Annotated in this window: 362 protein-coding genes, 4 tRNA genes, 1 rRNA gene and 1 pseudogene (1 of these 368 running past the window's edge); 223 read left to right on the top strand and 145 right to left on the bottom strand. The window is 62.7% G+C overall.

What is annotated here, in order from left to right; genetic code table 11:
• Positions 1 to 465, bottom strand: a 16S ribosomal RNA gene (locus ACQ4WQ_RS16035); the annotation flags it as partial.
• A gap of 492 nt (positions 466 to 957) precedes the next feature.
• On the opposite strand from ACQ4WQ_RS16035, the gene ACQ4WQ_RS16030 reads away from it, so the two are divergent.
• Positions 958 to 2,337 carry a sodium-dependent transporter gene (locus ACQ4WQ_RS16030; protein WP_436498326.1) on the top strand — a complete coding sequence of 460 codons (1,380 nt, stop codon included), beginning with the start codon at positions 958 to 960 and terminating at the stop codon, positions 2,335 to 2,337.
• On the opposite strand, the gene ACQ4WQ_RS16025 is transcribed toward ACQ4WQ_RS16030, so the two are convergent.
• The 7 genes from ACQ4WQ_RS16025 to ACQ4WQ_RS15995 all read right to left on the bottom strand — a co-directional run bounded on the left by ACQ4WQ_RS16025 (position 2,338) and on the right by ACQ4WQ_RS15995 (position 9,788).
• Positions 2,338 to 2,952 carry a M15 family metallopeptidase gene (locus tag ACQ4WQ_RS16025; protein WP_436498324.1) on the bottom strand — a complete coding sequence of 205 codons (615 nt, stop codon included), beginning with the start codon at positions 2,950 to 2,952 and terminating at the stop codon, positions 2,338 to 2,340.
• Positions 2,952 to 3,854: a LysR family transcriptional regulator gene (locus tag ACQ4WQ_RS16020; RefSeq protein ID WP_099408255.1), complete on the bottom strand. Its 903-nt coding sequence runs from the start codon at positions 3,852 to 3,854 to the stop codon at positions 2,952 to 2,954. Before ACQ4WQ_RS16020 ends, ACQ4WQ_RS16025 begins: the two co-directional genes overlap by 1 nt.
• A gap of 82 nt (positions 3,855 to 3,936) precedes the next feature.
• Positions 3,937 to 4,737, bottom strand: a complete 801-nt coding sequence (locus ACQ4WQ_RS16015) for an N-acetylmuramoyl-L-alanine amidase (protein ID WP_436498322.1) — start codon at positions 4,735 to 4,737, stop codon at positions 3,937 to 3,939.
• Between the two features lie 30 nt (positions 4,738 to 4,767).
• Positions 4,768 to 5,679 (bottom strand): BadF/BadG/BcrA/BcrD ATPase family protein, encoded by a 912-nt coding sequence (locus ACQ4WQ_RS16010; RefSeq protein WP_436498320.1) that lies wholly within the window; start codon positions 5,677 to 5,679, stop codon positions 4,768 to 4,770.
• Between the two features lie 130 nt (positions 5,680 to 5,809).
• Positions 5,810 to 7,471, bottom strand: coding sequence for a glycoside hydrolase family 10-like protein (locus ACQ4WQ_RS16005; protein ID WP_436498318.1), 1,662 nt, complete (start codon positions 7,469 to 7,471; stop codon positions 5,810 to 5,812).
• Between the two features lie 91 nt (positions 7,472 to 7,562).
• Positions 7,563 to 8,861 (bottom strand): MFS transporter, encoded by a 1,299-nt coding sequence (locus ACQ4WQ_RS16000; RefSeq protein ID WP_326457934.1) that lies wholly within the window; start codon positions 8,859 to 8,861, stop codon positions 7,563 to 7,565.
• A 45-nt stretch (positions 8,862 to 8,906) separates the two neighbouring features.
• Positions 8,907 to 9,788 (bottom strand): N-acetylmuramic acid 6-phosphate etherase, encoded by an 882-nt coding sequence (locus ACQ4WQ_RS15995; RefSeq protein WP_436498316.1) that lies wholly within the window; start codon positions 9,786 to 9,788, stop codon positions 8,907 to 8,909.
• A 186-nt stretch (positions 9,789 to 9,974) separates the two neighbouring features.
• Here ACQ4WQ_RS15995 and ACQ4WQ_RS15990 point away from each other — a divergent pair, with 186 nt between their 5' ends.
• Together ACQ4WQ_RS15990 and ACQ4WQ_RS15985 are read left to right on the top strand one after the other, a co-directional pair.
• Positions 9,975 to 11,039 (top strand): helix-turn-helix domain-containing protein, encoded by a 1,065-nt coding sequence (locus ACQ4WQ_RS15990; RefSeq protein WP_436498314.1) that lies wholly within the window; start codon positions 9,975 to 9,977, stop codon positions 11,037 to 11,039.
• 142 nt (positions 11,040 to 11,181) lie between these two features.
• Positions 11,182 to 12,315 carry a nuclear transport factor 2 family protein gene (locus tag ACQ4WQ_RS15985; RefSeq protein WP_436498312.1) on the top strand — a complete coding sequence of 378 codons (1,134 nt, stop codon included), beginning with the start codon at positions 11,182 to 11,184 and terminating at the stop codon, positions 12,313 to 12,315.
• A gap of 14 nt (positions 12,316 to 12,329) precedes the next feature.
• On the opposite strand, the gene ACQ4WQ_RS15980 is transcribed toward ACQ4WQ_RS15985, so the two are convergent.
• Positions 12,330 to 13,070, bottom strand: a complete 741-nt coding sequence (locus ACQ4WQ_RS15980; RefSeq protein WP_086147437.1) for a GntR family transcriptional regulator — start codon at positions 13,068 to 13,070, stop codon at positions 12,330 to 12,332.
• Between the two features lie 227 nt (positions 13,071 to 13,297).
• On the opposite strand from ACQ4WQ_RS15980, the gene ACQ4WQ_RS15975 reads away from it, so the two are divergent.
• The 12 genes from ACQ4WQ_RS15975 (at position 13,298) to ACQ4WQ_RS15920 (ending at position 27,467) form a co-directional block, all read left to right on the top strand.
• Positions 13,298 to 14,626: a serine hydrolase domain-containing protein gene (locus ACQ4WQ_RS15975; protein WP_436498310.1), complete on the top strand. Its 1,329-nt coding sequence runs from the start codon at positions 13,298 to 13,300 to the stop codon at positions 14,624 to 14,626.
• A gap of 81 nt (positions 14,627 to 14,707) precedes the next feature.
• Positions 14,708 to 15,994: a D-amino acid dehydrogenase gene (locus ACQ4WQ_RS15970; RefSeq protein ID WP_436498308.1), complete on the top strand. Its 1,287-nt coding sequence runs from the start codon at positions 14,708 to 14,710 to the stop codon at positions 15,992 to 15,994.
• Between the two features lie 77 nt (positions 15,995 to 16,071).
• Positions 16,072 to 16,521 (top strand): YchJ family protein, encoded by a 450-nt coding sequence (locus ACQ4WQ_RS15965; RefSeq protein WP_436498306.1) that lies wholly within the window; start codon positions 16,072 to 16,074, stop codon positions 16,519 to 16,521.
• Between the two features lie 40 nt (positions 16,522 to 16,561).
• Entirely contained in the window at positions 16,562 to 18,184 is a 1,623-nt protein-coding gene (locus ACQ4WQ_RS15960) for a carboxyl transferase domain-containing protein (protein ID WP_436498304.1), read from the top strand.
• 21 nt (positions 18,185 to 18,205) lie between these two features.
• The gene (locus ACQ4WQ_RS15955) at positions 18,206 to 18,994 is read left to right on the top strand and encodes an enoyl-CoA hydratase/isomerase family protein (protein ID WP_326456616.1); all 789 of its coding nucleotides are present in this window, start codon (positions 18,206 to 18,208) and stop codon (positions 18,992 to 18,994) included.
• Positions 18,995 to 19,025: 31 nt separating this feature from the next.
• On the top strand, positions 19,026 to 20,354 hold the full coding sequence (gene bioA, locus ACQ4WQ_RS15950; RefSeq protein ID WP_436498302.1) for an adenosylmethionine--8-amino-7-oxononanoate transaminase: 1,329 nt from the start codon (positions 19,026 to 19,028) through the stop codon (positions 20,352 to 20,354).
• 1 nt (position 20,355) lies between these two features.
• Positions 20,356 to 21,552 carry an 8-amino-7-oxononanoate synthase gene (bioF, locus tag ACQ4WQ_RS15945; protein WP_436498300.1) on the top strand — a complete coding sequence of 399 codons (1,197 nt, stop codon included), beginning with the start codon at positions 20,356 to 20,358 and terminating at the stop codon, positions 21,550 to 21,552.
• On the top strand, positions 21,542 to 22,333 hold the full coding sequence (gene bioD, locus ACQ4WQ_RS15940) for a dethiobiotin synthase (protein ID WP_436498298.1): 792 nt from the start codon (positions 21,542 to 21,544) through the stop codon (positions 22,331 to 22,333). Before bioF ends, bioD begins: the two co-directional genes overlap by 11 nt.
• Positions 22,334 to 22,365: 32 nt before the next feature.
• Positions 22,366 to 23,412, top strand: a complete 1,047-nt coding sequence (gene bioB, locus ACQ4WQ_RS15935; protein WP_326456612.1) for a biotin synthase BioB — start codon at positions 22,366 to 22,368, stop codon at positions 23,410 to 23,412.
• Positions 23,413 to 23,570: 158 nt separating this feature from the next.
• Entirely contained in the window at positions 23,571 to 25,598 is a 2,028-nt protein-coding gene (locus ACQ4WQ_RS15930) for an acetyl/propionyl/methylcrotonyl-CoA carboxylase subunit alpha (protein ID WP_326456611.1), read from the top strand.
• A gap of 11 nt (positions 25,599 to 25,609) precedes the next feature.
• Positions 25,610 to 26,542, top strand: coding sequence for a 2-hydroxyacid dehydrogenase (locus ACQ4WQ_RS15925; RefSeq protein WP_436498296.1), 933 nt, complete (start codon positions 25,610 to 25,612; stop codon positions 26,540 to 26,542).
• Position 26,543: 1 nt separating this feature from the next.
• A complete protein-coding gene (locus ACQ4WQ_RS15920; protein ID WP_436498294.1) occupies positions 26,544 to 27,467 on the top strand; it encodes a hydroxymethylglutaryl-CoA lyase in 924 nt (307 codons plus the stop codon).
• Between the two features lie 164 nt (positions 27,468 to 27,631).
• On the opposite strand, the gene ACQ4WQ_RS15915 is transcribed toward ACQ4WQ_RS15920, so the two are convergent.
• Positions 27,632 to 27,708, bottom strand: a tRNA-Pro gene (locus tag ACQ4WQ_RS15915).
• A gap of 205 nt (positions 27,709 to 27,913) precedes the next feature.
• Between ACQ4WQ_RS15915 and ACQ4WQ_RS15910 the strand changes: the two genes are divergently transcribed.
• The gene (locus ACQ4WQ_RS15910; RefSeq protein ID WP_436498292.1) at positions 27,914 to 28,516 is read left to right on the top strand and encodes a hypothetical protein; all 603 of its coding nucleotides are present in this window, start codon (positions 27,914 to 27,916) and stop codon (positions 28,514 to 28,516) included.
• A 39-nt stretch (positions 28,517 to 28,555) separates the two neighbouring features.
• Here ACQ4WQ_RS15910 and rsmI read toward each other — a convergent pair whose 3' ends face one another.
• Positions 28,556 to 29,464: a 16S rRNA (cytidine(1402)-2'-O)-methyltransferase gene (gene rsmI, locus ACQ4WQ_RS15905; protein WP_436498290.1), complete on the bottom strand. Its 909-nt coding sequence runs from the start codon at positions 29,462 to 29,464 to the stop codon at positions 28,556 to 28,558.
• Between the two features lie 165 nt (positions 29,465 to 29,629).
• Between rsmI and ACQ4WQ_RS15900 the strand changes: the two genes are divergently transcribed.
• The 7 genes from ACQ4WQ_RS15900 to ACQ4WQ_RS15870 all read left to right on the top strand — a co-directional run bounded on the left by ACQ4WQ_RS15900 (position 29,630) and on the right by ACQ4WQ_RS15870 (position 34,527).
• Complete coding sequence (locus ACQ4WQ_RS15900; protein ID WP_436498288.1) at positions 29,630 to 30,832, top strand: penicillin-binding protein activator; 1,203 nt, start codon at positions 29,630 to 29,632, stop codon at positions 30,830 to 30,832.
• 10 nt (positions 30,833 to 30,842) lie between these two features.
• Positions 30,843 to 31,196 carry a YraN family protein gene (locus tag ACQ4WQ_RS15895; protein ID WP_436498286.1) on the top strand — a complete coding sequence of 118 codons (354 nt, stop codon included), beginning with the start codon at positions 30,843 to 30,845 and terminating at the stop codon, positions 31,194 to 31,196.
• Between the two features lie 57 nt (positions 31,197 to 31,253).
• A complete protein-coding gene (locus ACQ4WQ_RS15890; protein WP_034752465.1) occupies positions 31,254 to 31,850 on the top strand; it encodes a phosphoheptose isomerase in 597 nt (198 codons plus the stop codon).
• Positions 31,843 to 32,529, top strand: a complete 687-nt coding sequence (locus tag ACQ4WQ_RS15885) for a BON domain-containing protein (protein ID WP_077398288.1) — start codon at positions 31,843 to 31,845, stop codon at positions 32,527 to 32,529. The genes ACQ4WQ_RS15890 and ACQ4WQ_RS15885 overlap by 8 nt, the downstream gene beginning before the upstream one ends.
• A 95-nt stretch (positions 32,530 to 32,624) precedes the next feature.
• Complete coding sequence (locus ACQ4WQ_RS15880; protein ID WP_326456604.1) at positions 32,625 to 33,146, top strand: peroxiredoxin family protein; 522 nt, start codon at positions 32,625 to 32,627, stop codon at positions 33,144 to 33,146.
• A 98-nt stretch (positions 33,147 to 33,244) separates the two neighbouring features.
• Positions 33,245 to 33,835: a sigma-70 family RNA polymerase sigma factor gene (locus ACQ4WQ_RS15875; protein ID WP_070223198.1), complete on the top strand. Its 591-nt coding sequence runs from the start codon at positions 33,245 to 33,247 to the stop codon at positions 33,833 to 33,835.
• The gene (locus ACQ4WQ_RS15870) at positions 33,832 to 34,527 is read left to right on the top strand and encodes an anti-sigma factor (protein WP_436498283.1); all 696 of its coding nucleotides are present in this window, start codon (positions 33,832 to 33,834) and stop codon (positions 34,525 to 34,527) included. Before ACQ4WQ_RS15875 ends, ACQ4WQ_RS15870 begins: the two co-directional genes overlap by 4 nt.
• 46 nt (positions 34,528 to 34,573) lie before the next feature.
• Here the strand turns inward: ACQ4WQ_RS15870 and ACQ4WQ_RS15865 are convergent, their stop codons facing one another.
• Both ACQ4WQ_RS15865 and ACQ4WQ_RS15860 read right to left on the bottom strand, forming a co-directional pair.
• Positions 34,574 to 34,996, bottom strand: coding sequence for a PaaI family thioesterase (locus ACQ4WQ_RS15865; RefSeq protein ID WP_436498281.1), 423 nt, complete (start codon positions 34,994 to 34,996; stop codon positions 34,574 to 34,576).
• 89 nt (positions 34,997 to 35,085) lie between these two features.
• Positions 35,086 to 36,243, bottom strand: a complete 1,158-nt coding sequence (locus ACQ4WQ_RS15860) for a PepSY-associated TM helix domain-containing protein (RefSeq protein WP_436498279.1) — start codon at positions 36,241 to 36,243, stop codon at positions 35,086 to 35,088.
• Positions 36,244 to 36,458: 215 nt separating this feature from the next.
• On the opposite strand from ACQ4WQ_RS15860, the gene ACQ4WQ_RS15855 reads away from it, so the two are divergent.
• From ACQ4WQ_RS15855 to ACQ4WQ_RS15840, 4 genes are all read left to right on the top strand, one after another.
• Positions 36,459 to 37,004: a YbhB/YbcL family Raf kinase inhibitor-like protein gene (locus tag ACQ4WQ_RS15855; RefSeq protein WP_436498277.1), complete on the top strand. Its 546-nt coding sequence runs from the start codon at positions 36,459 to 36,461 to the stop codon at positions 37,002 to 37,004.
• Positions 36,994 to 37,815: a helix-turn-helix transcriptional regulator gene (locus tag ACQ4WQ_RS15850; RefSeq protein WP_436498275.1), complete on the top strand. Its 822-nt coding sequence runs from the start codon at positions 36,994 to 36,996 to the stop codon at positions 37,813 to 37,815. Before ACQ4WQ_RS15855 ends, ACQ4WQ_RS15850 begins: the two co-directional genes overlap by 11 nt.
• A 67-nt stretch (positions 37,816 to 37,882) precedes the next feature.
• The gene (locus tag ACQ4WQ_RS15845) at positions 37,883 to 38,221 is read left to right on the top strand and encodes a hypothetical protein (RefSeq protein WP_436498273.1); all 339 of its coding nucleotides are present in this window, start codon (positions 37,883 to 37,885) and stop codon (positions 38,219 to 38,221) included.
• Positions 38,222 to 38,313: 92 nt separating this feature from the next.
• Entirely contained in the window at positions 38,314 to 40,470 is a 2,157-nt protein-coding gene (locus ACQ4WQ_RS15840; protein WP_436498271.1) for a TonB-dependent receptor, read from the top strand.
• Between the two features lie 77 nt (positions 40,471 to 40,547).
• Here ACQ4WQ_RS15840 and ung read toward each other — a convergent pair whose 3' ends face one another.
• From ung to pdxR, 4 genes are all read right to left on the bottom strand, one after another.
• Positions 40,548 to 41,210, bottom strand: coding sequence for a uracil-DNA glycosylase (gene ung, locus ACQ4WQ_RS15835; RefSeq protein WP_326459870.1), 663 nt, complete (start codon positions 41,208 to 41,210; stop codon positions 40,548 to 40,550).
• Positions 41,211 to 41,354: 144 nt separating this feature from the next.
• The gene (gene lipA, locus ACQ4WQ_RS15830; RefSeq protein WP_326459871.1) at positions 41,355 to 42,362 is read right to left on the bottom strand and encodes a lipoyl synthase; all 1,008 of its coding nucleotides are present in this window, start codon (positions 42,360 to 42,362) and stop codon (positions 41,355 to 41,357) included.
• A gap of 39 nt (positions 42,363 to 42,401) precedes the next feature.
• Positions 42,402 to 43,106 carry a lipoyl(octanoyl) transferase LipB gene (gene lipB / locus ACQ4WQ_RS15825; RefSeq protein ID WP_326459872.1) on the bottom strand — a complete coding sequence of 235 codons (705 nt, stop codon included), beginning with the start codon at positions 43,104 to 43,106 and terminating at the stop codon, positions 42,402 to 42,404.
• 75 nt (positions 43,107 to 43,181) lie between these two features.
• Complete coding sequence (pdxR, locus tag ACQ4WQ_RS15820) at positions 43,182 to 44,654, bottom strand: MocR-like pyridoxine biosynthesis transcription factor PdxR (RefSeq protein WP_436498268.1); 1,473 nt, start codon at positions 44,652 to 44,654, stop codon at positions 43,182 to 43,184.
• A gap of 128 nt (positions 44,655 to 44,782) precedes the next feature.
• On the opposite strand from pdxR, the gene ACQ4WQ_RS15815 reads away from it, so the two are divergent.
• The gene (locus ACQ4WQ_RS15815) at positions 44,783 to 45,982 is read left to right on the top strand and encodes a multidrug effflux MFS transporter (protein ID WP_436498266.1); all 1,200 of its coding nucleotides are present in this window, start codon (positions 44,783 to 44,785) and stop codon (positions 45,980 to 45,982) included.
• On the opposite strand, the gene ACQ4WQ_RS15810 is transcribed toward ACQ4WQ_RS15815, so the two are convergent.
• The 3 genes from ACQ4WQ_RS15810 to ACQ4WQ_RS15800 all read right to left on the bottom strand — a co-directional run bounded on the left by ACQ4WQ_RS15810 (position 45,975) and on the right by ACQ4WQ_RS15800 (position 49,198).
• The gene (locus ACQ4WQ_RS15810; RefSeq protein ID WP_070257888.1) at positions 45,975 to 46,271 is read right to left on the bottom strand and encodes a DUF493 family protein; all 297 of its coding nucleotides are present in this window, start codon (positions 46,269 to 46,271) and stop codon (positions 45,975 to 45,977) included. The genes ACQ4WQ_RS15815 and ACQ4WQ_RS15810 overlap by 8 nt on opposite strands.
• Positions 46,272 to 46,598: 327 nt before the next feature.
• The gene (locus ACQ4WQ_RS15805) at positions 46,599 to 48,452 is read right to left on the bottom strand and encodes a DUF6600 domain-containing protein (RefSeq protein ID WP_436498264.1); all 1,854 of its coding nucleotides are present in this window, start codon (positions 48,450 to 48,452) and stop codon (positions 46,599 to 46,601) included.
• Between the two features lie 104 nt (positions 48,453 to 48,556).
• Complete coding sequence (locus ACQ4WQ_RS15800) at positions 48,557 to 49,198, bottom strand: LysE family transporter (RefSeq protein WP_326459189.1); 642 nt, start codon at positions 49,196 to 49,198, stop codon at positions 48,557 to 48,559.
• Between the two features lie 192 nt (positions 49,199 to 49,390).
• On the opposite strand from ACQ4WQ_RS15800, the gene ACQ4WQ_RS15795 reads away from it, so the two are divergent.
• The 14 genes from ACQ4WQ_RS15795 to ACQ4WQ_RS15730 all read left to right on the top strand — a co-directional run bounded on the left by ACQ4WQ_RS15795 (position 49,391) and on the right by ACQ4WQ_RS15730 (position 65,110).
• Complete coding sequence (locus ACQ4WQ_RS15795; RefSeq protein ID WP_046681768.1) at positions 49,391 to 50,338, top strand: DUF808 domain-containing protein; 948 nt, start codon at positions 49,391 to 49,393, stop codon at positions 50,336 to 50,338.
• A gap of 84 nt (positions 50,339 to 50,422) precedes the next feature.
• On the top strand, positions 50,423 to 50,854 hold the full coding sequence (gene yiaA, locus ACQ4WQ_RS15790; RefSeq protein WP_436498261.1) for an inner membrane protein YiaA: 432 nt from the start codon (positions 50,423 to 50,425) through the stop codon (positions 50,852 to 50,854).
• A gap of 41 nt (positions 50,855 to 50,895) precedes the next feature.
• Positions 50,896 to 53,007, top strand: a complete 2,112-nt coding sequence (locus tag ACQ4WQ_RS15785; RefSeq protein WP_436498259.1) for an EAL domain-containing protein — start codon at positions 50,896 to 50,898, stop codon at positions 53,005 to 53,007.
• Positions 53,008 to 53,202: 195 nt separating this feature from the next.
• Entirely contained in the window at positions 53,203 to 54,870 is a 1,668-nt protein-coding gene (locus ACQ4WQ_RS15780; protein WP_046681770.1) for a methyl-accepting chemotaxis protein, read from the top strand.
• A 25-nt stretch (positions 54,871 to 54,895) separates the two neighbouring features.
• Positions 54,896 to 56,344 (top strand): oxygen-independent coproporphyrinogen III oxidase, encoded by a 1,449-nt coding sequence (gene hemN, locus ACQ4WQ_RS15775; protein ID WP_326459186.1) that lies wholly within the window; start codon positions 54,896 to 54,898, stop codon positions 56,342 to 56,344.
• 9 nt (positions 56,345 to 56,353) lie between these two features.
• Complete coding sequence (locus tag ACQ4WQ_RS15770) at positions 56,354 to 57,109, top strand: sulfite exporter TauE/SafE family protein (RefSeq protein WP_326459185.1); 756 nt, start codon at positions 56,354 to 56,356, stop codon at positions 57,107 to 57,109.
• Positions 57,110 to 57,119: 10 nt separating this feature from the next.
• Entirely contained in the window at positions 57,120 to 59,549 is a 2,430-nt protein-coding gene (locus ACQ4WQ_RS15765) for a heavy metal translocating P-type ATPase (protein WP_436498257.1), read from the top strand.
• A 2-nt stretch (positions 59,550 to 59,551) separates the two neighbouring features.
• Positions 59,552 to 59,728: a cbb3-type cytochrome oxidase assembly protein CcoS gene (ccoS, locus tag ACQ4WQ_RS15760; protein ID WP_046681774.1), complete on the top strand. Its 177-nt coding sequence runs from the start codon at positions 59,552 to 59,554 to the stop codon at positions 59,726 to 59,728.
• A gap of 232 nt (positions 59,729 to 59,960) precedes the next feature.
• Positions 59,961 to 61,388, top strand: a complete 1,428-nt coding sequence (gene ccoN, locus ACQ4WQ_RS15755; RefSeq protein WP_326459182.1) for a cytochrome-c oxidase, cbb3-type subunit I — start codon at positions 59,961 to 59,963, stop codon at positions 61,386 to 61,388.
• 15 nt (positions 61,389 to 61,403) lie between these two features.
• On the top strand, positions 61,404 to 62,018 hold the full coding sequence (ccoO, locus tag ACQ4WQ_RS15750) for a cytochrome-c oxidase, cbb3-type subunit II (RefSeq protein ID WP_070223252.1): 615 nt from the start codon (positions 61,404 to 61,406) through the stop codon (positions 62,016 to 62,018).
• A gap of 1 nt (position 62,019) precedes the next feature.
• Positions 62,020 to 62,223 carry a cbb3-type cytochrome oxidase subunit 3 gene (locus ACQ4WQ_RS15745; protein ID WP_046681777.1) on the top strand — a complete coding sequence of 68 codons (204 nt, stop codon included), beginning with the start codon at positions 62,020 to 62,022 and terminating at the stop codon, positions 62,221 to 62,223.
• Positions 62,216 to 63,136, top strand: a complete 921-nt coding sequence (gene ccoP, locus ACQ4WQ_RS15740; RefSeq protein ID WP_046681778.1) for a cytochrome-c oxidase, cbb3-type subunit III — start codon at positions 62,216 to 62,218, stop codon at positions 63,134 to 63,136. Before ACQ4WQ_RS15745 ends, ccoP begins: the two co-directional genes overlap by 8 nt.
• 4 nt (positions 63,137 to 63,140) lie before the next feature.
• Positions 63,141 to 64,523, top strand: a complete 1,383-nt coding sequence (gene ccoG / locus ACQ4WQ_RS15735) for a cytochrome c oxidase accessory protein CcoG (RefSeq protein WP_326459181.1) — start codon at positions 63,141 to 63,143, stop codon at positions 64,521 to 64,523.
• A 62-nt stretch (positions 64,524 to 64,585) separates the two neighbouring features.
• Positions 64,586 to 65,110 (top strand): FixH family protein, encoded by a 525-nt coding sequence (locus ACQ4WQ_RS15730; RefSeq protein WP_436498253.1) that lies wholly within the window; start codon positions 64,586 to 64,588, stop codon positions 65,108 to 65,110.
• 3 nt (positions 65,111 to 65,113) lie between these two features.
• On the opposite strand, the gene fnr is transcribed toward ACQ4WQ_RS15730, so the two are convergent.
• Positions 65,114 to 65,872, bottom strand: a complete 759-nt coding sequence (gene fnr / locus ACQ4WQ_RS15725) for a fumarate/nitrate reduction transcriptional regulator Fnr (protein WP_034782711.1) — start codon at positions 65,870 to 65,872, stop codon at positions 65,114 to 65,116.
• Between the two features lie 239 nt (positions 65,873 to 66,111).
• On the opposite strand from fnr, the gene ACQ4WQ_RS15720 reads away from it, so the two are divergent.
• A complete protein-coding gene (locus ACQ4WQ_RS15720; protein WP_436498251.1) occupies positions 66,112 to 69,186 on the top strand; it encodes a response regulator in 3,075 nt (1,024 codons plus the stop codon).
• A gap of 92 nt (positions 69,187 to 69,278) precedes the next feature.
• Here ACQ4WQ_RS15720 and ACQ4WQ_RS15715 read toward each other — a convergent pair whose 3' ends face one another.
• From ACQ4WQ_RS15715 to modA, 4 genes are read right to left on the bottom strand one after another with little or no spacing between them, the layout of a single operon-like run.
• The gene (locus tag ACQ4WQ_RS15715) at positions 69,279 to 70,046 is read right to left on the bottom strand and encodes a TOBE domain-containing protein (RefSeq protein WP_436498343.1); all 768 of its coding nucleotides are present in this window, start codon (positions 70,044 to 70,046) and stop codon (positions 69,279 to 69,281) included.
• A 40-nt stretch (positions 70,047 to 70,086) separates the two neighbouring features.
• Positions 70,087 to 70,797, bottom strand: a complete 711-nt coding sequence (locus ACQ4WQ_RS15710) for a sulfate/molybdate ABC transporter ATP-binding protein (RefSeq protein ID WP_326457877.1) — start codon at positions 70,795 to 70,797, stop codon at positions 70,087 to 70,089.
• Complete coding sequence (gene modB / locus ACQ4WQ_RS15705; protein WP_436498248.1) at positions 70,794 to 71,465, bottom strand: molybdate ABC transporter permease subunit; 672 nt, start codon at positions 71,463 to 71,465, stop codon at positions 70,794 to 70,796. Before modB ends, ACQ4WQ_RS15710 begins: the two co-directional genes overlap by 4 nt.
• A gap of 15 nt (positions 71,466 to 71,480) precedes the next feature.
• Entirely contained in the window at positions 71,481 to 72,239 is a 759-nt protein-coding gene (gene modA / locus ACQ4WQ_RS15700; protein WP_436498246.1) for a molybdate ABC transporter substrate-binding protein, read from the bottom strand.
• A gap of 525 nt (positions 72,240 to 72,764) precedes the next feature.
• Between modA and ACQ4WQ_RS15695 the strand changes: the two genes are divergently transcribed.
• Positions 72,765 to 74,030: a DNA cytosine methyltransferase gene (locus ACQ4WQ_RS15695; RefSeq protein WP_436498244.1), complete on the top strand. Its 1,266-nt coding sequence runs from the start codon at positions 72,765 to 72,767 to the stop codon at positions 74,028 to 74,030.
• A 95-nt stretch (positions 74,031 to 74,125) separates the two neighbouring features.
• On the opposite strand, the gene ACQ4WQ_RS15690 is transcribed toward ACQ4WQ_RS15695, so the two are convergent.
• The 6 genes from ACQ4WQ_RS15690 to ACQ4WQ_RS15665 all read right to left on the bottom strand — a co-directional run bounded on the left by ACQ4WQ_RS15690 (position 74,126) and on the right by ACQ4WQ_RS15665 (position 80,365).
• Entirely contained in the window at positions 74,126 to 74,983 is an 858-nt protein-coding gene (locus ACQ4WQ_RS15690) for a hypothetical protein (protein WP_436498242.1), read from the bottom strand.
• A gap of 220 nt (positions 74,984 to 75,203) precedes the next feature.
• Positions 75,204 to 76,217 (bottom strand): bile acid:sodium symporter family protein, encoded by a 1,014-nt coding sequence (locus ACQ4WQ_RS15685; protein WP_436498240.1) that lies wholly within the window; start codon positions 76,215 to 76,217, stop codon positions 75,204 to 75,206.
• A gap of 202 nt (positions 76,218 to 76,419) precedes the next feature.
• Positions 76,420 to 76,782 (bottom strand): BON domain-containing protein, encoded by a 363-nt coding sequence (locus tag ACQ4WQ_RS15680; protein WP_034752546.1) that lies wholly within the window; start codon positions 76,780 to 76,782, stop codon positions 76,420 to 76,422.
• A gap of 267 nt (positions 76,783 to 77,049) precedes the next feature.
• Positions 77,050 to 78,417 carry a sigma 54-interacting transcriptional regulator gene (locus ACQ4WQ_RS15675; protein WP_077398322.1) on the bottom strand — a complete coding sequence of 456 codons (1,368 nt, stop codon included), beginning with the start codon at positions 78,415 to 78,417 and terminating at the stop codon, positions 77,050 to 77,052.
• The gene (locus tag ACQ4WQ_RS15670; RefSeq protein ID WP_326457871.1) at positions 78,414 to 78,956 is read right to left on the bottom strand and encodes a hypothetical protein; all 543 of its coding nucleotides are present in this window, start codon (positions 78,954 to 78,956) and stop codon (positions 78,414 to 78,416) included. Before ACQ4WQ_RS15670 ends, ACQ4WQ_RS15675 begins: the two co-directional genes overlap by 4 nt.
• Positions 78,953 to 80,365, bottom strand: coding sequence for a HAMP domain-containing sensor histidine kinase (locus ACQ4WQ_RS15665; protein WP_436498238.1), 1,413 nt, complete (start codon positions 80,363 to 80,365; stop codon positions 78,953 to 78,955). Before ACQ4WQ_RS15665 ends, ACQ4WQ_RS15670 begins: the two co-directional genes overlap by 4 nt.
• Positions 80,366 to 80,648: 283 nt before the next feature.
• On the opposite strand from ACQ4WQ_RS15665, the gene ACQ4WQ_RS15660 reads away from it, so the two are divergent.
• Complete coding sequence (locus ACQ4WQ_RS15660; protein ID WP_436498236.1) at positions 80,649 to 83,519, top strand: insulinase family protein; 2,871 nt, start codon at positions 80,649 to 80,651, stop codon at positions 83,517 to 83,519.
• 92 nt (positions 83,520 to 83,611) lie between these two features.
• On the opposite strand, the gene ACQ4WQ_RS15655 is transcribed toward ACQ4WQ_RS15660, so the two are convergent.
• Positions 83,612 to 84,016, bottom strand: a complete 405-nt coding sequence (locus ACQ4WQ_RS15655) for a VOC family protein (protein ID WP_326457882.1) — start codon at positions 84,014 to 84,016, stop codon at positions 83,612 to 83,614.
• Positions 84,017 to 84,073: 57 nt separating this feature from the next.
• Positions 84,074 to 84,964: a helix-turn-helix transcriptional regulator gene (locus ACQ4WQ_RS15650; protein WP_436498234.1), complete on the bottom strand. Its 891-nt coding sequence runs from the start codon at positions 84,962 to 84,964 to the stop codon at positions 84,074 to 84,076.
• 127 nt (positions 84,965 to 85,091) lie between these two features.
• Between ACQ4WQ_RS15650 and ACQ4WQ_RS15645 the strand changes: the two genes are divergently transcribed.
• Entirely contained in the window at positions 85,092 to 86,135 is a 1,044-nt protein-coding gene (locus tag ACQ4WQ_RS15645; RefSeq protein ID WP_436498232.1) for a methyltransferase domain-containing protein, read from the top strand.
• Between the two features lie 117 nt (positions 86,136 to 86,252).
• Positions 86,253 to 87,005, top strand: coding sequence for an SDR family oxidoreductase (locus ACQ4WQ_RS15640; RefSeq protein WP_436498230.1), 753 nt, complete (start codon positions 86,253 to 86,255; stop codon positions 87,003 to 87,005).
• Here ACQ4WQ_RS15640 and ACQ4WQ_RS15635 read toward each other — a convergent pair.
• Positions 87,002 to 87,901 (bottom strand): LysR substrate-binding domain-containing protein, encoded by a 900-nt coding sequence (locus ACQ4WQ_RS15635; RefSeq protein ID WP_436498228.1) that lies wholly within the window; start codon positions 87,899 to 87,901, stop codon positions 87,002 to 87,004. The genes ACQ4WQ_RS15640 and ACQ4WQ_RS15635 overlap by 4 nt on opposite strands.
• Positions 87,902 to 88,013: 112 nt before the next feature.
• On the opposite strand from ACQ4WQ_RS15635, the gene ACQ4WQ_RS15630 reads away from it, so the two are divergent.
• Complete coding sequence (locus ACQ4WQ_RS15630; RefSeq protein ID WP_436498226.1) at positions 88,014 to 89,279, top strand: MFS transporter; 1,266 nt, start codon at positions 88,014 to 88,016, stop codon at positions 89,277 to 89,279.
• On the opposite strand, the gene ACQ4WQ_RS15625 is transcribed toward ACQ4WQ_RS15630, so the two are convergent.
• The gene (locus ACQ4WQ_RS15625; RefSeq protein ID WP_070223362.1) at positions 89,276 to 89,935 is read right to left on the bottom strand and encodes a helix-turn-helix transcriptional regulator; all 660 of its coding nucleotides are present in this window, start codon (positions 89,933 to 89,935) and stop codon (positions 89,276 to 89,278) included. The genes ACQ4WQ_RS15630 and ACQ4WQ_RS15625 overlap by 4 nt on opposite strands.
• 124 nt (positions 89,936 to 90,059) lie before the next feature.
• Between ACQ4WQ_RS15625 and ACQ4WQ_RS15620 the strand changes: the two genes are divergently transcribed.
• From ACQ4WQ_RS15620 to ACQ4WQ_RS15600, 5 genes are read left to right on the top strand one after another with little or no spacing between them, the layout of a single operon-like run.
• Positions 90,060 to 90,542 carry a DUF2165 family protein gene (locus tag ACQ4WQ_RS15620; RefSeq protein WP_436498224.1) on the top strand — a complete coding sequence of 161 codons (483 nt, stop codon included), beginning with the start codon at positions 90,060 to 90,062 and terminating at the stop codon, positions 90,540 to 90,542.
• A 46-nt stretch (positions 90,543 to 90,588) separates the two neighbouring features.
• Positions 90,589 to 91,689: an efflux RND transporter periplasmic adaptor subunit gene (locus ACQ4WQ_RS15615; RefSeq protein WP_436498222.1), complete on the top strand. Its 1,101-nt coding sequence runs from the start codon at positions 90,589 to 90,591 to the stop codon at positions 91,687 to 91,689.
• A gap of 10 nt (positions 91,690 to 91,699) precedes the next feature.
• Positions 91,700 to 94,798 (top strand): MexW/MexI family multidrug efflux RND transporter permease subunit, encoded by a 3,099-nt coding sequence (locus ACQ4WQ_RS15610; RefSeq protein WP_436498220.1) that lies wholly within the window; start codon positions 91,700 to 91,702, stop codon positions 94,796 to 94,798.
• On the top strand, positions 94,795 to 96,183 hold the full coding sequence (locus ACQ4WQ_RS15605) for an efflux transporter outer membrane subunit (protein WP_436498218.1): 1,389 nt from the start codon (positions 94,795 to 94,797) through the stop codon (positions 96,181 to 96,183). The genes ACQ4WQ_RS15610 and ACQ4WQ_RS15605 overlap by 4 nt, the downstream gene beginning before the upstream one ends.
• A 25-nt stretch (positions 96,184 to 96,208) precedes the next feature.
• Positions 96,209 to 96,784, top strand: coding sequence for a DUF1349 domain-containing protein (locus ACQ4WQ_RS15600; RefSeq protein WP_436498216.1), 576 nt, complete (start codon positions 96,209 to 96,211; stop codon positions 96,782 to 96,784).
• A 25-nt stretch (positions 96,785 to 96,809) separates the two neighbouring features.
• On the opposite strand, the gene ACQ4WQ_RS15595 is transcribed toward ACQ4WQ_RS15600, so the two are convergent.
• From ACQ4WQ_RS15595 to ACQ4WQ_RS15585, 3 genes are all read right to left on the bottom strand, one after another.
• The gene (locus ACQ4WQ_RS15595; protein WP_436498215.1) at positions 96,810 to 97,154 is read right to left on the bottom strand and encodes a hypothetical protein; all 345 of its coding nucleotides are present in this window, start codon (positions 97,152 to 97,154) and stop codon (positions 96,810 to 96,812) included.
• Between the two features lie 113 nt (positions 97,155 to 97,267).
• Positions 97,268 to 97,678: a DUF4440 domain-containing protein gene (locus ACQ4WQ_RS15590; protein WP_436498213.1), complete on the bottom strand. Its 411-nt coding sequence runs from the start codon at positions 97,676 to 97,678 to the stop codon at positions 97,268 to 97,270.
• On the bottom strand, positions 97,675 to 99,096 hold the full coding sequence (locus ACQ4WQ_RS15585; RefSeq protein ID WP_326457857.1) for an MFS transporter: 1,422 nt from the start codon (positions 99,094 to 99,096) through the stop codon (positions 97,675 to 97,677). The genes ACQ4WQ_RS15590 and ACQ4WQ_RS15585 overlap by 4 nt, the downstream gene beginning before the upstream one ends.
• A 127-nt stretch (positions 99,097 to 99,223) precedes the next feature.
• Here ACQ4WQ_RS15585 and ACQ4WQ_RS15580 point away from each other — a divergent pair, with 127 nt between their 5' ends.
• On the top strand, positions 99,224 to 100,126 hold the full coding sequence (locus tag ACQ4WQ_RS15580) for a LysR family transcriptional regulator (RefSeq protein ID WP_436498211.1): 903 nt from the start codon (positions 99,224 to 99,226) through the stop codon (positions 100,124 to 100,126).
• Positions 100,127 to 100,241: 115 nt separating this feature from the next.
• Positions 100,242 to 101,081 (top strand): hypothetical protein, encoded by an 840-nt coding sequence (locus ACQ4WQ_RS15575; RefSeq protein WP_436498209.1) that lies wholly within the window; start codon positions 100,242 to 100,244, stop codon positions 101,079 to 101,081.
• A 24-nt stretch (positions 101,082 to 101,105) separates the two neighbouring features.
• Here the strand turns inward: ACQ4WQ_RS15575 and ACQ4WQ_RS15570 are convergent, their stop codons facing one another.
• From ACQ4WQ_RS15570 to ACQ4WQ_RS15555, 4 genes are all read right to left on the bottom strand, one after another.
• Positions 101,106 to 102,161, bottom strand: coding sequence for a bifunctional nicotinamide-nucleotide adenylyltransferase/Nudix hydroxylase (locus tag ACQ4WQ_RS15570; RefSeq protein WP_326457854.1), 1,056 nt, complete (start codon positions 102,159 to 102,161; stop codon positions 101,106 to 101,108).
• Positions 102,158 to 103,873, bottom strand: a complete 1,716-nt coding sequence (locus ACQ4WQ_RS15565; protein ID WP_436498207.1) for an NAD+ synthase — start codon at positions 103,871 to 103,873, stop codon at positions 102,158 to 102,160. The genes ACQ4WQ_RS15570 and ACQ4WQ_RS15565 overlap by 4 nt, the downstream gene beginning before the upstream one ends.
• A 95-nt stretch (positions 103,874 to 103,968) precedes the next feature.
• On the bottom strand, positions 103,969 to 104,481 hold the full coding sequence (locus tag ACQ4WQ_RS15560) for a ClbS/DfsB family four-helix bundle protein (RefSeq protein WP_436498205.1): 513 nt from the start codon (positions 104,479 to 104,481) through the stop codon (positions 103,969 to 103,971).
• The gene (locus ACQ4WQ_RS15555) at positions 104,481 to 105,125 is read right to left on the bottom strand and encodes an ArsR/SmtB family transcription factor (protein WP_436498203.1); all 645 of its coding nucleotides are present in this window, start codon (positions 105,123 to 105,125) and stop codon (positions 104,481 to 104,483) included. Before ACQ4WQ_RS15555 ends, ACQ4WQ_RS15560 begins: the two co-directional genes overlap by 1 nt.
• 63 nt (positions 105,126 to 105,188) lie before the next feature.
• On the opposite strand from ACQ4WQ_RS15555, the gene ACQ4WQ_RS15550 reads away from it, so the two are divergent.
• Entirely contained in the window at positions 105,189 to 105,677 is a 489-nt protein-coding gene (locus ACQ4WQ_RS15550) for a DUF2938 domain-containing protein (protein WP_436498201.1), read from the top strand.
• A 10-nt stretch (positions 105,678 to 105,687) separates the two neighbouring features.
• Here the strand turns inward: ACQ4WQ_RS15550 and ACQ4WQ_RS15545 are convergent, their stop codons facing one another.
• The 4 genes from ACQ4WQ_RS15545 to msuE all read right to left on the bottom strand — a co-directional run bounded on the left by ACQ4WQ_RS15545 (position 105,688) and on the right by msuE (position 111,141).
• Complete coding sequence (locus tag ACQ4WQ_RS15545) at positions 105,688 to 108,159, bottom strand: DUF3772 domain-containing protein (protein WP_436498199.1); 2,472 nt, start codon at positions 108,157 to 108,159, stop codon at positions 105,688 to 105,690.
• A gap of 299 nt (positions 108,160 to 108,458) precedes the next feature.
• Positions 108,459 to 109,484 (bottom strand): methionine synthase, encoded by a 1,026-nt coding sequence (locus tag ACQ4WQ_RS15540; protein ID WP_436498197.1) that lies wholly within the window; start codon positions 109,482 to 109,484, stop codon positions 108,459 to 108,461.
• A 27-nt stretch (positions 109,485 to 109,511) separates the two neighbouring features.
• Positions 109,512 to 110,489 (bottom strand): DUF1852 domain-containing protein, encoded by a 978-nt coding sequence (locus ACQ4WQ_RS15535; protein WP_326457848.1) that lies wholly within the window; start codon positions 110,487 to 110,489, stop codon positions 109,512 to 109,514.
• Positions 110,490 to 110,559: 70 nt separating this feature from the next.
• Positions 110,560 to 111,141 carry an FMN reductase gene (gene msuE / locus ACQ4WQ_RS15530; RefSeq protein ID WP_436498195.1) on the bottom strand — a complete coding sequence of 194 codons (582 nt, stop codon included), beginning with the start codon at positions 111,139 to 111,141 and terminating at the stop codon, positions 110,560 to 110,562.
• Between the two features lie 126 nt (positions 111,142 to 111,267).
• On the opposite strand from msuE, the gene ACQ4WQ_RS15525 reads away from it, so the two are divergent.
• Entirely contained in the window at positions 111,268 to 112,167 is a 900-nt protein-coding gene (locus tag ACQ4WQ_RS15525) for a LysR family transcriptional regulator (RefSeq protein WP_326457846.1), read from the top strand.
• A 27-nt stretch (positions 112,168 to 112,194) separates the two neighbouring features.
• Here the strand turns inward: ACQ4WQ_RS15525 and ACQ4WQ_RS15520 are convergent, their stop codons facing one another.
• Both ACQ4WQ_RS15520 and glmS read right to left on the bottom strand, forming a co-directional pair.
• Positions 112,195 to 113,337, bottom strand: coding sequence for a serine hydrolase domain-containing protein (locus ACQ4WQ_RS15520; protein ID WP_436498193.1), 1,143 nt, complete (start codon positions 113,335 to 113,337; stop codon positions 112,195 to 112,197).
• A gap of 155 nt (positions 113,338 to 113,492) precedes the next feature.
• A complete protein-coding gene (gene glmS, locus ACQ4WQ_RS15515) occupies positions 113,493 to 115,322 on the bottom strand; it encodes a glutamine--fructose-6-phosphate transaminase (isomerizing) (protein ID WP_034782627.1) in 1,830 nt (609 codons plus the stop codon).
• A gap of 161 nt (positions 115,323 to 115,483) precedes the next feature.
• On the opposite strand from glmS, the gene ACQ4WQ_RS15510 reads away from it, so the two are divergent.
• Positions 115,484 to 115,957 (top strand): Lrp/AsnC family transcriptional regulator, encoded by a 474-nt coding sequence (locus ACQ4WQ_RS15510; protein WP_436498191.1) that lies wholly within the window; start codon positions 115,484 to 115,486, stop codon positions 115,955 to 115,957.
• A gap of 652 nt (positions 115,958 to 116,609) precedes the next feature.
• Here ACQ4WQ_RS15510 and glmU read toward each other — a convergent pair.
• Positions 116,610 to 117,986 (bottom strand): bifunctional UDP-N-acetylglucosamine diphosphorylase/glucosamine-1-phosphate N-acetyltransferase GlmU, encoded by a 1,377-nt coding sequence (gene glmU, locus ACQ4WQ_RS15505; RefSeq protein WP_436498189.1) that lies wholly within the window; start codon positions 117,984 to 117,986, stop codon positions 116,610 to 116,612.
• 24 nt (positions 117,987 to 118,010) lie between these two features.
• Between glmU and ACQ4WQ_RS15500 the strand changes: the two genes are divergently transcribed.
• From ACQ4WQ_RS15500 to ACQ4WQ_RS15480, 5 genes are all read left to right on the top strand, one after another.
• Positions 118,011 to 118,916, top strand: a complete 906-nt coding sequence (locus tag ACQ4WQ_RS15500; RefSeq protein WP_436498187.1) for a DUF6279 family lipoprotein — start codon at positions 118,011 to 118,013, stop codon at positions 118,914 to 118,916.
• A 212-nt stretch (positions 118,917 to 119,128) separates the two neighbouring features.
• Positions 119,129 to 119,788, top strand: a complete 660-nt coding sequence (gene rsmD, locus ACQ4WQ_RS15495) for a 16S rRNA (guanine(966)-N(2))-methyltransferase RsmD (RefSeq protein WP_436498341.1) — start codon at positions 119,129 to 119,131, stop codon at positions 119,786 to 119,788.
• A gap of 112 nt (positions 119,789 to 119,900) precedes the next feature.
• Positions 119,901 to 120,398, top strand: coding sequence for a pantetheine-phosphate adenylyltransferase (gene coaD / locus ACQ4WQ_RS15490; protein ID WP_034752633.1), 498 nt, complete (start codon positions 119,901 to 119,903; stop codon positions 120,396 to 120,398).
• Between the two features lie 14 nt (positions 120,399 to 120,412).
• The gene (locus tag ACQ4WQ_RS15485; RefSeq protein ID WP_070218911.1) at positions 120,413 to 120,679 is read left to right on the top strand and encodes a YfhL family 4Fe-4S dicluster ferredoxin; all 267 of its coding nucleotides are present in this window, start codon (positions 120,413 to 120,415) and stop codon (positions 120,677 to 120,679) included.
• 108 nt (positions 120,680 to 120,787) lie between these two features.
• Positions 120,788 to 121,384: a chalcone isomerase family protein gene (locus tag ACQ4WQ_RS15480; protein ID WP_326457840.1), complete on the top strand. Its 597-nt coding sequence runs from the start codon at positions 120,788 to 120,790 to the stop codon at positions 121,382 to 121,384.
• Positions 121,385 to 121,449: 65 nt separating this feature from the next.
• Here the strand turns inward: ACQ4WQ_RS15480 and ACQ4WQ_RS15475 are convergent, their stop codons facing one another.
• On the bottom strand, positions 121,450 to 121,755 hold the full coding sequence (locus tag ACQ4WQ_RS15475) for a hypothetical protein (RefSeq protein ID WP_070218913.1): 306 nt from the start codon (positions 121,753 to 121,755) through the stop codon (positions 121,450 to 121,452).
• 192 nt (positions 121,756 to 121,947) lie between these two features.
• Between ACQ4WQ_RS15475 and ACQ4WQ_RS15470 the strand changes: the two genes are divergently transcribed.
• Positions 121,948 to 122,928, top strand: a complete 981-nt coding sequence (locus ACQ4WQ_RS15470; protein WP_034752642.1) for a LysR family transcriptional regulator — start codon at positions 121,948 to 121,950, stop codon at positions 122,926 to 122,928.
• 54 nt (positions 122,929 to 122,982) lie between these two features.
• Here the strand turns inward: ACQ4WQ_RS15470 and ACQ4WQ_RS15465 are convergent, their stop codons facing one another.
• Both ACQ4WQ_RS15465 and ACQ4WQ_RS15460 read right to left on the bottom strand, forming a co-directional pair.
• Positions 122,983 to 124,542 (bottom strand): methyl-accepting chemotaxis protein, encoded by a 1,560-nt coding sequence (locus tag ACQ4WQ_RS15465; RefSeq protein WP_436498184.1) that lies wholly within the window; start codon positions 124,540 to 124,542, stop codon positions 122,983 to 122,985.
• 204 nt (positions 124,543 to 124,746) lie between these two features.
• Entirely contained in the window at positions 124,747 to 125,202 is a 456-nt protein-coding gene (locus tag ACQ4WQ_RS15460) for an Lrp/AsnC ligand binding domain-containing protein (RefSeq protein ID WP_010393827.1), read from the bottom strand.
• A gap of 207 nt (positions 125,203 to 125,409) precedes the next feature.
• Between ACQ4WQ_RS15460 and putA the strand changes: the two genes are divergently transcribed.
• Complete coding sequence (gene putA / locus ACQ4WQ_RS15455) at positions 125,410 to 129,063, top strand: trifunctional transcriptional regulator/proline dehydrogenase/L-glutamate gamma-semialdehyde dehydrogenase (protein WP_326457838.1); 3,654 nt, start codon at positions 125,410 to 125,412, stop codon at positions 129,061 to 129,063.
• Positions 129,064 to 129,139: 76 nt separating this feature from the next.
• On the opposite strand, the gene ACQ4WQ_RS15450 is transcribed toward putA, so the two are convergent.
• Entirely contained in the window at positions 129,140 to 129,916 is a 777-nt protein-coding gene (locus ACQ4WQ_RS15450) for a 5'-methylthioadenosine/adenosylhomocysteine nucleosidase (RefSeq protein ID WP_436498182.1), read from the bottom strand.
• Between the two features lie 1,474 nt (positions 129,917 to 131,390).
• Here ACQ4WQ_RS15450 and ACQ4WQ_RS15445 point away from each other — a divergent pair.
• The 7 genes from ACQ4WQ_RS15445 (at position 131,391) to ACQ4WQ_RS15415 (ending at position 140,131) form a co-directional block, all read left to right on the top strand.
• Positions 131,391 to 133,016: a GMC family oxidoreductase gene (locus ACQ4WQ_RS15445; RefSeq protein WP_436498180.1), complete on the top strand. Its 1,626-nt coding sequence runs from the start codon at positions 131,391 to 131,393 to the stop codon at positions 133,014 to 133,016.
• Positions 133,017 to 133,149: 133 nt separating this feature from the next.
• Positions 133,150 to 133,920, top strand: coding sequence for an ABC transporter ATP-binding protein (locus tag ACQ4WQ_RS15440; RefSeq protein ID WP_035823437.1), 771 nt, complete (start codon positions 133,150 to 133,152; stop codon positions 133,918 to 133,920).
• Entirely contained in the window at positions 133,920 to 134,648 is a 729-nt protein-coding gene (locus tag ACQ4WQ_RS15435) for an ABC transporter ATP-binding protein (RefSeq protein ID WP_070288907.1), read from the top strand. The genes ACQ4WQ_RS15440 and ACQ4WQ_RS15435 overlap by 1 nt, the downstream gene beginning before the upstream one ends.
• A gap of 70 nt (positions 134,649 to 134,718) precedes the next feature.
• On the top strand, positions 134,719 to 135,927 hold the full coding sequence (locus ACQ4WQ_RS15430; protein WP_070218918.1) for an ABC transporter substrate-binding protein: 1,209 nt from the start codon (positions 134,719 to 134,721) through the stop codon (positions 135,925 to 135,927).
• Positions 135,928 to 136,091: 164 nt separating this feature from the next.
• Positions 136,092 to 136,976, top strand: a complete 885-nt coding sequence (locus ACQ4WQ_RS15425; RefSeq protein ID WP_070218919.1) for a branched-chain amino acid ABC transporter permease — start codon at positions 136,092 to 136,094, stop codon at positions 136,974 to 136,976.
• Positions 136,977 to 137,007: 31 nt separating this feature from the next.
• The gene (locus ACQ4WQ_RS15420; RefSeq protein WP_436498176.1) at positions 137,008 to 137,988 is read left to right on the top strand and encodes a branched-chain amino acid ABC transporter permease; all 981 of its coding nucleotides are present in this window, start codon (positions 137,008 to 137,010) and stop codon (positions 137,986 to 137,988) included.
• A gap of 82 nt (positions 137,989 to 138,070) precedes the next feature.
• Positions 138,071 to 140,131: a 3-hydroxybutyrate oligomer hydrolase family protein gene (locus ACQ4WQ_RS15415; protein ID WP_436498339.1), complete on the top strand. Its 2,061-nt coding sequence runs from the start codon at positions 138,071 to 138,073 to the stop codon at positions 140,129 to 140,131.
• A gap of 52 nt (positions 140,132 to 140,183) precedes the next feature.
• Here ACQ4WQ_RS15415 and ACQ4WQ_RS15410 read toward each other — a convergent pair whose 3' ends face one another.
• The 4 genes from ACQ4WQ_RS15410 to sugE form a co-directional block, all read right to left on the bottom strand.
• Positions 140,184 to 140,975: an EAL domain-containing protein gene (locus tag ACQ4WQ_RS15410; protein ID WP_326457833.1), complete on the bottom strand. Its 792-nt coding sequence runs from the start codon at positions 140,973 to 140,975 to the stop codon at positions 140,184 to 140,186.
• A gap of 44 nt (positions 140,976 to 141,019) precedes the next feature.
• Complete coding sequence (locus ACQ4WQ_RS15405) at positions 141,020 to 142,177, bottom strand: iron-containing alcohol dehydrogenase (protein WP_436498174.1); 1,158 nt, start codon at positions 142,175 to 142,177, stop codon at positions 141,020 to 141,022.
• A gap of 84 nt (positions 142,178 to 142,261) precedes the next feature.
• Positions 142,262 to 142,621, bottom strand: a complete 360-nt coding sequence (locus ACQ4WQ_RS15400) for an NADH-quinone oxidoreductase subunit A (RefSeq protein ID WP_436498172.1) — start codon at positions 142,619 to 142,621, stop codon at positions 142,262 to 142,264.
• Positions 142,622 to 142,632: 11 nt separating this feature from the next.
• Positions 142,633 to 142,953 carry a quaternary ammonium compound efflux SMR transporter SugE gene (gene sugE / locus ACQ4WQ_RS15395; protein ID WP_436498170.1) on the bottom strand — a complete coding sequence of 107 codons (321 nt, stop codon included), beginning with the start codon at positions 142,951 to 142,953 and terminating at the stop codon, positions 142,633 to 142,635.
• A gap of 328 nt (positions 142,954 to 143,281) precedes the next feature.
• Here sugE and mnmG point away from each other — a divergent pair, with 328 nt between their 5' ends.
• From mnmG to ACQ4WQ_RS15330, 13 genes are all read left to right on the top strand, one after another.
• Positions 143,282 to 145,219, top strand: a complete 1,938-nt coding sequence (gene mnmG, locus ACQ4WQ_RS15390; RefSeq protein ID WP_436498168.1) for a tRNA uridine-5-carboxymethylaminomethyl(34) synthesis enzyme MnmG — start codon at positions 143,282 to 143,284, stop codon at positions 145,217 to 145,219.
• Complete coding sequence (rsmG, locus tag ACQ4WQ_RS15385) at positions 145,216 to 145,860, top strand: 16S rRNA (guanine(527)-N(7))-methyltransferase RsmG (RefSeq protein ID WP_436498166.1); 645 nt, start codon at positions 145,216 to 145,218, stop codon at positions 145,858 to 145,860. The genes mnmG and rsmG overlap by 4 nt, the downstream gene beginning before the upstream one ends.
• A gap of 167 nt (positions 145,861 to 146,027) precedes the next feature.
• Positions 146,028 to 146,798: a ParA family protein gene (locus ACQ4WQ_RS15380; protein WP_034752687.1), complete on the top strand. Its 771-nt coding sequence runs from the start codon at positions 146,028 to 146,030 to the stop codon at positions 146,796 to 146,798.
• A 64-nt stretch (positions 146,799 to 146,862) separates the two neighbouring features.
• Positions 146,863 to 147,750: a ParB/RepB/Spo0J family partition protein gene (locus tag ACQ4WQ_RS15375; RefSeq protein WP_326457827.1), complete on the top strand. Its 888-nt coding sequence runs from the start codon at positions 146,863 to 146,865 to the stop codon at positions 147,748 to 147,750.
• Positions 147,751 to 148,020: 270 nt separating this feature from the next.
• Entirely contained in the window at positions 148,021 to 148,389 is a 369-nt protein-coding gene (locus ACQ4WQ_RS15370; protein ID WP_034752692.1) for an ATP synthase subunit I, read from the top strand.
• A gap of 51 nt (positions 148,390 to 148,440) precedes the next feature.
• Complete coding sequence (atpB, locus tag ACQ4WQ_RS15365) at positions 148,441 to 149,250, top strand: F0F1 ATP synthase subunit A (RefSeq protein ID WP_046681851.1); 810 nt, start codon at positions 148,441 to 148,443, stop codon at positions 149,248 to 149,250.
• 59 nt (positions 149,251 to 149,309) lie between these two features.
• The gene (atpE, locus tag ACQ4WQ_RS15360) at positions 149,310 to 149,588 is read left to right on the top strand and encodes a F0F1 ATP synthase subunit C (RefSeq protein WP_034752695.1); all 279 of its coding nucleotides are present in this window, start codon (positions 149,310 to 149,312) and stop codon (positions 149,586 to 149,588) included.
• A gap of 43 nt (positions 149,589 to 149,631) precedes the next feature.
• Positions 149,632 to 150,102, top strand: a complete 471-nt coding sequence (locus ACQ4WQ_RS15355) for a F0F1 ATP synthase subunit B (RefSeq protein WP_071325906.1) — start codon at positions 149,632 to 149,634, stop codon at positions 150,100 to 150,102.
• Between the two features lie 2 nt (positions 150,103 to 150,104).
• Positions 150,105 to 150,650: a F0F1 ATP synthase subunit delta gene (locus ACQ4WQ_RS15350; protein ID WP_034752699.1), complete on the top strand. Its 546-nt coding sequence runs from the start codon at positions 150,105 to 150,107 to the stop codon at positions 150,648 to 150,650.
• A gap of 78 nt (positions 150,651 to 150,728) precedes the next feature.
• Positions 150,729 to 152,270 (top strand): F0F1 ATP synthase subunit alpha, encoded by a 1,542-nt coding sequence (gene atpA, locus ACQ4WQ_RS15345; protein WP_326457826.1) that lies wholly within the window; start codon positions 150,729 to 150,731, stop codon positions 152,268 to 152,270.
• Between the two features lie 62 nt (positions 152,271 to 152,332).
• Complete coding sequence (atpG, locus tag ACQ4WQ_RS15340) at positions 152,333 to 153,208, top strand: F0F1 ATP synthase subunit gamma (protein WP_326457825.1); 876 nt, start codon at positions 152,333 to 152,335, stop codon at positions 153,206 to 153,208.
• 29 nt (positions 153,209 to 153,237) lie between these two features.
• Entirely contained in the window at positions 153,238 to 154,638 is a 1,401-nt protein-coding gene (gene atpD, locus ACQ4WQ_RS15335; RefSeq protein WP_034752705.1) for a F0F1 ATP synthase subunit beta, read from the top strand.
• 62 nt (positions 154,639 to 154,700) lie between these two features.
• On the top strand, positions 154,701 to 155,120 hold the full coding sequence (locus ACQ4WQ_RS15330) for a F0F1 ATP synthase subunit epsilon (RefSeq protein ID WP_065307860.1): 420 nt from the start codon (positions 154,701 to 154,703) through the stop codon (positions 155,118 to 155,120).
• 61 nt (positions 155,121 to 155,181) lie between these two features.
• On the opposite strand, the gene rsgA is transcribed toward ACQ4WQ_RS15330, so the two are convergent.
• From rsgA to ACQ4WQ_RS15295, 7 genes are all read right to left on the bottom strand, one after another.
• Entirely contained in the window at positions 155,182 to 156,246 is a 1,065-nt protein-coding gene (rsgA, locus tag ACQ4WQ_RS15325; RefSeq protein ID WP_436498163.1) for a ribosome small subunit-dependent GTPase A, read from the bottom strand.
• 277 nt (positions 156,247 to 156,523) lie between these two features.
• Positions 156,524 to 157,078 carry a hypothetical protein gene (locus ACQ4WQ_RS15320; RefSeq protein ID WP_070218932.1) on the bottom strand — a complete coding sequence of 185 codons (555 nt, stop codon included), beginning with the start codon at positions 157,076 to 157,078 and terminating at the stop codon, positions 156,524 to 156,526.
• Positions 157,079 to 157,147: 69 nt separating this feature from the next.
• Positions 157,148 to 157,513 carry an adenosylmethionine decarboxylase gene (gene speD, locus ACQ4WQ_RS15315; RefSeq protein ID WP_436498160.1) on the bottom strand — a complete coding sequence of 122 codons (366 nt, stop codon included), beginning with the start codon at positions 157,511 to 157,513 and terminating at the stop codon, positions 157,148 to 157,150.
• A gap of 2 nt (positions 157,514 to 157,515) precedes the next feature.
• Positions 157,516 to 157,692, bottom strand: a complete 177-nt coding sequence (locus ACQ4WQ_RS15310; RefSeq protein ID WP_157792409.1) for a hypothetical protein — start codon at positions 157,690 to 157,692, stop codon at positions 157,516 to 157,518.
• Positions 157,689 to 159,152 (bottom strand): DUF4178 domain-containing protein, encoded by a 1,464-nt coding sequence (locus tag ACQ4WQ_RS15305; protein WP_436498158.1) that lies wholly within the window; start codon positions 159,150 to 159,152, stop codon positions 157,689 to 157,691. Before ACQ4WQ_RS15305 ends, ACQ4WQ_RS15310 begins: the two co-directional genes overlap by 4 nt.
• 20 nt (positions 159,153 to 159,172) lie before the next feature.
• Positions 159,173 to 160,213 carry an SPFH domain-containing protein gene (locus ACQ4WQ_RS15300; protein WP_436498156.1) on the bottom strand — a complete coding sequence of 347 codons (1,041 nt, stop codon included), beginning with the start codon at positions 160,211 to 160,213 and terminating at the stop codon, positions 159,173 to 159,175.
• 31 nt (positions 160,214 to 160,244) lie between these two features.
• Positions 160,245 to 160,631: a DUF350 domain-containing protein gene (locus ACQ4WQ_RS15295; protein WP_070288892.1), complete on the bottom strand. Its 387-nt coding sequence runs from the start codon at positions 160,629 to 160,631 to the stop codon at positions 160,245 to 160,247.
• A gap of 59 nt (positions 160,632 to 160,690) precedes the next feature.
• On the opposite strand from ACQ4WQ_RS15295, the gene ACQ4WQ_RS15290 reads away from it, so the two are divergent.
• Positions 160,691 to 162,202 carry a polyamine aminopropyltransferase gene (locus ACQ4WQ_RS15290; RefSeq protein ID WP_436498154.1) on the top strand — a complete coding sequence of 504 codons (1,512 nt, stop codon included), beginning with the start codon at positions 160,691 to 160,693 and terminating at the stop codon, positions 162,200 to 162,202.
• Complete coding sequence (locus tag ACQ4WQ_RS15285; RefSeq protein WP_436498152.1) at positions 162,202 to 163,833, top strand: NAD(P)-binding protein; 1,632 nt, start codon at positions 162,202 to 162,204, stop codon at positions 163,831 to 163,833. Before ACQ4WQ_RS15290 ends, ACQ4WQ_RS15285 begins: the two co-directional genes overlap by 1 nt.
• 64 nt (positions 163,834 to 163,897) lie before the next feature.
• On the opposite strand, the gene mmsB is transcribed toward ACQ4WQ_RS15285, so the two are convergent.
• The 4 genes from mmsB to ACQ4WQ_RS15265 all read right to left on the bottom strand — a co-directional run bounded on the left by mmsB (position 163,898) and on the right by ACQ4WQ_RS15265 (position 168,114).
• Complete coding sequence (mmsB, locus tag ACQ4WQ_RS15280; RefSeq protein WP_070218940.1) at positions 163,898 to 165,115, bottom strand: multiple monosaccharide ABC transporter permease; 1,218 nt, start codon at positions 165,113 to 165,115, stop codon at positions 163,898 to 163,900.
• Positions 165,105 to 166,646, bottom strand: coding sequence for a multiple monosaccharide ABC transporter ATP-binding protein (gene mmsA, locus ACQ4WQ_RS15275; protein ID WP_436498150.1), 1,542 nt, complete (start codon positions 166,644 to 166,646; stop codon positions 165,105 to 165,107). Before mmsA ends, mmsB begins: the two co-directional genes overlap by 11 nt.
• Positions 166,647 to 166,759: 113 nt before the next feature.
• The gene (gene chvE / locus ACQ4WQ_RS15270; protein ID WP_414654751.1) at positions 166,760 to 167,782 is read right to left on the bottom strand and encodes a multiple monosaccharide ABC transporter substrate-binding protein; all 1,023 of its coding nucleotides are present in this window, start codon (positions 167,780 to 167,782) and stop codon (positions 166,760 to 166,762) included.
• Between the two features lie 50 nt (positions 167,783 to 167,832).
• Entirely contained in the window at positions 167,833 to 168,114 is a 282-nt protein-coding gene (locus ACQ4WQ_RS15265) for a hypothetical protein (protein ID WP_436498148.1), read from the bottom strand.
• A gap of 98 nt (positions 168,115 to 168,212) precedes the next feature.
• Here ACQ4WQ_RS15265 and ACQ4WQ_RS15260 point away from each other — a divergent pair, with 98 nt between their 5' ends.
• From ACQ4WQ_RS15260 to gabD, 15 genes are all read left to right on the top strand, one after another.
• Entirely contained in the window at positions 168,213 to 169,373 is a 1,161-nt protein-coding gene (locus tag ACQ4WQ_RS15260) for a fumarylacetoacetate hydrolase family protein (protein WP_436498146.1), read from the top strand.
• A gap of 26 nt (positions 169,374 to 169,399) precedes the next feature.
• Entirely contained in the window at positions 169,400 to 170,167 is a 768-nt protein-coding gene (gene xylB, locus ACQ4WQ_RS15255; protein ID WP_436498144.1) for a D-xylose 1-dehydrogenase, read from the top strand.
• Positions 170,164 to 171,951, top strand: coding sequence for an IlvD/Edd family dehydratase (locus ACQ4WQ_RS15250; RefSeq protein ID WP_436498142.1), 1,788 nt, complete (start codon positions 170,164 to 170,166; stop codon positions 171,949 to 171,951). The genes xylB and ACQ4WQ_RS15250 overlap by 4 nt, the downstream gene beginning before the upstream one ends.
• A gap of 151 nt (positions 171,952 to 172,102) precedes the next feature.
• Positions 172,103 to 173,077 (top strand): D-xylose ABC transporter substrate-binding protein, encoded by a 975-nt coding sequence (gene xylF / locus ACQ4WQ_RS15245; protein WP_099377905.1) that lies wholly within the window; start codon positions 172,103 to 172,105, stop codon positions 173,075 to 173,077.
• A gap of 74 nt (positions 173,078 to 173,151) precedes the next feature.
• Entirely contained in the window at positions 173,152 to 174,735 is a 1,584-nt protein-coding gene (xylG, locus tag ACQ4WQ_RS15240) for a D-xylose ABC transporter ATP-binding protein (protein ID WP_436498140.1), read from the top strand.
• Positions 174,732 to 175,874: a sugar ABC transporter permease gene (locus ACQ4WQ_RS15235; protein ID WP_230504313.1), complete on the top strand. Its 1,143-nt coding sequence runs from the start codon at positions 174,732 to 174,734 to the stop codon at positions 175,872 to 175,874. Before xylG ends, ACQ4WQ_RS15235 begins: the two co-directional genes overlap by 4 nt.
• A gap of 32 nt (positions 175,875 to 175,906) precedes the next feature.
• Positions 175,907 to 177,106 (top strand): XylR family transcriptional regulator, encoded by a 1,200-nt coding sequence (locus ACQ4WQ_RS15230; protein ID WP_070218948.1) that lies wholly within the window; start codon positions 175,907 to 175,909, stop codon positions 177,104 to 177,106.
• Positions 177,103 to 177,870: an aldose epimerase family protein gene (locus ACQ4WQ_RS15225; RefSeq protein WP_326457810.1), complete on the top strand. Its 768-nt coding sequence runs from the start codon at positions 177,103 to 177,105 to the stop codon at positions 177,868 to 177,870. Before ACQ4WQ_RS15230 ends, ACQ4WQ_RS15225 begins: the two co-directional genes overlap by 4 nt.
• A gap of 84 nt (positions 177,871 to 177,954) precedes the next feature.
• Positions 177,955 to 178,968 (top strand): 2-dehydro-3-deoxygalactonokinase, encoded by a 1,014-nt coding sequence (locus ACQ4WQ_RS15220; RefSeq protein WP_070218950.1) that lies wholly within the window; start codon positions 177,955 to 177,957, stop codon positions 178,966 to 178,968.
• On the top strand, positions 178,965 to 180,695 hold the full coding sequence (araD, locus tag ACQ4WQ_RS15215) for an L-arabinonate dehydratase (protein ID WP_436498137.1): 1,731 nt from the start codon (positions 178,965 to 178,967) through the stop codon (positions 180,693 to 180,695). Before ACQ4WQ_RS15220 ends, araD begins: the two co-directional genes overlap by 4 nt.
• Positions 180,696 to 180,832: 137 nt before the next feature.
• Complete coding sequence (locus ACQ4WQ_RS15210) at positions 180,833 to 181,729, top strand: SMP-30/gluconolactonase/LRE family protein (RefSeq protein WP_436498135.1); 897 nt, start codon at positions 180,833 to 180,835, stop codon at positions 181,727 to 181,729.
• Between the two features lie 13 nt (positions 181,730 to 181,742).
• Positions 181,743 to 182,396, top strand: coding sequence for a bifunctional 2-keto-4-hydroxyglutarate aldolase/2-keto-3-deoxy-6-phosphogluconate aldolase (locus tag ACQ4WQ_RS15205; RefSeq protein ID WP_436498133.1), 654 nt, complete (start codon positions 181,743 to 181,745; stop codon positions 182,394 to 182,396).
• Positions 182,397 to 182,462: 66 nt separating this feature from the next.
• Positions 182,463 to 182,885: a CoA-binding protein gene (locus ACQ4WQ_RS15200; protein WP_436498131.1), complete on the top strand. Its 423-nt coding sequence runs from the start codon at positions 182,463 to 182,465 to the stop codon at positions 182,883 to 182,885.
• The gene (locus ACQ4WQ_RS15195; RefSeq protein WP_436498129.1) at positions 182,882 to 183,724 is read left to right on the top strand and encodes a PPK2 family polyphosphate kinase; all 843 of its coding nucleotides are present in this window, start codon (positions 182,882 to 182,884) and stop codon (positions 183,722 to 183,724) included. Before ACQ4WQ_RS15200 ends, ACQ4WQ_RS15195 begins: the two co-directional genes overlap by 4 nt.
• A 92-nt stretch (positions 183,725 to 183,816) precedes the next feature.
• Positions 183,817 to 185,271 (top strand): NADP-dependent succinate-semialdehyde dehydrogenase, encoded by a 1,455-nt coding sequence (gene gabD, locus ACQ4WQ_RS15190; RefSeq protein WP_436498127.1) that lies wholly within the window; start codon positions 183,817 to 183,819, stop codon positions 185,269 to 185,271.
• Positions 185,272 to 185,428: 157 nt separating this feature from the next.
• On the opposite strand, the gene ACQ4WQ_RS15185 is transcribed toward gabD, so the two are convergent.
• Positions 185,429 to 186,556: an extracellular catalytic domain type 2 short-chain-length polyhydroxyalkanoate depolymerase gene (locus ACQ4WQ_RS15185; RefSeq protein ID WP_436498125.1), complete on the bottom strand. Its 1,128-nt coding sequence runs from the start codon at positions 186,554 to 186,556 to the stop codon at positions 185,429 to 185,431.
• A 174-nt stretch (positions 186,557 to 186,730) separates the two neighbouring features.
• Here ACQ4WQ_RS15185 and ACQ4WQ_RS15180 point away from each other — a divergent pair, with 174 nt between their 5' ends.
• Both ACQ4WQ_RS15180 and ACQ4WQ_RS15175 read left to right on the top strand, forming a co-directional pair.
• A complete protein-coding gene (locus ACQ4WQ_RS15180; RefSeq protein ID WP_436498123.1) occupies positions 186,731 to 187,330 on the top strand; it encodes a glutathione peroxidase in 600 nt (199 codons plus the stop codon).
• Between the two features lie 115 nt (positions 187,331 to 187,445).
• The gene (locus ACQ4WQ_RS15175) at positions 187,446 to 187,805 is read left to right on the top strand and encodes a DUF1428 domain-containing protein (RefSeq protein WP_436498121.1); all 360 of its coding nucleotides are present in this window, start codon (positions 187,446 to 187,448) and stop codon (positions 187,803 to 187,805) included.
• Between the two features lie 163 nt (positions 187,806 to 187,968).
• Here the strand turns inward: ACQ4WQ_RS15175 and pabB are convergent, their stop codons facing one another.
• From pabB to ACQ4WQ_RS15160, 3 genes are all read right to left on the bottom strand, one after another.
• The gene (gene pabB / locus ACQ4WQ_RS15170) at positions 187,969 to 189,813 is read right to left on the bottom strand and encodes an aminodeoxychorismate synthase component I (protein WP_436498119.1); all 1,845 of its coding nucleotides are present in this window, start codon (positions 189,811 to 189,813) and stop codon (positions 187,969 to 187,971) included.
• Between the two features lie 21 nt (positions 189,814 to 189,834).
• The gene (gene slmA, locus ACQ4WQ_RS15165) at positions 189,835 to 190,410 is read right to left on the bottom strand and encodes a nucleoid occlusion factor SlmA (RefSeq protein WP_070313104.1); all 576 of its coding nucleotides are present in this window, start codon (positions 190,408 to 190,410) and stop codon (positions 189,835 to 189,837) included.
• A gap of 102 nt (positions 190,411 to 190,512) precedes the next feature.
• A complete protein-coding gene (locus ACQ4WQ_RS15160; RefSeq protein WP_436498117.1) occupies positions 190,513 to 191,247 on the bottom strand; it encodes a pyrimidine 5'-nucleotidase in 735 nt (244 codons plus the stop codon).
• A 90-nt stretch (positions 191,248 to 191,337) separates the two neighbouring features.
• Here ACQ4WQ_RS15160 and ACQ4WQ_RS15155 point away from each other — a divergent pair, with 90 nt between their 5' ends.
• A complete protein-coding gene (locus ACQ4WQ_RS15155) occupies positions 191,338 to 192,207 on the top strand; it encodes a TraB/GumN family protein (protein ID WP_436498115.1) in 870 nt (289 codons plus the stop codon).
• Between the two features lie 167 nt (positions 192,208 to 192,374).
• On the opposite strand, the gene ACQ4WQ_RS15150 is transcribed toward ACQ4WQ_RS15155, so the two are convergent.
• Together ACQ4WQ_RS15150 and argB are read right to left on the bottom strand one after the other, a co-directional pair.
• A tRNA-Thr gene (locus ACQ4WQ_RS15150) sits at positions 192,375 to 192,449 on the bottom strand.
• 65 nt (positions 192,450 to 192,514) lie between these two features.
• Entirely contained in the window at positions 192,515 to 193,408 is an 894-nt protein-coding gene (gene argB, locus ACQ4WQ_RS15145) for an acetylglutamate kinase (protein ID WP_010393729.1), read from the bottom strand.
• Between the two features lie 231 nt (positions 193,409 to 193,639).
• Between argB and ACQ4WQ_RS15140 the strand changes: the two genes are divergently transcribed.
• The 3 genes from ACQ4WQ_RS15140 to ACQ4WQ_RS15130 all read left to right on the top strand — a co-directional run bounded on the left by ACQ4WQ_RS15140 (position 193,640) and on the right by ACQ4WQ_RS15130 (position 198,176).
• Positions 193,640 to 193,837 carry a cysteine-rich CWC family protein gene (locus ACQ4WQ_RS15140; protein WP_436498113.1) on the top strand — a complete coding sequence of 66 codons (198 nt, stop codon included), beginning with the start codon at positions 193,640 to 193,642 and terminating at the stop codon, positions 193,835 to 193,837.
• 99 nt (positions 193,838 to 193,936) lie between these two features.
• On the top strand, positions 193,937 to 196,993 hold the full coding sequence (locus ACQ4WQ_RS15135; RefSeq protein WP_436498111.1) for a response regulator: 3,057 nt from the start codon (positions 193,937 to 193,939) through the stop codon (positions 196,991 to 196,993).
• Positions 196,994 to 197,024: 31 nt separating this feature from the next.
• Positions 197,025 to 198,176 (top strand): response regulator, encoded by a 1,152-nt coding sequence (locus ACQ4WQ_RS15130; protein ID WP_436498109.1) that lies wholly within the window; start codon positions 197,025 to 197,027, stop codon positions 198,174 to 198,176.
• On the opposite strand, the gene ACQ4WQ_RS15125 is transcribed toward ACQ4WQ_RS15130, so the two are convergent.
• Together ACQ4WQ_RS15125 and ACQ4WQ_RS15120 are read right to left on the bottom strand one after the other, a co-directional pair.
• Positions 198,169 to 199,434, bottom strand: a complete 1,266-nt coding sequence (locus ACQ4WQ_RS15125) for an extracellular catalytic domain type 1 short-chain-length polyhydroxyalkanoate depolymerase (protein WP_436498107.1) — start codon at positions 199,432 to 199,434, stop codon at positions 198,169 to 198,171. The genes ACQ4WQ_RS15130 and ACQ4WQ_RS15125 overlap by 8 nt on opposite strands.
• A gap of 54 nt (positions 199,435 to 199,488) precedes the next feature.
• Positions 199,489 to 199,902, bottom strand: coding sequence for a CopG family transcriptional regulator (locus tag ACQ4WQ_RS15120; protein ID WP_034783786.1), 414 nt, complete (start codon positions 199,900 to 199,902; stop codon positions 199,489 to 199,491).
• Positions 199,903 to 200,181: 279 nt separating this feature from the next.
• On the opposite strand from ACQ4WQ_RS15120, the gene ACQ4WQ_RS15115 reads away from it, so the two are divergent.
• The 3 genes from ACQ4WQ_RS15115 (at position 200,182) to ACQ4WQ_RS15105 (ending at position 202,401) form a co-directional block, all read left to right on the top strand.
• The gene (locus tag ACQ4WQ_RS15115; RefSeq protein WP_232731261.1) at positions 200,182 to 200,415 is read left to right on the top strand and encodes a DUF1289 domain-containing protein; all 234 of its coding nucleotides are present in this window, start codon (positions 200,182 to 200,184) and stop codon (positions 200,413 to 200,415) included.
• An 8-nt stretch (positions 200,416 to 200,423) separates the two neighbouring features.
• The gene (locus tag ACQ4WQ_RS15110) at positions 200,424 to 201,347 is read left to right on the top strand and encodes an MBL fold metallo-hydrolase (protein ID WP_436498104.1); all 924 of its coding nucleotides are present in this window, start codon (positions 200,424 to 200,426) and stop codon (positions 201,345 to 201,347) included.
• Positions 201,348 to 201,447: 100 nt separating this feature from the next.
• Positions 201,448 to 202,401, top strand: coding sequence for an NAD(P)H-dependent flavin oxidoreductase (locus tag ACQ4WQ_RS15105; protein ID WP_436498102.1), 954 nt, complete (start codon positions 201,448 to 201,450; stop codon positions 202,399 to 202,401).
• 106 nt (positions 202,402 to 202,507) lie between these two features.
• On the opposite strand, the gene ACQ4WQ_RS15100 is transcribed toward ACQ4WQ_RS15105, so the two are convergent.
• From ACQ4WQ_RS15100 to ACQ4WQ_RS15060, 9 genes are all read right to left on the bottom strand, one after another.
• Positions 202,508 to 203,089 carry a hypoxanthine-guanine phosphoribosyltransferase gene (locus ACQ4WQ_RS15100; RefSeq protein ID WP_070218966.1) on the bottom strand — a complete coding sequence of 194 codons (582 nt, stop codon included), beginning with the start codon at positions 203,087 to 203,089 and terminating at the stop codon, positions 202,508 to 202,510.
• Positions 203,090 to 203,152: 63 nt separating this feature from the next.
• The gene (locus tag ACQ4WQ_RS15095; protein ID WP_436498100.1) at positions 203,153 to 204,409 is read right to left on the bottom strand and encodes a phenylacetate--CoA ligase family protein; all 1,257 of its coding nucleotides are present in this window, start codon (positions 204,407 to 204,409) and stop codon (positions 203,153 to 203,155) included.
• A complete protein-coding gene (locus ACQ4WQ_RS15090; RefSeq protein WP_436498098.1) occupies positions 204,406 to 204,765 on the bottom strand; it encodes an MmcQ/YjbR family DNA-binding protein in 360 nt (119 codons plus the stop codon). The genes ACQ4WQ_RS15095 and ACQ4WQ_RS15090 overlap by 4 nt, the downstream gene beginning before the upstream one ends.
• Before the next feature lie 16 nt (positions 204,766 to 204,781).
• Positions 204,782 to 205,621: an ABC transporter ATP-binding protein gene (locus ACQ4WQ_RS15085; protein WP_070218968.1), complete on the bottom strand. Its 840-nt coding sequence runs from the start codon at positions 205,619 to 205,621 to the stop codon at positions 204,782 to 204,784.
• Positions 205,622 to 205,747: 126 nt separating this feature from the next.
• The gene (locus tag ACQ4WQ_RS15080; protein ID WP_436498096.1) at positions 205,748 to 207,067 is read right to left on the bottom strand and encodes an ABC transporter substrate-binding protein; all 1,320 of its coding nucleotides are present in this window, start codon (positions 207,065 to 207,067) and stop codon (positions 205,748 to 205,750) included.
• Between the two features lie 58 nt (positions 207,068 to 207,125).
• On the bottom strand, positions 207,126 to 208,184 hold the full coding sequence (locus ACQ4WQ_RS15075; protein ID WP_034752817.1) for a branched-chain amino acid ABC transporter permease: 1,059 nt from the start codon (positions 208,182 to 208,184) through the stop codon (positions 207,126 to 207,128).
• Between the two features lie 82 nt (positions 208,185 to 208,266).
• The gene (locus ACQ4WQ_RS15070; RefSeq protein ID WP_326457022.1) at positions 208,267 to 209,163 is read right to left on the bottom strand and encodes a branched-chain amino acid ABC transporter permease; all 897 of its coding nucleotides are present in this window, start codon (positions 209,161 to 209,163) and stop codon (positions 208,267 to 208,269) included.
• Between the two features lie 19 nt (positions 209,164 to 209,182).
• A complete protein-coding gene (locus tag ACQ4WQ_RS15065) occupies positions 209,183 to 209,998 on the bottom strand; it encodes an ABC transporter ATP-binding protein (RefSeq protein ID WP_035828489.1) in 816 nt (271 codons plus the stop codon).
• A 14-nt stretch (positions 209,999 to 210,012) separates the two neighbouring features.
• Positions 210,013 to 211,944 carry an AMP-binding protein gene (locus ACQ4WQ_RS15060; protein ID WP_436498093.1) on the bottom strand — a complete coding sequence of 644 codons (1,932 nt, stop codon included), beginning with the start codon at positions 211,942 to 211,944 and terminating at the stop codon, positions 210,013 to 210,015.
• 180 nt (positions 211,945 to 212,124) lie between these two features.
• Between ACQ4WQ_RS15060 and ACQ4WQ_RS15055 the strand changes: the two genes are divergently transcribed.
• Genes ACQ4WQ_RS15055 through ACQ4WQ_RS15025 form a run of 7 tightly spaced genes read left to right on the top strand, consistent with a single transcriptional unit; the run spans position 212,125 to position 219,170 of the window.
• Positions 212,125 to 212,823, top strand: a complete 699-nt coding sequence (locus ACQ4WQ_RS15055) for a Crp/Fnr family transcriptional regulator (protein WP_070218973.1) — start codon at positions 212,125 to 212,127, stop codon at positions 212,821 to 212,823.
• Positions 212,810 to 214,870, top strand: a complete 2,061-nt coding sequence (locus ACQ4WQ_RS15050) for a DUF4132 domain-containing protein (protein WP_436498091.1) — start codon at positions 212,810 to 212,812, stop codon at positions 214,868 to 214,870. Before ACQ4WQ_RS15055 ends, ACQ4WQ_RS15050 begins: the two co-directional genes overlap by 14 nt.
• A gap of 46 nt (positions 214,871 to 214,916) precedes the next feature.
• The gene (locus tag ACQ4WQ_RS15045) at positions 214,917 to 216,740 is read left to right on the top strand and encodes an aminopeptidase P family protein (RefSeq protein ID WP_326456999.1); all 1,824 of its coding nucleotides are present in this window, start codon (positions 214,917 to 214,919) and stop codon (positions 216,738 to 216,740) included.
• Positions 216,740 to 216,988, top strand: a complete 249-nt coding sequence (locus ACQ4WQ_RS15040; RefSeq protein ID WP_034752831.1) for a hypothetical protein — start codon at positions 216,740 to 216,742, stop codon at positions 216,986 to 216,988. The genes ACQ4WQ_RS15045 and ACQ4WQ_RS15040 overlap by 1 nt, the downstream gene beginning before the upstream one ends.
• A complete protein-coding gene (locus ACQ4WQ_RS15035; protein ID WP_086137278.1) occupies positions 216,989 to 217,729 on the top strand; it encodes an MgtC/SapB family protein in 741 nt (246 codons plus the stop codon). It begins immediately after the preceding gene.
• Between the two features lie 16 nt (positions 217,730 to 217,745).
• Positions 217,746 to 218,333, top strand: coding sequence for a DUF924 family protein (locus ACQ4WQ_RS15030; RefSeq protein ID WP_326457023.1), 588 nt, complete (start codon positions 217,746 to 217,748; stop codon positions 218,331 to 218,333).
• A gap of 9 nt (positions 218,334 to 218,342) precedes the next feature.
• Positions 218,343 to 219,170, top strand: coding sequence for a Rossmann-like and DUF2520 domain-containing protein (locus ACQ4WQ_RS15025; RefSeq protein ID WP_436498088.1), 828 nt, complete (start codon positions 218,343 to 218,345; stop codon positions 219,168 to 219,170).
• Here the strand turns inward: ACQ4WQ_RS15025 and ACQ4WQ_RS15020 are convergent.
• Complete coding sequence (locus tag ACQ4WQ_RS15020; protein ID WP_436498086.1) at positions 219,167 to 220,621, bottom strand: sensor domain-containing diguanylate cyclase; 1,455 nt, start codon at positions 220,619 to 220,621, stop codon at positions 219,167 to 219,169. The two genes, ACQ4WQ_RS15025 and ACQ4WQ_RS15020, sit on opposite strands and share 4 nt — an antisense overlap.
• A gap of 266 nt (positions 220,622 to 220,887) precedes the next feature.
• Here ACQ4WQ_RS15020 and ACQ4WQ_RS15015 point away from each other — a divergent pair, with 266 nt between their 5' ends.
• Positions 220,888 to 221,250 carry a hypothetical protein gene (locus ACQ4WQ_RS15015; RefSeq protein WP_151092049.1) on the top strand — a complete coding sequence of 121 codons (363 nt, stop codon included), beginning with the start codon at positions 220,888 to 220,890 and terminating at the stop codon, positions 221,248 to 221,250.
• Between the two features lie 143 nt (positions 221,251 to 221,393).
• On the opposite strand, the gene ACQ4WQ_RS15010 is transcribed toward ACQ4WQ_RS15015, so the two are convergent.
• Positions 221,394 to 221,975 (bottom strand): molybdopterin-dependent oxidoreductase, encoded by a 582-nt coding sequence (locus tag ACQ4WQ_RS15010; RefSeq protein ID WP_436498084.1) that lies wholly within the window; start codon positions 221,973 to 221,975, stop codon positions 221,394 to 221,396.
• A gap of 225 nt (positions 221,976 to 222,200) precedes the next feature.
• Here ACQ4WQ_RS15010 and ACQ4WQ_RS15005 point away from each other — a divergent pair, with 225 nt between their 5' ends.
• Complete coding sequence (locus ACQ4WQ_RS15005; RefSeq protein ID WP_326457003.1) at positions 222,201 to 222,782, top strand: porin family protein; 582 nt, start codon at positions 222,201 to 222,203, stop codon at positions 222,780 to 222,782.
• A 72-nt stretch (positions 222,783 to 222,854) separates the two neighbouring features.
• Here the strand turns inward: ACQ4WQ_RS15005 and ettA are convergent, their stop codons facing one another.
• Together ettA and rarD are read right to left on the bottom strand one after the other, a co-directional pair.
• On the bottom strand, positions 222,855 to 224,522 hold the full coding sequence (gene ettA / locus ACQ4WQ_RS15000) for an energy-dependent translational throttle protein EttA (RefSeq protein ID WP_034752850.1): 1,668 nt from the start codon (positions 224,520 to 224,522) through the stop codon (positions 222,855 to 222,857).
• 87 nt (positions 224,523 to 224,609) lie between these two features.
• On the bottom strand, positions 224,610 to 225,494 hold the full coding sequence (rarD, locus tag ACQ4WQ_RS14995; RefSeq protein ID WP_326457004.1) for an EamA family transporter RarD: 885 nt from the start codon (positions 225,492 to 225,494) through the stop codon (positions 224,610 to 224,612).
• A 237-nt stretch (positions 225,495 to 225,731) separates the two neighbouring features.
• Here rarD and ACQ4WQ_RS14990 point away from each other — a divergent pair, with 237 nt between their 5' ends.
• On the top strand, positions 225,732 to 227,609 hold the full coding sequence (locus ACQ4WQ_RS14990) for a potassium transporter Kup (protein WP_436498081.1): 1,878 nt from the start codon (positions 225,732 to 225,734) through the stop codon (positions 227,607 to 227,609).
• A gap of 165 nt (positions 227,610 to 227,774) precedes the next feature.
• Positions 227,775 to 228,236: an FKBP-type peptidyl-prolyl cis-trans isomerase gene (locus ACQ4WQ_RS14985; protein WP_326457006.1), complete on the top strand. Its 462-nt coding sequence runs from the start codon at positions 227,775 to 227,777 to the stop codon at positions 228,234 to 228,236.
• A gap of 64 nt (positions 228,237 to 228,300) precedes the next feature.
• Here ACQ4WQ_RS14985 and ACQ4WQ_RS14980 read toward each other — a convergent pair whose 3' ends face one another.
• Genes ACQ4WQ_RS14980 through ACQ4WQ_RS14970 form a run of 3 tightly spaced genes read right to left on the bottom strand, consistent with a single transcriptional unit; the run spans position 228,301 to position 230,385 of the window.
• Entirely contained in the window at positions 228,301 to 228,972 is a 672-nt protein-coding gene (locus ACQ4WQ_RS14980; protein WP_436498078.1) for a Dph6-related ATP pyrophosphatase, read from the bottom strand.
• Positions 228,969 to 229,436 carry a GNAT family N-acetyltransferase gene (locus ACQ4WQ_RS14975; RefSeq protein WP_326457008.1) on the bottom strand — a complete coding sequence of 156 codons (468 nt, stop codon included), beginning with the start codon at positions 229,434 to 229,436 and terminating at the stop codon, positions 228,969 to 228,971. Before ACQ4WQ_RS14975 ends, ACQ4WQ_RS14980 begins: the two co-directional genes overlap by 4 nt.
• 40 nt (positions 229,437 to 229,476) lie before the next feature.
• Positions 229,477 to 230,385: a LysR family transcriptional regulator gene (locus ACQ4WQ_RS14970; protein ID WP_326457009.1), complete on the bottom strand. Its 909-nt coding sequence runs from the start codon at positions 230,383 to 230,385 to the stop codon at positions 229,477 to 229,479.
• A gap of 107 nt (positions 230,386 to 230,492) precedes the next feature.
• Between ACQ4WQ_RS14970 and ACQ4WQ_RS14965 the strand changes: the two genes are divergently transcribed.
• Positions 230,493 to 231,326, top strand: a complete 834-nt coding sequence (locus tag ACQ4WQ_RS14965) for a type 1 glutamine amidotransferase domain-containing protein (protein ID WP_436498076.1) — start codon at positions 230,493 to 230,495, stop codon at positions 231,324 to 231,326.
• A 58-nt stretch (positions 231,327 to 231,384) separates the two neighbouring features.
• On the opposite strand, the gene ACQ4WQ_RS14960 is transcribed toward ACQ4WQ_RS14965, so the two are convergent.
• The gene (locus ACQ4WQ_RS14960; RefSeq protein WP_326457011.1) at positions 231,385 to 231,810 is read right to left on the bottom strand and encodes an organic hydroperoxide resistance protein; all 426 of its coding nucleotides are present in this window, start codon (positions 231,808 to 231,810) and stop codon (positions 231,385 to 231,387) included.
• A 284-nt stretch (positions 231,811 to 232,094) separates the two neighbouring features.
• On the opposite strand from ACQ4WQ_RS14960, the gene ACQ4WQ_RS14955 reads away from it, so the two are divergent.
• Both ACQ4WQ_RS14955 and ACQ4WQ_RS14950 read left to right on the top strand, forming a co-directional pair.
• A complete protein-coding gene (locus tag ACQ4WQ_RS14955; protein WP_326457012.1) occupies positions 232,095 to 233,360 on the top strand; it encodes a sensor histidine kinase in 1,266 nt (421 codons plus the stop codon).
• Positions 233,347 to 234,129 carry a LytR/AlgR family response regulator transcription factor gene (locus tag ACQ4WQ_RS14950; RefSeq protein WP_436498073.1) on the top strand — a complete coding sequence of 261 codons (783 nt, stop codon included), beginning with the start codon at positions 233,347 to 233,349 and terminating at the stop codon, positions 234,127 to 234,129. Before ACQ4WQ_RS14955 ends, ACQ4WQ_RS14950 begins: the two co-directional genes overlap by 14 nt.
• Before the next feature lie 6 nt (positions 234,130 to 234,135).
• Here ACQ4WQ_RS14950 and ACQ4WQ_RS14945 read toward each other — a convergent pair whose 3' ends face one another.
• The 7 genes from ACQ4WQ_RS14945 to ACQ4WQ_RS14915 form a co-directional block, all read right to left on the bottom strand.
• The gene (locus tag ACQ4WQ_RS14945) at positions 234,136 to 235,179 is read right to left on the bottom strand and encodes a histone deacetylase family protein (protein WP_326457014.1); all 1,044 of its coding nucleotides are present in this window, start codon (positions 235,177 to 235,179) and stop codon (positions 234,136 to 234,138) included.
• 18 nt (positions 235,180 to 235,197) lie between these two features.
• On the bottom strand, positions 235,198 to 236,799 hold the full coding sequence (gene gshA / locus ACQ4WQ_RS14940) for a glutamate--cysteine ligase (RefSeq protein WP_436498071.1): 1,602 nt from the start codon (positions 236,797 to 236,799) through the stop codon (positions 235,198 to 235,200).
• 215 nt (positions 236,800 to 237,014) lie between these two features.
• Positions 237,015 to 237,845 (bottom strand): peptide chain release factor N(5)-glutamine methyltransferase, encoded by an 831-nt coding sequence (gene prmC / locus ACQ4WQ_RS14935; RefSeq protein ID WP_436498069.1) that lies wholly within the window; start codon positions 237,843 to 237,845, stop codon positions 237,015 to 237,017.
• Between the two features lie 10 nt (positions 237,846 to 237,855).
• Positions 237,856 to 238,326: a disulfide bond formation protein B gene (locus ACQ4WQ_RS14930; RefSeq protein WP_436498067.1), complete on the bottom strand. Its 471-nt coding sequence runs from the start codon at positions 238,324 to 238,326 to the stop codon at positions 237,856 to 237,858.
• Between the two features lie 174 nt (positions 238,327 to 238,500).
• Complete coding sequence (prfA, locus tag ACQ4WQ_RS14925; protein ID WP_326457018.1) at positions 238,501 to 239,577, bottom strand: peptide chain release factor 1; 1,077 nt, start codon at positions 239,575 to 239,577, stop codon at positions 238,501 to 238,503.
• Positions 239,578 to 239,665: 88 nt separating this feature from the next.
• Positions 239,666 to 240,940 (bottom strand): glutamyl-tRNA reductase, encoded by a 1,275-nt coding sequence (gene hemA, locus ACQ4WQ_RS14920; protein ID WP_070313089.1) that lies wholly within the window; start codon positions 240,938 to 240,940, stop codon positions 239,666 to 239,668.
• Between the two features lie 80 nt (positions 240,941 to 241,020).
• Positions 241,021 to 241,710 (bottom strand): response regulator transcription factor, encoded by a 690-nt coding sequence (locus ACQ4WQ_RS14915; RefSeq protein ID WP_046681910.1) that lies wholly within the window; start codon positions 241,708 to 241,710, stop codon positions 241,021 to 241,023.
• Positions 241,711 to 241,879: 169 nt separating this feature from the next.
• On the opposite strand from ACQ4WQ_RS14915, the gene ACQ4WQ_RS14910 reads away from it, so the two are divergent.
• Positions 241,880 to 242,383 carry a hypothetical protein gene (locus tag ACQ4WQ_RS14910; RefSeq protein WP_070313088.1) on the top strand — a complete coding sequence of 168 codons (504 nt, stop codon included), beginning with the start codon at positions 241,880 to 241,882 and terminating at the stop codon, positions 242,381 to 242,383.
• 3 nt (positions 242,384 to 242,386) lie between these two features.
• On the opposite strand, the gene minE is transcribed toward ACQ4WQ_RS14910, so the two are convergent.
• From minE to ACQ4WQ_RS14890, 4 genes are all read right to left on the bottom strand, one after another.
• Positions 242,387 to 242,638: a cell division topological specificity factor MinE gene (gene minE / locus ACQ4WQ_RS14905; RefSeq protein WP_034752886.1), complete on the bottom strand. Its 252-nt coding sequence runs from the start codon at positions 242,636 to 242,638 to the stop codon at positions 242,387 to 242,389.
• A 1-nt stretch (position 242,639) separates the two neighbouring features.
• Positions 242,640 to 243,455 carry a septum site-determining protein MinD gene (minD, locus tag ACQ4WQ_RS14900; protein WP_034752889.1) on the bottom strand — a complete coding sequence of 272 codons (816 nt, stop codon included), beginning with the start codon at positions 243,453 to 243,455 and terminating at the stop codon, positions 242,640 to 242,642.
• Positions 243,456 to 243,492: 37 nt separating this feature from the next.
• Positions 243,493 to 244,242, bottom strand: coding sequence for a septum site-determining protein MinC (gene minC, locus ACQ4WQ_RS14895; RefSeq protein WP_436498064.1), 750 nt, complete (start codon positions 244,240 to 244,242; stop codon positions 243,493 to 243,495).
• A 227-nt stretch (positions 244,243 to 244,469) separates the two neighbouring features.
• Complete coding sequence (locus tag ACQ4WQ_RS14890) at positions 244,470 to 246,626, bottom strand: 5-methyltetrahydropteroyltriglutamate--homocysteine S-methyltransferase (RefSeq protein ID WP_436498062.1); 2,157 nt, start codon at positions 246,624 to 246,626, stop codon at positions 244,470 to 244,472.
• Between the two features lie 118 nt (positions 246,627 to 246,744).
• Between ACQ4WQ_RS14890 and ACQ4WQ_RS14885 the strand changes: the two genes are divergently transcribed.
• The 5 genes from ACQ4WQ_RS14885 (at position 246,745) to ACQ4WQ_RS14865 (ending at position 252,167) form a co-directional block, all read left to right on the top strand.
• Entirely contained in the window at positions 246,745 to 247,653 is a 909-nt protein-coding gene (locus ACQ4WQ_RS14885; protein ID WP_326457928.1) for a LysR family transcriptional regulator, read from the top strand.
• Between the two features lie 129 nt (positions 247,654 to 247,782).
• Positions 247,783 to 248,268 (top strand): TIGR01841 family phasin, encoded by a 486-nt coding sequence (gene phaP / locus ACQ4WQ_RS14880; RefSeq protein WP_436498060.1) that lies wholly within the window; start codon positions 247,783 to 247,785, stop codon positions 248,266 to 248,268.
• A gap of 211 nt (positions 248,269 to 248,479) precedes the next feature.
• Entirely contained in the window at positions 248,480 to 249,658 is a 1,179-nt protein-coding gene (locus ACQ4WQ_RS14875; protein WP_034783723.1) for an acetyl-CoA C-acetyltransferase, read from the top strand.
• Positions 249,659 to 249,870: 212 nt separating this feature from the next.
• Positions 249,871 to 250,611, top strand: a complete 741-nt coding sequence (gene phbB, locus ACQ4WQ_RS14870; RefSeq protein WP_086137253.1) for an acetoacetyl-CoA reductase — start codon at positions 249,871 to 249,873, stop codon at positions 250,609 to 250,611.
• Between the two features lie 119 nt (positions 250,612 to 250,730).
• On the top strand, positions 250,731 to 252,167 hold the full coding sequence (locus ACQ4WQ_RS14865; RefSeq protein WP_436498057.1) for a tetratricopeptide repeat protein: 1,437 nt from the start codon (positions 250,731 to 250,733) through the stop codon (positions 252,165 to 252,167).
• Here the strand turns inward: ACQ4WQ_RS14865 and ACQ4WQ_RS14860 are convergent.
• Positions 252,104 to 252,724 carry a LysE family translocator gene (locus ACQ4WQ_RS14860; RefSeq protein ID WP_436498055.1) on the bottom strand — a complete coding sequence of 207 codons (621 nt, stop codon included), beginning with the start codon at positions 252,722 to 252,724 and terminating at the stop codon, positions 252,104 to 252,106. The two genes, ACQ4WQ_RS14865 and ACQ4WQ_RS14860, sit on opposite strands and share 64 nt — an antisense overlap.
• Before the next feature lie 153 nt (positions 252,725 to 252,877).
• Here ACQ4WQ_RS14860 and ACQ4WQ_RS14855 point away from each other — a divergent pair, with 153 nt between their 5' ends.
• The 4 genes from ACQ4WQ_RS14855 to ACQ4WQ_RS14840 all read left to right on the top strand — a co-directional run bounded on the left by ACQ4WQ_RS14855 (position 252,878) and on the right by ACQ4WQ_RS14840 (position 255,446).
• Entirely contained in the window at positions 252,878 to 253,360 is a 483-nt protein-coding gene (locus ACQ4WQ_RS14855; protein ID WP_034752896.1) for an Lrp/AsnC family transcriptional regulator, read from the top strand.
• Positions 253,361 to 253,438: 78 nt separating this feature from the next.
• Entirely contained in the window at positions 253,439 to 254,395 is a 957-nt protein-coding gene (gene pip / locus ACQ4WQ_RS14850) for a prolyl aminopeptidase (RefSeq protein WP_436498053.1), read from the top strand.
• A 112-nt stretch (positions 254,396 to 254,507) separates the two neighbouring features.
• Positions 254,508 to 254,948 carry a DUF2721 domain-containing protein gene (locus tag ACQ4WQ_RS14845; protein ID WP_092713338.1) on the top strand — a complete coding sequence of 147 codons (441 nt, stop codon included), beginning with the start codon at positions 254,508 to 254,510 and terminating at the stop codon, positions 254,946 to 254,948.
• A 42-nt stretch (positions 254,949 to 254,990) separates the two neighbouring features.
• Complete coding sequence (locus ACQ4WQ_RS14840) at positions 254,991 to 255,446, top strand: hypothetical protein (protein ID WP_034752899.1); 456 nt, start codon at positions 254,991 to 254,993, stop codon at positions 255,444 to 255,446.
• A 1-nt stretch (position 255,447) separates the two neighbouring features.
• Here ACQ4WQ_RS14840 and ACQ4WQ_RS14835 read toward each other — a convergent pair whose 3' ends face one another.
• Positions 255,448 to 256,029: an SRPBCC family protein gene (locus ACQ4WQ_RS14835; RefSeq protein ID WP_436498051.1), complete on the bottom strand. Its 582-nt coding sequence runs from the start codon at positions 256,027 to 256,029 to the stop codon at positions 255,448 to 255,450.
• 159 nt (positions 256,030 to 256,188) lie between these two features.
• Between ACQ4WQ_RS14835 and ACQ4WQ_RS14830 the strand changes: the two genes are divergently transcribed.
• Positions 256,189 to 258,234, top strand: coding sequence for an oxidoreductase (locus tag ACQ4WQ_RS14830; RefSeq protein WP_436498049.1), 2,046 nt, complete (start codon positions 256,189 to 256,191; stop codon positions 258,232 to 258,234).
• A gap of 63 nt (positions 258,235 to 258,297) precedes the next feature.
• Here ACQ4WQ_RS14830 and ACQ4WQ_RS14825 read toward each other — a convergent pair whose 3' ends face one another.
• From ACQ4WQ_RS14825 to ACQ4WQ_RS14815, 3 genes are all read right to left on the bottom strand, one after another.
• Positions 258,298 to 260,010 carry a cation:proton antiporter domain-containing protein gene (locus ACQ4WQ_RS14825; RefSeq protein WP_436498047.1) on the bottom strand — a complete coding sequence of 571 codons (1,713 nt, stop codon included), beginning with the start codon at positions 260,008 to 260,010 and terminating at the stop codon, positions 258,298 to 258,300.
• Positions 260,011 to 260,220: 210 nt separating this feature from the next.
• Positions 260,221 to 261,342, bottom strand: coding sequence for a beta-ketoacyl-ACP synthase III (locus tag ACQ4WQ_RS14820; RefSeq protein ID WP_326457920.1), 1,122 nt, complete (start codon positions 261,340 to 261,342; stop codon positions 260,221 to 260,223).
• Positions 261,343 to 261,530: 188 nt separating this feature from the next.
• Complete coding sequence (locus ACQ4WQ_RS14815) at positions 261,531 to 262,973, bottom strand: S41 family peptidase (RefSeq protein WP_436498045.1); 1,443 nt, start codon at positions 262,971 to 262,973, stop codon at positions 261,531 to 261,533.
• 367 nt (positions 262,974 to 263,340) lie between these two features.
• Here ACQ4WQ_RS14815 and ACQ4WQ_RS14810 point away from each other — a divergent pair, with 367 nt between their 5' ends.
• The 3 genes from ACQ4WQ_RS14810 (at position 263,341) to ACQ4WQ_RS14800 (ending at position 268,177) form a co-directional block, all read left to right on the top strand.
• Positions 263,341 to 263,562, top strand: a complete 222-nt coding sequence (locus tag ACQ4WQ_RS14810; protein WP_326457918.1) for a hypothetical protein — start codon at positions 263,341 to 263,343, stop codon at positions 263,560 to 263,562.
• A 220-nt stretch (positions 263,563 to 263,782) separates the two neighbouring features.
• Complete coding sequence (locus tag ACQ4WQ_RS14805; RefSeq protein WP_436498043.1) at positions 263,783 to 265,858, top strand: M13 family metallopeptidase; 2,076 nt, start codon at positions 263,783 to 263,785, stop codon at positions 265,856 to 265,858.
• Between the two features lie 243 nt (positions 265,859 to 266,101).
• Positions 266,102 to 268,177 carry a M13 family metallopeptidase gene (locus ACQ4WQ_RS14800; RefSeq protein ID WP_326457916.1) on the top strand — a complete coding sequence of 692 codons (2,076 nt, stop codon included), beginning with the start codon at positions 266,102 to 266,104 and terminating at the stop codon, positions 268,175 to 268,177.
• Between the two features lie 135 nt (positions 268,178 to 268,312).
• Here the strand turns inward: ACQ4WQ_RS14800 and ACQ4WQ_RS14795 are convergent, their stop codons facing one another.
• Positions 268,313 to 268,876: a c-type cytochrome gene (locus ACQ4WQ_RS14795; protein WP_121670833.1), complete on the bottom strand. Its 564-nt coding sequence runs from the start codon at positions 268,874 to 268,876 to the stop codon at positions 268,313 to 268,315.
• A gap of 199 nt (positions 268,877 to 269,075) precedes the next feature.
• On the opposite strand from ACQ4WQ_RS14795, the gene ACQ4WQ_RS14790 reads away from it, so the two are divergent.
• From ACQ4WQ_RS14790 to ACQ4WQ_RS14765, 6 genes and pseudogenes are all read left to right on the top strand, one after another.
• A tRNA-Arg gene (locus ACQ4WQ_RS14790) sits at positions 269,076 to 269,151 on the top strand.
• A 162-nt stretch (positions 269,152 to 269,313) separates the two neighbouring features.
• The gene (locus tag ACQ4WQ_RS14785) at positions 269,314 to 270,579 is read left to right on the top strand and encodes a site-specific integrase (RefSeq protein ID WP_436498040.1); all 1,266 of its coding nucleotides are present in this window, start codon (positions 269,314 to 269,316) and stop codon (positions 270,577 to 270,579) included.
• Positions 270,580 to 270,625: 46 nt separating this feature from the next.
• Positions 270,626 to 270,847 (top strand): helix-turn-helix transcriptional regulator, encoded by a 222-nt coding sequence (locus tag ACQ4WQ_RS14780; protein WP_436479128.1) that lies wholly within the window; start codon positions 270,626 to 270,628, stop codon positions 270,845 to 270,847.
• A 23-nt stretch (positions 270,848 to 270,870) separates the two neighbouring features.
• A pseudogene (locus tag ACQ4WQ_RS14775) lies at positions 270,871 to 271,041 on the top strand (IS66 family transposase); the annotation flags it as partial.
• Between the two features lie 242 nt (positions 271,042 to 271,283).
• Positions 271,284 to 271,448: a hypothetical protein gene (locus tag ACQ4WQ_RS14770; RefSeq protein ID WP_436479127.1), complete on the top strand. Its 165-nt coding sequence runs from the start codon at positions 271,284 to 271,286 to the stop codon at positions 271,446 to 271,448.
• Complete coding sequence (locus ACQ4WQ_RS14765; RefSeq protein ID WP_436479126.1) at positions 271,445 to 272,701, top strand: DNA primase family protein; 1,257 nt, start codon at positions 271,445 to 271,447, stop codon at positions 272,699 to 272,701. The genes ACQ4WQ_RS14770 and ACQ4WQ_RS14765 overlap by 4 nt, the downstream gene beginning before the upstream one ends.
• A 579-nt stretch (positions 272,702 to 273,280) precedes the next feature.
• Here ACQ4WQ_RS14765 and ACQ4WQ_RS14760 read toward each other — a convergent pair.
• On the bottom strand, positions 273,281 to 273,613 hold the full coding sequence (locus tag ACQ4WQ_RS14760; RefSeq protein WP_436479125.1) for a helix-turn-helix domain-containing protein: 333 nt from the start codon (positions 273,611 to 273,613) through the stop codon (positions 273,281 to 273,283).
• 129 nt (positions 273,614 to 273,742) lie between these two features.
• On the opposite strand from ACQ4WQ_RS14760, the gene ACQ4WQ_RS14755 reads away from it, so the two are divergent.
• The 3 genes from ACQ4WQ_RS14755 to ACQ4WQ_RS14745 all read left to right on the top strand — a co-directional run bounded on the left by ACQ4WQ_RS14755 (position 273,743) and on the right by ACQ4WQ_RS14745 (position 276,686).
• Positions 273,743 to 274,681 carry a hypothetical protein gene (locus tag ACQ4WQ_RS14755; protein ID WP_436498038.1) on the top strand — a complete coding sequence of 313 codons (939 nt, stop codon included), beginning with the start codon at positions 273,743 to 273,745 and terminating at the stop codon, positions 274,679 to 274,681.
• Between the two features lie 71 nt (positions 274,682 to 274,752).
• Positions 274,753 to 275,943, top strand: coding sequence for a hypothetical protein (locus tag ACQ4WQ_RS14750; protein WP_436498036.1), 1,191 nt, complete (start codon positions 274,753 to 274,755; stop codon positions 275,941 to 275,943).
• Between the two features lie 113 nt (positions 275,944 to 276,056).
• Entirely contained in the window at positions 276,057 to 276,686 is a 630-nt protein-coding gene (locus tag ACQ4WQ_RS14745; RefSeq protein ID WP_436498034.1) for a hypothetical protein, read from the top strand.
• Between the two features lie 61 nt (positions 276,687 to 276,747).
• Here the strand turns inward: ACQ4WQ_RS14745 and ACQ4WQ_RS14740 are convergent, their stop codons facing one another.
• From ACQ4WQ_RS14740 to ACQ4WQ_RS14730, 3 genes are all read right to left on the bottom strand, one after another.
• Positions 276,748 to 277,569, bottom strand: coding sequence for a replication-relaxation family protein (locus ACQ4WQ_RS14740; protein WP_436498032.1), 822 nt, complete (start codon positions 277,567 to 277,569; stop codon positions 276,748 to 276,750).
• Positions 277,570 to 278,830: 1,261 nt separating this feature from the next.
• On the bottom strand, positions 278,831 to 279,721 hold the full coding sequence (locus tag ACQ4WQ_RS14735; protein ID WP_436498030.1) for a RelA/SpoT-related domain-containing protein: 891 nt from the start codon (positions 279,719 to 279,721) through the stop codon (positions 278,831 to 278,833).
• Between the two features lie 2 nt (positions 279,722 to 279,723).
• Complete coding sequence (locus tag ACQ4WQ_RS14730) at positions 279,724 to 281,826, bottom strand: NACHT domain-containing protein (protein ID WP_436498028.1); 2,103 nt, start codon at positions 281,824 to 281,826, stop codon at positions 279,724 to 279,726.
• A gap of 411 nt (positions 281,827 to 282,237) precedes the next feature.
• Here ACQ4WQ_RS14730 and ACQ4WQ_RS14725 point away from each other — a divergent pair, with 411 nt between their 5' ends.
• From ACQ4WQ_RS14725 to ACQ4WQ_RS14635, 19 genes are all read left to right on the top strand, one after another.
• Positions 282,238 to 283,002 carry a hypothetical protein gene (locus ACQ4WQ_RS14725; protein ID WP_436498026.1) on the top strand — a complete coding sequence of 255 codons (765 nt, stop codon included), beginning with the start codon at positions 282,238 to 282,240 and terminating at the stop codon, positions 283,000 to 283,002.
• Positions 283,002 to 283,574, top strand: a complete 573-nt coding sequence (locus ACQ4WQ_RS14720) for a PIN domain-containing protein (protein ID WP_436498024.1) — start codon at positions 283,002 to 283,004, stop codon at positions 283,572 to 283,574. Before ACQ4WQ_RS14725 ends, ACQ4WQ_RS14720 begins: the two co-directional genes overlap by 1 nt.
• A 401-nt stretch (positions 283,575 to 283,975) precedes the next feature.
• Positions 283,976 to 284,554, top strand: a complete 579-nt coding sequence (locus ACQ4WQ_RS14715) for a hypothetical protein (RefSeq protein WP_436498022.1) — start codon at positions 283,976 to 283,978, stop codon at positions 284,552 to 284,554.
• A gap of 472 nt (positions 284,555 to 285,026) precedes the next feature.
• A complete protein-coding gene (locus ACQ4WQ_RS14710; protein ID WP_436498020.1) occupies positions 285,027 to 287,684 on the top strand; it encodes a TonB-dependent receptor in 2,658 nt (885 codons plus the stop codon).
• Positions 287,685 to 287,873: 189 nt separating this feature from the next.
• On the top strand, positions 287,874 to 289,226 hold the full coding sequence (locus tag ACQ4WQ_RS14705; RefSeq protein ID WP_326457912.1) for an MFS transporter: 1,353 nt from the start codon (positions 287,874 to 287,876) through the stop codon (positions 289,224 to 289,226).
• Between the two features lie 24 nt (positions 289,227 to 289,250).
• Entirely contained in the window at positions 289,251 to 290,198 is a 948-nt protein-coding gene (locus ACQ4WQ_RS14700; RefSeq protein ID WP_436498018.1) for a glycoside hydrolase family 43 protein, read from the top strand.
• Between the two features lie 18 nt (positions 290,199 to 290,216).
• Positions 290,217 to 291,287: an aldose epimerase family protein gene (locus ACQ4WQ_RS14695; protein ID WP_436498016.1), complete on the top strand. Its 1,071-nt coding sequence runs from the start codon at positions 290,217 to 290,219 to the stop codon at positions 291,285 to 291,287.
• Positions 291,288 to 291,483: 196 nt separating this feature from the next.
• Positions 291,484 to 293,226 (top strand): IlvD/Edd family dehydratase, encoded by a 1,743-nt coding sequence (locus ACQ4WQ_RS14690; RefSeq protein ID WP_436498014.1) that lies wholly within the window; start codon positions 291,484 to 291,486, stop codon positions 293,224 to 293,226.
• A gap of 12 nt (positions 293,227 to 293,238) precedes the next feature.
• Positions 293,239 to 294,231, top strand: a complete 993-nt coding sequence (gene araD1 / locus ACQ4WQ_RS14685; protein ID WP_436498012.1) for an AraD1 family protein — start codon at positions 293,239 to 293,241, stop codon at positions 294,229 to 294,231.
• A complete protein-coding gene (locus ACQ4WQ_RS14680) occupies positions 294,228 to 295,805 on the top strand; it encodes an aldehyde dehydrogenase (NADP(+)) (protein WP_436498010.1) in 1,578 nt (525 codons plus the stop codon). Before araD1 ends, ACQ4WQ_RS14680 begins: the two co-directional genes overlap by 4 nt.
• Before the next feature lie 86 nt (positions 295,806 to 295,891).
• On the top strand, positions 295,892 to 296,659 hold the full coding sequence (locus ACQ4WQ_RS14675) for an SDR family NAD(P)-dependent oxidoreductase (protein ID WP_436498008.1): 768 nt from the start codon (positions 295,892 to 295,894) through the stop codon (positions 296,657 to 296,659).
• A gap of 226 nt (positions 296,660 to 296,885) precedes the next feature.
• Positions 296,886 to 298,430 carry an alpha-N-arabinofuranosidase gene (locus ACQ4WQ_RS14670; RefSeq protein ID WP_436498006.1) on the top strand — a complete coding sequence of 515 codons (1,545 nt, stop codon included), beginning with the start codon at positions 296,886 to 296,888 and terminating at the stop codon, positions 298,428 to 298,430.
• 70 nt (positions 298,431 to 298,500) lie between these two features.
• On the top strand, positions 298,501 to 299,535 hold the full coding sequence (locus ACQ4WQ_RS14665) for an arabinan endo-1,5-alpha-L-arabinosidase (RefSeq protein WP_436498004.1): 1,035 nt from the start codon (positions 298,501 to 298,503) through the stop codon (positions 299,533 to 299,535).
• 159 nt (positions 299,536 to 299,694) lie between these two features.
• A complete protein-coding gene (locus ACQ4WQ_RS14660) occupies positions 299,695 to 300,669 on the top strand; it encodes an ABC transporter substrate-binding protein (RefSeq protein ID WP_326458927.1) in 975 nt (324 codons plus the stop codon).
• A 9-nt stretch (positions 300,670 to 300,678) separates the two neighbouring features.
• Positions 300,679 to 302,220 (top strand): sugar ABC transporter ATP-binding protein, encoded by a 1,542-nt coding sequence (locus ACQ4WQ_RS14655; protein ID WP_436498002.1) that lies wholly within the window; start codon positions 300,679 to 300,681, stop codon positions 302,218 to 302,220.
• Positions 302,217 to 303,302 (top strand): ABC transporter permease, encoded by a 1,086-nt coding sequence (locus ACQ4WQ_RS14650; protein ID WP_436498000.1) that lies wholly within the window; start codon positions 302,217 to 302,219, stop codon positions 303,300 to 303,302. The genes ACQ4WQ_RS14655 and ACQ4WQ_RS14650 overlap by 4 nt, the downstream gene beginning before the upstream one ends.
• Positions 303,299 to 304,273 (top strand): galactofuranose ABC transporter, permease protein YjfF, encoded by a 975-nt coding sequence (gene yjfF, locus ACQ4WQ_RS14645; RefSeq protein WP_436497998.1) that lies wholly within the window; start codon positions 303,299 to 303,301, stop codon positions 304,271 to 304,273. The genes ACQ4WQ_RS14650 and yjfF overlap by 4 nt, the downstream gene beginning before the upstream one ends.
• A gap of 4 nt (positions 304,274 to 304,277) precedes the next feature.
• Positions 304,278 to 305,252, top strand: a complete 975-nt coding sequence (locus ACQ4WQ_RS14640; protein WP_436497996.1) for a glycoside hydrolase family 43 protein — start codon at positions 304,278 to 304,280, stop codon at positions 305,250 to 305,252.
• Positions 305,253 to 305,345: 93 nt separating this feature from the next.
• Positions 305,346 to 306,287, top strand: a complete 942-nt coding sequence (locus ACQ4WQ_RS14635) for a LysR family transcriptional regulator (protein WP_035823672.1) — start codon at positions 305,346 to 305,348, stop codon at positions 306,285 to 306,287.
• Between the two features lie 140 nt (positions 306,288 to 306,427).
• On the opposite strand, the gene ACQ4WQ_RS14630 is transcribed toward ACQ4WQ_RS14635, so the two are convergent.
• The 4 genes from ACQ4WQ_RS14630 to ACQ4WQ_RS14615 form a co-directional block, all read right to left on the bottom strand.
• The gene (locus ACQ4WQ_RS14630) at positions 306,428 to 307,693 is read right to left on the bottom strand and encodes a DUF6445 family protein (RefSeq protein WP_436497993.1); all 1,266 of its coding nucleotides are present in this window, start codon (positions 307,691 to 307,693) and stop codon (positions 306,428 to 306,430) included.
• A gap of 46 nt (positions 307,694 to 307,739) precedes the next feature.
• Positions 307,740 to 308,471 carry a hypothetical protein gene (locus ACQ4WQ_RS14625; RefSeq protein ID WP_326458921.1) on the bottom strand — a complete coding sequence of 244 codons (732 nt, stop codon included), beginning with the start codon at positions 308,469 to 308,471 and terminating at the stop codon, positions 307,740 to 307,742.
• 46 nt (positions 308,472 to 308,517) lie between these two features.
• Positions 308,518 to 309,342, bottom strand: coding sequence for a hypothetical protein (locus ACQ4WQ_RS14620; RefSeq protein ID WP_436497991.1), 825 nt, complete (start codon positions 309,340 to 309,342; stop codon positions 308,518 to 308,520).
• A gap of 85 nt (positions 309,343 to 309,427) precedes the next feature.
• Positions 309,428 to 310,816, bottom strand: a complete 1,389-nt coding sequence (locus ACQ4WQ_RS14615; RefSeq protein ID WP_436497989.1) for a caspase family protein — start codon at positions 310,814 to 310,816, stop codon at positions 309,428 to 309,430.
• Positions 310,817 to 310,991: 175 nt separating this feature from the next.
• On the opposite strand from ACQ4WQ_RS14615, the gene ACQ4WQ_RS14610 reads away from it, so the two are divergent.
• The 14 genes from ACQ4WQ_RS14610 to ACQ4WQ_RS14545 all read left to right on the top strand — a co-directional run bounded on the left by ACQ4WQ_RS14610 (position 310,992) and on the right by ACQ4WQ_RS14545 (position 325,875).
• Complete coding sequence (locus ACQ4WQ_RS14610; protein WP_436497987.1) at positions 310,992 to 311,756, top strand: hypothetical protein; 765 nt, start codon at positions 310,992 to 310,994, stop codon at positions 311,754 to 311,756.
• A complete protein-coding gene (locus ACQ4WQ_RS14605; protein WP_436497986.1) occupies positions 311,753 to 312,784 on the top strand; it encodes a hypothetical protein in 1,032 nt (343 codons plus the stop codon). Before ACQ4WQ_RS14610 ends, ACQ4WQ_RS14605 begins: the two co-directional genes overlap by 4 nt.
• A gap of 28 nt (positions 312,785 to 312,812) precedes the next feature.
• Positions 312,813 to 313,673 (top strand): hypothetical protein, encoded by an 861-nt coding sequence (locus tag ACQ4WQ_RS14600; RefSeq protein ID WP_436497984.1) that lies wholly within the window; start codon positions 312,813 to 312,815, stop codon positions 313,671 to 313,673.
• Position 313,674: 1 nt separating this feature from the next.
• Entirely contained in the window at positions 313,675 to 315,315 is a 1,641-nt protein-coding gene (locus ACQ4WQ_RS14595; protein WP_436497982.1) for a hypothetical protein, read from the top strand.
• Positions 315,290 to 316,201 carry a glycerophosphodiester phosphodiesterase gene (locus tag ACQ4WQ_RS14590; protein WP_436497980.1) on the top strand — a complete coding sequence of 304 codons (912 nt, stop codon included), beginning with the start codon at positions 315,290 to 315,292 and terminating at the stop codon, positions 316,199 to 316,201. Before ACQ4WQ_RS14595 ends, ACQ4WQ_RS14590 begins: the two co-directional genes overlap by 26 nt.
• A gap of 28 nt (positions 316,202 to 316,229) precedes the next feature.
• Positions 316,230 to 316,826 (top strand): hypothetical protein, encoded by a 597-nt coding sequence (locus ACQ4WQ_RS14585; RefSeq protein ID WP_436497978.1) that lies wholly within the window; start codon positions 316,230 to 316,232, stop codon positions 316,824 to 316,826.
• 148 nt (positions 316,827 to 316,974) lie between these two features.
• Complete coding sequence (locus tag ACQ4WQ_RS14580) at positions 316,975 to 318,012, top strand: LacI family DNA-binding transcriptional regulator (RefSeq protein WP_436497976.1); 1,038 nt, start codon at positions 316,975 to 316,977, stop codon at positions 318,010 to 318,012.
• Positions 318,012 to 319,499, top strand: a complete 1,488-nt coding sequence (locus ACQ4WQ_RS14575) for a sugar ABC transporter ATP-binding protein (RefSeq protein WP_436497974.1) — start codon at positions 318,012 to 318,014, stop codon at positions 319,497 to 319,499. The genes ACQ4WQ_RS14580 and ACQ4WQ_RS14575 overlap by 1 nt, the downstream gene beginning before the upstream one ends.
• Complete coding sequence (locus tag ACQ4WQ_RS14570) at positions 319,480 to 320,487, top strand: ABC transporter permease (protein WP_436497972.1); 1,008 nt, start codon at positions 319,480 to 319,482, stop codon at positions 320,485 to 320,487. Before ACQ4WQ_RS14575 ends, ACQ4WQ_RS14570 begins: the two co-directional genes overlap by 20 nt.
• A gap of 61 nt (positions 320,488 to 320,548) precedes the next feature.
• A complete protein-coding gene (locus ACQ4WQ_RS14565) occupies positions 320,549 to 321,517 on the top strand; it encodes a substrate-binding domain-containing protein (protein WP_436497970.1) in 969 nt (322 codons plus the stop codon).
• A 45-nt stretch (positions 321,518 to 321,562) separates the two neighbouring features.
• A complete protein-coding gene (locus tag ACQ4WQ_RS14560; RefSeq protein WP_436497968.1) occupies positions 321,563 to 322,615 on the top strand; it encodes a sugar phosphate isomerase/epimerase family protein in 1,053 nt (350 codons plus the stop codon).
• A 9-nt stretch (positions 322,616 to 322,624) separates the two neighbouring features.
• On the top strand, positions 322,625 to 323,776 hold the full coding sequence (locus ACQ4WQ_RS14555) for a Gfo/Idh/MocA family protein (RefSeq protein ID WP_436497966.1): 1,152 nt from the start codon (positions 322,625 to 322,627) through the stop codon (positions 323,774 to 323,776).
• A 9-nt stretch (positions 323,777 to 323,785) separates the two neighbouring features.
• Entirely contained in the window at positions 323,786 to 324,088 is a 303-nt protein-coding gene (locus ACQ4WQ_RS14550) for a 2Fe-2S iron-sulfur cluster-binding protein (RefSeq protein ID WP_436497964.1), read from the top strand.
• Between the two features lie 116 nt (positions 324,089 to 324,204).
• Complete coding sequence (locus tag ACQ4WQ_RS14545) at positions 324,205 to 325,875, top strand: outer membrane protein assembly factor BamB family protein (RefSeq protein ID WP_436497962.1); 1,671 nt, start codon at positions 324,205 to 324,207, stop codon at positions 325,873 to 325,875.
• 21 nt (positions 325,876 to 325,896) lie between these two features.
• Here the strand turns inward: ACQ4WQ_RS14545 and ACQ4WQ_RS14540 are convergent, their stop codons facing one another.
• Entirely contained in the window at positions 325,897 to 326,208 is a 312-nt protein-coding gene (locus tag ACQ4WQ_RS14540) for a hypothetical protein (protein ID WP_326458905.1), read from the bottom strand.
• 102 nt (positions 326,209 to 326,310) lie between these two features.
• Between ACQ4WQ_RS14540 and ACQ4WQ_RS14535 the strand changes: the two genes are divergently transcribed.
• A complete protein-coding gene (locus ACQ4WQ_RS14535; protein WP_436497960.1) occupies positions 326,311 to 326,580 on the top strand; it encodes a MoaD/ThiS family protein in 270 nt (89 codons plus the stop codon).
• A gap of 2 nt (positions 326,581 to 326,582) precedes the next feature.
• Positions 326,583 to 327,692 (top strand): WD40/YVTN/BNR-like repeat-containing protein, encoded by a 1,110-nt coding sequence (locus tag ACQ4WQ_RS14530; RefSeq protein ID WP_436497958.1) that lies wholly within the window; start codon positions 326,583 to 326,585, stop codon positions 327,690 to 327,692.
• Here ACQ4WQ_RS14530 and ACQ4WQ_RS14525 read toward each other — a convergent pair.
• Positions 327,665 to 328,288, bottom strand: coding sequence for a TetR/AcrR family transcriptional regulator (locus ACQ4WQ_RS14525; protein ID WP_436497956.1), 624 nt, complete (start codon positions 328,286 to 328,288; stop codon positions 327,665 to 327,667). The two genes, ACQ4WQ_RS14530 and ACQ4WQ_RS14525, sit on opposite strands and share 28 nt — an antisense overlap.
• A 151-nt stretch (positions 328,289 to 328,439) precedes the next feature.
• Between ACQ4WQ_RS14525 and ACQ4WQ_RS14520 the strand changes: the two genes are divergently transcribed.
• On the top strand, positions 328,440 to 329,483 hold the full coding sequence (locus tag ACQ4WQ_RS14520; protein WP_436497954.1) for an MBL fold metallo-hydrolase: 1,044 nt from the start codon (positions 328,440 to 328,442) through the stop codon (positions 329,481 to 329,483).
• A gap of 6 nt (positions 329,484 to 329,489) precedes the next feature.
• Here the strand turns inward: ACQ4WQ_RS14520 and ACQ4WQ_RS14515 are convergent, their stop codons facing one another.
• On the bottom strand, positions 329,490 to 329,822 hold the full coding sequence (locus ACQ4WQ_RS14515) for a hypothetical protein (protein ID WP_326458900.1): 333 nt from the start codon (positions 329,820 to 329,822) through the stop codon (positions 329,490 to 329,492).
• A gap of 433 nt (positions 329,823 to 330,255) precedes the next feature.
• Here ACQ4WQ_RS14515 and ACQ4WQ_RS14510 point away from each other — a divergent pair, with 433 nt between their 5' ends.
• Positions 330,256 to 331,266: a substrate-binding domain-containing protein gene (locus ACQ4WQ_RS14510; protein ID WP_436497952.1), complete on the top strand. Its 1,011-nt coding sequence runs from the start codon at positions 330,256 to 330,258 to the stop codon at positions 331,264 to 331,266.
• 33 nt (positions 331,267 to 331,299) lie between these two features.
• On the opposite strand, the gene ACQ4WQ_RS14505 is transcribed toward ACQ4WQ_RS14510, so the two are convergent.
• Together ACQ4WQ_RS14505 and ACQ4WQ_RS14500 are read right to left on the bottom strand one after the other, a co-directional pair.
• On the bottom strand, positions 331,300 to 334,896 hold the full coding sequence (locus ACQ4WQ_RS14505; RefSeq protein WP_436497950.1) for an indolepyruvate ferredoxin oxidoreductase family protein: 3,597 nt from the start codon (positions 334,894 to 334,896) through the stop codon (positions 331,300 to 331,302).
• A gap of 193 nt (positions 334,897 to 335,089) precedes the next feature.
• Positions 335,090 to 336,031 carry a LysR substrate-binding domain-containing protein gene (locus tag ACQ4WQ_RS14500; protein WP_436497948.1) on the bottom strand — a complete coding sequence of 314 codons (942 nt, stop codon included), beginning with the start codon at positions 336,029 to 336,031 and terminating at the stop codon, positions 335,090 to 335,092.
• Between the two features lie 149 nt (positions 336,032 to 336,180).
• Here ACQ4WQ_RS14500 and ACQ4WQ_RS14495 point away from each other — a divergent pair, with 149 nt between their 5' ends.
• On the top strand, positions 336,181 to 337,407 hold the full coding sequence (locus ACQ4WQ_RS14495) for an HD-GYP domain-containing protein (RefSeq protein ID WP_436497946.1): 1,227 nt from the start codon (positions 336,181 to 336,183) through the stop codon (positions 337,405 to 337,407).
• Between the two features lie 120 nt (positions 337,408 to 337,527).
• On the opposite strand, the gene ACQ4WQ_RS14490 is transcribed toward ACQ4WQ_RS14495, so the two are convergent.
• Positions 337,528 to 338,574, bottom strand: a complete 1,047-nt coding sequence (locus ACQ4WQ_RS14490) for a GGDEF domain-containing protein (protein WP_326458895.1) — start codon at positions 338,572 to 338,574, stop codon at positions 337,528 to 337,530.
• Positions 338,575 to 339,055: 481 nt separating this feature from the next.
• On the opposite strand from ACQ4WQ_RS14490, the gene ACQ4WQ_RS14485 reads away from it, so the two are divergent.
• The 14 genes from ACQ4WQ_RS14485 to ACQ4WQ_RS14420 all read left to right on the top strand — a co-directional run bounded on the left by ACQ4WQ_RS14485 (position 339,056) and on the right by ACQ4WQ_RS14420 (position 352,076).
• The gene (locus ACQ4WQ_RS14485) at positions 339,056 to 339,238 is read left to right on the top strand and encodes a Flp family type IVb pilin (RefSeq protein WP_034752975.1); all 183 of its coding nucleotides are present in this window, start codon (positions 339,056 to 339,058) and stop codon (positions 339,236 to 339,238) included.
• 53 nt (positions 339,239 to 339,291) lie between these two features.
• Entirely contained in the window at positions 339,292 to 339,825 is a 534-nt protein-coding gene (locus tag ACQ4WQ_RS14480; protein ID WP_436497943.1) for an A24 family peptidase, read from the top strand.
• A 93-nt stretch (positions 339,826 to 339,918) separates the two neighbouring features.
• On the top strand, positions 339,919 to 341,292 hold the full coding sequence (locus ACQ4WQ_RS14475) for an ATP-binding protein (RefSeq protein ID WP_436497941.1): 1,374 nt from the start codon (positions 339,919 to 339,921) through the stop codon (positions 341,290 to 341,292).
• On the top strand, positions 341,289 to 342,149 hold the full coding sequence (gene cpaB, locus ACQ4WQ_RS14470) for a Flp pilus assembly protein CpaB (RefSeq protein WP_326458892.1): 861 nt from the start codon (positions 341,289 to 341,291) through the stop codon (positions 342,147 to 342,149). Before ACQ4WQ_RS14475 ends, cpaB begins: the two co-directional genes overlap by 4 nt.
• Positions 342,150 to 342,167: 18 nt before the next feature.
• On the top strand, positions 342,168 to 343,613 hold the full coding sequence (locus ACQ4WQ_RS14465) for a type II and III secretion system protein family protein (RefSeq protein WP_436497939.1): 1,446 nt from the start codon (positions 342,168 to 342,170) through the stop codon (positions 343,611 to 343,613).
• 16 nt (positions 343,614 to 343,629) lie between these two features.
• Positions 343,630 to 343,932, top strand: a complete 303-nt coding sequence (locus ACQ4WQ_RS14460) for a hypothetical protein (protein WP_436497937.1) — start codon at positions 343,630 to 343,632, stop codon at positions 343,930 to 343,932.
• Positions 343,922 to 345,349: a pilus assembly protein TadG-related protein gene (locus ACQ4WQ_RS14455; RefSeq protein WP_436497935.1), complete on the top strand. Its 1,428-nt coding sequence runs from the start codon at positions 343,922 to 343,924 to the stop codon at positions 345,347 to 345,349. The genes ACQ4WQ_RS14460 and ACQ4WQ_RS14455 overlap by 11 nt, the downstream gene beginning before the upstream one ends.
• A complete protein-coding gene (locus tag ACQ4WQ_RS14450) occupies positions 345,346 to 345,828 on the top strand; it encodes a TadE/TadG family type IV pilus assembly protein (RefSeq protein ID WP_326458888.1) in 483 nt (160 codons plus the stop codon). The genes ACQ4WQ_RS14455 and ACQ4WQ_RS14450 overlap by 4 nt, the downstream gene beginning before the upstream one ends.
• Positions 345,818 to 346,423, top strand: a complete 606-nt coding sequence (locus tag ACQ4WQ_RS14445; protein ID WP_436497933.1) for a TadE/TadG family type IV pilus assembly protein — start codon at positions 345,818 to 345,820, stop codon at positions 346,421 to 346,423. Before ACQ4WQ_RS14450 ends, ACQ4WQ_RS14445 begins: the two co-directional genes overlap by 11 nt.
• Positions 346,424 to 346,478: 55 nt before the next feature.
• Positions 346,479 to 347,648: a CpaE/TadZ family protein gene (locus ACQ4WQ_RS14440; protein WP_436497931.1), complete on the top strand. Its 1,170-nt coding sequence runs from the start codon at positions 346,479 to 346,481 to the stop codon at positions 347,646 to 347,648.
• Between the two features lie 50 nt (positions 347,649 to 347,698).
• A complete protein-coding gene (locus tag ACQ4WQ_RS14435) occupies positions 347,699 to 349,045 on the top strand; it encodes a TadA family conjugal transfer-associated ATPase (protein WP_436497929.1) in 1,347 nt (448 codons plus the stop codon).
• 11 nt (positions 349,046 to 349,056) lie between these two features.
• On the top strand, positions 349,057 to 350,034 hold the full coding sequence (locus ACQ4WQ_RS14430; RefSeq protein WP_326458884.1) for a type II secretion system F family protein: 978 nt from the start codon (positions 349,057 to 349,059) through the stop codon (positions 350,032 to 350,034).
• Between the two features lie 15 nt (positions 350,035 to 350,049).
• Positions 350,050 to 350,988, top strand: a complete 939-nt coding sequence (locus ACQ4WQ_RS14425; protein ID WP_326457746.1) for a type II secretion system F family protein — start codon at positions 350,050 to 350,052, stop codon at positions 350,986 to 350,988.
• 11 nt (positions 350,989 to 350,999) lie between these two features.
• On the top strand, positions 351,000 to 352,076 hold the full coding sequence (locus ACQ4WQ_RS14420; RefSeq protein WP_436497927.1) for a LytR C-terminal domain-containing protein: 1,077 nt from the start codon (positions 351,000 to 351,002) through the stop codon (positions 352,074 to 352,076).
• Between the two features lie 70 nt (positions 352,077 to 352,146).
• On the opposite strand, the gene ACQ4WQ_RS14415 is transcribed toward ACQ4WQ_RS14420, so the two are convergent.
• Entirely contained in the window at positions 352,147 to 353,139 is a 993-nt protein-coding gene (locus ACQ4WQ_RS14415) for an EDSAP-1 family PEP-CTERM protein (protein WP_436497925.1), read from the bottom strand.
• Between the two features lie 211 nt (positions 353,140 to 353,350).
• Positions 353,351 to 353,725 carry a hypothetical protein gene (locus ACQ4WQ_RS14410; protein ID WP_436497923.1) on the bottom strand — a complete coding sequence of 125 codons (375 nt, stop codon included), beginning with the start codon at positions 353,723 to 353,725 and terminating at the stop codon, positions 353,351 to 353,353.
• 150 nt (positions 353,726 to 353,875) lie between these two features.
• Here ACQ4WQ_RS14410 and ACQ4WQ_RS14405 point away from each other — a divergent pair, with 150 nt between their 5' ends.
• Positions 353,876 to 354,187, top strand: coding sequence for a hypothetical protein (locus ACQ4WQ_RS14405; protein WP_436497921.1), 312 nt, complete (start codon positions 353,876 to 353,878; stop codon positions 354,185 to 354,187).
• Positions 354,188 to 354,202: 15 nt separating this feature from the next.
• Here the strand turns inward: ACQ4WQ_RS14405 and ACQ4WQ_RS14400 are convergent, their stop codons facing one another.
• The 7 genes from ACQ4WQ_RS14400 to petA all read right to left on the bottom strand — a co-directional run bounded on the left by ACQ4WQ_RS14400 (position 354,203) and on the right by petA (position 358,981).
• Positions 354,203 to 354,409, bottom strand: a complete 207-nt coding sequence (locus tag ACQ4WQ_RS14400) for a dodecin (RefSeq protein ID WP_034753599.1) — start codon at positions 354,407 to 354,409, stop codon at positions 354,203 to 354,205.
• 164 nt (positions 354,410 to 354,573) lie between these two features.
• Positions 354,574 to 354,649, bottom strand: a tRNA-Thr gene (locus tag ACQ4WQ_RS14395).
• Positions 354,650 to 354,675: 26 nt separating this feature from the next.
• Positions 354,676 to 355,188 carry a ClpXP protease specificity-enhancing factor gene (locus ACQ4WQ_RS14390; RefSeq protein ID WP_086147887.1) on the bottom strand — a complete coding sequence of 171 codons (513 nt, stop codon included), beginning with the start codon at positions 355,186 to 355,188 and terminating at the stop codon, positions 354,676 to 354,678.
• A gap of 236 nt (positions 355,189 to 355,424) precedes the next feature.
• The gene (locus ACQ4WQ_RS14385) at positions 355,425 to 356,036 is read right to left on the bottom strand and encodes a glutathione S-transferase N-terminal domain-containing protein (protein WP_010394154.1); all 612 of its coding nucleotides are present in this window, start codon (positions 356,034 to 356,036) and stop codon (positions 355,425 to 355,427) included.
• Between the two features lie 120 nt (positions 356,037 to 356,156).
• Positions 356,157 to 356,921: a cytochrome c1 gene (locus ACQ4WQ_RS14380; protein WP_326457741.1), complete on the bottom strand. Its 765-nt coding sequence runs from the start codon at positions 356,919 to 356,921 to the stop codon at positions 356,157 to 356,159.
• 36 nt (positions 356,922 to 356,957) lie between these two features.
• Positions 356,958 to 358,370, bottom strand: coding sequence for a cytochrome b (locus ACQ4WQ_RS14375; protein WP_152254124.1), 1,413 nt, complete (start codon positions 358,368 to 358,370; stop codon positions 356,958 to 356,960).
• Positions 358,371 to 358,372: 2 nt separating this feature from the next.
• Positions 358,373 to 358,981 (bottom strand): ubiquinol-cytochrome c reductase iron-sulfur subunit, encoded by a 609-nt coding sequence (gene petA / locus ACQ4WQ_RS14370; RefSeq protein ID WP_034753009.1) that lies wholly within the window; start codon positions 358,979 to 358,981, stop codon positions 358,373 to 358,375.
• 412 nt (positions 358,982 to 359,393) lie between these two features.
• Between petA and mscL the strand changes: the two genes are divergently transcribed.
• Genes mscL through ACQ4WQ_RS14350 form a run of 4 tightly spaced genes read left to right on the top strand, consistent with a single transcriptional unit; the run spans position 359,394 to position 362,119 of the window.
• Positions 359,394 to 359,843 (top strand): large conductance mechanosensitive channel protein MscL, encoded by a 450-nt coding sequence (gene mscL / locus ACQ4WQ_RS14365; protein WP_070258531.1) that lies wholly within the window; start codon positions 359,394 to 359,396, stop codon positions 359,841 to 359,843.
• 41 nt (positions 359,844 to 359,884) lie between these two features.
• Positions 359,885 to 361,045 (top strand): Do family serine endopeptidase, encoded by a 1,161-nt coding sequence (locus tag ACQ4WQ_RS14360; RefSeq protein ID WP_071650259.1) that lies wholly within the window; start codon positions 359,885 to 359,887, stop codon positions 361,043 to 361,045.
• Between the two features lie 21 nt (positions 361,046 to 361,066).
• Positions 361,067 to 361,759 carry a DUF2461 domain-containing protein gene (locus ACQ4WQ_RS14355; RefSeq protein WP_436497917.1) on the top strand — a complete coding sequence of 231 codons (693 nt, stop codon included), beginning with the start codon at positions 361,067 to 361,069 and terminating at the stop codon, positions 361,757 to 361,759.
• A gap of 15 nt (positions 361,760 to 361,774) precedes the next feature.
• The gene (locus ACQ4WQ_RS14350) at positions 361,775 to 362,119 is read left to right on the top strand and encodes a cupin domain-containing protein (protein ID WP_227742087.1); all 345 of its coding nucleotides are present in this window, start codon (positions 361,775 to 361,777) and stop codon (positions 362,117 to 362,119) included.
• Positions 362,120 to 362,145: 26 nt separating this feature from the next.
• On the opposite strand, the gene ACQ4WQ_RS14345 is transcribed toward ACQ4WQ_RS14350, so the two are convergent.
• From ACQ4WQ_RS14345 to ACQ4WQ_RS14325, 5 genes are all read right to left on the bottom strand, one after another.
• A complete protein-coding gene (locus ACQ4WQ_RS14345) occupies positions 362,146 to 363,192 on the bottom strand; it encodes an NAD(P)H-dependent glycerol-3-phosphate dehydrogenase (RefSeq protein ID WP_436497915.1) in 1,047 nt (348 codons plus the stop codon).
• Positions 363,193 to 363,260: 68 nt separating this feature from the next.
• Complete coding sequence (locus ACQ4WQ_RS14340) at positions 363,261 to 363,722, bottom strand: SH3 domain-containing protein (protein WP_326457736.1); 462 nt, start codon at positions 363,720 to 363,722, stop codon at positions 363,261 to 363,263.
• An 84-nt stretch (positions 363,723 to 363,806) separates the two neighbouring features.
• Positions 363,807 to 364,280, bottom strand: a complete 474-nt coding sequence (secB, locus tag ACQ4WQ_RS14335; RefSeq protein WP_034783580.1) for a protein-export chaperone SecB — start codon at positions 364,278 to 364,280, stop codon at positions 363,807 to 363,809.
• Between the two features lie 160 nt (positions 364,281 to 364,440).
• Positions 364,441 to 364,707, bottom strand: a complete 267-nt coding sequence (gene grxC, locus ACQ4WQ_RS14330; RefSeq protein WP_070220900.1) for a glutaredoxin 3 — start codon at positions 364,705 to 364,707, stop codon at positions 364,441 to 364,443.
• Between the two features lie 27 nt (positions 364,708 to 364,734).
• Complete coding sequence (locus tag ACQ4WQ_RS14325) at positions 364,735 to 365,151, bottom strand: rhodanese-like domain-containing protein (RefSeq protein WP_046681994.1); 417 nt, start codon at positions 365,149 to 365,151, stop codon at positions 364,735 to 364,737.
• Positions 365,152 to 365,257: 106 nt separating this feature from the next.
• Here ACQ4WQ_RS14325 and gpmA point away from each other — a divergent pair, with 106 nt between their 5' ends.
• The 17 genes from gpmA (at position 365,258) to ACQ4WQ_RS14240 (ending at position 383,228) form a co-directional block, all read left to right on the top strand.
• The gene (gene gpmA / locus ACQ4WQ_RS14320) at positions 365,258 to 366,004 is read left to right on the top strand and encodes a 2,3-diphosphoglycerate-dependent phosphoglycerate mutase (RefSeq protein WP_070220895.1); all 747 of its coding nucleotides are present in this window, start codon (positions 365,258 to 365,260) and stop codon (positions 366,002 to 366,004) included.
• Positions 366,005 to 366,080: 76 nt separating this feature from the next.
• The gene (locus ACQ4WQ_RS14315; protein ID WP_436498336.1) at positions 366,081 to 367,544 is read left to right on the top strand and encodes a murein hydrolase activator EnvC family protein; all 1,464 of its coding nucleotides are present in this window, start codon (positions 366,081 to 366,083) and stop codon (positions 367,542 to 367,544) included.
• Between the two features lie 47 nt (positions 367,545 to 367,591).
• Positions 367,592 to 369,085: a S41 family peptidase gene (locus tag ACQ4WQ_RS14310; protein ID WP_326457735.1), complete on the top strand. Its 1,494-nt coding sequence runs from the start codon at positions 367,592 to 367,594 to the stop codon at positions 369,083 to 369,085.
• Between the two features lie 8 nt (positions 369,086 to 369,093).
• Positions 369,094 to 369,855, top strand: coding sequence for a HesA/MoeB/ThiF family protein (locus tag ACQ4WQ_RS14305; RefSeq protein WP_436497911.1), 762 nt, complete (start codon positions 369,094 to 369,096; stop codon positions 369,853 to 369,855).
• A 93-nt stretch (positions 369,856 to 369,948) separates the two neighbouring features.
• Entirely contained in the window at positions 369,949 to 370,401 is a 453-nt protein-coding gene (gene gspG / locus ACQ4WQ_RS14300; protein ID WP_326457733.1) for a type II secretion system major pseudopilin GspG, read from the top strand.
• 12 nt (positions 370,402 to 370,413) lie between these two features.
• Positions 370,414 to 370,908, top strand: coding sequence for a GspH/FimT family pseudopilin (locus tag ACQ4WQ_RS14295; RefSeq protein WP_051991350.1), 495 nt, complete (start codon positions 370,414 to 370,416; stop codon positions 370,906 to 370,908).
• A complete protein-coding gene (gene gspI / locus ACQ4WQ_RS14290; RefSeq protein ID WP_326457732.1) occupies positions 370,905 to 371,288 on the top strand; it encodes a type II secretion system minor pseudopilin GspI in 384 nt (127 codons plus the stop codon). Before ACQ4WQ_RS14295 ends, gspI begins: the two co-directional genes overlap by 4 nt.
• Positions 371,288 to 371,911, top strand: coding sequence for a PulJ/GspJ family protein (locus tag ACQ4WQ_RS14285; protein WP_326457731.1), 624 nt, complete (start codon positions 371,288 to 371,290; stop codon positions 371,909 to 371,911). Before gspI ends, ACQ4WQ_RS14285 begins: the two co-directional genes overlap by 1 nt.
• Entirely contained in the window at positions 371,908 to 372,876 is a 969-nt protein-coding gene (gene gspK, locus ACQ4WQ_RS14280; protein ID WP_436497908.1) for a type II secretion system minor pseudopilin GspK, read from the top strand. Before ACQ4WQ_RS14285 ends, gspK begins: the two co-directional genes overlap by 4 nt.
• A gap of 19 nt (positions 372,877 to 372,895) precedes the next feature.
• Positions 372,896 to 374,125, top strand: a complete 1,230-nt coding sequence (gspL, locus tag ACQ4WQ_RS14275) for a type II secretion system protein GspL (protein WP_436497906.1) — start codon at positions 372,896 to 372,898, stop codon at positions 374,123 to 374,125.
• The gene (locus ACQ4WQ_RS14270; RefSeq protein WP_436497904.1) at positions 374,122 to 374,655 is read left to right on the top strand and encodes a type II secretion system protein M; all 534 of its coding nucleotides are present in this window, start codon (positions 374,122 to 374,124) and stop codon (positions 374,653 to 374,655) included. Before gspL ends, ACQ4WQ_RS14270 begins: the two co-directional genes overlap by 4 nt.
• Positions 374,652 to 375,428: a type II secretion system protein N gene (locus tag ACQ4WQ_RS14265; RefSeq protein WP_326457727.1), complete on the top strand. Its 777-nt coding sequence runs from the start codon at positions 374,652 to 374,654 to the stop codon at positions 375,426 to 375,428. The genes ACQ4WQ_RS14270 and ACQ4WQ_RS14265 overlap by 4 nt, the downstream gene beginning before the upstream one ends.
• The gene (gspD, locus tag ACQ4WQ_RS14260) at positions 375,425 to 377,662 is read left to right on the top strand and encodes a type II secretion system secretin GspD (RefSeq protein WP_326457726.1); all 2,238 of its coding nucleotides are present in this window, start codon (positions 375,425 to 375,427) and stop codon (positions 377,660 to 377,662) included. The genes ACQ4WQ_RS14265 and gspD overlap by 4 nt, the downstream gene beginning before the upstream one ends.
• A gap of 10 nt (positions 377,663 to 377,672) precedes the next feature.
• Entirely contained in the window at positions 377,673 to 379,094 is a 1,422-nt protein-coding gene (gene gspE, locus ACQ4WQ_RS14255; protein WP_326457725.1) for a type II secretion system ATPase GspE, read from the top strand.
• A gap of 10 nt (positions 379,095 to 379,104) precedes the next feature.
• On the top strand, positions 379,105 to 380,325 hold the full coding sequence (gene gspF / locus ACQ4WQ_RS14250) for a type II secretion system inner membrane protein GspF (protein ID WP_326457724.1): 1,221 nt from the start codon (positions 379,105 to 379,107) through the stop codon (positions 380,323 to 380,325).
• A gap of 16 nt (positions 380,326 to 380,341) precedes the next feature.
• Positions 380,342 to 380,911, top strand: a complete 570-nt coding sequence (locus ACQ4WQ_RS14245; RefSeq protein WP_436497901.1) for a type II secretion system protein N — start codon at positions 380,342 to 380,344, stop codon at positions 380,909 to 380,911.
• Positions 380,912 to 380,969: 58 nt separating this feature from the next.
• Positions 380,970 to 383,228 (top strand): patatin-like phospholipase family protein, encoded by a 2,259-nt coding sequence (locus ACQ4WQ_RS14240; protein ID WP_436497899.1) that lies wholly within the window; start codon positions 380,970 to 380,972, stop codon positions 383,226 to 383,228.
• On the opposite strand, the gene ACQ4WQ_RS14235 is transcribed toward ACQ4WQ_RS14240, so the two are convergent.
• Complete coding sequence (locus ACQ4WQ_RS14235) at positions 383,201 to 383,986, bottom strand: helix-turn-helix domain-containing protein (RefSeq protein ID WP_170933040.1); 786 nt, start codon at positions 383,984 to 383,986, stop codon at positions 383,201 to 383,203. The two genes, ACQ4WQ_RS14240 and ACQ4WQ_RS14235, sit on opposite strands and share 28 nt — an antisense overlap.
• Positions 383,987 to 384,153: 167 nt before the next feature.
• Between ACQ4WQ_RS14235 and ACQ4WQ_RS14230 the strand changes: the two genes are divergently transcribed.
• The gene (locus ACQ4WQ_RS14230) at positions 384,154 to 384,768 is read left to right on the top strand and encodes an outer membrane protein (RefSeq protein ID WP_326457721.1); all 615 of its coding nucleotides are present in this window, start codon (positions 384,154 to 384,156) and stop codon (positions 384,766 to 384,768) included.
• A 153-nt stretch (positions 384,769 to 384,921) separates the two neighbouring features.
• Here ACQ4WQ_RS14230 and ACQ4WQ_RS14225 read toward each other — a convergent pair whose 3' ends face one another.
• The 6 genes from ACQ4WQ_RS14225 to ACQ4WQ_RS14200 all read right to left on the bottom strand — a co-directional run.
• Positions 384,922 to 385,116, bottom strand: a complete 195-nt coding sequence (locus ACQ4WQ_RS14225) for a hypothetical protein (protein ID WP_099395432.1) — start codon at positions 385,114 to 385,116, stop codon at positions 384,922 to 384,924.
• An 18-nt stretch (positions 385,117 to 385,134) separates the two neighbouring features.
• On the bottom strand, positions 385,135 to 386,487 hold the full coding sequence (gene hslU / locus ACQ4WQ_RS14220; protein ID WP_326457720.1) for an ATP-dependent protease ATPase subunit HslU: 1,353 nt from the start codon (positions 386,485 to 386,487) through the stop codon (positions 385,135 to 385,137).
• 134 nt (positions 386,488 to 386,621) lie between these two features.
• Positions 386,622 to 387,158, bottom strand: a complete 537-nt coding sequence (gene hslV / locus ACQ4WQ_RS14215; RefSeq protein ID WP_034753065.1) for an ATP-dependent protease subunit HslV — start codon at positions 387,156 to 387,158, stop codon at positions 386,622 to 386,624.
• 223 nt (positions 387,159 to 387,381) lie between these two features.
• Positions 387,382 to 387,834 carry an RNA polymerase-binding protein DksA gene (dksA, locus tag ACQ4WQ_RS14210; protein WP_034753066.1) on the bottom strand — a complete coding sequence of 151 codons (453 nt, stop codon included), beginning with the start codon at positions 387,832 to 387,834 and terminating at the stop codon, positions 387,382 to 387,384.
• Between the two features lie 481 nt (positions 387,835 to 388,315).
• Positions 388,316 to 389,422 carry a CobW family GTP-binding protein gene (locus ACQ4WQ_RS14205; RefSeq protein ID WP_436497895.1) on the bottom strand — a complete coding sequence of 369 codons (1,107 nt, stop codon included), beginning with the start codon at positions 389,420 to 389,422 and terminating at the stop codon, positions 388,316 to 388,318.
• Between the two features lie 137 nt (positions 389,423 to 389,559).
• On the bottom strand, positions 389,560 to 390,118 hold the 3' portion of the coding sequence (locus ACQ4WQ_RS14200; RefSeq protein WP_436497893.1) for a tyrosine recombinase XerC. 389 nt of this gene lie beyond the right edge of the window; the window shows 559 of its 948 coding nt (coding positions 390–948); the start codon falls outside the window, past its right edge; the stop codon is at positions 389,560 to 389,562.

The following is a 390,118-nucleotide window of genomic DNA, read 5'->3' as shown; positions in this document are numbered from 1 at the left end:
AGATATTAGCTCTCACCGTTTCTTCCCTGACAAAAGAGCTTTACAACCCGAAGGCCTTCTTCACTCACGCGGCATTGCTGGATCAGGCTTTCGCCCATTGTCCAAAATTCCCCACTGCTGCCTCCCGTAGGAGTCTGGACCGTGTCTCAGTTCCAGTGTGGCTGGTCGTCCTCTCAGACCAGCTACTGATCGATGCCTTGGTAGGCTTTTACCCTACCAACTAGCTAATCAGATATCGGCCGCTCCACGAGCATGAGGTCTTGCGATCCCCCACTTTCATCCTTAGATCGTATGCGGTATTAGCGTAACTTTCGCTACGTTATCCCCCACTCCAGGGTACGTTCCGATATATTACTCACCCGTTCGCCACTCGCCACCAGAGCAAGCTCCGTGCTGCCGTTCGACTTGCATGTGTAAGGCATGCCGCCAGCGTTCAATCTGAGCCAGGATCAAACTCTTCAGTTTAATCTCTGTTACTTTGCCGTTTTATCGGCACCGTCATTGCTGACGGGTCGCTCACTTCAAAAACAACTGACAGGCCACTTCTTGCGAAGCGTCCTATTTCATTTATTTATTCGTGAACATTTGATATTTTAAGTTAGACGCCAATCCGAAAATTGACGCTGCACTTGCATCAAATGCCCACACTTATCGACTGTTAATTGTTAAAGAACTGTATTCGGTTACTGCTTTCGCGCTATCGACAAAGCGTTGTGTTTGTCAGCTGCGAAGAAGGAAGAGTATGAAGCATTTCAGCACAATCGTCAACACCTTCTTTTCTACTACTCAGCCCCGGAAGGCTGTCCCTTTTGTGCCGCAAACTAGTGCGTCTCATTGGGGAGGCGAACTATAGCAAAGCGCCCCGGGAGTAGCAAGGCTTTTCCAGGGTATTTGCGGCCAACTGCTACAATTTCGCCCCCTCAGCGCAAATCCGCGTCCATCCATAGAAGATTCACCATGAAACAACAAGCTCAAGGATCAGGCCTGACCCTGAAACGAGCTGGCTTTACCACTGGCTTCGGCGTGCTCGCCGCCACCCTCGGTTCCGCAGTCGGTCTCGGCAACATCTGGAAATTCCCCTACCTGACAGGCGCCAATGGCGGCGCCGGCTTCCTGCTCATCTATCTGCTCGCTACCTTATTAGTGGGCCTGCCCGTGATGATCGCGGAAATCACTTTGGGCCGCCGTGCCAAGGTCAATCCGATTTCCACCATGGAACAGCTGGCACCGAAGGGCAAGCCCTGGTGGCTGGTAGGCCTCATCGGCATGGTCGCCGCCTTCCTGATCGTCGCGTTTTATTCGGAAGTGGTGGGCTGGGTGTTTGCCTATATCGCCAAGGCCATCGACGGCTCCATCTTGAGCAGCGACAAGCTGGTGACGGAAGCGGCTTTCGCCTCCCTGATCAGCAATCCTTTGCAATCGCTGTTCTGGCAATGGGGCGTGCTGCTGTTTATCGGCGGCATATTGATGCTGGGCGTGACCAAGGGCATCGAGGCGATCGCCAAGAAACTGATGCCGCTGCTGTTCTTGCTGCTGCTCCTGCTATGCGCGGTCAGCCTGTCGCTCGATAAAGCGGGCGAAGGCCTGGCCTTCCTGTTCCGTCCTGATTTTTCCAAGCTGACGGCTTCCGTCGTGCTGACGGCCATGGGCCTGGCCTTCTTTAAATTGTCCGTCGGCATGGGCACGATGATGACCTACGGCAGCTATTTCCGCGACGACCAGAATATCCCCGTCACGACTTTACGCGTGATGGCGGCCGACCTCGGTGTATCGATGCTGGCCGGCATCGCCATCTTCCCCGCCGTGTTCACGTTTGGCTTCGCTCCCAGTGCGGGACCGTCGCTGGTGTTCATTACGATTCCCGCCGTGTTCTCGCAAATTCCCATGGGGCAAGCCCTGATGGTGGTGTTCTTCATCCTGGCCGCCGTCGCCGCCACGGGCGCGATGCTGTCGCTGATGGAAGTGCCCGTCGTGATTTTCCACGAGCGTTTCGGCTGGACACGCACCAAGTCCACCATCGTGACCATGCTGCTGCTGGCCGTGCTCGGTTCCGTGTGCGCGCTGAGCAACAGCACCCTGGCGGACTTCAAGCTATTCAATTTGAATATGTTTGATCTGTTCGACTTCGTCTCGTCGAATATCTTCCTGCCCGTGGGCGGCATCGCGATTGCCTTGTTTACAGGCTGGGCCTGGGGCAAGCAGCATTTCATCGAGGCGATCAGCAATCATGGCCAGTTGCAAAATCAAACCCTGGCGCATGTGCTGCTGTTCCTGCTGCGCTTTGTCTCGCCCGTGCTGATCCTCATCGTGATGCTGAAAGGTTTAAAGGTCTTCTAATCAGAGAACCCGGGTGTAGGTCTGGCGCACCAGCACCCGGTCGCCGCAATCGAAATGCCACCATTCGCTGTTGATGCCGAAGAAACCCGCCTGGAACATGGCGTCGCGCAACAAGCGGCGATGCGCCACTTGCTCCTCCGTAATTTCCCCCTTTTCCAGCAAGACGAGCTCCAGCGCCGGATGCGAGCGCTCACTCAGGTCGTCAAAGCCTGTCCCCATGTCCAGTTCCCTGCCGTCCGGCCCCACGATGGTGATGTCGAGCGCCATGCCGAACGAGTGGATCGAGCCGCGCGACGGTTCGGCGATGTAGCCCAGCAACTCCGTTCCCTGCAGCGCATCCCATAATTGCTGCTGCACCCGCTGCGGACGCAGCGCGTCGAGCACCAAGAGATGATGATCGGGGCGCTGCGCGGCCAGCCAGGCCACGGCCTGTTCCAGCGCGGCGGCCGCATCGCGGTGCAGCCAGGCGCAATCGATGGGGCTGTATAAGTCGCGGCCGACGAAATTGTCGGGCGTGGCATAGCGCAAGTCGACGGCGATGCCGGCGATGCTGCTCAGGTGGCGAAATTGCGGATCGCTGCCGACCGCTTCCAATTGCAAACTTGCAACAGACATCAGACTCCTCTTTCCAGGCAGTTGCGCGCCGCCACGCCGATGCTGTCGGCCAGGCGCCGCGCGCCATGTGACAGCGGCGAGTGGCTCGCCGTCAATAAATACAGTTGGATGGGAATGGTAGGCGCCCAGGGACGGCGCTGCAGCCGCTCGGGCGAACCGGAGGCAGCCGTAAACGGGTCGACTACGGCCATGCCGGCGCCCGCTTCCACGAGGGAACGGGCGATTTGATACGTCTGCACCACGGTGGAAAACACGGGGTGGATATCCTGTGCCTCGCAGGCGGCCACCACCAGTTCGCCCAGCGGATCGTTGTCAGCATGGCCGATCAGCTCGCCGTTCAGGCCATGCGCCGTCAATGGCGTGCCGCAATCGGCCGCATGCCAGGTGCCGGCTGGCGCAATCACCGTCATGACACCCTGCGCAATGGGTTCGGCCACGATGCCCGGATGGCGCGGGTCTTGCAGCGATACGGCCAGGTCCGCTTCACCGAGGCGCAGGGTATTGACGATTTCGCCCGTGTGGTGGGTAGCTAGCTGGCAACGCGTGTGGGGAAAGTCGCGCCGCCACTCCGTCATGGCGAACGGCAAGACGCTGATGGCGAGCGTCGGCGTGGACACCAAACGGATGGTTTCCACGGCATGGCCCTTCAGGCTGGCCGCCAGGCGGCGGATGCCCAATAAATCGCGGTTGAGCTTTTCCGTCTCGACAAACAAACGGTGCGCCTCGGGCTTCGGATACAGCTTGCCCCGCACACGCTCGAACAGCGGCATGCCCAGTTGCAACTCGCAATGCTGCAAGACCTTGGTCACGGCCGGCTGCGAGATATGCAGCACCTGGGCCGCGCCGCTGATGGTGCCAACTTGCATGATGGCGTGAAATACTTCGATATGACGCAGCCGCATGAGCTATTCCTTTACCTTGCTTTGGCCGCCTGGGCCGTAACGTTCAGCATATAAGAAAAAGTCATGGGCTGGAACGGTCATGCTACTTTGTTGCAACAGCTGTGGCCGGCGTCGTCAGCACTTCCAGCAGGGCTGCCGTCTCGCCATCGGGCATGCCGTCAAACCGCGTATTGCGGTATTTCATCTGGAAGGCGATCAGCACATTGCGCGTTGCCTCATCGAACACGCCCGTATTCGGCGTCGCATAGCCATGCTGGGCCAGCTTTTTCTGGAACCAGACGGCGTCCGGCACTTGCTGCTCAAAAATGGCTCGCTGCGCGGCCACGCGGTTGGCATCGGGCCAGACGATCAGGCCCGCATCGGCCAGCTGGCGCCATGGAAACAACGGACCCGGGTCCTGCTTGCGCTGCGGGGCGATTTCGTTGTGGCCCAGGATATTTTCCGGCGCGATGTTGTAGCGGGCCTGGATATCTTTCAACAGCGGAATCAGTTCATCGATCTGTGCCTGCGGGAATGGATACCAGAGGCGGCCTTCCGGCGTGTCCTTGTAGCCAGGGTTGACGATCTCGATGCCGATCGAGCTGACATTCAACTGTGTATAAGTCTTCCAGTTACTCACACCCGCGTGATTGGCCTGGCGCGATTCGTCGACCAGCACGTAAAACTTCGGCTTGTCCGTGTCCGTCAGCAAATAATGGCTGCTGACCACTTGTTCCGTCAGGATCTTGATCGAGCGGGGCAGGTCGCTGACCGTGTAATGGATGACGATGAATTTCACGCGCGGGCTCTGGCTGCGCGCATTCAAGCTATGGTCGAGGTGCGGCGCGGGCGTGGTACAGGCGGAAAGCAGGGCCACCAGCAGGGCGAGGGCGATTTTTTTCATGAAAGATCCGTGTTCGGGTTAATAAAATGTTCAGTTCTTGCCAGTGCGCTGGCTGGCCGTCCTGGCCGCCAGCTTGGCCGCGGCCTCATGCGAACGAGCAACTTTTTGCTCCATCATCAACGATACAGGCAAAGCGGCGCGCATGGCAGCCGCGATGGCCGGGTGCAATTGCGCCGCGCGCCCGGCCAGCACCACGGGACGGGCACCGTAGCGCGCCGTCAGGGCCAGCGCCAGGCGCGCCAGTTCCTGCCCCGCGCGCTGCAAGATGTCCAGCGCCAGCGGGTCGGCATCCGCACTGGCGGCCACGGCCAGCGCCAGCCGGCCGATGGCGCCCCGGTCCTGGCCGTACATGAAGGCGCGCGACAGCGACCAGTCGCTGCCGCCCAGTTGCGCAAACACGGCTTCGGCCATGGGCGAGCTGTGCCAGTTGCCTGGCGCCTCGTCTTCGCGGCGCCAGATGTGGCGCAAGGCTTCGCGCGCGATCCAGTAGCCGCCGCCGCCATCGTCGAGCAGCACGCCGCGCCCGCCCGCGCGGTGAAACACGCCATCGGCATCGATCCAGGCGGCGATCGAACCCGTGCCAGCGTAGACCAGATAACCTTCGCCAGGTTCAAAACTGTCGCGGTAGGCGATGTCGATATCGTTGCCGATGCTGACGTCGCCGGCGTCCAGCGCCAGCAAGGTGGACAACATTTGTGCCAGCACAACATCGTCGCCGCCAAAGCCCGTCAAACCCGCCACCACGGCGCGCGGCTGGCCGACGGCCAGCACTTGCTTGCACAATGTTGCAAACGTGGCGTGCACGGCGGCGCGGCCCGCGTCGCTGCCCATTTGCAAGGCAGACAAGCCTTCGACGGCGCCGTCGGCCACGATGGTGCCATCGACAGTGGCCAGGGCCCAGCGCGTCTGCGTGCCGCCCGCGTCGATGCCCAGGCCCAGCATGGGCACCGCATTATTGGCTCTAGGGAAGGAAATCATGGCATGAGTGTAAAGCCAAGCTGAGCTTGCAGGCATGAAAGCTTGCGCATGTTTCATGCCTGCAGGTTATGGACTAGCGGTGAACGGTCAACAATTACTTGGCGGGGGCCGTAAACGGTTCGCGCACGGTGACGCGGGGGCTTTCATTGCCAAGGCGGTCCACGGCGCTGACCACCACCGCATTGACTTTACCGGTGGCATCGTCGACCAGGGTCAGCTCGCCCTGCACGCCCGTGACCACGGTGAAGCGCCAGTCTTCGCCGTAGCGGGCCCAGACGGCATACTGCGCCACGGATTTGCCGCCGCCCGACGTCAACTTGACGTTCAGGCTGCTGGAATCGCGGCGCAAGGCCAGCACGGGCGTGCCCGGTGCTTCCTTGCCCAGCCATGGCGTGGCGGGGATCAGGGCAGGACTTTGATACACGGTCGCCTTGAGTTGCTCGCTGACACCCTTGCGGTTCTGCATCAGGGGCACCATGCTGAAATGCACTTGCCCATTCGCGCCGGGGCGCGTGCGCGTCACTTCGATCTGCTTGATGATCTCTTGCGGCGTGAAGGACTTGGCGGAATTGTCGATGCGGCTCGTGTACAGGCCTGGCCACACGTGACGGCCATACGGATTTTGCGCCAGCCAGTAGTCGAGCAGCACGCCAAACGCCTGCGGCGCCTGCGCCACTGGCCAGTACAGCTGCGGCGACAGATAATCGAGCCAGCCCTTGGCCAGCCACAGTTCCGCATCCGCATACAATTTATCGTACTGGCTGAAGCCGACGATGCCGGCAGGGCGGCGGTCGGGACGGCCGATGCCGAACGGGCTGATGCCGAAACGCACCCAGCTCTTTTCGCGGTGGATGCCTGTATACAAGGCTTCAATCAGCTGGTTGACGTTCTGGCGGCGCCAGGAAGCGCGGTCCAGCTGGCCGCCGGCCAGCAGATATTGCTGCCAGGAAGGTTCATCGGGAAACGGCAGTTCGCGCTTGGCGCCGCCATTGCCCGCGTCCAGCGCGGCCGTCTCGGCCCCCGCACCGGCGCCAGGCGCGTCGATCGGATACGGATAAAAGTAGTCGTCGATGTGCACGCCATCGATATCGTAGCGGCGCACCACGTCCAGCACCACGTCCGTCGTGTGCTTCGAGGCGGCAGCGTCGCCCGGGTCCATCCACAGGTAGCGGCCGTATTGCTTGACGGACGCCGGGTTGGTGGACGCGAAACTGTCGCGCGCCAGCGGCGACTTGGCCGTCGCGTGACGGGCCCGGTAGGGATTGAACCAGGCGTGCAATTCCAGGCCGCGCGCATGCGCCTGCGCCACCCAGAAAGCCAGCGGGTCATACATGGGCAATGGCGGCTGGCCTTGCTTGCCGGTCAGGTATTCCGACCATGGCTCCAGTTGCGATGGGTAAATCGTATCGGCGCTGGGACGCACCTGCAGCACAATCGCGTTCAGATTCAAGGACTTGGCGCGGTCGAGGATGGCGATCGCCTCGGCTTGCTGCTTGGCTACCGGCAAATTGCTGCGGCTGGGCCAATCGATATTGGCGACCGTCGAGACCCAGGCGGCGCGGAATTCGCGCGGCGCCGGCGGCGGCACTTCGCCCGTGATGTGCTGCACGGGCGGCACGGCCGGCAAGCCCGCTTCGCCTGGCGTCACTGCGGAGGGCAGTTTGGTGCTGGTACAGCTGCTGAGCAATGTGGCAGTGGCCAGCGCGGCCAATACGCCGGCACTGGCGCCCAGGCGTTTTTTAAAAGTAGACAACAAAACAATTCCTTGCAGTGGTGAAGCGCAGGTCTATCGGTGCGGGCATTTTACTGTGCGCCCGCCATCCATGCGGGCGCACGGTTCAAAAGAATCAGGCCTCGGCCTTCTTGCCGAATTCAGGATCGATCTTGACCAGCGCGGCCATGATGAAAGCAGGAATGGTGGCGATGCAGACCCAGATAAAGAAGTGCTGGTAACCGAGCATTTGCTGTATCCAGCCGCTGGCCATGCCGGGCAACATCATGCCCAGGGCCATGAACCCCGTGCAAATGGCGTAATGGGCCGTTTTATGCGCACCGTCGGAGACCATGATCATGTACAACATATACGAAGCGAAGCCGAAGCCATAACCGAATTGCTCCAATGCAATGCCCCCCGCGATCACATAGATATTGCTGGGCAAGGCGCTGGCCAGGTAAACGAAGACCAGGTCGGGCAAGTGGACGGACAGCACCATGATCCACAAACAGCGTTTCAAGCCGAAGCGGGAAATGATGAAGCCGCCCAGCAGGCCGCCGAGGGTCAGGGCGATCACGCCGATGGTGCCGTAGACGAGGCCCACCTGTTCCGTGCTGAGGCCCAGGCCGCCCTTGGCGACAGGGTCGAGCAGGAAGGGCGCGGCCAATTTGAGCAGTTGCGCTTCGCCGAGGCGGAACAGCAGCAAGAAGCCGAGGATGACGAGAATATCCTTCTTCTTGAAGAAGGCGGCAAAGGTGGCGATGAACTCTTGCAGCGGGGAAATACCGGCGCCCTGGATGCTGGGACGGTCCTCCTTGGGTTTCGGCAAGACAAAATAGTGGTAGAGGAAGAGGGCGATGAACAGGCCCGCCAGGATGGCGAACACGACGGACCAGGCCAGCTGCACATTGCCCGTCGCATGCGTCAGATAGCCGGCAAGAAACACCAGGCCGCCCTGGCCGGCGATCATCGCCAATCGGTAAAACGTGCTGCGCACGCCGACGAAGGCCGCCTGCTGGTGCTCTTCCAGGCCCAGCATATAAAAGCCGTCGGCGGCGATGTCATGCGTGGCGGAACTGAAGGCCATCAGCCAGAAGATGGCCAGGCTGATCTGGAAAAAGTGGGGCAGCGACGTCGTCAGGGCCACCAGCGCCAGCGCGGCACCGATCACCAGCTGCAAGCCGACGATCCAGAAGCGCTTGGTGCGGTACATATCGATGAAGGGCGACCACAGGGGCTTGATGACCCAGGGCAAGTACAGCCAGCTCGTATACAGCGCGATATCGGTATTAGAAAAACCGTAGTTCTTGTACATGATCACGGACAAGGTCATGACCACTACGTAGGGGATGCCCTGGCCGAAATACAGGGAAGGGATCCACAGCCACGGATTATTGGCGCGCGCTGCGGCGGGTTGTTTCACTAGCTCCATACATCCTTCTTTGTCTCCCAGACAGAAGAATGCCGCGCCATCGGATCACGCCGCCAGTGCCGCCCGCACACTGCCGTCCGCGCCGGCCAACAATGCCTGTGCCTGGTTTGTGTTGATTTTTTTGATCAAGGCAACAATCGCCACCTTGACGTGATAGTGGCATTGCTCCAGCACGGCCCTGGCCTGCGCCTCACTGGCGCCCGTGGCATGCATGGTCAGACGCACCGCCCGCCAGATCAGCTTGGCGTTGGTCGGCTTCAAGTCTACCATCAAGTTTCCGTAAGTTTTGTGCAAACCGACCATCAGGGCGCTGGAAATCGTGTTCAGGGTGATTTTTTGCGCCGTGCCCGCTTTCAGACGCGTGCTGCCGGAAATGACTTCCGTGCCCGTGTCGAGCACGATGCCGCATTGCGCCTCGCGCGCCACGGGAGCGTCCACATTGTTGGCGATGCCTATCGTCAAGGCGCCCGCCTTGCGCGCGGCCAGCAGGGCGCCCAGCACATACGGCGTGGCGCCGGAGGCGGCCAGCAGGATCACGACGTCATTTGCTTGCGGCAACAGGGCCAGCACATCCCGCTCGCCTTGCTGTACATCATCTTCCGCCCCTTCGACGGCCGTGAACATGGCGCCCGCGCCGCCGGCCAGGATGGCGACGGCCCGCTCGGGCGGCCAGGAAAATGTGGGCGTCAATTCAACGCTGTCGAGCACGCCCAGGCGTCCCGACGTGCCCGCGCCCACGTACAGCAAGCGTCCGCCGGCCGCGATACGGGGCAGGGCGGCCGTGATGGCCGCTCCGATTTGCGGCGAGGCCAGCCGCACGGCTTCAACGGCCCAGAACTGGTCATCGACCAGCGCCGCCACCAGTTGCTCCACCGGATACAGGTCCAGATCCGGATGCCGCCGGCTCGGGGTTTCAGTTTTCAACATGATTTCAGAACATGATTGAAGGTGAAACCAGTTTAATACCAACGAGCAAGATCAACCATGAAAGGTTGGCAGGCGGGCATAACGGGAGTTTATGGCTGGTGCAGGAAACGGGTGTACTACTTGTACTTCGATACGGTCCCGTTTGTGTCTATACTTGGGTTCGACGCCCCAATCAACGACACACCCATGATCGCTCGCCAATTGCTGTTCCTGTTTAGCGCCCTTGGCGCCATCAACGGTATTTTCCTGGCCGTCTATTTTTTCAGCCGCCGGCCTCGCTGCCTGGCCGACTGCATGCTGGGCGCACTGCTGCTTGCCGTCGGGGTGCGCACCGCCAAATCCGCCTTCCTCTACTTCAACCCTGCGATCGCACTCGAATTCCGCCAGCTGGGCCTGTCGGCCTGCCTGCTGATCGGTCCCTTGACCTATCTCTATGCGCGCGCTTTCTTGACCGGGCTCGCGCAATTGCCTGTTGGACAACAATGGCGCTGGCATCTCGGCCTGTCCTTCCTGCTGATAGTCATTGGCGTTGCCTTTCCATATTCCGCGTATCGTCCTGTGTGGGACCGTTCGAGTCATGCGATTCATCTGTTCTGGCTATGCTACCTGCTGGCGACCGCCAGCTTGCTCTGGCAAACCCGCCATGTATGGCTGCACAACGGCCAGCGGATGGCGACCAGCAGCATGCTCCTGCTGAGCGTCTTTGCGGGCAGCTGTGTGATGTTGGCGGCCTACGCGAGCACGCCGTTCACGTCGTATATTATCGGCGCCTTGTCGTTCACCTTCTCGCTGCATGTCGCGGTCATGGTCTTTCTGCTGAGAAAGGAAACCTCGACGCCTGCCGAGCCGAAGCCGAAGCCGAAGTACCAGAATAGCCGCCTGACGCACGACGATGCGCTTGCCGTACTCGCTGCGCTGGAACAACAGATGAGCGGGCAAAAATCCTATCTGAACCCGAACCTGACCCTGGCCCAGCTCGCCAAACGGGCGGGGTGCACGCAGGCGCAGGTGTCGCAGGTATTGAATGACAAGCTGAGCAAGAGCTTCAATACCTACGTCAACGAATACCGTATCGCCGAAGCGAAACAGGTCTTGACCGGCGAGCCGCAATTGAACATGGATATCGTCGCCGAGCGCTGCGGGTTCAATTCCAGTTCCACCTTCTACTCCACCTTCAAGAAAGTGGCTGGCCAGACTCCCGCCAGCTTCCGGGCCCAGCCCAGCCAGGCGGCCACGGCCATTTCCGCGTAAAACCGCTCCGGAATCGCCATTCCGGAGTCTGAAATCCTGTTTGGCGACATCCATTCCCCTGCATTTCGATAACTTATCGACCAACAACGACCTGAAATAGTCGTTGCTCCGATAAACGCAGTTATTCATTCAGGGTAAAGTCATGATTCAGTTTTTATTGCGAACGGTACTCGCCTGTTGCTTGCTCAGCAGCGCCGCCGCCGGCACCGCCGCCACCGCCGACCAGGACGAAAATGCCATCCGGGAAACCGTGCGCTTGTATCTGCATGGCACCAGCTTCAACGTACCGGACGAGATCAACCAGGCCTTCCATGCCACCGCCCGTCTTTACCTGGACGGCAAAAACGATACGGAATGGGAGCTCAGCGGTCCGGAATACGCCAAACTCTTTTCCCCAGAGAAAATAGGCCAATTCAATGGACGCCACGGGCGACTGATCAAGGTGGAGGCGAGCGGCAAGGTGGCCACGGCCAAGGCCGAGATCCACATTCCCCAGCAGGGGGTGCGCTATGTGGATGTATTTCTTCTGAAAAAGATCGCCGGCAACTGGAAGATCATCAGCAAGTCGGCCGATCGCGAGCCGGCAGCCCCGCGCCATGCACGCAAGGTGCTGCTGGTCGTGTCAAATGTGCATCAGTATCCCGGCACGAAAGTTAACGCAGGCAATAATTTTCCCGAGCTGGCCTATACCTATGATGCATTTCGCAAAGCAGGGTACGCGGTCGACTTCGTCAGTCCCGAAGGGGGCGCCATTCCTTTGGAAATGATCGTCACGTCGGACGAATTACTCAAAAAGTATCTGTACGACAGTGATTTCATGTGGGCACTGGCCCATACCAAGCCCGTCGCCGAGGTCAGGGCCGTCGAGTATGCGGGCATGGCTTTCGTCGGCGGCGGCGCGGCCATCGTCGGCATCCCGGACAACAAGCCGCTGCAGGACATCGCCTTGCGTATCTACGAACAACAAGGCGGGGTGATCGCGGCCATCTGCCATGGCACCGAGGGCATCAAGAATCTGAAGCTCAGTGACGGGACTTTCCTGATCCAGGGCAAGGTGCTCACCTCCTTCCCCGATGCGTATCTCAACAAGGAATCGCCGATATACAAGGCCTATCCCTTTTCGGCGGAAGCGAGCATCAAGGGCCATGGCGGCATCTTCAGGCACGGCGCCAACGGAAAGAGTTACGTCGAGGTCGATGGCCGGCTGGTGACCGGCATGAGCTGGGAGTCTTCCGTGGGCGTGGCCGAATCCATGATCCGCCTGATCCAGCAGTAATTCAGGCAGCTGAATTAAGGAGAACGGCGCATTTCCGCCACGAAGTCGTAATGGTCGCTGCGGCAATACGAATGCGTCAGTTCCACCGCCTCGCCCGTTTCCAGGTAGGCGATGCGCGTGATGAACAGCACGGCCTGGCCATCGGGGATGCCCAGTTGCTCGGCCAGCACGTCCGTCGCATTCATGGCGCGGATGTGCTGCAAGGCGCGCACGGGGGCCTTCTTGATACTGCTCAAGTATTCATACAGCGAATCGCCCACGGCGGCCGGGTCCGGCACCACGCTGAAGGGCAGCACGCTCACTTCATACGCCATCACCACGTCGTCGGCCAGGCGCAAGCGCTCGAGGCGCGCCACTTTCGTGTTTTGCGCCAGACCCAGGCTCAGCTGTTCATCGCTACTGGCGATGACGACATCGCGCTTGAGCCAGCGCGAGCCGGGGCGATAGCCGCGCTGCTGCAGCTGCTCGGAAAAGCTCGACAGGTTCGACAGCGGCTGCTCGATGCGCGGGGCAATATAGTTGCCCGAACCGCGGCGGCGCACGACGAGGCCTTGCTCGACGAGCTGGTCGATGGCCTTGCGGGCAGTCACGCGCGATACGTCGAGCAGTTCGGACAGGGTACGTTCGGATGGCAGGGCCTGGTCTACCTGGTAGCGGCCGTTGCGTACGTCATCGCTCAGCTTGCGGGCGATCTGCATATATAAAGGCGAATTGTCATTTAAATCGACCTTGAGTTCTACGCTGGTCTGGCTCATACAGTTCTCCTTGTCCTCCTAGTGTAATAGCGATGGCGCTTGCGCGTAGCCCGTCGACCCATGAATAAATGGAAAATGACCATAAATAACGGTTATACATTTAAAAAAACAATGTTTTACCGTGCGTATAGCTTTGCATTATAGATAAATAAGCAATTTTCATTGGCCTTGGAAACGATCCCGCCCTATGCTGGCGATGCCTCCACCACATCGCGACACAGGGAAACATGCACAATAAAATGACGGGTTTGCTGGGCTTGCTGCTGCTGGGCACGACCTGGAGCGCGTTGGCCGCCCCGCCCGGCAGCGGCAAGGACCAGCAGCCTGCGCTCGATGCAACCCTGTCCGCCATCGTCGACGATGCTGCCCACCCGCTGGCCAGCCTGTCCGTGCTGGCCATTCGCAATGGTAAGGTGTCGTATCAGCAACAATTTGGTTACCGGCACATCGGCGCCACACCGGCAGAGAACCTGCCCGTCACGCCGGACACCCTGTTCCGCATCGCTTCCGTATCGAAGATGATGACGACCCTGGGCCTGATGCGGCTGGTCGAGCAGGGCAAGCTGAGCCTGGACCAGGACGTGGGCATTTATTTAGGCTTTTCCCTGCGCAACCCGTACTTTCCGCAGCGGCCCGTGACCTTGCGCAGCCTGCTCAGCCACACGTCCTCGCTGCGCGACGCGGGCGGCTATGCCTGGGGCCCCGAACGCAGCCTGCGCGACGTGTTGACGGCCGGCGGCGACGCGATGTGGGATTCCAGCGCGGCGCCCGGCAGTTACTTTAGCTATTCCAACCTGAACTGGGGCGTAATCGGCACCGTGATGGAAAAAGTCACGGGCGAGCGCTTCGACTTGCTGATGCGGCGTTTGCTGCTCGATCCCATGCAGTTGCGCGGCGGCTACCATCCGGCGGCATTCACCGCGGACGAGATAGCGGACACGGCCACCCTGTACCGCAAGCGCACGCTCGGTACGGAAGAGTGGCGGCCGCACGGCCCGTGGATCGCCCAGGCCGACGATTTTGACCAGCATCCACCGACCGGCCTGGCCAACTATGTGATCGGCAGCAACGCCACCGTCTTCAGTCCCACAGGCGGCTTGCGCATCTCCGCCGCCGGACTGGGCACCGTCATGCAGATGCTGCTCGACGGCGGCCGCTACCAGAATCAGCAGCTATTGCAGCCAGCCAGCATCGCCCTGATGTTTGGCCGGCAGTGGCAGTTGGCGCCAGACGCTCACAATGGCAACAGCGAACGGGGCTTGTACCGCGCTTGGGGCCTGGGCAACCAGCAGTTCGATGCGGTGGCGGGGCAGGGCAACGGCCTGGTCGAGGGCGCCAGTTTTCATGCGGTCGGCCATTTGGGCGACGCGTATGGCCTCGTCTCCGCTTTCGTGCTCGATTTCAAGCACAGGAATGGCATGGTGATGCTGGTGGGCGGCACGGGCAGCGATCCCGAACGTTATCCGGGCACATATTCCGCCATGGGGCGCAGCGAGGAATTGATACTCACCACTCTGTACCGTGGTGCGATTGACAAACATGAATCATTGCACTGAAATAGTGCATTCCTGAAAGTTATGGCTGCACCATGATGTTTCATTGGCTCACGTGATGGCCAGCCTCTAAGCTCTCATCGAATGCTCCCGCACCATGGGAGCGCAACGCAGCGAGGCAACATGCAGCAACACGTCATCATCATCGGCGGCGGCGTCGTCGGTCTGACATCGGCCTGGTGGCTGGCCGAGGCCGGCTACAAGGTCACAGTACTGGAACGCAATGAACAAGTGGCGATCGCCGCCAGCTACCGCAATGGCGGCCAGCTCAGCTATCGCTATGTGGCACCGCTGGCGGACGCGGGCGTGCCCTTGAAAGCCCTGCAATGGCTGCTGCAGAAAGATGGCCCGCTGCGCTTCCGTCCCGAGGGGGACTGGCGCCAATGGCGCTGGCTGGCCAGCTTCCTGCGCAATTGCAATGCAGCCAGCAATGCCCGCACGACGGCCAAGCTGCTGCAACTGGGCGAATGGAGCCGCGCCGGCATGGCGCAGCTGGAACTGACGGTGCCGCCAGAAGCGTATGCCTGGCGCGATGCCGGCAAGCTCATCGTCTACCGCTCGCCCGCCATCTTCCAGCGGGCCGTGGCCCGGCCCGAATCGGAAGAGGCGCGCGTCGTGCTGTCGCCGCAGGAAGCCGTGCAGCGCGAACCGGCGCTGGCCGCCCTGCAGGGCGCGTTGGCGGGCGGCATCTTTACCGAAGGCGAGGCGGTGGCCGATTGCCACGCCTTTTGCCTGGCGCTGGAAGCGCGCCTGCTGCAGCACCCGAATTGTTCGCTCATCTTGAAAGGCGAGGCGCGCCGTCTCGTCACGCACAAGGGCAAGATCACGGGCGTCGACACCAGCCTGGGCGTGCTGCAAGCGGACCACTACGTGCTGGCGGCCGGCATCCAGAGCCGCGACCTGGCCGCCACGGCGGGCGTCTACCTGCCTCTGTATCCGCTGAAAGGCTACAGCCTGACGGCCCCCATCCGCGCGCAAGACAAGGCGCCCGAGATCAGCATCACGGATTTCGAGCGCAAGGTGCTGTATGCGCGCATCAAAGGCGACCTGCGCGTGGCCGCCATGGTCGACATGGTGGGCGCCGACAACAGCATCGACTGGAACCGCATCGCCGGCCTGACGCGGCTGGCGCGCGAAGCCATGCCGCGCGGTGCCGACTACGACCAGGCCACGGCCTGGGCCGGTCTGCGCCCCGCCACGCCGAACAGCGCGCCGCTGGTGGGCGCCAGCAAAGTTGCGAATCTGTGGCTCAACGTGGGCCATGGCCCGCTGGGCTTTACCTTTGCCGCCGGCACGGCGCGCATCCTGGCCGATCTCATGGCGGGCAAGGCGCCGCCGTTCGCGCTGGACTTCCTCAGTCCGAAAAAATAGCCGCCAAGGCGGCGCGCACGCGCTGCTGCCGATATGGCGGATAATTGCGGAACTTTTATGTTCCTGTCTGCCAGCGCATGTCCACACCCTCGAAATTGTCCGCCTGCCCCTGTGGCGGCGCCTCCTACGCCAGCTGCTGCGGCCCGTATATCGCGGGCGATGCCGTGCCGCCCACGGCCGAAACCCTGATGCGCTCGCGCTACACGGCGTTTACCTTGCGCGATGAAGCGTATCTGCGCGCCACCTGGCATGCCAGCACCTGTCCCGCCGACGCCTTGTTTGCCGACGAAGAAAAAGTCCACTGGCTGGGACTTGAGGTAAAATCTGCTTTACGTTTACGTCAACGTAAAGCAGAATCAGCAGATCAAGCCGAAGAGATACACCGCGATACCGTCGAATTCGTGGCCCGCTACAAGGTCAACGGCCGCGCGCACCGCCTGCATGAGGTAAGCCGCTTCGTGCGCGAGGCGGGCGAGGGCGGTGGTGCCCTGCGCTGGTTTTATCTCGACGGCAGTTTTCCCGAATAGCGCGACCCGAGAGACCGGGCGATAATAAAAAGGAACCGCAATGCCGCACATCGAAAGCAAACTCAATCCGCGCAGTGAAGATTTCAAGGCCAATGCCGCGGCCATGCAAGCCATCGTCGACGATTTGCGCGACAAGGTGGAAAAGATCGCGGCCGGCGGCGGCGAAACGGCGGCCGCCAAGCACCTGGCGCGGGGAAAACTGCTGCCGCGCGACAGAGTCCAGATGCTGCTCGATCCCGGCACGCCCTTCCTCGAGTTTTCCCAGATGGCGGCCTACGCCATGTACCAGGACGCCAAGGGCGTCGATGCGGCCCCTAGCGCCGGCATCATCACCGGCATCGGCCGCGTCTCGGGCCAGGAATGCGTCATCGTCTGCAACGACGCCACCGTCAAGGGCGGCACGTATTACCCGATGACGGTGAAAAAGCATTTGCGCGCCCAGGAAATCGCCGACCAGAACAACCTGCCGTGCATCTACCTGGTCGACTCGGGCGGCGCCAACCTGCCGAATCAGGACGACGTCTTCCCCGACCGCGACCATTTCGGCCGCATTTTCTACAACCAGGCGAATCTGTCGGCCAAGGGCATCCCGCAAATCGCCGTCGTGATGGGCTCTTGCACGGCGGGCGGCGCCTACGTGCCAGCCATGAGCGACGAATCGATCATCGTCAAGGAGCAGGGCACGATTTTCCTCGGCGGCCCGCCGCTGGTGAAGGCTGCCACGGGCGAAGTGGTGACGGCCGAAGACCTGGGCGGCGGCGACGTGCATACGCGCCTGTCCGGCGTGGTCGACCACCTGGCGCAGAACGATTTACACGCGCTGTCGCTGGCGCGCACCATCGTCTCGAATTTGAACCGCACCAAGCCGCAGCAAATGGCGCTGCGCGAGTCCGTCGAACCGACATACCCGACGCAGGAACTGTATGGCGTGATCCCCGTCGATACGCGCAAGCCGTTCGACGTGCGCGAGGTGATCGCGCGCATCGTCGACGGCAGCGATTTCGACGAATTCAAGGCGCGCTACGGCACCACCCTGATCTGCGGCTTTGCGCACATCTATGGCGTCAAAGTCGGCATCATCGCCAACAACGGCATCCTGTTCTCCGAATCGGCCTTGAAAGGCACGCATTTCATCGAATTGTGCTGCCAGCGCAAGATCCCGCTGGTCTTCCTGCAAAACATCACGGGCTTCATGGTGGGCCGCAAATACGAAAACGAGGGCATCGCCCGCAATGGCGCCAAGATGGTGACCGCTGTCGCCACGGCGGCCGTGCCGAAATTCACGGTGATCATCGGCGGCAGCTTCGGCGCCGGCAACTACGGCATGTGCGGCCGCGCGTTCTCTCCCCGCTTCATGTGGATGTGGCCCAATGCGCGCATTTCCGTCATGGGCGGCGACCAGGCGGCGTCCGTGCTGGCGACCGTCAAGCGCGACGGCATCGAAGGCAAGGGCGGCGAGTGGAGCGCGGACGAGGAAGCGGCCTTCAAGCAGCCGATCAAGGATCAATACGAACACCAGGGCCACCCATACTACGCCACCGCGCGCCTGTGGGACGATGGCGTGATCGACCCGGCCGACACCCGCATGGTGCTGGGCCTGGGCCTGTCGGCCGCCTTGAACGCGGAAATCCCGGACACGAAGTTCGGCGTATTCCGCATGTAAGCGGCACTCAGGGAGAAGAGAATGGAATTTGAAACCTTAAAGCTGGTCATCGAAGGCAATGTCGCCACCGTGACCCTGAACCGCCCCGACGTGCGCAATGCCTTCAATGAGACGACGATCGCCGAACTGGCGCGCGCCTTCGAGGGGCTGGGGCGCAGCGAGATGGTGCGCGCCATCGTGCTGGCCGCGAATGGTGCGGCCTTCTGCGCCGGCGCGGACCTGAACTGGATGAAGAAGATGGCCGGCTATACGCATGCCGAAAACCAGGCCGACGCGCTGCAGCTGGCGCAGATGCTGCGCACAATTTACCTGTGTCCGAAACCCGTCGTGGCGAAGATCCAGGGCGACTGCTATGCGGGCGGCATGGGCCTCGTCGCCGCATGCGATATCATTCTGGTTGCGGAAGACGTGCATTTCTGCCTGAGCGAAGTGCGGCTGGGACTGATCCCGGCCACTATTTCACCGTATGTCATCAAGGCCATGGGCGAAAACGCGGCACGCCGCTATTTCCTGACGGCGGAGCGATTCTCCGCCCAGGAAGCGCTGCGCATCGGCTTTGCCCACGAGGTAGTCGAGGCAAGCGCGCTGGACGCGAAAACCGCCGAGGTACTGAAAGCCCTGACGGGCAACAGCCCGCACGCCGTGGCGCAAGCGAAAACGCTGGTGCGCGAGATCGCCGGCCAGCCCGTCGACGACGCGCTGCTAGCGGACACCGCCGAGCGCATCGCGCAGATCCGCGCGTCGGAGCAGGGACGCGAAGGCGTGCAATCCTTCCTCGACAAGCGCAAGCCGGGTTGGCTCATGGGCTAGCGCATGGATTAAGAAAATCATTGGAGCAGTTTTGAAAGCAGAAAAACAATCGGGCTGGGTCGAACGCAGTCTGCGCAGCGTGTGGCATCCGTGCACGCAAATGCAGCACCACGAGACTGTACCGCTCATCCCCGTCAGCCATGGCCGCGGCGCCTGGCTGTATGACCATGAAGGACGACGCTACCTGGACGCCATCAGCTCCTGGTGGGTGAACCTGTTCGGCCATGCCAATCCGCGCATCAATGCGGAACTGAAGGACCAGCTTGACCGCCTGGAACACGCGATGCTGGCCGGTTTCACGCATGAACCGGTGATCGAGCTGTCGGAAAAGCTCTCCGCCTTGACGGGCGGCGTGCTTGGTCACAGCTTTTACGCGTCCGATGGCGCGTCGGCCGTGGAAATCGCCCTGAAAATGAGTTTTCACGCCTGGCGCAACAGCGGCAAGAGCGAAAAACAGGAATTCGTGTGCCTGAAGGGCAGCTACCACGGCGAAACCATCGGCGCGCTGGCCGTCACGGACGTCGCCCTGTTCAAGGATGCTTACGGTCCCCTGCTGCGTGCCTCGCAGACGGTGATGTCGCCCGACTTCCGCCAGGCAGCCGAAAACGAATCGGCGCAGGACGTGGCGCGCCGCGCGGCAGCCGACGTGGAACGGCTGTTCCAGGAAAAGTCCGACAGAATCGCCGCCATCATCATCGAGCCGCTGGTGCAGTGCGCCACCGGCATGGCCATGCACGACCCGCTGTACCTGTCGCTGGTGCGCGACCTGTGCGACCGCTATCAAGTCCATTTGATCCTCGACGAGATCGCCGTCGGCTGCGGCCGCACGGGCACCTTCTTCGCCTGCGAACAGGCCGGCATCTGGCCCGACTTCGTGTGTCTGTCCAAGGGTATCAGCGGCGGCTATTTGCCCCTGTCCCTGGTGATGACACGCGAAGATATTTATCAAGCCTTCTACAGCACCGACGTGCGCCGCGGCTTCCTGCATTCGCACTCGTACACGGGGAATCCGCTGGCTTGCCGCGCCGCGCTGGCGACGCTGTCCATCTTCGAGGAAGACGACGTGCTGGCGGCCAACCGCGTACGCGCCGCCAAGATCACGCAAGCGCTGGCGCCGCTGGCGCGGCATGAAAAAGTCAGACACTTCCGCCAGCAGGGCATGATCTGGGCCTTCGATGCGGTCGACGCGGCGCCCGACTTTTCGCGCCGCTTCTTCGGCACGGCGCTGGAACACGAACTGCTGATGCGCCCCATCGGCTCGACCGTCTACCTGATGCCGCCCTACATCCTCGACAACGCCGAAATCGCGGGCCTGGGCCAGCAGACGCTGGCCGTCTTCAACAAAGTGATCGGAGCCTGAGATGGAACTGCTCACACGCTTGAAGCAGCAGCTGCAGGGGCTGGAAGAGCGCAGCCTGATCCGCCGCCGCCGCACCGTCGACACGCCGTGCGCGCCGCGCCTGACGGTCGATGGCCGCGACATGCTGGCCTTCTGCAGCAATGACTACCTGGGCCTGGCGTCGCATCCGCGCATCGTCGATGCCCTGAAAGAGGGCGCCGACCTGTATGGCGCCGGCAGCGGCGCGTCGCACCTGATCAGTGGCCACAGCCGCGCCCACGCGCTGCTGGAAGAGCGCCTGGCCGCGTTTGTCGGCGCCAACCTGGAACAGGCGCGCGCGCTGTATTTCTGCACGGGCTACATGGCTAATCTGGCGGTGCTCACGGCCCTGGCGGCGGGCGATCCGGACGCGGAGATTTTCTCGGAAGCGCTGAACCACGCTTCGCTGATCGACGGCATGCGCCTGGCCCGCGTCAAGACGCGCGTGTATCCGCACGCCGACCTCGACGCCCTCGCGGCCCTGCTGGCGGCCAGCACGGCCAAAACGAAAATCGTCGTCACCGACAGCGTCTTCAGCATGGATGGCGACCTGGCGCCGCTGCCCGCGCTGCTGGCCCTGTGCGAGCAGTATGGCGCCTGGCTGGTGGTCGACGACGCGCACGGCTTCGGCGCGCTGGGCGAGAATGGCCGCGGCGCGCTGGAACACTTCGACCTGCATTCGCCGTATCTGGTCTACGTGGGCACCCTAGGCAAATCGGCCGGCGTGGGCGGTGCCTTCGTTTGCGCGCATGAAGCCGTGATCGAGACGCTGATCCAGAAGGCCCGCCCCTACATCTTCACCACGGCGGCCGCGCCCGCGCTCGCGCATGCGCTGCTGGCCAGCCTGGACATCATCGCCGGTGAAGAAGGCCGGCAGCGCCGCGCCCACCTGGCGGCGCTGGTGGCGCAATGGAACGAAGGCTTGCAGCTGCAGCACTGGCAAGCCTTGCCGTCCGTGACCGCCATCCAGCCCGTCATCATCGGCGAAAATGCGGACATGCTGGCCATCGCCGCCACCCTGTACGAACAGGGCCTGTGGGTCGGCGCCATCCGCCCGCCCACCGTGCCCGTCGGTACGGCGCGCCTGCGCGTGACCCTGTCGGCCGGCCATACGACGCAGGAAGTGGCGCAATTGATCAACGCAGTCAACACCCTGGAAAGGACTCGCCATGAGCCTTGATGACCCTATCGTGGCGGAAGTGCTGGCGGACCTGGCGCCGGCCGTGCAGCCGGCGCCGGCAGCCATCGGCCTGCCCTCGCGCTTTGCCTGTTTCGTCACCGGCACCGACACGGAAATCGGCAAGACCCTGACGTCGTCGGCCCTGCTGCACGCGCTGGTGGCGCGCGGCGTGCGCGCCTGCGGCATGAAGCCCGTGGCCGCCGGCGCCGAGATGCGCGACGGCGAACTGCATAATGAAGACGCCGACAGCCTGATCGCCGCCGGCAACGTCACCATGCTGCGCAGCCTGACCACGCCCTACATGCTGAAAGAACCGGCCGCGCCGCACATCGCCGCCGCGCTCGAAGGCGTGAGCATCGAATCGGTACCGATTCTGGCCGCCTACCTGGAAATCGCCGCCGCCTCGGACGCCGTCGTGGTCGAAGGCGTGGGCGGTTTCCGCGTGCCGCTGTCGCCAGGTTTCGACTCGGCCGACCTGGCGCAGCAGCTCGACCTGCCCGTGATCCTCGTGGTCGGCATGCGTTTGGGCTGCATCAACCAGGCCTTGCTGACGGTGGAAGCCATCGAAGCGCGCGGCCTGACGGTCATCGGCTGGGTCGCCAACACACTGGAAGTGGAAATGCGCTTCCTCGACGAAAATATCGATGCGCTGATCGAGCGCATCCCGGCGCCGCTGCTGGGCAGGGTGCCGCGCCTGGCGCAGCCCAGCGCGGAAGCGGCGGCCGCGTATCTCGATTTCACCGGCTTGCCCAACTGGCCGGCGCAGCATCCCAACACTTAAACGTATCCAAAAATAGAAGCGAAGGAATCACCATGTCTGTAGTCCAAGAAGCAGCAAAAACCGTCGAACTGCACCGCCCAACGGCGCGCATCACCGTGCCGGAAGCGGCCACCTGGCCCGTCGCCGACGTGCTGGCCCTGTTCGACCTGCCATTCAATGACCTGATGTTCCAGGCCCAGCAAACCCACCGCGTCAATTTCCCCGACGGCGACGTGGAACTGGCGACCCTGTTGTCGATCAAGACGGGCGGCTGCGAGGAAGACTGCGGCTACTGCCCGCAGGCGGCTCGCTACGACACGGGTGTGGAAGCGAAAAAAATCCTCGACATCGACACGGTGCTCGACGCGGCCCGCCAGGCGAAAGCCAACGGCGCCACGCGCTTCTGCATGGGTGCCGCCTGGCGCAGCCCGAAAGAGCGCGACATGGAAAAAGTCGAAGAGATGGTCAGCAAAGTGAAAGCACTGGGCCTGGAAACCTGCGCCACCCTGGGCATGCTGGAAGAGGGACAGGCGGACCGCCTGAAAAACGCTGGCCTGGACTTCTACAACCATAACCTGGACACGGCGCCCGAGTTCTACGACAACGTCATCTCCACGCGCGAATACCAGGACCGTCTGGACACCCTGGGCCGCGTGCGCGAAGCGGGCCTGAAAGTGTGCTGCGGCGGCATCGTCGGCATGGGCGAAACGCGCTTGCAGCGCGCGGGCCTGATCGCCCAGCTGGCGAACCTGAACCCGTATCCGGAATCGGTGCCCGTCAACCACCTGGTGCAGGTAGAAGGCACGCCTTTGTATGGCCTGGAAGCGCTGGACCCGTTCGAATTCGTGCGCACGATCGCCGTGGCCCGCATCACCATGCCGAAGGCGCGCGTGCGTTTGTCGGCCGGCCGCCGCCAGATGGGCGAAGCCGTGCAGGCGATGTGCTTCCTGGCCGGCGCCAACTCCATTTTCTATGGCGACAAGCTGCTCACCACCGACAACCCGGAAGCGGAAGACGACCGCACCCTGTTGAACAAACTGGGCTTGCAGACGCGCGGCGCCATGCTGGACTCGGTGCAGAAAGAGAAGTGCGGCTGCTGATGACAGCCTTGTCGGGTTACGCCGTGCCGGCTAACCCGACCTACGCTATCCGGCATCACCATCCGTAGGTCGGCTTAGCGCGCAGCGCGTAAGCCGACAAGCCAGCAGAACAGGTCCATTAAGAGACAGCTGCCCCTTTGAGAGAATAGAGAGAGACCATGTTCACTAAAATCCTGATCGCCAACCGCGGCGAAATCGCTTGCCGTGTCGCCGCTACCGCACGCCGCATGGGCATCCAGACCGTCGCCGTATATTCGGAAGCGGACGCCAACGCCAAGCACGTCGCCGTGTGCGACGAAGCGGTGCTGATCGGCCCCGCGCCGGCCAAGGAAAGCTATCTGTGCGGCGACAAGATCATCGCCGTGGCCCTGGCCACGGGTGCGCAGGCGATCCACCCCGGCTACGGCTTTTTGTCCGAGAACGCCGACTTTGCCGACGCCTGCCAGGCTGCAGGCCTGGTCTTCATCGGCCCGCCGGCATCCGCCATGCGCGCCATGGGCTCGAAGTCGGCCGCCAAGTCGCTGATGGAAAAAGCCAACGTGCCGCTGGTGCCCGGCTACCACGGCGAGGAACAGGATGCGGACTTCCTGCACGGCCAGGCAGACAAGATCGGCTATCCCGTGCTGCTGAAGGCATCCGCCGGCGGCGGCGGCAAGGGCATGCGCGTTATTGAAAACAGCGCCGACTTCAAGGCGGCGCTGGCTTCGTGCAAGCGCGAAGCGATCAGCTCTTTCGGCGACGACAAGGTGCTGGCCGAAAAATACCTGTCACGTCCGCGGCATATCGAAATCCAGGTGTTTGCCGACACGCTCGGTAACTGCATCTACCTGTTCGAGCGCGATTGCTCGGTGCAGCGCCGTCACCAGAAAGTGCTGGAAGAAGCGCCGGCGCCGGGCATGCCGGCCGAGCGCCGCGCGGCCATGGGCGAGGCGGCCGTCGCCGCCGCCAAGGCCGTCGGTTATGTCGGTGCGGGCACGGTGGAATTCATCGCCAACCAGGACGGCTCGTTCTACTTCATGGAGATGAACACGCGCCTGCAGGTGGAACATCCGGTGACGGAAATGATCACCGGCACCGACCTGGTGGAATGGCAGTTGCGCGTCGCCTTTGGCGAGCCGCTGCCGAAAAAACAAAGCGAATTGACGATCCACGGCCACGCCATCGAGGCGCGCATCTACGCGGAAAACCCGGAAAAGGGCTTCCTGCCGTCGATCGGCACCCTGCGCCACATGCAGTCGCCTTCGGCCGTCACGTTCGAACTGGGCGGCACGGTGGTTCCCGCGTCCGTGCGCATCGATTCGGGCGTGCGCGAAGGCGACGCCATCTCGCCGTTCTACGACCCGATGATCGCCAAGCTGATCGTCTGGGGCGCGGATCGCCGCGAAGCGCTGGCGCGCATGGCGCAGGCGCTGGCCGACTACCAGATCGTGGGCTTGGCCAGCAATATCGCCTTTTTAAAACGCCTGGTCGAAGGCCAGGCATTCAGCTCGGCCGATCTCGATACGGGCCTAATCGAGCGCAATCAAGCGTCGCTGTTCCCCGCCCTGCAGGCGGCGCCCGACACGGCCCTGGCGCTGGCGTCCGTCGCCCTGCTGCTGGAAGAGAAAACGGCCGCCGAAGCGCAGTCGGCCAACCGCGCCGACCCGTGGGGCAATGCCCTGGGCTGGCGCTTGAACAGCACACTGGGGCGCAGCCTGTCGTTCGCCGATGAATTCGCGCTGGCCAGCGACAGCAAGGCCTATGCCGCGCGCATCGCCTACAAAACCGATGGCTGGCTGTTCAACGGCCAGCCTCTCACCTTGACGGCGCGCACAGGCAACGAACTGCACATCAAGCTCGGCGAGCGTGCCGTGCACGGCACGGTGCTGCGCGACGGCGAGCAGTTCCATGTATTCACCAGCGGCTTGCACTACACGCTGCACTACAGCGACCCGATGGCCCATGCGGGCGAAGTGGAAGCGGAGGGCGGGCGCCTGACGGCGCCGATGCCGGGCAAGGTCGTCGCCGTGCTGGTCAACAAAGGCCAGGATGTCAAGAAGGGCGAACCGCTGGTCATCATGGAAGCGATGAAGATGGAGCACACGATCGCCGCGCCGCACGACGGCCTGGTGGAAGACGTGCTGTATGCGGTCGGCGACCAGGTGGCCGATGGCGCGCCGCTGCTGGCCTTCAAGGCTGCCGCATAGAGGCTGCCACGATGCGCATCCTTTTACAACGTTCGGATGGCAAGGAAGCGGCGTGGATCGCCGATTTTAAAGACTTGCTGCCCGAAGCTGAAATCCACTTCTGGCGCGAAGGCGAGGCGGTCGCGCCCTGCGACTACGCCGTCGTGTGGCAGCCGCCGGCCGCCATGCTGCCCGAGCTGGCCAACGTCAAAGCCATCTTCAATACGGGCGCCGGCGTCGACGCGCTGTTGAAATTCGGCGAGGCGCTGCCCGCGCACGTGCCGCTGGTGCGCCTCGATGACGCGGGCATGGGCGTGCAGATGGCCGAATATGTGAGCCACGCCGTGCTGCGCCACTTCCGCCGTTTCGACGACTACGAGGCGCAGGGCCGCGCCGGCATCTGGCAGCCGCTGCCCGCGTACGACAAGATGGATTTCCCCGTCGGCGTGCTGGGCATGGGCGTGCTGGGCACCCGCGTGTTGCAGACACTGGCGCAGTTCGAATTCCCCCTGCGGGGCTGGAGCCGCAGCCGGAAGCACATCGATGGCGTCGAATGCTTCGCGGGCGAGGAAGGGCTGGAAGCCTTCTTGCGCGGCACGCGCGTGCTCGTGTGCATGCTGCCGCTCACGCCGGACACGCACAACCTGCTCGACCGCGCCCGCCTGTCGATGCTGCTGCCGGGCGCCTACATCATCAACGTGGCGCGCGGCGCGCATCTGGCCGAACCGGATCTGCTGACCCTGATCCGCTCCGGGCATATCGCCGGGGCGACCCTGGACGTGTTCCGCAACGAGCCGCTGCCGCAGCAGCACCCGTTCTGGCAAGAACCGCGCATCACCATCACGCCGCATATTTCGGCCGCCACCCTGCGTCGCGAAAGCGTGGCGCAGATCGCCGCCAAGATGCGCCGCCTGCACGCCGGAGACTCCGTCGCCGGCATCGTCAACCGTTTGCAAGGATATTGAGATGAACCCTACTACCAGTTTGCCCAAGCAGGTCAAGATCGTCGAAGTGGGTCCGCGCGACGGCCTGCAAAACGAGAAGGACACCATCAGCGCCGCCGTCAAGATCGAGCTGGTCGACCGATTGACCCTGGCCGGCTTCGCCAATATCGAGGCGGCGTCCTTCGTCTCGCCGAAATGGGTGCCGCAGATGGCCACCAGCGCGGAAGTGATGGAAAAGATCGCGCGCCGCGCAGGCACCATTTATTCGGCGCTGACGCCGAACATGCAGGGCTTTGAGGCGGCGCTGGCGGCGAAGGCCGATGAAGTGGTGATCTTCGGTTCCGCCTCCGAGGCGTTCTCGCAAAAGAACATCAATTGCTCGATCGCCGAATCGATCGCCCGCTTCGAAGGCGTGGCCAAGGCGGCCAAGGAACACGGTTTGCGCCTGCGCGGCAGCATCAGCTGCGCCTTCGGCTGCCCCTACCAGGGGGACGTGCCGCTCGACGCCGTGGCCGACGTCGTGGGCCGCATGCGCGACCTCGGTTGCGACGAGATCGACATCGCCGACACCATCGGCGTGGCCACGCCGAGAAAGACGCAGGCGGTGATGGAACGCGCCATCGCGGCTTTCCACGTGGGCGGCCTGTCCGGCCACTTCCACGACACCTACGGCCAGGCGCTGGCGAACATCTACGCCAGCCTGGAAACAGGCATTGCTATTTATCACTCGTCCGTCTCCGGCCTGGGCGGCTGCCCCTACGCCAAGGGCGCCACCGGCAACGTGGCCACCGAGGACGTGCTGTACATGATGCAGGGACTGGGGATAGACACCGGCATCGACCTGGACCTGGTGGTCGATGCGGGGCAGTTCATTGCGCAGCAGCTGGGACGCAAGGGTTCGAGCCGCGCCGGCAATGCCATTGCGGCAAAGCGCGTCGCGGCGTAGGTCGGGTTAGCGCGTAGCGCGTAACCCGACAACAATGTTGGCCATGATCCTGGTGTTGTCGGATTACGCGCTTGCGCGTTAATCCGACCTACGTCGACCTACCCGAACCGTACAGACGAAAAAAAACCCAAAAGCCGAAACTCTTGGGTTTTTTTCTACAAATTTGGTCGGAGTACAAGGATTCGAACCTTGGACCCCCTGGTCCCAAACCAGGTGCGCTACCGGGCTGCGCCACACTCCGAAGACCAAGATAATACAGGCCGTATCGACTTCGGTCAAGGGTCAGGTGAAACTCTGTGTAAATTATTTACGCGCGGCACTGGGACCCATGTATTTTTCAAAACGATACAAGTATGCGACACTAAGTTTGCAAGTTTTCCCGATCAGACATGAAGGCGACGACGGCAATGGATTTCAGGATAGAAAGAAGCGACGGCGGCCGGCCCATGCCGACAAACCGCGGCATCGTGCTGGGCATCGCCGTGTCCTTGCTGCTGCATGGCGCCTTGATCTATCTGTGGCGCCACGTCCAGCCGCCTGTGCCGCCGGACACGGCCCCGCGCGTGGAATCGATCGCCGTGTGGATACGTCCGCTCGCCGCCAAGCCCCCGCCGCCGCCCGTCGAGGTGGTCAAGGCGAAGCGCGAACCCAAGCCCATCAGCAAGCCGAAGCCCGCCGCTGCCCGGGAAAAACCGGCGGCAGCCACGGCGCAAGAATCCAGCCCGCAAGCCATCACGGTCGTTACGGCCTCACCGGCCACCCCGGCGGCCAGTCCCGATACCTTCAGGCAAGAAACACCGGAGACGCCAAAATTCGACATGGAAGCGGCCAAACGCACGGCGCGCAAGATGGCGGGCGAGCGCGACCCGTCCAAGGTGGGCACGGCCGTGGGGCAAATCCCCGACAAGCCCCTGCAAACGGAAACCCAGCTGGCGCGCGACATCGCCCAAGGCAAGCGCGGCGATTGCCGCACCGCCTATGCGGGCGCAGGCTTGCTGGCGCCCGTGTTGATGTTGCTCGACAAGAAGGATAGCGGCTGCAAGTGGTAATGATTTAATAACACATCCGCTTGGGTATGCCCGATAAATTTATGCCTGCCCCTTCAACTGCAGCGCCCGCTCATACAGGGCGTTTTTCTTGCGCCCCGTGATTTGCGCCGTCAGATTCGCCGCCTGCTTGACGCTGCATTCGGCCAATAGAATGTTCAGGATGCGTTCCGCTTCCACATCTTCCGCATCCTGCGCTTCGGTGGCGCCTTCGAGCAGGACGACGAACTCTCCCTTTTCGCGGTGCGCGTCGGCACGGATCCAGCTTTCCGCTTCCGACAGGGGGCAGCGGTGGATTTCCTCGAACAGTTTCGTCAGTTCGCGCGCGAACACCACCTGGCGCGTCGGCTCGAAGGCTTCGGCCAGGGCCGTGGCGCAATCGAGGATGCGGTGCGGCGCTTCATAAAACACCATCGTGGCGGTCACGCCGCGCAGGCTGTGCAGCATGTTTTCGCGCTGCTTGGCCTTGGCCGGCAGGAAGCCGACAAAGTAGAACTGGTCATTCAACAGGCCGCTGGCGGAAATGGCCGTGATCGCCGCCGACGGGCCGGGCAGGGGCAGCACGCGCAGTCCCGCCGCGCGCACGGCGTCGACGATGCGCGCACCGGGGTCGGACACGGCGGGCGTGCCCGCATCGGAAACGAGGGCGATGCGCTCGCCCGCGTGCAGGCGGGCGATCAGGGTCTGTGCCACTTCGCGTTCGTTATGTTGATGCGCCGCAATTAACGGCTTGTTCAAGCCAAAGCGCGTCAGCAGGTGCGCCGTGTTGCGCGTATCTTCACAGGCGACGGCGTCGGCAAGGCTCAGCAAGTGCAACGCGCGCAGGCTGATATCGGTCACATTACCGATGGGCGTGGCCACTATATACAATGTTGCGATAGGATAGACCTGGTGCGCCGCCTCTGTCATGATGGGCAGGCTGGCGATGGAACTGATTTCTTGTACGGTCATTTTGGAGGTTAAATGCTTGCTAATAGTGTGAAGTTACTGCTTGTTTGTGCCGCGACCGGCATGCTGAGCGCTTGCAGCACGCCTTGCGACGCGCCCGGGCAATTGTGCGCGCCTATTGAATCTAACACAAGGGCGCTGCCGCCACCGAAGCCGCTGCCGCCGCCCATGCCGCCCAAGCCACCCGCGCCCGAACCGGTGACGTTTGCCGTGGCCGTGCCCGATATTACCGCCTACGACGGCAATGGCGCGCCGCTGGCGCCCATCAACACCAAGCCGGCCACGGGCACGCCGCAGGACATGCCGGCCGCCACGGCGCCGGCACCGTCCGACGGCCAGGTCCACCATATCGGCCTGCTGCTGCCGCTGCGCTCCCCGTCCCTGGGCCCGGCCGCCGAACTACTGCGCGCCGGCTTCATGGCCGCGTATGAGCGCGACCGCAGCGGCTTCGAAGTGACGGTGATCGACACGGGCGACGGCAGCACCGACGTGCTGAACAAATTTGCGCAGGCACAGGAAGAACAGGATATCGTCGTCGGGCCGTTGTCGCGCTCGGCCGTCACGGCCGTGGCGAACAGCGATCTGGTGCGTAAACCAACGATCGCCCTGAACCACCCGGACAACCGCGGCGAGGCGCGCCTGCCGGCCAAGCTGCTGGTGATGGGCCTGTCGATCGAGGCGGAAGCGCGCCAGGTCGCCGCCTGGGCCGCCAGCGAACAGCCTGGCGCCAGCGCGCTGATCCTGTCGGCCGGTTCCCCCTCGCAGCGCCGCATCAGCGCCGCCTTCAAGCAGGAATGGCTGCGCCAGGGCGGCAAAGTCGATGTGATGGACTTGACGGCCACGAATGGCTACCTCAGTGATGCGGAACTGGTGCAGCTGCGCGCGCGCCTGGCCGCCACGCCGCCGGGCCTGCTGTTTGCCGCGCTCGACGCCGACCAGGCGCGCCAGCTGCGCGTGGCCATCGGCAGCGATCTGCCCCTGTATGGCACCTCGTCACTGAACCCCGGCGCCGGGCGCGGCGCCAGCGGCCCCGAGCTCGACGGCGCACGCCTGCTGGACCTGCCTTGGCAAGTGCAGCGCGACCATCCGCAAGTGATGGTGTATCCGCAGCCGGAGCAGCCAGCCGAACGCCGCCTGACGGCCGACATGGAACGCCTGTACGCGCTGGGCATCGACGCCTTCCGCGTGGCGCGCGAAGTGGCGCTGCGGCCGAACACGCCATTCACGCTCGACGGCGTGACGGGCCGCCTGGCCGTGCGCTTTGAGAATGATCAAAGCGTGTTCGAACGCACGGAACAAGCCGCCACCTACCAGCAGGGCGTGCTGGGCACCTGGCCGCCGGCTCCACCGGCCGCGCCGCCTGGACAATAAGGACACCGCCATGCCGCCCTTCTGGAACAAACGGGAACGGGGACGGCAGGGGGAAGACGATGCGCTCGCGTATCTGCTGCTGCAAGGCCTGGTGCTGCTGCAACGCAATTATCTGTGCAAGGGCGGCGAGCTGGACCTGATCATGCGCGACGGGCCGTCCATCGTCTTCGTCGAAGTGCGGCTGCGCAGCAGTGCGGCCTTCGGCGGGGCCCTGGCCAGCATCACGCCAGCCAAGCAGCGGCGCATGGTGGTGGCCGCGCAAACCTGGCTGCTGGGGCAAAAAACCGTGCCGCCGTGCCGCTTCGACGCGCTGGCCATCGACGGCGGACGCATCAGCTGGCTGAAGAACATCCTCGATATGTAAGCATTTTTAACAGTGCTTGTCCGCCATGCCGCGCGCCTGCACTATAATCGGCAGACTATGAATAATCAACGCATCCTCTCGCACTTCCACGAAAGTGCCGAACTCAAGATCCAGGCCGCTACCGTACTGGCGCAACCCATTGCGCAGGCGATCGACCTGATGTTTTATGCATTGTCCAACGGCAACAAAATCCTGGCGTGCGGCAACGGCGGTTCCGCCGCCGACTGCCAGCATTTCGCGGCCGAGCTGGTGGGACGCTTCGAACGCGAGCGCTTTCCGCTGCCGGCCCTGGCGCTGACGACGGATACCTCGATCCTGACGGCCGTGGCCAACGACTACAGCTACCGCGAGATCTTCTCGAAGCAGGTGCAGGCCTTCGGCCAGGCCGGCGACATCCTGCTGGCCATCTCCACGTCGGGCAATTCGGCCAACGTGATGGCTGCCGTGGAAGCGGCGCTCGAGCGCGAAATGCGCGTCGTGGCGCTGACGGGCAAGGACGGCGGCGCCATCGGCAAGATGCTGACGGACGCCGACGTGCATATCTGCGTGCCGGCCGAGCGCACCGCGCGCATCCAGGAAGTCCATCTGACCACCATACATTGCATCTGCGACGGCATCGACGTCGCGCTATTCGGAGGAGACGTGAATGACTAAATTCGGTACTGGCCCAGGCTGGAAACGCGTACAACGCCCGCTGGCCACCGCACTGCTGTGCGGCGCCATGCTCACTTCGCTCACCGGCTGCATCGAATTGATGGTCGGCGGCGCGGTGATGGGCGGCGTTGCCGCGGCGGACCGCCGCACCCTGGGCGCCCAGACCGAAGACAAGTCGATCGCCCTGAAAGGCGAATCGCGCATCCCCTCCATCGTCGGCGACGTGGGCCACGTGAATGTCACCAGCTTCAACCGCCGCGTCCTGCTGACGGGCGAAGTGCGCGACGAGGCGATGAAAAATGCCGTCGAGCGCGAAGTGCGCAACATCGAAGGCGTGGAATCGGTGGCCAATGAATTGATCATCGCCGGCCCGGCCAGCTATACCTCGCGCTCGAACGACGCGCTGATCACCACCAAGGTCAAGGCCAGCCTGGTCGACATGAAAACCATCTCGGCCGCCTCGTTCAAGGTCGTCACGGAAAACGCCACCGTCTTCCTGATGGGACGCGTGACCCAGCGCGAAGGCACGGTCGCGGCCGATGTGGCGCGCGGCGTGGGCGGCGTGCAGAAAGTGGTCAAGCTGTTCGACTACATCTCGGAAGCGGAACTGAAGCAATTGCAGCCCGATCCGCCGCAGCAGCGCACGACCAGCACGGTCAGCGATACGGTACAGCAGTAAGCGTACTCCCCCATCCGGCCTACGGCGCCAGACTGACGATGCGTCTATAATGGACGCATCGTCGCGCTACCCAAGTAACTTATTTCAACTTCGCCATGTCAACTTCGCCATCCGCAAGCAAGTCCTGGATCAAGCCAGCCCTGATCGCCGTCTTCGTGGCGGGCGTGGCGGCAGCCGGCTATCTGTCGCTGAACGACAAGCAAAGCGCGCCGGACGTGACCTTCCACGGCATCCATGGCGAGAAAATCACGTCAAACAGCCTGCGCGGCAAGGTGGTGATGGTCAATTTCTGGGCCACCTCGTGCACCACTTGCGTGGCGGAAATGCCGGAAATGGTCGACACCTACAACAAGTACAAGGGGCAGGGCCTGGAATTCGTGGCCGTGGCCATGAAATACGATCCGGCCAACTACGTGCTGAACTTCGCCGAAACGCGCCAGCTGCCGTTCAAGGTGGCGCTCGACGTGACGGGCGAGGCGGCCAAGGCCTATGGCGACGTGGCCCTCACGCCCACCACCTTCGTGCTCGACAAGCAGGGCAAGATCCTCAAGCGCTATGTGGGCAAGCCGGAATTTGCCGAACTGCACAAGTTGCTCGAAACGGCGATAGCCGGCTGATCCAGTCCCCCGGCACCATACAAAACCTTGTTGCTAAAGCTTGCCAACTTGTTATAACCTTCACAAGCGTGATCCCACTCACCTTGTGAAAGCCAGCCGTGTCCCCAGCCGCTCAATCGCTCGACCCGCAGCAACTGAAAGCCTGGCTGCTTGCCACCGGGAACAAGGACGCCACCGCGTTCCGCCAGCTATATAACTCCACATCATCGAAACTGTTTGGCTTCGCGCTGCGTATATTGCATAAGCAAGAGCTCGCTGAAGAAGCCTTGCAAGAAGGTTTTGTCGCCATCTGGAACAACGCCGCCGCTTACCAGAGCCATCTGGCCGCGCCGATGACCTGGATGGCCACCATCGTGCGCAACAAGGCGTTCGATGTGCTGCGGCGCAGCGACGATACCGTGGAAATCGATGCCGAACAGTTTGATAGCGAAGTCATGAATGCACTCCGAGACCCCCAGGCCACGCCGATCGAATCACTGCAGATGAGCGGTGACGCCAAGGCGCTGGCGTTTTGCATGTCCGCCCTGGAAGGGCTGCACCGGCAGGTGGTCGCCCTGGCGTTTTATCACGACCTGTCGCACAGCGAAGTGGCGCAGCAGATGTCGCTGCCGATCGGCACCGTGAAGACGTGGATACGCCGCAGCCTGGAACGGCTGCGCACGTGCCTGGCGAAACGGGAGGCATCATGAATATCCGCGGCAATGACACCCTGCGCCAGAAACTGGCGTCCGAATACGTGCTGGGCACCCTGAAAGGGGGCGCGCGGCGGCGTTTCGAAGGCTGGCTGCACAACGACGCCGATTTGCGCAATATCACGGCCGAATGGCGCCAGCGCCTGGAACCGATGGCGGAATTCGCCACGCCCGTGGCGCCGCCCAAGCGCGTGTGGCAGCAGATCGAGCAGCGCCTGCACCTGAAGCCGCAGGGCGGCTGGTCCTTGTTCCTCGATTCGCTGTCGTTCTGGCGTGGCCTGGGCATGGCGTCGAGCGCCATCGCCGCGCTGCTGGTGATCGTCGTGGCCACGCGCGTGATGGACGCGCCGCAGATCAGCTATGTCGCCAGCCTGACGGACGAGAAGGCGCAAACAGCATTGCTGCTGACGGCCGACAGCCGCCACGGCGCGCTCGAGGTGCGCATGGTGGGCAACGCGCGCGTGCCGGCCGACCGCGACCTGGAACTGTGGGCCGTGCCGAAGAGCGGCAACCCGCGCTCCCTGGGTTTACTCGCCGACAAGGGCAACGTGAAACTGGCCCTGTCCCAGCGCGCCATCGGCAACGACGTGGCCTTGCTGGCCGTCACCTTGGAGCCAAAGGGCGGTTCGCCGAATCCGGACGGACCGACGGGACCAATCTTGTATAAAGGTAACTGGGTCAGGCTATAAGGAAATGTCGGGTTACGCAGCGCCGCTGCTAACCCGACCTACCGGCTTATTTCGGATACAGAATCATCTGCGTGCAGCGGAACAGGGCAATCGTCTTGCCCGTTTCCTTGCTTTTCACCACAGCATCCCACACTTGCGTGTTGCGGCCCTTGTGCTCGACCTTGGCCGTGCAGGTGAGCGTGCCTTCGCGGGCCGTGCCCAGGTGGTTCGATTTCAGCTCGATGGTGGTGAAGTTCGTCGCGCCCTCGGGCAGGTTGACGATGCAGCCATAGCCGGACGCCGTGTCGGCCAGGGTCACCACGCTGCCCGCGTGCAGATAGCCATTCGGCGCCAGCAGGTGGGGCAGCACGGGCAATTCCGCCGTCAGCTGGCCGTCGCCCACGGCCGTGATGACGATGCCCAGGTGGCCGGGCAGGCGGCCCGTGCCGCGTTCATTCAACATTGCTACGGTGATCTCGGGATTGCTCATGCTGGTCCTTGTGCGGGTGGGTCCGGACAGCGGATCTGCCGGAAAATACTATGATGATAGCAACTTTCCCGGCAACGGTTTGAGCGCAGCTATTTTTTGCCGCGCCGCCGTTTCCACCACACCAGGGTCCCCGTCAGCAGGAACAGCAAGGGCATCAGGCCGAACAGCGTAATGAAGGCGCGCCCGGCCACGCCAAAGGCCTGGCCCGAATGCAGGGGGAATTGCCAGCCCAGGAAAACGTCTCCGGCCGGCGCCCGCAAGGGATCGCGTATGCGCAGGGGCAAGCCGCTGCGCGCGTCCAGGGTGATGCGCGTGGCGCCGTCGCCCTCGGCGATTTCGCCGGGCTGGCGCACGCGCACGTCGTATGGCTGGTCCTTCTTGGCCGGCAGCACGATGCGCGACACGCGCGCCTGCGGATACAGCTGCTGCGCGGCGGCCATGGCGGCGCCCGCATCGAGCACGGCGCCGTCCTGCTGCACATTCTTGAGTTTTGCCGTGTCCGGCACCGTCGACACGAGCTCCACCAGGGGCACGATCAATTGCGGCAAATTGAAATAGATGCCGGAAAAGGCGAGCATGGCCAGCACGGGCGCGGCAAAAAAGCCGGCCGCCTTGTGCATCGTGTAATTAAAGCGCGGCCAGGAGCCGCCATGCGACACGGTCAGGGCGCGCCTGATCGCCGTCCACTGCAGGCGCGGCCACCACAGATAGATGCCGCTCAGGGCCATCAGCAGCAGGGCCACGCCAGAAATCCCCGTGATGGTCTTGCCCACGTCGCCGGACAATAAATAGCGGTGCAAATGAAACATGCCCGACATGAACAAGGGGCGCGAGAGGCCGAAGCGTCCCCAGTCGCGCTCGCCTTTGACTTGCAAGGTGTAGGGGTCGACCATCACCTGGCGCACGATGGCCTGGCTGAAGAGGGATGGCTTGCTTGGCTGGCGGTACGAGGCCACATACACGTCGCGCGCGTCGGCGGGCGGATTGAGCTGGCTCGGCTTGCCGTAGGCGGGGTCGGCCGTAAGCCCATCCACCACCGCCTGCAGCGTGCGCGGCGTCACCTGGAACACCTGGCCGGGCGCGGGCGTGCTCGCCTGCAACAAGTTGGGATTCAGATATGCGTCGAGCTCCGGCATCCAGGCGATGGCGGAACCCGTCAAGCCCAGCAGGACGAACAGGGCGCCGAACCACAGGCCCACGTACAGGTGCAGTTTGCTGAGCAACCACTTGATCGGGCGTCGGGACATGGAAACTTTGGGAAATTTAGGCTGCGGAACGATAGCATGAAAGCCCCGCAGGGAAAATCACGCGCAGCAAGAAAGGAAGGAATCGAACAACATGCTCATGGCAACGGCGGATTCGGATAAAAACGAGCGTTTCGGCACCATCAGCGAGCGCATCGGCATCGCGGCGTTATGTTGCGCGACATACACTTTCCCCTATACTTATCGAAAGGAAAATTATGACCGCCTCCCGCTTCCTCGCCGCCACGCTGGGCCTCGCTCTTCACCTGGGCGCGCACGCCGCCGATTTCACGGTGACCAGCACCGACATCGCCCCCGGCCAGAGCCTGGCGAGCGCGCAAGTATTCCAGGGCTTCGGCTGCACGGGCGGCAACCTGTCGCCGCAATTGTCGTGGAGCAACGCGCCGGCCGGCACCAAAAGCTACGCCATCACCCTGTACGATCCCGACGCGCCCACGGGCAGCGGCTGGTGGCACTGGAGCGTGTTCAATGTGCCAACCAGCACCACGTCCTTGCCTGCGGGAACGACAACCGCCACCTTGCCGGCCGGCGCCGTACAAGGGCGCAACGATTACGGCGACAGCGCCTACGGCGGCGCCTGCCCGCCACCGGGCGACAAGGCCCACCGCTACCAGATCACGGTGTGGGCCCTGAAAACAGACAAGCTGGCGCTGGATCGGCACGCCAGCGGCGCCATGCTCGGCTACATGCTCAATGCCAACGCACTGGGCAAGGCACAGCTGACGGGACTGTATGGCAGATGACATGGAAGCGGTGGCCTTGAGCGAGCTGCGCATCGCCCACGGCACCATCGAAGCGCGCCGCGCGCAAACCTTGCGCCGCGTGCCCGTCTTCCAGAGCGCCCTGTGCCGCGTGCGGCAGGGAACCAAGCTGCTGGAATGGGGGGCGCGCCAGGCGCGCGCCGGCATGCACGATGTGGTGCTGATGCCGGCGGGACAGGAACTGGGCGTGGCCAACCTGCCCGGCGCGCAAGGCTACCGGGCGGAAGTGCTGAGTTTTTCGCCGGCCCTGATCGCCCGTTTCCGCGTGCGCCATGGCGGCCTCGTCGATACTCAGCTGCACCAGGCAGCCACGGCCAGCCTGTGCGTGCCGCTCGACCCGCACGCGGCGCTGGCCTGGGACCAGCTGACGGCCAGCCTGGCGAGCAGCACACCGCCCGCGCTGCTGGCGCACCAGGCCGAAGGCTTGCTGCTGGCCCTGGCCTTGGGCGGCCATTGCGGCCCGCTGCTGCTGGACCGCCGCGATCCGCTGGCCGCGCGCGTGCAGCAAGTGCTGCTGCTGGACCCGGGCGCCGACTGGAGCGTGGCCAAGGTCGCCAGCCACCTGCACCTGGGCGCCTCCACCCTGCGCCGCCAACTGGCCCTGGAACAGCGGCACTTCCGCGCCATCCTGGAAGATGTGCGGCTGGGACTGGCCTTGCAGGAATTGCAATCTGGCATCTTACCCATCGGCGACATCGCCGCCGCCTGCGGCTATGCCTCGCCCTCGCGCTTCGCGGCCCGTTTCCGCCAGCATTACGGCCTGTCGCCGCGCGACCTGCGCGCCACCCTGTAAGCCCGCTCTAGCGCAAATGACGCAACAAGCGCTGACAAGGCGGCGATTTTCTTGCTACTATGCGCCCATGTCTTCCCGCCAGCCATCCCGCAAGCCTTACCCGGCGTCCGCCCTCGCGCGCACGCCGTGGCGGCTGTGCGTGGCGCTGTTCAGTGCGCTGGCCCTCGTGTTCCTGCTGTCGACGGCCGCCTCGCACCTGCACAAGACGACGCTCGACGCGGAAGAGTGCGCGCTGTGCGCCACCGTCATCGACAAAGTGGCCGACGTCGCCGTGCCGCCGGCCATCAGCGAGCCACCCGCCCAGTTACTGCCGTACCGCCTGCTGGCCCTCGTGCCCGCAACCCTGGCGCCCGTCGCCGCCCTCGTCCTGCCGCCCGTGCGCGGCCCGCCTGCCGCCTCACTGTAGTTCCCACGCTGTTTTTATCCTTTTCAGGCTGCCCCTTGCCGCGCTTTGATGCGCGCCGGGCCGCCTGGCGTTGACTATTTTCGAGGTTTACCATGCAACACACACCACGCCTGAGCGCGCTGTCGCTCGCCCTTGCCAGCCTGTTTACCGTTTCCGCCCATGCCGCCGAGCCTGCCGAAGCCAGTACCGATGCCGCCCCGCCAGAAATGCAAAAGGTCGAGGTCACCTCCGCCCATCTGAAAAGCGCGCGCATCGAACTGTCGCCAAAAGTCGGCACCACCATCTACAGCATCGACAGCCATATGGTCGACATGCTGGGCCAGGGCGACAACACGCCGTTCAATGAAGTGCTGCTGCGCCTGCCGGGCGTGTCGCAGGATTCGAAGGGTTCCGGTGCTTTGCACGTGCGCGACGACCATGCCAACGTGCAATACCGCATCAATGGCGTGCAGTTGCCTGAAAGCATCAGCGGCTTCGGCCAGTCGATCGACACGCGATTGATCGACAAGACGGATTTCATGACGGGCGCCTTGCCGGCCCAGTTCGGCCTGCGCACGGCCGGCATCGTCGATATTGAAACGAAGGAGGGCGGCATGACGCCGGGCGGACGCATCGGCGTCATGGTCGGCAGCCACGACCACGTGGAGCCGAGTGCCGAATTTTTCGGCAGCGTGGGCAAATTCAATTACTACCTGTCCGGCAGCTATCTGGGCAATGCACTGGGCGTGGAAAACCCGCAAGCCACGCGCAGCGCCCTGCACGACAAGACGCGCCAGAATAAATCGTTCGGCAGCCTGTCGTATTTCCTCGATGACAATACCCGCCTGGGCGCCATGTTCGGCACGTATAACGGCCGCTTCCAGATCCCGAACAACCCGGACCAGGCGCCGGCATTCAGCTTGGCCGGCCACAGCGACGCGCAGGCGGGCACGGCCAGCATCGCTTCATCGCAGCTGAATGAAAACCAGCGCGAAGTGAACCGCTTCCTCGTGCTGTCGCTGCAAAAGAGCCTGGGCGACGTCAATTACCAGGTGTCGGCCTTCCACCAGTATTCGGAACTGCACTTCACGCCCGACGCCATCGGCGACCTGATCTACAACGGCGTGGCCTCGGACTCGCGCCGCGCGAACAGCGCCTCCGGCTTTCAATTCGACATCAGCTACAAGCTGCACCAAGACCACACCGTGCGCGCGGGCCTGGCCTACACGCGCCAGAAGACAACGAGCGACAACACGGTGGCCGTCTTCCCGGCGCTGGACGGCGCGCAAACCGCCACCACGCCGGTCAGCATCCTGGACAACAGCGGCAAGACGGGCACCCTGGCCAGTGTCTACCTGCAGGATGAATGGCATATCAGCAAACCGCTGACCCTGAACTACGGCGCCCGCTTCGACAAGGTCTCGGCCTACACGAGCGAGCAGCAATGGAGCCCGCGCGTCAACCTGGCGTACCAGATCGCGCCAGGGACGGCCCTGCACGCGGGCTACTCGCGCTACTTCACGCCGCCGCCGCAGGAACTGGCGGCGCAAGCCAGCATCGACCTGTATGCGAACACGACGAATGCGCCGGAAATCGGCCAGTCCGACAACGTCAAGTCCGAGCGCACGCACTACTACGACGTGGGCATCAGCCACCAGGTCAATTCGAAACTGACCGTGACGGCCGATGTGTACTATAAAAAGATCAACAACCTGCTCGACGAAGGCCAGTTCGGCCAGGCGTTGATCCTGACGCCGTTCAACTATGCGGACGGCTACGCCAAGGGCCTGGAATTGTCCGCCATCTACAGCGAGAAAAACTGGGGCCTGTTCCTCAACGCCAGCACGCAAAAGGCGCAGGGCCGCAACATCAATTCGGGGCAAGCCCTGTTTGGCGCCGATGAGTTGAACTACATCAGCACACACTATGTCTACCTCGATCATGACCAGAAATACACGCTGTCCGGTGGCGGCCACTATCACTTCGGCGACTCGCAAGTGAGCGCTGACTTCCTCTACGGCAGCGGGCTGCGCATGACGCCGGATGGCGGCGCACCGAATTCCGGCCATTTGCCGAGTTACTTCACCGTCAACACGGCGCTCACGCACACGTGGAAGAACACGCCGGTGGGCAAGGTGGAAGGACGGCTGGCCCTGATCAACCTGTTCGACAAGTCGTATCTGCTGCGCGACGGTTCCGGCGTGGGCGTGGGAGCGCCGCAGTATGGCGCCCGCCGCAGCATTTATGCCGGCCTGTCGACCAGTTTTTAACCGTTACCACCGTTACGCGCGAAGACAGCGGCAGGGAGCAACGCCTGCCGCTGTCGGTTGCCGTCCCGTGCCATGCCTTATCCCCAGGCGATGGCCGCCTGGTCGTGCGCCTGCAGGTAGGCATTCGCCTGGCTGAACGGCTTGCTGCCAAAGAAACCTTTGCTGGCCGACAAGGGCGAAGGGTGGGGCGCCGTCAGCACCAGGTGCTTGCCGGGGTCGATCAGGGTGCGCTTGGCTTGCGCATAGCCGCCCCACAGGATGAACACGAGATGTTCGCGCTCGGCGGACAGGTGGCCGATGGCGCTGTCCGTCAGCTTTTCCCATCCCTTGGCCGCATGCGAACCGGCCGCTCCCGCGCGCACCGTCAGCACGCTGTTGAGCAAGAACACGCCTTGCTGCGCCCAATCGGACAAATCCGTGCGCGTGCGCACCACGCCCACGTCGCTCTGTAATTCCTTGAAGATATTCTGCAGGCTCGGCTGCGGCGGCGTGCCTTCGGGAATCGAAAAGCACAGCCCCATGGCGGCGCCCGGCGTGTGATACGGGTCTTGCCCCAGGATCACGACTTTGACTTGCTCGAATGGCGTCAGGTCGAAGGCGCGAAAAATGTATTTACCCGGCGGAAAACACGGCCCCGCCGCGTACTCTTCCTTCACGAAGGCGGCCAGGCGCTCCCAGTAGGGCTGGGTGAACTCGCCCTCCAGCCGCGCCTTCCACGATGCGTCGATGCGTACGTCCATGCGTCACCTCATAGCTTATTCGTCAACCATGCTTTTCCAGCATGCCAGTATAGGACGCTCAGCCGCATGAGGTGGACACGATACGAACAGGCAAAAAAAAGCCGCCCGGCTTTGCAGCGGGCGGCTTGATACGGCGCAAGATGCTTAGAAATTCAGCGCCGATTCCACGCCGGCGCTGTGCGCCTGTTCATCCGCGTGGTACGAGCTGCGCACCATGGCGCCCACGGCGGCGTGGGTGAAGCCCATTTTATAGGCTTCTTCCTCGAACATCTTGAACACGTCCGGGTGCACGTAGCGGCGCACGGGCAAGTGGCTGTTCGATGGCGCCAGGTACTGGCCGATGGTCAGCATGTCGATGTCGTGCTCGCGCATGTCGCGCATGACTTGCAGGATTTCCTCGTCCGTCTCGCCCAGGCCCACCATGATGCCGGACTTGGTCTTCACGTCCGGGTACATGGCCTTGAAATCCTTCAGCAGTTTCAGCGAGTGCATGTAGTCGGAGCCGGGACGCGCTTCCTTGTACAGGCGCGGCGCCGTTTCCAGGTTGTGGTTCATGACGTCAGGCAAGCCATCCTTGAACAGATTCAAGGCTTTTTCCAGGCGGCCGCGGAAGTCCGGCACCAGCACTTCGATGCGGGTGTTCGGCGACAGGGCGCGCGTCTGCTGGATGCACTCGACGAAATGGCCGGCGCCGCCGTCGCGCAAGTCATCGCGGTCGACGGAGGTGATGACGACGTAGTTCAGGCGCAACTTGGCGATGGTTTTCGACAGGTTGGCCGGCTCTTCCTTGTCCAGCGGGTCCGGACGGCCGTGGCCGACGTCGCAGAACGGGCAGCGGCGCGTGCACTTGTCGCCCATGATCATGAAGGTGGCCGTGCCCTTGCCGAAGCATTCGCCGATATTCGGGCAGCTGGCTTCCTCGCACACGGTGACGAGCTTGTTTTCGCGCAGGATGTCCTTGATTTCATAGAACCGGGTCGATGCCGAGGCGGCCTTGACGCGGATCCAGTCCGGCTTTTTCAGGCGCTCGATCTGTTCGATCGGGACGATCTTGATCGGGATGCGCGAAGTCTTGCTGGCGCCTTTTTGCTTTTCGCTCGGGTTGTAGGCGGGAGCGGCGGGGGCGGTGCTGGAAATGGTCTCAGAAGTCATGGCTGCAAGCCCTTGAGGGGCAAAGTTTGGTTTGTTTGCTCAGGCATCCGCTGCCTGAGGCGCGCCTGCGGCGCTGTTTACTTCGCTTACATCGAGTAATACGGTCAATTCATGGGCCAGGGCCCGCTGCACCTCGGCCAGCGGCGCCACGACGCCCATGCTGCGCATGTCCACCGTCTTCAGGCCGGAATAGCCGCACGGGTTAATCCAGGAAAACGGTGCCAGGTCCATCGCCACGTTGAGCGATACGCCATGGTAGGTGCAGCCGTTGCCGCGCACTTTCAATCCCAGCGCGGCGATCTTCGCACCCTTGCTTGGTCCGCCGGCGATATAGATGCCAGGCGCGCCATCGATGCGCTCGCCAGCGAGATTATACGCCGCCAGCACGTTGATGATGGCTTGCTCGATTTTATGCACGAACTGGCGCGCATACAGCTTGCCGCCCGGCTTGTTGCGACGCAAGTCCATCAGCAGATAAATCACCACCTGGCCGGGGCCGTGGAACGTCACTTCGCCACCCCGGTCCGTCTGCACCACGGGGATCGCGTCCGCGCCGGCCAGCAGATGGCCGCGGTCGGCCGCCAGGCCCAAAGTAAATACGGGCGGATGCTCAACGATCCACAGTTCGTCGCGCGTGTCCGTCGTACGCGCGTCGGTAAAGGCGCGCATGGCGGCAAAGGTCGGCTCGTAATCGACGCGGCCCAGCTCGCGGATCAGCGCCGTTTCGGTGCGGGTGGTGGTCATGACAGATTCTGTAATCAGCTGCCGGCGCCCTGCGGACGCTGCGGCGAAGCCGTGATTATAAGCCAGGCCGCCGTTTCATTCAGCCAAGGACGCAGGCCACAGCAGCAATCTGCCCAATTTTTGTGCAGCGTAGCGCACCTGGGCCAGGCTCAGGGCCGTGTAACCGAGCAGCACGGCCGGCGCCAGCCTGGCGCTGTGGCAAAAATCGCCGAGCGGCTGCAGGGCCAGACCCTCCTGCGCGGCGCGCGCGCAAAACGCCCGTTCGTCCCCATCGGGCGGCAGCCACAGCACGCAATGAAAGCCCGCCTGCTGGCCGGAAATCGTGTAACGCCCGGGGGCAAGCTGCTCGAGGCAGGCCAGCAGCAGGTCGCGCCGCTCCTTGTAGGCCAGCCTGGCCTGGCGCAGATGGCGCACGAAGGCGCCTTCCTCCATCCAGGCGGCCAGCGCCAGCTGTTCCGTCACGCCCACGGACCTGCCCGTCAACTGCACGATGCGCAGCAACTGCGGGCGCAGGGCGGGCGGCAGCACCATGAAACCCACGCGCAGGCCGGCAAACAGGGTCTTATTAAAACTGCCACAGTAAATCACGCGCTGGTACTGGTCCAGCGCCTTCAGGGCCGCCAGCGGGGCGCTGTGGTAATTGAATTCGCTGTCGTAATCGTCTTCCACCACCCAGGCGCCGCTGTCATTCGCCCATTCCAGCAAGGCCAGGCGGCGCGTGACGGACATGGTCACGCCCAGCGGCGACTGGTGCGCCGGCGTCACGTAGGCGAGGCAGGCATCCGCGTGCGCGGCCAAGGCGGCGCAATCGATGCCCTCGGCGTCGACGGCAATATCCACGGGCACGGCGCCGGCCAGGGCGAACAGGGCGCGCGCGGCCGGGTACCCGGGTTCTTCCAGGCACACCTTGTCGCCATCGCGCACGATGCCGCGCGCCAGCAAGTCGATCGCATGGCGGATGCCGGTGGTAACGACAATGTCTTGCGGATCGCAGCGGATGCCGCGGTACTTGGCGAGGAAGTCGGCGATCTGCTGGCGCAGCTGGGGCAAGCCGGCCGGATCGGCGCTGCACAGCTGCTCCGGCGTGGCGGTGGCCAGCGCCCGCGTGGCGCACTTGGACCAGGCGGCCATGGGAAACAGGCTGGCATCGGCGCGCCGCGCCACGAAGGGCAAGCCGTCGCGCACGCCCGTGTCCGAGGCGGGCGCGGGCACGCTGGCCGGCGCGGCCGGGGCGGTGTCGCCGAAACCCGCCATCAGGAAGCGTTCCGGCACCACGGCGCACACGCGTGTGCCGGAGCCGGGCACGCGCGTCACGTACGCTTCCGCATGCAGGCGGTCGAACACGGTTTCGATGGTGCCGCGCGACAACTCCCACCGCTCGGCCAGGGTACGGCTCGATGGCAGCCGGCTGCCCGCCGGCAGCATCTTCGTCAGGATGGCCGAGCGCAGCGCTTCATACGCGCCATCCTGCTTGTTGACGCCCGCCTTGTCGAGCCAGCTGGTGGGACGAGGCAAGTCCAGGGCGTGCGGTGATTTTCCTCGCGGCATAATAATGATCGTCCAAGTGGTCCAATGCGTTTTCTGATGAGTGGCACTTCGCATTACACCACAACCATCCTACTCTCACCGTTCCGGTGCGCCAGCGGGGCGCACGTTTGCAAGGATCGTGTAAAACAATGCAGAAACACATCGCTTTATGGGCCTGGGGCGGCATCGTGCTGCTGCTGGTCTGCCTGTCGCGCATCAGCATCGACATCTATCTCCCTTCGCTGCCGGCCATGGCCGATGCCCTGCATGCCAGCGATGCCCAGTTACAACTGACCCTGAGCCTGTTCATGGCCGGCTCGGCCGCCTCGATGCTCGCTTGCGGGCCGCTGGCCGACCGCTACGGACGCCGGCCCGTGCTGCTGGCCGGCACGGGCATTTTTGTGCTCGCCAGCATCGTCTGCACCTTCACCAGCGATGTGCACGTGCTGATCGCCGCGCGCGTGCTGCAGGCGTTCGGCGGCTGCAGCGGCACCATCATCGGCCGGGTCATGGTGCGCGACCGCTTCGACCCCGCCACGCAGGCGCGCATGCTGGGGAAAATCTCGATGGCGATGGGCCTGTCGCCGATCCTGGCGCCGCTGGCCGGCAGCGTGCTCGACGCGGCGTTCGGCTGGCGCGCCGTGTTTGGCATGCTGTGCCTGCTGGGCGCGCTGTCGCTGTGGCTGATCGCCGCCTGGGTGCCCGAAACCAAACCGGCCAGCGTCGTGCCACAAGGAAATACCCTGGCGCTGTACCGCCGCCTGCTGGGCGACGCGTATTTCCTGCGCTATGCGCTGGCCATCGGTTGTGTGTATTGCACGTATTTCCCCTTCATCGCGGAATCGTCCGTGCTGTTGCAAAGGGGCATGCACCTGTCGCCCGGCGCGTATGCGCTGGTGTTCGGGCTGACGGTGAGCGGCTATATCGCGGGGTCGAGCCTGTTCCGCGCGCTGGGACCGCGCCTGGGCGCCGATCACATGCTGGGCGTGGCGGTGCTGCTGAATGTGGCGGGCGCGGCCAGCTTGTTGCTGGCCGGTACGTTGGCGCCGCAGCATGTGGCCTCGCTGGTGGCGCCCATGCTGCTGGTGATGGTGTCGGTGGGCATGGCGATTCCCGCCTGCCAGCTGGCCGTGCTGCAGCCGTATGGCGCCCAGGCGGGCAGCGCCTCGGGCCTGTTCTTCTTCGTGCAGATGGCGATCACGGCCGCCTGCGGCGCCGTCATCGCCGCCATCACGGACGGCAGCGAAAAACCGCTGCTGTGGGTGACGGCGGCGGCCAGCGGCGCCTTTGCCGCCGTCTGGCTGCTCACGAAGAGCCGGGCCAGCGTGGCGGCAGCCAGCCTTACATGACGATCTTCACCATCGGGTGGCCCGACAGCGCCATGTACAGGGCGTCGAGCTGCTCGCGGCTGATGGCGCGCACGGTGACGGTCAGGCCCGTGTAATTGCCCTTGCCCGATGGACGCTCTTCCATGCGGCCCGCATGGAAGGTGGGATCGTGGCTGATGACCAGTTCGAGCATGGTTGGCGCGAAATCGACATGGGTCGGGCCCATGATCTTGATGGGAAAGTCGCTCGGGTATTCGATCAGCGATTCGCTGGGAGGAATCGTCACTTCGGTCGGTGGGGTGGTTTGCATAGGAAATCCAATCAGTGCCGGTCAGAACAGGCGGCGCCACGCATAGCGCGCGGCGGCTGCATAAAGACGTATTGTAGCCAACTTTGAGGGTGCATGCGCCCGCCGCCATGGCGCCGGCCTGGCGCAAAAAAAAAGCCAGCTGGGTAAGCTGGCGGAAAACTATTTCGTTTAGACAAAATAGCCGGAAAAGTCGATGCTGTCACTTGGAGGATAAGCAGTGGTCGTACTGTAAGCAAAATACGGCGGCTTTACCTCCGGCATGTGACGAACTGCGCATTTTGCGGCTTGAACGTCGATACGGCGCGACAGACGGGAACGCCGCCGTCCTCAGCGCTCCGCTTCCGGCTGCAGCCGGCTGTTGCGGCCGGGATTGCCGCGCTCATTGCCTCGGTCATTGTTGCGCTCACGGGGCGGATTGGGACGCTCGGCACTGCGCGCCTCCTGGGGCGGACGCGCGGCAGGGGCCGGCATCGGCGGCGGCGCGGGGCGCGGCTGCACAACGGGCGGCGGGGCCGGCAAGGATGGCGGGGGCGCCGTCTGCAGCACTTCGCGGCGGGGGCCACGCTCACCACGCTCTGCGCGCTCCCAGCGGTTGCCGTCCGGACGCGGCGCCTCGGCAGGACGCTCGATGACAGGGCGCGGCTGCGGCCGTTCGGCGCGGGGCAAGTCGGCGCGGGGGCGCTCCTCGCCGCGCCAGCCGGGACGGGCCACATGGTCTTGCACCGGTGGCAAGGCCGGCATCGCGGGCATCACGGGCTGTTGCGGCACGGGCGGCTGCTGCGGCTGCGCCGGCACGGGCGGGCGGCCCGGCGGCATGGGACGCGGCGCCAGGTGCGTCTGGCCATCGTCCGTCTGCAAACGGCCAGGGCGGTTGACCCAGTCGCGCCGGGGCTCCCGGTCGCCGCGCGGCGCCTCAGCAGGACGCTGCCAGTTGCCGGCCGGCGCGGGCGCCGTGCTCAGCGGCAAGCTTTGCATGACGGGCGGCGGCATGGTGGTGCGGTTGCGGCGCGGCACGTCGACCGTGCGCGCGCCGCCAAAACGTTCGCCCGGCAGCATCGTCATGCCTTCGCGCCGTTCGCGCTCACCCCGCTCACCCATGATCGGGCGGCGACCCTCGGCGACGCGGTTGATGCGGCGTTCATAGTCCGCGCTGGCGCGGTAGCCGGGCACATAGCGGTCGTGCGGCGACAGGGGGAACCAGCCGACACCGGGCCCCGGCCGCTGGCCGTGCTGCTGCCAGTGGTTGCCGCCGACCCAGCCCACCAGGGCCGGCGCCCAGGGCGCGCGCACGCGCTCGCGGCCCGGCGCCCAGCCCCAGCGGTGGCCCAACAGCACCCAGCGGCCGTAATGCGAGGGCGCGTAACCCCACGGCGCATTGTCGACCCAGGTCCAGCCCCACGGCGCGATCCACGTCCAGCGCCCGTCGCTATACGGTGCCCAGCCGGCCGGCACGCTGCTCGGCAGCCACAGGGGTCCGTATTGCGCGTCCTCCTGCCAGGCGCCGTAGCGGTCCAGCTCTTCATAACCTGTCGTATCGTCCGTGAGATAACGCAAGGCCGGCGCGGCGGCGGGCAAGGCTTCGGGCCAGTTGTCGAACGCCACGCGCTGCACGGCGCCCGTGCGCAATTCCTCGTCCGTCAGCTCGGCGCGCTTGCCGGCACGCAAGGTCACGCTGCCCGTCGCGCCATCCACGTCGGCCGCGCCTTCGAGCACGCTGACGACGCTGGTGCCGGGCTGGCGCCCCGCCTCGATGCGCACCCAGCCCGGCTGGGTCAGGATCACGCGGGCCTGGGCCGTGGTCAGCTCGAAGCCGTGCAGCGCATCGGGATTGCGCACGCGCACGCTGACCGTGCCATAGCCGAGGTGCAGCTTGAAACTGTCGTCATCGAGCTCGCTCACCTCCAGCTCGGAATCGCCATCGAGCCGCACGGCCGCCGCGCCCACGCGAAATTCCGCCAGCGCGCCGCGCAGGGTGCTCAAACGGTTATCCGTCGTGACGGGCCAGTTCAAGAGGGCGTTTTGCGCCTCGCCATCGCCGGCGCGCACCAGCACCTGCCCTTCGACGGTGGAAATGCGGCCCACGCGGGCGGGCGGGTCCTGCGCCAGGGCGAAGGCGCACGCCGACGACAGCAGCACGGCGCACACGGTGTTCAGGAGGGGGAAGGACAGGGTAGGACGCATGGCAGCGCTCCAGGCAGGACTTACAAGGAAGACATGCTACCGATTACATCCGCATAGTGCCGGCATCGCAAGCGGGCTTACAAATGTTTGCATATTCATCTCGCTCAGGATGCCGCCTGGCCACCGCGCTTGACGAAGAACAGGGCAGCGCCGACGGCCATCAGCAAGCCGCCAAAGAAGCGGTTCTGCTTTTTCACGGCGCGCGCGTCGCGGAAAAAGCGCTGCATCGACGAGGCGAGAAAAGCGTAGCTGTGCATGACGATCTGATCGATCGTGCACATGGTGACGGCCAGGATCAGCAGCTGCGGCAACAGCGGCGCTGCCGGACTGATGAATTGCGGCAATACCGCCACCATGAAAATAATGCCCTTCGGATTCGTCACGTTGGTCAGAAAGCCCGTCAGCACGCGCCGGCCCATGGAAGGCACCACGGCGTCCGCATGCAGGTCGCCCGTCACCGCCACCTTGGCGCGCCATTGCGACAGGCCCAGATAGATCAGGTACAAGGCGCCCACCGTCTTGACGATATTGAACGCCACTTCCGAGGCCAGCAGCAGGGAACCGACGCCGGCGCCGGCGATGCCCAGCACCACCAGCAGCCCCAGCTGCAGGCCCAGAATCGTGGCGCTGGCCTTTCTGACCCCGTACGACAGGCCGTGCGACATCGACAGCACGGCGCCCGATCCGGGCGAGACGGCGATGATGGAAGCGGCGATGACAAAGGTGATCCAGGTGGCGAAATGCATGCGGTGTCCAAAAAATGGTGACGATGAGCAATTTTAACCCGGTCGGTGCGGCCCTGCCGGCCCGCCCTGAGGTAAGATCGCTGTCACGCCTTAGCCACATCGTTCCTTGCCGTACAACCAAGAATAACATCATGAAAAACAACACTTTCCTCGCTCCACAATTTCCTGCCGCTACCGTGGGAGCGCGCTGAGATGGCCGGTTCCAGCCTGCTGGCCCTGCTCGACGACATCGCCAGCATCCTCGATGACGTTTCCCTGATGACCAAGGTGGCCGCCAAGAAGACGGCCGGCGTGCTCGGCGACGACCTGGCACTGAACGCGCAGCAGGTGGCCGGCGTGCGCGCCGAGCGCGAACTGCCCGTCGTCTGGGCCGTCGCCGTCGGTTCGCTGAAGAACAAGGCCATCCTCGTGCCCGCCGCGCTGGCCATCAGCGCGTTTGCGCCGTGGGCCATCACGCCGCTGCTGATGGTGGGCGGCGCCTACCTGTGCTTCGAGGGTTTCGAAAAGATCGCGCATAAATACCTGCACCCGGACGACAGCCACAAGGCCGAGCTGGCGCAGGCGCTGCGCGACCCGCAGGTCGACCTCGTGGCCCTGGAAAAGGACAAGATCAAGGGCGCCATCCGCACCGATTTTATTTTGTCGGCGGAAATCATCGTCATCGCGCTGGGCACGGTGGCCGCGGCCACCTTCGCCGAGCAGGTGGCCGTCGTCGTCGGCATCGCCATCATCATGACGGTGGGCGTGTATGGCCTGGTGGCCGGCATCGTCAAGCTCGATGACGCGGGCTTTTATTTGTCCGCGCGCAAGGGTGCGGGCGCGCTGATGGACGGCGTGCGCGGCTTTGGCCGCATGCTCGTGTCGGCGGCGCCGAAACTGATGAAATTCCTGTCCGTCGTGGGCACCCTGGCCATGTTCATGGTCGGCGGCGGCATCCTGACGCACGGCTGGCCGTGGGCCAGCGCCATGCTGCACCATGCGGAAGAAGCGGTGGGCAGCGTGGCCGGCATTGGCCCCGTGCTGGCCGCCGTCACGCCCAGCCTGATCAATGCGGTGGCCGGCCTGATCGCAGGCGGTCTGGTGCTGGCCGGCGTCACCGCCGTGTCGGCTTTGTTGCGCATGATCAAGCCAGGCAAATAAACTTTCTGGTCTGATGAGGCGGCAGGCGCATCCGTGCCTGCCGCCCCGGCCATGCCGGCGGCGCCCGCTGCCCATGGAGACCCTATGCAGACTTCCCCCGCCCCACGCCCCAGCAGCGCCTTTATCGGTGCTTCCTGGGCGGCATTGCTGATTGGCATCGTCACCTACCTGTCCGGCCTGTGGAACGCCACGATGGCCCTCAACGAGAAGGGCTATTACTTCACCATCCTCATGTATGGCCTGTTCGCCGCCATCTCGCTGCAAAAATCCGTGCGCGACCGCGCGGAAGGCATCGCCGTGACGGGGATTTACTTTGGCCTGTGCTGGATTTCCGTGCTGCTGGCCTTGCTGTTATTGACTGTCGGCCTGTGGAACGCTACTCTGCAAAATAGCGAGAAAGGGTTTTATGCGATGGCATTCCTGCTGAGCCTGTTTGCCGCCGTGGCCGTGCAAAAGAATGTGCGCGACGTGGCGCGCGCCTCGGCCACCACACCCGCCGAGCTGCCGGGAACTTAAGCACCAGCGGCGCATCTATCCCTTATCCATGTCGGGAGAGGATGATGGGCGACCAACAGAAACGTTTGCAGATGGCGCTGGAAGCGGCGCACATGGCGATCTGGGATTCGCGCATCGTCGATGGCCAGGTCATCGACGGCACGGTCAGCTGGTCGGCCAAGGGCGCTGCCTTGCTGGGCCTGGAGGAGCGCCCGCTGACGCAGCCGTTCCGCGTCTTTCTCGACTGCGTGCACGCCAGCGACCGCGACAAGGTGCTGAGCGTGCTGCAGGACGGCGTACGCCGGCGCGCCGGCTATGCCCTGCAATACCGCGTCATCTGGCCCGACAACAGCGAACACTGGCTGTCGGCCAAGGCGCACGTCTTCATGGATGACGCCGGGCATCCCGAACGCACCCTGGGCATCATCTGGGATATCACCGAGCACATGGCGCGCGAGCTGATGATCGCCGAACGCAAGGAACTGGCCGAAGTGACGCTCAGCTCCATCGCCGACGGCGTCATGACCACCGATCCGCACGGCAAGACGCGCTACCTGAACCGGGTGGCCGAGCAATTGACGGGCTGGACCAACGACATGGCGCAAGGCCAGGACATCGGCCTGACCATGCCGCTGGCCGATGAACGCACGGGCGCAGCACGCGAACACGTGGCCATGCGCTGCCTGCAACAGCGCCAGGCCATCGGCATTTCCCCCCACTCGCAGCTGATCACGCGCGAAGGGCGGCGCATCGCCATCGAGGAATCGGCCGCGCCCATCTGGTCGAGCGACGGCGACATCCTTGGCGCCGTCGTCGTGTTCCGCGACGTCAGCCACGAGCGCAAGCTGAGCCAGGAACTCTCGTGGCAAGCCTCGCACGACACCCTGACGGGCCTGATCAACCGGCGCGAATTCGAACACCTGGTGGCCGGTGCCCTGCACACGGCCAAGCAGGCCGGCCACGTACATGCGCTGCTGTACCTGGACCTGGACCAGTTCAAGGTCATCAACGACACCTGCGGCCACGGCGCCGGCGACGTGCTGCTGCAGCTGCTGGCCAAGATGCTGCAGGGGCGGATGCGCGACAGCGACATCCTGGCGCGCCTCGGCGGCGACGAACTGGGGGTGCTGCTGCCCCACTGCGCGCTCGGGCACGCGCGCCAGATCGGCGACCAGCTGCGCCAGTCCGTGCGCGAATTCCGTTTCGCCTGGGACGAACGCAGCTTCGAGCTGGGCGTGAGCATCGGCATCGTGGAAATCAACCAGGACAGCAAGTCCATGAGCGAGCTGCTGAGCGCCGCCGACCGCGCCTGCTACCTGGCCAAGGAGCAGGGCCGCAACCGCATCCATGTCTACCAGGAATCGGACGTCATGCTGGCGCAGCGGCATGGCGAAATGCTGTGGATCTCGCGCCTGAACGAAGCGTTCACGCACGATTATTTCCGCCTGTATGCCATGCCCATCGTGCACCTGAACGACGGCCCGGAACACCACGACGAAGTGCTGATCCGCATCCGCAACAGCAAGGGCGATCTGATCCTGCCCGGCGCCTTCATCCCCGCCGCCGAACGCTACGACATGATGCTGTCCATCGACCGCTGGGTCATCCGCGCCGTCTGCGCGCATATCCAGAGCGTGCGCGACAGCCTGCCGCCACTCGATGCGCTGGCGGAAAGCCGGCGCCGCGCACCGGCCCTGTATTCCGTCAACCTGTCGGGCCTGTCGCTGGCCGATGCCGGCTTGCACGACTACATCACCGAACAGTTCGTGCAATTTGCGATTGCGCCCGAGCAAATCTGCTTTGAAATCACGGAAACGGCCGTCATCGCCAACCTGCCGAAGGCGCAGGTGTTCATGCGCCAGCTCAAGGCCATGGGCTGCCGCTTCTCGCTCGACGACTTCGGCAGCGGCTTTTCCTCGTTCGGCTACCTGAAAGCGCTGCCCGTCGACTACCTGAAGATCGACGGCGTCTTCGTGCGCGACATCGCCAGCAACGCCATCAACCGCGCCATGGTCAAGGCCATCAATGAAGTGGGCCACGTGATGGGCTTGAAAACGGTGGCCGAATACGTGGAAGACGACGCCACCCTGGCCGTCATCCGCGAACTGGGTGTCGACTACGCGCAAGGCTACGCCGTGGGCAAGCTGCGTCCGCTGACGGCGGGCGTGGATTAGCCGCCGCTGGCAAGCAGTACCTTTCAAACAATGCCGCATTGCTATCGCTAAATGCGTACAAGCACGACCAATCTGGAGGATTTTGATCTACATCAATAAATTTGCGCAGGCGACTCCTTACACTGATCTCCATTCTTGCAATCGTGCAAGTCTTACTTACCAATTGCTCATTTAACCGATCAGGAAGCCGCGACCATGCGACAAAATTTGCCAGTGACTAACCGTGAAGTCCTCGTCTTGGACGATCAGGCCATCGTGTCGAAAACGGATATGAACGGCAATATCGTGTACGTGAATCCCTACTTCAGCCAGGTCAGCGGCTTCAGCGAGGCAGAGCTGCTCGGTTCGCCCCAGAATATCGTGCGCCATCCGGACATGCCGGCCGAAGCGTTTGCCGATCTGTGGGCCTCGATCCAGGCGGGCACGCCATGGACGGGCCTGGTCAAGAACCGCTGCAAGAACGGCGATTTCTACTGGGTGCGTGCCAACGTCACGCCCATCCGCGAAGCGGGCAAGACCATCGGCTACATGTCGGTGCGCGTGAAAGCCGACAAGGACCAGGTCAAGGCGGCCGAGGAAGCCTACGCGGCCATCCGCAACAAGGAAGGCGGCAACATCGTCATCAAGCACGGGCAGATCGTGCGCCCGGGCCTGGCGCACCTGCTGCACAACCTGACGCACATGTCGCTCAATCTGCGCATCTGGGCGGCCACCTCCATCGTCAACTGCCTGCAGTTGCTGGTGTGCGTCATCAGCCTGTTCGCCAGTGGCGGCAAGATCACCAATTACGCCATCTTCGGCGCCACCCTGTTCGGTTTCCTGATCAACGTCTTCCTCTGGTACACCTTGCGCATGTCCGTGCTCAAGCCGCTGGGCAAGGCCCTGAACGGCGCGCGGGCGATCGCCGCCGGCGACCTGTCGGGCAGTTTTGAAACGGACAGCACGGATGAAATGGGCCAGCTGCTGCGCGCGCTGCAACAGATGAACAGCAACCTGATCGCCACCATCCGCGACGTGCGCATCAACGTGGAAACCATGGCCGTGGCCACCAAGCAAATCGCCGTCGGCAATATGGACTTGTCGGGCCGCACGGAATCGCAGGCGGCCAGCCTGGAAGAGACGGCCTCGAGCATCGAGGAATTCTCGTCGACGGTGAAACAGAACGCGGACAACTCCGTGCAAGCCAACGAACTGGCCGTGGCCGCCTCGAAAGTGGCCGTGCAGGGCGGCGAGATCGTGGCCGAAGTGATCACCACCATGGACGAGATCAACACTTCGTCGAAGAAGATCGTCGACATCATCGCCCTGATCGAAGGCATCGCCTTCCAGACCAACATCCTGGCCCTGAACGCGGCCGTGGAAGCGGCCCGTGCCGGCGAGCAGGGCCGGGGCTTCGCCGTGGTGGCGGGCGAAGTGCGCAACCTGGCGCAGCGCTCGTCCGTGGCGGCCAAGGACATCAAGCAGTTGATCGAAATTTCCGTCGGCAAGGTGGGCGCCGGCATGCTGCAGGTGAACCGCGCGGGCGCCACCATGGAGCAGGTGGTCGGCTCCGTCAAGCAGGTGACGGCCATCATGCAGGAAATTTCCATCGCCTCGCGCGAACAGAGCATCGGCGTCGACCAGGTCAACCAGGCCATCGCCCACATGGACCAGGTGACGCAGCAGAACGCGGCCCTGGTGGAAGAAGCCGCCGCGGCCGCCACGCGCCTGGCGGAAGAGGCGGCCAGCCTGTCGCAAGCCGTGAGCCTGTTCAATTTCGGCAAGATGCCGCCACCGCGCCGCGTCGCCATGCCTGGCGGTAAATCGGGCGCTGCGGGCGCCGCGAACGCCGGCAAACCCGCCATGAAACGCCTGGCAGCCTAAACCTTTCAAGACATACAAACACATCATGCCTACACTACTCAGCAGTGCTTCCGCCGAACTCGATGCGGTCGTCGAATTCGACCCGGTCATCATCGGCAAGATGAGCCAGTCCGGCCCCCGCTACACGTCGTATCCGACCGCCGACCGTTTTCACGCCGACTTTGGCTATGGCAATTTCCTCGAAGCGCTGGCCGCGCTGCGCATGCGCGGCGGCCGCCGTCCCTTGTCGCTGTACGTGCACGTGCCATTCTGCGACACCCTGTGCTACTACTGCGCCTGCAACAAGATCATCACGAAAGACCGCAGCAAGGCCGCCACCTATCTCAGCTATCTGAAGCAGGAAATCGCCATGCAGGGCAAGCTGTTTGCCGGCATGAACCAGATCGAGCAATTGCACTTCGGCGGCGGCACGCCCACGTACCTGAGCGAAAAGCAGATGGACGAGCTGATGGCGCATTTGCGCCAGCATTTCGAGTTCGCTTCCGATGAGGACGGCGAATATTCGATCGAGATCGACCCGCGCACCGTGTCGCGCGAACGCGTGTTTTCCCTGCGCGCGCAAGGTTTTAATCGCATCAGCCTGGGCGTCCAGGATTTCGACGCCGACGTGCAAAAAGCCGTCAACCGCATCCAGCCGGAAGCGGAAACGGTGGCCATCATGCAGGCGGCGCGCGACGCCGGTTTCCGCTCGATCAGCATCGACCTGATCTACGGCCTGCCCAAGCAAAGCCTGGAGACGATGACGGAAACCTTGCGCAAGGTCATTTCCGCCAGCCCCGACCGCATCGCCCTGTACCACTACGCGCACATGCCGCATTTGTTCAAGCCGCAGCGCCGCATCCTCGACGCCGACATGCCCGACAGCGCCACCAAGCTGGCCATGCTGGGCCTGTGCATCGCGCGCCTGACGGCCGCCGGCTATGTCTACATCGGCATGGACCATTTCGCCAAGCCCACGGACGACCTGGCCGTGGCGCAGCGCCAGGGCCGCCTGCACCGCAATTTCCAGGGATACTCGACGCGCGCGGAAGCGGACCTGATCGCCTGCGGCGTGTCGGCCATCAGTTCCGTCGGCGCCGTCTACAGCCAGAATGAAAAGACGCTCGACGCCTACTACGAAAAGCTCGACGAAGGCGTGCTGCCGATCGCGCGCGGCATCAAGCTCGATACGGACGATTTATTGCGCCGTATCATCATCCAGATGCTGATGTGCAATTTCGAACTGTCGATCGCCACCATCGAGCAGGCGCACCCCGTCAAATTCCGCAGCTACTTCGCCGCCGAGCTGGAAAAGCTGCGCGAACTGGCGCGCGACGGCTTGCTTGTCATCGAGGAAGACTGGCTGACGGTGACGCCGAAAGGGCGCTTGCTGATCCGCAATATCTGCATGGTCTTCGACCGCTACCTGACCATGGCGCGCGCGAACGCCACGCCGGACGCGCCGCAGCCGCTGCGCTACTCGAAAACGGTGTAACACCACCCGATGAACGCCCTCAGCCTCGTGCCCATGTTCATGGTCGGCCTGGCCGGCAGCGTGCACTGCATCGGCATGTGCGGCGGCATCGTCGGCGCCCTGTCGATCAGCGGCGGAGCGCCGGCACCAGCGCGTCCCGTGATCGCCATCGCCGTGGCGCGCCCCGCGCTGCAGACGAACGTGCTGCGCGTGCTGGCCTACAACGGCGGGCGCATAGGCAGCTACATGCTGGCCGGCGCCATGGCCGGCAGCCTGGCAGGCGCGGGCATGCTGCACATGGCGTCCCTGCAAGTGGCCGGCTACTGGCTGGCCAACCTGATGCTGGTGGCTTTGGGCCTGTACCTGATGGACGCCTGGCGCGGCCTGGCTAGAGTCGAAGCGGCGGGCAATGTCGTCTGGCGCCGCGTGCGCCCCCTGCTGAAACCGCTGATACCGATGGATACGCCGTTCAAGGCGTTGGCCGTGGGCGGCCTGTGGGGCTGGGTGCCGTGCGGCATGGTCTACAGCGCGCTGCTGACGGCCATGCTGCAAGGTTCGGCATTGCGCGGCGCGGCCGCCATGGCCGCCTTCGGCCTGGGCACCCTGCCCACCCTGCTGGGCATGGGTTTGCTGGGCACGCGCTTGCGCACGCAGATGCAGCGCCGCTCCGTACGCATCGCCAGCGGCTTGCTGGTGCTGGGCTTTGGTTTGCTGGGCCTGCTGCGCGCCGCCAACGGCGTGTCACTGGGCTGGCTCGACGCCCTGTGCGTCACGGGCCATCCATGAAAAGAATTGTATGAATGCTGTCTTAAAACCGTCCGCCTGCTTCCATTGCGGCTTGCCCGTGCCTAGCGGCTCGAACTGGAACGTCACGATCGACGACGTGCCGCGTGCCATGTGCTGCCCCGGCTGCGAAGCCGTGGCGCAAACCATCGTCGACATCGGTCAGAGCGCCTACTACCGGGACCGGGACGAATATGCCGTCAACGCGTTTGACGCCACCCTGATGCCGCCCGAGCTGCGCCTGTACAGCAATGACGACGCGCAATTCGCGCGCGACGCCAGCAGCTGCGAAGCAACGCTCTCCGTCGAGGGCATCCGCTGCGCCGCCTGCGTCTGGCTGATCGAGCGCCAGCTGACGCGCCTGCCCGGCGTGCAGGCGGCCAGCCTGAACGTCGCCACGGAGCGCCTGTACGTGCGCTGGAGCCGCGCGCAGTGCGAGCCGGGCGACATCCTGCAAGCCGTGCGGCAAGTCGGCTACACGGCCTATCCGTATGACGCCGTGCGCCATGGCGAACGCCTGCAAAAAGCCAGCAAGACGCTGGGCCGCCAGCTGTTCGTCGCCGGCCTGTCGATGATGCAGGTGATGATGTACGTGGCGCCCGCCTACCTGGCCGCCGAAGATGGCACCCTGGACGACGACATGGCCAGCCTGATGCGCTGGGCCAGCCTGCTCTTGACCCTGCCCGCCATCTGCTATTCAGCCATGCCGTTTTTCCAGGGCGCCTGGGCCAGCCTACGCGCGCGCACCCTGGGCATGGACGTGCCCGTGGCGCTGGGCATCCTGGCAGCCTTCTTCGGCAGCGTGGTGGCAACCTTTACGGGCCGCGGCGAGGTGTATTACGACTCGGCCACGATGTTCATCTTCCTCTTGCTATGCAGCCGTTATTTCGAGCTGCAGGCGCGCCGCAAGGCCGCCTCGGCCCTCGAGCGCTTGCAGCACGCCTTGCCCGCCTCCGCGTCCTTGATGGCGGGCTTCCCCGACAACCGCGCCACCACCCTGGTGCCGGCCGGCAGCCTGGCCGTCGGCGACATCATCCTGGTGAAACCGGGCGAGGCGATCGCCGCCGACAGCGTCATCATCGAGGGCACGAGCGCGCTCGATTTATCGCTGCTGACGGGCGAGAGCGCGGCGCAGCGCAGAAAAACGGGCGAGCAGGTGCCGGGCGGCGCCATCAACGCCAGCGCCGCGCTGATCTTGCGCGTGCTGAAACCGGCGCGCGACAGCACCTTGTCCGACCTGTTGAAACTGATCGAGCGGGCCGGCAGCGGCAAGCCGCAGATCGCGCAGTGGGCCGACAAGGTCGCCGCCTGGTTCGTGCTGGGCCTGCTGCTGTTTGCCGTCGCCGTGTTCGCCTTCTGGAGCTGGCACGACCCGTCGCAGGCGTGGCCCGTGGCGATTGCCGTACTGGTCGTGTCCTGCCCCTGCGCGCTGTCCCTCGCCACGCCGACGGCGCTGGCGGCCGCCACCGACAGCCTGCTGCGGCGCGGCGTGCTGATCGTCCAGCCACACGTGCTGGAAACCCTGCACCGCGCCACCCACATCGTCTTCGACAAGACGGGGACGTTGACTCTGGGCCGGCCCGTGCTGAAACAGATCGAGGGCCTGGACAGCATGACGGAAGACGACTGCCTGCAAGTGGCCGCCGTGCTGGAAGCGGGCAGCGCCCATCCGCTGGCGCAGGCGATCCTGGCAGCAGCGGGAGAAACGCCGCGCACGCATGCGGAACAATTACAGGAAGTGCAGGGCCAGGGCCTCGAAGGCGTCGTCGACGGCGTGCGCTACCGCCTGGGCAATGCGGCCTTTGTCGCCGCCATCGCGGGCCCGCCGCTGGGCGACACGGCCGTCGGCATGCAGGGCATGACGCCGCTGTACCTGGGCACGCAGGGCCGCTGGCTGACGCGTTTCCTGCTCAGCGACGCGCTGCGCCCGGAAGCGCGCGACGTGGTCGCGTATTTCCAGCGGCGCGGCAAGCAAGTCGTGCTGCTCAGTGGCGACCAGGAAGCGCTGACGCAAAGCGTGGCGACGGAACTGGGCATCAACACGGCGTGCGGCGAATGCCTGCCCGATGAAAAGCTCGATTTCGTGCAGCAGCTGCAGGCGACGGGCGCCGTGGTGGCGATGGTGGGCGACGGCATCAACGACGCCGCCGTGCTGAGCGGTGCCGACGTGTCCTTCGCCATGGGTTCCGGCGCGGCACTGGCGCAGGCCCATGCGGACACGGTGCTGCTGTCGAGCCAATTGATGTCCGTGCTCGACACGGCCAAAACGGCCGCGCGCAGCATGCGCATCATCCGCGAAAACCTGGGCTGGGCCACGCTGTACAATCTGACGGCCATCCCGGCCGCCGCGCTGGGTTACCTCAACCCCTGGCTGTCCGGCGTCGGCATGGCTGCCAGCTCGGCCGTCGTCATCGCCAACGCCCTGCGCCTGCGGAAAGCCTGAACATGGAAGCACTGTATCTCCTCATCCCCTTGAGCGTCGTGGTCGTCTTCATCGCCCTGTGGGTATATTTCACGGCCTCGGACAGCGGCCAGTTCGACGACCTCGTCGGACCGGGCCTGCGCGTGCTGCAGGATGACGATACGACGGTCAAGCCGGCGCCCGGCGAACCGCATCCCTGACCTCACCAGCCCGGCCGGCGTCCCGCACGCCATGGCCGGCGCGTCTGCTCCCCCCCCCCCCCTTTTTGCAGGGATCTTGTACGGCTTTTTTGACCGAAATATCACTTTATTTCGATGCCAGTTCGCTACGCTTATTTCATCCGGGGAATTTTGATCCACATCAAAGTTTTTTCGCGGTCAAACACTTACTCTCTGGCCACCATCATAAATAGTAATTCCAGGGAGAGTCTTTGTGGATCAATCGCTGAACTATAACTACAAGATCGTGAAGCAATTCGCGGTCGCTACTGTGGTATGGGGCATCATCGGCATGCTGGTTGGCGTTATCATCGCCGCTCAGCTGGCCTGGCCTGCCCTGAACCTCGACATACCTTGGCTGACATACGGACGTCTGCGTCCGCTGCACACGAATGCGGTGATTTTCGCCTTCGGCATCTGCGGCCTGTTCGCCACTTCGTACTACGTCGTGCAACGCACCTGCCAGGTGCGCCTGTTTTCCGACAAGCTGGCCGCCTTCACGTTCTGGGGCTGGCAAGCCGTGATCCTGTGCGCCGTCGTCAGCCTGCCCATGGGCCTGACCCGCGGCAAGGAATACGCGGAACTGGAATGGCCTATCGCCATCCTCATCGCCATCGTCTGGATCGCCTACGCCATCGTCTTCTTCGGCACCCTGATCAAGCGCAAGGTCAAGCATATCTACGTGGCCAACTGGTTCTTCGGCGCCTACATCCTGGCTGTGACGATTTTGCACGTGGTCAATGGCGCCGTCATGCCGGCCTCGTTCACCAAGTCGTATTCCGCCTACGCGGGCGTGCAGGACGCCATGATCCAGTGGTGGTACGGCCATAATGCGGTGGGCTTCATCCTGACCGCCGGCTACCTGGGCATGGTCTACTACTTCATCCCGAAACAGGCCGAGCGCCCCGTGTACTCGTACCGTCTGTCGATCGTCCACTTCTGGGCGCTGATCTTCACCTACATGTGGGCGGGCCCGCACCACCTGCACTACACGGCCTTGCCTGACTGGACGCAATCGATCGGCATGGTCTTCTCGCTGGTCCTGCTGGCGCCAAGCTGGGGCGGCATGATCAACGGCATCATGACCCTGTCGGGCGCCTGGCACAAGCTGCGCACCGACCCGATCCTGAAATTCATGATCGTCTCGCTGTCGTTCTACGGCATCGCCACCTTCGAAGGTCCGATGATGTCGATCAAGACCATCAACTCGCTGTCGCACTACACCGACTGGACCGTGGCCCACGTGCATGCGGGCGCTCTGGGCTGGGTGGGCTTCATCACCATGGGTTCGATCTACTATCTGCTGCCGCGCCTGGCGGGCCGCACGCAGATGCACAGCACGCGCCTGGTCGACGTGCACTTCTGGGTGGCCACCATCGGCATCGTGCTGTACATCGCCGCCATGTGGATCGCCGGCGTGATGCAGGGCCTGATGTGGCGCGCGGTCAATCCGGACGGCACCCTGACCTACACCTTTGTCGAAAGCGTGAAAGCAACGTATCCGTACTACGTGGTGCGCGTGGCCGGTGGCCTGCTGTACCTGTCGGGTATGTGCATCATGGGCTACAACACCTGGATGACTCTGCGCGGCAGCAAACTCCCCGTCGCCCGCATTCCGGAACTGAACGCGGCGCACGCCTGATAGGAGCAAAAGCAAATGAAATTTTCACATGCATGGATTGAGAAAAACCCCTGGCTGCTGATCGCCCTGGTCACGGTGGTGATCAGTATCGGCGGCGCCGTCGAGATCGTCCCCCTGTTCTTCCAGAAGAGCACGACGGAGCCCGTCGCCGGCCTGAAACCGTATTCGCCGCTGCGCCTGGCGGGCCGCGACATCTACGTGCGCGAAGGCTGCTACAACTGCCACTCGCAGATGGTGCGTCCGCTGCGCGCGGAAACGGAACGCTATGGCCACTATTCGGTCGCCGGCGAGTTCGTCTACGACCGTCCGTTCCAGTGGGGTTCCAAGCGCACGGGTCCCGACCTGGCCCGCGTGGGCGCCCGCTACAGCGACGAATGGCACCGCACGCACTTGAACAACCCGCGCGACGTGGTGCCCGAGTCGAACATGCCGGCCTACCCATGGCTGGCGAAGACCAAGCTGGTACCCGACGACATCATGCCGAAGATGCGCGCCCTGAAACGCCTGGGCCAGCCGTACAGCGATGAAGAGATCGCCGCCGGCCCCGCGCAGCTGCAGGACAAGACGGAAGAAGACGCCCTGGTCGCCTATCTGCAAGGCCTCGGTACATTAATCAAAACAAGGAATTAGCATGGCAATCGAAAACCTGTTTGACAGCGCCAGCAGCGTCATGACGGTGGTTTCCTTTACGACGTTCGTGGGCATCCTGTGGTGGACGTTCAGCCGCAGCAATGGCGACTTCGACGCGGCGGCGCGCCTGCCGTTCGCCGACGACGCGCTCGACTATCCGGCCGAGGCCGAGACGAACCTGGCGAAGGAGCGCAACCATGGCTGACTTTACCAACGGCTTCTGGAATATCTACATCGTCGTGCTGTCCCTGCTGGGCATCATCGGCTGCGGCGTGCTGCTGTACTCGCAGTCGAAAGTGAAAGTGGCCGCCGGCGCCCCCGCCGACGGCACCACGGGCCACGTCTGGGACGAGGACTTGAAGGAACTCAATACGCCGATGCCGCGCTGGTGGATGTGGCTGTTCTACATCACCATCGTCTTCGCGCTGGCCTACCTGTTCCTGTACCCGGGCCTGGGCACCTATGCCGGCAGCCTGGGCTGGAAATCGACGGGCCAGTACGAAGAAGAGCTGAAGAAGGCGGAAGCCGACTACGGTCCCCTGTTCAACAAGTACCTGAGCCAGGACTTGAAGACGGTGGCCGCCGATCCGCAGGCGCAAGCGATCGGCCAGCGTTTGTTCCTGACCTACTGCGCGCAATGCCACGGTTCGGATGCGCGCGGCAACAAGGGCTTCCCCAACCTGACCGACAAGGACTGGCTGTATGGCGGCGATCCCGACATCATCAAGACCACCATCATGCACGGCCGCAATGGGCAGATGCCGCCGATGGGCGCCGCGCTGGGTTCCGAAAAGGATGTCGAGAACGTGGCCCATTATGTGCTGAGCCTGTCCGGTTCCACCTCGGACCCCGTCAAGTCCGTGCTGGGCAAGGCCAAGTTCGGCGCCTGCATGGCCTGTCACGGCGCCGATGCGAAGGGCAACCAGATGCTCGGTGCGCCCAACCTGACGGACAAGATCTGGCTGTACGGCGGCAGCGCCGATACCATCATGGAAACCGTGCGCAAGGGGCGCAACAACACCATGCCGGCCTTCAGCGACTTCCTCGGCGAATCCAAGGTACACGTGCTGTCGGCGTATGTCTGGAGCCTGTCGAATCCCCAGACGCCCGTGAAATGATGTAATGGAACCTCAAGTCATCAAGATGTATGCGGCCCGCGAGCAAATCTACCCTCGCGAGGCCAAAGGACGCTACGCTACCTGGCGATGGGTATGCGTATGGCTTACCCAGCTCGCGTTCTACGGCTTGCCGTGGTTGACCTGGAATGGCAGGCAAGCCCTGCTGTTCGATTTGACCACGCGCAAGTTCTACATTTTCGGCGTCGTGCTGTGGCCCCAGGATTTCATCTATCTGGCGGCCCTGCTGATCATCTGTGCATATCTGCTGTTCCTCGTCACGGCCATTGCCGGGCGGGTGTGGTGCGGGTTCTCTTGCCCGCAAACGGTGTACACGGAAATCTTCCTGTGGGTCGAACGCCGCATCGAGGGCACGCGCAGCGCGCGCATGGCCCTCGACAAGCAGGGCCCCTCCGTGCGCAAGGCATTCAAGAAGACGGCCAAGCACCTGGTCTGGGGCGCCATCGCCCTGTGGACGGGCTTTACCTTTGTCGGCTACTTCACGCCGATCAAGGAACTGGCGCGCGAGGTGACCACCCTCAATTTCGGTCCCTGGGAATGGTTCTGGGTCTTGTTCTACAGCCTGGCAACCTACGGCAACGCGGGCTGGCTGCGCGAGCAGGTGTGCAAATACATGTGCCCCTACGCGCGCTTCCAGAGCGCCATGTTCGACCAGGACACCCTGATCATCACCTACGATGCCAAGCGCGGCGAACCACGCGGCGCGATGAGCAAGAAGGCCGGCAACAACGACAAGCTGGGCGACTGCATCGATTGCACCCTGTGCGTGCAGGTGTGTCCGACCGGCATCGATATCCGCAACGGCCTGCAGTATGAATGCATCGGCTGCGCCGCCTGCGTCGACGCCTGCAATACCGTGATGGACAAGGTCGAGCGGCCGCGTGGCCTGATACGCTACAGCACCGACCATGCGATGGAAAACAACTTCAATTCGAAGCAGATCCGCCAGCGCGCCATGCGCCCGCGCGTGCTGATCTACACGTCCATCCTGGCCCTGATCATCATCGCCGTGTGTACTTCGCTGGCCCTGCGCACGCCGCTGAAAATGGACGTGATCCGCGACCGCGGTTCGATGGGACGCGAAGTGGAAGACGGCATGATCGAAAACGTCTATCGTTTGCAGATCATGAACACCTCGGAGCAAAGCCAGCATTTCAAAATCAGCGCATCCGGCTTGCCGGGCCTGACCTTGCTGACGCGCGAAGAAGTGACCTTGCAGCCGACGGAAACGCTGGGCTGGCCGATCCGCCTGCGCGTGCCGCACGGCGTCGGCGAGAAGGGGTCGAACAAGATAGCGATCGAATTGCACTCGCTGGACGATCCGTCGCTGCATGTGCGCGAAAGCGCGGTCTTCATCGTGCCGCGCTAATGCAGGAAGGCCGGTCCCCGCATGGGGGCTGGCCGTACACACAGAAACACAGGAGAAATACCATGTCCGACAGTCTGAAACTGCAAGCTCCCGTTGCCCCGTGGTACAAGCATCGCTGGCCATGGCTGCTGATGATCGGTCCCGGCCTGTCCGTGGTCGTCGGCAGCTTCATGGGCTATATCGCGTTTACGCAGCCCGACGCGCTGGTGGTGGGCGATTATTACAAGCAGGGCAAGGCGATCAACCAGGATTTGCGGCGCGATACGGTCGCCAGCAACCTGGCGATGGATACGACCCTGGCGTATGACGTCGCTGCAGCGCGCCTCAGCGGTTCCGTGCACAGCTTCGGCAAGGCGTACCAGGGGCCGCTGCAGCTGCACCTGGCGCATGCGACCCTGCCGGAAAAGGATATCAAGCTGCTGGTGCAGCCCGATGCGGCCGGCAATTTCTCGGTGGCGCTGCCGATGCTCGAGCGCAGCCGCTGGCAGGTGCTGGTGGAAAACGACAAACGCGAGTGGCGCCTGTCCGGCATCTGGACCTGGCCGTTGCAACGCAGCATCGCGCTGCACGCGGATGAGGAACTGTAAGCCTTATTTACAGACGTCGGTGCCGGCCGTAATGGCTTTTAACTTGGCCGGCTGCAGGATCTCGATCTCGCGGTTGGAGACGCGCAGCCAGCCTTCCTTCTTGAACTTGGACAGCAGGCGGCTGACGCTCTCGATGGTCAGGCCCAGGTAGTTGCCGATTTCCTCGCGCGACATGCGCAGCTGGAAATTGCTGCCAGAATAGCCGCGCGCCTCATAGCGCGACGCCAGGTTGACGATGAAGGCGGCAAAGCGCTGCGTCGCCTGCATATTGCCCAGCAACAGCATCACGCTTTGCTCGCGCGTGATTTCCTGGCTCATCATGCGGTGGAAATGGCGGAGCAGGGTCGGCATATTGCCCAGCAATTGTTCCAGGCTGGAAAACGGGATTTCACACACTTCGCTGTCTTCCAGCGCCACCGCATTACAGTGGTGGCGGTCGGCGCTGATGGCGTCCATGCCCAGCAGTTCGCCGGCCATCTGGAAACCCGTCACCTGCTCTTCGCCGCCCGGATTGATCTGGTACGTCTTGAAGTGCCCCAGGCGGATCGCGTACAGGTTCTGGAACGAGTCGCCGATGCGGAACAGCGAGGCGCCGCGCACGATCTTGCGGCGGCGGCCGATGATCTGGTCCAGCCTGTCCATGTCGCCCACATCAAGGCCCATCGGCAGGCACAATTGATGCATGCTGCACGTCGAGCATCGCGCTCGCAACGCTTCCACGTTCACTGTGGGCAAGGTTGGAGTGAGTAGCGCTTCAGTCATGTCGGTACCTTTAAGAAAATGCAACAACAAGTTTACTGCATACCGGGTTGCCGTGTGCCAATTTCACCGTAATTTCGGCGAATAAACGACGTCCAGCCTTTAATTATATGGCAACATCGTCAAAAGCCCATGCGGAGAGGGCAATTTGCGTGGCGGCGCTTGCCAAGCTGGGGTATTGATAGGAAAATTCCTGACAGCATTATCTGCCGCCTGTGCCGCACGGTACTGAAAAGGAAATCATGAAGCCTCTCGGCATCAAAGCAAAAGTCGCGCTGGCTACCAGCCTGACCTCGATCGCCATGATCGCGCTGGTCACCATGATCCAGGTGCAGCACATGCGCGACGATTTCACCCGGGTCCTGCTGAGCCAGCAATCGTCGCTGATCACCCGCACCGCCGCCGAACTCGACGACAAGCTGGGCATGCTGCTGCAGATCGTCACCCTGACGGCACGGCAGCAGCCGCCGGAACTGATCGGCCAGCCCGCCCAATTGCGCGACTACTATTCGCGCCGCTCGATGCTGGTGCTGTTCGACGACGTGCTGGTGCTCGACGCGTACGGCGCCGTCGTGGCCGACATGCCGGAAGTGGCGGGGCGCGCCGGCATCAACGTCGCCGAGCGCGAGTACTTCCAGACCGTGCTGCGCACGCGCCAGCCCATGATCACCGAGCCGATGCTGGGCAAATCGAGCGGCATGCCCATCGTGCAGATGGTCGCGCCCATACTCGCCGCCGATGGCCGGGTGGCCGGCGTGTTGATCGGCGTGCTGCGCCTGTACAAGGACAACCTGCTGGGCCGCCTGCGTTCGGAAAAGATCGGCAAGAGCGGCTATTACTTCATCCTCACGCGCGGCGCCGTGCCGCGCTATGTGCTGCACCCCGACACCAGCCGTTTGCTGCAGCCGCGCCTGCCGAACGCCAACCTGACGACCACCCAGCTGCTGAAGGACGATGGCGAAGGCACCATGGTCAGCACCAACAGCCGCGGCATCACGGCCGTCAACAGTTTCAAGCGCCTGAAATCGGTGAACTGGCTGCTGGCCGCCTCGCTGCCCCTCGACGACGCCTTCGAACCGTTCGACGGCGTGCTGTACCGGCTGGTGCTGTGGAGCATCCTCGCCTCGCTGCTGGCCGCAGCCGTTCTGGGCTGGGTCACCGTGCGCCTGCTCTCGCCCCTGGTGCGCCTGCGCGACACCCTGCAGGCGCTGCGCACCAGCGGCAGCCGTTTCACCCCCGTGCCGGTGCAGCAGCGCGACGAGATCGGCGAACTGACGGAAGCGTTCAACGGCCTGATGAGCGAACGCGACCGGCTGCAGCAGGAACTCGAATCGCGCGCGGCGGAGCTGGAGCAGGAACGCGACCGGGCCGAGGCGGCCAACCGCGCGAAGAGCGACTTCGTGGCCAACATGAGCCATGAAATCCGCACGCCCCTCAATGCCGTGCTGGGCATGGTGTATCTGCTGGGAAATACCAAGCTCGACACGGAACAGCGCAAGTATCTGACCATGGTGCGCGTGGCGGGCCAGTCGCTGCTGGGCATCCTCAACGACGTGCTCGACTATTCGAAGATCGAGGCGCGCCGCATGGAATTGTCGCCCGTCGAATTCGACCTCGACGAGGTCATGAACACGCTGGCCACGACGATGACCATGAATGCGGGCGAAAAGGAGCTGGAACTGGCCATTGCCGTCGAGCCCGACGTGCCGCGCCGCCTCGTGGGCGACGCCCAGCGCCTGCAGCAAATCCTCGTCAACCTGGCCGGCAACGCCATCAAGTTCACCGAGAGCGGCGAAGTGGTGGTGGCCGTCAGCCTGGCCGAGAAGGACAACGGCCGCGCCTGGCTGCGCTTCGAAGTGCGCGACACGGGCATCGGCATGACGGAACTGCAGCAACAGCAGCTGTTTGCCGCGTTTTCGCAGGGCGACCAGAGCATCACGCGGCGCTTCGGCGGCACGGGCCTGGGCCTGGCCATCAGCAAACAGCTGATCCACATGATGGGCGGCGACATCGCCGTCGCCAGCAGCGAAGGCAAGGGCAGCCGCTTCTGGTTCAGCGTGCCGTTCGACATGCTGGCGCAGCCGGCCGAAACGCGGCGCACGCCCGCCCTGGGCCAGCTGCGCCTGCTGGTGGCCGACGACAACCGCACCACGCGCGAACTGATCGTCAAGCTGATCGAGGCGTGGGGCTGGCTGGCCGACGAAGTGGATTCCGGCTTTGCCGCCATCGAACTGTACCGCGAACGCCTGGCGCAGCAGCAGCCGTACGACGTGGTGCTGGCCGACTGGCACATGCCCGTCATGGACGGCCTGGCCACGGCCAAGGCCATCCGCCAGGCGGCCAGCGGCCAGCGCCAGCCCATCGTCGTGATGGTCAACGCCTTCGCCCGCAACCACCTGGAGGAAATCTCCAGCGCGGCCGAGGCCGACGTCGTGCTGATGAAGCCGATCACGGGCTCGAGCCTGTTCGATGCCCTGCACCAGGCGCTGATCGCGAAGAACGACGGCGGCGAGCAGCGCATGCTGCACCAGCCGCTGGGCACGGAACTGGCCGGCGTGCATTTCCTGCTGGTGGAAGACAACCATTTGAACCAGGCCGTGGCGCGCGGCATCCTCGAACACATGGGCGCCACCCTGGACGTGGTGGGCGACGGCTTACAAGCCGTGGAACGGCTGCGCACGGAAGCGCTGCGCTACGACATCGTGCTGATGGACATGCAGATGCCCGTCATGGACGGTTTCAGCGCCACCCACATCATCCGCTCGGAGCTGCGCCTGAACCTGCCTGTGATAGCCATGACGGCCGGCGTGCTGGCGTCCGAGCGCGAGCGCTGCATGACGGCCGGCATCAGCGATTTCATCGCCAAGCCCGTGGTAGTGGAAGAGATGATGGAAGTCATCCTGCGCCACCTGCCCAAGCGCCCGCCAGTGCAGACGGCCGAGCCGGCGCCCGTCACCGACGAGGAAGTGTTTTCCATGGCGCCGCTGATGCGCGTGATGGGGCGCGACGCGAAGGGGCGCGGCGTGCTGCGGCGTATGGTGGAAGACGCGCTGAACAAGGGCATGACGCCTGTGCGCGACGCCGAAACGGCGTTGCAGGCGGGCCGCCACAGCGATGTGGCGCGCATCCTGCACGGCGTGCGCGGTTCCGTCGGCACCCTGGGCACGAAACGCCTGATCCGCGCCGCGTTCGCCACCGAGGAAGCCATCGATGCGGGCCGCCTCGACGAGGTGCCGTCGCTGCTGGCGCAGACGGCGCAGGAGCTGGAGCAGGCGCTGGCGGCCGCCGCCGATTGGTTGTCCAGGCTGAAGGATTAAGCCTGCAACATAAAACTGGGGTCAGACCCGCCGGGTCTGACCCCGGAACCTTGTCGGATTACGCGCTTGCGCGCTAATCCGACCTACCCCATTTACGCCGGCACACCCAGGATCACGCTGGACGCCTTGAAAATCGCCGTCACCTTGCTGCCGATCGCGATGCCCAGCTCGGTGCTGCTCTGGTTGGTGATGATGGCGGCGATCGTGCCGCCACGGGGCAAGTCCAGCACCACTTCCGTGTTGACGGCGCCCGTCTGCACGCGCGTCACCAGCCCGGCCAGCTGGTTGCGCGCGGAAAAGCGCGCGCCTTCGCTGTCGGCCACGAGGATGATCGACGAGGCCTTGATCAGCGCAAACGCTTCCGCGCCCGGCACCAGGCCCAGGCTGGCGCTGCTGCCCTGCGTGACGATGGCCACGATGTGCTGTCCACCGGGCAATTCCAGGGTCACTTCGTCGTTGACGGCGCCCTGTTTCAGTTCGGCCACCTTGCCCAGGAATTGGTTGCGTGCCGTGGTTTTCATGGCCATTCTCCGTATGAGTAAAAGATCGTCGGCGATGCCTTCGGCCTGGCTGCCCAGCTGGCGCAGGTAGCGCGCATGCTCGCGCTCAATGATGCGGAAATTGTCGACCAGCTGGCGTCCCCGCTGCGTCAGGCGCGTGCCGCCGCCGCCCTTGCCGCCTGTCAAGCGCTCGACCAGCGGCTCGCCGGCCAGGTTGTTCATCGCGTCGATGGCATCCCAGGCCGCCTTGTAGCTCATCTTCACAAGCTTGGCCGCCTGCGTGATGGAGCCGCATTCGGCGATGGCGCCCAGTAATTCAACCCGGCCGGCGCCACCCAGGTGCTCGCCGCCCACCGTCATCCATACCGAGCCTTGCAAGCCGATTTCCGCTGCCGCTGATTTATCCAATGCGTTCACCCAATGCCATGTGTTCTTCCCTGTTATCGATCTGTCCGTCACGCAAGTACAGCACATGCTCGCCCAGGATGCGCGCATCTTCCGGATCATGGGTGATCAGGATCATGGGCACGTCCAGGCGCTGCTGCCACTGGCTCAGTTCCAGCCGCATTTTGACACGCAGGGCCGGATCGAGGGCGGCAAACGGCTCGTCGAGCAGCAGGGCGTTTGGTTCGGCCACGAGTGCCCTCGCCAGCGCCACCCGCTGGCGCTGGCCTCCGGACAACTCGTCGGGAAACTGGTGCGCCAGTTCCTGCAAGTGAAACGCGTCGAGCCAATGCTCGACCTTCTGCAATTTTTCGCGCGCGCGGGGATTGAACCAGCCGCGCGCCAGGCCGAAGCCCACGTTCTGGCGCACCGTCAGGTGCGGGAACAGCGCGTAATCCTGGAACAGGTAGGCGACATTGCGCTGCTGCGGCGGCAAGTTGATGCCGGCGGCGGAATCGAACAGGGTGCGCCCGTTCAGGCGGATATGGCCAGCGTCCGGCGTGAAGAGTCCGGCAATGGCTTTCAAGGTCATGCTCTTGCCGGCGCCGGACGGGCCATACATGGCGATGCGCTGGCTGCCGGAGGTGCATTGCACCTGCAGGTCGAAACGGCGTTTGCCGGAGCGCAAGGTGGCGCGAATGTCGAGGTCGAGTTGCATAGCGGTCATTTGTGAGCGATGCGCCCGGGCGCCAGGCGGCCGGCCGACAGCAGCACCACGATACACACGGCAGAGGTGATCAGCACCAGGGTGTTGGCCACGTCGTCCTGGCCCGCCTGCACGGCTTCATACACGGCCACCGACAGGGTCTGCGTCTTGCCGGGAATGCTGCCGGCCACCATCAGGGTGGCGCCGAATTCACCGAGCGCACGCACGAATCCCAGCAGCACGCCGGCCAGGATGCCGCGCCAGGCCAGCGGTAACGTAACGCGAAAGAAAATCGCCATTTCGGAGATGCCCAGCACGCGGGCCGCCTGCTCCAGCTGCCCGTCGACCGCTTCGAAGGCGGCGCGCGCGGGCTTGAAGACGAGGGGAAAGGCGACCACCGTGGAAGCGATCACGGCGCCCTGCCAAGTAAAAATGAGGTTGATGCCGAAGTTGTCCTGCAACCAGATGCCCAGGGTGCCGCGCCGGCCCAGCAGCACCAGCAGGTAATAACCGAGCACGGTGGGCGGCATCACCATCGGCAGGGTCAACAGGGCGTCGAGCAGCTCGCGCCCGGGAAAACGCACGCGCGCCAGCAGATAGCCCGTACCGATGCCGAGCAGCAAATTGAGCGCCGTGGCCCAGGCCGCCACTTTCAGCGACAGGGCCAGCGCGGTCCAGGCGATATCCATGCGGGCGCGGTGGCGTTAGGGTTTCTTGAAACCGTACTTGGCCAGGATGGCTTGCGCCGGCGCCGTCTGCAGGTAGCTGACGAAGCGCTTCGCTTCGGCCGCATTGCCGCTGCCCTTGATGGTGGCGATCGGGTACAGCACGGGCGAGGCCAAAGGCACGTCCAGCACCACGTTGACCTTGTCTTTCATGATGGCCGCGTCGGTGGCGTAGACAAAGCCCGCATCGACTTCGCCGCGCGCCACGTAGTCGAGCGACTGGCGCACGTTTTGCGTGCCGATGGCTTTCGGCTGCACGGCGTCCCACAGATTCGCCTTCTTCAGCGCGCCTTCGGAGTAATGGCCGACGGGCACGCTGGCAGGGTTGGCGATGGCCACGCGCGTCACGCCCTTGTGCGTCAGATCCGCCAGGCTCTTGATGCCCAGCTTGCTATCGTGCGGCACGATCAGCACCAGGCTGTTGCAGACGAAGTCCATGCGGTCGGCCGGCAATACCAGGCCCTGCTTTTGCGCAGCATCCATGGTTTCCTGGTCCGCCGAGGCAAACACGTCCACGGGCGCGCCCTTGACGATCTGCTGCAGCAGCACGCCCGAGGCGGCAAAGTTCAAGGACACCTTGCTGCCCGGATACTGCGCCTCGTAGCTTTGCGCCGCATCCTTGAACGCGTTCGTCAGGCTGGCCGCGGCCGACACCACCACTTCGCCGGCAACGGCGGAGGTGGCGGCGGTAGCGAGCAGGGCGGCGCCAAGCAGGCGGGCGAGGGAGGTGAGGCGCATGGTCGTATCCTTGTAAAGTGAACGGTGAACAAGGACCGTAATATACACTTATATATAGCGTTCTGCCATCGTACAGGTCAAGACAACACAAACCAGATATCCTGATATACTGTATATAAATACAGTCATATTATTGAGCCCTAGAATTGACGAACCAACTAGCCGGGAGAAGAATGCAACACGTGAAGCCGCAAGCAATCGTCCCCTTGGGCAACATGACGTTAAAGCAGATGCTGCATGATGACACGGCCTCGAAGAGGGTACTGGCCGGCAAGAATTTTCAAAAACATCATTTAGGCTCATCAACTTAATTTATGTTGGATCTAAATAGCAGACCTCAGCTCTTAATCAAAAAGTAAACTGTAGATAAATTATTACAATCTGCACATTACAAGTCAGCATACCGACGATTGGTAAAGACACTACAAGCTTCGATTCAGTGGCAGAAAACGATCGACTTTTGACGGCCAACAAAGTAAAATACAGTTAGTTATTTTTGAATCAGTACGAAGTATGGAGAATTACATGAGCCGTCCAATAGGAATCGACTTGTTTGCAGGGGCAGGCGGTTTATCGTTAGGTTTTGAACAAGCTGGATTTGATATTGCTGCAGCTATCGAAATCGATCCGATTCACTGCGCGACGCACGAATATAATTTCCCAAAAACAAAAACGATTTGCGCGAGCGTCGTCGATCTATCAGGTAGTGATATTCGCATTCAAAGTGGAATAGGTAATCGCGAAATAGATGTAGTGTTTGGTGGTGCACCATGCCAAGGCTTTTCAATGATTGGAAAACGCGCACTGGATGACAATCGTAATCAGTTGGTCTTTCACTATGTTCGTCTTGTGCATGAACTAAAACCAAAATATTGCGTTTTTGAAAATGTAAAAGGATTGACGCTTGGCAAACATTCACAATTCCTTACTGAGCTAATCGATGCATTAGGTGATGCAGGATATAATGTTCTGATGCCATATAAAGTCTTAAATGCATCTGCATTTGGTGTCCCACAGTCAAGAGAGCGACTCTTCCTTATGGCCGCTCGAAAAGATCAAGTGCTCCCCGAATATCCAGTAGCAGCTAAGGATTGTGTGACGGTGGGAGACGCTATAGCTGATTTGCCAGACGTAAATCAACACCGCGCTTTAGAGAACTCAGACTCAGTAAAGCTGCAATGGAAAACCGATTCTAAATACGCACGCTGCTTACGAGGAATGATCAAAGATTCATCCGATTACAGCTACAGGCGTGCTTTCGACGTAAATGAGCTGACATGCAGTTCGATCACCGAACATACAGAAATGTCAAAGGCTCGATTTCTTGCAACAACACCAGGCCAGACCGAAAAAATCAGTCGTTTCTTAAGACTTTCTCTCGAAGGAGTCTGCAACACGCTACGCGCCGGTACTGATAGCGCTAGAGGAGCGCATACATCTCCTCGTCCGATCCATCCAATTTACCCACGAGTTCTGACTGTCCGCGAGGCTGCGCGTCTTCACTCATATCCCGATTGGTTCCGAATGCATGTCACTAAGTGGCATGGATTTAGACAAATTGGCAATAGTGTTCCGCCATTGCTTGGACGTGCTGTTGCATCGGCTGTTATACAAGCGCTGGGCATCCAACCTACGATTCCAAACGGCACAATAAAGCTTGGTGATCCAGCACTTTTAGCTATGAACATGGGACAAGCAGCGTCTTACTTTTCTGTCCTGCGAACAGTTATTGCCCAGCGAAATAGAAAACCATCGGAAACATCAAAGACTGCAGACCTATTTGAAAAATAGCACCTTTACCGGAGCATGCTTCAGTTTATTATTCAATGTCCTTAGCTTAGCCAATCGCAGGAAACTCCCTGCGATTGAAAAAATTCCTTTGTTTACTATATACCTTGAACCGATGGTTGCAAAACAAACATAGCTTCCCGATGAAAAATTGGTACATCGAACGTTGCGATATCATCGCGGTGAACCGATTTAAATTCAACGACATACATTCCCTTGCCTTTAATTGCAGCAATTGCTGTTGGAACAATTAAGTCATTCGAAGTAGATTCAAAAGCAGCTTTAACCTGTCGGGCTATCTGCTCAGTCAAAATGCGTTGATTCCCTTGTTTAGCCTCCACTGTGATGAGTACACTACCTGATGGGTTTACGATACTAGGAATACATTTCGCAAGATATAAAGCATCGATTTGGACCTTCCGCAATTTAATGTCCATCTGCAGATGGTTTAATTCCAATGCTTCAATTTGTCTGTTTTCACCAATAGCAAAATGACTTTCAATAATACGAAGATTCACTGCTACCTGTAAAAGCCACGATTCGTCAGTTCGGCCAAGTGCCTTCGATGCAAGTGGCAGGCTTAAGCTTTGAATCTGATAGCGGGGCGTATCGTCCGTTGGCCGGAAATCAACATCGAAGCTCTCCGAAACACCTGCGACCACAGGCACGAATGCAAATACATTTCCATCACCGGTTCGCTGCTCACCAATAAATCCTAACTGTCGAACACTGTCAGGCCAAATCTTTGCAGCTCCTGTTCCTCGGACTATGTCTTTCATGAAGTTGTATGGATTACTATCCAACTTGATGGTGGCGCCTAAAAAATCATTGCAGTAACGTTTTGCATCCTCCAAATCTTTTGCAGTAACGACACTTCTACTTAACTTACCCGTGCTTGGATCGTACAATAAATTAAAGATACGCTCGATAACGATAGTTTTCTGACTTTTTGACATTGATGACCTATTTTTATTTAACATCCTAAATGATTAATTATCTTCAACAATATTGAATTTTTTACTTTAGCGGACCATGATAATTTTTATAATACGCAAGGTTTAATTCAAGTTTAGATCAGTGGTTTTAAATTTGGCAAGGCCAATTGAATAATTATTTTTCACACCGTCAACAAGGACACGAAAATTGTATATTGGTGATTGAAAAAGTTCTCTTTATTTAAGGCGTAGATATCGAAACTTTCGATATCTCGTCGCGCCGCGCATAACGCTGCGCAATCACGGCGCAAATCATCAATTGAATCTGGTGGAACAGCATCAGCGGCAAGATCACCATGCCCAGCGAGTGCGTGGCAAACAAGACCTTGGCCATCGGCACGCCGCTGGCCAGGCTTTTCTTCGAACCACAGAAAACGATGGCGATTTCGTCTTCCTTGCTAAAGCCCAGGCGGCGGCTGATGAATGTCATCAAGCCCAGGACCAGCGCCAGCAGCACGATGCTGAACACGCCCAGCGCCACCAGGGTTTCCACCGAGATCGTGTGCCACAGGCCTTCGCTGACGGCTTCGCTGAAGGCCGTGTAGACCACCAGCAAAATGGAACCCTGGTCGACGAATTTCAGCATGGCCTTGTGGCGGTCGACCCAGCGGCCGATCCAGCGGCGCAGGAATTGGCCGGCCAGGAAGGGCAGCAGCAATTGCATGACGATGGACAGCACGGCGTCGACCGACGACTTGCTTTCCGCGCCTTTCGCCACCAGCAAGCCCACCAGGATGGGCGCAAGGAAAATGCCGATGAAATTCGAGGCCGAGGCGCTGCAGATGGCGGCCGGCACGTTGCCGCGCGCCATGGCCGTCAGGGCGATCGACGATTGCACGGTCGATGGCAAGGCGCACAGGAACAGGATGCCCACGTACAGCTCGGGCGTGAGAAAGGTCAGCGCCAGCGGACGCAGGGCCAGGCCCAGCAGGGGGAACAAAATGAACGTGCTGGCCAGCACCAGCAAATGCAGGCGCCAGTGCATGACGCCAGCCACCACGGCTTCGCGCGACAGCTTGGCCCCATGCAGGAAGAACAGGGCGCCGATGGCAACGGTGGTGATATTGCCGAAGACCACGGCCGTCTGGCCCGTGCAGGGCAGGAAGCTGGCCAGCGCCACGGTGACGAGCAGGGCGATGGTGAAGTTGTCGGGTTTCAGATTGCGCAACAGGGCGGCGGGAGAAAAAGAAGACATGCGGTAGCCTGGTAGCGGCCCAGCCTTGCAACACTGCGCCGTGGATGACAAAAAGCGCCGGAATCGGCGCCAGTGCTGGCTATTCTAACCCTATTGCCGAGCTACCTGCCTGGAAGCAAGCGTGGCTTGTGGACACAATGGCACAAAAAAATGCCCTGTCCGCAGACAGGGCAACCCGGAGTAAAGTACAGCGCGAGGGCGATTAGCCGGCGGCTTTGACTTTCAGCTCGTTCTTGATTTCTTTCACGCCGCTCACGGAAGCGACGATCTGCACGACGCGGTCACCCGCTTCGGCGCTCGGCACGTCGCCCGACAGGACGACGACACCTTGCTGGGTTGCTACCTTGACTGGCAGGGCAGCGGCTTGCGCATCGGCGCTCAGGGCGGCCTTGGCCGAGGAAGTGATGGTTTCATCAGGGACGGCAGCGGCGGCGTTGGCGGCCACGACGGTGTCAGCAGGAGCTTGTGCTTTTGGGGCGGAGTCAGCTGCATGCGAAGCGGTGATCGAGGCGCCCGACAGTACGATAGCGGCGACCAGGGTATTGAACAGTTTCGATGTTTGCATGGTAGTTCCTCTCAATGAAGTTAAAAGCTTCTTACTTGGATAAAGCAACACTTTGAAGCGTCACACCTACCCCTACAGCAAGCGCCGTGCCAGCTTTTAAAATTCATTCAAAATCAACGACTTACATGCGAAGTCGATTTTTTCCGCGCCTTTCCACCGGATCTGGCCCGAAAAACGGGGATTTTTGTCGCCTGACAGCGACAGCTTGTGGCAAGACAATCAATATTTCTAGGTAACTCCTTGATTATCCACACTTTATTTTTGTCGCTATTCAGCGACAGGGTCGCCGTCGGCCCGAAACAGGGCCGGCGTCAGCTCGTATTTCTGCAGTAAACGGTAGAACTCCGTGCGGTTGCGGTCGGCCAGGCGGGCCGCATCGGCCACGTTGCCGTCCGTCAGGCGCAGCAGCTGGATCAGGTAGTCGCGCTCGAAGCGCTGCTTCGCTTCGTTATAGCTGAGCGCTTCGAGCGACGGCACGCGCAAGGCCCGCTGCACCAGGCTCAAGGGCACCAGCGGCGCCGTGGCCAGCGCGCACACTTGCTCGACGACATTGACCAGCTGGCGCACATTGCCCGGCCATGGCGCCGCCACCAGGGCCGTGAGGGCGTCGGGCGCGAAGCCGTTCAGCGGTTTCTGGTACTTGGCCGCCAGTTTCTGCAGGAAATGGTTCGCCAGCAAGGCGATATCTTCGCGGCGCTCGGCCAGCGGCGGCAGGGTCAAGGTCACCACGTTGAGGCGGTAATACAGATCTTCGCGGAATTGCCCTTCCGCCATGGCCACATCGAGGTCGCGGTGCGTGGCGGACAATAAGCGCACGTCGACGGGCCGCGTCTGGTCGGCACCCACGGGCCGCACGGCCCGCTCCTGCAGCACCCTCAGCAATTTGACTTGCAGCGGCAGCGGCATGTCGCCGATCTCATCTAAAAACAGGGTGCCGCCATCGGCCGCCTGGAACAAACCTTCGCGGTTGCCGACGGCGCCCGTAAACGAGCCTTTCACGTGGCCGAACAGTTCCGATTCCAGCAGTTGTTCGGGAATCGCGCCGCAGTTGACGGCGATGAACGGCGCCTTGGCGCGGCGGCTGGCGTTGTGCAGCGCGCGTGCCAGCAATTCCTTGCCCGTGCCGCTAGGGCCGCGGATCAGGATGCTGGCGTCGGACCCCGCTACCAGCTTGGCTTCGGCCAGCAGCTCGGCCATCTGCGCACTGCGGCTGATCAGTTCGGCGCGCCAGCTTTCGTCGCCCGATGCCGGCGCCGGCATGACGGTGGACAAGTTGATGGCGTACGCCACTTTTTCCATCAAGAGCTTGCCGTCGAACGGCTTCGTCAGGTAGGCAAACGCGCCGCGCGCCGTCGCATCGACGGCGTCGGGAATGGTGCCATGCGCCGTCAGCAAAATGACGGGCAGGGCCGCGTGCTGACGGCGGATTTCATCGAACAGGGCCAGGCCGTCGCGGCCCGGCAATTGCACGTCGGTAATGACCAGGGCCGGCAATTCCACGGCCAGGCGCGCCAGCGCCGCTTCCGCGCTGCCCACGGCCGTCACGCGGTAGTTGCCCGCCTTCAAGCGGATGGTCAGCAAACGCAGCAGGTCGGGATCGTCGTCGACCAATAAAATGTGGGCGTGCTCGCTCATTTCGCCGCTCCCGCGGCAGGGCGCACGGACAGGCTGCGCTCGATGTTTTTCAACGCCTCGAGTTTTTCATTGAGCAAGTCGTTGCGGCGCTGGGCGTCGCGCAGCTGCGTGTTGAGCTTGTCGATGCTGTCTTCCTGGCGGCGCAGTTCCGCATACTGGCTGCCCAGCAATTGCGCCAGCGGCGCCAGCAGTTGCGCGTCCTTGCCCGTGGCCGTGGCCAGCGGTTCCAGCAAGGCTTGCGCGCGGGCCAGGTCGCCGGGGGCGCGCACGGTCGCCTGCAGCATGGCGCGGCGTATCGTATTGTGCGGCGCATGATCGGCTTTCGCCAGGTCCAGCTGCGCTTTCGCCAGTTCCGACGGCGTCATCAGGCGCAAGGCGCTTTGATACGCGAGCAGTTCGGTCAGCTGGGGATCGGCCACGACCACCACGCGCGGCGGCGTCTGCACCAGAACGGGCGTCTGGGTGGGGGGCTTGGCGGCGCAAGCGCCCAATAGCAGCGCGCAGGCGGCCATGCCGGCCAGGGAAGTTCTCGTCATCATAAGGGCAGTTCTATCCGAAAATGCGCGCCAGCCTGGCGCGGTAAAAGAGTGACGCTGCCATCGTGGGCGGCGATATATTCGCGCACGATGGACAGGCCGATGCCATTGCCGTTGCGCGCGCCGGCCGCCTGGCGCACTCCCTGGTAAAACGGTTCAAAAATGCGCGCGGCATCCTCGGGCGCCACGCCGGCCCCCTCGTCGATGCAATCGATGCGCACACGGCCGCCTTCGCAAGCCAGGCTGAAGCGCACGGTGCCGCCTTCCGGGCTGAAGCGCACGGCATTCGACAGCAGGTTTGCCAGGGCGGTGGCCAGCTTGTCGCGGTCGGCCTGCACGATCAGGGACTCGCCCTTCACATCGACCGTCAAACGGCGCGCCAGCCATTGCAGGCGCTGCGCGGCCACCACATCTTGCAGCAAGACCAGCAAGTCGACCTTGCTGTGCGCCAGATGCTGGGCGTCAAAAGCGGCGGTATTGTAGCGCAGCAAGTCTTCGATCTGGGTTTGCAGCGATGCCGTGTTTTGCTGCAGGATGCCGGCGATTTCGCGCTGGCCATCGCTGAGCTTGCCGGCCACCTCGTCTTCCAGCAAGGCCACGCCTTCGCGCAGGGCCGCCAGCGGCGTTTTCAGCTCATGCGAGATGTGCCGCAGAAAACGTTCCTTGTCGGCATCGAGGTCCGCCAGGCGCTGGCGCAGCCAGTCCAGCTGCTGGCCCAGGCGGCGCGTGTCGGCCGGGCCGCCGACGACGATGGGCTGGTCGTAGCGCTTCTCGCCCAGGCGCTCGATGGCCGTCTCGATGCGGCGCAGCGGACGCGACAATAGAAAACCGAAGCAGGTGGCCAGCACGGCCGCCAGCAGCACGGCGCCGCCCACCAGCATGCCCAGCACGCGGCGCTGGCGTTCCAGCTCGGCCAGCAGGGCGTCGTTGCGGCTGCCGATTTCCGTCTTGCTTTCGCGCGCCAGGCTGTCATTGATCTGCGTCATGCGGGCAAACGCGCGGTACACGACGGCGTGGCCATCGCGCTTGCGGCGTTTTCCGGCCTGCAAGACTTCCCACGCCGATTGCGCCTGCGCCGTCCACTCGTCGGCCAGTTGCGAGGCGAACTCGGGCGTGGCGCGGTTCAGCACTTGCAGCGCCGCCGTCGCTTCGTCGCGCGCCGCCGCGTAGCGCTCGCGGAACACGGGGTCGTCCAGCACGAGGAACTGGCGCGCGCTGCGTTCCATGGCCAGGGTGCGCTCGGACAGGCGCTGCGACTGTTCCGTCAAGGCAATCGCCTGCGCCGCCGTCTCGCGCCCCAGACGCGCCAGGTGCTCCAGGGTCAGCAGGGCTTGCACGGAAGTGGCCGTCAAGATACCCGTCGTCAAAATGAAGGCGGCAAATAACAGTTGGCGAAAGGAAAGTCGGGACAAGGTAGGCGCCTTCGGTTCAGTCTGGAATGCAAAAGGCGCATGGTACGCTAAGCCCCCGTCCCGGGGCGCCACCTGTCCCGAAATAGTTTATTTTGCAACATTGTTGCTTTTCCGGCCGACAAGCAAGGCCCGGCGGCGGCGCACGAATACTCCTAGTACAATAGGGAAAAACTTCACGCAGGCATCAAAGTGGCCCCGCCCCTGGCATTGCGCCACTTTGCCCCCACATGTAATGCAGCCCCACCGACACTCCGAATCACCTACCGCAGAGATCCCATACCGCATGAGCACATTTGAAAAAGTCAGCAGCAACTTCATTCCAGTCTTGCAGGCAACCATCGAGCAATATGTCGAGCCAGCAACGGGCATGCGCCATATCCACATGCATACCGAGCAGGCTGAGATGGTGTTCCTGGTGGCCTTTCCCACTGTGCCGGAAGTGAGCGACGGACGCGCCCACATCCTCGAACACCTGGCCTTGTGCGGCTCGTCGCGCTACCCGGTGCGCGACCCCTTCTTCTCGATGCTGCGCCGTTCGACGGCCACCTTCATGAATGCGATGACCTATCCGGACCGCACCGTGTACCCGTTCGCCAGCACCGACCGCAAGGATTTCTTCAACCTGCTCGACGTGTACCTGGACGCCGCCTTCTTCCCGAATCTCGATTATCTGAATTTCCGCCAGGAAGGCTGGCGCCACGCGTTCGAAGGCGACAAGCTCGTGTACCAGGGCATCGTCTTCAATGAAATGAAGGGCGCCTTCAACAGCCCCATGCGCGCGCTCGACAGCGGCATTGCCAGCGCCTTGCTCAAGGGCACGACATATGAAGTGGAATCGGGCGGCGATCCGCTGAATATCCCCGAGCTGACGCATGACATGCTGAAAGAATTCCACGCCAGCCATTATCACCCTTCGCAAGCCGTGATCATGACCTCCGGCAATATCGAAGCGTCGGCCGTGCAGGAACAAGTCGCGCAACGCGTGCTGTCCAAGCTCAGCGGCTTTAGCCCGCGCCGCCTGCCGCAGCTGGCACCCGCGTGGACGGCGCCGCAGGAAAATATCGTCAAGATTCCGTCACAGGAAGCGCGCGACGATGAATTCGGCCTGCAATTTGCCTGGCTGATGGGCGAGTCGAGCGACCCCATCGCCTACTACCACGCGCATTTGCTGTCGCATGGCTTGCTCGGCGAATCGTCGGCGCCTGTCATGCGCGCCATGGAATCGGCCGGCTATGGCCGCCCATCGGACATGAATGGCCGCGACGCGGGCATCCGCCAGATGGTGTTCCACATCGGCATGGAAGGCTTGACCCAGGAACAGATCGCCGATGCGCACGAGCGCATCTGGACGGCCCTGGAAGAAACGGCGGAAGAGGGCATCCCCGCCGCCGTGCTGCACGCGGCCTTGCGCGACATCAAATACAGCCAGCGCGAAATCAGCAGCGGCCGCATGCCTTACGGCCTGGGCCGTTTGCTGCACGCCTTGCCGCTGGCCATGTACGACGGCAACGTGATGGATGCCTTCGACAATGCGGCCATCCTGGAAACCCTGGAACAGCAGATCGAAGACCCGGCCTTCTTCAAGCAGTTGGTACGCGAGCTGATCGCCAATCCCACCCGTTTGACGACGCACGTGGTGCCCGACAGCGCCTATTTCACGGACCGCGCCGCGCAGGAAGACGCCAAGCTGGCCGCCCTGCAGGCGAAGCTGACGGATGCCGAGCGCGAGCACATCGTGGCCGAGTCGGCCGCGCTGGAAGCGCATCAGCAACTGCCGTCGAATTCGGAAGTGCTGCCGCGCATCCGCCCGGGCGACGTCAGCGCCTTGCCGCGCCCGGCCCTGCCAATTCCACCGGCCATCGATGGTGCCGTGGCGTTCAGCATTGCCTCGAACGGCATCAGCTATGCCAACGTGCTGTACGACGTGTCGAGCCTGCCGGAAGCGTCGTGGCCATGGCTGCGCCTGTACACGGACCTGGCGCCGGAACTGGGCGTGGGCGACATGTCGTTCGACGACGCCAGCGCCTGGCGCCAGAGCATGGTGCCGTCGTTCCACATCGGCCTGGAAGCCATTCCCCGCCCGCAACAAGCGATGCGCGTGGAACTCTCGTTCTCCGCCAGCGGCTTGCGCGAAGAACACGCGGCGATCGCCGCCGTGCTGTCGGCGTGGATCGCCAAGCCCCGCTTCGATGAAGAAGAGCGCCTGGCTTTCCTGATCGAAAGCCTGGTGCAAGACAAACTCTCCAGCCTGGCCGAATCGGGCAACCGCTACGCCATGCTGGCCTCGGCAGCGCCGCTGTCGCCGACGCGCCGCTTCGACGACATCGTCGGCGGCCCGGCAGCATTGCCGTTCTACCGCCGCTTGCAGCAGCTGAGCAAGACGTCGGCAGGCTTGCAGGAAATCGCGCGCGAACTCGACACCCTGCACGCACACATCATCGCCCAGCAGCCGACCGTGCTGTGCGCGGGCCTGGAGCAGGATGGCATCACGCTGGCACGTCTGCTGGAATTGCCAGCCGCCAGCACGGAGGCGGCTGCGCCAGCCGTTGCCGCCGCACCGGTCGCCTTGCCGCTGGCCAACACGGCCCTGCATGCGACAAGCCAGATCAACCATTGCTTCGTTTCCTGGGCCGTGCCCGGCGTGCACAATCCGGACGCTTCGGCCCTGGCCGTCGCTGCCGAACTGATGACCAACCAGGTGCTGCATACGGCCCTGCGCGAAAAAGGCGGCGCCTATGGCGGCAGCGCCAGCTATGCGGCCGGCGCCGGCACGTTCACGCTGAGTTCCTACCGCGATCCGCGCCTGGCCGGCACGTTCGCCGACTTCGGCACGACGCTCGATCAAATCCTCGACGGCGATTTCTCGCAAGAGCAGGTGGAAGAAGCGATCATCTGCGTCATCAAGGGCCTCGACAAGCCGCACTCGCCGTACGCGGAAGCGCTGACGGCGTGGAACATGCAGCAGCGGGGCACGACGGAAGCCGTGCGCCAGCAGTTCCGTACCGGCGTGCTCAATTGCACGCTGGCACAGATCAAGGAAGTCACGCGCACCTGGCTGAAAAACGGCCAGCAAAGCCGCGCCGCGTTTGCGGGCAACACGACGCAAGACCTGGCCGGGCTGGACGTGGTCGATTTGCTGGCGCTGGCTTCCTAAGCTGGCCGGAGACGTCGGATTACGCACGGCTTTGCCGCGCTAATCCGACCTACCCGATCTGCCTGAGCTGTAGCGTAATCCGACACCACCGATCAGCCAGGTACGGCGCCCGGCTCCATGTACATCAATTCCCATTGATGCCCATCGGGGTCCTGGAAACTGTGGCCATACATGAAGCCGAAATCGATCGGCTCCTTGTAGATGCTGCCGCCCGCCTGGACGGCTTTCGCCACCAGCGCATCGACCTCGCCCCTGCTCTCGGCCGACAGGCACACGAGCACTTCCGTCGCCACCTTGGTGTCGCACAGCTGCTTGGGCGTGAATTGCTTGAATTTGTCGTGCGTCAACAGCATCACGAAAATATCGTCGGTGACGATCATGCACGTCGCCGTTTCATCCGTGAAATGGGCATTGAAGCTGAAGCCCAGCGCCGTGAAAAAGGCCACGGAACGCTCGAGCGACTGAACGGGCAGATTGACAAAAATTTTGCGGGCCATCATGTCTCCTTGTGGGTCGTATGAGTAGTTGCTGCCCGCCGATTCTACACCGGCTTTTTACGCGCCCGCGCGTCCCACGGTCTTCGGCGCGTAGCCGAAATAGCGGCTGAAGGCGGCACTGAAATTGGCCGGGTGGCGGTAGCCCGTTTGCCAGCCCGCCTGCGCCACCTGGCAACCATTTTCCAACAGTAACTTTGCCCGCTGCATGCGCAGCGCCAGCAGGGTACGCTGGGGGCTGCCGTTGTAGCGGTAGCGCCATCCCTGCTTGAGTTTGAACAAACTCAGCCCCACTTGCGCGCACAGGTAATCGAGCGTGAGTGACTGCGCCATCTGCTCCTGCATCAGCGCGTGGACGCGCTCCAGTTTCATGATGTCGGCCTCGCTCCAGCGCGGCACGGGCGCGGGCGCGGGCCGCAGTCCCCGCAGCTGCTCCGCCAGGATACTCAGCACGCCGATATGCACGGCCAGCGGGTCCGTCGCGCGCAGCAGCGAACGGGCGTGCAGGACGGAAGTCGGCGTGGTAGCCGCATGCGCCAGCTGGCGCGCGCCGCCGTGGGGCAGCAGGGACGCCAAACCCTCGGGCCAGTAGCGCGCCAGCGCCTCTTCATCGACCAGCACGCGCAATTGCGCCGCCCGTTGATGCGCCTCGAAACGGCGCTCGCCGCTGACGTGGCGAAACACCGTCATGGTCGTGTGGCCGCCCTGGAAACGCAATTGCCCGCCATCGCGCGTGACGTAGCCGGACGCGCCTTCCAGGCCGATGGTGATCACCATGCCGCCCCCGTCGTCATGCTGCGATGGTTCGACGAGCGCAAGCCGTGGCCGGTAGTCGGAATGCACGAGCAGCAAGCCCTGGTCGACCTGGCGCTGGTCGGCGCGGCACTCTTTCAAGCCCGGGTCCAGCTGGCGCCGCGTCCAGCCTGCCGCTTCCCTGTCCTGTCCCCTCATCGCTCCTCCCTGTCCTTGCGCGCCGTCGCGCATACGAAATGCGCCGTGCCGCATACAAACGCAAATGATAATTATTCTCATTGTTGCATAAAATGATGCTGATGCCCACCTCGCCGAAAGGAAGATCATGTCATTCGACACGCAACACGCCTTGCAACCGTACTGGGACCTCGCCGTCGCGCCCGTCCAGGCCGATGGACTGGCCGCCGCCCTGGAACTGGGTATTTTCGAAGTACTGACCACGCCGCATACGCCCGCGCAACTGGCCGAGGCCCTGTCGCTGCATGCGCCGCACACGGCCTTGCTGCTGGAATTGCTTTGGAGCATGCAGGTGCTGGAGCGCGATGGGGCCGATGCGGAGACGGATGCGAACGCACAACGCTACCGCTGCACGGCCGCCACCTTGCAGTATTTCTGCCGCGACTCGGTGGCCTTTTGCGGCGACGCCTGGCTGTACCGGCTGCACGCGCTGCGCCATTTCGCCACGCAGTTCAACACGCTGGTGCGCGACGGTGGAAAAGTAGCGCCCTACAGCACGGCGAGCGGGGTCAACTGGGCCGCCGCCGCGCAGCAGCAGATCGGCCAGGAGCAGCGCGCCGTCACCATGCGCGCGGCCCTGTGCGTGATGCAGCGCGTCGCGCCGTTTGCGGACGGCAACACGCCGCTGCGCCTGCTCGACGCGGGCGGCGGTCCCGGCTGGGTGGCCATTGCGCTGGCGCAAGCCCATGCAGGCGTGCAAGGCTGCGTTTTTGACTGGCCGGAAACGGTGGCCGTGGCCGCCGCGAACATCGCCCATGCGCAACTATCCGACCGCCTGGAGACCCTGGGCGGCGACCTGGACAGCGACGACATCGGCGGCGGCTACGACCTCATCTGGTGCTCGTCCGTGCTGCATTTCGTGCCCGACATGGCGGGCGCCTTGCGCAAGATGCAGGCGGCGTTAAAACCCGGTGGCGTGCTCGTCTGCGTGCAGGCGGAAATCGCTGCGGCACCGGGCGACGCGGCGCGCGTGCTGCCGTATTACTTACCGATGCGCATGCTGGGCCGCACGGTGACACGGCACGGTGAATTGGCGCAGCTGCTGCGCGACACGGGCTGGCGGCAAGTGGAGCAGTACGGCGCCAGCGATTTTCCCATGGCGCCCGTGCAAGTGCTGATTGCTCGTGCCTAACAATTATCATTTAATAATTATCTTTTTTATAGCAAGAGACGATGCAAATGCGCTAAGCTGTGCCGGCATTGATCGATGTCATCCGCAGCACTCTGCTGCTTTTACAAGGAACCCATCATGAGTCAAGCTATTGCAGGGAAAGTCGTCGTCATCACCGGTGCCAGCAGCGGCCTGGGCGAAGCCACCGCGCGCCACCTGGCCGCATTGGGCGCCTGCGTCGTGCTCGGTGCGCGCCGCATGGATTTGCTCAACATCATCGCCGAGGAAATCACGGCGGCCGGCGGCCAGGCTGCCATTGCCCAGACCGACGTCACGCTGCCTGCCGACGTCAAGAATCTGATCGACACGGCGCTGACCGTGTTCGGCAAGGTCGACGTGCTGATCAACAATGCGGGACTGATGGCCATCGCGCCGATGAGCGCCTTGAAGGTCGACGAGTGGAACAACATGATCGATATCAACATCAAAGGCGTGCTGAACGGCATCGCCGCCGTCCTGCCATATTTCCAGGCGCAAAACAGCGGCCACTTCATCAATATCTCGTCGGTGGCGGGGCTAAAGGTCTTCAGCCCGGGCGGCACCGTCTACAGCGGCACCAAGTTTGCCGTCAGCGCCATTTCGGAAGGCTTGCGCCACGAGCTGGCGGCCAGCGGCGGCACCATCCGCACCACCGTCATTGCGCCGGGCGCCGTGGATACGGAATTGAGCCAGGGCAGCAGCCACGCCGAGAGCGCCAAGGCCGTCAAGGAGTTCTACCAGATCGCCATTCCCGCCGATGCCGTGGCGCGCGCCATCGCCTATGCGATCGAGCAGCCGGCCGACGTGGATATCAATGAAATCGTGCTGCGCCCGACGGCGCAGGCGTTTTAAGCGGCATCTTGCTGCAGCGACTCGATGATCAGGCTGGCCAGGCGCTCGACGGGCGGTCTGGAGACCGTTGAAGCACGCAGCAATTCCAGCGACAGCGGAGGCAGGGCGGGCAAGCCCGCTTCCACGTGATCGAGCGCGCGCACGGTCGAGGGCAAGCCCAGGCCCGTGCGCACCGTCACGCCCAACCCGGCCGCCGCCGCCGCCCACAGTCCCGCCAGGCTGGGACTGGTAAACGCCGTGCGCCAGGCGATGCCGGCCCCATCAAGCGCCTGCGTGGCGCAGCGCTGAAACAGACATTCGCGGTCGAACGTAATGAGCGGCAAAGGCTCGCCCGACTCGGGGCGCCAGGCCAGGCTGGACGAGGCGATCCAGCGCATGGACGGTTCGGCAATATGCTGGCGCTGCGGCGGCGGATATTCGGCCACGTCGGCGATGCAGGCGCCGCCCCACAGCAGGGCCAGGTCCAGCTGCCCCATGGCCAGCCCTTCCATCAGGGCCGTGTTGCGCGCCACGTGCGCCTCGATGCGCACTTTCGGATGCGCGCGGGCAAAACGCCCCAGCACGTCGGGCAACAAGGCTTCGCCAAAATCCTCCTGCAAGCCCAGCCTGATCCAGCCTTCCAGTTCCGCCCCGCGCAAGGCGACGGCCGCCTCGTCGTTGAGTTCCAGCAGGCGGCGCGCATAGCCGAGCAGCACGTCGCCGGCCGGCGTCAGCGCCAGCCCCCGGCCATCCTTGCGGAACAGGGGCATGCCCGCCTGCTCCTCGAGTTTTTTCAGCTGCGCGCTGACGGCCGAGGTGGAACGGCCCACCTTGTCGGCCGCGCGGGCAAAGCTGCCCAGCTCGATGCCAGCCACATAGCTGCGCAGAAAGGCGATGTCGAAATTAAGCAGGCTCATGGCGTGGAAGCAATCGTCCGGTTTTTTGGGATGGTACAGCGTAAATTATCTGATATTCAGAATGATCGTAGCGCGCGACACTGTCAGGGTCAACCACTTTTATCTCCCTGCCATGAACACCAGTTGCCAAGCCATTCCCGTTCCTGTCCCCGTCACCGCGCCCGTGCTGGGCGACGCCCATCGCTGGAAAGTGCTCGCCGTCGGCGTGGCGGCCAATGCCAGCTTTTCCGCCGCCGCCAACGGCATGCCCACCACGGCCATCTGGCTGCGCAGCGGCTATCACCTGAGCAATACAGAACTGGGGGTGGCGCTGGGCGCCATGGGCCTGGGCGTGGCCCTGACCGAATTGCCATGGGGCATGGCCACCGACCGCTGGGGCGACCGCCCCGTGCTGCTGACCGGCTTGCTGGGCACCATGCTGGCGCTGCTGGCCTTGCTGCTGTGGATTACGCCCGCTGGCGGGTCCGTGCCGCCCTTATGGGCGCTGGCGGCGGGGCTGGCCCTGGTCGGCGTGCTGGGCGGCAGCGTGAACGGCGCCAGCGGCCGCGCCGTGATGCGCTGGTTCGGCCCCGGCGAACGGGGTTTCGCCATGAGCATCCGCCAGACGGCCGTGCCGCTCGGCGGCGGCCTCGGCGCGCTCGTCCTGCCCAGCCTGGCATCGCGCTACGGCTTCATGCCCGTGTTCGGCGCCCTGGCCCTCGTATGCGGTCTGTCGGCGTTTTTTACGTGGCGATGGATGCATGAGCCCGATTTCTCTGCCGAGGCCGCCAAGGGGCCGCAAAATGCGTCCAAAAGCCTGTCCGGGATCAAGCCACGGCCACCGTTACGCAATCGAAAGGTCTGGCGCATGGTGGCGGCCATCGGCTTGCTGTGCGTGCCGCAGTTTGCCGTGCTCAGCTACGCCACCGTCTTCCTGCACGACCATGGTCACCTGGGCCTGGCCGCCATCACGGCCGTGATGGTGGCCCTGCAGGCGGGCGCCATGGTGATGCGCATCTGGAGCGGACGTCACACGGACCGCCACGCGAACCGGCCCGCCTACCTGCGCGGCTCGGCCCTGGTGGCGCTGGCCTCGTTCGTCTTGCTGGGATGCATCGCCTGGCTGCAGGCGCCTGGCTGGCTGCTGATGGGCGCCGTGGTGGCGGCCGGCATCGCCGTGTCCGCCTGGCACGGCGTGGCCTACACGGAGCTGGCCACGGAAGCGGGCGGCGCCAACGCGGGCACGGCCCTGGGCATGGCGAACACGGCCGTCTACGTGGGGCTGTTCCTCACGCCGATCGCCATCCCGCACCTGCTGGCGGCCAGCAACTGGTCCGTCGTATGGTGGCTGGCGGGGCTGGTGGCGCTACTGACCTGGCCGCTGTTTCCGAAGCCTTAAGAAAGCGGCGAAATCCGGTAAACGCAGCGCATCGCGTTCGCCAGCACGTGCTGTTCGCGCACGATGCTGGCGCTTGGCCCCACCACTTCCTGGAACAGCTGCAGTTCGGAGCGGCAAAAGCCCTGGCAGGTGCGCGCGGCCGCGCAGATGGGGCAATGGTCTTCGATCAGCAGCCAGTCGTCGCCATCCGCTTCCACGCGCGCCATATACCCCTCTTCATCGCGCACGGCGGCCAGCTGCTGCAAGCGCGTGGGCAAGTCCGGCGCCGAGCACGCGAGCGCATACGCGCTGCGGCTTTCCTCTTCGCGCTGCGTGATCAGTTTATCCAGCCCCGCCTCGCCGAACAGCTGGCGCACAGAACCGATCAGCTTGATCGTCAGCTGCGCATGCGTGTCGGGAAAGCGCGCATTGCCCGCTTCCGTCAAGACCCAGTTCTGGCGCGGCCGTCCCGCGCCCGCCTGCGCCTCCTGGCGTCCTTCGATCAGGCCCGCCGCCACCAGCTTTTGCACTTGCTGGCGCGCCGCCTCGCCCGTCATGTCCAGGGTCTTGGCCAGGGTCGCCGTGGAGACGGGTCCCTTGGTCTTGATGAAATACAGGATGCGCTCCGTCGTTTGCGGCGCTTCGCTATTATCCAAACGTTTACTTGTGTAATTCATTTCACTCAACTATCATGGGGCCAGTTAACCAACTAATTGCTTGCATAATAGGCCGGTAGCTCCCCGCTGTCGAGGAGTTTCCACGTCCGCTTGCCGGCAAGACACTCTTTTGGACTGGAATCCCATGCAGCTGCAACACTCGATCTGGCTGTTTCACGCCATCCTCGCTACCGGCCTGGCCACCTGGCTCACCCTGGCCGCCATCAACAACTTGCACGCCTTCCACGGCGCCGTCTGGGCCATCGGCAACACCATGCGCATGGACCCGCTGCGCCAGGACCCGACCATCCAGACGCCGCTGCTGCGCCGCGCGCTCACCTCATTGACCTTGCACCGGCTGGCGCTGGGCGTGGTGCTGGCGCTGCAACTTGGCGCCGCCATCGCCGCCTGGACGGGCGTGGCGCTGTTGTTCGGCGGCGGCCTGGCCGCTGGCTTGCCCTGGCTGAATCTGGCCTTGTGCGCCATGGCCGCCTTCTTGCTGCTGATGCACCTGGGCGGCCTGTGGTTCGGCTACTGGATCGCGCAGGAAGGCTTGCAGACGACGCACCTGGTGCTGCTGCTGTGGACCATCGGCCTGTTCCTACTTTTCAACGCGCAGCGGACCTGATCAGCCTTCGCTGCGCCTCTTCTTCCCTGCTGTAAAGGACTTCATCATGAATACGAAAATCGTCGGCGCCTCCGCGCTGGCCATCGCCCTGGCCGTCGCGGGCGCCGCGCTGTATCCGCGCGCAGACTCGCATGCGGCCGATGCCGCCGCCTCCCCCGCCACCAAGGTGGCGCTGGTCCGCGTCGTGCTGGGCACGCAGGAACGTTTTTTTGCGGGCGTGGGCGAGCTGGAAGCGGCGCGGCAAGTACAAGTGGCCGCCGAAACGGGCGGCCGGATCACGCAGATCCGCTTCGAATCGGGGCAAACCGTGGCGGCCGGCGCCGTGCTGGTACAGCTCAATGACGCGCCGGAACAGGCGGCCCTGCTGCGCCAGCGCGCACAGCTGAAAAACGCGGAAAGCAGCCATGCGCGCACGGCGCAGATGGTCAGGGAAAAAGCGGCGACGCAGGAGCAATTGGATAGCGCCCTGGCCGCGCGCGATGCGGCCCTGGGCGACGTGCGCCAGACGGAGGCGGTGATCGCGCAAAAGACCATCCGCGCCCCGTTCGCGGGGCAGCTGGGCATCCGCAAGGTGCACGCGGGCCAGTACCTGAACGCGGCCGACACGGTGGCCAGCCTGATCGACACGAAGTCGCTGATGGTGAACTTCGCCCTCGATGAACAGAGCAGCGCGAAGCTGGCGCCGGGCCAGGCCGTGCAAGTGCTGGTGGACGCGTATCCGGGCGACGTCTTTACGGCCAAGATCAACGCCATCGATCCGCTGATCGCCCGCTCGCGCATGGTGCAGGTGCAGGCGGCGCTCAGCAATCCGCGCGGCGCCCTGAAAGCGGGCATGTATGCGAATGTGCGCGTGGCGCGCGAAGCGGGCCAGCAGCTGACGGTGCCGGAAACGGCCGTGACCTACAACGCGTACGGCGACACGGTGTTCGTCGCGCAGCAGGAGGGCAAGCAGCCGCTCACCGTCAAGCGCGTGGGCGTGAAACTGGGCGAGCGGGCCGGGGGCAGGGTGGCCATCCTGGACGGCTTGCGCGAGGGCCAGCGCGTGGTCGCCTCGGGCCAGCTGAAACTGGCCGACGGCATGGCCGTGCAGGCCGTGGCCAATACCCTGGACGAGGTGAAACGCACCGCGCCCAAGGCCGGTTCCTAAGGAGCGCACAATGAAATTTACCGACTTGTTTGTGCGCCGCCCCGTGCTGGCGCTGGTGATCAGCACCTTGATCCTGATGCTGGGCGTGATCGCCATCCTGCAACTGCCGATCCGCCAATACCCGATGCTCGAATCGTCCACCATCACGGTGAGCACCACGTATCCGGGCGCCTCGGCGGAACTGATGCAGGGCTTTGTGACGCAGCCGATCGCGCAAGCCGTGTCGTCGGTGGAAGGCATCGATTACCTGACGTCGTCCTCGGTGCAGGGCAGCAGCACGGTCACCGTGCGCATGGAACTGAACCGCGATTCCACGCAGGCGCTGACGGAAGTGATGGCCAAGGTCAACCAGGTGCGCTACAAGCTGCCCGAAGGCGCTTTTGACCCCGTCATCGAACGCTCGGCCGGCGATTCCTCGGCCGTCGCCTACGTGGGCTTTGCCAGCGAGAGCGTCTCGGCGCCCGCGCTGACGGACTACCTGGCGCGCGTGGTGCAGCCGATGTTCGCCACCATCGACGGCGTGGCGAAGGTCGACGTGTACGGCGGCCAGCAGCTGGCCATGCGTTTGTGGATCGACCCGGCCAAACTGGCGGCGCGGGGATTGACGGCGGCCGACGTGGCCGACGCCGTGCGGCGCAATAACTACCAGGCGGCACCGGGCAAGGTGAAGGGACAATTCGTCGTCTCCAACATCAGCGTCAACACGGATCTGACCAGCGTGGCCGAGTTCCGCGACATGGTCATCCGCAAGGGCGGCGATGAAAAAGACAGCGCATCGCTCGTGCGCCTGAAAGACGTGGGCACGGTGGAACTGGGCGCGGCCGCCATGGAAACGAGCGGCATCATGGATGGCGTGCCAGCCGTGTACCTGGGCCTGTCGCCCACGCCGGGCGGCAACCCGCTGGTGATCGTCGACGGCATCAAGAAGCTGCTGCCCGAGATCCAGAAAACCCTGCCGCCCGGCGTGAAAGTGGAGCTGGCGTTCGAGACGGCGCGCTTCATCCAGTCGTCCATCGACGAGGTGGCGCACACCCTGCTCGAAGCGCTGCTCATCGTCGTCATCGTCATCTACCTGTGCATGGGTTCCTTGCGCTCGGTGCTCATTCCCGTCGTGACGATTCCGCTGTCAATGCTGGGCGCGGCGGCGCTGATGCTGGCCTTCGGCTTCAGCATCAATCTGCTCACCCTGCTGGCGATGGTGCTGGCCGTGGGCCTGGTGGTCGACGACGCCATCGTCGTGGTGGAAAACGTGCACCGGCATATCGAGGAAGGCAAGACGCCCGTGGCCGCCGCCCTGGTCGGTGCGCGCGAAGTGGCCGGCCCCGTGATCGCCATGACGATCACGCTGGCGGCCGTGTATGCGCCGATCGGCATGATGGGGGGCCTCACGGGAGCGCTGTTCAAGGAATTCGCGCTGACCCTGGCCGGCGCCGTGGTGGTGTCGGGCGTGGTGGCATTGACCTTGTCGCCCGTGATGAGCTCATTGCTGCTGCAGCCGAAACAATCGGAAGGGCGCATGGCGCGCGCCGCCGAGCATTTCTTCGAGGGTCTGACCAGCCGCTATGCGCGCCTGCTGGACCGCTCCCTGCACCACCGCTGGCTCAGTGCCGGTTTCGCCGCGCTGGTGATGGTGAGTCTGCCATTCCTGTACCTGCTGCCGCAGCGCGAACTGGCGCCGGCGGAAGACCAGGCCAGCGTGCTGACGGCGATCAAGGCGCCGCAGCATGCCAACCTCGATTACGTCGAACGCTTTTCGTACAAGCTCGATGCCATCTACAAGAATATCCCCGAAACGCACTCGCGCTGGATCATCAACGGCGGCGAAGGTCCGGCATCGAGCATCGGCGGCATCAACCTGACGCCATGGGCTGAACGCGCACGCAACGCGGCCGTCATCCAGGCCGAACTCCAGCACGCCGTGGGCGACGTGGAAGGCACGAGCATCTTCGCCTTCCAGCTGGCGCCCTTGCCGGGGTCGAGCGGCGGCTTGCCCGTGCAGATGGTCTTGCGCAGCGCGCAGGATTACGCCACCCTGTTCCGCACCATGGAAGACGTCAAGCAGCGCGCGCGCGATAGCGGCCTGTTTGCCGTCGTCGACAGCGACCTCGATTACAACAACCCCGTGGTGAAGGTGCGCGTGGACCGCTCGAAGGCGAACAGCCTGGGCATCCGCATGCAGGACATCGGCGAATCGCTGGCCGTGTTGGTGGGCGAAAATTATTTGAACCGCTTCGGCATGGATGGCCGCGCCTATGACGTCATCGCGCAAAGCCCGCGCGAACAGCGACTCACGGCGCAAGCCCTGACGCAGCAGTACGTGCGCGCCGACGATGGCAGCCTGCTGCCCCTGTCCGCCGTCGTCTCGGTGAGCGAACAGATCGAGCCGAACATGCTGACGCAGTTCAACCAGCAAAACGCGGCCACCTTCCAGGGCGTGCCGGCGCCAGGCGTGACCCTGGGCGACGCCGTCGCCTTCCTCGACGGCGTGGCGAAAACCCTGCCGCCCGGCTTCAGCTACGACTGGCAGTCCGATGCGCGCCAGTTCGCCACGGAAGGCAATGCCCTGCTGCTAGCCTTCCTGGCGGCCGTCGTCGTGATTTACCTGGTGCTGGCGGCCCAGTACGAAAGCCTGACGGACCCGCTGATCATCCTGATCACGGTACCGCTATCGATCTGCGGCGCCCTGATTCCGCTGGCGTTCGGCTACGCCACCGTCAACATCTACACGCAGATCGGCCTGGTGACCCTGATTGGCTTGATCAGCAAGCACGGCATCCTGATGGTGGAATTTGCCAACGAATTGCAGGTACATGAACAGCTCGACCGCATCACGGCCATCCGCAAGGCGGCGCAGATCCGCCTGCGCCCGATCTTGATGACGACGGCCGCCATGGTGGTGGGCCTGGTGCCGCTGCTGTTCGCTTCCGGCGCGGGCGCCAACAGCCGCTTCGGCCTCGGTGTCGTGATCGTCTCGGGCATGTTGATCGGCACCTTCTTTACCCTGTTCGTGCTGCCCACCGTGTACACCTTTCTGGCCCGCCGTCACACAGCCGACCATGCCACGCCGCGCGCCCGCGACCTGTCGCAGGCGCTGAAGGAATCCGTATGAAAAATTACCGCTATCTCGTCGCCCTTTTCTCCGTGCTGGCCGGTTGCGCCGTCAGTCCCGCCTACGTCACGCCGGGCACGCCCGCCATCGCCCTGGCCAGCCCGCAGCAAGCGCAATTCGCAGCTGGCACGGGCGCCGTCAGCGAGGCCGCGTGGTGGACGTTTTTCGATGATGCACGGCTGTCGCAGCTGATCGCCAGCGCGCTCGAACACAACCTCGATATCGCCCAGGCGCAGGCCAACCTGCTGGCCGCGCGCGCCGTCTTCGACGAGCGCCGGCTCGATGAACTTCCCACTGTCACGGGCCAGGCGGGCTGGCAGCGCACGGTGCAGCAGGACACGCCCGATAGCCGCACCGCCAGCGCCAGCACGCGCGTGGGATTCGATGCGCAATGGGAGATCGACCTGTTCGGCCGCCTGGCGCACATGAGCCGCTCGGCGCAGGCGCGCGCCGATGCGGCGCAGGCCGATTTGCGGCAAGTGCGGCTGACGATTGCCGCCGAGGTGGCGCGCAATTACTACGAGGCGCTGGGCTACCAGCAAAACCTGGCGCTGACGCAGGCGCAGGTACAAAGCTGGCGCGATACGGTGGCATTGATCGACGCGCGCATCCGCGCCGGCAGCGGCTTGCCCGAAGAACGCCACAACGCGCTGGCCAACCTGGCGCGCAGCGAAGCGGCCTTGCCACCGTTGCAGGCGGGCCTGCGCCAGGCGCAGTACCGGCTCGATGTCTTGAGCGGCCAAGCGCCGGGCGCCATCGCGCTGGCCACCAAGCCCCAGCAACAGGCGCCGCTGGCCGGCCGGCTGCCGCTCGGCGACGTCAACCGCCTGATCAAGCAGCGGCCCGACGTGGTGCGCGCCGAGCGCCTGCTGGCCGCTTCCAGCGAAGACGTGGGGGCGGCCACTGCCGACCTGTATCCGCGCCTGAGCCTGGGCGGCTTTTTAGGCTTCTTCGCCCTGCGCGGCAGCGGCGTGTTCGATGGCGGCGCGCGCGCCTTCGAGATGGCGCCCTCCGTCAGCTATCCGGCCTTCCGCCTGGGCAGCGTGAAGGCACGCTTGCGCGGCACGCAGGCCGAGGCGCAGGGCGCCCTGGCGCACTATGAACAAACGATGTTGTTGGCGCAGGAAGACGTGGAAAACGCCATCACGCAGCTGGCGGAAAACCAGGCGCGATTGGCCTCCCTGCTGGAATCGGCGCGCCATGGCAACGCGGCGCTCGGCATCGCCAGCACGCGCTATGCGGGCGGTGCCGGCAGCTACCAGGCCGTGCTGGAAAACCAGCGCACCTTGTACGATATCCGGCGCGAAGCGCTGCTGGCGGAGACGGCATCCTACATCGATGCGATTGCCCTGTACAAGGCGCTGGGATGGGGGCAAACTATGTAGCATTTTTCGATCAGGAGGAAATGCGATGTTCACGCAAGGCAGCTGGCTCAATCCACCGAAAAACTGGTCCGCCGACGGCGCGCAGCTGCGCGTGACGACGGATGCGAACACGGATTTCTGGCGCAAGACCTCGTATGGTTTTATCCGCGACAGCGGCCACTTTTTCGGCACTGAAATCGACGGCGATTTCACGGCGCAGCTGCACGTGGCGGCACAGTATTCCGCGCTGTACGACCAGGCCGGCATGATGGTGCGCATCGACGAGCAACACTGGATCAAGTGCGGCGTCGAATTTTCCGACGGCCAGCTGCTGTTGAGCACCGTGCTGACGGTGGACAAATCGGATTGGGCCGTCAGCCTGGCGCCCGCCATGCCGGACGGTTTCTGGCTGCGCGTGACGGTGGAAAAGGGAGTGCTCCGGGTGCAGTATTCGACCGATGGCAAGCTGTGGCCGCTGCTGCGCCTGGCGCCGTTTCCCGAGGCTCGCCACTACCGCGTTGGCCCCATGTGCTGTACGCCGGAACGCGGTGGCATGGAAGCGGTTTTTTCGCAGTTTTCCACCGGTCCTGCGCTGCAAAAAGCGTTGCATGATTTAAGCTGATTTTCCAGCATAAAATCACGGCTGTTTATTCGTGCTGGTTGAGCGAGCGGTGCACGTCTTTCGACTCGTTGCGCCCCGGCCTGTCATCGGCCAGCTTGCCCGCTTCGCTGCGCGGCTGCTGGGCCACGCCCTTGACGTGGTCGCGGTGTTCCGGCTGTCCCAGGCCAGGCAGGTTTTCCTGCTCCACGGCATCGGGCGGGCTCTGTGGCGTAATCACATTGTTCGCCCAGTGGCCGCTGGCGACATTGCCGCTGGCGGGCTTGCCGCCGCCCTGATTGGCATAGGCGTCGCCATCCGCTTGCGCGGCAGCGGTCTTGTCCATGCCGCTATTGCGGGCCTGGTCTGCGGGCTTCGAGGGGGTATCGTTCATCGCGTTTCTCCTGGTAACGGTCGATAAAAACCCTATCTTGCCCACAAAATTCCGATGCCACAGCCGGTGTGCGGCTTGACGGCCTGTAGGAAAATGCCGCGCGCGGTGCTGCTTTATGCGGCCGCCGGCGCCACCCACGTCTCGTGCAAATGGCGCCACAGCAGGGCGCCGCTGGCCGTTTTTTCATACACGACGGTGGACCAGCGCTCCGTGTTTTCCGCGCCGGGCATGGACTGGAACTCACGGTAGGAGACGGTGGCGCCGGCAGCGCTTTCCTGTATCAGAACGAGATCCGAAATGCGCATCTGCAAGCCCGGACGGCTGGCGCCGGCGGCGCGGAAAAACGCCGCCAGGCCCGCGCCATCGAGCTGCTTGCCGCCCGGTGACACCATCGTGAATCCTGGCGAGAAACGCGCGAGCAAATCAGCGCAATGTTCGGGCGCCGTGGCTGCGCCGGAAAGCCATTCGCGGATCAGCACATGCGTGGATAAAACGTCGTCAAAATATAGATTTGTAGCATTCATTTTTTGCTTGCTCCATGGTGATGTAAAAGGTCGAGCACGGCGCGGTTGTCGATGCGCAGGCACAGCGCCAGAGGCAGCACGCACGCGCTAGCGGCCAAGGCAAAGCACCAGTGAAACACCTGCGCCGCGCGCAGGTGCTGGGCAGGGTCGTCCAGCGATGCGATGCCGTGCGCCGCCAGCAGGCCATTGAGCAGTACGCTCAGCAGCGCCACGCCCAGGCAAAAGCCCAGCTGGCGGTTGATATTCCACACGGCGCTGGCCTGGCTCAGCTGCGCATCGGGCGTGCGCAAAAACGCCGTGCTTTGCGCCGTGCTGCTGCACAAGCCGCCGCCAAAACCCATCACGGCATAGGCGCCGGCCAGCCAGAACAACTGATCGGCCGCATCCACCCGCAGCAGCATCAGCATGCCCGCCGCCTGCAGCAGGGCGCCCGCGATGAACAGCGGCTGCGGCCCCACGCGGCGGTAGCTTTTACCCGTCAGCGAAATGGCCGCAAACGAGGCCAGCGCCCACGGCAGCATCAGGGCGCCCGCCGTCGATGCCGGCATGCCCAGCACGCCCTGCAGATACAGCATGGCCAGCAGGCTCACGCCCATGAAGACGCCCGGCACCAGCAGGTACATGAGCATGGCGATGCGCAGCAGCGGCTCGGCGGCCAGGCGCAAGTTCAGCAGCGGCGTCGACTTGCGCAGCGCGCCGCGCACATAGCCCCACGCGCAGGCGGCGCCCAGCGCCAGCACGCCGGCGCCGGTCAGCAGCTCGCCCGGCGTACCGAGCATGGTCAAGCCCAGCAGCAGCAGCAAAATCGCCGTGCTGCCCGCCAGCAGGCCGCCCACGTCGAGACGGGGCACGGCCGCGCGCGGGGGATCGGGACGCAGCCAGCAGGCGGCCAGCAGCAGCGCCAGCGCCGCGAACGGCACGTTCAAATAAAAAATCCAGCGCCACGACAGGCTGTCGACGATCACGCCGCCCAAGGCGGGCGACAGCGCGGGCGCCAGCAAGCCCACCAGCATGATGACGGAGGACAGGCCGGGGCGCTCGGCAGGTTGATACAGCTGGTAGGTCATGCTTTGCCCCAGCGGGATCAGCAGGCCGCCGCCGAGGCCCTGCACGCAGCGCCAGGCGATCAGCGCCTCGATCGACGGCGCCAGGCCGGCGCCGATGCTCGCGCATAAAAAAGTTAGCAACGATGCCATGAACACGGTTTTGCTGCCATAATAGGCAGCCAGCCAGGCGCTGGCCGGAATGACGATGGTCAGGCCGAGGATGTAGGCGGTGCTGATCCAGGCCAGCTGCGCCACCGAGGCGTGCAGGGCATGGCCGATGTCGGGGTAGGCGACGCTGGTGATGAACATGTTGATCAGGTCGACGAAAAACCCCAGCAGATAGATGGCCGCCACTTTTTTGCGATAGTCCATGGTGCTCCGAATGGCAAACGGCCAGCTTAAGCTTTCATCGCCATTTGCGTAACGGGCCAGCCCCGATTACACTGTCAAACATATTTTGACAAACCCCTGCAAACCGCATACCTACTTACTCTTCATCATGATCAGTCTTGACCGTCTGGGTATTTTCATCGCCATCGTCGACGCCGGTTCGCTGACGGCCGCCGCCGCCGTGCTGGGCCAGAGCAAAGCCGTCGTCAGTTTTAATTTGAAACAGCTGGAGGCGGAGCTGGGCGTGTCGCTGCTCACGCGCAGTACCCGCAGCCTGGCGCTGACCGACGTGGGACGGCGCTTTTACGAGGATTGCCAGCGCGTGCTGAGCGAGGCGCATGGCGCCATCGAGACGGCGCGCCAGGGCCAGCAAGGCTTGCGCGGCACCCTGCGCCTGACCACCACCGTCGAATATGGCAGCCGCACGGTGATTCCCGCGCTGATCGCCTTCGCCGCCGCCCACCCGCAGCTGCAGATCCAACATTCGTCGTCGTCGTCGCATGAAGACCTGATCTCGGGCCGCTATGACCTGGCCATCCGCATGGGGTCCCTCAACGATTCAAGCTACCGCGCCGCGCTGATCGAGCCGTACGCGATCTGGCCCGTCGCCTCGCCCGCCTACCTGGCCAGCCGGCCCGGCACGGGCATCGCCACCTTGGACGACTTGCAGCGCGCGCGCTGGCTGGCGCACAGCCGCCTGGCCTCGCCGCTGCGCTGGGACGTGCAGACGCCGGACGGTCCCGCCGCCTTTGCCGTGCAGGACGACGCCGCCATCCATTCCGACTCCGCCTCGGCGCTGCTGGGCTTTGCCCTGGGCGGCTGCGGCGTGGCCCTGCTGCCGCAGTGGCTGGTGGAAGGGGAGGTGCGCGCGGGACGCCTGCGCCGCCTGTTGCCCGACGTCGTCTTCCCGCAGCAGGGCGTGTATGCCGTGTATCCGAACACCCAGCATATTGCGGAAAAGGTGCGCGCCTTTATCGACTTCTTGCGCGCGTTCGTGGGCACGCCGGACTGAGGTTTCACTTCCCCAATATTTGATAAACACAACGATTTCCAAGGGGCAAACGGGCGCCCCTTTCGGTGTGCACGGCCTACACTGAAGGGACGTTGTTCATCGAATGGAGACCATCATGGCACATACATTGGCAGCAGTTTTCGCCGTGCGCGACATGGCCGAGCGCGCCCGGCACGACCTAATCACGGCGGGCTTCCCCGGCGCCAACATCCGCCTGCACGATGCGGGCAGCGACGAATTTTCCGCCACGGAAAATATCCGCCGCGACGACAGCGACAGCCTGCTCGACAACATCAAGCATTTCTTTAAAGATCTGTTCGGCAGCCACGCCGACCGCCACATCTATGCGGAAGCCGTGCGGCGCGGCCATGTCGTGCTGACGCTGGAGGGAGCGAGCGACGCCGATATCCAGCGCGCCACCGACCTCGTCGAGCGCTACGCGCCGCTCGACATCGATGCGCACGCCGAGCACTGGCGCGCCAGCGGCTGGCAAGGCGCGCCGCAAAACGACAGCGCGACGCGCCAGGGCGCCAGCATGCAGTCCGGCGCGCCATCGCAGCAGGGCACGTCCGCCGGCAATGTGAACGTGAACGAGGCGCCAGGGTCGCAGCAGTTTGCCAGCGACAAGGCATCGCCGCCGCCGCCGTCCAGCGCGGGCGCCAACGTGCGCCGCTATCCCGGCGCCGACAACCTGCCAGGCACCAGCTACGACGACGAGCAGTACTACCGCAGCCACTGGAGCGCCACCTATGTCGCCACCGGCGCGCGCTTCGAGGACTACGATCCCGCCTACCGCTATGGCCATTCCATGGCCAACAGCGACAGCTACCGGGGCCGCCCATGGGACGAGGTGGAAGCGGACCTGCGTTCCACGTGGGAGCACACGTATCCCCAGTCGGCGTGGGACAACTTCAAGGCGGCCATCAAGCATGGCTGGGAACGCGTGACGTCCTGACGCGCGCCGAGGGGGTTGCTCCCCTCAGCGCCCCTCGTGCGTGAGCTTGAGGAAGTGGTTCAGGATGTGGAAGTGGTCTTCGAAGAATTGCTCTTCCATGGCCGGCAGCGACGCCACGGGCACCCACTGCGCCAGCGCCGCATCGTCGGCCGCCGTCACGGCCGGCAGCTGGCGCGTCTTCAGGTCGAAATAATGCGCATGCGTGATGGTGCGCCCGCGCTGGCTGCGGTCCGGGTGGTCGAACACGGCCACGCCGACCAGCGCCTCGACGAGGGTGGGTGCCAGCACGCCCAGCTGGGTTTCTTCCGCCAGCTCGCGCAGCGCTCCCTGCAGCAGCCGTTCGCGCGGCTCCAAAAAGCCGCCCGGCAAGGCCCATAAACCCTTGCCCGGATAGCCGCCGCGGCGCACGAGCAGCACGTGGCCGCCCGTCTGCACCAGCGCGTCCACGGTCGTGAAGATGGGCGCATACGGCGCTACTCTCCAGCGCGCCTTGTACGCCTCGATGGCACGGTATTCCTGCACCAACGGCGCATACCACGGCAGCAAGGTCCACGCTTTCAGATACTGGCCGATGGCCGGCGGCAGCAGCTGCGCCACGGCGCTCAGCGACACATCGACGTCTTCCGCCTCGAACAGCACGTTGCGGATGGCCGTCGCGCCTATCGGTGCGCCAGGGTCGATTTCCAGATTCAGCAACTGCCAGTGGGGGAAGTGGTGCAGGTAATAGCTGGTGGCGTCCTTGAAGCAGGCCACCAGGGTGATGCGCTGCGCCGTGGCCACGGCGCCCGCCACGGCGCGCCGCACGGCGTCGGCCCACAGGCCATCGTCGTAGTAATCGCGCACGGCCACGTAATGCACGCGCGCGCGCTGATCCTCGGGCAGGGTGGCGGCGATCATGGCGGCCCGCTCCTGCCACGTAAACGGGTTCTTAGGACTGCGCGCATGGAAGGCGGAACCGAGCACCACCACCACTTGCGCGGCCGTCGTCAGCGCCTTCTGCAGCAGGCCGGCATGGCCGTTATGAAAAGGCTGGAAACGGCCGATCAGGATGGCCGCGTCGGCGGAATAGGCGAGGGTCATGCGTCGTCTCCGGTGGGGTAGTGGGCGGCGATCGGCAATTGGCGGCCGCTGCCAAAGGCGCGCGAACGCACGCGGATGATGGGCGCCGCCTGGCGCCGTTTGTACTCGTTGCGGGCGACCATGCCGAGGATGCGCCTCACGAGCGCGCGCCCCTCGTCCGTCTCGCGCAGCTGGTCGACCAGAGTCAGCGCCTGCGCGCTTTCTTGCGCCGGCAGGCGACGCCCTTCGATATGCCATTTGAGGATTTCATCGAGCACGGGATACGGCGGCAAGCTGTCGGTGTCGCGCTGGCCCGGCGCCAGTTCCGCCGACGGGGGTTTCTCCAGCACGGCGACAGGAATCAGTTCGCGCCCGGCGCTGGCATTGATGTGGCGCGACAGGGCGAAGACCTCCGTTTTATACAGGTCGCCAATCAAGCCCAGTCCCCCGTTCGTGTCGCCGTACAGGGTGCAGTAACCGACCGAGATTTCGCTCTTGTTGCCGGTGGTGAGCAGCAAGGCGCCGAAGGCATTCGAGTATTCCATCAGGATGGTGCCGCGCACGCGCGCCTGCAGGTTTTCCAGCGGCAGTCCCTGCAGCTTGCCGTCGAAGGCGGCCGCGTAGCCGGTTTCATACTGCGCCACGATGTCGCGGATAGCATGCGTGCTCAGGGCGATGCCCAGGTTGGCGCACAGGGCGACGGAGTCGGTGACGGAGCCGGCGCTGGAAAACACGGATGGCATGGTGATCGCCACCACGTTATCGGCACCGAGCGCCTCGACGGCCAGGGCCAGGGTCAGCGCCGAATCGATGCCGCCCGAGCAGCCGACGACGACTTTCGTAAAGCGGCAGCGGCGCGCATAGTCGCGCAAGCCCAGCACGATCTGACGCCGCGCAAATTCCACGGCGGGGATGCCGTCCGGGTCCGGCACGGGAAACGCCGCGCCGTCCTTCTGCGCGAAACGGCCATCGGCAAAGCGCAGCAATGGAAAATCCTCGACGAAGCGGGCCGCCTCGAATTGCACGCCGTCGCCCGGCGAGATGGCGAACGAGGCGCCGTCGAACACCAGCTGGTCCTGGCCGCCCACCTGGTTGACGAACAGCAGGGGCAGCTTGACGCGCTGGCAGGCGGCGCCAAACACGGCGTGGCGCTGCGCGCGCTTGCCGATATCGGACGGGCTGGCATTGATGCTGACAATGAGATCGGGCCGCGCCGCGTGCAAGGTTTCAAACGGGTTGACGGCGTAGGCGCGGCCGTCGTCGTTCCAGCCATCCTCGCAAATCATGAAACCGACCTTGCAGCCGGCGATATCGAGGGTGCAGGCGCCGGGCGGGCCGGGCTCGAAATGGCGGCCCTCGTCGAAGATGCCGTAGGTCGGCAGCAGCTGCTTGTAGTACTCGGCCACGATGCGCCCGTCGCGGATGGCCAGCAGGGCGTTGTACAGGGGCTTGCCGACGCCGGGGTTGGGCCGCGCCGTGCCGATGACGGTGACCAGCGCGGGCCAGCGCGTGGACGCTTGCAGCAGGGTATCGAGCGCCTGCTGCAGGCCGCGCAGGAAGGCGGCATCTTCGAACAGGTCGCCCGGGTAGTACGCGCACAGCGACAGTTCCGGGCATACCAGCAAGTCGGCGCCATCGCTGCTGGCGCGGGCCATGCGCGCGGTGATGGCGGCGACATTGGCGTCGAAGTCGCCCACAGTGGGATTCATCTGGGCGAGGGCGATGGTCAGCATGGCGATCCTTTATTGGTTGCGCTTGAAACCACTATCCTGCCTGAAAACGTTTCTGAAGGTACTGATGCAATCGTGCAAGCCTGCCGGTCGCTGCACTACAAGGTCTTGCGCCAGGCCCGCAAACGCGTGCACGCATTCGCATACGGCGACGCCGTATTGAACTGGATCATGCGCCCCATCGTGTAATGCGTGTACCAGGGCTGGCCATACAATTGCGCGTCGTCGTGCGCGTCGACCAGCGCCAGCAGCTGGTCTTTCGCCTGCTCCAGCCGCTGCAGCAAGTCGTCCATGCTCAGCTCAGCATAGTCGGCATAGAAGCGCTGCGCCAGTTTTCCCAGAGCGTTCCACGTGAAACCTTCGGCGGGAAAGGCGATATCCTCGATGCGCTTGCCGTCGCGCAGCTGCGCATGCCAGTGCAAGACCAGCTCGTTCCAGCCCACCAGGTAGGCGAGCAGATCGCACACGCTCATGCGCGTGCCTTTCACTTGCCCCTCCAGCACGGGATCGCGCGCCAAGGCCGGCGGCACGCGCGCCAGCTCCTGCGCCAGTTTCGCGTACGTCGTGGTCATTGCCTCGAGCAGTTCCTGCTTGCTGTTCGGGATCGCCATCACGCCGCCCGGATCACCGGCAAGCCGGCCGCCTGCCAGTCGTCGTAGCCGCTGCCCAGACGGCGCGCAGGCAAGCCGTGCTGGCGCAGGGCCGCCACGGCCTGCACGGACAGCAAGCAGTACGGGCCGCGGCAGTAGGCGGCGATCTCTGCGTTCGCGGGCAATTCGCCCAGGCGGCGCTGTAAGTCGTCAAACGGAATATTGATCGCGCCGGGCAAGTGGCCGGCGGCAAATTCCTGCGCGGGCCGCACGTCGAGCACGGTGATGCTGGCTTCCTGCATGCGTTCCAGCAGCTCATCGCCCGTGATCGCTTCCACGTGGTCGCCCCGGCCCAGCGCCTGCAATTCGCTGCGCTGGTGCTGCGCATACACGTCCAGCGCAGCGAGCAACTGCATGACAGGGCCGTTGCCGAGCCGGTACAGCACGCGCTTGCCGTCGCGCCGCGCCTGCACGAAACCGGCGCGCCGCAGCTGCTGCAAATGCTGCGAGGTATTCGCCACGGACAGGCCCGTCAACTCCACCAACTGCTCCACCGCATACTCGCCGTGCGCGATCTGCTCGAGCAGGCGCAAGCGCGGCGCGCTGCCTAAAATATGGGCAAACCCGGCGGAGCCGGTGAGGAGTTCGATATCGGCATTTTTCATTGACACGATGCTAGCACCCTTATAACATTCAAGCAATCAATTGAATGTTATAAGGGAGACACGATGCAAATACTCTGGCTCGATGCCCTGGCGATCGGCGTTGGCGCGACGGCGGTGATGGACGCGTGGGCGGTGGCATTAAAACGTTTCTGGTGCATACCCTCGCTGAATTTTGCGATGGTGGGGCGCTGGCTCGGCCATCTCCCGCGCGGTACCTTCACCCACGTCAACATCGCCCAGGCGGCGCCCGTGCGCGATGAAGCCATCCTGGGCTGGACGTTTCACTATGCGGTCGGCGTGCTGTTTGCGGCCGTGCTGCTGGCGCTGGTGGGACAGGAGTGGGTGCAAGGGCCGACGTTCGCGCCGGCCCTGCTGGCGGGCTTGGTGAGCGTGGCCGCGCCGTTCTGCATCTTGCAGCCGGGCATGGGCGCCGGCCTGGCCGCCAGCAAGACGCCGCATCCGAACGCCGCCCGCCTGCGCAGCCTGATGGCCCACACGGCCTTCGGCATCGGCCTGTACCTGGCGGCCCTGCTGTGGTCAACCGTGCGCTGACTTGTGCCGACTAGCTCGTCAGCGGCGGCACGGGTGCGGGCGCCGGGGCCGGCGCGGCGGCCACCGCCGAGATGGGCGGCGCCTCGGGCTGGGCCGGCAGGCTGCTCAGCACCATGGTGCTGGGCTTGGAAATCGGCATGTTCGCCGCGTGCAGGCGCTTGAGCAAGTCGAACAGCAGATTGCTGCGCACGCCATACGACAGGCGCGGCGAACCCACATAGCCGGTGGCGTTGAACATCAGGTAGCCATTGTCGATGCCGTCGAGCTGCACGCTGGGCGCCGGCGTGTCGAGTATGTCGTGATTGTCGACAAAGGCGGCCAGGATCAGCGCGCGCGCCTCGTCCGCATCCGTGGACAGAGGCAGCGGCAGTTTCAGCTGCACCAGGCCCAGGGGATTGGCCAGGGTCACGTTGCGCACCGTCTTGGTGATGAATTCGGAGTTCGGCACAATCACGGTGGAACGGTCGCCCAGCTGAATTTCCGTGGCGCGCACATTGATGCGGCGGATATCGCCCTCCACGCCGCCCAATGACACCCAGTCGCCCACCTTGACGGGGCGCTCGGCCAGTAGAATCAGGCCGGAAACGAAGTTCTGCACCACCGCCTGCAAGCCGAAACCGATACCCACCGACAAGGCCGACGCCACCCATGCGATGCGTTCCAGGCCGATACCGGCCGCCGACAGGGCCAGCGCCACGGCCAGCACGCCGCCGATATAGCCGAACAGGGTGATGAACGACACTTGCATGCCGGAATCGAGATTGGTGGTCGGCAAATAGCTGTTCTGCAGCCAGCGCTTGAACAGGCCCAGCGCAACGAAGCCGACGACGAGCACCAGCAGGGCCTGGATCAGCGCGCCAGGGCGGATCGCTACCTCGCCGATGGCCAGGCCATCCTGCAGCTTGCCGACGCGCTGGAACAGCTCGCCCGGACCTTCGCCGAACGGCGCCAGCAGCAGCATCAGGGCCAGCAGCACGACGATGGCGCGGCCGATGCCCGACAGCAGCACGGCCGCCTGGTCGCGCGCCTTGGGCGTGGCCAGCACGGGGTTGACGGCGTCCGGCGGGGGCGGCGTGGAGGCCAGCAGCATGCAGATATCGTCGACCAGCACCGTCAGCAGATAGGTGCTGCCCACCACCACGATGACCCAGGCGATTTGCTTGGCGATAAAACTGCCGAAGGCCACATAGCCGACCAGCAAGCTGATGACGCTCGACGCCAGCGCCAGCCACAGCAGTACGGTGACGCAGCGCAGCCACAGCGGCGTGACCAGGGTGGCGGGATCGGCCTCGCGCAACTGGCGCCAGCAGCGCTCGGCGCGCATCAGGCCGTAGGCGATGGTCGTGCTCATCACCAGGGCAACGATGCAGTTGACGGCCACGGCCGTCGACAGGCCCGCATTGATGACGATGGTGACCCGTTCCGTGGCCCACACGAGCACCACGATAAAGGAAAACATCGAGGGAAAATGGCGCAGGCGGTGCGCCAGCGCATCGGGCAGGGGCAGCAGACGCCACGACACGCGCCATGGCGACAGCAGCGCATGGCCCAGGCCTGCCGTGAAACCGGCAAAACAGATGATGCCGATCAAGCTGCTGAGGAAAGTCGAGGTTTTTTCGGACAGGCCGCCCTCCCAGCGCAAGCCCATGGCCAGCAATTCCGCCACCAGCCCCGGCGTGGCCAGCGCCAGCACCAGCACGGCCAGCGCATGCAAGGAGCGGCGCAAACGGCCATGCGGCACGCGCGTGGCCGTGATCACCAACAGATAGCGCGAAGCCCAGACGCTGGCGCCGATCACGGCAACGATGCCAGCCAGCAAGCCGCCCCAGGCCGACCACGGCGTGGCGCGCGCCGCGTTGCCCAATTCCTGCCCCAGCGCCCGCAGGCGCTGCAGATTCTGCGGCAATTCGGCGTGCAGCTGGTTCCAGAACGAGCCGGCCAAAATCGATGCCGTGCGCTCGCCCAGGCGCGCCTGCAACTGCGCGCGGCGCGCCGTCGACACTTGCTCCGACGCCTGCGTCGCTTCCACGGCCAGCAAACGCGCCAGTTTTACCTGCGCGTCAAGCGCGCTGCTGGTGCGGTCCAGCTGGCTGCGCTGCGCCGCCACGTCGGGGGCATCCTTGGTGCCCGCCGCCGGTTTGCCCAGCTCGGCCAGGCGCGCCTGCACGCTGGCAAGCGTGGGCGCGAGCGCCTCGGCCACCTTGTCCGCCTCGGCGCTGGCCGCCAGCGCATCGGCGCGCATCTGCGACAGGGTCGCGTCATCGAGATCGGCATCGCCATCGAGCGCCTTCTGGATGGTCGTAATCTGCTTGCGCAAGCCATCGAGGCGCTGGTCGGCCGTGGCGGCATCGTCGACGGGCTGCCCCCAGGCGGCAGGTGTGGATAAGGAACAGGCCAGCAGCAGGCTCAATAGCAGCGGCAGCAGCCAGCCGCGCCAAGGCTGGCGCGCGGAAAAGAAATGAGGGGTACGGAAAGAAATCATGCGGTCCTATCGGCCAGGTCAATACGGGTGAAAGCGAGACGGCATCACGCCGGCTGGCGCAGCGGCAGCGGCCGGCACAGGGGCGATGGGTGTTACGGGAGTTGCTGAACTGTACGGCAAACAGCGACAGCCTAGCGCACTCCTGCGATAGATGGCGAAAATTTTCGTGCGGCAAGAAGTTGAAGAATATAGATGAACATGTCCGCGCAAGCACGCGGCGAATTGCCAAACGAAAAAGCAAGGAATCCGCCGAGCGAATTCCTTGCTTTTCCGCAAAACTTCGGTACTTCACCAGCCGGCTAGGAGATTTCCCTTCGGATGATTTCCGCACCGGCACAGAGCGCATGCAATTTGCCTCTTGCCACGCCACGCGCCAGGGGAGCCATGCCGCAGTTGGTGCTCGGATAGAGCTTGTCGGCATCGACAAAGCGCAGCGCCTTGCGCAGGGTGTTGGCCACTTCCTCCGGCGTTTCAATGGTATTGCTGGCCACGTCGATGGCGCCGACCATCACTTTTTTGCCGCGTATGAGTTCAATCAGGTCGATGGGCACACGCGAGTTGTGGCATTCCAGCGAGATGATGTCGATATGCGATTGCTGCAGCTTGGGAAACGATTCCTCATATTGACGCCACTCGGACCCCAGCGTATTTTTCCAGTCCGTATTGGCCTTGATGCCGTAACCATAGCAAATATGCACGGCCGTTTCGCATTTGAGCCCTTCGATCGCCCGCTCCAGGGTGGCGATGCCCCAATCGTTCACTTCATCGAAGAACACATTGAAGGCGGGTTCGTCAAACTGGATGATGTCGACGCCGGCCGCCTCCAGTTCCCTGGCTTCCTGATTGAGGATCTTGGCGAATTCCCAGGCCAGTTTTTCGCGGCTTTTATAGTGGCTGTCATACAGCGTATCGATCATCGTCATCGGACCTGGCAGGGCCCATTTGATCGGCTGGCTGGTTTGCTGACGTAAAAACCTGGCGTCGTCCACAAACACCGGCTTGGTGCGGCTCACGGCGCCCACGACGGTCGGCACGCTCGCATCGTAGCGGTCACGGATTCGGACGGTTTCGCGTTTGTCAAAATCGACACCGCTCAGATGCTCGATAAACGTGGTGACGAAATGCTGGCGGGTCTGCTCGCCATCGCTGACGATATCGATGCCTGCCTGCTGCTGTTCCTGCAGCGACAAACGCAAGGCATCCTGTTTTCCCTCAACCAATTCCTCATCCTGTAATTTCCAGGGCGACCAGAGTTTTTCAGGCTGCGCCAGCCAGGAAGGTTTGGGCAAGCTGCCGGCGGTTGAAGTAGGCAATAATTTTTTCATGATGGTGATTTCGTGTATTTTGATTGATCAGAGAGCGTGGTTGGCAGCCCATTGTTCAAGAACATGCTTGTAGGGCTTGATGAAGTGCTCTTCCGTATATTTGCCCTGCTTGACAGCCAGCTGGCTGCGCTCTTCCCGGTCATAAACAATTTGCGTCAATGAATAATCCTGATTCTTCAGACTGGGCTGATAGCATTTTCCCGCCGCCGAATTGGCGTTGTAGATTTCGGGCCGGTAAATTTTTTGAAAGGTTTCCATCGTGCTGATGGTGCCGATCAGCTCCAGATTGCTGTAGTCACCCAGCAGGTCGCCGATAAAATAAAACGCCAGCGGTGCTGCACTGTTTGGCGGCATGAAATAGCGCACCTGCATCCCCATTTTCTCGAAATAGGCATCTGTCGAGGAGAACTCGTTTTGCCGATACTCGACGCCCAGGATGGGGTGCTGGTTTTCCGTCCGCTGATAGATCTTGCTGCTCGAGGCGCTGAGGCAGATGACCGGCGGCTTGCTGAAACGCTCTTGATAAGCATCGGATCGGACAAAGTGCTTGAACAGCTTGCCATGAAAATCGCCGAAGTCATCTGGTGCGCTGAATGCGGATTGATTGTTGTTGTGCTCTGGCAGCACCACGCTGAAGTCGTAATCGCGCACGTAAGAGGAGAAGTTATTGCCCGCAATGCCCTCGATGCGTTGTCCGGTTTTTTTATCCAGGATATTCGGCTTCAATATCTCGATCAACGGGATATTGCCGCCTTTGACATCGATATTCAACTCGACGGAAATGATTTCGAGCTCGACAGAATAGCGGTCTGCCTTCGGGTTGTCCCAGTGCGCCAGGCTGTTGAAGCGGCTGTCGATCATTTTCAGGGTGTTGCGCAAGTTCTCCTGGCGGCTCTTTCCCCTGGCCAGATTGGCAAAGTTGGTCGTCAGGCGCGTATTGTCCGATGGGTGATAGTTTTCATCGAAAACAATGCTCTTGATGCTGAATACAAAATCGTTGCTCATGGTGTTCTGCTGTCCTGAATTCTGCGAAAAGATGAATGTGTTGATTGCTGGCTGACCGTGGCGATGCGTCTCAGGCTGCGGCCAGCTCGTCAGCAGTGGCCGAGCTCGCATGGCGCGTCAATGCGATCAAGGGCAAGGCCCGCTGCACCGCCAGTGCGGCCCGCTGGAGCAGCGCCTCGTCCTGCAGACGGTAGTCGAGGAAATCCTTGTCGGTCGCATAGACACCCAGTGGCAAGGTGCGTGCCTGGAAAAAACTGAACAGCGGCCGCAACTGGTGGTCGATCATCAGGGCATGGCGCTCGCTGCCGCCGGTGGCCGCCAGCAAAACGGGCTTGTCGACCAAGGCGTCCTGATGAATGAAGTCGAAGAAGTGCTTGAACAGTCCCGTGTAAGCGCCGCGATAGACCGGAGTTGCCACCACCACGATGTCAGCTTGCTCGACCGCCGCAAGTTCCCGCTCCACCGTCTCGGGCAGCTGCGAGCGCCAGACGGCGCCGGTCAGATGCGGCGCCAGCTGGCCCAGTTCGACCAGGCGTTGTTCGCACAGCACTTCGTCGGCGATCAGGTCCATCAGGTGCTCGGCCAGGGCTGCCGCCTTGGAAGGGCGTTGCAGCCCGCCGGAAACGGCGACTATACGCAGGGGACGTGTCATGGTTGCTTTCATAGGGGTGATGCGCGAGGGCGAGGAATGCCGACAACAAGGAAGTGGATGATAGCCGGGGGAATCGATGAAGTATAATGGTCATATTTCATACATCCATGAATATGGCTCATTCCAATGCTTGAACGCATCCACCTCAGCATCGTCCAGCAGGTCGAAAAACAGGGCTCGTTGACGGCCGCCGCAGGCGTGCTGCACCTGACCCAGTCGGCCCTGAGCCACAGCATGAAGAAGCTGGAACAGCAGCTGGGCACCGACGTCTGGCTGCGCGAAGGGAGAAATTTGCGCCTGACGCAGGCCGGCCAGTATCTGCTGGCGGTGGCGAACCGGGTGCTGCCGCAACTGGACCTGGCCGAAGAGCGCCTGGGCCAGTTCGCGCAGGGCGAGCGCGGCGCGCTGCGCATCGGCATGGAATGCCACCCTTGCTACCAGTGGCTGCTCAAAGTGGTGTCGCCGTATCTGACCGCATGGCCCGACGTGGATGTGGACGTCAAGCAAAAGTTCCAGTTCGGCGGCATCGGCGCGCTGTTCGGCTACGAGATCGACCTGCTGGTCACGCCCGACCCGCTATACAAGCCGGGGCTGGCCTTCGAACCCGTGTTCGACTACGAGCAGGTGCTCGTCGTGGCCAAGGGCCATGCGCTAGCTGGGGCGGCGTATGTGCAGCCCCGGCAACTGACGCAGGAAGTGCTCATCAGCTACCCTGTCGACATCGAGCGCCTGGATATTTACAATCAATTCCTCTTGCCGGCCGGTGTCACGCCCAAGCGCCATAAAGCCATCGAAACGACCGACATCATGCTGCAGATGGTGGCCAGCGGCCGCGGCGTGGCCGCCCTGCCGCGCTGGCTGGTCGAGGAATACGCGGCCAAGATGGACGTGGTGCCCGTGCGCCTGGGCGCGCGCGGCATCGCCAAGCAAATCTTCCTGGGCGCACGCGAGACGGACACCGCCATCGACTACGTGCGCGCCTTCATCGCACTGGCGCGCCAGCCGGTCATTGCGCAAGGTAGCTAAGCACGCACGCCTGTTCACTGGGGCCGGCTACCGCGCGCCTTCCATGGCTTCCACGGTGTCGAAAATATGCGCCAGCGCGCTTTCCATGGCGCCGGCAGTCGCGTCGCCGCTCTGGTTGGTGATGATGAAGACGCCAAGCTGATATGTGGGAACGACGTAGGCGTAGCTTTGCGCACGCGGCACGCCGCCATGGTGGACATAATGCGTGCCCAGCTGGCGATTGCTGCCGATGTTCCAGAAATAGCCGATGCTGAAGTCGTCCTGAAAGCGCGCCAAAGGCTTGTGCGATTCGACGACGGCGGGATGGGCGCTCAATTGCAGGCGCAAATACTTCGCCATGTCCGGCATGGTCGACTTCAGGTTGCCGGCTGCCCCCCAGGGCAGTTGCGGCATCGGTGTGGTGACGGCGGGATTGTCGCTGTGGTAGCCGGGCGCCAGCCGGCCGGCATCCTTGGCGGTGATGCTCAGCCTGGTATCTTGCATGCCCGCTTCGCGCGCGAGCCATTGCGTGAGCAGGGCTTCATAGGGCAAGCCGTAGATTGTTTCGAGCGTGTGCGCAACGAGTTCGGTACCGGCGCTGGAATAGGCGTAATCCTTGCCCAGCGGACCTTTGATGCTGACGGTGTGCAAGTCCTGCCAGAATTGCCGTTGTCCATAATTGGCGTAGGCGGCATTGAGCTTGGCCGGCGTGGCGTGTGCCGTGAAATCCTTCAGGACCGTGTTCACCTGCAAGGGCAGCATGCCCGGCATATTGCTGGTGTGCGTGATCAAGTGGCGCAGGCGAATGGGCTCCCCCTGCGACTGCAGGTTCGGGTAGGCGGCTGGCAGGTACGTTTGTATGGGATCGTCGAGCGCCGCCTTGCCATCGAGCACGGCGTTCGCCAGCAGCAGGCCAGCAAAAGTCTTGCTGACCGAGCCGATTTCATACAGCGTCGTATCGTCCGGCGGATTGGCTTTGCCGGTCTCCATCTCGCCTTGATGCAGAATGAATTCCTTGCCGCGATACACGACAGCAATCGAGGTCGCGTGCAGCAATGGCGACTGCAGCAGGGTGGTCGCGGTCTGGCGCATGGCCGCAGGAATGTCGTGCGTAGGTGCCGTGGCTACGGGCTTGCAAGCGGCCAGCACGAGTGTCATTCCAGTCAGGATTGCGGCGAGTTTGATCATCATGCGCACCATCGAAGGGGGAGGGGCATTCTCGCACAATGGCTTCGGCAGCGGCACAAAAAAGTCACGCACATGGTTTTTCCAGACTAAAAGAAAACGCCACCCGGAGGCGGCGTTTTCTTTCTATTCCTGGTGGTCCGGGGCGGTGCCCGCCCGGCTTACTCCACTGTCACCGACTTGGCCAGATTCCTTGGCTTGTCCACATCCGTGCCGCGTGCCAGCGCCGTGTGGTACGCCAGCAATTGCAGCGCGACCACGTGCAGGATCGGCGACAAATCGCCGTAGTGCTCGGGCAGGCGGATCACGTGCAGGCCTTCGCCCGAGCTGATGCGCGAGTCCACGTCGGCGAAGACGTACAGCTGGCCGCCACGGGCGCGTACTTCCTGCATGTTCGATTTGAGCTTTTCGATCAGGGCGTCGTTGGGTGCGATGGTGACGACGGGCATTTCATTCGTCACCAGGGCCAGCGGGCCGTGCTTCAGTTCGCCGGCCGGGTACGCTTCGGCGTGGATGTACGAGATTTCCTTCAGTTTCAAGGCGCCTTCCAGGGCGATCGGGTAGTGCATGCCGCGGCCCAGGAAGAGGGCGTTTTCCTTGCGCGCGAATTCCTCGGACCAGGCGATGATCTGCGGCTCGAGCGCCAGCACGGAAGCGATGGCGACGGGCAGGTGGCGCATGGCTTTCAGGTGCGCCGCTTCCTGTTCTTCGGACAGGTGGCCATTGACTTGCGCCAGGCACAGGGTCAGCAGGAACAGGCCGGCCAGCTGCGTCGTAAACGCCTTGGTGGACGCCACGCCCACTTCCACGCCGGCGCGCGTGATATAGGCCAGCGCGCATTCGCGCACCATGGCGCTGGTGGCCACGTTGCAGATGGTCAGGGTGTGCTGCATGCCCAGGCTGCGCGCGTGTTTCAGGGCTGCCAGGGTGTCGGCCGTTTCGCCGCTTTGCGAAATGGTCACGACCAGCGTATTCGGATGCGGCACGCTGTCGCGGTAGCGGTATTCGCTGGCCACTTCCACGCTGACGGGCACCTTGGCGATCGACTCGATCCAGTACTTGGCCGTCATGCCCGCATACGAGCTGGTGCCGCAGGCGAGGATCAGCACGCGGTCGATTTGCTTGAAGATTTTATACGCGTCGTCGCCGAACAGTTCCGGCATGATGCCCGTTACGCCTTCGAGCGTGTCGCCGATGGCGCGCGGCTGCTCGAAGATTTCCTTCTGCATGTAGTGGCGGTACGGGCCCAACTCGGCTGCGCCCGTGTGCGCATGCACGGTTTTCACTTCGCGCTCGACGGGCTTGCCATCGACGTCGACGATCCAGCAGCGCGACAGTTGCAGGTCGACCACGTCGCCTTCTTCCAGGTAGATGATCTGGTCCGTCGTGCCGGCCAGCGCCATGGCGTCCGACGCGACGAAGTTTTCACCGTTGCCCAGGCCGACGATCAGGGGCGAGCCCTGGCGCGCGGCCACCACGCGGTGCGGTTCGTCGCGGCAGAACACGGCGATCGCGTACGCGCCGTCGAGGCGTTTCACGGCCTGCTGCACGGTCTCGAACAGGTCGCCGTTATACATGTGCTCGACCAGGTGGGCGATCACTTCCGTGTCCGTCTGGCTCTGGAAGACGTAGCCGAGGGCCGTCAGTTCGGCGCGCAGTTCGTCGTGGTTCTCGATGATGCCGTTATGCACCAGCGCCACGCGGGCGTTCTCTTCCGTCGGGGAAAAGTGCGGGTGGGCATTGAAGGAGACCGGGGCGCCATGCGTGGCCCAGCGCGTATGGGCGATGCCCGTAAAACCGCTCAAGCCTTCTTCGGCGATCTGCTTTTCCAGCTCGGCCACGCGCGAGGTGGAACGCGAACGCTGCAGCCGGCCATCCGCATGCAGGGCGATGCCGCAGGAATCGTAGCCGCGGTATTCCAGGCGCTTCAAGCCTTCGACCAGGATGGGAGTGATATTACGTTGCGCTACCGCGCCGACGATGCCGCACATGGAAACCTCTGTCTAAAATTTAATCAATGCACGCATGCTAATGCAGAGTCATTGAAATAAGCTTTCTAAATCCATGTATTTTTGACCGAATATTTCATGACGATTTAACGATGAAATATTATTTCATTTAAAATGAATTTATTTCCCAATTCGTTATGACTATGAGCGAGCACAACATTACCCTCGACGAGATTGATCGTCGCATCCTGAACGCCTTGCAAGTTGATGCATCGCAAACCAACAGTGAACTGGCGAAGGCCGTGCATGTGTCGGCGCCCACGTGCTTGCGGCGGGTCAAGCAGTTGACGGAAAACGGCGTGATCGAACGGCAAGTGGCCATCGTCGCGCCGCAACTGGTGGGCGCGCGCCTGACGGCCATCGTGGAAATCACGCTGGACGTGCAGGCGGCGGAGCGCATGGCGGAATTCGAACTGCTGGTGGCGAACGAGGCGGCTGTGCTGCAGTGCTACCGCGTCTCGCCCGGGCCCGATTTCGTGCTGATGGTGCAGGTGGCAGACATGCCCGCCTACCACGCCCTGGCGCACCGCCTGTTTGCCGCACACGCCAATGTGCGCAACGTGAAAAGCTATTTTTCCACGTTTCGCAGCAAGTTTGAGACGCGCATCGCTGTGTGAAGCCGGCTGGCAGAGAAGTTATCCCCGTTTATCCCAGTCTTTCTGCCAGCTTATGCACAAGTTTATCCACAGTATGAAAATCACGGATTTCCACGGCCACCGCCATCCAGCCGCGCATGAGGCCTCTCAATAAATAGACATCAGCTCCCGGATAAAACTTATCCCGGCTTATCCAGCGCTTGCCCACCTATTAATCACAGGCTCTTGCACAGCTTTACCCACAGCCAGGCTTTATAAAACTTCTTCAAATATCCTTGAAATACAATGACTTATAAGTTATTCATGACTTATTTGCCAATTACGCACAAGCTTATCCACAATTCAGACAGGCAAAAATCTGAGGCTATTTTCGTCGTCTGCGAGACCAGCTTGCCTCCTCAAGTACCAAACCGTGCCAGATAACTTATCCCGTCTTTTCCACAGGTTTTTCACCATTTATACGCAGCTTATACCGGGCTTATCCATCACTTGTCCGCCTGCTTGTTCACATGTTTATCCACAAACAAAAATACAGCGGAAATGTTTGATGGAAATAAGGCCCCGACTTATCCCGGGTTGCCAGCCAACTTTCCACAGGATTATCCACAGGCATAAAAAAACGCCGCCAGCCCGGACAGGCTGGCGGCGTCATGCGTGCTGAAAACGGTACGGCTTACTTGGGAATTTTCACGGGACGCGTCCAGCCGTCGATGGTCACTTGCCGCGCGCGCGACACCGTCAGCTTGCCGGCCGGCGCATCTTTCGACAAGGTCGTGCCGGCGCCCAGGGTGGCGCCCTTGCCGACGGTAACGGGGGCGATCAGCTGGCTGTCGCTGCCAATGAAGGCGTCGTCTTCAATCACCGTGCGGAACTTGTTCACGCCATCATAGTTGCAGGTGATCGTGCCGGCGCCGATGTTGACCTTCGAACCGATGGTGGCGTCACCGATGTAGGCCAGGTGGTTGGCCTTGCTGTGCGCGGCGATCTGGCTGTTTTTCACTTCGACGAAGTTGCCGATATGCACGTCTTCCGCCAGGACCGTGCCCGGGCGCAGGCGCGCGTAGGGGCCGATGATGGAAGCGGCGCCGACGACGGCGTCCTCGATATGGCAGAAGGGCTTGATGTGCGCGCCAGCGGCCACGGTGGCATTGATGATGACGTTGTTGGCGCCCACGCGCACGCCGTCGCCCAGTTCCACACGGCCTTCGAACACGCAGCCGACGTCGATGGTGACATCGCGGCCGCAAATGAGTTCGCCGCGCACGTCGATGCGGGCCGGGTCCAGCAGGGTCACGCCGCGCTCGAGCAAGGCTTGGGCGATATTGTTCTGGTGGATGCGTTCCAGCTGGGCCAGCTGCACCTTGCTGTTCACGCCCGCCACTTCCCACACGGCGGCCGGGTGGGCCGAGGTGACAGCCACGCCGTCGGCGACGGCCTGGGCAACGATATCGGTCAGATAGTATTCCCCTTGCGCATTGTTGTTCGACAAGGCCGACAGCCATTTCTTCAGGGGCACGGTGGGCGCGACCATGATGCCGCTGTTGATCTCGCGGATGGCGCGCTCTTCTGGCGTAGCATCCTTTTCCTCGACGATGCGCACAATGGCGCCGTGCTCGCGCACGATGCGGCCCAGGCCGAAGGGATCGTGATGTTCCACGGTCAGGATGGCCAGCTTGTCCTTGCCGGCCGCCTGCACCAGTTGCTGCAGGGAAGCGGCGCTAGTCAGCGGCACGTCGCCGTACAGGATCAGGGTGGGCACGCTGTCGTCCAGCAACGCCACGGCTTGCTGCACGGCATGACCGGTGCCCAGCTGCTGCGTTTGTTCCGCCGCGTCGATCGCCAGGTCTTGCTTGGTCTTGTAGCCGTCCAGCAACTTCAGCACCGCTGCGCCCCCATGCCCGTAAATCACGCATAATCGGGACGGCGCCAGGACGCGCGCCGTGTCGATGACGTGCGACAACAGCGGCTTGCCCGCCAACGGGTGCAATACCTTGGGCAGTGCCGACTGCATGCGTTTGCCCATACCGGCAGCGAGAATGACAACGTTCATAGACCGTCTTTATAAGTTAAGAATATGAAAAAGTTTAACACGCAGGCCCCGTCTTCCACGCCCTTCCAGCGGTTTACTTATGCCGTGCTGGCCATCATGCTTGTCGTCATGGCCGGCTGCAGCGGCTTGCGCTTGGCCTACAACAACGGCGATACCGTGCTGTACTGGTGGCTGAACGCGTATGTCGACCTCGACCGCGACCAGAAGGGCTGGGTGCGCGAAGACATCGACAAGCTGTTCGACTGGCACCGCAAGACGCAATTGAAGGATTACGTGGAAATCCTGCGCACAGGCCAGAAACAGCTGCAAGGCAATATCACGCAAGCGGACCTGATGGCCGACTACGGCGAGATCAAGCAGCGCACCCAGGCGCTGCTGCTGAAGGCGGCGCCCGAGCTGGCCGACCTGGCGCGCTCGCTCAAGCCCGAGCAAATCGCGCAGATGGAAAAGAAGTTCAAGTCGAACAATGAGGATTACCGCAAGAAATACCTGAGCGGCGACCAGGACAAGCGTCAGAAACTGCGTTACAAGAAAGCCATGGAGCAATTCGAACTGTGGTTCGGCGGCTTCAGCAGCGAGCAGGAAGCCATCATCCGCAAGGCGTCCGACGCGCGTCCGCTGAACAATGAGATCTGGCTCGACGAACGCATGCGGCGCCAGCAGAATGTGTTGAACCTGGTCAAAAAAGTCCAACAGGAAAAACTCAGCAAGGAAGCCACCGCAACCTTGATCACGACCCTGATCAAGGACAGTTTCGAGCGCCTGGAGCACTCGGAACGCAAGGCCTTCTTCGATGCCTACGAAAGCAGCACGGCGCAGATGATCTTGACGGTGATCAAGATCGCCACACCGGCGCAAAAAGCCCATGCCGTCAAGCGCATGCAGGGCTGGATCGACGATTTCAATTCCCTGGTCACGCAAGCCAAATAGACAGGCAGCGCCAGCAGGGGGGATGGGGGCCATATGCTATAGTGGCCGCCATCGAATTGAAGAAATGAAACGCCTAACAAAACCGTAGCGAGCGGCAGTGAGTTGTGGCTAAGAAGCGCAGCTGTGCAAATGCACGGGGACGCCGAGTCAGTGAGCATCGCAGGCCGCAAATCGCGACGCGCAGTAGGTTTTGTTAGGTGTTTTAAATGCCCATGCAAAAAAAGATCAAGAAACCCGCCAAAGTCCCCGTCCACCACGCGCCGCCACCGAACCAGGTGCGCATCATCGGCGGCCAGTGGAAGCGCTCCGTGCTGCCTGTTTTACAGGCACTGGGCTTGCGCCCGACGCCGGACCGCGTGCGCGAAACCGTATTCAACTGGATCAACCACTTGCGCGACGGCGACTGGGCCAACGCCCAGGTGCTGGACCTGTTCGCCGGCAGCGGCGCACTGGGCTTCGAAGCGGCCAGCCGCGGCGCCGCATCCGTCACCATGGTCGATACGCATACGCCCGTGATCCGCCAGCTGGAAGAAAACAAGACGAAATTACGCGCCGAAAATATCCAGCTGCTGCGCGGCGACGCCCTGCTGACGGCGCAGGGCCTGGCCGCGCGCGGCCAGCGCTTCGACCTGATCTTCCTCGACCCGCCTTACCAGCAGGATTTCCTGGCGAAAGTATTGCCGCTGTGCGCCAACCTGCTCAAGGAAGGCGGCATCGTGTACGCGGAATCGGGCTTGCCGCTGGTCTTCGATGAAGCCAGCGCACTGGAAAAGCCCGAGTGGATGGCGCCATGGGAAGTCATCCGCGCCGACAAGGCGGGCACCGTTTATTATCATTTGCTAACTTACAACAAAGTGCCGGCAACTGCCTGAATCTGCCTATAAATTAGGCAAAAAAGCTCCCTGGCCCGAGCCGCAGCACCAAGGTGGTCACCAATTTCAGGCATAATGCGCGTCTATATTGGTGCATCATCAGGGAGCCGCAATGGTTGTAGCCGTTTATCCAGGAACATTCGATCCGCTCACGCGCGGTCATGAAGATTTGGTGCGCCGCGCATCGGGCCTGTTTGACAAGCTGATCGTCGGTGTGGCCGACAGCAAGAACAAGCAACCGTTTTTCTCGCTCGACGAACGCCTGGAAATCGCCAACGAAGTGCTCGGTCACTATCCGAATGTGCAAGTGGAAAGCTTTTCCGGCCTGCTCAAGGATTTCGTGCGCAAGCATGAGGCGCGGGTCATCGTGCGCGGCTTGCGCGCCGTCTCCGACTTCGAATACGAATTCCAGATGGCGGGCATGAACCGCTACCTGCTGCCCGATGTCGAAACCATGTTCCTGACGCCATCCGACCAGTACCAGTTCATTTCGGGCACCATTGTGCGCGAAATCGCGGCGCTGGGCGGCGACGTCTCCAAGTTTGTCTTCCCCTCGGTGAACCGCTGGCTGCAAAACAAGATTGCCGCCAACGCTGCCTCATCGCAATAAGTAAGAGTGAAATCATGGCATTACTGATCACCGACGAATGCATCAATTGCGACATTTGCGAGCCCGAGTGCCCGAATGACGCGATCTACATGGGCGCGGAAATCTACGAAATCGATCCCAACAAGTGCACCGAATGCGTGGGCCACTTTGACGAGCCGCAATGCCAGCAAGTGTGCCCCGTCAGCTGCATCCCCTTCAATCCCGCCTGGCGCGAAAGCCCGGAGCAATTGATGGCCAAGTACGAACGCCTGCAGGCGGAACTGCCTGCCGCCAAACCCTAAGCCTTTCTTCCTCGCCACTTCTGCGTGGCGCCAGCTTCTGCCAACTGTTCTACACTGTGTGCTTGTGCGGACTTATCCACAGCACATGTTTCTCTACGGAGGCAGAAGATGCAAATAAGCACATCCCGTTTGGGCCGCTCCCTGGCCGCCGCCTGCCTGTGCGCCGCCCTGGCGCAAGCAGCGCTGGCCGTCGAGGTGGGCGGCGTCAGGCTGGACGACACAGTGCAGCTGGCCAGCCGCGAGTTGAAACTCAACGGCGCCGGCGTGCGCTACAAGGTCATCTTCAAGGTCTACACGATTGCGCTGTACCTGCCGGAAAAGAAAACCCAGCTGGCCGACATCCTGGCACTGCCCGGACCGCGCCGCCTGGAAATCGTCATGTTGCGCGACATCACGTCCGACGAGCTGGGGCAAGCCTTCATGCAGGGCTTGAAGCGCAGTTCCGACCAGGCCGACCGCACGCGCCTGCTGAGCCAGACGATGCAGTTCGGCGCCATGTTCGAAACGGTGCCCGGCCTGAAAAAGGGCGACATCCTCACCGTGGACTGGCTGCCGGAAGAGGGAACGTTATGCAAGCTGAACGGCAAACAGGTGGGCGACACGGTGCCGGACCTGGCTTTTTACAATGCGCTGCTGAAAATCTGGATCGGCGCCCATCCGGCCGACACGGTATTGCGCGCGCATTTGCTGGGCGACGTGGCCTAACCGGCTGGCGGGAGGCGTAAAAAAAGCCGGCGCAGGCCGGCTTATTATTTGCAACAGTTGATCGCTCAGGCGCGCGTCGACAGGGCGCGCAATTCGGCGGCGTTGCTTGGCGACACGCCGTCCATCTTGCCCAAGGTACGTTGCAAGGCTTGCGCTTCGCGCATCTGCTGGCGCGCCAGGCGCTCTTCGCGGCTCAGCTTGGGACGCACCACCAACACCATGGCGCGAGCGATGCCCACCAGCAATGGCTTGAACAGCAGGGCGAAGGCGCCCACGGCGACGATCACCAGCACGAGTTGCAGGGCGTTCAGCAGGGAAATCTCCAGCACGGGTGCGGATACTGCGTACAGGGCGGAGGCGAAGGTAGACATAGTGTTCCAGTGCATTATAGAATTTGCCAGTACTATAGTGCAGTGCAACATATAAATCTAATTCCATTTCCTGATACCAATTATATGAATCGTGAATGGAAAACTGTAATATTTTTTTACGAGTGAAAATATTCGTGCCCGGCGCGGTTTACACTCTTAAGTAATCAATTCAACTTTTATCTTGGGCTTTCCATGAGTTTTCTGACGCTGGATCTGAACTTGCTGCGTGTTTTCGACGCCGTCATGACGGAACAAAACCTGACGCGCGCAGCGGGCCACCTGGCGATGACGCAGCCGGCGGTATCGAACGCCATCAAACGCCTGCGCGAGAGCCTCGGTGACGAATTGCTGATCCGCACGGCATATGGCGTAAAACCGACGCCCCGCGCCGAAGCGCTGTGGCCATCCGTGCGCTCGGCCCTGGCCAGCCTGGAAGCGGCCGTCACGCCGGAAACCTTCGACGTGTCGAAGACGCACGCCACCTTCCGCATGGCCATGGCCGACGCGACAGCCGCGTTCTGGCTGCCCTCGCTGATGCGCTCGATCGAACGCGAAGCGCCGGGCGTCAACGTGCGCATGATGCCGCTGACGACGCGCGAACCGCGTCCCATGTTGCTGCGCGGCGACATCGACCTGGCCGTGGGCTTCTTTCCCGGCGTGGCGGCGCAACTGTCGAGCGAAACGGGTTCGCCCATCCGCCACGAGCGCCTGTATTCCGGCAAATATGTATGCGTGATGCGGCGCGGCCATCCGCTGGCCGACAAGGAATTGACCCTGGATAACTATTGTGCGGCGAACCATTTACTGGTGAGCTTTTCCGGCCGTGCGCATGGCTTGATCGACGAGGCCCTGTCGCAGATCCACCGCGAACGGCGCATCCTGTTGACGGTCAACCAGTTCTTCACGGCAGGCAGAGTCGTCGCCAATTCCGACCTGATCACGGTCTTGCCGCGCCATTTGATCGCCTCGACGGGCATGACGGAGTCCTTGCTGTACAAGGATTTGCCATTGACCCTGCCGGCCGTGCACCTGGACATGCTGTGGCATGAACGCGACGCCCGCAGCCCCGCCCACAAATGGCTGCGCAATCACCTGGAAAGTATGAACACGCCCACCCTGCGCACGGCCACAGCGGCCGGCGGCGGCGTGGCGCCCAAGCCGCATATCGAATAAATGATCTGCCAGCACCAGAAAAAAAACGCCTGATGAATCATCAGGCGTTTTTTTTCATGCATGGCTGCTGGAGCGATAACCAATTCTAAAACCGCCCCAGTGCTTGCCCTCGACGTGAATCGGCACGGATAAATCGTGCATGACTTCGCCCGTGTCGCGTTTATAGGTCTGCAACAGGAAGGCCTTGGTGTTGCTTCCGCAGCGCTTGCCCGTGCGGTCGCTGAAGATGCGCTTGGTACGGTTGTTCACCATATCGGTGGCGTAATCTCCCGTCAGCGGCTGGGAAAACTTCTTGTTGTGCGTTGGAAAATAGCCATTGTTGTCGACGGCGCCCGCATACGCCAGATGGGGTAATGCCGCCAGCACGCCTTCCTGCAGGTCCGGCAGCACCTTGTCCGTAAAGGCATCGAACTTCGTGTTGTGCTTGGGCGGATTGGTGTTCGGGATGGGGCGGTAGTGGCGGTCGAACAGGGCTTCGCGCGTGATGCGCCCCGAGGCGATCGCCTGCTCGAACAGTTTGCCCACTTCGCGCGCGGCGCGCTGGGCCGCCTCGCGGATCTCGTCGTGCGGCGTGGCCACGCTCGATTCGCCCAGGGCGCCGGCGATCACTTCGGCCCGCTCGGCCAAGGCCATGGCCGACTGCGTGGCGCGCGGCAATTCCGCATTCGTCGACAGCATGCTGTCGCGGATCTGCAGGATGGCGTCGGCGATCAGCTGCGTCGTGTCGACGTGTTCGCGCGAGGCGCGGGCGATCTGCCCGATCTCGTCCTCGGACTCGCCCGACGATTCCTCGATATGGCTGAGCGAGGCATGCACGCTTTCCACATTGCGCGCCGCTTCCGTGACACCGGCCGCCAGCGAACTCATGCCGCGCGCAGCTTTTTCCGACTGTTCATTGATTTCGCGCACCATCACGCTGATTTCATCGGAGGCTTCCTTGGTGCGCTGCGCCAATTGCCGCACTTCGCCGGCCACCACGGCAAAACCGCGCCCATGTTCGCCGGCGCGCGCCGCCTCAATGGCGGCATTCAGCGCCAGCAAGTTGGTGCGCGCGGAAATATCGGAAATGGCTTCCGTAAAGCCCGTGATGCGTCTGGATTTTTCCTGCAAGCTCAGCATGGTGGTCGAGGCGCCTTGCGCTTCTTCGCGTGCATGATTGATGCGGCGCAAGCCCTGGTCCACTTCGGCGCGCGCCGCCACGCTTTCCACGCGCACGCCGGCGGCCACCTTGGCGGCCCGTTCCGCATTGGCGGCGATCTTTTCCGTCATCGCGGCATTTTGCACGGAGCTGTCGGCGATGTCGCTGGCCGTGCGCACGTCGAGTTCCACCTTCTGTTTGACGGAATCGACAAAATACGAGGTTTCCGCCGCGCCGATCATGATGGCATCGATGGCATTGCCCACCGTGTCGGCGAACTCGTGCAGGCCCGGCTCGCCGCGCGGACGGCCGGCGAACGCCAGCAGCGCGGCGCCGATGGCGGCGGCCGCGCAGGCGATCAGATATGGATGGTCGCCGCCCGAGAGCAGCAGCAGATAGGCCAGGCAACAGGCCACAGCCATGGCCAGGATCGTGAATACAAAGAAACGCACCAGCTGATGCTGCAACTGCTTCATTTGTCCCCCGCTGCGCAAACCCGTCACGCCCCGTTGAGGGGACGTGCTGTAACCGTATGCGGGTGGGCACGATTGCCCGCCTTGCACCCTGAAGTTACCGTCTGCGCGGCGTTTCAGGCGGCTACCGGATAGCAGAATTGTGGTTCTACCCTACAACATTTGTTCCGATAGCTCAATCAGAAAAGTGGGGCGGCTACACCGAGGTCACTTAATTGGCAATTTGGTGGTGTTTTTGACCTCTTCCATGACGGCATAAGTGTGGGTTTCCCGCACACCTTTTTGCAACAAGGTCTTGCCCAGGAATTCGCGGTAGGCCGCCATGTCCTTGACGCGCGCCTTGACCAGGTAATCGAAGCCGCCGGCCACCATATGACATTCCAGTACCTCTGGAATGATTTGTACGCTATGCTTGAAGGCGTCGAACACTTCCGGTGTCGTGCGATCGAGCACCACTTCGATGAACACCAGCAGCGACACGTCGAGCAGCTGCGGGTTCAACTGGGCCGTATAGCCCATGATGTAACCGGATTCGTGCAGCTTGCGCACGCGCTCCAGGCAGGCGGCCGGCGACAGGTTCACGCGCGCGGCCAGCTCCACATTGCTGATGCGTCCATCGCTCTGCAATTCCATCAAGATTTTCTTACTGATCTTGTCCAGCATTCCTATCACCCCCAAATTAATATTATTTGGTTAAATTGTCGCATCAAAAACTATCTATTGCTAGCCCCCTGTATTACCAGAATTAATCCATAAGAATCCCCTTTACAATCGAATCATCTTAACGTCCGACTTTCTGTATTTTTTTGCACCAAAAAAGAGCAAGAATTACGTCAGTTTTCGTCCCCTTTTTCCTTGTAAAGAGCACTTATGCACCCTGCAGGCCCCTCGGCTTTTACCCCGATTCCTTTTGCTGCGTTCCAGGCAGAAATCCTGCCCGAAGCGACGCCACAACGCGCCGCCATCACTGCCGCCTATAGGCGCGATGAGGTTTCCGCCGTGCAGTGGCTGTTGCAACAAGTCCGTCCCAGCAGCACCGAAACGACGGCCGAAGGCCAAGCGCTGGCGCACCGCCTGGTCTCGAACGTGCGCCAAAAACGCACACGCGCCTCCGGCGTCGATGCACTGATGCACGAGTTCTCGCTATCGTCGGAAGAGGGTGTTGCATTGATGTGTCTGGCTGAAGCGCTGTTGCGTATACCCGACAGTCAAACGGCCGACCGTTTGATCGCCGACAAAATCAGCAAGGGCGACTGGAAGAAGCATCTGGGCGAATCGCCGTCGCTGTTCGTCAACGCGGCCACCTGGGGCTTGCTGATTACGGGCAAACTGGTCAGTACCAGCAGCGAATCGGGCCTCGGTTCAGCCATGACCAAGCTCATCGCCAAAGGCGGCGAACCGCTGATCCGCAAGGGCGTCGACCTGGCCATGCGCATGCTGGGCAACCAGTTCGTCACGGGGCAAACCATCGAGGAAGCGTTGAAAAACAGCCGCGAGAATGAAACGCGCGGCTACCGCTACTCGTACGACATGCTGGGCGAGGCGGCCCTGACGCAAGCCGACGCGGCCAACTACTACGCTTCGTACGAAACGGCGATCCACGCCATCGGCAAGGCATCGAACGGGCGCGGCATCCGCAACGGCCCCGGCATTTCCGTGAAACTGTCGGCCCTGCACGCGCGCTACAGCCGCGCCCAGCGCGCCCGCGTCATGGAAGAATTGTTGCCAAAGGTCAAAGCGCTGCTGTTGCTGGCAAAACAGTACAACATCGGCTTCAACATCGATGCGGAAGAAACGGACCGCCTGGAACTGTCGCTCGACCTGATGGAAGCACTTGCTTTTGATACAGATTTGGCCGGCTTCGACGGCATCGGCTACGTGGTGCAGGCGTATCAAAAGCGCTGTCCCTTCGCCATCGATTTCCTGATCGACCTGGCGCGCCGCAGCGGCCGCAAGTTCATGGTGCGTCTGGTCAAGGGCGCGTACTGGGATGCGGAAGTCAAGCGCGCGCAAGTCGACGGCCAGGAAGGCTATCCCGTCTACACGCGCAAGGTCTACACGGACGTGTCTTACCTCGTGTGTGCGCAAAAACTGCTGGCTGCCAGCAGCCTGATCTACCCGCAATTTGCCACGCACAACGCGCAAACCCTGTCGACCATCTATACCTGGGCGAAACGCGACGGCATTACCGACTACGAATTCCAGTGTCTGCACGGCATGGGCGAAACCCTGTACGACCAGGTCGTCGGCCCCGACAACCTCGACAAGCCGTGCCGCATCTACGCCCCCGTCGGCTCGCATGAAACCCTGCTGGCCTACCTGGTGCGCCGCCTGCTGGAAAACGGCGCCAATTCGTCCTTCGTCAACCAGATCGTCGACGAAAGCGTGGCCATCGATAGCCTGATCCGCGATCCCCTCGAGCAGGCGCGCCTGCAGGGCGGCTTGCCGCACCCGTCGATTCCGTTGCCGCTGGACATGTTTGGCAGCGAACGCAGGAACTCGGCCGGCCTGGACCTGTCGAATGAAGACACCTTGCGCACGCTGGCCACCGGCCTGGCGCAGCAGCAGACATGGCAGGCGGCGCCGCTGATCGATGGCGCCGTCAGCCTGAATACGCCGATGCAAGTCATCCACAATCCGGCCCAGCACGACGATGTCGTGGGCAAGGTCATGGAAGCCGGTCCGGCCGACGTGGAAACGGCGCTGGCCAGCGCCAGCGCGTATGCGATGGATTGGCAAACCACGGAACCGTCGATCCGCGCGCAAGCGTTGCTGCGCGCGGCCGACCTGTTCGAGGAACACCATATCGAGCTGATGGCCCTGGCCGTGCGCGAAGCGGGCAAGTCGCTGCCGAACGCGATCGCGGAAATCCGCGAAGCCGTCGACTTCCTGCGCTACTACGCGGCGCAGGTGGAACACGCGCCGAACACCCTGGCGCTCGGTCCCGTCACCTGCATCAGCCCGTGGAACTTCCCGCTGGCCATCTTTACGGGCCAGCTGGCCGCCGCCCTGGCAGCGGGCAACGTGGTGCTGGCCAAGCCGGCCGAGCAGACGCCGCTGATCGCCCACCGCGCCGTGCAATTGCTGCATGCGGCGGGCGTGCCGCGCGGCGCGCTGCAATTCTTGCCCGGCAGCGGAGAAGTGGTCGGTGCCGGCCTGTGCAATGACGCGCGCGTCAAAGGCGTGATTTTCACGGGTTCGACGGAAGTGGCGCAATTGATCAACCGCAACCTGGCCGCGCGCGCCGTGGCCGAAGGCATCGACATTCCCCTGATCGCCGAAACGGGCGGCCAGAATGCCCTGATCGTCGATTCGTCGGCCTTGCCGGAACAAGTGGTGCAGGACGTGATGTCATCCGCCTTCGACAGCGCCGGCCAGCGCTGCTCGGCCTTGCGCGTGCTGTTCCTGCAAGCGGAAATCGCCGACAAGACCATCCATATGCTGAAAGGCGCCATGCAGGAATTGCGCGTTGGCAATCCTGACCGCCTGGCCACCGATATCGGTCCCGTCATCGATGCGGAAGCGCAGGGTAACTTGCTGGCCCACATCAACAAGATGAAAACCATGGCCATCGACCATTATTCGCTCGATTTGCCGACCGTCAAAGGCACGTTCGTCGCTCCGACCGTGCTGGAAATCAAGTCGTTGGCGCAATTGACGCAGGAAGTCTTCGGCCCCGTGCTGCACGTGATCCGCTACAAGCGGGCCGAACTGCCGCAACTGGTGCAATCGATCAACGACAGCGGTTACGGCTTGACCCTGGGCATCCACACGCGCATCGATGAAACCATCGATTTCATCACCAAGCGCGCGCACGTGGGCAATATTTATGTGAACCGTAACATCGTCGGCGCCGTCGTCGGCGTGCAGCCGTTCGGCGGCGAAGGCAAATCGGGGACCGGTCCGAAGGCAGGCGGCCCCCTGTACCTGAAACGCCTGCAGCGCAATGCGCCGACCGGCGCGCAGCACCAGCGCCAGGCGCCGCCCGCGCTCGATGCGCTGACCGTGTGGGCGAAGATGCATGGCCACGACAAGGTGCAGCAGCTGGCGCAGGACTATGCGCGCACCACCTTGCTGGGCAGCACCACCGTCTTGCCAGGCCCGACGGGCGAGCGCAATACCCTGAGTTTTGCCGCACGGGGCACGATCCTGTGCGCGGCAGCCACGTCCGGTACGCTGATGAACCAGCTGGCAGCCGTCCTGGCCACCGGTAACCAGGCCCTGGTGCTGGCGCAAGCGCCGGACCTGATCCCGGGCGACTTGCCGGCGGCGCTGAAGGACCGCATCCAGATCGTCAGCAGCCTGGAGTCGGTCAAGCAGGATTTCCAGATCGCCATGATCGAGCCTAGCCTCGATGGCCAGCTCAAACCGCTGCTGGCGGCACGGGAAGGAGCCCTGGTGGGCACCATCGCCACCACGCAGGACGGTGCCATCCCCCTGTGGCGCCTGGTCGCTGAGCGGGCGCTGTGCGTGAATACGACGGCGGCCGGTGGTAACGCAAGTCTGATGATGCTGAGTGTCTAAAATTTAGGTAGACAGTGAACGCAAAAAGGGCAGAACCGCTGGTTCTGCCCTTTTTTTATGCACGCGCCGTAAAAACTCAGCCAGCCAGGCGCTGGCACAGCTTGCGAATCACGTGAAATGCATAAGGCGAGGCGACGCTTTTCACAAACTGCATGAAGTCGACGGCCGCGTCTTCATTGGCGTTGTCGGAAATGGTGCGTATGACCGTAAACGGCACACCGAGTTCAAAACACACTTGCGCCACGGCGGCGCCTTCCATTTCGACGGCCAGCAGGTCGGGGATATCCGCTTTCAGCTGGTTGATATGCGCCGCGCTGCCGATGAACTGGTCGCCGCTGGCGATCAGGCCGCGGTGTACTTGCGCCTGCTGCAGCGCAAACTCTTGGATATCCTTGCCTGGCAATACCTTGGCAAGCTCATCGCGCAGAAAATCTTCTGCCGCACCGGCCAGTTGCGAACTGAGCTCCAGATCCGTGGCGAAGCGCTGTAGGCCCGTCAGCGGCACCTCGAAGCGGGGAAACAAAGGTCGGGCGTCCATATCGTGCTGCAGCAGCGCTTCGGCCACCACGATATCGCCCACTTTCACGTGTTTATCCCCACTGCCGGCCACGCCGGTAAAGACGATGTGGGTAACTCCGTACTTTTCCACAAGGATAGAAGCTGTCATGGCAGCGGCAACCTTGCCCAGACGCGACAGGACGCACACAGCGTCGATATTCCACAGGGTTCCCAGGGTGTAGTCGCGCATGCCGTGCGAACGCCTCTGGGGGCCTTGCATGGCTTCTACCAGCCCCTGCTGTTCTTCGTGCAAGGCACTGATGATGCCTAAACGCATTTTTGTGTGTGAAGTCATGCTGTTTTTACAGGTTTTTGGGATTGCAAAACGGTTTACATGGTGAAAACAGCCGTTTCGGTGACTTTTCCACCGTGCGCGTTTGTCTCTGTGTTTTAAATAAAGATGTATACATAAAAATAGTAGTGATAGTAAACGGCCATTTTTTTGTGGATAAGTCGGTATACCATCGAAAAATCATCGACTTAGCGCACAAAAAAGTAGGCGCACAAGCATTGTATCCAGCGAGGACTTGTTTGGGATAAAAATTGGCTTGTGGACAAAGATCGACTTTTCCCACATCTCATCCTGTGGATATGCAGTCACTTATCCACACCGACCAGCAAAAATCGCGTTTTTTCTTGCTGCAGTGACATGTTTGACGCGATTTGCGTGCAGGATTCCTGGCTGGCAATCAAAGCTGAGCGATCACGAATGTGTTTCTTTCACGAACATCGGCATCCAGGTACTTCCTGGAAGACGGTTTGGTAGTGGGTCGCGCTGTCGCTGTTGGCTTTTTTTTTGACGTTGTTTGCATGCTTTTTGGAAATATCCCCGGACTTTCGCTTTTTTTGTCGGTTTACAATAGATCTATATATAAAAATAGTAGTAATAGTAAACGCGTTTTTTTCTGTGGATAAGTCACTTTTTTTCAACAGGATCAAACGTTTACGCGCAAAATAAAGCGTGCATAATCGCTGTATCACGCGAGGAGCAAAATTGTATAAAATGCGGGCCTGCGCATAACTTCGTGTTTACTCACAAGTCATCCTGTGGATATCAAGTGACTTATCCACAATCGTCTCAAAATCCCCCTTATTTCGGCTTCATGTGGCTTGCTAGCGCCAGGCCTGGCAAGGTCCGTTGACATTTCCATTTTGCAAAACGGTTTGGCAGTGCTGTCTGCATGACGCTGGCCGCGCCGGTTTTCGTCGCTCAGTTGTTGGCTGGATTTTTTTTGCGTACAGAAACCGCTTGCGATTTTTTTTACAGGAGAAGGCTGCAGAGCTTTCCTTCGTAGCAAGGGCAGGCAAAGCGCGCGTTGTCGGGTTTACCTTAACAAGATCGTATACAAGAATAGTAATAGTAGTTAACGGCGACAACTTCTGTGGATAAGTCCTGATTTATCCTTGTAAACAATCGCTTGGCGTACGGATAAACGCTGAGTAAGGGTTGTATCTGGCTGGGATGGTTTCTGGACAAAAAAAAGCCGCTGAAAAAATTTTTCGTTTACACACATATCGTCCCTGTGGATATCCATACGGTTATCCACAGCTCGCAGCCCCTGTTTGGGAGGTTTTTTAGTTGCCCGACAAGCGCGTCTGCACGGTGAGCATGCTGGCCATACGATTAATGTCGCCCTGGCTTGGCACTGGTGGTAATCTCAAGGCGGCTCAGCAGCCATGCATGCATGAAGAAAGACAGACTCTGGTAGCGAAACGCGGCGGGGAGACACGCCGCGCGACAGTTTGATGGCATACCGAAAGGAGCTTCATTGGAATCGGCAGGCGAATACGACTACATCATCGTGGGCGGCGGCACGGCAGGTTGCGTGCTGGCCAACCGGCTCACGCGCGACAAGGATGCTAACGTTTTGCTCGTGGAAGCGGGCGGTAAGGACGATTACGTGTGGATCCACATCCCCGTCGGCTATCTGCATTGCATCGGCAATCCCCGCACGGACTGGCTGTATTCCACGCAGGCGGACGCGGGCCTGGGCGGGCGCAGCCTGATCTATCCGCGCGGCAAAGTCCTGGGCGGCAGCTCGTCCATCAACGGCATGATCTACATGCGGGGCCAGGCCGGCGATTACGATCACTGGGCCGACCTGACGGACGACGCCTCCTGGCGCTGGGACAAGGTCTTGCCGCTGTTTAAACAAAGCGAGGATTATTACGGCGGCGCCTCGGAAAACCATGGCGTCGGTGGCGAGTGGCGCGTGGAAAAACAGCGCTTGTCGTGGGATATTTTGAATGCGTTCCGCGACGCGGCGCAGCAGGTCGGCATCCCGAAAACCAGCGATTTCAATGGCGGAGATAATAGCGGCAGCGCGTATTTCGACGTCAACCAGCGCCGCGGCATCCGCTGGAATACCTCGAAAGCGTTCTTGAAACCGGCCGCGCGCCGCCCGAACCTGACCATCATGACGGGTTGCCACGTGGAACGTCTGCTGCTGGAAACGACGGAAACGGGACCGCGCTGCACGGGCATCGTGTTGACGGGCGGCGGCACGCAATGGCAGGCGACGGCCAAACGGGAAACCTTGCTGACGGCGGGCGCCATCGGTTCGCCCCAATTGCTGCAATTGTCCGGCATCGGCCCGGCCGGCTTGCTGCGCGAAAACGGCATTACGCCCGTGCTGGACTCGGCTGGCGTGGGCGGCAATTTGCAGGACCACCTGCAGCTGCGCATGGTGTACAAGGTGCAGGGCGTGAAAACCCTGAACGTCATGGCTGGAAATATGCTGGGCAAGATGCAGATCGGCTTGCAATATGCGCTGTTCCAGAGCGGGCCCATGTCGATGGCGCCGTCGCAGCTGGGGGCGTTCGCCAAGTCCGATCCGCAGCAAGCCACGCCGAACCTGCAATACCACGTGCAGCCGCTGTCGCTCGACAAATTCGGCGAACCCTTGCACGCGTTTCCCGCGTTTACGGCCAGCGTCTGCAATCTGCGCCCCACTTCGCGCGGCCATGTGCACATCGCGTCGGCCGACAGCTACGCGGCGCCGAAGATCGTGCCCAATTACCTGAGTACCGAGCAGGACCGCGCCGTGGCGGCCGACGCCCTGCGCCTGACGCGGGCCATCGCCGCCGCGCCGGCCCTGAAAAAATTCGCTCCCGAAGAATACAAGCCGGGCGTGCAATTCCAGAGCCAGGAAGAGCTGGCGCAGGCGGCCAGCCAGATCGGCACGACCATCTTCCACCCCGTGGGCACCTGCCGCATGGGCCTGGCCAGCGATGCCTCGAGCGTGGTCGACAGCACCTTGCGCGTCATCGGCGTAGATGGTTTACGCGTCGTCGATGCCTCGATCATGCCGTACATTACTTCTGGTAACACGAACTCGCCCACCGTGATGATCGCGGAAAAAGCGGCGCAAATGATACACGCGGCCTGGAAATAGCGGGGCAAGCGTGCGAGTTTGCGCCATTCGGGCTGGCGAAAAATCCCCGTAGTTATACTGTATTGTGCGTTAAATTTAAGTTGTGTATTATAAAAATGACTAAGTAGTACAAAAAGTACAACTAGGAGACACGATGTCAAACGTAATCTTGGAAACAAGAAATTTGACCAAGGAATTCAAGGGGTTCACCGCTGTGAGCGAGGTGAACCTGAAGGTAGAGCGGGGCCATATCCACGCCTTGATCGGTCCTAACGGCGCCGGCAAGACCACGTGTTTCAACTTGCTCACCAAATTCCTGGTCCCCACATCCGGACAGATCCTGTTCAATGGGAAAGATATCACGGCCGCCAAACCGGCGCAGATCGCGCGCATGGGCGTGATCCGTTCCTTCCAGATTTCCGCCGTCTTCCCGCATCTCTCCGTGCTGCAGAATGTGCGCATCGGCTTGCAGCGCCAGCTCGGTACCTCGTTCCACTTCTGGCAAAGCGAACGTGCCTTGAACCAGCTCAATGATCGTGCCATGGCCTTGCTGGCCGAAGTCGACCTGACGGAGTTTGCCGACACCATCACGGTCGACATGCCGTACGGGCGCAAGCGGGCGCTGGAAATCGCCACCACCCTGGCGATGGAGCCGGAAATGATGCTGCTCGACGAACCGACGCAAGGCATGGGTCACGAAGACGTGCACCGGGTCACCGAGCTGATCAAAAAAGTGTCGGCCGGCCGCACGATTTTGATGGTGGAACACAATATGAGCGTGGTGTCTGGCATCTGCGACAAGATTTCCGTCCTGCAGCGCGGCGCCATGCTGGCCGAAGGCAGTTACGCGGAAGTGTCGCGCAATCCGCAAGTGATGGAAGCGTACATGGGCACCACCCACGCCGAACTGGAAGGGGCGCATTGATGGCGACACAAGTAAATGGCGGCGCACCCGCGCTGGAAATTTCGCAACTGCACACCTGGTATGGCGAATCGCACATCCTGCACGACGTGAACCTGAAAGTGGAGCAGGGTGAAGTGGTGACTTTGCTGGGCCGCAACGGCGCCGGCCGCACGACCACCTTGCGCGCCATCATGGGGCTGACGGGCGCACGCACGGGCTCCATCAAAGTCAATGGCAGCGAAGCGATAGGTTTGGCCACGCACAAAATCGCCCACCTGGGCATCGGGTATTGTCCCGAAGAGCGCGGCATTTTCTCGTCGCTGTCGACCGAGGAAAACCTGCTGCTGCCGCCGACCCTGGCCAGCGGCGAGAAGGGCATGTCGGTGGAGGAAATCTACGCCATGTTCCCGAATTTGCAGGAGCGCCGCCACAGCCAGGGCACGCGCCTGTCGGGCGGGGAACAGCAGATGCTGGCCGTGGCGCGCATCCTGCGCACGGGCGCACGATTGCTGCTGCTCGATGAAATTTCCGAAGGCCTGGCGCCCGTCATCGTGCAGGGCCTGGCGCGCATGATTACCACCCTGAAGGAAAAGGGCTACACCATCGTCATGGTGGAACAGAATTTCCGGTTTGCCGCGCCGCTGGCGGACCGGTTTTATGTGATGGAGCACGGTCAGATCGTCGAGACTTTTGCTGCATCCGAACTGGAAGCCAAGATGCCGGTATTGACCGAGCTGCTTGGCGTGTAATGCCCATGTAGTTCCGTATCGTCGTCGAGCAATCGTTTAAATAGCAAACAATAATCCCAACGGAGACACTATGAAACGTAACGCTATCGCCATTGCCACCGCCACTCTTTGCGCCCTGGGCTTTTCCGCCGCCGCGCACGCCCAGGTATCGGGCGACACCATCAAGATCGGTTTTATTTCCGACATGTCGGGCGTGTATTCCGACGTCGACGGCCTCGGTGGCGCGGAAGCCATCAAGATGGCGATCGCCGATGCCGGCGTGGTACTGGCCGGCAAGAAGGTGGAATTCATTTCCGCCGACCATCAAAACAAGGCCGACATCGCCGCTTCGAAGGCGCGCGAATGGTTCGACCAGCAAGGCGTCGACATGCTGATCGGCGGCACCAATTCCGGCGCCAGTCTGGCCATGGCCAAGGTCGCGGCGGAAAAGAAGAAAATCTTCATTGCCATCGGTGCCGGTTCCTCACGCCTGACGAACGAGGAATGCACGCCGTACACCGTGCATTACGCCTACGACACGGTGGCGCTGGCGCGCGGCACGGGCGGCACCATCGTCAAGCAGGGCGGCAAGAACTGGTATTTCATGACGGCCGACTATGCGTTTGGCCACTCGCTGGAAAAAGACACGGCCGAGGTCGTCAAGGCGGCCGGCGGCAAGGTGCTGGGCAGCGTCAAGCATCCGCTGGGCGCCTCGGATTTCTCTTCCTTCCTGTTGCAGGCGCAAGCGGCCAAGCCGCAAATCCTGGGCCTGGCCAATGCGGGCGGCGACGCCATCAACAGCATCAAGGCGGCCAACGAGTTCGGCTTGACGAAATCGATGAAACTGGCCGGCTTGCTGATCTTCATTAATGACATCCATTCGCTGGGCCTGAACCTCACGCAGGGCATGTACCTGACCGATGGCTGGTACTGGGACTTGAATCCGGAAACGCGCGCCTGGTCGAAACGCTATTTCGCCAAGATGAAGAAGGAGCCGTCGATGCTGCAGGCGGCTGACTATTCGGCCGCGGCGAACTACCTGAAAGCCGTCAAGGCCGTCGGCACGGATGATACGGACAAGGTCATGGCCTACCTGAAAAAGACCAAGATCAACGACATGTTCACCCAGAATGGCGAAGTACGTCCCGATGGCCGCATGGTGCACGATATGTATTTGATGGAAGTTAAGAAACCGTCCGAGTCGAAATACCCATGGGATTACTACAAGGTGGTCGCCACCGTGCCCGGTGCACAGGCGTACGTGACCAAGGCCGAATCGAAGTGTTCGCTGTGGAAGTAACGCTGTAGCAACATCCACGGAGTGCCCGCCGCCGCGCGGGCGCTCTGTCCTGCACGCTTCGCTCGCAGGGTTCGCCTTGCGCCACCGCACCAGTCTGGTTCGCGGTGGCGTGTTTCCCTTGATACCACACCGCTACCCGGCGGTGCTTTTTATACTGTGATGCCATGGAAATTTTCGGCGTTCCATTACAAGCGATGATGAGCCAGCTGCTGCTGGGTCTCGTCAACGGCTCGTTCTATGCCATGTTGTCCCTCGGTCTGGCCGTCATCTTCGGCTTGCTCAACGTTATTAATTTCTCGCACGGCGCCATGTACATGATGGGCGCCTTCCTGGCCTGGATGGGCCTCAGCTATTTCGACATCAATTACTGGGCCATGCTCGTCATCGCCCCGATCCTCGTCGGCCTGCTCGGCATCCTGATCGAAAAGACCATGCTGCGCTGGCTGTATAAACTCGACCACCTGTATGGCTTGCTGCTGACCTTTGGCATCACCCTGATCATGGAGGGCGTGTTCCGCTCCTTCTATGGCGTCTCGGGCCAGCCATATGCCGTGCCCGAAGCGCTGGCCGGCGCGACGGACCTGGGCTTCATGATCCTGCCGAACTACCGCGCCTGGGTGGTGATCGCTTCGCTTTCCGTCTGCCTGGCCACCTGGTTCGTCATCGAAAAAACCAAGCTGGGCGCCTACCTGCGGGCCGGCACGGAAAACCCGAAACTGGTGGAAGCGTTCGGCATCAACGTGCCGCTGATGGTCACGTTGACGTTCGGCTTCGGTGTGGCGCTGGCCGGTTTCGCCGGCGTGCTGGCGGCACCGATCATCCAGGTCTCGCCGCTGATGGGCTCGAACCTGATCATCGTCGTGTTTGCCGTGGTGGTGATCGGCGGCATGGGTTCCATCATGGGCTCCATCCTGACGGGCCTGGGCCTGGGCGTGATCGAGGGCCTGACCCGCGTGTTCTACCCGGAAGGCTCGGCCACCGTGGTGTTCGTGGTGATGGTCATCGTGCTGCTGCTGCGTCCCGCCGGCCTGTTCGGCAAAGAAAAGTAATCCTCATCAGTCATGTATTGGAGCTACCACGATGAATAAGAATGTAGGCTACGCCATTGCCCTGCTGCTGGCGTTGGCGGCCCCGTTTTACGGCTATCCCGTCTTCCTGATGAAGTTGCTGTGCTTTGCCCTGTTTGCCTGCGCGTTCAACTTGCTGATCGGCTACACGGGCTTGCTGTCGTTCGGCCACGCGGCCTTCTTCGGCGGCGCCGGCTATGTCACCGGCTATGCGCTGCGTACCTGGGGCTGGCCGACGGAACTGGGCTTGCTGGCCGGCGTCGCAACGGGCGCCTTGCTGGGCCTGGTGATCGGCGGGCTGGCGATCCGCCGCCAAGGCATCTACTTTACGATGATCACCCTGGCGCTGGCGCAGATGGTGTACTTCCTTGCCTTGCGTTTGCCTTTCACGGGCGGCGAGGATGGCTTGCAGGGTGTTCCACGTGGAACCTTGCTGGGCACGATAGACCTGGGCAATGACACGGTGTTGTACTACGTGGTGCTGGCCATCTTCATCGCCGGCTTCGCCCTGATCGTGCGCACCATCCACTCGCCGTTCGGGCAAGTGCTCAAGGCCATCAAGGAAAACGAACCGCGCGCCATCTCGCTCGGCTACGACGTCAACAAGTACAAGCTGATGGCCATCGTGCTGTCGGCGTCGCTGGCCGCGCTGGCCGGCGCCACCAAGACGCTGGTGCTGGGCTTTGAGACGTTGACCGACGTGTACTGGGGCATGTCGGGACTGGTCGTGCTGATGACCTTGGTGGGCGGCATGGGTACCTTGTCCGGCCCCATCCTTGGTGCCGTGCTGATCATCGCGCTGGAAAACAAGCTGGGCGATGTCGGTACCTTTCTGGCCACGCACACGGGCATCGAGTGGTTCGGCACCCTGGGCGAATCGGTGGGCATGGTCACGGGCGTGATCTTCGTCATCTGCGTGCTGCTGTTCCGGCGCGGCATCGTCGGCGAAGCCATCGCGCGCTTCGGCGGCAGGGCTGCCAAAGCCGCTGTCTGATTTTCAAGCAACGCCGGACGGATCGTCCGGCGTTTTTCATTGTGCGTCCACTGTGTCTTCAACGGAGAGAACCACCATGCAAATGACGATCACGCGCGCGGGCACCGGCATGAGCTTGTGCACCCTGCTGGCGTTGGCAGCCTGCGGCAGCAACCATGCGCCGGAAGAGCTGAACCAGATGCCCAGCTACCTGGGCACCATCACGCGCGCCGACTACGACGGCAAGACGAACGATCTGCTGACGGCCGGGCTGGGCAAGACGGGGCTGGCGGGCGCCACGCCCGCGTATGCGAATGCGGAACAGCCGACGCCGCTCGAGCTGCGCCGCAATGCCATCCACGCCAATTACCGTGCCGTGCTCGACATTGCCGCCAACAGCGGCTACGGCACCCTGTACGGGCCGAATGTGGATGCGGCCGGCAACGTGGGGGCGGGTGAGGGCCTGGTGGCCGGCAGCGAATACATCGCCTATGCCGATGATGGCACGGGCAAGAAAAATGTCACCTTGATGGTGCAGGTGCCGGCCAGCTTCGACCCGGATCGTGCCTGCATCGTCACGGGCACGTCCAGCGGCTCGCGCGGCATCTATGGCGCCATCGGCAGCTCGGGCGAATGGGGCCTGAAAAAAGGTTGCGCCGTGGCGTATGCCGACAAGGGTTCCGGCACGGGCCTGTATATGTTCGAAGACGATAGCGTCAACCTGCAGAATGGCCTGCGCGCGGGCAGGGTCGCCGCCGGCAAGAACGCGCTCTTCGCGCCGGACTTGAGCGATGCCGACCGGCTGGCCTGGGCTGGCGCCTATCCGAACCGCATCGCCTTCAAGCATGCACACTCGCAGCAAAACCCCGAGAAGGACTGGGGCAAGGTCACCTTGCAGGCGGTCGAGATGGCGTTTTACGTCTTGAACGAACGCTACGGCGTGCTGGCCCGCGACGGCAGTTCGCGCATCGTGCGCCTGACGCCAAAGAACACCATCACGATCGCCTCGAGCATTTCCAACGGTGCCGGCTCGGCCCTGCTGGCGGCGGAACAGGATACGAAAGGCTTGATCAGCGGCGTGGCAGCCAGCGAACCGCAAATCCAGCCGGCGGCATCGAACGCCTACAGCGTGCGCCAGGGCGGGGTGGTGGTGGCCAATCCCGGCCGCGCGCTGTTCGACTATGCCACCTATGCGGCCCTGTATCAGCCATGCATCGCTTCCGTGGCCGGCAATGCGGGACGCTGCACGGCACTGGTGGCCAAGGGCTTATTGAACGGCGCCGACCTGGCGGCGCAGCAGGCGGACGCGAAGCAGCGCTTGCGCGCGTATGGCTGGCTGGTCGATTCCGATCCGCTGCAGGCTTCGCACGCGGGAACGAATATCCTCGTGGCCGTCACGTACGCGTATGCCTACGGAAAATTCTCCGTGACCGATAAAGTCTGCGGTTTCACGTTTGCGCAGACGGATGGCAGCGGCAATCCGATCGCGTTTACCACGGCGCAAAAGGCGGCCAGCTTTGCCGCGCAAAACGGTATCCTCGGTAATGTCGTGTACGAGAACAGCGTGGGTGGCGCCAAGGTCTACACGGCCGGCGTGTCGCCATCGACCAGCCTGGCGGACCAGTCACTCGATGGCTTCCTGTGCCTGCGCAGCCTGGCGACGGGGCGCGACGCCGTCAGCGGCGCCAACCTGGAAGGCACCCTGGCCGGGCAAAGCGTGCGGGTGCGGGCCGGCATGGCCGAGGTCGCGGCCAGCGGCAAGTTGAATGGCAAGCCGGCCATCATCGTGCACGGCCGCAGCGACACCTTGATTCCCGTCAATCACGCCTCGCGCGCCTATCTTGGCCTGAACGCCGCGGTGGAAGGGGCAAATAGCCAGCTGCGCTATATCGAGGTGACCAATGCCAACCACTTCGATTCCTTCAGCAATGCCTTGCCGACCCTGATCGTGCCGCTGCACGTCTACCTGAACCGGGCGCTCGACGCCATGTATGCGCACTTGAACGCCAAGCAAGCCTTGCCGTCATCGCAGGTGGTGCGCACGGTGACGCGCGCCGATGCGTCGACGTTGATCACGAACGTCAACGTGCCGGCGATTGCGGCAACGCCGGCGCCGGGCAATGCCATCAGCGTGACGGGGACGGTAGTGGATATTCCCAACTAGGCTGGCGGCATCGGCATGCAACCCAAGGCCACGTTGCACGTGGCCTTTTTTATTACTCCCAGGCCGTATCGGCGATCTGGCCCAGTCCCTGGAAGACCGGCTTGGAAAACCAGTAGCCCTGCATCAGGGAAATACCGCAGCCCGCCAGGAAGTCGCGTTCGGCGCGGGTCTCGATGCCTTCGGCCAGCACGCGGATACCAAGCTCATGGCACAGGCTGGCGATGGCGCGCACGATCGCCTGGCGCGGCGCCTGCGCATCGATGCCGCGCACCAGGTCCATGTCGATCTTGATGATGTCGGGCTGGTATTCGGCCAACAGGTTCAAGCCCGCATAGCCGGCGCCGAAATCATCGATGGCCGTCTGGAAACCGAAGCGCCGGTAGGCGCGGAAGATCTCGACCAGGTGGGGACGGTCTTGCACCCGTTCGCCTTCCGTCACTTCAAAGATGATCTTGTCGGTAGGGAAGCGGTGCAGCCTGGCCGCTTCCAGGGTGCTGCGGATGCATACTTCCGGTCGGTAGACGGCGTTGGGCAAAAAATTGATCGACAGGAAGCCCTGCATGCCGAGGCGCGCTGCGCCGGCCACGGCCTTGACGCGGCACGCCTGGTCGAAGCGGTAGCGGTTGGCGTCGTTGACTTGCGCCAGCACGCTGGCTGCGCTTTCGCCGTTGGGGCCGCGCACCAGCGCCTCGTGCGCATAGATGCTGCGCGTGGCCAGGTCGACGATGGGCTGATAGGCATATTCGAAGGCAAACGGCAGCGGCGCGCTGTCGTGGCAGCCGGCACAGGCACCGTGTGGAAAGTGGGTGTTGTCGGGATGAATGGGGATATCGGGAGGCGTCATGGCGGCAGTGTAGCAGGGCGGGTTGGCTGACTCAGTCTGCTGGCTCACAGTGCGGCCGCATAGATGGCGCGCGCATCGCCGCGCGTGAGGGGACGGGGATTGTTGCCCAGCAAGCGCGTCTGCAGCATGGCTTCATCGGCAAGGCGGTCCAGGTCGGCCGCCGTGATGCCCACTTCGCGCAGGGTGCGCGCGATGCCGGTAGCCACGGCAATCTCCTGCATGGCGTCGATCAGGGCCACGGCCCGCGCTTCCTCGCTGCCCGTCATGCCAGGTTGCAAGACAGTCGCCAGTTGCGCGTACAGGGGCGCCGCGTGGGACAAGTTAAAGCGCAGCACGTGCGGCAGCACCAGCGCATTCGACAAGCCATGCGGCACGTGGAACAAGCCGCCGATGGGATAGGCGAGCGCGTGTACGGCAGCCACGGGCGCGTTGGCAAACGCCTGGCCGGCCAGCATGGCGCCCAGCAGCATGGCTTGCCGCGCCGGCAAGTTGCTGCCATCGCGGCAGGCTGTGACCAGGTTGCTGGAGAGCAGCGACAGCGCCTGGGTGGCCAGCATGTCGGACAAGGGATTTTTCATCAGGCGGCTGGTGTACGCTTCGATCGCATGCACCATGGCGTCGATGCCGGTGGCGGCCGTCACGGCCGGCGGCAAGCCCAGGGTCAGGCTGGCGTCGAGGATGGCCAGGTCCGCATACAGTTGCGGCGCGACGACGCCCATCTTGCTGGTGGCGCCCGTGGTGACGATGGCGATGTGGGTGACTTCCGAGCCCGTGCCGGCCGTCGTCGGCAATTGCACCAGGGGCAGGCGCTCGCCATGCACATTGCCGATGCCATACAGTTGCGCCAGTTCCTGGTGACCGGGCGCCAGCACGGCGATCAGCTTGGCCACGTCCAGCGAGCTGCCGCCGCCGAGGCCGATAATCAGTTCCACGTGAAACATCTGCGCCTGAGCCACGCCGGCCAGCACGATGGTTTCGGGAGGATCGGCTTGCACATCGGAAAAGACGTGGACCTCGATGCCCGCCGCTTGCAAGCTGCGCAGAGAGGCATCGGCCAGGCCCGTGCGCAAAAAGCCTGCGTCGGTGACGAGCAGGGCGCGGCGCACGGTGGGGAAGTGGTGGGCGATATGCGTGCCCAGCTGGGCGGCGGCACCCGGTTCAACGATCAGATGCGGCACGGTGCGGAACTGGAAGGCGGGCATGCGTACTCCTGACAGGAAGACAGAAGCCCAGCTTACTCCGCTTTTCGCCCCCGTGCCTGTTTCACGTGGAACCAGAAGCGGGGCTTACTCCCAGTCCAACGCGCCGCGTTTCCATTCATAGGCCAGGCCGATGGCCAGCACGCCCAGAAAACCCATGACGGCCCAGAAGCCGGCCAGTCCCAGTGCGTTGACGTTGGCCGCCCACGGCATCAGGAAGATCACCTCGATATCGAACAGGATGAACAGGATGGCGACCAGGTAGAAGCGGATGTCGAACTTCATGCGCGCGTCGCCGAACGCTTCGAAGCCGCATTCGTACTGGGACAGTTTTTGCGCATCGGGCTTGTGCGGCCCGAGTACGCGTCCCAGCAGCATGGGCACGATGCCGACCAGGATGCCGATCAGAATGAACAGGAGGACGGGAAAATAGTTTTCGAGGAGCATGGGAATTCCTCTCAGTGGCTTGATGACAGTTTCATCAGCACGATGCCGCACACGATGAGTACGGCGGCGCACACGCGCAGGGTGTTGACTTGCTCGCCCAGAAAGACGATGCCGACGATAAAGGCGCCGACGGCGCCGATGCCCGTCCAGATGGTGTAGGCCGTGCCCAGGGGCAGGGTGCGCATGGCCAGCGACAGCAAGCCGAAGCTGGCGATCATCATGACCATGGTAATCACGGAGGGGGTGAGTCTGGTGAAACCCTCGGAGAGTTTCATCGAATATGCCCACACGACTTCAAGCATGCCGGCAATAATTAACAGTATCCAGGCCATGGCGGCTCCTTATACAGAGCGGGCCGTCCCGGTGTGTTCCCATGATGGGGGAGGCCGTCCTCCTGGATGATCGTCGCGATGGCCACTGGCGTGACCACGGTAGCGGACGATGCGGCAATTGTAGCAAACATTGACGGCCACCGCAGCCCCGGCGCGGGCCCTGTCCAGGTACCGCTGCGTGTTCCACGTGAAACAAAAATCGTCGTTGACTGGCCCTTGCTGAGTAAAAATTAAGCAAAAATTGGCCCGTCGAAGGTTGCGCTTGCAAAAAGACTCTATAATCGGAGCTCTCTTCCCGCATTTTTACTTGCACTGTTACCTATTTATCATGTTATTTCCTACAGAATTCGACGTCATCGTTGTCGGTGGTGGTCACGCCGGTACCGAGGCGGCCCTCGCTTCCGCCCGCATGGGGCAGAAGACGCTATTGCTCACGCATAATATTGAGACACTGGGCCAGATGTCGTGCAACCCCTCCATCGGTGGCATCGGCAAGGGCCACCTGGTCAAGGAGGTCGATGCCATGGGCGGCGCGATGGCGATTGCCACCGACGAGTCCGGCATCCAGTTCCGCATCCTGAATTCCTCGAAAGGCCCGGCAGTGCGCGCCACGCGCGCCCAGGCCGACCGTATTCTCTATAAGGCCGCCATCCGCACGCGCCTGGAAAACCAGACGAATCTGTGGCTGTTCCAGCAAGCGGTCGATGACCTGATCGTCGAAGGCGACCGGGTCGTCGGCGCCGTGACGCAGATCGGCCTGAAGTTTCTCGCACGCGCCGTGGTCCTGACGGCTGGCACTTTCCTCGACGGCAAGATCCACGTGGGCCTGAATAACTACTCGGCCGGCCGCGCCGGCGACCCGCCCGCCATCTCCTTGTCGGCCCGCCTGAAAGAGCTGAAACTGCCGCAAGGGCGCCTGAAAACGGGCACGCCGCCGCGCATCGATGGCCGCACGATCGACTTTTCTGTGATGCAAGAGCAGCCGGGCGACCTCGATCCCGTGCCCGTGTTTTCGGTGATGGGCAACACGGCCATGCACCCGCGCCAGGTGCCGTGCTGGGTCACGCACACGAATAGCCAGACGCATGACATCATCCGCGCCGGCCTGGACCGCAGCCCCATGTACACGGGCGTCATCGAAGGCGTGGGCCCGCGTTACTGCCCCTCGATCGAAGACAAGATCCATCGCTTCTCGGGCAAGGAATCGCACCAGATCTTCCTCGAGCCGGAAGGCTTGACGACGCATGAGTTCTATCCGAACGGCATCTCCACGAGCTTGCCATTTGACGTGCAGATCGCCCTGGTGCAATCGATGAAGGGCATGGAAAACGCGCACATTCTGCGTCCCGGCTACGCCATCGAATACGACTATTTCGACCCGCGCGGCTTGAAAGCGTCGCTGGAAACGAAGGCCGTCGCGGGCCTGTTCTTCGCCGGCCAGATCAACGGCACCACCGGCTACGAGGAAGCGGCCGCGCAAGGCATGCTGGCGGGCCTGAATGCGGCCTTGCTGACGCAGGACAAGGAAGCCTGGGTACCGGGCCGCTCCGAGGCCTATCTGGGCGTGCTGGTCGACGATCTGATCACCCAGGGCGTGCAGGAGCCGTACCGCATGTTCACCAGCCGCGCCGAGTACCGTTTGAGCCTGCGCGAAGACAATGCCGACATGCGCCTGACGGAAATCGGCCGCGCGCTGGGCTGCGTGGGCGACGCCCAATGGCAAGCGTTCGAGACCAAGCGCGAAGCGGTGGCGCGCGAGCTCGAGCGCCTGCGTTCCACGTGGGTCAATCCGCGCATCCTGGCGGCCGCCGAATCGGAACGCATCGTAGGCCAGGCCCTCGAGCGCGAATACTCGCTGGCGGACCTGCTGCGCCGCCCGAACGTGGCCTACGACACCCTGATGAGCATGACGGGCATGGAAGGCCAGGCGCTGGCCGGCCCCGGCGTGGAAGACCCCGCCGTGCGCGAACAGGTGGAAATCCAGCTCAAATATGCGGGCTACATCGAGCGCCAGAGCAAGGAAATCGAGCGCCACGAACACTATGAAAACCTGGCCCTGCCGGCCGGTTTCAACTACCTCGATATCGGTGCGCTGTCGGTCGAAGTGCGGCAAAAACTCGACAAGCAGCGCCCGGAAACCCTGGGCCAGGCATCGCGCATTTCCGGCGTGACGCCGGCGGCGATTTCGCTGCTGCTGGTCCACCTGAAAAAGCGCGGCTTTGGCGCCGCGCAGCCCATCACTTTAAAGGACGAGGTTGTTGAATGAAGCAGTTTGACCGGGCGCAACTTGCCCAGATTTTGAATGAAGGCATCGCCGCGCTGGGGCTGGACCTGAGCGCGGATCAGACGGAAAAACTGCTCGATTACCTGGCCTTGCTGGCCAAATGGAACAGCGTGTACAACCTGACGTCGGTGCGCGATCCCCTGCAGATGCTGACCCTGCACGTGCTCGATTCGCTGGCCGCCGTGCCGGCGTTCGCGGATGCAAAGAATGTGCTCGACGTGGGCGCCGGCGGCGGCTTGCCGGGCATGGTCCTGGCCATCGCGCGGCCCGACGTAAAGGTGTCGATGATCGACACGGTGCACAAAAAGACGGCTTTTCTGACGCAAGTGAAGGCGGAACTGGGCCTGGCCAACGTCACCGTGTACACGAAACGGGTGGAGCAGCTGGAAGTGGCGCAGAAATTCGACGTGATCACCTCGCGCGCCTTTGCCGACCTGTCCGACTTCGTCAACTGGTCGAACCACGTGCTGGCCGAGGGCGGGCAATTCATCGCCTTGAAAGGGGTGGCACCGCCAGACGAGAGAGAGCGACTGCCGGCAGACTGGAAAGTGACGGAATTACGGGCGATCCAGGTGCCAGGGCTAAATGCAGAGCGTCACCTGGTTTTTATAGCAAGAATTTAAAGGCCGCGGAATTAATGGTATAAATCATATAAACAGTTTATACGGTATAAATAATATAAACCGTATAAACGATTTATATCGTATAAATAAAATAAACAGTATAAATCGTTTCGGCCGGATGCCGGGGCGCACGATGAAGTTTGCATCTCTTTACAACTAGAAGATACATGGCCAAAATTTTTTGTGTAGCAAATCAAAAGGGTGGTGTTGGTAAAACCACAACAAGCGTCAACCTCTCCGCCGGTCTGGCCAAATTGAACCAGCGCGTGCTGCTGGTCGACCTCGACCCGCAGGGCAATGCGACCATGGGCGCCGGCATCAACAAGGCCGGCCTGAAGGCGTCGACCTATGAGGTCATGCTGGGCGAGTCCGATGTCAAGACGGCACGCCAGCGGTCGGAAGCGGGGCGCTTCGATGTGCTGCCGTCGAACCGCGAGCTGGCCGGCGCCGAAGTGGAGATGGTCGAACTCGACAACCGCGAACGCCGCCTGAAGGATGCGCTGGCCGAAGTAGACGGCGAATATGACTTCATATTAGTAGATTGCCCGCCGGCATTATCGATGCTGACCCTGAACGGCCTGTGCGCCGCGCATGGCGTGATCATCCCGATGCAGTGCGAGTACTACGCGCTGGAAGGCTTGTCCGACCTAGTCAACACCATCAAGAAGGTGCATGCGAACCTGAATCCGGACTTGAAGATCATCGGCCTGCTGCGCGTGATGTTCGATCCGCGCATGACATTATCGCAACAAGTGTCGGCGCAACTGGAACAGCACTTCGGCGACAAGGTCTTCAATACCATCATCCCGCGCAACGTGCGCCTGGCCGAAGCGCCGTCGTACGGCTTGCCCGGCGTGACCTTCGATCCCAGCTCGAAAGGTGCCCAGGCGTACATCGCCTTCGGCGCCGAGATGGTCGAACGCATCAAACATATGTAAACAAGGGGCGGGCGCCTGCACAGTTTGATGTGAGCGCTTACTCTGAAAACACGATTAGGACAGCATGGCTACGAAAAAATTAAAAGGACTGGGTCGCGGACTCGACGCCCTGTTGGGCGGCGGCGGTGGCGACTTCGCCAGTCCGGACACGCATCAACCGTCGAACTTGCCAGTGTCGCAAATGCAAGCCGGCAAGTATCAGCCGCGCACGCGCATGGACGAGGGCGCCCTGAATGAACTGGCCGCATCGATCAAGGCGCAAGGGCTGATGCAGCCGATCCTGGTGCGCCCGATCGGGCAGGACACCCTGAGCGGACTTGTTAAATATGAAATCATCGCGGGCGAGCGCCGTTTCCGCGCCTCGCAGCTGGCCGGCCTGACGGAAGTGCCGGTGCTGGTGCGCGATGTGGACGACCTGGCCGCCGCCGCGATGGCGCTGATCGAGAATATCCAGCGCGAAGACCTGAACCCGCTGGAAGAAGCGCAGGGGATCCACCGCCTGATCGCCGACTTCAATTTTACGCATGAGCAAGCGGCCACTGCGCTGGGACGCTCGCGCAGCGCCGTGTCGAACCTGTTGCGTTTGATGAACCTGGCCAGTCCCGTGCAGACCATGCTGATGGCCGGCGATATCGACATGGGCCATGCGCGCGCGCTGCTGGCCGTCGATGCGGCCAGCCAGATCACCCTGGCCAACCAGGTCGTGGCCAAGCGCCTGTCGGTGCGCGAGACGGAAAAGCTCGTCACCCGCACGGTCGAGGAAGCGGCCAACCCGGTCGAGCCGCGGCAAAAGGAAAAGTCCGGCGACATCGCGCGCCTGGAAGAAGAGCTGTCCGATGCGCTGGCCACGCCCGTGGTGTTCAAAATGGGCAACAAGGGCCGTGGTCAATTGGTCATCGATTTTGCCGATCTTGACGTACTGGATGGTTTGTTGACCCGCTTGCGTGGTTAAATAGCAAGCTGCAAAGACAGGGGCCATGCGGGTGTGGCCGATCCGGCCATGCTTTCCGGATGCACCACGTGATTCCTTGATAACACGGCTGGAAGCGGCCAGACAAGCGACTTTGCCATATAGTGGTGCAAATGGCGGCGAATAGTCGGTAAAGCGTCAGTTTCACGCAGCAATTGCCCTGCTGCGGTGCACCAACGTTTGACTCTATAGATCAAAGCCAACTATAATCCCGTGTCTTTGCGTGTGTAGATTTTTCTGGGAACTTGGCAATTGAGTGATTCACAACAAAGTATTGCCAAGCCAGTCTACAAAGTAGTTGCCTTGCAGCTAGCAATCGCTATCAGTTTTGCCACGGTCACCCTGTTTTTTGGTGGCAGTGTCAGAGGCTGGTCCGCCGCATACGGCGGCGCTATCGCAGTCATCGGTAGCCTGGTGTATGCCCTGTTGGTGGTTCGCGGTTCTAGCGACGCCAATAAGGCATTCCGGGCGCATTTGCGCGCAGAAGTGGTGAAAATATTTATCACAGCGGTGCTGTTTATATTGGCACTGGTGTTGTTTCAGTCGGCCGCCTGGTTATGGCTGATCTTGGGTTTCGCGGTGGCAACCTTAGCATACTGGTTTTCATTGCTCGCTGTTTAATCATTGGTTTTGGGGCCTGTTGAGCTCTGAAACGACAAATCTAAATTCATTATGACCACAGAACACGCTATTGAAGCGGGCCATGCTGCCCCGGCCAACGCCACAGAATACATCAGTCACCATCTGGCCCACCTGAGAAGTGCCGACGGCATGATCAATCTGGATACGTTCTGGATTTCGGCCATTCTGGGCTTTGTTTTCCTGGCTGTTTTCTATATGGCGTCGCGCCGCGCGACGGCTGGTGTCCCTGGCAAGTTGCAAAACTTCGTCGAAATGGTCATGGAAATCGTCAATGACACTATTAATGGGGCCTTCCACGCGAAAAGCAAGGTCATCGCGCCGCTGGCCATCACTATTTTTGTGTGGGTCTGGTTGCTCAACGCGATGGACTTCCTGCCGGTTGACCTGTTGCCGAAGATCCTGAGCTGGTTTGGCGTGCATAAACTGCGCGCCGTGCCGACCGCCGACGTCAACCACACCTTCGCCATGTCGCTGTCGGTCGTGCTGTGCGTGATCGCCTTCTCGATCAAGGCCAAGGGCCTGGGCGGCTGGATCAAGGAACTGTTCACGGCACCGTTCCATGCGAGCGGCCTGATCGGCACGATCGCCCTGGCACCTGTCAATTTCTTGCTGCAAATGGTTGAGCTGGTTGCAAAACTGATCTCCCTGTCGCTGCGACTGTTCGGCAATATGTATGCCGGCGAACTGATTTTCATCTTGATCGCGTTGTTGCCTTGGTGGGCACAGTGGGCGTTGGGTGGTCCATGGGCAATTTTCCATATCTTGATTGTAACTTTGCAAGCTTTTGTGTTTATGGCGTTGACGGTTGTGTATCTGAGCCTCGCGGTTGAGAAACATTAATCATCGACTTTATATTTTGTTTTTTTAGTATCTTTCGTTTTTAAATTTAGGAGAATTTTATGCAAGCTCTGATCGCACAAGTACAAAGCATGACCGTTCTGGCAGCAGCAATCATCATCGGCCTGGCCGCAATCGGCACCGCTCTGGGCTTCGCTATCTTGGGTGGCAAATTCCTGGAAGCTTCGGCACGTCAACCAGAACTGATGCCACAACTGCAAACCAAACTGTTCGTTATCGCTGGTCTGCTGGATGCTATTTCGATGATCGGCGTTGGTGTTGCTCTGCTGTACACGTTCGCTAACCCGTTCCTGTCCGCTCTGACGGCTGTTGCTCAGTAATTCGCTCCAACCCTAGGAGAAACTTTTAGTTAGGAGCAAAGGTATGGACATCAATATGTCGCTCATCGGCCAGATGATCACCTTCGCGGTGTTGGTCTGGTTCTCGATGAAGTTCGTATTTCCAGCGCTGAACAATGCGCTGGATGAGCGTGCCAAACGAATCGCGGATGGATTGGCTGCGGCCGATCAAGGTCAGGCTTCGATGGCTGTCGCTGAAAAGCGTGCGCAAGAGGCATTGAACAGTGCACGTGAAGAAGCGTCGCAACGCGTTGCGGACGCTGAAAAGCGCGCGCAGCTGGTTGCTGAAGAGATCAAGCAAAATGCACAAGCTGAAGCTGCGCGTATCATTGCGCAAGCCCAGTCGGACGCCGAACAGCAACTGTCGAAAGCACGCGAACAATTGCGCGCTCAGGTGGCTGACCTGGCTGTCAAGGGTGCCGAGCAGATCTTGAAGCGTGAAGTCAACCCAACGGCTCACGCCGAAATGTTGCAGCGTCTTGCTGTCGAGCTGTAATCATGGCAGAACTCGCAACCGTCGCCCGTCCCTACGCGGAAGCTTTGTTCCGCGTAGCCCAAGCTGGTAAGGAGTCAAGCAACCTCGCGGCGTGGTCCGAACTGGTGTCCGAACTGGCACAGATCGGTAGCCACCCCGAGGTACAGGCGTACGCGCGCAATCCGAAAGTTTCGGAAAGCGACGTCGCCGCCACCATCCTGTCGTTGTTGAAATCGCCGCTCAATGAGGAAGTGAAAAACTTCGTCACCATGTTGATCGAAAATGGCCGCATCAGCCTGCTGCCGGAAATCGGCGCGCAATTCCATGCCTTGAAAAATGGCCTGGAAGGTGCGGCTGACGCCGAGATCACGAGCGCTTTCGATCTGAGCGAAGGCCAAACGGCCGAGCTGGTCGCAACGCTGGAAAAGAAATTCAGTCGTAAGCTCAACCCTGCCGTCACAGTGGATCCATCGCTGCTCGGCGGCGTGCGCGTGGTTGTTGGCGACCAAGTGCTCGATACCTCGGTGCGCGCCAAGCTGCAGCAACTGCACGCTGCACTGGTGTCGTAAGACACGCGCTTCGGCAGGCCAGCTTAGACAGACCCTTACCCCTCGCGCAAGCTGAGAGAAACACTTTTAGGAGTTAGTATGCAACTCAACCCATCTGAAATCAGCGAGTTGATCAAGAGCCGGATCCAAGGTCTTGACGGCGGCGCTGAAGTGCGTAATCAAGGCACGGTTATTTCCGTCGCCGACGGTATCTGCCGCATCCACGGTTTGTCGGACGTGATGCAAGGCGAGATGCTGGAATTCCCAGGCAACACGTTTGGCCTGGCAATGAATCTGGAACGCGACTCCGTCGGTTCCGTGATTCTGGGTGCCTACGAGCACATCTCCGAAGGCGACACGGTGAAATGCACCGGCCGCATTCTGGAAGTGCCAGTCGGTCCTGAACTGCTCGGCCGCGTGGTCAACGCGCTGGGTCAGCCTATCGACGGCAAAGGCCCGGTAGAAGCCAAGATGACGGCCGCGATTGAAAAAATCGCTCCGGGCGTGATCGCCCGTGAATCCGTTTCGCAACCGATGCAAACCGGCCTGAAGTCGATCGATGCGATGGTTCCAGTTGGCCGCGGCCAGCGCGAACTGATCATCGGCGACCGTCAAACCGGCAAGTCGGCTGTGGCGATTGATGCGATCATCAATCAAAAAGGCCAGGGCATGAAGTGTATCTACGTCGCGATCGGCCAAAAAGCCTCGTCGATCAAGAACATCGTGCGCTCGCTGGAACAGCACGGCGCGATGGAATACACCATCGTTGTCGCCGCTTCCGCTTCGGAATCGGCCGCCATGCAATACATCTCGCCGTACTCCGGTTGCGCCATGGGCGAATACTTCCGTGACCGCGGTGAAGATGCACTGATCGTCTACGATGATCTGTCCAAACAAGCTGTTGCATACCGTCAAATCTCGCTGCTGCTGCGCCGCCCACCAGGTCGCGAAGCGTACCCAGGCGACGTGTTCTACCTGCACAGCCGCCTGCTGGAACGCGCAGCACGCGTGAACGCCGACTACGTCGAGAAGTTCACCGACGGCGCCGTCAAAGGCAAGACCGGTTCCCTGACGGCATTGCCGATCATTGAAACGCAAGCTGGCGACGTGTCCGCATTCGTTCCAACCAACGTGATTTCGATTACCGACGGTCAGATCTTCCTGGAAACCTCGCTGTTCAACGCCGGTATCCGTCCTGCGATTAACGCCGGTATTTCCGTATCGCGCGTCGGTGGCGCCGCCCAGACCAAGGTCATCAAAAACCTGTCCGGCGGTATCCGTACCGACTTGGCGCAGTACCGTGAACTGGCCGCGTTTGCGCAGTTCGCTTCGGACCTGGATGAATCGACCCGCAAGCAGCTGGACCGTGGTGCCCGCGTAACGGAATTGCTCAAGCAAGCCCAGTACTCGCCACTGTCGATCTCGCTGATGGCCGTATCGCTGTTCTCGGTGAACAAAGGCTTCATGGACGACGTGCCAGTCAAGCAAGTGCTGTCGTTCGAAGCTGGTGTCCACGCTTACATGAAGACCAAGCAAGCTGCTCTGCTGGCCAAGATCGAAGAAACCAAGCAACTCGACAAAGACAGCGAAGCAACTCTGTCGGCGGCCATTGCTGATTTCAAGAAATCCGGCGCATATTAAGCGGCCAGGCGGTGCCCGCCTCGAGTGAGGCGCCGCCCTACGCGCAGAAGGAGTAAGGACTCATGGCATCAAGCAAAGAGATACGAGGCAAGATCAAGAGCGTAGAGAATACGAAGAAGATCACCAAGGCGATGGAAATGGTCGCCGCGTCCAAAATGCGCAAGGCGCAAGACCGGATGCGGGCCGCCCGTCCCTACAGTGACAAGATTCGGAATATCGCCGCCAATCTGGCGACCGCCAATCCGGAATACACGCACCCGTTCCTGGCAGCTGCCCAGGGTACGCAAGCGAAGGCAGTGGGTTTCATCGTTGTCACGACCGACAAGGGTCTGTGCGGCGGCATGAATACCAACATCCTGCGCCAGGTGACGTCGAAGTCGCGCGAGCTGGAAGCAGCTGGCAACCGGGTTGAAGCAGTTGCCATCGGTAACAAGGGTTTGGGTTTTTTGAATCGCATCGGCGTCAAGGTTATCGCGCACGCCATTCAAACCGGTGATACGCCCCACCTGGACAAACTGATCGGACCTGTCAAGGTCATGCTCGAAGAGTTCCAGGCAGGCAAGATCGATGCAGTGTACCTGTGCTACACCAAATTCATCAACACGATGAAGCAGGAACCAGTCGTGGAGCAATTGCTGCCCCTGACGGCCGACAAGATGGTCGCCGACAAGGGCGCCCACTCGTGGGATTACATCTACGAGCCGGACGCGCAAAGCGTGATCGACGAATTGCTGGAGCGCTATGTAGAAGCGCTGGTGTACCAGGCAGTCGCGGAGAATCTGGCGTCCGAGCAATCGGCACGGATGGTCGCGATGAAAGCTGCAAGCGACAACGCGGGTAGTGTGATCGGCGAATTGAAGCTGATCTACAACAAGACCCGCCAAGCTGCGATTACCAAAGAACTCTCCGAAATCGTCGCCGGTGCGGCTGCGGTTTAAACGAATTTAACTATATTGAAGGAACGAACATGGCTGATGGCAAAATCGTTCAGTGTATCGGCGCTGTGGTGGACGTTGAGTTTCCCCGCAACGCGATGCCTAAGGTATTTGATGCCTTGAAGATGGCAGGCTCGGAACTGACCCTGGAAGTACAACAGCAGTTGGGCGACGGCATTGTCCGTACCATTGCACTCGGCTCGTCCGATGGCCTGCGTCGCGGCATGATGATTCAAAATACCGGCAAACCTATCATGGTGCCAGTCGGTAAAGCAACCCTGGGTCGCATCATGGACGTGCTGGGCAACCCGATCGACGAATGCGGCCCCGTGTCGCACGAGCAGATCGCGTCGATCCACCGCACCGCTCCTGCATACGACGAACTGTCGCCTTCGCAAGAATTGCTGGAAACCGGCATCAAGGTGATCGATCTGGTTTGCCCGTTTGCCAAAGGCGGTAAAGTTGGTCTGTTCGGCGGCGCTGGCGTAGGCAAGACCGTCAACATGATGGAACTGATTAACAACATCGCCAAGGCGCACAGCGGCGTGTCCGTATTCGCCGGCGTCGGTGAGCGTACCCGTGAAGGTAACGACTTCTACCACGAGATGGCTGACGCGAAAGTGGTCGATCTGGAAAACCCAGAGAACTCCAAAGTCGCGATGGTCTACGGTCAGATGAATGAACCGCCAGGCAACCGTCTGCGCGTCGCGCTGACCGGCCTGACGATCGCTGAATCGTTCCGTGATGAAGGCAAGGACGTTCTGTTCTTCGTCGACAACATCTACCGCTTCACGCTGGCTGGTACCGAAGTGTCGGCACTGCTGGGCCGTATGCCGTCGGCTGTGGGTTACCAACCGACCCTGGCTGAAGAAATGGGCCGTCTGCAAGAGCGTATCACGTCGACCAAGACCGGTTCGATCACCTCGATCCAGGCCGTCTACGTTCCAGCCGATGATTACACCGATCCGTCGCCTGCTACCACGTTTGCTCACTTGGATTCGACCGTTGCGCTGTCGCGTGACATCGCTTCCCTGGGTATCTACCCAGCCGTGGACCCACTGGATTCGACCTCGCGTCAGCTCGATCCGTTGATCGTTGGTCAAGAGCACTATGACACCGCGCGTGCCGTGCAAACGACGCTGCAACGCTACAAGGAATTGCGCGACATTATCGCGATTCTGGGTATGGACGAGCTGGCACCGGAAGACAAACTGCTGGTTGCCCGTGCACGTAAGATGCAGCGTTTCCTGTCGCAGCCTTTCCACGTCGCTGAAGTCTTTACCGGCGCGCCTGGTAAATACGTTTCGCTCAAAGACACGATCAAGGGCTTCAAAATGATCGCTTCGGGCGAACTCGATCACCTGCCGGAACAAGCGTTCTACATGGTCGGCACGATCGAAGAAGCAATCGAAAAAGCCAAGAAACTTAACTAAGTTAAGTCTGGGCCTAACCCCGCCCCTTAGAAGGCGGGGTTCTTCAACCCGATAGGACACACATGGCACACACAATTCACGTTGACGTGGTTTCCGCTGAAGAACTGATTTTTTCAGGCGAAGCAGAATTCGTCGCGTTGCCGGGTGAACAGGGCGAGCTGGGTATCTACCCACGCCACACGCCTTTGATTACCCGCATCCGTCCGGGCGCGGTCCGCATCAAGGTAGTCGGCCAGGCTGAAGAAGAGTTCGTCTTCGTTGCCGGCGGCCTGCTGGAAGTGCAACCGGATACCGTGACCGTCCTGGCCGATACCGCGATCCGCGGTCACGACCTCGACGAAGCGAAAGCGCTGGAAGCGAAGAAGTTGGCGGAAGAAAATATCCACAACAAGGATTCGGGCATCGACTACGCGCAAGCGCAAGCCGAGCTGGCCAGCGCGATTGCGCAGCTGGCAGCGATCCAGAAGCTGCGCAAGCATTAATTTGCTCGCAGGCAGTAATACAAAAAGGCAGCCTGCGGGCTGCCTTTTTTTTCAGCAGAAATTAACGGCGCTTGTCCTTCCCCCTTTCCAGCCCCGCCTTCAAGATCGTCTTCCACTTGGCGCGCGCGGCGATGCGCTCGAGTGGCGTTTCCTCGCTACGGCGCGCGTCGCGCAGCAGCTTGTGATAATTGCGCAGGCGGTCCCCATCAACGGCGCCACGGACCTGGCAACCGGGTTCGCTGGCATGCTGGCAATCGCGGAACTGGCACGTCGCTGCCAGCGCCGCGATGTCGTCGAACGTGGCCGCCAGGGTCTGCGCATCGGCGTCGGCGCGCCAGCTGCGCAAGCCTGGCGTGTCGATGATGCAGGCGCCGCTTGCGCACAGGTGCAGCGAGCGGGCCGTCGTCGTATGCCGGCCGCGGCCGTCGCCATGGCGCACGCCGTTGGTGGCCTGTCCGGCTGCGCACAGCGTATTGGTCAGGCTGGACTTGCCGGCACCGGAAGAACCGAGCAGCACCAGGGTCTGGCCCGCACCCAGCCAGGGTTCCAGGATGGCCACGTCATACGCATGGCGCGTATCGATGGCGAACAGCGGCACGTGGGGCGGCAGGCGCTGTTTCAGCAGCGCCAGCTTGCCCGGTACGTCGTCGGCCACGTCGGCCTTGCTCAGCACCACCACGGGGCTGACCTGGGCCGCCAGCACGATGGCCAGGTAACGCTCCAGGCGGCGCGGATTAAAATCCCCATCGAGTCCCATCACCAGCAGGGCCGTGTCGACATTGCTGGCCAGCACCTGGCGCCGGCCCTCATTGCCGCGCCGCGCGATCTGCGTGACTGGGGATAAGTGCGCCGTTATCCACAGCGTGCCGTGAAGATCGGGTTCGGCGGCGATCCAGTCGCCGACAGCAAGGATGGTGTCGTGTTCCAGCAGCGCGTGCAGCAGACGCGGCAGGATCTGCGCCGGCTGTTCCAGGCTGCCGTCGTGCACGCCGATGCTGTCGCGGTGCACGGCGCTCACGCGCATCAGCTGCGCGGCGGGGGAAGATATGTTGAGTTGGGTGGCCGCGCCGGCGATAGCCTGCTGCAGCCCGATAAGGCGTAGTTGCGCAAAATCGAATGCGATCATGGTAGCGTGATTCCAAATTCTGTCGTCCGCATGCGGACGTGTAGCCTGCGCGTGCAGGCACCGCCAGTCGCGATGACTGGCACGAAAGAAGGGGAACGTCGGCTACGCGATCACGCGTATGGGGAATGGCGAGCTAAAAAGGCTTAGCAGGGGAAAACAGTGATCAGGCAGCCGACAGCACGGCAGTATCCGAATGGCGCATGTTGTCTACTCCTGTTGTGTGATGGAAAACGCCAGTGTGCCAGCGGCACGCGCCGCCGTCAATGGACGGTGTGGTTCAGCTGCACATGCCGTATGCCTGGCGTTCGGGGAAATAGCGGTACGTAAACGTGCGTACCGGGTAGCGCTTGCCGCCGACGAGCATGTCGGGCATGGACAGATCAAAGCGCTGCGGCAGCTGGCGCGGCAGTTGCAGGCGCAAGCGCCATTGCGTTTCCTTGCTGTTACCGACGGCGGCAAACATGATGGGCAGCTGCTCGATGACGTCGACGATCTCCGCCTTCTGGTTCATGCCGCGCTGGTAAATGGTGAGTATCTTGGCTTCCGCGAAAGGCGGCTTTTTCGGTTCTTCCAGCAGGAAGGACAGGCGCGTAAAACTGGCTTGGGTGCCGACGGGCAAGGTAAAAATCAGCGCCAGCTCCGTGCCGCCTTCCTTCAAGGTGACAGGCGGCGTGGCGTAGATGCTGATACCGCGCGGTAGTTCGAAACGCGAGCCATCCGTCCACGTCTTGCACTCGGGCGTGGTGGCCTGGTACAGGCTGGGCGCCGTGTAGTCATCGCAGGCGGAAACCAGCAGCAGCAGGGGCAGGGCAAGGAGGGCGGAACGGCGCATGGGAGTCACGGTTGGGGGATCAGCCGACAGTGTAAGCGATCCCCGCGCGATCCACCAGCGACGCCAGGCCTACCCGGGCGGGGCGCGCCGCACGGACTGCAGCTGGCAATGCGCCGGTTGCAGCGTCTCCTGGATGATGTCCAGCGCCAGCTGCGGCCGTGCCGCGCCGCACATGAAGATGTCGACGGCGGCAAAGCCCACTTCGGGCCAGGTATGCAGCGAGATGTGCGACTCGGCCAGCAGCAGCACGCCCGTGACGCCCTGGCCCGGGCCAAAGCTGTGGAAATGGCCGTGCAGTACTTGCGCGCCGGCCGCGACGGCCGCCTCGCGCAGCAGGCCTTCGAGCGCGGCGCAATCGCGCAGGCGTTCCGGCGCGATGCCCGACAGGTCGGCCAGCAGATGGATGCCGAGGGGCAGATGCGGTGCGGACGCCATGCTTATTTGTGGCTGCCGCCACTGGAGCCGCCGCCATAGCTGCCGCCGCCGCCGCCCGTGCGCGAACTCCAGCTGCTGCCGCCGCTGCTGCCGCTGCCGGCCACCTTGAACATGCGCACCCAGTTGGCGGCCGTGACGGAAAACGTCACCATCAGGGCGTAGATCACGTATTTACTCATGAGGGATTCTTTGCATTCTTGTCGAGAAAAGCGGCGGGCAGGAACAGCGCCAGGCAGCCCAGCAAACTCCACATCAAGGTGCTGGAGAACGACACGAACATGGGGATCGCATTCAAGACCAGCACGATGACCATGAAGACCTTGGCGATGCCGCGGTGACTGAGCTCGATATGATGTACCTTGGCGCCGCCATGGAAGGCGGCGCCGAACCAGGCGGCCATCTGGTCATAGGCGACGGGCACGGAGCGCGACCAGGTCATTTCCTCGCCCGTGAGTTCCGCCGCCAGCTTGGTCTGTCCCTGCTCGAATTCATACACGCGCGTGCTGTCGCCGACGGCCACCTTCCAGTTGAAAGCGCCCGCCGCATACACGACCTGCGAGCCGTAGTCATACAGTTTGCGGTAGGTGGCGCCATCGAGCGTGCAGGTATCGGCGTCCAATGATGCCCAGTTGGGCCAGTTCGGCAGCACGTTCGAGCGCGACCAGCCGTCGTCCGTTTCCACCAGCCAGAAGAAGCCGGCGCGCGCGTTGTACAGCAGGTATTCGTTCCACTCGCTGCCTTCGTCGTCGGCGCGGCGCATCATGCCGATCACCGTGAAATCCACATTGCTGATCTTCGCACTGGCGCCCAGCTCCAGCGTGATGTCGGCGTTCTCGTGCACCTGCTTGCCGATGGCCAGCACCTGCGCTTCCGGGCCGCTGGCGTCGAGCTGCGCATGGCAGGCGGGACACACCAGCTGCGCCGCCGCACCCGGCACATACTGGATGCCGCTGCCGCAGGAGGGGCAGTCGAGCGCATCGAGCTTGCCGCGGTACTTGCCGGCGCTTTTGGCGATGGCCTCGTCGTCGCGCAGCAGCTGGCACTTCAAACTGTCCAGGGTGACGGCGACGCCCTGGTAGACGACCGGTTGCGGGCCGTCTGTGTAGTCGAGCGTGACAAAGCTTGCGTAGTTGCGCAAGTCCGCCACCTGGATGCGCCAGCCGGCGCCCACCTTGAAGGGCAGCTCGCCCTGGCCGGCGATGCATTCGGCGTTGCGGATCTCGGCGGCCGTGTACGGCTCGCCGCAGATCGTGTAGCGCCTGCCCGGCGCCAGCTCGCCAAAGGCGGGCAGGGCATCCTGCGTGCCGCGCTCGCGCGTCAGCGTGTACAGGCCGGACGAGTCGCCCAGCCACGCCGTGCTGGCGTCGTCGAACAGCAGATACCACTCGTTCCACGTGCCGGCGCTGTAGCGCTGCTGGATGCGCCCGACGACGGTGAAGTGCACGCCGTCGTGCACGCCTGCCGTGCCGATCTGGATCGGCGAATAGTCTTCCAGGACGGCCGACATCTTGCCCAGGTCCCTGACGGAATCGGCGTCCTTGAGGATGGTGCTGTGGCAGTACTCGCACACGGCGAGCACGGAAGCGTGCGAGCGGAAATGCACTTCCGCGCCGCAGCTGGGACAGGAAACAGTTTGCATGCAGTCGTATTTCGCTCTAATCAGCCGATCAGTTTTTTCAGCAGTTCAGCCTTGGCGCCGTCGTAGTCGGCCGGCGAAATGAGTCCCTTGTCCAATAAACCCTTGAGTTTTTCCAGGCGCGCCTCGACCGGTTCTTCCGCGGGTGCGGGTGGCGCCGCCGGAGCGGGTGCCGGGGCGGGCTGCTGCAAGGCGCCGCCCATGCTTTGCGCCATCACCTGGCCGATCGACAGCCCGGCGCCGAGACCGGCGCCGATGCCGGCCATGCCGCCTTCGTTCTGCGCCGCCAGCGGGATCGCATTGGCCACCTGAAATTTCGTGTAGCCGCTCATCTTGTCGGCGCCCAGGCCGCCCTTCATGCCGGCGGAAATACGCTCGTCGAGCGCCGCCTGCAATTCCTCGGGCAGGCTGATGCTGGCCACGTTGAATTCATCGAGGCCCACGCCATAGCGGGCAAACGCCTGCGCCAGGCCATCCTTGACTTCCTGCGCCATCAGCGCCTGGTTGGCGGCCATGTCGAGGAAGGGCACGTTCGCGCCGCCCAGCGAGCTGGCCATGCTCGACATCAGAATGCCGCGCAACTGATCTTCCACCTCGTCGCGCGTATAGACTTCGCGCGTGCCGCTGATCTCGGTGAAGAAGGTGCGGGCGTCGGCGATGCGGTACGAATACATGCCGAAGGCGCGCACGCGGATCATGTCGAAATCCTTGTCGCGGATGGTGATTGGCTGCGGCGTGCCCCACTTGCGGCCAGTCTGCACGCGCGTGCTGAAGTAATACACGTCCGACTTGAAGGGCGAATCGAACAGCTTGTCCCAGTTTTTCAGGTTGGTCAGCAACGGTAACGTCTGCGTCGTCAGCTTGTGCGTGCCGGGACCGAAGACGTCGGCGATCTTGCCTTCATTGACGAAGACGGCGACCTGCGATTCACGCACATTCAGGATGGCGCCGTTCTGGATCTCGAAATCCTGCATGGGGAAGCGCCAGGCCAGCACGCCTTCCGTCTCTTCGTTCCACTGCAGTACGTCGATAAACTGCTTCTTGATAAAGCTGCCGAGGCTCATGATGGATATCCTTGAATAAGATAAAGCGGTGTCAGGAAATGCAGGCGGCGTTGATGGCGCCGATCGACAGCGAAATGGCGCCCAGCAGGCCGCCGAAGGCGCTGTTGTTCGATTCGATCTGGTCCTTCGACATGCGCAGCAGGCGCGTGGTGACCACATAGGCGAGCAATTGCACCACCATGGCGCCGAAGGCCCAGGCGAAGAATTGCTGGTAGTCGGCCGTGTGCATCAGGGATGAGGCGATGGTGGCGGAAAAGCCCAGCAGCGCGCCGCCCAGCGACAGGGCCGCCGCCTGGTTGCCCTGGCGGATCAGCAGCACTTCGTTATACGGCGTGACGCGCGTGTAGATGATAAAAAAGGCAATCAGCAGCGCGGCGGCCAGTATAAGATGGATCAGATAGTTTAGGATGGCGGGCACGGCTTTCCTCGCAATGAGTATTTGATAACGTCAACGCATATTAGAACAAAAAAAGTCCAATGAACAAAAAGATTCTGATTTTGTCCGTCTTCGTGGTCGCCTCCTGCGGCCTCGCGTATGAACTGATCGCCGGCGCCATGTCCAGCTACCTGCTCGGCGACTCCATCCTGCAGTTTTCCACCATCATCGGCTGCTACCTGTTTGCCATGGGGGTGGGCGCTCACTTTTCCAAGTATGTGCGGGACGACGACGTGCTCTCGCGCTTCGTCGACATCGAGCTGGCCGTGGGCCTGATCGGCGGCCTGTCGGCCGCCATCCTGTTCATGACGTTTTCGTGGATGGCCGCGCCCTTTCGCACCTTATTGTATGTGATGGTGTTCCTGATCGGCGCACTGGTCGGCATGGAAGTGCCGCTGGTGATGCGCGCCCTGAACTCGCGCCAGACGGAGTTTTCCGAGTTGGTCAGCCGCGTGCTCACCTTCGATTACCTGGGTGCGCTGGCCGTCTCCCTGCTGTTCCCGCTGGTGCTGTCGCCCTACCTGGGACTGGTGCGCACGGGCTTCTTGTTCGGCATGCTCAACGTGGGCGTGGGCCTGTGGACGATTTACGTGTTCCGCGCGGAGCTGAAGAATCTCACGGGGCGCTTCCTGCGCGCCTGCGCCGTGATGCTGGTGCTGGTCGCCGGCTTTGCCATGTCCGACCGCATGGTGGCCTGGGGCGAGCACGGCCTGTTCGGCGACCAGATCGTGTATTCCACCACTACGCCCTACCAGCGCCTGGTGATCACGCGCTGGAAGGACGATACGCGGCTCTACATCAACGGCAATCTGCAGTTTTCCTCGCGCGACGAGTACCGCTACCACGAGGCGCTGGTGCACCCCGTGCTCGAAGCACTGCCGTGGGCGCGCCGCGTGCTGGTGCTGGGCGGCGGCGATGGCCTGGCGCTGCGCGAAATCCTCCGTTATCCACAGATCGAGCACGTCACCGTGGTCGACCTCGATCCCGCTATGACGGCCGCGTTTACCACGCGCCCGGAACTGGCAAAGTTAAATAACAACTCGTTCTCGGACAAGCGCGTCACCGTCGTCAATGCCGATGCCGCCGTCTGGCTGCGCAACAACGGCGACATGTTCGACGCGGCCATCGTCGATTTCCCCGATCCGTCCAGCTTCGCGCTCGGCAAACTGTACTCGGTGCCGTTCTACGACCTGGTGAAAAAGCATCTGGCGGCCAAGGGACTGATGGTGGTGCAATCGACGTCGCCGTTCTTTGCACCGCACGCCTACTGGACCATCAATTCGACCCTGCGCGAAGTGGGCATGCGCACCTGGCCCTACCACGCCTATGTGCCTTCGTTCGGCGAATGGGGTTTTATCCTCGCCTCGCCCCAGCTCGACTACGCACCGCCGACGCAATACCGCCTGCCCATGCGCTACCTGAATGCGGACACCACGCGCGAGATGTTCATCTTCCCGCCCGACATGCAGCCGCTGCCCATGGCGCCGAACCGCTTGAATACCCAGTCGCTCGTGCATGAATTCGAGCAGGACTGGAACCGGGTGATCCGCTGATGCAGCGCCGCTCCTTCATGCTGTGGGCCGCCGCCGGCACCGCGGCGGCCGCCACCGGCATCGGCAGCATCGCCGCGTATCTGCGCTGGCAGGAAATCACGCCCACCGTGCTGTATCCGGGCCGCAGCGAGGGGCATTATTTGCGCAAGCTGCTGCGCGAGGGCACGGCGCTGCCGCCGCCTTCGCGTACCTTGAGCACCGACGTGGCCATCCTCGGCTCCGGCATCGCGGGCCTGACGGCCGCCTGGCGTTTGAACAAGCTGGGGCACGGGGACTTTCTCATGATCGACGGTCCGCAGCCGTATGGCAACGCGGCCGGCGGCCATTTCGGCGACCTGGCCTATCCGACCGGCGGCCACTATCTGCCATTGCCTTCGCCCGAATCGACCCATGTGCGCGAGATTTTGTTCGACCTGGGCATCATCGAGCGCGACCCGCAGGCGGAAAAGCCATATTACGACGAGCGCTACATCCTGCACGCGCCGGAAGAGCGATTGCTGTTCAACGGCCACTGGCAGGACGGCTTCATTCCCACCGAAGGCGTGTCGCCTGCGGAACTGGCGCAGCATGAGCGCTTCTTTGCCGAGGTGCGGCGCCTGCGCCAGGCGCATGGCAACGATGGCAAGCGCGTCTTCGTCTTTCCTACCGTGGAGTCGTCGCAAGATCCGGCCTGGCAGGCGCTCGACACCATCACCTTGAAGCAGTGGATGGAGCGCGAAGGCTATACATCGCCCACCCTGCACTGGTATTTGAACTACTGCTGCCGCGACGATTACGGCACGCGCTACGACCAGGTCTCGGCCTGGGCCGGCCTGCATTACTATTGCAGCCGCTGGGGCCAGGCGGCCAACGCGGGCAACGGCGCCTGGCTGACCTGGCCGGGCGGCATGCAACCGGTCGCCACGGCCATGGAACAGGCGTCCAAGGTCCGGCGCCATGCGGGTACCGTGGTTTCCGTGACCACCACAAAACAGGGCGTGGAAGCGCTGTGCCTGGAACTGGTCGACGGCCAGCCGCGCACCTACCTGGTCAAGGCGCGCAAGGCCATCTGCGCCATGCCGCTGTACGTGGCGGCGCGCGTGGTGAAGAACATCGCCGACTATGGCTTCGACGCGAAACGCGATACGCCCGCGTATGCGCCATGGCTAGTGGCGAATTTTCTACTTAAACGCTTTCCCGAGGAACTGCCGCATGCGCCCCTGTGCTGGGACAACGTGGTGTACCAGGAACCGGGCCTCGGCTATGTCGTCTCGACCCACCAGGACATCCGCGTGCGCCCGCCCGAGAAAACCGTCTTCAGTGCCTATGTCGCGCTGTCCGACCGCACGCCGCAGCAAGCGCGCAAGTGGCTCGACACGGCCAGCCCCGAAGAACTGCTGGCGCTGGCCAGCGTCGATTTAAAGACGGCGTATGGACGCGATTTTGCCAGCTGCGTCGAGCGCGTCGACATCACCGTGCGCGGCCACGCCATGGCGGCGCCCTTGCCGGGATTTCGCAGCAACGCGGGCTTGAAGGCCTTGCGCGAGCACGACGGTGCCATCCTGTTCGCGCATGCGGATTTGTCGGGCTTTTCCGTGTTCGAGGAGGCGGCGTGGTGGGGGGATCGCGCGGCGCGCTTAGCCGCTGTATAAAAAAGGCCGGCGCGAACGCCGGCCAGAGCCCCCTAAGGCTCGAACCTGTGCTTCCTTGTTCTTCTCATTTATTTTTATTAATCACGTCGATGAACACGGCCGCCAGCAGCACCAGGCCCTTGATCACCTGCTGGTAATCGATGCCGATGCCCATGATGGACATGCCGTTGTTCATCACGCCCATGATGAAGGCGCCGATGACGGCTCCCATCACCTTGCCCACGCCGCCCGAGGCCGAGGCGCCGCCGATGAAGCAGGCGGCGATCACGTCCAGCTCGAAACCCGTGCCCGCCTTCGGCGTGGCCGTGTTCAGGCGCGCGGCGAAGATCAGGCCGGCCAGCGCGGCCAGCATGCCCATGTTGACGAAGGTGTAGAAGCTGACTCGTTCCGTCTTGATGCCCGACAGGCGCGCCGCCTTTTCGTTGCCGCCCACGGCGTACACGCGGCGGCCCAGCACGGTGCGGTTGGTGATGAAGGTGTAGGCGACGATGAGCAGCGACATCACGGCCAGCACATTGGGAAAACCGCGGTACGACGCCAGCAGGTAGCTGAAATACACCATCACGGCCGCGAAGATGGCGTTTTTCAGCAGGAAGAAGGCGCGCGGCTCGTTTTCCATGCCGTGTTTCAGTTGCTTGGCGCGGCTGCGCAGCGACGTGACGATCAGCGCCGCGGCGGCGATCACGCCCAGCAGCAGCGACAGGCCGCGCAGATTGTCGCCGCCGAACGGGTCGGGCAGGAAGCCGGAGCTGAGCATCTGGAAGCCTTCCGGGAAGGGACCGACCGACTGGCCTGCCAGCAGCGCCAGGGTCAGGCCCTTGAACACCAGCATGCCGGCCAGGGTGACGATGAAGGACGGGATTTTGAAGAAGGCGACGAAATAGCCTTGCGCGCCGCCGATGACGGCGCCGGCCAGCAGGCAGAGGATGCTGGCGGCGACAAAATGCATGTGGTAGTTGACGATCAGGACGGCGGCCAGCGCGCCGACGAAGCCGACCACCGAGCCGACGGATAAATCGATATGGCCGGCCACGATGACCATCAGCATGCCCAGCGCCATGATGACGATGTAGCTGTTCTGCAGCACCAGGTTCGTCAGGTTCAGCGGCTGCATCAGGGTGCCGTCCGTCATGTACTGGAAAAAGCCCATGATGACGATCAGCGAGAGCAGCATGCCGTAGTCGCGCATATTGTTTTTCAGGAAGCCGGCATAGCTTTTCGCTTGCGGCGCGGCCGCTGGCGCTGCTGCTGCCGGCGCGCCTGCTGTCAGTTTATTGTCCATTGTTTTCTCCGTGTGTAACGATCGCGCGCATGATGCGTTCCTGCGATGCTTCTGCCGCGCTCAGTTCTGCCGCGAAGCGGCCTTCGTTCATGACATAGATCCGGTCGCACATGCCCAGCAATTCCGGCATTTCCGAGGAAATCATGATGATGCATTTGCCTTCGGCGGCCAGTTCGCTGATGATGCTGTAGATCTCGTACTTGGCACCGACATCGATGCCGCGGCTCGGCTCATCGAGGATCAGCACGTCGGGGCGCGAAAACAGCCATTTCGCCAGCACCACTTTCTGCTGGTTGCCGCCGGACAGGTTGACCACCTTCTGCGCCACGCTCGAGCAACGGGTCTTGAGCTTGCGGCGAAACTCCTCGGCCACGCCGAATTCACGCTGCTCGTCGATCACCATGTGCTGCGAAATCGCGTCCAGGTTGGCCAGGCTGGTGTTCTTCTGGATGTCTTCCTCGAGGATCAGGCCCAGGCCCTTGCGGTCTTCCGTGACATACGCGAGGCCGTGCGCGATCGCCTTGCCGATGGTGCTGACGTCAATCTCCTGGCCATGCTTGAGCACCGTGCCGCTGATGCGCTGGCCGTAGGCGCGCCCGAAAATGCTCATCGCCAGTTCCGTGCGCCCGGAACCCATCAGGCCGGCGATGCCGATGATCTCGCCCTTTTTCGCGTGCATATTGATGCCCTTGATGACGGGGCGGTCCGCATGCTCGGGATGGAAGACGCGCCAGTCGCGCACCTCGAAAATGGTCTCGCCGATGGTGGGCGTGCGCGGCGGATAGCGGTCGGCCATTTCGCGTCCGACCATTTTTTCGATGATGCGGTCTTCGCTGACGGGTTCCGTGCGGCAGTCGAAGCTGTCGACCGTATTCCCATCGCGCAGCACCGTGATGGCATCGGCGACTCTTGAAATTTCATTGAGCTTGTGCGAAATCAGGATCGAGGCGATGCCCTGGGCTTTCAGGCCCAGCAGCAGGTCGAGCAGGGCCGCGCTGTCGCTCTCATTCAGGCTGGCCGTCGGTTCGTCGAGGATCAGCAGCTTGACGTCCTTGCACAGCGCCTTGGCGATCTCGATCAGCTGCTGCTTGCCCACGCCCAGGTTGGTGATCAGGGTGTCCGGGGACTCCTTCAGGCCGACTTTCTGCAGCAGTTCGCGCGTCTTCGCTTGCGCGTATTCCCAGTCGATGACGCCCATGCGGGCCGGCTCGTTGCCGAGAAAGATATTCTCGGCGATCGACAGCTGGGGCACCAGCGCCAGTTCCTGGTGGATGATGATGATGCCGATTTCTTCGCTGTCCTTGATGCCGCGGAAGTGCCGCGTCTGGCCCAGGTAATCGATGTCGCCCGTATAGCTGCCATGGCCGTAGACGCCGCTCAGCACTTTCATCAGGGTCGATTTGCCGGCGCCGTTTTCGCCGACGATGGCGTGGATCTCGCCGCTGCGTACCCGCAGGTTGACATTGTCGAGCGCAACGACGCCCGGGAATGTTTTGCGTATCCCGCGCATTTCCAGGATAGTGTTCGTCATATAACCTCTCTGGCACGGCCGCGCTGGTGGGCAGCGGTCGTGCGGCAGTCTTGTTCTTGATCGTGCGTGAAGCGAAAGGCCCGGCAGTGCCGGGCCTTCAGTACCTTGGATGCTTATTTCACTTGCGCTTCCGTGTAGTAGCCGCTGCCGGTGACGAGCACCTGCTTCCAGTTCGCCTTGTCGACGGTGACCGGTTTCAACAGGTAGGACGGCACGACCTTCACGCCGTTGTTATAGGTCTTGGTATCGTTGACGGCCGGCGTCTTGCCGCTCATCATCGCGTCGACCATGTTGGCCGTCACCTTGGCCAGTTCGCGCGTGTCCTTGAACACGGTCGATGCCTGTTCGCCGCGGATGATCGATTTCACCGACGGGATTTCCGCATCCTGGCCCGTCACGACGGGGAACGGCTGTTTCGGCGTGCCGTAGCCGACGCCCTTGAGCGAGGACAGGATGCCGATGCTCAAGCCGTCATACGGCGACAGCACCGCGTCGACGCGCGCATTGCCGTAGTAGGCGCTGAGCAGGTTGTCCATGCGGGCCTGCGCCACGGCGCCGTCCCAGCGCAGGGTGGCGACCTTTTCCATGCCCATCTGCTTCGAGCGCACCACCAGCTTGCCGCTGTCGATGTACGGTTTCAGGACCGACAGCGCGCCGTTGTAGAAGAAGTGCGCATTGTTGTCGTCGGCCGAGCCGCCGAACAGTTCGATATTGAACGGACCCTTGCCTTCCTTGAGTTTCAGCGCCGATTCGATATAACCCGCTTGCAGCACGCCGACCTGGAAGTTGTCGAAGGTGGCGTAGTAATCGATGTTTTTCGTGCCGCGGATCAGACGGTCATACGAAATGACCTTGATGCCCTTGTCGGCCGCCTTTTGCAGCACGTTCGACAAGGTGGTGCCGTCGATGGCGGCGATCACCAGCACCTTGGCGCCCTTGGTGATCATGTTTTCCACCTGCGCCAGCTGGTTCGGGATATCGTCGTCGGCAAACTGCAGGTCCGTCTTGTAGCCGCGCTCCTTGAATACCTTGACCATGTTGTCGCCGTCGGCGATCCAGCGCATGGACGACTTGGTCGGCATCGAGATGCCGATCGCGCCCTTGTCGGCGGCGCTTGCCATGGGCATTACCGCCATGCCGGAGATGGCCAGCGCCAGGCTCGCGGTCAGCATTTTCATTGTTGTTTTCATTTCAGGTCTCCACCGTCTTCGATAGTTGAATGTGCCAGGGCCGTCGTCCCACAGGGCGGGCTCCGTGCGGATGGCCGATTGCAGGCCACGGCTGATACTAGTTTGTCCATCCATCCCTCACCAATCACTTTTTTCGCATAGCCGATATCCAAAACGATATCGATAGGCCAATTGATGCGATGCGCCATTGCATGCTTTTCCGCCTGCGGAAAGGACGGGAACGGGGGCCGGGCGGCGGCTTTTTTTGGTGCACTGCAATACCAATAATCATCATTCAATTTGGTGATTTTCGTAATTGCGGCGACACAGGGCGGCGCGCAGAATCGGTCCGAACTTGAAGACCAGCCATCCCGACACGACCTTTTGAAAGCTTGCCATGCAGCCGATTTCCCCCGCCTCCCTGTTGCCCGCCGACCTGGCGCAGGCCCTCCTCATCGGCCGCATCTGGCGCGACGGCCCCTGCGTCGTCGCCGTGCGCGGCGGCGAGGTGGTCGACATCACACAGACGGTAGCGACGGTGGCCGAGTTGTTCGAACGCAGCGATGCGCTCGATATCGCCCGCCATGCGCCCGGCATCGCGCTCGGCCCCGTGCAGGCGCTGCTGGAACAAGCGCTGGCCGCGCCGGCTGGCGAGCCGCTGCTGCTGGCGCCGTGCGACCTGCAGGCCGTGAAGGCCTGCGGCGTGACCTTCGCCGTCAGCCTGCTCGAACGGGTGATCGAGGAACAGGCGGGCGGCGATGCGGCACGCGCGGCGAGCCTGCGCACCGCCCTCCAAACGACCCTGGGCGGCGACCTGTCCGCATTAAAACCGGGCTCGGACGCGGCGCAGCGGCTGAAACAGCAGCTGCAGCAGCGCGGCGCCTGGTCGCAATACATGGAAGTGGGCATCGGCCCCGATGCGGAAGTGTTTACCAAGGCGCAGCCGATGTCGTCGGTGGGCTGCGGCGCGCAGGTGGGCTTGCTGCCATCGTCCGCCTGGAACAACCCCGAGCCCGAGATCGTCCTGGCCGTCAACAGCCGCGGCGAGGTGCTGGGAGCGTCCCTGGGCAATGACGTCAACCTGCGCGACATCGAAGGGCGCAGCGCCCTGTTGCTGGGCAAGGCCAAGGATAACAACGGCTCCTGCGCCATCGGCCCCTTCATCCGCCTGTTCGACGAACACTTCACGCTCGACACCGTGCGCCAGGCGGAAGTGTCGCTGCTGATCGAGGGCGCGGACGACGGTTTTGTGCTCGAAGGCGCCAGCTTCATGCGCGAGATCAGCCGCGACCCGCTCGACCTGGTGCGCCAGACGGCAGGCCAGTACCACCAGTATCCGGACGGCTTCATGCTGTTCCTGGGGACCATGTTCTCGCCCGTGAAGGACCGTGGCGCGCAGGGTGGCGGCTTCACGCACCACCTGGGCGACCGCGTGACGATTGCCAGCGCCGCGCTGGGCGCGCTGGTCAACGAAGTGCAGCGCTGCGATGCGATTGCCCCCTGGACGTTCGGCGTGCGCGCGCTGTACCAGAACCTGGCCAAACGCGGTTTGCTTTGATCCGATTTTTTTAAAAGAGAGATAACATGCAGCATGCAACTTACCCCAGCCTGGCAGGCCAGCGCGTCGTCATCACGGGCGGCGGCACCGGCATCGGCGTGGCCATCGTCGAGGCGTTCGCGCGCCAGGGCGCCCACGTCACCTTCCTCGACATCGCCCGCGAAGCGTCGCTGGCGCTGCAGGAAAAGCTGGCCCACCTGCCGCAGCCGCCCGTTTTCCGCTATTGCGACCTGACGGATCTGGCGGCCCTGGCCGCCACCTTCGCCGAGATTGAACACAGCGCGGGCGCCACGGATATCCTCATCAACAACGCGGCCAATGACGACCGCCACCAGCTGCAGGACGTCACGCCCGCCTACTGGGACGAGCGCATCGCCGTCAACCTGCGCCACCAGTATTTCTGCGCCCAGGCAGTGGCGCCGGCCATGCGCGCCAAGGGCAGCGGCGTGATCCTCAACCTGGGTTCGATTTCCTGGCACCTGGCGCAGGCGAACCTGTCGATCTACATGACGGCCAAGGCCGGCATCGAGGGCTTGACGCGCGGCCTGGCGCGCGACCTGGGTGCCGACGGCATCCGCGTCAACTGCATCATTCCCGGCGCCGTGCGCACGCCGCGCCAGGAGCGGCTGTGGCATACGCCGGAAGCGGAAGCCGTGATCCTGCAGGGTCAATGCCTGCAGCTGCGCGTGGAGCCGGAAGACGTGGCGGCGCTGGCACTGTTCCTCGCGTCCGACAACGCGGCCAAGTGCGCGGGACGCGAATACTATGTCGACGCAGGCTGGTACGGCGCATGAGCACCCCAGGCAACCGCCAGGCGCGGCGTTTCCGCTCGCAGGACTGGTTCGACAATCCCGACCACATCGACATGACGGCGCTGTACCTCGAGCGCTTCATGAACTACGGCATCACGGCCGAGGAACTGCGTTCGGGCCGGCCCATCATCGGCATTGCGCAAAGCGGCAGCGATATCAGTCCCTGCAACCGCATCCACCTGGAGCTGGCCCAGCGCGTGCGCGACGGCATCCGCGACGCGGGCGGCATCCCGATGGAATTCCCGCTGCACCCGATCTTCGAGAACTGCCGCCGTCCCACGGCCGCGCTGGACCGCAACCTCGCGTATCTGGGCCTGGTGGAGATCCTGCATGGCTATCCGATCGACGCCGTGGTGCTGACGACGGGCTGCGACAAGACCACGCCGGCGCAATTGATGGCCGCCGCCACGGTGGACATTCCCGCCATCGTGCTGTCGGGCGGCCCCATGCTCGACGGCTGGATGGACGGCGAACTGGTCGGTTCCGGCGCGGCCATCTGGAAGGGCCGCCGCCAGCTGTCCGCCGGCTTGATCGACAACGACAAATTCCTGCAGATCGCCGCCGCCTCGGCGCCATCGGCCGGCCACTGCAACACCATGGGCACGGCATCGACCATGAATGCGCTGGCCGAGGCGCTGGGTATGTCCCTGACGGGTTGCTCGGCCATCCCCGCGCCGTACCGCGAACGGGGCCAGATCGCCTATGAGACGGGACGCCGCATCGTCGACATGGCGTTCGAGGACGTCCGTCCTTCAAGCATCCTCACGCGCGAGGCCTTCCTGGACGCCATCATCGTCAACGCGGCCATCGGCGGCTCCACCAACGCCCAGCCGCACCTGATGGCCATGGCGCGCCATGCGGGCGTGGCATTGCACTCGAGCGACTGGATGGCGCACGGCTACGACGTGCCGCTGCTGCTGAACATGCAGCCGGCCGGCAAATTCCTGGGTGAGCGCTTCCACCGCGCCGGCGGCGTGCCGGCCGTGATGTGGGAACTGCAGCAGGCGGGCTTGCTGCATGCGGACCGGTTGACGGTCACGGGCCAGAGCATGGCGGCCAACTTGCAAGGCCGCGAAAGCGCGGACCGCGAGATGATCCGCCCGTTTGCCGCGCCGCTGAAGGAAAAGGCCGGTTTCATGGCCTTGCAGGGCAACCTGTTCGACTTCGCCATCATGAAGACCAGCGTGATCTCGCCCGCTTTCCGCGAGCGCTATCTGTCGCGCCCCGGCAGCGAGGGTGTGTTCGAGGCGCGCGCCATCGTCTTTGACGGTTCAAGCGACTATCACGCGCGCATCAACGACCCGGCGCTCAATATCGACGACAGCTGCATGCTGGTCATGCGCGGCGCCGGTCCCGTGGGCTGGCCCGGTTCGGCCGAAGTGGTCAACATGCAGCCGCCCGACGCCTTGCTCAAGGCGGGCATTCTGAACTTGCCGACCCTGGGCGACGGGCGCCAGTCGGGCACCTCGGACAGTCCCTCGATCCTGAACGCGTCGCCGGAAAGCGCCGTGGGCGGCGGCCTGGCGCTGTTGCGCACGGGCGACATCATCCGCGTGGACCTGAACGGGGGGCAGTGCGACATGCTGGTCGAGGCACAGGAACTGGCGCGCCGCGCCCAGGAACTGCCGCCGCCCGTCAATGACAGCGCCACGCCGTGGCAGGAGCTCTACCGCGCCAGCGTGGGCCAGCTGGAAACGGGCGCCTGCATGGAGCTGGCCCTGAAATACCGCGCCGTGGGCCAGACCTTGCCGCGCCACAACCATTAGCAGTCGCAGCACGTAGGTCGGGTTAGCGCTGCGCGCGTAACCCGACACCACCACAGACATAAAATTTTTCAGCAGCACCCGCAGTGAAAAAACGTCGTTAATAAAATCCACAAGGAGACACACAATGAACAAGATCATCAGTGCAGCCATCATGACCGCCATGCTGGCATTGAGCAGCAGCGCCGCCCTGGCCGATGCGAAAAACCCGAAGATCGGTTTTTCCATCGACGACTTGCGCGTGGAACGCTGGACGCGCGACCGCGATTTCTTCATCGCCGCCGCCGAAAAGCAGGGCGCCAAGGTCTTCGTGCAGTCGGCCGACGCCAGCGAGCAGCGCCAGATTTCGCAGATCGAAAACCTGATCTCGCGCGGCGTCGATGTGCTGGTGATCGTGCCGTTCAACGCCACGGTGCTCAATAACACCGTCAAGGAAGCGAAAAAGGCCGGTATCAAGGTGCTGTCGTATGACCGCCTGATCCTGAACGCCGATATCGATGCGTATATCTCGTTCGACAACGAGAAAGTGGGCGAAATGCAGGCCGAAGGCGTGACCAAGCTGCAGCCGAAGGGCAATTACTATTTGCTGGGCGGTTCGCCGACCGACAACAACGCCAAGATGCTGCGCGAAGGCCAGATGAAGGTGCTCAAACCGTTCATCGACAAGGGCGACATCAAGATCGTCGGCCAGCAGTGGGTGAAGGACTGGAGCGCCACCGAAGCGCTGTCCATCGTGGAAAACGCGCTGACGGCCAACGGCAACAAGATCGACGCCATCGTCGCCTCGAACGACGGCACGGCCGGCGGCGCCATCCAGGCCCTGGCCGCGCAAAAACTGGCCGGCAAGGTGCCCGTCTCGGGCCAGGACGCCGATCTGGCGGCGGTGAAACGCGTCATCGCCGGCACGCAATCGATGACCGTCTACAAGCCATTGAAAACCATCGCTGCCGAAGCGGCCAAGCTGGCCGTGCAACTGGCGCGCAATGAAAAGCCGGCCTACAACTCCAGCTATGACAACGGCCTGAAAAAAGTCAGCACGGTGCTGCTCAAACCCACGCCCTTGACCAAGGCGAACGTGAACATTCTCGTCGATGACGGTTTCTATACCAAGGCGCAGCTGGGTAATTAAGTGGTGGTGTCGGGTTACGCGCTGCGCGCTAACCCGACCTACGCCTCCTTCCTGGTCAATAAATGTGAGCTCAGATGTCTGAATTTTTGCTTGAAATGAAAGGCATCGTCAAACAGTTTGGCGGTGTCCGCGCGCTCGACGGCATCGACCTGCAGGTGCGGGCCGGCGAGTGCATCGGCCTGTGCGGCGAGAATGGTGCCGGCAAGTCGACCCTGATGAAGGTGCTGTCCGGCGTGTACCCGCACGGCACCTGGGACGGCGAGATCCTGTGGGATGGCCAGCCCCTGCGCGCGCAATCGATCCGCGACACGGAAGACGCGGGCATCATCATCATCCACCAGGAACTGATGCTGGTGCCGCAGCTGTCCGTTGCCGAGAATATCTTCATGGGTCGCGAGCTTACCCTGCCCGGCGGGCGCATGCATTACGCGGCCATGTACAAGCGCGCCGACGAGCTGCTGCGCGAACTGAAAATTCCCGAACTGAACGTGGCGCAACCGGTGATGAATTACGGCGGCGGCCACCAGCAGCTGGTGGAAATCGCCAAGGCGCTCAACAAGAATGCGCGATTGCTGATACTCGACGAGCCGTCGTCGTCGCTGACGGCCTCGGAAATCGCCGTGCTGCTCGATATCCTGCGCGCGCTGAAAGCCAAGGGCGTCACCTGCATCTACATTTCGCACAAGCTCGATGAGGTGGCGGCCATCTGCGACACCATCGTCGTCATCCGCGACGGCAAGCATATCGCGACCACGCCGATGGCGCAGATGAACGTCGAGCGCATCATCGCGCAGATGGTGGGCCGCGAAATGAGCCAGCTGTATCCGCAGCGCGCAGTGGGGAACAATGCGCCTGCGGCCATCGGCGAAGTGCTGTTCGAGGCGCGCCACGTGAGCTGTATCGATGCCGACAACCCGCAGCGCAAGCGGGTCGACGACGTGTCGTTCACCCTGCGCAAGGGCGAGATCCTCGGCATCGCCGGCCTGGTGGGGGCGGGGCGCACGGAGCTCGTCTCGGCCCTGTTCGGCGCCTACCAGGGGCCGTGCCAGGCCGAAGTGTGGCTCGATGGCCGCCGCATCGACACTTCGTCCCCGCAAAAGGCCATCGCCATGGGCCTGGCCATGGTGCCGGAAGACCGCAAGCATCACGGCATCGTGCCGGATCTGGACGTGGGGCAGAACATCACCCTGGCCGTGCTGGAGCAATTCGCGCGCGCCACGCGCATCGATGGCGAGGCGGAATTGAAGGCCGTGCGCGGCGAGATCGCGCAGCTGGAACTGAAGGCGGCCAGCCCGTCGCTGCCCATTACGAGCCTGTCGGGCGGCAACCAGCAAAAGGCCGTGCTGGCCAAGATGCTGTTGACGCGCCCGCGCGTGCTGATCCTCGACGAACCCACGCGCGGCGTGGACGTGGGCGCCAAATATGAAATCTACAAACTGATGCTGGCGCTGGCCGACCGTGGCGTGGCCATCATCATGGTCTCGTCGGAACTGGCCGAAGTGCTGGGCGTGTCCGACCGCGTGCTGGTGATGGGCGAAGGCCGCCTGCGCGGCGACTTTATCAACGATGGCCTGAGCCAGGAAACCGTGCTGGCGGCGGCGCTGGACCAGCGCCCGGCACCCGCCGCCAACACCGCAAACAAGGAACCCGCAGCATGAAACCGCACAGTATCAAACAGCTGTTCACCCAATACAAGATGCTGGCCCTGCTGATCGCCGTGGCGCTGATCTGGGCCTTCTTTTCGTGGAAGACGGAGGGCAGCTTCCTCACGCCGCGCAACCTGTCGAATTTGCTGCGCCAGATGTCCGTCACCGGCATCCTCGCCTGCGGCATGGTGCTGGTGATTATCGCCGGCGAGATCGACCTGTCGATCGGCTCCCTGCTGGGGCTACTCGGCGGCATCGCCGCCGTGCTGGACGTCACGCAGCACTGGCCGCTGGCGCTGAACCTGATGGCGGTGCTCGGCTGCGGCCTGGTGATTGGCCTCTTGAATGGCTACCTGACGGCGTACCGGGGCATCCCGTCCTTCATCGTGGGACTGGGCGGCATGCTCGCGTACCGCGGCATCCTGCTGGGCATCACGGGCGGCATCACGATCGCGCCCGTCTCCGAGCCGATGGTCTACCTGGGACAGGGCTACCTGCCCGCAGTGCCCGGCATCGTGCTGGGCATCGGCCTGTTCCTGCTGGCCGCCTTCCTGACGTGGCGCGCGCGCGCCAGCCGCGCCCAGCATGGCTTGCCGCAGACGGCGTCGTGGGCCGACGGCCTGCGCCTGGCCGTCATCGGCGCCGTGCTGTATGCCTTCGTGCGGACCCTGAACGGCTATGAAGGTATTCCGCTGCCCGTGCTGCTGCTGCTGGCCCTGCTGGGGCTGTTCAGCTACATCACCAGCCAGACCGTGTTCGGCCGCCGCATCTACGCCGTCGGCAGCAATATGGAAGCGACGCGCCTGTCCGGCATCAATGTGAAAGCCGTCAAGCTGTGGATCTTCGGCATCATGGGCCTGATGTGCGCGTTGGCGGGCCTGATCAACACGGGCCGCCTGGCGGCAGGCTCGCCCTCGGCCGGCACCTTCAGCGAACTCGACGCCATCGCCGCCTGCTTCATCGGCGGCACCTCGATGCGCGGCGGTTCGGGCACCGTGTACGGCGCCCTGATTGGCGCGCTGGTGATGGCCAGCCTCGATAACGGCATGTCCATGCTGGACGTGGACACCTACTGGCAGATGATCGTGAAAGGCAGTATCCTCACCCTCGCCGTGTGGGTCGATGTCAGCACGCGAGCCGGACGCAGATAGCCGTGAAACGATCTGGCACGGGAGGAGACACCATGAAGATGCCGACCGCGCACCGGATCGCGCTGCTGTTTAACGGGAATAAGATCTACGACCGCGACATCATCGCGGGCATCGCCGCCTACCTGAACACCACGCGCGTGTCGTGGGACCTGTTCCTGGAAGAGGATTTCCGCTGCCGCCTGCCCGGCATCGAGCGCTGGCAGGGCGACGGCATCATCGCCGATTTCGACGATCCCGCCGTCTGCGCGGCGCTGGCGCACAGCCGCCTGCCCGTGGTGGCCGTGGGCGGCTCGTATGCGCGCGAGGACGATTACCCGGCCGGCATCCCGTACGTGGCGACCGATAATTTCAAGATCGTCAAGCTGGCCTATGAACACCTGGTGGAAGCGGGCTTGAGCCGCTTTGCCTGTTTCAGCCTGCCCGAGGCCGATGTCAACCGCTGGGCGCAGGAGCGCGAAACGGCGTTTTGCGCCCTGATGGAGCGCGACCACATGCGCGCCGACGTGTACCGGGGCGTGGCTACCAGCGCGCCGTCTTGGGACGAGGCGGTGGAGCAGCAGATCGCCTGGCTCAACAGCCTGGAAAAACCCGTCGGCATCATCGCCGTGAGCGACGCGCGCGCGCGCCAGCTGCTGCAAGCGTGCATGCATGCGGGCATCGCCGTGCCGGAGCAAGTGGCCCTGATCGGCATCGACAACGACCCGCTGGCGCGCATGCTCACGCGCATTCCCTTGAGTTCCGTGATCCAGGGCACCGAGGAAATGGGCCGCACGGCCGCGCATTTGCTGCACCAGATGCTCAACGGCGCGCGCCTGTCCGGCACGCGCATCCTCGTGCCGCCGGCCGGCCTGAACGTGCTCGCGTCCACGCGCCACCAGCCCTTCCAGCATCCGCAGGTGATGCAGGCGCGCCACTTCATCCGCCAGTACGCCTGCCAGGGCATCAAGACGGAGCAGGTGGCCGATTACGTGGGCGTGTCGCGCTCCTCGCTCGAAGCGCACTTCCGCCACGAGCTGGGGCGCAGCGTGCACGACGAGATCCTGCATTTCAAGCTCGATGCGGCCAAGACCCTGCTGGCGCGCGGGCCGGGACAGGTGGCCGAGGTGGCCGTGCGTTGCGGCTTTACCACGGTGCAGTACATGCACGCCGTCTTCAAGCGCGAACTTGGCTGCACGCCGCGCGAATTCCAGCAGCGCAGCCGGCCGCCGCCAGCGCCCGGGCAGGCGCCATGATGCATCTGCTGCGCAATGCGCGCGGCATGCGCGTGGCCATCGACGCGCACGATGCCAGCGTGCGGGCCTGGTGGGCGCCCGACCGTTATGGCCGCCTGGCCGATGTGCTGGGCGCGGCACCCTCTGCGGCGCACGCGTCCACGGGCTGGCGGTGCGACCCGCCGGACGACGGCCACTTGCTGCTGCGCCTGGCGCACGACGGCCTGTCGGTGCGACTGGCCTATCGGCTTGACGACGATGGCAGCCTGCACCTCGACTGCGCCGCCACGGCCGATGCGGTTTCCCGTTTTGCGCTTGCCGCGCCCCGCTTCAATCTGCAGGGCGGCCGTGCCGCTGTGGGCGACCATGTGCTGCGCCTGGCTGCGGACCGCTACTGGCCTGGCGGCCACTCTTGCAGCGCTCCGCTCGACGTGGCGGGCAGCGCGTTTGATTTCCGCCAGCCGGCGCCGCTCGCCTCACGCCTGGCCTGGCCCGCGCTGGCGCAATCGGCGGGATTCCGGCATGACTTTTACTGGACGGGCAGCGGCCAGCTGCGCGAGGCGGCGCAGGTTGCCGACCCCGCTTCCGGCCGGGTCCTGCGTTTTTCCAGCACCCAGGACAGCTGCCATCTGTATTCCGATGCGCGCTGTTTTTCCCTGCTGGCGCAGGGCGTGCAATTGCAGCCGGGACAGGTGAAGCGGTTCCAGCTCGCCTACCGTTTGGGCGTGCAGGATATCGATGCGTTTGACATATCCGAACCGGTATCAATGATGTCAAATAAGTGATTGGTCAGATATGCGGGGCAGTTCTACCATGAGGTAGTTTTTCCCTCATTTATTTTTGCCCTTACCGACGCTGCGAACCTGCCCATGAACATACTCACCATCGATGCCGGCACCACCAATACGCGTACCTTGCTGTGGCGCGGCGGCGCCGTCGTCGCCCAGGCGCAGCTGGAAACGGGCGTGCGCAATACCGCCATCGATGGCCATAACGGCGCGCTGAAACAGGCGCTGCGCGACACCATCGCCAGCGTGCTGGCCAGCGCGGGCATCGCGCCGTCGGCCGTGGACCTGGCGCTCGCTTCGGGCATGATCAGTTCGCCCATGGGCGTGCAGGAAGTGCCGCATTTGCCGGCGCCCGCCGGCCTGGCCCAGCTGGCCCAAGGCATGCAGGCGGTGGACTTGCCCGACGTGCTGGCGCAGCCCCTGTGGCTGATTCCCGGCGTGCGCAACCAGCATGGCGCCGTCGGCCTGCATAACGTCGAAGCGATGGACATGATGCGCGGAGAAGAGACGGAAGTCGTCGCGCTGCTCGAGCGCCTGCAGTTGCGCGGCGCGGCGACCCTGATCATGCCCGGTTCGCATACCAAACTGATCAGCGTCGACGAGCAGCGCCGCATCCTCGGCTGCAGCACCACCATCGCCGGGGAATTGCTGCAGGCGATCACGCAGCACACCTTGATCAAGCAATCGGTCGATGGCGGTTTTGCCCAGACCCTGGTGCCGAAAATGCTGCTGGCCGGCGCGGCCGCGGCGCAAAAAACGGGGCTGGCGCGCGCCTGTTTCAGCGTGCGCACCCTGGGCCAGTTCAGCGCGATCGAATGCAATGAGCGGGCCAATTTCCTGATGGGCGCCGTCCTCAGCGGCGACCTGCTGGCGCTGCGCAACAGCACCGCCATCCAGATGCGGCCCGATACGCCGCTCGTCATTACCGGCAAGCCCATGCTGCGCCAGGCGCTCGGCCTGCTGATCGAAGAACATGGATTTTTTTATGGCAAGCGCATCATCGTCGACGACCAGCAGCAAGACTATCTGGCCGGTCACGGTGCGCTGCTGATCGCCGCCGCGCGCGGCTTGATTTCCCCGCAGGAGACAGTATGAGCAGCAACAAGAACAAGCGTCCCTTGCGTTCGCAAGCGTGGTTTGGCGGCGACGACAAGGACAGTTTCATTCACCGCAGCTGGATGAAGAACCAGGGCTATCCCAGCGACGCTTTCGATGGCCGTCCCGTCATCGGCATCTGCAATACCTGGTCCGAACTGACGCCCTGCAATGGCCATTTCCGCGACTTGGCCGAGATGGTCAAGCGCGGCGTGCTTGAAGCGGGCGGCTTTCCCGTCGAATTTCCCGTCATGTCGCTGGGCGAGACGAATCTGCGCCCGACGGCCATGCTGTTCCGTAACCTGGCCAGCATGGATGTGGAAGAATCGATCCGCGCCAACCCCATCGACGGCGTGGTGCTGCTGACGGGCTGCGACAAGACCACCCCTGCCTTGCTGATGGGCGCGGCCAGCGTGGACTTGCCCACCATCGTGCTGTCGGGCGGCCCCATGCTGAACGGGAATTACCGGGGCAAGCCGATCGGCTCGGGCACGGACGTGTGGAAGTTTTCCGAAGACGTGCGCGCCGGGCGCATGACCTCAAACGAATTCAAGCAGGCCGAATCGTGCATGTCGCGTTCCGCCGGCCACTGCATGACCATGGGCACGGCCTCGACCATGGCCAGCATGGTCGAGGCACTGGGCGTGACCCTGCCCGGCAATGCGGCCATTCCCGCCGTCGATGCGCGCCGCAAGCTGCAGGCGCAGCTGACGGGCCGGCGCATCGTCGACATGGTGCATGAAGACCTGAAACTGTCGCAGATCCTCACGCGCGAAGCGTTTGAAAACGCCATCATGGTCAACGGCGCCATCGGCGGCTCGACCAATGCCGTGATCCACCTGCTGGCCATTGCCGGGCGCATCGGCGTCGACATGCGCCTGGGCGACTGGGACCGCCTGGGCCGCGACATTCCCTGTTTGCTCAACCTGATGCCGTCGGGCCAGTACCTGATGGAAGACTTTTACTATGCGGGCGGCCTGCCCGTGATCATCCGCGACCTGCTGGGCAAATTGCATGGCGAGGCGCTCACCGTCACGGGCGCGACCATGGCCGTCAACGTGGCCGAGGCGGAAAATTTCAATCCCGAGGTGATCACGCCGCTGGCGCAGCCATTCAAGGACGAAGGCGGCATCGCCGTCCTGCAGGGCAACCTGGCCCCGCGCGGCGCCGTCATCAAGCCCTCGGCCGCGTCGCCCGAGCTGATGCAGCACCGTGGCCGCGCCGTCGTCTTCAACAGCATCGAGCATTACAAAAAGCGCGTCGACGATCCCGCGCTCGACATCGACGCTAGCTGCGTGATGGTGCTGCAAAATTGCGGCCCGCAGGGCTATCCGGGCATGGCCGAGGTGGGCAATATGGGATTGCCGAAAAAACTGCTGGAGCAGGGCGTGCGCGACATGGTGCGCATCTCGGACGCGCGCATGAGCGGCACGGCCTACGGCACGGTGGTGCTGCACGTGGCGCCGGAAGCGGCCGTGGGCGGGCCGCTGGCGCTGGTGCGCGACGGCGACATGATCGAACTGGACGTGGCGGGACGGCGCTTGCACCTGGACGTCGACGAGGCCGAGCTGGCGCGCCGGCGCGCCGACTGGAGCGCGCCGCCACCGGCCATGAAGGGCGGCTACCAGTCGATGTACATCAAGCACGTGACGCAGGCCGACGAGGGCGCGGACCTCGATTTCCTCGTCGGCTGCCGGGGATCTGCCGTGCCGCGCGAGTCACATTGATAACGCACGATCAAACCTGCTGCGCGTCGTCATTTGCGGCCTCGATGCTCACTGTGCTCAAGCACAGTTGCGCGTCTCGGTCACAACTGACTTCCGCTCGCGACGGTTTTATCATGCGTTAAGTTAATAAAGGAAAAATGATGGGGACACAGGCCCAATTACTGGTCGATGCGCAGAACTTCCTGGGCGAGGGCGTGCGCTGGTGCGAACGCAGCGGCCGCGTTTTCTGGACGAATATCGAAGGCTGCCAGCTGCATGCGCTGGTGCTGAGCACGGGGGAGCGCCAGCGCTGGACCATGCCCGAGCGCCTGGCCTGTTTCGCGCTGACGGACCGCGACGACGTGCTGCTGCTGGGACTGGCCTCGCGCCTGGCGTGGTTCGACGCGCGCAGCGGGGCCGTCACGCGCTTGCACACGGTGGAGGGGGACCTGCCCATGACGCGCCTGAATGACGGCCGCTGCGACCGCCAGGGGCGCTTTGTCTTCGGCACGCTCGATGAGCGGCCGTGCCGCGACGCCGTCGCCAGCTTCTACCGCCTCAACCTGGACTTGAGCCTGGAACGGCTGCCGCTGCCGCAGATCGCCATCTCGAACAGCATCTGCTTCAGCGTCGACGGCACGGCCATGTATTTTTGCGACTCGATGAAGAAGGCGATCTACCGTTGGGATGATTACCTGGGCGGCGACGCCAGCCGGGTGCGCGTGTTTGCCGTGCTCGGTCCTGGCCCCGGCGCCGCCGACGGCGCCACCATCGACGCGGATGACTACCTGTGGAGCGCGCAGTGGGGCGCGGGCAGGGTCTTGCGCTTCGCCCCGGACGGCAGCGTCGAGCGCAATATCAGCCTGCCCGTCTCGCAGCCCAGCTGCGTGAGCCTGGGCGGCCCGCACTACGACGAATTGTTCGTCACCACGGCGCAGGAAAGCTTGACCCCGGCCCAGCTGGCGGGCGAACCGCTGGCCGGCGGATTGTTTCATGCGCGCCAGGTGGGCGTGCGCGGTTTACCGGAAGTGCGCTTTGGCGCCCTGCCGGCCTGACAGGAGAGAGCAGATGCAGAAGCACATGGTTTTCAACGGCATCCTCGAACGGGGCATGGTCGGTATCGTACGCGCCAATTCGGCGCAGGCGGCCGTGCAGATCGCCGAGGCGTGCATCGCCGGCGGCATCACGGCGCTGGAAGTGGCGTTCACCACGCCCGATACCCTGGGCGTGCTGCGCACCCTGCGCGAACGCCATGGTCCTGAGGTGCTGCTGGGCGCGGGCACGGTGCTCGACACGGAGACGGCGCGCGCCGCCATCCTGGCCGGCGCCCAGTTCATCATCTCGCCAAGCGTCAACGTGGAGACCATCGCGCTGTGCCAGCGCTACCAGGTGCTGTCCATGCCGGGGGCGATGACGCCGACGGAGATCGTCACGGCCCTGCAGGCGGGTGCCGACATCGTCAAGGTCTTCCCCGCCGAGATGTTCGGCCCCGCCTACATCAAGGCCTTGCGCGCACCGTTGCCGCAAGCGCCGCTGATGCCGACGGGCGGCGTGACGGTGGAGAACCTGCACGAATGGTTTGCCAGCGGCGCCGTGGCCGTGGGCATCGGCAGCAGCCTGAGTGGTCCGGGCGCCACGGGCGATTACGCGGCCGTGACGGCGCGCGCGCAGGCCTTCGTGGCGAAGATGGCGGCCGTGCGGACTTCCAGGACTGCTGGATAGCTCCCTGCATCGGATAATTCTGCTACGCTAGGCGGGCAATGTCGCACGCCCAACCACGAACAGAATATGTCCAACATCGCCCGCATCCTGCAAGAGAGCCGCATCATCGCCATCGTCGGCATGTCCGACAAGCCCGAACGCGCCAGCCATGAAGTGGCCGACTACCTGCTGCGGCAGGGCTACCGCGTGCTGCCCGTCAATCCGGCCCTCGCCGGGCGCGACGTGCTGGGGCAGCGCGCCTACGCCACCCTGACGCAGGCCGCGGCGGCCGTCGCGCCGTCGCGCATCGACATCGTCGACTGTTTCCGCAAGTCCGAGGATATCCTGCCGATCGCCGAGGAAGCCATCGCCGTCAAGGCCGGCTGCCTGTGGCTGCAGCTCGACGTCGTCAACGAGCAGGCGGCGCAGCTGGCGCGCGCGGCAGGCCTGGACGTGGTGATGGACCATTGCACAAAAATCGAGCACCGCAAGCTGGCGGTGGCGGCATGAAGGCGCGCACCCAATTCCGGGCCGGCAAAGGCTTTGATCTGAGCGAGGATTTCGCCGGCAAGCGCCTGCTGGGCGCAGCCACCAAGGCAGCGAACAAGAAGCTGACGGCGGCCCAGTGCAAGGCCCTGGACATCGAGGAAACCGTGGCGCTGACGGCGCAGATCGCCGAGTGCCAGAGCATGCTGTACGCGCAGCACAAGAAAAAAGTGCTGCTGGTCTTGCAGGGCATGGATACCTCGGGCAAGGATGGCACGGTGAAGGCCATCTTCAGCAATATCAACCCGATGGGCATCCGCGCCGTGGCGTTCAAGGGCCCCACCGATATCGAACTGGCGCACGACTACCTGTGGCGCGTGCACCAGCACGTGCCCGTGAAGGGCGAGATCGCCATCTTCAACCGCAGCCACTACGAGGATGTGCTGATCACGCGCGTGCAGGACATGATCGACAAGGCCGAATGCCGGCGCCGCTACGCGCATATCCGCGATTTCGAGCGCATGCTGAGCGAAACGGGCACCGTCATCCTGAAAGTCTTCCTGCATATCTCGAAGGACGAGCAGCGCGGACGGCTGCAGGAGCGGCTCGACGATCCCGACCGCCAGTGGAAGTTCGACCCTAACGATATCGCCCAGCGCAAGAAGTGGGATGGCTACCAGCGCGCGTATGAAACGGCGATCCGCGAGACCGATGCCGACCACGCGCCGTGGTATGTGGTGCCGTCCAATTCCAAGACCCAGCGCAACCTCGTGGTCGCGTCCCTGCTGCTGGAAACCCTGCAGGCCATGAAGCTGGAATACCCGGCGCCGGACCCGAAACTGTCGTCTTTCAAGGTCGAGTAGAGGCCAGGGCAGTTCAGCGCTGCGCCTGCGGAATCGGCCGCGCTGTGGCATAGTATCCCTCGTCGATAATTCAAACCAGACCGGAGATCCATATGCTGCAGTTGAAAGATCCTACCTTGTTGCGTCACCAGGCTTACGTGAATGGAGCCTGGGTCGATGCCGATGGCGGCCAGACGATTAATGTGAGCAATCCCGCCACGGGCGAGCATCTCGGCACGGTGCCCCTGATGGGCGCGGCCGAGACGCGCCGTGCCATCGAGGCGGCCAATGCCGCCTGGCCCGCCTGGCGCAAGAAGACGGCCAAGGAGCGCGCGGCCGTGCTGCGCCGCTGGCATGACCTGATCCTGGAAAACGCCGACGATCTGGCGCTGATCATGACCACCGAGCAGGGCAAGCCCCTGCCGGAAGCGAAGGGCGAAGTGCAGTTCGGCGCCTCGTTCATCGAGTGGTTTGCCGAAGAAGGCAAGCGCGTGGCGGGCGATACCCTGCAATCGCCGTGGCCCGACCGCCGCCTGGTCATCACCAAGGAGCCGATTGGCGTGTGCGCCGCCATCACGCCGTGGAATTTCCCCGCCGCCATGATCACCCGCAAGGTCGGCCCGGCCCTGGCCGCCGGCTGCCCGATGGTCTTGAAACCGGCCGAGGCAACGCCGTTTTCCGCGCTGGCGCTGGCCGTGCTGGCCGAGCGCGCGGGCGTGCCGGCGGGCGTGTTCAGCATCGTCACGGGCGCGCCGAAAGATATCGGCGGCGAAATGACGTCGAACCCCATCGTGCGCAAGCTGACGTTTACGGGTTCCACGCAAGTGGGCCGTTTGCTGGCGGAACAGTGCGCGCCGACGATCAAGAAACTGTCGCTGGAACTGGGCGGCAATGCGCCGTTCATCGTCTTCGACGACGCCGACCTGGATGCGGCCGTGGAAGGGGCCATCGCCTCGAAATACCGCAATGCGGGCCAGACCTGCGTGTGCGCCAACCGCCTGTACGTGCAGGACAGTGTGTACGACGCGTTTGCCGACAAGCTGGTGGCCGCCGTGGCCAAGCTGAAGGTGGGCAATGGCATCGAGGCGGGCGTCACGCAAGGCCCGCTGATCGACGCCAAGGCCGTCGCCAAGGTGGAAGAGCACGTGGCCGACGCGCTGGGCAAGGGCGGCCGCCTGCTGGCCGGCGGCAAGCGCCATGCGCTGGGCAACGGTTTCTTCGAGCCGACCATCATCGCCGACGTGACGAACGACATGCGCGTGGCCACCGAGGAAACCTTCGGCCCGCTGGCGCCCCTGTTCCGCTTCAAGACGGACGATGAAGTCATCGCCCTGGCCAACAACACGGAATTCGGCCTGGCGGCCTACTTCTATTCGCGCGACATCGGCCGTATCTGGCGCGTGGCAGAAGGCCTGGAAACGGGCATGGTCGGCGTCAACACGGGCCTGATCTCGAACGAGATCGCCCCCTTCGGCGGCGTCAAGCAATCGGGCCTGGGCCGTGAAGGGTCGACCTACGGTATCGAGGACTATCTCGTCATCAAGTACATCTGCATGGGCGGTATCTAGGATGCTTGATTAAATCTACTGCGCGGCGCGCTTTCCGGCCTGCGATGCTCGCTGCCTCGGCGGCCCCGAACCAAGTACAGCTGTGCTTCTTAGCCAGATGGGGGCGCCGAGCCTCGTTGCCGCTCGCTGCGATTTTCTCAAGCATCCGTGACGTTTGTTATCGATGGCTGTTGCGAGCCGATCCTAACCTGTCGAGCATGCCCTTGACCGCTTCCATCTGCGTGCCGCTCTTGCGGTAGAAATCCGGATCGATCGGATTGAGGCTGGTGTAGCCCCAGAAATCCCAACAGCCTTTCGGGTTGTACGGGTAGACGGGGCTCGGTTCGGCCTGCGGATACAGCACGATGATCTTGTTGGCGTCCGCCACCTGGTTGTAGCCGGTGCTGGTATAGAAGCGGTCGCCGATGGCCTGCGTCGTTTGCAGGCAGCCGTGGAACACTACGTGCACGCGGCAGCTCTCGCTGTCGCAGGCTTTCGGGATGTAGGCATAGCCCGTATTGTTCATGCTGGAATACGCGTTCTGGATGAAGCTGCGCTGGTTGAAGGCGATCAGCTTGCCCGTCAGGGTGGTCGATGACGGTTGCAGGTCCGGGTACAGGTGCTGCAGGATGTCGCGCGCCTGCACGAAGTCGCAGTCGTTGATGAAGGGTGACGCCGTCACGTCGCAGGCCTTGTCCTGGTTGTTGTCGGTGATGATGGCATGGCCCGCGCCGACCGTGTCGACGAAGCGGATCTGCGCCGCCGGCGTGCCCGCCAGTTGATAGAATTTCCCCACCTGCTCCACCACCGGCCGCGTCACGGTCTGGTCTTTCGTTCCGCTGAACAGATATACGCGCTGGCGTTTCAGGTTGGCCGTGTCGTCGATGAGGCGCGCGCGCACAAAATCGTTCGCCGCGCGCAGCAATTCGCTAGCGACGGGCGGCGCCACCTGCGCGCTGCCTGGATTCATGCAGGTGGTCAGGGCATTCGTCAGGTAGGGGATGTACGGGAAGCGGCCTGGCTGGCCCGAGCAGAAATACGGGCCGCCGGCGATGATGCCGGCGCCGGCGACGGTGGCCGAGTAGGCGACGGCAAACTGCGCCGCCATGAAGCCGCCCGAGGACAGGCCGGACACCGTGGTCTGGCTCAGGTCAGCCTGGTAGCCGGGCAGGGCGGGGGCGTCCCTGGTCGCGGCGGGTTTGACGGCTTTGGCCGTCGTGGCGGAGTGCGCGCCGCCTGGCGCCAGGGTGACGAGGCTGGCGGCCAGCAGGGCGGCGGGTAATGCGGTCAGGTGCGGGAAGGGCATGGCAACTCCACAAGGCAAGGACAGGAAGGCCGAGCATAGGTAAAAAAACTGTGCGTTGGGCAAGTACTGCACCGTTCTTGATGCTGGTCAAGCAATCGCTGTTGTTGTGGCCCGCATGCGCGTGCGCGGCGTTTGACATAGAATGGTTTTTTCCGTTCAACCATGGTGCCCCTCATGTCCAAGACCCTTGCCCAGCTGTTTGCGCTCACCACCCTTGCCGCCGGCGCCAGCCTGGCCATGCCGGCCCATGCCGCCGAAACCGCGACAGCTGCCGCTGCCATAGCTCCGGCCGCCTGCCCCGCCATCCTCAAGCAGACCTTCAACCGCCTGCAGGACGAAGCGCCGCAAAACCTGTGCCAGTATGCGGGCAAGGTCGTGCTGGTGGTCAATACGGCCAGTTATTGCGGTTTTACCAATCAATATGAAGGGCTCGAGGCGCTGTACGCCAAGTACGGCAGCAAGGGCCTGGTGGTGCTGGGTTTCCCGTCGAACGATTTCGGCAAGCAGGAGCCGGGCAACAGCAAGGAAATCGCCGACTTCTGCTACAACACCTACGGCGTGAAGTTCCCCATGTTTTCGAAGTCCGTCGTCTCCGGCCCCAATCCGAACCCGCTGTACGTGGACCTGATCAAGCAGACGGGCAAGACCCCGGCCTGGAATTTCCACAAATACCTGATCGACCGCCACGGGAAAGTGGTGGAAAGCTTCCCCAGCAAAGTGACGCCGGACGACAAGAAACTCGTTGGCGCGGTGGAAAAAGCGCTGGCGATGTAAGTTGCCGATATACAAGCAGGCTGGAACGCCTGCTTTTTTTTAATGCCGCGCTTGTCGTCTTGCCATCATTATCCTAAGCTGGTTGTTCGCGTTTGTCACAACAAAGGAGATCATCATGGCGTATGTCGATGGATTTGTGGTGCCCGTACCGAAAGCCAAGCTCGATGCCTACCTGGCCATGTCGCGCGCCTGCGGCGCCGTCTGGCGCGAGTACGGTGCGCTGGAATTTCGCGAATGCGTGGGCGACGATGTCAAGCCGGGCAAGCTGACCTCGTTCCCGCAGGCGGTGGACTTGCAGGATGGCGAAGTGGTGGTGTTTTCCTGGATCGTGTATGCGTCGCGCGCCAGTCGCGATGAAATCAACGACAAGGTCATGAAAGACCCGCGCCTGGCCGAGATGATGGACCCGGCCAAGCTGCCGTTCGATGGCAAGCGGATGATTTATGGCGGTTATGAAATGCAGGTAGATCTCTAGCGGCTGAAACAGTCCATGGCGGCGTTGCAATGCCTCGTCGTGCAATTGCACTGCCTTCGGCAATGCGCCTTGCCCTGAACTGTTTCAGGAGTCCATGGCGGCGTTGCAATGCCTCGTCGTGCGTTCGCACTGCCTTCGGCAATGCGCCTTGCCCTGAACGGTTTCAGGCGCTGGCGATAAGATGCGCCGGCAAGGCCCCGCGCAGGGCATTGCATACGACGATGGCCTCGGCCCGCGCCAGCATGGCGCGCGTGATGATGGTTTCCTGCGCGTTCCAGGCGGGATCGGCCAGCATGGCTGCGCGTTGCACGCCGGGCAGCAGGCCGCAGGACAGGGGCGGCGTGTGCCAGTGGCCATCGAGCCGGACGAAGACATTGCTGCGCCCGCCCTCCGTCAGCTCGCCCCGCTCGTTAAAGAACAGCATGTCGAAGCCCCCTTGCGCCTCGGCCGCGCGCCACGCCGCGTCATAGCGTGCGCGCACGCTGCTCTTGTGGCGCAGGAACAGGTCGTCGGCCACGGTGGCGTCGGGCGCCAGCAGGACGTCGACCGTCTCCGGCAAGGCGCTGAGCGCGCCGCTTTGCAGCGTGAACTGGCCATCCTGGCGCAGCGCCAGACGCAGGCGGAAGGGGGTATCGTCGGGGCGCGCCGCGCAGGCTGCCTGCAGCGCGGCGCGGGCGGCGTCCGCATCCCAGGCAAAACCGAAGTAGGCGCAGGAGGCGGCCAGGCGCGCCAGGTGGCGCTCCTGCTGGCGGCAGCCATCGGCTCGGCTCGCATGCAGGGTCTCGAACAGTTCGAAGTCGTTGCTCAGCCCCGTCAGGAAGCGGGCCTTGAGCTGGCATTCCGCAAATTCCTCCTCCGGGTCGCTGTCGAGCACGATGCCGGCGCCCACGCCCATCTCGCCGCGCCGCAGGCCGCCAGGGCCCGCCGGCTGCAGGGCCAGGGTGCGGATCGGCACGGACATGCAAAAGTCGCCCACCGGGTGGGCGGCGCCGATGGCCGGCGGATCGAACCAGCCGATGGCGCCCGTGTAGATGCCGCGCGGCGCCGGTTCCAGTTCGGCGATGATCTCCATGGTGCGGCGTTTCGGCGCGCCCGTGATCGAGCCGCACGGGTACAAGGCCTGGAAGATGTCGGCCAGGCTGGCATCGTCGCGCAAACGCGCCTGCACGGTGGACGTCATCTGCAGCACGCTGCTGTAGCGCGTCACCTGGAACAGGGCCGGCACCTTGACGGAGCCCGTGACGGCGATGCGGCCGATGTCGTTGCGCAGCAGGTCGACGATCATCAGGTTTTCCGCGCAGTTCTTCGGGTCGCTGGCCAGGGCGGCGGCGCGGCGCGCGTTTTCTGCCGTTTGCTCCGCAGGGGCGGCCGGCGCCGTGCCTTTCATGGGGCGCGCCGTCAGCTCTCCTTGCGCATGGCGCACGAACAGCTCCGGCGACAGCGACAGCAGGGCGCCGCCATCGGGCAGCATCACCAGCGCGCCGTACGGCACGGGCTGGCGTTCCCGCAGCCGTGCATACAGGGCCAGGGGCGAGCCGAAGGCGTCGAAGCGCAAGCGATACGTGTAGTTGACCTGATAGGTGTCGCCGGCCACGATATAGTCGTGGATGCGGTGCAGCGCCTGCGTAAATTGCGCCTGGTCGACATTCGCGCGGATATTGGCCACGCCGGCCGGCGCGGCGTCCACGTGGATGCGCGCGTCCAGCCACTGCGCCACCTCGTCCTGCGACAGCTGCGTGCAATGGTCGAAGACGAGCACTTGCGCCAGCGGCGGCGCGCCGGGATCTGCCGCGCGCGGCGGCATGGCCAGCAAGTGCGCGCCCAGCTCGTAGCTGCACACGCTGACGGCGTACTGGCCGCGATGTAAGGCGTCTTGCAGGCCTTCCAGCAACTCGGGCCAGGCCTGCCCCTCGCTGCACTGCAAGACCGCCGTCAGGCCCGTGTACAGGCGCGATGCGGCGCCAGGCGTGCTGGCGTCGTCGAGCAGGGCGAAACAGTCGGTATGCATGAAGACAGCCGCGGCGGTGACTTACCCCAGCAGCATGGCGATTTGCAGCGCCGCTTCCTGGGAAGGATTGATCTTGAAGCCGCTCTTGGCGTAGCGGTGCCAGCGTCCGATGACGAAGCTGACGATCAGGGTGGCGCGCGCAGCCACTTCGCTTTCCTTGCCATGGCCTTCGGCGGCGGCCACGCGCAAGGCCTGCTTGAGCGCCAGCTCCACGCGGTCGTAGAACTGGTTCATGCGCACTTGCAGGCGCTCGTCCTCATTGACCAGCGCATCGCCGATCAGCACGCGCGTCATGCCCGGATTGCTGATGGCGAAATTGAGCAGCATGCCGATGATGTCGCGCGTCTGCGTCATGCCGTCGCTGTGCTTTTCCGCGATCTGGTTGATCAGGCCGAAGACGCTCGACTCGATGAATTCGATCAGTCCTTCGAACATTTGCGCCTTGCTGGCGAAATGGCGGTACAGGGCCGCTTCCGAGACGGCCAGTCTGGCCGCCAGTGCGGCGGTGGTGATCTTTTCGCCTTTCGGCTGCTCCAGCATTGCGGCGAGGGCCTGAAGAATTTGTAGCCTGCGTTGGCCCGGCGGTGTGCTTGCCATATTTTCTCTTGTCGTTAAAAAAAATGCTGCCTTGATGGGGAAGTCCGTCACCGCCGCTAGCGGTGCGGCTTCCGGCGTCAGCCGGAAGTCCAGGAGTCCCCTTCAACGCAGACGGTGAAGGCGGCGTGCCAAATGCCGGACAGATTTTACTTTGACATCGACGTAAGCGGGGCGATTTAACGCCTTGGGCAACTTCGCCACGCCGATCGGGTCGGCCATTTTCAGGTATTGCGTGACCCAGGCCGTGCGCAGGCCCAGTCTTTTTGCGCCCTTCAGGTTGGCGAGGGTGTCTTCCACCAGGATGCAGCGGCCAGGGCGGATCTGGTGCTTGCGCATCAGTTTGCGCAGCATCAGCGTCGATGGCTTGGGCCGCAGCTGGCGGTGCACCTGCATCGCCTCGATGGCGATGTGGTGTGAAAAGTGCCGGCGCAGTCCCAGGTGGCGCATCACATCGCTCGAATAGCGCAGCGGCGCGTTGGTGAGTAAAATTTTACGGCCAGGCAGGCGTTTGAGTAAAGCCCCCAGTCCCCGCTCGGCGCGTATCATGGCGCGCAAATCGTCGAAGGCGTGCGTCTCGCGCAAAAAATGCGCGGCCTGCACCTGATGGTGCTTGACCATGCCCAGCAAGGTGGCGCCATAACGGCGCCAGTAGGCCGCGCGCGCCGCATTGACGATGGCGTCGTCGGCCGGCGTCACGCCGTCGCCCAGTACGCGGGCAATATACGTGTTCATATTGGCCGTGATGGTGGGGAAGATGGCGTGCGAGGCATTGTGCAGCGTGTTGTCGAGGTCGAACAGCCAGACCGGCGACGAGCGGTTAAGATGGGACACAGGCACGAGAGTCTTTGCTAGCGAGAGAAGATGAAAAATTCAACAATCAGGAAAACCATGCGACGCCAGATTATAGTGATGTTTTGCGGATTATTCTTGCTGCCGTTGCAGGCGGCCTTCGCCGAAGCGCCGCCCGCGGCGCAAAACCGCGGCGCCTTGTTCAAGGTGCAGGACGCGGCCCACACCCTGTATCTGTTCGGCACCATCCATGTCGGCGCGCCCGATTTTTACCCGCTCGAACCCACCGTGACGCAGGCGCTGCACCAGGCCGGGGCGCTGGCGCTGGAGATCGATCCCGGCACCGATCCGCACAAGGCTGTGAGCGCCGTGCTGAAATACGGCATGGAGGCGCCGGGCAGCAAGGTGCCGCTTGACTGCCGCCAGAGCCTGGCCCCGCGCCTGGCGCCGCTGTTGCAAAAATACGGCATTCCGGCCGAATCGGTGGCGCCGATGAAGCCATGGATGCTCGCCAGCGTGCTGGCCATTGGCGAATTTTCCACCCTGGGTTACCGCTCCGACCTGGCCGTCGATAATTATCTGTCGCAGCAGGCCAAGGCGCGCAAGATCCCCGTGGTGGAACTCGAATCGATGGAAGGCCAGATGGCGCTGTTTGGCGCCATGTCGCCGCTCGACCAGTGCCGCTTCCTGGAAGACGGCGTAGCGTCGATCGAGGATCAGGAACAACGCCAGGAAGCGCGCGAGATCGCCGATGCGTGGCGCAACGCCGACGCGGCCGCCTTCGACAGGCTGGCGGCAAAGGCGGCGACAGATCCCTCGTTCGCCGCGCAGTTCGTGCAAAAAGTGTTGCTCGACGGCCGCAACCCGGTCCTCGCCGACGGCATCGCCAAGCTCCTGGCGCGCGAACAGCACAGCCTGGCCGCCATCGGCGTGCTGCACCTGGTCGGAGAAAAGAGCGTGCCGGATTTATTGCGTCGGAAGGGCTTGAAGGTCGAGCGAGTGTACTAAGTGTGGAAAGCAGGCAGCAAGGATGCCGTAGCTCTGCTGCGTAAAGCACGCGGCAGAGCAGATGGAAAAGTGTTCAGGGCAAGGCGGACTGACGAAGACAGTACGCATGTACGGCGAGGAAGGACAACGCCGCCATGGACATTTTTTCAGCTGCGGGGAAAGGATACTGGTGCCCTTGACGTGGATCGAACACGTGGCCTCTCCCTTACCAAGGGAGTGCTCTACCACTGAGCTACAAGGGCAAATTAAAAGCGGCGCCAGGTGATCTGCGCCGCCAAACTACTCGCTGTGATGCGTTGCGATTTTTTTAGTGCGAACGGATCATAGTACCAAAAGCCTGCTCGGTCAACACTTCCAGCAATAATGAGTGTTCGATGCGGCCGTCGATGATGTGTACTGTGTTCACGCCGGACTTGGCGGCGTCGAGCGCGGACGAGATCTTCGGCAGCATGCCGCCCGAGATCGTGCCATCGGCGAACATCTCGTCGATTTCACGCGCGGACAGGTCGGTCACCAGGTTGCCTTGCTTGTCCTGGACGCCGGCGATGTTGGTCATCATGATCAGCTTTTCCGCTTTCAGGATTTCCGCGATCTTGCCCGCCACCACATCGGCGTTGATGTTGTAGGCCTGGCCGTCCTGGCCGAAACCTATCGGCGAGATGATGGGAATGAAGGCGTCGTCCTGCAGCGCCTTGACGACGGCCGGGTTGATCGCGTCGATCTCGCCCACAAAGCCGATGTCGAGGAATTCGCCCGGATGTTCGCGGTCCGGCATCTGCATCTTGCGCGCGCGGATCAAGCCGCCATCCTTGCCCGTCAGGCCGACAGCCTGGCCGCCGTAATGGTTGATCAGCATGACGATATCCTGCTGCACTTCGCCGCCCAGCACCCACTCCACCACTTCCATGGTTTCTTCATCGGTGATGCGCATGCCTTGCACGAAGGTGCCTTGCTTGCCGATTTTTTTCAGCGCGTTGTCGATCTGCGGTCCGCCGCCGTGCACCACGACCGGGTTCATGCCGACCAGCTTGAGCAGGATGACGTCGCGCGCGAAGCCGTGCTTCAGGCGTTCGTCCGTCATGGCGTTGCCACCGTATTTGATGACGATGGTCTTGCCATGGAAATTGCGGATGTAAGGGAGGGCCTCGGCCAGAATCTGCGCCTTGATTTGCGGCGACACCGCCGTCAAGTCGTCATTCATGTCCAGGTTCAAGTTAGCTAGTTGATTCATGGCGAGTCCGGAAAATAGATTTGTGCGATTTTACAGGGAAGAAGAAAATCCTGGAGGCATTATAGGGCGATCTTGTTGTATTTTCCCTGATGATCCTATAGTCTGGCCCGATATGCCCCCCAGCCCGCCCTTTTACTGCCCGTTACATCTGCGTCGCGTCGCGCAGCAGCATGACACACACTTGCCAATTCAAACACAGCCATGAGCCAGTGCAGCCTGTGCGGCGCCACTTTCCAGTGTGGCCAGCTTGACCCGGACGCCAGAGAACCCTGTTGGTGCCTGGCGCTGCCGCCCGCCGTTCCCGTGCCCGGCAGCGCCGCCGCGGGCTGCTGGTGCCCCGCCTGCCTGCAAGCCCATATCGCCACCCTGGCACGTCCTGTCAAGCCTAACGTCGGCTAAATAAGTACTTCGGCATGCAATTGCTTTGCAATAAACCTTGCATTTCGTAGGGGAATACGTTCAGACTTCGATTTTCAAGAATTTCTTATAGGAAAGTTTATGCGCTTCAGGGATATCAGTATCGGCGTGCGCATCAATGCCGGTTATGCCATGTTGATCGTGCTGATGCTGATCGTCATCGTCCTCTCTGGCAGCCGCATCTACGCCATCCGCGCCGAGACCGACGATATCCTGCAGCGCGACTGGGTTGCCGCCAAGGCCACCAGCAAGATCCACGGGCTGGCGCGCGAGGCCGCCACGCGCATCGGCAATCTGCCGAACCAGCACAAGCTGGCGCTGCGCCAGGCGAACCAGGTGCGTCTGGAAGCGATCAAGCAAGGCATCGATGAGCAGGTGCGCATTCTCGACGGTCTCGATGCGCGGCCCGAGGAACGACGCCTGCTGGAACAGATGCACCTGGCACGCGCCGAGTACTACGGCTCGCTCAAGACGATGTTCGAACTGGTCGAGCGCGGCGAGGATGCCCGCGCCGAGCAGGCCATACAGACGCAGACCTTGCCGATACTGGAAAAAGTGCTGCTGTACGTGGGCCGGCTCGACGACTTGCAGCAACAGCTGATCCGCGACAGCGCGGCCAGGATACGCAACGACATCGACACCTCGCTGCTGCTGATGGGCGGCATCGGCCTGGCGGCCCTGCTGACGGGACTGGCTTTTGCCTGGTCGGCGCGCTCGATCACGCGTCCACTGGGCGAGGCGGTGGCGATCGCCACGCGCGTGGCCAATGGCGACTTCAGTTCCGTCATCGAGGTGACATCGCGCGACGAGACGGGCGAATTGCTGCAGGCGCTCAAGAACATGAGCACCAGCCTGGCCGTCGAGCAGGACCTGCGCCACGCCGTCGAAGTGGCCGAGGATGCGACCAAGATGAAGTCGGACTTCCTGGCCAATATGTCGCACGAAATCCGCACGCCGATGAACGGCATCATCGGCATGACCCATTTGGCGCTGCAGACGGAACTCACGTCGACCCAGCGCAACTACCTGGAGAAGGTGGAATCGGCTTCGAAGAACCTGCTGGCCATCATCGACGACATCCTCGATTTCTCGAAGATCGAGGCGGGCAAGATGGCCTTTGAAAAAGTCGATTTTTTCCTCGAGGACGTGCTGGCGCAGATCGCCGACCTGTCCGTGATGCGCGCGCAGGACAAGGGGCTCGAACTGCTGTTCGACATCGCCCCCGACGTGCCGAACGCCTTGCAGGGCGATCCGCTGCGCCTGGGCCAGGTGCTGATCAACCTGACCAACAATGCGATCAAATTTACGGACAAGGGCGAGATCGTCGTCACCATCCGCCTGCAGCAGCTGGAAGAGCATGCTGCTGTCTTGCGCGTGGACGTGCGCGACACGGGCATCGGCCTGACGCCGCCCCAGCGCAGCAAATTGTTCCAGGCCTTTACCCAGGCCGACACCTCCACCACGCGCCACCATGGCGGCACCGGCCTGGGGCTGACCATCAGCAAACGCCTGGTGGAAATGATGGAAGGAGAGATCGACCTGGTCAGCGAAGCGGGCGTGGGCAGCACCTTTTTCTTCACGGCCCGCTTCGGCCTGGCCGCCGTGCCGCGCGATAATCTGCCGCAGTTGCAACATCAACAGCAGTTCCAGGGCCTGCGCGTGCTGGTGGTCGACGACAACCCCAGCGCGCGTGAAATCTTCGTCAGCATGCTGGCGGCGCTGGGCTTCGAGGCGCGTGCCGTGTCTGGCGGCGTGCTGGCCATCGGCGCCGTGGCGCAGGCGCGCGCCGAGGGGCGTCCGTACGGACTGCTGCTGATGGACTGGAAAATGCCGGGCATGAACGGCCTCGATACCCTGGCCGGCATCCGTGCCGATGCCGCCGGCATCGATGCGACGCCGGCCTGCATCATGGTCACGGCCTTCCATCGCGAAGCGCTGCTGGAGGCGGCGCGTCAGCGCGACTTGCCGCTCGACGGGATATTGAACAAGCCGGTCAGCGCCTCGACATTGCTCGACCAGATAGCGTTCGTGTTTGGCGGCGTGACGGGACAGAGCCGCAAGACGCAGCGCCAGAGCAGCTACCGCGATGACGAGCGCGCCCTGCGCGGCGCCTGGCTGCTGCTGGTCGAGGATAATGAAGTGAACCAGGAAGTGGCGCAGCATATTCTCAACGACGCCGGCATCCGCGTCGACATCGCGGGCAATGGCGCCATCGCGCTGGCGAAGATCGAGGAAAACGCCTATGACGGCGTGCTGATGGATTGCCAGATGCCGGTGATGGATGGCTACCAGGCGACGCGCAAGCTGCGCCAGGACCCCCGTTACTCGAATTTGCCCGTGATCGCCATGACGGCCAATGCCATGGTCGGCGACAAGGAGAAATGCCTGGACGCCGGCATGAACGATTTCATCGCCAAGCCGATCGACGTGGCGCAGCTGTTCGGCACCCTGGCGCGCTGGATCGCGCCGGCCGCGCCGCAGGCAATGACGGCGGCGGTGGCGCAGCCGGAAGCGGAGCTGCCCGTGATCGCCGGCCTGAAAATGACGGAAGCCATGCGCCGCGTGGGCGGCAATGCCGCTTTGATGCGAAAATTGCTGGACCGTTTCGTGGAAACCCAGTTCGACGCCATGCAGCGCATCGTTGCCGCCATCGAGAACAACCAGCTCGAGACGGCGATCCGCGAAGCGCATACCCTGAAGGGCCTGGCCGGCAATATCGGCGCCGGCGGCCTGGCCGACAGCGCCGCGCGGGTCGAGCACTTGCTCAGTCTGGGCTCGCACGACGGTTTGCCGCAGGCGCTGGCCGCCTGTACCCTGGCGCTCGACGAGCTGGTGCCGAAGATCGTGCTGGCCATGCAGTCGCGCGGCAATGCGGCCGAAGCGGGCGGCGCGGCGGTGGCGCACGTGGCGCCGGTGGACCGGGCATACCTGGAAGCGGGCTTGCGCGAATTGTCGCAGCTGCTGCAGCAGGACGATGCGCAGGCCGTCAAGCACCTCGACGGCATCGGTCCCGTGCTCGTCGCGGCGGGGCAGGCGGAACATGCGCGCCAGTTGAAGCGCATGCTGGGACAATACGATTTCGAAGGTGCGCTGGCGCAACTGGGCGAGGTGGCCGATGCGCTGGAGTTGACACTGTGAGAAGGATAACTATGCAGAACGAAGGACGGGTATGAGAGCGCCGGCAAGCAAGCCAACCATCCTGGTGGTCGACGACACGCCAGACAATATCGATCTGCTGCGCGCGGTGCTGGAAGACGATTACCGCACCAAGATCGCCGTCAATGGCGAGCGCGCCCTGAAGATCGCCGCCGGCAGCGACCAGCCCGACCTGATCCTGCTCGACATCATGATGCCGGGCATGAGCGGCTACGATGTGTGCCGCGCGCTGAAGGCCGATCCCGCCACGGCAGGCATTCCCGTGATTTTCGTGACCGCCATGAGCGAAGTGGCCGACGAGCAGCTGGGCCTGGCCCTGGGCGCCGTCGATTACATCACCAAGCCGATTTCGGCACCCATCGTGCTGGCGCGCATCAAGACACAGCTGGCGATGAAGCAGATGCAGGATTTCCTGCGCGACCAGAACCAGTACCTGGAAACGGAAGTGGAGCGCCGCGTGCAGGAAGTGGCGGCGCTGCAGGACGTCACCATCCACGCCATGGCCTCGCTGGCCGAGACGCGCGACAGCGAGACGGGCAACCATATCCGCCGCACCTCGCACTACCTGAAGGCGCTGGCCGAGAAGGTGCGCAACTTGCCGCGTTTCCGCGATTTTTTGACGGACAAGAATATCGAACTGCTGTTCAAGACGGCGCCGCTGCACGATATCGGCAAGGTGGGCATCCCCGACCATATCCTGCTCAAGCCGGGGCGTTTCGAGCCGCATGAAATGGCCATCATGAAGACGCACACCACCTTGGGGCGCGACGCCATCCTGGCGGCCGAGCACGAACTGGGCATCGAGGTCGATTTCCTCAAGTACGCGAAAGAGATCGCCTACAGCCACCATGAAAAATGGGACGGCAGCGGCTATCCGCAAGGCCTGGCGGGCGACGCCATCCCGATTTCGGCGCGCCTGATGGCGCTGGCCGACGTGTATGACGCCCTGATCAGCCGGCGCATCTACAAGCAGGGCATGGACCACGCGCAGGCCGTGCAGATCATCGTCGAGGGGCGCGGTTCGCACTTCGACGCCGAGATCGTCGACGCCTTCCTGCAGATCCAGGACCAGTTCATCGCCATCTCCAACCGCTATGCCGACGGCGTATGCGAGATCGCCGACAAGCAGCGGCAGATCGCGCCCTACACCGAGAATATCAGCTGACGGTCTTGAAGAAGCGCAGCATCTCGCGGCTGGCGTCCGGACCTTTTCCGTCCGTATAACTGCCATTATCGCTGCCGCCGGACCACGCGTGGCCGGCGCCGTGGATGACCCAGTGTTCGCCCAGCGGCGAGCCATCGGCCTGGCTGTGCGTGGTGCGCGTGTAGCGGTGGCCGTTCGGCACGCTGCCGTCGACGGATGCGGCCTTGGCCGCCTTGCCGCCCGCCTGGCTGCGTACGCCTTGCGCGATCAGTTCATCGCCATTGCGCGGGTTGACGGTGGTGTCGCGGTCGCCGTGAAAGACGATGATGGGCACGCCGCCGGCCGGCGCCTTGCGCTGGGCATTGGGCATGGCGCCGCCCTTCATGGCGGCCAGCGCCGACGGCAAGTCCTGCGCCGAGGCGAAGGGCAGGCCAGAATGCACGCCGACGGCGGCAAACAGGTCAGGGTACAGGGTGCCGACGATGACGGCCATGGCGCCGCCCGCCGACAGGCCGGCGACGAACACTTCGCGCTCGTTGACCGGGTATTCGTCGATGACTTGCTGGGCGATGCCGGCGATCAGCGACGGTTCGCCCTGGTCGCGCTGCTGGTCGATGGCGTTGAACCAGTTCCAGCAGCGCGAACTGTTGGCGCCCTGCGTCTGCGCCGGGTAGACGACAAAACACTCCTTTTCCTCGGCCAGCGCATTCATCTGCGTGCCGGCGGCGAAATCGTCGGGATTTTGCGTACAGCCGTGCAGCATGACGATCAGCGGCATGGCCTGGCCGTGGTAGCTGCTGGGGATATACAGCTTGTACGAACGCGTGCCTGCGTGGTTGCGGTACACGCCGTCGATGAACTGCGCGCCGGCGGGGATCTCCACCGGCGTGGCGGCCGGCGCGTTGAAGCCGGGCGGGTGGAAATTCGGCAGCTCGAAGCTGGGCATGTCGAAGCTGTGCTGGCCCAGGCCGGCCGGCACGCCCAGGCGCGCCATGAAATCCTGCGCGAAGTCCTGCGCCGCCTGCGCGGGCGTGGGCGGCGCGGCCGTCGTTTCCGGCGCGGCGTCAGCGTGCGGCTGCTGCGTCCGGGCCTGTGCTGGTGGCGGATTAATGTCGCGCATCGGCTGCGGCGGCGGCGCTTGCGTGGCGCCCGCTTGCGGCGCCAGGCCGGCGGCGGACAGCGCCTTCTGGATCGCTTCGGTGGCGGCGGCGGGACCGCTGCCCATCAGATTACGGGTCGCTGTGCGCATCTGCGCCAACATGTTGAGAGGTAGTTTCATGACCATCCTTAACGGTGCCGCGCATCGGCCGGGTCATCGCCGCGAACCAATACGCTAGTGAATTCGCCCTGCGAGCGCCGTCTTGACGACGGTGCTGGCGTGCAGGGCACCTAATACGAAAATCGACTCGATGGTGGCCAGTGCCAGTTCCACGGAGACGTCGCTGGCGATGCTGGCCAGTCCCAGCACCTGTATCTGCAGTCGCTGGCCGGCTGCCTGGATCGCTTCCAGGTCGGCGCGCGAGTAATGCTGCATGCCCAATACCAGGCTTTTACGGGCCACGGTTTGTTTCACCACGTCGGCGTGGATACCGAGCTGGTTGCGTATGGCCGTACGGATCAGATCCGTGCGGTTGGAATAAAATCCCTCCTGGACCAGCAGATCGATCTGCCCCAGGTCAATCAAGCCGAGGTTGATCGTGATTTTCTCGGATTCCCCAATTTTGGGCTTGCTGTCTTGCTTGGCCATATCTCTCCATAAACTCCACGTGGCATCCATTTGCCATCTGTATGGATGGTAGTATAGTTCTGAAATGTCTCAAGTCAAGCAGGATCTGGCCTGATTGTGTTGTAGGACGGGCACCCGCAGAGTGAGAACAGGCAGCAAAATAAATTTCCGCAAGAGCGGTTGTTGATCATTGTTTTGCCAGGAAATAATAGTCATGGAGACATTGCGGGGCGATGCCACCGACTCGCCGGCGCGGTTTCGCGGCATAATGCAAGCCTGTACAAACACCGATGCCGCTCCATGATGGTCGCTCCCCCACCTCCGCCAGCCGTTCCGCTCCCCTTGCCGTCGCCGGTGCCGTCGCCGTGCGTCAGCCTGTGCAAGATGAACCGCAACAGCGGCTTGTGCGAAGGTTGCCTGCGCACGCTTGACGAGATCATCGCCTGGAGCAAGGCCGATGACGACTTCAAGCGCGCCGTGTGGGCCGAATTGCCGGGACGAGAATCCCTGCTCGATTTCGAGCCCGACTACTGAGGAAGCCCATGCCGCGATCGCCAGCGCTGTTCCCCGATGCCATGCAGGTGTTCGAACGCGGCTGGCTGTCGTCGAACAACATCCTGTTCCAGGGCAGCGATGACACGGCCCTAATCGACAGCGGCTATGTCACGCATGCGCCGCAGACCCTGGCCTTGCTGCGCCACAGCCTGGCGGGCCGGCCGCTGGACCGCCTGTTCAATACGCACCTGCATTCCGACCATTGCGGCGGCAATGCGCTGCTGCAAGCCGAATACGGCTGCCATACGGCCATTCCCGTGTTGGAAGCGGACAAGGTGCGAACCTGGGACGTGGACGCCCTGAGTTTCCAGGCCACGGGCCAGCAATGCCCGCGCTTCGGCTTTGACGCCACCGTTTCGCCCGGCGACAAGCTGACGCTGGGCGACATGGCCTGGCAGGCCCTGGGCGCACCGGGCCACGACCCGCACTCGCTGATTTTTTACTGCGCCGAGGAGGGCATCCTGATTTCCGCCGACGCCCTGTGGGAAAACGGCTTCGGCGTGATCTTCCCGGAACTCGATGGCGGCTCCGGCTTTCTGGAGGCGCGCGCCACCTTGGACCTGATCGCCGGCCTGGACGTGCGCGTGGTGATCCCTGGCCACGGGCGGCCGTTCACGGATGCCGCCGGCGCCCTGCAGCGCGCCTATTCTCGTCTCGATTACCTGGCGTCCGACCCCGTGCGCAACGCGCAGAACGCGGTGAAGGTGCTGCTGAAATTTTTGCTGCTTGAACGCCAGCGCATCGACCTGGCCGAGATCCCGGCCCTGCTGCGCGGCATGCCCGTCTTCGAAGCGGCCAACCGGCGCTTCCTGCGCCAGGAGGCGGCCGCGTTGGCCGAGTGGGCCGTGTCGCAACTATGCAGAGCAGCAGCGGCACGGGTCGAGGGTGAGTACTTGCTTAACGACGGTTGAAACACGTCCGCGATAAATTCAGCACGATCGTACTTTTTCTGCACTATAATCAACGCTCAGTGTGTCTTTTACGTCCGATCAACTTTCCAGCGAGTCCGCCATGGCATTGCCTGTTGCGTTGCAAAACCTCTCCTTACCCGTTATCGCCTCGCCGATGTTCATCGCCAGCGGCCCGGCCCTCGTCGCGGCGCAGTGCAAGGCCGGCATCGTCGGTTCCTTCCCGGCCCTGAACGCGCGTCCTGCCGAATTGCTCGATACGTGGCTGACCGACCTGCAGGCCGAGCTGGCCGCCTTCCAGGCCGCCCATCCCGATAAAAAAGTCGGGCCGATCGCCGTCAACCAGATCGTGCACCAGTCGAACGACCGCCTCGCGCACGACGTGGCAGTGTGCGTGAAACACCAGATCCCCATCATCATTTCCTCGCTGCGCGCGCCGCCCAAGGAAATGCTCGACGCCATCCACAGCTATGGCGGCATCGTGCTGCATGACGTGATTTCGATCCGTCACGCGAAAAAGGCGCTGGAGGCGGGTGTCGATGGCCTGATCCTGGTCGCCAGCGGCGCCGGCGGCCACGCGGGCACCCTGTCGCCGTTCGCGCTGGTGGGCGAAGTGCGCAAATTCTTCGACGGCCCGCTGGCGCTGTCGGGCTCCATCGCCACGGGCGACGCCGTGCTGGCCGCGCAAGCGATGGGCGCCGACTTTGCCTACATCGGCTCGCGCTGGCTGGCGACCAAGGAATCGAACGTCAGCGACGGCTACCGCGACGCCATCGTGGAGTCTGCCGCGGCCGACATCGTCTACACGAACCTGTTTACGGGCGTGCACGGCAATTACCTGAAAAAATCGATAGAAGCGGCCGGGCTCGATCCGGAAGCCTTGCCCGAAGCGGACAAGAGCGCGATGAATTTCGGCTCCGGCAGCGCCAAGGCCTGGCGCGACATCTGGGGCGCGGGCCAGGGCGTGGGCTTGATGGATGACGTGCCGAGCGTGGAAGAGATGGTGGCGCGCCTGAAGGCCGAATATGAGGCGGCGCGCGCGCGGCTGAAGCTGTAACGCTGGTGGTCGTTGTCGGATTACGGCCTTTGGCCTAATCCGATCTACGCCACCGGGCACTGGTAGGTCGGATTAGCGCGCAGCGCGTAATCCGACAACACCACAATCACTCCTGCTTCAAATCCTCGGGCTTGATGGCCCACAGCCCTGGCAGGTTGCGCCAGTAGCCGTACGCATCCATGCCGAAGCCGACGACGAAGCGGTTCGGGATCACCAGGCCGACAATGTCGGCTTGTACGGGCTTTTTCTTGCCGATGGCCTTGTCGGCGAACACGGCCAGGATCACCTCGGAGGCGCCCATGTCCAGCAAGCGCTGCTTGACATGCGCCAGGGTTTCGCCTTCGTCGAGAATATCGTCGAGCACGATGACGGTGCGGCCCGCCACGTTCGAACGGGGGATGACTTTCCACACCACTTCGCCACCCTTGTCGTCGTCGCCGTAGCGGCTCACATGGATGTAGTCGAATTCGAGCGGGAAGCTCAGTTGCGGCAGCAGGCTGCCCGTAAACACGACGGCGCCGCCCATCACGCCCAGCACCAGCGGGAACTCTTTCGAATCCTCGGCGTTGAAGCGCGTGTTGAGCACATCGGCCATGCGCGTGATCGACGCCTGCACGGTATCTTGGTCGAACAGCAGTTCCGCGTTCTTGATCAGGTCACGGGCACGGTTGTGATGAAATTCTTGCATGGACTCTTGCATGGCGATGAAAGGGGCTGATGGTCAATGCCGGTATTATCCCGCAAATCGGCCTTATTTGTAATCGCGCATGTCGTCGATGATTTTCCCATCCTGGGCCAGACTGCCCACCGCCACCAGCACCACGTCGCCGCGCAGCTTGGTCAGTTCGCGGATCGAGCCGATGATGGCGTCCACGCCGCTGGCGTCCGTCGGATCGTCGACTTCGCAATGCAAGGCCATCTCGTCGTTGGCCATGCGCCCCGACACCACCAGCCGCGCCTTCCTGATGTGCGGATGGCGGCGCGCGATTTCATGCACCTGCGACGGATGCACGAACATGGCGCGCACCTTGGTGGTTTGATCGGCGCGCCCCATCCAGCCCTTGATGCGCGTATTCGTGCGCCCGCACGGCGACTCCGGCGCGTCCATCAGCACGGCCGACAGATCGCCCGTGGCGAAGCGGATCAGCGGGTAGTCGGCATTGAAGACGGTGACGACGACTTCGCCCACCTCTCCCGGCGCGACGGGAATGCCGCTGCCCGGATGGACGATCTCGAGCAGCACGTTTTCGTCGACGACCATGCCGGGATTGAGCTTGCCGTTGCTGGCCGTTTCATAGGCGATGCTGCCGATATCGGCCGAGGCATAGGTCTGGAACACGTGCGGCACGCCGTTCTCGGCAAACCAGCTGCGCAAGGATTCCGGCAGCGCTTCCGCGCCCATCACGGCCTTGGTGACGCTGCTGATGTCGGCGCCCATTTCGCGCGCCTTCTCGATGATCAGTTTTAAAAACGACGGTGTGCCGATATACGTGTCGGGCTTGAGGTCGGCCATCGCCTGCACCTGCATTTCCGTCTGCCCGATGCCGGCCGGGATGACGGTGCAGCCGATGCGCGCGGCGCCGCCTTCGACCATGAAGGCGGCCGGCGTGAAGTGATACGAAAAGCAGTTCTGCAGCAAGCCGCCGGCGCGCACGCCGGCCGCGTACATGGGCCGCGCGAAGCGCCACCAGTCGGGACCGCGGCCTTCCGGATCGAAGATGGGGCCGGGCGAGACGAACACGCGCGACAGCGCGTTTTTTGGCGTCGTGTTCAAGCCGCCGAACGGCAGGGCGTCGTGCTGCAATTGCTTGAGGTCGGACTTGCGCGTCACGGGCAGCTGCGCCAGCGCTGCGCGGCTGGTGACGTCGGCCGCGTTGACGCCATCGAGGATGCGGGCCCAGCCCGGCGCCTGTTGCGCGCGCGCGATCAGCTGCGGCAGGCCTGCCATCATTTCGCGTTCGCGCGCTTCGGGGGCGCGTGCTTCCAGACTGTCGAGCGTATCGGTCATGTTGCGGATTCTCCAATGTCACGTTGCATTTTTTTCGTCAGCCCCGCAAAAATCAGGCTGTATGAGCGGCGCAGCAGGGCGGCCATTTCGTCGTCGTCCAGCGCGTCGGGGCTGGCGACCAGCACCCATTTGGCCCGCGCCAGGTAGGGCGCCGGGAGAAAGCCGGGGCGGTCCGTCAATTCCAGGAAGCGTTCCGCATCGACCTTGAAGCTCATGCCGCGCGTGCTGCGCGCTTCCGCGCCGCACAGGGCGAACAGCTTGCCGCCGACGCAAAACGCCAGCACGTCGCCCCACTTGATGTCTTCGGTCGCGCCGGGAAAGCCGCGGCACACTTGCTTCGCCCGTTCCAGGTCCATGACGGCAGCCCCCTTGTCAGGCCAGCCAGCGCTTGCGGCGGCGGTAGAACTTCATGTCGCGGAAGCTCTTGCGCCCGGCGCTGGAGACGCCCAGATAAAACTCTTTGACGTCTTCGTTGCTGGCCAGTTCCTGGGCCTGCCCTTCCATCACGACGCGGCCGTTTTCCAGGATGTAGCCGAAGTCGGCGTAGCGCAGCGCCACATTGGTGTTCTGTTCGGCCAGCAGGAAAGACACGTTTTCCTTGTGGTTCAAATCCTTGACGATGCCGAAGATCTCTTCGACGATCTGCGGCGCGATGCCCATCGAAGGTTCGTCCAATAAGATCATCGAGGGCTTGGCCATCAGCGCGCGGCCGATGGCGCACATCTGCTGTTCGCCGCCCGAGGTATAGCCGGCCTGGCTGCTGCGCCGCGTTTTCAGGCGCGGGAAATAGTGATACACCTTGTCCAGCGCGTCTTTCAGCTCGCCGCGCGACAGGCTGCGCGTATAGGCGCCCGTCAGGAGGTTTTCCTCGATGGTGAGGTGGCCGAAACAGTGGCGGCCCTCCATCACTTGCGACAGGCCCCGCTTGACCAGTTCATTCGGCGTCAACTGATCCACGCGCTCGCCCTTGAACTGGACTTCGCCCTTGGTGACGTCGCCCCGTTCGCCGCGCAGCAGGGTCGAGATGGTTTTCAGGGTGGTCGACTTGCCGGCGCCGTTGGCGCCCAGCAGCGCCACGATCTTGCCCTGCGGGACTTGCAGCGACACGCCCTTCAGGACCAGGATCACGTGGTCGTAGATGACTTCGATATTGTTCACCGACAGGTAGGGCGGCGGCGCGGTGTCTGGTGTTTGCGTGGCAGTGGGTGTCATGGCTGCTTCGTTTTCATGTGATGTTGGTGCTTGTCGGATTACGCCTTCGGCTAATCCGACCTACGTCGTATCGAGGTAGGTCGGATTAGCGCAACGCGCGTAATCCGACACCACTTTGAGAGGCGCTTACTTCATGCACGCCGGCGTGATCTTCTTCTCTTCGGCGTATTTGCCGGACGATTCCTCGACCAGCTTGCGCACCAGGGCCTTGTCGCCGACGATCCATTTCGGCGTGATGGCGGTCCACTTCTTGCCATCCCACTGCTGCACCTTCACGGCGCCCGAGCCTTCATGGTCGTCGCAGCTGGTTTTCACGGTGGGGAACATGCCCAGCGCACCCACGGCCTTCTGACGCGCATCGTCGACATTCAGGTTTTCCAGGCCCCAGCGCATCTGCTCGCCCGTGATCGGCTTGCCCTTGCCGAATTTTTCCTGCGCCACCCGGATCGCTTCGACCCACAGGATGCCGGCCGTCACGCCGCGCATGTGGTAGACGGAGCCGATGCGCGACTGGTCGGACAGGTTGCCCTTGCCGGTGGCGTAGAGTTTTTTGCGGATGTCGTCGAGCACGGGGTAGTTGCCCGGCGTATTGAACGTCATCGCCGTGTAGCCCTTGGCCGCGTCGCCCGATGGAATCGTGTCTTCCTCGGAGCCGGCCCACCAGACGCCCAGCATTTTGTCGCGCGGGAAGCCGTTGCGCTGCGCCGTCTTGATGGCAACGGAATTCATCACGCCCCAGCCCCACAGGATCACGTGGTCCGGCTTGGCCTGGCGGATCTGCAGCCATTGCGATTGCTGTTCGCTGCCGGGCGGCGCGACGGGAATCTTGATCAGCTCGAAGCCGTACTGCTTCGACAGCGCTTCCAGCACGGGCAGCGGTTCCTTGCCGAAGGCCGAATCGTGGTACAGGTGGACGATTTTTTTCCCTTTCAGCTTGTCCATGCCGCCATCCTTGTCGCCCAAATACTTGATCATGGCGGCGGCCTGGCTCCAGTAGCTGGAGATCAGCGGATACACGTAGGGGAAGACCTTGCCGTTGGCGGCGTCCGAGCGGCCGTAGCCGATCATCGTCATGGGAATCTTGTCCTGCGCCACGCGGTCGAGGATGCCGTAGGCGACGCCCGTGGACAGGGTTTCGACCAGGGTGGCGCCGCCCTGCTTGGTTTTCAGGCGTTCATAGCATTCGACGCCGCGCGACGGGTTGTATTCGGTTTCGCATTCTTCCCAGCTGATCTTGACGCCATTGACGCCGCCGGCCTGGTTGACCAGGTTGAAGTAATCGATGATGCCGCCGTAGAAACCGGAGCCGCCGGCCGCGTACGGACCCACGCGGTAGGACGGCAGGGCGATGTACTGTTCCTTGTCCTGCGCCTGCGCGCTGCCGGCCATGGTGAGTGCGGCACTGGCGATGGCGGCGGCCAGCATGAGCGATTTGATGTGTTTCATTGTGTGTCTCCTCTTGTTTTATTTGGTATTCAAGTGAACCGACATCGACTGCAAAAACTTAATGGGGGAAGGGCCAGAGTCTCAATTTTTCCTTGGCGATCTGCCACAGCCTGGCCAGGCCGTGCGGCTCGACGATCAGGAAGAAGATGATCAGCGCGCCGAACACCATCAGTTCCAGGTTCGAGGCCACGCTGGTCGGCAATGCCAGGCCGTGCGCGATGGTGTTCAGGAAGACGGGCAGCAGCACGATGAAGGCCGCGCCCAGGAAGGAACCGAGGATAGAACCGACGCCGCCGATGATGATCATGAACAGGATGCGGAAGGACAGGTCCAGGTTGTACGCTTCCGGCTCCACCGTGCCCAGGTAGGCATACGCATACAGGGCGCCGGCCACGCCGCAGTAGAACGAGCTGACGGCAAACGCCAGCAGCTTGGTGCGCATCAGGCGGAAACCGATCACTTCGGCCGCCATGTCCATGTCGCGCACGGCCATCCACGAGCGGCCCACGTTCGAGCGGATCATGTTCTTGGCCAGCAGGGCCATGCCGGCCACGATGGCCAGTACCAGCAGGTATTTGCTTTGCGGCGTGTCGAACTGGTAGCCGAGGATGGTCATCTTTTGCACCGTGATCACGCCCGAGGAGCTGTAGTTGGTCAGGTACGGGATCTTGGTCAGGCACCAGACAACAAAAAACTGCGTCGCCAGGGTGGAGGCGGCCAGATAAAAGCCGCGGATGCGCAGGGAGGGCAGGCCGAAGGCGATGCCCACCATGGCCGCGCACAGGCCGCCGAGGATGAACGACACCAGCAGCGGCAAGCCGGGCAGGCGCGCCATGAAGTTATACGAGGCAAACGCGCCGACGGCCATGAAGGCGGCCGTGCCCAGCGACAGCTGGCCCGCGTAACCGGTCAGGATGTTCAGGCCCAGCGCCGCCAGCGCGAAGATCAGGAACGGGATCAGGATCGCCGACAGCATGTAGGGCGAGGCGAAATACGGCAGGAGGAAGACGGCGACGAGGAGCGTGGCCGTCAGCGCCAGGCGGTCTTGCCGGATCGGGAAAATCTGGTTGTCAGCCTGGTAGCTGGTCTTGAATTGTCCTGCTTCACGGTAAATCATGGCGTGTCCTTTGCGACTGTTTTGGCTGTTGTCGGGTTACGCGCCATGCGCTAACCCGACCTACGATGCTGTTTCGGTGGTGTTATATGCGACGGATGATCTTCTCGCCGAACAGGCCTTCCGGGCGCACGAGCAGGAACAGCAGGGCCAGCACATACGGGAACCAGCCTTCGATGCCGCCGCCCACCATGGGACCGAGGTAGACTTCGGCCAGCTTTTCCGAGGCGCCGATGATCAGGCCGCCGACGATGGCGCCCGGCACCGACGTAAAGCCGCCGAGGATCAGCACGGGCAGCGCTTTCAGGGCGATGAAGGTGAGGGCGAACTGCACCCCGTTGCGCGCGCCCCACAGCAAGCCGGCCACCATCGCCACCAGGCCCGCCACGCCCCACACCACGGCCCAGATGCGCTGCAAGGGAATGCCCACGGCCAGCGCCGCCTGGTGATCGTCGGCGACGGCGCGCAGGGCGCGGCCCACCTTGGTTTTCGAGAACAGCAGGGCCAGGCAAATCACCAGCAGTGCGCAGATGCCGGCCGCCACCACGTCGAACTGCGAAACGATGATGTTGAAATGGTCCATCAGGAAGGGCATCGGCACGTCTTCGATCGGCAGGTCCAGCTTGTGCACCTGTGAGCCCCACATCAGCTGCGCCAGGCCTTCGATGAAAAAGGTCAGGCCGATGGTGGCCATGAAGAGCGTGATTTCCGGCTGGTTGACGAGCGGCCGCAAGACCACCCTTTCAATCGCCATGCCTAATACGATCATCGTCACCATCGTCAGCGGGATGGCCAGCCACAAGGACAGGCCGAACTTGTCCATGATGCCGACGCAGGTGAGGGCGGCGAAGAACACCATCGCGCCCTGCGCGAAGTTGAACACGCCCGAAGCCTTGTAGATCAGGACGAAACCGATCGCCACCAGCGCGTACATGACGCCTGACAGCAGGCCGCCGATCAGCACTTCAAAGAAAAAATTGATATTCATTGCTATTCCTTGTCTAGTGCGCCACGCCGAGATAGGCATTGATCACGTCCTGGTTGCTGCGCACCTCGTCGGGCGTGCCGTCGCCGATCTTCTTGCCGTAGTCGAGCACCACCACGCGGTCGGAGATATCCATCACCACGCCCATGTCGTGCTCGATCAGCACGATGGTCGTGCCCAGCTGGTCGTTGACGTCGAGGATGAAGCGGCACATGTCCTGCTTTTCTTCCACGTTCATGCCGGCCATCGGTTCGTCCAGCAGCAAGATGTCCGGTTCGGCCACCAGCGCGCGGCCCAGTTCCACGCGCTTTTGCAAGCCGTAGGGCAGGCGTCCCACGGGCGTCTTGCGGATGGCCTGGATTTCCAGGAAGTCGATGATCTCCTCGGCCTTCTTGCGGTGCTCGATTTCCTCGCGCCGCGCCGGTCCCCAGTACAGGGCCTGCAGCAGGAAATTCGACTTCATTTTGAGGTTGCGCCCCGTCATGATGTTGTCCAGCACCGTCATGCCCTTGAACAGGGCGATGTTCTGGAAGGTGCGCGCGATGCCGGACTTGGCGGCCGCGTAGCAATCCATGCCGCGCCGGTGTTCGCCCCGGTAGATGATCTCGCCCTGCTGCGGGCGGTACACGCCATTGATCACGTTGAGCATCGAGCTTTTGCCCGCGCCGTTCGGGCCGATGATGGCGCGGATTTCATGCTGTTTCACGTCGAACGAGATGTCGGTCAGCGCTTTCACGCCGCCGAACGACAGCGAGATGTTCTTCAGGTCGAGGATCACGGGGCCCGTCTTGCGGGCCGTGCCGAAATGGGCGTCGGGTTCGTTCATTTGCATCGTGCTGTGCTCCATCATGCGGCCAGGCCCTGGGGCCGGTACGTTTTGCTGTCCCAGATCTGCAGGTTGGCGCTGGTCGAACCAAGGCGGCCATCCTCGAATTTCACCTGGGTCTCGATGTATTGCGTTGCCTTGCCCTCGTACAGGGCGGAGATCAGCACCGCGTATTTTTCGGCGATGAATTTGCGGCGCACCTTGCGCGTGCGCGTCAGCTCGTCGTCATCCGGGTCGAGTTCCTTGTGCAGCACCAGGAAGCGGTGCACCTGCGTGCGGTCCATCAGCGGGTCGGCCGCCAGTTCCGCGTTGACCTGTTCGATGCAGTCGCGGATCAGGCCATAGGTCTCGGCGCGCGCCGCCAGGTCAGTGTAGCCAGAGTAGGCGATGCCGCGCCGCTCGGACCAGTTGCCCACCGCTTCGATGTCGATATTGATGAAGGCGCACACCTGGTCGCGCGCATGGCCGAAGGCCACCACTTCCTTGATGAAGGGGAAGAACTTGAGCTTGTTTTCGATGTAGTTGGGAGCGAACATGGCGCCGCAATTCATCTTGCCCACGTCGGCGGCGCGGTCGATGATTTTCAGGTGGCCTTCGCTGTCGAACACGCCCGCGTCGCCCGTATGGAAGTAGCCGTCGTTGTCGATCACTTCGGCGGTGGCGTCAGGGCGCTTGAAGTAGCCGCTCATGGTGGCGGGCGACTTGACCAGCACTTCGCCATTGGCCGCCAGCCTGACTTCCACGCCCGGCGCGGGCAGGCCCACGCTGTCGAACTTGATATTGCCGTCCGGTTGCAGACACACATAGGCGCAGGTTTCGGTGGAGCCGTACAGCTGCTTGAGGTTGACGCTGATCGAGCGGTAGAAGCGGAACAGGTCGGGGCCGATGGCGGCGCCGGCCGTGTAGGCGACGCGCACTCGCGACAGCCCCAGCACGTTTTTCAGGGGGCCGTAGACGAGCAGCTCGCCCAGCTTGTAGCTGAGGCGGTCCGCCAGCGACACTGGCTTGCCATCCAAAATCTGCGCGCCGCAGCGCTTGGCCACGTCCATGAAATGGCTGAACATGCGGCGCTTGATGCTGCTCGCGTCTTCCATGCGTATCATCACGCTGGTGAGCATGTTCTCGAACACGCGCGGCGGCGCAAAGTAGCAGGTGGGGCCGATTTCGCGCATGTCGATCATCACCGTGTCGCCCGATTCGGGGCAGTTGACGGTAAAGCCGGCCACCATGGCTTGCGCCAGCGAAAACAGGCAGTCACCCACCCACGCCATGGGCAGATAGGACAGGATGTCTTCATTGTCGGTGAGCTGGTCGAAGGCGACGCCGCCTTCGCCGGCTGCCAGCAGCGCCGTGTGGCTCTGGCACACGCCCTTCGGCTTGCCCGTGGTGCCCGAGGTGTACAGGATCACGGCCGAGTCGCTGCCCTGGCCCGCTGCCACGGCGGCGTCGAAAAAGCCCGGATGCTCGCGGTCGTAGGCCCGGCCCAGTACCTGCAGGGCGGCAAAGGACGTCAGCTCCGGCTGACTGTAATGGCGCATGCCCCGTTCATCGTCATAGGCGATGTGGGCGACGTGCGGGTACAGCGCTTTCAGTTCGAGCAGCTTGTCGACCTGCTCCTGGTCTTCGACGATGGCGTAGCGGATTTCCGCATCCTGCAGCACATAGGCCATGTCGGCGGCCGGCGCGTCCTGGTACAGCGGCACGGGCACGCCGCCCAGGCTTTGCGCGGCCAGCATGGCCCAGTACAGGCGGGGACGGTTGTCGCCGATAATGGCCAGGTTCATGCCGCGCTGGAAGCCGATGGCGGCCAGGCCGCAGGCCAGCGCGCGCACCTCCTCGTTGACCTCGGCCCAGGTCCAGGTTTGCCAGATGCCCAGGTATTTTTCGCGAAAGGCGGGCTTGTCGGATCGTACTGTCCCGTGTTGCAATAAGCGCCGCGGAAAAGTCGGCATTGCTGCTGTGGTATGCGTTTGCACCAGTGTCTCCCTGTTGCTTGTCTCAGGCTCCACCTCGTTGGATGGCGCTCTGTGTTTTTTATGTGTAAGGCGTTTGTGCAATGATAGTAGCTTGCGTTAGTTTGCCGAGTTGTCTTTTCGGGGACATTTACCCACTTTTCGATGGTGCATCGCACAATGACCAACCCTGATATCAGCCTCAAGGATGCCGTGCGCGCGGCCAACTGGGCGCAGCTGCTCGACCCCGTGCAAATGGCCCGGGTCGAGGCGGATGTGTTCGAGACTTTCGTGCCGAAAGGCGGTTTTGTCTGCCGCAAGGGCGAACCGGTGGACAACTGGATCGGCGTCATCAGTGGCATGGTGAAGATGAATAATTTTTCCGCTTCCGGCAAGGCCATGACCTTCATCGGCGTGCCGCCCGGCAGCTGGTTCGGCGAAGGTTCATTGCTGAAGAACGAGATCCGCAAATACGACACCATGGCCCTGCGCGACACGCGCGTGGCGCGCCTGCCCGGCGCTACCTTCCACTGGCTGCTGGAAACGAGCTTGCCATTCACGCGCTTTCTGCTGATGCAGCTCAACGAGCGCCTGGGCCAGTTCATCGGCATGGTGGAAAACGAGCGCCTGCTGGACCTGAACACGCGCGTGGCGCGCTGCCTGGCGTCGATGTTCAACTCGCATTTGTACCCGGGCGTGGAAACCCTGGTGCAGCTGTCGCAGGAAGAGATCGGCCTGCTGTCGGGCTCCTCGCGCCAGCGCGCCAACCAGGCCTTGCAAGTGCTGGAAAAAAAGGGTTTGTTGCGCCTCGATTACGGCGGCATCCGCGTGCTGGATCTGGAAGGCTTGCGCCGCTACGAGGCCGATGATGGCGAGTGAGTCCGCTCGCGCCGCGACGCTGCGCGCGCGCCTCGATGGCGGCTTTGTCGAGCATGCGCGTTTCACGGGGCCGCCGGTCGATTTCAGCGACTGGACTCCCGAAGAACTGGGCGCCGTCTGGGGTGCGCTGCACCGCGCCGAGGGCTTCGGCCATGACGATCCCGCGCGGCGCGAACTGGCGATGGCGCTATTGGCGCAAGCGAGCAGCGTGAACCTGGCACCGGCGCTGGCAGGCGACATGTTCCTCGACGCGCTGGACGCGGCCCGCGCGCACGACTGGGACTACGCAATCGGCTGCCTGGCTTGCCTGCGCGGCGCGCCACCGGAAGGCAGCGCGCAGCTGGCGCTGCGCATCCTCAATGAACCGAAGCACTGGGGCGAACAGCATTTTGCCGCCTGGCTGCTGGCGCAGCTGGCCGGCGGCGACGCCCCTGCTCAATTCGGGCAGATGATGGACGAGCGCCATGCGCGCTACCCGATGCCCTTGACCCTGCAGGAACTCACCGTGCTGCCAAAGCTGGCGAAAACGTCGCTGCTGGCGCTGGCCGGCTCGCGCTACAGCGGCCACTGGAACCGCGACAGCATCGGCGAGGCCGATCCCGCCGACGTGCTGGCCGACGATGCGGCGTATGTGGATTTTGCGCGCACGATACTGGAGCAGGCGGCGCGCCATATCGCCGCCATCCATGACGGCAGCGTGCCGTATGCGGCCGATGCCGCCTTTGCCACGGCAGACTCGCCGGTGCTGGCGCGCGCCGCGCGGGTGGCGTCCTATCGCGATGATGCATGGTTCAGGCCCGTGATCGCCGTCCTGCTGCCGTTGGCATGCGTGGCGCCCGGCGCGGCCAGGAGTGCGCCGTCGCAGTCGTTGGCGATGGCGCTGGGCCATGCGGTGGAAACCATTCCCACGCCCGAAAGCCTGCAGGCCCTGCGCGCGGCGCTGGCCCAGGTACGCCATGCGGGCGTCCGCAAGAAACTGGAGCGCAATCTGAAACCGGCCGAACGGGCGCTGGCCGAACGGCCCGATATTGCCTGGAGGATCGGCATGCCGGGGCCCATGGGCAAGCGGCGCCAGGCCATGCTGGCGCGCCGCCTGGAAGCGGGCTACGCCAGCGAGGTGTGGTTTAACCCGGACCAATGGCGTGCTCTGCGCGACGATGCCGATATCGATGCGGTGGCGCGCGCGCTGGTCTGGCGCACGCGCGATGGGCTGGCCTTTATGCTCGACGGGAAGGGCGCCATCGATGCGCAGGGGCAGCCGGTGGATTTGCCTGGGCACGGCGAGATCGGCCTGTGGCACCCCTTGCATGGCAACGGGGAAGAGCGCGCCGCCTGGCAAGCGCTGGTCGTGCGGCGGCGCCTGCGCCAGCCGCTGCGCCAGGTTTATCGCGAAATATATGCACCGCCCGGTGACGGCAGCGCCCCATTTGCCGGCTACCAGCTATCGCTGCCCACCTTGCTGGGACTGGCGCGCCGCGAAGGCTGGCGCCTGGACCACGATGAAGGCCTGTCGCGCCAGTTCGGCGCCTGGCGCGTGTCGCTGCGCATCGAGGGACGCGTGTATCCGGGGGCGGGCGGCGCCTGCACGTCAAACGGGCTGGCGCCCGCGCAGATGATGCCGATGGCGCCGGTGGCGTATTCGGAAGCGTGCCGCGCGGTGGACCTGCTGGTCAGCGCCAGCGCCTTGGCGCTGGTGGAGGAAGCGCAAAGCGTGGAGCGCGAACAGCGCCTGTTTTACCTGGCCAACCTGGCACCGGGGCCGATGGCGGGCATGCGGCGCGCCGTGCTGGAACAGGTATTCGCGGACCAGATCGAGGACGGCCGGATGGCGCTGCAAGCGCGCCACCTGATGGTGGGCCGGCATGCGATCCACCTGACCACCGGCAGGGTCACGAAGGAGGGCGCCGAGGCGGTGATCGAGGTGGTAGCGCAGGGGAACAAGCTGGGCGCCGTGCCGTGGCTGCCCTACGACGAGGCGCTGCTGGAAAAAATCGCCGCCGCCGCCGGGGCGCTGCTGGCGCTGCACCGAGTGCAGTCCGGCTGCTAATCGCGGTATCATAGACGCTTCCCAGCACCGCTCCATTTTCGCTCTCATGCAGACACCAGACCAATCCACTCCCGCCTCCCGTTTGTCGCAGCTGCGCGGCGCCATGCGCGCGCAGCACATCGATGCCCTGATCGTGCCGTCGGCCGACCCGCATTTGTCCGAGTACCTGCCGGCCCGCTGGCAGGGCCGCGAGTGGCTGTCGGGCTTTACGGGTTCCGTCGGCACCCTTGTCGTGACGCAGGATTTCGCCGGCGTGTGGACCGATGGCCGCTACTGGGAGCAGGCAGAAACGGAGCTGGCCGGCAGCGGCATCGTCCTGAAGAAAATCCCGTCCGGCGCCAGCGTGCTGTATATCGACTGGCTGGGCGAGACCATGCGGCCGGGGCAGACGGTGGCCGTCGACGGCGCCGTGCTGGGCCTGGCCAATGCGCGCCTGCTGCAGCAGGCGCTGGGCGCACAAGTGACCCTGCGCACGGATACCGATGTGTTGCAAGCCGTCTGGCCGGATCGCCCGGCCATGCCCGCCGCGCCCGTGTACGAGCATGCTGCCGCGTATCCATCGCTGTCGCGCATGGAAAAACTGGCGGCCCTGCGCGCCAATATGGCGGCGCACGGCGCCAGCCACCATGTGATTTCCACCCTCGACGATATCGCCTGGCTGTTCAACCTGCGCGGCGCCGACGTCAACTACAACCCCGTCTTCCTCGCGCATGCGCTGGTGGGTCCCGAGCGCGCCACCGTGTTTGTCGCCGACGGCAAGCTGCCCGCCGCCCTGCGCGCCACGCTGGAGAGCGAAGGCGTGGACGTGGCCGCGTATGACCGCGCTGCCGCCGCGCTGGCCGCCCTGCCGGCCGGCGCCACCTTGCTGCTCGATCCGCGCCGCATCACATTCGGCACGCGCCAGGCCGTGGCCGACGGCGTGCGCGTGGTCGAAGCCATCAACCCGACCACCCTGGCCAAGTCGCGCAAGACGGAGAGCGAAGCGGCGCACGTGCGCGCCGCCATGGAGCAGGACGGCGCCGCCCTGTGCGAATTTTTCAGCTGGCTGGATTGCACCCTGGCCGACCCGCAGCGCGCGCCGTTGACGGAAATCGGCGTCGATGAACACCTGACGGCCGCCCGCGCGCGCCGCGCCGGTTTTGTCAGCCCCAGTTTCGGCACCATCGCCGGCTTCAATGCGCATGGCGCCATCATGCATTACCACGCCCATGCGGATTCGGCTGCCACGATCGAAGGCGACGGCTTGCTGCTGATCGATTCGGGCGGCCAGTACTGGGGCGGCACCACGGATATCACGCGCGTGGTCCCCGTCGGCACGATCACGGCAGAACACCGGCGCGATTTCACCCTGGTCTTGCGCAGCATGATCGCCCTGTCGCGCGCGCAGTTCCCGCGCGGCGTGAAGTCGCCCATGCTGGACGCGATTGCCCGCGCGCCCCTGTGGGCCGAGGGCATCGACTTTGGCCACGGCACGGGCCATGGCGTGGGTTTCTTTCTGAACGTGCACGAAGGGCCGCAATCGATTTCGCAGTCCGCCATGCCGGAGCCGCAGACGGCGATGGAACCGGGCATGATCACCTCCATCGAACCGGGCATCTACCGGCCCGGCCAGTGGGGCATCCGCATCGAGAACCTGGTGCTGAACGTGCCGGCCGATACGACGCAGTTCGGGGAATTCCTGCGCTTCGAGACATTGACCCTGTGCCCGATCGACACGCGCTGCGTGGAGCGCTCGCTGTTGCGCGACGACGAGGCGGCCTGGCTCAACGACTACCACGCCACCGTGCGCGCGCGCCTGGCGCCGCACCTGGCGGCGCCGGCCGATGCGCCTGCGCTGGCGTGGCTGGAACAGCGCACGGGAGCCATCTGATGCGCTCGACCCGCGCCACGTCCGCCATCGAGCGGCTCAAGGAACGCACCGGCAACCGCCTCTACACGATGGCGCGCACGGGCGATGAACTGTTCTTCCTCACGGAAGGCCCCGGCTTGCCGCCCCTGTGCCCGCCGCTGGAACTCGATGCCTTCGTCGCCTTCGTCAATGGCCTGGGACCGCAAAAGGCGCGCCGCGTCAGCAAGCTCGACGTGGCGTTTGAAAAGCAGCTGACGAAAAAGCCCTAGATGCCGACCATCGACTTCCTGCGCGCCTACTGGTCGCCGGCCGAGCTGGCGACGAATGGCGTAATCCTGCTGAACCTGCTGGGCGCGCTGCTGCTGGGCTTGCTGGTGGGGTACGAGCGTTCGTACCACGGGCGCGCGGCGGGCATGCGCACCTACAGCCTCGTGTGCATGGCCTCGGCCGCGCTGACCGTGCTGGGCGGCTATCCCGAGTTCTGGTACGGCGGCCATGGCGCCATCGTCGGCAGCGACCCCACGCGCGTCATCCAGGGCATCGTCACGGGCGTGGGTTTCCTCGGCGCCGGCGTCATCATGCGCGAGGGTTTCAATATCAGCGGTCTGACGACGGCCGCCTCGATCTGGGCCTCGTCCGTGATCGGCATCATGGTCGGCATCGGTTTTTATCTGTCGGCCATGGGCCTGGCCTTTTTGTGCGCGATGGCGATGATTTTTCTGTCAAAATTGGAGAACTGGCTGCCGTCGCGCCATGCGGTGGCCATCACCATGCGCTTCAAGCAAGGATTCATTCCGCGCGAGGATGCGCTGCGGCGCATGGCCGCCAAGCGCGGCTACGACATCGCCGGCGGCTCGCTGACCATCGGCAGCACGGACGGCATGCAGGAATGGCGCTTTGTCGCCATCGCGCATGGCAAGAACACGGGCGCCAGCCTGTCGGCCATGTCGGCCGAACTGGCCGCCTTCGAAGGCATCGCCGGCTTCCAGCTGTCGCATGCCCGCAATTGATACGGATGCCGAGAGGATGGAGATGGATGCACAGGCCCAAGAGGTACTCGATTTCTGGTTCCTGCCGCCGGAACACCGTGGCTATGGCCAGTCGCGCGCGGAATGGTTCCGCAAGGATGACGGCTACGACGCGCAGATACGCGACCGTTTCGGCGCGCTGATCGATGCCGCCATCGACGGCGGCTTGCACGATTGGGATGCGACGCCGCACGGCGCGCTGGCGCGCCTCATCGTGCTCGATCAATTCACGCGCAATGTGTATCGCGGCACGCCGCGCGCCTTTGCCGGCGACGCCCGCGCGCTGGCGCTGGCCGTCGCCATGACGCAGCAGGGGCTCGACCAGCAGCTGCCGCCCATGCTGCGCGCTTTTGCCTACCTGCCGTTCGAACACGCGGAAGACCTGGCCATGCAGGCGCACGCCGTCGAGCTGTTCCAGCGGCTGTCGCAGGCGCAGCCCGGTTTTGACGGCATGCTCGACTACGCCCTGCGCCACCAGGAAGTGATCGCCCGCTTCGGCCGCTTCCCGCACCGCAACGCCATCCTCGGTCGCCCCTCGACTCCGGAAGAAGTGGAGTTCTTGCGCCAGCCGGGATCGGGTTTTTAGACAATCATCATGAACGTGACATTGAATATCATCGGCGCCGGCCATGTGGGCAAGGTGCTGGGCCGGCTGTTCGCCGGCGTGGACGGGATCGCGCTGCAGGACGTGCTGACGCGCTCGATGGCGTCGGCGCAGGCGGCCGTGGACTTCATCGGCGCCGGCACCCCCGTCGACAGCTACGCGGCCTTGCGGCGCGCCGACGTCACCATGCTGGCCGTGTCGGACGACCAGATCGGCCCCGCCTGCGCGGCGCTGGTGGCGGAGGGACGCCAGGCGGGCGCCATCGTGTTTCACTGCAGCGGCGCGCTGGCCTCGAACGTGCTGCTGGCGGCCACGCAGGCCGGCGCTTTTGTCGCCAGTGCGCACCCGATCCGCAGCTTTGCCGACCCGCGGCAGGTGGCCGCCACCTTCGACGGCACGTTTTGCGGCGTCGAAGGCGACCCGCTGGCGCTGGTTTTCCTCACGCCGGCCTTGATCGCCATTGGCGCGCGCCCCGTGCCCATCGACCCGGCCGCCAAGACCCTGTATCACGCCGCCGCCGTCTTCGCCAGCAATTACCTGGTGACGGTGCTCGACGCGGCCTTGCGCGCCTACCAGGCGGCCGGCATTCCCGAACCCGTGGCGCGCGAACTGGCGCAGCCGCTGGTGACGGAAGCGGTGGCGAACGTGTTCCGCCTGGGCGCCGCGCCCGCGCTGTCCGGCCCCATCGCACGCGGTGACGATGCCACGGTGCAACGTCAACTGCAGGCCGTGCAGCAGTGGGATGCGGAAACGGGCGAGTTGTACCGGGCGCTGGTGGCGCCCACGCAGGATCTGGCCCGGCGCAAGTCCGCGCTTTAGGCGGCGTGCAGGCGGTTGCGGCCCTGCTCCTTGGCCTGGTACAAGGCGCTGTCGGCGCGCGAAAAGAAGGCCGATTCGCTTTCCTCCGGCCGGTACTCGGTCACGCCCAGGCTGATCGTCACGGGGACGCGCGGTTCGGGCAGGCCGAAATCGTGCCGCTCGACGGCGTCGCGCAGGTTTTCCGCCACTTCCGCCGCTTTGGCCAGGCTGCAGTCATTCAGCAGCACCAGGTATTCCTCGCCGCCCCAGCGCGTGATGACGTCGCTTTCACGCACGGTGGCGCGCGCCACGTCGGCCACGCCACGGATGACCTTGTCGCCCCACAGGTGGCCGTGCGTGTCGTTGACGCGCTTGAAGAAATCGATGTCGAAGAGGATGGCCGACATCGGCTGCTCGTTACGTTTGGACAATAACATCGCGCGCTGGAACAGCAATTCCAGCGACTGGCGGTTCAATAGCCCGGTCAGGGCATCCGTCGAGGCGATGCGCTCGATGCGGCGCTGGTAGCGGTTCACCGTCAGCAGGGTCAGCACGAGCACCAGCAGGGTGACGCCGAAGCTGATGGCCAGGTTGAAGATGAACACGCGCTGCAGCGACTGGACTTCGTCGCTGACGTTCTGCTCGACCACCAGGTACCAGCCCAGTTCGGGAATGAAGCGCGAGTTGACGAGGATTTGCGCGCGGCCCAGCTGGTACGACAGATGCGTCGGCTCGCTGCGGTGGTTGATGATCTGCTCGGCAATGGCGCTCACGCCGGGCAGGCTGCGGATGTTGCCATGCCCGTTGTGCACGCTCTTGCCCGCCAGTACCAGGGTGCCGGCGGCATCGACAAAATAGATGTTGCGGTGGAAGCGCGCCTGGTAGCGGTCGATGATGTGGCTCATGGTGGCCAGGGTCAGGCCGATGCCGGTGGCGCCGATGAACTGGCCATTGTAGTCAAGCACGCGGTGGTTGATGAAGATGGTCATGCTGTCGCGGTTGGCCATGTCCACGTCGACATTCGTTTCATAGTCGGTCTTGTCCATGGCGCGCACGCGGTAGTACCAGATGTCGCGCGTCGCTTCCGGGCTGACGGATTTCAAGGTGCCTTCCGCGTAATAATATTTGCTGCTCTTGTCCGACACGAGAAAGCTGGTGATGGCGCCGTATTTCTTCTTGACCTCGGCCAGGTAGCGCACGATCTGTTCCGGCTTGTTTTCGCCGGCCAGTATCCAGTCGCGCACGAAGGTGTCGTGCGCCATCAGCGAAGAGATGAAGACGGGGCGCAGCATGTCCTTCTGGATTTCGGAATAGATATTGTCGCCCGTCAGCGGCAAGGTCTGGTCGGCGATGCCGTGTTCGATGGCCTGGCGCGAGGCCAGGTAGCTGGCCAGGCTGGTCGCCATGAAGCCCGCCCCCAGGATCAGGGTCAGGAGGATAAGCAGGCGGTACTTGATCGACAGAAGACGCATGGAGACGAGGCAGTGGCAGGCGGGAAGGCCATCGTGAGGCAAGCTAAAAGTATGCAACAGGGCGGGTATTGGCGCAATGATAACTGGTTTTATTGATAATTTACGCTGGTGAACGCGACAAGATAACCACGACTTACCAAATAAAAGTGCCGATTTGTCGACAAAGATGCAAATTAGCAATAAGATTTGATGAGGGGAATCATTGCGCACCGCCCCTGTCTTGCCGCCCGTTTCAGGCGCGGGACATTACGCGCAGGGAGTGTTGCATGTTATTTTTAAAGAGTACGTCCGTCAGCAAGGCCCCCGGCATCTACGAGGTCGACATCGCCGCCAAACCGCCTGGCAAGACCTTCGGCATTTTCCTCGCCACCGATCCCGACCATCCGCCGCTGGCCTTGCTGGGGCAATTGAAGGCGCTCGGTTTCGAGAACACCTATAGTTCGCCCTACCTGCACAAGGATGCGGGCAAAGTGCTGGACCTGCATTTCCAGAAGGATGGCACGGATATCTTCAAGGGCTGGAAAACCGAGGAGTGCACGCACAACCTGGCGGCCATCACGGCCCTGTTCGAGGAGCACGGCATCACCATCGCGCCACGGGTCATGTCGATGGCCGAAGCCTACGCCTAAACGCCTGTCAAAACCTGCTGCGCGTCGCGCTTTGCGGCCGGCGATGCTCACCGGCTCGGCGCCCCCGTGCTCAAGCACGGCTGCGCTGCTTGGCCACAAATCACTGCCGCTCGCTACGGTTTTGTCTGGCGTTGCAAGTCAGCTCAACCCGTCTCCACGCCGATGTGATACAGCGCCCACGGGCAACTGGCGAACCGTTCGGCCAGGGGCAGTGCCGCCACGGCCGCGATGCGGTCGGCATCATGGATCGCCCATAGGGGCCCCAGGCCGCCCAGTGCCATCGCCTGTCCATCGAGGTGGGTGGCGACGATAAAACGCTGTGCGCGCGCCTGCGCCATGGTCAGCGCCGCCGCATAGCCATCCACGGCGCGCAGCAGCAGCCGCACGGCATCTTCCTCGGGCGCGCCCGCCGCCTTCAAGACATCGACCAGCAGCGGCCCGCGCAGCGCATGCGCCTTGCCGTCGTATTCCAAGGTGGGGTGGATCGTGCGAGCCGGCAAGTTCGTCAGCGCCGCAAAGTCGAATGCCCGCGCCCGCTCAAAACTGATCTTTTGCTTGTGCATCATCTGGTCGCGCACGGCGTCGAACGGACCCCGGTTCGGCTTGTCGATGCTGCCCGTGACGGTCAGCAGGGCCGGACCGCGCAGGCCGGCGGGCGCCGCCCGGGCGATGGCGGGCAGGGCCGCGCCGGCCATGGCGGCGGCGAGAAACTGGCGTTTGTGCATGCACCTCTCCTCTGGATTGAAAATCGCTAATGTTCTTAAGTCTATCTTAAGTTCGCTCAACGGTGCGCATTTTACGGTTATTGTCAGTTTGGAATGTCTGCTTACATCTCGTCACAGTTCTTACGGGATGGAGAAAGACGTAGCTTTTTTTGGCTGTTATTGTGTAGTCATCGCACTTCGCTGAACTGCGAATCCAGGCACCATTCACTAATTGAGAGAGAGAACATGATGAAGAAGAAAATCCTGTTTGCAATGATCGCTTCCGTTACCGCATTCACCGGCATGAGCGCCGCGCACGCCGAAGGCGCCTATGTGGGTGCCGGTGTCACGGGCAACCGCTACAACTTCGATATTCCTGGCGCCACCAGCGCCGACAATCACAGCGGCTACAAGGCCGGCGCCAAGATCTTCGCCGGTTACGATTTCGATAAAACCTGGGCGGTCGAGGGTGGCTACGCCGATTTCGGCAGCAAGGATTACAGCTATGTCACCGGCGCCGGCAACGGTTCCGTGAAAAGCGATTCGCACGGCTACTACCTGGCTGGCAAGGCCACCATGCCCGTGAGCGACAAAGTCGGCGTGTTCGGCAAGCTCGGCGTGGCCAAGGTCAAGAACAGCTTGAGCGGCACGGGCCTGTCGACCGGCATCAGCGGCAACGACAAGACGGGCGTCTACGCTTCCGTCGGTGCCCAGTACGCGATCAACGAGAAAGTCTCGCTGACGGCGGAAGTGGAACACTTCGGCAAGAGCGCCGACCAGGGCCGCAAGGCGACAGGCTTGGCTTTAGGCGCACGCTACAACTTCTAATTTACCGGAAGTTTGCTGAAAAAAAAGGCAGTTACCGCGAGGTAACTGCCTTTTTGCATTGCCGGACCGAAATTACGTGGTCAAAGGCTTGTAGCGGATACGCTTCGGCTTCGCGCCTTCTTCGCCCAGGCGTTTCTTCTTGTCGGCTTCGTATTCCTGATAGTTGCCGTCAAAGAAGGTGACCTGCGAATTGCCTTCGAACGCCAGGATGTGCGTGGCGATACGGTCGAGGAACCAGCGATCATGGGAGATGACCATGACGCTGCCGGCAAATTCCAGCAAGGCGTCTTCCAGCGCGCGCAAGGTTTCCACGTCCAGATCGTTCGACGGTTCATCGAGCAGCAGGACGTTGCCGCCCATCAGCAGGGTTTTCGCCAGGTGCAGACGTCCCCGTTCACCGCCGGACAGGTTGCCCACTTGCTTCTGCTGGTCCGAACCCTTGAAGTTGAAGCGGCCCAGGTAGGCGCGCGACGGCATTTCGAAGCGGCCCACCGTCAGCATGTCGGCGCCGCCGGAGACGTCTTCGAACACGGACTTGTTGTCGGCGAGACTATCGCGGTTCTGGTCGACGATGGACACGCGCGCCGTCTGGCCGATGGCCACTTCGCCGCTGTCCGGCGTTTCCTTGCCGGTGATCATCTTGAACAGGGTCGACTTACCGGCACCGTTGGGGCCGATGATGCCGACGATGGCGCCTGGCGGCACCGTAAAGCTCAGGTTATCGATCAGCAGGCGGTCGCCGAACGCTTTCGACACGTTCTTGAACTCGATGACTTCATTGCCCAGGCGCTCTGCCACGGGAATGAAGATTTCCTGCGTTTCATTGCGCTTCTGGTATTCGTGCTCGGACAGCTCGTTGAAGCGGGCCAGGCGGGCTTTCGACTTGGCCTGGCGCGCTTTCGGATTCTGGCGTGACCATTCCAATTCCTTCTGCAGCGCCTTCTGGCGCGCCGATTCCGTCGCTTCTTCCTGCTTCAGGCGGGCTTGCTTCTGATCCAGCCAGGTCGAGTAGTTACCCTTCCATGGAATGCCGTGGCCGCGGTCCAGCTCCAGAATCCACTCCGCTGCGTTGTCGAGGAAGTAGCGGTCATGGGTGATGGCCACCACGGTGCCGGGGAAGCGCAGCAGGAATTGTTCCAGCCAGTCGACCGATTCCGCATCCAGATGGTTGGTCGGCTCGTCGAGCAGCAGCATGTCCGGTTTCGACAGCAGCAGCTTGCACAGCGCCACGCGGCGCTTTTCACCGCCGGACAGCACGCCGATGGTGGCGTCCCATGGCGGCAGGCGCAGCGCGTCGGCGGCCATTTCCAGCTGCAGATTCAGATTGCCGCCGTCGGAGGTCGAGATGATCGCTTCCAGACGTGCCTGTTCCGTGGCCAGGGCGTCGAAATCGGCGTCTTCCTCGGCATACGCGGCGTACACGGCTTCCAGCTTGGCTTGCGCTTCAAACACTTCGCCAAGGCCCGATTCGACTTCCTGGCGTACGGTTTTTGCCGGGTCCAGCTGCGGTTCCTGCGGCAGGTAGCCGATGTTCAGGCCCGGCATCGGCACGGCTTCGCCCTGGATGTCGGTGTCGATGCCTGCCATGATTTTCAGCAGGGTCGATTTGCCGGAGCCGTTCAGGCCCAGCACGCCGATCTTCGCGCCTGGGAAGAAGGAGAGGGAAATATCTTTCAGAATCTGGCGCTTGGGCGGGACGATTTTGCCCACGCGATTCATGGTGTAGACGTAATTTGCCATTAGAAATCTCGGGTGATATACAAAGACGGACAGGATACGGTAAACGCCCGCTTCCGGCCAGCGCTGCGCGCTGCCGGAACGGAACGATCAGGCGGCCAGGCGCGCGCGGCGGGCCGTCCACAGCCCCTCGGCCGCATACAGGCCCAGCGCCGTCCAGATGACGAGGAAGCCCAGCATGCGCTCGGGCGTGAACGATTCGTGGAAGACCCATACGCCGATCAGGAGCTGGCCCGTGGGGGCGATGTATTGCAATAGCCCCAGCACGGCCAGCGGCAGGCGGCGCGCGCCGGCGGCGAACAGCAGCAGGGGGATGGCCGTGATGGGGCCGGACGCCAGCAGCAGCGCGCGCGTGGCGGTGGAATCCGTATTGACGAAGCCGCTCTGGCCATGCCAGGCCAGCCACAGCATGTAGGCCAGCGCCAGGGGAAACAATATCAAGGTTTCGAACGACAAGCCTTCCAGCGCGCCCAGCGCGGCCGTCTTGCGCAGCAAGCCATAGCCGCCGAAGGTGGCCGCCAGCAGCAGGGCGATCCACGGTACCTGCCCCGCCTGCCAGGTGAGCCAGGCCACGCCGCAGGCGGCCAGGCCGATGGCCAGCCACTGCAGGCGGCGCAGGCGCTCGTGCAGCAGCAAAAAGCCCAGCATGACATTGATCAGGGGCGTAATAAAGTAGCCGAGGCTGGCGTCGACCACGTGGCCGTTGTTGACGGCCCAGATATAGATGAACCAGTTGGCGGACAGCAAAAACGCGCTGGCGACGAAGCTGGCCACCACTTTCGGCTGGCCTTTCAGGGCACCCAGCCAGCTCCATTGGCGCCGAACTGTCAGCACGATGCCCAGAAACAACAGCGACCAGACCATGCGGTGCGCCAGGATTTCCTGCGGCGCGATCTCGCCGATGGCATGGAAATACAGGGGGAACAGGCCCCAGCACAGGAAGGCGAGGGAGGCGTAGAGCATGCCTGGATTCATGATGGGCTTCGCTGGAGAGTAGACAGTCTGTCATTATGTCCGAAAACATCGGGGGCTGCCCGGCGCCGCTGCCGAAGCGTAGAATGGCAACAAATCAATGGCCGCAAGCCCGCGCAGCAAGGCGGAGCGGCACAAAACCACGACTTTGGGGCAGCCCGTAACCATGCAAAAATACTCTTGCTATTTGCTAATACCTATCATATTGTGCGATGCAACAAAACAAAAACGGGTGCAATCTTGACGTCGGAACACAAAAAAAGCAGCCTGGTCGGCTTGACACTGGCTGCCGTCGGCATCGTGTACGGCGATATCGGCACCAGTCCGCTGTACACCCTGAAGACCGTCTTCGACCCTGCCCACGGCCTGGCGGTCACGCATAACAACCTGCTGGGCATTGTCTCGCTGATCTTCTGGGGCCTGACCCTGATTGTCTCGCTCAAGTACGTGACCCTGGTGCTGCGTGCCGACAACCGCGGCGAGGGCGGCATCATGGCCCTGATGGCGCTGGTGCTGTCGTCCGTCAGCAAGTCGTCGCGCTGGCATGTGCCGCTGATGGTGATCGGCGTCTTCGGCGCCACCCTGTTCTATGGCGACAGCGTGATCACGCCGGCCATTTCCGTGCTGTCGGCCATCGAAGGCCTGGAAGTGGCCACGCCCGCCTTCAGCCCGTACGTGGTGTGGCTGACGATCGCCGTGCTGGTGGCGCTGTATTCGGTGCAGTCGCACGGTACGGCCGGCATTGGCCGCTTCTTCGCTCCCATCATGCTGATATGGTTTGTCGCGCTCGCCTGCATGGGCGTGGTCAACATCATCAAATCGCCAGCCATCCTGTCCGCCGTCAATCCTCTGCACGCGGTGGCTTTCCTGCTGGACAATGGTCGCATCGCCTTCCTGTCGCTGGGCGCCGTGGTGCTGGCACTGACGGGCGCCGAGGCGCTGTATGCTGACATGGGCCACTTCGGCAAGAAGCCGATCCGCATGGCCTGGTTCCTGATCGCCTTTCCCGCGCTGGCGCTGAATTACCTGGGCCAGGGCGGCCTGCTGCTGGCCCATCCGGAAGCCATTTCGAATCCGTTCTACCAGCAACTGGGCGCCTGGAGCGTGTATCCGCTGGTGATTTTGTCGACCATGGCCACCGTGATCGCTTCGCAGGCCACCATTTCCGGCACCTTCTCGATGACCAAGCAAGCCATCGCGCTGGGCTTTTTGCCGCGCATGCGCGTGCGCCACACGTCGGAAAGCGAAATCGGGCAGATTTACATTCCCGCCGTGAACTGGCTGCAGCTGGCTGTGGTGCTGATGGCCGTCGTCGGCTTCGGTTCGTCTGAAAAGCTGGCTGCCGCCTACGGCATCGCCGTCACGGCCACCATGCTGGCCACCACGATCCTGACCTTCTTCGTCATCCGCTACCGCTGGAAGATGAATTTGCTGCTGTGCTGGGCTGCCACGGGCTTCTTCCTGATCATCGATGTGAACTTGTTCGCGGCCAGTTCCCTGAAACTGTTCCACGGCGGCTGGTTCCCGCTGCTGCTGGGCGCCATCCTGTTCATCATCATGCTGACCTGGAAACGGGGCCGCCAACTGGTGTTCCAGAACCTGGAAAAGCATGCGATTCCGCTCGACGATTTCCTCTCGTCGCTGTTCATCGCGCCGCCGCTGCGCGTGCCCGGCACGGCCATCTTCCTGCGCGGCGAAACGGATGGCGTGCCGCATGCGCTGCTGCATAACTTGCTGCACAACAAGGTGTTGCATGAGCGCGTCATTTTCCTCACCGTCTTCATGCATGAAGAGCCGTGGGTGGCGCCGTCCGAGCGCGTGCGCGTGGTGGACCTGGGCCACCAGTGCTACCAGGTCAACGTGCATTACGGCTTCAAGGATGAACCGGACATTCCGGCGGCGCTGGCGCAATGCGCCGAGCAGGGACTCGATGTCGAGATGATGGAAACGTCGTTCTTCATCGCGCGCCAGACCATCATTTCGACGCCGGGCGCCGGCATGATGCCGTGGCGCGAGCACCTGTTCGTCACCATGTCGCGCAATGCGCGCACGGCGGCCGACTACTATCAGATCCCGAGCAACCGGGTGATCGAACTGGGCACGCAGGTGGAAATCTAGATGATGTGATAATTGTGGCTATTATGCCAACGTTGTATCGGCACACAATTTAGCGCCGTGCTTACGTCTGCTTACAAATGGGCTACGTCAGTCCTGTTAAACTGCAGCCCGTACCGGTCCGCACCGTACGGGCCTCAGCCACACACCAATATTTAAAGGGAAACCATGAAATCGGTATTTCAATTGATCGCCACCCTCGCTTGCGCCGTGGCCCTGACCGCCTGCGGTGCCGCTGCCAACACCGAGAAGCCGGTCGTGCTCGACCCGAATACGCAAGTGAAAGAACTGACCATTACCGATACGGTGACCGGCACCGGCACGGCGGCGGCAGCTGGCGATACCCTGCTGGTGACCTACACGGGCTGGCTGTATGACGCAAGCAAGCCGGGCAACAAGGGCGTGCAGTTCGATGCGAGCCCGGCAGGCAGCGGTTTTACCTTCCCGCTGGGTATCGGCCGGGTCATCCTGGGCTGGGACCGCGGCCTGGTCGGCATGCAGGTTGGCGGCACGCGCACCCTGGCCATTCCATACGACCTGGGCTATGGCAAGGCCGGCAGCGCGCCGAAGATTCCTGGCTACGCCGGCTTGCTGTTCGAGATCAAGCTGGTCAGCGTGACGAAAAAGTAAGCACGCGCAGGGCACATGAAAAGGGCGATTCCACGGAATCGCCCTTTTTGCTTTGCTGGCCGGTTTAAGCGGGCGCCAGCTCCTGGAAGTAATACGTGGCGCCGCCCAGGTCGGACGGCGCGTCATATTGCAGCACTTGCGTGCGGCGCAGCGCCACCGGGGCGCTGAAGGCGGGGCCGTCGTAGACGAAGGTGTGGAATTCGCCGTTTTCGCCGCAGGCATCGACGCCGGGCGGCAGGTCGGCCAAAAAGGCGGCGTCGAATTCGCGCCCGCAAAATGCGCGCGGCAAGTGCTGGCCATTGATGCACACGACGATGGCCTTGAAGCCTGCGGCGAGAAATTCGTCGACCAGCGCGCGCCGCCCTTCGCCCCACAGGGGCAGGTGCGCCGTCAGGCCGGCCGCGGCGCAGACTTTTTCTTCCCAGTCGCGGTGCGGCTGCAAATCGATGTCGCCAAACAGGGCGTGGGCTATGCCTTCGGCCTTGGCCGCGCGCAGCATGGCGATGAACTGTGCTTCGTAGCTGGCCCAGCTGGCGTGATAGCGCTGCAGGCGCGCGCCCAGGCTGGCCGCCTGCGCCGCGAGCAATTCCGGCGGCACGCCGTGCGAGCGCGACTTGCGGCCATCTTCATCCATGGCCGTGATCAACAGCGGCACGTCCATGCCGGCGTTGCGCGCGCGCCACAGAGCCAGGCAGGAATCCTTGCCGCCGCTCCAGGAAATGAGCGCCGTCGTCATGCCGGTTTCTCCGCGCGCAGCATGTCGACGTGTTGTATGCCGTCTTCGTCGTACGGCGCGCTGACGGTGACAAAGCCGAACGACTGATAGAAGCGCTCCAGGTAGTGCTGCGCGCCGATGCGGATGGCGTGGCCAGGATGCTGGCGCTCGGCGCGCGCGATGCCTTCTGCCAGCAGCTGCTTGCCGGCGCCCGTGGTGCGCGCCTCGGGCGCCGTCAGCACGCGGCCCAACGACATTTCCACATACTTGGCGCCCGGCGCCAGCACGCGCAGGTAGGCGGCCAGCCGGCGCTGGCCATCGGCCGTTTGCCAGCCCAGCAAGTGCATCGCTTGCTGGTCATGACCATCGAGGTCCGGATAAATGCACTGCTGTTCGATGACGAACACGCGCTGGCGCAAGGCCAGCACCTGGTACAAATCGTGGGGGCCGAGTTCGTCGAACGTGTTCCATTGCCAGCTGATCATGGGTCATCCTTGATTGAGAGTGGCCGTGATTTTACCGGCTTCACGCCGCCGGCGTGGGATAGCGCTGCGCATACCACTGCTTCAGGTGCTCGATGCAGCGCGTCACGCGGGGCGCCACCAGCTGGCGCGACGGGTAGATGGCGAACAGCGCCAGGCTGGGGCGCTCGACCTCGGGGAACAGCTCGACCAGGGCGCCGCTGGCCAGTTCCTCGCGGCAGACAAAGGTGGGCAGGATGCCGATGCCCAGGCCGCGCAGGATCAGGCTGCGCATGAACAGCGTGTTGTTCGTGCGCACCCAGTTCGGCACTTCGATGTCGCTGTGCGGCCCCGCATGGCGCAGCGGCCAGCGGCTGCCGAACAGGGCGTGGCTGTAGATGAAGCAGCGCTGGCGCGTCAGGTCCGTGGGTTCGGCCAACGGGCCATGGCGCTCCAGGTAGGCGGGCGCGCAGCAGATGTGCAGGCGGTAGTCGTGGATGTGGCGCGCCACATAGCTCGAATCGGTGAGAGCGGTGGTGACGCGAAAGCCCAGGTCGTAATTGGCCGCCGCCAGGTCCACATATTCATCCTTCAAGTCGACATCGAGGCGCAGCGCGGGCCAGTCGGCCATGAAATCGGCCAGGCCTTCGGCCAGCTCGCCCACGCCCAATGTCAGCGGCGCATTGATGCGCAGGCGGCCCGTCACGTGCGCTGTGGAATGGGCCACCATGTCCTCGGCCTGCGCCAGCTCGTCGAGCAGCTTGCGGCAGTGCTCGAGGTAGGCGGCGCCCGTTTCCGTCAAGGCCAGCTGGCGCGTGGTGCGCGTCATCAAGCGCCCGCCCAGTTCCTGCTCCAGCTGGCCGATGCGCCGGCTTACGTACGAGGCCGACAAGTCCAGTTCGTCGGCCGCGCGGCGAAAGCTGCCCAGCTCGGCCACGCGGCGAAACAGCTGCATTGCCTGCAATTTATCCATCTCGGCTCCATTCAGTCGTATTGCGCATCAGTGCTGTGCATTATTCATCATTTTTCCGTATTTTGATTCGGAATATGCTGATGTCCTCTCTACAGAAAGGCCACACCATGAAAAAATTACTGATCAGCAGTCTGTTGCTCGCCGCCTTTTCCACCGCCCAGGCGGCCGAGGTCCTCGTCGTGTTGTCGGATGCGAATCACCTCGACTTGCGCGACGGCAAGGTCTTCCCGACGGGCTTTTATCTCAATGAACTGATGCAGCCGGTGAAAAAGCTGCTCGACGCGGGCCACACGGTGACGTTTGCCACGCCGCTGGGCCAGGCGCCCACCCTGGACGCGAGTTCCGATACGGACGCCTATTTTGGCGGCGACGCGGCCGCCCATGCGGCGCACAAGGCCTTGCTCGAGCAGTTGGCGCTGACGGTGCCGGGCCGCTCGCCCGTGATCAGCCTGAAACGGGTGGAGCAGATCGGCTATGGCCACTATGCGGCCGTGCTGGTGCCGGGCGGCCATGCACCCATGCAGGACTTATTGAAGGACGCCAGCCTGGGCGCCTTGCTGCGCCAGTTCCACGCGGACGGCAAGCCGACGGCGCTGCTGTGCCATGGCCCCATCGCCCTGCTGTCGGCCCTGCCGCAGGCGGCCCAGTTTACGGCCGCGCTGGAAGCGGGCCGGACACCGCCCACGCCGGCCGACTGGATCTACAACGGCTACCGCATGACGGTGATCAGCAACCAGGAAGAGGCGGCGGCGCAGGGCGCGTTGAAGGGCGGGACGATGAAGTTCTATCCGCAGTCGGGCTTGCAGGCGGCCGGCGCGCAGTATGTGCAGAACCAGGCGCCGTGGACCAGCAATGTGGTGGTCGACCGCGAATTGATCACGGGACAGAATCCCGCCTCGGCACCGGCCCTGGCAGACAAGCTGCTGCAGGCGCTGCGCTAAAGCAAAAATCCCCGGCGGCGCCAAGGCGCGGCCGGGGAGGCGCAAGGTGTTGCTTCTATTACACGATCGTCAGGGTGACGTCGATATTGCCGCGCGTGGCGTTCGAGTATGGGCACACGATGTGGGCAGCGGCAACCAGCGCTTCGGCGGCGGCGCGGTCCATGCCCGGCAGCGAAATCTTCAGTTCGACTTCAATGCCGAAGCCCGTGTCGATGGCGCCGATGCCGACGTTGCCTTCGATCGACAGGTCCGCCGGCACAGCGATCTTGTCGCGGCCGCCGACGAATTTCATGGCGCCGATGAAGCAGGCCGAGTAGCCGGCGGCAAACAGCTGTTCCGGATTGGTGCCGACGGCGCCATTGCCGCCCAGCTCTTTTGGCGTGGTCAGCTTGACGTCCAGCACATTGTCGGACGACACGGCACGGCCTTCGCGGCCTCCGGTGGCGGTGGCTTGAGCGCGGTACAGGACTTGTTTGATCGACATGATGGTTTCCTTTAGGTAGATAAATAGGTGACTACTAAATAGTGTGCTACTTGTTTCGTGGGCGGTGGCCCCAGGATGCCCGTCTGAAGAAGTAAATCCGGCGTCCATGTGCTCAATATATATCGTGCGCTATTTAATTGCAAGCGATTTTATTTTGTGGCCGTATCCCTTTGCCCTTTATTTTCTTGCTTTTGTCGCCAGTATTGCCCTTCCATCGCATAATGGCCACCGCCGCCGGGGCCGATGGTTATGCTTGGCCCACTTCTACGTTCCAGGGAAAAACCATGACCAGCCTCTTCTTTATCCTTCGCCTCACCTTGGCCACGATGCTCACCTACATCATCGCCACCGCCCTCCTGGTCGAGAACTTCTTGCGCCATATTTTCGGACATACGGAAGGCTTCTTTGTCATCGTCGGCGCCCTGCTGGCCTGCACCGTCGTCACGAATGCGTTTTCGCATGTGCGCCGCGTGCGCCTGATCGCCGGCGCCGTGAATGCGGGCACCCTGTCGAGCCGCCAGCGGCGCCAGATCGAGATCCCGTTCGAGGCGGGCGAAGCGTTCGACATGGTCGACGCGGCCATCCGCGAACTGCCGGGCAGCGAAGTGGTGGAAAGCGCGCGCGACAGCCTGCAGGTGCAGGCGCGCGTGCGCCGCGCGGCGCCGTACACGCATACGGGCCTGCCCCGCATGCGCGTGCTGGGTTTCCTCGAGCCGCGGCCGAACCAGATCCTCGCCACCGTCACGCCGAATGGCGAGGCGGGCAGCGTGACCCTGATCTGCGAGCCGGCGCGCAATGCCTGGACCGACTGGTTCCTCGTCGACCATGGCAGCAACCTGGAAAACGCGGAGGCGGTGACGCGGGCGATGACGCGCCGGGTGGCGCAGCGCCGCCGCGGCGAGCAGGCCGAGGCGCGCCAGACGGTGACGGAAAAGGAACTCACGGTGGCCAAACTGAGCCTGCTGCATGCGCAGGTGGAGCCGCACTTCCTGTACAACACGCTGGCCAGCGCGCAGCTGCTCACGCGCAGCGACCCCGTGCGCGCCGATGCGATGCTGGGCAATCTGATTTTATATCTGCGTCACTCGCTGCCGCGCACGGAGCAAGCCATGTCGACCCTGGGCACGGAGCTGGAACGGGCGCGCGCCTACCTCGACATCCTGAAAATCCGCATGGGCGAGCGCCTGAACCTGCAGATCGAAGTACCGCAATACCTGCGCCAGGTGGAACTGCCGCCGATGATGCTGCAAACCTTGGTGGAAAACGCCATCAAGCATGGCCTGGAGCCGAAAAGCGGCGGCGGCACCATCTGGATCATGGCGCGCAGCGGCAATGGCACGGTGATCGTCACGGTGGCCGACGACGGCAAGGGTTTCAGCGACGACGGCGCCGGCACGGGCATTGGCCTGCGCAATGTGCGCGAGCGCCTGCGCCTGACCTACGGCAATGCCGCCGCGTTTGCCATCGTCGCCAATTTCCCCGATGGCGTGACGGCCACCATCACGGTGCCGGACAGCACGGCGCAAGGAGTGTCGTATGCATCCGCCTGAAATGACTTGCGTCGTCGCCGAAGATGAAACCCTGCTGCGCGATGCGCTGGTGGCCCTGCTGGCCGAAGAGTGGCCGGCATTGCGCATCGTCGCCGCCTGCGACGACGGCGGCACGGCGCTCGAGGCCATCGCCACGCGCAAGCCCGACGTCGCCTTCCTCGATATCCGCATGCCGGGACTGACGGGGCTGGAAGTGGCGGCCGGCGCGCTGGAAGCGAGTCCCGCCACGCAGGTGGTGTTCGTCACGGCCTACGACCAGTATGCGATCGATGCCTTCGACAAGGGCGCCGTCGATTATTTATTGAAACCGATCGGACGCGAGCGCCTGCAGGCGACCCTGCAGCGCGTGCGCGCGCGCGCGGGCAAGGCCCCGGCGGTCGATGGCGCGCTGGCCGGCCTGCTGCAGCAATTGAGCCGCGCCTTGCCGGCGGCGGCCAAGTCGCCGCCGCTGGTGTGGCTGACGGCCAGCAGCGGCAAGGATACGCGGCTGATCATGGTGGAAGACATCGCCTATTTTCAATCCGACACCAAGTACACGGCCGTCATGACGGCGGACGGCGAGGCGCTGCTGCGCAAGCCGATCCGCGAACTGCTCGACGTGCTCGACCCGGCCATTTTCAAGCAGATCCACCGCTCCACCATCGTCAACATGAAGATGGTGGCGTCGGTGACGCGCGACGAGGTGGGACGGGGCGCCCTGCGCCTGAAAACGCGGCCGGAAACCCTGGCCGTGAGCCAGCCGTTCATGGCGCTGTTCCGGAATATGTAGGCCGGCTTAATCAGCCGTCTCGAAACCTTCGAGCACATTGACGACATTGATGCCGATTTCCTTCACCGCATAACCGCCTTCGAGGATGAAGGCGGTGGGCAGGTTCAGATGCGCGAGGCGTTCGCCCACGCGCAGGTAGTCGCCGCTTTGCAGGGAGAAATGCGACAGCGGGTCGCCCACGAAGGTGTCGACACCGAGCGACACCACCAGCGCATCGGGCGCGTACATATTGATGCGCAGGCAAGCCGTTTCCAGCGCGGCGAACCAGCTGGCCGTGGACGTGCCGGCCGGCAGCGGCAGGTTGACGTTGTAGCCGAGCCCCGCGCCGCTGCCCGTCTCGTCGGCGTGACCGAGGTAAAACGGATATTCGCTGCGCGGGTCGGCGTGGAGGGAAGCGAACAGCACGTCGTCGCGTCCGTAAAAGATGCTTTGCGTGCCGTTGCCGTGGTGGTAATCGATGTCGAGAATGGCGACCTTGCGGGCGCCGTCGTCGAGCAGATGCTGCGCGGCCAGGGCCGCGTTGTTCAGAAAACAGTAGCCGCCAAAGAAATCGCTGCCCGCATGGTGGCCCGGCGGGCGCGTCAGGGCGAACGTGGCCCGCTCGCCCAGGCGCAGCGCGTGCGCCGCATTGACGGCGCAGTCGGCGCCCGTCTTGGCCGCTGTCCACGTGCCGGCCGTCAGCGGCGTGCCGTTGTCCATCGAGTACAGCCCCAGCTTGGCCGTGAAGTCGTCCGGTTCGATGTCGCTGCGCAGGGTGCGTACGGGCCACACGGATGGCAAGGCGTCCTTGTTGGCGTTATCCGGGTCGAGCGCCAGCCAGTCGTGCCAGGCATGGCGCAAAAAATGCAGGTAACGGGGCGTGTGGATGCGCTCCAAGGAGGTCAGCGGCACGCCGTGCGGCGTGACGATGCGGCCCAGGTTGCGCCGCCCCAGCTCGGCCACCACCATGTCGGCCCGTTCGGGTGTCTCGAAGCAGGGCACCATGGTGCCGCGAAACATCTCGAAGCGGCCCCGGTGCTGGCCGTGCAATTCATTATAGAAGGTCAGCATCGGGCGTTTTGCGCAAGGTCAGGTGTGCGAACACAGGGTGCTGGCGCGGTAGGCGGCGACGAAATCGTCGAAGCTGCCGGCCGGCGCCGCTTCCATGGCACGCTGCTCGGCCAGCGAGTTGGCGGCCATCTCGTCGAAATACGCGCTTTGCCCGGGTGTGGGCGGATGCGCGCGGAACCAGGCGGCGTGGCGTTCGCTTTGCTGCAGGCCGAAGGCGGCAAACGAGCCGCCGTTGGCGCGCAGCTCGGCCAGTACCTTGGCCGATGGCGTCGCGTCCGCGTCGGCCAGTTTACGGGCCTGCGCCGCCAGGCTGTCCGCATGCTGCGTGCCGCCTTGGCGCGCATCGAGCAAGGCCGCCACGGGGGCGATACGGGCCAGCAATTCCTCGCCCCACGCTTGCAGAGTGATGTCTTCGCCATCGCGGCGCAGGCTCAAGCCCGGCTTGCGGCCTTCCTTGACGGTGCGGGCGAAATTGTTCGTGTAGCAGGCGCTTTGCTCGGCAGAAATCGGCGCGCTGTCGTCGAGCGCGCAGAACAGCAAAAACGCGTCGAGGAAGCGGCCCGTTTCCAGGCTGATGCCCACCGGTTCGAACGGGTCGACATCCATGCAGCGCACTTCGATGTATTGCACGCCGCGCAGGCACAGGGCCTGGATCGGGCGCTCGCCCGTACGGATCACGCGCTTCGGACGGATGGTCGAATAGTATTCATTTTCGATCTGCAGCACGTTGGTGGACAACTGTATCCACTCGCCATCCTTTTTCGTGCCCAGCGCCGCGTACGGCGGATACGGATCGTTGACGGCGTGCGTCAGCGCGTTGACGTAATCATCGAGGCTGTTTTCGTGCGGGCGCAGGCCGGACTGGGCATCGTTCTGGTAGCCGAGGTCGCTCATGCGCAGGCTGGTCGCGTACGGCAGGAACAGGGTGTCGTCGGACAAGGTGTCGAGCTTGTGCGCGCGGCCGCGCAGGAAACCGGCGGACAGGGCCGGCGAGGCGCCGAACAGGTACATCAGCAGCCAGCTGTAGCGGCGGAAATTGCGGATCGTCGCCAGGTAGCTTTCCGACTGCACATCCTTGGCCGAGGCCGTCGCGTGCGCGGCGCTGGCGCGGGTGTCCGGATGGCTGGCCAGCACTTGCCACAGCTGCTCGTCGAGCGAATAGTTGTAATGGATGCCGGCGATGCATTGCATGGCCTTGCCGTAGCGCAAGGCCAGGCCGCGCCGGTAGACGTGCTTGAGCATGCCCATGTTCGAGCTGCCGTAATTGGCGATCTCGATATCCTCCTCGGGCGGCAGCTGGCAGGGCATCGACTGGCTCCACAGCAACTCGTCGCCGAGGCGGCTGTAGGCGTGGCGGTGCACGGTATCGAGCTTGTCGAGCGTGACGGCGATGTCGGTTTCGGCCGGCGTGATGAATTCGAGCAGCGCTTCGGCGTAGTCGGTGGTGATTTCAGGGTGCGTCAGCGCCGAGCCCAGGGCGGCGGGGTGGGGCGTGGAAGCCAGATGGCCGGCATGGTCGACGCGCAGGGTTTCACGCTCGATGCCGCGCAAGCCGCCCAGCAGCGCGCGGTTGGCATCTTCGGTCAGCAATGCCAGGCGGCGAGTCAACAGGTTGGGCAATTTGAGCTTCCTTTCTTGTGCAGCATATAAATAATTTGTGCTGAGATTAACCGAATTTTGGCAAATGCGTCGGCGTCGGCCCAAAAAACGCCGCGTCGCCAGCGTCCGTCCCGGGGAATTGGGACGGCGCTTCGGTCAGGAATTCGCTTGATATTTTAACAAACTGCGGGGGATCTGGCGCGCCGCTGGGTCAAGCTTTGCGCAGGTGGCAACGGTCAGCCCAGGCGGGCGCCGCTGACCCGTTCGATGCCGGCCAGGTCGCGCCAGCTTTGCACCTTGCTGTAGCCGGCAGCGGCCAGCAGCTCGCGCACCTGGGCAGCCTGGTCATAGCCGTGCTCCATCAGCAGCCAAGCGCCGGACGCCAGGTGGCGCGCGGCGCCGGCAACGATGGTGCGCAGGGCCGACAGGCCATCGGCATGGTCGGTCAGTGCGCCCGCCGGCTCGAAGCGCAGATCGCCTTCGGCCAGGTGGCGATCGCCGCTGGCGATGTACGGGGGATTGGAGACGATCAGGTCGAACTTTTCCGTGCCCAGCGCTTCGAACCAGTCGCTGGCCATGAAGGTGATGTTGACGCCGTTGGCGCTGGCGTTGCGGCGCGCCACGGCCAGCGCCGTGCTGCTCACGTCCAGGGCCGTGACGACGGCGTCGGGGCGCGTGTGCGCCAGCGCGACGGCGATGGCGCCGCTGCCCGTGCCCATGTCGAGCACCCGTCCGCCGGGCGGCAGGCGCTCGAGCGCCAGTTCCACCAGCACTTCCGTGTCGGGGCGGGGAATCAGCACGGCCTCGTTCACTTCGAACGGCAGGCCGAAAAATTCGCGCTGGCCGACGATGTAGGCGATCGGCTCGCCTTGCAGGCGGCGCGCCAGCAAGCCCGATAAACGTTCGGCCTCATCGGGAGTGAGCACACGCTCCGATTGCGTGATCAAGCTGACGCGTGACAGGCCCAGCGCGTGACCGAGCAGGATGCGGTTGTCGAGCGGATCGAGCAGCGGACGGATTTGCAGGGCGCCGACAGTGCTGCCGGCAGGGATCAGTGTTTCTGGCATAAATGAATGGTTATTGTTTGCGGCGCAGCAATGTCCACAACATGGTGATGGCGAAGATGGCGAACCAGATGAATGCCCATTGCGGAATCGACAGGCCGAAAAACGGCTCGCCGGCGTTTTCGCAAGCGCCATACGATTCAAACATGAAGGGCATGAGTTCGGCCGTGAAGACCTTGTTCAGCGCCGTTTCCACCGGATCGATGCCGCACGAGAAGCCGGGGTTGGCCAGCACGTACAAATGCTTGGCGCCCACGCCCATGCCGCCCACGGCCGCCAGCAAGCCGATGCCGGCGCCGATTTTCGGGCGGTTGGCGGCGGCGCCCGCCAGGCAGGCGATGCCGATGGCGAGGAACAGGTAGCGCTGGATCACGCACAGCGGGCACGGCGCCATGTTCATGGCATGCTGCAAATACATGGCCACGCCCAGCATCAGGAAACACAGGGCGGCGGTCAACAGGAGGACGGTGCGTGAATTTTTCATGGGCGACACGGTGAGGTGGATGGAATCGAGCTGGTCATTTTCGCACAAGGGCCGATTTTTATTGCTTAGCCGCTACTTAAAGCTGTCGGCTTACGCGCTGCGCGCCAAGCCGACCTACAAATTGCGGCGTAGGTCGGCTTAGCGCAGCGTAAGCCGACACAACGGCGCCAGCGTTTAGTCGCCTAAAGCAGCCAGCAGTTCCGCCTGGTGCTCCGCCGCCAGCGCATTCGTCAGTTCCGTCAAATCCCCATCCATGATGAAGTCGAGCTTGTACAAGGTCAGATTGATGCGGTGGTCCGTCAGGCGGCCTTGCGGGAAATTATAAGTGCGGATGCGCTCGCTGCGGTCGCCCGAGCCGATCAGGCTCTTGCGCGTGGCCGCTTCCTTCGACTGCTGCTCGCGCAATTGCACGTCCTTGATGCGCGCGGCCAGCACTTTCATCGCCTGCGCCTTGTTCTTGTGCTGGCTGCGGTCATCCTGGCATTCGACGACGATGCCGGTCGGCAAGTGAGTGATGCGCACGGCCGAGTCCGTCTTGTTGATGTGCTGTCCGCCCGCGCCCGAGGCGCGGTAGGTGTCGATGCGCAGGTCGGCCGGGTTGATGTTGACGTCTTCCACTTCGTCCGCTTCCGGCATTACGGCCACCGTGCAGGCCGAGGTGTGGATGCGGCCCTGCGTTTCCGTGGCCGGCACGCGCTGCACGCGGTGGCCGCCCGACTCGAATTTCAGCTTCGAATACGCGCCATTGCCGACCACGCGCACGATCACTTCGCGGTAGCCGCCCAGGTCGGAATCGGACGACGACACCAGCTCCACCTGCCAGCGGTTGCGCTCGGCAAAACGCGTGTACATGCGCAATAAATCGCCGGCGAACAGGGCCGATTCATCGCCGCCCGTGCCGGCGCGAATTTCCAGGAAGATATTGCGCTCGTCATTGACGTCCTTCGGCAGCAGCATGGTCTGCAATTCGCGCTCCAGCTGCGCCATGGTGGCTTTCGCCGCCTCGATCTCTTCCTGGGCGAATTCCTTCATGTCCGGATCGGACAGCATTTCTTGCGCCGTGGCGATGTCGTTGCCCGCTTCCTGGTAGGAGCGGTACAGGGCCACCAGCGGGCCCAGCTCGGCGTGCTCGCGCGTCATCTTGCGGTAGCTGTCCATGTTCGACGTGGCGTCCGGATGCATCAGCAGTTCGTCGAGTTCGACCAGGCGGTTCGCCAGTTGATCGAGTTTGGCCAGCATGGATGGTTTCATAGCGATTCGCGGTAAAAAGAGTGTAGGAATGATGCAAGCCCGGCAGGCGGGCAGGGGTAGCCGCGCGCGGGCGGCCAGCGGGGCTGCGCTAACGGCGGGGGCGGAACAGTTTCGGCAGCAGGGTGACCAGCTGCTTGCGCTCGTCGCCTTGCGCATGGTGCAGCGCCTGCTGCGGGCCGTGCAGGAACTTGGCCGTCAAGCCTTTCGACAGCGCTTCGAGCACGGCGTCGATGTCGGCGCCCTTGGCCAGCATCTTGCGCGCCCGTTCCACTTCCAGCAGGCGCAAGGTTTCGCTGTTTTCATGCAGATGCTGGATGACGGGCACCATGGCGCGGTCGTCGACCCAGCTCATGAAGGATTGCACGCGCGTTTCGATGATGGCCTCGGCTTGCGCCACGGCCGCCTGCCGGCTTTCCAGACCCGTCTGCACGACCTTGCCCAGGTCGTCGACCGTGTACAGGAAAACGTCGTTCAAACGGCCCACTTCCGCCTCGATGTCGCGCGGCACGGCCAGGTCGACCATGAACATGGGCTTGTGGCGGCGCGCCTTGATGGCGCGCTCGACCAGGCCCAGGCCCAGCAGCGGCAAGGACGACGCCGTGCACGAGATGACGATGTCGAACTGGTGCAGCTGCTCGGGCAGGTCGGCCAGGCGGATCGCCTTGCCGTTGAACCGGTGCGCGAGTTCCTCGCCCCGTTCCATGGTGCGGTTGGCAATGGTGATGCTTTTCGGGTTTTGCGCCGCAAAGTGCGTGGCGCACAATTCGATCATTTCGCCGGCGCCGATGAACAGCACATTCTGTTCGGCGATCTTGTCGAAGATGCGCTGCGACAGGCGCACGGCGGCGGCCGCCATGGATACGCTGTGGGCGCCGATCTCGGTGCTGCTGCGCACTTCCTTGGCCACCGAAAAGCTGCGCTGGAACAACTGGTGCAGATAGGTGCCCAGGCCGCCCGCCTCGTCGGCCGTGCGGATGGCGTCCTTGATCTGCCCCAGGATCTGCGTTTCGCCCAGCACCATCGAGTCGAGCCCGGAGGCGACGCGGAAGGTGTGGCGCACGGCATCGTGCTGCGGCAGCATATATAAGTGGGGGCGCAGCTCGCTGTAGTTGAGCTGGTGGTAGTCGGCCAGGAAATGCGCGCCCGCGTCGAGCGGATTGGGCACATGGCTGGCCGCATACAGCTCGGTGCGGTTGCAGGTCGACAGGATGGCCGCTTCGTCGTTGTCGCGCAAGTCGATGCGCTGGAACCAGGTGCGCGCCGCCATCACCGCCTGGCCCAAGTGCTCAGGCGCAAACGCCAGCTGTTCGCGGAGCGACACTGGGGCGGTGGTATGGTTGAGGCCGACGGCGAGCAGTTGCATTTCAGGGCTGTTGGATGACTTATGGCGACATTATAACGCTTTGTGCCCGCGCTTTGAGCAGGTCAGCCGTTTGCCGCCGTTCAGCCGCCCAGTTTTTCCAGCCGATAACCGTAGCTGTAGACGGGCACGAGCCGGTAGCCGTGTTCCGGTTTCAGCTGCAGCTTGTTGCGCACGCGCGAGACGTGGGTATCCATGGTGCGCGAGGGCAGGGCCGTGTCGCGCTGCCACACGGCTTCGTGGATGTAGGCGCGCGACAGGGGCCGGCCCAGGTTGCGGAAAAACAGCAGCGCCAGGGCGAATTCCTTGTGCGTCACGTCCAGCACTTCGCCATCGCGCAACAGGCGGCCGGGGCGGGTTTCAAACGTGTAATGACCGAATTGCAAGTACTCGGCGCCATTCTGGGCCGGGTACGCCACGCGCAGCAGCGCCTGGGTGCGCAAGGTCAGTTCGCTGCGCCGCAGGGGCTTGATCATGTAGTCGTCGGCGCCTGCCGTCATGCCCGCCACCACGTCGTCTTCGCCGGAACTGTTGGTCATAAACAACACGGGCGCCTTCGGCGCCAGTTTTTCCCGGGCACGGCGCAAGACTTCCGCACCGTCCAGATCGCTCACATGCCAGTCGAGGATGAGCATGTCGCAACTGTCCTTGCGCAGCTGCCCCAGCATTTCCTTGCCACTCTGAAATTCGTGGCAAGCGTGGCCGGCGGCGGTGAGCACCTGGCAGATCAGTTCTGCCTGGCTATGGTCGCTATCGAGTACGGCAATTCGCATAATTGGCTGGAGTGTGTAGCAACAAACAGACGGTCTGCTCTGCTTATCGTAATGTTAAGGAATGCTCAAGTGAAATATAACAGAGATTGCAACTGTGTCCAGTGAAATCGGAGGGCAGACCCTTTACGTTACACTTGGTCATCTACCCCCTACTAGCGGAGAAGCGGCCATGCCAGACAAGAGTACTACCGATTGGACCCTGATACCGGCCAGTCGTGCCGAAATCGAGCAAGTGCGCGAGCGTTGCCGGCGCCTGGTGCAGCGGCGCGCCATGATGTCGGCGGGCGCCTCGGCCATTCCCATTCCCGGCATCGACCTGATGTCGGATGTCGGGCTGTTTTCCATGCTGATCAACGATATCAACCACGAATTCGGCCTCACGCCCGAGCAGATCGAGCGCCTGAACCCGCAGTTCAAGATGATGGCCTATCGCGCGGCGGTGGGCATGGGGGGCATGCTGGTAGGAAAGCTGGTGTCGCGCGAACTGATCCTCCACCTGCTCAAGCGCAGTGGCGTCAAGATTGCCACCAAGCAGGTGGCGCGCTTCGTGCCGTTCGCCGGCCAGGCGGTGGCGGCAGCCATCGGCTACGCCGTGTTCCGCCAGATCGGCAACCAGCACGTGAACGCCTGCGCCGCGGTGGCGCAGGAATTGCTCACGGTCAGGCCGGAATAGACCTTACGCGTCCGGCAGCACCACGTTGACATCGAGGACTTCCAGGTTGCCCTGGCGGTCCAGCGAGATCTTGATGTCGTCGGCATTCACCTTGGTGTACTTGGAAATGACGGCGATCAATTCCTTGTGCAGGGCGGGCAGGAAGTCCGGACCATCGCGTCCGCTGCGTTCGCGGGCGATGATGATCTGCAGGCGTTCCTTGGCCGCGGTGGCCGTCTTCGGCTTGGGGGGGAAGAGGAAAGAAAGCAAGGCCATATCACTTCGCCCCAAAAATGCGCTGGAGTAATCCAGGCTTTTCATAGTTGGTAAAGCGCAACTCGACCTCTTCGCCGAGGAAACGCGAGACCACGTCTTCATAGGCTTGCGCCACGTCCGTGCCCGTGAAATGGATGGCCGGATTGCCCTGGTTCGAGGCGGCCAGCACTTGCTCCGATTCCGGAATGATGCCCACCAGCGGGATGCGCAGGATTTCCTGCACGTCCTGGTAGGACAGCATTTCATCCGATTCCACGCGTTTCGGCGAGTAGCGGGTGATCAGCAGATGTTCCTTGACCGGCTCGCCGCCCGTCTGCGCGCGGCGCGACTTGGCTTGCAGGATGCCGAGGATGCGGTCCGAATCGCGCACCGACGACACTTCCGGGTTGGTGACGATGATGGCTTCGTCGGCGAACGTCAGCGCCATCAGCGCGCCATGCTCGATGCCGGCCGGCGAATCGCAGATGATGAACTCGAAACCCATGTTGATCAGGTCGTTCAACACGCGTTCCACGCCTTCTTCCGACAAGGCATCCTTGTCGCGCGTCTGCGACGCGGGCAGGATGAACAGGTTGTCGCAGTGCTTGTCCTTGATCAGGGCCTGGTTCAGGGTCGCTTCTTTATTGATCACATTGATCAGGTCGTAGACGACGCGGCGCTCGCAACCCATGATCAGGTCGAGGTTACGCAGGCCCACGTCGAAGTCGAGCACGGCTGTCTTGTGGCCGCGCATGGCCAGGCCAGTGGAAAAACTGGCGCTAGAGGTCGTCTTGCCGACACCGCCCTTGCCGGACGTCACAACAATAATTCTTGCCACAAATAATCCTTTTCAGATATCTCTTGAATTGTGCAGCTTAAGAGCGGTTCACGGGAGTGACCGGATTGACAGAGTGTATATCGATTCTGTCTCCAGCCAAACGAATTTGCGCGGGTCCGCGCGCCATTTCTGCGGGGAAACCATCCTCGAACGTGCGGTACACGCCGGCGATGGAGACCAGTTCCGGTTCCATGGCCAGCGCGAAGATGCGCGCCTGGGGATTGCCCGAGGCGCCGGCCAGCGCGCGGCCGTACAGCGAGGAATACACGTGGATGCTGCCGTCGGCGATGATTTCGGCGCCATTGTTGACGACGGCGGTGATGATCAGGTCGCAGCCGCGCGCATAGATGCGCTGGCCGGCCCGCACGGGCGTGTCGATCACCATCACTTGCGCATCGGCGCCCGCCTGGGCGGCCGCCGTGGGGATATCCTTCGGGCCATCCTTGGGCGGCGCATCGTCGCGCGTCTTGCCGCTGTCGAGGCTCAAGCCTTGCGCCAGGATGGCGTCATGCATGTCGGTCGGCGCATTGCGCACGGCCACGGCGTTCAAACGGTACTTTTTCAGCAGGGCCACCAGGGCGGCCCAGTCGATGGGGACGCTGCCGGGCGGCAAGGCCGCCACGTCCAGCACGGCCAGGTCGTCCTCGAAAAAGTCCGCCACGCCTCCCGTCATGTCGCGCAAGGCGGCATCGAGTGCCTGCGTATCGGCGCTATGCAGAATGGCGGAGACAGCAACGACGGTGGAAATCTTGATTTCGATAGGCTTCTGCGACGGGCTTTTGGACATAAACATTTATCAAAGTGAAACTGCGGCAGGCCAGATGTTCCGTACGGCAACAATGGGAGCAGTAAATTTCTTGCATTCTACTGCAAAAAAATCAGCGTCAGGGACCCGGCGCATGCTATTCCGCAGGGCAACACCTACTTCCTGTGAAAAAAAACGGGCGGCGCCACGGAAAACCGCTGCGCCGCCCCGCAAGCCGCCCAACATGCGCCCTCAGGCGCCATGTCCGATTACGCTGCGCGCATCTGCTGCGCCGCCTCCACCCTATGACGCAACGCTGTTTCCGTTTCCGCCCAGCCCCGCGTCTTCACGCCGCTGGCTTTTTGCAGCAATGTCACCATGTCGACGGTGGTGGGAATGCGCGGCGAGTGGATGCCGTACACGCCGGGGCCGATCTCGTTCGGGTACTGGAAGTCGCCAAAGCCCGCCAGCAGCTCCATGTCCGAGCGGCTCGTCTCGATGGTGATCACGTCGGCATCCATGGCGGCGATCTGCGGCAGGATGTCGTTGAACTGCGCATGGCACATGTGGGTATGGATCTGCGTCGTGTCGCCGACCACCGAGGCGGCGATGCGGAAGGCGCGCGTGGCCCAGTCCAGGCAGGCGTCCCGCTGGCCGCGGCGCAGCGGCAAGCTTTCGCGGATGGCCGGTTCGTCGATCCGGATGATGCCGATGCCGGCTGTTTCCAGGTCTGCCACCTCGTCGCGGATGGCCAGGGCGATCTGCAGCGCCGTGGCGGCGCGCGGCTGGTCGTCGCGCACGAACGACCATTGCAGTATCGTCACCGGACCCGTCAGCATGCCCTTCAGGGGTTTATCCGTCAGGCTTTGCGCGTGCACCGTCCATGCGACGGTCATCGGGGCGGGGCGCTGCACGTCGCCGTAGATGAGGGGTGGTTTCACGCAGCGCGAGCCGTACGATTGCACCCAGCCGTGAAGGGTCAACACGAAGCCGTCCAGCTGCTCGCCGAAGTATTCGGCCACGTCCTTGCGTTCCGCTTCGCCCTGCACAAGCACGTCCAGGCCCAGCGCTTCCTGGCGTGCCGCGATGTGGGCGATTTCGGCGCGCATGGCCGTCGTCGGGAAGTTGGGCAGGCGCAGGCGTGCATGCTGCACGGCCTGGCGCAGCGGGAAGCCGGAATCGCGGCGGTCGATGGTGGGCGACAGCGTCTGCAGGCGCTGCGCGACCGGTGCACGGTGGACGCGGGGGCTGGCGCGGCGGCCGGCAATGGCCAGGCGGGCAATCGCCAGCGCGGTATCGTCGGGATGGCCCGCCAGCGCGTCCTTCAGCAGCGCAAGTTCCGTCAGTTTTTCCGTGGCAAACGCCAGCCAGCTCTTGATGTCGCCATCGAGGTCCGTCTCCGCTTCCAGGCTGAACGGCACGTGCAGCAAGGAGCACGACGGCGCCAGCCACAAATGACCGTTGCGCTTGGCCGCCAGCGGCTGCAGCACGGCCAGGGCTGCATCGAGGTCGGTGCGCCAGATGTTGCGACCATCGAGGATGCCGATCGACAAGACTTTATGCGCGGGCAGCCAGTCCGTCACGCTGGTCAATTCATGCGGCGCGCGGATGCCATCCACGTGCAGGCCGGCCACGGGCAGGCGGCAGGTCAGGCTGAGGTTTTCTTCCAGCGGCGAGAAATACGTGGCCAGCAAAATGTTGACGCCCACCTGGTTCAGCTGCCAGTAGGCGCTCTCGAAAGCGCTGTGCCACGCATGGGGCAAGTCCAGGCCCAGGATCGGTTCGTCGAGCTGCACCCACGTCACGCCCTGCTGTTTCAATCGGTCGAGCAGGGCGCCGTAGACGGGCAGCAATTGTTCCAGCAGGGCCAGGCGCTCGAAGCCTGGCGTCTTTTCCTTGCCCAGCCACAGAAAGGTGAGGGGGCCGATCAGGGCCGCCTTGACCTGGTGGCCGAGCGCCTGCGCCTCGGCCACTTCCGCCAGCAGGCGCTCGCCAGCCAGCGAAAAGCGGGTCTGCGGCGACAATTCGGGCACCAGGTAATGGTAATGGGTGTCAAACCACTTGCTCACTTCCAGCGCATGGCCGTGGCGGCAGCCGGCATGCTCCGCTTGGCTGGTACCGCCGCGCGCCATCGTGAAATAGCGCGACAGCGGCGATTGTTCCGCGCCGAAATCAAAACGCGCCGGCTCGCAGCCCAGCAGCTGGATATGGCTGGCCACGTGGTCGTAGAAGGCGAAGTCGCCCACGGTGACGTAGGTCAGGCCCGCGTCCCTTTGCACGGCCCAGTGGCGCGCGCGCAATTGCTGAGCCGTCGCTTCCAGGGCCGCCTCGGACATCTCGCCGCGCCAGTGGCTTTCCAGCGCCAGTGTCAGTTCGCGCGCGGCGCCGATACGGGGAAAGCCAAGAATGTGGGTACGAATGGGCATGATGTCATCGAGATTTAATGTGAATGCGCTAGAGTGTGCGGCAACTTGATCTATAATCAAAACGAAACATTTTACTGAATAACATGAAAATAATTCACGTGCGTCCCCCAATTTCCCGATGCTAGAAATCCGCCACCTGCGCACCCTGAGTGCCCTGCGTTCGTCCGGCAGCCTGGTGCGCGCCGCGCAATTGCTGAATCTGACCCAGTCGGCGCTGTCGCACCAGATCCGTTTGCTGGAGGAGCGCTATAACGCGCCCTTGTTCGAACGCAAGTCGGTGCCGATCGCGTTTACGGCCACGGGCAGCCGGCTGCTGGAGCTGGCCGACAAGCTCTTGCCCGAGATCGAGCTGGCCGAGCGCGACGTGGCGCGTTTGTCGCAGGGCGACAAGGGGCAGTTGCGCGTGGCGCTCGAATGCCATACCTGCTTCGACTGGCTCATGCCCGTGATGGATGCGTTCCGCCAGCGCTGGCCGGAAGTGGAAATCGACCTGGTGTCGGGCTTTCACAGCGAGCCGGCGGACTTGCTGCGCTCGGGCGAGGCCGATCTCGTGATCGGCTCGCCGTATGGCCCCGATTTCGCCGTGTTTCCCCTGTTCCGCTTTGAAATGCTGGTGGTGATGGCGCAGAAGCACCGGCTGCAGGCGCAGCGCCGCCTCGCGGCGAGCGATTTTACGGGCGAGACCTTGATTACCTATCCCGTGCCGGAAGAGCGCATCGACCTGATCCGCGAAGTGCTGCGGCCAGCCGGCATCCAGTTTGAGCGCCGCACGGCCGAACTGACGGTGGCCGTGCTGCAGCTGGTGGCGAGCCGGCGCGGCATCGCCGCCTTGCCGAACTGGGCCATCAAGAATTACGTCGATTACGATTATGTGGTGGCGCGCCCGGTGGGCGAGCACGGCTTGTGGAGCGATTTGTATGTGTCCGTGCCGGAGCAGTTACAGGACAAGGCGTATGTGCGCGATTTTGTCAGCGTGATACGCGAGCAGTGCGCTGCCTCGCTGGACGGTATCAAGTTGTTGTCCTGATCAACGTTGGGTTGGAAACAAACCAACAGGAAAGTTTGATAAATATCAAGGTTCAGCAATGAACCACCGCTTACAGTTGAGCACTGTGCGGCGCAACATGGCGCCGTCTACTCTTTGGGGAGGAACGACATGTTTTCATTTTCCGAACAATGGGCACTGGCTGGCAAGGCCGTGGTGGAAGCGCAATTGATCAGCGCGCAAGCGTATGTCCAGGCTGCCGTCGACAGCGGCGCCAGCGTGCTGGAATTGCAGCTCGATGCGGCCCGCGCGGCGCTGGCAGCCGCTACGGTAGCGGGCAATCAGCTGCTGTCCGCGAAGGATCCGCAAGCGCTGCTGCAACTGTCGCGCACGCAGTCGCAGCTGGCCATCGAACGCATCGGCGCATATGGCCGCCAGGCAAAGGATGTTGCCCAAGAAACCCAGGAGAAATTCGACACCGTGACAAAGGGTGAGTTTGCTGCATCGCGTCAAAAATTTGGCGAGCTGTTGCAGGTGGTAAAGCAAACGCCCGTACCCCTGATTATTCCCTTCAATAATTTTCTAAAAACCACTTTCGGCGGTGCCGATGAAGGGTATGATAAAAATAAAAACACGCGTCCTGCGCGCCAGGCCTAAGCGTGTTGCAGCCCGGCAGCGGCTATCCGCCGCGCCAGGTTGCCCGCCGCCACCGCAAGCAGGCCATCATCGCCGCCGCCTGCGGTGCGGCGCTGGAACTGCGGCGCATGCCGCGCTAGAATGAAACGCAGCGTGCTGCGTCTTCCCGGATTCACTGGATTGTATTAACACCTTGACCCTGGCCCTCGTGGCCTGCATATCGGAGAAATAAATGGATGATGTCGTAATCGTGGCCGCCGGCCGTACCGCAGTCGGCAAATTCGGTGGCAGCCTGGCCAAGATTCCTGCGTCCGAACTGGGCGCGCATGTAATCAAGGGCTTGCTGGCACAAACTGGCATCGACCCTAACCTGATCGGCGAAGCGATCCTGGGTCAGGTGCTGACGGCTGCCGTCGGCCAGAACGCCGCGCGCCAGGCTGTCATCAAGGCTGGCTTGCCCAGCTCCATCCCCGCATTCACCATCAACAAGGTGTGCGGCAGCGGCCTGAAGGCCACGCACCTGGCGGCGCAAGCGATCAAGTGCGGCGACGCCAACATCATCATCGCCGGTGGCCAGGAAAACATGAGCGCGTCGCCGCATGCGATGAATGGCTCGCGCGACGGTTTCCGCATGGGCGACTTCAAGATGATCGACACCATGATCGTCGACGGCCTGTGGGACGTGTACAACCAGTACCACATGGGCATCACGGCGGAAAACGTCGCCAAGAAATATGAAGTGACGCGCGCCGAGCAGGATGAATTCGCGCTGCAGTCGCAACTGAAGGCGGAAGCGGCGCAAAAAGCGGGCAAGTTCAAGGATGAAATCCTGCCGCTGGAAATCGCCAACAAGAAAGGCACCGTCGTCTTCGACAGCGATGAATACATCAAGCCCGGCTCGACCCTGGAATCGCTGGCCGGCCTGCGCCCCGCGTTCGCCAAGGATGGCACCGTCACGGCCGGCAATGCATCGGGCCTGAACGATGGCGCCGCCGCCGTGATCATGATGTCCGCCTCGCAAGCGAAGGAACTGGGCTTGAAGCCGCTGGCACGCATCAAGGCCTACGCCTCCTCGGGCCTGGATCCGGCCGTCATGGGCATGGGCCCTGTCTCCGCATCGCGCCTGTGCCTGAAAAAAGCCGGCTGGACGCATGAAGAGCTGGACCTGATGGAAATCAACGAAGCGTTTGCCGCGCAAGCGATTGCCGTCAACAAGGAAATGGGCTGGGATACCAGCAAGATCAACGTGAACGGCGGCGCGATCGCCATCGGCCACCCGATCGGCGCGTCCGGTGCGCGCATCCTGGTCACGCTGATCCACGAAATGATACGCCGCGACGCCAAGAAAGGCCTGGCCGCATTGTGCATCGGCGGCGGCATGGGCGTAGCACTCGCCATCGAGCGGGATTAACCGCTAGCGCCGGACCCAAGCTACTGCGCGGCGCGCTTTGCGGCCTGCGATGCTCACCGTGCCAGTGCACGGTTGCGCTTCTTGGCCACAAATCATCGCCGCTCGCTACGCTTGGGTACGGTGCGCTACGCCGCTGTAATTCTCGGCGGAACTGGGTTGGTTTCACTAAATAATTAACTTTTTAGCAATAGAACGACACTGAGGGGATGAAAATGGCAAGAGTTGCATTGGTAACTGGTGGCATGGGCGGTCTGGGCGAAGCGGTCTGTTTCAAGCTGGCGGCGCTCGGCTATCGCGTGGTGACCACATATTCCCCAGGCAATCCGAAGGTCGCGGAATGGCTGGCGACGACCAAGGACATGGGCTACGATTTCAAGGCGTATCCGTGCGACGTGGCCGACTACGATTCGGCCGCGGCATGCGTGGCGGCCGTGGAAGCGGAAATCGGTCCTGTCGACGTGCTGGTGAATAACGCCGGCATCACGCGCGACATGACGTTCAAGAAGATGGACAAGACGAACTGGGATGCCGTGATGAGCACCAACCTCGATTCCGTCTTCAACATGACCAAGCCCGTCTGCGACGGCATGGTGGAACGCGGCTGGGGCCGCATCATCAATATCTCGTCCGTGAACGGCCAGAAGGGCGCTTTCGGCCAGACCAACTATGCGGCCGCGAAAGCGGGCATGCATGGTTTCACCAAGTCGCTGGCGCTGGAAGTGGCGCGCAAGAACGTCACCGTCAATACCATCTCGCCAGGCTATATCGGCACCAAGATGGTCATGGCGATTCCGCAGGAAGTGCTCGACAGCAAAATCATCCCGCAAATTCCAATGGCGCGCCTGGGCAAGCCGGAAGAAGTGGCCGGCCTGGTCGCCTACCTGGCTTCCGATGAGGCAGCGTTCGTCACGGGCGCGAATATCTCGATCAACGGCGGCCAGCACATGTCGTAATCGTTGTTGAGGTAAAACAGAAAAGACAGCTGCGGCTGTCTTTTTTTACGCTTGCCAGCAAAACGGGACAAGCGCGTGCTTTGCCTTAAAATCAGCATTTCTTCACCGCATCATTCTCCATGTCCCTTGTTCCTGCCTTGCGCCGCGCCAGCGTGGCCGCCATCCTTCTCCTGGGCACTTCCGCGGTTCAGGCCAGCGTCGCGTTCCACGTCACGGTGACTACCGAGCGTGTCAACCAGCCCGGCGTAAAAACCAGCCTGCCCGCGCGCGATACGCAGGAAAGCGATGTGGTGCTGGGCCCGCATTACCTGAGCGTGCGTGATGGAAATCGCTTGTCCATGCTCGATTTCGCCGCGCGCCGCCGCCACGTCATCGATATGGCGGCATCCACCTACGACACGTATTCGCTGTTCGACGTGGCGGGCTTTCGCGCCGCCGAGCTGCACCACCGGCAGGGGCTCGCCGGCATGCTGAAGGCGGGCGGCCTGGAGCAGCACGCAACGCCTCGCGTGTATGAGGAGCAGGCTTTGTCGGTGCTGGACAACAAGCGGCGTGGCGCACTGCAGCCCCAAGTGCTCGACGGCGCCGTGCTGTGGTCGCTCGACGGGCAGCCCTTGCTGCGCCTGGGGATTGCCGGCAGCCCCGTCAGCGGCGACGACGCCACGGCCTTTGCCCAGTACCTGCGCTACACCTGGGGCGGCCACCCGCTGCTGCTCAAGATGCTAGCCGATGGCAAGCGCATTCCCGCCGACTTTACCCTGCACTACCAGGAGGTGGGCGGCTCGGTGACGCGCCACTTCCGCATCAGCGCCATGACGGCGGGTGCGCCCGCCACGTATGCCCTGGCCGCCTACCGGCCCCGTCCGCTGGCGGCCGATGCGCCCCCGCTGGAAAGAGTGCTGGCGCAGGCGGCGCGGTTGCCGCCGCCGGGACCCCAGGTCCATCCCGCGCTGCGCGCCGAAGCGGAAAAGCTGTTTGCCGCCGACCAGCCCTTCGAGGCTTTTTTGACCATGCTGGAAGACCATTTTTCCACGGGTGCGCTGGTGGAAAAGCTCACGCCCCAGCAGCAGCTGGCCATGCAGGCATGCCAGCCCATCCACGATTTGACGCGGGGATTGCTGGCCAAGGACCAGGAGGGTATCGGGGCCGCGCTGGCCACCGTGCAAGAGTTAAGGACGCAAACGGGGATGGAGCAGCCCGTGCTGGCCTTGTTCGAGGGGAATTTGCGCGCCAAGCTGGGGCAATGGCCGGCAGCGACGGCCTTGTATCTGCAAGTGCTGCAGGCAAAACCGCAGATGGCGGCCGTGTACCAGGACCTGGGCGACGCCTTGCTGGCGCAGTTCGACGCGGCCAATGCCTGGCGCAGCTGGGATGCGGGACGGGCCATGGCGCCGGCGCTGCGGCAATTTCGCAAGGTCAACGACCTCGAGCGCAGCCTGCTGAACGATTACCCCGCCTTCTTTGCCGGCGGGGCGCCGCTGCCGCCGACAGTTCAGCCCAGCACCAGCCGTCCGGCCAGCAGCACGAAGACGGTGGGCAGCACGAACTTGCCGTAAGGCGAGGGTTTACCGCGCAGGCGGCGCGCCAGGCGCGCGGCCAGCACGGCGTAGATGGCGTCGAACAGCAATCCCACCAGCACCAGGATGGCGCCCAGGCGCAGGTATTGCAGGCCGACGCTGTCGCTGCCGGCGACGAACTGCGGCAAGAACATGCTGCAAAACAGCAGTGCCTTCGGATTGAGCAGATTCGTCAGGAAGCCGCGCACCAGGCTGGCACGGGCGCTGTGCGCCGTGGCGGGGGCCGCGGTTTCCTGGGCCGTTTTGCTGGACAGGGCCGACTGCAGCAGGCGCAGCGCCAGGTACAGCAGATACGCGGCGCCCGCCCATTTGACCCACTGCAAGGCTTGCGGATGCGTCACCATCAGCGCCGCCAGGCCCGCGCCCGACAGCGCCACGTGCACGGCGCGCGCGCCGGCGATGCCCACGGCCGTCACCAGTGCCGTGGCCACGCCGCGCGCGGCGCCCGTCGCCAGCACCAGCGCCATGTCGGGACCCGGCAATAAAAAGGCGCCGGCCAATGCCAGCAGGTACATCAGGAAGGTAGAATCGGACATGGCTCAGTCGAAAAGAAAAGCGGGAGCCTGCGCACGCTGCAGCCTGCTCGCCGGGCCCCATTATGTTCTTGACGCGATGAAATGTGCTTGCTTTTCCTGCCCTGCATGCCCTAGTATTCGGGTAGATTCCACTCGTATAAAAACAAAAATTAGATGAAAATTTCAGAAGTTAGCCTCGATGCCACCGATTTGCAGATACTCAGGCTGCTGCAGGATGAAGGAAGGCTGTCGAATGCGCGCCTGGCCGAGCGCTTGAAACTGAGCGAAACCCCCGTCTGGCGCCGCTTGCGCCGCCTGGAAGAGGAAGGGTTTATTACCGGCTACCAGGCTTTGCTCAACCGCAAGAAGCTGGGCATCGGCCTGGTGGCGTTCGTGCGCGTCGTGTTTGCCAACCATGGCGGCGAGCAGCCGTCGCAGTTCGAGCAAGCCATCGCGACGATTCCCGAAATCTTGTCGTGCCACAATGTGGCGGGCGAAGCCGATTATTTCCTGCAAGTGGTGGCGCGCGACCTGGAAGCCTATGGCGAATTCGTCTCGACCGTGCTGCGCCGCCTGCCTGGCGTGGCGGAAATCCAGTCCAGCCTGTCGATGCGTGAAATCAAGTCGTCGAACCGCCTGCCCTTGCTGCTGGCCTGAGCCGGCGGCGGCGCACTATAATTGGAACAGTTGCCAGGAATCGTGCCTGGCGCCCTGACCGCCATTCCAAGGACCGCCATGCCCGATTCTTTGTCACCCCTGTTTCCCGCCCTGACGCCGAACCGGCACGGCATGCTGGCGGTCGATGACATCCACACCATTTATTGGGAAGAGTGCGGCAACCCCGACGGCATTCCCGTGCTGTTCCTGCATGGCGGCCCGGGCGCGGGCCTGTCGCCGCAGCACCGCCGCTTCTTCGATCCGCAGCGCTACCGCGTGATCCTGTTCGACCAGCGCGGCGCGGGCAAGTCCACGCCGCTGGGAGAATGGCGCAACAACACGACGCAGCTGCTGATCGAGGACATCGAACGCCTGCGCGCCCAGTTCGGCATCGCCCAATGGCTGGTGTTTGGCGGCTCCTGGGGTTCGACCCTGGCGCTCGCGTATGGCCAGGCGCATCCGGCGGCCTGCCTCGGTTTCGTGCTGCGCGGCATTTTCCTGTGCACGCAGGCGGAAATCGACTGGTTCATCGACGGTGTGCGCTGGTTTTATCCGGAACTGTACGAGGAATTCACCGCCCCCATTCCGCTCGAGGAACGGGGCGACCTGCTGGCGGCCTACGTGCAACGCATCCTCAGCAGCGACCCCGCCGTGTACTGGCCGGCCGCGCGCGCCTGGAGCCGCTTCGAAGGCCGCCGCGTGTACCTGATGCCGCAGCCGGAAGATGCGCCGAACGATGCGCTGGACCTGGGCGTGGGCCGGCTCGAATCGCACTACATGGCCAATCTCGGTTTCTTCGAGGAAGATCAATTGATCCGCAACATCGGGCGCATCGCGCATTTGCCGGCCGTCATCGTGCAGGGACGCTACGACGCCATCTGCCCGCCGCTGTCGGCCTACCGCCTGCAGCAGGCCTGGCCCGGCGCGCAGCTGGAGATGATCCCGGACGCGGGCCATGGCGCGCTCGAGCACGGCATCGCTTCGGCGCTGGTGCGCGCCACCGAGCGTTTCGTGCCGGGGCGCGGCTTCGCATGACCTTGCAACACGCCGGTTGGCAAAGCGGCCAGCCGGCGTGCGCCACCTGCTACACTATGGCCTGTGCTGGCGCCAGGGTCGGGCGCCGGTGTGAACCCACGACTTTTTATCCATGAACATACAGATCGGCGACATCGGCCATATCATCCAGCTGGCGATTGCGCCGGTTTTCCTGCTGACCGGTATCGGCACCATGCTGGTGGTGCTGACCAACCGCCTGGGCCGCATCATCGACCGCACGCGCGTGCTGGAAGACCGGCTCGACATCGGTTACAACGATTTCTATATGGATGAGCTAGATACCCTGTATCGGCGTACCCATCTGATCAATTATTCGATTTCGCTGAGCACGGCGTGCGGTTTCTTCGTCTGCGTCATCATTGCCATGCTGTTTTTGGGCGATATTCTGAACCTGACCCTGGACAAATACATCGCGGCCTTCTTTGTGCTGGCCGTGCTTTGCCTGATCGGCTGTTTTATTTATTTACTGCGCGAAATTTACCTGGCCGCCACGGCCCAGCGCATCCGGCGCCATATCCGCCCGCCCCGCTAGGCGGCGCGCCGGTCTACCCTACTATTGAAGAACGAGTCCAGCATGCACGATTACAAACGTCCCCCCACCCTGCACCGCTACGGCCAGCGCAGCGAACTCGAGCTGGCGCTGAGCCTGGGCCAGTTCCGCCTGGCGCCAGCGGGCAATTGTTTGACCCTGAGCTTTTCGCAAGTGTGGGACAAGCAATTGTTCGACCTGTTCGCCCCGGCCGATGCCTGCTTGATCATCCACAATACGGAAGAATTCGGCGAACGCCTGCACCGCGCCGTGCAGCGCACCTTGCCCAGCTGGGCAGGCATCGACGGCCTGGTCGAATACGGCCAGCGCGCCGCCCTGGGCGCCGCCTTCACCAAGACGCGCGCCGAGGCGCCCGAGCAGGAATGGCTGTTCGCCTGGCGCTCGATGCAGCCGCAAGCGAGCCTGAACCCCGTCACCGTGAAACTGGGCAGCCTGGAAAACTTCGCGGAAATCCGCGACCGCGATACCTACCTGGCGTAATTCAGCCGGATTTTTCCGCGTACTGGCTGTCGATGCGCGCCAGCACGGCGGCCATCATGCGCTCGATGTCGCCGCGTATCATGGTCGTGCCCAGCATGCCGGGCACGTAGAAGCCCGGCATCAGCCGGCTGGAAAAGACGATGCGCGTGCCGCCCGTCTCGGGGATCGGATACAGATTCCAGCGTGATTCGTAATGCCGCATGTCGCCGGAAATGAGGGCGATGTCGATGGCGGTGAACGGCGTTTCCGTGGCCCGCACCACCAGGTGGATCGCATGGTTCATGAACAGGAAGCGCGCCACGCCCTGCTGCTCGATGATGACTTCATTGCCGTTGCGCGACAGCACGCGGCAGGAACTGAGGTCGGGCACGAATTCATGCATGCGCTCGTAGGTGGTCAGGGTTTTCCATACGGATGCCGGCGGCGCCTGCACGCTGCCGCTGGCATCGACTTCATACATGCGCTGCCCGTCGACCTCGATGCGCTTGACCTCGACCTTCAGCTTGTCCAGGCGTATTGCCTGTGCCAGCGCGGTAGCGGGGATGGCGCACAGCATCAACAGGCAGAGGAAGAGTCGCTTCATGTCACCTAGCCTACGGGAAAGTACCGCCCGGCACAAGCTGTACGCATCGCCGGCGGGCGCGCGGGGCGATTTAGAACTCCCGGTCTAGAGAAAGTCGCTGCGGCGAGCGGCAATGCTTGCTACCGTACGGCCTGCAACCACCTTACCGGACCGATCACCATGACTGCCTATCCCCATCTGCTGGCCCCGCTCGACCTGGGTTTTACCACCTTGCGCAACCGCGTCATCATGGGGTCCATGCACACGGGCCTGGAAGACCGTTTTTATCATTATGGCAAGCTCGCCGCGTTTTACCGCGAACGGGCACGCGGCGGCGTGGGCCTGATCGTCACGGGCGGCATCTCGCCGAACCGCCAGGGCTGGTTGCTGCCGTTCGGCGGCACCTTGAACTTCCTCGGCGACGTGCCGAACCACCGCAAGGTGACGCGCGCCGTGCACGAGGAGGGCGGCAAGATCGTCATGCAGATCCTGCATGCGGGCCGCTATGGCTACCAGCCCTTCGTCGTCTCGGCATCGGCCAAAAAGTCGCCGATCTCGCCGTTCCGCCCCCGCCCCTTGAGCGAGCGTGGCATCGAGCGCACCATCTGCGACTACGTGCGCTGCGCGCGCCTGGCGCAAAAGGCGGGCTACGACGGCATCGAAGTGATGGGCAGCGAGGGCTATCTGCTGAACCAGTTCCTGTGCGCGCGCACGAATCTGCGCCAGGACCGCTGGGGCGGCACGATCGAGAACCGCATGCGCCTGCCCGTGGAGATCGTGCGCCGCATCCGCGCCGCCGTCGGCCCCGACTTCATCATCATGTACCGCCATTCGCTGCTCGACCTGGTCGAGGGCGGTAATACCTGGGACGATGTGGTGACGGTCGCCAGGGCGCTGGAACAGGCGGGCGTGACCATTCTCAATACCGGCTTCGGCTGGCATGAGGCGCGGGTGCCCACCATCGTCACGTCCGTGCCGCGCGCCGCGTTTGCCAGCGTGGCGGGCCGGCTGCGCCGCGAAGTGACGATTCCCGTGGTGGCGTCGAACCGCATCAACATGCCGCACGAGGCGAACGCCATCCTCGAGCGGGGCGACTGCGACCTGGTGTCGATGGCGCGTCCGTTCCTGGCCGACCCAGACTTTGTCGCCAAGGCGGCCGCGGGCCGCGCGGACGAGATCAATACCTGCATCGGCTGCAACCAGGCCTGTCTCGACCACACCTTTGCCAACAAGCGCGCCAGCTGCCTGGTCAACCCGCGCGCCTGCCATGAAACGGAACTGGTCTATGCGAAAAAGGCCGTGCCGCGCCGCGTGGCCGTCGTCGGCGCCGGGCCGGCCGGCTTGTCAGCCGCCACCGTGGCCGCCGAATGCGGGCACGAGGTGACCCTGTTCGACAGCAGCGACAGCGTCGGCGGCCAGTTCAAGGTGGCCATGCAGATACCGGGCAAGGAAGAATTTACGGAAACCATCCGCTATTTTGCCCGCCGCATCGCCTTGTCGACTATCAAGCTGCGCCTGGGCCAGCGCGTCACGCGCGAGCAATTGCTGGCCGGCGGCTATGACGACGTTATCATCGCCACCGGCATCAAGGTGCGCCTGCCGGCCATTCCCGGCATCGACCACCCGACCGTGCTGTCCTACCTGGACGTGCTGCAAGCCAAGAAGCCCGTGGGCGCGCGCGTGGCCATCATCGGCGCGGGCGGCATCGGTTTCGACGTGGGCGAGTATCTGCTGCATGACCCGGCGCACCCGCTGCCGCAACCGGTGGCGACGTGGGCGGGCGAGTGGGGCGTGGACTTGAACGCGGCGACGGGCGGCGGCCTGGTGGCGCCCGTGGCACCCCATCCCGTGCGGCAAATCTTCCTGTTGCAGCGCAAGACGTCGAAAGTGGGCGCGGGGCTGGGCAAGACGTCGGGGTGGGTGCACCGTGCGGCGCTGGCGCGCAACGGCGTGGCCATGCTGGCCGGCGTCACCTACGACAAGATCGACGGGCAAGGCTTGCACATCACCGTGGGCGGCGAGCAGCGCCTGCTGGCGGTGGATAACGTGGTCATCTGCGCGGGCCAGGACAGCCTGACGGAACTCATGCCGCCAGTCGGCAAGGATGGCAAGCCGCTGACCGCGGGCGGTCCCCGTTTCCACAAGATCGGCGGCGCCGCGCTGGCGGCGGAACTCGACGCCAAGCGGGCGATACGGGAAGGGGCGGAGCTGGCCGCCAGCCTGTAAAAAGAAAGCCTGCCGGCTGGGTAGCGGGCAGGCTTGCTGGATGAAACGGATGCTGGCGCTGGCTTAGTGCCCGCCATGCCCCTTCTTCGCCGTCTCAAAACTCTGCAGCACGTGCTCGGCCATGCCATTCGCCAGTTCGTGCTCGCCGATAAACACCTTGCCCGCGTTTTCCGCGCGCAGCAATTCCGCCTCTTCCTCGCTGTGCGTGCGCACCACCGTCAGGATGTGCGGGTTCAGCGCGCGCGCCGTCTCGATCATGGCGCGCACGTGGAAGGTGTCCGGCGTGGCGATGACGAGCATGGTGGCGTGCGTGATGTGCGCCTGGATCAGCACGGCCGGTTCGCCCGCATTGCCGGCCACGGCCGGGATGCCCTGCTTGCGCAGCTGGTCGACGATTTCGCGGTTTTCCTCGGCCACGACAAAGTGGATGCCCCGTTCCATCAGGGCGGCGGCGATGCGCCGGCCCACGCGGCCATAGCCGACGAGGACGATCTGGCCCGAGAGCTTTTCCTGCGGCACCGTCATCGGCAGCTCGGCCAGCGGGTCCGTGGTGCGTTCGAACTTGCGGGCGAAATCGCTGTTGCCGATCACGCGCAGCAGCGGCTTGGCCATGCTGAAGACGAGCGGGTTGAGGGCGATGGACAGGATGGCGCCGGCCAGGATCAGGCTTTGGCCTTCCTGCGGCATCAGGCCCAGCGACAGGCCCAGCGCGGCCAGGATGAACGAGAATTCGCCGATCTGCGCCAGGCTGGCCGAGACGATGATGGCCGTTTTCGGCGGATAGCGCAGGGCCATCACGAGCAGGAAGGCGGCGATCGACTTGCCGAAGATAATGATGGCGCACACGGCCAGCACTTGCAGGGGCTTGTCGATGAGGATGGTCGGCTCGAACAGCATGCCGACGGACACGAAGAACAGCACGGCGAACGCGTCGCGCAAGGGCAGGGACTCTTCCGCGGCGCGGTGACTGAGTTCCGATTCGCGCAGCACCATGCCGGCGAAGAAGGCGCCCAGCGCGAACGATACGCCGAACAGCTTGGTCGAGGCGTAGGCGATGCCGACGGCGGCGGCGATCACGCACAGGGTGAACAGTTCGCGCGAACCGGTGCGCGCCACTTGCCACAGTATCCATGGGAACAGCTTGCGGCCCACGACCAGCATGAAGATGATGAAGCCGGCTACTTGCCCCAGGGTAATGGCCAGGGTTTGCCACAGGCTGACGGTCTCGGCATCGGGCGCGACCTTGCCGCCCAGCACACTGGCGAACGCCGGCAGCAGCACGAGAACCAATACGGTGACGAGGTCTTCCACCACCAGCCAGCCGACGGCGATGCGGCCGTTGAGCGAGTCGAGGATGCCCCGTTCTTCCAGCGCGCGCAGCAGCACCACGGTACTGGCCACGGACAGGGCCAGGCCAAAGATCAGGCCGCCACCGAGGGTCCAGCCCCACCAGTGGGCCAGGCCCATGCCCATCGCTGTGGCGACGCCAATCTGCAGGATGGCGCCAGGCAGCGCAATCTTGCGCACGTCCCACAAATCTTCGATGGAAAAGTGCAAGCCGACACCGAACATCATCAGCATCACCCCGATTTCCGCCAATTGTCCCGCTATTTCCGCATCCGCCACAAAACCGGGCGTGGCCGGTCCGATGATGATGCCGGCGGCCAGATAGCCGACCAGTGCCGGCAGTTTCAGACGCGCGGCGATGAAGCCGAAGATGAGGCCGAACCCGAGGGCGGCGGCGATGGTGGTGATCAGGCTGATGTCATGGGGCATGCGTGTGGGGTTCCTTATGGGGACGTGCGGGTAGAAAAAGATGTTGCTCAGCGGCCAAGTATAAACGCATCAAAGCCCCTGCCGGAAAATTTCCTGCGGCTTTATCGTAAAAAACCTGTGCTATATCTTCGTCCAGGTGGCCACGAACGCATGCCTATCCACCTCGAACATCGCCTAATTCAGCAGTCAGGCGATGTTACACCCATGCGCTCAGAGCTTGCGCACGACCACGCAGCCGATGGAATAGCCGGCGCCGAACGAGCAGATGACGCCGGTGCTGCCTGCCGCCATGTCATCCTGATATTTATGGAAGGCGATGATGGAACCGGCCGACGAGGTGTTGGCGTAGGTGTCGAGGATCACGGGCGCTTCGTTGCCTTGCGCGTCGCGGCCCAGGATCAGGCGCGCGATCAGCAGGTTCATGTTCAGGTTGGCCTGGTGCAGCCAGTAGCGGCTCACTTGCGCCACTTCCACGCCGGCCTTGGCCAGGGTCGCCTTGATCATCTCGGCCGCCATCGGGCACACTTCCTTGAAGACCTTGCGGCCTTGCTGGCGGAACAATTTGTCGGCCTTGCCCACGCCGGACTCGTCGAACCGGTTGAGGAAGCCGAAATTGTTGCGAATGGCGTTAGAGAAGCGCGTTTTCAGTTCCGTGCCGATGATCTCGAACTGGTGCTGCGAGACGGCCGTGTCTTTCGCTTCGACGATGATGGCGGTGCAGGCGTCGCCGAAAATGAAATGGCTGTCGCGGTCGCGCCAGTTCAGGTGGCCGCTGGTGATCTCGGGATTCAAGACCAGCACGGCGCGCGCCTGGCCGCTTTGCACGGCGGCCACGGCTTGCTGGATGCCGAAGGTGGCGGACGAACACGCCACGTTCATGTCAAAACCATAACCGTCGATGCCGAGCGCATCCTGTACTTCCACGGCCATGGCCGGGTAGGCGCGCTGCATATTGCTGCACGCTACCAGCACCATGTCGATGTCGGCCGGCGTGCGGCCGGCGCGCGCCAGCGCGTCGCGCGCGGCGGCGACGGCCATTTCCGCCTGCAAGGACAGTTCGTCATCGCCCCGCTCCGCAATGCGCGACACCATGCGCGCCGGGTCGAGGATGCCTTCCTTTTCCATCACGAAGCGCGACTTGATGCCGGACGCCTTTTCGATGAAGGCCACGCTCGACAGCTCCAGCGCCGTCACCGTGCCCGCGGCGATCGCGTCGGCGTTATCGGCATTGAACTTTTCCGCGTAGGCATTGAAGCAGGTGACCAGCTCTTCGTTGGAGATCGAAAAGGGCGGCGTGTACAGTCCGGTACCGCTGATGACGACTTGTTTCATGGTTAAACTTTCAAATTTGGTAATCGGCGCGGCGCCGATAAGTGAAGCAAATTTTACACAAACGGGCTCGACTGTAGAGAGTTTCGTGTTGCGGGGCAGGGGGAAGTGTGGCGGAAGGTTGATTTTTGTCGCGTGGACGGCTGATCGGGGGGGCATGGCGCCCCCCTCTGTGCTGCTGGCGCTGCTGCTTACTTTTTCTGTTCTTTCTTGACGTCGGCTTGCACCACCATCGGTTCGGCCTTGGCCAGCTGCACGGGCAAGCCCTTCAGGTGGTTCAGCGCCTGGTGCAATTGGAAATCGTCCTGGCTGCCGAATTCCAGCGGCTTGCGGGTCTTTTCCAGGGCGATGATGCGCAATTGCTCTTCCATCTCGTCGTTCACGGGCGCGGCCTTGGCGCTTTCCTGGTCGCGGTCGTTGCTCAGGTGCTTGGTCAGGTCCGCTTCGCGGATGCGCAAGCCGTTCAAGCCGTCGCCGTCCGCATTTTCATCGACCAGCAGGTCGGGCACGATGCCCTTGGCCTGGATCGAGCGGCCGTTCGGCGTGTAGTAGCGGGCCGTCGTTAGCTTGACGGCCGTGTCGGCGGTCAGCTGGCGGATGGTTTGCACGGAACCCTTGCCGAAGGTTTGCGTGCCGATGATGGTGGCGCGCTTGTAGTCCTGCAGGGCGCCGGCGACGATTTCCGAGGCCGAGGCGGAACCCGTGTTGACGAGCACCACCAGCGGCACTTTCTTGATGGCGGCCGGCAATTTCGCCAGCGCATCGCCTTCCGAGCGGAAGGTATAGTATTCGGCGCGGCCGTAGAACACCTGTTTCGAGTCCGGCAACTGGCCGTTGGTCGAGACGATGGCCGCGTCCTTCGGCAGGAAGGCGGCCGAGACGCCGATGGCACCCTGCAGCACGCCGCCCGGGTCGTTGCGCAGGTCCAGCACCATGCCCTTGATGTTCGGGTCTTGCTTGTATAGCGCCGTGATCTGCGCGGCCATGTCGTCGACGGTCGGTTCCTGGAATTGCGACACGCGCAGCCAGGCGTAGCCCGGTTCGACCATCTTCGCCTTCACGCTCTTCTGGTGGATTTCTTCGCGCGTGATGGTGAACGCCAGCGGCTGCGGTTCATCCTTGCGGGCAATGGTCAGCGACACCTTGGTGCCCGGTTCGCCGCGCATGCGCTTGACGTTGTCGTCCAGGCTGACGCCCTTCACGGGCTGGCCATCCAGGCGGGTGATCAGATCGCCGGCCTTGATGCCGGCGCGGTAGGCGGGCGAATCCTCGATGGGCGAGACGATCTTGATGTAGCCATCTTCGCTCAGGCCAATTTCAATGCCCAGGCCGACGAACTTGCCTTCGGAGCCTTCGCGCAGCTCGGCGTAGGCTTTCTTGTCCAGGTAGGCGGAATGGGGGTCGAGCGAGGCGACCATGCCGGAAATGGCGTCTTCCAGCAGTTTCTTGTCTTCGACGGGCTCGACGTAATCGGATTTGATCAGGCCAAACACGTCGGCCAGCTGGCGCAGCTCTGCCAGCGGCAGGGGCGGCTCGACGGTTTTTTGCGCCATGGCGGAAAATTGCAGCGACACGGCGACGCCGGCCACCACGCCCAGGCCGATCAAGCCGGTATTTTTGAGTTTGCCCATCATTGCACCTTTGCAGCTAGCGTGTCTTGCACAAGCGCCAGTCCCCGTGGAGCGGCGCTTTCCTGAAAGTATAGACCTGAATCTCTGCCGGCGTGGGCCGGCCGTGGAAAAAGCGTGCCTGGACTCAGTCTACGCGCGTAAACGGGGCTGCCAGCTTGCCATATGTTGCGGTTTTGTATGCGATGTATAGTTCCTCTTGAAGGGAGTAAGCATTTGTAAGAGTCGAAAAAAAGCGTGTGCGGCGGCCCTATAGTGGACTCGCATTCTCGACCCGAAGTGGTTTTGCCTGCGTCCGCGGACGCAGGCTTTTTTTTGTCGGCGGGTTCAAGCTCATTTAGACTGGCGCTTCTTCCTTGGCAGCGGATAAAAAATGTTAACTGATTTGCAGGCACGTGCCGCGCTCACGGCGCTGATTGAAAAGTATCTGCGGGGGCGAGATCCTGATGCGGGCCTGCTGATCGACATCGTTCAGGATCCGTCACGGCAGGTGCCGATTCGAGGTGTGCTCGAAGATATCGGGCGGTTCAACGACACGCAGTTCACGCAACAGGAGCTGGCGCTGATCGACGAGCTGCTGTATCAGTATGGATAAGCGCTGCATGCGCTTTTCCCGTCCACGCCATGCGCGCTGGACTGGATAAGGAAACTCCCTTGAGCCTGGCCGAACTGAGCGGCGATTCCCGGGCAGTTCCCGGGGCAATGATGGCCAAAAGGCATGGTCGCGTGCTACATTCCCGTAGCGCCCGGCGCGGCGGGCTATCCGCCCGCAGCTATCTGCCCGGTCTTTTTGACATGCCCCATAAGGACAATTCGTGAATCGCTATCTCTTAAGCAGTCTGACCCTGACCCTGTTGGCTGCGTTTGCGCATGCCGCCGAACCCGCATCCGCCGTTGCCGCCCCGACCGTGGCCCCGGGCGCCGCGCCTGCCGCCACCGGCGTCGTTTCTGGCATCGACGTGCAATACATCGACCCCGCCGTGCGCGTGCAGGACGACTTCTTTACCCATTTGAACGGCAAGTGGCTGGCCACGGCCGAGATTCCTGCCGACAAGTCGAGCTGGGGCTCGTTCGCCAAGCTGCGCGACGACACCACGCCGCAGCTGCGCGGCATCATCGAAGCCACGCAACAGGACAAGAACAAGAAAGCCGGTTCCGAAGCGCAGAAAATCGGCGACCTGTACGCCAGCTACATGGATGAAGCCAAGCTCGAAGCGCTGGGCACGAAGCCGCTGGCCGGCGAACTGAACCGCATCCGCTCGCTGCGCGACAAGAAGGGCGTGCCCGCCCTGATCGCCCACCTGAGCCAGACGGGCGTGCCGACTCCGTACGCCGTCTACGTGGGCCAGGATGCGCGTGCCTCGACCAAATATGCGGCGTATGTGAGCCAAAGCGGCCTGGGCATGCCCGACCGCGACTATTACCTGGAAGCCAAGCAGGCTGGTGTGAAGGAAAAATACCAGGCGCACGTGGAAAAAATGCTGGCCATGGCGGGCGACAAGAACGCCGCCGCCCGCGCCAAGGCTGTCGTTGCCCTGGAAACGGCCCTGGCCGAAGTGCAATGGACCAAGGTCGAGAACCGCGACCCCGTCAAACGCTACAACAAGACCGACATCAATAAACTGAACGACCTGACCCCGGGCTACGACCTGAAGTCCGGCCTGGCCGCCCTGGGCATCGCCAACAAGGTCGATTACGTCATCGTCAACCAGCCGAGCTACCTGGCCGGCTACAACAAGGTGCTGGCATCCGCCGACCTGGACACCCTGAAAGCGTACTTCGAATGGCAGTTGCTGCGCAGCTACGCCAGCTACCTGTCGAAAAACTTCGTCGACGAGAGCTTTGCCTTCTACGGCACGGTACTGAGCGGCGTGACGGAAAACCAGCCGCGCTGGAAGCGTGGCGTGGGCGCCGTCGAAGGCGTGCTGGGCGAAGCCGTCGGTAAACTGTATGTCGCGCAATATTTCCCGGCGGAGCGCAAGGCGCACATGCAGGAACTGGTGAAGAACGTGCTGGCCGCCTACAAGGACAGCATCGACACCCTGGACTGGATGAGCCCGGAGACCAAGAAGGAAGCGCAAGCCAAGCTGGCCAAGTTCACGCCGAAGATCGCGTATCCGAACAAGTGGCGCGATTACACGAAGCTGCAAATCGTTCAGGGCGACCTGGTCGGCAACATGATGCGCGCTGCCAACTTCGGTTCCGCGCGCCAGGTGGCCAAGCTCGGTAAACCGATCGACCGCGAAGAGTGGGGCATGACGCCGCAGACGGTGAACGCCTATTACAGCTCGACGATGAATGAAATCGTCTTCCCCGCATCCATCCTGCAGCCGCCGTTTTTTGATGCCAACGCGGACGACGCCGTCAACTATGGCGCCATCGGCGCCGTCATCGGCCATGAAATCAGCCACGGCTTCGACGACAAGGGCAGCCAGTCCGATGGCGACGGCAACCTGCGCGACTGGTGGACCCCGGCCGACCGCAAGAATTTCGCCGCCAAGGCCGACGCGCTGACCAAGCAATACGACGGCTACAGCCCATTGCCGGGCTACCACGTCAACGGCGCACTGACCCTGGGCGAAAACATCGCCGACAATTCGGGCGTGGCGATTGCCTATAAAGCGTACAAGATCTCGCTGGGCGGCAAGCCGGCGCCCGTGCTGGACGGCCTGACGGGCGACCAGCGCTTCTACATGGGCTTTGGCCAGGTGTGGCGCAGCAAGATGCGCGAAGCGCAGCAGATCGTGCAGATCAAGACCGACCCGCATTCGCCGGGCCAGTACCGCGCGAACGGCACCATGGTCAACCAGCCTGGCTTCTACGAAGCGTTTGGCGTGAAACCGGGCGACAAGATGTATGTCGCGCCGGAAAACCGCGTGATCATCTGGTAACCGTCATCCGACACACCGATGGCGCTCATCATGTTGTCGGCTTACGCCCTCCGGGCTAAGCCGACCTACGCAATGTAAACGTTATCTTGTCACAACAAAAAAGACCACTTGCGTGGTCTTTTTTGTATTCATGACAAAGTTTTTTCTGTCATTTCGGCCGGTATGCTACAGTCAAAAACCGGGCCAGAAGCCCTGGGCCTTCTGACCCTTATATTTCCACACAATACAATATAGAGGACAACCGTGAATCGTTATTTGTTAAGTGCATTGACCCTGAGTCTGCTGGCCGGCGTGTCTGGCATGGCTGGCGCCGCTGATGCGGCCAAGAAAGCTGCTGCCGCTCCCGCCACGGCCGTCGCATCGGCCGCGCTGACGTCCGGCATCGCTGTCGAATACGTCGACCCTGCCGTGCGCGCGCAGGATGACCTGTTCCAGCACCTGAACGGCAAATGGCTGGCGGAAACCGTGATTCCTGCTGACAAGTCGAGCTGGGGCAGCTTTGCCAAGCTGGCCGACGATACGCAAACGCAGCTGCGCGGCATCGTCGAAGGCGCTGCCGCCGACAAGGCCCGCGCGGCCGGTTCGAATGCGCAGAAAATCGGTGATTTCTATAACAGCTTCATGGACGAAGCCAAGCTGGAAAGCCTGGGCCTGACGCCCTTGAACGCGGAGCTGGCGAAGATCGCCGCGCTGCAGGACAAGGCGGAGCTGCCTGCCGTCATCGCCCACTTCAGCAAGCTGGGCGTGACCTCGCCGTACGACTTCGGCATCCACCAGGACGCCAAGGATTCCACCAAATACGTGGCCGACATCGTGCAAAGCGGCCTGGGCCTGCCTGACCGCGATTACTACCTGGAAGAGGGCAAGGCCGACACGCGCGCCAAATACCTGGCCCACGTGGAAAAAATGCTGAGCCTGGCCGGCGATGCGAACGCGGCCGCGAATGCGAAGGCTATCCTGGCGCTGGAAACGGAGCTGGCCAAGGCGCAATGGAGCAATGTGCAGAACCGCGACCCCGTCAAGACCTACAACAAGGTGGAACTGGCGAAACTGGCCGCCGTGGCGCCAGGCTACGACTGGGCCCGCTACCTGAAGGACACGGGCATCGCCGGCAAGGTCAATTATGTGATCGTCAGCCAGCCCAGCTACCTGAAGGGTTTTGCCGAGATCGCCAACAAGACGCCGCTGGAAACGTGGAAAGCCTATTTCCAGTGGCACTTGCTGCACGCCAACGCTGGCTACCTGCCGAAAGCCTATGTCGATGAAAACTTCGCGTTTTACGGCACCACGCTGACGGGCGTGACGGAAATGCGTCCGCGCTGGAAACGCGGCGTGGGCGCCGTCGAAGGCGCGCTGGGCGAAGCCGTGGGCCAGCTGTACGTGGAGCAGTATTTCCCGGCCGAGCGCAAGGTGCGCATGGAAGCGCTGGTGAAAAATCTGATGACGGCCTACAAGCAAAGCATCGACAAGCTCGACTGGATGAGCCCTGTCACCAAGAAACAGGCGCAAATCAAGCTGGCCAAGTTCACTACCAAGATCGGCTACCCGAACAAATGGCGCGATTACTCGGGCCTGACGGTGGCGCCCGATGATCTGATCGGCAACATCCAGCGTTCGCACCTGCTCAATTACAACCGCGAATTGAACAAGCTGGGCCAGCCCATCGACCGCGACGAGTGGGGCATGACGCCGCAGACCGTGAACGCCTATTACAATCCGGAACTGAACGAGATCGTCTTCCCGGCCGCCATTTTGCAAGCGCCGTTCTTCGACGCCAAGGCGGACGACGCCGTCAACTACGGCGCCATCGGCGGCGTGATCGGCCATGAAATCAGCCACGGTTTCGACGACCAGGGCGCCCAGTACGACGGCGACGGCAACCTGCGCGACTGGTGGACCAAGGCCGACCATAAAAACTTCGCCAAGAAAACCAAGCAGCTGGTGGCGCAGTACAACAGTTTCAGCCCCGTGAAAGGCCACTTCGTCAACGGCGAGCTGACCCTGGGCGAAAACATCGCCGATAACTCCGGCGTGGCGATTGCCTACAAAGCGTACAAATTGTCGCTGAACGGCAAGCAAGCCCCCGTCATCGACGGTTTCACGGGCGAGCAGCGCTTCTACGCGGGCTTTGCCCAGGTATGGCGCATGAAGATGCGCGAAGCGCAGCAGCTGGTGTTGCTGAAAACGGACCCGCATTCGCCAGGCCAGTTCCGCGCCAACGGCACCATGCGCAACCAGCCAGGCTTTTATCAAGCCTTCGACGTGAAACCGGGCGACAAGATGTATCTGCCGCCAAAAGACCGCGTCATCATGTGGTAAGACGGCTGTTCAAGGCATAAGTTGCCAGCCGCCCCGCGCAAGCCGGGCGGCTTTTTTACGGCCTGATGTAACGCAAACGTCGGGCGAAAAAAAACCGCCCCTGCGGGCGGTTCCTCGATACGGGTGCTGCGCTGCTTACTTGGCAGGCTCGGCGGCTGGTGCGCTGGCGGCGCCAGCCGCTGCGGCCGGTGCCGGCACTTCCGGTTCCTTGAACTTGCCGCCCGAAGCATTGGCCATGTAGACCACGGCGCGCGCCACTTCCACATCGTCGAGGTCGGGATTACCGCCCTTGGCCGGCATCGCGCGCAAGCCTTCGATCGCGTGTTTCAGGACCGTATCGTAGCCCTGGGCCAGGCGTGCCGACCAGCTGCCCGCGTCGCCAAACTTCGGCGCACCGGCCACGCCGGCGCCATGGCAAGCTACGCAGGTGGCCGTGTAGACGGCTTCGCCGCCTTGCAGCACTTTCGGACCGCTGGCATCCTTGAAGGTAAAGCCTTCATTGGCCACCGGGCTCAAGCGGGCATCGATGGCTTCGGGCGACTGGCTGTCCGTGCCGGCGCCCGTCAGTTTTTGCGCCGTGACGAACTGCACCAGCAGGATGATGCCGATGACGGTGATGAGGAAGAAGCCCGCTACGGCGGCAAGCAATTGTTTAGGCGTTTTGATCGCTGATTGTTGTTCGTTATGTGCGTCGCTCATGATGTCCTTAGTCCAGATTTGAAACTGATGGCCGTGTAAGGTAGCATTTTTACATGCTTGTATGTAAACCTTTATGAAACCCACAATTATAGGCACAAAAATTGAGCAGTGACATGCAATTGCCAGCGATACGACAGTTTCCGTAGACGTAGGTAAAGAAAAACGGTATCCTTCGCATCACTTCAGAAATTCCCCCTACGCGGCTGTAGCTCAGTGGATAGAGTATTGGCCTCCGAAGCCAAGGGTCGTGGGTTCGATCCCCGCCAGCCGCACCAGCATTCATGCGCCTTTCAAGAAGATTAGCGTAATGGAACTTAGCTTCGAATCGTTTTTGGGAAAAGTTTTGGGAAAAATCCCGTAGAAACCTTCCTGATTTTGCGTACGCGGAGACAGCCAATTTTTTCCTATACGTAACTCCACAACTCTGGAGTTACGCCATGTCAAAAAAGCAAAACGGTCGCCTGGAAAAGCATATCTACGTTGAAGAGCGGAGCGGCTCGCTCCGCTTCAAGGTGGTTGTCCCTCCGTTCCAAGATTCTGCAACCTTCTCAACCATGGATGAAGGCGCGCGTTGGGCTCGTCGCCGGCGCGTGGAACTCTTGGAGAGCAAAGCCTCCAACCTGGCCTCGCCGGAACTGCTCCATGCTGTGTCGGCATCTTCCGGTTTCCCACATGCCCCCAAGGCCCCGCTTCCCATCAAACTGTCGGATGTGTTCGACTCTTATCAAAAGAATGACCTTCCAAAGCTTACAGGCAAGGATGCAGAGGCATCGCGTCTGGAAAGGTTGCGCAAATGGTTTGGCGAGCGTACTGTCGATCAATTGGATGAGACCCTCATCGACGAATGGAAGGAGAACCGCCTTGCCGGCAAATTGGGTTCCGGACGCGATCCCAATCGTGCGGCTACCCTGTCCGCTTCCGATGGTGTAAAGCCGCTTACAAAGCATCAGCGTTACACGCGCAAAAAGGCGGCGAAGGAAGTACCGAGCCTACCAATCTATCCTGTCAGCACCCAAACTGCCCGGCATGAACTGAACCTGCTACGTCGGTCGGTAACGAAATACTTCAGTAGAGAAAATCGTTGGCCAACTTATGGGGCTTGGTGGCAAGCCCATTCCCTGATGCGGATGCAGCTTCCAGGCGCTGCAGAGCCCCGCAATCGGCGCGTATCGGATAATGAACTGCTGGCAGTGTTCAACAGTATCAAGTACATGACCTTGAAGTCGGCCATTCTGTTTGCGATATTGACTTCATTGCGTCGTGGTGAAATCGTTTCGTTGCAGTGGGAAGATGTCGACTTCCAGAGGAGGGTGGTACGCCTGAGAAAACCGGGATTTCTCACCAAGACGAAGGTCCACGAGAGAGAGGTTCCGTTGCTGCCTGGCGCTATCAAGCTTCTGCAAGCCCTGGACCCTAAAAAAAGTGGTCCTATCTTCCCCATGCCCGCAACTGACCTTAGTCATGGCTGGCGCAATGCTGCGGACAAGGCGGAAATTTATGATGCCCGGCTCCATGATTGCCGGCGCGAAGCGATTAGTCGGCTTGTTGAGACATGCCAGTTGAGGATGCATGAAGTCGTTTTGTTTTCCGGACATTCTGACATGCGTACGTTAGCAAAGCATTACCTGCGTTTGGACTCAGGGCGGATGGCGGCGCGGCTGGCAGAGAACCCGGATGCGATCAACATGGCACCTTCCCTGTAACGTACATCACGAGTTTTCTTCCTATACTGCAATTTGGGGAGAAAATATGTACCTGACCAAGAAGGAAGTCGCCGAAGTGCTGCGCGTTTCCGTTCGTACTATCACCACCTACATGCAGCAAGGTGCGATCCCCAATCCGAAAAAGATTGGGGGGATTTTGCTCTGGGAGGAGGAGGAACTGCACCGACGTATCAAGCATGCCTCTCCCTGTGCAGTCGAGCCAGAGTGTGTCAAGCGTGGTCGCCCACGAAAAGTGCGGTTTGCATAATACTGGGAGCAGTTGGTCAGATACCGCTGGCACGCTCGACCCTGGCTGACAGGATCGGGCGCGTCGGTGTGTGCCTGCAGCCGCTTGCCGACCGGCTGACAGAACTGCTGCGGCAATACGCTTACCTGCATGCTGATGAAGCCCCAGTGCGCCAACTCGATCCTGGTAGTGGAAAAACACGCCATGCCCTCCTGCAACTAAACGTTGCTGGAGGCTGGGGGCGCTGGCGGCATATGTAAATCAGCCGTCAACGTTCGGGAGGCATAAAAAAAGTACCTCATTTAAGTACCTTATTTGACAGGGAGTTTTCGCAAACTTTGGCTCTTGCCTTTTCTCTCGTCTCTTTTTAGCTTCCAGCCCGACTGTATACCTCATCAGGGCACTGCAACACTTCCTCGTGTCGAGGCAGTGGTAGTAGCCTACAAGGAGCTAAAAAATGAAGAAATTTGAAGTCAGCCGTGTCCATGCCTGCTCGAAACACCCCATCGACAAAGCCGGCCTCCACATCCTGACGTACGATGCCTGTTGCTACGAGCGCCGGGTGAAGCTGTGGAATTTCAACCATCCTGGCGCGAGTATCACTGAAAGTGACCTCGCATGAGCCGCCGTCCTCCTTTTGAACCCATTGGCTATGCGTTGAAGTTGTCGAATTCTGGCAATTACGCTACCTTGGACAACCTTTTTTTCGAGTGGAACGGCAAACATTGGGAAATCGTCAGCGACATTAATGCCATGCGGATGGCGTTGAGCTGGATTGAGGACGGCGATCCTAGCAACGCTAGCGCAGCCAATGCAAAGTCAGCACATCAAACTGCACTGATCCGGCTTCCGGCCCTCCAAGAGGCCACTCACGTTAGCATCATCCCCGTGGGTAATGGCTATCTGCATCTCGACGGCCGTCCAGTGCTGAAGCCACATGACAAGGACCTTGGACTCCGTCATGCTCTCGGGTGTGATTATTTACCCAGCGCGCCAAGACCAAAGATGTTTGAGAATCTGCTGACGCGTGTGCTTCCCGATCCAGCAGTGAGGAAGAGGGTCCAGGAATACATTGGTTACACCTTGCTGCCCGACGCACGTTTCCAACTCGCCCAGATTTGGCTTGGTACTGGCGCGAACGGCAAGGGCACGCTGGCGAACATTGTGCAAGCCCTTCATGGCCGGGCTGTCGCAGCCTCTCCCAGTAAGTTAGACGGATTCCATGCAGCCGTCACACTCGGTGCGTCACTCATTTATTGCGATGAGGCGCCTCCGCAGAACTGGTGTGAACAGACCATCAAATCGATGATTGCTGGCGAAGCTGTACTGATCGACCGTAAGTACTTGTCTCCTATTACGACACGCATTGCTGGCAAGTGGCTCATTCTTGCGAACCATGTTCCATCAGTGAAAGATCAGTCAAATGGCTTCTGGCGGCGGTTCGACGTAGTCCCATTCAGCGTGGAGATTCCAGCCAGTGAACGCGATCCGATGTTGGCCGATCACATCATCAAGCACGAGTTGACGGGGGTGCTGAACTGGGCGCTGGAGGGCCTCCAACGCCTGCTGGAGCGTGGCCGATTCGAAGCTACACTACCGCCTGCGATGACAGCTGCTACACAGGCTGCTCGAACAGAGACGAATTCAGTGCACGCTTGGGTGAACGAAGCATCGATTGAACGCACGACGACCACGGATACATCCAAGTCAGCGGTTTACACGGCTTATGCTATTTGGTGCAAAGAAAACGGCATGTTGCCTGTTGCATCGCCGAAGTTCTGGAAACGTTTGCCCGACTCTGTAGGAGAGATTGTCGAAAGCCGGGCAACCACGGGAGCCGGACGTATTCGAACCTGCAATATTCTTCTACCCTGACCACTTGGTCAACTATGCTGGTCTGAAAAGCAGCCGCTAAAATCGGCTGCTTTTCTTCGTGACCAGATTGACCAAGTTCTACTTCAAAATCATAGCATCAACGCCACATCACTTCACCTCACTTACGCGTGCGCTGAGTGGGGTTAAAAGAAAGTTGTATCTGAACCCCGGTCATAGTGGTCACTTGAAAAATTATGGACGGGCAAAGCGGATTTTGTGACCAAGTTGACACCCGAATGCTGGTCTCCAAGCCCTCGTGGTCTCAACCAACCAGTAGACGATGCTCACGCATCGTCCACGGAGTCATCCTTGAAAGCTGGAACGCCTATGTATCAGCCCGCTTGCAAGCAAGTAGAACAGCGTCAAAGCTGCCTTCGGCAGTGAAACCCCCGACCAGGGCGGACAGGGTCCGCTGCTTTTGAGTAAGCGTTAGGGTATTGCAGTACCTCAGACTGGAGGGAGCGCGGACACTGTCCGCCTGGTTGTCGTATCTGACTACAAAACGTGACAATGTGTGATTATTTCCACAATGAAACATGATATCTTTGGTAACTAACTGAGCCTAGGCAGATTTAGATTTCAGGAAAAGTCCGGTTTCGTACGAAGGAGCGTTAGAAGGCGATGTCGTTCACTGTTTGAAAGGTGATACCACGCCTGGATAACCTCAGCTAATTCATCATCTTCGCAGTAGAAAAATGGTGTGGGCACATTAAGTACCGTTGCTAATCGAGCTGCGGTTTCCACTGGTGGCGCATGCACTCCCGTCTCGTATCTGCTGATTCGCGCACTGGCTGTGGTTTCGTCCAGGCCGATTGCTGTGCCTAACCTATCCTGCGGGATGCCGGCGAGAAGTCTTGCTTCGCGTAAGCGCAGTCCAAATAGAGAAGAGGGAGGTTTAGAGCGGGGAGGCATACTTCGATATTCGTAGAATATGCTTGCGCCGTCTCTACGAAATTCGTAGAATTCTCTATGGCAATATTTTAATGAATGAGTAGAGTCAAATCCCCGCAGAACGAAATTGCCATATAGGAAACATCAAGCATGCCACCGCCCCCCGCACAACTCATCGGCTATCTTTCCCGCGTTGATCGCCCGCATCATGATGCAGTGCTCGCTTTAGTAAAGAGAGCCATTTTGCTTCCCAAACTCATTCGACCGCTGGCGGCGACGATCCTGGCTTATTTGTTGTTGGCTTACGTTGCCGCCCTGGGAACTAAAGCATGGCCGGTTGCAGCAGTTGTCGGCGCCGTGATGCTGCTAGTTACCTTCCTTGACAACAATGTAATGCGTTGGGCGGAGAGAAATAGTTCGCGCATAGCCATGGTTTTCGCAGTTGTTGGATTGTTTTGCGGTCTTGCTGCCACGCTCCTTACCAAAAAGGAGCCGTTGTTCGTTCTTGCGGTCGGCGCTGGGGGATTTTGCGTGACGTGGATCGTGGTCACCATCAGCTTGGTATTCCTGTCCCTTTTGATTAGTTTGCTTTCTTTGCTGTTGCGAGCATTTGCATCTCCCATTGCGGCCCCGGTACTGGCCATATTTGCAAAAATCCACAATCGCTTACTGTGTACGAAATATAAAGGTTGGGTAACGTCGCAGGGTGCACCTATCATCGAATTTGGCAGCGAGGGCGTGAAAAGCTTTGCACCTGGCAATGAGGCGATCTTTGTGCCATCTCCGCATTTGCGTCGCGGCGGTGCGGCAATGGCAGCAGGGATTCCACTGTTTGCCTACCATGAACTAGGGAATAGCGACATCGTCGACCAGCGTATGAATGCAGCTCTTGCGGCGTTACGTGCCACTGCAAGTGACAACGATGAATGCATCGCAAATCACCAGTTCTTCGATTTCAATCCTGCCAATGGACTCCCCATGGTGGCCGGGATAGGTAGCGTGGATGTGATGGGCAATGCTTTTGGCACTGACAGTCATCAGTCTTATCACGATGCGGATATGGGACATGACAGCTTCAACAATCACTGATCGCATGATTTTCCTGGCTTGAACGGAAACTTGTTGAGCGATATCAATCATTAAATATTTAGGATGAAAATATGGGCAAGAAAGTAGTTTTGAAAACCGTGATGGCCGGCTTGCTCATCTACGGCGCGCATGGGGCTGTCGCTGCGGATATTCGTGACCAGTTCAATGTGCAAACATCAAAAGCTGAGCTAGTGGTGCCAAATGCGCGCGCTCAGGATGTGGCGGCGCAAGTCAAGGATGCCTTGTCACAGTTCGCTATTCCAACCTCATATAACGTGCACAGTCTTCCGGCGGCGTTGCCTGCTCGCCCTCTGGAGCCGACGCTCCAAGATTTCTTGGTCCAGGGGCAGCCTGTCAGTGAGTACCAGTGTCGCAACGGATACGCAGAAGTCACCAAGACTCCGGCACCGATCAAAAATCCATTCATGTTTGCCGCTGAACGTGTGCAAGCTTGTCTGTACCCGTTTGCGAGTGGCGTGAAGATTTATCTGATCTTTGCGTCCGTCAAGAAGACCGAATCGCTGACCTCCGGTCTGTTCAACGGCATTACCAGCGCTATCCGAGGCAAAGACGAAGACTACAATGCCAAGCGCCTGAAAGAAGAGATTGCGGCCATACGCAAGAATCTGCCTCAGTTGCTGGTTGAGAAAATCGATGTTCCTGGCGCTACGCTTGAAGAACCGGATAAGGATACTGTGGCCAAGTTGATGCCGGCCAGGAGCGAAACACCTGTTCAGCCGTCCGTGGCAGCATTGCCCGCTGGTACGCCATTGGCATCTGGGACTGGCGGCGTGGCACCACAGAACAACAGTAAAGTGGAAGCGCGCAAAAGCCTTGCAGGAATGGGATTGACGTATCACTCGGTCGAGCAGTTCTTTGCAGCCATTCGCCGGGATGATGACGTGGCGGTTCAGCTCTTCCTGGCCGCAGGTTCCATGAAAATACTTACCAAAGACGCGAATGGCAAGACTCCGGAGCAAGCGGCCCTGGAATCGAGTGCATCGGCCGCTTGGGAAGCGATCAAGCAGTTTGCAGCTGCTAACCCTCAGGCAGCGGCCAAGGAACCGAACAATCCAGCCGCAGACCCTGCACAAGCGCTTGCCGTAGCCCGGGAGTCCTTGTCACCGGAGGTGCTGGCGGGGATTGAGAGAATGATTAAAGAGCAGCGTCTGAGTGGAGCTGAGGCGGAAGCCTTCCGCACTAAGGCGACACTCCAGTATGCGATTCAATTCAAAGGCATACCTAAGTCGATGATGCAGTAGCAGAACGGGGAGCGGATTTCTGGAAGCGCACGTGCGCATGAGGCTCTGGGTAAGACGACGCAGGCGGCGCGATGGCGGTGCGTCTTCATGTACGTTCAATATGAGGCAGAAGCATGTTCGATTTTTTGAATGCTGTCTATTTGGCAGCCATTCTGTTTTCCAGCATCACCATGTATCCGGTAGGCGAAACCGCCGTGCCGATTCAACTGGGTGGTGCTGTAGAGCTGCGATTTGTGCGCGAATGGTGGCGCGATGATGGTGATGGCAAGTGCTCGTACACTGGTATGGTGGTTCCTTTTGACCGTACCTGGCCGGAAGAAGTAGACCGTGGTGGCGAGCGAGTAATTCTGCCCCCTGAACCTGGAAAAATCGCAGGTTACGTTGCGATAATCAACCGCAAGACGTGCAAAGATAAAGAGGCTGAAGTCATTTTAAGAGCTGGTGTTGTTCGTACCCGGACACTGCTTTTCGGTAGCCGCGGTCCGCAGGTGGACAAGCATACTTTTTTTCCAGCCGGAGATATGCTCGAGACCCCTGCTGAGAAAATACAACCCTGGTTCCCTCAAATTGTCGGGCGTCTGGAGCGCCTCAGTGAGCAAGATGAAGCGGCTAAGGCATTCCTTGCTACAAGCGCGTCAGAACTGGCCACAGTTCTGACTGGTCGTAACGGCAAGTCGCAAGCTACGGTTCAAGTACAAGAAAGTACCGACACAGTTACGAGCGATAATCAGCTGTTGAATTGAATCTTGCTGCGGGTGTTCTACGCACTTTATCGAGCAGCGATCTACTCGACGTATCACTTGGCTAGTCTGCCGTGCAATCCTGCTGCCAAGGGAGTCGTGTAAGCTCCAAACGGTCTGCGTCCAGTTGAAAAATAGCAAGGCGCTCGCTCAGAATCTGGGCATCGAGTTCGCGGATTTGGCGCGGATATCCGCTGTCTGGCCGATGCGTTAATGCTGCGTGCAGGCGTTTACCGATAGTTTTGGCGCCGGGGGCGGTAACGACAAACCATACCCTATCGACCAAGGGTGCTGGATGCTCAAAGACACGTCTCAAAAACCAGACAAGTTTCTGCATGTCTCGTGCTCCTCGCCAACCGTTCTCTACCTCGACCCAGATCGGTCCGGAGGCGCCGTGTAGCAGCAGGTCAGGAATCTTTTGAAGACTGGTGCCCTCGTCGTCTTTATAGCTGAAGGATGATAGCTTGACAGGTGCGCTACCTGCCCGAATTTCCAGCTCTGACCAGCCAATGTGCTCGTCGAGTCCCCTGGTTACAGCGGCAAAAATTGAATTGCATGCTGTACGGTGTTTGTGTGCATGACGAATCCAGTCACGTGCGTGCGTACGCCCGTTTGGCATCTCGACAAGCTCCGCGAGTGCGGCCACTCCAGCACGATTCAATGCCAACATCATCTCGCCGGCAACACAGTCTCCATCGCGCTTTTTCACCAGATAGCCTAGAGCCAACAGACTGCGAATTGTACGACCGGCCATTTTTCGGCTGCTAATGTCGCATGTGCCAAAAACGGCCCTTGCGATTTGCCGGGTAGTTGCGTAACCCACACGAGCCAAAAATTTAAGGGTCTTCGCCCGATACTCGCGTCCGATCTGTTGTTTACTTTTCATTCAGAAAATCCTCCACATTGTTATCTTGTATAGCGTATTTGGTGGAGGTGGCAGCGGTCGGCTACGTTCAACTTCTGCAACCTTATCGTTCAGGACGTTCTCTTTCGTTGTTTCTGCTGATAGCTCCTCAGGTGGAAACATCGTTTGTACCGTGTTTGATGGTTTTGGTAAGCGCCTTTTCTCCGCCCGTTGGGCTGCGCGGAGTTGAACACTCCTTGCGGGACAGCGTATTCGGCTTCACGGGCTGGACGCCCTACCGAATACTTCGGGGCCAGTGCCCCGATGTCCTGCGGCCCCGGCTGCGCTCGGGTTACCCGCTTTCTGCGGCGCCCAAAGCTTACGCTGTGGGCGGTCCCGAGGGACTCGACCTTATCCTTCGGAATGCGGTCGCCCTTGAAACCAGGTAACCCGACCGCAGTCGGGGCCGGGGGCTTCGCCCCCCAGTGGGCGGTCAGCGCTTGGGGCGCTTCAATTTGACCTGCACGGTCAATTGCCCTCCCACTGGCTCCCCCGGTTGCACTGTTCCGCGTAGGCGCGGAACAGTCGCTCCGGCCGTGTGGCCTACGCGCCCCTTCGGGTGCGAGCATTTGCTGGCCGAGTGGCATGTGTTGAGATTATAGATGGCACCTGCCCAAAGCGTTCCGAGCACATTTTCTTCGAAAATGTCCCCGGGATAGAGAGGAGCGCGCCAAGTAGAACTTATGATTGTTTGTCAAAAGGGCTTGCAGTATAGGCAGAATTCGATAGAGGAAAGAAACTCTGAAACTGTTCCTTTCCTCCTATACTAAGTGGGAGGAAATATGTTGCCGCAATTCTACCAGGGGATGATTTGCGAAAAGGAAATAGACAAACATTCTCGCGGGGGGAGAGGAGGGGCCCCTGTACCTCTCCCCCCGCACCCGAGTAAGGGACGTGCTTTCATCCGACTGCGCGTTATCAATATTTCTTGCGCTGGTTATAAATACACTAGTAATTTTTGTTCAAAGTTTTTTGCAATTGGATAAGGCAAGGTGAGTAGATTTATGTTGCATTTGCCCGACGTAAGGTTAAATTAGTTAAGGGAGTGCTCTCCTTAATTTAGACATTAGTTATCATTTAAATATTCATTATATTGCATAGTAAATAATGTGGAAATCGAATTTATTATGGAGTGTATCTATTGTCGAAGTTTTATAGTTGAGTTGACGTTGGAGTTTGCATGAGACAAATTTATATTTTCAGTCAACTCTCCATGCTACCAAATTTCTTAGCAATCCTGAAATTACTGTTTGGTAACGATATTTCCTTTTTTTGACTCAAATAGTCGAATTAAGTAAGGTGGTGTAATTTTTATAAGGTCTTCATTTTTTATGAAGCGCATATTATGTATGTAAAGAAGATTATTCATTGTAACTGGTATTTTTCCTAATGAAAGAATTTCGGCGATAATTTCTTCTCGACTTGTTCTGTATATTGTCTTTGCATCTTTAGGATTTTTGTCTAACCAATTAATTATGTTGTCATCTAAATTGTGATCAGAAAACCGAAGGCGAAATTTCGATCTAATCATGGCTGGCCAATTTTTATTCTTGTAGTTTATGTGAGCTTGATCGTCAAGAATTTTCAGCATAGTCCACTCAGAGGTTTCGAGAGCTGCAAAGACACCATTAAATGCTCTGCTACCCCAATTTAAATCGTTCCAATCTTCTGGAAATTTGTATCGAAGGTCATGTTCTACTTCATGCCACCCCTCAGAAAGAATGGTTCTTATTTGCACTTCGAAAGTCTGATCGATCATGCCGTGGATTGCGGGTGAAATTGAAACTGAATCAAATATCTCTGATGGTATTTTAAAAATCAAATTGTATCTAGTGGGACCAAATTTTGTAATCTCAGGAAGATCAATGGTAGACGAATTGCTGTCATATTCGAAATTATTGCAAAGAAGAGATTTTGCTAATTCGATATCATCACTGAAATAGAGGCACACCCTAATTCCAATTAGGTCTTGTATTTTTTTATTTGGGCCATATTTTCCAGGATTTTTCTTGATCTTCCTCTCAAGTGAGTTAGAAGATTTTCCTCGATGGAATGTCCTAAAAAATAACCCTGCTGAGTTTAAAATGTTATCTATTTTTGCTGCTAGTGTTTTTGCTTCTGATTCGTAGTTCATTGTCACTTTTCCAATATTTTGGCAATTTCACCGAGCTTGGTAATATTTATTCCTATCCAGCTTTTTTGATTCGCATTAACTAGATATCCTTCGCGTTTTAATTCCACTATTGAGGCCGCAACCGCTTCTGGGGTAACATCGTCATCAGTTTTTCCATAGAAGATCGAGAGCGGTCTATGAGCAAATGTAATAGACTCTTTTCCAACTGGCCAAAATTTCTCAAAAATGAACTTCCAGACAACGTTCTGAGGCTCTTTGTCATTATTGTTGTCGTCATCATTATGAAGTTTAAGTGTGGAAATTACGTTACCACTTTCTTCAACACATCCATGGAACGTTGATGGAGTTAAATTATCTTTTGGAGACGTTATATTGCATTGGTAAATATGGCAGTCAACAAAGCAGCAGTTTATTATGTTTTCTCCATAAATAGTGCATCCTCTAAAAGTACAATTGCAAAGTGTGGCGTCTTCAAGTTTTCCAATTTTAAATAGCTCAGAATCTTCAAAAACCGTATCATTAATTGTTGAATTTTTGTATATGCCATCAACTCTTTTCAGCAATCGAGACTCAAAAGATATTCGATTTTGATCAGATATTGCGCCAGTGACCCATTTTAGTTTTTGCCAAAGAGCTGCTGTTACTTCCTTTGATTTTGAAGCATATGCTTCAATCGCAACCTCAATAAATAATTCTTCGCCAATCCATTCATTTCCTTGGTATTCTAATATGGACTTTCCGACATAACTTCCTAGTACAAAGTCGTTAATGAAGCCGATCCTATCATCTGAGGAAATCCGATCAAGGAACGCGTGATTGCTCAACTTGATGGCCAACTCTTCAAGGTCTGGTTTCTCATCAGCAGAGTATTTCAATCTAGTTTCTTCAAGGAGAGCTAATTCGTTTTCAATTAAGTACCGAGTAATTTCTGCTCTGTGGTCCTTTGTGTAATTCCTGGCGACCATGTCGGCAGCTAATCTCGTAAGTAGTTGACTTTGCTGCAGCGGCGTCATATGAAGATTTTGACGTTTCTGTTCGCGCTCAAGCATTGCATTAAAGTAACGATCATGTATTGATTCCGGATTTTTTATGGCATCGTTGAATCCCTCATCCGACATAAAGCTTAAGTATGATAAAAGAACAGGGTTTGAAATATTTGGTAATGATATTCCGGCTTCCTCAAGACTTGTAATACGATTGCTTTGGAGCCAATCCCTGATTTCTGGCTCAAGCAAGCTGAGTCGTAATGTTTCGAAATGCTCTTGATGGCTGTCAGCCCAGTTGTAAAAACCTTCCCCCTCAAGAATTGCAGTTTTTCGTGTAGTTAAAATTACTTTTGAATTTCCTCTGAGGAGCTTTGCGATAGTTTCAAGCATAGCTTCAGATTTTTCAAAATCACTCTCGTCTTTGGAGCCTCGCAATAGCTCATCGAAGCCATCAAGTACGACTACAATATTTCCATTCGTTATTTCGCTTTCCACTAATGTGGAAGATAAGGAAGGGAATGATCTATCTATTTCCTCGAGAAGAATATGTCGAAATATTTTTGCTTTTCTGTCGCGCGACAGTTCAGCCAGCATAACAATAGGGCCAGAAATATCCTTTGATAACTTGTTGCATATTTCGAATGCTGTAGACGTTTTCCCAAATCCCGCAGCCGCTTCAATCAATATTAATTTTGGCCCATTCCCTAAAATTTCGGTTGTGATCCTATTTATAACAGGAGAGTCTCCGTTTACTTCGCCATTCGTTAAGTATGGTGCGGAAATGTAATTGTAGTTTCTTGCATTAGTTGGATAAGACTTGACTACTTTCGTAACGTAGGAGTCATATTCACTGGATATTTTACGCTTTGCTTTGGCACTCTGAAAAAAACCATCAAAAAGCTCTTTGTGAACTTCATCGTTTGATTGGGGTTTTAATTCCTTTACTGAAAAACCTAATTTCTTTAATTCAATACTAGAATGCGATAAGTCGGAGTTTTTGGATTTCGCAACAACATAGGCATTGTCAAAAACACCCTGTTTTATGGTGAAGATGTCGGCCTGGTTATTGGAAAACTCTGGCATGAAATTAAAGCCATATTGTTCGAATAATGCCTTCATTATTTTCCAATCATTCATTGTTAGTGTGAGAATATAATAGCTGGAATTTAATTTTATCATAATATTTCTCATCGAATCTATCTAAAAGTAACATTGTTTATTTTTTTTTTGCGAAAAAATATAGCCTATGAGTATTAAATGAGTTTCTATTAAATAGATTGCTGCGTGAAAAAATAGAAATTGGCTGCTGCTATCCGACTATTGCGCACTTTGCCTTTTTTCCTGGGGCCGCATATGTGTTACCGCTGTTATTTTCGAGGATGGGGCTTAACGTGTGTTGTGCAGGGGGGGGGCAGTTGTACACGCTATGCTTTCAGTCTCTCTTGCAATATGCTTAACAGACATGTACCTTTCATACAGCGCGCTTGATCGCGCTGGGATAGTGCCTGCTGATGCCATGAGGGAAGAAAAATGGATGACGACGAATACGAGTTTTGGATAGATGCTTATACGCCCGAAACCATCCCAATGGAGCGGTTGGCGAAGTACCTTGCCGCGCTGGCGAAGATGATGGGACATAGTTCGAGCGTTCACTTTGACCGCTTAGAGACTGGTAGCACGAAAAGTCTGATGAAGGTTCAACGTGAAGACGCCCCCAAGGTGTTTGATCGAGTGGAGCTTATCGCTAAGCGACAGGCAGCGAATGATGCCGCAGCAGCGTTTGATGAGTTGAACTCACTGCTGCGCGATGACAGTGCAGTCGGAAAGTTGAGCCGGAAGACTCCAGACTCTCAGACCTCTGCGGTTGTGCTGAATTTCCTGGGCCGGGAGCTTCCGAAGCCTGCGACCTACGGCCCGTTCAACGAAGATGCTGTAGTTGAAGGGGAGCTTGTCAGGATTGGTGGCAAGGATAAGAGCGCGCATGCGCTGATTGTCGATCCTGAAGGTAAATCGTGGTCAGGAGAGATGGACAGAGACTTAGCCCGTGACATGGCTCAGTACCTCTATAAAGGGACAGTGCTACGTGTTTCGGGTGAGGCCCGATGGGAACGATTGGAGAATGCTTCGTGGCGTCTCATGGTGTTCAAAATTAAGAGCTTCAAGGTACTTGCCGACGATACGTTAGACGACGCTACAAAGCGACTGCGAAGCCTTCATAAAACAGACTGGAATAACGTCGGTGACGTTGATGCGTTTATTACTGCCTCGCGCGGGGAAAGTGACGGGTTGCACTGATGGTCGTCTTTGATACTTCAATTCTGGCGCTTGCTTTTGACGAAAATGCTAACCCTCCGACTGACCCGGCGACAGGTCAATTGCTCACGGAGTGTTCGGCGCGAATCGATCATTTAATTAAGTCCTTGAGTACGGCAAAAACTCGCGTGCTGATTCCTACGCCCGTAATGGCGGAATATCTGGTCCGTGCAGGGATGGACAGAGATAAGCGCCTCGCTGAACTGACTGGTTCGCGTGTCTTCGTAATTGCGCCGTTCGATATTCGAGCTGCCGTCGAGTGTGCTGGCATTGAGGATGCGGATTACGTAAAACTTCGCGCTGTGCCAGAAAGCGAAACCAAGGCAAAAGTGAAGTTCGACCGGCAGATCATTGCTACAGCTATAGCACGCAGTGCCATGGTCATTTACACCGGGGATGTTGGGCTCGCTTCTCGTGCCAAGCGTAACAACATTGAAGTTGTGATGACATGGGAGCTCTCTTTGCCGCCTGTCGATCCTCAATTTGAGCTTCAGTACGGCGAGGAAGAGATGGGACACGTCGCGGTTCTATCCGCGCAATGCATGGGCGAGTAGCTGCTGCTCGTTGTCATGGGTATGCAACTGGATAACAGTCATGGGCTTGGGAAAAATCTTGGGAAAAATTACCCCCGATTTTCTTCCCAACCTTTCCTTTGCTTGCCTAATTTCACAGGTGGGAATATGATGTAAATTCAAGGAGTTACAGTAAAATAAGCCAGTTTTCGTATTCGTCTAACGAGCCTCCGAAGCCAAGGGTCGTGGGTTCGATCCCCGCCAGCCGCACCAAGATTTTCCCTTCAAAATTCGACATCATCCGCAAGTTCCGCAGGCCAAGCACCGTGCGAGATACCTGTCCCGCAGAGCCTTGTATTGCCCCGCCAATTTTGGTTTTTCAATAAATATTGCTATCCTGCACTAATAATTTGATATTGAGAAAATATTAAATTCGAGAGGATGTGAAGAACTGGCTGGGCCAGTCTCTTTTTGGTATTGATTCATGCATTGGGAACAGGAAAAATAAATTGAGATTGAAATCATTGATTGGTATGGGAGTGGCGGCGTTGTTATTGGCTGCATGCGGTGGTGGTTCATCTTCGGCGCCAGAGAAACCTGTGGTGATCACGCCGCCGGACAGTGGTAATACGGTGCGTGGGTTCACTTTTGCTAGAAATGAAGCATTTTTTAATCTGACTCAGCAGCAGCGCCTGGAGCTGACGGCGTTGCCGGTTTTTGAGATTGCAGCACGTACCAGCAAGACGGCGCAGGTGCATTATGCGACCGAAAGCGGCGGCGGGATGCTGTCGGTTAGATGTTCGACACGCAGCAGTTGTGTTTCGGCGGGTACCGCGAATGTTGCACGCGTGGAATTGAGCGATAGCAGCCAACTGAGTTTGTGCAATGGCAGTGCTGGCTCACTTGGCGAAAGAGACGTTTATATTTGCATCGACTCCGAACCTTTCAGCGAGACAGAAATGAGCATTTACTTAAATGACGGCAAAATAATCAGGAAAACCTTGCGCTACAAACCTGCATAAATACGCATGCGCCACGTGTCGAGATGTTATTGGCACGTGGTATTTCGTGCCGTGCTCCAGTTGTTATTTCACTACATTGAGGCAGGGCCTGTGATGCCGCTTCCAACGAGGCCGGATTCTGGTTCTTGATCAAGAATCTACCCGTTCGTACATATGATGCCCGGTCCGCTACTACTTTGAGTAGATGCCGTCGTTTTCACTGAGCATGTCTCCCGCCAGGAAGGACACGACTATCTTCAGGTCCCTGGCGTCTTTTCTCCGTATTCGTCCATCCCGTCATTTTTTGCTCCTGACGCCCCTGCCGTTGTCGCATTACAACCTCCAAACTCCTTCAGCCGCCGATATCAAAATTGATATCGAAACAGTGGAAAAATTGATTGGAGAGATTATCTCCCAGCCCCTAAGATAAACGCCGAGCATGCGCACGACATGCAAGCAGCCTAAAAAATATCAATACAATATCTGGAGATTCATGATGCGCAACGCCACCGGCCCGCTCGCGGCCACTTTCCCTCGTCCATTCATGTTGAAGGCAGCCGTTGCGGCATTGGCCGGTATCGGCTTGCTGAGCACGGCTTCGGTCTGGGCGCAGGATGCGGTGGCGGCCGATGCCAGTGCCGAGCCTGCCGCGGAAGTGGCTGTCGTGACCGTCAGCGGCGTGCGCCGCTCGGCGCAAAATTCGCAGCAGATCAAGATGCGCTCGGACCAGGTCATCGATTCCATCGTGGCCGACGACATCGGCAAATTCCCTGACAACAATGTGGCCGAGACCCTGGCGCGCATTTCCGGCATCCAGATCCGCCGCGATTCGGGCGAGGCGAGCGCCGTCATGATCCGCGGCTTGCGCGATGTCACGACCCTGCTCAACGGCCGCGAGCTGTTCACGACGACGGGCCGCTACGTCAACCTGGCCGACATTCCCGCCACCATGCTGCAGCGCGTCGACGTGTACAAGTCGCAGGGCGCCGACCAGGTCGAAGGCGGCGTGGCCGGCATCATCGACGTGCGCACGAATCGCCCGTTCGACTTCAAGGATTTCACGGCCAGCGTCAACACGCGCGCCGTCTACAGCGACAAATCGAAAGCCACCGACCCGAACATCAGCGGCATGGTGGCGAACCGCTGGAAGACGGGCATCGGCGAAGTGGGCGCGCTGCTGGGCTTGTCGCAGCAGCAGCACCGTTACCATGAGGAACGCGCTTTCAGTACGGCGCCCGTGGATAAGAGTTTCCTGTCACCGGGCTTGACGGGGCCGGACCAGGTGGGCTTGTTGCCGATCAAGGGCGACCGCCGCCGCACGACCGCCAATGCCGTGCTGCAATGGCGTCCGAACGCCGACGTCGAACTGTACGCCGAAGGCATGGCGACGCGCTTCCTGCTCGACGCCGAGTCCGACTACTTTGTCGGCTTGCCCTGGTGGGGCACGCCCGTGTCGGCTACCAAGATTCCTGGCACCAACCAGCTGCAAACCCTGACCTCGACCAACGTCAACACCATCATGTCGACGCAGGCGAACAAGAACCAGACGAAGACGCACCAGTTTGCCGTGGGCGGCTTGTGGGATATCAACCCGGAATGGCGTTTCACGTCGGAAGTGGCCAGCACCAAAAGCACTTATAACTGGCGCAATCCGATTCTCGACGCCATCACCGTCGTGCCGAACGCCACCATCAATACCAACCAGAACGGCACCCTGCACGTCGACTACACGGGCATCGATCTGCAAGACCCGTCGAACTACTATCTGAAGGGCTTTTTCGACCGCTACGGCAAGGACCAGGGCAGCTCGAACGATGTGCGCGCCGACCTGGCGTACACGCCGGGCTCAGGCGGCATCTTCAAGGAAATCAGCGTGGGCGTGCGCGGCGTCAAGCGCGAAGCCGAATCGATCAAGAGTTTCGAAGGCAATGCGGAAGCACCGGACGTGTCCGGCGCCGCGTTTCCGTTTGGACGCCAGAGCGTGACCTCGATTCCGGGCCTCAATTGCCTGTCGGAATCGATGTCCGGCGGCGGCCCCGACTATGGCTTGAAGCAGTGGTACACGCCGTGCGCCAGCTTCCTGCTCAATAACACGGGCACCGTGCGCCAGGCCGTCACGGGCAGCAGCGCGGCGCGCGCCATGGACCCGGGTTCGTTCTTCAAGGATACGGAAAAGACGTATTCGATCTATGCCAAGGCGAAGGTCGCCTTCAAGCTGGGCGCCTACCCCGTCGACGGCACCGTGGGCGTGCGCGTCGTGCGCACGGAGCAAAGCCTGCAAGGCAATACTTCCGAGGATGGCGTGTACACGCCCGTCATCAGCGACACGGCCAGCACCGACGTGCTGCCGAGCGTGGCCCTGAAAATCAAGCTGCGCCCGGACCTGGTCGGCCGCTTCGCCGCGGGCCGCACCATCAGCCGCCCCGGCTTTTCCCAGCTGAACCCGGGCGTGGCCCTGGTCAACTCGACGGAAACGGTGAAGGCGACGGGTGCGGGCGGCAATCCGAACTTGAAACCGGTGACGGGCGACAATGTCGATGCCGCGCTGGAATGGTATTTCGCGCCGGCCGGTTCCGTGACGGCCACCGTGTTCCACCACAAGTTCGACGGCTATATCCAGCAACGCATTGCCAGCGAAACCATCGGTGGCAAGACCTACGACGTGGACCGTCCGTACAACACGGCTGCCGGCAAGCTGCAAGGCCTGGAAATCGGCTACCAGCAGTTTTATGACGGCTTGCCCGGCATCCTGAGCGGCCTGGGCCTGCAGGCGAACGGCACCTACATGAGCGGTACCACCGACGACGAGACGGGCAGCCATGCCATCACGGGCGTGTCGCGCTATGCCTACAACCTGGTGTTGCTGTACGAAAAAGATGCGTGGTCGGGCCGCCTGGCCTACAACTGGCGCTCGAAATTCATCGACAGCTACAACCAGGGCGGCCCCGGCCTGGACTTGAAAGTGGCGCCGACGGCCCAGCTCGACGGATCGCTGTCGTACAAGATCAACGAACAGTTCACGGTAACCCTCGATGGGAATAACTTGCTCGACACCAAGTTCAAGGATTACTGGAACGAGCCGGGCGTGTATGCGCGCGATACGCGTCGCTATGACCGGACAGTTGGCGTATCACTGCGCTGGAAAATGTAAAACGTCCATGGCTGCGTTGCATTGCCTCGCCGTACTCCTCGTACTGTCTTCGGCAACGCGCCTTGCCCTGAACGTTTTACATGAGTGAAAAAAGCAGTATCCAAGGGCGTTGCCATGGTTTCGGCCGGCAGCGCCCGTGTCAGTTGGACAGTCACGCACGATTCATCATCAAAAGAATGGACGGAAAGCATGGAGACGCAAAAATTATCCACCGTTGAAAAGGTCGGCTTCGGCGCCGGCGACATGGCGCTCAATGTCGTCATCTCGTCGATGATGTTGATCATTACCTTTTTCTATACCGATATCTATGGCTTGAAAACCACGGACCTGGCCCTGCTGTTCGTGGCCGTGAAAGTCATCGGCGCCATCGCCGACCTGGTCATGGGCCAGATCACCGACCGCTACAGCTTTGCTTCGGGCCGCTATCGCCCATATCTGCTGTGGCTGGCCGTGCCGTACGGCGTCAGCGTCTTCTTCGTCTTCAGCACGCCCGAGTGGCAGTATGACGCCAAGCTGATCTGGGCATATTCGACGTATATCCTGATGACCATCATGACGGCCGGTGTGGGCATCCCCTATATTTCCCTGATCAGCGGCTTGACCAGCGACCCGCAGGACCGCCTGTCGGCCAACGGCTACCGCCTGTTCTTCGCCAAGATCGGCGCCTTCATGGTGACCATCGTCGTGCCTATCCTGTCGCAGCGCTGGGGCGGCGGCAACCCGGCCGTCGGCTACCAGGCGGCCATGGCCGTGATGGCCGTCATGGGTGTGGCCCTGTTCCTGTTCTGCTATTTCTCCACCACCGAGCGCGTGGTGCACGTGGTGGAAAAGCAATCGTTGCTGGAACAGTTGAAAGTGCTGCTGCAGAACGACCAGTGGCTGGTGCTGTGCGGCGTGTGCGTTACGGGCACCATCGGTTATGTGGTGCGCGGCTCCGTCGCCATTTATTACGCGAAATACTATCTGGGTGGCAGCACGGAAACGGTGGCCGCCTTTTTGACCACGGGCGTGGTGGCCGCCATCCTGGCCATGATCGCCTCGACCTGGATCACCAAGTTCTACTGCAAGGTCAAGCTGTTCCGCTACACGCAGATCGGTGTCGCACTGATCAGCCTGGCGATCTATTTCTTCGTGAAGCCGAGCGATACCGTGCTGGCCTTCGCCCTGTATTTCCTGCTCTCCTTTGTCGTGGACTTGCATGCGCCCGTGTTCTGGTCGGCCATCGCGGAAACCATCGATTACGGTCAAGTCAAGACGGGCAAGCGCGTCTCCGGCTTCGCCTTTGGCGGCATTTCCGTCTGCCAGAAGGCGGGCATGGCGGTGGCGGGCGGCCTGGTGGGCGTGCTGCTCGCGTATTTCGACTACCAGCCCAACCATGAACAAACGCAATTCGCCCTGAACGGCATCGCCCTGATGCTGTCGATCATCCCCGGCTTCTTCCACCTGTTGATGGGCTTGCTGATGTTCAAGTACCGCATCAGCGACAGCTATTACACGGGCGTGAAAACCGAAATGCACAAGCGCGGCTACGTGGCTGCGTAAGAATAATTGAATGGAGTAAGCAACATGGCAGACGTCTTGAAACCGCTGATCGAACAGCGCGCCGACCCGCATATCTACCGCCACAGCGACGGCTATTATTACTTTACGGCCTCCGTGCCGCAGTACGACCGCATCGAACTGCGCCGCGCCGACAGCATCGCCGGCCTGGCCGACGCGCAAACGGTCGACGTGTGGCACAAGCCGGAGTCTGGCCCGTACAGCGAGCTGGTGTGGGCGCCCGAGCTGCATTTCAACCAGGGCGCCTGGTATGTGTATTTCGCCGCCGCGCCGAGCCGCGAAATCAAACATAAACTGTTCCAGCACCGCATGTATGCGATCCGCAATGCCAACGCCAACCCCTTGGAAGGCGAATGGGAATTCATGGGCCAGATCGACACGGGCATCGACACCTTCTGCCTGGACGCCACCACGTTCGAACACGACGGCGTGCTGTACTACCTGTGGGCGCAGAAGGATGTCGCGATCGAGGGCAATTCGAACCTGTACATCGCACCGATGGCCACGCCGTGGCAGCTGGCCGGCCCGCCGGTGATGCTGAGCAAGCCGGAATTCGACTGGGAAATCCGCGGCTTCTGGGTCAACGAGGGACCCTCCGTGCTGAAACGCAATGGCAAGATCTTCATCAGCTATTCGGCCAGCGCCACCGATGAAAACTATGCGATGGGCCTGCTGTGGGCCGATGACACGGCCGACCTGCTCGATCCGGCGGCGTGGACGAAGTCGCCCGAACCCGTGTTTGCCACCTGCTACGAGCACGGCATCTACGGCCCCGGCCACAACAGCTTTACGACGGCCGCCGATGGCGACGGCGTGTTGCTGGTGTACCATGCCCGCACCTACACGGAAATCGTCGGCGACCCGCTGTGGAACCCGGACCGCCACACGTTTGTCAAACCGCTGCGCTGGGATGCGCAGGGCATGCCCGTGTTTGGCCGCTCATCGACCCTGTAATCTTCCGGACCCGACGCCATGACCCCAGTTGATTCTGTTTCAGTGACGCCAGCGCCGTTCGGCGTCCTGCCCGATGGCCAGCAAGTGACGGCCTTTACCCTGACGAACCGCCAGGGCATGCAGGTGAAAGTGCTCGACTTTGGCGCCATCATCAGCGAAATCCACGTGCCTGACCGCGACGGCACGTTTGCCGACGTGGTGCTCGGTTTCGATCGCCTTGAACCGTATCTGCACAACAGCGCTTTCCTGGGCGCCGTCATCGGCCGTTACGGCAACCGCATCGCCGCGGGCCGTTTCAGTCTCGACGGCAAGGATTACCAGCTGGCCGTGAATAACCCGCCCAATCACTTGCATGGCGGCAACCAGGGCTTTCACCAGGTCATGTGGCAAGCCGCGCCGTTCGCGAACGATGACGCGGTGGGCATCACGTTCACGCGCAGCAGCCCGGACGGCGAGGATGGCTACCCGGGCAAGCTCGACGTCACGCTGACCTATGAACTGGACAACGACAATGCGCTGAGCTTGCGCTACCACGCCGTCACGGACCAGGCCACGCCCGTCAACTTGACCAACCACAGCTATTTCAATCTGGCGGGGCAGGGCACCATCCTCGGCCACGAGGTGGCGATCAACGCGGACCGCTACCTGCCCGTCGATGCGGGGTCTATCCCCACGGGGGAACTGGCGGACGTGGCGGGCACGCCGTTCGACTTGCGCCAGAGTACCGTCATCGGCGACAACATAGCCCTGCCGCATGAACAGCTGCGTATCGGCCGCGGCTACGACCATAACTTCGTGCTGAATCAACAGCCGGGGCAGTTGCTGAACCTAGCCGCCACCGTGCGCGAGCCGCAATCGGGCAGGGTGATGCAGGTGTACACGCAGGAGCCGGGCATTCAGTTTTATTCGGGCAATTTCCTCGACGGCAGCCAGCACGGCAAGCAGGGCGCCATCGCCTACCGTGGCGCGCTGTGCCTGGAAACCCAGCATTTTCCCGATTCGCCGAACCAGTCGCAGTTCCCGAACACCATCCTGCGCCCGGGCGAGGTGTATCAGACGGAGACCGTGTACCGCTTTTCCGCCGAGTAATCGTCGCAGCCATAACAGCCCACGCCCTGCCGCCACGCGCCCGCAGGGCGTTTTCATTGGTGCATTCCGATATCGTTTTCGATATCGGAACGCATTAAAAATTGATTGGAAAGGCATGGCAGGATTCTTTAGTATTCCAACATCGCTGCCCGGGCCGACGACATTAGATCCGGCATGGCACAACCAGGAGAATGGCATGTCTGAGACAAAAAAGAAGGTAGCCCTGCGCTCCGCCGAGTGGTTCGGCTCGCAGGACAAGAACGGCTTCATGTACCGCAGCTGGATGAAAAACCAGGGCATACCTGACCACGAATTTCACGGCAAGCCCATCATCGGCATCTGCAATACCTGGTCCGAACTGACGCCCTGCAACGCGCATTTCCGCCAGCTGGCCGAACACGTCAAGCGCGGCATCCTGGAAGCGGGCGGTTTCCCCGTGGAATTCCCCGTCTTCTCGAACGGCGAATCGAATCTGCGCCCGACCGCCATGCTGACGCGCAACCTGGCCTCGATGGACGTGGAAGAGTCGATCCGCGGCAATCCGATGGACGCCGTCGTGCTGCTGGTCGGCTGCGACAAGACCACGCCAGCGCTGCTGATGGGCGCGGCCAGCGTCGACATTCCCACCATCGTCGTCAGCGGCGGCCCCATGCTGAACGGCAAGCTGAACGGCAAGGACATCGGTTCCGGCACGGCCGTATGGCAGCTGCACGAGCAGATGAAGGCCGGATCGATCACCCTGCACCAGTTCATGTCGGCCGAATCGGGCATGTCGCGCTCGGCCGGTACCTGCAACACCATGGGCACGGCCTCGACCATGGCCAGCATGGCCGAAGCGCTGGGCACGTCCCTGCCGCACAACGCGGCCATCCCCGCCGTCGATTCGCGCCGCTACGTGCTGGCGCACATGTCGGGCATCCGCATCGTTGAAATGGTGCACGAAGACCTGCGCCTGTCGAAAGTGCTGACGCGCGAGGCGTTTGAAAACGCCATCAAGGTCAACGCGGCCATCGGCGGCTCGACCAATGCCGTGATCCACCTGAAGGCGATTGCCGGACGCATCGGCGTGCCGCTGGAACTGGAAGACTGGACCAAGGTGGGCCGGGGCACGCCGACCATCGTCGACCTGCTGCCGTCGGGCCGTTTCCTGATGGAAGAGTTTTACTACGCGGGCGGCTTGCCGGCCGTGATACGCCGCTTGGGCGAGGGCGATTTGCTGCCGCACAAGAATGCGCTGACCGTCAACGGCAAGTCGATCTGGGACAACTGCGTCGAAGCGCCGATCTACAACGATGAAGTCGTGCGCACCCTGGACAATCCATTGCTGGCCGATGGCGGCATCTGCGTGCTGCGCGGCAACCTGGCGCCACGCGGCGCCGTGCTGAAACCGTCGGCCGCCTCGCCGCATTTGATGCAGCACCGGGGCAAGGCCGTCGTCTTCGAGGATTTCGAGCACTATAAATCGCGCATCCTCGATCCGGACCTCGACGTCGATGCGAACTCCGTGCTGGTGATGAAAAATTGCGGCCCGAAAGGTTATCCGGGCATGGCCGAAGTGGGCAACATGGGCTTGCCGCCGAAACTGCTGGCGCAAGGCATCACCGACATGGTGCGCATCTCGGATGCGCGCATGAGCGGCACGGCCTATGGCACCGTCGTGCTGCACGTGGCGCCGGAAGCCATGGCGGGCGGCCCGCTGGGCATTGTGAAAGATGGCGACATGATCGCCCTCGATTGCCACGCCGGCAGCCTGAACATCGACATCAGCGACGCGGAAATCGCCGAGCGCCTGGCGGCCCGCGAACTGGGCAGCGCGCCCGGACCGAAGAGCGGCTACCAGCAGCTGTACATCGAACACGTGTTGCAGGCCGACGAAGGCTGCGATTTCGACTTCCTGGTCGGCAATCGCGGTTCCGCCGTGCCGCGCCACTCACACTAAGCGGAGACCATTATGCTGTTGCTGCAATTTACGAATGAAAACGGCGGCCGCCTCGTCGGCCTGCTGCAAGACGACCAGATCCGCGTCATCGAAGGCTACAACACGACGTATGCGCTGGCGCAAGACGCCATCCGCAAGCGTATCAATCTGGCGGAACTGGTGAACGCCAGCGTCGGCAATACCACGCATGCGTATGCGGACGTGGCCGCCAGCGGCCGTTTGCTGGCGCCCCTCGACCACGCCGATGAAGCGCACTGCTACGTGACGGGCACGGGCCTGACCCATCTGGGCAGCGCCGGCGCACGCGACGCGATGCACAAGAAGATCGGCGGCGATGCGGAATCGCTGAGCGACTCGATGAAAATGTTCCGTCTGGGCGTGGAAGGCGGCAAGCCCGCCGACGGCACGGCCGGCGCCCAGCCCGAGTGGTTTTACAAGGGCGATGGCTCCATCGTGCGCGCTGGCGGCCAGCCCCTGCGCATGCCGGACTTCGCCCTCGATGGCGGCGAAGAGCCGGAAATCGCCGGCCTGTACGTGATCGGCGACGACGGCCAGCCCTACCGGGTCGGCTACGCCATCGGCAATGAATTCTCGGATCACGTGACGGAACGCCAGAACTATCTGTACCTGGCCCACTCGAAGCTGCGCGTCTGCAGCGTGGGCCCGGCCCTGCTGGTGGGCGAATTACCCGCGCATATCGCCGGCACCTCGCGCGTGCTCGATGCCGCCGGCAATGTGCGCTGGGAAAAAGCGTTCGTCAGCGGCGAAGACAATATGTCGCACACGATCGCCAACCTCGAGCACCATCACTTCAAGTATCCGCTGTTCAAGCGCCCTGGCGACGTGCACGTGCACTTCTTCGGCACGGCCACCCTGAGCTTTGCCGATGGCGTGAGCGTGGCGCCGGGCGAAACCTTTGAAATCGAAGCGCCGGCCTTTGGTCCTGCCCTGCGCAACCGCCTCGACGTCTTCCCAACCGAATTTGCGAAAGTGAGCACATTATGAGTTTCAATATCACCGGTGATGCATTGATCGGCGGCGTCGCCGTCAAGGGCAATGGCGGCTCCTTCGAAGCGTGGGACCCGGCCGCGCGCGCGCACATCGCGCCCGCCTTCCACATGGTTGACGTAGCGCAAATCGACGCAGCCTGCCGCCTGGCGCAAGCCGCATTCGACCCGTTTCGCGCCACTACGGATGCGGAACGTGCCGACTTTCTCGACACCATCGCCGCGCAAATCCTGGAACTGGGCGACGAGCTGATCGTGCGCGCCATGACGGAAAGCGGCTTGCCGCGCGCGCGCCTGGAAGGTGAACGCGGCCGCACCGTGGGTCAATTAAAACTGTTCGCGGGCTTGCTGCGCGAAGGATCGTGGACCGATGCGCGCATCGATTCGGCTTTGCCCGACCGCGTGCCGCCGCGTCCTGACTTGCGTTTGCGCATGATCGGCCTGGGTCCCGTCGCCGTGTTTGCGGCCAGTAACTTCCCGCTGGCCTTCTCCGTGGCGGGCGGCGATACGGCCTCGGCCTTGGCTGCCGGCTGCCCTGTCGTCCTGAAAGCCCATTCGGCCCATCCGGGCACGTCCGAACTGGTGGCGCGCGCCATCGTCAAGGCGATTGAACTCTGCAAGCTGCCGGCGGGCGTGTTCGCCTTGCTGACGGGCACGGGCAACGGTATCGGCCAGGCGCTGGTGGCCCATCCGGCCATCCAGGCCGTGGGCTTTACGGGTTCGCGTTCGGGCGGTATCGCCCTGATGAAGGTGGCGGCGGAACGCCCGCAGCCGATCCCCGTGTATGCGGAAATGAGCAGCATCAACCCCGTGTTCGTGCTGCCGCAAGCCTTGGCTGCCCGTGGCGCGGCGATCGCCAGCGGTTTTGCCGCCTCGCTGACGATGGGCGTGGGCCAGTTCTGCACCAATCCCGGCCTCGTGCTGGGCCTGGAAGGTCCTGACTTCACGGCCTTTGCCGCCGCTGCCGCCGAAGCGCTGGCACCGGCCCCGGCCGCCACCATGTTGACAGCCGGTATCGCCAGCAGCTATGCCAAGGGCGTCGCCGCGCTGGCGCAGCACGCCGATGTGACGCCGCTGGTGCAAAACACGGGGGAGGAAGGCAAGGGCGCCGCCGCCCTGTTCGTCACCTCGGGCGAGGCCTTCCTGGCCAGGCACGATTTGCGCGATGAAGTCTTCGGCCCGGCTTCCTTGCTGGTGGCGTGCCGCGACATCGAGCAATTGCTGGCGATCACGGAAAGCCTGGAAGGCCAGCTGACGGCCACCCTGCAGATGGATGCGGGCGACCTGGACAATGCTCGCCGCCTGCTGCCTGTGCTGGAACGCCGCGTGGGCCGCATTCTGGCCAACGGTTTCCCGACCGGGGTGGAAGTGTCGACGGCCATGGTGCACGGCGGCCCGTTCCCGGCCACGTCGGACGGCCGCAGCACCTCCGTGGGCACGGCGGCCATCAACCGCTTCCTGCGTCCCGTGTCCTACCAGAACCTGCTGCAGGACTTGCTGCCGGAGTCGCTGCGCGACGATAATCCGCTGGGGATCTGGCGCCGCAAGGATGGCGTTCTCGGCAAGGAGTAAAAACCTGCTGCGCGGCGGGGCCGATGGCCTTGCCGCGCCAGCTTGCGTTGCACGTTGTACATAAAAAATAAACAGGTGGAGACAAGATGAAGCAATTGGCGAAATATGGCAGCTTGCAGGGCAAGCGCGTGTTCATCACGGGCGGCGGCAGCGGTATCGGCGAATCTTTGGTGGCGGAATTTGCCGCCCAGGGCGCGCTGGTGGCGTTTGTCGACATCGCCGTGGAAGCGAGCGAGGCCCTGTGCCGCCGCCTGGCTGAAGCGGGCCTGACGGCGCCACTGTTCCGCTATTGCGACATCACGGATATTCCATCCTTGCAAGCCGTCATGGCGGAACTGGCGCAGAAGCTGGGCGACTTCGATATCCTCGTGAACAATGCCGCCAACGACCAGCGCCACCAGGCGCAGGACGTCACCCTGGAATACTGGAACGAGCGCATTGCGATCAATCAACGTCCCATGTTCTTCACCTGCCAGGCCGTCTTCGAGGGCATGAAGCGCAGGGGCGGCGGCTCCATCATCAACGTCAGCTCGATTTCCTGGCACATGAAGTCGGGCGGCTACCCTGTGTATGCCACCACCAAGGCGGCCGTCGTGGGCCTCACGCGGGGCCTGGCGCGCGATTACGGCGCCCACAATATCCGCGTCAACACGGTCACGCCCGGCTGGGTCATGACGCAGCGTCAGATCGACCTGTGGGTCGATGACGCAGCGGAAGCGGAAATCAAGAAAAGCCAGTGCTTGCCCAGCAAGCTGATGCCGCAGGACATCGCCGCCATGGTGCTGTTCCTCGCCTCCGATGACGGCGCGATGTGCTCCAGCCAAGAATTCATCGTCGATGCCGGCTGGGTTTGACAAAACGTCCAGGGCGTTGTTGCAGCGTCTCGCCGTACTGGCGTACTGTCTTCGACGCTGCGCCTAGCCCTGGGCGTTTTGTCGGGCGCGGGCTTTTCCGCAGCCACCCCTTCCTTTGAAATACCGCTCTTGCCGCCCCTACCCCGCGGCAGGAGAGGCATCGCCATTCCAGATTGCGCCGGGGTTGACCCCGGCCCTTGCTTTTCACTCAAAAACAGGAGACAGCATGAAATTCATCCATACCAGCATCGTGGCCTTCAGCCTGGCCGCCGGCAGCGCCTTTGCCGCGCCCGTCAACGTCACCATCGACGCGGCCAAGCCCGGTTCCGTGATCAACAAGAACATCTACGGCCAGTTCGCCGAACACCTGGGCACCGGCATCTACGAAGGCATGTGGGTGGGGCCGGAGTCCAGCATTCCGAACACCAAGGGCTGGCGCAATGACGTGCTGGGCGCGCTGAAACAGTTGCACGTGCCGCTGGTGCGCTGGCCGGGCGGCTGCTTTGCCGATGAATACCACTGGAAGGATGGCATCGGCGCGCGCGAGAAGCGCCCGACCAAGGTCAATACCAACTGGGGCGGTGTGGAAGAGTCGAACGCCGTCGGCACGCATGAATTCTTCGACCTGGCCGAGTTGCTGGGTGCACAGACCTATATCAACGGCAACCTCGGTTCCGGCACGCCGCAGGAAATGTCCGAATGGCTCGAATACATGACGTCGGACAGCAAATCCACCCTGGCCGAGCTGCGCCGCAAGAATGGCCGCGCGCAGCCGTACAAGGTCGATTACTTCGGCATCGGCAATGAAGCCTGGGGTTGCGGCGGCAACATGCGCCCGCAGTACTATGCCGACCTGTACAAGCACTATCACACCTTCATGAAGACGCCGGAAAGCGCGCGCCCGAAATTCATCGCCAGCGGCGGCAATGACGACGACATCAGCTGGTCCAGCACCCTGAGCCGCGAAATCAAGCCGAACATGATGGATGCCATCAGTTTCCACTACTACACGGTGCCGACCGGTGTGTGGGAAAAGAAGGGCGCCGCCACGGGCTTTGGTGAAAATGAGTGGATTTCCACCCTGAGCCGCACCCTGCGCATCGATAGCTTGATCAAGAACAATCTCGCCGCCATCGACAAGAACGACCCGTCGAAAAAGACGGGTTTGTACGTCGATGAATGGGGCACCTGGTACGACGTGGAACCGGGCACCAACACGGGTTTCCTGTTCCAGCAAAACAGCTTGCGCGATGCGCTGGTCGCTGCCTTGAACTTCAATATCTTCCATGCCCATGCGGACCGCGTGCGCATGACGAATATCGCGCAAATGGTCAACGTACTGCAGGCGATGATCATCACGGACAAGGATAGCTATTTCCTCACGCCTACGTATCACGCGTTTGAAATGTACGTGCCGTTCCAGGATGCCACCTCGCTGCCGGTCGCTATTCAAGGCAATGGCAAGTACAGTCTGGGCAAGGTCAGCATTCCTGAAGTGAGCGCCTCGGCCGCGCGCGCCAAGGATGGCAAGGTGTATCTGTCGCTGGTCAACACGAATCCGCACAAGGCTGTCGACGTGAGCGTGGCGCTGGCCGGCAAGCCAGTGGCCAAGGTAACGGGCCGCGTGCTGACCGCAGGCAAGATGGATGCCGTCAACAGCTTTGCGCAACCGCAAGCCGTGCAGCCGGTGGCGTTCAATGCCCAGGCGCAGGGCGGCAAGCTGACCGTGTCGGTGCCTGCCAAGGCCGTGGTGGTGGTTGCTGTCGAATAAGCTTTTCGCCACTTGTCATTCATCGGGCCGGCCTGCATGATGGACCGGCCCGTTCATATTGGAGAACACGATGCACTTATTGACACGCGGCGCGGCCGCCATCCTGAGCACCCTGGCGATCATGGCTGCCGCGCATGCGGCCCAGGTCAGCGTGCACGACCCCGTGATGGCCAAGGAAGGCGACACGTATTATCTGTACAGCACGGGCCCCGGCATCACCTTCTACAGCTCGAAGAACATGCGCGACTGGCAGCCGGAAGGGCGCGTCTTCGCGGGCCAGCCGACCTGGGCCAAGACGGCCGCGCCGTCGTTTGACGACCATATCTGGGCGCCCGACGTCCAGTTCCATGACGGCAAGTATTACCTGTACTACTCGGTGTCCGGCTTCGGCAAGAACACCTCCGGCATCGGCGTGACCGTCAACAGCACCCTGAATCCCCGCTCGCCCGATTACCGCTGGGTCGACCAGGGCATGCTGCTGCAATCGGTGCCCGAGCGCGACGAGTGGAACGCCATCGATTCGAACATCATCACCGATGCCAAGGGCACGCCGTGGATGGCCTTCGGCTCGTTCTGGAACGGCATCAAGCTGGTGAAACTGACGTCCGACTGGACCCGTATTGCGGAACCGCAGGAGTGGCACTCGCTGGCGCGCCGCGCGCCGCTGCCGCCACGGGCGGGCGAATTCAAGCCCGCACCGGAAGAAATCGAGGCGCCGTTCATCTTCCAGCGCGGCAACGATTACTTCCTGTTCGTCTCCTGGGGTTTGTGCTGCCAGAAGGAAAAAAGCACCTACCACCTGGCCGTGGGCCGTTCCAGGAGCGTGACGGGGCCGTATCTGGACAAGGATGGCCGCGACATGGCGCAGGGCGGCGGCACGGTGGTCTTGAAAGGCGACAAGGATTGGCGGGGCCTGGGCCACAACAGCGCCTACACGTTTGACGGCAAGGATTATCTGGTGCTGCACGCCTACGAGACGGCGGACAACTATTTGCAGAAGCTCAAGATCCTGCCCATGACGTGGGACAAGGAGGGCTGGCCGCAGGTGGACCCGCGCGACTTGAATCGCTACCAGAGCCGCGAATTGCCGGCCGCCACACCCTGAGGGGGCGGGGATGTGCGCCAGGTGATACGCAAATCGGTATCGCAAGCGAAAAAGAATTGATTGGATGGCTATGTTGCTTTCTCCTACCATGGGTTCATAAAAAACCGCCCATCCGGCATCCGGCTGTGATGGTATTCCAATAAAAAACTGGAGACAAGAATGACATTGAGCCGCCGCACCCTCCTCGCCAGCGCCATGCTGCTGGCCTTTTCCGCCACCACCTTCGCTACCTCGTCCGCGTTTGCCGCCAAGCCCCTCGTCATGGGCTTTTCGCAGGTCGGCGCCGAGAGCGAATGGCGCACTGCCAATACCGTCTCCATCAAGGAGGCGGCTAAGAAAGACGGCGTCACCCTGAAATTTGCCGATGCGCAGCAAAAACAGGAAAACCAGGTCAAGGCCCTGCGCTCGTTCATCGCGCAAAAAGTCGACGTGATAGCCTTCTCGCCGGTCGTGGAATCGGGCTGGGATACGGTGCTGCGCGAAGCCAAGGCTGCCAAGATTCCCGTCATCCTGACGGACCGCGCCGTCAACGTGGCCGACAAGTCGCTGTACGTGACCTTCATCGGTTCCGACTTCGTGGAAGAGGGCCGCCGCGCCGGTCAATGGCTGCTCGAGTACGCCAAGAAAACCCCGGATGCGCAACTGAACATCGTCGAACTGCAAGGCACGGTCGGTTCCGCGCCGGCCATCGACCGCAAGGAAGGCTTCCAGGAAGTCATCGGCAAGAATCCCAAGCTGAAGATCATCCGTTCGCAAACGGGCGACTTTACGCGCGCCAAGGGCAAGGAAGTGATGGAAGCGTTCCTCAAGGCCGAAGGCAAGAAGATCAACGTCTTGTATGCGCACAATGACGACATGGCCATCGGCGCCATCCAGGCCATCGAAGAAGCGGGCATGAAGCCGGGCAAGGACATCATCATCATCTCGATCGATGGCGTCAAAGGCGCGTTCGAGGCCATGATCGCCGGCAAGCTGAACGTCACCGTCGAGTGCAGCCCGCTGCTGGGCCCGCAACTGATGTCCATCGCCCGCGATGTGGTGGCCGGCAAGCCCGTGCCGGCGCGCATCACGACGGTGGAAGGCGTGTTCCCTGCCGAGGTGGCCGCCAAGGAATTTCCGAACCGTAAGTACTAAGCTTGCCGCATGATGAAGACGCAAGCGCATCACACTGCCGCGCCAGCTCCCTTGCTGGAGTTGCGCGGCATCAGCAAAGCCTTTCCCGGCGTCAAAGCCCTCAGCGATGTTGCCCTGCGCCTGTATCCGGGCGAAGTGCACACCCTGATGGGGCAAAACGGCGCCGGGAAATCGACCCTGATCAAGGTGCTGACGGGCGTCTACACGCCCGACAGCGGCCAGATTTTACTCGACGGCAAGCCCATCGCCCCCGCCTCCACCTCGGACGCGCAGGCGCTCGGCATCAGCACCGTGTACCAGGAAGTCAATCTGTGTCCGAATCTGTCGGTGGCGGAAAACATCTTTATCGGCCGCTATCCGCGCCGCTTTGGCGCTATCGACTGGCGTTCCATGCAGCAACAGGCGCGTGCCTTGCTGCAGCAGTTGCAGATCGATATCGACGTCACCGCGCAATTGTCCAGTTTTCCCTTGGCCATCCAGCAAATGGTGGCCATCTCGCGCGCGCTGAACATTTCGGCCCGCGTGCTGATCCTCGACGAACCCACGTCCAGCCTGGACGAGGCGGAAGTCCATCTGCTGTTTTCCGTGCTGCGCCGCCTGCGCGAGCAGGGCATGGCGATCCTGTTCGTGACCCACTTTCTCGACCAGACCTACGCCATTTCCGACCGCATCACTGTCATGCGCAATGGCGAGCGCGAAGGAGAGTATGCGTGCAGCGAACTGTCGCGCCTGGCGCTGGTCAATAAAATGATCGGCGTGGCGGCCGATACCCAAGCGCAAGAACTCGACCTGGCGCAAGAAGCGGGCGCGGCCAGCTTCGGTCCGAACGTGCTGGAAGCAACAGGGCTGGGCCGCAAGGGCGCCTTGCTGCCCATGGATTTCCACATCCGCCAGGGTGAATTGCTGGGCCTGGCTGGCTTGCTCGGTTCGGGCCGCACGGAACTGGCGCGCTTGCTGTTTGGCGCCGACAAGGCCGACTCGGGCACGATCACCATGCAGCGCCAGCCGCGCCACTTCAATGTGCCGCGCGACGCGATTGCCCGCGACATCGGTTTTTGCTCGGAAGACCGCAAGCATGAGGGGGCGATTTTGTCGCTGTCCGTGCGCGAAAACATCATATTGGCCTTGCAAGCCCGCACGGGCTTGCTGCGCGCCATCCCGTTCAAGCGCCAGCAGGCGCTGGCCGACGAATACGTGAAGGCGCTGGGCATCAAGACGGCCAGCATCGAAACGCCGATCGGCAGCCTGTCGGGCGGCAATCAGCAAAAAGCCTTGCTGGCGCGCTGGCTGGTGACCTCGCCCGCCATGCTGATTCTCGATGAACCGACGCGCGGCATCGACGTGTGCGCCAAGCAGGAAATCATGAGCTATGTCAGCAAGCTGTGCCGCAAGGGCATGGCCATCCTGTTCATCTCGTCCGAACTGCCCGAAGTGCTGCGCTGCAGCGACCGTATTCTGGTCATGCGCGACCGCAAGGCGTGCGGCGACTATGCGCGCGGCGAGCTCGATGACAGTTCCGTGCTGCAAGTGATTGCCGGAGAGACAGCATGAGCATGACCACATCGTCGCCCGCCGCCCCTGCGGCGCGGGCGGCTGCCACCACGGATTCTTCCATTGTGCATACCGTTTTACACCACTCCCTGAGCCGGCCCCTGGCCGCGCTGTGCTTGCTGCTGCTGGTCGATCTTTTTGCCATCCCCGGCTTTTTCCATCTGGAAATTCGAGACGGCCACCTGTACGGCAGCGTGATCGACATCGTCAACCGCGCGGCGCCCTTGATGCTGGCGGCCCTGGGCATGACCCTCGTCATCGCCACGCGCGGCATCGACATTTCCGTGGGCGCCGTCGTGGCCCTGTCCGGCACCGTGGCCGCCATGCTGATCGGCGGCACCATGGTGATGGAGAACGGCGTGCCGACCTACGTGAGCAATATCCCCATGGGCTGGGCCCTGGCGGCGGCCCTGGGTGCGGCGCTGCTGTGCGGCACCTGGAATGGCGTGCTGGTGGCCGGCCTGGGCTTGCAGCCCATCGTCGCGACCCTGATCCTGATGGTGGCCGGGCGTGGCCTGGCGCAATTGCTGACGGATGGCCAGATCGTCACCGTCTACTATCAGCCGTTCTTCTTCATCGGCAGCGGTTATCTGTTCGGTTTGCCCTTCTCGCTGTTCCTCGTCGCGGCCGTGTTTATCATTACCGCCGTGCTGATGCGGAAAACCGCTTTGGGCCTGTTCATCCAGTCCGTCGGCATCAACCCCGTCGCCGCGCGCCTGGCGGGTATCCGGACGGCGACCCTGATCTTTTTCGTCTACGTCTTTTGCGCCGCCTGCGCGGGCCTGTCGGGGCTGATGATCAGCTCGAACATCAAGAGCGCCGACGCCAACAATGCGGGCCTGATGCTGGAACTCGATGCCATCCTGGCAGTGACGTTGGGCGGTACCTCGCTGGCGGGCGGCAAGTTCAGCCTGGTCGGCAGCATGATCGGCGCGCTCATCATCCAGACCCTGACCTACACGATTTATTCGCTCGGCGTGCCGCCCGAAGTAAACATGGTCGTCAAGTCGGTCGTCGTCTTCCTCGTCTGCCTGTCGCAATCGTCGGAATTCAAGCAATTGCTGCATCGGAGAAAAGCATGAAGGGCTTGCTGCACACCCCGTATTTCACCTCGCTCGTCACGGTCTTGCTGCTGGTGGTGATGCTGGGCCTGGGCGGCGCCGCCTACCCGGGCTTGCTGTCGACGCAAGTGATCTTTAACCTGTTGATCGATAACGCCTTTTTGCTGGTGATCGCCGTCGGCATGACCTTCGTCATCGTCTCCGGCGGCATCGACCTGTCCGTCGGTTCCGTGCTGGCCCTGTCGACCATGATCGCCGCCTGGCTGCTCAACGTGGCGCACTGGCCGCCGCTCCTGGTGATCGCCACCGTGCTCGCGCTGGGCACCGTGTTTGGCGCCGGCATGGGCGCGCTGATCCATTATTTCAAATTGCAGCCCTTCATCGTCACCCTGGCCGGCATGTTTCTGGCGCGCGGTTTGTGCTATTTGATCAGCATCAACTCCATCACCATCGCCGATCCGCTGTTCGTCGCCATGTCGCAGACGCAACTGGGCTTTCTCGGCGGCTTCGTCTCGCCCGGCGTCGTCATTGCCGTGCTGACCCTGCTGCTGGCCATCTGGCTGGCGCACGCCACGCCGTTCGGCCGCGCCGTGTATGCGATCGGCGGCAATGAGCAGTCGGCCCTGATGATGGGCTTGCCCGTGGGCCGCACCAAGGTCTTCATTTATGCCTTCAGCGGCTTTTGCGCGTCGCTCGGTGGCGTGCTGTTTTCGTTCTACATGCTGTCCGGCTATGGCTTGCATGCGCAAGGCACGGAACTGGACGCGATTGCCGCCGTCGTCATCGGCGGCACCCTGCTCAGCGGCGGCTATGGCTACGTGGCGGGCGCCCTGTCCGGCGTGCTCGTGCTGGGCACCATCCAGACCCTGATCGCCTTCGACGGCACGCTCAGCTCGTGGTGGACCAAGATCGTCATCGGCGGCCTGCTGTTCGTCTTTTGCGTCGTGCAAAGACTGATGGCCATGGGCCAGAAAAATACCAAGGGGAGTTAATCTGATGTTCAAGCAACACACACTTGCCGCCACCATCGGCATGGCGTTGGCGCTCGCCTGCGCGGCATGCGGCGTGCAGGCGGCCAACCCCATCGTGAAAAATATCTACACGGGCGACCCGGCCGCGCTGGTCGATAATGGCCGCGTGTATTTGTACGTCGGCCACGATGAAGCGAGCGCCACGGATACGGATTACCGCATGCATGAATGGCGCGTGTATTCCTCGTGCGACATGGCGAACTGGACCGACCACGGCTCGCCCGTGCGCTTTTCAACTTTTGCCTGGGCCGGCAAGGATGCGTGGGCGGGCGACATCGTCAAGCGCGGCGGCAAATACTATTTCTATTCGACCGTCGACCACAAGACCATCCCCGGCAAAGCCATCGGCGTGGCCGTGTCGGACAGCCCGACGGGACCCTTCGTCGACGCGCGCGGCAGCGCCCTGATCACGAACGACATGACGAAACAGACGGCGATCCCGTGGGACGACATCGACCCGGCCGTCTTCATCGATACGGATGGCCAGGCCTATCTTTACTGGGGCAACACGGTCTTGAAATACGCCAAGCTCAAAGCCAATATGACGGAACTCGATGGCCCGATTCTGACCTTCGGCATGGATGCGTTCACGGAAGCGGCGTATATGCACAAGCATGCGGGCACGTATTACCTGTCGTACTCGCGTAACTTCCCCGAAGAAACGGCGTACTCGACGGGCCCCACGCCGACGGGGCCGTGGCATTTCCGCGGCACCATCATGGACAAGAATGCCGTCGTGAAAACCATCCACCAGGCCATCATCGAGTTCAACGGCAAGTCCTACATCTTCTATCACAACGACAAGCTGCCCGGCGGCGGAGAATACCGGCGTTCCGTGGCCGTGGAAGAGCTGAAATACAAGCCGGACGGCACGATCGAATTCATCCATCAGACGGCTGGTCCGGCTGCCAACCCGAGCGCCGCCTGCAAGGCATCGTGACCGCTCGTTGACCACGCACAAAAAGGAGACACACCGATATCTATAACATCGATATTGAGCTAAAACCGATATCGATCATGATATGATTTATTCATGGATACCCTCAACCCCAACTGGTTCTTGCGAGCCCGCCTGAAGACGCGGCAATTGCTGCTGTTGATCGCCCTTGACGAGCAGCGCAACATCCATCGCGCGGCGGAAGAATTGCACATGACGCAGCCGGCCGCGTCCAAGCAAATCAAGGACCTGGAAGAGATGCTGGACGTGCGCCTGTTCGACAGGTTGCCGCGCGGCATGGAGCCGACCATCTACGGCGAAACGATGATACGCCACGCGCGCATGGCGCTGACGAGTCTGTCGCTGGCGCATGACGACATCGTCGCCCTGAAGTCAGGCCTGACGGGCCAGGTGGAAGTGGGCGTCATCATGACGCCGGCCATGGCCTTGCTGCCGCGCGCGATTGCCCGCATCAAGCAGCAGGCGCCGCTGATGCGCATCGGCGTACATCTGGAGCACAGCAACACCCTGATGGACATGCTGCAGCACGGCACGCTGGACTTCATGATCGGGCGCATCCTGGAAAAGGAAAGCAGCGCCGGCCTCATCTATGAAGAATTGACGGAAGAGCCGGCCAGCGCCGTGGCGCGCAATGGCCACCCGCTGCTGTCGCGCAAGAATCTGCAATTGAAGGACCTGGCGGGCCAGCCGTGGATCTTGCCGCCGCAAGGCAGCATCCTGCGCCACCGCTTCGACATGATGTTCCGCCGCGCCAGCCTGGAGCCGCCCGTGGACGTGGTCGACACGACCGCCTTGCTCTTGATCACGTCCCTGCTGCAGCAGACGGATTCCCTGCACGTGATGCCGACGGAAGTGGCCCATTACTACGAATCGCTGAACGTGCTGAGCATTTTGCCCATCGAACTGCCGTGCAAGATGGATGCGTTCGGCATCATCCGCCAGCAGGATCATCTGTTGTCGCCGGGGGCGGACATGTTGTTGAAGGCTGTACGCGCCACGGCTGCGGACATGTATTGACGATCACCGAATAAAACGTCCATGGTGTTGTTGCCGTGCCTTGTCGTACATTCGTACTGCCTGCGGCACGGCGCCTAGCCCTGAACATTTTCTTCGGCGCCGTCAACGACTTCGGCGATTTTTACTACGAATAAGCAAGTTCAATCGGGCACTTCAAAGAAAAACAGCTGCACCAGCCGGCCATTCTCCGGCGTATCGCCAAACACATTGCTGATCGAGTGAAAGTAGTGGCCCTTGTATACGATCAGGCGGTTGTGGCGCATCGGCACTTCCAGCAGCGCTTGCCAACTGTCGCGCTGTTCCTGTAAGTCGTTGAATTTCTGCACTTTACTGTTCGGCAGCCAGCGTTTCTGGAAATCCTTGAAGCTGGCGTAGCCGCCCGCCTTGACGTCCGCCTCGGGCAAGCGCCGGTACCAGCCGCTGGGCTGGTGGCGCCAGAACGTGGTGCCGCCCTGGCACTGTTCGGGCGGGTTCAGGTACAGCACGCCCGCATAGAAATTGAAATTATTGCCCGTCTCGTTGTCCACGTGGATATCCGTGCGCGCCATCGCGTCCGCATAGCTGAGGCGATACGAGCCGTTGTCGGGCGAGATAAAACGGATGGGGCAGCCCAGCGCCGTGGCGATGCGCTCCATGATGGCCTGGCTGGGCTGGCCCGCCGTCTGGCTGCCCGGATAATTCTGTCCCGCATAGCGCTGTTGCTCGAACGGCAGCGCCAGCGCCTGGGCGCGCCAGGCGGCCGGATCGGGCAGGAAATCGTCGAGGATGTGTAAATCCGTTTCGCGCAGGAATTCCTGCAGCGATGGCGCGACGTTGATCGGTGTCAAAGTTTCTGCCTGTTCCGCTTGCGGGCTGGCAAAGCCGATGCGGCAGGTTTGCGCCAGTGCCGGGTGCAAGGCCAGCGCTTGCGCGTAGCGGGCCAAGGCCAGTTCCTGCTGTCCCGTGCGGTAATACAGTTCGGCCAGGCCTTGCAGGGTTTGCCAGCGCTGCGGGCGCAGGGCGTGGGCCCGTTCCAGTTCGGCGATGGTCTCCATCAGCCGCTGTTTTCCCATCAGCAATTCGGCATGGCTGATGGCGAAATCGTGTTCGTGCGGCGCCAGCCGCGCCGCCGTGGCGTAGCTGGCCAGCGCCGCTTCGCTGTCCGTACCGCGCAGCACGTTACCGAGGTTGTAGTGGAACAGGGCATTGTCGGGCTGTTGCTTGAGCGACAGTTTCAACAGGCCCAGGCCGATGGTGCCCTGGCCCAGCTCCAGCATCGCCAGGCCCTGGAAATGCTGCGCTTCGGCCAGGGCCGGATCTTGCTTGTAAGCAGCCTGGTAGGCATTGATCGCCTCGATCAGCTTGCCTTGCTGCTGCAGTTGCCGGCCCTTGGCCAGCTGTTGTTCCGCCAGTGTCTGTTCGCCCATGTCGCTATCCCGATGCAATGTGGCGAACAGTGTAACCGAGCTCGTTCTACAGTGCCTGGCTGACAGGAATTTCCTGTCCGTTCAGCTTGATCGCCACCTTGACGATCTGCGCCTTGACCTGGTTGCTGCCCATGTCCGCTTCCTGGGCGTAGGCGTACACGACGATGGCGAAATCCTTGTAGCCGCTGCGCGCCGCCTCGATCTTGCGCGCCGCCTCCTGGTCCACCTTCAGCAGCGAGTAGCCGTCGCCGTTGGTAAATGCCAGCTTGTAGTCGCCGTTGTCGTACATGTAGTAATACGTGCCCGCTTCGGCGAACTTGGCGGGGAAGGCGGCCTTGTCCATCGCGTACGGCGACAGCGCGCCCTGGCCGTTGATCTGATAGCGCAGGTAGCGTTTCGTCCTGGCTTCATTGACCTTGGCGTCGATTTGCGGTTTCAGCGCGTCGAGCACTTCCTGCTTGCGGAAGGCGTCGTTGCTGCCCGCATATTCGCGCGAGATGCGCTGCGCCACGGCCGCGTAGTCGGGCGGCACGCCGGACAGGGCGATGTAGCTGTACATCAGCTGGTTGCCGCTCGTGATGTCGACATAGCTGGCGCTTGGCGTGGCCGGGTCCGCTTGCGGCAGGCTGGCGGCCGCCGCTTTTACCTGGGCCTTGGCAGCCATGTCGGCCACGCTGGTGGCGGGCGTCGACGCCGCAGGCGTTGCATTCTCGGAGGGCTTGCCGCAGGCGGACAGCAGGATGGCGATGGCGAGCAGGGCGGGCAGGGTACGGTGCATGATATTTCCTTCAAAGTAAGTGGAAAGTAAGTGGAGAGTGGGTGACTTAGCCGATGGTTTTGCGCTTGTATTCGCCGACGCCGTAAGCGGCCAGGACGATGGAAGACGCCAGCACCAGGTAAAAGCCGATGCCGAACGAGAGTCCCTGCCACACCTGGCCCAGCATTTCGCTGGCCATCTGTTCGGCCATGCGGGCCGCGCGGCTGCCCATGATGCCGCCCATGGCGTTGCCCGCGTCGCTGACGGCGCCCTTGATCTTGATGAACAGCAAGCTGCTGTGGAGGACGATGAACAGCAGCGGCGCGCACTTGCCCAGCGCCGCTTTCGGGTGGCTGCTGGCCATGGTGGCGCAGCAGGCGGCAATGGCCAGCAGGAAGAAAAACTGGGCCGAGGTAAAACCGCTGCCGCCATCGCGGGCAAAGCTTTCCAGGCTGTCCGCGGACAGGCCCAGCAGCTGCCAATAGGTGCGCGAGACGGAGGCGAACAAACGGATGCCGATGGTGTTGAAGATGAAGGCGCCGGCGATCAGCACGCCAAGAGCCCCCAGCACCTTGACGCCGAGCGCCGAGACGGCCCGGCCCCACAGTTGCTGGCCCTTGTCGCGCGCCAGCTTGGCGGCGCCGGCCATGTCTTCCTGCGCCAGTTGCTGGGCGGGAATGGCCGTGACAGTGGCGAGGCCGCCGGCGTCATCGAAGCGCACGTCGACGACGGCGTTGATGGCGGGCGCCACGTCCGAGCGCCAATGGGTGGCCACGTCGAAGGCATGCTGGATGCCGGCCACGCTGACGGAACCTTGTCCGTTCGGTTGGTAGGCGAGGATGCGGCCCCGTTGGCCGGTGGTAATGGTTGCTGCCGGGCTGGATGTGTGCATAAGATTTCCCTGGTCACTGTCATGCTGTATTGCATGTACCCACGGATAACGGGGGCAGTTCAGGGAAATCCAAAATTATTTTGAGTTATTTTTTCGGCGGCTGCATCATGTCCTTGGCGGCGCCCTGGTAATCCTTCATCAAGCCCATGAAGGCATCCTGCAGATGGCGGGCCGCGTCCTGCGGCGGCGCGCCCGTGCGCCGCGCCAGGTCGAATTGGTAGGCGTGGGCGGGGCTGTAGCCGGCTTGTGAAGCGGCGTCCAGCAGCACGCCCGCCCGTTTCAATGACGCCGGGTCGCCCTTGACCATCAGCAATTCGGCCAGATAGGTCTGTGCGATAGGAAAGTCTTTCGCGGCCGCCTTTTCCAGCCACTGCATGCCCGCCTTCGGCTGTTTGATGCCCGCATCGCCGCCGCCGATGCCGTAGCCGAGCGCCGTCAGCGCCACCAGATCGCCGCCGCGCGCGCGCTTTTCCAGCTGCTGGCGGGGAAACGGGCGGGCCGCGATCTGCATGCGGATTTCATAGTTGATGTCTTGCAGTACGTTGCCTGGCCATACCTTGGCGCCGGGGGCGGCCGGCTTTTCCACCGCTGGCGCAGGCGCCGGGACCGGTGCGCGCATGCCGCCCTGTCCTTGCGCGCCGGCCAGCACGCCCGGTGCCGGCGGGCTGAGGCCCTTGCCGCTGCCCATGTTCAGCACCAGCCGCGCCGACGTTTCGCCGAACGACACGCGCGGTTTTTGCACGTCGTGCGTCATGGCGGCGACCCTGGCCGCCACTTGCGAAAACACGTCGCTCATCGGCAGACCCGGGGCGTCGAGCGCGTCGAGCAGGGCGCTGGTGTACGGGCTGTTGCGCGAATCGGGCGACCAGAAATCGCGCGCCAGGGCGCCGGGACCGGCCGAATAGGCGATCACCACGCCGCGTGGCGCTTGCGTGTCGGCAAAGCCGTGGCTGGCCGCGTTGCCGCCGCCCGGGACCATCACGGCGCCGCCGCGCGTATATTCCTGCCGGCAAGCGTCGAGGATCAGCACGGCGCCGCGCGCGCCCGTGCGCTGCAGGTCGCCCGCCAGGCTGGACACGGACACGCCCTGCGCGGCGATGGCGGACGCGCTCAGCGCATTCATGTTCGCGCCCAGCGGCAGCACATAATTGGCTTCGCCCGCCTGCGCGCCGTGGCCCGCGTAAAACACGAGGGCGATATCGGCACCGCGCGCCTGCGTGGAAAACTCGGCCGACGCCTTTTGCAGCTGCACCGCATTGATGTCCGTGCGCAAGAGCACTTCAAAGCCCAGGCGGCGCAGGCGCTCGGCCATGGCGCGCGCATCGTTCACGGGATTTAACAGGGGCTGGGGATAGGCCGCGTTGCCGATCACGAGGGCGATGCGCTTGCCGGGAGCCGCAGGCGCGGCGGCGTGCGCGACGTTGCTGAGCAGTAAAAAGAACAGGCTGAAAAACAGGGAAATCAGGCGATGCATCGGCGTCTCGGGAATTGTCGTGAAAGTAACAAAAGTTAGCGATTTTTACTGTGATATGAGAAAATTGCCTAAATGCATTTTACCTTACTGACAAGTTTCTCTTGTCTGGCCAGCGCACGGTGTACATCGCCGCCGGCCAGTGGCGCGTGGCGCCCAACCCAAGATCGGACCGGCTGTGCAATCGGAACAATTTGAACGCATTCATGACTTCTGGACGCGCCGCCAGCGGCTGTCGCAAGGCGAACTGGGCGAGTTTTACCAGCGCGTCATCGCCGCGCTGACGCCGTGCCGCCCGCGCGAGGCGGCCTCGCTGGGCGATACGCTGGCCGACTTGCGCCACCAGTTTTTCATTGAAAAAGTCCTGCACGGCGACAGCGACGCCGCGCCCCACCACGTCGGCGCCTTGTTCCTGTACTTCAAGCGTTTCATCATCGACCAGTTGCGCAAGCAGCGCGATGACGACGATGCCGATGCGCAAGAGGGCTGCGAGCTGCAGGCGCCCGACTCTTATGCCGCGCCGCTGCGCGACTACCAGCTCACGCCGCAGCAAGTGCGCGACGCGGCCGACGTTTTTATCGCCACCTTGCCGCAGGATTTGATCTTGCTGCTGCGCCATTGCGGCTGCGGCGGCATGCCCGTCAGGGAACTGGCCGAGCAGATCGCTTCCGCGCATTACCACGGCGGAAAATTAGGCCTCGTGCACCGGCAGAAGGGCGATCCCGCCAGCGCGGGACGGCAGATCGTCGAGCCGGCCCACCGCGCCACCTTGCTGGGCAGCTGGGTCTTGACCCTGCTCAAGCTGCGCGTGGGCGATGCCCTGGGCGCGCGCGATATGCAGGCGGCGCAAATAGTTTTGGATATTCTGTGCGTGGCCGCGTTATCCCTGCACATGGACCCCGTGTCCACCCACCCGAACCCTGATGAAAGGCCAACGGCATGACTGCATTGACGCCCTCGCTGGCCATCGTTGCCGCGCGCCTGCCATCGCCCCCGACTTCCGCCGAGCTGCTGGACGCGGATGTGGCGGGCACTAGCCCCGACTGGCGCGGCATTGCCGTGCCGGATCACCTGATGGAACGCTTTGCGCGCCGCAGCGACGCGGCGCCCCTGGCCGGGCGGCCCATCGCGGGCGGACAGATCCACCTGCTGGCGCGTTGCCCCGGCTTTGGCGCCGTGCTGCTCGACACCTGGGACAGCACGCGCCAGCGCTGGCGCGGCTGGCTCGTCACGCCGGACGCGTCCTATGCCGATGCCTGCGGCCTCGTGGTCGAGGAGCGCGACGCGCCCGCCGATCCCCGCGCGGGCCTGGTGCTGTGCGACATGCCGGTCACTGTGGCCGTGACGGACCTGGGCGCCTGCCTGGGCGTGTTCAGCCAGGAGCGCCTGCAGGCGGCGCGCTGGCTGGAAACGCATGGCCGTGCCAATGGGGCCACGGCGGCGCCGGGCGTCATCGCCCGCGTGGCTTTGCCCGGCGACGATTACGCCTTGACGGGCACGCCGCTGTCGAGCGAGCTGGGCAAGGATGGCCGCGTGGCGTACCGGCAACTGCTGCGCCAGGGGCTGCAGCAGTTGCAGATCGCTTCGGCCGATGCCGCCGCGCCACAGCTGACGCCAGTCAAGGCGGCCAATGCGAACCGCTGGCTGAAGATCGTCACGGCCGTGGCCGCCAGCGTGATGGTGGTGCAATCGGCCTGGCTGTTCCTGCCGAAAGATCAGGCAGTTGTCGGCAATGCGGAATTCCGCAATGGTGCTCCGCAGCGCAGCGGCGTCGAGACGGGCGTGCGCACGCGCGTGCTGTTCCGCGCCGAGGCGACGGAGGCGGAGATCCGCACCTGGCTGCAGCGCGAGCAGCTGGAAATCGTCGCCGGGCCGGACACCCTGGGCGCTTTCACCGTGCTGTCGCGCAACCGCCAGAAAGTCTTGCCGCCGCCAGGCCCGGGCAATCCGCTGGCCGTCATCAATCCCTGAATTCTGAAATAAGAGAAAGTTATCAAGTATGGCAACGTATAAGAATTTTGCATCCGCGCATTGGCGCACACTGGCCCTGAGCGTGGCCGCCGGCATCCTGTTGACGGGCTGCGCCATGACGCCGAACGGCCGTGGCGGCGTGATGATGGGCCTCGATACGGCCGAGCTGTTCGGCACGCCGCTGTCCACCTTCCGCCTGCGCGACGGCACGGAAGGGACCTTGCGCAAGGATCCGCAAGGCAAGTATTCGATCAAGCTGTCGCAGGCGTTTCGCGTCGTGCCGCTGGCCAACGCGATCACGGCCCGCGTGGCGCGCGTGGAAAACGTGGGCGAGCGCACCGTGGTGATCGTGGAAACCCAGGAGCGCGGCTGCGCCTACCGCTATGAAGTGCTGGCGTTCCAGGGCACGGACGTGCTGCAGTGGACGGTGGGCAATTGCAAGGACCGCCCCCGCGTGGAACTGGCGGCGGATGCCAAATCGCTCAATATCGACTTTCCCAACTACAACCGCCTGTCGCGCATGATCTACACGGACAACCGCCTGCTCAACGCCAGCGTGGCCGTGCCGCCCGGCGTCGATACGCGCGCCCAGCCGTTTGCCGACGACGGCTTGCGCGGCACGGGACCCATCATCGCCACCCAGCCTGGCAGCGATAGCGGACGCGTGATTCCCGCCCCGCCAGCCCCGGCATCGGCCCCGGCCCCGGCCGCCGCGCCGAAAGCGGGCAGCCGCGCCAGCGCCAAGCCGCGCCGCCAGGAAACCCCGGCCAGGGCGGCGGCGCCCGCCATCAGCCTGCCCGCCCCGCGCAGCGCGGCGGCTGCCCCTGCGGCGCCGATGATCTTCCAGGCTGAAGAGATCAAGCCCGTCGTCATCGATCTGAGGAAATAAGATGGCCGCGAGTTTGCGCAGTCTGCAAATCCGGCAGACCTTGATCCTGATCGTCCTGACGATCATTTATTTGTGCTGCGAGCTGGGCTTCAATGCCCGTTTGCTCGACGTGGTGGGCGGCGACGTCAAGCCGCACGACGTGGAAGGCGTGGAATTCTATGGCCGCAGCCTGTCGGGCATCGCCGCCGCGCTGGTGGTGCTGCAGCTGATGTGGCGCCGCCGCCTGAAGAACAATGGCAGCGGCCCCAGCTGGAAAAAGATCGTCTTTTGCTGCGTTGCCACGGCCGCGGTCGTGTTCGGCATTCTGAAGACCACGGTCACGGTGCTGGTCGAAACGCGCGATGCGCAATTTCGCCGCCTGGCCTTCAACACCACCCTGATGCAGCGCTCGCTGGTGGGCGGCAGCCTGCAATTGCAGGGCCTGGTCGATGATCCCACCCTGTTTGCCAAGCCGGAAGGCAAGGCTTTCCTCGCCCTGTTCCCCTTCCTGGCCGTGTCGGTGGGCCACCTCGACGAGCGCATGGAACCGGCCAAGGAACAGTTGATCAACTTTAATGTCCGCAAGATCGCCGGCGGCGCGGCCGGCTACTACGACAAGTACCAGCAGGCGATCGGCGAAGTGCACGACAAGTGGAAATTGTATTCGGGTATCATTCCCGACGACGATGCGGGCTTGCGCCAGCAGCAGGAATCGGCGTGGAACGATTACCGGCAAAGCCTGTCGCGTCACGGCTGGCAGCCGCATTCCGTGCCGGCGCGGCGCAAGGCGGCCGTCGTCAACAATGTGCGCAAGAAGGTGCCCGTGTCGGCCAACTGGCACCCGGCCGACCAGCTATCGTTCCGCCTGGCCGTCAAGCGCCGCTATGCGTCGGAAGCGGCCGGCAAGGGGTTGACTATCAAGGGCGACCGCATTCCGCCCGGCTTGTCCTTCCCCGCCTTCGTCGCGCGCCCCGGCATCCAGGCCGTGCTGCGCGACGGGCCGGACGGTGGCGACGGCAGCGAGGCGGGCAAGGGCTTGCGGCTGCCCAAGGGCGCCGTGGTGCAGGACGCGTATGCGAGTCCCGCCGAGTTCAGCCGTCTGTTCGACCAGTTCGCCGCGCGCCAGACGGCGGAAAAGCTGGTCGAATACCGCGCCAGCCGCAGCGACTTCGAAGTGAATGGCAAGTATTATGCAGAGGGCAAGGAAGCGGCGCGCGCGGCCATCGTGCCGCCCGTCGCCCTGTTCTTTTCGCTCTTGGGCGCCATTGGCCACTTTTCGAAACTGCTGTACCTGATCGCCACCGTGGGCTTGCTGGTGCTGGCGGCGCGCCGGGGCGAGCAGGCGGGCGCCGATGGCCAGCTGAGCCGCCGTTCCGCCTGGATCGCCACGGGCGTGCTGGCCGGCGCCTTCCTGGGAACCTGGGGCATTTTCAGCCTGTCGGACAACAATGTCACGAAGAGCGAGCTGTTCCGCCAGATGCTGGACTGGAACCGCCAGGCCGACGGCGACAGCACGCGCTGGCAAATCGCCGGCAAGGGCTTGCTGGCCAATATCACGCACGTGGTGGCGGTGGGGCAGGGCTACAGCTACCCCGTCAACGAAGCGATCCGCATCAATATTTTGCAGGGACTCGAATATGGTTATCACCCGGAAAAGAAGTAAGGCGGCCGCCCTGGCTTTGCTGCTGTGCATGGCCAGTACGGCCGTGCAGGCCGACTGCCTGGGCATGAAGGTGCATGCCCACCGTGGCGCCGGCAATGCGCCGGAAAACTCGCTGAGCGCGCTGCGCAACACGTATTTCGGCACCTGGGACGGCGTCGAGACGGATTTGCAGCTGCTCGGTGACGGCAGCTGGGTCGTGCACCACGATCTGCTCACGGGCCGGGTCGTCGACACAGGATCGCCCCGCACCGTGAAACAATTGACGGCCGACGACTGGCGCGCCGCCAGCATGAAGAACCGTGGTGTGGCCACGGCGGAAACGCCGCCGTTCGTCAGCGATGTGGCCGACCTGGCCACCGCGTTCCCGGCCAAGACCCTGAATGCGGAAATCAAGGACGTCGTGGCGTCGTGCGCGCCCATCAATACGCTGGTGGGGCAGTTGCGCGCCAACATCAAGCACGGCAACTGGTTTTTGACGTCGGGTGTGCCGAACAACCTGGCCTGTGCGCGCCGCGCCGATCCGCAAGGCTACCTGGGCCTGCTCGTGTTTGATGCGCGCAATGCGCAGGCGGCCGGCGCCAACCGGGTCAGCCGCTATATCGCGAAAAATGCCCGTCCGCCCAAGCTGGACAAGCCCTGGCTGCAGCGCGTGCAGCAGCAGATCGGCATGCCCACGGGCGTGCACGTGGATGCGCGCAGCCTCGACGCCAATCCGAATTTGCTGGGCGATGCGGCCAGCCTGAACATGCCCGTCTTCGTGTATGCCGTCGATGGCGACTCGGCCCTGGCCGCGTCCCTGCTGCGTGCCCAGCAGCGCAGCCACCGCTGGCCCAGCGGCGTCATTCTTGACGGCAATCCGGAAACGTTTTGCGCGATGATGAAGTAATCACTTTGATTGACCGGGAGACCTTGCCATGACCCTGACACAGACCACACAGACCGACCCTGCCGCCGCGCTTGCCCGCAGCGCCATCGGCGCCATGTTCTTTTCCCTGTTTGGCGGCCTGTGGGTGGCCGCCTGGTGCGTGCAGACGTATGGCGCGCATCCCTTAAGGTTGCTGCCCATTGCTGCCATCACCGTCCTGCTGTTCATGCTGGCGTGGCGCCAGTTCCGCCGTCACCGGGCAGCGCATGCGGCGGCGGAACAGACGCCGGAAGCGAAGCGCGCGGGCCGGCTGTTCAATATCGTGAACGCGGGGCAATGGATCGCCATCTTCATCGTCGGCAACGTCTTGAAAAACCTGGGCTTGCAGGCGTGGTTCATCCCCGCCGTGATCCTGATCGTGGGCCTGCATTTCTTTCCGCTGGCCTGGCTGTTCAAGGCGCGCCGCCACGTGGCCATCGGCATGGCCCTGTGCGTGTGGGCCATCGGCTATCCGTTCACCGTGCGCCATGGCCCCATCCATCCCGTCGGCTGCCTCGGTGCCGGGCTGATCCTGTGGGTGGCGGCCCTGGCCGCCGTGCGCGCCGGTTTTGCCGTGCAGCAGAACACCTTCCAAGCCCAGAAGTAGCTGCGTCAGACGGCCCGCACAGGGCCGTTTTTATCCCCGTTCGGTCTCCGTTTTTTTTCTTTTCCTGCCTGTTTTTTGCGCATTGCAGCATCGATAATGTTTGCATCGCGCGCCCGGTTGGCCTATAAATGTAATCGATTACATTTATATGAAAAGCCCCATGCCGCCAGCCGTCCCGTCTTCCCTGCCGACAGAAACCGTCTCCATCAGCGCCGTTGCCGCGCATGCGGGCGTGTCGGTGGCCACCGTCTCGCGCGTGATGAACGAGCAGGCAGGCGTGCGGGCGCCCACGCGCGACAAGGTGCTCGCGTCCGTGGCCGCGCTCGGCTACCGCATGAACCACCTGGCGCGCAGCCTGCGCACGGCCGAGAGCCGCATGCTGCTCACCATGGTGCCGGACGTGGGCAACCCTTTCTATGCGCAGATCGTGCGCGGTATCGATACGGTGGCGCGCGAACACGGCTACTTTGTATTGCTGTGCGACACGGGCGCCGATGCGGGCCGCGAGCGTTCCTACTTCGACTTGCTGCGCATGCACCGCGCCGATGGCGCCATCTGCCTCGATCCGGACACGGTGCAGCATGCCCTGTCGCATGAATCCGTCAGCCTGCCGTGGGTGGCCTGCTGCGAATTCGACCCCGCCGTGGCCGTGCCCTATGTCGGCATCGATAACCACCGGGCCGCCTCCGACGCCGTCGCGCACCTGCTGTCGCGCGGCCATACGCGCATCGGCCTGATCAATTCCGATGAGCGCTACCTGTACGCGCGGCAACGCCAGCAAGGCTATCTGGACACCCTGGCGGCGGCCGGCTTGCCCGTGCAGCCGCAGTGGGTGCACACGGTGCAAAGCCTCGATTACGAAGCGGGCACGGCCGCCACGTTGCGGATGATGGCGGGACCCGATGCGCCGACGGCCATCTTTGCCGTCTCCGATACCCTGGCCATCGGCGTGCTGAGCGCGCTGCGCCAGCTGAAAAAACGCGTGCCGGAAGACGTGGCCGTGATCGGCTTCGATGATATCGCCATCGCCGCGCAGATCGATCCGGGCTTGACCACCATCGCGCAGCCGATGCGCGAGCTGGGCGAGACGGCGGCGCGCTTGCTGCTGCAGCGGCTGGCGGACCCCGCTGCACAGGTACCTGGGGTGTTACTCAACCATAACTTGGTCTTGCGAGGGAGTGCATAGTGAGCGTTGCCGTCGGTTTTGAAGGGGTGTGCAAGGATTTCGGCCCCGTGCGCGTCTTGCATGGCGTCAGTTTTACCCTGGCACCGGGGCGCGTGTATGGTTTGCTGGGCGAAAACGGCGCCGGCAAGTCGACCCTGATGAAAATCCTCGCCGGCTACGAGGGCGTGAGCGAAGGCCAGCTGCTGATCGATGGCCAGCCCCGCCGCTTTGCCAGTTCGCGCGCGGCGGAGGCCGCCGGCATCGTGCTGATCCACCAGGAATTCAACCTGGCCGAGCACCTGACGGTGGCGCAAAACATGTTCCTCGGCCACGAAAAGACGCGCGGCTGGCTGCTCGACGAGACCGCCATGCGCGAGGAAGCGTCGCGCTACCTGAAACAGGTGGGCCTGGACGTGTCGCCCGACACGAAAATCCGCGACCTCATCGTTGCTGAAAAGCAGCTGGTGGAAATCGTCAAGGCCCTGTCGCGCCGCGCCCGCTTTTTGATCATGGACGAGCCGACCGCCACCCTGACGTCGTCGGAAACCCAGCGTTTGTTCGCCGTGATGGCCCAGCTGAAGGCGGACGGCGTCACCATCCTCTACATTTCCCACAAGCTCGACGAAGTGGAGCGCAACACGGACGAAGTCATCGTCATGCGCGACGGGCGTTTCGTCACGCGCGAGCCGACGGCCAGCCTCACGCGCCAGCAGATGGCGAACCTGATGGTGGGGCGCGAATTGTCCGACATGTTCCCCGCGAAAGTGGCGCTGGCGCCCGATGCCCCGATTCTGCTGAAGGTCGATGGCTTGAACGTGCCCGGCTGGGCGAAAGCGCTGTCGTTCGAGGTGCGCGCGGGCGAAGTGCTGGGCTTTGCGGGCCTGGTGGGCGCGGGGCGCACGGAATCGTTCGAGGCGCTGCTGGGCTTGCGCCCACGCAGCGCGGGCACGATCCATCTCAATGGCCAGCCCGTGGACATCCGTAGCCCCAAGCAAGCCATGCGGCACGGCATGACCTACCTGAGCGAAGACCGCAAGGGAAAAGGCTTGCACGTGAACCTGGGCTTGCGCGAAAACCTCACCATGATGACGATGGAGCGCTATGCGCGGCCCTGGCTTGATGTGAAGGGCGAGAAGCAGGCGCTGGCCAGGGCCGTCGAGGATTTCAATATCCGCACGGGCGACCTCGACAGCCGCGCGCGCATGCTGTCGGGCGGCAACCAGCAAAAGCTGGCGCTGGCCAAATACCTGCATTCGGACCCCCGCGTCGTCGTGCTCGATGAGCCGAGCCGCGGCGTGGACGTGGGCGCCAAGCGCGACATTTACTTTTTGATTCACCGTCTGGCCGCCGAAGGGCGCGCCGTGATCGTGATTTCATCGGAACTGATCGAATTGATCGGCCTGTGCCACAGAGTCGCCGTGATGCGCGCCGGCACCTTGCAAGCCACCCTGTCTGCTGACCACCTGACCGAAGAGGAGTTGATTGCCCATGCAACCGGCACGCACTGACACCACCGTATCCCCAATCTCCCGATTCGGCGCGCGCATCAAGGGTTTCGGCCCCGTGCTGGGCTTGTTATCTTTGTGCATCGCGGGCACCTTGCTCAACGGCGACTTCGCCACTATGGATAACCTGATGAACGTGCTCACGCGCACGGCCTTCATTGGCATCATCGCCGTGGGCATGACGTTCGTCATCATTTCCGGCGGTATCGATTTATCGGTCGGCTCGATGGCGGCCCTGATCGCCGGCTGCATGATCTATTTCATGAATGCGCTGGCGCAAGGGGCGGGCGGCGAGCTGGCGCCGATCACCATGCTGGTGCTGGGCATCGCCATGGCATTGATCCTCGGTGCCGGTTTCGGCCTGATGCACGGCTTGTTGATCAGCAAGGGCAATATTGAACCGTTCATCGTGACCCTGGGCACGCTTGGCATCTTCCGCGCCGTGCTCACGTATCTGGCCGATGGCGGCGCGCTGACCCTGGACGCCACGCTGTCCGAGCTGTACAGCCCCGTCTACTACACGAGCGTGCTGGGCGCGCCGATCCCGATCTGGATCTTTCTGTTCGTCGCGGCGGCCGGCGCCATCATATTGAACCGCACCACGTTCGGTCGCCACGTGCAGGCGATTGGTTCCAACGAGCAGGTGGCGCGCTACGCGGCCATCAATGTCGACAAAGTGAAAATCGCCACCTACATGCTGCTGGGCGTGTGCGTGGGCATCGCCACGGTGCTCTACGTGCCGCGCCTGGGCTCGGCCACGCCGACGACGGGCTTGCTGTGGGAGCTCGAAGCGATCGCCGCCGTCGTCGTGGGCGGCACGGCGCTGAAGGGCGGCGAAGGGCGCATCGTCGGCACCGTCATCGGCGCCATCCTGCTCTCCGTGATCAGCAATATCCTGAATTTGACCAGCATCATCAGTGTCTACCTGAATGCCGCAGTGCAAGGCGTGGTGATTATCGCCGTCGCCTTCCTGCAGCGAGGCCGCAAATAAAAACACAGCGGCGTTCTGAAAGGGCGGCCAACGGGCGCCCACAACCTTGGAGGAGAGCAGCATGAAGAGCTTTATACGGGTAGCAGGGATGGCAGTGCTGGTGATGCAGGCGTGGGCGCTGCCGATGGGGCCGGCGCAGGCCGCTGACAAGCTCGTCGTCGGCGTGGCCATCCCCACGGCCACGCACAGTTTTACCTCGGGCATCGTGTGGTGGGCCAACCAGGCCAAGGCGGAACTCGAGAAAGCCCATCCGGGGCTGAAAATCATCGTCAAGACGGCCGCCACGGCGCCCGAGCAGGCGAACCAGTTGCAGGACATGTTGACGGTGAACAAGATCAACACCCTGGTGATCTTCCCCATCGAATCGGCCTCGCTGACGCAGCCCGTCGCGCAGGTGAAAAGCAAGGGCGTGTACGTGACGGTGGTGGACCGCGGCCTGACGAACACACAGTCGCAGGATGCGTACATCGCGGGCGACAACACGGCCTTCGGCAAGCTGCCGGCCGAATATCTGGCGAAAAGCCTGAATGGCAAGGGCAATATCGTCGTGCTGCGCGGCATGCCGACCACGCTCGACAATGAGCGTTTTGACGCGTTTTCTGCCGTCATGAAGGGCCATCCCGAGATCAAGGTCCTGGATGCCAAGTATGGCAACTGGAACCGCGACGATGCCTTCAAGGTCATGCAGGATTACCTGACCCGCTTCAAGCACATCGACGCCGTCTGGGCCGCCGATGACGACATGGCCATCGGCGTGCAGAAAGCCATCGCGCAAGCCAAGCGGACGGACATCAAGCAAGTGTTCGGCGGCGCGGGCGCGAAGGGCGCGGTGAAAAAGATCATGGACGGTTCCGACCCGCTGATCGTGGCCGACGTGTCGTACTCGCCGAAGTTCATGTACGACGCCATCAAGCTGACGACGGAAGCGCGCCTGAAAGGTGATAAATTGCCGGCCAACACGATCATCCCGTCGGTGCTGATCACGCGCGAGAACGCCAAGCAGTTTTACTTTCCGAACTCGCCTTTTTAATTGAACCTCCCCCAGGGCCAGAGTCCTGGGGGCTAAAGGATACCCATGAAAACCATCCAGGGCCCGGCCATCTTCCTGGCCCAGTTTCTCGGCGACGAGCCGCCGTTCGACTCGCTCGAGCACCTGGCGCAATGGGCGGCCGGCCTGGGCTACAAGGGCTTGCAGCTGCCGACGGCGCCGCGCCTGTTCGACCTGGAGCAGGCGGCCGCCAGCCAGCAGTACTGCGACGACGTGGTCGCCTTGCTGGCGCGCCATGGCTTGCAGGTGACGGAATTGTCGACGCATTTGCAGGGCCAGCTGATCGCCGTGCATCCGGCCTACGACGCGCTGTTCGACGGCTTTGCGCCAGAACAAGTCCGCGGTGATCCGGCCGCGCGCACGGCCTGGGCCACGCAGCAGCTGCTGTGGGCGGCCACCGCCTCGCAGCGCCTGGGCCTGACGGCGCACGTGACGTTTTCCGGCGCGCTGGCCTGGCCGTATCTGTATCCGTGGCCGCAGCGCCCGGCCGGACTGGTGGAGACGGCGTTTGCCGAGCTGGCCAGGCGCTGGCTGCCCATCCTCGATGCGTTTGATGCTGCCGGCGTGGACCTTTGCTATGAATTGCATCCGGGCGAGGATTTGCACGACGGCGTGACCTTCGAGCGTTTCCTGGCCGCCGTCGACGATCACCCGCGCGCGTCGATCTTGTACGACCCCAGCCACTTCGTGCTGCAGCAGCTCGATTACCTGGCGTTCATCGACATCTATCATGCGCGCATCAAGGCCTTCCACGTCAAGGACGCGGAGTTCCGGCCGAACGGGCGCCAGGGCGTGTATGGCGGCTATGGCGACTGGCAAGACCGGGCCGGGCGCTTCCGCTCGCTCGGCGACGGGCAGATCGATTTCAAGGCGATTTTCTCGAAGATGGCGCAGTACGACTTTCCCGGCTGGGCCGTGCTGGAATGGGAATGCTGTCTGAAACACCCGGAGGACGGCGCGGCCGAAGGGGCGCGCTTCATCCGCGATCACATCATCCACGTGGCCGAACGCGCGTTCGACGATTTCGCGGGCAGCGCCGTGGACCAGGGCCAGATCAACCATTTGTTGGGATTGAAATAGGGAGACGACATGCAGCGACGCTTACGGCTGGGCATGGTAGGGGGCGGGCAGGGCGCATTCATCGGCGCCGTGCACCGTATTGCGGCGCGCATCGACGACCAGTACGAACTGGTGGCAGGCGCCCTGTCGTCCGACCCGCAGCGCGCGCGCGACAGCGGCGCCGCGCTGCACCTGGCGCCCGAACGGTGCTACAGCGATTACCGCGCCATGGCGCAGGCGGAAAGCACTCGCCCGGACGGCATCGAGGCGGTGGCCATCGTCACGCCGAATCACCTGCATGCGCCCGTCGCCACGGCGTTCCTGGAAGCGGGCATCCACGTGATCTGCGACAAGCCGCTGGGCATCTCGCTGGCGGAGGGGCAGGCGCTGGCCGCGCTGGCCAAGCGGAAAAATCTGCTGTTTGCGCTCACGCATACCTACAGCGGTTACCCGCTGCTGCGCCACGCGAAAGCGATGGTCGAGGCGGGCGAGATCGGCGAGCTGCGCCTCGTGCAAGTCGAGTATTCTCAGGACTGGCTGGCCGACGCCATCGCGGCGGGCGGCATGAATGAAGGCAACTGGCATAACGACCCGCAGAAGGCGGGGCCCGGCGGCACCCTGCTCGACGTGGGCTTGCACGCCTACCACCTGGCGCAGTTCGTCAGCGGCCTCACGCCGCAATCCGTGCTGGCGGAGCTGTCGACTTTCGTTCCACATCGCACCCTGGACGACCACGTGCAGGTGATGCTGCGCTACGCCAACGGAGCCAAGGGCACCTTGTGGGCCAGCCAGGTGGCGACGGGGTGTGAAAACACGGTGCGCTTGCGCCTGTTCGGCAGCAAGGCGCAGCTGGACTTCGATCAGGAACAACCGAATGCACTGTGGTGTACGCCGCAGGGCGGCAACCGCCAGCTGCTGCGCCCGGGACGGGTCGACAGCGCCGCCGCGCGCCACGCCACGCGCGTGCCGGCCGGCCATCCGGAGGGTTATCTGGAAGCGTTCGCCCAGCTGTACCTGGATGCGGCCTTGCATATCCGGGCCCTGCAAGCGGAGACGCCGATACCGGAAGCGGCGCGCTGGCTGCCGACTGTTACCGATGGCGTGGCGGGCCTGGCCTTTGCGGAAGCCGTGCTGCGCAGCCATGCGCAGGGCGCTAGCTGGACCACCCTGGCGGACTGTTAAACTGGGCGCATGAGCGCGCCCCTTACCATTCCCACCTTTACCGTCACCATCGTCCCGCAAGGCTGGCAATTCCCGGCCGACGCGGGCACGACGCTGCTGGCCGCCGCCGAGCTGGCCGGCATCCGCCTGCTCAGTTCCTGCCGCAACGGCACTTGCCGCACGTGCATCTGTCACATGCCCGAAGGAAAGATCCGCTACACGGTGGACTGGCCCGGCATCAGCCCCGATGAACGGCTCGACGGCTACATCCTGCCCTGCGTGGCCGTGGCCGAAAGCGACCTTACCGTGCAGGCGCGGGCCGTGCGCAAGTAAAGCATTGCTGTGAGTATCTGTTAGATTTTAACAATGTTTCTCATGCTATAACATTCAGTCCAGGTTTCCAGCACACCTCCATTGGGGAGGAAATGAAACCTCAACATGGATCTTGAATGAATCACTTCTTCAGAGCGCGGCTGCGGGCCGTTGCATGGCCGTTGGCCGCGCTGGGTGTCTTGTCCGTATCCGCTTGCGGCGGTACGGGAGAAAAGCCGGAACAGGCGATGACCTTGTCGCAAGTCAATCTCAATTGCACGCAGCAGCCTGGCGAAACCTGCGACAAGGTGCAGGCGACCGTGATGCTGTATTCCAACGTGGTGGATCAGCGTCCCCTGTGGGAGGAAACGCCGGCGGCAGGCGGCCGCAAGGTATTCCAACGGGCGAAACCCATCAAGCAGGCCGACGGGTCATGGCTGATGGATTTTGCCGTCATGCCTGGCCTGGCGGAAGGCACGTACACGGGCAGCGTCGATTTTTCCGTCTTCGTCAATCCTTTTCCCGGCACGCCGAATTACCAGCCCCGCACGGCCAGCTACAGCATCACGGTCGTCGGCCTGAAGGGAAACCTGTCGCCGCTGCGCGAGTTGTCCGGCGGCGACTGGGAAGGCAGCAACGGCAACGCGGCGCATACGGGTTTTGTGCCGGTGACGCTCGATACCGCCAAATTTACACGCCGCTGGTCGTGGAAGGGAGCCGACGGCATCTCCGGCAGCAGGCTCAGTCCACTGGTCACGGCGAATGGCCTCGTGTATTTCAATGAAGAAGTTTCGGTGGCAGATGCCGGTGAGAAATTCAAATACATCTACACCTACAAGCTGTCGGCCCTGTCGGAAACGGACGGTGTGGCCGCGTGGCAAACGGAGCTGAAACTGCCCGGCCCGCTGGGGGCGCCAGGCGTGTCCGGGAATCGCCTGGTGATGGCGGGAATCAGCGATGCCCATACCTTCGACGCCTTGACGGGCGCCAGGCTGGCAACGGTCAATCAGCCCAATACCATGGGACAGTTGATTGCCACGTCGCCGCTGACGGCGCCGACCTTGTTCGCAGGGAACGCATATCTTGGTGGAAACAATGATGTGATCAGCCTGGATGCCACGACGGGCCAGAACCGCTGGTCCAGCAGCCTCGATTTGCCCAAACTGGGCAATGTCGACGAATGGACGCCGGCCGTCAGTGCGGGCACGGTCTACAGCCATGCAGCGGGCACCTTGACGGCCTTCAACATTGGCGATGGTACGCGGCGTTTCAGCGTGGCCGTGCCTGGCCAGGTGCTTGGCGGCTTGAACAAGAGCGCCTTGCGCCAGGCTCCCGTGCTGGTCGATGAGAATACCGTGCTGCTGCTGAACCAGCGGCCGTATCCGGGCAAGTCGGCCGACAACAGCCTGACCCTGGTCGATACGGCCAGCCGCGCCGTGCGCTGGACGGTCAACGGGCGCTTCACCACGCAGCCGGTGGTGGCGCGCGGCGTGATTTATGTGGGCAACGATAGTGGCCGGGTGCTCGAGGCGCGCAACGTCAGCGATGGCGCCGTGTTATGGACCTGGCCGCTGGCCGGCGTGGGCGAGGAAGCGTTCGGTGGTGACTTGATCGTGACCAATAACCTGCTGTTCGTCGCAGGCGAGAAGCACACCTATGCGCTCAATCTGGCCAGCCACCAGCTGGCATGGACGTATCGCCTGGGCGGCACCCTGGCGCTGTCGCGCAATGGCGTGCTGTATATCCGTTCTACACCCGGCGCCGATGCGGGCATCGTCAATTATGTGACGGCGATCAACCTGCAGTAGCCGCTTGCCGCCGTGCAGCGCTCAGGACCGGCCCGGGTTCTTGAGGCGCTGCAGCAGCGCTTCCACGCCGTCGCTGACGGGCAAGCCGTGGCGGCGCAGCAACTGCACGTGCAGCACCAGGTTCTCCAGCACCAGCTTGGCCGCCACGGCCAGCAGGGCCAGGTTGCGGTCTTCCGGGCTGAAACTTTCCATGGCGTCGGCCATCTCGCACAGGTGGTTGGCGATCAGGCCGCGCAATTCCTGCTCGTTGAAGGGCAGGTCGGCAAAATCGATGGGATCGGCCACTTCCACTTCCTGCATCAGCACCGCTAGTTCTTCCGGGGTAATCGTCATGCCTGGCCTCCTTGTGTGCTTGCCGCTATTTTAGCGGTATCGCCGTTGCATCGTCGGCGAATCGGACTAGAATGAGTCCAGGCCGATGACGTCGAAGGCAGCATGGCGCACTTGCATTTTACCCAACAACTGACACGTTTCCTGAACGTCCCCACGGTGGAGGTGGCCGCGCCACGCCTGCGCGCCGCCTTGGACAGCGTCTTTGCGCAGCAGCCGCGCCTGCGCGGCTATGTGCTTGACGAGCAGGGCGCACTGCGTCCGAACGTCGTGATCTTCATCGACGGCGCCCGTTGCCGCGAGCGGCGCGAACTGGACGACGTCTTGCGGCCCGACAGTCAAGTTTATATCTTGCAGGCACTTTCCGGAGGTTAATCATGGGACCAGGCAGGGCGCAACGCGCGTATCTCGGCACCCGCAAGGGCTTGTTCCAGTTCGATGTCGACGCGGCCGGTGCCTGGCAGCTGGCGCTGGTGCAATTCGCCGGCGATCCCGTCTCCATGTTGCTGCACGATGGCCGCGACGGCACCGTGTACGCAGCCCTGAACCTGGGACACTTCGGCGCCAAGCTGCACCGCCTCGATGCGGGCGCCAGCGCCTGGCAGGAAGTCGCCGTGCCCGCCTATCCCGCCAAGCCCGAGGGCAGCAGCGATACGGTGGACTGGACCTTGCGGCAAATCTGGTCGCTGGCCGCCGGTGGCGCGGACCAACCCGGCGTGCTGTGGGCGGGCACCCTGCCTGGCGGCCTGTTCCGTTCCAGCGACCGCAGCGACAGCTGGCAGCTGGTGGAAGCGTTGTGGAACGTGCCGCAGCGGGCGCAGTGGTTTGGCGGCGGCTACGACGTGCCCGGCATCCACAGCATCTGCGTCGACCCGCGCGACAGCAATACCGTGCTGGTCGGCGTGTCCTGCGGCGGCGTGTGGCAAACGGCTGATGGCGGCACCAGCTGGGCCTTGAGCGCAACGGGCATGCGGGCCGACTACATGCCGCCCGAGCTCGATGAAAACGAAGCCGTGCAAGACCCGCACCGCATCGTGCGCAGCGCCGGCACGCCCGATGCGCTGTGGTGCCAGCACCATAACGGCATCTGGCGCTCGCAGGACGCGGGCTGGCACTGGCAGGAAGTGACGACGGCGCCGCTGTCGCATTTCGGCTTTGCCGTGGCCGTGCATCCGCGCGACGGCGACACGGCCTGGTTCGTGCCGGCGCAGGCGGACGTGCTGCGCATACCCATCGATGGCGCGCTGGCCGTGACGCGCACGCGCGATGGCGGCAAAACGTTCGAGGTCTTGCGCGCGGGATTGCCGCAGCAGCATTGTTACGACCTCATCTACCGCCACGGGCTGGCGCTGGCCGACGATGGGCGCAGTTTATTGATGGCGTCGACCACGGGCGGCGCCTGGTATTCGGGCGACGAGGGCGAGCACTGGCAGACGCTGTCTGCCCACTTGCCGCCCGTTTATGCCGTCTGTTTTGCCACGCCGTAATAGCACAGGAAGATATCGACGGCCAGCGCCGTCACTTCGCGCTGGCGTGCCGGGCTCAGCAGCGGTTCACCGAGGGTGATCTGCGGCCAGAAGGCAAAGGTTTTCAAAGGCGACATCAGGAGGTGCGCCACTTCCAGCGTCTCGCCCGCCTTGATGCGCCCGTCTTGCTGTGCCGCGCGGATCCAGATATTCAGGCCCGTTTCCTTTTCATTCAGGCGCGCCACCATCGCTTGCGCGCGCTCGGGCGAGTGGATGGTTTCGCCAAAGATCACGCGCGCCAGGTCGATGAAGGCCGCGTCGCACAGCAAGGCCATCTTCTGCTCGACCAGGGCCAGCACCTGCGGGCGCAGGGGCTGGTCGGCCACATAGGGCACGGCGGGCTGGGCCACGCTGCTCTCCCACATGCGCTGCAGGATTTCCGCGAACAGCTCGTCCTTGCTGGGGAAATGGTTGTACACGGTGCGCTTGGAAACGGCGGCCGTGGCGGCGATCTTGTCCATGCTGGTCGCATCGAAACCGTGGTCGCGGAACTCGGCGATGGCGGCATCGACGATGGCGACGCGCTTGCGGTCGGTGAGGCGTTGCGGTGCGGCCATGGCTGAAAATCTCCTTTGAAAACAATATTTTACACCTCCTGGTTTACTTTGCCAGAAATAGGAACTACACTGTGTAGTGTAATTTAATCCTTGTGTTTTATTGACCGGGCTGCATATGTACCGCATCTTATTCTTGGGAGTTCTGATCATCATGAGTTCTTGCACCTTGCGCGCCGCGCCCGTCGCGCCGACCGAATCACCGCAACGCCTCGAGGGCAAGTTCCGCAATCCCGTGCAAATGCACAAGCTGGGCACGGCGGCCACGCTCAAGCTGATGTGGACATTTCTCTTTGATAAACCGGACAGCACGGTGCCGGCCGCTGCCGTGCCCGTGCAAGCCCTGACCCGGGCGCAGCTGCTGGCCGCGCCCGACAACAGCCTGTTTCGCCTCGGCCATTCGACCCTGCTGCTGAAACTGAACAATGAATTCTTCCTCACCGACCCCGTGTTTTCCGAGCGCGCCTCGCCCGTGCAGTGGGCTGGCCCGAAGCGCTTTCACCAGCCGCCCATCAGCATCGCCGACTTGCCGCCGATCAAGGCCATCATCCTGTCGCATAACCATTACGACCACCTCGACCATGCGGCCGTGCTGCAACTGGCCGCCAAGACCGAGCACTTCGTCGCGCCGCTGGGCGTGGGCGATACCCTCGTCGAATGGGGCGTGTCCAAGGACAAGGTGCAGCAGTTCGACTGGTGGCAGGGGACGACGATTGCCGGCGTGAAACTCGTCGCCACGCCATCGCAGCATTTCTCGGGACGGGGCTTGTTTGACAGTAATCAAACCCTGTGGGCCTCGTGGGTCATCGACGCGCCCGAGGTGCGCGTGTTTTTCAGCGGCGACTCCGGCTATTTCGACGGTTTCAAGCAGATCGGCGACAAGTACGGCCCGTTCGACGTGACCATGATCGAGACGGGCGCCTACGACAAGCTGTGGCCGGACGTGCACATGCAGCCGGAGGAAACCCTGCAGGCGCACCTGGACTTGCGCGGCAAGTGGCTCATGCCCGTGCATAACGGCACGTTCGACCTGGGTCTGCATGCCTGGCACGAACCGTTCGACCGCATCACGGGGCTGGCGGCCAAGCAGGGCGTCAACCTGGCCACGCCGCAGATGGGCGAGGCGGTCGACCTGGCACAGCCGAAGCAGGGGGATAAATGGTGGCTGGCGATGCTGGAAGAGGAGATGGCGAAGTAAGCTGGCTCAAGCCGTCACGTCGATCAGGCGGCCCAGAGTCTGGCCATAGCCGTTCAGCTGGGGCGTGCTTTTCGGTGCGGCGGGGGCTGCTTGTTGCGGCACGGCCACCTTGATCGCCTGGTCCAGCTGCGGCGCCTTGATGGCGGCCGGGGCATCGGCCTGCGCTTGCTGGCTGCTTTGCTGCGTCTGGCTCAGCGATTCCTGTTCCCGCGCCAGCAACTGGCGGCTTTGCGCCAGCTGTTCGCTGTCGCGCTGCACCTGGTTCTGGCCTTGTTCGACACGGCGCTGCGCCGTGGCCAGCGAGGCTTGCAGATTGTTGACGGACGTTAGCGATAGCACATTGTTCACCTTTGAAAGTATGCCCAGGCGTGCGCGGCAGTGGACGAATGCAGGGCGGAGGCGCGACATGACTGCTGGTAATCTTTACCTGAATCAAGAGTAGGACAAATTCTCGCACAGTTCCAGTGAATTATGTTTTCTTGATAATCTTATCGTGCGCGCTATGCTGTGCCGCACCGGCATGCCGAACGTGGCGAGATATTGATCAGAGTGAGTACCCGCTGTCGCCAAAGAGTATTGTTTGTGTGATATGAACAATGCCATGCTGCGGACGCGGCAAAAATGCGCCCCTGTCAAAAGTCGCTTTCTAAAGTGTAATATGTTGTTGTTTTTCTACCATGTCGGCGCACGGTCATGTGCGGCCTGTTTGGCGCTCTGGGCTATAATGGACGGTCAGAGTTGGTTTCTTTTGCCATACAGACAGGTAGTTAACATGAATCTCAAGAGCCTCGCAATTGCCCTCGGCATGTCGAAAACGACAGTCAGCAGGGCGTTGAACGGCTATCCGGAAGTCAATTCCCGCACCCGTGAAATCGTCCTGGCCGCCGCCAAGAAAGTTGGCTACCGGCCCAACCCGCTGGCGCGCAGCCTGGCCGTCGGCCGCACGAATGTGCTGGGCATGATCTATCCCCTGCTGCCCAGCGACCTGGGCGACAGCGTCTTTCTTTCCGTGGTCAATGGCATGTCCGACGCCGTCGAAGCGTCGAAGATGAGCCTGATCATCGCCCCCGTCTCGCCGCAGAATGAACAGCCGTCGTATGAAAACATGGTGCGCGGGCGCCAGGTCGATGGCCTGGTGGTGGGCCGCACCAAGGTGGTCGACGAGCGCATCGCCTACCTGACGAAGGTGGGCTTTCCGTTTGTCGCGAACGGCCGCACGCGCATCGACGCGCCGTACGCGTATTTTGACTACGACAACGATACGGGCATCGACCTGGCCGTGTCTTTCCTGGCGGCCCATGGCCACCAGCGCATCGCCTTGCTGAGCGCGCCGCTGGACTTGCACTTTGCTTACGAGCGCAAGGAAAGCTTTATCCGCTGCATGGCGCAGGCGGGCTTGCCGCTGGACCCCCACTATCTGCTGGACAATACTTTCGACCGCCGCAGCGGCTACCAGGCCATGCAGCAATTGCTGGCCTGCTCGCCCCGTCCCACGGCCGTCATCGTCGACAACCACCTGTCCGGCGTGGGCGTGGTGCGCGCGCTGATGGATGCGGGCATCGAAATCGGCAAGGAGATCTCCGTCATCGTCTGGGGCAATGTGGAAGATACCTTGATCGGCATCAACGTCACCACCATCGATCAGCCCGACCTGCGCCGCGCCGGCGCCAAGATGGTGGAAATGCTGCAATCCTTGCTGGCCGGCACACCGCCGGAACGGCTGCAGGAAATCTGGCAACCCGTGCTCTTGCCGGGGGCCACCGTGGGGCGCTGCCCGGAATAAAAAAAACGCAGAGCCGAGGCTCTGCGTTGTCTTTTATGCCGCGCTCTTGCTGCCCTGCGCCAGCACCGCCAGCAACCTCGCCTTGTCCTGGCGATACGTGGCGACGGCCGCTTCCTTGACGTGGCCGAAGCCGCGGATTTTCTCGGGCAGGGTCGCCAGTTCCACGCAGGTGGTCAGGTTGTCCGCCGTCAGGTTGACCAGCAGGCCGGCCAGCAGTTCGCGGTATTCGACGATCAGCGCGCGTTCCATCTTGCGCTCGGCCGTATAACCGAAGACGTCGAAGGTGCCGCCGCGCAAGCCTTTTGCTTTGGCCAGCAGCTGGAAGGCGCGCCACATCCAGGAACCGAACTCCGCTTTCACCAGATGCCCCTTCGCATCTTTCTTGGCAAACAGCGGCGGCGCCAGGTTGAATTTCACGGAAAAATTTCCCTCGAACTGCTGCTGCAATTGCTCCACGAAACGGCCATCCGTGTACAGGCGCGCCACTTCATACTCATCCTTGTAGGCCAGCAATTTGAAGTAGCTCTTGGCGACGGCCGTCGACAGTTTCTGGCCCAGTCCCAGCGTGTTTTCGCGGTCGCGCACCTGTTTGACCAGAGTCAAGTAACCATCCGCATATGCGGCATTTTGATATGCGGTGAGGAACTCCACGCGCTTCTTGATGACGCTGTCGAGGCTTTGCGGCAGCTGCACGATGATCGCTTGCGACGGCGTGGCGATCTGCGTGACGCGGCGCACGTCGACGGCGGCGCGGCGGCCCCACAGGAAACTTTTCTTGTTCGATTCGATCCCCACGCCATTCAATTCGATGGCGCGCAGCAAGGCCGCTTCCGTCAACGGGATGCGGCCCTTTTGCCAGGCGTAGCCGAGCATGAACAGGTTGGCGGCGATCGAGTCGCCCATCAGCGCGGTGGCTAATTTTGTGGCGTCGATGAAGTCGGCCGCGTCCGCGCCACCCACGGATTCTTCGATCAGCTGGCGCACTTCCGCCGTCGGATACTGCCAGTCGGCATTCTGCGCAAACGTGCCCGGCGGCTGTTCGTGCAGGTTGACGACGGCCAGGCTGCGGCCCGGGCGCATTTTCGACACGGCATCCTGCGCGCCGGCCGTCAGCATGTCGCAGCCCAGAATCAGGTCCGCTTCGCCCGTGGCGATGCGCTGGGCGCGGATGTGCGCCGGGGACTTGGCGATTTTCACGTGCGAGGTGACGGAACCGTTCTTTTGCGACATGCCCGTCATGTCCAGCACGGAGGCGCCCTTGCCTTCCAGGTGGGCCGCCATGCCCATCAGCGCGCCCACGGTGATGACGCCCGTGCCGCCGATGCCGTTGATCAGGATATTGTACGGTGCCTCGCAGGCGGGCAGGACCGGTTCCGGCAATGGACCGAAGTCGTCCGTCTCGCCCGGCTTGCCCGCGCCTGTCTTGGTCTTCTTCAGGCTGCCGCCTTCGACGGTGACGAAGCTGGGGCAGAAACCCTTGGCGCACGAATAATCCTTGTTGCACGAGGATTGATCGATGGTGCGTTTGCGGCCAAATTCCGTCTCTTTCGGCAAGATCGACACGCAGTTCGACTGCACGCCGCAGTCGCCGCAGCCTTCGCAGACGGCGTCGTTGATGACCATGCGCTTCGGCAAATCGGGATACTCGCCTTTTTTCCGGCGTCGGCGTTTTTCGGCCGCGCAGGTCTGGTCGTAGATCAGCACGGACACGCCTGGCACCTCGCGCAATTCGCGCTGCACGGCATCCATGTCCTTGCGGTCGTGCAAGGTCAGGTGGGCGGGCAGGTTGCTGCGGTCGCTGTAGCGTGATAAATCTTCCGTGACCAGCGCGATGCGGGCGATGCCTTCGGCCGCCACCTGCTGCGCCATCATCGGTACGGTGATCAGGCCGTCCACGGGCTGGCCGCCCGTCATGGCGACGGCGTCGTTGTACAGTATCTTGTAGGTGATATTCACCTTGGCCGCCTGCGCGGCGCGGATGGCCAGGTAGCCCGAGTGGAAATAGGTGCCGTCGCCCAGGTTCTGGAATACGTGCGGCAGTTCGGAGAACGCGGCCTGGCCGATCCACGGCGCGCCTTCGCCGCCCATGTGCGTGGTCAGCTTGTTCATTTCCGGGTAAATCGAGGTCGCCATCACGTGGCAGCCGATGCCGGCCAGCGCCAGGCTGCCGTCGGGCACCTTGGTCGAGGTATTGTGCGGGCAGCCCGAGCAGTAGAACGCGGGGCGGAACGGCGTGTTCACGGCTTTCTTTAATACCGCATCCTTGGCGTCGAGGAAGCTCAGTCTCGCCTTGATCAGGTCGCAGGTGACGGGGTCGGAAATCAGGCGCGCGATGCGGCTGGCGATGACTCTAGCCACTTGCGAGACGGAAAAATCCGCCTTCGAGGTCAGCAGCCATTCGCCGCGCGGCGCCACCCATTCGCCTTTTTCGTCGAACTTGCCGATCACGCGCGGGCGCACGTCGTCGCGCCAGTTGTACAGCTGTTCCTTGAGCTGGTATTCGACGATTTGCCGCTTCTCTTCTACCACGAGAATTTCATCGAGGCCTTGCGCAAACTCGCGCACGCTATCCGGTTCCAGCGGCCACGGCATGGCTACCTTGAACAGGCGCATGCCCACGTCGGCCGCCATCTGCTCGTCGATGCCCAGCTCTTCCAGCGCCTCCAGCACGTCCAGATACGATTTGCCGGAGGCGATGATGCCCAGCTTGGCGTTCGGGCTGTCGATGGTGGTGTGGTTGAGCTTGTTTTCGCGCGCGTAGGCCAGCGCCGCATAGATCTTGTAGTCCTGCATCAGCGCTTCCTGGTTGCGCGCCTGCTGGCCCAAGGGGATGCTCGACAGGCGCGCGTTCAGGCCGCCTTCGGGCATGACGAAGTCTTGCGGAATCTTGACTTCCACGCGGAACGGGTCGGCATCGATGGATGCCGACGATTCGACCGTGTCGGCCAGGGCCTTGAAGGCCACGGTGCAGCCGGAAAAGCGCGACATGGCCCAGCCGTGGATGCCCAGGTCCAGGTATTCCTGCACATTGCATGGATACAAGACGGGGATCATCGAGGCGGAAAACAGGTGGTCGGACTGGTGCGGCAGGGTCGACGAGTACGCGCCATGGTCGTCGCCGGCCACCAGCAGCACGCCGCCCAGTTTGGATGTGCCCGCATGGTTCATGTGCTTGAAGACATCGCCGCAGCGGTCCACGCCCGGGCCCTTGCCGTACCACATGGCGAACACGCCGTCGTATTTGGCCGGGCCGATCAGGTCCACCTGCTGCGAACCCCAGACGGCCGTGGCGGCCAAGTCTTCGTTGACGCCGGGCACGAACTGCACGTGGTGCGCTTCCAGCTGCTTCTTGGCTTTCCACAGGTTCTCGTCGAGGCCGCCCAGGGGCGAGCCCCGGTAGCCGGAAATGAAACCAGCCGTGTTGAGGCCGGCGGCCTGGTCGCGCAGGCGCTGCATCATGGGCAGGCGTACGAGGGCCTGGATGCCGGACAGGAAGATGGCGCCGGAAGTGGCCGTGTATTTGTCGTCGAGGCTGACAGTGGTCAAACGGGATGTGTCGGGGGGCGTAGATGGCGCGGCACCGGCGTTTCTAGCGAACGCTGCGGAGCCGTTTTCCGTGGTCACGGACATGGCTGTCTCCAAAAGGGTGTTTCAGATAGCGGCTGTACAAGGGCGCACCCGGTAAGGCGCGTACTGTGCAGACGGGATGGCCGCGTGTGGGCGGCACATAACTATTTTAAATTTAAAATAGTTAATGTGGTCAGTGTAGAACGAGTCAGGAGAGGGGGCAAATACGCTTTGGCGATGGGGGTATAAGAAATACTTATGCCATAGGCGAGAGCACGTTTGCCCCCACCCAGCGCCCGCTGCCGCACAGCTCGGCGGCCACTTGCAGCACGAGGTTTTTCACGGCGTTGCCTGCATTCGTCAGCGGTATGTTTTTGGATGCGCACAGGGCCACCGTGCGCGACAGCACGGGGCTGTGGATGGCGTAGCTGCGCATGGCGCCGCTGTCCAGTTCGGCCAGCAGCGGCGCGGCGGGCAGGATGGTGGCGCCCATGCCGGCCAGGATGGCCGATTTCAGGATGGCGATCGAGTTGATCTCAATCACGTTCGCCGTTTCCAGGCCCAGTTCGCGGGCGCGGCTGTCGATGCGCGGACGCACGCCATGCTGCAGGCCCGGCAGGATCAGGGTGGCGCTCAATGCCTGCGGGAATGACAGCGCCTGGCCGGCGGGGGCGAAGGGCGAATCGCTGCGGCAGATAAAGCGCATCTCTTCTTCCACCAGGGGGCAGCAGGCAAACGGCGTCAGCTGGCCATCGTCGAACAGCACGGCCAGGTTGATGCGGCCCGATTTGAGCTGTTCGTTGAGGTTGCCCGTGATTTCTTCCGTCAGCTGCAGGGTAATCTCGGGATAGCGTTCGCGCGCGGCCAGCAGCAGGGGCAGGGCCAGGGCGCCGGAGATGCTGTGCGGCAAGCCCAGGGTGACATTGCCGGACGGCCGCGTGGCGCTTTGCGTGACGGCCGAGCGGGCGTCGGCCACCTGTTTCAGGATCGCCTGCGCATGTTCGTAGAATACCTTGCCCGCATCCGTGCTGAGCACGCCCTGGGCCGAGCGGTGCAGCAGCTGCACGCCCAGTTCCTCTTCCAGCTGGCGCAGCTGCTGCGTCAGGGCCGGCTGCGCCACGTGCAGAATCAGGGCCGCGCGCGACAGCGAGCCGTGGTCGACGATGGCAACAAAGTAGCGTAATTGGCGCAGTTCCATGGGTCCCAGTAGCGGTGCGTTGAGGGTGCGTTGAGCGGAAAAAACACGGTGTTGCGCCGCAGCGCCGAACGCGGCCAGCAGAATAACAATTTTGTTATACTCATTCTAGCGCCTTCGGTGCTCCAGCCGCGTATTTGTGGGATAAGCGCATGCTCAAGAAAGTTGATTCGTCTCAATTAAAAGTGGGCATGTACATTCATGACCTCAGCTGCGACTGGATGACGCATCCCTTCGTGCGCAACCGTTTCCTGTTGCGCAGCGAGGATGAAATCCGCAAGATCATGCAGGCCGGCATCCACGACGTGGTGATCGACAGCGGCAAGGGCCTCGACGTGCAGGATGCGCCCACCGTGGCGCAGGCGCAGGTCGCCACCGAGCGCGAACTGGTGCAGATCGCCGCGGCGCCGCAAGTGGTCACGCGCGTGTCGCTGGGCATGGAGCTGGCGCGCGCCACCCAGGTGCGGCGGCAGGCGGCGAGCCTGGTGCGCACGGTGATGGCCGACGTGCGCCTGGGCAAGGCGGTCGAGCTCGACCGCGTGCAGCACACGGTGCAGGACATTACCGAATCGATCCTGCGCAATCCCGGCGCCCTCGTCGGCTTGTTGCGCATCAAGACCAAGGATGACTACACCTTCCTGCATTCCGTCAGCGTGTGCGCGCTGCTGGTGGCGTTTTGCCGCTCGCGCGGCATCGATGCGGCCACCACGCACCAGGCGGGCCTGGGCGGCTTGCTGCACGACACGGGCAAGGCCCTGGTGCCCGACAGCGTGCTGAACAAGCCTGGCCCCCTCACGCCCGAGGAATTTGCCCTGATCAAGCGTCATCCGCGCGATGGCTACGAGATCCTGCTGCAGTCGCCCGAGGTGGGCGCCATTCCCCTCGACATCGCCTTGCACCACCACGAGCGGCGCGACGGCAGCGGCTATCCGGACCAGCTGGCCGGCGACGCCATCAGCGAGCTGGCGCAGATGGCCGCCATCGTCGACGTGTACGACGCGCTGACGTCGGACCGCAGCTATCACAAGGGTATTCCCGCCGCCGAAGCCCTGCGCAAGATTTACGAGTGGAGCAAATTCCATTTTAACCCCGTGTTCGCGCAGGATTTCATGCGCTGCGTGGGGATTTATCCGGTCGGTACCATGGTGATGCTGGAATCGGGCCGCCTGGCCGTCGTCGTCGAGGCGCACGAAAGCAATCTGCTGGCGCCGAAAGTGAATGTGTTTTTCAGTACGAAGAGCAAGACCTATATCAAGCCCGAGACGGTCGACCTGTCGCGCGGCTTCGGCTTCGGCGGCGCCGACAAGATCGTCGGCCATGAGTCGGCGGCCAAGTGGCAGGTCGATCCCATGCGCTTTTTATCGCTGGCGGATGCATGAACGGTGTGCGCCTTTGAAAAAGAGCGCCTGAAAAACGTTCAGGGCAAGGCGCTGGCGCGAAGACAGTACGACCAGTACGGCGAGCGCCTGCAACGCCGCGATGGACGTTTTCTCAGGTGATCAGAAAAATTCCGCCGTATCGTTCGAGGCGATGGTGGTAAGCAAGCCCTTGGCGACCAGCTCATCGTAATGGCAAGCCAGGTTGCGGCCGTGGCTTTTCGCGTAATACAAGGCCTGGTCGGCGCGGCCGAGGATGATGACGGGCGCCTCGTAGGCGTTGATGCTGACGAAGCCCACGCTGACGGTGACTTTGCCCACTTGCGGGAAGTCGTGCGCTTCGACATTGGTGCGGAAGCGGTCGATGATTTTCTGCGCATTTTCCAGGGTGATCGAGCGCAGCAGCACGACGAATTCCTCGCCGCCGAAGCGGAAGATGCGGTCTTGCGAGCGGAACGACGATTGCAGCTGGTTGGCGATCAGGATCAGCACTTCATCGCCATACAGGTGGCCAAATTTATCGTTGACCAGTTTGAAATGATCGACGTCGATCACGGCCAGCCATTGCCGTTCCGTGTCCGTATGGTGGCGCCGTTCTTCATCGACGGGACGCGGCTTGTCCGCTTCCGGTTCGCCGCGGCTTTGCAGGATTTTCGCCAGCTGGTCGTCGAAGGTCTTGCGATTTAACAAGCCGGTGAGCGAATCGCGTTCGCTGTAGTCGAGCAGGTTCTGGAAATTGCGGTACACGCTGACGATGCCGCCGATCACCTGGATGGTGGCGCCCGTGTACGGCGTGGGGTTGGTGATTTCCAGGCAGGTGGTGACCTGGTCGCCGATCCAGATGGGCAGCCACAGCAGGTGGCGGCCATCGGCGCACAGGGTGTCGGCGCTCGCTTCATGGCGCTTGATGCAGCCGGCCAGGGCCGGGTAGTCGGACAGCGGTTCGCCGGGCAGGGTCGGGTCGGTATGCTCTTCCATGCGGGCCACGCTGCCCGCCACGATGATGGCCCGCGACCGCACGAACACCTGGCCACGCACGGTGGTCAGGGCCAGCACACGGGTCTGCGACGCGGCAGCGAGTTCCTGGACCGCCGAGATCACGGAAATGTCGAGCATCGTGTGGTCGCGGTGCCCGGTCATGTCCACCATGTGTTTCAGTAGGGAATCCATTGTCGTTCTCTGGAAAGTAGTCACACAAGTGTCGTCATACCAGCATTGCATCAAGCAAGAGCATGTTCGCGTCCGTCTACAAGAAGCCAAGATTTATTTGGTGGCATGACGCTCTGTACCGCCGGGCGAGAGGCCTTTCCAAAGAAGAGCTAAGCAGGATAATGTCTTTTTGCCTAATAGGCAATTAACGTATGCAATATTTCATGTAAATACATGATATTCATGCACCACATTGCAAAAAACTTGCCTTGACGAAGGCTTTCAATCCGGATCGCAACAGTTGCTTGCGCCAGCCGTCATTTCAACAGGGTTTGATAATTTCCATATGGAAACTTGTGGCGCGTCAATTTGCCAAAACGTGGACGCTTTATAGTCAATGCAATGGCGCAGAAATTTACGGTAGGAAACATATTAGCAGGAATGGGCAATGTTTCACACCCGATTGCGCCAGGGACTTGTGATTCACTTTTGGGAGCTTGTCATGCATACCTTCCTGTCGGCAGTACAGCAGTTTGTCAAGGATGAGGATGGCATTACGGCAATCGAATACGGCCTGATTGCGGCCTTGATGGCTACCGCCATCACGGCCGGTTTCTTGCTGATCAAGACCAACTTGCTGGCCGTCCTCACCGACATTTCGTCGAACCTGGTGTTGACGCCCTAAGCGGGTGCCCGCTGCTGGCCGGCCGGCAGCGGGTTTTTTTCGGGAGGTGTGCCATGCCTGCAACTGCCTTGTGCGACCTGCTGTTGCTGTGCTTCGTGACGGCCGCTGCCGTCAGTGATTTGATCCGCCGCAAGATACCGAATGGTGTGGTGTTGTCCGGCATCCTCGCCGCGCTGGCCTTGCACCTGTGGCTGTGGCCGCAAAGCGTGCTGCCGCTGTGGCTGGGCGGCATGGCGACGGGCTTTTTCCTGTTTCTGCCTTTATATGTGCTGCGCGGCATGGCCGCCGGCGACGTCAAGCTGATCGCCATGGCGGGCGCCTTTGCCGGTCCCTGGCCCGTGCTGCAGATCTGTTTCGCCACCTTTGTCCTGGGCGGCGTGATGGCCGTGCTGATGATCACCTACCAGGGCAAGTGGCGCGCCTGCCTCGGCAATCTGCGCCAGCTGCTGTGGCCGATGATCGCGCGCATGGCCGGCATTCCCCTGGCGCCGACCGCACTGGGCAGCAGCGCCAGCGTGGGCAACATGCCCTACGGACTGGCCATCGCCCTGGGCTGCCTGGTGGTGCAAGGGCGGCATTATTTCTGATTGGTATTCATTGCTCTTGATCAATGGGCACCAATCCCCGCTCGCTAGAATGAATTCTGTTCAATGCAGTCTTAACCGGCATGGAGACGCAGCATGACCGAGGTCGATTATTCCATGAGTACCGACAGTGCGCCGCGTCCAGCCGACGCGAACCTGATGCCGCCCTTGCCGCCCCAGCCGAAGAGCTTGCGTGAAACGGGACTGGAGCGGCCGCTGGTCGTCGAACTGATCGCCAAGCTGATGTTTGTGGGCGGCAAGACGCATCTGTCCGCGCTGACGACGCGCTTGCGCCTGTCGATCAATGTCTTGCGCGAAGTGCTCGATTTCATGGTGATGGAGCAGATGGCCGAAGTGGCCTGGCGCGGCGAATCCGATATCGACGTGCAGTACCAGCTGACGAACGCCGGCAAGCAGCGCGCCAGCGCTTTTCTTGAACGCTGCGCGTATATCGGCGCCGCCCCCGTCACCCTGGAAGCGTACCGCGCCATGGTGGCGCGCCAGTCGTGGCTGGCGCAGGAACAGCGCGTCGGCAGCGACGACCTGGCCGCCGTGCTCGGCGGCGCCCATGCGGGGCCGGGCATGCTCGACGTGGTCGGCGCGGCGCTGCATTCGGGGCGCTCGCTGCTGCTGTACGGTCCGCCCGGCAGCGGCAAGTCGACCCTGGCGCTGCAACTGGGGCAATTGCTGCACGGGCTGGTCGCCGTGCCCTACGCCATCGTCGTCGGCCAGGACATCATCCAGTTGTACGATCCGGCGCAGCACCTGCCGCCCGCGCCGCAGCACGTCAGCCATGCGCGCCAGGCGCTGGAGCGGCGCAGCACGGACATCCGCTGGGTGCTGTGCCAGCGTCCCGTGATCCACGTGGGCGCCGAACTCGACGCCGGCATGCTGGAGCTGCGGCTTGACGCCAGCGGCGGCTGTTACCAGGCGCCGCCCCATGTGCGGGCCAACAACGGCATGCTGATCGTCGACGACCTGGGCCGCCAGCGCCTGGGCGCGCAAGAATTGCTGACGCGGCTGATGCAGCCGCTGGCACGGGGCAGCGACCAGCTGGGCCTGCCCGGCGGCGTGCAGATCAGCGTGCCGTTCGACAATGCCCTCGTGCTGGCCACGAATGTGCCGCCGGGCGAGCTGTTCGATCCTGCCTTGCTGCGCCGCATCGGCTACAAGGTGCAGGTGGGGCCGCTGGTCGAGAGCGCCTATCGTGCCCTGTTCCGCCAGCAATGCCGCCTGGCCGGCATGGCCATCGACGAGCTGACCCTGAACCATCTGCTGCAGCTGCATGGCGCGCAAGGACGGCCCTTGCTGGCCAGCTATCCGCAGGAATTGCTGGCGCGCATAGGCGACTTCGCCGGCTTTGCCGGCTGCGAAGCGCGCCTGACGGTGGACGCTCTGGAACAGGCCTGGAGCAGCCTGTTTGCCAGCTGCGACATGCCGGCCGCCAGCCTGTGCGAGCGTATCGCATGAAAAACCGGCGCGCCCTCTTGATGATGGGCCTGGCAGTAGTGCTGGGTCTGCTGGCCGTGCTGCTGGCCTCGCACTGGCTGCTGCGCCAGACGCCGGCCGGCAAGGGCAAGATCGTCGTCGCCTCCAGCGATGTCAACCTGGGCCAGCGCCTGACACCCGAGATGCTGCGCCTGACCGAATGGCCGGCGGAAAGCTTGCCGCAAGGCGCGCTGCAAGACCCGGCCAAACTGGCGGGGCGGGTGCTGAAAACCAGCGTGCTGCGCGGCGAGCCATTGAGCGAAGCCAAGCTGGCGCCCGTGGGGACGTTGGGCGGCCTGTCGGCCCTGATCACGGAAGGACGGCGCGCCATCACCGTGCGCGTCAACGACGTGATCGGCGTGGCCGGCTTCGCCTTGCCGGGCAACTATGTCGACATCATCGTCAGTACCCAGCAGGATGCGGGCGACCGCGCGTTTCCGCAAAGCCGCAATATTTCCAAGATCGTGCTCGAACGCATCCTCGTACTGGCCGTAGCGCAGGAAGTGGGGCGCGACGAGACCAAGCCGCGCGTGGTCAATGCCGTCACCCTGGAAGTGACGCCGGAACAGGCGGAAAACCTGGACCTGGCACGCAGCGTGGGCAGCCTGTCGCTGGTGCTGCGCAACCAGGTCGACCCGCAGCCGGGCGTGACGGCGGGCGCCACCAAGCTGACCTTGCTGGGCGGACCGCACGAAGCCGAACCCGCGCCTGTCGCCGCCGCGCCCGCCGCCGTGCCCGTGGTGCGGCATCCGGTGCGCGTGGTGAAGGCGGCAGTGGAAGCGCCGCGCCAGTGCAGCGGCGTCATCGACGGGACGCGCCAGTCGCGCGAATGTTTTTAGCCAACCATGGACACGCTCATGAACCGCGCCCTGCTGTCACTGTGCTGCCTGCTGTTGCCGCTTGCCGGCGCGGCGGCCGATCCTGGCCCCCGCTGCGGCGGCGAAGCGGCTACCCCCGGCAACTTGCAGCTGCAAGTGGGCAAGTCGAGCATGCTGCGCCTGCCCGAGGCGGTGCTGGCCCGCAGCGTCGGCAATCCGGCCATGCTGCAAGCCATGCTGGTGGCGCCCGACACTTTATATGTAGTCGGCGTCGACGTGGGCAGCACGAATATGATCATTCAGGGCAGAAGCGGCGCGTGCAGCGTGGTCAACGTCAGCGTCAGCATGGACCCGGCCGGCCTGCAAACGACGCTGGCGGCCCTGATGCCGGAAGAAAAAGCCATCCGCGTGACGGCCGTGGCCGATACCCTGGTGCTGTCGGGCACGGTGCAGGATGCGGGCGCCGTGCTGCGCGCCGTCGAGCTGGCGCAAGCGTATGTGCGCCGCGCTACGCACCCGCTGGCGCTGCCCAAGCCCGCCGACGGCGCCGCCTTGCCGATGGCGGCCACGGCCACGGCACCGGGCGGCGGCGCGGGCGGCGCCAACAGCCGCATCATCAACATGCTCGACGTCAGCGCGCCGCAGCAAGTGATGCTGGCTGTGCAGATTGCCGAAGTGTCGAAGTCGCTGCTGGAGCGGCTGGAAGTGGGCGCCACCTTGCGCTTCGCGTCCGGCAGCTGGGCCACTACCTTGCTGTCGAATTTCTTGAGCGGCACGGCCAACGGCTTGCTCGACGTGCGCAAGTCGAATGGCCAGCAGCTGACCATCGAGGCGCAGAAACAGGATGGCCTGGTGCGCATCCTGGCCGAGCCGACGGTGATGGCGATCAGCGGGCAGGAGGGCAGTTTTTTGGCTGGCGGCAAGATCTTCATTCCCGTCGGCCAGGACAACAACAAGATCACCCTGGAAGAGCGCGAGTATGGCGTCGGCCTGCGCTTTACCCCCACCGTGCTGTCGGGCGGGCGCATCAACCTGAAGGTGGCGCCGGAAGTGTCGGAACTGTCGCGCGAAGGCGTGGGCATTTCCGCCGCCGGCGTCAGCGGACGCTCGATTCTTCCCGTCATCACGACGCGGCGCGCCTCGACCACGGTGCAGCTGTACGACGGCCAGAGCTATGCCATCGGCGGCTTGATCAAGAATAATCAGGTGAGCAACATCACGGGCGTGCCGTGGCTCAGCGAGCTGCCGATCCTGGGCGCGCTGTTTCGCAGCACGGATTTCCAGCACGACCGCACGGAATTGTTGTTCGTCATTACCGCGCACCTGGTGAAACCCTTGCCGGCCGACGCCGTGCTGCCGACGGCGCAGCTGGCGCCGCCCTCGCGCACGGACTTGATGTTGCGCGGCAAGATGGAAGGTTCCTTGCCGCTGGCGTCACCATCTGTGCCGCCGCCGCGCGCGGCCAACGGCTTCGAGTTGAAATGAGACGGGGAGACACGCCATGCCGAACTCGCTCCTGATACCGCTGCGGCGCCTGGCCGCGCTGCTGCTGGCCATGCAGCTGTCCGCCTGCGCGCACAGCAGCACGCCGCAGCTGGACCCGCGCTTCGGCGACGCCGTGCGCCTGGCCATGGCGCAGCAGGTACGTGACCCGGCCAGCGCGGGCAATCGCACGCCGGTCGACGGGCTCGACGGCCCCAGTGCGCACGCCGTCATGCAGCGCTACCGCGCCTCGTTCGTCGAACCGAACGGCCAAGTCCCGCAGCCCGTGCAATTCATGCTGGGAGGCGGCAATGGCAAATAGCCGCCGGCGCCAGCGCGGGGCGATGCTGATCGCCTTTTCCATCCTGCTCATCCTGGTGCTGGGCTTTATCGGCCTGGCGCTCGACGTGGGGCAGATCATCGGCCGCAAGACGGAATTGCAGAACCTGGCCGACAACGCGGCGCTGGCGGCGGCCGCGGAACTGGTGGGTACGCCCGAGGGCCTGGCCGCTGCCGTGGACAAAGCCAAGCACAGTGCGTCCGACAAGAGCGCGTGGCGGCGCCGCATGCAGGGCGCCGTCCTGTCGGACGCCAGCATCCGCTTCGCCAGCGTGCCCGATGCGCCCGCCAGCGCGTGGCATGCGGCGGGCAGCGTGCCTGACCCCGCCACGGCGCTGTTCGTGCGCGTCGATACGCAGGCCAATGCACCGTCGCTGGGACGGGTGACGACGGCGTTCCTGGGCGCCTGGTCGCCGGCCTTGCGCACCCTGGACACCGGCGCGCGCGCCGTGGCGGGGCGGACCAGCTTGCAGCTGATGCCGCTGGCCGTCTGCGCGTTGTCGGCCAGCGCGGCCAGTCCGCGCACGAATGCGGCGCTGCTGCCGGCCGTCGAGCTGCTCGAATATGGCTTTCGCCGCGGCGTGGCGTATAACCTGTTGAAACTGAATCCGAACGGCCCGTCGGCGGAACATTTCGTGCTCAATCCACTGGGCCAGCCGGGCGTGGTGGGACCGTCGCAGCAGGTCGACGAGTCCAGCGTCTTGCCGTTTGTGTGCAGCGGCAGCGTGCTGTACTCGCGCATCGGCAGCGCCCAGGTGCACGTGCACCGGCCGTTTCCCGCCACCTTGTGGCCCGCCTTCAACGCGCGCTTCAACCAGCATGCGGGCAGCGGCTGCCATGCCGTCACGGCGCCGCCCGACACGAATATCCGCAGCTATCCGAATACGGCGGTGAACTGGTGGATGACGAACACGCCTGACGCGCCAAGCGCCCTGAGCACCGGCAATCCGCTGCTGTCCGTGGCCGATCCGGTGTCGAACGCGACACCGCCCGCGGTCGGCGGTTATGGACCGCTGTGGTCGTTTGCCAAGGCGGTCAAGTACAGCAGTGTGAAGCCGGCGGGCGGCTACGTGCCGTTTGCCACCAGCGACTGGCCCAAGCTGTATCCGGCTAGCCCGGCCGCGCCTGCCGCCAAGTCCGGCTATCCATCCACGCCGCCCTACCAGACGCTGGCTTACCAGACGGCGCCGACCGGCAACACGGGCGTGGCGCAGCGGCGCCTGCTGCATATTCCCTTGCTGGCTTGTCCGCTGCCGGCCGGCAGCGACGTGCTGGCGCAGGTGCGGGGCATCGGCCGCTTCTTCATGACGGCGCCGGCCAGCAACGGCATGCTGAGCGCCGAATTTGACGGCCTGGTGGACGAGGGCACGCTGGTGGGCCCCGCGGAGTTGCTGCAATGAAGCCGGGCTGCCGCGCGCCGCGCCGCCAGGACGGCATCGCCGCCATCGAGCTGGCGCTGATCATGCTGTTCTTTATGGGCCTGTTGCCCTTCGTGCTGCTGTTCGGCCGCGCGCTGCTGGCGTACACGGCCCTGCAAAAAAGCGCGCACGATGCGGCGCGCTACCTGGCCACCATGCCGCTGCCGCAGATGGCCAATGCCGATGCGGCGGAGCAGGGCGCCGTGTTCGCCCGGCAGATGGTGCGCCAGGCGATGCTGGAATCCTGGCCAGGCATGAGCACCGGGAAAGTCAATGTGGATTGCATCTATAACGATGACTTTTATAGCTGCGGCAACTATCCGACGGCGCCGCTGCAGGTGCGCATCAAGGTGTCCGTGGACATGCCCGTCGATATCCTGCCCGAGCTGACGCGCAAATGGCTGCCGCAGCTGGCGCCGATCCCGCTGCGTGCCAACGCGACATTGCGCTATGTTAATTAACCTGCATCCCCAGCGGCAGCGCCAGGGCGGCGTCTTTGCTGTCGAGTTCGCCATGCTGGCGCTGTTGTTCTTTCTGTTCCTGTTTGCCCTGCTGGAAGTGGCGCGCGCCGTGTATTTATGGAACATGGTGCATGAGATCACCCGGCGCGCCGCGCGCGCTGCCGCCGTCACCGATTTCAGCAATGCGGCTGCGCTGCAGGCCGTGCGCACGCACGCCGTGCTGCGCGCCGCGCCGGGCGTGCTGCCGCTCGGCGGCGGCATCAGCGACGCGTACGTGCGCATCGATTATCTGTCGCAGGCCGGCGGCGCCGCGCTGGCGGCGGTGCCGGTGACGGTGATGCCCGCTTGCCCGCAGCGTAACCGCATCAATTGCCTGAACGATCCGAACGGCGCCAGCTGCATCCGTTTCGTGCGCGCGCGCCTGTGCGTGCCCGGCGATGGCGGGCGCTGCGAGAGCGTGCCGTACCGGCCCATCCTGCCGTTGCTGGGCGTGATGTTTCCCTCCGGAGCAGGTGCCGTGCGCCTGCCCAGCGGCGCCACCATGGCGGTGGCCGAGTCGCTGGGCTATCCGGACAATCCCGGTTTTTGTCCCTGAGTGCCACCTGGCGGCGCAACCGACTGTGTAGACCTGAAAGAAGCGAGGAAGTGCGATGAAAGCCTTGATGATTAGCCGCGACGCCAGCTTGCACGATGAAATTGCCGCGCAGGGGGCGGCGCGCATGCCCGTGCTGCGCCTGCTGGAACGGCGCAGCGGCCTGCGCGACGCCGTCGAGCGCATGCTGCCCGAAGCGCCGGAGCTGGTGATCGTCGACGCCAGCGGCATCGACGCCGACGAGGCCGACCTGCTTGAGCGCCTGGCGCGCCAGTATCCGCTGGCCGTGCTGATGCTGCTCACGCGGGGACAGCAGCAGGATGTCCTGATCCGCGCCATGCGTGCCGGCATGCGCGAAGTGCTGCAGCTGCCGCTGGTGCACAAGGCCTTCCATGAAGCGATGGACCGGGTCGATATCCAGGCCGGCGTGACACAGATGCGCGACGGTAAAGTACTCGCCTTCATCTCGTGCAAGGGCGGCAGCGGCGCCACTTTTCTATCGACGAATTTTTCCTACGCGCTGGCCAGCCTGGCCGGCTGCAAGGTGCTGCTGATCGACCTGCACGGCCAGTTCGGCGACGCCACCCTGTATGTCTCGGACCAGAAGCCGGCGATGACCCTGTCCGATATCTGCGCGCAGATCGCGCGCATGGACGGCGCCTTCCTCGCTTCGTGCCTGGTGCACGTGACGCCGAACTTCGGCGTGCTGGCGGCGGCCGACGACCCGGCGCACAAGGTCGACATGCAGCCCGAGCACATGGACCGCATCCTGGCCGTGGCGCGCCAGCACTACGACTACATCGTGCTCGACGTGGGACGCCAGATCGATGCGCTGTCGCTGCGCGCGCTCGACAACGCCGACGCCATCTATCCGGTGCTGCAGCTGGCCCTGCCCGACATCCGCGACGGCCGGCGCCTGCTCGACATTTTCCGCTCGCTCGGCTATCCGGGCGAGCGCCTGCGCCTGATCGTCAACCGGTATGAAAAGGGCGGGCGCCTGCGCCTGGCGGACCTGGAGCAGGCGCTGGGCGCGGAAGTGGTGCACACGGTGCCCAACGATTACATCGCCGCCACCGATTCCGTCAACCAGGGCATCCCGCTGCTGCAGCTGTCGCGCACCAGCGCGGTGGCGCGCAGCCTGGCCGAACTGGTGGAACTGGTGACGGCGCGCCGCGTGACGGAAAGCCGCGGCCTGTTCGACCGCCTGTTCAGCCGCAGCGAAGCTTAGGACAGAAACATATGTCAAGGCTCCCGCCGGGAGCCATCATGGGAGCCGAGATGACTTTACGCGAACGCCTGGCGTCAAATGAAACGGTGCGCCCCGCCAGCAATGGACAAGGCGCGCTGGCGCTGCACGCCTACCAGGAACTGAAAAAAACCATGCACCAGACGATACTCGACCGTATCGACCTGGAACGGCTGAAACGCCTGACGGCGGAGCAGTTCAAGCACGAGCTGGCGCTGCTGGTGCAGCGCGTGATCGAGGAAGAGCGCATCGTGCTGAACCAGCATGAGCGGCATAGCCTGGTGCTCGACATCCAGCACGAGATGCTGGGCTTTGGCCCGCTCGAACCCCTGCTGGCCGATGCCAGCGTGTCCGATATCCTCGTCAACACCTGCGACAAGGTGTATGTGGAGCGGGGCGGGCGGCTGCAGCTGACGGACGTGACCTTTCACGACAATGCGCACCTGATGAAGATCATCGAAAAGATCGTCTCGCGCGTGGGGCGGCGCGTCGACGAATCGAGCCCGATGGTCGACGCGCGTCTGCCGGACGGTTCGCGCGTGAATGCCATCATCCCGCCGCTGGCCGTCGATGGGCCGATCCTGTCGATCCGGCGCTTTGCCGTGCAGCCGCTGACGATCGCCAACCTGCTCGACTATAAAAGCCTGACGCCGCCCATGGTGCAGGTGCTGCAGGCGCTGGGGCAGGCCAAGGTCAACATCCTGATCTCGGGCGGCACGGGCAGCGGCAAGACGACCCTGCTCAACGTGCTGTCCGGCTTCATTCCCGGCAGCGAGCGCATCGTCACCATCGAGGATGCGGCCGAACTGGCGCTGCGCCAGCCGCACGTGGTGCGCCTGGAAACGCGCCCGCCGAACATCGAGGGCAAGGGGGAAGTGTCACAGCGGGCGCTGGTGCGCAATGCGCTGCGCATGCGGCCTGACCGCATCATCCTGGGCGAGGTGCGCGGCGCCGAGGCGCTCGACATGCTGCAGGCGATGAACACGGGCCATGAGGGATCGCTGGCGACCATCCACTCGAACACGGCGCGCGACGCGCTGGCGCGGCTGGAAAACATGGTCGGCATGGCCAATGTGAACCTGACACCGCGCGCCACGCGCCAGCAGATCTGCTCGGCCGTGACGGTGGTGATGCAGGTGTCGCGCCTGACCGACGGCGGGCGCAAGCTGGTCAGCCTGCAGGAGGTGACGGGCATGGAAGGCGACATCATCGCCATGCATGAAATCTTTCGCTTCGAGCAGACGGGCGTCGATGCCGACGGCAAGGTACAGGGACATTTCTGCGCCACGGGCGTGCGGCCCCGTTTCACGGAACGCCTGCGCATGTTTGGTGCGCCAGTCCCGGACAGCGTGTTCGACCCCGACCGCATCTACGAATAGAAGGACGCATCATGGACCTGGTCTTCTACGGCTTTGCCGTGCTGCTGTTCGCCGCCTGCATCCTGATGGTGGAAGGCGCCTGGCTGTGGTGGTCGGGCACGCATGGCAGCGCGGCGCGGCGCATCAACCGGCGCTTGCGGCTGATGGCGGCGCGCGGCGAGGGCGGCGGCGAGCGGGTGTCCATCCTCAAGCAGCGCCGCTATGCGCGTTCGCCCGGCCTGGAGCGCTTGCTGCGGCGCCTGCCGCAGGCGGCGCGGCTGGACCGGCTGCTGCTGCAATCGGGTTTGTCCTGGTCGGTGGCGCAATTCCTGGGCGGCAGCGGCGCCCTGCTGCTGGCGGCCTTGCTGCTGTTACTGGCCTGGTCCATGCCCTTGCCCGGCGCCTTGCTGCTGCTGTCCGTCGCCGTGAGCGCACCGTGCCTGTTGGTGCTGCGCGCACGTGCGGCGCGGCTGAAAAAGATCGAGGCGCAACTGCCGGAAGCGGCCGATTTCCTGGCCCGCGCGCTGCGCGCCGGACACTCGTTTTCGAATGTGCTGCAGATGGTGGGCGATGAACTCAATGAGCCGATCAGCGGCGAATTCAAGATGGCGCACGAAGAGATCAATTACGGCGTGCCGATGAACGAGGCGCTGCAAAACCTGGCTGCGCGCATTCCGCTGACGGACTTGCGCTACCTCGTCATCGCCGTGCTGGTGCAGCGCGAATCGGGCGGCAATCTGGCTGAGGTGCTGGTCAGTATCGCGCGCATCATCCGCGCCCGGCTAAAACTGCTGGGCCAGGTGCGCGTGCTGTCGGCCGAGGGGCGCATGTCGGCCTGGGTGCTGGGCCTGATGCCGGTGGTGATGATCGGCGTCATGGCGCTGGTCAATCCGCAATACATCCGCCTGCTGTGGACGGATCCCAGCGGCATCAAACTGCTGTGGTACGCGGCCGGCATGGTGGCGCTGGGCGTCGTCTGGATGCGCAATGTGATCCGCATCCGTATCTAACGTGGAGAAAATGCCATGACTGGCCCGCAACTGCTGTTCCTGTTGATCGTCTTTGCCGTGGTGGTGGCGCTGGCCCTGCTGGCGTGGCTGATCTTCTTTCCCGGCACCTTGCGCCAGCGCCTGTTCGGCACCATGGCGCCGGCCGCCAGCGAGGCGGTGGCCGATACTGGCTGGGTGGAGCGCGTGGTGCGCGTGGCGCAGCCGTTCAGCAAGCTGTCGCTGCCGGAAGAGGGCTGGGAGCGCTCGCCGCTGCGCACGCGCTTCATGAACGCGGGCTGGCGCCAGGCGAGCGCGCCGGCCCTGTACTTTGCCGCGAAAACCGTGCTGGCCCTGCTGTTTCCCACCGTGCTGGGCTTGTATGCGGCCAGCGCCATGGCGGCGCAGCTGCGCAGCGTGCTGTTGCTGCTGCTGTGCGTCAGCGCCACCGTCGGCTATTACCTGCCCAACCTGGTGCTGGCCGGCACGGCCAAGCGGCGCCAGCGCGACATCTTTGAAAACATCCCCGATGCGCTCGACTTGCTGACCGTCTGCGTGGAAGCGGGCCTGAGCCTGGAGCGCGCGCTGGTGAAGGTGTCGGGCGAAATCCACATCAAGAGCGTGGTGCTGGCGCAGGAATTGCAACTGGTGCTGATGGAAATGCGCGCCGGCTTTTCCAAGGAAAAGGCACTGCGCAACCTGGCCCTGCGCAGCGGCGTGGAAGACGTCGACACCCTGGTCGCCATGCTGATTCAATCGGAACGCTTCGGCACCAGCATGGGCGATTCGCTGCGCGTGCATTCGGAAAACCTGCGCGGCAAGCGCAGCCTGCTGGCCGAGGAGGCGGCAGCGAAGATCGCGTTAAAACTGCTGTTCCCGCTGATCTTTTGCGTCTTTCCCACCCTGATGCTGGTGCTCATGGGGCCGGCCGTGATCGAAGTCTATCGCGTGCTCGTGCCGGCCATGGCCAGCCGCTGAAAGGAGTCACCATGCGCTTGACGCTTTCCCGCCTGGCCGCCGCCTGCGCCTGCCTGGGACTGGCCGCCTGTACCACGCAGCTGGCCCATGCACCGGGGCCGCAGTGGCCTGACGCCGATGCCGCCTATGCGGCGGGACGCCAGCATTTCGAACGGGGCGACCTGCCTGCGGCGCAAGCGGCCTATGAGCAAGCGCTGCGCCATGCGCCGCGCCACGTGAACGCGCGCAACGGCCTGGCCGTGCTGCACGCGCAGCGCGGCGAGCACGCTGCCGCCATCGCCCAGTGGCAGGCGCTGACGCAGGAAACGGGCACGCCGCAGCCGCAGCAGGCCTATCTGTTCAGCAATCTCGGCCATGCCTATTATTTAAGCGGCCGCGATGCGCAAGCGTTGACTGCGCTGGAACAGGCGTGCCTGCTCGATCCGCTCAATGCGCTGGCCTGGCAGCACCTGGCGCAAGTACTGGAACGGCTGGGACAGCACGAGCGCGCGGCCGTCATGCGGCACCAGGCGGCCAGCTTGCAGGAACACGATGTGCGGCGCGACATGGCCGTCGTGCGTGGCGAGGCGGCGCCGAAGGTGGTGCCGGAGCCGGTACCGGATGCGCCCGCCATGGCGCGCGTGGAGATCACGCAGAGCGATGGCATGGCCCAGCTGCGGCGCGTGCCAGCGGCGGTGCGCAGCCTGCCCGTTGGCCCTGTGCTGCCTGCGGCGCCTGTGCCCGTGGCCGGCGCGCCGCATCCGCGCCTGGAAATCGTGAACGGCAACGGCGTGCCTGGCCTGGCCGCCGCGCTGGCGCGCAGCCTGGCCGGCACGCCCGTGCAGGTGGTGCGCCTGGCCAATGCAGGCAGCTTCCAGGTGGCGCGCACGCGCGTCGAATACCGGCCCGCGCAGGAGCAGGCGGCGCGCCAGCTGGCCCGCCAGCTGGGAACGCAGGTGCAGACCCAGGTGCAGATCCAGGCCGCCGACTGCCCTGCCAGCGAGCTGCGCCTGGTACTGGGGCGCGACCTGAGCGACCCGGCCATGTTGCACCGCTATTATCTGCAGCAATTGCAGCTGGCCCGCCGGGCGCTGGCACGGCTCGGCTAACACGCATCGGCGGGCATAAAAAAACACGCGGCGCCTTGGCGGGCGCCGCGTGTTTTTCACGTGCCGGTGTTTATTGCTGCCGGCGGCGGCGCGTAAAGGCGAGGCCGGCCAGTCCCGTGCCCAACAGGAACAGCGTGCCCGGTTCCGGTACCGCCAGCGGCGGATCGATGACGACGATATCGGTGCGCGTGGACTTGGAAAAATTCAGGGTGTAGCTGCCGGCGGGCAGGGCGAAATTCGAGGTCAGGGAAAACATCGCGAAGTCATTCGTGAAGGTGCGCCCGGTGGCCGGGTCGTTGGTGCCGCTCGTCATGTTCAGGCTGAACGGATCGAGGCTGCCGACCGTATGGTTGCCGTTGATGTCGCTGCCATTGCTGGCATTGCCATCGGGCGCGAACTGGAAGATCACGCCATCGGCATTCGCATTCGACAGGCAGCCGACGGGGCTGGCGGTATTGCATGAGATATTGAAAATATCCATGATCGACACGCTCGACTTGTCGCCCATGGTCGTCACGTTGGTGCGCAGGTCGCGCCGTCCCATGAAGCTGAAGGTGATGAAGCCGGCGCTCGACAGCGTCAGGTTGACGGAGCCGGTGAGGGTGTCGCCGGCCGTGGCCGTGGCGGCGCCGATCGAGTTGCGCTGTGCTTCGGCCACGGCGCGCACGGTGGCGCCGCCATTGAGCATATTGCCGAAGGCATGCGCATCGCCGCGCGCGAATTCCAGGGTGGCACTGGGACTCGGTGCGTAGTGGTTTTGCGGCAAGCCGCTGCAGCCGCCGCCCGAACACACTTGCAGCACGTCGGCATTGGCGGCCGGGCCCGTATTGACGGCGCGCGGATTGACGGCCACGCCGCCCTCGAAGAAGGCGCTGTCGCTGGCGTTGCGGTTGGCGCCGGCCAGCGACAGCGTGCCGGCACTGGTGGTGATGCGGAAATTGTTCAATTCGTTGACGGCCAAGCCGTACGCGCCGGCCTGCGCCTGGCCGCTGGCCAGCAGGCTGGCCGCCGCCAGCGCACCCAGCCAGCCCAAGGTCTTGTTTCGTGTGTGATCGACGTTCATCGCAGCCTCTTATCGTAGTCAGTCTCGGAAAATCCGGGGGACAGAGAATCCAGAATGACTTGCCTGGATTCATTTCGTAGACAGTGATAAGCAGCTTGCGTGCCACACAAAAAAATCACATCGAATCAAACACTTGCGCAAAGCGAGCTGAGCTGGAAATGGCAAAGTGTAAGAAAGGCCGACGCCGCCTGGCGGGCGGTATCGGCCAGCCTCAGGTGCCTCGGTGATAGCCCAGGTGGCCGCCCGAATTGCGCGCGCAGCCGCAACCGATGCGCGCCACTTCCTCGCCTTCCGTCAGTTTCCAGTTGGTAATCGTCGTGTGCTGCCAGTCGATGTCGCTTTTCTTGACAGGTTTCACCGTCAGCGTTCGGTGTTCGACATCCGTATACTCCATCAGCTCTTCGTCGTCGGCGATGTCGAAATGGCGGTGGATCAGGGAAATGCCGAAGCGGTCGAGCGCGCCATAGCGCTGCAGCACGTCGCGCAGTTCGCGAAAGCAGGCCAGGTCGTCGGGCCGCAGCGGATCGACGGCGGAAATATCGGCGACGGGCTGCCATTGCATGGCGTGGATGTTCAGGCTGTGCATGATGTTCTCCTGTACCCCCTGTATCAAGCCCAGGCTGCAGGAGGGGTGCTGGCACGCCTGGCGAAATGGTCATCGTGGCCGCAACGCCGCTGCGGCGCTTGCGCCAGATCAAAGGTGCGGCACATCGCACCTCGCCCGGTAAAATAGGCCATGGCAAACAAAACCCCCACCTTCCCCGGCGCGCGCACGGGCCGCGGCCAGGTCCTGGCCGTGCTGCTGTCGAACCGCGACCAGTCCGGCGCCGAGCCGCTGCAAGGCCGCGTCTCGCTGGCCGCCATCGTGAAAGCGCTGAAACGCAAATACCACTGGCCCATCGAGACGCACAGCTTTCCCGCGAACACGCAGGACGGCCGTGCCAGCTGGGCGACCGTCTACAGCTTGCCGGACAAGGTGATCGAGACCGCGCTGGAAGCCGGCGGCCGGGAGTGGCTGGAGAGCCGGGGCGTGCCTGGACGGCGCTGAACGCGCCGTCTGAACTTATTCGAGCCGGAAGCCGACCTTCAGCGTGACCTGGAAGTGCGCCACCTTGCCATCGACGATATGGCCGCGCGATTCCGTCACTTCATACCAGTCCATGTGCTTGACCGTCAGCGCCGCCTTGGCAATGGCATCGCGTATCGCCTGATCGCTGCTCTCGGTCGACGTTCCCACCAGTTCGATCAGCTTGTAAGTGTGTGCGGACATGATATTTCCCCAGGTAGGCAAGCCAGACATCGGGAGCCTGCTTTGCGCAGGCACGTGCTCATCTTGCGCCTAAACGTGCTGATAGTCATTGCGCGGCGCAGCAATGCGTCACGCAAGCGGGAAAAAGAAAAAAGGGCTTACATCTCTGTAAGCCCTTGATATTCTGGTGCCGACTGCCGGTTTCGAACTGGCCACCTGATGATTACAAATCAACTGCTCTACCAAATGAGCTAAGTCGGCAAAAACTGCGCGTTGCGAATTATACGCTATTTAATGCGTGTCAGGGTCGGGCGGCCGCCTTTTTTTGGTGGCTCGTCGTCGCCGGGCGTGGCGTTGTCGCGTTGTTCGGGGGAGCTGGCCGGTACGGACGACAGGGTCGGAGCGCTGCTGGCGGGGGCGAGCACGGGCGGCGGGACGTCGGCCGAGGCGGGGCTGTCCGTCGGTTGCGCGTCCGGGTCATCGTTGCCCAGCACGGGCTCGAAGGCCATGCCCTGGCCGTTTTCGTTGGCGTAGATGGCCATCACGTTGTCGACCGGCACGTAGATTTCGCGCGAGACGCCGCCGAAGCGGGCGTGGAAGCGGATGGCGTCGTTGTCCATCTTCAGGCCGCTGGTGGCGCCGAAGCTGATGTTGAGCACGATTTCGCCCTTTTTCACGTATTCCATCGGTACCGTGGTGCGCGAATCGACTTTGACCGCGAGATAAGGCGTGTAGCCGCTGTCGGTGCACCACTCGTAGATGGCGCGCAGCATATAAGGTTTGGTTGAGATTTCAGACATGATAGGCACTGTGAGGCGGGAGCGCCGCCGGCAACAAATGGCGGGCGCACCGGTAATTCAATGAAACGATGGGACAACTCATTCGATAAAAGAACAAAGAATACAGTTGGCCCAAGATGCCCCAGAAAGCGTCGCGAGCAAGCCCGATATCGGCTTGAGTAACGCAGCCGTACATGCGTACGGCGAGTAACGCCAAGTCGAGAGCGGGCTGCGCAGCAGCTTTATGGGGATATCTTTTAGCGGCGCATGACTTTCTCGGATGGCGTCAGCGCTTCGATGTAGGCAGGACGCGAGAAGATGCGTTCGGCGTATTTCATCAGCGGTGCAGCCGTCTTCGACAGTTCGATGCCGTAATGGTCCAGGCGCCACAGCAGCGGCGCGACAGCCACGTCGAGCATCGAGAATTCGTCGCCCAGCATGTACTTGTTTTTCAGGAACAGTGGCGCCAGGGTCGTCAGGCGGTCGCGGATTTCCGCGCGTGCCTTGTCGTGGGCCTTGTCGTTGCTCTTGGCGCGTTCGCTTTCCAGCACGTGCACGTGCACGAACAGTTCTTTTTCGAAATTGAACAGCATCAGGCGCGCGCGGGCACGCATCAGCGGATCGGCCGGCATCAGTTGCGGATGCGGGAAGCGCTCATCGATGTACTCGTTGATGATGTTCGATTCATACAGGATCAGTTCGCGTTCGACCAGGATAGGCACCTGGCCATACGGATTCATGGTCGAGATGTCTTCCGGTTTGTTGAACAGGTCGACGTCGCGCACTTCGAAGTCCATGCCTTTTTCAAACAGGACCAGGCGGCAGCGTTGCGAAAATGGGCAGGTTGTACCCGAATAGAGAACCATCATTTTTTATAGTTCCTTAGAAACAAAGGGGGTGAAGCCGCGAACGGCTCACCCCAGGTCGCTTGTCCACTCATGCGGACAACGCAGAAACAGGCATAAACCGGCCTATGGCCGGCGCCTCACTTATTTGACTTCCTTCCAGAACGACGCGTTAAGGCGCCATGCCAGCAGAGCAAAGACCGACAGGAACAGCAGTACCCAAACGCCCAGGCGCTTGCGTGTCTGCTGTGCCGGTTCGGCCATCCACTCCATGTAGCCGACCAGGTCGGCTACCGCATTGTCGTACTCGATCTTGTTCAACGTACCTGGCTTGACCTGCTCGAAGCCGGCAAATTTGTGGATCTTCTTGCCAGCTTCGTGCGGATCATTCTCTTCCACGAACTTGGCAGTCTGGACACCTTGCAATTCCCATAATACATGCGGCATGGCAACATTCGGCACGACCATGTTGTTCCAGCCGGTCGGACGAGTGTCGTCTTTATAGAACGTACGCAGGTAAGTATACAGGTAGTCGCCGCCTGTGCCAGCGGAAGATGATTTCGCGCGCGAAATTACCGACAAATCGGGCGGTACGACGCCAAAGAAGGCCTTGGCGTCCTGCGGTGCCAGGGAAGTCGTCATCAGGTCGCCGACTTTATCGCCGGAGAACAACAGATTCTTCTTGATCTGGTCTTCCGTCAAGCCCAGGTCGCGCAGGCGGTTGTAGCGCATCGACACGGCGGCGTGGCAATTCAAGCAATAATTGACGAACAATTTGGCGCCATGTTGCAGCGCTGCCATGTTCGTCTGGCGGTCAGGTGCCTTGTCCAGCGGAAAGCCGCCTTCGCTGGCGAGAGCCATGGCAGGCACGAAGGCCAGGATGGCGAGCAGTTTTTTTGCAATCTTCATATGATGTATGTCCTTTGAGCGTGGCGTGAGAGCGGCTTAGTGCGGGTGAAACGTCACACGCGACGGCACGGTCTTGAACTTGCCCATGGCACTCCACCATGGCATCAGCAGGAAGAAGCTGAAGTAAATCAGGGTGCACACTTGCGACACGATGGTTTTCGTATCCGTTGGCGCCTGGGTCCCGAGGTAGCCGAGGATCAGGAACGACAGGCCGAAGATGGCATAGATGTATTTGTGCCAGGTCGGACGGTAGCGGATCGATTTCACGGGCGAATGGTCGAGCCATGGCAGGAACGCCAGGATCACGACGGAACCGCCGAAGAACACCACGCCCCAGAATTTCGCATCGAGCACCTGCGGCAGCATGCCGATGATGGCGACGATGGCAATGCCGGCGATGATGGACTTGACCGTCGTCGACAGGCGCGACTTGAGCCAGATGAACACCACGTAGGCGGCCACGACACCCATCAGCACGTACATGAAGTCGGCCGTGGTGGCACGCAGCACCGAGTAGAACGGCGTGAAGTACCAGGTTGGCGCGATGTGCAGCGGGGTCTTCAGCGAATCGCCGGGCAGGAAATTGTTGTATTCCAGGAAGTAACCGCCCATTTCCGGCGCGAAGAAGACGACGGCGCTGAAAATGACGAGGAAGATCGAGACGCCGAACAGGTCATGCACGGTGTAGTAGGGATGCGAAGGAATCGAATCGACGGGGTGGCCATCGGCGCCCAGGTTTTCTTTCACTTCGATGCCGTCCGGGTTGCTCGAACCGACTTCATGCAGGGCGATCAAGTGCGCTGCAACCAAACCCAGCAGTACCAGCGGGATGGCGATCACGTGGAAGGCGAAGAAGCGGTTCAGGGTCGCGTCGGACACCACATAGTCGCCGCGGATCCACAGCGACAGGTCAGGGCCGATGAACGGGATGGCGCCGAACAGGTTGACGATCACTTGCGCGCCCCAGTACGACATCTGGCCCCATGGCAGCAGGTAGCCGAAGAACGCTTCGGCCATCAGGCACAGGAAGATGGCGAAACCGAACAGCCAGATCAGTTCACGTGGCTTGCGGTACGAGCCATACAGCAGGCCGCGCGTCATGTGCAGGTAGACGATGATGAAGAAGGCGGAGGCGCCCGTCGAGTGCATGTAGCGCACCAGCCAGCCCCACGGCACTTCGCGCATGATGTACTCGACGGAATTGAAGGCCAGGGCCGCATCCGGTTTGTAGTGCATGGTCAGGAAGATGCCGGTGACGATCTGCAAGACCAGCACCAGCATGGCCAGCGAGCCGAAGATGTACCAGAAGTTGAAATTTTTCGGGGCGTAGTACTTGCCCCATTGGTCGTTCCACAGCTTGGTCAGGGGAAAGCGGTCATCGACCCAGCCCAGCGCTTTTTCGGCGACGGGAGCGTCTGCCGGGAATTTCGTTTCTTTGAAAGCAGCCATGATCAAGCCTCGCCTTTCTCGTCTTTACCTATCAGCAATTTGGTGTCGCTCAGGTACATATGGCGCGGCACTTGCAGGTTGTCCGGTGCCGGCTTGTTCTTGAACACGCGGCCTGCCATGTCGAAGGTGGAGCCGTGGCAAGGGCAGAGGAAGCCGCCTTCCCAGTCATCGGGCAGCGACGGTTGCGGGCCGGGGGCAAATTTCGAGGAAGGGGAACAGCCCAGGTGGGTGCAGATGCCGACGGCGACGAGAATTTCAGGCTTGATCGAGCGCGCTTCGTTCATGCAGTACTCTGGCGTGAATTCGGCGGGGTTGCGCTGGGAATTGGCATCGGCGACTTTGCCGTCGGTCTTTTTCAGGGACGCGATCATTTCCGGCGTGCGCTTCAGGATCCAGACCGGCTTGCCGCGCCATTCGACGGTGCGCATTTCGCCGGGTTGCAAGGTGGTGATGTCTACTTCGACCGGCGCGCCAGCCGCTTTCGCGCGCTCCGACGGCTGGAAGGTGCTTACCAAGGCTCCCGCGGTTGCCAATCCAACTACACTGCCCGCCGCGCACGTGGCGACGAGCAAGCCGCGACGGCCTGAATCGACCTGCTTTTCGTTACTCATGCAAACCCCAATCAGTCAAAATGCGAATCTTTATTATGAGTGGCAGCCGCGAAAAACCGTCGCCGAAGCTCTTTCCCACCGATTGCCGCAACCCGCATCTTTGTACGGTAAAGTGGCAACATCCCTGCGGAACTTCGGTCAATGGCGCAGCCCGTGCCAGTTTCTTGTTGATTATCCGGAAGTGAAAAAGCCACTTCTGGCAACCGCAAATTATAAGTGAAGCAAACAACGAATAAAACAAAAACGTTGCTTGTACCATAATTTATATACTTTTGCAGGAGGTGGCTAGTTCTTTCGAACTAGATGCGCTCAGCTGTGCACGAATTGGTCCTGCCGGCAACCACAAGTTGGTGGCACTGGGAATCAATAGTATGATCGGCATGTTTTTTATACATATCCGAAGGAGAAATTCATGGCAATGATGAAAGAATTTAAAGAATTTGCAATGAAAGGCAACGTCGTCGATCTGGCGGTCGGTGTCATTATCGGTGGCGCCTTCGGCAAGATTGTCGATTCCCTGGTGCAAGACGTGATCATGCCGCCCATCGGCCGCATTTTCGGCGGCCTCGATTTCGCCAATTACTACCTGCCCCTGAATGGGCAAGCCACGACGATGACCCTGGTGGAAGCGAAAAAGGCGGGCGCTGTGCTGGCCTACGGTAACTTCCTGACCATCTTGCTCAATTTCGTCATTCTCGCCTTTATCATCTTCCAGATGGTGCGTCTGATGAACAAGGCCCGCCGCAGCGAACCGGTCGCGCCGGCCCCGGCACCGGCCACGCCGGAAGACATCGTGCTGCTGCGCGAAATCCGCGACTCCCTGCAGCAGAACGCACGCAACAGCAACAATCTGGCAAAATAAGCCGTTCCGGCACCGGCCGGCTGACATGGGCAGAGAACTGTATGCGACGATTCTGGTTATTGTTTGCGCAAACCGTGACGATCGCGTTGGCGCTGTACTTTGTGTACGGCGCGCTGCGCCCGGCCAGCCGGGTACAGCAGCTGGGCTCTCCCGCCAAGCCGGTGCCCGTGGTGGAAACGGCGTCGAGCAGTCTGGCGCCCGGTTCCTACCGCGACGCGGCGGCGCGCGCCATGCCCGCCGTCGTCAACATCCTCACCCTGCAAGTGCCCAAGCGCGGCGCCCATCCGCTGGCGCGCGATCCCTTCTTTAAACGTTTCTTCGGCGACCGCGACCCGGACGGCGAGGATGACGAAGACTTGAAAAACAGCCTCGGCTCGGGCGTCATTGTCAGCCATGAAGGCTATGTGCTGACCAACAACCATGTGGTCGAAGGCGCCGATGAAATCGAAGTGGTGCTGACCGATGGTCGCAAGGCGCCCGCCAAGGTGGTGGGCCTGGACCCGGAAACGGACCTGGCCGTCATCAAGATCAACCTCGACAAGCTGCCCGTCATCGTGCTGGGCCAGTCGGAACTGGCGCGCGTGGGCGACGTGGTGCTGGCCATCGGCAACCCGTTCGGCGTGGGCCAGACGGTGACCATGGGCATCATCTCCGCCCTGGGCCGCAACAACCTGCACATCAACAGCTTTGAAAACTTCATCCAGACGGATGCGGCCATCAACTTCGGCAATTCGGGCGGCGCCCTGGTCGATACGCGCGGCAATCTGATCGGCATCAATACGGCGATTTATTCGCAAAGCGGCGGCTCCGTCGGCATCGGCTTCGCCATTCCCGTCTCGACGGCCAAGACGGTGATGGAAGCCATCATCAAGGATGGCCACGTGGTGCGCGGCTGGATCGGCGTGGAAACCCAGGACATCACGCCCGAGCTGGCGCAAAGTTTTAACTTGCAGCGCACCAGCGGCGCCATCATCGCCGGCGTGGTGCGCAACGGCCCGGCCGACAAGGCGGGCATCGTGCCCGGCGATATCCTGCTGACGGTGCAAGGCAAGCCCGTCGGCGACACGACGGAAATGCTCAACCTGATCGCCCAACTGCCGCCCGGCGAAAAAGCTAAAATGACGGTGCTGCGCAAGAATCGCGAAGCGGCACTCGACGTGATGGTGGGCAAGCGCCCCATCCCGAAAGAGCTTTCCAAATAGTTGCTGATCGGAATTTGACACATGCATGTGCGTGATTTGACCCAATTTTTACGTGAACTGAGCGACAACAACAACCGTCCCTGGTTTGTCATGAACAAGCCCCGCTACGACATCCTGCGCGAGGAATTCCTCGCGCTGGTGACGTCGCTGATCGGCGAGCTGGGCAAGTTCGATCCGGCCGTGAAATACTGCAATCCGAAGAAGGCCTTGTTCCGCATCAACCGCGACGTGCGTTTCGCGCACGACAAGAGCCCGTATAAAACGCGTTTTTCGGCCGCCATCGCGCCGAACGACATGCGCCGTCCCAGCAAGGCGGGCGGTCCCACGTATTACCTGCAGATCGATGGCCAGGGCAATCTGCTGTTCGGCGCCGGCGAATACATGCCGCCGCCGGGCCGCCTGAAGGCGCTGCGCGAGCACATGGTCAACGACGCGCCAGGTTTTTCCAAAGTGCTGAAGAATAAGCGTTTGAAGGCCCGTTTCGGCACCATCCAGAACGAGGGCAAGCTGCAGCGCCCGCCCAAGGGTTTCGAGGCGGATGCCGAACATATCGAATTCATCAAGCTGAAGAGCTTTTTTGTCTGGACCGAAGTGCCGCTGCCCGTCAATGAACCCGAGAAACTGCTGCCGACCCTGGCGGAAGGCTTGAAGGATGCGTGGCCGCTGGTCGAGTGGATGCGCGGCGCGAAAGAGCCGGAGGAAGTCAGCGAGTAACTGCCGAAGGAGCACATGATGGCACTGGAGCACGCAAGTTCAGGACAGGTGATCGAGGTGCTGCGCAGGGATGGCGACGACCTGTCGCAGTTTTCCGCCATCGCGCTGGCCAGGACGGACGAACTGGAATTGATTCGCATGTGCATGCCCAAGGGCAAGACCATGCCCGAGCATCATGTGCTCGGTGAAATCACCTTGCTGTGCCTGCAAGGGCAGGTGGCGGTGACGGCGCATGGCGGCGAGCACCTGCTGGGTCCGGGGCAGATGCTGTACCTGCTCGGCGGCCAGGCGCACGCCCTGGAAGCGCGCGAAGACAGTTTATTGCTGCTCACCATACTCATGCACAAGGCGGGGCGCTAGGTTTGCCCTGGCGGGGGCTGGCCGCCTTAGGCCGCCTCGGCGCGCGGATCGCGCGACAGCAGCTGCTGCACCATCACGTGCGGCAAATCCCCATCGAACAGCACGCCGGCCACCGCATTGGTGATCGGCATGTCGACGCCCATGCGGCGCGCCAGTTCGCGCACGGCCTTGGCGCACGGTACGCCTTCGGCCACGTGACCGAGTTCGGCCACGATGGTGCCCAGCGCCTTGCCTTGCGCCAAGCCCAGGCCGACCCGGCGGTTGCGCGACAGGTCGCCCGTGCAGGTGAGAATCAAGTCGCCCATGCCCGTCAAGCCCATGAACGTTTCCGTCTGGCCACCCAGGGCCGTGCCCAGGCGCGTGATTTCCGCCAGGCCACGCGTGATCAGCGCGGCGCGCGCATTCAAGCCCAGGCCCAGGCCGTCTGCCACGCCGGTGGCAATGGCCAGCACGTTCTTGACGGCGCCGCCCACTTCCACGCCCACCAGGTCTTCGCTCGCATACACGCGGATGGTGCCGCCATGCAAGGCCGAGACGACGGCGCCGCGCAATGGCGCGCTGTGCGAAGCGATGGTCAGCGCGCACGGCAAGCCGCGCGCCACTTCCTGCGCAAACGAGGGGCCGGACAGGGCGCCGCCGGGGATATTGTCGCCCAGCACTTCCTGCACGATCTGGTGCGGCAGCAGGCCCGTGCCGCCTTCAAACCCCTTGCACAGCCACACCAGGTTCGGGATGGCCTTGTCTTTCAGCTGGTGCAGCATGGGGCGCAAGCCCGCCACGGGGCAGGCGGCGATCAGGAGGCCGTGCTCGCCGCCGGCATGCGCGACGGCCGCGTCGAAGTCGGCGCCGATACGCAGTTGCGGCGGCAAAGGGAAGCCCGGTAAATAACTGTTTTCGCCGCTGGCGGCCATGGCGGCCATGGCTTCGCCATTGCGGCCCCACAGCAGCACGTCGTGGCGGCCGGCCAGGGCCATGGCCACGGCCGTGCCCCAGGCGCCGGCGCCCAGCACGGTAATGCGGCGCGGGGCGGCCTTGGCGGCGGTATCGGGAGTGTTTTCAGGGGAAACTTGCATGCAACCTCAGTCTGGCAGGGGGAGGGGCACGGCGCGGCTGGCCGTTGCCCGGGTGAGTCTGGCGGTGCTTACAGCCCCCACACTTCGCTGGTCTTGACGTAGCCGCTCTGGCCATCCTTGTGGCGCACCTTGAGCCAGCCGGAGCTCGGTTGCTCGCTCATTTCCAGCAGCACGCCCTTGTCGACGAGGATGATGGCGGAGGCGTTGTCGTCGGGGCTGGCGCGGACCTTGAGGTTCGCGGCGCGCGCCACGACGTTGCGCTTGGCCGACAGGCCCTTGGCTTCCGTCCAGGCCATTTCGCCGCTGGCGTCGCGCACCTTGACCCATTCGCCGTAGCTGAGCACGACTTCCAGCGGCATGCCGCGTGGCGCCACGTACAGCTTGCCGCCCTTGCTGGACGGCGCGTCGTACAGGATGACGGGGTTTGCTCCCACCGTCTTGAAATCGACGGCGTGACTGGCGGCGGTGGCCAGCAGCAGCACGGCGCCGGCCATCCAACGGAACTTGCTCAAGAGCGCACTTTTCAACATGATATTTTTTGAACCTTAACGAAACACGGCGGCCAGGCCGCCGTGTCAGGCCAGCCTGGACGGCCGGCGGGGTCTTGCAAGAGCTTAGTGCGTTTCGCTGGCTGCTGGTGCTGCTGCAGCGGCGTCAGCAATAGCTTGCAGACGTTGTTGGTAGAACACTTCGAAGTTGATCTCGGCCAGGTGCACTGGCGGGAAGCCGGCACGGGTGATCACGTCGGCGATGTTGGCGCGCAGGTAAGGGTAGATGATGTTCGGGCAGCCGATTCCCAGCAGCGGATCGAGTTGATCGGCAGGAATGTTGCGTGCTTCGAAGATACCGGCTTGCTTGCCTTCAACCAGGAAAGCGACTTTTTCGCCGACCTTGGCCGTCACGGTGATGGTCACGGTGGCTTCGAAGATGCCGTCGGCCAGAGGCGCAGCGCCCACGTCCAGAGCGACTTCGATCGCTGGTGCTTCTTGTTCCAGGAAAATAGCTGGGGAATTTGGTTGTTCCAGCGACATGTCTTTCAGGTAGACGCGTTGGATTTGGAAGACTGGTTGCAGATTTTCGTCAGACATGGAACGCTTTCGTTGTAAGGGACAAGAACGGCACACCGTTCAAATATGGTGCTTGCGGTATTCAAACCGCGCCGGGTAGGCGCGGCCAGATCAGGTGCGAGGGCAATTGTATCAAAACAATACGACAAAAAACCAAGCAATTTCTCGAACCCGCTTTATATCAGGCTGCCGTGCCGTTTAACAAGGGGTCGAGCTTGCCAGCTTGATCGAGCGCATACAAATCGTCGAATCCGCCCACGTGGGTATCGCCCACATAGATTTGCGGCACCGTGCGGCGGCCCGTGCGTTCCATCATCTTGATGCGCTCTTCCGGGTCGAGGTCGACGCGGATCTTTTGCACGGCGACGCCCTTGGCTTCCAACAGGCGCTCGGCGCGCACGCAATACGGGCACACGGCGGTGCTATACACAATTACGGGGACGGTCATGATGATTCCTTCTAGTTAAATGCCGGCTTACTTCGCCAGCGACAGGGTTTTTAATGGCAAACCCTGCTTTTTCCATTCGTCGAGGCCGCCTTCCAGGCTTGTTGCCTCAGCGAAACCGGCTTTGCCCAGCAGGCCGACGGCGGTTGCCGAACGCGAACCTTTCTGGCAAACCACTACAATGGGGCGCGTTTTGAATTTTTCCAGCTCGCCCAGACGTTTTGCCAGTTCCGGCAGCGGAATATTTTTTGCGTCAGGCAAGTGGCCCGTGGCGAATTCTTCCGCGCTGCGTACGTCGACGATGATGGTCTTGCCACGGTTGATCAGTTGCGTGACTTCCAGCACGGTCGCGCGCTTGCCGCGCATCGACAGCAGTGGCCAGAGGAGGGCGCCGCCGGAAATAATGACGATGGCAAACAGAAAAATGTGGTCGATAATGAATTTCACGTAGGGTCCAATGGTTTAAGTCAATCCGCGCATTATAAAATAGAAGCTGGACGAGGTCTTTTTACGTTTTGCTTTTTTGATTTGAACCCCTTGAGAAGATAGAACTATGTACAAAATCGTTTTCATGCGTCACGGCGAGTCCACCTGGAATCTCGATAACCGCTTCACCGGCTGGACCGACGTCGATCTGACGGAAAAGGGTGTCAACGAAGCCAAGGCCGCCGGCCAGATCCTCAAGCAGGAAGGGTTTACGTTCGACGTGGCCTACACTTCCGTCCTGAAGCGCGCCATCCGCACCCTGTGGCTGGCCCTCGACGAGATGGACATGATGTATTTGCCGATCAAGAACGACTGGCGCTTGAACGAGCGCCACTACGGCGCCCTGCAAGGCCTGGACAAGGGCGAGACGGCCGCCAAGTATGGCGACGAGCAAGTGTTGGTCTGGCGCCGCAGCTACGACACGCCGCCGCCGCCGCTGGAAGCGAATGACGACCGCGCCTCGTACAACGATCCGCGCTATGCCGGCTTGCCGAAAGCGTCGATTCCGCTGACCGAATGCCTGAAGGACACCGTGGCGCGCGTGATGCCGGCCTGGGATGAGGAAATCGCCCCGGCCATCCGCGCCGGCAAGAAGATCATCATTTCGGCCCACGGCAACAGCCTGCGCGCGCTGATCAAGATGCTCGATGGCATCAGCGACAGCGACATCGTCGGCCTGAACATCCCGAACGGCCAGCCGCTCGTGTATGAACTGGACGCCGACCTGAAACCGATCCGTCATTACTACCTGGGCGACCCGGCAGCGATTGCGGCAGCGCAAGCTGCCGTGGCGAACCAAGGGAAGGCCAAGTAACTTGTTGTCTTTCTTCCGCGGCACAGCGATCGCCCCCTCTGCTGAACGACCCCTGCCGGCGTGGCGCGCCGGCGCCATGCTGTGCGCAGCGCTGCTCTTGTCGAGCGGTGCCGCACAGGGTGCCAAGCCCACCGAACGCAGCAAGCAGAAAGCGGCCGCGGAAGCACAACGTGCTGGATTGCAACAAAAGCTGACGGCGCTCAAGCGCGACATCAGCCGCACGGAAAGCGCCAAGGATGACGCGGCCGATACCCTGGCCGAGTCGGAAGAGGCCATTTCCAACGCCAACCGCGCCTTGCGCGACCTGGCGCAGGAACAAAGCGAGACGGGCCTGAAACTCAATGCGCTGGGGCAAGAGCACCAGCAGTTGACGGCCACCGTCGAGAAACAAAAGACGCAGCTGTCGAAGTTGCTGCGTGAACAATATGTCGCCGGTAACGAAGACCGCATCAAGCTGCTCTTGTCGGGCGACAACCCGAACCGCATCAACCGCGACTTGCAATTGATGGCCTATGTGTCGCAGGCGCAGGCGCGCCTGCTGGAAGCCTTGCGCGCCAACTTGCTGGCCGTGGAGAAAAACCAGGCGGACGTGCAGAACGCCAAGGATGAGCTGGAAGAAATCGCGCAGGAAGAGCGCGACCAGAAGGCCTTGCTGGTGCAGGAGAAGGCGCGCCGCGCCGCCTTGCTGACGAGTTTGTCGCAGCGCCTGGTGGCGCAGCGCAAGGAAGTGGGCAATGTCGAGCGCGACGAACAGCGCATGGGCAACCTGGTCGACAAGCTGGCGAAACTGATCGAAGAGCAGGCTGCTGCCGCCGCGGCCGAAAAGAAACGTCAGCAATTGCTGGCCGAGCAGCGCGCCGCCGCGAAAGCGGCCGCCGACGCCAAGATCGCCGCGGAAAAACGCGAACGCCTGCTGGCCGCGCGCGCCAAGGCCGCCCAGGCGCAGGCCGAACGCGAACGCATTGCGAAAGAGCAACAAAACAAATCGGGCAAGATCAAGCCGCAGACGCCGCCACCGCCGCCCGTGAAGCTGGAACCGATCGATGACGACGAGCCGCCGCAAGTGGCCAAGGTGGCACCCAAGCCCGAGCCGAAGCCGGAACCGGAGCCGGAACGCCCAAGCCTGGGCCCGGCCGCGCCGGCCGGCGCCTTTGCCAGCATGAAAGGGCAACTGCGCGCGCCCGTGGCGGGCAAGATCGCCGCCCGCTTCGGCAGCAAGCGCGGTGACGGCCCCAGCTGGAAGGGCGTGTTCATCCGCACGGGCGAAGGCAGCGAGATCCACGCCATCGCCGGCGGCCGGGTGGTGTTTTCCGACTGGCTGCGCGGTTTCGGCAATTTGATCATCGTCGACCATGGCGGCCAGTACATGAGTATTTATGGCAATAACCAATCCTTGCTGAAACGCGTGGGCGATGCCGTCAAGAGCGGCGACGCCATTGCCAGCGCGGGCAACAGCGGCGGCAACGAGGAATCAGGGCTATACTTTGAACTGCGTCATCAGGGCCGCGCCTTCGACCCCGCCACCTGGGTGAAGTTTTAAGTTCCCACCATTGCTGCGGCAGCAAAATTGTAGATTGCGAAGAATTCATGGGTATCAAAGTCAAAAGTATCGGCCTGATCGGTCTGGGCGTACTGGCCGGCATCGGGATGTCGCTGCAGTACCCGGCCGTGGCGCAGAAAATCACGAATGCCCCGCTGCCGCTCGACGAGCTGCGCCAGCTGTCCGACGTCTTCGGCCTGATCAAGACCGATTATGTCGAGAAGGTGGAAGACAAGAAACTCTTGACGGAAGCCATTTCCGGCATGGTGTCCTCGCTGGACCCGCATTCCGTCTACCTCGATAAAAATGCCTTCAAGGAAATGCGCGAAAGCGTGCAGGGCAAGTTTGTCGGCATCGGCATCGAAGTGAGCATGGAAGACGGCTACGTGAAAGTCGTCTCGCCCATCGAGGACAGCCCCGCCGCCAAGGCCGGCATCCTGGCGGGCGACCTGATCACCCGTCTCGACAATATCCCGCTGAAAGGCTTGCAACTGGAAGACGTGATCAAGAAGATGCGCGGCCAGCCTGGCAGCAAGCTGGTGCTGACGATGTCGCGCAAGGGCGAAAGCAAGCCGCTGGTCTTTCCCATCGTGCGCGAGGAAATCCGCGTGCAAAGCGTGAAGGCCAAGATGGTCGCGCCCGGCTATGCCTGGCTGCGCATCGCCCAGTTCCAGGAACCGACCGTCGATGACATGGTCAAAAAGATCAACGCGTTGTATGCGCAAGACCCCAAGCTCAAGGGCTTGGTGCTGGACTTGCGCAACGATCCCGGCGGCGTCGTGCCGGGCGCCATCGGCGTGGCGACGGCGTTTCTTCCGGGGAATTCCGTGATCGTCTCGACCAAGGGCCAGTTGCCCGAGTCGAAACAGGTGTTTTATGGCCGCCGCGAATTCTATGCGCCGCCGGGCGCCAAGGCCGACCCGCTGGCCAAGCTGCCGGCCGCGCTGAAAACCGTGCCGCTGGTGGTGCTGGTCAACGCCGGTTCCGCGTCCGCCTCGGAAATCGTCGCCGGCGCCTTGCAGGATTACCAGCGCGCCACCGTCATCGGCACGCAGACGTTCGGCAAGGGTTCCGTGCAAACCTTGCGCCAGATCACGGCCGATACGGCCGTCAAGCTGACGACGGCCCGCTACTACACGCCGAAAGGCCGCGCCATCCAGGCGCGCGGCATCGTGCCCGACCTGCTGGTCGATGAAACGGCCGAAGGCGACGGCTGGAACAGCCTGCGCGTGCGCGAAGCGGACCTGGAAAAACACTTGAGCAGCGACGATGGCAAGCCGGAAGCGGCCAAGCCGACCATGGAAGGCATGCAGGATCAGCTGGAAGAAGAGCAGCGCCTGATCGCCACGGCGAAAAAGCGCAAGCCGCTCGAATACGGCGCCAAGGATGATTTCCAGCTGCAGCAAGCGTTGAATCATTTCCAGGGCTTGCCGGTGCAGCTGGCCAAGGTGGACCCGAAGGTGGAGAAGATCGGCGCCAAGCCGGAAATTGCTTCCGACATCAAGGCGGACGACAAGAAGATTCCCGTGCGCAAACCGTAGTCGCCGCCATGAACGACGCCCAATTGCTGCGCTATTCGCGCCACATCCTGTTAGACGAGATCGGCATCGAAGGCCAGCAAGCCTTGCTCGACGCGCACGTGCTGGTGATCGGCGCGGGCGGGCTCGGTTCGCCCGCGGCCATGTACCTGGCCGCCAGCGGTGTCGGCAAGCTGACCCTGGTCGATGACGACACGGTCGATTTGACCAATCTGCAGCGCCAGATCGCCCACACGACGGCCCGCGTGGGCCAGCCGAAAGTGCTGTCGGCGCGCGAAACCTTGACCGGCATCAATCCCGAGATAGCCATCATCGCCTTGCAGGAGCGTCTGGACGGCGCGCGCCTGGCCGAACTGGTCTGCTCCAGCACGGTGGTGCTCGACTGCACCGACAACTTCGCTACGCGCCACGCCGTCAACCGCGCCTGCGTGGCGGCCAGGGTGCCGCTGGTATCGGGCGCCGTGATCCGTTTCGACGGGCAAGTGAGCGTGTTCGACCCGCGCACGGGCACGCAGCCCTGTTATTCCTGCCTGTTTCCGCAGGAGCAGCAGTTCACGGACGAGGCGTGCTCGACCATGGGCGTGTTCGCGCCGCTGGTCGGCGTGGTCAGCGCCATGCAGGCGGCCGAGGCCTTGAAGCTGATCATGGGCGCGGGCGAATCCTTGGCCGGACGGCTGCTGCTGCTCGACGGTTTGCACATGGAATGGAGCAGCATGCGCGTCGCGCGCGACCCCGGCTGCGCCGTTTGCGGCAAAATGGTCTTGCCGGCCTGACGGCCGCCGCACAAATTTTTCCCCATATGACAAGCTTTGTCATATTTCCGCTTTATACTCTGCTCTCATTACTCACCTTCTTCTCTCTTTCTTATGCAAAACGCAGCAAACCATCCGATACGCCAGCGCCGCGCGCGCGGCTTCACTTTGATAGAAATCATGGTCGTGGTGGTGATCATGGGCATCCTCGCCTCGCTGGTGGTGCCCAAGCTGATCGCCCGCACGGGCGAGTCGAAAGTGGCGGCGGCGAAAGTCGACATCGCCACCGTGATGCAAGCCTTGAAACTGTACCGCCTGGATAACCAGCGCTACCCGACCACCGAGCAGGGCTTGCAGGCGCTGATCGAGAAACCGACCACGGGACCGGCCGCGAATGGCTGGAAAGCGGGCGGCTACCTGGAAAAGATGCCGAAAGATCCATGGGGCAACCCGTACCAGTACCTGTCGCCGGGCGTGAAGGGCGAAGTCGACATCATCTCGCTGGGCGCCGACGGCCAGCCCGGCGGTAGCGGCGACGATGCCGATATCGGCTCCTGGGAACTGTAAGTTTTCCATTGCATGCCTGCCATGACCACCGGTCGCGCACTGCCCCGGCCACGCGCCAGCGGCTTCACGCTGATCGAATTGCTGGTGGTGATGGTCATCATCGGCGTCACCCTGGGCCTGGTATCGCTGAATGCGATGCCGAATGGCCAGCAGGCGCTGCAAAAGGAAGCCGAGCGCATCGCCCTGCTGCTGCAGTTGGCGCGCGATGAAGCCATCGTGCGCAGCCGGCAGGTGGCGTTCGAGGCGGACGAAAATCAATACCGTTTCCTGGTCCTCAATGAAAAGCTGTGGCAACCCGTGACGCAGGACGATTTGCTGCGCGAGCGCGCGTTTGCGAATACTCCCATGCTGCTCAGCGTGCAGCCGTCGAGCAGCGTGGCCCAGCCGCTGCGCATCATCTTCGGCCGCGAACCGGTCGACAAGCCTTTTGTGCTGACCCTGGCCAGCGGCGAGCGCAGCGTGGCCATCCGCGCCGACGGCATCGGCCACTTCACGGTCGAGCAATGATGGCCTTCCCACGACAACGCCGCCAGCTTGGCTTCACTTTGCTGGAAGTCCTGGTCGCCCTCGTCATCGTCGGCACGGCCCTGGGCGCCTCGCTGCGCGCCGTCGGCAGCCTGACGCAGAACAGCGACGGCTTGCGCAGCGCCATGATGGCCACCTGGTCGGCGGAAAACCACCTGGTGCGCTTGCGCCTGGCGAAGACGTTCCCGCAGACGGGCAAGCGCACGGTCGACTGCCCGCAGGGCGACTTAAAACTCATCTGCGAGGAAGAAGTGGTGGCCACGCCGAATCCCCGCATCCGCCAGGTGCGCGTCAACGTGTACGACGTGCAATATCCGGCCCGGCGCATCGTGCGCCTGGTCTTGCTTTCCTTTAACGACTGATGGCGCGCCGCCCCGTCCCCGCTGGCGGTTTCACGCTGATCGAGCTGCTCGTGGCGATCGGCATCCTGGCCATGGTCGCCGTGCTGGGCTGGCGCGGCCTGGACAGCATCATGCGTTCGCGCGAAGTGCTGACCAGCCAGCTGGAGCAGGCGCGCGGCATGCAGCTGGCGTTTGCCCAGATGCAAAGCGATTGCGACCACCTGGCCGGCGCCGGCCAGAACAACAATCTGCTGAATGGCCGCATCAACCTGACGGCGGAAAACGACCGCCTGACCCTGGTGCGCCTGGCCGCGTCGGAGCAGGAGCCGCAGCAGTTGCAAGTGGTCACTTACCGCCTGCGTGGCGGCGTGCTGACGCGGCGCGAGTCGAACGGCACGCGCGACCTGGCCGTGCTCGACACCCTGTGGCAGGCGGCGCGCGACGATACCGATACCTCCAGCGCCGACGTGACCCTGATGCGCGGCGTCGACAGCATGGTCATGCGCGGCTGGAACAATGGCGCCTGGAACGTGCTGACGGCGGGTGCCACGATCTCCACGCAAGTGCCGGGTCTGGAAGTGACCCTGCAGATGCCGGGCCAGGACGCGGGCCTGTCCAAAGTCTTTTTATTGGGACCGGGATGAAGCCGTTTATTCGCCCCGCGCGCCAGCGCGGCGTGGCCGTCATCACGGCCTTGCTGCTGACGGCGCTGGCCATCACGGTCGTCGCCAGCCTGTTCTGGCAGCAGCAGGTGCAGGTGCGTTCGATGGAAAACCAGCGCCTGCGCCTGCAGACGCAGTGGGCCATGCGCGGCATGGTCGACTTCGCCCGCTTCTGGCTGCGCCAGGACAATCCCATGCTGACGGCCCTGGACGGCGTGTGGGCCACGCCCATCGAGGAAGCGCGGCTCGACGATTACGTGGACCGCGAAAAGGTCGACACGGAAAAATTCGACGCCACCGTCTCGGGCCGCGCACTCGATGCGCAGGCGCGTTTTAATATTACCAACCTGGTCGACGCCACGGGCACCGTCAGCAAGCCCTACGTGCAGGCCTACCAGCGCTTGCTGTCCAACTTGCAGCTCGATAGTTCCCTGGCGCAGGCGACGGCCGATGCCGTGCTGCGCGCGCGGCCGAAACCGCGCGCCGCCGGCAGCGATGGCAAGACGCCAGCCGCCCCCGCGTCCACGGGCGGCGGCAGCGAGCCGGTGGCGTTCACGCAGGTCGAGGACTTGCTGGCCGTGCCCGGCTATACGCCGCAAATCATCGAAAAGCTGCGCGATTTCATCATCGTGCTGCCGGAAATCACACCCGTGAATGTGAATACGGCGCCGGCCGAGGTGCTGGCGGCCGTGACGATGCTGTCGCTGTCCGAAGCCAGCGCGCTGACCTTGAGCAATCCGCGTAAAAAGTTTGTCGATTTTGCAAACTTCAAGAATAATATCAATGGCAGTGTGATTGAGGGCGTCGAGCTGGACGTGAAGAGCCGCTACTTCCTCACCGTCATCCGCGTGCGGCTGGACCGCGCCGCCCTCGATGCCGTGGCGCTCGTCAATCGTAAAACGGATCCGCAGCGCACCACCAGCCTGGTCTGGCTGCGGGAAAATTAACAGCTGAAAGCGAGTCACTTTGACAATATTGTATATCCGTCACCCGGCCAAGGCGTCCACCGACAGTGCGCCTGCCTGCTCCTTCGTGCTGGCCGGCGACAGCGGCTCCTTGCTGCAGCAAGGCAGCGCGCCGCTGGGCAGCCTGGGCCAGCTGATCGCCGGCGCGAAGCAGGTGGTGCTGCTGCTGGCGGCGGCCGACGTGACCCTGCTGCGCCTGAAAACCCCGCCGCTGGCCGGCGCGCGTCTGCGCGCGGCCTTGCCGGGCCTGGTGGAAGAACACATCCTCGGCGACGCCCAGGATTGCCTGCTGGCCGCCGGCGCGCCCGATGCGGATGGCATGCGCACGGTGGCCGTGGCGCAGCGCGCCTGGGCCGAGGTACTCGTGCAAGCCTTGCTGGCGCAGGGCGCGCGCAAGGTGGCGCTGCTGCCGTCGCAGCTGTGCCTGCCCTTGCAGCCGGGCAGCGTGACGGCCGCCCTGCAGGCCAGCGGCGACGGTCTGGAACTGGCCTTGCGCCAGGCGCCGCAGGAGGGGCTGGGCCTGGTCTTGCCGGCCCAGCCGCAGCAGGCGCTGCTGACGACGCGCGCATTTGCCGGCGACGTGCCCCTGACGGTCTACGTGGCGCAGGCCGAGCTGGCGCATTATCAAGAACTGGCTGCCGGCATGCATGGCGTGACGGTGGAACCCGACCACTGGGCGCACTGGATCGCCGGCGCCAGGAGCGCGGGACTGGACCTAGCCCCTGCCTTGGGCACGGCGACGGGAGCGGCCACCGAGTGGCGCCGCTGGCGCTGGCCCATCCGTCTGGCGCTGCTGGCCGTGGTTGTCAACCTGGCGGGCATGAATATCGAATGGATGCGTCTGAAGCGCGAGGCGGCCACCGTGCGCACCTCGATGCAGCAAACCTTCAAGGCCGCGTATCCGAACGAAGCGCCCGTGTACGGGCTGGAAGCGGAACAGATGCGGCGCAATATCGCTGCCGCCCGCCTGCAAAGCGGGCAGGCGAGCATGGATGATTTCACCAGCATGAGCGCGGCGCTGGGCGAGGCGCTGGGCGGCCTGGCCGGGCGCGGCGTGGTGGCCTCGCTGGAATACCGCGAGCGCGCCCTGATCGTCAAGCTGAAGCCGGACATGGTCGACGCCAGCGCCCAGGCGCAGGTGCGCGACGGCCTGGCCGCGCGCAAGCTGGCCTTGAATGAAACGGCGCCGGGCGTGTGGAAGATCACGCCGGCCACGGGAGCAAAAGCATGAGTGCAGCATTGAACAAGGCGCGCGCCGCGTGGATGGGGCGGCAGCAGGCCGTGCAGGCCTTCTGGGCGGAGCGTACGCAGCAGGAGCGCAAGCTCTTGAGCATAGGCGGCGTGGTGGCGGGGCTGGCCCTCGTCTATGCCGTGTTTTTCGAGCCGGCCTGGACGGGCCGCATCGCCTTGCAAAAGAGCTTGCCCGAGCTGCGTCAGAATGCGGCCCAGCTGCAGGCGCTGGCGCGTGAAGCGGGCGAACTGGCGCGCCAGGCGCCCGTGCAGGTGGCAAGCATGAGCCGCGAAAGCCTCGACGCGTCGCTGAAAGCGCGCGGCCTGGCGCCGCAATCGCTGTCGCTGACGGGAGAGTACGCGCGCGTGCAGCTCAACGGCGTGCCGTTTGCCAGCGTCATGCTGTGGCTGGACGGCTTGCGCCGCGAAGGCCGCGTGGCGGTGCAGGAAGCGAAGATCACGGCGCAGGGCAAGGCGGGGCTGGTCGACGCCAGCCTGACCCTGCACCAGAGCCCGGGCGCGGCACGATGATGCGCCTGCTTGGCTGGCTGCTGGCCATCATCGTCAGCGTCTGCGTCACCCTGCTGGTATTTTTCCCGGCCGGCTGGGTGGCGGGCATCGTGGAAAAGCAGACGGGCGGACGTTTGACCTTGGGCGACGCGCAAGGTACCCTGTGGCGCGGCTCGGCCTTTATCGGCGGCGCGGCCAGCGCGAACGGCGCCGTGACGCCCCTGCTGCCGGGGCGTTTCAGCTGGCGCATTTCGCCCTCGGTGCTGTGGGGATCGGCGGACGTGGAATTGCAGAACCCGCAGGCGTTGTCGCAGCCGGTGAACCTGCGCGGCTCGTGGTCGCACTGGCAAGTCAGCCCGGCGGCCCTGCTGCTGCCGGCCGATGGCCTGGGCGGCCTCGGTGCACCGTTAAATACCGTGGCGCCGACGGGCAGCATGCGCCTGTCGTGGAGCACCTTGCAGCTGGCCCTGGAGCAGCGGCAGTTTTCCGCCGTCGGCCGCACCACCCTGCAGATGACGGACATGGCGTCGCGCCTGTCGTCCTTGCGTCCGCTGGGCAGCTACGAGCTCGATTTCGATTGGCAGGGGCAGCAGGCGACATTGACACTGCGCTCCATCAAGGGACCGCTGCTGCTCGACGGCAGCGGCAGCCTGCAACAGGGGCGCATGCAGTTTTCCGGCCAGGCCCAGGCCGCAGCAGGATATGAAGAGACCTTGGCGAGTTTGTTGAATTTGCTGGGACAGCGCCGTAGCAATAGCGAAAAAAACATCATCGCCTTAGAGTTCAGACAATGAAAAAACCATCCGTGAGCCCAATTACTTCCTCCTTCTCGCTGCGCCGCCTGTCGGCCGCCGCCTTGCTGTGCTGTTCCGTGGCCGGCATGCCGGCGCCCGTCTGGGCCGCGCCCGGCGATGAGGCGGCGCTCAATTTCGTCGGCGCCGACATCGAATCGGTGATCAAGGCGGTGGGCCACTACACCAACATCAATTTCGTCATTGACCCGCGCGTCAAGGGCACGATCACCCTGGTGTCGGAAAAATCGATCAGCAAGACGCAGGCGTTCGGGCTGCTGGCCTCGGCCTTGCGCCTGCAGGGCTACGCGGTGGTCTCCGGCGACGGCTATGCGAAGGTGGTGCCGGAAGCGGACGCCAAGCTGCAATCGGTGCCGACCCAGGTGGGCAACGGCGCCAGCCAGGTGAAGGGCGACCAGATCGCCACCCAGGTGTTTTACCTGAACTACGAGTCGTCGGCCAACCTGCTGGCCGTGCTGCGGCCCCTGATTTCGCCGAACAACACGATCAACGCCAACCCGGGCAACAACTCGCTGGTGATCACCGATTACGCGGATAACCTCAAGCGCCTGGCGAAGATCATCGCCGCGCTCGACGTGCCCGCCTCGACGGACCTGGACGTGATCCCCGTGCGCTATGCCATCGCGTCCGACCTGGCCTCGATGGTGAATAAACTGATGGAAGGCGGGAATGCGGGCGCCGGCGCGGCCGGCGATACAGGCAAGGTGTCCGTGCTGGCCGACCCGCGCACCAATTCGCTGGTGCTGCGCGCGCCGTCGGCGGCGCGCGCCAACCTGGCCAAGTCGCTGATCTCGAAGCTGGACCAGCCCACCACGCAGCTGGGCAATGTGCACGTGGTGTACCTGAAAAATGCGGACGCTACCAAGCTGGCGCAGACCCTGCGCTCGGTGGTGACGTCGGACGGCACGGCCGCCACGGCGCAGCAGGGCGTCGGCAACCAGAATACGAACAACCAGATCAGCCAGAACAACAGCGGCATGAACAGCACTGGCCTGGGCGGCAATACGCAAAGCGGCACCACGGGCGGCGCTTCGCTGAGTAACGGGCCGCAGCAGCTGTCGTCGGGCGGGGCGGCCGGTTTCATCCAGGCCGACGCTTCCACCAACACCCTGATCCTGACCTGCAACGAAGCCGTCTACCGCAACCTGCGCGCGGTGATCGATCAGCTCGACGTGCGCCGCGCCCAGGTCTACATCGAGGCGCTGATCGTCGAAGTGACGTCGGCCAAGGCGTCCGAATTCGGCGTGCAGTGGCTGGGGCTGTCCGGCGACAGCACCAGCAATTACCGCGTGGGCGCGCTGCAGTCGTTCGCGTCTGGTACCACCAACAACATCGGCGCCATCGCCACGGGTGGCGGCAAGGTCTTGCCGACGGGCGGCCTGACGGTCGGCATCTTCAAGCAGATCAACGGCGCGCTGGGCCTGGGCGCCGTGGCGCATGCGCTGGAATCGGACGGCAACGCGAACATCCTGTCGACGCCGAACCTGATCACCCTGGACAACGAGCTGGCGACCATCAAGGTGGGCCAGAACGTGCCTATCCTGACGGGCCAGTACACCAGCACGGCCGGCACCAACACCAACCCGTTCCAGACCATCGACCGCAAGGAAGTGGGCCTGACCCTGAAGGTGCGTCCGCAGATTTCCGAGGGTGGCACCATCAAGCTGGGCATCTATCACGAGACGTCGAGCGTGGACAAATCCACGTCGACGGCCGTCAGCGGCATCACCATCAACAACCGCGTGATCGAAAACAATGTGCTGGCCGACGATGGCCAGATCATCGTGCTCGGCGGCCTGATCGAGGACAGCACGGGCGATAACGCGGAAAAAGTGCGCGGCCTGGGCGACATCCCCCTGATCGGCAACCTGTTCAAGTACCAGACGCGCGAGCGCAAAAAAACCAATCTGATGATCTTCCTGCGCCCCGTCATCGTGCGCAACAAGGAGCAGAGCGGCAGCCTGGCGGCCGACCGCTACGACTACATGCGTTCGGCCGAGACGGCCGCCGTGCCGGCTTCGGGCAATCTGATGCTGAAAGACCTCGGTACGCCCGTGCTGCCGGCCCTGCAGGATGGCCAGCCCGTGGGCGGCAACATGGTGACGCGCCCCGTGCCGCCGGCGCCGACGCCGCCGCCAGGCGCGCCGGCCAATGCCGCCACGCCGCCGCAGCCGCTGCTGCAGCAGTATCAACAGCAGCAACAGCCACAGAAGTGAGCGGATCACCATGAGTAATCTGCTTCCCTACGCCTACGCGCGCGATTTCGGCCTGCTGGCCCGGCCCGGCGCCGCCGACGGCGCCCCCGTCGAGGTGCTGGTGGCCGCATCGACGGCGCCGGCGGCGATTGCCGAAGTGTCGCGCCGTTTCGGCCAGATCCAGTTGACGGTGCTGCCGCGCGGCGAGCTCGATGCGGCGATTGCCGGCGCCTACGCGGGCGGCGGCGGCGATGCGTCGCAGATGGCCGATGAATTCGACGCCGACCTCGATCTCACCAAGCTGCTGCAGGACGTGCCGGCCATCGAGGACTTGCTCGAATCGTCCGACGACGCGCCCGTCATCCGCATGATCAACGCGCTGCTCACGCAGGCGCTGCGCGAAGGCGCGTCCGACATCCATATCGAGCCGTTCGAGCAGACCTCCGTCGTGCGCTTCCGCATCGACGGCAGCCTGCGCGACGTGGTGCGCCCCCGTAAAGCCATCCACGGTTCGCTGATCTCGCGCATCAAGATCATGGCGCAACTCGACATCGCGGAAAAACGCCTGCCGCAGGACGGCCGCATCACCTTGCGCGTGGGCGGCAAGCCCGTCGACGTGCGCGTCTCGACCCTGCCCACGGGCCATGGCGAACGGGCCGTATTGCGCTTGCTGGACAAGGAAGCGGGCCGCCTCGACCTGCAGCACCTGGGCATGAGCGCGCCCATGCTGGGGCAGTTCGATGGCCTGATCACGCAGCCGCACGGCATCGTGCTGGTTACCGGCCCGACCGGCTCGGGCAAGACGACGACCTTGTATGCGGCGCTGTCGATGCTCAACGCCACGACGACGAACATCCTGACGGTGGAAGACCCGATCGAGTACGACCTGGCCGGCGTGGGCCAGACGCAAGTCAATCCGCGCATCGACATGACCTTTGCCAAGGCGCTGCGGGCGATTTTGCGGCAAGACCCGGACGTGATCATGATCGGCGAGATCCGCGACCTGGAAACGGCGCAGATCGCCGTGCAGGCATCCTTGACGGGCCACCTGGTGCTGGCGACCCTGCACACGAACGACGCTTCGGCGGCCGTCACGCGTTTGCTCGACATGGGCATCGAACCGTTCCTGCTGTCGTCGTCGCTCTTGGGCGTGCTGGCGCAGCGGCTGGTGCGCAAGTTGTGCGGCTCGTGCAAGACCTTCGATGGCCAGTACTGGCAGGCGGTCGGCTGCGAGCATTGCGGCCAGACGGGCTACCAGGGCCGCGTGGGCGTATATGAACTGCTGCGCACGACGGAGCAGATCCGCGCGCAGATCCACAACCGCGCGTCGGAAGCGGAAGTGCGCGCCGTCGCCCTGCAGGACGGCATGACGAGCATGCGCGAGGACGGCGAACGCTGGCTGCGCGACGGCACCACCACGCAGGCCGAGTTGCTGCGCGTGACCAAAGACTAGGCCCGCCACCATGCCCGCATTCCGCTATGAAGCCGTCGACGCCCAGGGCGCCACCCGCAAGGGCGTGCTCAATGCCGACAGTCCCCGTTCCGCGCGCGCCGAGCTGCGCGTGCAAGGCCTGGTGCCGCTGGCCGTCGAACCGATCGCCGCGCAGGTCGATGCCGCCGGCGTGACCAAGCGGCGCGGCTTCGGCGAGCGCCTGTCGAGCACCGAGCTGGCCCTGTTTACGCGCCAGCTGGCCAGTTTGCTGGAAGCGGGCCTGCCGCTGGAGCAGGCGTTTTCCGCGCTGCTGGAACAGGCCGAGCGGCCGTATCTGCGCGACCTGATCGCCTCGATCCGCTCCGAAGTGATCGGCGGCGCCGCGTTTTCCGACGTGCTGGCGCGCCATCCGCGCGATTTCGCGGAGATTTACCGGGCGCTGGTGGCGTCGGGCGAGCAGATCGGCCATTTGTCGCGCGTGCTCTCGCGCCTGGCCGACTATATCGAGCGGCGCAATGCGCTGGTGCAGAAGGTCAAGCTGGCGTTTACCTATCCCGCCATCGTCACGGTGGTGGCGTTTTCCATCGTCATTTTTCTGCTCACCTACGTGGTGCCGCAGATCGTCTCCGTGTTCGCCAATACCAAGCAAAAGCTGCCCATGCTCACCGTGATCATGCTGGCGCTGTCGGACTTCGTGCGCCACTACGGCATCGTCGTGGCGATCGCCCTTGCCGGCGCCTGGTTCGCCTGGCGCCGCGCGCTGCAGCAGCCGGCCCTGAAGCGGCGCTGGCATACCTGGCTGCTGACGGCGCCCCTGTACGGGAAATTCGAGCGCAGCCTGAACACGGCGCGTTTTGCCAGCACCCTGGCCATCACCACGGGGTCCGGCGTGCCGATCCTGCGCGCGCTCGACACCAGCCGCGACACGCTCACCAATGTGGCGATGCAGGAACTGGTACAGGAAGCCAGCGGCGCCGTGCGCGAAGGCGTGAGCCTGGCGCGCGCGCTGTCGGCGCAAAAGCATTTTCCGCCCATGCTGATCCACATGATACGCGCGGGTGAAATCACGGGCGAGCTGCCGGCCATGCTGGAACGCGCCGCCAGCGCGCAGGAGCAGGACCTGGAGCGCCGCACGCTCACCATCGCGGGCCTGCTGGAGCCGGCCCTGATCCTGGCCATGGGCGTGGTGGTGCTGCTGATCGTGCTGGCCGTGCTGATGCCGATTATCGAAATCAATCAGCTCGTCAGATAAGAAAACCAAGGAAGCCATGAAGCGTTTGCCTCAATTTACAAGTTTGCTCGCCGTCGTGGCGCTGTCCGTGTCGCTGGCCTACTGGGCCATGCAGCTGTTCAAGGCGCCGCAGCGCCCTATCAATCCGCCCGCTGTGCCGGTGGTGCAGGATGCCAGCGTGGAGGCGGGCGCCGCGCTGTTCGGCGGCCAGGTCAGCGTGGCCACGGCCAGCAACTACCAGCTCAAGGGCGTGGTCGCCGCCGGCAATGGCCGCGGCAGCGTGGCCATCATCTCGACCGATGGCAAGCCTTCCGTGGCCTTGCCCGAGGGCGCCGAGGTGGTGCCCGGCGTGACGGTGCTGGAAGTGCATGCGCGTCATGTGCTGCTGCGCGATGGCGGCGTGAGCAAGCGCATCGACCTGGTGGCCGACGACAAGGCGCTGGCCTTGCCGGGGCCCGTGTCCGCCACCCCGGCGCCGGCATCAGCCCCCGCGCCGGCAACGAACCTGGTGCCGCCGCCGCTGCCGATGGAGCAGCAGCAGCGTCCGGCGACCGTGATGCCGGCGCCGCCGCAGGTGAGCGGCAGCGTGCCGCCGCCGTCGAATTAACGCTGTTCTTATCGTATTTTGCCGATGGCGCCGTGCCGCCATCGCCACAGGAGTCTTCATGTTCTCGATCCGTGCCGTCCTGGCGGGCTGCGTGGCGGCGCTGTGCGCCTTGCCGCAAGCCGCCGCCGCCGCTGACGTTCCCGCTGCCACCGCGACCTCCGTTCCTCCCCTGGCCGTTCCTGCGCCCGTGCCGGCGCGCCCGCGCATCGCCCTGGTGCTGTCGGGCGGCGGCGCGCGCGGTCTCGCGCATATCGGCGTATTGAAAGTGCTGCAGGAACTGCACGTGCCGATCGACATGGTGGTCGGCACCAGCATGGGCGGCGTGGTGGGCGGTGCGTACGCGGCCGGCGCTTCCGTGGGAGACCTGGAAAAGATGGCGCGCGATACCAACTGGGCGCGCGTGGTGGCCGACCGGCCGCCGCGCGACGAACTGGCGTTCCGCCGCCGCGAGGAAGATTTATTGCTGCCGTCGCGCATCGAGTTCGGCACCAGCCGCAACGGCATTTCCACGCCGCCGGCGGCGGCCAGCAATGCGGCGCTGGAAATGGCCTTGAACCGGCTGCTGCCGGCCGGCATGCGCGACCGTCCCGCCAGCCAGCTGCCGCTGCCTTTCCGCTCGGTGGCCTCTGACCTGGTCAATGGCGAGCTGGTGGAGCTGGTCGACACGCCCCTGTTCCTGTCGATGCGCGCCTCGCTGGCCGTGCCGGGCGTGTTTGCTCCCGTGCGCGTGAACAACCGCCTGGTGGTCGATGGTGGCCTGGTGCGCAACTTGCCCGTCGACATGGCGCGCGCCATGGGCGCCGACATCATCATCGCCGTCAACGTGGGCACGCCGCTGGCACCGGAAAAAGAGCTGGGCAGCGCCATCGGCGTGGCGCAGCAGATGCTGCAGATCCTCACGGAGCAGAACGTGCAGCGCTCGCTCAAGGAGCTGCGGCCGCAGGACATCCTGGTGGCGCCGGATCTGACGGGCGTCAGCTTCCTCGACTTCGAAAACTATGCGCGCGCCATGCGCGCCGGCGAACAGGCGGCGCAGGCACTGGCTGCCCGCCTGGCGCCGCTGGCCCTGCCGCCGGAACAGTATGCGGCGCGCGAGCAGCTGCGCCTGGCCGCGCCGGCCCTGCTGGACGTGGCCCTGCCGCTCACGCGCCTGGCCGTGGAAAGCGTAGGCGATATCAATCCGCGCATCCTGCAGGCGCAATCGGGCCTGGTGGAAGGGCAGTCGGTCAGCCAGGAAGATGTGCTCAAGGCGGCGGCCAAGCTGTATGGCCGCGGCGACGTGGCGCGCGTCGAGACGGAAGTGGTCGATGCGGGCGACCAGCGCGCCGTCACCATCAAGGCGGTCGAAGCGCCGTGGGCCAGCAGCCGCCTGCGTGTGGGCCTGGAAATGGCCAGCGATTTCAGGGACAGCAATACCTTTGCCCTGAAGCTGCTGCACGTGCGCTCGAATCTGAACAGCTGGGGCGGCGAATTGCGCAGCATGGTGCAGATCGGCACCGCGCGCAATTTCGGGGTGCAGTACTGGCAGCCGCTCGGCGCCGGCAACCCGTGGTATATCGCGCCATCGCTGCAGTACACTTCCCAGGCGGTCGACCTGTTCGACAAGGGACGGCGCAATGCGCGCGTCGCCTACAGCGGCCAGGCCGCCAGCCTGGTGCTGGGGCGCCAGTTCGGTTTCTGGGGCGATCTGCAGTTCGGCATCACGCGCAGCGAAGTCAAGGCGGACGTCAGCATCCCCGCCGACCCGACCTACCCCAAGGAGCGGGCGCTGGGCACCAACCAGTTTGTCCAGTTCCGCGTCGATACGCTCGATTCGCCCGGTTTCCCCACGCGCGGCGTGCTGTTCGACGCCACCTGGACGCGCTCCGCGACCACCGGTACGGGCGAGTCGGGCCTGGGGCGCTCCGCCATCACGGGCCTGAAGGCCTTTGGCAGCGGTAACTGGGCCGGTCATGTGTATGGCGAATGGGCGCGCGCGCAGCGGGGCGAGGCACCGCTCAGTCTGGGCGGCTTCCTGCGCCTGTCCGGCACGCAGTTCGAGTCGGTGACGGGGCGCAGCGTGGCCCTGGCGCGCTTCGTGATGGCGCGCCGCATCGGTTCCCTGCCCAGCACCCTGGGCGGCGCCGTGCGGGCCGGCTTTTCGCTGGAAATGGGCGGCGGCTTCGATCAGAGCGAGCGCTGGAAAGCCAGCAAGTTCACGCAGGCGAGCAGCGCCTTCATTTCCGTCGATACGCGCTTCGGTCCCGTGTACGTGGCCTCGGGCGCATCGAAGGGCGGCGAGAGCACGCTCTATCTGTTCCTGGGCCCCGTCTGGTAAGGCGCCGCGGGGGCGGCGGACGCCGTGCTGCGGCGCAGGGCCGTGAAGGCGGCAAACTCCCATGAGCGAAACCCCAGCAGCAGGGTAAAGCCGTCGCGCTCCTGCGGCGCCAGGCGGCGGTCGTTCTGGTGCAGGCGCGCCAGTTCCTCGGCCAGCTGGCGGATCTTCTGCACCAGTTCCTGCGCGCTCGACAGCGACAGGCGCGCCGGGATGCACATCAGGGTTTCGCCGGCGCCGTCGAAATGTCCGCTGAAATAATCGGCCACCACGTGTTCGCGGAAGTACTGCTGCACGGGGCCGTCGGCCAGCCAGTGGAAGGCGTTCGAGACGCGCAGGCTGTAGCGGTTCAGCGGCTTGAGTTCGATCAAGCCCAGCCGGTCCAGTTCGGCCAGGCAGCCGATGCATTCGGCCTGCGTCAGCGCATACGTTTCCACCACCTGTTCCAGGCTCCAGTGGCCAAGGCAGCAGATCGCCACCAGCAGCAGGCGCGGATGTGCCACCAGCGACTTTTCCTGTACCAGGGTGAGCGTGTCGGCATGCGGCGTGATGTCGGCCGCGCCGCGCAGCACGTCTTCCATGGCGATGCCGGAAGCCTTGCAGATCAGGGCCAGGCGCGACAGCGACATGTCGTGCTGGCCAAACATGCGCTTGACGCTCGACTCGCTCATGCCGATGCGTTCGGCCAAAACCTTGTACGTGATGCCGGCGGCGCGCAGTTGGGTGCGCAGCACGCGCAAAACCAGTTCAGGTGAACTCACGAGATATCCTTTATGTAAGTTTGGTAGCGGATGGCGGTACCGAATGTATCCCTTAATGGCACTTTGCACAAGATGATAGTACTTCTGGGCAAAAGAGATGACACTCCCGCTTGTGGCTCGCGCAGCGCGCTACAACCAGGCAATCCATCCACTTGTAGAGGTTATCCATGTTCCCATCTTTCCGTTTCCCCGCAGCGCTGCTGGCGCTGGCCGCCATCGCCCCCTTGCATGCCGCCGCCGCCGAACCGGCGCCAGGTCCCATCTATGCGGGCGCCAGCTATGGCTTTCGCGCCAGCACGGGCCTCGATTGCATCGCCGGACAAGGCGACTGCGACAAAAGCAGCAAGCGCAATGGCAAGGCCTATGTGGGTTACAGTTTCGACGCGCTGCCGTTTCAGGGCGGCGTGGCCCTGCCTTCGGTTGAGCTGGTGGGGTACATGGGCGGCGAGGTCAAGTCCGGCTTCGACACGGGCGCCGGCAAGCGTGCTGGCCGCGGCAAGTTCACAGGCCTCGGCATACAGGGCGTGCTCGGCTACCAGTTCGACGCCTTTACCCTGAGCGGGCGCGCCGGTGCGGCGTACACGCAGGGCAAGGTCGATTATCTGGGCGGCGGTTCGGACAAGAAGGACAAGATCGGCCTGACCTACGGCATCGGCGCGGCATATGCGCTGAACCAGAACTGGTCGCTGCACCTGGACTGGGACCGCGTGCCGGTCAAGTACAGCAGCAAGCAAACGACCAAGGTCGACATGTTTTCGCTGGGCGCGTCCTACCGTTTCTAAGGGGATGGTGCTGCGGCAGAGAGTGGCCTGATGGCGGACGCCCCGGAACGGGGTGTCCGCGGGCGGCCTGAAATGCCCATGGCGGCGTTGCACGGCCTCGCCGTATTGCTCATACTGTCTTCGTCCATGCGCCTTGCCATGGACATTTCCCGATCAGTCTTTGACGTCTACCTTCAGCAGCAATTTCGCCAGCAGGCGTTTTTCCTGCTGGCGCTGGCCGGAAACGGTCTTTACGTGCGCCCCGGCCGTGCGCTGCAGGGCGGCCGTGGCGACGGGGTTGCGCGGTTTTTGCGAGGGCTCGACGCGGAACTGCATTTTCTGCCGCGTCGCCAAGGCCTTGTTTGCCATCGGTTTCCCCCTTCCTTCTTACAGCACGTAGCGCGACAGGTCCTCGTTGACCGACAGCGCTTCCAGGCGTTCGTTGACGTACGCGGCATCGATCACCAGCAGGTTTTCCGTCGTGCTGCTGCCTTCGCTGGCCGTAAACGACACTTCTTCCAGCAGTTTTTCCATCACCGTGTGCAGCCGGCGCGCGCCGATGTTTTCCGTGCGCTCATTGACCGAATAGGCGATTTCCGCCAGGCGCGTGATGCCTTCCGGCGCGAATTGCAGTTTCAGGTTTTCCGTCGCCAGCAAGGCTTCGTACTGCATCGTCAGGCAAGCGTCGGTGCTCGTCAGAATACGCTCGAAGTCCGCAATCGACAGCGATTCCAGTTCCACGCGGATGGGAAAACGCCCCTGCAGTTCCGGGATCAGGTCCGACGGTTTCGACAGGTGGAAGGCGCCCGAGGCGATGAACAGGATGTGGTCCGTGCGGATCATGCCATATTTCGTGTTGACGGTCGTGCCCTCGACCAGCGGCAGCAGGTCGCGCTGCACGCCGGCGCGCGAGACGTCGGCGCCGCCGGATTCCGAGCGCGAGGCGATCTTGTCGATTTCGTCGAGGAAGACGATGCCGTTCTGTTCGACGTTCTGGATGGCCTTCTGTTTCAGCTCATCTTCGTTGAGCAGCTTGGCCGCTTCTTCTTCGACCAGCAGTTTCAAGGCTTCCTTGATCTTGACCTTGCGCGCCTTCTTGCGCTGCCCGCCCACGCCCGAGAACATGGACTTGATCTGTTCCGTCATTTCCTCCATGCCCGGCGGCGCCATGATTTCCATCTGCGGACCCGCCTCGGCCAGCTCGATCTCGATTTCCTTGTCATCGAGCTCGCCCTGGCGCAGGCGCTTGCGGAAGGTCTGGCGCGTGCTGTCGCCGCTGCCGCTGTCGACGGCCGCTGCCGTATTCGGTGTGAAGCCGAAGTCGCGCGCCGGCGGCACGAGGATGTCGATGACGCGGTCTTCGGCCGCATCTTCGGCGCGTGCGCGCACTTTCTTCATTTCCAGCGCGCGCGTCTGCTTGATGCCGATGTCGATCAGGTCGCGGATGATGGTGTCGACGTCGCGCCCCACATAACCGACTTCGGTAAATTTGGTCGCTTCGATCTTGATGAACGGTGCCTCGGCCAGCTTGGCCAGGCGGCGCGCGATTTCCGTCTTGCCGACGCCCGTGGGGCCGATCATGAGGATGTTCTTGGGCGTGATTTCATGGCGCAGGGGCTCGGCCACCTGCTGGCGGCGCCAGCGGTTGCGCAGGGCGATGGCGACGGCGCGCTTGGCCTTGGCCTGGCCCACCACGTGTTTGTCGAGTTCGGTGACGATTTCCGACGGGGTCATGTTCATGATCATAGTTAGCTTTCTGTCTTCTTTGCGTAGAGTTCCCGAAAAACGTTCAGGGCAAGGCGCGTGGCCGCAGGCAGTACGTTTTTGTACGCCCAGGCCATGCAACGCAGCCATGGGCGTTTTCTCGGGGACTCTTAGTCGAGGGTTTCGATGATGTGGGACATATTCGTATAAATACAGAGTTCCGCGGCGATGGTCAGCGATTTCTTGACCACGTCGGCCGGCGACAAGTCCGTGTTTTCCTGCAGCGCCTTGGCGGCGGACTGGGCGTAGGTGCCGCCCGAGCCGATGGCGCCGATGCCGTCTTCCGGTTCCAGCACGTCGCCATTGCCCGTGATGACCAGGGTCGACTCGCTGTCGGCCACCAGCAGCATCGCTTCCAGGCGGCGCAGCACGCGGTCGGTGCGCCAGTCCTTGGCCAGTTCGACGGAGGCGCGCAGCAAATTGCCCTGGTGTTTTTCCAGCTTGCCTTCAAATCGGTCGAGCAGGGTAAAGGCGTCGGCCGTGCCGCCGGCAAAGCCGACCAGGACCTTGCCCTGATACAACTTACGCACTTTGCGGGCCGTGCCCTTCATGACGATGTTGCCGAGCGTTACCTGGCCGTCGCCGCCCAGGGCGACTTGCTTGCCGCGCCGGACGCAGAGGATGGTGGTGCCGTGAAATTGTTCCATAGTGACCTCAAAAGATTCGTGCCGATGCGTGCAAGGCCATGCGATTGCGCGCCCATGGTTCAAACGTGGGGATGGAAAAGGCAATTGCAAGCGGCATGTGCCACTGCCGTGCTTGCTTCAGTGTAGTCGGCGCGGGACGAAAAAAAAGCACGCAACCAGGGTTGTGTGCTTTTTTATTCGCCATCGCGGGGCCGCCGGGGCGGCCGCGCAAGGGGAGGGGCGATCAGTCGCCGTACAGCTTTTGCTTCAGTTCGCGCCGTTGCTGGGCTTCCAGCGACAGGGTGGCGGTCGGACGGGCGATCAGGCGCGGGATGCCGATAGGCTCGCCCGTTTCTTCGCACCAGCCATAGTCGCCGGCGTCGATGCTGGCGATCGATTGCTGTACTTTCTTCAGCAATTTGCGTTCGCGGTCGCGCGTGCGCAGTTCCAGCGCATGCTCTTCCTCGATGGTGGCGCGGTCGGCAGGGTCCGGTACGAGCACGGTTTCACGCAAGTGTTCCGTGGTTTCGCCGGCGTTTTTCAGCAGGTCTTTCTCGAGCTGCTGCAGGCGCGCCTTGAAGAATGCCAGTTGTGCCGGATTCATGTAGTCATCTTCGCTCATGGCGCGAATTTGGTCTTCGCTGATGAGAGGGATGTCTTGGTTGGCGGCCGGGGTCGATTTATTAGTTTTGGTCATAACTTCGCTTACCTTCGATACGACAGAGTTTTCAAATTGATCAGTTGATGCGGCGATACCGAGCAACTGTACAGGTTCCGCTTGGCATTGCTGTCCCGCTGTACTGCGTGCGACCTTGGCTTGCCGGCGAAAGCCAGGACTACCGGCCGGCCATGGTGCCATGTTGATAACTTTTTACCGCTCTATGCCTGTCGCGCTATGCGCGCGTCAACGGGCGTGTTGGGTGGATCGGTTGCATGCCTGGCATGCGGCCAGCGGCAGTTTGCCAGCATTTCATGACAGGCGAACGACATGGGCCGTTTTCGTCGCTGATTTTGGCACGCTTTGCCTTATATTGCCATCCCGATTTGTTGACTAGCCGATCAGAGACGGCTACTTGTTGGTTTATGCCAGCAAGATGGGTATCGGACAGCGGGAAAGCGTGCTTAACTTTCCCTTTTATTTCTGCTTTGCAAAGGATACTTTGCAAAACCCGGCTAGTTTATACCAAACATTGTTCGAGTCCGCGAATAAAAATGTCTTTTGGTAGATTTTTGCCAATAAACACCATTTTGCTGCCGCGCACTTCGTTTTCGCCCCATTTGGCGCCCAGGTCGCTGCCCATCAGCTGGTGCACGCCCTGGAAGACGACCTTGCGTTCGGCGCCCTGCATCAGCAGCACGCCTTTGTAGCGCAGCATGCGCGGGCCATACACCTGCACCAGGCCGCCGAGGAACTCGTCGAGCTTGGCGCTGTCGAACGGTTGCGTGCTCTTGAAAACAAAGGCAGCGATATCGTCGCTGTGCTGCGCATGGTGGTGGTCGGCATGGCCGCAATCGGTGGCGCAGGCGTCGCTGTGCTCATGCGCGTGCTCATGGCCGTGTTCGTGCTCGTGCGCATGGCCGTGTTCGTGCTCGTGCGCATGGTCGTGATCGTGGACGTGCGCCGTCTCTGTCTCCAGGAAATCCGGGTCCAGTTCCAGCTTTTCATTCAGGTTGAAACCGCGGATGTCGAGCACCTCGGCCAGCGGCGCGCGGCCGAAATCGACCTTGGCGATGGGCGCGCGGGGATTGATGCGCTTCAGGCGGCGCGTCAGGACGGCCACGTCGTCTTCACTGACGAGGTCGGTTTTCGACAGCAGCAGCTTGTCGGCGAAGCCCACTTGCCGTTGTGCTTCCTCGTATTCATCGAGTTGCTTCATGGCATGACGGGCATCGACCACCGTGATGATGGCGTCGAGCATGTAGTGGCTGCCCACTTCCTCGTCGACAAAGAAGGTTTGCGCCACGGGGCCGGGATTGGCCAGGCCCGTCGTTTCGATGACGACGCGGTCGAACGCCAGCAGGCCGGCGTCGCGCTTGCGCGCCAGTTCCGACAAGCCCACGATCAGGTCGCCGCGCACGGTGCAGCAGATGCAGCCGTTGTTCATCTCGATGATGTGTTCGTTGCTATCCTGCACCAGGATTTCATTGTCGATGTTTTCCTGGCCAAACTCGTTTTCGATCACGGCGATGCGCATGCCATGGTCTTCCTGCAGTATGCGGTTGAGCAAGGTGGTTTTGCCTGCGCCCAGGAAACCGGTGAGGATGGTGGTTGGAATCAGTGCCATGAGATGCCTATGCTGTAATCGGTGGTGCCGCCGCGCAAGCGGAAGAATGCGGACGATTATGCCGGAATTTTGCAAAAGCTTGCAAATGCGCGCCCATCCGCTTGATATGGATCAGGCCGGCCCATTGGCGCGGCTGCCTACTTGAGCTTGGCGCGCGGGTGCGCCTGGTCGTACACGTGGGCAAGGTGCTGGAAATCGAGGGCCGTGTAGACCTGGGTCGAGGTGATGCTGGAATGGCCCAGCATTTCCTGCACGGCGCGCAAGTCGCCCGACGATTGCAGCACGTGCGAGGCGAACGAGTGGCGCAGCACGTGCGGGTGCACATTCGCGGGAATGTCGGTCGCCAGCGCGTGCGCCTTCAGGCGCAGCTGCAGCACGCGGGGCGAGATGCGCGTGCCGCGCGTGCTTAAAAACAAGGCAGCGCTGCCATCGGCCGCTGGCGGGCGCACGGCCAGCCAGGCCGTCAGGGCCACGAGCGCCGCCTTGCCGACAGGCACCTTGCGCATCTTGTTGCCCTTGCCCGTGACGATGACCTCGAAGCTGGCCATGTCGAGCCAGCCCAGCGAAGCGGGCTGGCCGCCGTCGGCCTTGCAGTAATGGGTGTCCAGGCTGGTCAGTTCGGAGACGCGCAAGCCGCTCGAATACAGCAGCTCGAACATGGCGCGGTTGCACAGTTGCTCCGGCTCGGCGCCACCC

The organism is Janthinobacterium goodfellowi (genome assembly GCF_051380695.1).
Lineage (GTDB): Bacteria > Pseudomonadota > Gammaproteobacteria > Burkholderiales > Burkholderiaceae_D > Janthinobacterium.
The sequence above is the reverse complement of the archived record's forward strand: the minus strand, read 5'-3'. Positions and strand labels throughout refer to the sequence as shown.

Bases quoted from the DNA above. Each gene is read 5' to 3' on its own strand.
- ACQ4WQ_RS16030 (WP_436498326.1), top strand. From the start codon at position 958: ATGAAACAACAAGCTCAAGGATCAGGCCTGACCCTGAAACGAGCTGGC.
- ACQ4WQ_RS16025 (WP_436498324.1), bottom strand. From the start codon at position 2,952: ATGTCTGTTGCAAGTTTGCAATTGGAAGCGGTCGGCAGCGATCCGCAA.
- ACQ4WQ_RS16020 (WP_099408255.1), bottom strand. From the start codon at position 3,854: ATGCGGCTGCGTCATATCGAAGTATTTCACGCCATCATGCAAGTTGGC.
- ACQ4WQ_RS16015 (WP_436498322.1), bottom strand. From the start codon at position 4,737: ATGAAAAAAATCGCCCTCGCCCTGCTGGTGGCCCTGCTTTCCGCCTGT.
- ACQ4WQ_RS16010 (WP_436498320.1), bottom strand. From the start codon at position 5,679: ATGCTGGGCCTGGGCATCGACGCGGGCGGCACGCAGACGCGCTGGGCC.
- ACQ4WQ_RS16000 (WP_326457934.1), bottom strand. From the start codon at position 8,861: ATGGAGCTAGTGAAACAACCCGCCGCAGCGCGCGCCAATAATCCGTGG.
- ACQ4WQ_RS15995 (WP_436498316.1), bottom strand. From the start codon at position 9,788: ATGTTGAAAACTGAAACCCCGAGCCGGCGGCATCCGGATCTGGACCTG.
- ACQ4WQ_RS15990 (WP_436498314.1), top strand. From the start codon at position 9,975: ATGATCGCTCGCCAATTGCTGTTCCTGTTTAGCGCCCTTGGCGCCATC.
- ACQ4WQ_RS15985 (WP_436498312.1), top strand. From the start codon at position 11,182: ATGATTCAGTTTTTATTGCGAACGGTACTCGCCTGTTGCTTGCTCAGC.
- ACQ4WQ_RS15980 (WP_086147437.1), bottom strand. From the start codon at position 13,070: ATGAGCCAGACCAGCGTAGAACTCAAGGTCGATTTAAATGACAATTCG.
- ACQ4WQ_RS15975 (WP_436498310.1), top strand. From the start codon at position 13,298: ATGCACAATAAAATGACGGGTTTGCTGGGCTTGCTGCTGCTGGGCACG.
- ACQ4WQ_RS15970 (WP_436498308.1), top strand. From the start codon at position 14,708: ATGCTCCCGCACCATGGGAGCGCAACGCAGCGAGGCAACATGCAGCAA.
- ACQ4WQ_RS15965 (WP_436498306.1), top strand. From the start codon at position 16,072: ATGTCCACACCCTCGAAATTGTCCGCCTGCCCCTGTGGCGGCGCCTCC.
- ACQ4WQ_RS15960 (WP_436498304.1), top strand. From the start codon at position 16,562: ATGCCGCACATCGAAAGCAAACTCAATCCGCGCAGTGAAGATTTCAAG.
- ACQ4WQ_RS15955 (WP_326456616.1), top strand. From the start codon at position 18,206: ATGGAATTTGAAACCTTAAAGCTGGTCATCGAAGGCAATGTCGCCACC.
- bioF (WP_436498300.1), top strand. From the start codon at position 20,356: ATGGAACTGCTCACACGCTTGAAGCAGCAGCTGCAGGGGCTGGAAGAG.
- bioD (WP_436498298.1), top strand. From the start codon at position 21,542: ATGAGCCTTGATGACCCTATCGTGGCGGAAGTGCTGGCGGACCTGGCG.
- bioB (WP_326456612.1), top strand. From the start codon at position 22,366: ATGTCTGTAGTCCAAGAAGCAGCAAAAACCGTCGAACTGCACCGCCCA.
- ACQ4WQ_RS15930 (WP_326456611.1), top strand. From the start codon at position 23,571: ATGTTCACTAAAATCCTGATCGCCAACCGCGGCGAAATCGCTTGCCGT.
- ACQ4WQ_RS15925 (WP_436498296.1), top strand. From the start codon at position 25,610: ATGCGCATCCTTTTACAACGTTCGGATGGCAAGGAAGCGGCGTGGATC.
- ACQ4WQ_RS15920 (WP_436498294.1), top strand. From the start codon at position 26,544: ATGAACCCTACTACCAGTTTGCCCAAGCAGGTCAAGATCGTCGAAGTG.
- ACQ4WQ_RS15910 (WP_436498292.1), top strand. From the start codon at position 27,914: ATGCCGACAAACCGCGGCATCGTGCTGGGCATCGCCGTGTCCTTGCTG.
- rsmI (WP_436498290.1), bottom strand. From the start codon at position 29,464: ATGACCGTACAAGAAATCAGTTCCATCGCCAGCCTGCCCATCATGACA.
- ACQ4WQ_RS15900 (WP_436498288.1), top strand. From the start codon at position 29,630: ATGCCGCCCAAGCCACCCGCGCCCGAACCGGTGACGTTTGCCGTGGCC.
- ACQ4WQ_RS15895 (WP_436498286.1), top strand. From the start codon at position 30,843: ATGCCGCCCTTCTGGAACAAACGGGAACGGGGACGGCAGGGGGAAGAC.
- ACQ4WQ_RS15890 (WP_034752465.1), top strand. From the start codon at position 31,254: ATGAATAATCAACGCATCCTCTCGCACTTCCACGAAAGTGCCGAACTC.
- ACQ4WQ_RS15885 (WP_077398288.1), top strand. From the start codon at position 31,843: ATGACTAAATTCGGTACTGGCCCAGGCTGGAAACGCGTACAACGCCCG.
- ACQ4WQ_RS15880 (WP_326456604.1), top strand. From the start codon at position 32,625: ATGTCAACTTCGCCATCCGCAAGCAAGTCCTGGATCAAGCCAGCCCTG.
- ACQ4WQ_RS15870 (WP_436498283.1), top strand. From the start codon at position 33,832: ATGAATATCCGCGGCAATGACACCCTGCGCCAGAAACTGGCGTCCGAA.
- ACQ4WQ_RS15865 (WP_436498281.1), bottom strand. From the start codon at position 34,996: ATGAGCAATCCCGAGATCACCGTAGCAATGTTGAATGAACGCGGCACG.
- ACQ4WQ_RS15860 (WP_436498279.1), bottom strand. From the start codon at position 36,243: ATGTCCCGACGCCCGATCAAGTGGTTGCTCAGCAAACTGCACCTGTAC.
- ACQ4WQ_RS15855 (WP_436498277.1), top strand. From the start codon at position 36,459: ATGACCGCCTCCCGCTTCCTCGCCGCCACGCTGGGCCTCGCTCTTCAC.
- ACQ4WQ_RS15850 (WP_436498275.1), top strand. From the start codon at position 36,994: ATGGCAGATGACATGGAAGCGGTGGCCTTGAGCGAGCTGCGCATCGCC.
- ACQ4WQ_RS15845 (WP_436498273.1), top strand. From the start codon at position 37,883: ATGTCTTCCCGCCAGCCATCCCGCAAGCCTTACCCGGCGTCCGCCCTC.
- ACQ4WQ_RS15840 (WP_436498271.1), top strand. From the start codon at position 38,314: ATGCAACACACACCACGCCTGAGCGCGCTGTCGCTCGCCCTTGCCAGC.
- ung (WP_326459870.1), bottom strand. From the start codon at position 41,210: ATGGACGTACGCATCGACGCATCGTGGAAGGCGCGGCTGGAGGGCGAG.
- lipA (WP_326459871.1), bottom strand. From the start codon at position 42,362: ATGACTTCTGAGACCATTTCCAGCACCGCCCCCGCCGCTCCCGCCTAC.
- lipB (WP_326459872.1), bottom strand. From the start codon at position 43,106: ATGACCACCACCCGCACCGAAACGGCGCTGATCCGCGAGCTGGGCCGC.
- pdxR (WP_436498268.1), bottom strand. From the start codon at position 44,654: ATGCCGCGAGGAAAATCACCGCACGCCCTGGACTTGCCTCGTCCCACC.
- ACQ4WQ_RS15815 (WP_436498266.1), top strand. From the start codon at position 44,783: ATGCAGAAACACATCGCTTTATGGGCCTGGGGCGGCATCGTGCTGCTG.
- ACQ4WQ_RS15810 (WP_070257888.1), bottom strand. From the start codon at position 46,271: ATGCAAACCACCCCACCGACCGAAGTGACGATTCCTCCCAGCGAATCG.
- ACQ4WQ_RS15805 (WP_436498264.1), bottom strand. From the start codon at position 48,452: ATGCGTCCTACCCTGTCCTTCCCCCTCCTGAACACCGTGTGCGCCGTG.
- ACQ4WQ_RS15800 (WP_326459189.1), bottom strand. From the start codon at position 49,198: ATGCATTTCGCCACCTGGATCACCTTTGTCATCGCCGCTTCCATCATC.
- ACQ4WQ_RS15795 (WP_046681768.1), top strand. From the start codon at position 49,391: ATGGCCGGTTCCAGCCTGCTGGCCCTGCTCGACGACATCGCCAGCATC.
- yiaA (WP_436498261.1), top strand. From the start codon at position 50,423: ATGCAGACTTCCCCCGCCCCACGCCCCAGCAGCGCCTTTATCGGTGCT.
- ACQ4WQ_RS15785 (WP_436498259.1), top strand. From the start codon at position 50,896: ATGATGGGCGACCAACAGAAACGTTTGCAGATGGCGCTGGAAGCGGCG.
- ACQ4WQ_RS15780 (WP_046681770.1), top strand. From the start codon at position 53,203: ATGCGACAAAATTTGCCAGTGACTAACCGTGAAGTCCTCGTCTTGGAC.
- hemN (WP_326459186.1), top strand. From the start codon at position 54,896: ATGCCTACACTACTCAGCAGTGCTTCCGCCGAACTCGATGCGGTCGTC.
- ACQ4WQ_RS15770 (WP_326459185.1), top strand. From the start codon at position 56,354: ATGAACGCCCTCAGCCTCGTGCCCATGTTCATGGTCGGCCTGGCCGGC.
- ACQ4WQ_RS15765 (WP_436498257.1), top strand. From the start codon at position 57,120: ATGAATGCTGTCTTAAAACCGTCCGCCTGCTTCCATTGCGGCTTGCCC.
- ccoS (WP_046681774.1), top strand. From the start codon at position 59,552: ATGGAAGCACTGTATCTCCTCATCCCCTTGAGCGTCGTGGTCGTCTTC.
- ccoO (WP_070223252.1), top strand. From the start codon at position 61,404: ATGAAATTTTCACATGCATGGATTGAGAAAAACCCCTGGCTGCTGATC.
- ACQ4WQ_RS15745 (WP_046681777.1), top strand. From the start codon at position 62,020: ATGGCAATCGAAAACCTGTTTGACAGCGCCAGCAGCGTCATGACGGTG.
- ccoP (WP_046681778.1), top strand. From the start codon at position 62,216: ATGGCTGACTTTACCAACGGCTTCTGGAATATCTACATCGTCGTGCTG.
- ccoG (WP_326459181.1), top strand. From the start codon at position 63,141: ATGGAACCTCAAGTCATCAAGATGTATGCGGCCCGCGAGCAAATCTAC.
- ACQ4WQ_RS15730 (WP_436498253.1), top strand. From the start codon at position 64,586: ATGTCCGACAGTCTGAAACTGCAAGCTCCCGTTGCCCCGTGGTACAAG.
- fnr (WP_034782711.1), bottom strand. From the start codon at position 65,872: ATGACTGAAGCGCTACTCACTCCAACCTTGCCCACAGTGAACGTGGAA.
- ACQ4WQ_RS15720 (WP_436498251.1), top strand. From the start codon at position 66,112: ATGAAGCCTCTCGGCATCAAAGCAAAAGTCGCGCTGGCTACCAGCCTG.
- ACQ4WQ_RS15715 (WP_436498343.1), bottom strand. From the start codon at position 70,046: ATGACGGTGGGCGGCGAGCACCTGGGTGGCGCCGGCCGGGTTGAATTA.
- ACQ4WQ_RS15710 (WP_326457877.1), bottom strand. From the start codon at position 70,797: ATGACCGCTATGCAACTCGACCTCGACATTCGCGCCACCTTGCGCTCC.
- modB (WP_436498248.1), bottom strand. From the start codon at position 71,465: ATGGATATCGCCTGGACCGCGCTGGCCCTGTCGCTGAAAGTGGCGGCC.
- modA (WP_436498246.1), bottom strand. From the start codon at position 72,239: ATGCGCCTCACCTCCCTCGCCCGCCTGCTTGGCGCCGCCCTGCTCGCT.
- ACQ4WQ_RS15695 (WP_436498244.1), top strand. From the start codon at position 72,765: ATGAGCCGTCCAATAGGAATCGACTTGTTTGCAGGGGCAGGCGGTTTA.
- ACQ4WQ_RS15690 (WP_436498242.1), bottom strand. From the start codon at position 74,983: ATGTCAAAAAGTCAGAAAACTATCGTTATCGAGCGTATCTTTAATTTA.
- ACQ4WQ_RS15685 (WP_436498240.1), bottom strand. From the start codon at position 76,217: ATGTCTTCTTTTTCTCCCGCCGCCCTGTTGCGCAATCTGAAACCCGAC.
- ACQ4WQ_RS15680 (WP_034752546.1), bottom strand. From the start codon at position 76,782: ATGCAAACATCGAAACTGTTCAATACCCTGGTCGCCGCTATCGTACTG.
- ACQ4WQ_RS15675 (WP_077398322.1), bottom strand. From the start codon at position 78,417: ATGAGCGAGCACGCCCACATTTTATTGGTCGACGACGATCCCGACCTG.
- ACQ4WQ_RS15670 (WP_326457871.1), bottom strand. From the start codon at position 78,956: ATGATGACGAGAACTTCCCTGGCCGGCATGGCCGCCTGCGCGCTGCTA.
- ACQ4WQ_RS15660 (WP_436498236.1), top strand. From the start codon at position 80,649: ATGAGCACATTTGAAAAAGTCAGCAGCAACTTCATTCCAGTCTTGCAG.
- ACQ4WQ_RS15655 (WP_326457882.1), bottom strand. From the start codon at position 84,016: ATGGCCCGCAAAATTTTTGTCAATCTGCCCGTTCAGTCGCTCGAGCGT.
- ACQ4WQ_RS15650 (WP_436498234.1), bottom strand. From the start codon at position 84,964: ATGAGGGGACAGGACAGGGAAGCGGCAGGCTGGACGCGGCGCCAGCTG.
- ACQ4WQ_RS15645 (WP_436498232.1), top strand. From the start codon at position 85,092: ATGTCATTCGACACGCAACACGCCTTGCAACCGTACTGGGACCTCGCC.
- ACQ4WQ_RS15640 (WP_436498230.1), top strand. From the start codon at position 86,253: ATGAGTCAAGCTATTGCAGGGAAAGTCGTCGTCATCACCGGTGCCAGC.
- ACQ4WQ_RS15635 (WP_436498228.1), bottom strand. From the start codon at position 87,901: ATGAGCCTGCTTAATTTCGACATCGCCTTTCTGCGCAGCTATGTGGCT.
- ACQ4WQ_RS15630 (WP_436498226.1), top strand. From the start codon at position 88,014: ATGAACACCAGTTGCCAAGCCATTCCCGTTCCTGTCCCCGTCACCGCG.
- ACQ4WQ_RS15625 (WP_070223362.1), bottom strand. From the start codon at position 89,935: ATGAATTACACAAGTAAACGTTTGGATAATAGCGAAGCGCCGCAAACG.
- ACQ4WQ_RS15620 (WP_436498224.1), top strand. From the start codon at position 90,060: ATGCAGCTGCAACACTCGATCTGGCTGTTTCACGCCATCCTCGCTACC.
- ACQ4WQ_RS15615 (WP_436498222.1), top strand. From the start codon at position 90,589: ATGAATACGAAAATCGTCGGCGCCTCCGCGCTGGCCATCGCCCTGGCC.
- ACQ4WQ_RS15610 (WP_436498220.1), top strand. From the start codon at position 91,700: ATGAAATTTACCGACTTGTTTGTGCGCCGCCCCGTGCTGGCGCTGGTG.
- ACQ4WQ_RS15605 (WP_436498218.1), top strand. From the start codon at position 94,795: ATGAAAAATTACCGCTATCTCGTCGCCCTTTTCTCCGTGCTGGCCGGT.
- ACQ4WQ_RS15600 (WP_436498216.1), top strand. From the start codon at position 96,209: ATGTTCACGCAAGGCAGCTGGCTCAATCCACCGAAAAACTGGTCCGCC.
- ACQ4WQ_RS15595 (WP_436498215.1), bottom strand. From the start codon at position 97,154: ATGAACGATACCCCCTCGAAGCCCGCAGACCAGGCCCGCAATAGCGGC.
- ACQ4WQ_RS15590 (WP_436498213.1), bottom strand. From the start codon at position 97,678: ATGAATGCTACAAATCTATATTTTGACGACGTTTTATCCACGCATGTG.
- ACQ4WQ_RS15585 (WP_326457857.1), bottom strand. From the start codon at position 99,096: ATGGACTATCGCAAAAAAGTGGCGGCCATCTATCTGCTGGGGTTTTTC.
- ACQ4WQ_RS15580 (WP_436498211.1), top strand. From the start codon at position 99,224: ATGATCAGTCTTGACCGTCTGGGTATTTTCATCGCCATCGTCGACGCC.
- ACQ4WQ_RS15575 (WP_436498209.1), top strand. From the start codon at position 100,242: ATGGCACATACATTGGCAGCAGTTTTCGCCGTGCGCGACATGGCCGAG.
- ACQ4WQ_RS15570 (WP_326457854.1), bottom strand. From the start codon at position 102,161: ATGACCCTCGCCTATTCCGCCGACGCGGCCATCCTGATCGGCCGTTTC.
- ACQ4WQ_RS15565 (WP_436498207.1), bottom strand. From the start codon at position 103,873: ATGCTGACCATCGCCCTCGCCCAGATGAATCCCACTGTGGGCGACTTC.
- ACQ4WQ_RS15560 (WP_436498205.1), bottom strand. From the start codon at position 104,481: ATGGCGATCCCGAACAGCAAGCAGGAACTGCTCGAGGCAATGACCACG.
- ACQ4WQ_RS15555 (WP_436498203.1), bottom strand. From the start codon at position 105,125: ATGAAAAATGCCGATATCGAACTCCTCACCGGCTCCGCCGGGTTTGCC.
- ACQ4WQ_RS15550 (WP_436498201.1), top strand. From the start codon at position 105,189: ATGCAAATACTCTGGCTCGATGCCCTGGCGATCGGCGTTGGCGCGACG.
- ACQ4WQ_RS15545 (WP_436498199.1), bottom strand. From the start codon at position 108,159: ATGATTTCTTTCCGTACCCCTCATTTCTTTTCCGCGCGCCAGCCTTGG.
- ACQ4WQ_RS15540 (WP_436498197.1), bottom strand. From the start codon at position 109,484: ATGAAAAAATTATTGCCTACTTCAACCGCCGGCAGCTTGCCCAAACCT.
- ACQ4WQ_RS15535 (WP_326457848.1), bottom strand. From the start codon at position 110,489: ATGAGCAACGATTTTGTATTCAGCATCAAGAGCATTGTTTTCGATGAA.
- msuE (WP_436498195.1), bottom strand. From the start codon at position 111,141: ATGACACGTCCCCTGCGTATAGTCGCCGTTTCCGGCGGGCTGCAACGC.
- ACQ4WQ_RS15525 (WP_326457846.1), top strand. From the start codon at position 111,268: ATGCTTGAACGCATCCACCTCAGCATCGTCCAGCAGGTCGAAAAACAG.
- ACQ4WQ_RS15520 (WP_436498193.1), bottom strand. From the start codon at position 113,337: ATGATGATCAAACTCGCCGCAATCCTGACTGGAATGACACTCGTGCTG.
- glmS (WP_034782627.1), bottom strand. From the start codon at position 115,322: ATGTGCGGCATCGTCGGCGCGGTAGCGCAACGTAATATCACTCCCATC.
- ACQ4WQ_RS15510 (WP_436498191.1), top strand. From the start codon at position 115,484: ATGAGCGAGCACAACATTACCCTCGACGAGATTGATCGTCGCATCCTG.
- glmU (WP_436498189.1), bottom strand. From the start codon at position 117,986: ATGAACGTTGTCATTCTCGCTGCCGGTATGGGCAAACGCATGCAGTCG.
- ACQ4WQ_RS15500 (WP_436498187.1), top strand. From the start codon at position 118,011: ATGAAAAAGTTTAACACGCAGGCCCCGTCTTCCACGCCCTTCCAGCGG.
- rsmD (WP_436498341.1), top strand. From the start codon at position 119,129: ATGCAAAAAAAGATCAAGAAACCCGCCAAAGTCCCCGTCCACCACGCG.
- coaD (WP_034752633.1), top strand. From the start codon at position 119,901: ATGGTTGTAGCCGTTTATCCAGGAACATTCGATCCGCTCACGCGCGGT.
- ACQ4WQ_RS15485 (WP_070218911.1), top strand. From the start codon at position 120,413: ATGGCATTACTGATCACCGACGAATGCATCAATTGCGACATTTGCGAG.
- ACQ4WQ_RS15480 (WP_326457840.1), top strand. From the start codon at position 120,788: ATGCAAATAAGCACATCCCGTTTGGGCCGCTCCCTGGCCGCCGCCTGC.
- ACQ4WQ_RS15475 (WP_070218913.1), bottom strand. From the start codon at position 121,755: ATGTCTACCTTCGCCTCCGCCCTGTACGCAGTATCCGCACCCGTGCTG.
- ACQ4WQ_RS15470 (WP_034752642.1), top strand. From the start codon at position 121,948: ATGAGTTTTCTGACGCTGGATCTGAACTTGCTGCGTGTTTTCGACGCC.
- ACQ4WQ_RS15465 (WP_436498184.1), bottom strand. From the start codon at position 124,542: ATGAAGCAGTTGCAGCATCAGCTGGTGCGTTTCTTTGTATTCACGATC.
- ACQ4WQ_RS15460 (WP_010393827.1), bottom strand. From the start codon at position 125,202: ATGCTGGACAAGATCAGTAAGAAAATCTTGATGGAATTGCAGAGCGAT.
- putA (WP_326457838.1), top strand. From the start codon at position 125,410: ATGCACCCTGCAGGCCCCTCGGCTTTTACCCCGATTCCTTTTGCTGCG.
- ACQ4WQ_RS15450 (WP_436498182.1), bottom strand. From the start codon at position 129,916: ATGACTTCACACACAAAAATGCGTTTAGGCATCATCAGTGCCTTGCAC.
- ACQ4WQ_RS15440 (WP_035823437.1), top strand. From the start codon at position 133,150: ATGTCAAACGTAATCTTGGAAACAAGAAATTTGACCAAGGAATTCAAG.
- ACQ4WQ_RS15435 (WP_070288907.1), top strand. From the start codon at position 133,920: ATGGCGACACAAGTAAATGGCGGCGCACCCGCGCTGGAAATTTCGCAA.
- ACQ4WQ_RS15430 (WP_070218918.1), top strand. From the start codon at position 134,719: ATGAAACGTAACGCTATCGCCATTGCCACCGCCACTCTTTGCGCCCTG.
- ACQ4WQ_RS15425 (WP_070218919.1), top strand. From the start codon at position 136,092: ATGGAAATTTTCGGCGTTCCATTACAAGCGATGATGAGCCAGCTGCTG.
- ACQ4WQ_RS15420 (WP_436498176.1), top strand. From the start codon at position 137,008: ATGAATAAGAATGTAGGCTACGCCATTGCCCTGCTGCTGGCGTTGGCG.
- ACQ4WQ_RS15415 (WP_436498339.1), top strand. From the start codon at position 138,071: ATGACGATCACGCGCGCGGGCACCGGCATGAGCTTGTGCACCCTGCTG.
- ACQ4WQ_RS15410 (WP_326457833.1), bottom strand. From the start codon at position 140,975: ATGACGCCTCCCGATATCCCCATTCATCCCGACAACACCCACTTTCCA.
- ACQ4WQ_RS15405 (WP_436498174.1), bottom strand. From the start codon at position 142,177: ATGCCCGCCTTCCAGTTCCGCACCGTGCCGCATCTGATCGTTGAACCG.
- ACQ4WQ_RS15400 (WP_436498172.1), bottom strand. From the start codon at position 142,621: ATGCTCCTCGAAAACTATTTTCCCGTCCTCCTGTTCATTCTGATCGGC.
- sugE (WP_436498170.1), bottom strand. From the start codon at position 142,953: ATGGCCTGGATACTGTTAATTATTGCCGGCATGCTTGAAGTCGTGTGG.
- mnmG (WP_436498168.1), top strand. From the start codon at position 143,282: ATGTTATTTCCTACAGAATTCGACGTCATCGTTGTCGGTGGTGGTCAC.
- rsmG (WP_436498166.1), top strand. From the start codon at position 145,216: ATGAAGCAGTTTGACCGGGCGCAACTTGCCCAGATTTTGAATGAAGGC.
- ACQ4WQ_RS15380 (WP_034752687.1), top strand. From the start codon at position 146,028: ATGGCCAAAATTTTTTGTGTAGCAAATCAAAAGGGTGGTGTTGGTAAA.
- ACQ4WQ_RS15375 (WP_326457827.1), top strand. From the start codon at position 146,863: ATGGCTACGAAAAAATTAAAAGGACTGGGTCGCGGACTCGACGCCCTG.
- atpB (WP_046681851.1), top strand. From the start codon at position 148,441: ATGACCACAGAACACGCTATTGAAGCGGGCCATGCTGCCCCGGCCAAC.
- atpE (WP_034752695.1), top strand. From the start codon at position 149,310: ATGCAAGCTCTGATCGCACAAGTACAAAGCATGACCGTTCTGGCAGCA.
- ACQ4WQ_RS15355 (WP_071325906.1), top strand. From the start codon at position 149,632: ATGGACATCAATATGTCGCTCATCGGCCAGATGATCACCTTCGCGGTG.
- ACQ4WQ_RS15350 (WP_034752699.1), top strand. From the start codon at position 150,105: ATGGCAGAACTCGCAACCGTCGCCCGTCCCTACGCGGAAGCTTTGTTC.
- atpA (WP_326457826.1), top strand. From the start codon at position 150,729: ATGCAACTCAACCCATCTGAAATCAGCGAGTTGATCAAGAGCCGGATC.
- atpG (WP_326457825.1), top strand. From the start codon at position 152,333: ATGGCATCAAGCAAAGAGATACGAGGCAAGATCAAGAGCGTAGAGAAT.
- atpD (WP_034752705.1), top strand. From the start codon at position 153,238: ATGGCTGATGGCAAAATCGTTCAGTGTATCGGCGCTGTGGTGGACGTT.
- ACQ4WQ_RS15330 (WP_065307860.1), top strand. From the start codon at position 154,701: ATGGCACACACAATTCACGTTGACGTGGTTTCCGCTGAAGAACTGATT.
- rsgA (WP_436498163.1), bottom strand. From the start codon at position 156,246: ATGATCGCATTCGATTTTGCGCAACTACGCCTTATCGGGCTGCAGCAG.
- ACQ4WQ_RS15320 (WP_070218932.1), bottom strand. From the start codon at position 157,078: ATGCGCCGTTCCGCCCTCCTTGCCCTGCCCCTGCTGCTGCTGGTTTCC.
- speD (WP_436498160.1), bottom strand. From the start codon at position 157,513: ATGGCGTCCGCACCGCATCTGCCCCTCGGCATCCATCTGCTGGCCGAC.
- ACQ4WQ_RS15310 (WP_157792409.1), bottom strand. From the start codon at position 157,692: ATGAGTAAATACGTGATCTACGCCCTGATGGTGACGTTTTCCGTCACG.
- ACQ4WQ_RS15305 (WP_436498158.1), bottom strand. From the start codon at position 159,152: ATGCAAACTGTTTCCTGTCCCAGCTGCGGCGCGGAAGTGCATTTCCGC.
- ACQ4WQ_RS15300 (WP_436498156.1), bottom strand. From the start codon at position 160,213: ATGAGCCTCGGCAGCTTTATCAAGAAGCAGTTTATCGACGTACTGCAG.
- ACQ4WQ_RS15290 (WP_436498154.1), top strand. From the start codon at position 160,691: ATGAACAAAAAGATTCTGATTTTGTCCGTCTTCGTGGTCGCCTCCTGC.
- ACQ4WQ_RS15285 (WP_436498152.1), top strand. From the start codon at position 162,202: ATGCAGCGCCGCTCCTTCATGCTGTGGGCCGCCGCCGGCACCGCGGCG.
- mmsB (WP_070218940.1), bottom strand. From the start codon at position 165,115: ATGGACAATAAACTGACAGCAGGCGCGCCGGCAGCAGCAGCGCCAGCG.
- mmsA (WP_436498150.1), bottom strand. From the start codon at position 166,646: ATGACGAACACTATCCTGGAAATGCGCGGGATACGCAAAACATTCCCG.
- chvE (WP_414654751.1), bottom strand. From the start codon at position 167,782: ATGGCGGTAATGCCCATGGCAAGCGCCGCCGACAAGGGCGCGATCGGC.
- ACQ4WQ_RS15260 (WP_436498146.1), top strand. From the start codon at position 168,213: ATGCAGCCGATTTCCCCCGCCTCCCTGTTGCCCGCCGACCTGGCGCAG.
- xylB (WP_436498144.1), top strand. From the start codon at position 169,400: ATGCAGCATGCAACTTACCCCAGCCTGGCAGGCCAGCGCGTCGTCATC.
- ACQ4WQ_RS15250 (WP_436498142.1), top strand. From the start codon at position 170,164: ATGAGCACCCCAGGCAACCGCCAGGCGCGGCGTTTCCGCTCGCAGGAC.
- xylF (WP_099377905.1), top strand. From the start codon at position 172,103: ATGACCGCCATGCTGGCATTGAGCAGCAGCGCCGCCCTGGCCGATGCG.
- xylG (WP_436498140.1), top strand. From the start codon at position 173,152: ATGTCTGAATTTTTGCTTGAAATGAAAGGCATCGTCAAACAGTTTGGC.
- ACQ4WQ_RS15235 (WP_230504313.1), top strand. From the start codon at position 174,732: ATGAAACCGCACAGTATCAAACAGCTGTTCACCCAATACAAGATGCTG.
- ACQ4WQ_RS15230 (WP_070218948.1), top strand. From the start codon at position 175,907: ATGAAGATGCCGACCGCGCACCGGATCGCGCTGCTGTTTAACGGGAAT.
- ACQ4WQ_RS15225 (WP_326457810.1), top strand. From the start codon at position 177,103: ATGATGCATCTGCTGCGCAATGCGCGCGGCATGCGCGTGGCCATCGAC.
- ACQ4WQ_RS15220 (WP_070218950.1), top strand. From the start codon at position 177,955: ATGAACATACTCACCATCGATGCCGGCACCACCAATACGCGTACCTTG.
- araD (WP_436498137.1), top strand. From the start codon at position 178,965: ATGAGCAGCAACAAGAACAAGCGTCCCTTGCGTTCGCAAGCGTGGTTT.
- ACQ4WQ_RS15210 (WP_436498135.1), top strand. From the start codon at position 180,833: ATGATGGGGACACAGGCCCAATTACTGGTCGATGCGCAGAACTTCCTG.
- ACQ4WQ_RS15205 (WP_436498133.1), top strand. From the start codon at position 181,743: ATGCAGAAGCACATGGTTTTCAACGGCATCCTCGAACGGGGCATGGTC.
- ACQ4WQ_RS15200 (WP_436498131.1), top strand. From the start codon at position 182,463: ATGTCCAACATCGCCCGCATCCTGCAAGAGAGCCGCATCATCGCCATC.
- ACQ4WQ_RS15195 (WP_436498129.1), top strand. From the start codon at position 182,882: ATGAAGGCGCGCACCCAATTCCGGGCCGGCAAAGGCTTTGATCTGAGC.
- gabD (WP_436498127.1), top strand. From the start codon at position 183,817: ATGCTGCAGTTGAAAGATCCTACCTTGTTGCGTCACCAGGCTTACGTG.
- ACQ4WQ_RS15185 (WP_436498125.1), bottom strand. From the start codon at position 186,556: ATGCCCTTCCCGCACCTGACCGCATTACCCGCCGCCCTGCTGGCCGCC.
- ACQ4WQ_RS15180 (WP_436498123.1), top strand. From the start codon at position 186,731: ATGTCCAAGACCCTTGCCCAGCTGTTTGCGCTCACCACCCTTGCCGCC.
- ACQ4WQ_RS15175 (WP_436498121.1), top strand. From the start codon at position 187,446: ATGGCGTATGTCGATGGATTTGTGGTGCCCGTACCGAAAGCCAAGCTC.
- pabB (WP_436498119.1), bottom strand. From the start codon at position 189,813: ATGCATACCGACTGTTTCGCCCTGCTCGACGACGCCAGCACGCCTGGC.
- slmA (WP_070313104.1), bottom strand. From the start codon at position 190,410: ATGGCAAGCACACCGCCGGGCCAACGCAGGCTACAAATTCTTCAGGCC.
- argB (WP_010393729.1), bottom strand. From the start codon at position 193,408: ATGAATGACGACTTGACGGCGGTGTCGCCGCAAATCAAGGCGCAGATT.
- ACQ4WQ_RS15140 (WP_436498113.1), top strand. From the start codon at position 193,640: ATGAGCCAGTGCAGCCTGTGCGGCGCCACTTTCCAGTGTGGCCAGCTT.
- ACQ4WQ_RS15135 (WP_436498111.1), top strand. From the start codon at position 193,937: ATGCGCTTCAGGGATATCAGTATCGGCGTGCGCATCAATGCCGGTTAT.
- ACQ4WQ_RS15130 (WP_436498109.1), top strand. From the start codon at position 197,025: ATGAGAGCGCCGGCAAGCAAGCCAACCATCCTGGTGGTCGACGACACG.
- ACQ4WQ_RS15125 (WP_436498107.1), bottom strand. From the start codon at position 199,434: ATGAAACTACCTCTCAACATGTTGGCGCAGATGCGCACAGCGACCCGT.
- ACQ4WQ_RS15120 (WP_034783786.1), bottom strand. From the start codon at position 199,902: ATGGCCAAGCAAGACAGCAAGCCCAAAATTGGGGAATCCGAGAAAATC.
- ACQ4WQ_RS15115 (WP_232731261.1), top strand. From the start codon at position 200,182: ATGATGGTCGCTCCCCCACCTCCGCCAGCCGTTCCGCTCCCCTTGCCG.
- ACQ4WQ_RS15110 (WP_436498104.1), top strand. From the start codon at position 200,424: ATGCCGCGATCGCCAGCGCTGTTCCCCGATGCCATGCAGGTGTTCGAA.
- ACQ4WQ_RS15105 (WP_436498102.1), top strand. From the start codon at position 201,448: ATGGCATTGCCTGTTGCGTTGCAAAACCTCTCCTTACCCGTTATCGCC.
- ACQ4WQ_RS15100 (WP_070218966.1), bottom strand. From the start codon at position 203,089: ATGCAAGAATTTCATCACAACCGTGCCCGTGACCTGATCAAGAACGCG.
- ACQ4WQ_RS15095 (WP_436498100.1), bottom strand. From the start codon at position 204,409: ATGACCGATACGCTCGACAGTCTGGAAGCACGCGCCCCCGAAGCGCGC.
- ACQ4WQ_RS15090 (WP_436498098.1), bottom strand. From the start codon at position 204,765: ATGGACCTGGAACGGGCGAAGCAAGTGTGCCGCGGCTTTCCCGGCGCG.
- ACQ4WQ_RS15085 (WP_070218968.1), bottom strand. From the start codon at position 205,621: ATGACACCCACTGCCACGCAAACACCAGACACCGCGCCGCCGCCCTAC.
- ACQ4WQ_RS15080 (WP_436498096.1), bottom strand. From the start codon at position 207,067: ATGAAACACATCAAATCGCTCATGCTGGCCGCCGCCATCGCCAGTGCC.
- ACQ4WQ_RS15075 (WP_034752817.1), bottom strand. From the start codon at position 208,184: ATGATTTACCGTGAAGCAGGACAATTCAAGACCAGCTACCAGGCTGAC.
- ACQ4WQ_RS15065 (WP_035828489.1), bottom strand. From the start codon at position 209,998: ATGCAAATGAACGAACCCGACGCCCATTTCGGCACGGCCCGCAAGACG.
- ACQ4WQ_RS15060 (WP_436498093.1), bottom strand. From the start codon at position 211,944: ATGCCGACTTTTCCGCGGCGCTTATTGCAACACGGGACAGTACGATCC.
- ACQ4WQ_RS15055 (WP_070218973.1), top strand. From the start codon at position 212,125: ATGACCAACCCTGATATCAGCCTCAAGGATGCCGTGCGCGCGGCCAAC.
- ACQ4WQ_RS15050 (WP_436498091.1), top strand. From the start codon at position 212,810: ATGATGGCGAGTGAGTCCGCTCGCGCCGCGACGCTGCGCGCGCGCCTC.
- ACQ4WQ_RS15045 (WP_326456999.1), top strand. From the start codon at position 214,917: ATGCAGACACCAGACCAATCCACTCCCGCCTCCCGTTTGTCGCAGCTG.
- ACQ4WQ_RS15040 (WP_034752831.1), top strand. From the start codon at position 216,740: ATGCGCTCGACCCGCGCCACGTCCGCCATCGAGCGGCTCAAGGAACGC.
- ACQ4WQ_RS15035 (WP_086137278.1), top strand. From the start codon at position 216,989: ATGCCGACCATCGACTTCCTGCGCGCCTACTGGTCGCCGGCCGAGCTG.
- ACQ4WQ_RS15030 (WP_326457023.1), top strand. From the start codon at position 217,746: ATGGAGATGGATGCACAGGCCCAAGAGGTACTCGATTTCTGGTTCCTG.
- ACQ4WQ_RS15025 (WP_436498088.1), top strand. From the start codon at position 218,343: ATGAACGTGACATTGAATATCATCGGCGCCGGCCATGTGGGCAAGGTG.
- ACQ4WQ_RS15020 (WP_436498086.1), bottom strand. From the start codon at position 220,621: ATGCGTCTTCTGTCGATCAAGTACCGCCTGCTTATCCTCCTGACCCTG.
- ACQ4WQ_RS15015 (WP_151092049.1), top strand. From the start codon at position 220,888: ATGTTATTTTTAAAGAGTACGTCCGTCAGCAAGGCCCCCGGCATCTAC.
- ACQ4WQ_RS15010 (WP_436498084.1), bottom strand. From the start codon at position 221,975: ATGCACAAACGCCAGTTTCTCGCCGCCGCCATGGCCGGCGCGGCCCTG.
- ACQ4WQ_RS15005 (WP_326457003.1), top strand. From the start codon at position 222,201: ATGATGAAGAAGAAAATCCTGTTTGCAATGATCGCTTCCGTTACCGCA.
- ettA (WP_034752850.1), bottom strand. From the start codon at position 224,522: ATGGCAAATTACGTCTACACCATGAATCGCGTGGGCAAAATCGTCCCG.
- rarD (WP_326457004.1), bottom strand. From the start codon at position 225,494: ATGAATCCAGGCATGCTCTACGCCTCCCTCGCCTTCCTGTGCTGGGGC.
- ACQ4WQ_RS14985 (WP_326457006.1), top strand. From the start codon at position 227,775: ATGAAATCGGTATTTCAATTGATCGCCACCCTCGCTTGCGCCGTGGCC.
- ACQ4WQ_RS14980 (WP_436498078.1), bottom strand. From the start codon at position 228,972: ATGACGACGGCGCTCATTTCCTGGAGCGGCGGCAAGGATTCCTGCCTG.
- ACQ4WQ_RS14975 (WP_326457008.1), bottom strand. From the start codon at position 229,436: ATGATCAGCTGGCAATGGAACACGTTCGACGAACTCGGCCCCCACGAT.
- ACQ4WQ_RS14970 (WP_326457009.1), bottom strand. From the start codon at position 230,385: ATGGATAAATTGCAGGCAATGCAGCTGTTTCGCCGCGTGGCCGAGCTG.
- ACQ4WQ_RS14965 (WP_436498076.1), top strand. From the start codon at position 230,493: ATGAAAAAATTACTGATCAGCAGTCTGTTGCTCGCCGCCTTTTCCACC.
- ACQ4WQ_RS14960 (WP_326457011.1), bottom strand. From the start codon at position 231,810: ATGTCGATCAAACAAGTCCTGTACCGCGCTCAAGCCACCGCCACCGGA.
- ACQ4WQ_RS14955 (WP_326457012.1), top strand. From the start codon at position 232,095: ATGACCAGCCTCTTCTTTATCCTTCGCCTCACCTTGGCCACGATGCTC.
- ACQ4WQ_RS14950 (WP_436498073.1), top strand. From the start codon at position 233,347: ATGCATCCGCCTGAAATGACTTGCGTCGTCGCCGAAGATGAAACCCTG.
- ACQ4WQ_RS14945 (WP_326457014.1), bottom strand. From the start codon at position 235,179: ATGCTGACCTTCTATAATGAATTGCACGGCCAGCACCGGGGCCGCTTC.
- prmC (WP_436498069.1), bottom strand. From the start codon at position 237,845: ATGCCAGAAACACTGATCCCTGCCGGCAGCACTGTCGGCGCCCTGCAA.
- ACQ4WQ_RS14930 (WP_436498067.1), bottom strand. From the start codon at position 238,326: ATGAAAAATTCACGCACCGTCCTCCTGTTGACCGCCGCCCTGTGTTTC.
- prfA (WP_326457018.1), bottom strand. From the start codon at position 239,577: ATGAAACCATCCATGCTGGCCAAACTCGATCAACTGGCGAACCGCCTG.
- hemA (WP_070313089.1), bottom strand. From the start codon at position 240,940: ATGCAACTGCTCGCCGTCGGCCTCAACCATACCACCGCCCCAGTGTCG.
- ACQ4WQ_RS14915 (WP_046681910.1), bottom strand. From the start codon at position 241,710: ATGCGAATTGCCGTACTCGATAGCGACCATAGCCAGGCAGAACTGATC.
- ACQ4WQ_RS14910 (WP_070313088.1), top strand. From the start codon at position 241,880: ATGCCAGACAAGAGTACTACCGATTGGACCCTGATACCGGCCAGTCGT.
- minE (WP_034752886.1), bottom strand. From the start codon at position 242,638: ATGGCCTTGCTTTCTTTCCTCTTCCCCCCCAAGCCGAAGACGGCCACC.
- minC (WP_436498064.1), bottom strand. From the start codon at position 244,242: ATGTCCAAAAGCCCGTCGCAGAAGCCTATCGAAATCAAGATTTCCACC.
- ACQ4WQ_RS14890 (WP_436498062.1), bottom strand. From the start codon at position 246,626: ATGCCCATTCGTACCCACATTCTTGGCTTTCCCCGTATCGGCGCCGCG.
- ACQ4WQ_RS14885 (WP_326457928.1), top strand. From the start codon at position 246,745: ATGCTAGAAATCCGCCACCTGCGCACCCTGAGTGCCCTGCGTTCGTCC.
- phaP (WP_436498060.1), top strand. From the start codon at position 247,783: ATGTTTTCATTTTCCGAACAATGGGCACTGGCTGGCAAGGCCGTGGTG.
- ACQ4WQ_RS14875 (WP_034783723.1), top strand. From the start codon at position 248,480: ATGGATGATGTCGTAATCGTGGCCGCCGGCCGTACCGCAGTCGGCAAA.
- phbB (WP_086137253.1), top strand. From the start codon at position 249,871: ATGGCAAGAGTTGCATTGGTAACTGGTGGCATGGGCGGTCTGGGCGAA.
- ACQ4WQ_RS14865 (WP_436498057.1), top strand. From the start codon at position 250,731: ATGTCCCTTGTTCCTGCCTTGCGCCGCGCCAGCGTGGCCGCCATCCTT.
- ACQ4WQ_RS14860 (WP_436498055.1), bottom strand. From the start codon at position 252,724: ATGTCCGATTCTACCTTCCTGATGTACCTGCTGGCATTGGCCGGCGCC.
- ACQ4WQ_RS14855 (WP_034752896.1), top strand. From the start codon at position 252,878: ATGAAAATTTCAGAAGTTAGCCTCGATGCCACCGATTTGCAGATACTC.
- pip (WP_436498053.1), top strand. From the start codon at position 253,439: ATGCCCGATTCTTTGTCACCCCTGTTTCCCGCCCTGACGCCGAACCGG.
- ACQ4WQ_RS14845 (WP_092713338.1), top strand. From the start codon at position 254,508: ATGAACATACAGATCGGCGACATCGGCCATATCATCCAGCTGGCGATT.
- ACQ4WQ_RS14840 (WP_034752899.1), top strand. From the start codon at position 254,991: ATGCACGATTACAAACGTCCCCCCACCCTGCACCGCTACGGCCAGCGC.
- ACQ4WQ_RS14835 (WP_436498051.1), bottom strand. From the start codon at position 256,029: ATGAAGCGACTCTTCCTCTGCCTGTTGATGCTGTGCGCCATCCCCGCT.
- ACQ4WQ_RS14830 (WP_436498049.1), top strand. From the start codon at position 256,189: ATGACTGCCTATCCCCATCTGCTGGCCCCGCTCGACCTGGGTTTTACC.
- ACQ4WQ_RS14825 (WP_436498047.1), bottom strand. From the start codon at position 260,010: ATGCCCCATGACATCAGCCTGATCACCACCATCGCCGCCGCCCTCGGG.
- ACQ4WQ_RS14820 (WP_326457920.1), bottom strand. From the start codon at position 261,342: ATGAAACAAGTCGTCATCAGCGGTACCGGACTGTACACGCCGCCCTTT.
- ACQ4WQ_RS14815 (WP_436498045.1), bottom strand. From the start codon at position 262,973: ATGATGGGCAAACTCAAAAATACCGGCTTGATCGGCCTGGGCGTGGTG.
- ACQ4WQ_RS14810 (WP_326457918.1), top strand. From the start codon at position 263,341: ATGTTAACTGATTTGCAGGCACGTGCCGCGCTCACGGCGCTGATTGAA.
- ACQ4WQ_RS14795 (WP_121670833.1), bottom strand. From the start codon at position 268,876: ATGAGCGACGCACATAACGAACAACAATCAGCGATCAAAACGCCTAAA.
- ACQ4WQ_RS14785 (WP_436498040.1), top strand. From the start codon at position 269,314: ATGTCAAAAAAGCAAAACGGTCGCCTGGAAAAGCATATCTACGTTGAA.
- ACQ4WQ_RS14780 (WP_436479128.1), top strand. From the start codon at position 270,626: ATGTACCTGACCAAGAAGGAAGTCGCCGAAGTGCTGCGCGTTTCCGTT.
- ACQ4WQ_RS14770 (WP_436479127.1), top strand. From the start codon at position 271,284: ATGAAGAAATTTGAAGTCAGCCGTGTCCATGCCTGCTCGAAACACCCC.
- ACQ4WQ_RS14765 (WP_436479126.1), top strand. From the start codon at position 271,445: ATGAGCCGCCGTCCTCCTTTTGAACCCATTGGCTATGCGTTGAAGTTG.
- ACQ4WQ_RS14760 (WP_436479125.1), bottom strand. From the start codon at position 273,613: ATGCCTCCCCGCTCTAAACCTCCCTCTTCTCTATTTGGACTGCGCTTA.
- ACQ4WQ_RS14755 (WP_436498038.1), top strand. From the start codon at position 273,743: ATGCCACCGCCCCCCGCACAACTCATCGGCTATCTTTCCCGCGTTGAT.
- ACQ4WQ_RS14750 (WP_436498036.1), top strand. From the start codon at position 274,753: ATGGGCAAGAAAGTAGTTTTGAAAACCGTGATGGCCGGCTTGCTCATC.
- ACQ4WQ_RS14745 (WP_436498034.1), top strand. From the start codon at position 276,057: ATGTTCGATTTTTTGAATGCTGTCTATTTGGCAGCCATTCTGTTTTCC.
- ACQ4WQ_RS14740 (WP_436498032.1), bottom strand. From the start codon at position 277,569: ATGAAAAGTAAACAACAGATCGGACGCGAGTATCGGGCGAAGACCCTT.
- ACQ4WQ_RS14735 (WP_436498030.1), bottom strand. From the start codon at position 279,721: ATGAACTACGAATCAGAAGCAAAAACACTAGCAGCAAAAATAGATAAC.
- ACQ4WQ_RS14730 (WP_436498028.1), bottom strand. From the start codon at position 281,826: ATGAAGGCATTATTCGAACAATATGGCTTTAATTTCATGCCAGAGTTT.
- ACQ4WQ_RS14725 (WP_436498026.1), top strand. From the start codon at position 282,238: ATGGATGACGACGAATACGAGTTTTGGATAGATGCTTATACGCCCGAA.
- ACQ4WQ_RS14720 (WP_436498024.1), top strand. From the start codon at position 283,002: ATGGTCGTCTTTGATACTTCAATTCTGGCGCTTGCTTTTGACGAAAAT.
- ACQ4WQ_RS14710 (WP_436498020.1), top strand. From the start codon at position 285,027: ATGATGCGCAACGCCACCGGCCCGCTCGCGGCCACTTTCCCTCGTCCA.
- ACQ4WQ_RS14705 (WP_326457912.1), top strand. From the start codon at position 287,874: ATGGAGACGCAAAAATTATCCACCGTTGAAAAGGTCGGCTTCGGCGCC.
- ACQ4WQ_RS14700 (WP_436498018.1), top strand. From the start codon at position 289,251: ATGGCAGACGTCTTGAAACCGCTGATCGAACAGCGCGCCGACCCGCAT.
- ACQ4WQ_RS14695 (WP_436498016.1), top strand. From the start codon at position 290,217: ATGACCCCAGTTGATTCTGTTTCAGTGACGCCAGCGCCGTTCGGCGTC.
- ACQ4WQ_RS14690 (WP_436498014.1), top strand. From the start codon at position 291,484: ATGTCTGAGACAAAAAAGAAGGTAGCCCTGCGCTCCGCCGAGTGGTTC.
- araD1 (WP_436498012.1), top strand. From the start codon at position 293,239: ATGCTGTTGCTGCAATTTACGAATGAAAACGGCGGCCGCCTCGTCGGC.
- ACQ4WQ_RS14680 (WP_436498010.1), top strand. From the start codon at position 294,228: ATGAGTTTCAATATCACCGGTGATGCATTGATCGGCGGCGTCGCCGTC.
- ACQ4WQ_RS14675 (WP_436498008.1), top strand. From the start codon at position 295,892: ATGAAGCAATTGGCGAAATATGGCAGCTTGCAGGGCAAGCGCGTGTTC.
- ACQ4WQ_RS14670 (WP_436498006.1), top strand. From the start codon at position 296,886: ATGAAATTCATCCATACCAGCATCGTGGCCTTCAGCCTGGCCGCCGGC.
- ACQ4WQ_RS14665 (WP_436498004.1), top strand. From the start codon at position 298,501: ATGCACTTATTGACACGCGGCGCGGCCGCCATCCTGAGCACCCTGGCG.
- ACQ4WQ_RS14660 (WP_326458927.1), top strand. From the start codon at position 299,695: ATGACATTGAGCCGCCGCACCCTCCTCGCCAGCGCCATGCTGCTGGCC.
- ACQ4WQ_RS14655 (WP_436498002.1), top strand. From the start codon at position 300,679: ATGATGAAGACGCAAGCGCATCACACTGCCGCGCCAGCTCCCTTGCTG.
- ACQ4WQ_RS14650 (WP_436498000.1), top strand. From the start codon at position 302,217: ATGAGCATGACCACATCGTCGCCCGCCGCCCCTGCGGCGCGGGCGGCT.
- yjfF (WP_436497998.1), top strand. From the start codon at position 303,299: ATGAAGGGCTTGCTGCACACCCCGTATTTCACCTCGCTCGTCACGGTC.
- ACQ4WQ_RS14640 (WP_436497996.1), top strand. From the start codon at position 304,278: ATGTTCAAGCAACACACACTTGCCGCCACCATCGGCATGGCGTTGGCG.
- ACQ4WQ_RS14635 (WP_035823672.1), top strand. From the start codon at position 305,346: ATGGATACCCTCAACCCCAACTGGTTCTTGCGAGCCCGCCTGAAGACG.
- ACQ4WQ_RS14630 (WP_436497993.1), bottom strand. From the start codon at position 307,693: ATGGGCGAACAGACACTGGCGGAACAACAGCTGGCCAAGGGCCGGCAA.
- ACQ4WQ_RS14625 (WP_326458921.1), bottom strand. From the start codon at position 308,471: ATGCACCGTACCCTGCCCGCCCTGCTCGCCATCGCCATCCTGCTGTCC.
- ACQ4WQ_RS14620 (WP_436497991.1), bottom strand. From the start codon at position 309,342: ATGCACACATCCAGCCCGGCAGCAACCATTACCACCGGCCAACGGGGC.
- ACQ4WQ_RS14615 (WP_436497989.1), bottom strand. From the start codon at position 310,816: ATGCATCGCCTGATTTCCCTGTTTTTCAGCCTGTTCTTTTTACTGCTC.
- ACQ4WQ_RS14605 (WP_436497986.1), top strand. From the start codon at position 311,753: ATGACTGCATTGACGCCCTCGCTGGCCATCGTTGCCGCGCGCCTGCCA.
- ACQ4WQ_RS14600 (WP_436497984.1), top strand. From the start codon at position 312,813: ATGGCAACGTATAAGAATTTTGCATCCGCGCATTGGCGCACACTGGCC.
- ACQ4WQ_RS14595 (WP_436497982.1), top strand. From the start codon at position 313,675: ATGGCCGCGAGTTTGCGCAGTCTGCAAATCCGGCAGACCTTGATCCTG.
- ACQ4WQ_RS14590 (WP_436497980.1), top strand. From the start codon at position 315,290: ATGGTTATCACCCGGAAAAGAAGTAAGGCGGCCGCCCTGGCTTTGCTG.
- ACQ4WQ_RS14585 (WP_436497978.1), top strand. From the start codon at position 316,230: ATGACCCTGACACAGACCACACAGACCGACCCTGCCGCCGCGCTTGCC.
- ACQ4WQ_RS14580 (WP_436497976.1), top strand. From the start codon at position 316,975: ATGAAAAGCCCCATGCCGCCAGCCGTCCCGTCTTCCCTGCCGACAGAA.
- ACQ4WQ_RS14570 (WP_436497972.1), top strand. From the start codon at position 319,480: ATGCAACCGGCACGCACTGACACCACCGTATCCCCAATCTCCCGATTC.
- ACQ4WQ_RS14565 (WP_436497970.1), top strand. From the start codon at position 320,549: ATGAAGAGCTTTATACGGGTAGCAGGGATGGCAGTGCTGGTGATGCAG.
- ACQ4WQ_RS14560 (WP_436497968.1), top strand. From the start codon at position 321,563: ATGAAAACCATCCAGGGCCCGGCCATCTTCCTGGCCCAGTTTCTCGGC.
- ACQ4WQ_RS14555 (WP_436497966.1), top strand. From the start codon at position 322,625: ATGCAGCGACGCTTACGGCTGGGCATGGTAGGGGGCGGGCAGGGCGCA.
- ACQ4WQ_RS14550 (WP_436497964.1), top strand. From the start codon at position 323,786: ATGAGCGCGCCCCTTACCATTCCCACCTTTACCGTCACCATCGTCCCG.
- ACQ4WQ_RS14545 (WP_436497962.1), top strand. From the start codon at position 324,205: ATGAATCACTTCTTCAGAGCGCGGCTGCGGGCCGTTGCATGGCCGTTG.
- ACQ4WQ_RS14540 (WP_326458905.1), bottom strand. From the start codon at position 326,208: ATGACGATTACCCCGGAAGAACTAGCGGTGCTGATGCAGGAAGTGGAA.
- ACQ4WQ_RS14535 (WP_436497960.1), top strand. From the start codon at position 326,311: ATGGCGCACTTGCATTTTACCCAACAACTGACACGTTTCCTGAACGTC.
- ACQ4WQ_RS14530 (WP_436497958.1), top strand. From the start codon at position 326,583: ATGGGACCAGGCAGGGCGCAACGCGCGTATCTCGGCACCCGCAAGGGC.
- ACQ4WQ_RS14525 (WP_436497956.1), bottom strand. From the start codon at position 328,288: ATGGCCGCACCGCAACGCCTCACCGACCGCAAGCGCGTCGCCATCGTC.
- ACQ4WQ_RS14520 (WP_436497954.1), top strand. From the start codon at position 328,440: ATGAGTTCTTGCACCTTGCGCGCCGCGCCCGTCGCGCCGACCGAATCA.
- ACQ4WQ_RS14510 (WP_436497952.1), top strand. From the start codon at position 330,256: ATGAATCTCAAGAGCCTCGCAATTGCCCTCGGCATGTCGAAAACGACA.
- ACQ4WQ_RS14505 (WP_436497950.1), bottom strand. From the start codon at position 334,896: ATGTCCGTGACCACGGAAAACGGCTCCGCAGCGTTCGCTAGAAACGCC.
- ACQ4WQ_RS14500 (WP_436497948.1), bottom strand. From the start codon at position 336,031: ATGGAACTGCGCCAATTACGCTACTTTGTTGCCATCGTCGACCACGGC.
- ACQ4WQ_RS14495 (WP_436497946.1), top strand. From the start codon at position 336,181: ATGCTCAAGAAAGTTGATTCGTCTCAATTAAAAGTGGGCATGTACATT.
- ACQ4WQ_RS14490 (WP_326458895.1), bottom strand. From the start codon at position 338,574: ATGGATTCCCTACTGAAACACATGGTGGACATGACCGGGCACCGCGAC.
- ACQ4WQ_RS14485 (WP_034752975.1), top strand. From the start codon at position 339,056: ATGCATACCTTCCTGTCGGCAGTACAGCAGTTTGTCAAGGATGAGGAT.
- ACQ4WQ_RS14480 (WP_436497943.1), top strand. From the start codon at position 339,292: ATGCCTGCAACTGCCTTGTGCGACCTGCTGTTGCTGTGCTTCGTGACG.
- ACQ4WQ_RS14475 (WP_436497941.1), top strand. From the start codon at position 339,919: ATGACCGAGGTCGATTATTCCATGAGTACCGACAGTGCGCCGCGTCCA.
- cpaB (WP_326458892.1), top strand. From the start codon at position 341,289: ATGAAAAACCGGCGCGCCCTCTTGATGATGGGCCTGGCAGTAGTGCTG.
- ACQ4WQ_RS14465 (WP_436497939.1), top strand. From the start codon at position 342,168: ATGAACCGCGCCCTGCTGTCACTGTGCTGCCTGCTGTTGCCGCTTGCC.
- ACQ4WQ_RS14460 (WP_436497937.1), top strand. From the start codon at position 343,630: ATGCCGAACTCGCTCCTGATACCGCTGCGGCGCCTGGCCGCGCTGCTG.
- ACQ4WQ_RS14455 (WP_436497935.1), top strand. From the start codon at position 343,922: ATGGCAAATAGCCGCCGGCGCCAGCGCGGGGCGATGCTGATCGCCTTT.
- ACQ4WQ_RS14450 (WP_326458888.1), top strand. From the start codon at position 345,346: ATGAAGCCGGGCTGCCGCGCGCCGCGCCGCCAGGACGGCATCGCCGCC.
- ACQ4WQ_RS14445 (WP_436497933.1), top strand. From the start codon at position 345,818: ATGTTAATTAACCTGCATCCCCAGCGGCAGCGCCAGGGCGGCGTCTTT.
- ACQ4WQ_RS14440 (WP_436497931.1), top strand. From the start codon at position 346,479: ATGAAAGCCTTGATGATTAGCCGCGACGCCAGCTTGCACGATGAAATT.
- ACQ4WQ_RS14435 (WP_436497929.1), top strand. From the start codon at position 347,699: ATGACTTTACGCGAACGCCTGGCGTCAAATGAAACGGTGCGCCCCGCC.
- ACQ4WQ_RS14430 (WP_326458884.1), top strand. From the start codon at position 349,057: ATGGACCTGGTCTTCTACGGCTTTGCCGTGCTGCTGTTCGCCGCCTGC.
- ACQ4WQ_RS14425 (WP_326457746.1), top strand. From the start codon at position 350,050: ATGACTGGCCCGCAACTGCTGTTCCTGTTGATCGTCTTTGCCGTGGTG.
- ACQ4WQ_RS14420 (WP_436497927.1), top strand. From the start codon at position 351,000: ATGCGCTTGACGCTTTCCCGCCTGGCCGCCGCCTGCGCCTGCCTGGGA.
- ACQ4WQ_RS14415 (WP_436497925.1), bottom strand. From the start codon at position 353,139: ATGAACGTCGATCACACACGAAACAAGACCTTGGGCTGGCTGGGTGCG.
- ACQ4WQ_RS14410 (WP_436497923.1), bottom strand. From the start codon at position 353,725: ATGCACAGCCTGAACATCCACGCCATGCAATGGCAGCCCGTCGCCGAT.
- ACQ4WQ_RS14405 (WP_436497921.1), top strand. From the start codon at position 353,876: ATGGCAAACAAAACCCCCACCTTCCCCGGCGCGCGCACGGGCCGCGGC.
- ACQ4WQ_RS14400 (WP_034753599.1), bottom strand. From the start codon at position 354,409: ATGTCCGCACACACTTACAAGCTGATCGAACTGGTGGGAACGTCGACC.
- ACQ4WQ_RS14390 (WP_086147887.1), bottom strand. From the start codon at position 355,188: ATGTCTGAAATCTCAACCAAACCTTATATGCTGCGCGCCATCTACGAG.
- ACQ4WQ_RS14385 (WP_010394154.1), bottom strand. From the start codon at position 356,036: ATGATGGTTCTCTATTCGGGTACAACCTGCCCATTTTCGCAACGCTGC.
- ACQ4WQ_RS14380 (WP_326457741.1), bottom strand. From the start codon at position 356,921: ATGAAGATTGCAAAAAAACTGCTCGCCATCCTGGCCTTCGTGCCTGCC.
- ACQ4WQ_RS14375 (WP_152254124.1), bottom strand. From the start codon at position 358,370: ATGGCTGCTTTCAAAGAAACGAAATTCCCGGCAGACGCTCCCGTCGCC.
- petA (WP_034753009.1), bottom strand. From the start codon at position 358,981: ATGAGTAACGAAAAGCAGGTCGATTCAGGCCGTCGCGGCTTGCTCGTC.
- mscL (WP_070258531.1), top strand. From the start codon at position 359,394: ATGGCAATGATGAAAGAATTTAAAGAATTTGCAATGAAAGGCAACGTC.
- ACQ4WQ_RS14360 (WP_071650259.1), top strand. From the start codon at position 359,885: ATGCGACGATTCTGGTTATTGTTTGCGCAAACCGTGACGATCGCGTTG.
- ACQ4WQ_RS14355 (WP_436497917.1), top strand. From the start codon at position 361,067: ATGCATGTGCGTGATTTGACCCAATTTTTACGTGAACTGAGCGACAAC.
- ACQ4WQ_RS14350 (WP_227742087.1), top strand. From the start codon at position 361,775: ATGATGGCACTGGAGCACGCAAGTTCAGGACAGGTGATCGAGGTGCTG.
- ACQ4WQ_RS14345 (WP_436497915.1), bottom strand. From the start codon at position 363,192: ATGCAAGTTTCCCCTGAAAACACTCCCGATACCGCCGCCAAGGCCGCC.
- ACQ4WQ_RS14340 (WP_326457736.1), bottom strand. From the start codon at position 363,722: ATGTTGAAAAGTGCGCTCTTGAGCAAGTTCCGTTGGATGGCCGGCGCC.
- secB (WP_034783580.1), bottom strand. From the start codon at position 364,280: ATGTCTGACGAAAATCTGCAACCAGTCTTCCAAATCCAACGCGTCTAC.
- grxC (WP_070220900.1), bottom strand. From the start codon at position 364,707: ATGACCGTCCCCGTAATTGTGTATAGCACCGCCGTGTGCCCGTATTGC.
- gpmA (WP_070220895.1), top strand. From the start codon at position 365,258: ATGTACAAAATCGTTTTCATGCGTCACGGCGAGTCCACCTGGAATCTC.
- ACQ4WQ_RS14315 (WP_436498336.1), top strand. From the start codon at position 366,081: ATGCTGTGCGCAGCGCTGCTCTTGTCGAGCGGTGCCGCACAGGGTGCC.
- ACQ4WQ_RS14310 (WP_326457735.1), top strand. From the start codon at position 367,592: ATGGGTATCAAAGTCAAAAGTATCGGCCTGATCGGTCTGGGCGTACTG.
- ACQ4WQ_RS14305 (WP_436497911.1), top strand. From the start codon at position 369,094: ATGAACGACGCCCAATTGCTGCGCTATTCGCGCCACATCCTGTTAGAC.
- gspG (WP_326457733.1), top strand. From the start codon at position 369,949: ATGCAAAACGCAGCAAACCATCCGATACGCCAGCGCCGCGCGCGCGGC.
- ACQ4WQ_RS14295 (WP_051991350.1), top strand. From the start codon at position 370,414: ATGCCTGCCATGACCACCGGTCGCGCACTGCCCCGGCCACGCGCCAGC.
- gspI (WP_326457732.1), top strand. From the start codon at position 370,905: ATGATGGCCTTCCCACGACAACGCCGCCAGCTTGGCTTCACTTTGCTG.
- ACQ4WQ_RS14285 (WP_326457731.1), top strand. From the start codon at position 371,288: ATGGCGCGCCGCCCCGTCCCCGCTGGCGGTTTCACGCTGATCGAGCTG.
- gspK (WP_436497908.1), top strand. From the start codon at position 371,908: ATGAAGCCGTTTATTCGCCCCGCGCGCCAGCGCGGCGTGGCCGTCATC.
- ACQ4WQ_RS14270 (WP_436497904.1), top strand. From the start codon at position 374,122: ATGAGTGCAGCATTGAACAAGGCGCGCGCCGCGTGGATGGGGCGGCAG.
- ACQ4WQ_RS14265 (WP_326457727.1), top strand. From the start codon at position 374,652: ATGATGCGCCTGCTTGGCTGGCTGCTGGCCATCATCGTCAGCGTCTGC.
- gspD (WP_326457726.1), top strand. From the start codon at position 375,425: ATGAAAAAACCATCCGTGAGCCCAATTACTTCCTCCTTCTCGCTGCGC.
- gspE (WP_326457725.1), top strand. From the start codon at position 377,673: ATGAGTAATCTGCTTCCCTACGCCTACGCGCGCGATTTCGGCCTGCTG.
- gspF (WP_326457724.1), top strand. From the start codon at position 379,105: ATGCCCGCATTCCGCTATGAAGCCGTCGACGCCCAGGGCGCCACCCGC.
- ACQ4WQ_RS14245 (WP_436497901.1), top strand. From the start codon at position 380,342: ATGAAGCGTTTGCCTCAATTTACAAGTTTGCTCGCCGTCGTGGCGCTG.
- ACQ4WQ_RS14240 (WP_436497899.1), top strand. From the start codon at position 380,970: ATGTTCTCGATCCGTGCCGTCCTGGCGGGCTGCGTGGCGGCGCTGTGC.
- ACQ4WQ_RS14230 (WP_326457721.1), top strand. From the start codon at position 384,154: ATGTTCCCATCTTTCCGTTTCCCCGCAGCGCTGCTGGCGCTGGCCGCC.
- ACQ4WQ_RS14225 (WP_099395432.1), bottom strand. From the start codon at position 385,116: ATGGCAAACAAGGCCTTGGCGACGCGGCAGAAAATGCAGTTCCGCGTC.
- hslU (WP_326457720.1), bottom strand. From the start codon at position 386,487: ATGAACATGACCCCGTCGGAAATCGTCACCGAACTCGACAAACACGTG.
- hslV (WP_034753065.1), bottom strand. From the start codon at position 387,158: ATGGAACAATTTCACGGCACCACCATCCTCTGCGTCCGGCGCGGCAAG.
- dksA (WP_034753066.1), bottom strand. From the start codon at position 387,834: ATGACCAAAACTAATAAATCGACCCCGGCCGCCAACCAAGACATCCCT.
- ACQ4WQ_RS14205 (WP_436497895.1), bottom strand. From the start codon at position 389,422: ATGGCACTGATTCCAACCACCATCCTCACCGGTTTCCTGGGCGCAGGC.